The sequence below is a fragment of the Streptomyces sp. NPDC057302 genome (genome assembly GCF_042667685.1).
Taxonomy (GTDB): domain Bacteria; phylum Actinomycetota; class Actinomycetes; order Streptomycetales; family Streptomycetaceae; genus Streptomyces.
This window is the reverse complement of the sequence record NZ_JBHUZJ010000002.1, coordinates 1-353,392: the sequence shown is the minus strand read 5'-3', so window position 1 is coordinate 353,392 and position 353,392 is coordinate 1. Positions and strand designations below refer to the sequence as shown.

The following is a 353,392-nucleotide window of genomic DNA, read 5'->3' as shown; positions in this document are numbered from 1 at the left end:
CCACCGAGCTCACCGTGGCCTTCCCGTTCGGGGACCTGGCCGCCACGGAGGAGTTGCTCAGCCGGTACCAGGACGAGGTGGCCTGCCTGATCCTCGAACCCGCCGGCCACGCCGAGCCGCCGCCCGGATACCTCGCGGGCCTGCGCGAACTGGCCGACCGCCACGGCTGCGTACTGATCTTCGACGAGATGATCACCGGCTTCCGCTGGTCCGAGGCGGGCGCCCAGGGTCTGTACGGCGTCGTCCCCGACCTCTCCACGTTCGGCAAGGCGCTGGGCAACGGGTTCGCCGTGTCCGCGCTGGCCGGGCGCCGCGAGCTGATGGAGCGGGGCGGTCTTCGCCACTCCGGCGAGCGGGTGTTCCTGCTGTCCACCACGCACGGCGCGGAGACGCACTCGCTGGCCGCCGCGATGGCGGTGCAGAGCATCTACGCCGAGGAGGGCGTCACCGCCCAACTGCACACCATCGGCGAGCGGTTGGCCGCGGGGGTGCGCGAGGCCGCGGCCAGCATGGGCGTCGGCGACCACGTCGTGGTCCGGGGCCGGGCCAGCAACCTGGTCTTCGCCACCCTCGACGAGAACCATCGGCCATCGCAGCAGTACCGCACCTTGTTCCTGCGCCAACTCCTCACGGGCGGGGTGCTGGCCCCGTCGTTCGTGGTGAGCAGCGCGCTCGACGACGCCGACATCGACCGGACGGTCGAGGTGGTGGCCCAGGCGTGCGCGGTGTACCGGAAGGCGCTGGACGCGGCCGACCCCACTCCATGGCTGTCCGGCAGGCCGGTGAAGCCGGTGTTCCGCAGCTTGGCATGACCTGACGGCCCATCAATTCTGCTGACTCCGACGGGCGTCGGCCACCCGATCGACCACCCAGGCGGTCGCCGGTACCACCGCGAGCGCGGTGCACCAGCCGCCGAGGACGTCGGTCGGGTAGTGGGCGCCCAGGGCGACCTGTGCCCAGCCCATGGCGGAGCCGGCGACGAGCGCCGCGGCGAACACGAGCAGCGCACCGACCCCCCTGCCGAGGCCGAGCCGACCGGTGGCGAGCAGCGCCACCGTGAGGGCGAGCGCGGTGAGGAAGGCGGCGTGCCCGCTCGGGTAGGACAGGTTGTCGTCACCATGGATGGTGCGCCCCACCACGGACTTGATCAGCGTGGCCGTCCCCACGGCCACGACGCCACCGGCAACGACGAGCACGGCCGCACGAAGCCACCGCAGCATCAAGCACCCCGTCACGACGACCGCGACCAGCACCACCGCTCCGGCGGGCTCCCCCAGAAAATCCGTGGCCAGCGCGACACGCCGCCACGGCGGCCGCACACTGTCGGCCGTCGGCGGCTGGAGCCACGCGTCCACGGTGCCGGCCCGGCTGTGCCCGGCATACAGAACCCCGAGCACGACGACCACCACCGCGGCGAGGACAGCGACCACCCCGAGCCAGGCACGCAGCGGAACCGGCAGCACCTCGGCCGAGAACCGCCCGCTCACCCCCTCACCGCGCCGGCTCACACGCCCACCGCGCCGGCTCACATGCCCACCGCGCCCGGTCGGCCTGCGACAGCGCGCCGCGGAGGACCGAAGACGCCCCGGAACACACACCAGACGGCCACCCACGAATCAAGCACCCGACAGATGCGAAGCACCTCCCCCTCCCCTCGACACCGCCACCACCACGCCCCCCGGCGCCCGCGATGCCACGCCTGACTCCTCCGTCAGCCTACTGACCTCACCTCATAGGAGGTGGGGTTTCAGCTGGTAGGCAGGACCCAGCTGCTGCTGACCACAGGGCGCCCACGGCAGCCCACACAACACGAAAGGCCGCCCTCGCATCTCTGCGAAAGCGGCCTCCGACCTGTGAAAACACAAGTCGGGACGACAGGATTTGAACCTGCGACCCCTTGACCCCCAGTCAAGTGCGCTACCAAGCTGCGCCACGTCCCGGTGCCCGTGTGACCTGGGGTTTCCCCTGGCCGAACGTGCACCGAAACAATACCGCACTCCGAGCCGTGATCGCTCACGCCTTTCGCGGACGGTTGACCTCAAGCTGACTTGAGGTTGCACGCTCTGTGTCATGACGACGACAGCGGAACGCGGATACGGATATGGATACGCAGACCTCTCCCGCCTCATGGGGCGGATGACGGGGGACGAGAAGCACGGGCCCGCCGCGACGTCCACCCTCGACGCGCTCTGGGTCCTCTACGACCGGGTGCTCAGGGTCACACCCGAGCGGGTGGACGACCCCGGGCGTGATCGATTCCTGCTCTCCAAGGGGCATGGGCCCATGGCGTACTACGCCGTCCTCGCCGCCAAGGGTTTCCTTCCCGTCGACTGGCTGGAGGGTTTCGGGGCGTTCGACTCGCCGCTGGGGCACCATCCGGACCGGGTGCTCGTGCCGGGGGCCGAGATCGGGAGCGGGTCCCTCGGGCACGGGCTGCCGATCGCCGTCGGGACGGCGCTGGGGCTCCGGGCCCAGGGCAACTCCGACGCCCAGGTGTGGGTGCTCGTGGGGGACGCGGAGCTGGACGAGGGCAGCAATCACGAGGCCATCGCCTTCGCCGGGCCCTCCGGGCTGGAGCGGCTGCACACCGTCGTGATCGACAACGCCTCCGCACGGCATGCCAGGCCCGGCGGCATCGCCGCGCGGTTCGAGGCCGCGGGGTGGTCCGCCGAGACCGTCGACGGGCGTGATCACGACGCGCTGTACGCGGCGTTCACCGCGCCGCATCCGGGACGGCCGCGGGTGGTCGTGGCCCGGGTCGAACCGAAGTCGTCCGGGGGCGAGACCCGGCCCAAAGCAACCGGCGCCGGCGTCAGCGCCTGAGCGTTCGTCGGACCGTGCGGCGTCTGCGCCGCATTTGCGCCGCGTCGCCGATTCTTCAGTTTTCTCTCTTGGAGGTTCTCTGTCATGGACACCATGCGTGATCGCTTCGCTCCCGTCCTTTCCCGGCTGCTCGACGAGGATCCGCGCGTCGCCGTCGTTCTCGCCGAGATCGGCGCGGACGGGTTCACGGGGGCCCAGCGCAGGCATCCGGACCGGGTGATCAATGTCGGGATCCGGGAGCAGCTGCTCATCGGGGCCGGTGCCGGGCTCGCTCTCGCCGGGCTGCGGCCCGTCGTGCACACCTTCGCGAGCTTCCTCGTGGAGCGGCCCTTCGAGCAGGTGAAGCTGGACTTCGGGCATCAGGGCGTGGGCGGCGTGCTGGTCAGTGCCGCCGCCTCCTTCGACTGGCCCGCCGGCGGCTTCACGCACATGGCACCCGGCGACGTGGCCCTGCTCGACACGCTGGACGGCTGGACCGTGCACGTTCCGGGGCACCCGGACGAAGCCGAGGCACTGCTGCGGCACGCTGTCGCCGCGGGCGACGACAAGGTGTACGTCCGGCTCTCGGTGCAGTCGAACGCCCAGGCTCTGCCGGTCGACGGAGCGCGCTTCCACACCGTCCGCGAAGGGCGTGGCGGGGTCGTGATCGCCGTCGGCCCGATGCTGGACAACGTACTCGCCGCGACAGAGGGCCTGGATCTCACCGTGTTGTACGCGACCACTGTGCGGCCCTTCGACGGGGAGGCGCTGCGTCGTGCGACGGAGGCAGGGGTGGGGATGGGGGTGGGGGCCGACGTCGTTCTGGTTGAGCCCTATCTGGCCGGGACCTCCACCTCCGCCGCGAACGACGCGCTCTCCGACATCCCGCACCGGGTCCTCGGGCTCGGCGTCGGCCGTGCCGAGCTGCGGCGCTACGGGCAGGTCGACGAGCACATGGCCGCGCACGGGCTCGACGCACGCTCGCTGCGGGAGCGGATCAGCGGCTTCCTGGGGGCTGGGGCCCTCCTCGTATGAGCCCGTCCCGGGGTGGGCCGGGGGTCGTCCAGCGGTCGGTCATCGGCCCACTGGGGAGTCGGCTATCGGCTCGTTCGGGAGGGAGTCGGTCATCGGCTCACTCGGTGGTCCGACGCCGGTTCGGACGGTGGCCCGTCGGCAATGGATCCGCGCGTCAGCCGTCCGGGAGCCGCTCCCCCGCCGGATACGGGGGGCCTTGCGTCCACCCGCACCAACCCTCGTATCGCGGGCACCGCGAACATGGCGAGGCAGACGACGACCGTCGTGACGGCGCCCGTGATCAGCACCTGCTCGGCACCGAAGGCACTCGATGCAGGACCGGCGAGTGCCTGGCCGACCGGGAGCAGGGCGATCGATCCCGCGACGTCGTAGGCGTGGATCCGGTTGAGGACGTCGGGTGGCACCTGGGTCTGGACGCTCGTCGCCCACATCACGCCCCAGAAGGAGAGCCCGGCACCCGCGATCGCGGCACCCACCGCCATCAGCGGGACGCCGAGCTGACAGCCGACGGACGCCGGGAACGCGCAGTAGCCGATCAGGGCGAGGGAACCCGCCCGGAGCATGCGGCGGGGGCGCAGCCGCAGGGCGAGCAGGCCGCCGAGCACGGTGCCGGCGCCCAGGGCCGAGTTCACCAGGCCGTACGCCCCCGAGCCGTGTTCCTGGACGACGAGGGTGGCGACGAGTGGCGTCAGCGGACCGGTGGTCGTGATCATCAGGACGCAGAAGATGGCGATGACGCCCCAGAGCCAGGTGCGGGACCTGAACTCCCGCCAGCCCTGCACCAGATCGGCCCGGAAGCCGTTGCTGTGCGGGAGCGAGCCGGGCAGCGCGGGTGGCAGCCTGAGCAGTACCAGGCACAGGGCGCTCAGTCCGTACGTCCCCGCGTGCGCGGCGAAGACGGCGCCGGGCGAGGCGAGGGCCACGAGGACGCCCGCCACGGCCGGCCCCGCTAGAGCGGCGGACGATTCGGCCACGCGTATCGCGCCGTTGGCCTTCTGGACGTCTGCCGCCAGGCGCGGGACCGTGCTGGCGACGCCGGGCTGGAAGAGCGCGCCCGCCGCGCCGTTGACCGCGCCGATGACGCAGATCTGCCAGAGGACGACGTGACCGGTGAAGAAGAGGACCGCCGCGACCGACTGCGAGCCGAGCCGGACCACGTCCGCGCCGATCATCAGCAGGCGGGTGCTGAAACGGTCGGCGAAGACCCCGCCGAAGATCACCAGGCCCGCGAAGCAGACGGTCGTGGCGGCCATCGCGAGACCGACCGCGCCCGCTCCGTACCCGTGCTGGAGCAGGCCCGCGGCGAGCGCGACGGGCAACATGGTGTCACCCAGCTTGGCCACGGTCCGCGCCCCGAAGAAGAACCCGAAGTCCAGCGACCAGATGCCGTCGCGCTCGACCCCCGTCATCGCCCTGGCCACGCGCCCGCCCGACCCGCCCTCCCGCTCGGAGGACACGGCCTCGCGGCCGGGTGACACGGCCTCGCGCTCGGAGGACACGGCCTCGCGGCCGGGTGACACGGCCTCGCGCTCGGAGGACACGACCTCGCGGCCGGGTGACACGGCCTCGCGGCCCGTCAGCGTGACCTCGCGGCCGGACGGCGCGACCTTGCGGCCTGTCCGCGTGACCTTGCGGCCGGTCGGCTCGGCTCCACAACCGGCCGACGCAGCCCCACGGCCGGACGCTACGATCTCGCGGCCGGAGGGCACAGACTCGCGGCCCGTCGATGAGACCTCACGGCCCGACGGCTCGGCTTCACAACCGGGCAACGCGGCCCCACGGCCGGAGGTCACGGCCTCACGGCCCGTCGGCGTGACCGCACGGTCGGTCGGCGCAGTCTCGCGGCCAGCCGGTGTGACCTCGCCACCGGACGACGCGGCCCCGCAGCCAGGCGCCACCGCCTCGCCCCCGGATGAGCCGTGCTCACTGGCCGGGGAGGCGCTCTCGCCCGGCCCCTCCGCCGGGCCCCGCACACCCCTGCCCGTCTCACGACGACGGCTGCCCTCGTCGAACCCGTCCCCTGACGGCACTCCTGTCCCCTCCCCTGGCGACAGCGCCCGGCCCGTCGTCCGACGAGCCCCGCCCTCCGCCCTGCCGGATCATGCCACGGGGCACTGACAGCGGCCGATCTCTTTTCGCCCAGTCGCTGTCAGGAGGTCAGCTGCTCGGCGGGAGGCCCAACTCCGGGTAGGCGTCCAGGAGTCGGGTGGGGGCCGCCTGGCGCCAGGAGTCGGCGAGGATGTCCTTCAGCTCTGCCGTGTCCAGGGCCGAGAGCCGTGCGCGCACCCAGGCGAACATCGCCTCGTGGTCGGCGATCCAGAACTTGTCCGGCTCCGCGAGGACCAGCTCGTCGCGCTCCTCCTTGGGGCACCGCACGGCGATGGACGTCTCGTCCTCGGGGAGCGTGGCGAACATCTTTCCTGCCACCCGGAAGGTGGGCATGCTCCAGGCGACCTTCTCGGTCGTATCCGGCAGGGACAGCGCGATATCGCGTACATCGTCACCCGTGACCTGGGCTTTGGCATGAGCTCGAGACATGCCCTGAACGGTAGCCAACGCCACTGACAGCGGCCCCCGGACGCCGTTCACGACACGGCGACACGGCGACGCAGCGACACGGTGACACGACGGGCCCGCCACCGCGAGTGTGGCGGGCCCGGCGCGTTACGGCGAAGAGAAGGGGGGTCAGGTTGCGAGGGCCCAAGCCTTCCGGTAGCCCGGCATGCCGTCCGCCGCGCTTCGATCCTCGCACTGCTCACAGACCGTGTGCTGCGCACAAGCCCGCGGTTGTGCCGGTTCACCCTGAGCACCTCGTGCGGTCAACCAGACCGCGATGTAGGCAGGACCGGCCGTAATCACAGCTACGGCTATCTCGGTGAAGGCCATCGGTCTCACCCCCCAAGCAGACTGTCGTGTCCTTATCACCATAGGGACGCGGGGTGTTGACGGCAGGCAGCCTGCCGAAAAGGAGCAACTGAGGCCGGATCAGGGCATGTGCATGGCTGGATGCAGCGGATACCGATGCGCGCTGCTCCGGCCCTCCGACACAACGACCACCCGGCCCTCCGACACAGCGACCGCGCGCTCCTCCGGCACGACGACCGCCGCCCGCCCTCGGCCCCAGCAACCGAGCGATTCAGCCCGGCACAGTTCACAGCACCCGCTTGTCCAGCCAGTTCCGCAGGTCCTCCTGCACCTCGTCCCTGTTGGTCTCGTTGAGGATCTCGTGCCGCGCCCCCTCGTACCCCTTCCAGGTGAGGTCGTCCAGGCCCACGTACCTGTAGTCCTCCAGAAGCTCGTGGACCAGCGTCATGCCCTGGTTGCAGGGGTCGTCGGTGCCGACGGCGATGTGGAGGGGCAGGTCCGCCGGGACGCGGGCCAGGTTCCGCGGGTCGTTCATCTTGCGCACGGCACGCACCCAGTCCAGGCAGAGCCCGGCGGAGAAGGGGAACCCGCAGCGCTCGTCGGCCACGTACGCGTCGACCTCGGCCTCGTCGCGCGAGAGCCACTCGAAGCCGGTGCGGCGGGGGTAGGGGTCGTTGAAGGCGGCGAAGAGCTCGGGGAGGTAGGACGAGAGGGCCTCGCGGCCGTCCTCGGCGATCTCGCGCTCCAGGCGGACGATGGACTCCTCGATCCCGACTCCGGGCAGCGAGCGGAAGGTTCCGGAGAGGATCAGGCCCGCGAGGCCGTCCGGGTACTCCTGGGCGTAGTCCCTGGCGAGGTGCGAGCCCATGCTGTGGCCGAGCAGGAAGAGCGGGGTTCCCGGATGCAGGGTGCGTACCTGGTCGCCGATCGCCTTGAGGTCGTCGACCATGGCGCGCCAGCTGTCGAAGGCCGCCGCGCCGGACGAAGCGCCGGACGAAGCGCCGGACGAAGTATCGGGCGACAACGCGTCCGCGGATGACACCTCCGCGGCCGACGCGTCCACGGACGTCCCCGTCACCCCGTACCCACCCGTCCCCTGCGCCGTCGCACCATGGCCCCGGTGGTCGGAGGCGATCACCCCATAGCCGTGCGCCGTCAGGTGGCGCGCGAACCGGTCGTAGCGCAAGCCGTGTTCACCCGCGCCGTGCGCGATCTGCACGAAGGCGCGCGGACGGCCGCCCTCGGGCAGCCAGGTGTATGTGGCGACGGGCACGCCGTCCACCGCGTTCACGAGTCCGGCGGTGTACGCGACGGGTGCGGGCGTCGAGGCGTGGTCAGGCATGACGGAAAGCTCCCCTGTACGGCTTCATTTGTACGGCTTCGTCTGTGCGGCTTCATCTGTGCGGCTTCGGTACGGCTTCGGTTCTTCGCCTGAAGCCCTCCCCCGCACACGCGCCCTCATACCAGTGCCGTGCGGCGACTCCCCTCACACACCCCTACCGGTTACCGCCCAGCGACCCCCTTCTCACGCCAGGCCCTTCCGACCCATTGACCCCCCATCAGGGCGGAACCTACGCTGAACAACGCGCAGGAGAAAGCGCTTTCTAGCCTCCTTCTGGTCTCCGTACATCAAGCGCATCAAGCACACGTCAAGCACCCATCAAGCACGTCAAGACCAGTCCACCAAGCGCCCCGCGCAACTCGCACTCACCGCACACCCGGCTACCGGCAGCCGTCCACCCGCCCAGCCCAGGGAGCGCCATGAGTTCCACGAGTCCCACCGTGCCCAGACGCGGCCCCGTCCGGCCGAGACCAGGACCCACCTCGCCGAGCCCCTGGCTCGCGCTCATCGCCCTGCTGGCCCTGGTCATCGGCCTCGGCCTCACCGCGCCGCACCGCGCGACCGCACAAGCAGAGCCGACGGCCGCCGCGGCCCCCTTCCGCGTCCTGGTCTTCTCCAAGACCACGAACTCCCACCACGAGTCGATCCCCGCGGGCATCGAGGCCATCAAGAAGCTCGGCAGCGAGAACGGCTTCGAGGTGGAGGCCTCGGACGACGCGGCCGCCTTCAACGACGCCAATCTCGCCCGTTTCCAGGCCATCATCTTCAACAACACCAACTCGACGCCCGAGACGGGTGATCTGCTCGACGCCGAGCAGCGTGCGGCCTTCCAGAAGTACGTCCGCGCGGGCGGCGGCTTCGTCGGCCTGCACTCCGCCTCGGCCAGCGAGCGCGACTGGACCTGGTACGAGGGTCTGGTCGGCGCGATCTTCGACAAGCACCCCGAGGTGCAGACCGGCCGGGTGAAGGTGCTCGACCACGCGCACCCCTCCACCAAGGGGCTTCCGGAGCTCTGGGAGCGCAAGGAGGAGTGGTACAACTGGCGCGCGAATCCGACGGGGAAGGTGCACACGCTCGCGCAGGTCAAGGTGCGTGACGGCGTCACCGGGCTCGACGAGGGCGTCGACCAGCCGTGGTCCTGGTGCCAGAAGTACGACGGCGGTCGCTCCTGGTACACGGCGGGCGGGCACGACAAGGCGGCCTTCCAGGAAGAGGGCTTCCTCCAGCACATCCTCGGTGGCATCGAGTGGGCCGCGGGCAACAAGCCCGGCGACTGCAGCGCCACCAAGACCGGTGCCTTCCAGCGCACACCGCTCGCTACCAACGATCTGGCCGACCCCTTCGAGCTGGCCGTCGCTCCCGACCGCCGGGTCTTCTTCATCCAGCGCACCGGGAAGCTGAAGATCATCGATCAGGAGACGCTGAAGGTCTCCACGGCGCTCGACTTCGACTACACCCCCGAGATGACGAGCCAGTCGGACGGGCTGCTCGGTCTCGCGCTCGACCCGAAGTTCCAGGACAACCACTGGGTCTATCTCCTGAACTCCGACAAGACCGAGAAACGCATCAATCTCTCCCGCTTCACCGAGGCGGGCGGAAAGATCGATCCGGCGACGGAGAAGCGGCTCCTGACCATTCCCACGTGGCGTGGCGAGGGTCGGGCGAACTCGCACATGGCGGGCTCGATCGCCTTCGACAAGAAGGGCGAGCTGTACATCGCGACGGGTGACAACACCGATCCGTTCGCGTCGGACGGATTCAGCCCGATCGACGAGCGCGAAGGCCGCCGCGCCTGGGACGCGCAAGGCACATCGGGCAATACGAACGACCTGCGCGGCAAGGTGCTTCGTGTCACGCCCAAGGACGACGGGACCTATTCCGTGCCGGAGGGGAATCTCTTCGCGCCGGGCGCCGACAAGACGCGGTCCGAGATCTACGCGATGGGGATGCGCAATCCCTTCCGCATCACCACGGACCCGGTGAGCGGCGCTCTCCTCATGGCCGACTACGGGCCCGACTCGAAGACCGCCGCCGCCGACCGGGGTCCCGAGGGGACCGTCGAGTACAACCGCATCACCAAAGCGGGGAACTACGGCTGGCCCTACTGCATCGGCGACAACACCCCCTTCAACGACTACGACTTCGCGACGAAGAAGTCGGGCGCGAAATTCGACTGCGCGAAGATCGTGAACGATTCGCCGAACAACACGGGCCTGCGCGAGCTGCCTCCGGCGCAGCCCGCGAACGTCTGGTACGCCTACTCGGCCTCCGAGCAGTTCCCCGAACTCGGCACGGGCGGCGGTGGTCCGATGAGCGGTCCCGTCTACGACTACGACGCCGATAACACGTACAAGACCAAATTCCCCGAGTACTTCGAGGGCAAGTGGTTCAACTACGAGCTGACGCGGCAGTGGTTCAAGGTCTTCTCGATGCAGGAGAAGGACCAGACGTTCACCGACCCGCGCTTCGAGCCGGCCAAGGCGGGCGATCTGAACTCGATCAACTCCATTTTCCCCGACCTGAAATGGAACCAGCCTTTCGACGCCGACTTCGGTCCTGACGGCGCGATGTACGTCATCGACTTCGGGCTCGGCAGCGGCACGGGCCGCGGTGGCAGCAACGAAGGCGCGGGCATCTACCGCATCGACTACGTGGCGGACGGACGCCTTCCGGACGCCCGCGTCACGGCCACTCCGGACAATGGCAGCACCCCGCTCGAGGTGAAGTTCTCCAGCGAGGGTTCGGGCCTTCCCGGCGACAAGCCGATCACGTACGCGTGGGACTTCGACGGGGACGGCACGACCGACTCGACCGAGGCGAACCCGACGCACACCTACACCAAGAAGGGGCAGTTCAGCGCGCGTCTGAAGGTGACGGGGCCGGACGGCCTGAGCGGTCTGGCCGTGCAGGAGGTCACCGTCGGCAACACCCGGCCCGTGGTGACGATCCAACAGCCGCCAGGTGGCGGGACGTTCAGCTTCGGGGACACCATTCCGTTCAAGGTCAAGGTGACGGACAAGGAGGACGGCAAGATCGACTGCAAGCGGGTCGTCGTCCAGTCGCAGCTGGGGCACGACACCCATCTGCACCCGCTGGACAACTACACCGGCTGCACGGGCGAGATCGTGACGGACGCGGGCGACAGCCATGGCGCCGGCCAGAATCTCTACTACGGGATCACGGCCCAGTACGAGGACAAGGGCGCGTCCGGGGTGCCCGCTCTGACGGGTTCCGCCTCGCTGACCCTGCGGACCTCCTTCCGTGAGGCCGAGCACCGCACCGCCACCGGCGGCGCGCACGAGGGCGCCGTCATCGGTGACCGTGCCGACGCGTCCGGCGGCAAGCGCCTCATCGAGATCGAGGACGGGGACTGGGTGTCGTTCGACCCGGTCAACCTCAAGGGCGTCGACTCCGTGACGGTGGGGGCGGCTTCGGCCGGCCTCGGCGGCGACATCGAGTTCCGCGCCGGGTCACCCACGGGCAAGCTGCTCGGCAAGGTGAGCGTGCCGAACACGGGCGGCTGGGGCAACTTCATCTCGCCGACCACCGAACTGGCCGCCCACGACGGCACGACGAAGCTGTACGCCGTCTTCACCAACCCCGAATGGACGTCCGAGAAGGCCGATCTCCTGACGGTCGACTGGCTGCACTTCAACGGGCCCGGGGTCGAGAAGAAGACGGGCGCGAAGGTGACGCCCAAGGCGGCACCGGCGACCGGCACCGCGCCCCTCGCCGTCAAGCTCACGAGCACGGTGAAGCTCCCCCAGGGCCGTACCGCGGCCTCCTACCACTGGGACTTCGGCGACAACGCCAAGCCGTCGGGCACGGAGAGCGGCAGCGCCGAGCACACGTACGCGCGCGCGGGCACGTACACGGCGCATCTGACCGTCACCGACGACAAGGGCGACACGACGACCGGCGCGGTCCGGATCACGGCGAAGTGAGGGCACCCATGTCAGCCAAGAAGAGATCAGGACTGAACGGCACCAGACGCGCCTTTCTCGGTACGTCGATGGGGCTCGCGGCAGCGGTCGGTACGGCACTGCCCGCGCGCGCGGGTGACACGTCTAGTTGCCGGCGCATCCCGCGCGGCGGCATCGGCATGCACCTCTACACGATGCGCGACGTCCTCGCACGGGACTTCGCGGGCACGCTGGAGCAGCTCGCCGACATCGGCTACGCCACCGTGGGCGTGAGCGGCCGGCACGGGAACAGCGCGGCCGACATCCGGCGGATGCTCGACGCGGTGGACCTGAAGGCAGTTCTTGAGCACGTCGCGTACGACACGCTCAAAGGCAGCGGCCTGCCCCAGGCCCTCGATGACCTGCACACCCTCGGCGCCAAGTGGCCGGTGGTGCCGAGTCTGCCGGGGGCGCTGCACACCCCGGACGGATTCCGGGAAGCGGCACGGCAGTTCAACCGCATCGGGCAGGCATCACGCGACGCGGGCCTTGGGCCGGTGCTCTTCCACAACCACGGCACGGACCATGTGGTGGTGGACGGCACGAGCCTGTACGACATCCTCGTCACCGAGACCGACCCGCATCTGGTCGGCTTCGAACTGGACGTGTACTGGGCTGCGAAGGGCGGCGCGGATCCGGCGACGTACTTCGTACGGCACCGGCGGCGGTTCCCCGCGCTCCATGTGAAGGACATGGCGCCGAACGGCGACTTCGCCGATGTCGGCTCGGGGACGCTGGACTTCGCCGCGATGTTCGACCACGCGCGCGTGGGCGGCGTCAAGCAGTGGCTGGTGGAGCACGACAGCCCCAGTGATCCGTTCGCCACGGCGCGCAACAGTTACGCGTATCTGGCGGCTCTGCGGTACTGAGGCGCCGGGCCGTCCGGCCGGGGTGCGCCCGAACCACCCACCTTCTTAAAGAAGAGGGTCGTCGGGTGGAGCGCCCCGGCCGGGTCGGCCGCGTAGTCCGGAATGGTTCCGGCCGCCGTCCAACCCCCGGACCGGTAGAGGGACTCGGCGGGGCTGCCCGTCTCCGTGTCCAGGACCAGGAGGGTCACGCCCGCGTCGGCCGCCGCCTGTTCCGCCGTGGCCAGGAGGGTGCGGGCCAGGCCCTGGCCACGCGCTGAGCGATGGACCATCAGCTTGAGGATCTCCGCGCGGTGCCTGCCGTTGGGCTTGTCCACGAACCCGACGCTGACGGTTCCGGTGACCCGCTCGCCGTCGCGCACGGCCCAGACCGCGAGCCGCCCATCGGCCACCGCCGGGGTCAGGCCACGCCACCAGTCGGCGGCGGCTGCCCGGTCGAGGGGCGCGAGGAAGCCGAGGGAGGAGCCGCCGTCCACGACGTCGGCGAGCAAGGAGCCCAAGTCCGCAGCGGATGAGCTGAGTTGCTCCGGGTCGAGGCGCACCGGCGCATCAGGCCTCCGCCCTCGCCCTCCCCTCATCGCGCGACCACCACCAGGGCGTACCGCGCGGCCCGCTTCCCCACGCACCGGAACCGCGTGGGCCCCCACAGCCGGAAGCGCAGGCAGTCCCCTGTCTCCAGAGCGTGCGGATCGCCCTGCACGGTGACCTCCAGGGCGCCGTCGAGCACCCAGATGTGCTGCTCGATGCCGGGCACGGGAGGCCGGTCGTACGCGATGTCCGCGCCCGGTTCCAGGCGGCCCTCGACGAGTTCGCCGCGCAGTCCCGCGTGGGGCGGCGACACCGACCGCCGTACGAAGCCGGACGCGCCGTCGGTCCACACGCCCTGCTCGGCCGCGCGCACCAGTTGCGCGGGCTCGGCCTCCACCTCGCTCAACAGCTGCGACATGGTCCGTTCGTAGACGGCGCAGAGGCGGTTCAGGAGGGACGCCGTGGGGCTGATCTCCGCGCGTTCGGCCCGTGACAGGGTGGAGCGGCTCACGCCGCTGAGGTCCGCCAACTCGCCCAGGGACCAGCCGCGTTCCGCGCGCAGCTCCGCGAGGCGGGCGGCGAGCCGGCCGTCGACGCCGTCGTGTTCCATATCTGGCACGCTATCCCAGATATGAAACGGACGGCAATCGTCGACGGCTGCGGCCTCAGGCCTCACTCATGCGCGGACACCGCCCCGAGCAGCTCGCGGATCCGCCCGGTGGACTCGCGGAACTCGGCTGTCGCCAGGGTCGTCGCGTACGAACGCTCGGCGGGCAGCCCGACGTCGATGATCTCCTCCACCGTGCCGGGGCGCGGGCTCATCACGACTACGCGGTCCGCGAGATAGACGGCCTCCGGGATGGAGTGGGTCACCAGGAGCACGGTGGTTCCGGTCTCGCGCCAGATCCGGTTCAGCTCGACGTTCATCTGCTCGCGCGTGAGCGCGTCCAGCGCCCCGAAGGGCTCGTCCATGAGCAGCACCGGCGGCTCGTGCAGCAGCGCGCGGCAGAGCGCGACGCGCTGCTGCATGCCGCCGGACAGCTCGTGCGGATAGGCGTCCTCGAAGCCGCCGAGGCCGGTCATGCGGATCAGTTCGTCGGTACGCGCGCGTGCCTCGGCGCCCGGGATGCCCCGCATCTCCGCCTGGAGGAGGATGTTGCGGCGTGCGGTGCGCCAGTCCAGGAGCGCTGCCCGCTGGAAGACGTAGCCGATGTCGCGCCGCGGGCCGCGCACCCGTTCGCCGCCGAGGAGCACGTCGCCCGTCGAGGGTGCGAGCAGCCCGGCGACGAGCTTCAGGAGGGTCGACTTGCCGCAGCCCGAGGGGCCGACGATCGCCACGAACTCGCCCGCGCCGACGTTCAGCGAGACGTCCCGCAACGCGGTGACGTCCTTCTTCTTCGTACGGAAGCGGACGGCCACGTCGTCCAGGCGGACCGCCGACGGCCTCGCGTCGCCCACCGACGCACGGGGATCGTCGCTCGTCCTGAGAGCCGCGTCCTTCGTCATTTCCCTGCCGCCCCTCAACCCTTGATCCCCTTGGCCGCGTCCCAGTACTCCGCGACGGGCTTGGCCTCCTTGACCAGGCCCGCCTCCGAGAAGACGTCGATGGTCTGCTGCCAGTCCGCCTCGGTGTTGGCGCCGGGCGCCTTCCCCTTCGTGGCGTCGGTGTGGAGCAGGGTCAGCGTCGTCTTGAACTGCTCGGACAGCACGTCCTTGGGCGGCAGTTGCTCGGACGCGCCGTCCATCGAGGCGACCGCGGGCTGCGGGCTCTTCTCCGCGGCCGCCCATGACTCGCTCACGGCGGCGGTCATGCGCTTGGCCAGATCGCCGTTGCCCTGGAGGGTCCTGGGTCCGGCGATGAGGCCGTTGGAGTAGAAGTTGAGGCCGTTCTCGGAGAAGCGGAGGTACGAGACGTCCTTCTTGGCCTTGTTCTGCATGGTGGGGCCCTGGTCGCTCGCGTACCCGAGCAGGGCGTCCGTCTTGCCGGAGATCACCGCGGCGATCTTGCCCGCCGGGTCGGTGTTCTGGACCTTGACGTCGGAGAGCTCCATGCCGTTCTTCTCCAGGAAGATCGGGAAGGTCTTGGTGAGCGCGTCGCCCGCCGTGCCCGCGATCATCTTGCCCTTGAGGTCGGCGGGCGCGTCGATGCCCTGCGCGTCGAAGAACTGCACGGAGGCGGGTGTCGTCTGGAGGAAGACCCCGAGGCTCTTCACCTTGACGCCCTGGTCAACGCCGGCGAGCACCGCCGGTGTGTCCGCCCAGCCGAAGTCGGTCTGCCCGGCGCCGGTGGCCTGAACGGTCTTCTGCGAGCCCTGGCCCGCCCTGATGTCCAGGTCGATGCCGTGCTTCTCGAAGATCTTCTGCTGCTTGCCGTAGTAGAACGGGGCGTGTTCGCCGTAGGGGTACCAGTTGAGCGTCAGCGTCACCTTGTCGAGCTTCTTGCCGGAGTCGCTGGTGCTCGTCTTGTCGTCGTCGCCGCCGCAGGCCGTCGCGGTCACCGCGACGAGGGTCAGGGGGACGAGGCCGGTGAGCAGTCTGCGCGCGTGCATGGGCGGGCCCTTCTCGCGTACGTCGAGCATCGGACATGGCGGGGTGGGTGCGCCGGCACCGCGTGGTGGGTGTCAGTGGGCCGTGGCTGGTGTCAGTAGGCCGTGGTGGCGGCCACGTCCCTGCGGCTCGCGTGCCACGGCAGGAGGAGTTTCTCGGCGATCTCGACGAGCACGAAGAGGACGACGCCGATCAGCGACATGACGAGCAGCCCCGCGAAGAGCATCGGGGTGTCGAGGTTTCCGTTGGCCTGGAGGATCACGTAGCCGAGGCCCTCGTTCGCGCCGACGAACTCGCCCACGACGGCGCCGGTGACGGCGAGCGTGACGGCCACCTTCAGGCCGGAGAAGAGGTGCGGAAGCGACGCCGGGAAACGGATCTTGAGGAAGGTCTGCCAGGGCCGCGCGCCCATCGTGGCGGAGAGCTGGAGCATCTCCGGGTCGACGGCTTTCAGGCCGGTCACCATCGAGATGACGACGGGGAAGAAGGCGATCAGAACGGCGATGAGGATCTTCGGCGCGATGCCGAACCCGAGCCAGACGACGAACAGCGGGGCGATCGCGATCTTCGGTACGACCTGGGCGAAGAGGAGGATCGGGTAGAGCGTTTTCTCGACGGTCGTCGAGTAGACCATGACGACCGCGGAGAGGATGCCGACGCCCACGGCGATGAGGAAGCCGAGCAGGGTCTCGTAGGTGGTGACCCAGGTGTGCTGCCACAGGTAGTCGGGCTTGTCGAGGATCACGTCGAGGGTCGCGCCGGGCGAGGGCACGAGGTACGCCTCGACCATCTCGGTGGCGGCGATCAGCCACCAGGCCCCGAAGCAGACGAGCAGCAGGACGAGCGGACGCCAGCTCTTCTCGGCTGCCTCGGCGGTACGTTGCCGCAGAGTCGGGCGGCTACGGTCGGCAACGCCCGCCGTCTTGGCGGGCGTTGCCTGCAGTGCGCTCTGGCTCACGGTGAACTCCCCTGGCAGTCGGCGAACTTCGGAGGCAGTTGCGGAGCTTTCGACAGCTTCGGTGGTGCGGAAACCGCTTTCAGAAAGCGCTTTCTGATAAGGTGTCCGCCACGCTAATGACTGGCTGACCGCAGGGTCAATAGGTCGGCTCGAAGTTTCGCGACGCGGGACGAGGGGGGCGCGGTGCGGGCGCTTGGGCGCGGGCAGGGGCGGGGGGTTGGCCCCTGCGGGGGGCGTGGTGCTGGTGCGGGGCCGGGGCCCGGCGGGGGGCGTGACGCTGACGCGGGGTTGGACCCCGGCGAGCGATGTGACGCTGACGCCGGGCTGGACCCCGGCCAAGAGCGCGACGCTGACGCAGGGCTGAACCCCGACCAAGAGCGCGACGCTGACGCCGGGCCGAACCCCAACCAGGAGCGCGACGTCGACGCCGAGTGGGCGCCCGGCGTGGGGCGCGGGCCCGAGTGGGAAGGCGGGGCGGGGCGCGGACACGAACCGGGACCCGGGCCGGGGCAAGGACTCGGGCAGGAGCAGACGCCAGGGGCATGGCGCGAGCCGGGACCCGGGGCGGAGCGGCGGCGGGCCTCGCGGCGGGGGCGGGAGCAAGGGCGGCATGTCACCCTGCATGCCGTGGCCGATGCCGCCGGGGTCTCGGCGGCCACCGCCTCGCGGGCTCTGAACGGCACGACGCGCGTCCGCGAGGACCTGCGGCGGCGGGTGCTCGAAGCGGCGGACCGGCTGGGGTACATCCCCAACGCCCATGCGCAGGCGCTCGCCAGCTCCTCGAACAACACCGTCGGCGTCATCTGTCACGACGTCGGCGACCCCTACTTCGCCGCGATCGCCAGCGGCGTGATGGCGGCCGCGGCGGAGCAGGACCTCCTGGTGATGCTGGCCAGCACCTTCCGCGCCCCGGCACGGGAGATCGCGTACGTCTCGATGCTGCGGGCGCAGCGGGCGCGCGCGATCCTGCTCATCGGCTCGGGCTTCCAAGACCCTGCGTGGGAACGGTCGTTGGAGTCCGAGCTGGCTCCCTATATACGTGACGGAGGCCGCGTCGCCGTGGTCAGCCGGCACCGCAGTCTCCGCGTGGACACGGTGCAGCCGGAGAACCGGGCGGGGGCGGGGGCACTGGCGCGGGCCCTACTGGGCCTGGGACACCGGAAGTTCGCCGTGCTCACCGGCCCCGAACGGCTCACCACGGTCGCTGACCGCCTCGCCGGGTTCCGTGCGGCGCTGGCCGACGCGGGGGTCGCGCTTCCTGCGGAGCGGATCGTGGAGGGCGCCTTCACCCGTGACGGCGGCCATGCGGCGGCGGTCGAACTGCTGCGCAGGGGGCAGCGGCCGACGTGCGTGTTCGCGGTGACGGACGTGATGGCCGTGGGCGCGCTGGGCGCGTTGCGGGAGCAGGGGTTCCGGGTGCCGGACGACGTGTCGCTCGCGGGCTTCGACGACATCCCCCTGGTCGGCGAGCTCACTCCGCCGCTGACCACCGTGGCGCTGCCGCTGACGCGGATGGGGCGGGACGTGCTGGCCCTCGCCCTGCGCGAGCGGGGCGCGAGGTCGCGGGTGGAGCGGGTGCGGGGCGAGGTGGTGCTCCGGGCCAGCACGGGGCGACCCGCGGTCTGAGGGGCTCGGGACGGCGGGCGGCTGGGCGGCTCGACGCCTTGGCGGCCCGGCAGCCCGGCGGCTCAGCAGCTCGACGGCTTGGCGACTCGGCGGCCCGGCAGCTCGACGGCCCAGCGGCCCAGCGGCCCAGCGGCTGTGGAGCCTGCCCCCTGGGGCGGATGACCACCGCCGTGGGCTACGGCGCCGCGGGCTTCGAACGGGCGCCCAGCCCCCTTCCCCCCAGGCCACATTCAGCCGGCACCCGTGATCCCGACCGACCACCCACCGAACTCACCCCCACCTCCCCCTCAGAGTTCGCCCCGTCCCCCGGCCTCCATCGATTCCGAGGAAGACGCCCTGCGCAGATGCTCGGCCAGTGCCTCCGTCGCCGGGGATGCCGGGCCCGTCTTGGTGCCCCAGGCCAGCAAGTGGTGGCGGCGGGCCCAGGGGTCCTGCACGTCGCATACGTCCAGGGGCTGGGTGGGGTCGATCACTCGGCGCGGGACGATCGCGAGGCCGACGCCCGCGGCGGCGAGGGCGACCAGGACGTTGAGGTCGGCGACCGTGGTGCGGTGGCGGACGACCGGTGCGTGCGGGCCGACGTGCCGCTCGATCCAGCGCCGCAGCGAGGCTCCGGCGTCGAGACCGACCATGGGGTGCTCGGCGGCCTCGCTGTAGGTCAGCGACGTACGGCCCGCGAGGATCCCGCCGGACTGGCCGACCACCACGAGGGAGTCGTCGCCGAGGGGTTCCATGGCCAGACCGCAGTCGCGGGCCTCGTCGTCCAGGACGATGCCCAGGTCCGCCTCACCGTCGGCCAGCATCCGCACGATCTGCGGGGTGCGCTTCTCGGAGACGCGGACGTCGGTGTCCGGGTGCGCCCGCAGGAACGGGACCAGGGCCTGCGGCACGAGCCGGTGCACCGCCGAGCCGCCACCCAGCAGGGTCAGGGGCGCGGTCGGGGATCTCGTATAGCTGGCGACCGCGCTTTCGAGCCGCACGGTCTGGGCGAGGACCTCGCGCGCGTGCCGGGCCAGCGTGCTGCCCGCCGGGGTGGGCCGCACCCCCCTCCGGCCCCGGATCAGCAGGGGCACACCGGCCTGTTGCTCCAGGGAGCGGACCCTGGCGCTGGCCGACGGCAGGCTCAGATGCATGCGGCGGGCGCCCGCCGTGATCGACCCTTCCGTCACGGTGGCGAGGAAGAGCCGGAGATCGTCCAGGTCGTAGCGCACCTTCACGAGCCTATGGCACAGCCTTAGGCTGGGTACACCGATAACGCATTGTGCACCCACCGGCCACAGGGCGATGCTCGGCGGGTGTCCGAGATACTGCTCGTCCTGCTCGCAGGTGTCGCCGCGGGAGCGTTGAACTCCGTCGGCGGCGGAGGCACGTTCGTGGCGCTGCCCGCTCTGGTCGCCGTGGGCCTCTCCCCCGTGACGGCGAACGCGTCGTCGACCATCGCGCTCGTACCCGGCGCGGTGGCCAGCGGATGGGTCTACCGACGCGAACTCACCCCGGTCGGGACCACTTCCACCAAAGCCCTGACGGCCATCAGCGTGATCGGGGGCGGGATCGGCGCGGCCCTGCTCCTCGCGCTCCCCGCCGCGTCGTTCGACGCCGCCGTGCCCTGGCTGCTCGCCTTCGCCACCGTGGTCCTCGCCTTCGGCCGCCGCCTCGCCCGCGCGGTGAGCGGCGCGCTCGGCCGCGAGATCGGCATCAGCTCCCGGGCCGTCCTGATCGGTCAGTTCTTCCTCGCTCTGTACGGGGGATACTTCGGCGGCGCCGTAGGCATCATGATGTTCGCCCTGTGGGGGATCGGCCTCGACACCGCGGTCAGCAATCCGATGCGGGTCACCCAGATCGCCGCCATCAACCTCAGCGCGACCGCCCTGCTCCTCGTCGCCTCGGACGCGCTGAGCGCCCCGCTGGTCCTGGCCCCCATGTTCGTCGGCGCGCTGGCAGGCGGCTTCACCGGCGCCCACTTCGCTCGGCGCCTCTCCGACCGGCTGCTGCGGGGCATCATCCTCACCACCGCCGTGACGATGACCGTCCTCTACTTCGTGCGCGGCTGATCCCCGTCGACAGGGCCGACGACACCTCGCGCGGCGCCCCGTCGCCGTACACGGACGCGGCCCGCGCGCGGCTCGCGATGGCCCACGAGGCGTGCGAACTGGCCGGGCTCGCGCGCGGCGCCGTACCGATCGGCGAGCACGAGCTGTGTCCCGACGGGACCGCCCGCTCGCCCGGGTCCGTACTGGCCGACGCGGTCCTCGTGCTCAGGGCCGCGCACCGGTTCTTCGAGGCCGCCGCCGTCAGCGAGCGTCTGGGCGGAGCGAGTTGGCAGGTCATCGGTGACGTCCTGGGCGTGGAGGCGCAGAGCGCGCGGGCACGCTTCGCCGCCGCCGAGTCCTGTTTCCGGGAGGAGCTGCGTTCTCCCGAGGAAGCCCTCGTCACCCACGCCGTCGACGGCGGCGGCTGGTGGCGTGCCTACACGGCGGGCAATCCGCTGGAAGCGGCACACGACCTCGACGACTGGGTCCTGCGGCACGAGGACGGGGACGGCGACCTCGGCACGGCGCCGGTCTCCGGCGGCCTGACGCCGATCAGTGAATCGGGTGGCATGGAGGGGAGTTGATGTCGCGTCATGGGTGAGAACCGGCCCCGACTCTCCCGGCGCGTCTCATCCCCGGTGAGCGTCCCGCCAACGAGTGGGCCGACAGCGAGAGTTGACGCCACCAGGGTCGACGCCTGTACGGACGACTGCCCCAAGTCCCGGTAATTGAGGGGTGAATAGCAGCCGAAATCCACCCGTATCGGTAATCGGAATCAGCTCCTACTGTGTGAGGCGCACACGCGGGGGATCACTGTCCGTCGTCCACGGAGGTTGGCAATGGCTGCGTTGTCCGAGGGGATCTACCTGCTCAAGAACGAGGCGAGCGGGCTCTACGCGGGAGTGCAGGGGGCCAAGACCGCACAGAGCGTACCGATCGTGCAGCAGGAGCTGCACCCGCAAGGCGCCGCCCGGCACAGTCAGTTGTGGCATCTGCGGCCCGACGCCGCCAAGGAGGGCACCTGGACGCTGCAGAACGTGCACAGCACCTTGCGCATGGACATCATGACGGGCCGCGGCCGTGTGGGCTCGCCGGTGCAGCAGTGCCCGGCGGAGACCCGGCAGGACCTGCTGGCGTCCCAGCTGTGGCGGCCGGTGGCGGTCGGCGACGGACGGTACACGCTGGTCAACGTGAACAGCGGCCATCTGCTGTCCGTCCACGACGACAGCGGCGCACCGGACGCGGCCCTGGAGCAGGCGGGCAAGCCCACCATGGGCCCGCGCCCGGCGCAGGAGTGGAGCTTCGAGCGGGTGCCGGGCCGCGGCGAGGTCAAGGCGTTCGACGCGCTGACGGCCACCGTGGTCTCCGCCGGCGGCGGCATCCTCGGCTCGGTCCTCGGCACCCTGAGCGGCAAGGCCAAGCAGGCGCTCGACGCGGGCGGCGGGATCTTCGAGTCCGCGGCCAAGGCGATTCCGGACAGCGACGCGCCCTACGTACGCTTCGACGGCTTCCGCGGCGACGAGTTCATCCGCTTCTCCAGGCGGCGCGGCATCGAGGCGGGGCCACGGAAGCTCTCCGACCAGTTCCCGCACCTTCCCAAGCCCTTCAGCGACGGCTTCGACGCGGTCGGTCCTGCCGCCAAGGGCAGTGGTCACACCTATCTGGGCTTCACCGGGGGCCAGGCCATCGAGTTCTCCGACAAGAGCCACGGGCCCCTCCACGACGCGGAGCACATCCTGCACCCCGGCCTGCTGCAGATGGTCGGCGAGCTGTGCGACGTCACCGGATTCGGCGCCGACGGCCGACGACTGCTGGTCTTCGGCCGCCGGGACACCTGCACCGTGGACCCGGCAGGGGTCGACGCGGCGCGTGAATCGTCCCACCAGGGGTTCGTGCTGACGGCCGCACCCGATGCCTTCGGGTTCGGGCCGGACGCGGCGACCACGGCCGTCACGGACTCCGTGGCGCACTACTTCCTCACCAAGGGCGAGGAGTTCGTCGTCGTCACCGAGAACAAGCTCGTGCAGGGTCCGGCCAGGATCACCGAGGTCTATCCGTTCCTCGACGGCCTCTGGATGTAGCCGCCGTCCGCCCCCGGTTCCGTCGGGCACACCGCCGACGGGGCCGGGCCGGGCACCGCCTACCCCGCCGCCGCTCCCAGCGCGTCGAGCACCGGGCGGATCAGCGGATGTTCCTCGGCCCCGCACCGCACCGCCGCGAACACCCGGCGGGTGGGGGCGGCTCCGTCCACCGGACGGATCACCACTCCCGAGACGTCCATGCCCCGCAGGGCCGACCGGGGCACCAGGGCCACGCCCGCCCCGGCGGAGGCCAGGGCGACCACTGCCCGGAAGTCGTCCGACCAGTGTTCGAGGAGTGGCTGGAAGCCCGCCGCCTCGCAGGCGAGTATCACCACGTCATGGCAGGGGTTACCGGCGAAGGGCCCGATCCACGCGTCCTTGGCCAGCTCCGCGAGCGGCACGTGCTCCGCCGCCGCGAGGCGATGCGTCTTGGGCAGCACCGCGTCGAACGGCTCCGCGTACAGCGGGACCCGCGTCAGGCGCGGATCGTCCGCGCCCGGAGCGCCGCGGTACTCCACCGCCACGGCGACATCCACCTGCCGGTCGAGGACCATCGGCAGGCTCGCGTCGCCCTCCGCGTCCTGGACCCGCACCCGGATCCCCGGCGCGGCGGACGAGAGGCGGGCCAGGGCGGGGCCGACCACCAGGGCGATCCCCGTGGCGAAGGACGCCACGGTCACCGTCCCCGCCGCGCCCGAGCTGTACGCGGCGAGCTCGGCCTCGGCCCGCTCCAGCTGGGCGAGGACCGCGTTCGTGTGGGAGAGCAGAATCTCGCCCGCCGGGGTCAGCCGGACCCCCCGGGCACCCCGCTCGACCAGGCGGTGGCCGGTCTCCTGCTCCAGGGCGGTCAGCTGCTGGGACACCGCGGACGGCGTGAGATAGAGCGCGGCGGCCGCGGCCGTGACCGTGCGGTGGTCGGCCACCGCACGGAGGATGTGCAGCCGCCGCGCTTCGATCATGGGGTCGATTGTCCCAAACCCCGGGCCTCACCGACACCAGCGGTCCGGCCAAGCCCCTCGGTCGCCCCTGGGCGCTCAGGCCCCCTGGGCCTCCAGCTCCGCCCGCGCCGCCACGAAGGCGTCCACCGCGCGGTTCACGTCGTCCGTGGAGTGCGCGGCCGACAGCTGGACGCGGATACGGGCAGCGCCCTGCGGCACCACGGGGTACGAGAAGCCGATCACGTACACGCCGCGCTCCAGGAGCAGCTCCGCCATCCGTCCCGCGACCGAGGCGTCACCGATCATCACCGGGGCGATCGCGTGGTCGCCGGGCAGGATGTCGAAGCCCTCCTCGGTCATCCGCGAGCGGAACAGCGCCGTGTTCGCGGCGAGCCGCTCGCGCAGGTCGCCCGCCGACTCCAGGAGGTCGATGACCTTCAGGGAGGCCGCCGCGATCACCGGGGCGAGGGTGTTCGAGAAGAGGTACGGGCGCGAGCGCTGGCGGAGCAGGGCGACGATCTCCGCGCGAGCGGCCACGTAACCGCCGGAGGCGCCGCCGAGCGCCTTGCCGAGCGTGCCCGTGATGATGTCGACGCGGTCCATGACGCCGTGCAGCTCGGGCGTGCCGCGTCCGCCGGGGCCGACGAAGCCGACGGCGTGCGAGTCGTCGACCATCACCATCGCGTCGTAGCGGTCGGCGAGGTCGCAGATCTCCCGCAGCGGCGCGAGGTACCCGTCCATGGAGAAGACGCCGTCGGTGACGATCAGCTTCCGGCGGGCGCCGCCCTCGGAGGCCTCCTTCAGCTGCTGCTCCAGGTCCGCCATGTCACGGTTGGCGTAGCGGAAGCGGCGGGCCTTGGACAGCCGGATGCCGTCGATGATCGAGGCGTGGTTCAGCGCGTCCGAGATGACCGCGTCCTCGGCGCCGAGCAGCGTCTCGAAGACGCCGCCGTTGGCGTCGAAGCAGGACGAGTAGAGGATCGTGTCCTCCTGGCCGAGGAACCCGGAAAGGCGCCCCTCCAGCTCCTTGTGCACCTCCTGCGTACCGCAGATGAAGCGCACGGACGCCATGCCGTAGCCCCAGCGGTCCAGGGCCTCGTGCGCGGCGGCGATCACCTCGGGGTGGTCGGCGAGGCCGAGGTAGTTGTTCGCACAGAAGTTGAGTACGTCGCCGGGGCGGCCTCCCGCGGTGACGGCGACCGTGGCGGACTGCGGGGTGCCGATGACGCGCTCGGGCTTGTGCAGACCGGCGGCGCGGATCTCGTCCAGGGTGGTGCGCAGGTCGTCGCGTACGGAGTCGAACATGCTTGATTCCTTCAGCAGCTGAGGCGGTCGGGACGGTCGTGGTTCAGGAGGTCCAGTCGAGGATGACCTTGCCGCCGCGGCCACTCGCCGCGTCGTCGAAGGCCGCCTCGAAGTCACGGTGGCCGTAGCGTCCGGTGATCACGGGGGCGAGGTCGAGACCGCCTTCGAGCAGCACGGACATGGAGTACCAGGTCTCGAACATCTCGCGGCCGTAGATGCCCTTGATCGTGATCATCGACGTGACGATCCGGGACCAGTCGACGGCGAATTCCTCGGCCGGCAGACCGAGCATGGCGATCTTGCCGCCGTGCGTCATGTTGGCCAGCATGTCGCGCATCGCGACGGGGTTGCCGGACATCTCCAGGCCGACGTCGAAGCCCTCGCGCAGGCCGAGCTCGCGCTGGCCGTCGGCGATCGAGGTCCGCGCGACGTTCAGGGCCGGGCTCGCGCCGACCTTGCGGGCGAGCTCCAGGCGCTCCTCGCTGACGTCGGTGATGACCACGTTGCGGGCGCCCGCGTGCCGGGCCACGGCCGCGGCCATCAGGCCGATCGGTCCCGCCCCGGTGATCAGGACGTCCTCGCCGACCAGCGGGAAGGACAGCGCGGTGTGCACGGCGTTGCCGAACGGGTCGAAGATCGCGGCCACGTCGAGGTCCACGGGGACCCGGTGCACCCACACATTGCCCGCGGGCAGCGCGACGAACTCCGCGAACGCCCCGTCCCTGCCGACGCCGAGGCCGACCGTCGCGCGGCACAGGTGCCGGCGGCCCGCCTGGCAGTTGCGGCACTTGCCGCAGACCAGGTGGCCCTCGCCGCTGACGCGGTCGCCGATCTGGATGTCCGCCACGTCACGCCCGGTCCGCACGACCTCGCCGACGAACTCGTGCCCGACGACCAGTGGCGCCTCGATCGCCTGCTGCGCCCAGCCGTCCCAGGCCCGGATGTGCAGGTCGGTGCCGCAGATCCCGGTGCGGAGCACCTTGATCAGGACGTCTCCGTGGCCGATCACCGGCTCCGGTACGTCCATCAGCCGGAGCCCTGGCTCCGCCTTCTCCTTGACCAGCGCCTTCAACGCAACGGCTCCTGTCGTACGTCGATTGTTCCACCGACGACACAGGAATCTTCCTTACGGCGGCGCTCGGGTCCATCGAGGATTTCTTAAGCGCCGCCGCAGCTTTCCTTCAGGCCTCTCCTTCAGGCCCGGGTCTGGCCCCGCTCGAAGTACGCGACGAGCTCCGGATCGAGCACCGGCACCTCACGCGGCGTGCCCCCGTCCCGCAGCGACTGCGTCGCGCGCACGCCCGCAGCGACCGCCATCCGGGCGGCGACCGGCGACGTGTCGGTGCGTCCTCCCTCGCGTACGAAACGTACGAACTCCTCGATGAGCAGCGGATCGGAGCCGCCGTGGCCGCCCTCGTCCTGGGCGTCCGGCACGGGGTACTCGGCATCGGCGTCGGGACGGTAGGTCGAGCGCCCCGCGTTCCAGACCTTCACCACTCCCCCGGGGCCGTCGCCGAAGTTCTCCAGGCGGCCCGCGTCGCCGATGACGGTGTAGTTGCGCCAGTAGTCGGGGGTGAAGTGGCACTGCTGGTAGGAGGCGAGCACGCCGTTGTCGAGGCGCATGTTGACCAGGGAGACGTCCTCGACGTCGATGACGGGGTTGAGGTCGCGCTGGGTGGCCGGCGGCCAGTGGCCGTCCTTGGTGTACCAGTCGTCCGTCTTCGGCTCGCCCGGCTCGCGGCGCGGGTTGTCCCCGTAGACCATGAGGTCGCCCAGGGCCTGCACCTGGCGGGTGTAGCCGCCGGCCAGCCAGTGCAGGACGTCGATGTCGTGGGCGGCCTTCTGGAGCAACAGGCCGGTGGTGTGCTGCCGTTCGGCGTGCCAGTCCTTGAAGTACCAGTCGCCTCCGTAGGCGACGAAGTGGCGGACCCAGACCGTCTTGACCTCGCCGATCTCACCACGGCCGATGATGTCGCGCATCAGCCTGATCACGGGCATGTGGCGCATGTTGTGGCCTACGTAGAGACGCGTTCCCGTCTCGTACGCGGTCCGCAGGATCTCGTCGCAGGCCTCGATGCCGATGTCGAGGGGCTTCTCCACGAAGACGGGCTTGTTCTCGCGCAGGGCCTCGCAGGCGAGCTGTGCGTGGGTGTGGTCGGGGGTGAGGATGACGACGGCGTCGACGTCCGGGTCCTCGACGACCTTGCGGTGGTCGGTGGATATCAGGGCGTCGGGGAAGGCCACGGCCGCCTCCGTCCGCGCGCTCACGTCGTGGTCGGCGAGCGCGGTGACGCGGGAGCCCGCGCCGGGCCGGTGCGCTGTGCGGGCGAGCGAACCGCGCAGTCCGTAGCCGAGGACGCCGAGACGGAGGTCGGTCATGGTGTGCCTTTCCGTACAAATACCAGTGCGAGTGCGGGTGTTGCTTATGTACGTGCAGGGTGCACGAGTACGTGGGCGAGCGCCACACGTCCCGTGCCGGTGAGCTTGATCCTTATGTATCTGGCTTCCGCGTCCGTGTCGAGGAGTGTGGGGCGAAGTGCCCGTCCGGTGATGTGCCGGGTCGTCGCGTCGGAGAAGTCCGCCGTCCTCGCGAATTGCACGTCGAAGTCGGCCGTGGCCATGGCGGTGTCGTTCCAGACCTCGACCTGACCCACGCGCCGCACGCCGCCGAGGTCGACCTGCCACCAGGCGCCCGGCGCGGCGAGCGTGCGGGTGTCGGTGGAGGTGTCCCCGTCGGTCGCGTACGCCGCTTGGGCCGCGCCGTCCGTGGCGGACTGGGACGCGGTGCCCGCGCGGGCGAGGTCGGGCCGCAACTGCTCGGCCGACGCTCCGTGCGCGCCCGCGCGTGCCGCCACGGCGAGCGCTTCCGCGGGGAGTTCGTCGAGCTTGGTGTGGTTGTCCTTCATCGTCGACCCCGTGCCGGTGAGGGCCGGTGTGTCCGTGTCGGTCCAGTTCCCGGTGGCGTGGTTCTGGATGCCGTAATCCGCCCAGTTCGAGACCCACTTGTAGCCGACGCGGGTGATGACGTTGCTGTCGACACGGATGTACGAGGACTGCTCGTCGAGGTAGATGCCGTTGCCGTCGCGCTCGGTGTTCCCGTAGGCGGACCGGTTGATGTAGTTGCCGGAGACGACCGTGCCGGGCTGCGCGCCCTGGGTGTAGACGGCGCCGCCGTCGTGCTGGGTGTGCTCGACGCGCATCACGTTCGTGATCCGGTTGTTCGTGATCCGGTTGTCCCGCAGGACGGACTGCTGGGCCTCGGGCTGGTTCCAGCCCCAGCCGACGGAGATCCCCGAGTAGGGCAGGTCGTCGAGGGTGTTGTGGTCGACGGTCAGCTCGGCCTCGTATCCGGCCCAGATGCCCACCGTGTCGGTGTACTCGACGCCGGTGCGGCGGATCGTGTTGTACGCCACGGTGTTGCGCTCACCCGCGAGTTCCGCCTCCGGCTTCGGCTCGGTGTCGCCGACGTACACGGCGCCGGACGACAGGTCCGTGAAGCGGGAGCGGGTGACCGACGTGTCCTTGGTGCCGCCTTCGAGGACGACTCCGGCGCCGCCCAGACGGGTGAACTCGGCGCCGGTGACGGCCACATGGCGACCGCCGCGCACCGTCAGAGCCGCGCTCGGCTTGGTGTAGTGCCGACCGGCGTGATCGACCGGGCCGGTCGCTCCGGTGAGGGTGAGACCGGCCTGGGTGCCGGCGTAGCCCTCGTCGGTGGAGGGCTGCCCGTACGCCGCGTACGCGAAGCCGATGCCCTGCACGCGGACGTCGTGGGCTCCGTCGACGACCATGAGCTGCTCGGTCGCGGGAGTGAGCACGCGCGCGTGGCGCATGTTCTCGCCCTCGCGCGAGAGGTAGGTGACGGTGCGGTCCTCGGCGTCCCAGACGAACTCACCCGGCTTGTCCAGGAGTTCGCGGGCGTTCTCGAAATAGGCCACTTGGGAGTAGCGCGCCGAGTCGACGGCGGTGGAGTCCCAGGCGGGGCCCGTACGGTTCGTGCCGCTCGCGGAGTTGGTCCAGCAGGGCTGCGCGAAGGTGAGGTCGTCCCCTGCGACGCCCGCGATCCGGCAGTGGTAGTCGCGCCAGCGGACCTTGATGACGGCCTCCGCGCCGGTGGGCCGCTTCCAGGTGGCGATGCCGGTGGCGGTGGCGCCCGTCATGCCGGTCTTCGTCGCGTCGCAGGTGCTCGCCGCGCAGGCACCGCCACGCGCGCGTACCGCCCGCTCGCCGTCCACGAACAGCTGGCGCGGGGTGAGGCCTTCGGGGACGCCGGCGGTCCAGGTGCCGTCGGCGGCTTCGGACCACCCCTTGAGGGCCCGCCCTCCGGAGAACACCGGCTCGGCCCCGCGCGCCGCGGTCCAGGTCACGGTGTGTCCCCCGCGCCCGGAGTCGGCCGCGCCCAGCTTCAGTGGCTCGCTCATCTCGTAGGTACCGCCGGCGAGTTCGATGCGTACGTCCCGTCCGTCGACGGCGCGGGCGGCGTCACGGGCGGCCTGCGGGGAGCAGGGGCGGGCGGTGGTGCAGGACTTCCCCGACGCGTTCGGGGAGACGTGGAGGATCTTGGGGCCGGGGGCGGCCTGCGCGCTCTGCGGGGCGATGACGGCGCCGACGGCCGCCACCGCGAGGGCCGCGGCGGCGGCAGCGGCGCCGCGGGGGCGTCTGCCCGAACTCGGTCGCCGCCTCACTTCGCGACACCCCAGTCCGGGTGCCCCGGCATGGGCGGGTTGTCGAGGTCGAACAGCCAGTGGCGCAGGAACGTGCCGACGGAGGTGTCGCCGGTGACCTTGACGGCGTTGTCGATGAAGTCCTGGGTGGAGGCGTTGCCGTGCCGGTGCTTGCTCAGCCACGACTTCATGACGGCCTCGAACTGCCGCTGCCCGATCTGCTGGTCGAGGGCGTAGAGGGAGACCGCCGCGCCGTCGTAGATGTTGAAGCCGCCGAGCCCGGTGGGCTTTCCGGGCGGGCCGTCGCTCTTGCGGACCGCGTCGAGCTTGGCGTACGCGGTCTTCATCTTCTCCTCGATGGGCTGGAAGCCCTTCTGGTCCGCCCAGAGAGCCGCGTAGTAGACGGCCGGCCCTTCGTTCATCCACGCGTCCTGCCAGGTGGCGGGGGTGACGGAGTCGCCGAACCACTGGTGGGTCAGCTCGTGGACCATGGTGGTCGAGTAGGTGGGCTTCTCGAACCACGAGGGGCCGAAGAGCGACAAGGTCTGATTCTCAAGGGCGTCGCTGTAGCCGTCCCGCACGATCTGCACCCCGTACGTGTCGAACGGGTAGCGCACGCCGAGGGTCTTCTCCAGCCACGCCAGCTGCCCGCCGGTCTCCTCGGCGATGGGCTTGTACTTCGCCTGCTGGTCCTCGGGGACGAGATGGCGCAGCTTCACTCCGTGCGGGCCGCGTCCGTAGAGGTAGGTCTGCTTGTTGACGGAGATCCCCAACAGCTCGGGCGCCGTGGGGGACTTGAGGGTGAAGTCCCAGGTCTTCTTGGCTCCGGCGGCGGCTCGGGCGCCGGTGAGGTTGCCGTTGGCGGCGGGCGTCCAGCCGTCGGGGGCGGTGAGGTGGAAGGACCAGGTCGCCTTGTCGGAGGGGTGGTCGTTGACCGGCGCGAAGGTGTCGGCGCGGGAGGCCTGGGCGGCGGAGGCGAAGCCGCCGTCGGACATGTGGCGCCAGCCCGGCTGGCCGACCGGCTTGGTCTTGCCGTTGCCGTGGTAGGTCAGTTCGACGTCGAAGGCGCGGTGGTCGCGCAGGGCACCCGCCGGGGTGACGGTGAGCTCCTGGCCGCTCTGGCCGGGGGTGATGGCCCATGCGGCCTTCTTGCCGTTGACCTTGACGGTGTCGATGGTCAGCGAGTCGACGTCGAGGTTGAAGGACGACAGGTCCTGGGTGGCTCTCGCCTTGATCTTCATGGTGCCGGTGAAGTCGTACGTCACCGGCGTGAAGTCGAAGGAGAGGTCGTAGTGGCGGACGTCGTAGCCGCCGTTGCCGAGCGTCGGGAACAGCGGGTCGCCGACGCCGTCCGCACCCGGAGCCGGGTCGAAGGGCGCCGCGTGGGCGGGGAGGGCGAGCGCGAGGGTGGCGGCCGCGGCTGCGGTCGCCGTCGCGGCACGGACGGTCCGGGTACTGCGAGAGCGGACGGTCCGGGTACTGCGCGTGCGTACGGTTCGGGTCCTGTTCTCAGCCATGGGGCCGCAACGTAGTAATCGCTTACTGTCAGCGTCAATACCCTTGAGCGGCTGCGCCCTTGGACAAAACTCCGCCCTGTCCCTGGTGCACAGCCGCTCACCAGTACACGCTTACTACCGACAGGCAGGAGTCCGGACAGCGAAAGGGGACCGCCAAGTGGTGTCGCGACGGGCGACGGTCATCGACGTGGCGCGACGGGCCGAGGTCTCATCGGCCACCGTCTCGCGCGTCCTGAACGGCAACTACCCGGTGGCGCGGGCCACCCGCGAGCGCGTCGAGGAGGCCGTCCGGGAGCTCGGCTACGTGGTCAACGCGCACGCGCGGGCGCTGGCCGGGACCTCGAGTCGGACGGTGGGCATCATCGTGCAGGACGTCGTCGACCCGTTCTTCGCCCACATCGCGCGAGGCGTCGAACGGGCCGCATCGGAGGCCGGACGGCTCTGCATGGTCTGCTGCACCCACGGCGATCCGCGGCGCGAGCTGGCCTTCGTCGACCTGCTGCACGAACAGCGCGCGGACGCGGTGGTTCTGGTCGGCGGCGCGCACTCGGATCGCGCGTACGCCCGCGAAGTCGCCCGCAGGGCGCGGGATCTGCACGCGGGCGGTTCCCGCCTGGTGCTGTGCGGGAGGCCGTCGGTGGGCCGTGACGTGCCGACCCTCTCGGTGGAGTACGACAACGAAGGGGGCGCCTTCGCCCTCACCGACCATCTCCTGGCCCAGGGCCACGACCGCATCCTCTACCTGGGCGGGCCGCCCGACCTCTCCACCACCCGCGACCGCATCGCCGGACACCGCAGGGCCCTGGAGCTGCGCGGCGTCCCGTACGCACCGGAACTGGTGCACACCGGCGCGTTCAGCCCGGCCTTCGGGCATCGCAGGCTGACCGAACTCCTGGCGTCGGGGCCGACGTTCAGCGCGGTGTTCGCCGCCAACGACATGGTGGCGATCGGGGCGCTGCAGGCCTTGGAGGAGGCGGGCCGCAGGGTCCCGGACGACGTCTCCCTGGTCGGCTATGACGACGTGCCGACGGCCCGGGTCCTGCGTCCGCGCCTGACGACCGTGCACGTGCCGCTGGAGGAGATGGGCCGGCAGGCGGTGCTGCTCGCGGTTCCGGGCGCGGCCGGGACCGGGGCCGCGGAGGCCGACGCGTGGCAGCAGCCGGCCGAGGGCGGGCTGACGCTGGGCACGCACATCGTGGTGCGGGAGTCCGTGGCGGCGCGGCGGGCGGATCACGGCGCGCTGTAACCGGTTGAGGGCCGTGCAGTAACCGGTTAAGGCGCTGCGGGGCCCCTGGAGCCCTGCTGGGACAGAAAGAACGTAGAAAGATCCCGGGTCCTCTTGCCCTCGCATAGCAACCGCTTACATGCTGTCGCGGAATCGCTCACGCCGTCCACTCCGCCCCCGCCCCGCACTCCCCCGCACCCCCGCCCCGATCCCCTGACGTCTCACGGGAGTTCCCTATGCGCACGCCCCACTCCGGCTCCACCGGGCCACGACGCCGCACGATCCTCGCCGCGAGTGCCGCATCCGCCTTCGTGCCCCTGGCGGCGGGCGGCGCGGCGTGGGCCGCGCCCGACGAGGCCGCGGACCCGTACGACACCCTGCTCGCCCGCGCGGCGGCCCAGCTCACCGGAGGCGCGTTCGACGCCGCCGACCCGGACTTCGCGGCGGCGCTGAAGGCCCTGGACACCCAGGCGGCCACCTGGTGGCGGGACTTGGACCGGTCCGCGGGGCGCACCGCCCTGTGGGCCGACCTCTCCCCCGCGAAGGACCCCGGCAACTTCGGCCAGAGCTACACCCGCCTGCGCACGATCGCGACGGCCTGGGCCACGCCGGGCACTTCCCTCAGCGACAGCGCCGAAACGGCGGACGCACTGCTCGACGCCCTGCGTTTCCTGCACGCCGACGCCTACAACACGAGCCGTCCCGAGTCCGGCAACTGGTGGTTCTGGGAGATCGGCGCGCCCCGCGCGCTGATGGACACGTGCGTGCTGCTGCGGGAGAAGGTCCCGGCGGCCGACCTGACGGCGTACGTCTCCACGGTGGCGAAGTTCTGCCCGGACCCGGACCGCAGGACGAACATCCCGACCCTGGCCGAGACGGGCGCCAACCGCGCCGACAAGGCCGTCACCGTGGCGCTGCGCGGCCTCCTCGCGAAGGACGCGGCCACGCTCGCCCTCGCACGCGACGGCCTGTCCGACGTCCGGGACAAAGGGAAGAACAGCCTGTTCACGTACGTCACCTCGGGCGACGGGTTCTACGAGGACGGGTCGTTCGTGCAGCACGGCTCCGTCGCCTACACGGGGACGTACGGCAGTGTCCTGCTCGGCGGCGCGGGGCAGCTGATCGCGCTGCTTGCGGACTCCGACTGGGCCGTCACCGACCCCAAGACGTCCGTCCTGTACGAGGCGGTGGACCGGACGTTCTCGCCGGTGGTCTTCGACGGTCTGATGATGGACGCGGTGCGCGGCCGTGCCACGTCCCGGGAGAAGGCGCCGGACCACAAGGACGGCGCGGCGGCCGTCACCAACATCCTTCAGCTGGCGGACGGAGCCCCGGCCGCGTACGCCGCACGCTGGCGCGCCCTTGCCAAGGGGTGGATCAGCCGTAACACGGCGCATCCCTATCTGAGTCTGGTGGGCGTCCCCGCGCTCGCCCGCGCCAAGGCCGTCCTCGACGATCCGGCCGTACCGGCCGCCGACCGGCTCACCGGGCACTTCGCGTTCGCGGACATGGACCGGGTGGTGCACAGGCGCCCCGGCTGGGCGCTGACCCTCTCGCTCTCCTCGAAGCGCATAGCCGCCTACGAGGCGGGCAACGGCGAGAACCTGCACGGCTGGTACACCGGCGACGGCATGACCTATCTCTACGACGGGGACGACCTCGGGCAGTTCGGGGACGGCTTCTGGGCGACGGTCGATCCCTACCGCCTGCCGGGCACCACCGTGGACACCCGTAAACGCGCCGACATCGGCTCGGGCGGCGGAACGGGCACCTTCGTCCCGAAGAACGCGGTCGCCGGCGGTGCGGTGCTCGACGAGCGCTACGGCGCCGCGGCGATGGAACTCCTCGCCGACGGCAGCACGCTGCGGGCGCGCAAGGCGTGGTTCTTCCTCGACAACGCGGTCGTCGCCCTGGGCGCGGACATCACCGCGAGCGACGGCCGGAGCATCGAGACGGTCGTCGAGAACCGGAATCTGTACGAGGACGGGGCACCCCGCCTCACCGTCGACGCCCGGCGGCAGCCATCGCGCACCGGCTGGTCGGCGCCCCTGCCCGGCGCCCGCTGGGCCCACCTGGAAGGCACCGGCGGCTATGTCTTCCCCGATCAGCCGTCCCACGGCCGGGGCGGCGCGCGTCTGCACGCCCTGCGCGAGGAGCGGACCGGCGCGTGGCGGGACATCAACACCGGTGCGGACACCGGCGGCAGCACCACTCCCGTCACCCGCCGCTATCTGACCCTCTGGCTCGACCATGGCGTCTCCCCCGCCGCGTCCTCGTACGCCTACGTCCTGCTCCCCGGAGCGAGCGCCACCGCGACCGCCCTCTGGTCCCACTCGCGGCCGGTCCGCGTCGTGGCCAACGACGCCACCGCCCAGGTTGTCGAGGCCCGCCGCCACGGACTCGTCGCCGCGCACTTCTGGCAGCCGGGCAGCGCGGCGGGACTCACCGCGTCGGGCCCCTGCACGGTGATCGTGCGACGCGACGGCGACGGCATGTCGCTGGCCGTGGCCGACCCGGGCCGCACAGGCACGACGGTCAGGCTGGAACTGCCCTTCGCCGTACGGAAAGTGGTCCGCGCCGACGACACGGTCAGCGTCGCTCCGGGCCGCCGCCCGGTGGTCACCGTCCGCGTCGGGGGCTCGCGAGGCCATACGCACACCGCCCGCCTGCGGTGACACCCGCCCGGCACCGGGCCCCCAGCGACAAGGAGCACCGACCCACCATGCCCGCACCGCACCTGGCCCTGCCGCCCACCGACCGGGTCCTGTCCCCGCTCACGGGCTGGACCCGCGCCCACTGGGAGGCGCTCGCCGACCGGCAGCTGGAGGCTCTCGTCCCGTACGCGACGCCCCACTTCGCGCAGTACCGGCTGCCGGGGCGCAGCAGTTGGTCAGGGGTGGTGTCGGACGGCCTCGAGGGGTACGCACGGTCATTTCTGCTCGCCTCTTTCCGGATCGCGGGAGCGGGCGGCGAGGTCGACCCCCACCTCCTGGAACGCTACGCGCAGGGTCTGACAACGGGCACGGACCGCGACGGGGCGGGCGGCGAGGCCTGGCCCGAACTCAGTGACTGCTCGCAGCAGATGGTGGAGGCGGCGTCGATCGCGATCGGCCTGCACGAGACCCGCCCCTGGATCTGGGACAAGCTCGACACCCGGGTCCAGGAGCGGGTCGTCGACTGGTTCTCGGGCTTCGTCGGCGGCAGGACGTGGGACAACAACTGGCGTCTCTTCCAGGTGGTGTCCGAGCAGTTCCTGGCCTCCGTCGGGGCTCCGCACAGCAAGGCGGACATCGACGGCGGCCTGGACCGCATCGAGGACTGGTACCGCGGCAACGGCTGGTACAGCGACGGCGACGGGCGGAACTTCGACTACTACATCGGCTGGGCGATGCATCTGTACCCGCTGCTCTGGGCGCGCATGGCGGGCCCGGACGACGGGGGTCGCGGCACGGTGTACCGCGAGCGTCTCGCCCAGTTCCTCACCCACTACCCGCACTTCTTCGGCGCCGACGGCGCCCCCGTCCACCAGGGCCGCTCCCTGACGTACCGCTTCGCGGCGACCGCCCCCGTCTGGATGGGCGCCCTCGCGAACTGCACGCCGCTGGCCCCCGGCCTCACCCGCCGCCTCGCCTCCGGCACCGCGCGGCACTTCGTGGAGCGCGGCGTCCCCGACGAGCGCGGGCTGCTTCCGCTCGGCTGGTACGGGACGTTCCTGCCGTCCACCCAGGCCTACTCGGGCCCGGCGTCCCCGTACTGGGCGAGCAAGGGCTTCCTCGGCCTGCTGCTGCCCGCCGGGCATCCGGTGTGGACCGAGCGCGAACTCCCGCTCCCCGTCGAGGAGTCCGACCAGTACACGGCGCTGCCCGAGCCCGGCTGGCTCCTGCACGGCACGCGCCACGACGGCATCGTCCGCCTGATCAACCACGGCAGCGACCACAACCCGCTCGACGGCCCGGCGGCCGACGACCCGCACTACGCCAAGTTCGGCTACTCCACGGCGACCGCCCCCGAAACCTCCCCGAGCGCCTGGAACCGCACCGTGGACAACCACATCGCGCTCATCGCCCCGGACGGCGCCCCCTCACGCCGCCGCCGGATCCACCCGCTGCGGTGCGAGGGCCGCGTGGCCGCCTCCCGCCACGACGCGCTGCTGCCCGGCACCGAGGACGAGTTCCCCGTGGAGACGACCAGCGTCCTGCACGGCCCGTGGGAGATCCGCGTCCACCGGGTCGAGGCCCCGGCAGGCGTCGGCATCCGCGAGGGCGGCTACGCGGTGGCCGACGATGAGCCGCCGCACGCCGAGCAGGGACCCGGCTGGGCCCTGACCCGTACGGAATCGGGCCTCACCAGCGCCGTCGTCGCGCTCCACGGCTGGGACGAGGGAACGGGCATCGCCCGGGAGGTGGCGGCCAACGCGTACGGACCGCACTCGGCGACGCCCTATCTGACGTGCGCCGACCACGAGGGCCGGGCGAGCGTCCACGTCACGCTCATCGCCCTCTCCCAGGACGCCGTCCGGCCCATGGCCCTGCGGCAGGCCATCTCCTGCACGGTGGACGGCGACACCGTGCGGGTCCGCTTTCCCGACGGTGAGGTCCTGGAGGTGTGACTCAGATGCCGCCGTCCTCCCGGCGGTGGATCTGCTCGATGAGCTCAGCCGCCATCGCCTTGATCGTCTCAAGACCCGCCCTGCCCCAGGGCCGGGGCTCGACGTCCACCACACAGACCGTGCCGAGCGCGATGCCCGTACGGTCGATGAGCGGGGCGCCCAGGTAGGAGCGGATGCCGATCTCGTCGACCACCGGGTTCCCCGCGAACCGCGGATAGTCGCGGACGTCCTCCAGGACCAGGGCCTTGCGCCGCACGATCACGTGCGGGCAGTAGCCGTGGTCGCGCGCCATGTAGCGGTGCGCCGTGCCGTCCGGGGTGTGCAGGCCCGCGAAGAACTGCTGGTTCTCGTCAATGAAGTTGACCATGGAGTACGGCGCGCCCGTGACCTCGGCGAGCCGGGTGGCGAAGGCGTCGAAGGCGAGCTCCGGGTGGAGTCCTATGCCGAGCCTGCGCAGCCGCCGCACCCGGTTCGGCGCCTCCTTGTCCACCGGAGTGAGCAGCAGGTTCGCGGTCGCGTCGTACATCAGGTGTGGGCTCCGTAGCTCGGGGCGGCCGGGGCGTGGGCGAGGAGGTGCTTGACGAGGGTGAGCAGGGTGGCGATGCCCGAGCTGGAGATCCGCGCGTCGCACCGCACGACGGGCACCTGCGGATCCAGGTCGATGGCGGACCGTACCTCTTCGGGCTCGTAGCGGTGGGCGCCGTCGAATTCGTTGATGGCGACGATGAATCCCATGCCGCGCTGCTCGAAGAAGTCCACCGCCGCGAAGCAGTCCTCCAGGCGGCGGGTGTCGGCGAGGACGACCGCGCCCAGCGCGCCTTCGGAGAGTTCGTCCCACATGAACCAGAAGCGTTCCTGGCCGGGCGTCCCGAAGAGATAGAGCACGTGCTCCGGATCGAGGGTGATGCGCCCGAAGTCCATGGCCACGGTCGTCGTGGTCTTGTTCTCGACGCCCGACAGATCGTCGGTGCCCTCGCTGACCGTGGTGAGGAGCTCCTCCGTACTGAGGGGCGCGATCTCGCTCACCGCGCCGGTGAAGGTCGTCTTACCGACCCCGAAACCACCCGCGATCAGGATCTTGAGCGCGGTGGGGAAGGGGTCAGAGCTGTCGTCGTAGTCCATCGAGCACTGCCTCCAACAGGGACCGGTCGGTGGGGTTGTGGTAGAAGTCCGGGGCTCTCAGGGTGAGCGCCCCGCAGTCGACGAGATCGGAGAGCAGCACCTTGGTCACGACCGCGGGCAGCTTCAGCTGCGCCGCGACCTCCGCGACCGACGTGGGTGCCGCGCAGAGCCCGAGCGCCTGTGTGTGCTCGGGCCCCAGGTAGCCGATGACCGGGTTCCCGGTGGCCATCACCTGGGTCAGGAGGTCCAGTTGGGCGGTCGGCCTGGTCCGCCCGTCACTGACCGTGTAGGGGCGGACGAGCCGCCCGGCCGATTCGTCGAGCCATGGCCCGTCGTGCGGGGCCGCCACGCTCAATGCCTCATCGGGGCGGGTTCGCCGACGGACTGCCGGGGTGCGGTCATCAGGTAGGGGCGCACGCTCTTGACCAGCATCGTCATTTCGTAGCCGAGCACCGCCGCGTCCGCTTCGCGCCCGGCGAGCACCGCCAGACAGGTGCCGGAGCCCGCCGTGGAGACGAACAGGAGGGTGGAGTCGAGTTCCACGACGACCTGGCGCACGTCGCCGCCGTCGCCGAACCGGATGCCGGCGCTGCGCCCCAGTGAGTAGAGCCCGGAGGCGAGGGCCGCCATGTGGTCGGCGCTGTCCGGGTCGAGGCCATGGACCGACTTCACGAGCCCGTCGGAGGAGAGCAGGACCGCGCTGTGGGTGTGCGGCACGCGCTGCACGAGTCCGCTCATCAGCCAGTCGAGGTCGGATACCTGACCGGTCGGCGCATCGCTCGCCATGGTGGATCGACTCCTTGAGGTACGAGGGTCTGCCGGGGCAGACGTGGTGCCGGTGGGGTGGTGCGGTTCAGCCACCCTGGTCGCCCCCGTCGTGGGGGATGCCGAGATCGGGGCCGGGCGCCGGGTCGCGCATCTCCTGTGCGGCGGCGAGTCCGATGCCGCGCTGGAAGGCGGCCATCAGGCCGGGGTCGTGGCCGACGGGGTGTTCGCTCTCCGCGCGGGGCGCGGGCGCTTCACGCAGTTGGGGCGCGATGTGTTCCTGGGCGCGCCGCTTGGGCAGCTGGGGCTTGCCCACCCGGCCGCGCACGGCGCCGTTGAGGGGCGTCGGCGGCGCCCCGGCGTGCTCGGCCGCGGCCTGCCGGTCCTCCGGCCGGATCCCCGGCACGGCGTCGGCCGGGGTGGGCCTGCCCTCCCTGCCTCGCACGGGCAGCGGGGCGGGGGCCGAGCCGTTCACCGCGCAGGCGTTCGCCACCGGAGTGTGCGGCGCGCTCGGCCGCGTGTCCCGCTGCGGCTGCCCCGGCACGGCCACCGGTTCCGGGTGCGGGGCCGCGGCGGGCTGCCGGGGCGTTTCCCGTACGCCGCCGGGGGCGGACGGCGGCGCTGCTTCCGGGGCCTGCTGGGGGCGTGCGGCGGCGACGGCCTCGTGCTGCGGCTCGCTGCCGAGGAGGCCCTGGGGCAGGATCAGTACGGCTTGCACGCCTCCGTAGATGTTGGTCTGGAGGCGGACCGCGATGCCGTGCCTGCGGGCCAGCGCGGAGACCACGTAGAGGCCGATCCGGCCGTCCTGGAGGAGGCTCGCGACGTTGACCTGGTCCGGGTCGGCGAGCAGGTGGTTCATCTTGTTCTGCTCGGTCAGGGGCATGCCAAGGCCGCGGTCCTCGACCTCGACGGCGAGTCCGGCCGTCACCAGGTTGGCGCGCAGCAGGACCTGGGTGTGCGGGGCGGAGAACACCGTGGCGTTCTCGACGAGTTCGGCGAGGAGGTGGATGACGTCCGCGACGGCGTGGCCGCGCAGGGTTCCCGCGATCGGCGGCACCAGCTTGACCCGGGAGTACTGCTCGACCTCCGCGATGGCCGAGCGGAGCACCTCCGTCATGGAGACCGGGTTGCTCCACTGGCGGCGCGAGATGGCGCCGCCGAGCACGGCGAGGTTCTCGGCGTGCCTGCGGATGCGGGTGGCCAGGTGGTCGACGTGGAAGAGGCCCTTGAGCAGCTCCGGGTCCTCGACCTCGTTCTCCAGGTCGTCGAGGATCGAGATCTCGCGGTGCACGAGGGACTGCAGCCGCCGGGCCAGATTGCCGAAGACCTCGACCTTCTGTTCGCTGCCCGCGTGGCTGGAGAGCTGCGAGGCCTGCACGACGGCGGCGACGGCGACGTCCTGGGCGCGGGCCAGCTCATCGGCGAGCAGCCCGAACTCGTCGCCGTCCTGGGCGGATCTGACCGGCGCCCTGCGCGGGGGCGGTCCGTCGCCGCGCCGCAGCTTCTCGACGACTTCGCGCAGCTCGGCCTGTCCGCGCGCGGTGGTGCGGCGCAGGGCGCCCACGCGCTCGCGTACGGAGGTGGCGGTGCGGTCGGCGGCGACGGCGGCGATCACGACACTGGACAGGCTGACGGCTCCGGCGACGCCGAGGACGAGCAGGAGCGCGGGGTCGAGCGGGCCGGGGGCCGAGCGGACGATGAACAGCACGGCGGCAGCGGCGCAGAGTGCCACCGCGACGGCGGGCAGTACGGCGATGCGCAGGAGCTGGGGCCGTATCCGGGCCTCGGGCAGCGGTGCGGTTCGGCTCCCGGGCCTGCCGTGCCGACCGCCCTCACGGCGGTCTGCGCGGGCGGCCGGTGCACGAAGGTGAGACATCAGCGTCCTCGGTCAGGGTGCGGGCTCCGACGGTCGCGCGACGCGTGGCTTCGCGGCATCGCCGTGCCGGTCGGGAGGGCGCAGGCACGTTCCCTGCCACGATCCCTGCGTCGACCGGCGGACACTCACGGTAGTCATCAACGCTTCATGTGCGGGAGGCAGTTGACAAAGTCCGGCACCCTGGGTCCCGCTCTGGTATGACGCCTCGCACGGCCGTCCGAATGCGTCTTCGGACGTCAGTTCCAGGTACGCGCGTTCCGCTGCCGGCAAACTCCGTTGAGCCGCCGCCCGCGCCCGGAGATCCTGGGGGACATGGAGTTCTTCTGCTACCACCGTGACCGGCCCGGCTCCACCACGCTGCGCGAGAAGCTGATCGAGGACCACTGGTCCTACATGGACACGTACGCGCGCGAGTTGATCGCGCGCGGCCCGACCTTCGCCGCCGACGGCGAGACACCCACCGGCAGCGTGCACATCGTCGACCTGCCGGATCCCGCCGCCGCCCGCGCGTTCGCCTTCGACGAGCCCAACTACCAGGCGGGTGCCTACCGCGACGTGCTGGTGCGCCGATGGCGCAACATGCTGGGGCGCACCATGTGGGACTTCCACGGTGGCGCGACCGGTGGCAACCGGTACCTGGTCATCGGTCTCGGCTCGGGCCGGGACGCCGATCTCGACACGCCGCCCGACCTGGACGAGCTGATCGCGTACGGACCGCTGCTCTCCGACGACGACTCCACCTGGCTCGGCACGGCGGCGCTGGTCCGCGCCCCGGACCCGGCCACGGCACGCGCCGTCCTGGCCCCCGAGCGGTACGCCTCCGTCGAAGTCCACGACTGGGAGTTCGGCGGTCGGCGGTAACGGGCAGACCAGGGGCCGAAATTCGCACAGCCGGGGCAACTGCGAATCCAATGCGGTGAAATACCGGCAGAACCCTGAGGGCGGCACCCGCTGTGCTGCAATATCCATCCTCTTAAGAGGTGTTGGACGGTGCTGATGTGCGCAGGAGTGGGGGCGTGGCCCTCGCCGCCTGGTGCGGACGCGTCATGTGAAGCGAGGCATCGATGATGTCAGTGGGCGGACCGCAGGCAGCCGGAAGCCGGCCGGGGTTGTTCCGGGAGCTGGTCGAGTCCTCTCAGGACGCGATCCTCATCAAGGCTCTCGACGGGGAGATCACCTTCTGGAACGCGGCGGCACAGCGGCTCTACGGTTATCCGCCCGAAGAGGCCATCGGCAGCCACGTAGGCATGATCGTGCCGCCCGACCTCAAGGACGAAGAGGCCTGCCTGCTCGAGCGGATCTCCCGCGGCGTCCGTATCGATCACTACGAGACCCGCCGGACCACCAGCGACGGCCGCGTCCTGGACATCGACGTCACCCTGTGGCCGATCCGGACGCCCGACGGCGCCATCACCGCCGCCTGCTCGACCATGCGCGACATCACCGAACGCAAGAGAGCCGAGGCGGAGCTCACCGAGTTGCACGCGCAGCAGCGGCAGATCTCGCTGGCCCTCAACCTGATGGGGAACGCCCGGCAGATTCCCGGCGCGCTCGCGGCGAGCCGCTATCTGCCGTCGACCCAGGGGCAAGGGGTCGGCGGCGACTGGTTCGACCTGATCGACCTGGGTGCCGGGCGTGTCGGGGTCTTCATCGGGGACGTGATGGGGCGCGGCCTGGACGCGGCCGTGGTCATGGGCCAGTTGCGCTCCGCGGCCCGCGCCCTGGCCCTTGCGGGTCTCCCGCCGTGCGAGGTGATGCAGACCTTGGACGCGTTCACCCGCGATCTGCCCGAGCCCTTCGTCACCTGCGTCTACTTGGAGGCCGACCCCGCACGCGGGGAGATCACCGTGTGCTCGGCCGGCCATCTGCCGGTGCTCCTCATCGAACCGGACGCGAAGGTCCGCGAGCTGCCGGTGCCGACCGGCATCCCCCTCGGGGTGGGCGGCGTGCCGCATCAGCAGATCCGTCTGCCGCTGCGGGCCGGTACGACCCTGGCCCTCTACACCGACGGCCTCGTGGAGACGTCGAGCAGCGACATCGACCTCAGGCTCAAGCTGGTGACCGGCATGCTGGAGGACGCCTTCGCCAGCGCCGGTGGCCTGGAGAGCGCCGCCGACCGGGTCCTGCACACGCTGCTTCCGGACACCGATACGTACGCCGACGACGTGACCCTGCTGCTCGTCACGTTCCCCACGGCCCCGCTGGACACCGCGGAGACGGCACTGGCCTGCGAGTCGGCCTCGATCCCGGCCGGACGGCGGTTTTTGCGGGCGAAGCTCCAGGAGTGGGGGCTGATGGCACAGGCCGACACGGCGCTCCTGCTGGCGTCGGAACTCCTGACCAACGCGTTCCGCCACGCACGGGGGCCCTTCAATCTGCGGCTGTGGCACAGCGTCCGCGAACTCGGCGTGGAGATCACCGACCGCAGCACGCCGCGGCCCCGGGCCCGGCTCGCCGAGAGCACGGAGGAGGACGGCCGCGGCCTGCTCCTGGTCGAGGCGCTCGCCGACGCCTGGGGCACCCGGCCCACCATCAACGGCAAGACCGTCTGGTTCACCCTGCTGCTCGCACCGGCCGAGCAGGACGCCGACCACCGGCCGTGCGGTCCTGACGACCACGCCCTGCTGACGCGGCAGCTGGCCGACCCGGCCATCGGCTGACACGGCGACCGGGACTGGCACAGGGTTCCAGGGCGGCGCACCCGTCGTACGGCGACCGCCCCGGACTCCCGCCCGCGCGCCTCAGCCGACCCGCGCCGCCTCGGGCTCTCCGGTGCCCTCCGTGCGCTCAGGACCGTCGGAAGGCTCGGCGCGCTCGGTGCCTGCCGTGATGCCCTGCGGACGGGGCCAGCCGCCCTCCGGCTCGACCGCGACGCCGCGCCACCACGGCTGCGCCGGAACGGAGTCCGACGTGGGCTCGAAGGGCGCCCCGGGGACGGGCAGCGCGAGCTGCGTGCCCGCGCGGCCCGCCGCGGCGATCGTGTCCTCGCCCGGCGCGGCCCACGGGTGCGGCGCCAGGTTGAACGTGCCCCAGTGGATCGGCAGCATCACGCCGTCCGGACGCCCGCCCTGGAGGTCCAGGTGCGCGCGCACGCCCTCCTCGGGCGTCATGTGGATGTCGGGCCAGAACTCGCTGTAGGCCCCGATCTGGATCATCGTCACGTCGAACGGTCCGTGCTCCGCGCCGATGTCACGGAAGCCGCCGAAATAGCCGGTGTCCCCGCTGTGATAGATGCGGTGCTCGGACCCCGCGACGGCCCAGGACGCCCAGAGCGTGTGCTGCTGGTTGCGCAGGCCGCGGCCGCAGAAGTGGCGCGCGGGCGTCGCCGTGAGGGTCAGGCCCGCCACCTTCGTGGCCTCGTTCCAGTCGAGCTCGCGCAGCCGGTCGGCGGGCACGCCCCAGCGCTCCAGGTGGGCGCCGACGCCCAGCGGCACCGCGAAGACCGTGTCCGTGCCGGCCAGGGCCTGGATGGTGGGCATGTCGAGGTGGTCGTAGTGATCGTGCGAGATCACCACGACGTCCACCGGACCGAGCGCCGCGAGCGGCACCGGCACGGGGTGCAGCCGCTTGGGACCGACCCAGGAGAAGGGGGAGCACCGCTCGCCCCAGACCGGGTCGAAGAGCACCCGCTGCCCGTCGATCTCGGCGAGCACGCTGGAGTGCCCCATCCAGGTGATCCGCAATCCGCTCGCCGGCGGCTTGGCGAGGTCGGCGAGGGTGGTGGCATGCACGGGGACGGTGCCCGCGGGGCCGCGCCGGATCCGCTCCTCCTTACGGAAGTAGATCTTCGCGAACTCGAGCGTCGACCCCGTGGGCCGGGTCCGCGCCCCCTCGGGGTTCTGGAAAGAACCGTCTGCGAAGTTCGGCGAACGGCGGATCCTCGCGAGTCGCTCACCGGCCGGATCCGCGCCGAAGGGGGCGGTCCTGAGCGAGCGGAGCCCAGAGCTCAGCGAACGGGACACAGCACCTCCTGGAATGGGTAGGTCAGATCTCCATTATGTGCACCGCCTCCGACAACGGCCGTCCGGAGGGGCCCGCATCGGCCAAGCGGACGCCGGTGCGTGATGTACTCCTACTGATTCCCCATTCAGTAGGAGTACGCTCCATGCCCCCAGTCGGCGCAGTCCCCGCAGGTCCCACGGCCCCCGCCACCGCTCCCACGCCCCTGCTCTCCCTCACCTGGACCGACCACGTCACCGGCCACAGAGGATTTCTGGTCATCGACCGGCTCGTACGGGGTGTCTGCAGCGGCGGCCTGCGGATGCGCCCCGGCTGCACGCTCGACGAGGTCACGGGGCTCGCCCGCGGAATGACGATGAAGGAGGCCCTGCACTACGACCCGAGCGCCCGCTACGTCCCGCTCGGCGGCGCCAAGGGCGGCATCGACTGCGATCCGCGCGCCCCGGAGGCGTACGGCGTCCTGGTGCGCTACCTGCGGGCCGTGCGCCCGTACGTAGAGAGCTCCTGGACCACGGGCGAGGATCTGGGCCTGACCCAGGACCTGGTCGACAGGGCGGCGGCGGAAGCGGGCCTGATCTCCTGCGTCCAGGCCGTCTACCCGCTCCTGGACGACGAAGCCGCGGCCCGTCAGCACCTGGCGGAGGCGTTCGCCGTGCGGGTCGACGGGATCGGCCTCGGCGATCTTGTCGGCGGCCATGGAGTCGCCGAAGCGGTCCTCGCGGCGCTCGACCGCGACGGCCACGCGCATGCGGGCGCGCGCGTGGCCGTGCAGGGCCTGGGCACCATGGGCGGCGCGAGCGCCCGCTTCCTCACGCGCGCGGGGCTGACGGTGGTGGCCGTCGCCGACATCGAGGGCACGATCGCCAACCCGGCGGGGCTCGACGTGGAGGCGCTGCTCGCCGCCCGCGACGCGCACGGCACGGTGGACCGCTCGGCGCTGCGCCCCGGCGACCGCGAACTGCCGGGCGAGGCCTGGCTCTCCACGGAGGCGGAGATCCTGGTCCCCGCCGCGGTGTCGTACACGATCAACCAGACCAACCAGGCGCGGATCACGGCCCGTTGGATAGCGGAAGCGGCCAACATGCCGGTCCTGCCCGAGGCGGAACGACTCCTCGCGGAGCGCGGCATCACCGTCCTGCCGGACGTCGTCGTCAACTCCTGTACCAACGCCTGGTGGTGGTGGACGCTCTTCGGCGACATCGGGGCCGACGCGGACGAGGCCTTCGCGCACACGCGCCGCTCGATGCGGGCCCTGGTCGACGTGATGCTGCGCCGGGCCGAAGCGGACGGCACGACTCCGCGCGCGGCCGCCCACGCGCTGGTCGCCGACCGCCTTCCGGTGATCGCCGAGCGCTTCGGCCGGTACGCGACCGCGCGGTCCGCGGGTACGGGCGGAGGTGGATAGGCTGCCCGGCGTGGCGAGAGTGCGGTTGGGCGTGGCGGAACGGCGGGCTGAACTGCTCGCCGCGACCGTCGAACAGATCGAGGTGCGCGGTGTGGCGGCGGTGCGCATCGCGGACGTGGCCGCGGCGCTCGGGGTGAGCAACGCGCTGGTCCTGTACCACTTCTCCACGAAGGAGAAGCTGGTGGCGGCGGCCTTCGCGCACGCCGCGCAGGGCGACCTCGCCCACCTGCGCACCCTCCTGGGCCGCCGCACGACGGCCCTGCGCCGCCTGCGCTCCGCCGTCCGGTGGTACGCCCCCACCGGCCAGGCCAAGGGCTGGCGCCTGTGGATCGAGGGCTGGTCCGCCGCGCTGCGCGAGCCCACCCTGCGTACGGTGACGCGCGACCTGGACCAGCAGTGGAAGGCGGCACTCGCGGAGGTCATCGGGGAAGGCGTCGCCGCGGGCGAGTTCACCTGCCCCGATCCGCAGAGCACGGCCCTGCGCCTGACGGCGCTGCTCGACGGCCTCGCGGTGCAGACGACGGCCTACGAGGGCCCACTGCCCCGCGCCCGCATGCTGGCGTGGGTGGACGAGGCCCTGACACGCGAACTGGGCCTGGTCCCGGACGGCTCACCGGCGGGCTGACGCCACCCCGCTCTCGGTACGCCACCCCACCTGCGCAAGCCGCCCCGCTCAGGACGCGGACTTGATGTGCATCCTGACGGTGTACGGGTCCACGCTGCCCTTCGCCTCCACGTGATCCCCCGACGACTCGCCCCTCAGCCGCCGCCCGAACCACGGCACCAGGTACTCGCGCGCCCAGTTGATGTCGTCGCGCCGCACCTCGAGCGTGCCGCGCGGCGGCTCCGGGGGCCACGGCTGGTCCGGGTCCGCGGGGACCTCGAGACCCAGGACCTGGGCGGCGCGCAGCGCCACGCGGGTGTGGCCCTCGGCGGAGAGGTGCAGCCGGTCGCCGTCCCAGGCGCGGCGGTCCTGGATGGTCTTGAGGGACCACAGGTCCAGGACCGGGCAGCCGTAGCGGTCGGCGATCGCCCGCACATGGCCGTTGTACGTGGCGATCTTGCCGCGCAGGTGCTTGAGGACCGGCACTCCGCGGGTGTCGAACCCCGTGGTCACCATGACCGTGCCGACCGCGGACGTGAGGTCGGCGACGGCCCGCTCGAAGCGCTCGGCGACCTCGTCCGGGTCGGTGCCGGGGCGGATGATGTCGTTGCCGCCCGCGCAGAACGTCAGGAAGTCGGGGGCCAGCTCCCTGGCCAGGGGCACCTGGTCCGCGACGACCTGGTCGAGCAGCTTGCCGCGCACCGCGAGGTTGGCGTACCGGAAGGTGTGCTCCGGCAGCCGGTCGTCGAGCAACACGGCAAGGCGGTCGGCCCAGCCGACGAACGTTCCGTCAGGACCGGGGTCCCCCACGCCTTCGGTGAAGCTGTCGCCGACCGCTGCGTAGGAGGTGAATGTGTCAGGGATGAAGGATGTCGACTCTGCTCTCACGTCGTCATATCTTTCACCTTGCTAAGTGACCTACGCCACCGTATGTAGAACCCGGACGAGTGGGGCATACGCCATCGTATGGATCACCCGACTCAGCTAATTATCCCGTTTATATACATTCGGGCGTTGCGTCGTGAGAAGCGCCACAAACGCAAGATCGAAAAGCACGCTCGTTCCCCTGTCCCTCAATTGGGACGTACTTCCCCATAGCCGCGAATTAGGGACGTATTGGTGGAGCAGCTATGCCCGGGTGTCAGTTCCAGAAAAGCTCGCCACCTGGCATGACGCCATGGTCGCGGAGCAACTCTCAGAGAAGACCGTCTCCGTCCGCATCAGCATGGTCGACGTCGTCACCCGCGCCAGCGGCCTGCGCGACCCGCGCCATCTCACCCGTCAGCACATCCTCCAGGTGTTCGAGGAGCGGGAGCACGGCGCCGCCACCCGCCTGAAGTACCTCGAACACATCAGTCTCTGGGCGCGCTTCGAGGGCGTGCCCGACCCGACCGAGGGCATCAAGCGGCCCAAGGGCCCCAGATACCGGCCCAGGCCGCTGACGCCCGAGAACTACGCGACCGTCATGAGCCACCTCAAGGCGACCGCTCCTCTGCCCTACCGGTGGGCGCGCGTGGGCGGCGAACTGGGCTTTCGCTCCTTCGAGGTGGCCAAGATCCAGGGCCGGGACCTGGACCCCAGTTCCCGCACCCTCCACGTCATCGGCAAGGCAGGTCGCGAAACCGACGTCGATGTTCCCGACGACCTCTTCGAGGACCTCTGGTCGCTGGCCCAGGAGTCCCCCGGCCCCCTGTGGCCGCGCACCACCAACCAGATGGTCTCCACCACGGTCGCCATCTACGCCGCCCAGGTCGGCGTGCGCCTGAAGTTCCACCAGTTCCGGCACACCGCGATCACCCGCTACTACCAAAAGACCCGCGATCTCGTCGCCACCCAGGATTTCGCACGCCACGAATCACCCGAGACGACCGCCATCTACGCACTGGCCGACCGCAAGAACCACCGCCGCACCCTCAACAGCCTCCACAACGACGAGACCGTCAGCGACGCCGACTCCCAACTCCTCGCCGTACTGCACAAGTTCGGCATGACCGCGGACGACCTCTTCCGCATGCTCCTCGACCAGCGCCAGACCGACCGCGATTTCTGACCCCGCTCCAGGGCTGCCCACCCCCGCGGGCGGGCAGCCCCGGCCCTTGCGAAGGACTCTCTGTGTTCTCCCGCCAGCCCAGCCCTCACCGCGTAGAAGGCGTGCTCGCCCACCTGCGCCGCCACCACGCCCGCACCTACCTGTGGGCGCTGCTCGCCGCCGAACGCGGCTTACGCCCCGGCGAAATCACGGCGCTGCGCGCAGATGACCCCCTGCTGACCGAACTCGGCGGCTACCCCTTCCCGCCCTCCCCCGAACTCCTGCAAGCGCTGGAGGACAGCGCGCCGGACGGCGTCATCTGCCGCCACGGCCCGAGCTACGTCTCCCAGACCTTCTACCTACAGAGCGAACACGACGGCCTGGCGCCCCTGAATCTGCGACACCTGCGCCGCCACTTCCTCGGCAACCTCAACCAAGCCGTCCTGGCAGGCGAGATGCCTGCCGATCAGGCGGCTGCCATGGCGCGCTTCAAGCCCCGACCCCTCGTACGCGCCATCAAGACCGCCGCCCCGGAGCAGTGAGCGGCGCCCTGACACCTCGACGACAGCCGAAGGCCGAGCACTAGCGCATCACTGAAACAGAAAAGAGCGTCCCCATGCCGCGAATCGAAACGCCTGAATCACTCGTCCGCAAGATCGAGAAGACCACCGGTTTCTCCGTGGAGAAGAAGACCAGCGGGCTTGGCTGGATGGCGTCCAATGACGCGCGCCGCGCGCAGGACCAGATCAACCCCCAGTCGCAGGGCGGCGGATGGCGCACCGGGATCGGTACGCACTTCAGCGACCGTGCGGCCTTCGACAACTGCCTGGCGCGGCTGCGGAAGATCGGCTGGAGTCACAAGGTCTACCAGGAGAGCGTGCACGCCGACCACGAGCAGCGGCTGGACAAGGCTCGCGCCGAGGACGCCACGGTCGCCAACAATTTGTTCGCCGACTGGAGCGAACCCGCGCCCGAGCCCGAGCAGCACGAGGTTCGTGCGCCGCACAAGACCTCCGACCTGCTCACCGTGCTTGCGGGCGGCGGTGGAGAGAACGTCTACGACCTCTCCACCTTCGAGCAGCTGAAGATCCAGGCCCGTCTGATCGGCCGCGAAGAAGCGTTGGGCTGGGTCGGGGATCTGCCCGACTACCAGCGCAACCGCTCACGCACCGCCGAGCGCACCTACGCCGAGATCATGCTGCGCGGCGAGTGGATCCTGCACCCCCACGGGCTGCTCTTCGACCCCGACGGCAAGTGCCTGGACGGCCAGTCGCGTCTGGGGGCGCTGCTGTGGGCCACCGACCCCACCAACGAGGACCACCGGGCGGGGCTCCGGGTGCCGTTCATCGTGTTCGAGAACGTGCCTGTCGCCGCCTACGCGGCCACCGACCAGGGACGCAAGCGCTCTTTGACCCACCTCATGCAGTCGTTGCAGGAACCCGACCCCACCCAGTTCCAGGCGACGCTGCGCATGCTCTACCTCTACGACCACGTGCCGCAGTCCGAGTGGGCCGCACGCCGCGCCCAGCTCTCCAACGCCCGGGCGTTGGCCTTCCGCGAGAAGGAGGGCGAGGCGATTCGCCAGTCCCTGTACTGGAAGAAGCTGCGCACCGCGAAGTTCAACGCCACCAGCATCACCACCGCCCACGCCGTCCTCTCACGCCGCTACCCCAACGACGCCGTGGTGATCCGGCGCTGGTTCGAGCGCCTGGCCTACGGCTTCGGCCTCACCGAAGGCGACCCCACCGCGGCTTTGCGCACCTACGTCATGACCGAGGGCGAAGGCGACGAGCGCTCCCGCCTCAACCTCGGCGACAAGAAGCAGTTCCAGTTCGCGCTGATCCTGCGGGCCTGGGTCAACGCCCTCAACGGCAAGTCCCTCATGAGGCTTTCGCCGCGCCGGGACATGATCTGCCCCCACGACCTGCCCGACATCCCCACCGGCCGCGCGCGCAGCTACCTGCCCTCGGGTGACGAGCCCCTCAGGCGCACCGCCTGATGGACACACCCGAGGAGATGAGCGAGGAGGAGTTCAGTGCGCTGCTGGGCGCCTCCTCGCTCGGCGCACCCCACGTGAAGGCCATCCGCGCGGCCGGCAGAAATCAGATGCCGCCGTGGGTGCGCCTGTCCTTCGAGCTCGCCCTCACCGAGGGGCTGACGCTCGACCAGCTCGCAGCCCTGAACTGGGCTGACGCACTCGACGGGCCACCCACGCCCGATGCCGACGAGCAGGAGAGGTGAGCCCTGGTGTTCATCACCGCCTTGCCAGCCAACCTCAACGTCGAGGACTGGGACTGGGAGCTGATTGCCGTGGACGGCGAGGGGCGCCGCCTGTGGCAGCGCTGGGACATCCCCTTCCGCTCCCCGGCCAGCCTCCAGGAGATGACCCGCCACCCCGTGGGGCTGATGGTCTGGTACGACCACCCGCGCTACAGCCGCGATGCCGAGCCACGCACGGTCGACAACTGCGCGCTGATCGCGGAGATCTGCCTGAACATGCCGGTCTTCGTCGCCCTCGACGACGCCTGGGCGTCGAGCCAGGCCCTATGAGGAACGTCCCCTCCTTCCAGTGCACGAGCTGCGGGCGCCTGATCGCCCTCATGCCGCCCTCCACCTGCTACTGCCAGACCGACCAGAGATCCCGTGAGTGCCATGAAGAATCCGAACCTGCTGATCGCGACCGCTGACACCGTGCGCGCCGCGCGCCTGCTGATGGACGAGGCAGCCCACTCCTACCGCAGCGGTGACAAGCTGCGCTTTCGCCGTCAGGCGTTCACCGCGAGCCAGAGCCAGGACTTCCCGGCCGTCGCCACCTACCTGGCGCACGAGGCCGATCCCGACATCACCTCAAGGTTCGGGTCCTGGCGCGGCTACATCGCCGAGCTGCTGTCCATGGCCAAGAACTCCGTGGACGAGACCCGCAGGGCCGGGCGTGCCCTGCGCCTCCTGGACGGGCAGACGGCCGACAACTTCACCCTCTACGTCGACCAGCTCGACGTCCCGCACCGCGTCGAGGTCCTGGCCATCCTGGCGGGCGCCGCCGCCCGCGCCGAGGGCGGACGCCAGATCCTGGACTTCGCTTCCCCGCCCGAGCCGGTGTACGCGCCGTGGCACGTCCAGCCGCTCAAGATCCCCAAGTGGCGCCGCGACCTCATGATCTTCGGCTCCACCGACTTCGCCAGGCAGAAGGAGTACGACGACCTCTGCCGGGGTGCGTTCGTCCTGGCACCCGACCCGCACGCCCGCGAGGACGACAGCTACCCCGCGTGGGCGCTGTGCGAGTCCGAGGCCCAACGCCTCAAGCGCGCCAAGCTGTACTTCATCGACGACGACCTGTGCGCCGCCGCCTCACGTAAAGCACAGCGTCCCGTCCGCACTCCGGTGACCGCCCACCGGGTCCTGCCCGGAGCCGGGTTCATGGTCCTGGCAACCCCTCACCCCTTCGCTGAGGGCTGCCCGCCCATCGTCGCCGTGTCCTTCTCCGTCTTCGACCCCGCCGAGCACGGGCCCTGGATCACCACCAACAGTCCCCAGAGCCAGGAGGCCGGCGAGGGCGTCGCGGTCACGCGGATGCGCTTCGAAGCCGCCCAACGGTGGTGGTGGATCACCTTCTACGCCCAGGAGCCCGCCCAGACCTACCGGAGCCTTCCGATGTGCGCCTACTCCGAGACGGTCGTCGGGGAGGGCCACCAATTCGAGGGCGAGCCGCAGGAGGGCACCAACGAGCACATCACCCGGTTCGTGTTCGCCCTGTTCTCCCTGATCACGCAGGCTGATCTGCCAACTCCCAAGCCAGTCACGCGCACCACCGAGCTGGCGCGCAAGGGCGCCGAGCGCAGGAGCGACCGGCGCCGTGGGATCGAGGACGACGGCCGGGTGCGCATCGTCACCGTGGGCCGCCCCACGTCACCCACCGGCCGCCGTGCGGGCCCGAGCGGCGGCTCGGTGCGCGGACCGCTGGCCTATCGCCAGCTGGTCACCGAGCACGACAAGGCGCAGTGCCAGAACACGCACCGGCACGCGGAGTTGGGCGACGCCTGCGTGCACGAGGACATCACCGTCATCGAGTACGAACGCGGCCCCGCCGACGCACCATTCAGGCTCTCCAACACCGTCTACCGGCCCACGAACAAGGACGCCCATGTCTGACCGCGAAACGATGAACGACCTGTACGCCACCCTGGCCAACACAGCGCGCGGCGATCTGGGACGCGAGGCGGCTGTCGACCTCCTGTACCGCCACGCCCGCTGGCTCCCCACGCTCTACGCGTGGGGCTGGCTCACCGACCTGTCCCAGGACGAGTACCTGGGGGACGACCAGGACGGCTACGCGCCCGAGCCCTGGATCGTCATCCAGTGGACAGCCATCGCCGCCACGCTGGATACCGGAGTGACCCGCTCGATGCCCGAGCACGAGCACGCCCTGTTGGTCGGGACGGACAGCGAACGCAGCGTCCTGCGTATCGCGTGCTCCCTGGCCGCAGACTCACCAACCGGCCTGCGCAGCTCCCTGTCCGGCCTGGACCGGGTGAACCTGCGCCTGGTGCTGCACGCCATCGTCCACGCCACCCAGGGCGAGATGCAGGCACACCGCGCCTTCCCCCTGAACCGGCCAGCGACCTCGAAGGAACCGGCATGACCCCCACCCCGCCGAGGCACTCCACCGCGCCCGCCCGGACGTTTGCGGTGAACGCTGCGGGGCTTCCCGCCCACAAGAACGGGAAGCCCCACCTGCCCGCCTGTGCCGGTCAACCGGCCATGGCCGCCACGACCAGCGCAACAGCCGCACTGCACAGCAGTACCGCAAGCGGCCATGCCAGCGGGCCGCGCCCGGTACGCCTGCGCCACAGCACCAGCCACAGCGCACACGCCGTCACGAACACGACCGTCACACTGCTCAGCTCGCCCTCCCGCCACGCCACCCGCACGGCGCCAGGGTTTGCACCCCATACAAGGAGCGCTACCAGGACGCCGATGGTCAGCGCACACACCGCTTCCAGCAGCCTGCTCATACGGTGCCCTTCTTCTCCAGCGTGTCCGTCAGGTCACTGCGCGGGCGGAACGGACGGCTTGACCTCGGCGGTCTCCATCTTGCGGCCTTCTGCGTCCGTGCTGATGGTACGAGAAGACCGCCACGATCTACCTGGTCGGACTCCACACCGCAGGCATCTTCCTGTGGTCAGCCCGACGATCCAAACGAAACGGCCTAGTGGCGGCGCCAGGCCATACGGATCGACTCGAAGCGCTGCGGCAGCGGCTTCCATCCCTCGATCTGGCCGAGGTAGTGGGCGTTGGCCTGGCGCGACCACCGCTTCCACGCCAGCAGCACCCCTTGAGGGGAGAGCGGCAGGCCGATCTGTTTGGTCGCCGGTCGTCGGGCCTGGGTGGTCCACGTGGTGTGGTGGCAGGTCACCAGCAGCGCATCGTGCTTACCGCCCTCGATGTGGCGCTGCACCAGCCGCTCACGGCGCTTGGTCCAGGTCTCAAGCACGCGTTGCAGGTCGGGGTCCAGGGGCAAGGTGTGGATCTGCTGGAACTTCGTACGGCGCACCGTCACATGGCCGCCCTTGAGGTCGACGTCGCCCACGCGCAGGTTCGCCAGCTCCCCACGGCGGGCCTCGGTCAGGCGCGTGATGCCGATCATCGCCGCCAGGCGCACCGTCTCGTCGGTGGCGTCCTCGGCGGCCGCCAGCGTCCACAGCTCACGCCACACCCACTCCGCGCGGTCGAGCTCCAGCACCTTGGGGAAAATCTCTGCCGAGTTGACCACCCTTGCACCCCTCCCTGACCTGCACCGATAGCCCTAAGCGTGCGGCTTGGCACACTTTATTCTGGCAGGTGGGCGGCGCCGCCGTGGGGTGATCGGGGCAGGCCGGGCGCGCGAGTTGACCCCCTGGTCAGACGTCGATGCGCACGACGTACAGAACGCCGTCCACGGGGCGCACTTCCTCGCGAATGTCGGGCACGAGGTCGGCGACGGTGACGATGTGGCCGCAGCCCGAGCACACGAATGCGAAGCCTGTTCCGCTGTCGCGGTAGGTGTTGCGCGGGCCGCAGCCTTCGGCGCAGGACAGGGGGCTGGGCGTGTAACTCATGCGGCGTCCTCGTCGGCCGGGTCGTTCTGTATGACCCAGTCGCGTGCCTGGTCCCAGGCGTCGGGGGCGCTGATCGCGTAGAGGCGCAGGGAGAAGCGCGTCCAGTCGTCGGAGGGGATGCCGTCGCCTGGGCCGCACCAGTCGGAGTCGCTGATGTGGCCGCGCAGGACGGCGGCGCGCTCGATGATGCTGGGGACGACGTCGGCGCGCAGCACGATGACGGTGTAGCGCTGCTGGCCCGACCAGATGCACCAGCGGCCCGAGAGGCAGAGCAGCGGGTCATCGCCGCCGATGTGGCGGGGGTCCAGGGGTACGTCGTACTGCTGGTAGTCGCCCACGGGGGCGGCGAACAGTTCGTCCTCCTGGAGCATGTTGGCCACCAGGTCGAGGTACTCCCAGGCGTCTGTGCGGCGTCCGGGCTCCATCAGTGTGCTGATCCGTGCGTCGGGGTGCTGCATGTCGGGGTGTCCGGCCATGCGGTAGACGTGGCAGACCAGTTCATCTGCCGGGACGGGCTTGTTCAGGTCGGCCAGTGCCCGGATGACGCCGGTGCGGGTGACGGGCGGTGCTTCGTACATGGGGTGCAGTCTCTCGGCTCGGGGGTGAACGAGAGGGCGGGCCGCGTGCCCTGCCTTCGGGAGCGGGTCTGCACCCCCTCGCTCATGTCTTAATACTACAGCGCAGGACCGCGAAGCGCGGGCGGTGCACAGTCGGTCAGGTCACAGCGGACGAACCCGACGCCGCGCGGCCCTAACTGTAGTGTTGAGCCATAAGCAAGAGAGCGAGAGAAGAGAGAACGACGTGTACGAGCAGCCCTCCGCCCGCGACCTCTACCTGGACGCCTGCGCCGAGCTGGACCGCATCGGCGAGCAGGAGCTGTCCAAGGTCTGGACCGAGATCCTGCTGGCCGCCACCTGCGAGACCAGCCCTGCCCGCCGCCGCTCGTACACCGTGGCAGCCCGCGCGTTGGCCGCTGCCGCTCTCTCTGAGCGCTACCGCCTGGCGATGCTCGAAGAGGTCCGCGCCGAGATGGACGAGTGCGGGGTGCCGCAGATGTTCGAGGACTGGGACCCCGAGCCGCCCAAGTAGCCGCCGTCACAGACAGGCGGCCCGACAAAACCACCCCTGCTCTGTAGTATTGAAACGTAAGCAAGTGAGACAGAGAGAAGAGACAGCGTCATGACGATCACCGAGACCGCCCCCATCCCCGCCGCCCGCCGCGAGCCCACCTGGAAGCTGCTCAACCAGTCCAACCAGCTCGCCTCCCCCAACTGGAACGCCGCCCGCGAGGCCGCAGGACTGACGTGGGAGCCCACCGTCTCGCGCATCCTGAAGTCCGACGCCCAGGGCCTGCCCGTCCTGGAAGGCATGGGCGAGGACGGCAAGCCCGTCTACGCCTACGAGAACGGCCACAAGCGCATCACCCGCGGCCCCGGCGGCGACAAGCTCGGCATCGTCGGTGAGTCCTACGGCGTCATCACCCACCGCGCGATCGGCGCCCTGATCGACCCGCTCCTTCAGGTGCCCGGCACGAGCTTTGAGCACCTGGTGGAACTCGAAGGCGGACGCCGCGTGTTCGCCCTGATCCGCGTCGGCGAAGAACGTCAGCTCGGAGGTGACTTCTCCCCCACCGTCCCCTTCATCGCGCTCCAGACCAGCCACGACGGGACCGGTGCGCTGCGCCTGTGGGGCACCTCCACCCGCCTGACGTGCACCAACCAGGCAAGCGCCTCGGAGGTGACCGCCCGCACCAAGGGCATGTCCGTGACGCTGCGCCACACCCAGCGCTGGGAGTTCAACGCCCGCAAGGTCACCGCGCTCGTGGAGATGGCGCGAGGCCAGTTCGACATGATCGCCCAGGTGTCCACCGAGCTGTCCTCGCTGAAGATCTCCCCCAAGGAGCGCGAGGCGTACGTGGCCGCGTACTTCCCGATGCCGCCCGTGGGCGAGCGCAACGACCGCTCGATCCGCGTCGTGGAGAAGAACCGCGACGCGCTGCGCGCCCTGCTGGAGTCCGAGACGAACGCGCCGATCGCCGACACCGCACTGGGCCTGGCCCAGGCCGCCGTGGAGTGGGCGGACTGGGAGCGCCGCTTCGACAGCACGGACTCCCTGCTGCACCGCAACGTGATCCGGCCCCAGCCCGCGAAGATCCGGGCGTGGAAGCTGGCGCGGAACGTGCGCTCGCTGTCGCTGGCCGCCTGAGCCGGGGTACGGGGGCGGCGCCGACGGTGCCCGCCCCGAAGCGCACCACCCTCACACGCGGCTGCGGGAGGCGCCTATCGGTTGAGTTCTGTGTGCGTGTCGGCCCCGGCGGTTCTTCTCTCCCGCCGGGGCCGCGCCCTGTCCGGGTACGGGAGGATTCCGCCTCCCATCCACCCTGTTGTAGTATTAAGACGTAAGCAAGAGAGGGGGAGCTGATGTCCAGCTTCTACAACGCGAACCGCGAGGGCTACACCTACAAGCCCCACGGACGCTGCCGGGCCTGCAACACCGAGCTGGTGGACGCCGAAGGACACTGCCGCACCGCGTTCCGCACGACCCGCGTGGTGCACGCGTACTGCAAGCCCTGCCACCAGGAGGCCGTGTTCTGCGGCTGCCCCCACCCCGAGGGCTGCGACTGCCGGTGGTGCGAGTGAGCGCCGATCTGCGCCTGTGGCGCCCCGAGGATTTCGAGGACACCCACGAGGACTGCGGCGCCCAGCCTGGCGAGTTCTGCCGACCCGGCTGCCCCAGCGGCTACACCCTCGCCATGCACCAGCAGGCGATCAAGGAGCGCGAGGAGCGCACCCGTGCCTGATCAACCCGACGCCCGCACCAAGCTGGTCAAGGACCGCCACACGATGTACGTCGAGACGCACGGCCACACCGTGACCACCGAGACCTACGACCAGCGGCACACCTACACCGTCCCGGCCGACCACGACCCGGTCGCCGCCCACCAGGCCACCGTGGCCCGCATGCGCCACCTGCACGGCTGGCGCATCGACTCCTGCACCGTGCACGACAGCTGGACCACTCACCGCCAGGACGAGGCCGGTGCCTGACTCCCTGTTCGCCGAGGAACTCGACGGCATCACCGCCCCCACCGCCCACGAGGCCCGCGACTGGCACGAGCAGATGCTCCAAGCGCGCGAGGAGATCCACGCAGAGAGCGCCTGGCTGCGCGCGGCCGAACACAACCACTTCACACCCGAGGAAGGCGGCTACTGATGCCCAAGCGCAGCGGAGACCCCCGCACCTGGCCCGAGGGCAGGGGCGCACTCGTCGAGCGCGGGGACCTGTGCCCCGTCGGCGCCCACGACCCCGACCCCACTCACGACGGCTACTGCGCGGGATGCCTGGAGATGCTCGACGCCCTCAACGACATGGGGCTGCTGTGAGTCCTACCGACCGCGAGGCCGGCGGGCACCCAGGGTCACGGACCCGCGGCCCTTCCCGCACGGCCGAGCGCGCACAACCCGCACGGTCAAGGCGGCGTTGACGGGGCAGCACTCGCCTCACCCAAGGGAGAAGAGCCCGTGATCACGCCGCTCGATGAGCACATCAATGACCCCGGCGACCCGCACGCAGCCGCCAAGTACGCCAAGCGCACCGAGCTGGCCAATCTGGTGACCACCGAGAAGCTGGAAGCGCTCCTGGCGCAGTTCGCCAAGAAGAGCGACCTGCCCGACGTGTCGGGCCTCGCCAAGAAGACGGACCTGGACGCCTACACGAAGCTGACCGCGCTTGCCGACTACGCGAAGAAGGCCGACCTCCCCGACGTGTCGGGTCTGGCGAAGAAGTCGGAGATCCCCGACGTCTCGGGGCTGGCCAAGCGCACCGAGCTGGACGCGTACGCCAAGGCCGCGAGCCTGGCCGACTACGCGAAGGTGAGCGCGCTGGCCGCCTACGCCAAGAGCGCGGATGTGAGCGCTCAGATCGTCAAGGCGCTCCAGTCACCGCTGGCGCATATCGCGGTCTCCGCGCCGCGTACGGCGCTGGTCGTGGACGAGTGGACGAACCTGGCCCTGACGAAGATCGCCGCGACCGACGGGTTCTCCCTCGTGAGCGCGGACGGCATCAAGGTCGACAAGGCAGGCATCTACCTCTTGGTCGGGGCTCTGCACGTCAACAACATGGACTCCCTGTGCAAGTACTACGGGCAGTGGTCCAAGAACGGCGTCGACCCGCTGGAGGGGCTCTACGGCGGGCAGGCCGCGAGCGCCGGTGAGGGCTACTCGGGGCTTGTCTCGCCGTCGTATCCGGTCCGGCTGGCCGCCGGTGACGTCCTGCGGCTCCAGGCGACGCAGCAGAAGCTGTCCAAGACGGGCCCGGCGCCCAAGGCGGTGCTGTACCAGGCGCAGGCCGCGGTGATCCGCCTGGCGGTCCTGGAGGAAGACCAGGCGGCTTAGCGGGTGAGCGGGCTCACGTCGGGGGGCCCGCTTTCCCTCACCCCGGATTGTAGTATTGAGTCGTAAGCAGGAGCGAGAGAAGCGAGCGAGACGATGAACGACCTGCACCACGCCGTGTTCGACGACTACACCGACTACGAAGAGATCGCCGAGCAGCTCCCCGAGGGCTCCCAGGTGAGCGTGCGCCCCGACTTCGGCTCGGGCCAGCCGGTGTGCGGCACGGTGCTGGGCCACGGCGAGAAGAACGGGCGGGCGCTGATCGACTACAGCTTCCACCGTGAGGGCCAGAGCCGCGAGCGCTGGGCGTACGTGAACCAGATCGACGCCGTCCTGCGGGTGGGACCCCGCGCCGAGTGAGGCGTCCGAGCGGACCCGACACCAGACGGTCTGAACTGTAGTATTAACTCGTACGCAAGAGGGGGCAAAGGAGCAGCGCATGCCGACCACCGAGATCGAGCTCATTCAGGCCGCCGCCGCCACATGCACCAGTTGCGGGGAGATTGCACCGCCGCAATACGACGATGACGACCTGGACTACGAGCTGGGCTGGCACGTGGTGCGCGAGCACTGCACCTGCGACCTGCTGTGCGCCGACTGCTACGACGACGCACGCGAGGACTGCGACGCGTTCATATACGACAACGCCGCCTGACTATCCCCCAACTGTAGTGTCGACACGTAACCGAGAGGCAGGACCATGACCCCCGACCAACTGAGCAAGGGCGACACCGTCTACCACCGCACCGAGCGCTACCTGGGCGACGTCACCGGCCACGCCACCGAACCGCTCACCGGCGAGCGCCTGGTCATGGTTCAGCCCCTGGGCTCCCCCGTCACCCGCCCCGTCGACCCGGCGCTCCTGGCCCACGTGGCCGACTGATGCGCGCCGAAGAGGACGGGGAGTGGTGGCACGTCGTCCTGGAGGACGGCCCGGAGCTGCTGACCTTCTGGCGCGGTTACGCCCCTGTCTCCTGCTGGTTCAACGGCTGGCTGGTCCCCGTGCGCTACCGGGATCGCGTCTTCGACCTGGACCTCTACCGCAGTGCGCGCCGGGAGGTCGTGCCCGACTTCTCGGCCGTCACCGCGGATCGCGCGGCGGCGTGCAGCGTCCCGATCCACCATTACCGCCGACCCGACGCCACCACCCCCGCACTGTAGTATTGAGACACAAGCGAGAAAGAGTGAACGATGCCCCACCAGACCGAAGAACACCCCCACTACGAGATCGCCGTCAGCGTCCACGGCGTCACCGTGGGCTATGCCGGCCACGAGGACGGGTTCACGGTCATGGAGACCCGCACGGCCACCGGCTTCTCCAGCGCGCTGGCCATGGCTCCACGTGTGGCCGCCGCACACGGGCTGGTCATCGACAAGGGCTGGGCCCTGCACACCGGCAGTGACGGAGTCCTCTACATGCTCACCTCCCCCTCGCCCGACCCCTGGAAGAACCGCCATGCCTGAGCTGACCTGGACCAAGCTGCCCCCCTCTCCCTTCGCCCGGCTGATAGCCCACACCCGTCACGGCGACGTCCACCTGTACGAGCAGGCCTGGAACTGGTCGGTGGGCGTGCCCGGTGGCGAGAACGGCCACGGCTTCATGATCGAGGTGTCCTTCCCCGAGAGTGCCCGTGCGCTGGCTGAACTCATCCACGACAGCGAGGAGCCGCCCATCGAGCACGCCGCATTGTCAGAGGCAGAGATCAGACTGTCTCGCGTGGCACGTCAGCAGCGCCACATCCAGCGCGCCACCCGGAAGGCAACCTGATGAACACCGACGACCTGCCCGCCCAGCGCGCGGCCGACTCCCAGCGCCAAGCCGCCGCGCTCGCCCTGCTGGAGCAGCACGCCGCGCAGAACCCGGTGCTCGCCCAGATCCTCGGCGACATCGACACGCTCCACATGGAGCAGCGCCTGACCGCCTCCGGGCTGCGGGCGGAGAGCGCCACGGCGCAGCGGGACGCCATGTTCGATGCCGCCTACGCCGAGACCGAGCGCCGCGTGAGGGCCGCGTGCGGCCCCCGCAGGTGCTCGTGTGGTCATACCGTCTCGCGGCACTCGCTGGAGTTCACCGAGGACGCCCGCATTCCCTGCACCATGTCGGGGTGCCGCTGCGGTGATCTGACGCTTGACCAGCGCTCTCCACGGTGATCCTCCGACAGACCGCCACCTGTAGCATCGGGTACGTAAGCCGTACCCGACTGCGACAGGACATCCTCATGAGCGACCCCGATCCGCCGTGGTTCGAGGCCGAGACACCGATGACGGTGCACGACATCAGCAAACGCCTTCACTGCCCGCTGGCCACCGCCCGCGACTGGGCGCGGCTGCGACTGTTCGGTGATCCCGTCTCCCCCTCCGCCCGGCGCACGGAGCTGTACCGCTACGCACCGCGCAAGGTGTATCTGACCGGGGTCCGCAAGGGGATCCTGGACATCGACGGCAGCCTGATCCAGGCGGTTCGGCGCGGCTCTCATCGGGTGCTCAAGGATGAGGCCAAGTTCGACGTGGACGGCATCGAGCTGAAGAACGCCGCCCAGGTGGCGGAGATGTTCGGCGTGCTGAAGCGCACCGTGGACACCTGGATCGACCGGCGCAAGACGCGCGGACTGCCGCGCGACTTCCCCACCCACGACGTACGCGAGAACGGGCACTCCTACTGGCGTCTGGACACGCTCACTCGGTGGGGCAAGGACACCGGACGGCTGGACGAGGAGGGCAATCCGATCCTCAAGAACAGCACCTGACTGTAGTAAAATAAACGTAGAAAGCGTGCCGCCTCACAGATCCCCATCCGGTAGCGACACGCCTTCTCACAACGAACGGAGCAGCATGACCGCCGAACCGTCCATCACCCAGGGTAAAGCCCCTGCCCGCAAGGCCCGCCCCATACCCGCGTCCGCCCACGAGCAGCCGCTCAGCGTGCACCAGGCGATCAACGCCGTGATGCGCGACATGGACCCCGTGGGCAAGAACGGCTTCAACAACTTCTCCAGCTACAAGTTCCGCAGCATCGACGACGTCATCGACGCCGCCAACGGCGCGTTCGTCCGCCACGGTCTGTTCATCGCACCCGAGGTGATCGACACGCGCTACGAGCTGCGCGGCGGGAAGAACAACACCGCGATCCTCACCATCCGCTACCGCATCTTCGGCCCCGCCGGTGATCATGTGGAAGCGGTCATGGTCGGCGAGGGCTCCGACGTGTCCGACAAGGCCGCGAACAAGGCGATGACCGCCGGGTTCAAATACCTCCTCACCGAGGTGTTCATGATCCCTTTCGCCGCCTCCGTCGACGGCGACAGCGACACCCCCGTGGGCGCCCCCGACCCGCTCTCGGGGTTCCTGGCACGCATGCGTGACCCGCACGTGTGGAATGACGCCAAGGCCCTGTCGCTGGTCGCCCAGGATGCTGAACTGGCAGGGGTCGCCGGTGAGCCCGTCCCGATGAAGGCAGGCGCAGACCCGCTGCCGCTGGGACACCTCATCTCCGCCCGCCGCCAGCAACTGAACGCTCAGCATCAGGAGCAGCAGGCCGCATGAACCACTTCTCCGCCGAGGCCGCCGCCGCCACCCTGGCGGCGGCCGAGGCCGCCCCCGAGGCCCGAGAGTTCGACGTGCGCACCTTCCAGCCGGTCCGTACAGATCATCTGGCCGTGGTCATCAAGGCGCTCGCCGAGCAGCAGCGCACCCTCGATGCCATCCTGGCCCGCCTGCCCGAAGGGGCCGCGGAGTGACCCCTTTCCCATCCAGGGGGCTGGCGATGAGCGCACGTTGCGACTCGCCTGCGTAACGCCAGCCTTCGACGCGGTCTCGTCAACGTGCGTGTACGGATGGGTCGTTCACGGCTCCTGAAGCGGGGGCAGGCTCTACGGTGGATGCACGCTGCGCCGGGAGGCCGCCATGGAACCGCACCCTGAGCCAGAGGCCGTCAGACCGCGCCCGGACTACCCGCCCAAGACGCCGCCCCCGCCCAAGAGCCCCCCGTCTCCTCCCCCGCCCCAGCCCGGCGTGGATCCGGAGTCTTTCCCGTTGCCGCAGCACGGGACGCGCACCGGCCGCACGGTCATGAAGAACCGGCCGGGCGTCGCCTGGACCCTGGAGGCCCAGCCCTGGGCGGGAGCCAAGGCGTACAAGGAGATCAGCACCAAGCTCATCAAGTGGAACCTCCGGGCCCCCGCAGGGCTGGAAGCCCTGGTCCGTCACATGGTGGCCACAGTCGTCGCCGACGGCGGCCGCCACGTGAGCGTGCACCTGGCCGAGCAAAGCCGCCAGCTCCTCATCCTGGCGATGAGCCATCAGGCCAAGGCCGGTGCGATCAGCGAAGACGTCGGGGCCCGGATGCTGGAGCTCGGCGCGGTGAGTTGCAGCACGGAGATGACCGCCGAAGGCCGCCAGGTGTGGGCCATCCTTGACCTCACCGGGCCGCCGGGGCGCACCCAGTAGTCTCGGCCCATGGAGATCGCCGCCGCCCGCGACAGGTGCCTCTGCGGCAACAGCGAGGTCCTCCAAGCGATGGCGTGCAACAACCTGAAGGGCCGCAGCTGATGAATACTCCCGGGCGCCCCCAGGCCCCATCCTTCACCTGCCCGTCCTGCGGCACTCTCTCGCGCCACCCCGAAGACGTGAAGCACGGCTACTGCGGCCGGTGCCATCGCTTCACGCGGGCCGAGGCCAATGCCGCCCGCGCGCTCGGCGGACTCGAGGATGCCCGCCGCCACGCCAACGGGCCCGCGATCGACGCGGGCGTCATCTCCATCCCCGAAGGACTCAACTCGCCGCCCACCGACGGTGACGACAACGGCTCCATGGCTCACCTTCTCGATGCGATGGCCGAGGGGACGCAGGAGGCTCCGGTACCCGAGGTCCGCTTCTACGAGGCAGACGGCCGGCATGGCTGAGTGCCAGTGCCTGTGCGTGGCCTCGCACCTGGGGGAATCTGCGTGCATGGGCAGCGCGGGCGCTGATTACGACGTGACGCTTCAGGTCGAGGGCTCTCTGCTGGCGCAGTGCCAGCCGGGCGTCAGCGACATTCGCGTACCGATGTGCCGCCCCTGCGCCTGGGCGGCCTGTTCGATGCATCCGCGGTTTGTGGCGATGCGTCATATCACGTCCCGCCCATACCCGGACAGTTGATCCGACTACGCCGGTAGGGTGGCGCGCATGCTCATCGCCAGCCTCAAGCCCAGAACGATGGGCGGCACCACCAACAGCGGACTCCTCGCGTACGCCCTTGAACGGGCCGGGCACCGCGTGGCCCTGTACGACGCAGACGAGTCGATGCAACTCTGGGCCTGGGGCCGGGACGTCGAGGGCTTCCCCTCGCCGGTGACGGTCGCCGCTGACGTGGACTTCGCCGAGGAGACCTACCCCGGCATGGACCACGACGCGATCAACCTGGTCGACGTCGGCCACGCGGAGAACCACGCGGACATCGTCGACTCCGTGCTGGAGGTCGCCGATCTGGTGATAGTGACGATGTCGCCCACCGGCACCGACTACGCCCGCCTGACCCGCCCGGAGCGCGGTACGTCCCTGTCGAAGATGATCCGCCGCTCGGCCGCGCTGCGCGAGAGCGGGGAGCCACCGACCACGGTCGTGCTGCTGAACCGCTGCCAGGCGGGGGCCGCGAGCCCCGACAAGTACCGCGACAAACTCCGTGCAGACGGCTGGACGGTCCTGACGTCGCGTATCCCGCGCCGTGAGGCGATCGCCTCCGCCGTGGGCTTCCCGTGCGACAAGCCCGAACGTCGTTTGCCGTTCGACGCGTTGGTCACCGAGCTGGACAAGGCGGGCTACCTCAAGTGACGACCGTGCCCAGCGGGTTCTCCAGCTCCACCGACATCGAGCACCACACCGCCAGCCACCCCGACCGTGCGAAGCCCTTCACGCCCAAGAACGTGCCCGAGCCGCGCGAGCGCCCCGAGGCCGAGGGGCCGCTCAGCGCGAAGGAACGTCAGCTCCTGGGCAAGTGCGAGTACGCCCGCGACCATGGCGCGATGGTCGACTGGGTCCGTGGCAAGGCCCTGGACGCGATCAACAAGGGCCGCCTGTACCGCGAGGGCGGGCGGACGTTCGTGCAGTACGTCGAGGAAGAGTGGGGGATCGGCAAGGACGACGCCTACCGGCTGATCGCTGAGTGGCCGCTCGCCTCCGCGATGTCGCAAATTTGCGACAAGCAGCCGCCCGCCTCACACGTGCGCGCCCTGGCCGATTACGCCAGCACAGCCGGAGTTGAGGCGACCGCCCATGACTACGCCGAGGCTGTGAGCCGCGCCCGCAACGCCGGGCAGAAGATCACCGCCCAGAAGCTCCGCAAGCACCTGGAGCAGAGCGCTGGCGCAGCGCCGGAACTCGCGGGCGTCGACTGGGCCCGCCCCGAGCTGGCCATCGAGCCGCCCCGGGTGCAGCGTGTCCCGGAACCCGAACCCGCGCACGAGCAGCCTCACGCCCGCACCTCGGGCCCCTCCCTGGTCGAACCTCAACAGGACGTCGAGGACGGCGAGATCGTCGAGGACGTTGAGGACGAGGAACGAGCCGATCAGTGGCAGCGACGGATCAACGGCGCGGTGCACGATGCCGCCGTCCGCACCGGTCGCACGCCGGTGGCGATCGCTGCAGATGTGGAGCGGTGGATCGAGCGCATAGGGCGCTGATCTCTGTGGCGTCCCGTCTGGACCATTAGGCATACTGGGGCGGTATAGAAATACCGATCAAGGGGTGGGGCATGACGACAAGCCACGAGCCCATACGCTCCATCGCCGAAGCCGCCTCCGCCAAGTTCGAGGGCCGCAACATGTCGGTGCGGCCCGGCGGCGCGGTCCACGCGGTGACCTACCGCTGGTGGTACGGGGAGAAGCTGCCCGTACCGGCCTGCCACGTCGGGACGTTCAGCGACACCAAGGACGCCCGCTCCACGTGGTCGCCCGTCGACTGCGGCCGAGCTGGTTGCCGGGAGCTGCGCGGGCGCACCGGCCGCCAGGCCCAGACCGCTCTGGCCCTGGAGCGGGCGCGGATCCGGCTGAAGTTCACCGACGGCACCACCCGCGAGGTCTCCGCGCTGGCCGCGCTGGACAACCCCGCCTACTGCCAGGTGCTGTACCGCATCGCCGACGCGCGTCTCAGGGACCTGCTGGCCGAGTACGAGGATGCGCACTCCCTTGCGGTGTACGCCGAGCAGATAGCAGCCCAACGGGCGCGCGCGCTGGATGAGGCGCAGGAACGCGGGTTCCTCTTCGACGTGGCCTGAGGCGCTGCACGGCGCAAGGGTCGTTGGTCCCTGGTGGCGGGTCTTTCGTCGCGGTTCCAGGCCCGCGGACTCTCCTATCGTGGTTGAGGTAGCAGCCATCCCACCGCAGGGAGCTCCACTCCCCCCACTCGCGAAGGAACTCCCGTGAAGAAGCACGCCCGCCCGATAGCCGCGCTTTCCCTGGCCGGTCTGGCCCTGGCCGCTGTGACCGCCTGCGGTAGCGCCGAAGCCGACGAGACGCCGTCCAAGGCGACCAAGAGCGCCTCCTCGGAGCCGACGAAGAACGCGGACGGGCTGCTAGAGGGCAAGGAACCGGCCGTGCCGGGCAAGTCCTACGCGCCGGGCGATGCCAAGCTGACCAAGGTCGGCCGCGAGGACGACGACGTGTGGGGCAAGAACGCCTACGTGGTCCACTACGCGATCACCAACCACGGCGAGGGCCCCGGCGACTACCAGGTGTCGGTGGAGTTCCTGGACAAGGACGGCGACGTGCTGGGGTCCACGGGTGTGGGCACGGAGAAGCTCGGTGAGGGCAAGACGTCCAAGGGCGGAACGGTGCCGCTGAAGGAAGAGCTGACCAACGGGAAGCTGTCCGACATCAAGGACGCGCGGATCACCGAGGTGACGCGCATGGAGAGCGGACGCAACCAGTAGCGTGGCGCGGCGGCGGGCTGAGGCAGCCGCCCGCCGGTAGAACGTAGGAAACCCCCCGGAGCTGAAGGCCGGGGGGTTTCGTCGTGCGCCGGTGGCTACCGCAGGGGCTTGGCGGGGGGCGTCGTGAGGAAGCCCCGTTTGGGGCGCTCCGTGCTCTGCACGGTGTTGGCCGGTGTGTCGAGCCAGAGCCAGGTGGCGTCGTCGTCGACGGTCAGTCCGTAGCGGGTGAAGTGCGCGCTGCCCGCTGTACGCCAGGTGGCGTGTGCGTCCACGACTTCCGCCCACAGGTTGCGTTCGCCGTAGACCGCGACCGCGTCACGGGCGTACCAGGCGCCGTAGTTGACGATGGCCACCGATGTGCCCGCCGCGTCCCACAGCTGTACCTGCCGGTCTTCCCCCTCTCCTCGGTGGGCGAAGGAGATGTCCGGGACGTGCAGCCCGATGGCGAAGTCGACCTGCCAGTCCCAGCCGAAGATCTGATCTGGGTGGATCAAGGACGCCTCGTGGTGCGCGTCCTGCGCCGGATGCAGATCGCTGTTCGGCCGGTGCTGGCGCGCCCACATGTACCAGGCAGCGCCGATGAACCGCCCCGAGGCCACCGTGTTGTTGACCCGCATCTTCAGCAGCCCGCCACGGGCGTAGCTGGTGTTGTACGGGGTGAGGATGACCGCCTCGTCGGCCGCCTGATGGCGCCACGCGGTCGGGATCTCCCGCACGGCACAGGTGGCGATGACGGACTCGGGGGGTGCCGAGGTCTTCCAGCCTTCGAGGCCGTCGCCCTGCACGAGCGTCGGCGAATACCCGGCGGCCCGGAGGTTTTCGGCCCCCCACGCGGCAAGGTCTGGGTCGTACTCGATGCTGGTGACGTTGTCGGAGCCGGTGCGCTCGCAGAGCAGGGCGGTGTCGTAGCCGGATGCGGTGCCGATGTGCAGCACCCGCTGGCCTTGCTCCAGGCCGAGCGCGTTGAGTTTGCGGAAGACGATGTCCGGGGCGGAGATCGAGGACGAGTAGTCGCCCTTGGCGGGCCCGTCCATTGGGGTGCGTCCGTCGTCCATCTGCACGACGAGCGAGTGGTGGTTGTCCCACACGGCCCTGCGCCAGGCGTCCTCGTCCTGGTCGCGGTCGATGACCTGGTGCAGCCCGTCTGCGTCGGTGGTCTGGGACCAGAAGCGGGCGGGGGCGAAGGCTTCGCGGTCGACCGCATGGAAGGCAGGCCGAAGCCATGGGGAGGCGAAACTCCCCATGGCTTCGAGCTCTTGTGCGGCGATGTTGCGCCAGTCCACGAGTGCCCCGCTCTACTTCGGGCGCTCGCCGTCGGGGGACGGCGGCTCGGGCGGCGGCGTCCACGGCTTGTCGTCGGGCTCTCCGCCGTGCTTGCCGGACATGCTCACGATGTGGTTGATCACGTCTGATTCTCCTTACGGGTCGGGGACTTGCTGTTGCGCGGCGGGAGGGGGCCGGGGTGCGGATCAGGCCCTGGTGTGGGGGGAGTACTCATGGTGCTCCTTTCGGCGATCGGGTGGGGCCCGCGCCGGGCCGCCCGCAGGGGAGACTCGGGGTGGGATCACAGGCCCGGCACGGGAGTTCAGGGGTTGTTCACCACGGCGAAGAGAGCCGCGGCGAACGCGACGACCACCAGCGCGACGAGAGTGGTGGTGATGACCGCCTCGACGACGGTGGAGCGGCGGGGACGGCGCACGCGCCAGCGGTCCCAGCGCGTGTGCGGCAACGGGCCTCTCATGCCGGGGCGCTGCGGTCAGGACAGGAGCACATGGGGTGGCCCGTGGAGTCGCAGTGCGCGCACGGTCTCAGGTGCAGGCGCGTGTCGTAGGCCACGGTCTTGGCCTCGGCGGTGCACCACATGGAGCGCATGCGCGCTTGGGGGACGCCGGGCAGGCGGATCGCAGGGACGTCACGCTCGGGCATCACGCGCTCGCCTCCCGACCGGCCAGAGTCGTTTCGCGGATGCGGTAGAACCCGGCGAACTGACGCACGCAGCGGGCCAGGGCCTGGCAGTGCTCATACGCATCGACGTGGCTGAAGGTGTCGGTGTGCAGGCTGGCGGTGAGCAGCTGGCCGGCAGTCTCGTAGTGCGGCAGGTGGGCGCCCTCGCTCGGGCCCAGCTCGGTGTCGATGAGCAGCATCAGGTAGCCGCCCAGGCTGGCGCTGTAGCGGTCGATGTCGCGGCGCGGCGGCAGGTCGAGGCGGATGGTGTGGCGGGGGATCGCCCATTCCAGGGCGGCGTCCAGGGTGGCGAAGTCGATGGGGGGCCGGGTGCTGGTGCTCACAGTTCGCCTCCCTCGGCTTCGAGGGTGGCGAGGTGGTCGAGGGCGTCGCGTAACTGGGTGGGGTCGATGAAGAGGCGGGCGGCTTTCGGGGGCCGGTACCAGTGGTGGTTGACGCCTTCGGTGGCTTCCAGGGGTGGGATGACGACGTGGGAGCCTTCGCCGAGCGCTGTGGTGCCGGGCATGTTCCAGCCGTGGGATCCCGTGACGGGGATCAGGACGTACATGCGGGGTTCGGGGCCGCGGGGGTCCAGGAATGCGGGGCTGGAGCGGTGGCCGCGTTCGGCGAGGAGGTGCAGGGCCTGGACGCCGGTTTCCTGGGGGACGCGGATGACGTCGAACCAGACTCCCGCGCGCACGAGGTCGGGGGAGAACTGGGGCAGCCAGGTGGCGCGCACAGGCAGGGGGCGGGACATAGAAATGGTCTCCTCACACGCTCCGGCGGGGGCAGTGAGGAGACCATTCCAGTCAGGTGGGGACAGTGCGGGGACAGGTTGTCCACAGGCAGTTCTGACGCGCCCCCTTGACAATCTGTTAAGGGTTCATTACGCCCTGCCACTGCGCGAAGTGGGTGAGCTCCTCCGACGGTGACCGGTCCTGGCGCACGAGCGCGGCAGTGGTCTCTCGCGCACTGGGGTGGAAACGCGTGTGGTTGGGGGCGATGAGGCGGGCCTGCTTCAGGTCGCCGAACGCGCCGCGCACATCGCCCTCGGCCAAGCGGGCGTGCGCGGTGTCGATGTGGTGGTGCGAGGCCCGCTCCCCCACCGTCGAAGACGGCGGCGTCCACACACGGCCGTCGGTGCCCCACTCCCGCAGGCGGGCCACGGCCTGCTCGGTGTCGCAGGCATCGATCAGCGCATGCACCCGGTGGATCTTGATGTTGGTGGGACCGAAGCTCATCTCGTAGGCGTCGGAGTCGACGTCGCCCGCCCAGGCAGAGATCGACTCGGCCTCTTCCAGATAGCCCTCTGCCGCATCCCGGTTTCCGGAACGGGCCTCCACGACGGCGAGCTTCAGCGCGATCGCCCCGTCCAGGGCAAGCGCTTCAGCGCTGTAGGCGCGCTCGGGCATCAGGCGCTCCAGCTCGGGGCGCAGGCCGTCCAGGAGCTTGCGCGCGGGCTGGTAGGCGCCGGTGCGCAGCATCGCCCCGGCCACCAGGTAGGAGGCGGTGACCTGCATCAACGGGTCACCGGAGCGGTCGGCCGCCCACCGCACGCGCTCCAAAGCGGTGTTGGACAGGTCGTGGTGACCCATCTTGTGCGCGAGGCTGTTGACCGCCCGGTAGGAGCGGGCCAGGTGCCCGTACGCGGTCCGGGTGGTGTCCTCGTTGTGCCCGGCCAACGCGATGTGGGTGAGTTCGGAGACGACCGGCACCAGCAGCGGCCCCATGGGCGCGTACTTCGCATCGCGGCGCAGCGCCGCGATCTGGTCGACCTCCGAGCCCAGCACGGCCAGCGAGCGTGGCCCTGTCACCAGATCGTCCGGGGAGTCGTAGCAGAGCAGGAGACGGCGCAGCTCGGGAACGACCGCCTGAATGCGGTCCTCGGCTTCCGGACTGCCGTAATAGGGCTGGCCGGTCAGAACCTCGGGCCCGATGTGCAGGGCGCGGGCCAGGTCGAGGAGGAGCCGCGCGGACGCCTTGCGGGACCCGGCCTCGATCTTCTTCAGGTAGGAGTCGGAGATGTTGACGCGCTGAGCGAGCTGCGCGGCCGACAGCCCGCGCATCTTGCGGGCGGTCTTGAGGCGCTTGGCTACTGACTGCTGTTCCATCACCGGCGGTTTCCCCCTCGTGGTACGGGCATGCCGTCGAGCGTACGGCGTGAACTGGTCACGGCGGGAGGGGGATTGTGTGAACGCTAGCGGTGTGCGGTCGCCGTTTCCGTCCGGAGGCCGGCGGATCTCGTACTGGAATCCCGCCCGTCATCGGATCGTGGAATGCGCCTGCCGGTGCGCCCCCGCCGCACGTCAGAATGGCTCGCGAAGCGGCGCAGCAGGGGACGTGCACACCCCTTACCCAACGCTCTCAGGCGCCGGGCTGCGCCGCTTCACTTCAGCTACTCGGGACCGTTGTCGCGGACGTTGGTCATATCGTCGGCGGCGATCGCCTCACCGGTGATCTGGGGATCGCGCCACCGGTTGCCCTCGATGACGACGGCCGGGGCGTGCGTGGTCGCGAACACGTTGGTGCCCTGGTGGCGGGCGGAGTGGTTCTCGCGCATCACCACGTTCACGTGGGGCTGCACGGAGCCCGGGTACGGCGTCGGCGTCCCGGCGGCGTTGTAGTAGTTCAGGGTCTGGTCGATGGAGACCGCGGCGTACAGGCAGTCGGGGCCGCCGGTGTCCTGGAGGGTGTTGTTGTCGATGACCAGGTCCACGCACGGCCAGTTCGTCTCGCGCAGCGTGTGCACGAGGATCGGGGCCTTGGCGCCTTCGTCGATGCGCCCGTACTTGGGGTGGTCGTGGCGGGAAATGATCGTGTTGCCCGTGATGGTGGCGCCCTGCCAGGCGAACAGGCGGATGCCGGTGCCCAGGTAGTCGGTGATGGTGTTGCCGGTGACGGTGATGTCCTTGAACGGGGGAACGTCCTGCTCCCCCGCCTTCTTGGCGCCGCCGTGTGAGCCGACCGCGACCGCCGGGGGGCCTTGCGTCGCCGAGGGGCCGAACCAGCAGTCCAGGACCTTGAGCCCTTCGGTCGTGGTCTGGTCGAAGGCGCCCGTGCCGCCGCCGCCCGCGTGCGCGTGGTCGAGCTGGATGACCTCGATGTAGGGCCAGCCGTGCGAGCCCCAACAGGTGCCCGCCCACTCCCCCTCGGTCTTCTCCTTGGGGACGATCCAGCCCTCGAACCGCACACGCTGCACGGTCAGGTTGCGATTGCCGGTCGAGTCGAGGACGTGGTTGGCGTTCTGATCGAGCACCGTGAGGTCGCGGATGGTGCCGTTGTCGGTGTGCGAGAGGACGAACGTCACCGACTCGATGCCCATCGAGCGCGCCCACTGCCCGTTGGCGTCGATCGTGCCGCCCTGGATGGTCCAGCCCTGCGGCCCCTGGAACCCCTCGGTCGTGGTGTCCGTCGACGGCAGGGAGCCGATCATCGGGCCCGACCCGAAGCGGCGCAGCACCGCGTTGGGGGCCAGGTCGATCAAGACGTTGTCGGCGACGCGCACCATGGGGCCGCCCGGGTTCTGCGGCGACCACCGCATCAGGAACACCCCCTCCGGGACGCGGACTCGGCCGCCGCCGCGTGCGGCGATGGAGTCGATGGCGTCCTGGATGGCCTTGCTGTTGTTCTCCGCCGTCTCCGGGGTCCCGCTCGCATCGGCGACGGCCCCGAAGTCGACGATGGACACGTCCGGCTCGGGCTCGGGCAGATCCTCGGCGGCCTCGGTGAAGTTGACCATCGAGTTGGGGAAGGGGCAGAACGTCATCCCCGTGGGCCGCCACTGCATGCTGTTCACGAGCTGGGGGTCACCGGAGTACACGCGGTACATGTGCCGCGTGTGGATCACCCGGGTCTGGCGGGGTTCGATCCACGTGGACGCGTCGATCGAGAAGCTCTCCTTGGCCGTGTACTCCCGCGCGGCCGTCGTGCTCACACACTCATTGACCGGGCCCCAGCCGGGCTCCGGGTCCGAGTCGAACCAGACCTTTGCGTTGCTGCCGCCGTGGCCCTTCTCGGGCATGCGCACGTAGGTGCGGAACATCATGATGATGTGCGCCCACATACGCACACCGGTCCGATTGGTAATCGACAAGTCGTCATAGGCGGCCACCATCAACTGCCCCTGCGAGAGCGTGCCGGTGGTGGGCGAGGTCTGGTAGCCGTCGCGCCAGATGATGTACGACTCCTGCGGATGCACCCACAGACCCTGCTGCGTATCGAGCATCAGGCCGTTGTCGTCCGCGATGTCCGAGGGGTAGGGCCAGTCCAGGGGGCGTGGGGTGCGGATCTGGAGATCGCCCCGGCTGTCGACCCCGAACGCGGGGCCGGTGCAGATCGTGTTGACCATGGTTCAGTTCCCTGTCTCGGGCGAGCCCTGCCCGGTGGGCTTGGGCTGGGCCAGGAAGCCCAGCGCGCGCACCGTGCAGATCAGATCGATGTAGGAGCCCGCCCCGGCGGGCCAGTCGTAGCCCACCTGTACCCACGCACCCACGGCCCGGTAAAGGCTCCCCGTCCCCCCAGGCGGCACCACGAGCTGGAAGGGGATGGTCATCGCCCAGTACAACTGCCCGTTGAAGCTGACGCGGTCGCCGGTGACCCGGTCCCATTTCGAGCCCTCGGCGGGCGGCGGCACCTCCCGCGCCCACGCCAGCGTTTCCACCCAGCCGTTGTTGGCCAATCCGCGGTGGACGCCCTTCATCAGGCAGGTGCCGTTGACGACCAGCTCGGCGCCGGGGTCCTCGTTCTTCACGTCCCACCGGTAGGTCCCCGACAGCCAGTACCGGTTCGAGCCCGACACACGCGGCCCGGAGATCATGAGGCGTTCGTCATCGGGTGCACGCTGGACGGGTCGCATCGCGCGGAGCTGGTAGTCGTGGCTCCACATGCCGCCGCCGTCGTCCAGGCGCAGCCCGTTGGCGACGTTCTGGGGACTCTTCAGCGGCCAGCGGGCGTTGACCGGTCCCTTGACGTCCAGCACGCCGTCTTTGACGGCCAGGCCCTTGCCGTAGCAGTTCAACGCCATCTTCAGTGGCCTCCCTCGATCGCGAACCCGGCCGCACGTACGGTCCAGCCGGTCATCTCCAGTGGCACGCCGGTGTGGTTGGCGACCTCCAGCGCGGCGGAGGCGCTGACGCTCTCGCCCGGCCCGCAGGCCATGGGCTCCAGCGCGATGCTCTGCCACACGGCGTCGACCGGCCCCTCCAGCGCGGCCAGCGTGTGCGTCGCCCCCGCCATCAGGGGCCCCGACGAGTCACTGAAGGTCACATCCCAGTGGCCGGCCGCCACGACGTCCGGGGCTGGCGTCGCGTGGATGGCCAGCGACCACGACAGCGACACGACCGCCGTGCGAGTTCCGGGATTGGTCCACGCGAAGCTGAGCGCCTGGGCCTGGTGCTTCTGGCCGTCCGCGATCTTCACGGCGACGGGCGCGTCCCACCGCTGGCGCAGGGGGTGCAGCAGCGGCGCCTGGTAGACGTACAGGCCGTCATCGTCCCAGCGCAGCCCGTTCGCGGAGAACTTCGTCGGGTAGGGCCACTCGCGCACCGTGGCGCGCACGTGCAGGTCGCCCTCGTCGTCGGTGGTGAACTCACGGCCGATCGATACCGGGTCAGCCATCGTTGTCCCCCCTGAGCGTGGTGCCGGTGAACACCAGACGGCGTGCCGTTTGCTGCACCGTCACCGCCTTCTTGGTCGCGTTGTGCAGCCACAGACGGCCCGTGACGTCCTTGCGCGCGAAGCCCTCCACGCGCAGCGGGAAGGACACCGCAGCGCTGAAGGTCACATCCCCCGGGTCGATTGAGCCGACCGCGATCAGCGGCCCGTCTTCGGGTACCGACCCCGCGCCCACAGCTCCACGCAGGCGCACGAGCCCGGTGTTGCTGCTCGATGTCATGAGCACCTGGACCGCGAACAGGCCCTCGGCCACCAGCGGGGCGCCGCCCTCGTTGACGGCCTGGACCGCCAGCGAGGCCAACGTCACCGTCGCCCCTGCCTCCACCACCTGCGTCAGGGCAGTGTTCTCCCCTGCACCCCACTCCACTTCGGGCGGCGGGTCCGACCACAGCCCACGGTTGGGATCCAGGTAGATCCCGCGTCGCAGCGGCGGGCGGACGGGGGCCTGCCCGTCCACCCGCAGGCGCAGCTCGTTGTCCGGACCGGTGCCCATCGACGGCTGCAAGCAGTCGTTTCGCGCGGGCAGCGCCTGCACCTGCGGCAGCACGGGCGCGCTCATGCCGCGTCGTCCAGGCGCAGCACGGTGACGAAACCGTTGGAGAGGTTGTCCGGGCGGCTCTCGGCAACGTTCTCCTTCTTGAAGAGCACCTGGATGGTGTCCCCTGCGGCCAGGAGGAACGGAGCGATGTACGTAACGTTGAACTGGCCCCCGTCGGTGGCCGACACCCACCCGTAGGTGTTCTGGCCTCCGACCTTCATGCTCATCTCGATCTTCGGCATCTTGGTCATCGCCGTCACCGCGGATCCCTTGACCTGAGCTGAGGTGTTGACCTGGTACAGCCCTGCCTTCGTCACGGTGATGAGAGAGCCCGCCACGGTGAAATCGGCGCTCATCTTGACCACGTCCAGCTCCGCTGGAGCAGCGGTGCCCGTGGGGATGTCCATCTTCTTCATCTGCGCCGAGGCGTAGACGAGCTTCCCGGTGCCGCCGCCGAACTGCTGGTGAATGACCGCCTCCAAGCGGTCAGCCAGCTTCTTGTAGTACGGCGGCCAGTCGTCGCCCTTGTCCTCGGCGGTGAGGTACGGGATCTGGAACTCGGGGGTGACCTGCATGCCTAGCGGCTCCATTCGTCGACCATTTGAGCAAGGGTCTTGCCCGTGTGAGCGGCAGCGATCTGCCCGAGGGCCCTTCCGCTCTCACCCGTGACGATCTGCGCCAGCGTGGGGATGGCATGCCCGGATGCGGCGGGTCCGCGTACGCCGCTGAACTGCATATGGCGGTAGATGAGCTGAGCTTCCGCCGGTGAGCCGTTGGCCAGGGACGCATTGGCGTAGAGCGTCAACGTCTCCCCCGGAGCGAGGACTTCGCACACCGGCCAGACGCCGGTGCCGCCCCACTGCTGGGAGGCGGGCAGCTTCCCGTGACGGAACCCGAACGCCACCTCGGGCGTGGAGTCCTCGTAGCGGGAGGGCTCCATGTGCAGAGACAACAGACCCCTGTTGCTGGCCGTGCTCTGGGTCTCCCACTGCATGAGCCAGTGCCCTGCCACCATGTATGGCCGGTCGCTGTAGGGGTTGGTGAACGTCACCGCGGGCTCGGGCAACCGGTGGGAACTCCACGCGGCCACGCGCACGATGGCCGTCGACGGCCCTGCTTGTGCGACCACGTCCACGACCTCCGGAGCCGTTGCCACCCGCATCCCGGCCGCGTCGATGTAGAGCCCGGAGTCCGGCCCCACGCTCGCCGGCCGTTCGGCTTGCGTGGGCCCGAGCAGGACGAGCTGCTTGCCGTCGAGGTCGAATTCCTCGCCGATGCACCCGATAGCCATCGGTTCAGTTCGCCTGACGGAGGCGGTTGGTATTCGTAATGGGGCTCATGCCCTCTCCTCTTACTGGGGGACTTGTTCGGGGGTTCCGGTGTCCCAGGTGACGCCGTCGAGGTCGAACCACCGGGGGAACTTGCGGGCGTCGTCGGCGATTGCGGGGTCTTGGGCGAATTCGCCGGACGTCTCGCCGTAGAAGCTGTGGTCGTGTCCGCCTGCCGGGTTGACCTGGTGGGCGTGGCTGGCGTTGTTGCTGTCGGTGGTCTTGTCGCCGTATCTGTGCTGGTGGTTGGTGTCTTGCGCTGCGGTCTTTCCGTGCCCGTGGCTGGCGATAGAGCTGGTGCGTCCTGAGATCTGGACGCGGACTTTGTGGGGGTCGATGGTGACGCCGGGCCGTGCGCGAACGTAGATGGAGCCGCCGTATCCGATTTCGCAGCGCCCGAGGGGGTCGAAGCCTTCCCATTCGCAGCCGACCGCGAAGGTGATCTGGGGGCGTTCGGGGAGTCCGGAGGAGGGGTCGGGGCGTACGGGCAGGTAGGCGTTGGGGAGTTGCCCGATGAGGATGCCGTCCATCGAGTTGCGGTTGACGAAGATCCGGCCGGTGAGGTGGCAGCGCGTGCCGATGCGGGTCACGGTGAGCCCGCCGGTCGCGCCGGTGAGGCCGATGGCCGCTGAGACGGGGGTGGTGGCTTCCTTGAGGGCTGCGACCTCTTCCGGGGTCACGAGCGGGGGGAAGATCTGCCAGCGTTTGCCGTCGCTGGTCTCGATGTTGAGGACGCCTTCGCGCTCCGGGTCGGGGGCGATGATGAAGCCGCCCCCGGACGGTGCGCCTTCGGGGTCTTCGAGGTCGTCCAGGCGGGCATCGAGCCGTCCCAGGCGCTCGGGCAGGGCGGAGCGGTCGGGGGTGCCGGACAGGGAGCGGGTGCGAGCCATCAGTGCGCCTCCTGCTCTGTGGTGTCGTCGACGGGGTCCTCCACGCGGATGGAGACGGGTTCGGCGGAGAGCTGCACGTTCTCGCCGGTGGCGTCGAAGACGACGTGGACGTCGGTGATGCGCATCGGGGTGTTGACGGGGCGCAGCCAGGTGTCGTCCAGGGCGATGGTCATGCGCGAGCCGGGGATGAGTTCCTCGATCGCCACGGGGGTAGCCGGGGAGAGGTGCGCGGAGGACATGCGCATGAACTCGGGCACCTTGGCGCGCTGGTAGCCGCGCTGGGCGGTGGCCGCCAGCTCGGGTGCAAGGCGCGTGCCCGAGAGAGCGTGGAGCTGCCAGACCAGGCCGCGCCAGCCTTCCTCGATCTTCCCGATGGTGGCGACGTTGGCCTTGTTGGACTCATCGGAAGGGGTCACCTGGTTCTGCGGGTACGGCACGCTCCACTGCTCGCCCCAGGTGTTCTTGGAGACGTCGGCGGCAACGCCCTGCATGCCCTGAGCCTTGGCGGTGACCATCGTGGCCGCCGCGTACCCGTCCGACTCGATCGTGGGCCCCTCGCCGGTGAAGTCGCGCTCGGAGAAGCGCAGCACGCGGCCGGCCAGTGAGCCTCCGCCTTCGGGGCCGACCAGGATGGTGCGGTTCACGCAGCAGATGTCGATGTGGTCGCGCGCCAGCGCCTCCACTCCGGTCCACGCGGTCTCGGTCCAGGCTTGACCGCGGCGGGTGGCGAGGATCCCTGCGGGGGCGGTGCGTACGTAGGCCAGCACGTTGGGGTCGGACTGTTCCAGGGCGGAGGAGATGAGCCAGAACGCCAGCTCGGTGGCATCGAGGGCGGCGGCGCCGGTGAAGCGGAAATCGGTGGGCACGGGCAGGACCTTGAGCCAGGCCAGGAAGTCTTCGCCGTAGACCTCGAAGGTGTCGCGGGTCTCGGTGTAGCGGATGAAGGGGCCGCACCACACGGGCTGTTCGTCCTGGTCGCGGAAGACGGCCAGCTCGTAGGCCCACTCGGGGCGGTCCACCATGGCGTCGTCCAGCGCGCGGGCCAGGGCGCCGCAGACGGGCTTGGCCAGGGTGATGCGGCACAGCGAAGGCGCGTCCAGCGTGCGGGTCCACTCCACCTTGATCGGGTGGGTGATGACGCCGACGACGCCGCCGACGGCGGGGCCGCCTCGGTAGTACAGGACGATCGTGTACTCCTCGGCGCAGCGGATCCTGCGGGCGCGGGGGTGGATGCCCTCGGAGGGGTCGATGCTCACGACGCCTCCAGGCGGGGGGAGGCGAGCACGGTGAGGGTGGCGGTGATGGCCATGGGGTCGGTGACCGCGCCGCGTTCGGCGAGCGCGACGATGCACCAGGCGTCCGCCCCGGAGAACGTGGGCAGCTCCCTGAGGGGCCTGCCGCCTTCGTTGTAGACGGGCACGTCATCGACGGTGGAGCCGTCCGCGCAGCGCTTGGACATGGTGCCGGTGCGGCCGTCCATCGTCAGGGTGGTGCCTGCGCCGAGGTAGGGGACGCCGAACGTGGCGATCTTGTCGCAGTCGTCGAGCTTGTCGACCTCGCACGTGCCGCCGGGCGCCGAGCGGTAGATGGAGATCGACAGCTTGCGCAGCGGCTTGGCGCCGGTGGTGATGACGATCGTCGGCGTGAGGCGGGCACGCTCGGGCACGGCGCCGGTGTGCACGCGCAAGGAGGCGGAGGCCGGGGACATGGTGGCGATACACGCGGAGGGGTCCACGGGGATCGGCAGCGTCACCGGGGGCCGCGGGTGGGGCTGGTAGGGATCGGGGTCGCACTGGGCGCCCGGCGGCGGGGAGGGGGCCAGCGCCACCAGCGTCGCCTGTCCGACCGTGAGCATGGCGGGCGGGGCGGCGGTGAAGCCCACGGAGGGGTACACGAACGCGGCGAGCTTCGGGGCGGTCGCGGTGAACGGCACCACACCGGCCTGCCCCTTGACTTCGGAGAGGACCGTGCCGCTGGAGTCGAGCCAGGTGAGCACCGCGACGGCCTGGGACGCGGGGGTGACCATCTCGGAGGAGAAGGTCACGTCGTGCCCGCTGAGGACGGGCCATCCGGCGAGCGTGGGATGGCGGTAGATGACCCGCGATGTGGCGCCGAGCCCGTTGGCGGTGACGCGCCCCTCCTTGACGGCCAGGGTGCCGGGGCCGGTGATGGCCCAGCCCAGCGTGTTGGTGCCCGTGCCCGTCGTCTGGTCCGGCTGCAAGATGTTGGAGCGCACCCGGTTGCACGCCTCGGGGCCGGTGCACAGGCCCGAGGTCGAGGGCACCCACTGCACGCATTCGTCGGTGACGGTCTTGGTGCAGTCGATCGGGTTGCCGGGTACTCCGGGCTGGTGCGCGGTCCAGCCCTGGCAGGGCCACAGCGTCTCGGTGATGAAGCCCAGTTGAGTGGCCAGGGTGATGGGCGGCCCGTACAGCCAGGGCCGCCCGGCGGCGAGGGTGAACGTCAGCTCGGCGATCCGCGCGCCGCTGGCGGTGCATCCGACCCCGGCGGCCCGGATGACGGGGTCGGTCTCGAAGGACAGCAGCCCGACGTCGTACAGGGTCCGCCAGGCGCTCTCATCGCTGGCGCAGTAGGCCAGCAGGTGTGCGGCAGTGCCGCCGCAGGCCCCGGTGCCGAACGTGGTGTCCTGGTCGGCGTTCTCCAGCGCGAAGGCCAGCCACGACAGACCGAACGACATGCCTGCCTCGGAGGTGGCCAGCGCGGTGGCGCGTACGCCGATCTCCCGGTGCGCCGCCCGGAGCCTGCCCAGGGAGGCCCCGGCGTGCGCCAGCTCGGTCAGGGTGCGGCTGCGGGTGGGTGAGGTGAGCCCGGTGAACTCCAGCCCGTACAGGCCCAGGAACTCGCGGGAGGCGGGCACCGCTTCGTCCCACCACGGGGCGGTGGGCAGCTCCCGTGCACGCCAGCCGGGTTCGGGGGTGGGGCAGGGAGGACAGACCAGGACGTTCCCCATCCCGGCCTGCTGGGCGAGCTGGTAGGTGAGCTGGTTGTCGATGATGGCCGTCGTGCCCAGGTCCAAGTAGCCGTTGTACGCCATGTGTTGGGGTCCTCCCTTCGGGGTTGGTGTGGGGTCAGAAACTCGCGCGGGCCAGACGGCCGGCGACCGCGAGGGCGACGGCTTCGGGGTCGCGGGCGGGGGTGACGATCTGCACGTTGCCGATCAGGGGGTTGCCGCTGCCTGCGCCCTTGTTGCGGCCCTTGTCCTGGTCGAGGAAGGAGGCGGCCCCGGAGGCGTAGAGGAGTTCGCGGGCGCGCTGGGGGCGGGTGAGGGGGATGACGACCTCGGGTCCGGCCTCGCCGATCAGGGCGCGGGTGGGGCCGGTGACGATGCCGCCGCGCGCGAAGGGCAGGAACTTCTTGAGGGGGCCCGGGATCGTGGACTTGATCATCGAGGCGATCTTGGAGCCGATGTTGCCCATGGCCTTGACCACGTTGCCGGGCAGGTTCCGGGCGAAGCTGACGACCTGGCCGCCGATGCGCTTGGCCGCCTGCCACGCCTTGGTGAACACGGCGCCGACCTTGGAGGCCAGGCTCCCCAGCGCGGAAACGATCTTGCCGGGGATGCCGCGCGCGAGCGAGACGACAGCGGAGATCCCGGACGTCGTGGCGCTGCGCGCGGCGGCAAAGACGCTGCGGAAGAACGAGCCCATCGACCCGAGCAGCGAGCGGACCGCGCCGAGCGCCCGGCCGGGCAGTTGGGCGAAGAACGAGACGGTGGCCGAGACCCCGGAGGAGACGATCGAGCGGACCCCGGAGAACATGCCCGAGAAGAACGAGGCGATCCCGCCTGCCAGCCACGCTAGCGCGCCCAGGATCCGCCCCGGCAGTGCGGCGAAGAAGCCGACGACGGCGCCGAGCCCAGCACCCACGGCGCCCGCGACCGCCGAGAGGATGCCGCCCAGGGTGCCGGGCAGCCCGGAGAAGAACGAGACCGTGGCCTGGGCCGCGATGACGATCCCCCGCCAGGCGGCGACGAAGGCGCCGATCACGGCCATGCCGACGCCTTGGAGGAACCCGAAGACGGTCTGGACGACGTTGCGGAAGCCCTCGAAGCGCTGGTAGGCCAGCACGAGCGCGGCGACGAGGGCGATGACGCCGACCACGATCAAGCCGATCGGGGAGGCGGCGAAGACGAAGTTGAGCGTGGCCCAGACCAGTTGGACGCCCACGATGATCGTGCGCAGCAGCGCGAACGCCTTGACGGCGGCCATGATCCCCAGCGCGATCGGCAGCAGCGGGGCGGCGAACTGGATGAGCTGGGCGGCGATCGGGACGATCACGGACAGGAACGCGGCCGCGACGGTGACCAGCGGGGACAGGGCGGCCAGAACGGCGCCGAGGGCGGCTCCGACCTGCGGCAGGATCGGCCCGAGGGTGACGAACGCGTCCGAGAGGGCGGTGCCGAAGGCGAGCAGCCCGGGGCCCATGGCGGTGATCGCGTCGCCGATCCCCTTGATCGCGGCAGCGACGCCGGGACCAAGGGCGATCGCCAACTGGCCGACCAGGGGCGCGATCTGCCCAAGAGAGGAGATCAACTGCGAGAATACGGGCCCAAGGGCCACGCCGACCTGCTGGAGCCCCCGGAACAGGGAGACCAGGGAGGACTGGCCCTCCCCCGACTTGAGGAAGCGCTCGACCTCCTTGAGGACGGAGCCCACGGTCAGCAACAGGTCCCCGGAGGCCGCGCGCGCCGCGCTGAACACCGCGTTGAAGATCCCGCCGAGGCTGCCGAGGATCGTGCCCAGGGACTTGAATGCGGTGAGCGCGTTGTTGACCCAGCCCAGCGCCTGTCCGGACTGGGACACCTTCGTCATCCACGTGCCGAACTTCGTGGTGACGTCCTCGATGCCCATCCCCAGGCGGCGGCCGAAGGTGTCCGAGACGACCCCGGCCAGGTCCATGAACCCGGTGATGAGCGGCTTGGTGCCGTCCGCCAAGCCCTTGACGGCCTTGCGGGCGCCCTCGGTGATCGAGGACACGTTCTGCATGCCGCGCGAGGACTTGATGTAGTTGATCGCCGCAGCCCCGGCGCGCCCCCACTCGGTGGCGATGCCCGTCGCGGCCGACTTGACCTGCGACATCACCCCCGACGTGCCGCGCAAGGCTGCCGATAGCTGGGTGTAGATGGCCGCCGAGGCGGACTTCTTCATCGCGTCGAACTGCCCTTGCAGGGGCCTGAACGCCTGCTTCACCCCGTCCGCCGCGAGCGCGAGCGCGCCCAGGGCGGCCCCGGCACCAGCGAGGCTCGCGGGGGCGGCGGCGATGATCCCGAACAGGGGCGCCAGCGATGCGGTGAAGGCGACGATCTGCCCGGAGGTGACGGCGGCCTGGGCGCCGAGCATGACGATCGCCAGGCCCATCGCGAAGATCTTCGCCGAGGGCAGGAACCGGGTCAGGCCCCGGAGGGAGCGCGTGAGTTGACTCGTGTCACCGCGCACAGGAACGGTGACGGGGCTGGGACGCATCGTCCTCAGCCGGGCGTTGAGGAGCGCGGTGTCGGGGTCCAGGCGTACGGGGACGCTGGGCCGCATCGCCGATAGGCGGGTGCGCAGGCTGGCGACGTCGGGGTCCAGGCCGACCTTGACGGTCAGGGACGCGGTGACCTGGCGCAGCTTGCGGCGGAAGTTCGCCCAGTCCGCTTCCAGCTTCACCGCAACCTTGTGGTCGCGCAGTTCACGGCGCAGGGTGCGCTTGAACTTGGAGACGTCGGCGTTGACGTCGACCATCGTCTCGGCGAGCGCCATTTACGGTGCCTCCCCTTGCGTGGTGCGGGCGGGGAAGGACTCGGAGGAGGCGGCGTTGAAAGCCGCGGCGGCCTCATCGGAGGTGAAGGTGCGGTACTTGGAGCCGGGCACCTGGGGCGCCCCCCTGTCGGTGCGGTCGCCCGTGAGGGGCGGAGGCGGGGCGTTGGTGTCGGCCGCGTTGGCGTACTCGGCCTGGATACGGCGCACGGCGGCTTCGTCCTGGGCGCCTTCCAGCGCCATGGCGTACATCGCGCCGAGCACGCGCCGCAGGGGCGCGGTGAGGGGGTCGATGCTGGTGCGCCGCGTGCAGTACGCCTCGAAGTCGATCCACTGCCCGCCGACGAGGTGGCCGGCCAGGCGTACGGCGGTGGGCCAGGGGCAGCCCGCTACGGTCTCGGCGACCTGGCAGGCCATGCGGTGCAGGTCGGCCTGGTCGACGTCTTCGAGCTCCTGGTCCATGAGGGCGTAGGAGAGCTGGAGGTCCTCGTCCAGGAGGCGGGCGATGTCGCCCCAGTCGCCGCGTGCCAGCGCGTTGATCCACCAGCCGGTCTCGACGTCGGGGACCAGGATCTGGTGTTCGCCCAGGAGCAGTAGGAAGGGCGTGTCGGCGGGACCGCCCTTCCAGTACGGTGCGCCCTGGTCGGGCGCGGCTGCTCCGGTGCGTGCCATGGGGTTACTCGGCCCCCGCTGCGGTGTCGCTCAGCGTCTTGCGGGCGGCGCGCGGCCGGGCGGGCTTGCGGGAGCCCGTGGGGGTGCGTACGGCGCGGCGTTGGGCGCGCGAGCCACGGGACTCACGGGACTCGCGGACTTGGTCGACTTCCTCGGCCATGTGCGGGGCCCAGAACTCCATGACGGCCTCGAAGATTTCGGCCATCACGTCGTCGTCCAGCGCGTCCTCGCGGTCGCGGTAGCGGCGCTCCAGGTAGATGCGGTCCCCGTCGCCGAAGCAGGCGTCCATGAAGCTGCCGATCGCGTACTGCTCGTCGGCCATCGTCGCCGCCGAGGAGAGGGAGGCGATGAGGCGGGACCACATGCGGGACTTGGGGCACTGCGCGGTCAGGGGCTGCTCGTCGAGGTCGAACTCGAAGGGCGGGGCCATCTCCTGGGGTGCGGTGTCGCTGGTGGTGAATTGCAGCGCCATGTGGGGTTCCTTGCGGACTCGAGGTTTTGATTGAAAACCGAACGATTGCGGGGTTCAGCGCAACTTGCGCACCGGCCACGGGGAGGAGCGGCGCAGCGCGGTCACGAGGTAGTGGTGGGCGCGCGAGCCGCGCACCGACTTGGCGAAGACGAATCCGCGGGCGCCCTTGGGCTTGAACCGCAGGTACTTGCCGCGCTTGGGCCGGATCGGGGTGCCCTTGGGCCCGTAGATGCCGGTGCCTTCCTCCTGGTAGATCGCGTAATCGAGCGTTGAGCCGATGCGGGCGTGGACGCGCTGGCGGCCGGGCTGGGCGAAGACGGTGACCTTGATGGACGCCTTCAGGACCCCGGAGTCGCCGGGGGCGAGCGCGCGGGCGTTCTGCTGGGTCAGCCGGGCCACGCGCGTGACTTCGCGGACGACGGGCCCGCCGCTGCCGTAGAGCAGGCGGTTGATCTCGGCGTGGTTGAGGCGTACTTCACCCATCGCGCTCCTCCCCCGCCTGCTGTTCGGGAGGGTCGGGCAGGAGGGTGACCAGCCCTTCGCGGAGCAGGGCGTCCAGGAAGCCGGTCTGCTCCACCCGCAGGACGGTGCCGGGCTCGGGGCTGCCGCCGTAGCGGCGCTGTACCTGGATCCACACGGCGCTCACCAGGCCCCCCGCTTGACGGGCTCGGGGTCGGGCACGGTGATAAGCCGGTTCATGCGCGGGGTGCCGGTGACGATCGCGCGCAGCTCACCGCCCGCGCAGTTGCCCGACGACAGCGGCGTCCAGGTCGTCGTGCGCTTCCACCAGGTGCCCAGCTCGGGCGGCAGCGTGCAGCACATCACCGCCCGCCGCATCACCTCCGCATCGGCGAGGAACTGCTGCGCCTCCCAGTTCAGGACGTCGGCGGGCGGGGCCAGGCCGTCGTCGGTGAGGTAGATGCACCGGTAGACGGCGAAGGCGAACTCCGCTTCCACCAGCGGGTTGGCGCACGGCTGCGCCCCCGACGCGCTGCGGTTGTCGTTGTCCGTGGCGCGGATCTCCACGACGCGTGCGTACAGGCGCCCGTCCGAGCCGTCCTCACACGTACACTCCCCGCACCCGTCGGCCACCAGGAGGTCGGAGTGGTGGCGCATCGCGCACACGCACAGCGGCATCCCCTCCTGTCGGAACTGCTGGCACAGGCACGCGGTCAGCATCGAGAGGATGCGGCCGATGGTGGAAAGGCTCTTCACCGGCCCCAGCTCCCGAAGTCGCTCGGGCCGGTGCGCTGGCGCGGCATCTTCGGACCGTCCGGCGACCAGGAGCTGGCGCGGCGCATGACCTTGTGGGGGTTCACGGCCTTGATCCACATGTCCACTTCGGGGATGCCGGTCAGGCCCTCGGTGTAGAAGCCCTCCGCGTCGAAGCTCCAGGTGACGCCGTCGCGCACGACGCTGGTCACGCGCGAGGGCAGACGGCAGTTGTCGCCCGCACACAGACGCGACAACTCGCACGCCAGCAAGCCGACCGCGCGGCGGCCGGCCTGGCTGAGCGGCTTGCCGCGCTCGTAGGTGACCGCCCACGTGCCCGGCTCGGTGAGGTCGCGTTCCAGGTGCTGGCAGGAGGGCCAGGAGCCGCCGTCCGTGCGGAGCAGGGAGCGCCGGTCGTAGACCGCGTACGTGGAGGGGTCCAGGGTCTTGCCGTCGACCATCACGGAGATCACGCGGTGGACGGGGCCGGGCAGGATGACGGTGGGCAGCTCGCTGCCGCACTGGCAGCCGTCGCCCTTCTGGCAGGTCAGGTTGTAGAACTGGCCGCCGATGAGCGCGGGCATCCACTGGGGGCCCTGAGCGCCTGCGCACCGGTCGCAGGGGTCGCACGGGCACGGCACGTGGCAGGGGCGCAGGGTGCGCGGGCACGCACCGAACTGCCTGCCGGTGAGCGCCCAGAGGACCTCCGTCGCCGTGGCGACGGAGGTCTCCCATACCCCGTCGGGCAGCCGCTCGACGGGGCAGCAGGTGCGGTCGGCGGACCAGCCGCAGGGCTCGGCCATGCTCACGCCTTCGGGGTGGCCTTGACGGTGGCGGCGTCGGAGTCGGTGACGTTCGGCGGGATGCCGTTGGCGACCACCGACACCGTGTACTCGGTCCCGGCGGTGGCCTTGGTCAGCACGACGGTGGCGACGTGGGAGGCGATGGCCACCGCGCCCAGGGTCGGGCCGGTGGGCTTGACGGTGACGGTGTAGCCCTTGTCGCCCTTGGAGGAGTCGACGACGGTCCCGGCCGGGACCGCCCAGGTGACGGTGAAGCCGTCTGCCTTGATGGCGGACGCCTTGAGGTCGGTGACCTCGCCCTTGGTGGGCCAGCCCTGGTACGCCTCGACCGCCTTGAGGCGGGCGTCGAGATTGGCCAGGTCGTTGTTGAGGGGGGTGTCCCAGCTCTTGGCGCCCTTGGCGGGCAGCTTGAACGGTTCGATGGCAGCCATCAGGCCGTACCTCCGTAGGTGTCGTCGCCGTAGCCGCCTTCGCCGTAGCCCTTGGCGGACGGCGCGGGCTCGGTCGGGGTGATGTCGACGGTTCCGGCGTCGGAGTCCGTCTTGGTGGTGCCGTCGCCCTTGGCGGTCACCGAGACCGTGTAGGCGGTGTCTGCCGCGATCTGGCCGGTGACCTTGACGAACGGCTTGGCCGGGGTGGTGAAGTCGACGGCGCTGACGGTGGGCTCGCCGGGGATGATGCTGACGACGTAGCCCTTGTCGCCCTTGCTGGCGTCGACGCCCGCGATGGCGGGCCACTCCACGTCGAACTCCGTGGTGGTGGCCGTGCCCTTGCCGACCGGGGCGGGCGTGGGCAGCTTGGCCGGGGCAACGACGGTGCCCGCGACCTCGTTGGAGGGGGGCGAGTCGGTGGTGTCGTCCACGGCGATGACGCGCCACAGGTAGTCGCCCGCCGTCAGCGGGCCCGGATCCTTCAGCTCACGGTCTGTGGCGGCGGCCGAGTCGGCGACCTTCGTCCAGGAGCCACCGGTCTTGGGCTTGCGCTCCAGACGGAACTTGGTGACGTTCTTCCCGTCGTGCGTGTACGTGATGGTGGCCCCGGCCACGGTGGGCGGCGACGTCTTGAGGGCGGCACCGGTGGGCGCGGCGGGTGCGACCTTGCCGGTGGTGAACGTCGCGGTGGCCGCCGTGCCCTTCTGCCCGGCACGCATCGGCGTAACGGTCACCGTGTACGCGGTGTTCGGTGTGAGCCCGCTGGCGTTGTACGGCGGCGATGTGACGATGGGCATCAGAAGCCCTCCCCGGGGGTGTTAGGGGTCTGCTCGGCTGGCGTGGGGGGCTGGGGTGAGGGCTGGGCGATCTCGCCACCCGCCTCGGATTCCGTGACGCTGACGTCGTAGGAATCCGCGGTGGGCACCGCGTCCCACTGGATCTGCGCGCTGACATCCCGGATCGGGGAGACGCGCAGCCCAGTGGGGGCGGTCAGCTCTTGAGAGGGTTTGCGACAGCCGCCACCGTGACGCCCGCGACGGTGGCCGAGGCGTTCTTACGGCCCGGCTCGGTGTAGACGTGGTCCACAGACGCCTTGTTGTCCTTGACCTTGCCGACGCCGCTGGTGCCGTCGCCGAAGTCGAAGATCGCCGGGGTGTCGTCGGGAGCGGTTCCGGCCCAGGCGAAGGTGAACTTCATCTTGTCCGAGGCGTCGACGGTTGCCGTCAGCGTCGCGCCACCGGGCGCGGGCAGCTCGAAGGCGCCGCACTGCGGGTTCGGCGGAGCAATGCTCGTATGCCGGATGAGGCGCACCTCGTCGGGAGCCATCGGCGCCAGCAGCGCGGACGGTGTGACGCCGTCCGTGCCGGGGACGACCTTGTGCGGGCCAACTCCCCAGTTCGATCCGGCCTGCGCGTTGCCCTTGAACGTGAAGTTCACGCTGGACGCGCCGATCTCCAGATCGCCCATGATCCCGGACGTCAGCCAGGGGGTCAGGATGTAGCCGTGGGCGCTGGTGGCGTTGGGGTCGTCGCAGATGTTCGCGCCCTGCAGGCCGGTCCAGACCTCAAGGGCGAAGCCAGCCCTGTCACTTGGCTTCACGCTCTCGCGCCAGCCGACGACGTCGCCCTTGCCGTCGAGCTCCAGCGCGTTGGCCGGGTTGATCAGCCCGATGAGCCCCGGGTCGACGCGGCAGAACTCGATCTCGACACCGATGTACTTGATGTAGTCGGGGATCTTCAGGTAGACGCATCGCTGGCCCTGGGCGTTGGTCTGCTCGATCTCCTCGCCCTCGCCGATCTCGGCGGTGTACTTCACGGTGATGAAACCGTCCGAGACGGCCTGGGAGCCTGCCCCGTAGATCGGGCGCCCGCAGCCGTCCACCCGCGTGAGGCGGATGCGCTCTCCGAGCACTGGTGTAAAGCACTTGGTAGCCATCAGGCGTCCTTCTTCGCGGTGGGGGTGATTTCGACGAGGTAGGAGTCCGCGCCGGGCACCCGGTCCCAGTCGATGAGCGCGGTGGTGACGCCGGGGGCGCCGACCACGTGCACGTTGGTGGGGGCGGGCAGCAGGTCGGGCTTGGGGCTCTCGTCGATGACGGGCACCGCGAAGAGCGGGCAGTCCAAGGTGACGAGGATCGTGCGCTCCGCCACGGCGTAGGCCAGGTTCGAGGCGGGGTCGAAGTAGCCGGACGTACCGGGATGCTGGCCGGGCTCGACCTCGACCTTCGAGCGGCGCACGACGGCCTGACCGGTGGCGTACAGCCACGCCACACCCGGCGCGTCCGCGTCGTCGTCCTCGCCCTGGTCGGCAGGCGTGTAGCCAGAGCCGAACACCCAGGAGGCCCCCAACGGGGAACGGTGGCGCGGCCCTTCGGGGACAGCCAGCCACGCGGAAACGGCCGGCGCGGCCATCCGCCGCGGTGCGTGGATGAGCCCGGCGGCCACCGTCGACTCGCCCAGGGCCTCTTCGAGCAGGGCCACACCGGCGGTCAGGGAGACGGGGGTGGTGGAGAGCTTGACGGCCTTGGAGCTGTCCAGGCGGGGCAGGATGCCTGCCTTGCCCTGCCACAACGCGCGCTCCACCAAGCGTTCTTCAGCCGCCGCGAGGCGGGCGCGGGCGCGCTGGGCGGCGTTGTCGAAGCCGATGCGGTCGCAGGAGATCCCGGCGTTGATCGCGAAGGGGAACGCGGTGTCCCAGTGCGGCCGGTCCAGGCGCTTGACGCCGTTGTCCTGCTCGGCGGTGGGGTCTTCGGGGTTGCACAGGGCCCAGTAGCCGCCATCTGCGCAGTCGTCGGTGGTCCACGTCGCGTACGCGTGGCGCAGGCGCGGGGTCTCCAGCACGGTGGCGGCCGAGTAGAGGCCGTAGCGGCGCTGGGTGGGCACCGGCTGATCGGTGAGGATCTCTAGCGGTGCCAGGCCGGTGGTGGGTGTGCTCACGGGGTTGCCCTCCCTTCGTCGGGCTGGCCCCCCGGCCCCGCGCTCAGGTGACTTGAGTTGCGCGGGGCCGGGGGACGATCAGTGGTCCGAGAGGGTCAGACGGCCGGGCAGGTGACGCCCATGGCGGGAACGGCTCCGCCGGTGGTGGCGCCGTCCGCGCACAGGTCGATCTTGATGAGGCGCGAGACGCCGCACTTGCGGCCCAGGAGGTGGGCCTCCTCGGTGAACAGGCTGATGAACTTGTTGCCGGGGATCGCCGGGACGACCGGCGGGCCGGTCTGTGCGGCGCGGCCGAGCAGGTTCACGCTGTCGTAGATCGAGTCCAGGCTGATGATGTCCTGGCGCGCGGAGACGTAGGCGCCTGCGGTGTAGATCAGGATCTGGAGCGTGGTCGGCCAGGTCAGCACGCTGTCGCTGTCCAGGTCCTGCCAGTCGTAGACGTACTGGACGCGGGCGTGACGGTCGGTGAACCACTTGTTGATCCGCTGGTCCGACACGTCGAGCAGGTCGACGCCCTGGCGCTTGGCCAGGTCGGAGCGGATGACGCCGTGGACCCAGTGCGGCATGACGACTTCGAGGGCCGCGGTGCGCCCCATGCGGTTGGCGTTGCGGATCTGCTCGATCTGGAACTCCAGCGCACCGAGCAGTCCGGCCGTGGCGCCGGGACCGTAGTTCACCGTGCCGTCGTCGCCGCCGGTGGACTTGTACTCGATGGTCTTGTCGGCGCCCTTGACCATCGCGGCGATCGTGTCGTGGTTGATCTTGTGCTCGTGGGCGACCAGGAGGCGCTGGGTCCAGTCGCGGACCTGCTCGGGCCAGCTGTGGTTGCGCAGGATGTCGGCCTTGATGCACATGCCGCGCGGGCGCAGCCGCAGCTCGGCCCAGTCCGGGCACGGGAGTTCGGCGCACGGCTTGACGGCGGGACGCTTGTCGGGGTCGCAGACCTCTTCGTCGGTCCAGTCCCACGTCATGTCGTCGAGCTTCTTGTAGACGTCCGCGAAGTTGGGGGTCTTGGGCCAGCGGATGCCGCCGTGGCGGACCGTGATCGTGGGGACGTCGAGCATGCCTTCCCGGGTGGCCAGGTCGGGGCAGAACTCCCACAGCGTGTCGCTGGGGCTGCACCAGACGTCGCCCTGGGCGACGGTGCCGGTGGCGCAGGCTGCGACCAGGGAGCCGCCCGGCAGGCGCCGTTCGTCGGCCGCGTAGTCCAGGACGCGGTGGTCCTGCTCGTTGCGGGCGACCAGGTTGCTCTCGCGTGTCAGGTTGAACTGGGCGATGTTCACGCCGCCGGTGTCGGCGTTGGAGCGCCCGATGCGGGCCAGGCCCTGCATGCGGCGGGTCGCGGCGTCGATGAGCTGGTCGAACGTCAGCTCCTGGCCGGTGGAGTAGCCGGGGATGTCGGCGCTGGCGGTCAGCGACCAGTTCGAACCGCGCTGGGCGCCCGTGCGGTCCGACTGCAACGCGCCGAAGTTCGTGGTGGCCGGGCGGCGCGAGGCGGCGACCGTGGCCGGTGCGCCCTCTGTGATCGACGATGCGTCGTTGGGGACGGCCTCGCCGGTGGCTCCGGTTCCCTCGGCGCCAGCGCCCGCCTCGCCCACGGTGGAGGCGGCCTCGGCGGCGGGCTCGGCGCCCTCGCCCTCGCTCTCGGCGGTGTCGCTCTGGGGGTTGAGGCGGCCGTGGAGATCGGCGATCTTCTGCTGGCGGGCCTCTTCGGCCTGCGTGATCTCGCTGCCGCGTGTGCGGGCGGCCTCGACGATCTCGGTCACCAGCTCCAGGTTGGTGACGTCCTCGTCCGAGCGGGACTCCGCATCCACGATCTCGCGTCCGGCTTCGAGTCCGGTCTCCACGAGGGCGGCGACCTCTTCGGCGCCGTGGGAAGCGATGGCCTCGTTGATGAGTTCGGTGCGCTGGGAGGCGTCGGCCTCGGCAAGGCGCTGGAGAAGAGAGTTGAGCTGTTCGCGGTTCATCGCGAGAGATCCGTTCGGGCGTCGCTTCTCAACCACCCCTCACGGGGGTGTGGTTGCGACCCCGGCCAGACGCCAGTCGGGTCTCCTCGCACCCCGGCCGGAAGCCAGTCGGGCGCGCCTGAAGTTGTACGGCAGATCCGGGCCGGTCACCGCTCACATTTCGAGGGGGGGGTTCGAGCCGTGAGCGGCGGGGTGGGTCGACCGGCCCGGACGACCGTCGTAACGCTGAGCATAGCGCTAGTCGCCGTCAGTGACCTTATGTTCGTAGTAAGTCCCCGCACCCCACCGTGCACGTGACGCGTCCGCTTCCACCCACGTCACGAAATCACGGCGACTTTCGCCGTCCTCGAAGTGCTGCCCCTCGGGCAGCTCGTGACGCCACACCACCGCCCCCGTCGGGGCCTTCGCCGACCCGTCCCACCCGCTCGGGCTGAACCCGCCGCCACCGCTACCGCAGCACATACCGCTCTCCGTTCCTGACCTTCATTCAGCGCCTGCCTGCAAGGCGCTTGGCATTCCACTCGGCGATCGCGGCCTGGGCCTTGGCAACGGTGTCGGGCTTGACGTTGCCGCCGCCGCGCGCCCACCGCTTGCACGTGTTCACGGCCGCCGCGATCGCGTGACTCTCGCTCATGCCCTTGCGCTTGAGGTGTTTGGCGATCCGCTTGATGTAGCGCGGCAGTCCCCCGGCCTTCTCGACCCAGTTCTTGCGCTTGAACTGCCCGGTGCCGTCCCCGGCGAGGAACTGCTCGGCCTCGCTCAGGTCGTCGTCGGTGAAGTCCTCGAAGACGCCTGCCGCTTCGTCCTCGGACAGCTCCTCGGCAGCCTCGTCGTCGGCGCGGTCGGGGATGTCGGACTGCGTCACCGGAAGAGGGTCCTCGTCCTCGTCCGCGTCGAGGCGGGCGAAGGCGTGCACGGCTGCATCCCGGCGCGACTTCCGGCTGGGCACCACGGCCTTCCCCATGGCCCGCGTGGTGAACGCGTGCACGGCGGCCTCCGCGCGCACCTTGCCGAAACGCTCGCGCAGCGAGGCGGTGAAGGCCTCGCCGGCCGTCTGGGCGGCTTCCTCGGAGCGCAGGGGGGTGTTGAGGGTGGCGAGGGCGGCGGCCAGGCGCTGGGTGAGGTCACCGATGGCTCGCATGGTCTCCTCACCGCCCGGAGGGACGGGGATGGCGTCGCTGTGCAGGGTCTCGAAGGCGTCGCCCTCGTCGATGACTCCGGCGGCGACCAGGGAGACGGGCTTGTCGTCTTCGAGGTAGACGCTCGCGCGCAGGACGGGGAAGGCGGGCCGGTTGACCGCGAGGGCGGCCACCAGGTCCAGGCCCTGGCCGTTGTCGCGCCAGTCGCCCGACAGCGGGGCGCGGCGCAGGGTCGCGATCTGCTCGGCGCTGGCGCCGGGGGTAAGGCTGCCCGCGACCCAGATGCCGTGTTCGTCTTCGCCGGTGCGCACGATGGCGGCGCCGTAGCCGGTGTCGGAGTAGAACGCCATGGTCTCCGAGGCGGTGAGCCCGTGCTCCGCGTGGCTCGTGCCTGCGGTGAGAGTGCCCACGCGCAGATAGTCGCCCTCAGCGGTGAGAACGGAGCCGACCTCGAACTCCCGGTACGCGCTCGGGCTCTTAGGGGCGTAGATGTACTGGCCGGGGAAGCTCATGTGCGGCCGGTTCCACTCCGCGAGGTGCCCGAAGACCTGGCCCTGGGGGGTGACGTGCATGCCGGTGGGCTTGTCGAACCGCGGATCCTCGAACCACGCGGAGGGCGGGGCCAGGGGGATGGCGGAGGCGATGAGGGAGGCGCGCTGCACTTCCTCGGCGCTGGGCTTGAACGCCTGGCGCTTCTTGCGCTCGGGGTCGTCGGTGATCAGGTCGTCGTCGATGCCGGGCGGCTCGTCCACGGCTTCCTCGTCGCCGTCGCCGTCCGCCACCGGCACCACGGTGTGCTGCTCGCCCTCGGGGTGCTCGTCCTCTGGGAGTTCGAGGTCTCGCTCCTCGCCCCCGTCGGGGGTGACGGTCTCGTCGGTGAGGATGCCCCCGCCCACGGGAGCTGGCTCGCCGGTGTCGGCGTCCTCTTCCTCGGGGTCGGGGTCGCCCGCCAGGCGTGTGGGCTTGTCGACAATGCGGATTTTCGCATGCGTGTCGAAGGCGGGCTGACCCACCAGCGTGGCCCCCGACAGGCGCCACGAGCGGGCGACTTCCACGGGCTGCTCGGGGTTGGAGTCATCGAGCTCCATCAGCGCCTTGTCCAGGTCGACGGAGACCCAGCCGAGGTATCCGCGGTGCACCTTGTCGGCGACCTTCACCGCGTCGGGGTCGAGGCCGTCGAAGGTGCCCTGCCCGTGCAGGACGCCGTCCTTGATCCAGGCTCGGCGCAGGACGGCCATGCCCTGGATGGCGCCCTCGTGGCGCTGGGACAAGGTGGGCTGGAAGAGCAGCGGCAGCGGGAGCTCGCGGGTATCGAGCTGGCCGGTGGCAGCCAGGCGGCGCATGTCGGCGCTGTTGGCGCCGATCGGGGCCAGGGGGCCTTCCCACCAGATGTCATCCGGCGTCCGGCTGCCTTCGGCTACGGGTGTGGTCATGGTGGCTCCGGATGCGGTGAGCGGGGCGGGAGTCAGGCGGATCGAGCACCGGCAGTTGAAGGTGTTGCCGGGGCTGGCGGACGTGGGATCGCCGGGGAACATCAGGCGCTCGCCGTCGACGATGAACGGCTCGGTGACCGAGACGGTCTGCCCGTTGGCGTGCACGTGCGCGGGCCGAGTGCGGTCGTCGAGGTGCGCGCGCCACGTCTTCAACACGGGCGTCTCGCGGTGGCGGACGATCGCGGCCGCCAGCGTGCCCGCGTTGTGCGCGGAGCGCATCTCGGATGCGGTCAGCGCCTCAAGCCAGCGAGCGTGGGCGTCGTCTTCGAGCAGCACCGTCCACTGCTGTGGGGGCGCCCCGGCGAGGTGCTGGTAGACGTTCTGCGCCCAGTGCGAGCCCTGCATGCGCGCCACCGCGTCAGCCGCCCAGGCGCGCGCCTGCGGGTCCAGGTCCGCCAATCCGCCGGCTCCGCTGAGGTACGCCTCGTAGAGGAACGGTTCGAGGTGGGCGGGGACGGCGGGGAAGGTGTCGGGCCAGCCCGCCAGACCTTGCGTCGCGAGCGCTGTGCGGGCGGCCCGCAGGAAAGCGCTCAGGGCGCGGCGCAGGGCGGTGGTCGCGCGCTCGATGAGCCCGGGAAGGGAGTTCATCGCAGGATCCCGGCCTCGGTGAGGTGGCGGCGCAGCATGGCCGGTTCGTGGGCCTGCTGGGAGGTGATGAGGTGGCGGGTGTAGCGGTCGACGGCCGCGACGCCCTCGGCGTTGGCGTACTCCCCCAGGTGCAGCCAGGCGCCGTCCAGGAGGCGGGAGAGGTCGGTCTGGGCGCGGATGTGGGTGTGCATCGTCCAGACCGGGACCTGGGGCAACTGGGCGGTGCGGCCGGGTGTCATGCGGCGTCCGGCGACTTCCAGGGCGCGGCGTACGGCGAAGTCCGCGGCTGCCATCAGCCCGTCCCCCGAGGTGCCGGTGGGCGGTGCGGTGGGCCGCTGGGTGGTGGGTTGCTCGGTGGGCAGTTCGCGGCGGTTCTCGATCGCGGGGCGGGCGTTGGCCCCGGGAGCGCTCTGGCGCTGCCCGTCTGGCGCACCCCGGGAACTGGTGGCACCGGCGCCGGTGGTGATGCCCAGGGCGGGCAGGACGGCGGCGGCCATCTGCGGGTTCTCCGCCAGCTTCCACAGCAGGCGCTCGCGCTTCTCCTGGTCGCCGGGCTTGTCCTGGTCGCCGAACCCGGACTCGCGGCGCAGTGATTCTCCGGAGAGTTCGCCCCGGTCGTAGAGGAGTACCGCGTCGTCGGACTGGTCGGGGCGCAGCGTGAGTTCGGTGGTGTCGGCGTAGATGACGAACGTGTCGGCGTCCCTGCGTCCGTCATCGAGCATCAGGGGGCGCAGGTAGCGGTCGGTGAGGGGGTGCGTGATCAGCGACAGCAGCGGGTTGACGTGGAGGGCGACGGCCTCCTCTGAGATCTGCCAGCTCGTCCAGTGATTTGAGTCTTCCTGGCCCAGGATGACGGCCGGGGGGACGTCCATGCCGATGGCGACCTTGCGCTGAGCCTGCACCAGGAGTTCGGAGGACCGTTCATCGAACTTAGAGGAGATGTCGATGTGCTGGATGTTCTTGATGTCCTCGCCGCGTGCCCGGATGAGGATGGGCACGACGGCGCTGGCGCGGTCGCGGTCGGTGATCGCGGGGACCATGTTCTCGATGAGTTCGTCCATGAACTCGTCGTTGTCCTCGCGCACCGTCCCCTCTTCATCCACGGGCGCGGTCTCGGCGCCGGTCAGGGACGCTTCCTGGGGGACGGCCAGGATGCCGTTACCGGCTAGGCGGGAGTCGATCGTGGCGTTCACGTGCGCGGTCAGCCCGCACAGGATGCGCAGGTCGGCCAGTAGCGGCTGGACCGGAGAGTCGGCCAGCCACGGCCTCTCCGGGTCCGGCCGCCACATCCGGCACACGAAGCTCGTCCCGTTCTCCAGGTCGACCCACTCGTGGGGGCCGATCTGGATGCGCAAGGGCGAGTCGGAGCCGGTGCCGAGCTGCTGGATCGCGGACTTGGAGACGGTGCGCCACACCTCGGCCTTGGTGGCCGGGTCGGCGTAGGCGATCAGGTACCACTCGCCGGGCACGGTGGCATGGATGGCCATCTGCGCCAGCAGCTCGGACTGCCCGGACGCGCCGCCCGCCCAGGACGCCAGATAGCGGTCGATGAGCGCCTGGTCGTCGACCGGGTCGGGTGTGCCGTCCCCGCGCGGGTCGATCCTGCCGAGCTTCAGCGTCGCCTGGGAGCAGGCGTTGGACAGCCACCGCACGCCCTGGCGCAGCTCGCCGCAGGAGCGGTAGTAGCCCCACGCGTTCTGCTGCCACTGCTGCTGGGCCGGGAGGAGCCCCGAGAGCTGGGAGCGGGACTGCCCCCGGCGCTTGGAATCCGCGGTGGTGCGCCTGGGTTCGCGCAGCAGCTCGGCGGAGGAGATCAGGGAGGCGCCGCGCAGCGGCAGAAAACGCGACAGCGGCATGCCCGCTCCCCTCATGTCGGGTCAGACGTCAGCGGGCGAAGCTGGAGTTCAGGGCCCCGACCAGCCAGCTGGTCGCCAGCACGGAGATCGCCGCATAGCCGAACTCGCCGACGCTGCTAGGCCAGTCGCCGATCCAGTACACGAGGACGTACGCGAGCAGGGCGATCCAGAAACCGATGCACCAGGCGCAGGAGACCAGCGCGAACACGCCACGCTCACCGGGCAAGCGCATGGTGTCCGGTGCGGCGGTCGGCGCGGTGTCCGTGTCGCCGTCGCTGCTGCCGCTGCCGTACATCGGCGAGACCTTGGCCTGGTCACGGCGGTAGGCGGCCAGCGCACGTGCGGCGAGCTTGTCGCGCAGCGGGTGCGTGATGTTGTCCGTGGTCACCAGGCGCGTGATTCGCGCGACGGCGAAGACGAGGAGGACGAATACCGTAAGTGAGAGAGGCACGTCAACAACGTACGCTTTGTGATCACTTGAGTGATCCTTCGCTTAACGGAAAGTGATCACAAGTCGTATGCGTGGACGCCCTACCGGGGTAGCGATGGGGGCCATGAAGGAGATCGCCGAGACCACCCGCCGCCGCTTCCTCGCCTCCCTGGCCCTGCCGATCATCGCCCTGACCCAGCCGCTCGGCGCGGCCAAGGAGAAGCTGCCGCCCGCGCTTGCCTGGCGCAAGGGCGGAGCCCCGCGCGGCAACCTTCTGCACGACGACTGAACGTCCGGACGCGCACCGGGAACTCACGCTCCCGGCACTGGAGCTGACGAGGTTTCCCCTCAACTCGACCGCTATTGCGCTTAGTTGATTTGCGGACTTGCTTCTGCGACGTTCACCACCAGGCTATTTACCGAACGTTTACCGGCTGATGCAAATGTCGCGTTGCGGGACAGCAGGAACAACGGGGGCAAAAGTGCACGAGGGTAACGGATCAATCCAGTCTGCCTGAATGGGAGAAACTGTGAGAAACCGATCCAAAGGCAAGAGACAAGCGCGCAGAGCACTGATCGCGGTTCCGATCGCAGCGATCTCGGTGGTTGCGCTTGCGGGCTCCGCCAACGCCCACTACGTCTACGAACGAGCCGAGCTGTGGGTCAGCGGTAACGGCAAGCACTGCATGACCAACAGGAGCGAGGTGTCCAACGGCACAGATAACCGGGGGTACGCCAAGGGTGACGTGACCTCGTGGATGGACCTGAACGCCATCCCCACGGACTGCCAGCACCAGTACAAGCGCCCGGCCGGCCACCTGCGCGAGGGCATCGCGATGTACAAGTGGAACGGCAGCGACTGGTACAAGTGCAAATGGACCAGTGAGTGGTTCTCCAACACGAGCATGGCGTACAAGTACGTGCTCGAATGGCCCGCCAAGGACCTGTCCTGGGGGTGCGGCGAGGGCTGGTACGGCACGATGAACTTCGCCACCATGACCTACAACGCGGAATCCATCTTCCCCAACGGCGTCCCGGGGCTCTGGTCAGGCGCACACTCGGGCCTGAAGGGAATGTCGGATGAGCCGCCGCCGCCCCCGCCGGATTGGGTCAACGACGACGGTGTGGCCACTCCCGAGGCAACACCGGACAAGGTCGGCGTAGTCGACTCGGAGGGGCGCGTAGTCATCGGGGACGATGGCAAGCCAGTCAAGGTGGATACGGCTCCCGAACCGCCTACGGACGCCAACACCACTTATGGTGGCAAGCGTTCGACATCTACAGATGGGGAGGGGAACGTCACGGAGACGTCCACGATCGAGCCGACCAGCCCCGTCGCCAGCGCCTCAACTCTGTAGCCAGCGGAGGATCATGCCACCGAACGAGAGCGACCGTGCACACGCAGCAGCGGTAGCCCATTACCTGGCTCGCCGGATCATTGGTGTCGCAGCGATCGGCTTCTTGGCCTACGCCATCTTCATCATCGTGATCACACGCGGCTTCGGAGCACAGCCGTTCCTGGGGATGCTGTTGATGGGGTTCATCGCCAGCGGCACAGCCTGGCTCTGGATGAGGCTCTCCGACGGGAAATGATCCCGGCATGCACGTGAGGAGCCTCCACCCAGACTGGGTGGGGGCTCCTCGGCACTTCATGAGTTGGCCAGAAATTGCGTTCACGTCATGAACCTAACCCGCTAGCCTGGCAATGTGAATGAGAGATGGGCGGACCTGCACCCCGGCGGCCTCGTCGAAGCCGCGAGCGTGATGGGGCTGACGAAGCAAGCCGCCGCCCGCGCGCTGAAGCGCGGTCCCGCACACCTGCTGATCGCCGAGCTGGCCATGGGGCCGCTCTACGACCTGGACGCAGTGGAGGCATGGAACATGAACCGCAAGAAGACACCGGGCCCGCGCCTGGCCGACAGCCTGCGCAGCGCGACTCAGGCCATGCAGGGCATGGCCGACGCGCACGACGCCTACGAGCGATCACAGACCACCGTGACCGTGGAGCGCACCGATCAACAGCCCACCCAGGCAGCGGAGATTGAGCGCTAGTCCCACCATCCGTGAAGCCCGCACCCCTGGGCAGCGTGCCCTTCTACCTGCTATCGCCGACGCATCCGGACGCAGCCCTGAAGGCCGGGTCACCCGTGATAAGGCCGGGCAGTACCTTTACGCCGGGGTCTGCTTTCTCCAGCACCCCGTAAGTGGAGCGCGGGTCCATCTGGTCGAGGCCACTCCCGGGGGCGCGCACCCAGTACCCCCCGTCTCGATCCATGAACTCCACGTACTTGACTTCAACACCCGGATTATCAGGCAACTTGCCAAGATCAGCACGAACCGTCTTTGAGTACCGCAGCGCTTTCTCTTCGACGATCATGTCCGAACAGGGTCCGATGACCGACATGGTCTGCTCGAACTGGACGACATCCACATGCCCCACCCCGACGGCTGGTTCGACGTATGCCCAGAAGACCAGGCGTACCGATTCCACTGGGTCCTGAGACCTGTTCCGCAGGTGCACAGTGAATTCGTTCTCGCTGTCGATCTCCGTCCAGGCGGCTACCTGGCTTGCCTGGTCGCGTGTCTGGCGAGCGGCGTCCTCTCGGGACTGGTCGAGTTGATCTTTCGAGACCGCTGCGCCGTAGTAGGTCGCGATGGCGGTGAACAGCAGCGTGCCGATACCTGCGATGACCCCGGCCACCGTTCCCCAGGTAGCCCAGTCGATGCGTCGCAGTCTCCCGCCGCGTGACTGCTCCCCGCCGTCCCGCACTCGCGCCCTCACGCGGTCGGGCGACGGACGACGCCTCGCCAGCCTCAGCCGCTCTCCCCTCAGGTTGCGACCTCCGGGCATGCGCTCCCCCTCGCCTCATGCACCACGCCAACTGTCCTGCGCACAATCGAAGTTAGCGCCAGACTGGCTCAATGGATGGCGATCGTTCTAGTCCTGGCCGCCTCCGTAGGAGCGGCGGTTGATCCTGCGGCCCTGCCCGGCCACGCGGCCGGCGATCTGGTCCCGGGAGCCGGTGGGGCTGCTGACGGACTTCGCGGAGTTCGGCGGGCCCAGCAACTCGTATGCCAGCAGTACGGATGCGTCGATGCGACCTGGTGACCAGGACGAGTCGGGCTGGTAGGTGCGCCATTCCATGACCAGCTCGGGCAGCAGGTCGGCGAGGCGGATGCGGTCTTCGCGGAGCTGACCGGCGACGGGCTCGGCCCGCAGGATCTTTCCCTGTCGGGCCGAGCGCAGCTCGATGAGTGGCGGGATCTTCGTGTACGGGTTCCTCGGCCGGTCCTCGTCGTCCTGGTGCTGCTCGTTGTGTTCGCGGCGCAGCTTGTCCCAGGCGCCCTTGACGGCCAGCTCGGCCTGGTCGCCGCCGAAGTTCTTCTCGATGACGATGATCGAGGCGTTCGTCTCGGCCGCCAGGACGCAGGCGGCGCGGGACCAGGCGTCGGAGGACATGTGCGCGGTGCGGTCGTGCGTCCAGTACAGGCGTTTGTCGGTGCCGATGTAGCCGCCGATGATGCCCGCGGAGTCCCGGCCGCCGCCCGAGGGGTCGACCGCGACGCCGATTCGGCGGGCGCCGGGCAGGCCGGTGAGGTGGGTCTGGGCCCGCATGAGTTCGGAGGAGACCAGGGCGCCTTCTACGGGCTGGGGGTTGCCCTGGTAGAGGGCGCCCCAGTCGAAGGGGCTGGAGCCGCGCTTCTTGCGCTGCCAGTGCGCAAGGAGCGCGGCGCGGTCGCGGGTGGGGACCTTGGGGTGGGACAGCGGGTCGCCGTCCTGCCTGCCCAGCGGGTCGGGGCCGGTCAGGGACTGGTCGGCGATGGCGGGCATGTGGATGACCGTCCAGTCGCCGCCCTCTTCCACGCGCCGCTCATCCTTCAGGAGGCGTCCGGCCAGATCGTCTTCGTGCCAGCGGGTGAGGATCAGAAGCGTGGGTGCTCCGGGAGCCAGGCGCGAGACGAGGTCGGCGGAGTAGGAGTTGGCCACGCGCTTGCGGCCGGTCGGGGAGTCGGCCTCCTGGCGGTTCTTGTGGGGGTCGTCGATGACCAGGAAGTCGCAGGGGTGTCCGGCCAGGGAGCCGCCGATGCCCGCGCAGCGCACTCCCCCGCCCGTGGTCAGGCGCCAGTCCGCGACGGATGAGCGGTCTTTGTCGAGGTACAGGTCGAAGTCGGCGCCGTAGGCCCGGATGAGCTTGCGGATCGCGCGCCCGCGTTCCTCGGCCAGCTCGGCGCCGTAGGACACGATGATGACGTGATCGGTGGGGTGCAGGATCAGCCACCAGAACACCCCCCACACCGCCGCCGCCGTGCTCTTGCCGACCTGCGGCGGGCAGGTGATGAGGATCTTCGCCCCGGCCTCGGTGCGGCAGCGCATCAGCGCCCGGCCGATCACCTTGGCGTGGGGGCGCGGCTTGAAGCTGGCGTCGCAGGAGCGGGCCAGCGTGACCGGGTCGGAAATGCGGTGCAGGAAGCGCAGACGTTCGACGGACGTCTCGGTGCTCACGCGTCCTCGTCGTCCGTGTCGTAGTCGATGGTCACCGGATCGTCGGGGCCCACATCGAGCTGGGCGACCAGGCGCGTGACCTCCGCGCGCAGTTCGGTATCGGATGCGGGGACGGCGGTGACCTTCACGGCCGGGCCGTCCTCGATGCCGCCGATGTTCAGTCGGGTGCCTTCGACGGCGGGGCGCAGCACCGAGTACAGCTTGATGAGTTCGTTGGTCGTGTACTCGCGCTCCTGCTGGAGACCCTTGACGAGCTGGCGCACAGCCAAGCCGGTGGCGGCGACCATCTGCTTGGCGTGGGAGCGGCGGGCCGCGTCGAGGGCGTCGGCTTCCTTGCGGCGCGTTTCGACGTCGTACGCCTTGGCGCGCTCGTGCCAGTGCATGCGGTAGGCGAGCTGCTGCATGTAGGCGACCGAGCGCGTCAACTCCGCTGCGAGCGTTCGCACCTTCCGGTCGCGCATCTTCAGGTACGCCTCGAAGCGCCGGAAGTTGGCGTCCGACTCGCGTGGCTGCTGGTCCCAGGGGTCACGCGCGGGGTCGAGTGTGAGCGGGGTCTTATCGGCGGGCATGATTGTTTTCCCTGGTCAAAGCGGTGTTGACGATAGAATGCGCGGTATGAACCCTGCTGTCGCCGATGCGGCTTCCACCCCTGCGCTGACCATTCGCCAGCCGTACGCCGGGCTGGTCATGGCGGGCATCAAGGACGTCGAGAACCGCTCGTGGCAGTGCGCCTACCGGGGGCCGCTGGCGATCCATGCGGGGTTGCAGCGCGCCACGTTTCCCGAGGACGTGTCGGTCGCCCGCTTCACGCGCTTCAACGGCGTCCGCGAGCGGCTGGATGAGGTGTACGGGGCGATGCTGGGGTGGGTGACGCTGGTCGACATCGTCACCGGCCACGACTCGCGGTGGGCGATCGAGGACATGTACCACTGGGTCCTTGCAGAGCCGGTGCTGCTCGATGACGCGCGGCCGATGCGGGGCAGGCAGGGGCTGTGGACGTATCACGCAGCCCCCTGACCGGCGCTCTGGGCGGGCGGCGTGTACTCGAAGCTGCGCGTGGACAGGAAGCGCACGTCCAGGCCGCGTGCGCGCATCTGTGACTTGGGCCCCACGGCGAGAGACTTGCGGCCTTCGGTGACGTTGCGCCAGCGCCGCGACTTGGCGCAGGAGGCGTGGATGGCCGGGTGCGCCGAGGTGATGCGGAAGCGGTACCCCTCGCGCCACAGCTTGGCCCCGAGCCACTCGGACAGGTAGGCGCCGATGCCCAGGCCCTGATAGTCGGGCAGGCACACGATGCGGTGCGCCATCTTCAGCGTCTTGGTCTTGGGGTGGGGGAAGTGCACGTACGACGCGAAGGCGACGCACTCCCCCGCCGCCGTGTAGGCGCCGTAGCAGCGCGCGGCGGGGCTGAGGGCGGCGCTCAGATAGTGGTGGCGTGCAAAGCGGGGCCACGTCTTGCGGCCGTCGATGGCGTGAAGGGTGAGGTCGAGCCGGGGGCGGGGTCGAACCGACCTCCAGGCGAAGTCCGCGGCGGCCACGTCCAGGACCCAGTCGGGCTGGAGCCAGTCGGTGACGTCGTAGTGGCAGGTGACGGCGACCAGTTGGCGGCCGGTGCGCCGCACCGTCTTGGCGGCCGTGTGGGAGGCGACCTTGGCGACCTGGCGGTCCACGGTCGAGGTCCATTCGTCGACCACGGCCACCTCCCCCGGTTCGGTGGTGGCCAGGCGCAGGGCGACGTCCGCGCGGAAGCCCTCGCCGCCCGAGAGGGTGTGGCGCGGGCGCATCCAGGTGGGCGGGGAGGACAGGCCGACCGAACAGAGCAGGGCGGTGATGTCCTTGATGGACATCTGGGCGGGGAAGTTGTCGACCAGCGCCCGGCCGTCCCAGGGAAGCTGCACGGCCATCTGGGCGGGCCACACGTGGCGGGCGGCCGTCGACTTGCCCGCACCGGAGGGGCCGACGATCAGGCCGACCTGCCAGGGCTTGTCGTCGATGGGCAGCGGCACCGACCAGCGGGTGACGGCCTTCTCGGCAGGCGGTACGTCGAACATCGAGGACAGTTGCGCGGTGCGGGCGGTGGTCGGTGTCGCGCACTCGACTGCGAACTCGACCGTCTTCACGCCGACATCACCGCACGGCAGTTCAGGCCCTCGGCCTGGAAGCGCTCCAGCAGCGCGACCTGCTGTTCCTCGTCGGTGGTGGAGATGATGACGCCCCACACCATCGAGAGGTCTTCCTCCTCTGCGTCGCCGCCAGGCCCGAGGCCGGCACTTTCCGCGTCGAGTTCGGCGCGGGTGAGGTCTTCCAGGAGGTCGTCCAGGGCGACGTCGGTGTAGCCGGTGGCTTCGAGGCCGCGCTCGCTGTCGCGGTATTCCTGGAGGACGGAGGCCAGCAGGGCTTTGTCGTAGCCGCCTGCGTCGTGGCTGGCGTTGTGGCGCAGGCGGAAGCGCCCGGCGTCCTCATCGTTCAAGTCGACGAACAGGGCAGGCACTTCGGAGGCGCCGAGATTCTGGAGGGACAGGAGGCGGCCGTGCCCGGCGATCACATAGCCCGAGGACTTCTGGACGACGACGACGTCAGCGAAGGAGAAGTCCTCGATCGAGCCGCTGATCTCGTCGATGTCGTGGAGCTTGGCGTTGCGCGGGTGGGGCTTGATGGAGTCGATGGGCACCATCAAGTGCTCTAGGCCCGGGGCGTAGTTGACCTTCGGTGCGCCGTTGTCGGTCATCGGTCATCGCCGGTGATGGGGCGGGGGCGGGTGCCGATCTTGCGCAGTGGGGTCTGGGCCTCGACCAGGAGGTTGCGGACGAGTCCGTAGCTGTAGCAGGGGGTGGTGTTGACGAGTTGGCGGATGCTCTTGCCGGACTCGTACTTGGTGCGCAGTTCCTTGGCGAGGCGCTCACGGGCGGGGCCGCGCAGCATGAGGCGTGACATGTGACCGATCGTCACCCATGTGATCACTCAAAGTGTTGATCGGTCACGGTGAGTTGGAGGCTGCCGGGGGTGCGCCCCTGCGCTCCCCCGGCGTCCCCCGCGCAGCTACGCGTCCAGAGCGGCGCGGACCATGCAGTCTTTGGCCTCCATCAACTTGCGCATGCCTGTGGTGCGTTCAGGTCCGGACTCGACCTGCCCCAGCAGGAGCTTGCCCAGGCTGTAGAAGTGCGCCGAGACGCTCTGCAAGCGCTCGGGCAGATGGTCGTAGGTGAAGTAGAGGCGGTGCATGCGCTCGGCGGGGTCTTCCTGGTGAAACGTGGTTGCCATGCCAACTGACCTTGCCAGGCGCGTGGCTGGATGGCTGTCCCCCGTGGGCGTGAAGCGGCCCCGCCCGGTTGGAGCGCCGGGCGGGGCCGCACACGCGCGATACAACCCCTTGTCCGCACGGCCGGGGACGTCCCGCACACCACGAGGGGCGACGGCGGAGTCCCGGCTTGTTCGTACTGACCGGCGGTGGCGCAGCAACTACCGGCCAGTACTCCGCGCACCGTACCAGGCACGCAGTGTCACGACGGGAGTTGCGGAGTGTCGCCGTCGTGGCGCCGCTGCTCGCCCTTCATCCGGTCGGCCGCCTGTCTGCGGTGCCCCTGGCGCAGCTCCTCGAACTGCACCCACTGCGCACGGGCGTCCACCTCCGGGCGCATCGCCGCCAGCGCCGTCGCCATCGCGCGCGCGGCCTCGCGCTCCACCCTTCGCCGCAGCATCAGGTACGAGCCGAGCGCGCCCCCCGCGAACGCGCACGAGAACGCGATGACCCACATGGCCGCCCAGTCGCTGCTGCTCATTGCTGGCCCGCCTTCGTCGCATGCCGAAGGGCGTCGCGCAGCATGCGCAGCAGCAGCGTGTGGGTGGCGGCGCGCTGCATGAACCCCTGCAAGCGGTGCGCGAATTCACGGGCGGTGTCCTCGTCGGAGAGTTCCATCCACCCGAGCCGGTAGGTGCCGAGCCTGCCGACCTTGAGGTCGATGGGCATCTTCACGTGGCGGGCTGGCAGCACCTTGTGCGGCGGCGCGATGCGCATCACCGGCAGCGCCACCGCCTGTTCCTGGCCGTCCCTGTCGATCACGCGGCTGCCTCCCTCGGCTCGTTGACGCACTTCACCCAGATGTCGGCCAGCAGCCCGCCGGTCGGGGTGAGCCGCGCGCCGCATACTTCGGCGTGCTCGATCATCACCAGCCCGCAATCGGTCGGATCCGCGCCCAGGCGCACGATCCCATGGACCAGGTGGCGCCAGACGATCGGCGGCAGCAGCATCGACTCGTGCTTGCCCGGGTGCAGGACCACCTGCGTGCCGTCCACGCACGCGTGCGTGTGGGTGTGATGCCCGCACGCGGCGCACCGCGTGAGCATGCACCGGGAGGGCGAGGGCGGAGAGGTCAGACTCATCGGCGGGTGATCCCTTGCAGCTCTTCAGGGTGGACCGTCTGCACGTGCGCGGCCATGGCGGGTCTGCCGCCCTGGACCGGCATGCCGCAGCGCGGCCGGTTGCAGGACCAGACCCAGCCGTCGGAGGCGTCGTCGGGATCGATTCCGGCCTTGGCGATCTCCTCGGCCGGGGACGACTGCATATAGAGCCAGCCCGACCGCGTGTATCTCTCCTCCATGCACGTCCCCTCCTGGAAGCGCTGTACGTGTGCCTGGCAGCGCCGACCACGACGGGCGACGTCCAGTACGAACAACGCCCTCGCAACCCGGCAGGTGCGCGCCGGCCGTTTCCGTGGGAGCCTCACGCCGACATCACCGTCATGAGCGCCGGGTCGTTCTGGAGAGCGTGGTGGATACCGGTGGTGATCTCGTTCACGTACACCAGCGGCCAGTTCGCCCGGTCCAGCAACGGATATGAGTTCACGGGCGCCTCTCGGACTATGGCACCCGATAGCGAGGGGTGACCGGCGGATATGGGGGGGGTGTTTATCGAACGTTGATCGGGGCGGTGTTACATGCAATGGGCACTGTTCCCGCCACTATCCCTGGCGGGAACAGTGCTTGTCCGGTTGAGCTATCAGCGCTGAGTCATACCGTGGATATGCGCCCAGGCGAGCGTGTCGAGCTGGGGTCGCACGGTGGCGTAGTCGATAGCGGCGGCCGGGTCTCCATATGCGGGGTCGTCGTGCGGCTTGACCCACCAGCGGGGTCCCGGCCCGGATTCGGTCTGGATGATCGAGATGAGGGTTCCGGAGATGTCGCGGGCCTGGACCTGCCTTACGAACTGATCGTCGAATTCGGGCATCGCGTCGATCTCTACGACCAGCGCGGCACCCAGACGACCGTGGGGCACGAATGCGTGAGCGGTGAAGTCCTCAGGAAACGTCAGGGGGCTGTTCGCTCCTGGCCCGGATCGCAGCTGCTCGGCGTAGGCGTCCAACTCGGGCCAGTCGGTAAAATGTTCGGCCTGAGCGTGCAGGCGTACGGACGGCAAGCCGCCGGTCGGCAGGCCCGGGGTCGGCTGCCAGTCCAGGACGTACGCGGTGACGGGCAGGGGCATGCGGTCGTGGTGGTTGATATTTAACGTGAGGAGGCAGCGCAGCAGTTGGTCAATGTCGCTGCCTGCCTCGACTGGGAACGTCGGCATATTCGCCACGGCAAGTCGAACCTCTCTGTTCGGCGGACAGGGACAATCTGTGTCGCTAGGCGCACCTGGGATGCGTGAACGGGGCGCTATTCACCCGCACGGTATGCAAAGCGTGTTGGCATGACGCAGTTGCATTTACACTCCACCGGTTCGGGTCTCCTGCGGGGAGTCGCGCCGACCCGGGGGCCGCTGGGTGGTGATACTGGCGCGGCGGGCAGCGGTATTGCAGGTGAGGCAGGGGCCTTCGCCCGAGCCGGGTGCCGGGTCGACCGCACCGTGAGGGTGGACGGAACAGCAGGTTGAGGCGGGGCGCCCCCACAGCGCGCGCACAGCGTTCTGGGCGCTCTTCAGTGAGGCGCTCAGGTGCTGGGCCTGGGCTCGGCCGGGGGTTGCGCGCAGCGCGTTCCACGAGGCGTCTACGGCCGTCATGGCGCGGTCGGCGTCGGCCCACTGGACCGGGGTGGGACCAGAGCTGTTCAAGGGGTGTCCTCCGGTTCGAAGAGGGCGAGTTGTTCGGGCGGCGCGGACGGTGGATGCACGACCGTCAGGTGGGCCTGCAAGCCTGCTGCTCCGTTCTGGATGAAGATGGGGCAGCCGCGCAGGGGGCAGACGCGTATGGGGTGCTCGGGTGCGGGGTCGCTGGGGACCAGGGCGAGGCTCACGCGGCCCCCCTGTCTTCGAGGCCACGCGGGCGGTGGCGGCGCTGTGTCGGCAGCAGTTGGGCAAGTTCGCGCTGGAGGGCGAGGCGGCGGCGGTAGACGGGCCCGTCATCAGTGCAGCCCTCCGAGCACTGGTGCTCCGCCTGCCACACATCGATCTCGGTGAGCGCCTTGCGCAGGGCGTCGGCATCGCGGGGAATCTCGGGTTCTTCACCCTGGTCGCCCGTATCTACCTGAGCTTGATCAACTACCTCAGCCCCGGTCGTGCAAGAGACGTGCAGACGTGTCGTCGCGTCACGTGACGCTACTTCGGTTGTCACGTGACGCCACTTCGCGTTGTCACGTGACGCTACTTCTGGATCGGCCCCGGGATCGGAAGTGGCGTCACGTGACGCTGCTTCCGCGTCGGAGCCAGTCTGAGAAGTGGTGTCACGTGACGCTAGTTTCCCGCCCTGCTTCTTCTCGCCCCGCTTCGGAGATCCGGCCGCTCGCCAGTCGCGCATGTCCTGGGAGCGGCGGTCGGTGCGCAGCATCAGCAGGGCGCGTTCCCAGTCGGGTTTGTCGCCCAGCGGGACCAGCAGGCGGTAGCCGTTGATCTGGCCCTTCTCGCTGAATTGAAGGTCGATGAGCCCCGCGGCCTTGGCGGCGCGGTAGTAGAGGCGCACGGTCTCCGGAGTGGCGTGCAGGAAGTCCGCGACCTTCTTCTGCGAGGGGAAGAACCGGCGCGGGCACTGGCCGTCTGAGTCGCAGACGTCGCCGAGGTAGAGCAGAAAGCCGTTGAAGTTGCCGGGGAAGGCGCCCCACGCCCCGCCGCGCGGGATCTGCTGGACCCACTTCGTGCGCAGGCTGATGCGCCAGGTCAGACGTACGTCGTCAGCGGCACTCACCAGGCATCACCCCATGAAGCCGCACGGGCACAAAGCGTGTGCACCGAGGGCTGGCTTCGGGTGCGCGCCGACGAGCGGCGCAGCGGTGAGCTGGGCATACCGCAACACTAACGTCGCACCCGTTAGCTATGCAAACGGCTCGCACGGTCTACTGTCCTACCGCTACAGTTGCCCTCACGAGCGGACAGCCACGGCATCCGAGAGGATTAGTAGTATGGGCACCATGACGCCTTCAGAAGCCATCACGGGCGAGGTCAGCGCCGTCGAGGAGACGCGGCGCTTCAACCTCTCCATCACGACCGCCCTGGGCGCCGCCGACATCTCCCGCCAGAAGCTGGCCGACGGCATCGGCATGTCCCGCCCCTCACTGAGCCAGCGCCTTCTGGGCAACCAGGACTGGCAGCTGAGCGAGATGGTCAAGGTCGGCAACATCTTCGGAGTCCACTACAAGCGGATGCTTGGCAACGAGGACCCCCACGCGCGAGACGAGCGCCTCTGGCTGAACGACATCAACCCGCTGGAGGTGCGCGATCGACTCGACAAACTTGCTGGTCAGAGCTTGATCGCTACTACGCCACCGTAGGGAGGGGTTGACGGGGGGTGAGATAAGCCACCGGTCAAGATTCGTCCAAACCAGGAATACACGGCGGGCCCCGCGCCACTCATACACGCGGGCCCCGCGCCGCTCACACGCGGCGGAAGCGGAACACCCCCGCGTCCAGGTCACCGCGAAGCCCCGTACGCAGTCCGTGGTGCAGCAGCAGCGCGCCCCGGTGGGCATCCCCCGTCTCCTGGCAGACGTACGCCGCCGTGGGGTCGAGCCCCCGCAGCCGCACCCGGGGCGGCTCCTCCCCGTACGCCTGCGCCCGCAGCCACGCGAGGACCACGACCTCGTCGCCGTGGACGTACTGCACCGCGCTCAGCGGCTCCGACGGCGGGCGCAGCCGGTAGAGGTCCCCGAGCTGCACCACGGGCCTGATCTCCTTGTAGAGGCCCACCCAGTCGGCCGCTTCGGCGAGCTCGTCCGCGCTCCACTCCATGAGGTCTCCGCCGATGCCGAGCACCCCCGCCATGGCGCTCACGAAGCGGAAGCGCAACGTACTGACCCGGTCGTTGAGCTGGGTGTTCGGGCTGTCCGTCACCCAGGCGGCCATGATCCGCGCCGGGTGCAGCTGACTGAAGCCGTCCTGGATGGCGAGCCGGTCCAGGGGGTCGGTGTTGTCGGAGGTCCACACCTGGTCCGTGCGGGAGAGGATTCCCAGGTCGATCCGGCCACCGCCGCCCGAGCAGGACTCGAAGGCGACGGAGGGGTGTGCGGCCCGCAGCCGGTCCAACAGGCCGTAGAGGGCGTGCACATGGGCGTTCCAGATCCCCTGCGGGTAGTCCTCGCCCGGCCAGCCCGGGTCGGTGAAGCAGCGGTTGAAGTCCCACTTGACGTAGTCGATGGGCGCGCTGGAGAGCAGCGTGTCGAGCTGCTGCCACAGGTACTCCTGGACGTCCGCGCGGGCGAGGTTGAGCACGAGCTGGTTGCGGAACTCCGTGCGCGTACGCCCGGGTTGGTGCTGCACCCAGTCGGGGTGCGCACGGTAGAGATCGCTGTCCGGGTTGACCATCTCGGGTTCGACCCAGATCCCGAACCCCATGCCCAGCGCGTGCACGTCGTCGGCGAGCGGCCCCAGGCCGCCGGGGAAGCGGTCCGGGTTGGGCGTCCAGTCGCCGAGTCCGGCCCGGTCGCTGACGCGCCGCCCGAACCACGCGTCGTCCACCACGAACAGCTCGACACCCATGGCCGCCGCCCGCCCGGCGAGCGCCCGCTGCTGTTCCTCGGAGATGTCGAACCGGGTGGCCTCCCAGGAGTTGTAGAGCACGGGCCGGGGCGTTCCGGCGTCCGGGATCACGTGCGCGCGCTGGTAGGCGTGCCAGGCCCGGCTCGCCCCGCCGAAACCGCCGTCGCTCCACAGCCCCGCGAAGACCGGCGTCACCGTCCGCGCACCCGGCGCGAGCAGCTCCTGCCCGGAGTCGTCGTGCCCCCGCCCACCGGTGATCTGCACAGCCCCGTCCGGCAGTTGGGCCACCCCGATCCGCCAAGACCCCGACCAGGCGAGCGCGCAGCTGTGCACCTCGCCCCGCTCCTCGGTGGCCCCTTCCGCATCCAGCGCGACCCAGGGCAGGTGCTGGTGCCCGGTGTGCCCCCGGCGGCTGCCGATCACCTTCTCGCCGTACGTGATCTCCGACCGCACGAGCCGTGACTCGCCCGCCCAGCGCCCGTGCAGCTGCGAGAGCCGCCACCGCTCGCGGGAGGGCAGCGTCCAGGTCGCGGAGTCGGCGCGGAGCAGTTCGACGGCGGGCGCGTCGGCGGGCCCTTCATGGCGCAGGACGGCGAACCGCTCGATGACGTCCCCACGCGTCCGGTAGACGAGCGCAACCCCCAACTGGTGTACGGGGTCGATGAATTGGATCCGCAGCTCGTCGCGCTCGACCACGGCCTCCGTATACCGCCACTCGCTGCCGCGCACCCCGGCGCCCCGCACGGAGAGCGCGGGACGCACGAAGCGCCGCCCGCCCTCGACGGGATACTCCTCGTGCCCGTCGAGCCGCGACTCGAAGGACCGCTCCGCGGGCAGCGGCTCCGCCGCGAGCGCCTCGGCGTCGGCGAGCGCGACGCGCGGCCCCCAGTGCAGATGCAGCAGCTCATCGTCGCCCGTGAGCCGCAGCGCATAACTGCTGGTGGGACCCGACAGAAGCCACGTACGACCGTCTTCGCCGACCTCGATCATCAATCCCCCACAGACACCGACACGGATCCGAAACGAGACGAACAGACACGCACACCTCGACCCATCATCGAGGCGCGTGATCTGTGAGGCAACGCTCATGCACCAGCGGTGATTGCCTCAGGAACCCATGTCGTATGGTCGAAGCCGCACCCCCACCGGCGAGTCGCGCCGGCGGCAGGACGGGAGGAGCCCCCGTGACGCAGGAAGTCCCGCCGACGAAGCTGACCGAGCCCGAGCCCGAGCTCGCCGGAGTCCGCAACTTCCGTGATGTGGGCGGACTTCCGACCGTGGACGGCCGACGGGTCCGGCCGGGCCGGCTCTTCCGCAGCGGCCACCTCGCGCACGCCACGGCGGCCGACGCCGCGTTCCTCTCCACCCTGGGCCTGCACACGATCTACGACTTCCGCAACGCGGCCGACCAGCGGCTCGAAGGCCCCGACGTCGAGCTGCCGGGCGTGCGCAACGTGAACCTGCCGCTGACCGACCCGGCCCACGGCGCCGAGTTCTGGACGATGGTGCGCGACGGCGATCTGGACCAGCTGCGCGCGGCGCTCTCCGACGGGCAGGCCGCGGGGCGTCTCTCCGACACGTACCGCGAGATCATCAGGGACCGCACCGCCGAGCACAGCCGCGTGCTGCACGAGCTGGCCGCCGACAGCGTGCCCGCCCTGATGCACTGCGCCGCGGGCAAGGACCGCGCGGGCCTCTCCATAGCCGTCACGCTCCTCGCCGTCGGCGTCGAGCGCGACGCCATCGAGGCGGACTACCTGGAGTCGAACGCCACCCACCGCCGCTACAAGGTGCGCCGCGGCGACGACTCCCCGAACGCCATGTCCCCCGAGGTCATGCAGCTGCTCAGCCCGCTCTTCGAGGCCCGCACCGAGTATCTGACCGCCGCCTTCGAGACGATCGACCAGATCTGGGGCGACACGGAGACCTACCTCGCCGACGGCCTCAAGGTGACCCCGCAGATCCGCGAGCGGCTGCGCGAGCACCTCCTGGACTGAGCGGCCCCGCCGCCGGTGTCACTGGCGGTGTCACTGGTTCTGCGCGCCCAGCGAGAACAGCAGGTAGATGAAGGCCGCGAAGAGGTGCCCGACGGCCACATAGATGATCAGCCGGACCCAGAGCCCGCGGGGCAGCTTCTCCTCCATCGACATCGCCTTCTTGGCGGGCGCGGGCACAGGGGCCGACGCGCTCTCCGCCTGGTCGGGCTGCTGCGCTTCAGGTTCCGTCATCGCGGGTCTCCCAGGGTGGGGCTGTGCGGGGTCCCGCCGAGGCACAGCGCGGTGGCGGGACTCTGCAGCAGGGTGTGGACGAAGAGAAGGTCGGCGCCCTGGTGGTCGGCGGCCGCGATCCGGTGCGGGGTCAGCGAGTCGAAGTGCGCGCTGTCCCCGGGCTCCAGCGTGTACGCGGTGTCGCCAAGACGGAGCCGCAGGCGCCCCTGGAGGACGTACAGCCACTCCTCGCCGGGGTGGACGCGCACGATGTCGCCCTGCGCCCCGTGCGGCACGTGCACCCGCAGCGCCTGCATGCCACGGGCCTGCGCGCCCGCCTGCCAGTAGGTCCAGCCGCCCGCCCGCGTCGGCTCCATGTCCGCGGCGCGGACGATCGCGTCCCGGTCCGCGGGCGTCTCGCCGAGGAGCTCCGAGACCGTCGTACCGTAGGTGCGGGCGAGTGCCAGCAGCAGGGGCAGGGACGGCTGGCGCTGCCCGGTCTCCAAGCGGGAGAGGTGGGCGGGCGAGAGCCCGGCGTTGCGGGCCGCGGCCTCCAGGGTCAGCGCGGCGCGACGCCGCAGCTCACGCAGTTGCGGGGCGACGGCCGGCAGGGCTTCGGCAGCCTCCGGGTCGAGCGGTTGGGGCTCGGCGTTGCTCATACCTCGATTGAGCCAGCCTCTTGCCCCCGAGGCAACTTTCTTGCCTCAGGGGCAAAAACTGTCCGGCCCGGTGCGCCTCAGCGGTTCGCGACCGCCTGCTTCACCAGCGTCTTACCGAAGTCCCACATCAGCCCGCCGCCGCTGTGCGCCTCGTCCATCACCGCGGTGAAGGCCTCCACGAACCGGTCGACCTCCGGCTCCCCGATGGTCAGCGGCGGGATCAGCTTGATGACCTCCAGATGGTCGCCGGAGACCTGGGTGAGGATGCGGTGCTTCTGGAGCAGCGGCACGACCACCATCTGCGCGAAGAGCCCCTTGCGCGCCGCCTGGAGCATCGTCCAACGGCTGCGCAGCTTGAGCGACTTGGGGCGCCCGAACTCGATGCCGACCATCAGGCCACGGCCGCGCACCTCGCTCAGGAGCTCGTAGCGGTCCACGAGCGCGCCGAGCCGCGACGCCAGGAGCTCGCCGGTCGCGCGGGCGTTCGCGACGATCTCCTCGTCCTCCATGACGGACAGGACCGCGAGCCCGGCCGCCATGGCCTGTGCGTTGGACCCGAAGCTCGCCGAGTGCACGAGCACCCGGTCCATGGAAGAGAAGACCTTCTTGAAGATCCAGTCCTTGCCGAGGGTCGCGCCCACCGGCACATACCCGCCCGACAGGGCCTTCGCGACGCACACCAGGTCCGGCTCGACGCCCTCCTCGTGCTGGTAGGCGTAGAAGTCGCCGGTCCTGCCGAGGCCCGTCTGCACCTCGTCGGCGATCAGGAGCGCCTTGTGCTGGTGGAGCAGCTCCTGGGCGGCGCGCAGATAGCCGGGGGGCGTCGCGTTCACCCCCTTGCCCTGGACGGGTTCGAGGATGAGCCCGGCCACGTCGCCCTTCTTCAGCTCCTTGCGCAGGGCGTCCAGATCACCGAGCGGGATCGCCGTGTCAGGGAGCAGCGGGGCGAACCCGTCCCGGAAGCCGGACTCGCCGTTGACGGAGAGCGAGCCCGTCGTCAGGCCGTGGAAGGCGTGCGCGCAGTACAGCACCCTGGGCCTGCCCGTCGCGTACCGCGCGAACTTCAGCGCGGTCTCCACGGCCTCGGTGCCGCTGTTGCCGAAGAACACCCGGTCCAGGTGCGGACTGTGGGTGAGCAGCTTCTCGGCGAGGAGTCCGGGCAGCGGCTGGCAGTCGAAGCGCGTCAGATCGGCGAGCGAGGCGTCGAGGACGTCGTGCAGCGCCTTGCGTACGACGGGGTGGTGGCGGCCGAGGCCCATCACGCCGAAGCCCGCCAGCATGTCGAGGTAGTCGTTGCCGTCCGCGTCCCAGAAGTAGGCGCCCTCGGCCCGCTCGTAGACCTTGTCGAAGCCGATGGTGTGCAGCATGCGCGGCAGCTGGTGGTTCAGGTGCCGCGCGTGCAGTTCGTAGCGCTCGGCGCCCCGCTCGGCGAGGAGTCTGCCGAGGTCGAACTCCTTGGTCATGCTGTGTGCTCCTTGGCTGCCAGGGTGGCGCTGATCCGCCCCGCGATCTCGACCGGGGTGAGCCCGAGGTCGGCGAGCACCTCGCCGCGCTTGGCGTGCGCGAGGAACTGCTCGGGGATGCCGAACCGCCTTACGGGTACGTCGACTTCGGCCTCGCCGAGCGCGAGGGCGACCGCGGAGCCGACCCCGGCCGCCCTGCTGTTGTCCTCGACGACCCCCACGACACGGTGCCGCGCGGCGAGGGCGGGCAGCTCGGCGTCGACCGGCTTGACCCAGCGCGGATCGACCACGGTGCACTCAAGGCCCCGCTCCCGCAGCAGTTCCGCGGCCTGCAGACAGACGGGCGCCATCACGCCGACCGCGACCAACAGCACGTCCGCGTCGTCGCCTTGACGGTCCTGGCTCAGGACGTCCATGCCGCCGATCCGGTCGACGGCGGGAATCGCGGGCCCCACCGACTCCTTGGGGAAGCGAAGGAGCGTGGGCGCGTCGTCCACGGCGACCGCCTCGCGCAGCTGCGTACGCAGTTGGTCGGCGTCGCGCGGCGCGGCGATCCGCAGGCCCGGTACGACCTGGAGTATCGACATGTCCCACATCCCGTTGTGCGACGCGCCGTCGACGCCGGTCACCCCGGCCCGGTCCAGCACGAAGGTGACCCCGCACTCGTGCAGCGCGACGTCCATCAGGAGCTGGTCGAAGGCCCGGTTGAGGAACGTGGCGTAGACGGCGACGACGGGGTGCAGTCCCCCGGTCGCGAGCCCGGCCGCCGACACCGTGGCGTGCTGCTCCGCGATGCCGACGTCCCACACGCGGTCGGGGTAGGCCGCGGCGAACTTGGTCAGACCGACCGGGTGCAGCATGGCCGCGGTGATGGCGACCACGTCGTCCCGCTCGGCCCCGATGCGTACGATCTCGTCGCCGAACACCGAGGTCCAGGAAGGCCCGTTGGACGGAGCGAGGGGTTCGCAGGTCAGCGGGTCCATCACGCCGACCGTATGAAAACGGTCGGCCTCGTCCGCGAGCGCGGGCTCGTAGCCGCGCCCCTTCTCGGTGAGGCAGTGGATGAGGACGGGCCCGTGGAAGCGTTTCGCACGTCGCAGCGCCGACTCGACGGCCCCGGTGTCGTGCCCGTCGATCGGCCCGACGTACTTGAGCCCCAGGTCCTCGAACATGCCCTGCGGTGCGAAGGCGTCCTTGAACCCCTTCTTGGCGCCGTGCAGCGACTCGTACAGCGTGTGCCCGACGACGGGTGTGCGCTGGAGTATGTCCTTGCCCCAGGCCAGGACCCGTTCGTAGCTGTCGGTGGTGCGCAGCGTGGCGAGGTGGTTGGCCAGGCCGCCGATGGTGGGGGCGTACGAACGCTCATTGTCGTTGACGACGATGATCAGCGGCCGGTCCTTCGCGGCCGCGATGTTGTTGAGCGCCTCCCACGCCATGCCGCCGGTGAGCGCGCCGTCACCGATGACGGCGACGACATGGCCCCGCTCCCCCAGGACCTGGCGCGCCTTGGCCAGGCCGTCGGCCCAGCCGAGCGCGGTCGAGGCGTGACTGTTCTCGACGATGTCGTGCTCGGACTCCGCGCGCGAGGGATAGCCGGAGAGGCCACCCTTGCCGCGCAGCTTGGAGAAGTCCTGACGGCCGGTCAGGAGCTTGTGTACGTAGCTCTGGTGGCCGGTGTCCCACACGATGCGGTCGAGCGGCGACTCGAAGACCCGGTGGAGGGCGATGGAGAGTTCCACCACCCCCAGGTTGGGCCCGAGGTGACCTCCGGTCCTCGCGACCGCGTGCACCAGGAACTCCCGGACCTCCTCGGCCAGTTCGACGAGCTCGGCCTCGGTCAGCGCCTTCAGGTCGCGCGGTCCCCGAATGGTTTCCAGAATGGTCATGCTCGGGCCCCCTCTCCGGTTCTTCTCAGCTCACGGTGACGTCGGGCACCCCTGAGGTGACGCCGTCGTCCTCCATCTGTGCGGCGATCTTCATCGCCTCTTCGATGAGCGTCTGGACGATCTTCGACTCGGGGACGGTCTTGATGACCTCGCCCTTGACGAAGATCTGCCCCTTGCCGTTGCCGGACGCGACGCCGAGATCCGCCTCGCGGGCCTCCCCCGGCCCGTTCACGACACACCCCATGACCGCCACCCGCAGCGGCACCTCCATGCCGTCGAGGCCCGCCGTGACCTCGTCGGCCAGCTTGTACACATCCACCTGGGCCCGCCCGCAGGACGGGCAGGAGACGATCTCCAGGCGCCGCTGCCTGAGGTTCAGGGACTCCAGGATCTGGATGCCGACCTTGACCTCCTCGGCGGGCGGCGCGGACAGTGAGACCCGGATGGTGTCGCCGATGCCCTCACTCAGCAAGGCCCCGAAGGCCACTGCGGATTTGACCGTGCCCTGGAACGCGGGGCCCGCCTCCGTCACGCCGAGGTGCAGCGGGTAGTCGCAGGCGGCGGCCAGTTGCCGGTAGGCGTTGACCATGACCACCGGGTCGTTGTGCTTGACCGAGATCTTGATGTCGCTGAAGCCGTGCTCCTCGAAGAGCGACGCCTCCCACAGGGCCGACTCGACCAGGGCTTCGGGGGTGGCCTTCCCGTACTTCTTGAGCAGGCGCGCGTCCAGGGAGCCCGCGTTGACCCCGATGCGGATCGGCGTACCCGCGTCGTTCGCGGCCCGCGCGATCTCGCGCACCTTGTCGTCGAACTGCTTGATGTTGCCGGGATTCACCCGCACCGCTGCGCATCCGGCGTCGATCGCCGCGAACACGTACTTCGGCTGGAAGTGGATGTCCGCGATCACCGGGATCTGCGACTTGCGCGCGATCGTGGACAGCGCGTCCGCGTCGTCCTGCGTCGGGCACGCGACCCGCACGATCTGGCAGCCGGACGCGGTCAGCTCCGCGATCTGCTGCAGCGTCGCCCCGATGTCGGACGTACGCGTCGTCGTCATCGACTGCACCGACACCGGTGCGCCGCCCCCCACGGCCACCGGCCCGACCTCGATGCGCCGCGAGAGGCGGCGCTCCGCGATCGGCCGGACCGGCAGCTCAGGAAGGCCCAGTGCGACAGGCGTTCCAGGGGTCATCACGTCACCCGCGGTTTCCGGAGACCGTCTCGCGGGCGGCGCGGATGGACTCCTTGAGGGAACCCATGGTGGCGAGGACGGCGGTCGGCTCGTAGCCGCAGTGCGCCATGCAGTTGGCGCACCGCGGGTCCTTGCCGCGGCCGTACTTGCTCCAGTCGGTCTCCTCGATGAGTTCCTTGTACGTGGGGACGTACCCGTCGCTCATCAGGTAGCAGGGGCGCTGCCAACCGAAGAGCGAGTAGTTCGGGATCGCCCACGCGGTGCACGGGAAGTCCGCCTTGCCCTCGAGGAAGTCGAGGAACAGCGGCGAGTGGTTCAGGCGCCAGCGCCGCCTGTTGCCGCCCGCGAAGGCCTTCTTGAAGAGTTCGCGGGTCTGCTCGACGCCCAGGAAGTGCTCCTGGTCCGGCGCCTTCTCGTAGGCGTAGGCGGGCGACAGCATCATCTCGTCGACTTCCAGCTCGTCGTTGAGGAAGTTGAGGACCTCGATGATGTTCTGCGGCGTGTCGTTGCTGAAGAACGTGGAGTTGGTGGTCACCCGGAAGCCGCGTTTCTTGGCTTCCTTGATGGCCTCCACCGCCTCGTCGAACACGCCCTCCTTCGCGACGGATTCGTCGTGCCGCTCCCGCATTCCGTCGATGTGCACGGCGAACGCGAAGTACGGCGAAGGCGTGAACTTCTCCAGCTTCTTGCGCAGCAGCATGGCGTTGGTGCAGAGGAAGACGTACTTCTTCTTCGCCACCAACTGCCGCACGATCTCGTCCATGTGAGGGTGCATCAGCGGTTCACCACCGGCGATGGACACCATCGGCGCACCGGATTCGAGCACGGCGCCCACGGCCTGGGCCACCGGCATGCGCTGCTTGAGCACTCCGGCCGGGTGCTGGATCTTTCCGCATCCCTCGCACGCGAGGTTGCACGCGAAGAGCGGCTCCAACTCGACGATCAGCGGGAACTTCTCCCGCTTGCGGAGCTTCTGTTCAAAGAGATACGTCGCGACCTTGACGGTCTGGCGCAGCGGCATGGCCATCTGGCTCACCTCCGAGGGAGCAAAGAAGAACGGTGCCATTCGAAAAATGCAGGTAGCACGGCACGAAGAACACGGAAGGCCGATATTCCACCGCGCACCGTGCCGATGCGGACGAGTTCGTGCTGTGGGGCGTCCACGACCACCCGGACGGCGGCAACCGGCCGGGCTCCCGCCCGCAGCGCGCTGTGCAGCGTCGCGGCGGACTCCATGTCCACCGCGACGGCGCCCGTGGCGAGCAGGCCGGTGCGTTCGTGTCCGCGGACGACATGGTCGGAGCCGATGAGCGGGCCGGTGTGCACGGTGCGGCCGGGCAGGGCCCGCGCCAGCTCCTTGACCAGCAGTTCGGTGCCGACGCAGGGCGCCGTGTGGCCGTGTGCGTCGCGCGTCTCCTCGGCGACGACGAGGTCGCCGGGGTGCATGCCGGGGGCGAGCCCGGCACAGAAGCCGGTGGCCACGACGGCGGCGTGGCGCAGCGGTTCCTTGCCGAGGGCGCCGGTGACGGCGCGCTCGGCGTTCTTGGGGCCCATCCCCGTACGGAGCACGGTGAACTCCCCGTGCGCGCCCATGCGGTCGCCCGTGCGCAGGGCGAGGCGCTCGATGCCGAGCGCGCAGGCGATCAGCAGCGGGGCGGGGCCGGGTGCGGCCGGGGTCCGGTCCATCACCCTCCCTTGACGGAGAGGCCCGCGAACGGCTCCCCGTTGACGTACCGACCGAGGGCGGTGAGCGGGAACACCTGCCGGTAGAGGTGGTAGTTGATGGAGAAGTCCCAGGGGAAGCCGGTGCCGGTGAAGTACGGCTCGTCCCAGGAGCCGTCGTCCCGCTGCGCCTGCGCGAGCCAGAGCACGCCACGCTCCACGGCCTTGGACTCGCTCTCGCCGGCCGCGAGCAGCGCGAGCAGCGCCCAGGCGGTCTGCGACGCGGTGGAGACTCCGTGGCCCCGCCACTCCTCGTAGCGGTAGGAGCGCAGGTCCTCGCCCCAGCCGCCGTCGTCGTTCTGCACCGACTCCAGCCAGTCGACGGCGCGGCGCAGCGCGGGGTGCGAGCCCGGCAGGCCCGCCGCGGTGAGCGCGGGCACCACCGACCCTGTCCCGTATACGTAGTTGACGCCCCAGCGGCCGAACCACGAGCCGTCCGGCTCCTGTTCGGCGAGCAGCCACTCGATGCCGCGCCGGGTGCGCGGATCGTGCGCCTTGCCCTCGATGGCGAGCATCTCGACGACGTGCCCGGTGACATCCGCCGACGGCGGGTCGATGACCTCGCCGAAGTCGCAGAACGGCAGCCGGTTGGGGAAGGGGCTCGTGTTGTCGGCGTCGAAGGCGGCCCAGGCGCCGTTCTTGGACTGCATGCCCAGGTTCCAGCGCACACCGCGGTCGATCGCGCCCTCCATGCGGGCACGGTCGGGGTGGTCGACACGGCGCAGCGCCAGGATGACCTCGGCGGTGTCGTCGATGTCGGGATAGTTGTCGTTGTGGAACTCGAACGCCCAGCCGCCGGGGGCGAGATGGGGTCTGCGTACGGACCAGTCGCCGGGCCTCGAGATCTCCTCGCCCAGCATCCAGTCGGCCGCCTTGACCAGCTGCGGGTGATCGGCGGGCACGCCCGCGTCGGCGAGCGCGATGGTCGCCAGGCAGGTGTCCCAGACCGGCGACTGACACGCCTCGATCATCCGGGAGCCGTCCTCGCGCCAGATCGCGAACCGGTCGAGCGATGCGAGACCCGCCTTGAGGACCGGGTGTTCCAGGTCGTAGCCGAGGAGGTGCAGTGCGATCACGGAGTAGACGGCGGGCGGCTGGATGCCGCCCCAGCAGCCGTCGTTCTCCTGGCGTTCGATGATCCAGCGGGCGGCACTGTTCATCGCCGCCCTGCGCACTTTGCGCGGGGCGATCTTGTGGTAAAGGTGCAGCGCCTTGTCGAGGCGCTGGAAGAGTCCGTCCCAACTCCCCACGGGCGCGAGGGGCTTGCTCGGGTTCGGTACGCGCGCGTCACTGTGCAGCTCGTCAAGGGGGAAGGGCGCGGGCCGGACGGGGCGCTTGGCGGAGACGACCGTGAGGGGCACGATCGTCTGCCGGGCCCAGCACCCGAAGTCGTAAATATTGAGGGGTAGCCACTTGGGGAAGTAAATGAGCTCCGGCGGGAGTTGGGGGAGGTCGTCCCACTTCCACCAGCCGAAGAGCGCGAGCCAGATACGGGTGAAGACCCGGCTCTCGGCGATGCCGCCCTGGTCGCGGATCCAGGCGGAGGCCTTCGCCATGTGCGGGTCACCCGGGGCGTCGCCCGCCAGACGCAGCGCGACGTACGCCTCGATGGTGGTGGAGAGTTCACCGGGGCCGCCGTAGAAAGTGGCCCAGGTGCCGTCCGCGCGCTGTTCGCCACGGATGAAGAGCGCGGCGGCGCGGGTGGTCTTCTCGTCCCGGATCCCCAGGAACTGACGGAGCAGCAGGTCCTCGGCGTCCATCGTCACGTTCGTGTCGAGGTCGCCCTTCCACCAGCCCTGGGCATCCTGCTGAGCGAGCAGAAAATCGGTGGAGCGCTGTATGGCGCGCGCGGCGGCGTCGAGCGGCCTCGCCGTCGCGGCGGTCGGGTCGAGTGGCTGGCTGGCCGAGGCTGCGCGGGGCGTCACCGCTCCGGTGCTTCCGTCGGTCGTCGCTGTCATGGCTTCCCCTTCGTGCAGTCGTCTTCTCTGCTGTGGGTCCGCCGTCGGCCGACGCGCTGGGCGCCGGCCGGCGACTGCGAGTCATATGCGCTCGATAGTGATCATCTCTTCCGTACGACGACGAAATCGGCGAGCGCGACGAGCTGTGCCCGCACCCGGTCCGGCATCTGGATGGTGTCGAGGGCCTCGATGGCGATGGTGTGCTGGCGCCTGGCCTCTTCGGCGGTCCACTCACGGCCGCCCGCCTGCTCGATCAGGGCGGCGCGTGCGGCGAACTCCTCCTCGGAGAAGCTGTCGAAGTCGTTGCTCTTGGCGTCCGCCGCGAGGAGCTCGCCGAGCTGCTCGGACGCGGGTCCGCCCGCGGCGAGCGCGGCCACGACGGGCAGCGACTTCTTGCGCTGGCGAAGGTCGCTCCAGGTCTGCTTGCCGGTGGACTCCGGGTCGCCCCAGATGCCGAGCAGATCGTCCACGGCCTGGAAGGCGAGGCCGAGGTGGTAGCCGTACTTCTCCAGGGTGTCGGCGGTGCGGTCGTCCGCGCCGCCGAGGACGGCGCCGATGGAGACCGCGCAGGCGAGCAGGGCGCCGGTCTTGTTGCCCTCCATCTCCAGGCACTCCTCGACGGTGACCCGCTCGCGGTGCTCGTAGGAGATGTCCTGCGCCTGGCCGTCGATCAGGGCACGGGTCGCGGTGGTCAGGCGGCGCGTGGCGCGGCCCGCCTCGACGGTGCCGATCTCCAGGAGGATCTCGTTGGCGAGCGCGAAGAGGGCGTCGCCGACGAGGATGGCCTGGGCCGGGCCGTGCACCTTCCACACCGTGTCGCGGTGGCGGCGCTGCTCGTCGCCGTCCATCAGATCGTCGTGCAGCAACGAGAAGTTGTGCACCAGTTCCACGGCGACGGCTCCGGGCACGCCCACCTCGGGCGCGGCGCCCGCCGCCTCGGCGGAGAGCAGGGCGAGCGCGGGGCGCACGGCCTTGCCGCCGTCGCCGTCCGACGGGTTGCCCTCGGCGTCGATCCAGCCGAAGTGGTAGGCGGCGACGGTGTCCATGGGCGGCGCGAGGCGGTCCACGGCGGACCGCAGCACCGGGGTGGCCAGCGTCCTTCCGCGCTCGAGCAGTGAGGTCACGTCCACCGTGTCGGCAGCCGATTCGGCCGAGGGCACAGTCGGCACAGTCTCTCCTCTTGTTCCGGTGCTGGATTCCTGGGGACCTGACCCCAGAAGGGCTGGCTTCACGCGGCCTCCTCGACGTCGAAAAGGTGGCCGCGGGGGCGGTCGAGCGCACGGAGAGCCGCGTCGGCGGCACTGATGCCGCTGCGGACGGCGCTCTCCATGGTCGCGGGCCACCCGGTAGCGGTCCACGCCCCGGCCAGGTACAGGCCGGGAGCCTTGGTGCGGGCACCGGGCCGCAGCCGGCCCACGCCGGGAGTCGGCGCGAACGTGGCCGTGCGCTCCCGGGTCACGAAGAAGTCCCGTACCTCGGCGCCGCGTGCGGCGGGCAGCAGCCGCTCGAGCTCCGGCAGATAGCGCTCGCGCAGCGTGGCGACGGGCGCGTCGATCTCGTCCTGGGCGGCGGACTGGGACAGCGCGAGGTACTGGCCCTCGGTGAGCCCGGAGGCGTCGGTGCGGTCGAAGACCCACTGCACCGGCGAGCCGATGGCCGCGAAGAAGGGCCGCTTGAGCACCTTGCGGTCGTACACGACGTGGATGTTCAGGATGGGCGCGGTGTCGATGGCGAGCAGCCGGTCGGGGTCGTCGATGGCGCCGTCCGGGAGCAGGTCGTGGGTCTCGTGCTGCGGCACGGCGAGCACGACGGTGTCCGCATGGATTTCCTCGCCGGGAACTTCGACCTGCCAACCCCCGTTGTCCGTACGGGAGATGGAGGTGACTCGTGTCCTCAGTTCGGTTCGCACGCCCGCGGAGTCGAGCGCCTTGCGGGCGAGCGTGTCATGGAGATCACCGAGGGGCACATGCGCCCAGCCGATGTCGGCGGCGCCCGGCCGTGAGAGCAGCCCGGTCTTGAAGACCATCGCGGCCAGACCCAGCGAGGAGTCCCCCGCGACGGCGTTCAGCGTGGCCACGCCGACGAGGTCCCACAGGGCCTCGATCGCGCGCGCCGACTGGCCGTGCGCCGTGAGCCAGCTGCCGAAGTCCTGGCCGTCCAGCTCGGGGTCGGCCGGGTCGAGTCCCTTGAGGGCGAGCGCGGCGCGCCCGACGTTGGCGCGCTCGGCGAGCGACAGATGCGGATACGTGGCGAGGCTCGCCGCCAGGTGCAGCGGCACGGGCAGCGCGGTGCGCCGAAGGCGTCCGAGGCGACCCCGGTCGGCGTCGAGTACGGGCACGTCGAGACGTTCCTGCAAGGGCGCAAGGGCCGTGCCGTCGACGCGGTCGAGGAACCAGCGGTAGGCGTTGCAGCAGCGCAGATAGACGTGCTGGCCGTTGTCGACGGTCAGCTCGCCGCGCTTGAAGGAGAAGGCGAGCCCGCCCAGGCGCGGCCGGCCTTCGAGCAGCGTCACGCGCAGCCCCGCGTCGGCGAGGGACAGGGCCGCGGTGATGCCTGCGAGACCCCCGCCGACCACCACGGCCGCCCCCCGGCCCGCATTGCCGTCGGCCTCCCCGGCCGATCGCGCGTCGTCCTCGCTCATGCTCTCTCCCCCTCGGCCGTTGCAGTCTGGGACGCCGGGGCGGAGCGGAGGGTTGCGCACCGGTTGCGGGAGGTTGCCCTACGTTCACCGCATTCGCCGTGGATGCCCATCAAGTACGCCTCCTGACGGTCTGTCGGGAGATGGTGCGCGCGTCGAGACCGGAGAGACCGCGCACGGCGACGTACGCCTTTTCGCGGCCCGGCAGCGAGACTCGGCCGCGCAGGACCGCCTCGGGGTCCCGCTCGATGCGGTCGAGGAGCCGCCGGTAGATGCCCGCCATGGCGGCGACACAGGCCCCGCTGCGCCGGTCGAGCATGGGCAGGAGGCGGTATCCCTCGGCGAACAGCGCCCGCGCCCTGCGCACCTCGAAGTGCACGAGCCCGGCGAAGTCGGAACCGGCGGGCGGCTGCGGGCCCGAGAACCCGGCGGAGCAGCCGAACTTGGCGAGGTCGTCGGCCGGCAGGTAGGTGCGCCCGCCCTCCGCGTCCTCGCGAACGTCACGCAGGATGTTGGTGAGTTGGAGCGCGAGGCCGAGCGTGTCGGCATACTCCGGCGCGCGCTCGGCATTGAGCGCCCCCCGTTCGGTACCGAACACGCCGAGCGAGAGCCGCCCGATGGCTCCCGCCACACACCGGCAGTAGACCTTGAGGTCCTCCCACGTCTCGTACGTCTCACCGCGGACGTCCATCAGGACGCCGTCGATCAGTTCGTCGAGCCCGTCGAGCGGGATGGGGAAGCGCGTCGCGGCATGCGTGAGCGCGACCGCCACCGGGTCGGTGTCGTCCTCGTCCACCTCGCCCTTGCGGATCCGGTCGAGAAGCGCCCGGGTCTCGTCGAGGCGCTCGGCCTTGACGTCGGGCGCGAGCGCGCCGTCGCCGATGTCGTCCACGCGCCTCGAAAGGGCGTAGAGCGCCGACATGGCGCGGCGCTCGGGCATGGGCAGCAGCCTGATGCCGTACGCGAAATTGCGTGCCTGCTGTCCGGTCACGGCCTCGCAGTAGCTGTATGCGGCGAGTACCGGCGCGGACACGTTCGGGCCTGACTCCACGGTCCGGCTCACCCCTCTCCTCGCAGAACCGCCCCCACCTCGCGCAGCAATCGCGGCTTGGTGGGCTTGGGCGGTCCAGGAAGTACGTCGTATCCGGCAGCGGCGATCGCGTGGACCGCCGCCCTCCCCCCAGCCACGAAGCCCGCAAGCAGCACCTTCAGCCTGCCGGTGACGCTACCCACCAGGGGGGTGCCTTCATTCAGGAGGCAGCGGGCGCGTTCTGCTTCGTATGCAACCAGTGCGCGCACCGACGCGCCTGCTGTCGGTGCGGCCAGATCCCGCTCCTGGACATGAAACCGCTTCATGTCGTCGGCGGGCAGGTAAATGCGGTCCCGTCCCAGATCCTCGGCGACGTCCTGAAGGTGCTCGACGATCTGGAGGGCGGTGCACACCGCGTCCGAGCGGCGGATGCGCTCCGGGGTCGCGGTGCCGGTGATGCCGAGCACGAGACGCCCCACGGGGTTCGCGGACAGCTCGCAGTAGGCGACGAGGTCGTCGTACGTCTCGTAGCGCGTGACCAGCTGGTCCTGGCGGTTGGCCGCGATCAGGCCGAGGAAGGGCTCGGGCGTCAGGCCGCAGCGTCGCACGGTGGGCTGGAGCGCGCGCATCAGGGGGTGCTTCGGGGTGGAGTCGAAGACCCGGTGCAGGTCGGCCTCGAAGGCGTCCAGGAGAGCCAGCCGGTCCTCGGCCGCCTCGGGGTCCACGCCCAGGTGGCGGGCGTCCGCGCCGCCGGGGGCCAGGTCGCCGTCGCCGATGTCGTCCACCAGGCGGGCGTAGCCGTACACGGCCATGAGGTCGCCGCGCCAGGCGCGGGGCAGGAAGAAGGGCGCCACAGGAAAGTTCTCGTCCGCGGCCTTCGCGAGGACGGCGGATGCATCGCGTAGCTGGAGATCATCCGTAGCCATTGCCGTCACATCTCCCGTTCTACACTGCCGACCCAATACATCCCATTTCGGACACGCCGCCCGGCCCGCCGCGAGGCGGACCATGTCATGAGCCGGGGCGCCGCACGATATCGCCCCACTTGCCGCGAATCAGCACCGCTACAGCTTACGTTGTACAACGCAGCCTGCATCGTCGGGGTGTTCCGCGCATCACAACAACACACCGATTGGCGTCAATCTTCCCTGGGCCAGAGAGACTTGGGAGAACAACGGGGCAGTCGAAGACTCAGGACGCGACAGGGCCCCGCCGGGTTGACTCCGGCGGGGCCCTGCCGCATTCGTACGTACGGACGGGCTACTTGCCCGTGAACTTCTCGTACTCCTTGATGACCTCGTCGGTCGGCCCGTCCATGCGCAGCTCACCGCGTTCGAGCCACAGCACGCGGTCGCAGGTGTCACGGATGGACTTGTTGTTGTGGCTGACCAGGAAGACCGTGCCGGCCTCCTTGCGGAGCTCGCGGATGCGGGCCTCCGAGCGCTTCTGGAACTTCCGGTCGCCGGTGGCCAGGGCCTCGTCGATCATCAGTACGTCGTGGTCCTTGGCGGCGGCGATCGAGAAGCGCAGACGGGCCGCCATGCCGGAGGAGTAGGTGCGCATCGGCAGGGTGATGAAGTCGCCCTTCTCGTTGATGCCCGAGAAGTCGACGATGTCCTGGTAGCGCTCCCTGATCTGCTCGCGGGTCATGCCCATCGCGAGCCCGCCGAGTATGACGTTGCGCTCGCCCGTCAGGTCGTTCATCAGGGCCGCGTTCACGCCGAGCAGCGAGGGCTGGCCGTCGGTGTAGACCTTGCCCTGCTCGGCGGGCAGCAGGCCCGCGATGGCGCGGAGCAGGGTCGACTTGCCGGAGCCGTTCGAGCCGATCAGGCCGATGGCCTCGCCGCGGTAGGAGGTGAAGCTGACGCCGCGCACGGCGTGCACCTTGCGTACGCCCCGCTCCTCGCCGCGCTTGAACATGCGGCTCAGCGCGGAGGTGGCGCTGCCCTTGCCGGTCTTCGCGCCGTTCACGCGGTAGACGATGTGCAGCTCGTCCGCGATGACGGTGGGGATGTGCCCCTTGTCGGTGATCGTGTCTTCGATCTTGTCTTCGTCAGCCACGGCCGTAACGCTCCTCAGCCTTCCAGAAGTACACGAAGCCGACTACGCCGAACAGGATCGCCCAGCCGGCGGCGATGAACCACACGTGGTCCGGCAGGTACGACTTGCCGTAGTCGTCGATCATGGCGAAGCGGATCAGGTCCATGTAGACGGCGGCGGGGTTCCACTGGAGCACGTCCCCGACCCAGCTGGGCACGCCCTCCTTGCCCTCGAGCATCGCGGGGATGCTGAACATGACGCCCGAGGCGTACATCCACGTCCGCATCACGAACGGCATCAGCTGCGCCAGGTCGGGCGTCTTGCTGCCCATCCTGGCGAAGATCAGCGCCAGGCCCATGTTGAAGACGAACTGCAGGAGCAGCGCGGGCAGGACCAGGAACCAGGACAGGGCGGGGAAGATCCCGAACGCGCACATGATGATGACGAGCACGATCATCGAGAACAGCAGCTGCTGGAGCTGCTGGAGCGCGAAGGAGATCGGCAGCGAGGCCCGCGGGAAGTGCAGCGCCCTGACCAGGCCGAGGTTGCCGGAGATCGCCCGCACGCCCGCCATGACCGAGCTCTGCGTGAACGTGAAGACGAAGACGCCGGTCACCAGGAACGGCACGTAGATGTGGTGCGGGATGCCGTCCCTGGCGCCGAGCAGCAGTCCGAAGATGAAGAAGTAGACCGCGGCGTTCAGGAGCGGCGTCGCCACCTGCCACAGCTGGCCGAGCTTGGCCTGGCTGTACTGGGCGGTCAGCTTCGCCTGTGAGAAGGCGAGGATGAAGTGGCGCCGTCCCCAGAGCTGGTGGACGTACTCGAAAAGTCCGGGTCGTGCGCCGCTGACGGTCAGACCGTACTTGGCGGCGAGATCGGCCCGGGAGAGCCCGTCATCGGGCGACGGAGTCGCGCTCACCGCGACTCCGCCGTCATGCGTTGTCTCACTCACGAGTGGAAACTTTCGTCTTCAGATGCGCAGCCGGTCGGGCGTAGGCATGGGCCAGGGACCGGGGTATGGCCCAGATGTTCTCAGACCCGAGCTTGTCAGATGACAGGAGGTCGGCCCAGTCGGGTCAGCCGCCATACCGTACGCCACCTCATCGGTTTGCGAGGTCCGCAGGGCGTCGTCCAGCCCTCCTTGAACCCGCCGAACCAGGCCTTGAGCGCCGGGCCCGAAGGCCGCCTGGCCAGGGTCAGGAGCATCCACACGCCGAGGTAGACCGGGACCAGGAGCGCGGGCAGATTCCGGCGGGCGAGCCAGACACGGTTGCGGGCGACCATCCGGTGGTAGACCGCGTGCCGCGAGGGGGCGGTCGTCGGGTGGAAGAGCACCATGTCGGCGCGGTAGTCGATCATCCAGCCCGCGTCCAGCGCACGCCAGGCGAGGTCGGTCTCCTCGTGGGCGTAGAAGAACTCGCCGGGCAGGGCGCCGACCTCCGCCATGACCCGCGTACGGACGGCGTTGCCGCCGCCCAGGAAGGTCGTCACGCGCGAGGAGCGCATCGGGTCGGCCGCGCGCAGCCGCGGGACGTGGCGGCGCTGGGTCTCCCCCGTGTCCGGGTCGGCGATGCGGAAGCTGATGATGCCGAGCTTCGGGTCGGCCTCGAAGGCCTCGCGGCACAGCTGGGCCGTGTCCATGTTCGCGAGGAGGCCGTCGTCGTCGAGGAAGAGAAGGATGTCGACGTCGGTGCCGCCGGGGCCGAAGGCCTCGATGCCGACGTTGCGACCGCCCGGGATGCCCAGGTTCTCGGGCAGCTCGACGGTGCGTACGCCTTCGGGGACCTCGGGCACGGGGGCGCCGTTGCCGACGACCACCACCTCGACCGGGTCGCCGTCCTGCTTGGCGACCGAGTCGAGCAGGGCGCGCAGCTCCTGCGGCCGGTTGCCCATGGTGATGATGACCGCGCCGACCTTCAGGGGCCGGCTCCCCGCCGCACTCACTTGAGCCTGCTGGAGGCGAGGATGGACACGAGGTGCAGCAGGGTCTGGAGCAGTGCGATGCCCGCGAGGACGGCGACACCGATCCGCGAGAAGAGCAGGTCGCCGCGGACCGAGTCCACGATCGCGAGGACCAGGATCAGCAGCGACGCCTCGATGCCGAGCACGAGCCGGTGGAACTTCAGCGCGCCCGCGGCCTTGCGGGCCAGGGCCATGCCGGAGGAGCGCGGCTCGGAGGCCGACTCCTTGACCGGCGCGAGGCCCTGCTGGTGCCGGGCGACACCGACGAGGTCGGTCTCCGCCTTGATCAGGATGGCGCCGAGCGCGGCGAGCGTGCCGAGGAAGGCCCACAGCCAGTCGATCCGGCCCGAGCCCCAGAGGTCGGCGGCGCGCAGACCGAAGCCGACCAGGACCGCGGCGTCGCACAGGTAGGCGGCGACCCGGTCCAGGTAGACCCCGGCCATGGAGTACTGCTTGCGCCAGCGGGCGATCTCGCCGTCGACGCAGTCGAGCAGGAGATACAGCTGGACCATGATCACGCCGAGCACGGCGCCCGTGATCCCCGGCACCAGAAGCGCCGGGGCGGCGAGGGCGCCGGCCACGGTCATCAGATACGTGAGCTGGTTGGGCGTGATCCTGGTGTTCACCAGGTAGCGGTCGCAGCGCAGCGAGATCTCTCGCATGTACAGGCGTCCCGCCCAGTGCTCACCGCTGCGCCGGTCCTTCACCCCTGCGGGGTGAACGACGGGGCGGAGTTCAGCTACCGATGGCCTTGGCATAGTCGGCGTATGCGTCCTTGATCTGGTCGGAATTCAGATTGAGGTGCTCGAGGATCGTGTAGCGCCCGGGGCGCGTCTGCGGGGCGTACTCCACGACCTGGACGAACTCGTCCACGGTGAAGCCGATCTCCTCAGGCGTCACGGGGAGGCCGTGCCTGCGCAGCACCTCCACCATGTAGGCGGACTCCTCCTTGGCTCCGCGCAGGAACATCGCGAAGGCCGCGCCCAGGCCGCACTGCTCGCCGTGGCTGGCGGCGCGCTTGGGGAAGAGGAGGTCGAAGGCGTGGTTGATCTCGTGGCAGGCGCCGGACGCCGGGCGGGAGTCGCCCGACACGGACATCGCGATGCCGGTGAGGACCAGACCCTCGGCGAGGACCTGCAGGAAGGCGTCGTCGCCGACACCGCCGGGGTGGCGCAGAACGGCTTCGCCGGCCTGGCGCGCCATGGCGGCCGCGAGCCCGTCGATGTCCTCGCCGCGCACGCGCGCCGCGAGTTCCCAGTCCGCGATCGCGGAGATGTTGGACAGGGCGTCGCCGATGCCGGAGCGCACGAAGCGCACGGGCGCCTCACGGATCACGTCGAGGTCGATGACGACCGCGATGGGGTTCGGCACTCCGTACGAGCCGCGGCCCGCGTCGTTGTCGAGCGTGGCGACCGGCGAGCACAGGCCGTCGTGCGACAGGTTCGTCGCGACGGCGACCAGCGGCGCGCCGACCCGCGCGGCGGCGAACTTGGCGCAGTCGATGATCTTGCCGCCGCCGAGGCCGACGACCGCGTCGTAGCGGCCCTTCTTGATGGCGTCGGCGAGCTTGATGGCGTCGTCGAGCGTGCCGCCGCCCACCTCGAACCATTCGGCGGTGGGCAGTGACGGTTCGAGCCGCTGGCGCAGGACCGCGCCGGAGCCGCCGCTGATGGCGATGGCGAGCTTGCCGGTTGACGAGCAGATCCGCTGGTCGGCCAGGACCCCGGCCAGGTCGTTGAGCGCCCCCGGCCGGATGTCCACGACGACCGGCGAGGGGATGAGCCTCGTCAGTACTGGCACGCGATCTCCCGGCCCTTGGCGAGGTCGTCGTGGTTGTCGATCTCGACCCACTTGATGTCGCCGATCGGCTCCACGTCGATCTTGAAGCCGCGGTTGACGAGCTCCTGGTAGCCGTCCTCGTAGTAGAGGTCGGGGTCGCGCTCGAAGGTCGTCTTCAGGGCGTCGGCCAGCTGGTCGGCGGCGTCGCCCTCGATGAGCGTGACACCGATGTACTCACCGGTGGCGGTCTCCGGGTCCATCAGCTTGGTGATCTTCTGGACGCCCTTCTCGGGGTCCACGATGACCTTCATCTCCTCGTCGGCGAGGTTCTTCACCGTGTCGAGGGCGAGGATGATCTTCTTGCCCTCGCCGCGGGCGGCGAGCAGCGTCTTCTCGACGGAGACGGGGTGCACGGTGTCGCCGTTGGCGAGGATCACCGTGTGCTTGACCGCGTCACGACCGCACCAGAGGGAGTAGGCGTTGTTCCACTCCTCGGCCTTGTCGTTGTCGATCAGCGTGAGCTTGAGGCCGTACTTCGCCTCGAGCGCCGCCTTGCGGTCGTAGACCGCCTCCTTCTTGTAGCCGACGATGATCGCGACCTCGGTCAGACCGATCTCCGCGAAGTTGCCGAGGGTCAGGTCGAGGATGGTGGTGTCACCGTCGACCGGCACCAGGGCCTTGGGAAGCGTGTCGGTGTAGGGGCGAAGACGCCGTCCGGCGCCGGCCGCCAGCACAAGGCCGATCATGCGGGTTCTCCTTCATCGTGTACGGCGGGTGCTCCACGTTTGTGAGCGGTCACCCAGTAGCGGATGCTCTCGACGAGCACCACGAGTGCCACAGCCACGGCGAGTGCCGTGAGCGCGACGGTGAAATCTGTGTCGGTGAGCAGCGTGGCGGCCAGAGCGACCGCCAGCGTCCTGCCCTCGTGCCCGCCGATCGCCCGCACCAGCCAGTGCGGCGGCGCGCCTGCGTCGCCGCGGATGCGGTACACCGTGTCGTAGTGATGGTAGGCGACTGCGGACACCAGTCCGAAAGCCGCGGGCAAGGCGCCGTTCACGTCCGCCTTGGCGGCGAGCAGCAGGATCGTGCCGTACTCGGCCGCGCGGAAGAACGGCGGGACGAGCCAGTCGAGGGCGCCCTCGAGGGGGCGGGCGACGGCGAGACCCGAAGTGATGACGTAGATCACCGCGGCGACGATCACCCACGGGCTGCCGTAGGACGTGAGTCCCGCCACGCAGACGAGCACGGCGCCGCCGGCGAAGGCGAGGGCCGGCGCGGGCAGGGGCAGGCCGCCGGGCCTGAGCGCCGCGAAGGCGGAGGCGAGCGGTCCGGTGTCGGCGAGGTCCGCGAGTGCCTGTGCGGCGCGGTCGGTGCGGGTCGCCCTGCGGGTCAGCGAGCGCAGGACACGTCCTGCCGTGGTGTAGCAGGCGGCGAGGCCGCAGCCGATGAGCAGCACGATCAGGGTGATGCGCGGCGTGGTGACCGCGGTGAGCACGGCGATCAGCGCCCAGCGCTCACCGATCGGAAGGACGATCATCCGGCGCAGCCAGACCGTCCAGCCGACGCTGTCGAGCTTGTCCGAGAGGGCGGCGGTGGGGCTGGTGTTGGCGGTCGCGGCGACGCTGTCGGCGTTTGCCTCGTTGAAGGAGAAGTCCACGACGTGCCGGGACGTCTGCAGGACCATCGCGCCGAGCGCGAGCGCCCACACGTCGTCGCCCGTGGCGTTGGCCGCGCCGAGCGCCAGGCCCGCGTAGTAGGCGTACTCCTTGGCCCGGTCGAACGTCGCGTCCAGCCAGGCGCCCAGCGTCGAGTACTGCAGGGAGTAGCGGGCAAGCTGCCCGTCCGTGCAGTCAAGGACGAAGGAGAAGAGCAGCAGCAGACCGGCCGCGACGAAGCCGGGGCGGGTGCCGGTGGCCGCGCAGCCCGCCGCGATCAGGGCGACGAGCAGCGACGCGGTGGTGACCTGGTTCGGGGTCAGGCCCCGGCGCGCGCACCAGCGGGCGAGGTAACGCGAGTAAGGGGAGATGCAGTACGTGGTGAAGAAGCCGTCGCGCGATTTGACGGCCGTGCGCAGGCGTACGGCTTCGTCGTCGACGGCGGCGACGGACTGGCGTGCCTCGTTCCGCGTCTGCGGATCGCTGGGCACGGTGGCGACGAGGGTGCCCAGGTCGGGGCGGTGCACGTCGCGTCCCTCGGCGGGCAGGGCCTCGGCGACGTGGTCGGCGAGCGCCTCGACCGTCAGGGCGGAGCCGCCGCCGTTGCCGGAGCCGGCGGTGGCGCGCAGCGCGCGGGTGAGGTCGGCTCGGGCCTCGGGCTGCGCGGTGACGGCGCCGGGGACCGCCGACGCGCCGAAGCGCGGGTCGGTGAGGCCCAGGCGCAGTGCGTGGACGTGGCCCACGAAGCGCGCGTCGACGATCGCGACCCGCTGCCCTGCGGGGGCGGCGGCGAGCAGCGTCTCGGTGTCCGCCGCGTCGGAGGCGATGCGGACGTCAAACCCCAGGGACCGCAGATCGCCTTCGAGCGGCGACCCGGGGACCGGCTGACCGGTCAGGATGGCGGTCGACAGACGAACTCACTCCTTGATTGCCGGCGCGGCTCGCGCCGGGCACGTGCTTGATGAGGGGCGCCCCTGGCCGGCAGCGGCCGGGCGGCACGTCGGCAGAGGCTATCGGATGATGGGAAGCAGGCGTTCACCGCCCGTTTACGGCCCGATAAGCATGGCCTGCGAGAGCCCGCGCCAACTCGATCATCATGGTCGATCGGAGGCGGCAGCCACAAACCGCGCTTCGTCCGACCGGCACAAACGACATAAAGTCGACGCCCATGACATGGATGATCACAGGTGGAGCGGGATATATCGGGGCACACGTGGCGCGGGCGATGGCCGGTGCCGGGGAGCGGGTCGTCGTCCTCGACGACGTGTCGGCCGGGGTGCCCGAGAGGCTCCCCGCGGACATTCCTCTCATCAGGGGCTCATCGCTCGACGGTGAGCTGCTGCGGCGGGTCTTCGCCGAGCACGGCGTGACGGGCGTGGTGCATCTCGCGGCCCGCAAGCAGGTCGGCGAGTCCGTGGAGCAGCCGCTGCGCTACTACCGCGAGAACGTGGGCGGCCTGGTGACGCTGCTCGAAGCGGTGGCCGACGCCGGGATCAAGCGGTTCGTCTTCTCCTCGTCGGCCGCGGTGTACGGCAACCCGCCGGACGTGGACCTGGTGGCGGAGGACACCCCGTGCGTGCCGATCAACCCGTACGGGGAGACGAAGCTCGCCGGGGAGTGGCTGGTGCGGGCCGCCGGGCGGGCGCACGGCATCGCGACCGTGTGCTTGCGCTACTTCAACGTGGCGGGCGGCGCGAGCCCCGAGCTCGCGGACACCGGGGTGTACAACATCATCCCGATGGTCTTCGACCGGCTCACACGTGACGAGGCGCCGCGGATCTTCGGCGACGACCACCCCACGCCGGACGGCACGTGCGTCCGCGACTACATCCACGTCGCCGACCTCGCCGACGCCCACCTCGCGGCGGCCCGCCGCATGGAGAAGCACCCCGAGGGCGATCTGACGGTGAACATCGGCCGCGGCGAGGGAGTTTCCGTACGCGAACTGGTCACGCTCATCGGCGAGGTGTCCGGCGACCACCGCCCGGCGCTCGTCGAGCCGCGCCGCGCGGGCGACGCCCCGCGCGCCGTCGCGGACGCGGGCCTCGCCGCGAAGGAGCTGGGCTTCGAGGCCAGGCGCGGAGTACGCGAGATGGTCGAATCCGCGTGGGCGGGCTGGTGCCTCCACCACCCCGAGGCGCGCCGCCCCTGATCACCGCCGGTATCGGTCAGCGCTCTGACCTGCGGTCATTTCCGCAGGTCAGAGCATATGACAACGGTGTTCAGTGCCGTGTTGCCGGGTACCCCCCACCCGTAGTTCACTGTGATCGCGACAGACGCGCGACCAGGGAACAGAAGACCGATACCGACCACACGGAGGCGGCTTTCATGGGGGCTGGGCACGATCACGGACACGCGCACGGGGGGACCGCGACGGCCGCGTACCGGGGGCGGCTGCGCATCGCGCTCTCGATCACGGTCACCGTCATGGTGGTCGAGATCGTCGGCGGCATCATGGCGGATTCGCTCGCGCTCATCGCGGACGCGACGCACATGGCGACGGACGCGCTCGGCCTGGGCATGGCACTGCTCGCGATCCAGTTCGCGAGCCGCCCGGCGACGGAGAACCGCACCTTCGGCTACGCCCGCGCCGAGATCCTCGCCGCGCTCGCCAACTGTCTGCTGCTGCTCGGCGTCGGCGGCTACGTCCTGTACGAGGCGATCCAGCGGTTCATCACGCCCGCCGAGACCGAGGGCGGACTGACCATCGTCTTCGGCGTCATCGGCCTGGTGGCGAACATGATCTCCCTCTCGCTCCTGGTGCGCGGCCAGAAGGACAGCCTGAACGTGCGCGGCGCGTTCCTGGAGGTCATGGCCGACGCGCTCGGCTCCCTGGCGGTGATCGTCGCGGCGGTCCTGATCCTGACGACCGGGTGGCAGGCGGCGGACCCGATCGCCTCGCTCGTCATCGGCCTGATGATCGTCCCGCGTACGGTGAAGCTCCTTCGGGAGACCCTGAACGTGCTCCTGGAGTCCGCGCCGAAGGGCGTCGACATGGCCGAGGTCCGCTCGCACATACTGGATCTGCCGGGCGTCGAGGACGTCCACGACCTGCACGCCTGGACCATCACCTCGGGGATGCCGGTCCTCTCCGCGCACGTGGTCGTCAGCACCGAGACGCTGAACGCCATCGGCAACGAAAAGATGCTGCACGAACTACAGGGCTGCCTGGGCGACCACTTCGACGTCGAGCACTGCACCTTCCAGCTGGAGCCGGTCGGCCACGCGGAGCACGAGGCGAAGCTCTGCCACTGACCCCCTGAGGGTGGTCTCCGGTGGTTCCTTGCCGGGAGGGCCGGTCGCGTACGGCAGACTTGAGGCTCGAAGACCGAAGCGAAGGATGGGTATGCCGACCACACCTGCCACCGCGGCGAACAGCTCGTCGAACGGCACCGGAGAAGCGATCTTGCTGGAACTCGTGGACGAGGACGGCAGGACGATCGGCACAGCGGAGAAACTCTCCGCGCATCAGGCGCCCGGGCAGCTGCACCGGGCGTTCTCCGTTTTCCTCTTCGACGAGCAGGGGCGGCTGTTGCTGCAGCAGCGCGCCCTGGGCAAGTACCACTCCCCCGGCGTCTGGTCGAACACCTGCTGCGGCCATCCCTACCCGGGCGAGGCGCCGTTCGCGGCCGCCGCGCGCAGGACGTACGAGGAGCTGGGCGTCTCGCCCTCCCTGCTCGCGGAGGCCGGCACCGTGCGCTACAACCACCCGGACCCCGACTCGGGCCTGGTGGAGCAGGAGTTCAACCATCTCTTCGTGGGGATGGTCCAGTCGCCGCTGGCGCCCGACCCGTCCGAGGTCGGCGAGACCGCGTTCGTGACGGCCGACGAGCTGGCGCAGCGGCACGCGAAGGGCCCGTTCTCCGCGTGGTTCATGACGGTCCTGGACGCGGCCCGCCCCGCGATCCGCGAGCTGACGGGGCCTTCCACCGGCTGGTAGTCAACTCCCGTCCCGTACGCAGGCGTTGGGTTTCGGACAGCGTCGTCGGGTTTTCAGACGGAGCCGTTGGCCTTCAAGGGCAGGGCCGCCCAGATGACCTTGCCCCCGCTCGCCGTCTGTTCGACGTCACAGGCACCGCCCGCCTCCTGCGTGATCTCACGGACGAGGAGGAGGCCACGGCCGCCGGTCTGGCCGTGGTCGGTCACCAGGGCCGTCGGGCGGTAGGGGTGGTCGTCCTCCACGGAGACCCGCACCCACTCGGCGCCCACCGCCACCTCCACCGCCAGCGTGGGCGAGAGCAGTGCCGCGTGCCGCACCGCGTTGGTGACGAGTTCGGAGACGATCAGGAGCAGGCCCTGCACGAGGTCGTCCGACGCGGGCACGCCCTGGCGGGAGAGCAGGTCGCGTACCGCGTGCCGTGCCTGGGGCACCGAGGCGTCGACGGCGGCGGCCGTGAACCGCCACACACCCTCGTACGGCGCCTTTCCGGGCTCCCGAGGGAGTGGGCCGGGCCCCCTCCCGTCGTCGTCCATCGTCCGGTCGCCGCCCTTGCGCTCGATTGTCACCACACATCGAGTGTTGGGAATGCCCTGGTCCGGACCGCACGACTGACCATAAGTCAGCGACTATCGGCGACATTTGATCACTGACGCCCGACCGCGCCAGTCGCGCGACTACTCCTGTCCCTCCGGCTTCGCTTTGAAGCCTTCTTCGGGTTGTACGGGTTGTATGGGTTGTTCGGGCCGCTCCGGCCGCTCGGAGGCCGGTCCGTCCGCGACCATGCTCACGATCCGGCGCCCGCCCAGGCCCGTGGCGAGCAGCCCCAGGCCGTCGAAGAGCAGCGCGAGCGAGAAGAAGCAGCCGATCACGTACTGGCTGCTGCTGGGCCAGTTGCCGAGCACCAGGATGCCCAGGAGCAGTCCGAAGGCGCCCTGCACCAGCGTCCAGCCGAACTGCGGCCCGCGCACCACCAGACTGCCGACAAGACGGAACACGCCGCCGGTCAGGAACAGCAGGGCCGCGAACATGGTCAGCGCCTCCGCCGCCACGTCCGGCCTGCGAATGATCACGACACCGGCGGCGAGGTTCAGCGCCGCGACGACCACGCCAAGCCAGAAGAAGTTCGTGCCGCGCGACTGGACCGCGTGCAGCAGGCCGACGACGCCGCCGATCAGGAGCAGCCAGCCGAAGAGGAGCATCGAGGTCAGGGTGGCCACGCCCGTGTAGACGAGGCCCACGAGCCCGGCCACCGCCAGGATCGCGCCCAGCAGGGCCAGCCAGCCGAGGCTGCGGTTGAGCTGCTTGGCGCCCTGGGCGTTCGTCGAGGCGCTCTCGGCGGTCTTGGCGCTCTTGGATCGGGCCATCAGCGTCTCCGTCCTGCTGCCCCCACTGCGCAGAGTCTCAGGGCCGCCCCTTCTTGATCGTACGTTCGAGTAGTGCGGATAGCATCCTGCGCATGGAGCCGCAGCTGAGGCAGGCCGTCACGCACGGCGTCGCCACCGTCGTCATCGACCATCCGGCCAAGCGCAACGCCATGACGGCGCAGATGTGGCGCCAGGTGCCCCCGCTGCTCGCCGGGCTCGCCGCCGACCCGGCCGTACGGGCACTCGTCCTGACCGGCGAGGGCGCGACCTTCTGTGCGGGCGCCGACATCTCCTCGCTGCGCCGGTCGCCCGGCGAGGCGCAGGAGCTCGCGGTGCGGGCCGAGGAGGCGCTCGCGGCCTTCCCGAAGCCGACGCTCGCCGCGGTGCGCGGCTACTGCGTGGGCGGGGGGAGCCAGCTCGCGGCGGCCTGCGATCTGCGATTCGTGGAGGAGGGCGCCCTGTTCGGGATCACTCCGGCGAAGCTGGGGATCGTCTACCCGTCCTCCTCGACCCGGCGCCTGGTGTCGCTCGTGGGGCCCGCGACCGCCAAGTACCTGCTGTTCTCGGGCGAGTTGATCGACGCTCGGCGCGCGCTGCGCACCGGCCTCGTGGACGAGGTGCTGCCCGCGGGCGAACTGGACAAGCGGGTCGCGGAGTTCACCGGGATCCTCGCCGCGCGCTCGCAGCTGACGCAGGCCGCGGCCAAGGAGTTCGCCGACGGCCGGCTGGACCGGGACGACCACTGGGGCGCACAGGCGCGCGCGGGCGGCGACACCGCCGAAGGGGTCGCCGCCTTCCTGGAGCGCCGCGAGCCGCGCTTCACCTGGACCCCCGGCGACAGCGCTCCCGGCGACGGCGCTCCCGTCGACACCGCTACTGGCTGAAGCGGCTGCCCGCGCGGAACCTCTCGACCAGGTGCGCGGGCGCCTTGTGCGGGGAACCGGCGTCGTAGGGCGGCTGGGGGTCGTACTCCGTCAGGAGCTGCACGGTCTGGGCCTGCTCCTCACCCGCGATCCGGCCGATCAGGGCGATCCCCATGTCGATGCCGGAGGAGACCCCGGCCGCCGTGACGTACTTGCCGTCGAACACCACCCGCTCTTCCGTCGCGTCCGCGCCGAGCCTCGCAAGCTCCGCGAGGGCGAGCCAGTGCGAGGTGGCGCGGCGGCCTGCCAGCAGCCCGGCACAGGCGAGCAGGAGCGAGCCGGTGCACACCGACGTCGTCCAGGTGCTGGTGGCGTCGGCGGAGCGCAGCCAGCCCAGGAGGCTCTCGTCCGCCATGTGGTCGCTGGTCCCCGGGCCACCGGGGACGACGATGACGTCGGGTTCCGGTACGTCGGCGAAGGAGCGGTCGGCGACGAGCGCGAGGGAGCCGCTCTCGCCCCGGACGGGCCCGGGGCGCTGCGCCACGAAGACGGTCTCGGCGCCGGGAATGCGGCTGAGGGTGTCATAGGGGCCGACGGCGTCCAGGGCGGTGAAGCGGTCGAACAGGGCGATGGCGATCTGCATGGGAGTGCCTATCGGTCGAGGGCGGGTGCCGACTGGGCGGCGAAGGGGGCGTGGAAGCGCCGCCGGTACTCGGCGGGCGCCGCTCCGAGGGTCTTGACGAAGGCGCGGCGCATCGCCTCCGGGGTGCCGTAGCCACAGGCGCGCGAGACTTCCTCGACCCCGCCCGAGGTGTCCTCAAGGAGGCGCCGCGCGTGCTCGACGCGCACGCGCTCCACGTACTTGCCCGGCGTCATCCCCGTCTCCGTCTGGAACGCGCGGGCGAAGTGCCGGGGCGAGAGCCTGGCGCGGGCGGCGAGCGACTCGACGCAGAGGTCCTCGGCCGGGTGCTCGGTGATCCACTGCTGGACCTCGCGCAGGGGTTCGCGCCGGGCGGTCTGCGCGGCGAGCTGGGCGCTGAACTGGGCCTGGTTGCCCGGCCGCCGCAGGAAGACGACGAGATGGCGGGCGACCGTCAGCGCCTCGTCCCTGCCCAGGTCCTCCTCGACGAGGGCCAGGGCCAGATCGATGCCCGCGGTCACCCCCGCGGAGGTCGCGACATGGCCGTCACGGACGAAGATCGGGTCGGGGTCGACCTCGACGGCGGGGTGGTCGCGGGCGAGCTTGGCGCAGTACGCCCAGTGGGTCGTCACGCGGCGGCCGTCCAGGAGCCCCGCTTCGGCCAGCAGGATGGCTCCGGTGCAGACCGAGACCAGGCGCCGGGCACGCGGGGCGTTCGTCCGCAGCCAGTCGATCAGGAGTGGGTCGGCCCCGCGGCTGCCGATGCCGCCCGGGGCGATCAGGGTGTGCGGCACGGGGGCGTCGGCGAGGGAGGAGTCCGGTACGAGCGTGAGCCCGCTGGAGGTACGTACGGGAGCGCCGTCCAGGGAAGCGGTGCGGATGCGGTACACCGGCGTGCCGCCGCGGTGGGCGGCCGCGCCCGCGAAGACCTCCACCGGGCCCGTGACGTCGAGGCTCTGGACCCCCTCGAAGAGGACGACCAGGACAGTTCGCTGCTCCATGCTCCCTGATTCTTGACCTGGCGCGGGATGTCCGCAATGCCGAATCCCCCACCTTTTCGGCCACCGGCGGATGCGGCGCCGGGGCACGTCTCCTGTGCGAGCGCCCCGGGCTTCACGTCATACCAACCAGTCGGTAGCGTGCCTCCATGACTTCTCTCAAGCCCCCCGCCCCGGTCGCCGCACTGCACCCGCGCGCGGGACGTCGATGTCACAACGTGCTCAATTCGCTGCACTCGACGCACTACTTCTCGCCCGACGCGGGGCGCGAGCTGGCCGAGATCGGCATCACCCACCCCAAGGCCGTCAATTTCGCCGTGCGGACGGCGGCGATGGGACCGGTCGGCGCCGGAGTGGTCACGGCGGCGTTCTACAACTACAAGCACGACCTCGTCGCCCGCCACGTGCCGGCGATCTGGCGGACGGTGTCCCCCGAGGACGTCCTCGCGGCCCGCCTGCGGGCCGTCGACGCGACCCTGCGGCGCCTGCTCGGCGAGGAGGCCGTCGCCTCCCCCGAGATGGCGGAGGCGGCCGGACTCGCACTGCGCGCCACCGAGGCCTGCTCCCGTTCCGCACGGCCGCTGTACGCCGCCCACGCGGACCTGCCGGTCCCCGAGCAGCCGCACCTCGCGCTCTGGCACGCCGCGACGCTGCTGCGCGAGCACCGGGGCGACGGGCACCTCACGGCCCTCCAGTACGCCGAACTCGACGGCCTGGAGGCGCTGGTGAGCCACACGGCGACCGGCAAGGGCATGACGCCGAAGTGGAACTTCAGCACCCGCGGCTGGAACCAGGAGGAATGGGACGCCGCCGTGCAGCGCCTGCACGCGCGCGGACTGCACGACGGGGTGGCCGAGTTGACGGAGGCCGGCGTCGAGCTGCGCAAGGACGTCGAGGAAGCCACGGACCGCCTCGACCGGGCGCCCTACGAGCACCTGGGAGCGGCGGGCGTCGAGCGCCTGACGGAGCTGGGCACGGTGTTCGCGGGCGCGGCGCTCCAGGCGGGCGCGTTCCCCGCGGACCTGCTCGGCAAGCAGTAGACGGGGGACCAGTCAGGTCGGGCCACGGCGCGGGCATGGACGGCGCCGTGCGAGGTACCCGTTCGTCTCCGGCCGCGCGCGCCGTGCGCCCGGCCGGGCGACGAAAGGGGAAATCCCGTGTTCCGAGCGATCGCAGATGTCCTGCGTACGATCGGCACGGCGCTCGCCACCGTGGTGACGCTGCCGTTCCGCGCCGTGGCCCGGCTCTTCGGCGGCGCCTCGAGCTCCACACGCCGATCGGGCCGCGGGTCGGGCCGCCGGTCGGGAGGCCGCCCGGGGCGGGCACGCCGGGTCTGATCCCCCCGCTGTCGGTGCCACCTGCCACAATTGCCCCGCAACCCCAGTGAGAAGGCGGGAAACGTGGCACCTCTGCAGACGTCCACTCCAGCATCGATCGAAGGCAGGATCGCCGAAGAACTCGGCGTACGGGAGCGGCAGGTGAAGGCCGCCGTCGACCTGCTCGACGGCGGCTCGACGGTGCCCTTCATCGCTCGCTACCGCAAGGAAGCGACCGAGATGCTCGACGACGCGCAGCTGCGCACGCTCGAGGAGCGGCTGCGTTATCTGCGGGAGCTCGAGGAGCGGCGCGCTTCGATCCTCGAATCGGTGCGCGAGCAGGGCAAGCTCACCGAGGAGCTGGAGGCGCAGATCCGCGCGGCCGACACCAAGGCGCGCCTCGAGGACATTTACCTGCCCTTCAAGCCGAAGCGCCGCACGAAGGCGCAGATCGCCCGCGAGGCAGGACTCGAACCACTGGCCGACGGCCTGCTCGGCGACCCGTCGGTGGATCCCCTCGCCGCCGCCGCGGCCTTCGTGGACGCCGACAAGGCAGTGGCCGACCCGCAGGCCGCGCTGGACGGCGCCCGCGCGATCCTCGCCGAGCGGTTCTCCGAGGACGCCGACCTGATCGGCGAGCTGCGCGAGCGCATGTGGGTGCGCGGCCGTCTGGCCGCGAAGGTCCGCGACGGCAAGGAGGAGGCGGGCGCCAAGTTCGCCGACTACTTCGACTTCGCCGAGCCCTTCAAGGACCTGCCCTCGCACCGCGTCCTCGCGATGCTGCGCGGCGAGAAGGAGGACGTGCTCGACCTCGTCCTCGAACCGGAGGAGGCCACGGAGGGACCGTCCTCGTACGAGGGGATGGTCGCCCACCGCTTCGGCGTCGTCGACCGCGGCCGTCCCGGGGACAAGTGGCTCCAGGACACGGTGCGCTGGTCCTGGCGGACCCGCATCCTGGTGCATCTGGGGATCGACCTGCGCCTTCGCCTGCGCACGGGCGCCGAGGACGAGGCCGTGCGGGTCTTCGCGTCGAACCTGCGCGACCTGCTGCTCGCCGCACCGGCGGGCACGCGCGCGACGCTGGGGCTCGACCCCGGTTTCCGGACGGGCGTGAAGGTCGCCGTGGTCGACGCGACCGGCAAGGTCGTGGCCACGGACGTCATCAACCCGCATGTCCCCGCGAACAAGTGGGACCAGTCGCTCGCCACGCTCGCGAAGCTGGCCAAGGAGCACGCGGTCGACCTGATCGCGATCGGGAACGGCACGGCGTCCCGCGAGACGGACAAGCTCGCCGGTGAACTCATCACCAAGCACCCGGAGTTGAACCTCACCAAGGTGATGGTCTCCGAGGCGGGCGCCTCGGTGTACTCCGCTTCGGCCTTCGCCTCGCAGGAGCTGCCGGACATGGACGTGTCGCTGCGCGGCGCCGTCTCCATCGCCCGGCGCCTCCAGGACCCGCTCGCCGAGCTGGTGAAGATCGACCCTAAGTCCATCGGCGTCGGCCAGTATCAGCACGACCTCTCCGAGTTGAAGCTCTCGCGCTCGCTCGACGCGGTCGTCGAGGACTGTGTGAACGGCGTCGGCGTGGACGTGAACACGGCGTCCGCCCCGCTGCTCTCCCGGGTCTCCGGCATCGGCGCGGGCCTCGCCGAGAACATCGTGTCGCACCGCGACACGAACGGCCCCTTCTCCTCGCGCAAGGGCCTCAAGGACGTGGCACGCCTGGGCCCCAAGGCGTACGAGCAGTGCGCGGGCTTCCTGCGCATCCGGGGCGGCACCGACCCGCTGGACGCCTCCGCCGTGCACCCCGAGGCGTATCCGGTGGTGCGCAAGATGGCCAAGAAGACGGGCGGCGAGGTCGCCTCGCTCATCGGCGACACGGGCACGCTGCGCTCGCTGCGGGCCGACGAGTTCGTGGACGAGTCCTTCGGTCTGCCGACCGTCAGCGACATCCTCAAGGAGCTGGAGAAGCCGGGCCGCGACCCGCGGCCCGCGTTCAAGACGGCGACCTTCAAGGACGGCGTCGAGAAGATCTCCGACCTCGCGTCCGGGATGGTCCTGGAGGGTGTCGTCACGAACGTGGCGGCGTTCGGTGCCTTCGTCGACATCGGCGTCCACCAGGACGGGCTCGTGCACGTCTCCGCGATGTCCAGGACGTTCGTCAAGGACCCGCGGGACGTGGTGAAGCCGGGCGACATCGTCAAGGTGAAGGTGATGGACGTCGACATTCCGCGCAAGCGGATCTCGCTGACGCTGCGCCTGGACGACGAGGCGAGCCCCGCGGGCGAGGAGCAGCCCAAGCGGGGCGCGCGTCCGCCGCAGCAGCGCGGGCAGCGGCCCCCGCGCCAGCAGGGCGGGCAAGGCGGTCAGGGCCAGGGCCAGGGAGGCCAGCGCCAGCAGAAGCGGCAGGGGCCGCCGCCGGCCAATGACGCGATGGCCGACGCGCTGCGCCGGGCCGGACTACTGGACCCCAAGAAGCGCTGATCCGGGATCCCGGAGGACCGAGGGAGGTCAGGGTGACAGTTCGGTCACCTTGCCCTCCGTCACCTCCAGACGGCGCGTGACCCGTACGGCATCGAGCATTCTGCGGTCGTGCGTCACCAGGAGCAGCGTGCCCTCATACGAGTCGAGGGCCGACTCCAGCTGCTCGATGGCCGGCAGGTCGAGGTGGTTCGTCGGCTCGTCGAGGACCAGGAGGTTGACGCCCCGGCCCTGGAGCAGGGCGAGGCCCGCCCGGGTGCGTTCGCCCGGGGAGAGGGTCGCCGCGGGGCGCAGGACGTGCGCGGCCTTCAGGCCGAACTTGGCGAGCAGCGTGCGCACTTCGGCGGGCTCGGTGTCGGGGACGGCCGCGCAGAACGCGTCCAGGAGCGACTCCGGGCCGTGGAACAGCGCGCGGGCCTGGTCCACCTCGCCGACGAGCACCCCTGAGCCGAGCGTGGCGTGGCCCGCGTCGGTGGGGATGCGGGTCAGCAGGGCGCCAAGCAGGGTGGACTTGCCCGCGCCGTTCGCGCCGGTGATCGCGACGCGGTCCGCCCAGTCGATCTGCAGCGTCACGGGTCCGAGCGTGAAGTGGCCGCGGTGCACCTGCGCGTCGCGCAGCGTGGCGACGACGCTGCCGGAGCGCGGCGCCGACGCGATCTCCATCTGCAGCTCCCACTCCTTGCGGGGCTCCTCGACGACGTCGAGCCGTTCGATCATGCGCTGCGTCTGGCGGGCCTTGGACGCCTGCTTCTCGCTGGCGTCGCTGCGGAAGTTCCGGCCGATCTTGTCGTTGTCGCCCGCCTTGCGTCGGGCGTTCTTGACGCCCTTGTCCATCCAGGACCGCTGCATCTGGGAGCGGCCCTCGAGGGCGGACTTCTTGTCGGCGTACTCGTCGAACTCGTCGCGGGCGTGGCGCCGCGCGACCTCGCGCTCTTCCAGGTAGGCCTCGTAGCCGCCGCCGTAGAGGTTGATCTGCTGCTGGGCCAGGTCGAGTTCGAGGACCTTGGTGACCGTGCGGGTGAGGAACTCGCGGTCGTGGCTGACGACCACCGTGCCGGCGCGCAGTCCGCGGACGAAGCTCTCCAGGCGGTCCAGGCCCGCCAGGTCGAGGTCGTTGGTGGGCTCGTCCAGGAGGAACACGTCGTAGCGGGAGAGGAGGAGCGAGGCGAGGCCCGCGCGGGCGGCCTGGCCGCCGGAGAGGGAGGTCATCGGCTGGTCGAGGCTGACGTCGAGGCCCAGCGAGGCGGCGACCTCGTCGGCGCGCTCGTCCAGGTCGGCGCCGCCGAGGGCCAGCCAGCGCTCCAGGCTGGTCGCGTACGCGTCGTCCGCGCCCGGGGTGCCGTCGACCAGGCCCTGGGTGGCCTCGTCCATGGTCCGCTGGGCCTCGTCGACGCCGGTGCGGCGGGCCAGGAAGCCGCGGATGGACTCGCCGGGGCGGCGCTCGGGCTCCTGCGGGAGGTGGCCCACGGCGGCGCTGGGCGGGGAGAGGCGGAGTTCGCCGGTCTCCGGGGTGTCCAGGCCCGCGAGGAGGCGGAGGAGGGTCGACTTGCCGGCGCCGTTGGCGCCGACCAGGCCGATGACGTCGCCGGGGGCGACGACCAGCTCCAGGGCGGAGAAGAGGGAGCGGTCGCCGTGGCCGGCGGCGAGGTTCTTGGCGACGAGGGTTGCGGTCATCAGGGGGTCGAGTTTAGGCGAGGCGCGGGGCGGACCCGACGGAGCATGGCGTCACGGAAGGTGCAGGCCGCTCAGTTTGTCGGGGTTGAACTGGAAGCGCATGTTGTGGATCAAGCCGTCCGTGAGGTCGTAGGTCAGGCACCCGCCGACGTAGTCGCCCAGCTTGAAGAGGACGCTCAGTTCGCCGTTGACCGTGGCGGGCTCCAGGGTGACGCCCGTCAGCGCGGGCTTGGCGAGGACGCCGAGGAACCAGCGCGCCACATGGTCCGTGCCGTGCAGCGGACGGATGGCCGCGGTGACCTTGCCGCCGCCGTCGGACCAGGCGGTGACGTCGGGGGCGAGAAGTTCCATGACCGCGTTCAGGTCGCCGCCCGAGCAGGCCGAGAGGAAACGCGCGGTGACCTGGCGGCGCTGGTCGGCGTCGGTGTCGAAGCGGGGGCGCCGGGCCTGGACGTGGGCGCGGGCCCTGCGGGCGATCTGCCGGACGGTGGCCTCGGGGCGCTCCACTGTCTCGGCGATCTCCGCGTGCGAGTAGCCGAAGACCTCGCGGAGCAGGAAGACCGCGCGCTCCACCGGGCTGAGGGATTCGAGGACGACCAGCATGGCCGTGGAGACGGTGTCGGCCATCTCGCTCTCCTCGGCTATGTCGGGTGAGGTCAGCAGGGGCTCGGGGAGCCACGGCCCGATGTACGTCTCGCGAGTGGCCCGCGCCGATGTGAGGCGGTTGAGCGACAGGTTGGTGACCGTGCGCACGAGGTAGGCCTTGGGGTGGCGGACCGCGTCGCGGTCCACCGCGTTCCAGGTCAGCCACGCGTCCTGCAGGACGTCCTCGGCATCGGCGACGCTGCCCAGCATCCGGTAGGCGGTGGAGTGCAGCAGTCGCCGGTGCTCGAGGAACGGGTCAAGTACGGGCGTGGCGTCGGTCATCGGGGCATGTTCCCAGCGTGGCGAACGGGGCGACAAGGTGTTCGGGGCCCGCACCGCACCTCTTCACTTGCGGAGCCGCGCCGCCCGTATGGCGGTGGCCACGATCCAGAGGATCGCCGTGAACCGGCCGAGCGGCAGGAGCGGCATGGCCGACTCGCTCACGAAGGCGAGGACCGACAGGAGGCAGAGGCCCGCCGAGACGAGTCCGACGACCGTGGTCCAGCGCGGAGCCGACGTACGCAGCGCCAGTGCGCTCGCGCCGACGAGGATCCCCAGGAACGGGACGTGGGCGGGGCCTCCCGCCATGAAGGTGAGCCGGTGCAGGGTGTGCAGGGTGTCGCCGCTCGCGTCGAGTACGGGGATGGCGAGGCCGATCAGCGCGCACGCGGCCAGGCCCGCCGCGGCGCACAGGCCGCTCGCCCGCGCGAGGCCCGCGCCCGCCCTCCTGGTCAGCGCCAGGACGAACGCGGCGAGCGGCACGGCCGACAGGAACTGAAGGACGCTCATGCCGACGACGACGCCTCCGTTGTCGGCGAAGTACGCCTCCGTCGCCTTGTCCGCGTCGAACGGCGAGGGGTAGGTGGCGCTTCCGGCGAGGCCGGAGAAGACCAGGCTCGCGATGAACAGGACGGCGAACGCGATCCCGGTGAGGGCCAGGCGGCGAGAGGTGGCTGGCGTTGCGGTGGTGGCCGATGCGGGTGAGGCGATTGCGGTCATGAGGCGAACTCCTTGATGAGAATGGGGTGTTGGTGGCATGCCGGTGCGGCGCCGAGGTCATGGGAATCGGGGATTTCGCCGCACGCCGGGAGCAGCAGGGAGCAGGAGGGAGCAGGAGCAGGACCCTTATCGGGCGCTCGCCCCGGGGCGGGTCGCGCGGCCCCCCTTGGAGAGGGAGGCCGAGACGGGGATCCGCTTGCTGAGGCGGTACATCTTCAGCGGGCTGCCGCTGATCGTCTCCTTGTAGGCGACGGCCGCCCTGCCGCCGAGGAACCAGCGGCGCGGGGTGTCGTCGGCGTGGGTGAACTGGATGACGGCGTCCCGGCGGCCGAGGCTGACGGGCTGGTGGAAGTAGCCGAAGCGGAACGGCTTGACGCTCTTGCCGCGCAGCCGCCGCGCCAGGGCGTCGGCGGTGTACGCGGCGACGGGCAGGCCGCTCTGGCAGGTGCCGTGGACCTGGCCCCAGGCCTGGCGGACGGCGGCCGCGTCGCCGATCGCGTGGATCTCCGGGTGCGAGGTCGAGCGGAGGGTGGCGTCGACCAGGATCAGGCCGCGCTCGTCGACGGCGATGCCGGAATCCGCGGCCAGGGCCGGGACGCGCACGCCGGTGGTCCACAGACAGGCATCGGAGGGGACGAGCGTGCCGTCGGCCAACTCGACGCCGTCGGAAAGGACTTTGCCGATGGCGGCGCCGACCCGCAGGGTGATGCCGAGGCGCTCGAACGCCGCGTACAGGTGGGCGCGCGCCTTCGCGTTCATCAGGGGGCCGGGTTCGCCGCGGCTGATCAGGGTGACCCGGAGTCCGGGGTGGCTCTCGGCGATCTCGGTGGCGGCTTCGACGCCGGTGAGTCCGCCGCCGCAGACGTTCACCGCGCCGCCGGTGCGGGCCAGTTCGGCGAGCTTCTGCGCGAAGTGGCGTGCCGCGTGCGGGCTGTTCAGGGTGACGGCGTGCTCGTCGGCACCGGGGACCGTGCTGGTGTCGGTGGAGCTGCCGAGGGCGTACACCAGGCTGTCGTAGGCGAGGTCGGCAGGGCCGTCCGGGGTGTCGACCGCCACCGTGCGGCTCTCGGTGTCGATGGCCGTCGCGGCGCCCCGTACGAACACGACGCCCGTCCCGTCGAGGATCTCGGGGATCTGATGGTCCGCCAACTCCTGCCCCGCGATCACCTGGTGCATCCTCAGCCGCTCGGTGAACCGGGGCGACGGATTCACCAGCGTGACGCGCACGCCGGTCCGCCGGGTGCGGCGTGCCAGGCGGATCGCACACAGCAGGCCGGTGTAGCCGGCGCCCAGGACGACGATCCGGTGCTCGCTCTTCATCTGCAACTCCCGCGCTCGTGCCCCGGTTCCGGGGGCGTCGTGTCGGTGACGCCCATGGGACAGACGGGCCCGCCCTGGCGTGACAAGTCACGAATGTGAGCTGAGTCACAGGCCAGTTGAGGGGTGCGGGGGGGCTACCTCACTATCGGCGCCACCAGAACGCTGTCCGGCGTCCGCGCCACCACGAACGACTCCCCCTTGGTCGCCTTCGCGTCCAGCGCGACCCGGTGCTCCCCGGGCTCAAGGACGCCGTCGAAGACCTCGTGGACCTGGGTGCGGGAGAGCCGGTCCAGGCGGTACGCGATGAGCTGGACCCGGCAGGTCGAGGTGATCTCCACGTCCGCGGAGCCGTCCGCCGCCGCGAACCGCGTGAGGCGGCGGCGCTCCAACGGGCTGCGGTCCAGGGCGTGTTCGATCTGCGCGACCAGGAGGGGCACTATCGCGGCCAGGCCGTCGACGTACGCCACCTGGATCCCCGCCCCCTCGAACGCCGCACGCACCCCGTCGCGCGTGGCTGCCGGGACAGCCCGCCCGAAGGCCACCGCCCCGTACGTCCGCAGCTCGTCCGGCGGCACTCCCGCCGCGTCCGCCGCGATCTCGGCGCCGACGCCGATCGTGCGCAGCGCCGCCGCGAGCTTGGCGAGGACGGCGACCCGGGCGCCGATCAGGAGCACCCTGCGCCGCGCCACCGGCTCGACCTGGGTCAGCAACTGCCCCAGTGCGTCGCGGTATTGGCCGCCTTCGAAGCGGAAGGGCCCTATGCCGTGGTAGCCGTTGAGCTCCAGATCGGCCCGCTCGGCGGTCTGCCAGGCGAAGTCCCGCCATACGTAGGCGTCGGAGCCGTCCGGTGCCCGCTCGATGACCGCGGTGACCGCCCCGCACTCCAGGCCTTCGCACTCCGGGCAGCCGTAGATGACGTGACGGTCGTCGTGCAGGGGCGCCCGCGCCTCCAGGAGGAGTCCGCGTACGTGGTGGGTGAATATCGCGGGTGGTACGTCGGAGGCGAGCGGGGAGACGGCGTCGAGGTCGGAGAGCTGGAACAGCAGCGGACGACCGTTCACGATGAAGTCGACGAAATCGCGGTGGACTTGATACTCACCGTTGGCGAGGACTCCACCGGCGCGGATGGCCGGTGCCAGGCCGAAGGTCGCGTACTCGGCAGACATGGTGTGAGTATCCCCATCTGGGGTGTGATGTGAGCACGGCATGACGCATTCCGCTACGTTTCCGGGACGAACGGGACGGATGACCGTGGTGTGACCCCGGTCTGCGTACGCATGGTCGATGGCGTACAAGGCGTGCCCCGGCTGGACGACGACGCGCAGGAGGCGACAGCCTCGCGAACGAGACGGCCGCCTCCTGAGAGCGCAGAGAACTCAGACCTTCGTGGCCCCGCTCTCCTCGTCGTCGTTGCCGTTGTCGCTCGGGCCGATGCGGAGCTCGAAGTCACCGTCGTACTGCTCGTGGCCCGCGATCACGGCCTTCTCGACGGCGTCCGTGCCGTGCTCGCCCCGGACGATCAGCGGGTCGTGGCGCAGGTCCCGCATCAGCGCCACACACATCCCGATCATGACGAGCACGAAGGGCGCGGCGACCAGGATCGTCAGGTTCTGCAAGCCTTGCAGGGCGTTCCCCGAACCGTCGCCGATGAGCAGCATGATCGCCGCCACGGCTCCCGTCACGACGCCCCAGAAGACGACCACGAGCTTGCCGGGTTCGAGCGCGCCCTTCTGGGAGAGCGTGCCCATGACGATGGACGCGGCGTCGGCACCCGAGACGAAGAAGATACCCACGAGGATCATCACGAGCAGGCTCGTCCCCGTGGCGATCGGGTACTCGTGCAGCAGGCCGAAGAGCTGGCCCTCGGGGGTCGACTCGCCACCGAGGCCGCCGCGCTCCTTGACCTTCATCGCCGATCCGCCGAAGACGGCGAACCAGACGAGGCTGACGGTGCTGGGCACCAGGATGACGCCGCCCACGAACTGCCGGATCGTGCGCCCACGGCTGATCCTGGCGATGAACATGCCCACGAAGGGCGTCCATGAGATCCACCAGGCCCAGTAGAAGACCGTCCAGCTGCCGAGCCAGTCCGACACGCCCTTGCCGCTCGACGCCTCGGTGCGCCCCACCAGCTGGGGCAGGTCGCCGAGGTAGGCGCCGATGGACGTCGGCACCAGGTCGAGGATGATGACGGTCGGGCCCGCGATGAAGACGAACACCACGAGCAGCAGCGCGAGCACCATATTGATGTTCGAGAGCCACTGCACGCCCTTCTCCACACCGGAGATGGCGGACGCCACGAAGGCCACCGTCAGGACGGCGATGATCGAGACGAGCAGACCCGTGCTCGCGTTGTCCATCCAGTCAAGGACCTCGAAACCGCTGCCGATCTGCAGGGCGCCCAGGCCGAGCGATGCCGCCGAGCCGAAGAGCGTCGCGAAGATGGCGATGATGTCGATGACCCTGCCCCAGGCGCCGTTCGCGCGCTTCTCGCCGATGAGCGGCGTGAAGACGGCGCTGATGGTCTGCCTGCGCTTGCGCCGGAAGGTGCTGTACGCGATGGCCAGACCCACGACCGCGTAGATCGCCCACGGGTGGAGCGTCCAGTGGAAGAGGGTGGTGGACATCGCCGTTTCCATCTTCGCCGCGGAGTCGGCGGGATCGGTGCCCGGCGGGGGCGTGGTGAAGTGGGCGAGCGGTTCGCTCACGCCGTAGAACATCAGGCCGATGCCCATACCGGCGCTGAACATCATGGCGACCCAGGAGACGGTGCGGAACTCCGGGTCCTCGCCCTCCTCACCCAGGGTGATCTTCCCGTACCGGCTGACGGCGAGCCAGAGCGCGAAGACCACGAATCCGCTCGCCGCCAGCATGAAGGCCCAGCCACCGTTGTGGATCAGGCCGTTGAGCATCTTCGTGGAAGCGCTCTCGAGCGAGTCCGTGGCGACGGCGCCCCAGACCACGAAGGCCAGGGTGAGCACGGCGGTCACACCGAACACGATGCGGTCGGTCTGGGGACGCGCGCCGTCGTGAGCGGCATGCATCAGATGCCCGTCCCCTCCCCCGCCGTCCGCTTTCTGTTGGTCTTGCGTCACAAGCACACCTCTCACGGTTGAGCATTCGTACGAACTCTGTGGTCCGCTACCCAGTACCACATGTGACGCACCTATCAATCACTCAACAGCGGGTGTCGGGCGATCCTGTGACCAGGTGGTAGGGCGCGCGCTCGTCGAGCAGCAACGGTACGAGGGCCCGCGCGGACTGCCGCAACGGCACATAGGCGCCCTTTCCGTCCCTCTTGACCTTGACTCCGTGCAGGGCGAGTTCGTCCTTGATGTCGCCGTACTGCGCGGCGTCCAGGCGGTAGCCGCAGGGCGGGTCCTGGATCACTTCGGACGGCTCGGCGGGGTCGTTGTCGGCGCCGCCGAGGTAGATGGGCCCACGATCGCGCAAGCCCTCGACGCGGGCCGCTCCGGTGGCCGCCTCCAGCTGACCGCGTCGCTCGTCGGCGTAGGCGAACAGGCCACCCAGCGCGGAGAGTTGGGAGTTCACGCGGCGCCGGTTGTTCAGCGCCTCGTCGTCCTTCTCCGCGTCGGTGAGCGGATCGACGCGGCTCTCGATGAGCAGTCCCGCCGCGTGCTTGATGCCGGAGACGTTGCGCAGGATGCGCTCCTGGCCGTCGCCCGCGGTCTGCTTGATGGGGTCACCGGTCACGGGATCGGTCCAGATTCCGTACGTTCCCGTGGTGTGTCCGGACTTGTTGGCGGCCGGCCTGACATACCGCTCGGAGAGGGTCCGCGCCTCGTCGTGCACCGCCTCGTCGGTGTTGAGGTTGCGCGGCCACAGGTCGAACAGGTCTTTGTCGTAGTACTTCGGAGTCGCTCCGTACTCGTGCAGGTCGTAGATGGAGTCCGGCTGCCGGTCGCGGATGACGGCGGCCATGGCGCGGGCCTCCGCGGTCTTCAGGGCGATGTGGTCGCGGTTGATGTCGACGCCGTCGGAGTTGCCGCGGGTGTCGGCGGCGCGGCCGTCCGGGTTGGCCGTGGGGACGACGAGGAGCGTGGTGCGGGAGAGGAACGTGCGGGTCTTCTTGTCCTTCGCGTACGCCAGGTCGCGGATGGTCGACAGGCACGCGTCGCGGCCCGACGGCTCGTCTCCGTGCTGACTGCAGATCAGCAACACGGTGTTCTTCGTGGGGCGTTCGCCGATGCGGACGAGCTGCACGGGCCGGTTCTGCTCGGTGGTGCCGATGCGGGAGACGGAGACCCGGTCGGTCGCCTTGTCGACGGCGGCGAGGAGCTTCTGCTCCTCGGGCTGGCTGGTCCAGCGTGCGCCGTCGCTCTCCTCGAATCCCGTGCGCGGCGGGGTCGAGGTCGCCTGCGCGGGCACGGTCAGGAGCGGTGCGGCGAGCGCGGCGGTGGCGCAGGCGAGGGCCAGGGTGCGGATGCGGGGCGTGCGGCCGGTGCGGGCTCTCATGAAGGGCTGCCTCCAGGTACGGGGCGGAACGAACGCGGCGGGGCCACGCCGTCGAGACGGGATCCGTGGGGGGTGACGGTCTCGGAGGAGGTGCGCAGCGCGTCGGCGCCGCCGACCAGCGGGACCTTCGCGGAGGTGCGGGACAGGTCGATGGCGAGCGTCGGGGTGTCGGCAGGGGGGTCGATGAGGTCCTTGTCCGTGCCCGCGACGATCAGGGCGAGGCGGTGGCCCTTCGGTACGACGTGGTCGCTCGCGGCGAGGTCGAGGGTGATGGTGTGCTTCTTGCCCGGCGTGAGGGGTCGGCCCCTGTGCTCGTCGGCCCAGTTGCCGAGGTCGGCCCAGCCGCGGCTGAAGACCGTGTAGTCGACGTCGGCGGTCTTCGCCCGCGTCTCCTTGAAGCAGGAGCTGTCGCCGCCGGTGCTCGGGCCCCAGCAGGTGCGTTCGGGGAGCGTGGTGATGCCCTCGCCGGCGCCCGCGTAGTCACGGATGGTGGCGGGGCCGAGGTCGACGAGGACCGCGGAGAGGTGGGCGGTTCGGGTCGTCGGGGTCGCGGTGACGGTCACTTCGGATGAGCCCGACAGGCGCAGGTCGCGGCCCAGGGGCCTGCTGATGAACCCGGCCTTCGACGGGGTGGAGGTGTCGATCTGCGCGGCCCAGTCGGTCTCGCTCAGCTTCGGGTCGTCGGTGAAGGTCTCGCTGCCGGTGCCGGGCCGGGTGCCGAGGGTGCCGACGCCGGGTGAAGTGCCCTTGCCGGGGCGGAGTTTGACGGTGTCCGTGGTGCGCGGGGGCCAGACGCGGTCGGTGGTCCACTGCCCGGGGGCGCGCTCGATGTCGGCCATCGGCTCGCGGTCGATGCCGTTGTCGTAGCCGAGGAGCTCGTGGTCGAACCAGCGGTGCAGCGTGCGCACCCAGTCGCTCCGGCGGAAGTCGAAGGGGTCGACGTGCCCGGTCTGGCTGAGCCACACCTTACGGTCGACGCCTTCCTTCGCCAGCGCGTCCCACCACTGGCCGAAGTGCTTCGTGCGGACGTTCAGGTCCTGCATGCCGTGTACGGCGAAGACGCTGGCCCGCACCTTGTCGGCGTCCGGGGTGTAATCGCGCTCGCTCCACAGGCGGGTCCAGTCGCCGGTGCGGGGCGCTTCGTCGACAAGTCGTTTCTGTACGGCGGCGCAGCGGGCCCGCGCCTCGGGGCTCTCCACGTAGTCCGAGAGCCACTCGGGGCCGCTGTCGTAGAGCGGGGCGCCCTTGGCGAAGTAGTAGTCGTACCAGGAGGAGATCGCGCCGATCGGCACGATGGTCTTGAGACCTCGCACTCCAGTGGCGGCCACGCCGTTCGCGACGGTGCCGTCGTAGCTCTTGCCGATCATTCCGGTCGCGCCGGTCGACCAGGAGGCCTTGGCGTCCTTGCCGCCGGTGCGGGTGGTGTAGCCGCGGGCCCGGCCGTTCAGCCAGTCGACGACGGCCTTGGCCGACTGGACGTCGGAGCGGCCGCCGACGTCCACGCAGCCGTCGGAGCGGTTCGTTCCGGCGAGGTCGACGGCGACGAATCCATAGCCGCGGGGCACGAAGTAGTTGTCGTAGTAAAGGGGGAACTGGACGGGGTTGCCGTCCGCGTCGTACGTCTTCTTCTGGCTCTCGTTGCCGCGCCCGCAGCAGGAGTAGTACGGGCTCGCGTCCATGATCACGGGTATCTTCCGGCCTTGGGCGGCCGGTTCGCGGGGCCGGACGATGTCGACGGCGACGCGGTCGGACTTCCCGTCGCCGTCCCCGTCCAGCTTCGTGTCGACCCAGACGGATTCGCGGATCGCGCTCTCGTACGAGTAGACGGGCTTGCTCTCACGTGGGCCGCCAGGCGTCCCTTGGGCGGCTCCCGGGGCCACGAGGGTGGCCAGCAGGGCGGCAAGGGCCGCCGTGAGGAGTGATCTCCGGATCAGGCGTGTGCGTCGCGCACGTATCGGCATGGCGCGGAAGGTACACCGGTCAACTCCCGCGCGACAGAGGGCGGTGCGCGGCGGCGACAGGCTCATGGGGCGTTTTGGCACATGTCGGCCGAATGGCGATCGTGTGACAGGAGCGACCATGGACATGACGCGTGGCCACCGGGCTCAATAAGGTCGGATCATCTTCGGTCTCATCTACCGATGTGCCCCTACGACTTGGAGCTCTTGTGCACCGCAGACTCATCGCCCCTGGCGCGCTCGCGGCCTCTCTGCTGCTGGCGATCCCGGCATCGGCCGCCGACTTCACGCCCGGGGCTCCGGGTATCGGCGATCCCTACTACCCGGCGAGCGGCAACGGCGGATACGACGTCTCGCACTACGACCTGCGGCTGAAGTACCAGCCGAAGACCGACCTGCTCGAGGGCACGGCGACCATCAACGCCACCACGACGCAGGACCTCTCCCGCTTCAACCTCGACCTCGGCCTGAAGGTCAGCGAGGTGCGCGTCAACGGCAAGAAGGCGTCCTTCAAGAAGTCCGGCGAGCAGGAGCTGGAGATCACTCCGGCGGCCGGTCTGCCCAAGGGCACGCCGATCACCGTCGTCGTGCGGTACGCGGGCAAGCCGTCCGAGGTGAAGATCAACGGCTTCACTGCGTGGGCGCGTACGCCTGACGGCGGGGTGGCGGCGCAGGAGCCGGACTCGGCCGCCTGGTGGTTCCCGTCCAACGACCACCCGCTGGACAAGGCGACGTACGACGTCTCGGTCTCCGTGCCGGACGGCTCGCAGGCCATCTCCAACGGCGTGCTGCAGTCGCAGAGTTCGAAGCTCGGCTGGACGCGCTACAACTGGCGCTCGAACAAGCCGCAGGCCAGCTATCTGGCGACGCTCGCCGTCGGCAAGTTCGACATCACGACGGACAAGACCGCGGACGGCCTGCCCGTCCTGAACGCCTACAGCAAGGACCTCGGCGACAACGCGGGGGCGGCGCGGGCGAGCATCGAGCGGTCCACCGAGGTCGCGGAGTGGCTGGAGACGGTCTTCGGCAAGTACCCCTTCAACGCTCTGGGCGGGTACGTCCCGAACGTGACGAGCGGCTTCGCCCTGGAGACGCAGACGCGGCCGTTCTACAGCCCGAGGCAGTTCGCGAACGGGTCGAACGTGTCCGTCGTGGTCCATGAGCTGGCCCACCAGTGGTACGGCGACAGCGTGTCGGTGGACGGCTGGAAGGACATCTGGATCAACGAGGGCTTCGCGCGGTACAGCCAGTGGCTGTGGTCGGAGAAGGAGGGCGAGGGTACGGCGCAGGAGCTGGCCGATTACGTGTACGCCCAGCATCCGGCCGACGACCCGTTCTGGAAGGTCAAGCCGGGTGACCCGGGGCCGGAGAACCAGTTCGACATCGCCGTGTACGACCGCGGGGCGCTGGCCTTGCAGGCGCTGCGGAACGAGGTCGGCGAGAAGTCCTTCTCGGCGATTCTGAAGGGGTGGCCGAAGCAGCACGCGTACGGCAACGCGAAGGTGGGTGACTTCGTGAAGTACGCGGAGAAGGTGTCCGGCAAGCCGCTCGCTGCGCTGTTCGACGCGTGGCTGTACCAGCCGTCCAGGCCGTCTGATCCTGCCGCCCGGGGGGCGGGGATCGCTCGGTCCGCCGCGGTTCCGGCTGCGCCGAAGTCGTGGAAGTCGATCGCTGCGACGAACGGTGTGCACGGCCACTGATCCGGCCGCCGCTTCGCGGCGATTCTCTCCCGCCCACCCACCCGATTACCCGGCGGCGCATGCTGGATGAAGGACGGGGGGGCGGGGGAGATCAGCTCGTCCGGCGAAAGGCGGGCGGGCAGATCAGCTCGTCCCGCGTCCGGCGAAAGGCCGGTGGGCGGGCAGATCAGTCCGTCCGGTTAAGGGCCGGGGGGGTGGGGGATCAGCCCGTCCGGCGTTTGAGGACGAACTCGGCGGAGCCGGTGATCACCGGTGCGCACGAGCCCTGCGTGCCAGGGGCAGGTAGCGCAGGCGCTCCGGTAGGAGCGGGACCACCGCGCGGGTCAACCGGCCGAAGCGGCGCAGCCTCCGCTCCTGGGTGTCCGTCCACGGCAGGCCTATGGCCGACCTCGCGTCGGGCGGCATCAGGCCGATCGCGATGAAGCGGCGGAAGCGGGCCAGCGGCGGCAGGAGCAGCGGCCACAGGGCGCGCAGGGTCACCCGCAGCAGGTAGGGGCCGCGGTCCGGCGGCGGGACCGGGGCGTCCGTGGCGATGAGGTCGCGGACCACCTCCGTCTCCTCCAACTCGTCGGCGAGGACCTTCGCGTAGTAGGGCCAGAACTCCTCGACCGTCTGCGGCATGTCCCGGTCGTGGATGCCGAGGATCCGGCCGACCTGGAGCCACTCCGCGTACAGCTGCCGCTCCTGCGCCTCGGTGAAGGGCCGGCCCAGGTACTTCTGGGCGTGCTGGTAGACGGGGAACCCGGTGGCGTGGACCCACGCGTAGTAGGCGGGCGTCAGCGCGTGGTAGTCCCGGCCGTGCGCGTCCGTGCCCCGGATGTGCTGGTGCAGGGCGCGGAGCCTGCGCCCCTCCTCGGCCGCGCTCTCGCCGCCGTACACCCAGGTCTGCAGCGACCGCAGGGACCGCTCGCCGCGCCCCCAGGGATCGGTGCGGAAGACGGAGTACGTGTCGACGCCGGCACCCACCGCGGGATGCGCGACCTGCATCGTGAGCGCCGCGGGCAGGGCCAGCAGGGCGCGGACGTCGCCCGCGACGTCCCACAGGATCCCGCCGGGCGGGGACGGCTCGGGAGCCTGGCTGCGGTGTGGCATCTCGCGGCTCCCAGGGGTCGGCGGGCCCCCCGGCAGGTGCCCGGTTTATGTGCGTTCCAGTATGCGCCAGTATGCGACGGCCCTGGTCAGCGCGATCCACTCCGGGGGGGCACCACCTACCGCGCGGCTGCGTACGCCTCCCGGATGACGTCCACGACCGCGTCCGGCTCACGCAGGGTCGGGAAGTGGTCGCTGCCCCGCAGCCGCACCAGACGGCAGCCCGGGATGCGCGCCGCCATCTCCTCGTTGCAGCGCACCACCTCGGGGTCGTCCCGCTCCCCCAGGGCGAGGACGCACGGCACGTCGAGCTCGCCGAGCCGGTCGAAGGCGGGCGGGTCGGGCACCTGGTGCGGGTGGACGGCGAACCAGGCCGGAATCACCGCGCCGATGAGCGCCCGTACTTCGGAGTCGTCCCCGGTCCCCGCGGCGGCGGACGTGCGCAGCACCAGGGCCGCGATGCCGTCCATGTCGCCCGCCTGCGCGAGCCGGCCCACCTCGGCCGTGAACTCCGCCATGACGAAGTCGGGGTTGCCGGTGATCCCGGGGACGAGCAGGGCGAGCCCCGCCACCCGGGCGGGATCGGCGAGCGCGAGGCCGATGGCCGTGGTGCCGCCCATGCTCGATCCCACGAGGAACGCGCGGGCGACGTCGAAGTGGTCGAGGACCGCGGTGAGGTCCTCGACCAGGGTGAACGACGTGGTGGGGGCGGGCGACCTGCCGTACGCCCGCGCGTCGTAGCGGATGACCCGGCGCTCCTGGGTGAGGCGCGGCAGGATCCCGTCCCAGACGCGGGAGTCCGCGACGCCCGGGTGCAGCAGGACCAGCGGCGGCGCGGCGGCGCCCGCACCGCTCCCCGGACCTCCCGGTTCTCCCGAGTCGTGCGCCCAGACCTCGCCGTCCTTGACCGGCACCATGAGTTCCATGGTGCGAGCCTGCCGTGACAGCGGGCGCGGCGCCAGACCAGTGGGCCGCGCGGCCCCCGGTGGGACGCGAAAGTAGTCCCTAGCGGCCGGAACCCGTTCCCGCCGCGACCGGCTCCCCCACGATCCTGCTCGCGAGCTCGGACGCCAACTCCGCTACGTGGCTGCGCAGTTCGGCATCCGCTGCGGCGCGCTCGGCCCCGATCACGGACTTCCCGCCCACCAACGCCTCATCACGTTCGCGCACGCCGTCCTCGCGGGCGGCGGCGATCAGGGCGGCGCCCTCCTCCCGGGCCCGCTGGCGCACCTGCGCGGCCTCGCGACGGGCTTCGGCCAGCGTCGCCTCGTACTCCGCGCGTATCCGCTCGGCCTCGCGCCGCAGGTCGGCCGCCGGTCCACCGGTGACCCCTTCGAGGAGCGCGGCCCGCTCCTCCAGTACGCGATTGACGCGCAGAACCATGCGCCTGACGAAGACATAGAGGGTGCCGAACAGCACGGCTCCGACGGCGAGATGCTCGACTTCCGGGTTGATCGGCCCTAGCTGCATGGGAATGAGCTGCATGCAGCCGGTCTACCCGCTCATCAGTGCACAACAACGCGCATCTGCACGGCAGTTGAGTGATTCCCGCCACGCGCCTGCCGAACGAAGAAGTGGCGCCACCCCGGAGACATGTCCTCTCCGACGTGACGCCACCGCTTCGGGCAGTCGCTTCGACCGCTACTTCGAGAATCGACCGCTACTTCGAGAGGCCCTCGGTCTCGCGGTCCACCCGACGGCGGATGCCGTACCAGCCGACGGCGAGCGCCGCGGCGATGATCGGGATGAGGTAGAGCGTCTTGCGGCCGATCTCCGGGTCCTTCCACATCAGGCCGAGCACGGCGAGCAGGAAGAGGATCGTGACGATCTCCGTGACCGGGTTGCCGGGCAGCCGGAAGCTGGGCCGGCTGATCAGCCCCTCCTTGGCGCGGCGGACGAACGCCAGGTGACAGACCATGATGATCACCCAGGTACTGATGATGCCGAGGGACGCCACGTTCAGGACGATCTCGAAGGCCTGGCTCGGCATGAGGAAGTTCAGGCCGACGCCGAGCACGCACACCGCGGAGGTCAGCAGGATGCCGCCGTAGGGCACCTGGCTCTTGTTCATCCGCGCGGTGAACTTCGGCGCCGAACCCGCCATCGCCATCGAGCGCAGGATGCGGCCCGTGGAGTACAGGCCCGAGTTCAGCGACGACATCGCCGCCGTGAGGACGACCAGGTTCATCACGTCACCGGCCGCGGGGACGCCGATCTTGGACAGGACCGTCACGAAGGGGCTCTGGTCGGCCGAGTACACCGATCCCGGCAGGAGCAGCGCGAGCAGGACGACGGAGCCGACGTAGAAGAGGCCCACGCGCCACATGATCGAGTTCACCGCGCGCGGGACGACCTTCTGCGGCTCGGCGGTCTCGCCCGCCGCGACGCCGACCAGCTCGAGCGACGCGTACGCGAAGACGACGCCCTGCATGACGATCACGACCGGCATCAGGCCGTGCGGCAGGAAGCCGCCGTTGTCGGTGATCACGCTCAGACCGGGCGTCTGCCCGCCGACGTCGTGCTGGGTGACCAGCAGGAAGATGCCGATCAGCATGAAGGCGACCAGGGCCGCGACCTTGACGATCGCGAACCAGAACTCCATCTCGCCGAAGTACTTGACCGAGATCAGGTTGATCACGAGGACGACGGCGAGGGCTATCAGCGCGAGCACCCACTGGGGGATGTCGGTGAAGAAGCTCCAGTAGTGCGTGTAGAGCGCGATCGCGGTGATGTCGGCGATGCCGGTGGTCGACCAGTTGAGGAAGTACATCCAGCCGGCGACGTAGGCACCCTTCTCGCCGAGGAACTCACGCGCGTACGAGACGAACGAACCCGACGAGGGCCGGTAGATGACCATCTCGCCGAGGGCGCGCACGACGAAGAAGGCGAAGATGCCGCACACGAGGTACGCGACGGCGAGCGCGGGGCCCGCGGAATGCAGGCGGCCGCCCGCACCGAGAAAGAGTCCAGTTCCGATCGCGCCACCGATGGCGATCATGTTGACGTGACGGGCCTTGAGGTCCTTGCTGTAACCGGCGTCGCCCGCGTCCGCGGGGGCCTGGGACGCATCTGTGCGGGATGCGTCCGCAGCGGCCGTGTCTACGGCTTCCTTGCTCACGTGGGGGGTCTACTCTCTGGTGCCCGGAAAACTCCGGTGTCCGGATGTGCTCCGGTCCACGACACCCCTGACGTGCGTGGACCGACGCGACACCTTCCCCCAGAGATCGCCCGGCATGCGGTGGCACACGTCACATAGCGGCACTTCTCACATGGTGGGCAGGGCCTGTACACATGATGATCACACGGTGTACGGCCTGTGACTCACGGGGCGTAGAGCCCGTTGATGGCCTCCGCGTACTTCTCCCTGATGACCCTGCGGCGCAGCTTCAGGGACGGGGTCAGCTCCCCTGTGCCGGGGCCCCACTCCTCCCCCAGGAGCCGGTAGCGCTTGACCTGCTCGGTGCGGTTGAGGCGCGCGTTCGCCGCCTCGACGGCCCGCGCGATCTCCTCGTGCACGGCCTCGCTCTCCAGCAGGTCGCCCGTGATGCCCCGCGCCGCGGCCCACGCGGGGGCCATCTCGGTGTCCAGGACGAGCAGCGCCACCAGGTAGGAGCGGCCGTCGCCGTGGACGAGGGCCTGGCCTATGAGGGGGTGCTCCTTGAGGGTGTTCTCGACGAGCGCGGGCGAGACGTTCTTGCCCGTCGAGGTGACGATCAGTTCCTTCTTGCGGTCGGTGAGCCAGAGGAAGCCGTCCTCGTCGATCCGGCCCACGTCGCCGGTGGCGAACCAGCCGTCCGCGTCGCAGGCCCCCGCGACACCGCCGTCGGGGAGCAGATAGCCGTCGAAGACCGTCGCGCCGCGCACCAGGATCTCGCCGTCGGCGTCGGTACGGATCTCCAGGCCCTCCAGGGGCTTGCCCACCGAACCGAGCCGGAAGGCGGCCGGGGTGTTGATGGTGACGACGCCCGTCGTCTCCGTAAGCCCCCACGCGTCCATGATCACGAGGCCGAAGCCCGACCAGAAGCGCACGATGTCCATCGGCATCGAAGCCGCCGCGCTCGCGGTCCACACCAGGCGGTCGAACCCGGCCAGGGAGAGCAGCGGATCGAGGACCCGCTCCTTGGCCTCGCGGTACGCCGTCTCGACGTCGGCCGACGGTTCTTCGCCGCGTTCCACGTACGCCACACGCGCGCGTACCGCCTCGTTCGCCGCCTCGATGGACTCCTGCTGCTCCTGCGGCAGCCCCGCGAGCGCGGCCCGTACGGACGCGGCCAGCTTCTCCCACACGCGCGGGACGCCGAAGAACTGCGCGGGGTGCAGCTCGCGGGCGGTCGCGGCGACGGCGGTCGGATCGGCGCACAGGTGTACGTGCGAGACGCGGAACACCGGCAGGTAGATGCCGAGCATGCGCTCGGCGACGTGGGCGAAGGGGAGGTAGCTGATGTGCTCCACGAAGTCGGGGAGCTCGACGACGGAGTCCAGGGCCACGCCGTTGAGGACGACGTTGCGGTGCGTGATGCGGACGCCCTTGGGGTCGCCGGTGGTGCCCGAGGTGTAGACGACGGTCAGCGGATCGTCGGCCCGGGACTCGCGCCAGCCCTTCTCGAAGGCGTCCGGGTCGAACAGCCTGCCTCCGGTGGCGTGCAGGGATCCGTACGTGCGGTGCGGTCCCGCCTCGGCCGCCTCGACGACCACCAGGCGCTCCAGCGGAGCCGTGTCGTCCGACAGGAGGGGCTCCCACCGGGCCAGTTCGCCGGCGCCCTCGACGATCGCGAAGCGGGCGCGGCTGTGCCGGGCGATGTGCGCGATCTGTTCGGGGGCCGACGTGTTGTAGACGGTGACGGGGACCGCGCCCAGGTGGACGAGGGCGAGGTCGCTCAGCCAGTGTTCGGGGCGGTTGCCCATCATCATCAGGACGTGCTCGCCGCGCCGGACGCCGAGAGCCGTGTACCCGGCGGCGAGAACGGCGACCTTGCGGCGGGCCTCGCGCCAGGTGAGCGTCGTCCACTCCCCTTCCGGGGTGGTGCGCCAGGAGAGTGCGGGGCGGTCGCCGTGGTCCTCCGCGTTGCGCAGCAGCAGGGCCGGGAGCGTGATGTCGGCGGGTTCCCCGGGAAGTCGCAGGATCGTGGTCATGACCGCCTCCTGGCGTCATCGACGAAGCAAGTGACTGGGCGGGACGCTTTCACAACAGTGGTGAGACAGCAATACTGTTGCACCTGATCGGTGCACAACTGGGGAGGCGAAGCGCTGCCATGACGATGACGACGACGTCGGACACCGACGAGCCGACGCTCACGGTCGACGAACTGGCCGCACGCGCGGGCGTCACCGTCCGCACCATCCGCTTCTACAGCACCAAGGGCCTGCTGCCGCCGCCCGTGATCGGCCCGCGCCGGGTCGGTCACTACGGCCAGGAGCATCTCTCCCGGCTCGGGCTCATCGAGGAACTCCAGCACCAGGGCATGACCCTGGCGGCGATCGAGCGGTATCTGGAACAGCTGCCGCCCGACCTGAGCGCCCACGACCTGGCCATCCACCGTGCGGTGGTGGCCTCCTGGGCCCCCGATGCGGCCGAGGAGACCGACCGCGCGGAGCTGGAGCGCAGGACGGGCCGCGCGCTGACCGAGGCGGATCTCGACCGGCTCTCGGCGATGGGGGTCGTCGCGCCGACGGAGCTCCCGGGGGCGTACCGCGTCGATCCGGGGCTGCTGCGCCTGGGGGTGGAACTCCTCGACGTACCCATCGCGCACGAGACGATCCTGGCGGCGCGCACGGTCCTGATGGAGCACACCCGCTCGGCGGCCGTCGAGCTGTCCCGGCTCTTCCGCGACGAGGTGTGGGGGCCCTACCGGGACCGGGAGTCGGACCCCGAGCACGTAGCGGCGATGCGCTCCCTGTCGGCCCATATGCAGCCGATGGTGGTGCAGGCCCTGGTGACGGCGTTCCAGCGCTCCCTCAAGGAGGAGCTGCGGGAGTGGCTCTCGGAAGGCTGAGCCACTCCAGCTCGTGCTTGTTGGTGCGTACAGGATCGCCTTGGCGTCCTGTTGTGGCGAGGCCCGCGGTTCCGGCCCCGCAGGGGCGGAACCGCGGGTCAGCAGGTCAGTTGTCGCTGAACTTCTCGCCGTTGCCGGCCTTCTCGACCAGCAGCGCGGGCGGCGTGAACCGCTCCCCGTAGCGGTCGGCCAGCTCACGCGCGCGTGCCACGAATCCGGGCAGGCCGCCCTCGTAGCCGTTGATGTACTGGAGCACGCCACCGGTCCAGCCGGGGAAGCCGATGCCGAAGATCGAGCCGATGTTGGCGTCCGCGACGGACGTCAGGACGCCCTCCTCCACCAGGCGCACGGTGTCGAGCGCCTCGGAGAAGAGCATGCGCTCCTGCATGTCCTTGAACGGGATCTCGGTGCCCGGCTTGGTGAAGTGCTCGCGCAGACCCGGCCAGAGACCGGCGCGCTTGCCGTCCACGTATTCGTAGAAGCCCGCTCCCCCGCTCCTGCCGGGACGCTCGAACTCGTCGACCATCCGGTCGATGACGGAGTCCGAGGGGTGCCCGGCCCAGGTGCCGCCCGCCTCCACGACGGCGCGCTTGGTCTCGTTGCGGATCTTGCGCGGCAGGGTGAGGGTCAGCTCGTCCATCAGGGAGAGGACCTTCGCCGGGTAGCCCGCCTGGGCCGCGGCCTGCTCGATCGACGCGGGCTCGATGCCCTCGCCGACCATCGCGACGCCCTCGTTGATGAAGTGCCCGATCACCCGCGAGGTGAAGAAGCCGCGCGAGTCGTTCACGACGATCGGCGTCTTGTTGATCTGGCGTACGAGGTCGAAGGCGCGCGCCAGAGCCTCGTCCCCGGTCCGCTCGCCCTTGATGATCTCGACGAGCGGCATCTTGTCGACGGGCGAGAAGAAGTGCAGGCCGATGAAGTCGACGGGCCGCGTGACGCCCTCGGCGAGCTGGGTGATGGGCAGCGTCGAGGTGTTGGAGCAGAGCAGCGCGTCCGGCTCGATGACGTCCTGGATCTCCTGGAACACCTTGTGCTTGAGCGAGGTGTCCTCGAAGACGGCCTCGATCACGGCGTCACAGCCCGCGAGGTCCTGCGGGTCGGCGGTCGGCGTGATGCGGGCGAGCAGCGCGTCGGCCTTCTCCTGGGTCGTACGCCCCCGCTGCACCGCCTTGGCGCACAGCTTCTCGGAGTACGCCTTGCCCTTGGCTGCGGCCTCGGCGGAGACGTCCTTCAGGACGACCTCGATGCCCGCGCGCGCACACGAGTAGGCGATGCCCGCGCCCATCATCCCGGCGCCCAGGACGGCGGCCTTGCGGACCGGGCGTGCCTCGATGCCCTTGGGGCGGTTGGCGCCGGAGTTGACGGCCTGGAGGTCGAAGAAGAACGCCTGGATCATGTTCTTCGCGGTCTGCCCGGTGACCAGCTCGGTGAAGTAGCGGGCCTCGATGGTCAGCGCGGTCTCGAAGTCGACCTGGGAGCCCTCGACTGCGGCCGCGAGGATGTTGCGCGGGGCCGGGTAGGGGGCGCCGTTGATCTGCTTCTTCAGGTTGGCGGGGAAGGCGGGCAGGTTCGCCGCGAACTTCGGGTTGGCGGGGGTGCCGCCGGGGATGCGGTAGCCCGGCTTGTCCCAGGGCTGGGCCGACTCGGGGTTGGCGTCGATGAAGGCGCGGGCCTTCTCGGTCATCTCCTCGCGCGTGGCGGCCACTTCGTGGATCAGGCCGTTCTCCAGGGCGCGCTGCGGGGAGTACTGGGTGCCCTGGAGCAGCACCTTCAGGAGCGCGTCCGCGATGCCCATCAGGCGTACGGTGCGGGTCACGCCGCCGCCCGCCGGGAGCAGGCCCAGGGTGACCTCGGGCAGGCCGATCTTGGATCCGGGCGCGTCGAGCGCGACGCGGTGGTGGCTGGCCAGGGCGATCTCGTAACCACCGCCGAGGGCCGCGCCGTTGATGGCGGCGACGACGGGCTTGCCCAGGGTCTCGATGCGGCGCAGGGAGCCCTTGATGGCGACGCCCGCCTCGAACGCGTCGCGCGCGTTCTCGGGGCCCGCCTGCATCATGTCCTTGAGGTCGCCTCCCGCGAAGAAGGTCTTCTTGGCGGAGGTGTAGATGATGCCGCGGATGGAGTCCTTCTCGGCCTCCGCGCGTTCGGCGATCGCCGCGATGGAGTCCTTGAAGCCTTGGTTCATGGTGTTCGCGGACTGGTTGGGGTCGTCGAGGACGAGCGTGACGATGCCGGTGTCGTCCTGTTCCCAGCGGATGGTGGTGCTTTCGGTCATGGTCTTGTCTCCGTGAAGTCTGTGATGGGCGGGGCGGGGTCCGGGGAGGGGCTGGGGGTCATGGCCGACTGACCGCCGGTGGGGGCTGGTCGCGCAGTTCCCCGCGCCCCTGAGATGCGCACTGCGTGCGCCATCTCCAGGGGCGCGTACCGGGGAAGGCTGCGCGCAGCGCACGCCTTCAGGGGCGCGGGGAACTGCGCGAGCAACCACGACGCACCCGCGGTCGGCGACGGCCCCAGCGGCGCTACACCCGTTCCACGATCGTGGCGATCCCCATGCCTCCGCCGACGCACAACGTGGCCAAGCCGTACCGCAGGTCCCTGCGCTCCAGCTCATCGACCAGCGTCCCCAGGATCATCGCCCCGGTCGCGCCCAAGGGATGCCCCAACGCGATCGCACCGCCGTTGACGTTGACCTTGTCCAGGGACAGGCCCATGTCCTTGACGAAGCGCAGCACCACCGCCGCGAACGCCTCGTTGATCTCGACGAGGTCGATGTCGTCGATGGTCAGGCCCGCCTTGGCGAGCGCCTTGCGGGCCGCGGGGGCGGGGCCCGTGAGCATGATGGTCGGCTCGGAGCCGGAGACGGCCGCGGAGACGATCCGGGCGCGCGGGGTGAGCCCGTAGCGCTCGCCGACCTCCTTGGTGCCGATGGCCACCAGCGCCGCGCCGTCCACGATGCCGGAGGAGTTGCCCGCGTGGTGGACGTGGTCGATCTTCTCGATCCAGTGGTACTTCTGGAGCGCGACGGCGTCGAAGCCGCCGAGGTCGCCGATGTCCTTGAAGGACGGCTTCAGCTTGGCGAGCGAGTCGGCGGTGGTGCCGGGCCGCATGAACTCGTCGTGGTCCAGGACGACAAGGCCGCTGCGGTCCTTCACCGGCACGACGGACTTCTCGAAGCGGTTGTCCTTCCAGGCGGCCGCGGCACGCTCCTGGGAAAGGGCCGCGTACTCGTCCACGTCACGCCGGGAGTAGCCCTCCACCGTGGCGATCAGGTCGGCGCCGATGCCCTGCGGCACGAAGCCGGTCTCGTAGTTGGTCATCGGGTCGGCGAACCAGGCGCCGCCGTCCGAGCCCATCGGGACGCGCGACATCGACTCGACGCCGCCCGCGAGGACGAGGTCCTCCCAGCCCGAACGCACCTTCATCGCCGCCATGTTGACCGCTTCGAGGCCCGAGGCACAGAAGCGGTTCTCCTGGACGCCCGCGACGGTGTCCGGAAGACCGGCGGCGATGGCCGCGACGCGCGCGATGTCGGACCCCTGGTCGCCGACGGGGCCCACGACACCGAGGACGATGTCGTCGACGGCCGCCGGGTCGAGGTCGGGGAACCGCGCCCGGATCTCGTGGATCAGGCCGACGACGAGGTCGATCGGCTTGGTGCCGTGCAGGGCGCCATTGGCCTTGCCGCGTCCGCGCGGGGTGCGGATCGCGTCGTATACGTACGCTTCGGTGGTCAAGACAGCAGCCTTTCGCAAAGAACAAAGAACAAAGAACTGTGAAGTTGAGGGTTCGAGCGGGTTCAGGCGAGCAGGGAGCGGCCGATGATCTCCTTCATGATCTCGGTCGTGCCTCCGTAGATCGTCTGGATGCGGCCGTCGGTGAAGGCCTTGGCCACGCGGTACTCGGTCATGTAGCCGTATCCGCCGTGCAGTTGCAGGCAGCGGTCGGCGACGCGTTTTTGCAGCTCGGTGGCCCACCACTTGGCCATCGACGCGTGCACGGCGTCGAGTTCCCCGTTCGAGTGATCCACGATGCAGCGGTCGAGGAACGCGCGGGTGACCGCGCACTCGGTCGCCATCTCCGCGATCTCGAAACGGATGTGCTGGAGCTTGGAGAGCGGTCGCCCGAAGGCCTCGCGCTCCTTGACGTACGTCGTGGTGATCTCCAGGAGGTACTCGGCGGCGGCGATCCCCGCGACGGCGATGCCCATGCGCTCCTGCGCGAGGTTCGTCATCAGGTGGATGAAGGCGCCGTCGAGCTCCCCGAGGAGGTTCTCCTTGGGGACGCGTACGTCGTTGAAGAACAGCTCGGCGGTGTCCTGGGACTTCTGGCCGATCTTGTCGAGGTTGCGGCCCCGCTCGAAGCCCTCCGCGCCGCGCTCGACGACCAGGAGGGACAGGCCCTTGGCGCCGCCCTCCGGGGAGGTCTTGGCGACGACGACGACCAGGTCGGCGAGGATCCCGTTCGAGATGAACGTCTTGGAGCCGTTGAGCAGCCAGTGGTCGCCCTGGTCGGCTGCCGTGGTGCGGATGCCCTGGAGGTCGGAGCCCGCGCCCGGTTCGGTCATCGCGATGGCGGTGATGATCTCGCCGGAGCAGAAGCCGGGCAGCCAGCGCCGCTTCTGCTCCTCGGTGGCCAGCGATGTCAGGTACGGGCCGATGATGTCGTTGTGCAGGCCGAGCGCGAGCCCCGCCGCGCCGGCGCGGGTGAACTCCTCGGCCAGGACCGCGCTGTAGCGGAAGTCGGTGTTACCGCCGCCTCCGTACTCCTCGGGCACGGCGAGCCCGAGCAGCCCCTGCTTGCCCGCGGCGCGCCAGGCGTCGCGGCTGACGATGCCGTCCTTCTCCCACTGTTCGTAGTGGGGCAGCACCTCCTTGGCCAGGAAGGTGCGGACGGTCTCGCGGAACGCCTCGTGTTCGTCGGAGAAGATCTGTCGCTTCACGTACGGCCTCCTGGAGTTCTAGAGCCAGCCCTTGACGGTTTCGATCAACTTGGCCGGCTCGGGGCCGACGGGGACGACGTTGAGCATGGTGACGCCCGCCTCGCGGAAGGCCTCGACACGCTCACGGACATAGCTCTTGGGCCCGCACAGCGACATGAGCTCGCAGAACTCGTCCGGGACGGCGGCCTCGGCTTCCTTCTTCCTGCCCGAGAGATACAGCTCCTGGATGCGCCCGGCCTCCTCCTCGTAGCCGTACGCGACCGCGAGGTCGTTGTAGAAGTTCTTCCCCCGGGCGCCCATGCCGCCTACGTAGAGGGCGATTTGGGGTCGGGCCAGATCCCGTACGGCTGCCGCGTCGTCACCGATGGCGAGCAGTCCGCCCGCGACCGTCTGCAACGGGCCGAGCGCCGGATCGCGCTTCTCCTTGCCCTCGGCGAGCGGAGCGCCCCACACCTGGTGGGCCTTCTCCGGGATGAACAGCGTGGGCAGCCAGCCGTCGGCGATCTCGGCGGTCATCCGGACGTTGGCGGGGCCCAGCGACGCGACGTACAACGGCACTTCCGCACGCACCGGCCTGGTGAGGATCTTCAGCGGCTTGCCCAGCTTGCCGCCCTTGTCGGCGGGCAGCGGCATGTCCGTGATGCCGTGGTGGTCGATGACCTCGCGGCGCAGGATGCGGCGGGTCAGCTCGATCGCCTCGCGGGTGCGGGCCAGCGGCTTGTCGTACGGCTTCCCGTGCCAGCCCTCGACGACCTGCGGGCCCGACGCGCCGAGTCCGATGATCGCCCGGCCACCGGAGATCGCGTCGAGTCCGGCGGCCGTCTGGGCGATGAGGGCGGGGGTGCGCGAGTAGACGTTGAGGATCGCGGCGCCGATCCGCATACGTTCGGTGCGCGCGGCCAGGTAGCCCATGATGGTGGGCGAGTCGAAGCCGTACGCCTCCGCCACCCAGACGGCGTCCAGACCGGCGGACTCCAGGGCCGCGATGTCGTCGGCGGCCTGGCGCGGGTCGCCCGCGTAGGCGAGAGGTGCGGACAGTTGCATCAGTCGTCTTCCTTCGTGGGTGCGCCCCTGAGGGCCGGTACGTCCCAGTCGCGGGCCACGTCCTCGGTGTCCGCGCCCGGCAGGGCGGGGCCGCCGCGGACCTCCGTCGGGGTCGCGGAGAAGCGGGGCGCGGGGGCGGGCTGGGTGATGCCGCCGTGGTCGACGAACGTGCCGCGGGCGGCGAGATGGGGGTGTCCGGGGGCTTCGCGCAACGAGAGCACGGGCGCGACGCACGCGTCGGAGCCTTCGAAGACGGCCGTCCACTCCTCGCGCGTCCGGGCCTTGAAGCGGCTGGCGACCGCCTCGCGCAGCTCGCCCCAGCGGGCGAGGTCCTTGCGGGCGGGCGCCTCGTCGGCGAGGCCGAGGAGTGCGATGAACTCGTCGTAGAACTGCTGCTCGAGGGCGCCGACGGCCATGTAGCCGCCGTCGGCCGTCTCGTAGTTGCCGTAGAACGGGCAGCCGCCGTCCAGGAGGTTGGCGCCGCGCCGGTCCTGCCAGCCGCCGGCCGCGAGCATGCCGTGGATCATCGACGTGAGGTGGGCGGTGCCGTCGACGATCGCGGCGTCCACGACCTGGCCCGTGCCGTGCTCGCGCGCGTGGTGCAGGGCGGCGAGGATGCCCACGACGAGGTAGAGCGAGCCGCCCGCGTAGTCGCCGACGAGGTTGGCGGGGACGGTGGGCGGCTCGCCGGGGTTGCCGATCATGCCGAGGGTGCCGGTGATGGCGATGTACGCGATGTCGTGCCCTGCGCGCTGGGAGAGCGGACCCTCCTGGCCCCAGCCGGTCATCCGTCCGTAGACGAGCTTCGGGTTGCGGGCGTGGCAGGCGGCGGGCCCGACGCCCAGGCGCTCGGCGACGCCGGGGCGGTAGCCCTCGATGAGGACGTCCGCGCGGTCGGCCAGGTCGAGGACGCGGTCCGCGCCGTCCGCCGACTTGAGGTCGATGATCACGGAGCGTTTGTTGCGGTTGGTGACGTCGTACTCGGGATTGATCGCGAGACCGCCGCCGCCCGGTCGGTCGACGCGTACGACGTCCGCACCGAGGTCGGCGAGGAGCATGGCCGCGAACGGGCCGGGCCCGATGCCCGCCAGCTCGACCACACGCACCCCGGCGAGCGGTCCGCGAACGCCCTTGTCCGGCACTGCCATTGAGCCCCCAGCGCTATGACACAACTGATGTAACACCAGTGATGCTAAGAACGTGTTCCACTCCGCACAAGACCCTAGCAAGCAAGCGCTTAGACAAATTGGGGGACGGTCCGTGCGGCGACACCCGCTTCGCACGCTAGCCTCGGCCCCCGACGTCGGCGTGCGGTGTACGGCAGAGAGGTGCCATGACCAGTCAGAACGGCAACGGCAAGGAGCGTGCGGCGGACCGCATGTACGACATCGTGCTCTTCGGGGCGACCGGCTTCGTCGGTGTGCTCACCGCGGAGTACCTCGCCGCGCACGCGCCCCAGGGGCTGCGCTGGGCGATCGCGGGGCGTGACACCGGCAAGCTGGAGCGGCTGCGCGACGAGCTCGCGAAGGACCACCCGGCCTGCGCCGAGCTTCCCCTGGTCCGCGCGGACGTGGCGGACCCGGCGTCCCTGCGGGAGCTGGCGGGGCACGCGCGCGTGGTGGCCACCACCGTCGGGCCCTATCTCGCGTACGGCCAGGAGCTCGTCGCCGCGTGCGCCGACGCGGGCACGGACTACGTGGATCTCACCGGAGAGCCCGAGTTCGTCGACCTCATGTACGTGCGGCACGACGCCCGCGCACGGGAGACGGGCGCGCGGCTCGTGCACTCTTGCGGCTTCGACTCGGTCCCGCACGACCTGGGGGCGTACTTCACGGTGCGACAGCTCCCGGAGGGCGTGCCGCTGCGCGTCGACGGGTTCGTGCGCAGCAACGCGACGTTCTCCGGCGGTACGTTCGCCTCCGCGCTCGCCCAGTTCGCGCGCGGCCCGCAGATGCTGTCCGCCGCGCGTGACCGGCGCCGGCACGAACCGCGCCTGGTGGACCGCAAGGCGTACGCCCCGCCGAGCGCGCCCCGGTACGCGGGCGAGGTCGGCGCCTGGGCCCTGCCCCTGCCGACCATCGACCCGCAGGTGGTGCAGCGCTCGGCGCGGGCGCTGAGCCGCTACGGGCCCGACTTCCGCTACCGGCACTACGCGGCCGTGCAGTCCCTGCCGTTCGCGCTGGGCGGCGCGGCGGCCGTCGGCGGCCTGGTGGCCGCCGCTCAACTGCCGCCCGCCCGGCGGTGGTTGTCGTCGCGGCTCAAGCCGGGCGAGGGGCCGAGCGAGCGGCGCCGCGCGGAGAGCTGGTTCTCCGTGCGGTTCGTCGGCGAGGGCGGCGGCAAGCGGGTGTTCACGGAGGTCTCGGGCGGCGATCCGGGGTACGACGAGACGGCGAAGATGCTGGGCGAGGCGGCGCTGTGCCTGGCCGTCGACGACGATCTGCCGGAGGTGGCGGGGCAGCTGACCACCGCCGTGGCGATGGGCGACGCGCTCACCGCGCGACTGACGGCGGCCGGGCTCAGGTTCCGGGTGGCGGCGATGCGCTAGCGCTCGCCTCGCGCAGCGCCGCGCGGCACAGGGCGTCCGCGCGGCGCGTCGACTCCGGAAGGCGGTAGCGCGGGGTCAGCCGGAGCGTGTGGGCGCACGCGTTGTCCAGGCTCACGCGGTGGCCCACGGAGACGAAGACCGGCTTGACGCCCTCGCGGGTGCGCAGGGCGCGGCCGATCTCCTCCGCTCCGTCGAGCAGGGGGGCCGCGCTGCCCCGCGGTGCGCCGGGAGCCTCGTACGCGAACGTGAAGGGGTTCTTGGCCACGCCGATCGTGGGCAGCCCGGTGAGGACGCCGAGGTGGCTCGCGAGGCCGAACCTGCGGGGGTGCGCGATGCCGTAGCCGTCGCAGACGACGAGCCCCGGGTCGGCCTGGAGCTCCTCCAGGGCGGCGAGGACGGTGGGGATCTCGCGGAAGGCGAGCAGGCCCGGCACGTACGGGAAGGCCACGCGGCCCACCGCGGTCGCCTCCTCGACGACGTCGAGCGTCGCGGCGTCCAGGACGACGAGCGCCGCGGCGACGATGTCGCGCTCGTCGTCGTAGGCGACGTCGACCCCCGTGACGTGCCCGGTGCCCGGCCGCGGGCCCTCTTCGCCGAGCACGACCCGGGCGCGGAGCTCGTCCTGGACGGCGCGGGCGGCCGGCTCGTCGGTGGGCCAGCCGGCGGGAGCGTCGAAGGTCGTCACTTGGCCGCCGCGAACTTCCAGACGAACGGCTTACCGTTCTGCTCGGCCCAGTGGACCTCCAGGTCCTTCGCGTCCTTGGGGACCAGGTAGGTCTCGCACAGGACGTGGGTCTCGCCCTGCTTCCAGCCCTTGATGGACGAGGGGACCTCGCAGCCCTGCTTGCCGTCGGCGGCGCCGACCATCAGCGTTCCGCGCTTTCCGTCCGCCCAGATCGTGGTGGGCTGGCTGGCGCGCGGGCTCTGCGTGAGGGTCGGTCCCGACCGGTGCGTGTACTTCACGTGCGCGACGGCCGGGACCAGGCCCTTGGCCTCCTCGGGCTCCGACACCATCTTCGCGGTCTCGGCCTCCGTGCCCAGTTCGACCTTCTGCGGGGTGAGGTCGTAGGTGACGGAGACGTTGCCCTCCTTCGCCACGCCGGTGGCGCTCTCGCCGGTGCCGCGCGCGCCCGCCTTCACCTCGTCCACGGAGTCCTTGCCGCCGCCGCCGCTCCCGCAGGCGGTCAGCGCGAGGGCGAGCACGGCTACGGGCGAGGCGACACGCAAAGCGGTCTTTCTGTACAGCAAAGCGAACTCCCGGCAGAAATGGGGCGGCCACGCACCGTGAAGTCGCCCCATGGAGCGACCGGTTGAACGATCAGGATAGATCGAACGCCCCGGGCCGCGGCCACGCCTTGCGGGCCGCGGCGGTAGCCTCCCGATCATGTTCGTTCTCGAGTTGACCTACACCGCGCCCGTCTCCGCCGTCGACAAGGAGCTTGAGGCCCACGTCGCCTGGCTCGACCAGCTGTACGCACAGGGCGTCTTCATCGCGTCGGGGCGCAAGAATCCGCGCGACGGCGGTGTGATCCTCGCCGTGGCCGACGACCGCGCGGCGATCGAGGAGATCGCGGCGAGCGATCCCTTCGTGCTCGCGGAGGTCTGCGAGTACCGCGTCACCGAGTTCATCGCCACGAAGACGGCCCCGGCGCTCGCCCCCTACCGGCAGGAACTTCCCTAGCCCTGCCGGCGGGGATCGTCCCTAGCCCCGCTCCCAGCGCGCGATGCGGCCCTTCTCGCCGGACGCCCAGCAGCTCCGGTCCCGCGTGCAGTCCACGGTGTCGTACGACCCCGCGTCGACCGCCCGCCAGCTGCGCCCGCCGTCCGTCGTGACGTCCGTGCCGGTCGGCCCGACCGCGAGCGCGCCCCGGCGGCTTCCCGGCAGCCAGGCCACCCCGGAGCGGTAGGCGGGCGGGGGCTGGGCCGCCGTGGTCCAGGTGCGGCCGCCGTCGCCGGTGGTGGCCGCGGCCTTCGGGGACGGCTGGTCGGCGCGGTAGTCGCCGCCGACCGCGATGCCGTGCGTACGGTCGCGGAAGGCGAGCCCGAAGACGCCGCGGGCCGGGTCGCCCGCCGGGATCGGCGCGTCGGTGGCCGTCCAGGTGCGGCCCCGGTCGGCGGAGTGCAGGACTCGCGCGCGCTGTGCTCCCCCGGTGGCCAGCCAGACGTCGCGGGAGCCGGAGCTCACCAGGCACTGGCCGCTCGCGGCGAAGCCCGACTCGCCTTCCTGGGCCGCGGGCATGCCCTTGTCCGGCAGGACCTTCCAGGAGCGGCCGCCGTCGGCGGTGGACAGGATGCGGTACTTGCCGTTCACCGGGTCGCTCATGGCCAGGCCGTGGCTCCGGTCGAAGAAGGTCATGCAGTCGTAGAAGGCCTTGGGGTCGGTGTTGCGGAAGGACTCCGTCCAGGTCGCGCCGCCGTCCGCCGTGCGAAAGACCCGCGAAGCCTCGCCCTCACCGATGGCGAGGACCACCGCGCGGCGGCCGTCGAAGGCCTCGACGTCACGGAACTCCAGCCCCTCGGCCCCGGGCGGGGAGACGTTTCGCCAGCTTCGCCCGCCGTCCGACGTGCGCAGCACGGTGCCCTTCGCGCCGGCCACCCAGGCGGTGTGCCGGCTGACGGCGGCGAGACCCCGGAAGCGCGCGTCGGTGCCGCTGTCCTTGAGATCCCAGCCGCCGCCCTTCTCCGGGTGGCTTTCGGGGCCCGCGGGAGCCGAGGGCCCCGAGGGAACCGCCTGGGCGACCCCCGGTGCGACCAGCGCCGTCGCGGCGAGAGCCGCCCCGCACAGTCCCACCGACACCGCACGACCCACGGACCGCGACCATCTCGTCTTCCCCAAGGACTTCATGGCGGGCGAAGTTACCACCGGAACGCAGGATTCCTTCCGGGAATTCTGTGAAGACGGTGAAGAGCACGCGGTGACCGAGGTCACTCGGTGTTCGCGTGCACGGATTCCGTCATTCCGACGTCTATCCAAGTGCCGACCCGAGTAGTCCAGCTGTCAGTGTGAGGGAGCAGGCGTTGTCCACCAGCATCGAGCAAGCCGTAGAGGCCCGCCTCGTCGCCGCCGCACCGCGGATGTCGACCATTCCCGCGACGCTGCACTACGACCGGGGCGATCCGTTCGCCGTCCGGATGAGCTTTCCCGCCCCCGCCACGCTCGAAGGCATCGAGGTCTACTGGACCTTCGCCCGCGAGCTGCTCGCCCAGGGCCTGGAGCAGGCGGTGGGCGACGGTGACGTCCGCGTGCGGCCGTACGGCTTCGACCGCACGGTCGTGGAGTTCCACGCCCCCGAGGGCACCGCGATCGTCCACATCCGCACGGGCGAGCTGCGCGGCTTCCTGCACCGCTCCCTGGCCCTGGTGCCCACCGGCGACGAGCACCTGCACGTCGACCTGGACCAGGACCTCGCCGATCTGATGCGGGACGCCTGCTGAGCCGCGCCTCCGAGCCCCTCAGCCACCCCCGCCGCCGCCGGAGGACGCCCTGGCCGCCTCCGCGGACGACACCGCCGACGCCAGCGCCTTGCGCAGCGCCCGCATCAGCTCGGGCAGTTCCGGAGCGGGAGCCCCGGCGCGGTCGGTGAGCGCGTCGAGCCGCTCCTTGTACTGCCTGCGGTCCTTGCCCGAGACGATGCCGCGCAGCTTGCCCGTCGCCGCGCACACCACCAGAGCCGCGTCGCCCGCGGGAACCTCGGACACCGGGACCGGGCCGCGCAGGACCGCGAGCGCCTCCGCGTGCAGGACCTCGACGTATCCGGCGCGCTCCAGTTCGTAGCGCCGCGAGGGGAAGATCCCGAAGACCCGGGCGCGCTCCGACCGCAGATATCCCTCGGACACCAGCTGGTCGCGCACGTCGTCCTGGGTGGCGCGGGCCTTGTGCGTGATCCAGGCGCGCCACTTGCGGGGCCGGGACTCCTCGACGAGTTCGAGGACGCCGTCGAGCACCGGGTCGCCGGTGCGTGCGCCGAAGACCGGGGTGACGATGCCGTCCACGTCCGAGACGATTCCGCGCTGGGCCAGCTCCGCGAGCGCGCAGGCCCGGACCGCGAAGTGCAGGTCGGGGGCGCCGGTGATTCTGTTCCGGCCGGTGTTCCAGGCCAGCAGGAAGATCCGGGTCGGCAGTGAGAGCGAGCCGTAAGGCATGGGGCCTCCTTGTTCGCGGTCACGATAAGTCGTTGACAGCCACCGGGGCGCACCCTACGGTGTATAACGGTTCTGTTGTCGCCGATAGGAGTAGGACGTTGCTCGTCTGAGGTCTGGAGTCACCGCTCACACAGCTCGACTGTGTGCGTAGCGTGCGACCTCGGCGTACGAGCCGTCCCCCGGCACAGGGCCCGTTTTCCTGCCCTCGCCCCCTGATGACGCTGCTCCCGTCCTGCTGTCGCGCCCCGCGGTGTCCCGAAACGCGTTGCCCCTGACCGCGCTTCATCTCACGCAACCGCGAGGACCACATGTCTACCCACCCCACCTCCATCACCTGCGCGTCGCTCGACTTCACCTGGCCGGACGGCACCGGCGTCTTCGACGGGCTCCAAGTGGCCTTCGGACCGGGCAGAACCGGCCTCATCGGCGTCAACGGATCAGGGAAGTCAACCCTGTTGAAGCTCATCGCCGGTGTCCTCACGCCGAGCGAGGGCTCGGTCCGCGTCGCGGGTGACATCGGGTACCTGCCGCAGAACGTCACCCTCGACACCGGCCTGCGCGTCGACGAGGTGCTCGGCATCGCCGCCACGCGCGCCGCCCTGCACGCCATCGAGGCGGGCGACGTGGCCGAGGAGCACTTCACGGCGGTCGGCGACGACTGGGACGTCGAGGAGCGCGCCGTCGCGACCCTCGATCAGCTCGGCCTCGGCCACATCGGCCTCGACCGGACGACCGGGGAGGTCTCGGGAGGCGAGTCCGTACTGCTGCGTCTTGCCGCGCTGCTGCTGCGCAGGCCCGACGTGCTCCTGCTGGACGAACCCACCAACAACCTTGATCTGTACGCCCGTCGACGGCTGTACGCGGCCGTCGACGCCTGGTCCGGGGTCCTGGTCGTGGTCAGCCACGACCGTGAACTCCTCGACCTGGTCGACCAGATCGCCGATCTGCGGGACGGAGAACTCAAGTGGTACGGCGGCAACTTCTCCGCATACGAGGAGGCGCTCGCCGCCGAACAGGAGGCGGCGGAGCGCATGGTGCGCGTCGCCGAGTCCGATCTGAAGAAGCAGAAGCGCGAACTCGCCGACGCCCAGGTCAAGTTGGCCCGGCGTAAGCGCTACGGCCAGAAGATGTGGGACACCAAGCGCGAGCCCAAGGTCATCATGAGCGAGCGCAAGCGCCAGGCCCAGGTGTCCGCGGGCAAGCACCGCATCATGCACGAGGAGAAGCTCAGCGAGGCCAAGGAGCGCTTGGACGATGCCGTCGAGGCGGTGCGGGACGACGACGAGATCCGCGTCGACCTGCCGTTCACCGCGGTCCCGCCGGGCCGCACCGTACTCACGCTGCGCGATCTCTCCCTGCGCTACGGAGCGCGTGTGGAGGGCGAGTTCGAGCTGCGCGGCCCGGAACGGATCGCGCTGGTCGGCCGCAACGGCGCGGGCAAGACCACGCTCCTGCGGACGATCGCGGGAGAGCTGGACGCCGTGGAGGGCGAGGCGACGGCGCACGTCCCGCTGCGTTTTCTGCCGCAGCGCCTCGACGTGCTCGACGAGGAGCTGACGGTGGCGCAGAACGTGGCACGCTTCGCGCCCGACGCCACCAACAACCGGATCCGGGCCCGCCTGGCCCGCTTCCTGTTCAAGGGGGCGCGGGCCGACCAGCGCGCGGCGACCCTGTCGGGCGGCGAACGGTTCCGGGCGGCGCTGGCCGCGCTGCTGCTCGCGGAGCCCGCGCCGCAGCTCCTGATGCTCGACGAACCGACGAACAACCTCGACATCGCGAGCGTGAAACAGCTGGCCACGGCCCTGGAGTCGTACGAGGGAGCACTGATCGTGGCCAGTCACGACCTGCCGTTCCTGGAGTCGATCGGCATCACACGCCGGCTGCTCCTCGACGGTGAACTGAAGGAAATCACGACAGAACATGTCTGGTATTCCGGCTAGCTTCGGATGTATGCACCCATACATCACGATCACCGGAGCCCGGGAGAACAATCTGAAGGAGGTGAGCCTGCGCATTCCGAAGGACCGGCTCACGGTCTTCACCGGCGTATCGGGGTCGGGGAAGTCGTCGGTCGTGTTCGACACGATCGCGGTCGAGTCGCAGCGCCAGCTGAACGAGACCTTCACGTGGTTCGTCCGCAACCGGCTGCCGAAGTACGAGCGGCCCCGCGCGGACACCATCGAGGAGCTCTCGCCCGCGATCGTCGTCGACCAGCGGCCGATCGGCGGCCACTCCCGGTCCACGGTGGGCACGATGACGGACATCTACTCGGTGGTGCGCGTGCTGTTCTCGCGGCACGGCACACCGAGTGCCGGTCCCGCGACCGCGTACTCGTTCAACGACCCGTCGGGCATGTGCCCCCGCTGCCACGGCCTGGGCAAGACCGTGCGGCCCGACTACGACCGCATCCTGGACCCCGCCAAGTCCCTGGCGGACGGCGCGGTCCTCTTCCCGCCGTTCGCCGCGGGGACCTGGCAGGGCCAGACGTACACCAACACCCCCGACCTGGACACGCACAAGCCGGTGGGGCGGTTCACGGCCGCGGAGCGGCGGTTCCTGATGCGCGGCGCCCAGGACAGCGGCAAGGTCAACGTCGACAACACCGGTGGCGCCCGGGACATCGACTACGAAGGGCTCGCCAACCGGTTCGAGCGGCTCTACCTCAACCGGGATCTGTCGACGCTCTCCCAGAAGACCCGCGACCTGGTGGAGCGCTTCCTCGTCGAGGGCGAGTGCGACGCCTGCGAGGGCGCGCGGCTCAACGCGGCGGCGCTGGCCACCCGTATCGACGGCATGACCATCGCCGACTGCTCCCGCATGGAGGTCACCGACCTCATCACCGCCCTGGAGCCGATCGACGACCCGGTGGCGGGCCCGATCGCGGCGGCGGCCGTGGCCGCGCTCGAACGGATCGAGGCGATCGGGCTCGGCTACCTCAGCCTCGGCCGCGAGACGTTCACGCTGTCCGGCGGCGAGGGCCAGCGCCTGAAGACGGTGCGGCATCTCGGCTCCAGCCTGACCGGCATGACGTACATCTTCGACGAGCCCAGCGTCGGGCTGCACCCGCGCGACGTGGGGCGGCTCAACGACCTGCTGCTGCGGCTTCGCGACAAGGGGAACACCGTCCTGGTCGTGGAGCACGACCCGGACGTGATCGCCGTCGCCGACCATGTCGTCGACATGGGTCCGGAGGCGGGCACAGGCGGCGGCCTGGTCGTCTTCGAGGGGACGCCGGACGAGCTGCGGCGCGCGGACACGCTCACGGGCCGGCGCCTGCGGCGCTCCACGGGCGTCAAGGAGAGCCCGCGCGAGGCCATCGGCGGACGGTGGGTCAAGGGCGCCGACCTGCACAACCTCAAGGACGTCAGCGTGCGCGTGCCCACCGGGGTGCTCACCGCGGTGACGGGCGTCGCGGGCTCGGGCAAGAGCACGCTGGTGTCGCGGGCGTTCGTCGCCGAGCATCCGGACGCCGTGGTCGTCGACCAGTCGGGCATCGGCGTCTCGGGCCGCTCGACCCCGGCGACGTATCTCGGGATCATGGATTCGCTGCGCAAGCTCTTCGCGCGCAGGACCGGCCGGGAGGCGGGGCTCTTCAGCTTCAACTCCGATGGCGCGTGCGAGAGTTGCCAGGGCCGCGGGGTCATCCACAGCGACCTCGCGTTCATGGATCCGGTGACGACGACCTGCGAGACGTGCGAGGGGCGGCGCTTCAAGGACGAGGTGCTCCGGCTGACCGTCGGCGGCAGCTCCATCGCCGACGTGCTCGACATGACGGCCGAGCGGGCCCTGGATTTCTTCGCCGCCGTCGACGACACGGCTATGCGCCGCAGGCTGCGCGCGCTGCACGACGTGGGGCTCACCTACCTGACGCTCGGGCAGCCGCTGAGCACCCTGTCGGGCGGCGAGCGCCAGCGCATCAAGCTCGCCACGCAACTGCACCGCACGGGCACGACGTACGTCCTCGACGAGCCGACGACCGGCCTGCACATGGCGGACGTGGACGGCCTGCTCGCCCTCCTTGACCGGCTCGTCGACGCGGGCAACACCGTGATCGTCGTCGAGCACAACCTGGAGGTCGTCAAGCACGCGGACTGGGTGATCGACCTCGGCCCCGACGGCGGCAAGCACGGCGGCCGGATCGTCTTCGAGGGCACTCCGGGACAGCTGATCGACGCGGAAGGCTCGTTCACCGCCGCTCATCTGCGACGAGACCTGGGCCTGGACCCCTCTCACGCTGCATGATGTGCGGCAACACCCCGGCCCGGCGCCCGCCGGGCGGGGGCGCCCCCGCCGCTCCACCCCTACGGAGAGCATCCCCGTGCCCAGCAGGAAAGCGCTGATCCGCCGACCCGGCCCGCGACTCGCGGAAGGCCTGGTCACGCATGTGGAGCGGACCCCTGTCGACGCGGGGCTCGCTCTTGATCAGTGGGAGGCGTACGCCGGGGCGCTGCGGGCGCACGGCTGGGAGACCGTCGAGGTGGAGCCGGCCGACGACTGCCCCGACTCGGTCTTCGTGGAGGACGCGGTCGTCGTCTTCCGCAACGTGGCGCTGATCGCCCGCCCCGGCGCGGAGTCCCGGCGGGCGGAGACGGAGGGCGTGGAGGAGGCGGTGGCCCGGCTCGGCGCCTCCGTGAACTGGGTGTGGGAGCCCGGGACGCTGGACGGCGGCGACATCCTCAAGGTCGGCGACACGATCTACGTGGGCCGGGGCGGGCGCACGAACGCCGCGGGCGTGCGGCAGCTGCGGGCCGTCTTCGAACCGCTGGGGGCGCGGGTCGTGGCCGTCCCCGTCAGCAAGGTCCTGCATCTGAAGTCGGCGGTGACGGCGCTGCCGGACGGCACGGTCATCGGCTATCCGCCGCTGGTGGACACCCCCTCGCTCTTCCCGCGCTTCCTGCCGGTGCCCGAGGAGTCCGGGGCGCACGTGGTGCTGCTCGGTGGCGCGAAGCTGCTCCTCGCGGCGAGCGCGCCGAGGAGCGCGGAGCTGCTCACGGATCTGGGTTTCGATCCTGTGGTGGTGGAAATCAGCGAGTTCGAGAAGCTCGAAGGCTGTGTGACATGCCTCTCAGTGCGGCTCAGAGAGCTGTACGCCTGACCAGTCCTGGAGCGGGTGGGGCGAAAGGGGCACATGAGCCCTGCCGCCGCAAGCACTTTACGGAGGGCTTAACCTACGGCAACGTAACCTACGACACCGTAGGTAGATAGCACCCGCTCGTGCTACCGCGTAACCCCTACACACGTAGTCCGTAAAAAATCTCCCCGTCCCCCTGGAGCCCCCGTGACGATCACCTCTCCTCATCTCGGCAGCACGGACGACTGGACCGATGCCCGGTTGCTGTTCGCCCTGGAAGAAGTGGTCGAGAAGGAGCTCAACCGCCACATGAAGGTGGCGAAGGACTGGATGCCGCACGAGTACGTGCCGTTCTCCGACGCCCGGAACTTCCCCGGCTACTTCGAGGACGGCGAGGCCTGGGAGCCCGAGCAGTCCAAGGTCACCGACATCGGCAAGATCGCCCTCGTCGTCAACCTGCTGACCGAGGACAACCTCCCCAGCTACCACCACGAGATCGCCTCCCTCTTCGGCCGCGACGGCGCCTGGGGCACCTGGGTGCACCGCTGGACCGCGGAAGAGGGCCGCCACGGCATCGTGATGCGCGACTACCTCCTCGCCTCGCGGGCCGTGGACCCGGACAAGCTCGAGCAGTTCCGCATGGCGCACATGGCCGAGGGCTTCGAGTCCGACAACCGGCACTCGATGCTGCACTCGGTCGCGTACGTGGCCTTCCAGGAGCTCGCGACCCGCGTCTCGCACCGCAACACGGGCCACCAGTCGGGCGACCCGGTCTGCGACCGCATGCTGGCGCGCATCGCCACCGACGAGAACCTGCACATGGTCTTCTACCGCAATCTCCTGGGCGCGGCCTTCGAGCTCGCCCCGGACCTCACCATGCAGTCCGTCCGTGACGTCGTCGTCGACTTCCGGATGCCCGGACACGGCATGCCCGGCTTCGAGCGGGCCGCCGCGCAGATGGCCATCGGCGAGATCTACAACATGCGCATCCACCACGACGACGTGATCCAGCCCGTCCTTCGCTACCTGAAGGTCATGGAGATCGGCGGGCTCGGCCCCGAGGGTCTCAAGGCCCAGGAGGAGCTCGGCCTGTACATGAACGGGCTCGACACCGAAGCCAGCAAGTTCGACGAGAAGCTGGCCGCCCGCAAGGCGCGCATGGCGGCTCGGGGGAAGTAGCCACCTCCCCCTGCGGGCCACGGGTGGAGCACTACTCGTACGACGTGCACACGACCAGTGCCGCGTCCCGGACGTCCGGGACGCGGTGGGCCCGCAGACGGGCCAGCAGGTCCCGCCAGGGGCCCGCCCAGTCCGTCCGCTCCCCCAGCGATTCCACCGCCGCCACGGCGAAGAGACCCGAGGCGTGGCCGCCGTCCTCCCCGAGGCGGCGCGCCACCGGCAGCAGCGGGCCCGCGTCCCCCTCCGCGTCGGCGAGCCGCTCCCCCAGCGTCGAGGCCGTCCGCACCGCCAGGGCGGGACGCCCCTCGTGCAGCAGGGCGAGCCGCGACAGGGCCTGACCCACCTCGGCGGGCTCCGCGTCCAGGGCCACCGCCCCGGCCAGCACCTCCGCGGCCTGCGGCACGAAGTCCCCGTACCCGGCCAGCAGCTCGCCCGCCCGGATCGCAGCGGGGCGGTACACCTCCCCCTCGACGGACAGCGTCTGCGCCACGTACTCGACGCGCCGCCGGGCGGGCAGATCCCGGTCCGGCGACGCGTCCCCGTCGGAGCCCGCGAGCGCCGCCAGTGCCGCAAGCGCTCCGCAGAGCGCCTCGCCCCCGTGCGGCGCGGTCGCCGCCGCCGTCACCAGGCCCCGCGCCGCCGCCTGCCAGGTGGCCCGCCGGCCGAGGTCCGCGACCGCGTCCGCGAGGACCGAGGCCGCGTCCGGCGACCAAGGGGCCCACCGTGCGAGCGCGGCGAGCGCGAGGGCCGCCGCCTGGTCGTCATCGGTGCCGGCCACCTCACGCACGAGACGTGCGTACCGCTCCCGGTGTCCCGCCGCCAGATCCAGCGGGCGCACCCGCAGCACCGCCGTCCGCAGCACCGCCTCGCCCCCGGCCGCGTCCCGCAGCAGCGCCCACACCCGTTCCTCGCCGAGCAGCCTGCCCGCGAAGGCGACACACGCCGCCCGTACGTCGCGGTGGGCGTCCGGCGCTTCGTAGGCGTCGCCGAGCAGCGCCGCCGCCTCGGGTGCGGGCAGCCGCACGGCCGCGAGCCTGGCGGCCTCCTTGCGGCTGGTCACCTTCTTGCCCGGCCCGCACAGGACCTCCCGCAACAGCGCCGCGAGCCGGGACGGCGGGACATGCCGTGACGCCTGCGTCGCCGCGTACACCGCGACCCGCGCCCGCTCGCCTCCCGCGTGCGCGAGCAGCTCGGGCAGTGCGTCCCCGGGCCGCGCGATGTGGGCGAGCGCCCCGAGCGCCGCCTCGGCCAGGACGGTGTCCGGCGATCCGGTCCAGCGGCGGACGAGCTCCTCCCCCGCGCCGGGAATGCCGGCGCCGCGCGCGATGGCCGCCGCGCGCTCCCGCTGCGCAAGCCCCGCGTCACCGGCGGCCCGCACCAACTGCCTCGCGAGTGCCTCCTGTTGGCGGGGCAGCCAGCGGCGGATCTGGTAGACGTAGGCCGGCAGGGTCCAGTCCGCGCCCTTGGTCAGGAACCGGCCGTACGGCGGTGTCCCGGACAGGAGTTGGTCGAGCAGGTCCGTGCGGCGGGTGCACACCACGGAGCGGACCGGGGCCAGCACGCCGGTCGACGCGTCGTGCGCCAGGACGCGGGCGACGCGTTCGTCGCGGGTCGCGGGCGGCTCCAGCCAGAGGTCGATCGCCTTGGACACCGTCGCGTTGCTGCCGAACCGGATGGCCTGCCACAGCAGTTCCTGCAACTCCCGCATCCCGGCGGCGCGTCCGCCGACCGCGCGGGCCAGCGCGAAGGCGAGGCTGTAGTCGGCCTTCTCCGCGCCCGCCTCGATCCAGGGACGCAGCGCCTCGAACACGTCGTGCTCCTGGCCTCGGCGCAGGGTGTGGTCGAGCCGTCCGAGGTCGGCGCCGCCGGTGTTGCCGGAGATCCGGACGAGGGTGCGCAGCGCCCAGTTCACCAACTCCCGGTGTCCGCCCGCCGCGTGCTCGCGCAGGACGGCGACGGCCAAGCGGCTGAGGCTGCCGCGGGTGGCGTACGAGGAGTCGCGGGCCGCGACCGCGTCGGCGGTGATCCGGTCGAGGAACGGTTCGGCGTCGGCGCCGAAGAGGGCGGGCCGGGTCTCGGCGAGCGCGGACAGGGCGGCGGACCGCACCGGGTCCTGCTCGTTCTCGAGCCGGGTCATCTCTTCGAGGATCAGCGTGACTTGGTCCGTCTCCCCGGACCGGGCCGCGTTGCGGACGAGCAGCGGCCACGCCTCGGCTCGGTCGTCGGCCGCGGGCCGCCGGGTCGCCGCCACGAGCCGCTCGCGCACCTCGGCGCAGGGCAGGAAGGACTCGGCCAGGAGCACCGAACTCCACTGCGCACCGCGCTCCTTGGCCCGCTCGGCCATCCGCCGCGCCTCGTCGGCCACGGCACTGCGGGGCAGCGCGCCGAGGAGGACCCCGTCGACGGTGGCGAATCCCGCGCCGCGCCCTTCCATGGCACGGGCGTGGACGGCGGCACGTTCCGCGGGCGGGTGGGCGAGCATCAGCCGGGCGAGGTCGCCGGAGTCGTCGGCGACCGTCCGGGCGTACGTGAGGAGTTCGGGAGCGCCCGAGCGGGCGAGCTTGTGCAGTACGGAGGTCGTGAGCGCGCCACTGCGCCGCAGCGGCCACCCCCAGGTCCCGGAGAGGATCGCCAGGACGCGCCCCGGCGCCACGTCGGCCAATACGCCCAGACGCGAACGGAGTTGGAGGGGGAACGCGCTGGGCGCGAACCGGTCGAGGAGGTCGAGCACCCGCACCGGCTCCGCCGCCGTGGCCGCCGCGATCCCGGCCGCGTACCGCTGCCACCAGCCGTCCCGCAGCGCATCGGGCAGCGCGCCGAGCTCGCGCGCCGCCACGTCGAGCAGCGCTCCCGCATGCCGCCGGGCCAGCGGCCGCCAGCCCCCCACGGCATGGAAGAGCTCCGGCAGCAGCCGCTCCACCACAGGCCCCGAACAGCCCGGCAGCAGCCTGGCCGCCTCCCCGTCGCCCCATTCGCGCCGCAGCGGGCCGACGACACGGTCGGCGAGCGCGGTGCGGCGCCATGCGACGATGGCCCGCAGCAACTGCCGCCGCACCGCCTCGGGGGCGTCGACGAGCGCGGCCTCGAAGGCGGAGTCCGGGGTCCCATGGCTCTCCGCGACACGCAGCGCGTGCCCCCGTACGAAGTCGTCGGGATCGGCGAGCCGTGCCCCGGTCCACTCGGCGTCCCCTCCCGCGCAGGCCAGCAGGATGGCCACCTCACGTTCATAGGGGCCCCCGGCTTCCAGCTCCTCCAGGACCGGCCGCAGCGCGCCGCGCGCCGCGAAGTCCCGGGCGCTCTCGGCGATCTCCCGCAGCCGCCTGGGATACGGCAGGGGTTCGAGGTCGGAGAGCAGATAGCGGGCGGGGGTCTTGTCGGGCAGGGCCATGCGCGGATTCTGCCTGGCGGGAGCGGCCCGGGGACAGCGAATTGATGAGCCGGAGGGGGCGGGGCGGCCGGAGCGGCCGGTCCGCCCGCGCCACCGGACCCTGGTCGCGCGAGGCCCGTCGCGCCGAACGGATTTACGACCGCCCGCCCCGGTGCAACGGTGGAGGGCGGGGGTGGAACCCATGGCTCAGACCCATGAATGGATGTTCTACGAGGTCATGTGGCGCGGCTGGGCGGGACGGGCCCAGGTGCCCTACCCCGTTCCGTGGTGGGCCCAGGCGGCCTTCCGGCGCTGGAACGACGACTTCGACTCGGGAACGTACGAATCCAAGGAGGCTGCCTTCGCCTCCAACGCCCAGTACCGCTACTGGCACATGGTGGGCGTCAAGGACCACCGCCAGGAGTCCCTGATCGGGCAGGCGGGCGAGATCGAGCCGGTGTACGACAAGTACTGCCTGTCCTTCTTCCTCTACTCGCCGTCGACCGGCGCCGTCCGGCTGCCGCAGCTGACGGACGCCGGAGTCCTGGGCCAGCGCATGGAGGCGCCCCATCTGCCGGTGGTCCTGACGACGTTCCGCACCGCCGACGGCACCGAGTTCGTGCAGCGGACCTTCGGGACGGCCATCGGTCCCCGGCAGCGGGACCTCGTCGTGACCCGGCTGACGGTGGGCAGCGCGACCGGGCAGCCGCGCGAGGGCTGGCTGTGCGCGGCGCTCATGCCCGCGGGGCCCAGCGGCTTCCAGCGGCACGACCGCAACGGCCGCCAGATCACGGACCGGCGCCTGACGTTCCTGCGCCATCTGCCCGACGAGAACAGGGTGGAGACCAACAGCGGGTGGGGGCCGGTGTTCGACACGGCTCCGGAGCAGTACGGCGTGTACGGCAACCCGGACTTCACGTACGACCCTGGTTCCTATCTGACCCGCAATCCGTTCCACGACCTCGTCATGGGCGGCAAACTGAACGGCGCGTCGCAGGCCCAGGACCAGATAGCGGGGCTGTGCAGCGCCGCGTTCGCCTGGCCCTACCGGATCGCGGACGACGAACTGTTCGAGCTCGACGTGCGCCTTCCCGTCGACCTCTACAGCGGGGCCGCCGACCTGGCGGAGATCAGGTCCACTCCCGCCCCGGCGCTGGAGGAGGCCAACCGCCTGTTCTGGACGGGCAAGCTGATCGCACAGGGCGTACAGCCCGAACTGCCGCAGCCCGTGGCCCACTTGGCCGACCGGTTCCGCCAGTGCCGCTCGCAGCTCCTGATCCTCTCCGATCACGGCGAGATCCATCCGGGCCCGACGGTGTACGACTCCTTCTGGATCCGTGACTCGTCCGTGGAGGCGACGGCGTGCTCGCTGGTCGGTGACGCGGCCCTGGCCGAGCGCCAGTTGGGCACGCACTATCCGCTCAAGTTCAACCGCGGCTCGGGCCGGATCGGGCCCTGCGCCGAGTACGGCTTCTACGGCGGGCCGCACGAGAAGGACGACCGGGAGTGGGACAGCAACGGCCAGGCGCTGTGGGCGATCGGCCGCTTCGACCGGACCCACGGCCGGTCCACCGCGTTCGGGGCGAAGCTCTACACGCCGTACGTCGTCGACGCCGCCCGGTGGCTACGCGACAACCGCGATCAGTACGGTCTGCTGCACAGCGGCTGGAGCGCCGAGCACCTCGGCGAGCGCGACAAGCCGCACTACTGGGACGATCTGTGGGGCCTCGCCGGGCTCTACGAGGCCGCGCGGCTCGCGGAGCGGATCGGCTCCCCCGACGTGCCCGAACTCTGGGGCGCGTTCGACGACTTGAAGCGGGCGACGGCGGCCTCGATCCGCTGGGTCCTGGCGGAGCAGCAGAGGCGCGGCGCCTGGGAGACGTACATTCCGACGGGACCCGGTGACGTCGGCAGGCTCGACTCGACGATGATCGGCACGGCGGCGTTCTTCCACCCGCTGCGGCTGCACATGGGCAGCAAGCTGGGCGAGGACATCGACCGGGCGGCGCGCTGGACGCTCGACACCATGTACGCGCACTTCGTGACCGGCGGCTACCGGCACGAGGCGGCCTGGAACACCTACGGCCCCTACCTCACGACACAGTTGGCGCACGCCTACCTGCTGTCCGGCGAGGCGGCGCGGATGGACGCGCTGCTCGGCTGGATCGTGGGCGCGTCGATGCCGCGGACCGAGGAGCGGGCGGTGGCGCTGGGCGCGTGGAACGAGCAGCACGCCTTCCCCATCGCGTCCGACTACCGCGAAGTCCCCGCACGCCATTGGTACATGGGGGACATCCCGCACGGCTGGGCCGCGGCCGAGTATCTGCTCCTGATCCGCGACATCCTCTTCTTCGAGGCCGACGAGGACAGGGACCCGCACTTCTACATCGCTCCGGGCATCCGTCCCCACTGGGTGCCGGACGGAGCGTCGGTGGCCGTCGACGACGCCCCGAACCTGTTCGGGACGCCCTTCGGCTACCGGCTCACCCATGACGCGGGCAGGCGGAAGGTGACCGTGGAGATCACGCGCGCACCGGAGCGCGTGCGGTACGTCTATCCGTGCCGGTTCGGCCCGGTGCGTGCGGTGACGGCCGACGGCCGCGATCTGACGGTGACGGGGGACGACGTGCACGTGCCGGCGGGGGCGAGGAGGTTCACGGTCACTTACGCCTGAGCGCGTGAGGGGCGGAAGGTGCGTGCGGGGAGGAAGGTGCGTGCGGGGCGGGAGTGCCCGCGGCTCAGGAGCGTCTGAGGCTGAGCCGCTCCTTCTCGGAGAGGCCGCCCCAGACGCCGAAGCGCTCGTCGTGGGCCAGCGCGTACTCGAGGCAGGCCGGGCGCATCTCGCAGAGCTGGCAGATGTATTTGGCCTCGCGCACGGAGCTGCCCGGTTCGGGGAAGAAGAACTCGGATCCCGTCTGGGCGCACAAGGCCTGCTCCTGCCAGGCGAGTTCCGGCTCGGCTGTCATGTGGATCTGCATGCGGTCGAGGCTGGCAGGGGGCGCGAAACAAAGGATCAACGAACGATCAACGCCGTGACATGCGCTGTTTCGCGCACCTCCTGCTTGCCCGCGGGGAACGGGGCGAAACGCGCGGGGCTGTGTTCATGTGCTGGACGGGGAGGCCGGGACCCTCTGCTTCGGCCGTGCCTCGGCCGCGCCTCGGCCTGCCCCTCGCGGCTCCCTGCGCTCAGCCGCCGCTCGGCGCCTCCGGCTGCATCAGCGCGAACCGCGCCCCGGCCGGATCGGCGAGCTTGGCGAAGCTGCCGACGCCCGCGAGGTCCATGCGCGGCACCCGAATGGTGCCCCCGGACGGCTCGACCTTGGCCAGCACCGCGTCGATGTCGGTCACCTGGAAGTACGGAGTCCAGTACGGCCCGATCGCGGCTTCCTCCGGGGCGTCGGCCAGCGGCCACAGGCCTCCGAACATGTCGTTCTCCGTGCCGTCGGCCGGGTGCACCATCGTGTACGAACCGCCCTCGAAGGCCTGAGTCGTGGTGCCCCAGCCGAACACGGAGCCGTAGAACTCCAGGGCCGCCGTGATGTCCGGGGTGTAGAGCTCGGTCCAGCACATGCTGTTCGGGGCGTCCACCAGGTCCAGGCCCTTGTTCGTGCCCGGCTGCCAGACGGCGAAGCCGACCCCTTGGGCGTCGGTGAGGACCGCCATGCGCCCGAGGTCGCCGACGTCCATGGCCTCGTACACCGTGCTGCCGCCCGCCTGCTCGACCGCCTTGGCCGTCGCGTCGGCGTCCGGCGTCTTGAAGTAGATCGTCCAGGCCGGAGGGGCCTGGTCGGCGGTGACGGTCATGGCGCCGGCCACGGTCTTCCCGTCCACCTGATACATGCCGTATCCGCCGAATTCCGCGCCGCCCGACTGGAACTCCCATCCGAAGAGCGCGCGGTAGAAGACGCGCGCGCCCTCAAGATCCGGGGTGCCGAGGTCCACCCACGTCGGGGCGCCCGTGACATAACGGTTATTGAGCATGATCGACTCCTTTGTCGCATCTCTCTTCCGTACTTCCGATTCTGACACCCGGCACTGACAGTGCACGTGTGCTGCCACCTTGTGAAGGAAACAAGTTTCTGAGAGCGCTCTCAGTCACAACTCTTGACGCTCGAATTCGCCGACGCGACAGTGGTCGCACCGCAAGGCCGGCCACCCCCCACGGCCGCACGACATTCCCCCCACACCATCCCGGGAGACCTTCCGTGATATCGCGTCGAGTGTTCCTGTCCGCTGCAGCCGGTACCGCTGGAGCCCTCACCTACCCCGTCTGGGGAAGCGCCCTCAGCCCCGACGCCAAGGCCGCCCCCGCGACCTGTGAACTCGCCCTGCAGAACAAGTCGTTGCCCGGCCAGGTGCATGCTTACGTCACCGGACACGAGCAGGGCACCGACCGCTGGGTCCTGCTGAAGCCGGACGGCGGCGTCTACCGGCCCGATTCGCCGTCGGCGCCGCAGACCCCGCTGCCCGTCGACTGCGCGATCCCGCTCGGCGCCGCGGGTTCGGCTCCGAAGGTCCTGACGCTGCCTCAGATGTTCGGCGCCCGCGTCTACTTCGTACGCGACGACAAGCTGGACTTCTTCCTCAACCCGGGTCCGTCCCTGGTCGAGCCCGCCTTCGCGACGAAGGAGGACGCCAACTACGGGCGCACCTGGTCGTTCTGCGAATTCACCTTCAACAGCTCGCAGTTGTACGCCAACATCAGCTACGTGGACCTCGTCACGGCCCTGCCCATCGGCCTGACCCTGGAGGGCGACGCCAAGCACACGGTGGCCCCGCTGCCGGACGGAGCCGTCGACAAGATCGCCTCCGATCTCGCGGCCCAGGGGCAGAAGGACGGGCAGCCCTGGGGCGATCTCGTCATCCGGGGCGACGGCGGTGACGTACTGCGCGTCATCTCGCCGCAGAACCTCATGGCTCCGTACTTCGACCGCCCCGCCGAGATGCCGTTCCGGGACGTGTGGAACAGCTACATCGACCAGGTGTGGGAGAAGTACCGGAGCACCGACCTGAAGATCGATCTCCAGGGCGGCCGTGGTGTGTTCACCGGCCGGGTGAGCGGTGACACGCTGACGTTCAACGGCGGGCACACGTTCTCGAAGCCGACGTCGAAGGACATCTTCACCTGCAACCACGGGCCGTTCACCAACAACCCCGGGGACTCCGACGACAAGAAGGGCCTCCTGGCGCGGCTCGCGGCGGGGTTCAACCGGAGCATCATGCTGTCGCACGCGGAGCAACCGAACGGCGCGGGCGCCGGGGACTACTACAAGGGTGACGTGACCAACCACTGGGCCCGGGTGGTGCACGCGAACTCGCCCATCGGGTACGCGTTCCCGTACGACGATGTCCGCCCCGACGGCGAGCCCGACGTGTCCGGGGCCGCGCACGACGGGAATCCGCGGCGGTTCACGGTGAGTGTCGGCGCCTAGCGGCGCGGCGTATTTCCTCTCCCCCCACACATACCGCCCCGTCGCGCGCTGGTCGCGACGGGGCGGTGTGGCGTCGTGCGGGTCGGCGGGCGGCCTCACCCGCCGGTCCGGAGACCTACTGGCAGTTGTTGCCGGCGGCCGGGTTGAGGAGGCCGACGACGTTCAGGGAGTTGCCGCACGCGTTGACGGGGATGTCGACGGGAACCTGCAGCAGGTTGCCGCTGAGGACGCCGGGCGAGTTCTGAGCGGTGCCCTCGGCGTAGGCGCCGGGGCCGGGGTCGGCTACGGCGACGGCGGAACCGGCCCCGCCGATGACGGTGACCGCGGCGAAGGCCGCTGCTGCCAGGATCGCGCGCTTGCGCATGGTGTTACCTCCGGATGAGTGGAAGTGCTGAACCGAGCCTCACCCGCACACGCCACGACAAAAACGCAGGTGGACCGTGCGGGGGAACGAGGGCACCCGTTCGTGGGACGGGGAGGCTCTGATGCGGGGCCTGTCCGGCGGAGGAGCGGTGCGACGGTTCGCGGGTCGACGACACAGGGCACTGCCCACGCCGCTCCGGACCGCGGCACAGCCAAACCCCCCGGACCAGCAGGACACCCTGGCCCCCGCCCCCTCACACGACGGAGAGGCTCTGATGCGGGGTGCCTCTCCGGCGGAGGAGCGGTGCGACGGTTCGCCGGTCGGCGACACAAGGCTCTGCCCACCACACTCCGGACGAGGCACAGCCGAACACCCCAGACCAGCAGGACACCCTGGCCCCGCCCCTCACACGACGGAGAGGCTCTGACGCGGGGCCCCTTTCCGACAGAGGAGCGATGCAACGGTTCGCGGATCGGCGATACAGGGCCCTGCCCACCACACTCCAGACCGAGGCACAGCCAAACCCCCCGGACCAGCAGGACACCCTGGCCCCCGCCCTCACACGACGGGGAGGCCATGAGCCCTACTCGGAACATCGAGGCGGCGCAGACCGACTCGGTGCCAGACGGTCCGTGGGGCGACGGCGCGGCTCGGGAACAGGCACTCGCAGGAGCGGGGAGCGGGATGTCGGGTTACCCGCGCCGCACGGGCAAGGCGGCGCGCCCGCATCTCGCAAGGCTGCGTGCAGTCCTCCGGGACCGGACAGGCCTCGGGACGGGGAGGCGGCGCGGGAGCAGGCGCTCGTGTGAACGTGAGAGCGAAGAGCCCCGCCCCGCCCCGCGAGCGTCGCGCCCCGCCGGTCAGCGGCTGCGGCGGGGGGTTAGGCCGACCCCCTGCGGACCAGTTCCGTCGGCAGGACCACGCTCTCCGTGGGGAGCTCGCCGCGGGCCAGCAGCATCCTTGCCATCAGCCGGCCCATCTCCTCGATGTCCTGTCGTACGGTCGTCAGCGGCGGGTCCACCTGCTCGGCCACCGGCAGCATGTCGTCGAAGCCCACCACCGCGACGTCCTGGGGCACCCGCAGCCCCCGCTCCCGCAGCACCCGCAGCGCGCCGAGGGCCGACATGTCGTTGGCGGCGAAGACCGCGTCCAGCTCAGGGACGCGGTCCAGGAGCTCGCGCATCGCGTGCTCGCCGCCCGCCGGGGTGAAGTCGCCCTGCGCGACGAACCTCTCCCCCGCCTCCGGCAGGACGTCCCGGAAGCCGTCGAGGCGGTCCACCGCCGACGTCTGGTCCAGCGCCCCGGTGATGTGCGCGATGCGGGTGCGGCCAAGCGAGACCAGGTGGCGCACCGCGTCCCGCGCCCCGCCTCGGTTGTCGCAGTCGACGTACGGAGAAGTCGCCGTCCCCTCCGGCCACCCAGGACGGCCGCCGAACACCGTCGGCACCCCCGCGCCCTGGATGATGCCGGGCAGCGGATCGTCCAGGTGCAGGGAGAAGACGAGGGCGCCGTCCACATGGCCACCGGCCAGATAGCGGCCGACCCGCTCGTGATCGTCGCGCCCCTCCGTGAGGAGCAGCACCAGCTGGACGTCGCGCGACGTCAACTCCTTGCTGATTCCCCTCAGTTGGCGGGCGAAGAACGGGTCGGCGAACACCCGCGTCTCCGGCTCCGCGATCACCACGGCGACCGCGTCGTGGCGGCGGGTCACCAGGCTGCGGGCGGCGCGGTTCGGCACGTAGCCCAGCTCGTCGACCGCCCGCCTGACCTTCTCGGCGAGCACCTCGCGTACGCCCGCGTCGCCGTTGACGACGCGGGACACCGTGGCCCGGGAGACTCCGGCCCGTGCGGCCACGGCCTCCAGGGTGGGGCGCGGGGCGGCGCTCGGCGGCTCGGTCACGTGGGGCTCCTCGGGGGCAGCTGTCTGGTGTGCGCCGGTCAGGATACGACCGGCGGGTGGACCGGGGTGACACCCCCTGCCCGCGTCACTTCCGCGCGTCCGCCCTGATCAGCTCGGCCGCCTTCTCCGCGAGGGCCACCGTCGGAGCGTGCGTGTGGCCGCGGGTGATCCTCGGCATGACCGACGCGTCGACGACCCGCAGCGCCGTCACGCCCCGCACCCGCAGCGCCGGATCGGTGACGGAGGCCTCGTCGCTACCCATCCGGCAGGTGCCGACCGGGTGGTAGAGCGTCTCGGACGCCCCGCGGATCGACCGGGCCAGGGTCGCGTCGTCGACCGTGCCCGGATAGGGCGCCAGCGGATCCGACACGTACGGGGCCAGGGCGCGGCCCGCGAGGAGTTCCTCCGCCCGGCGCACCCCGGCGACGAGGGTGCGGATGTCGGCGTCCGCCGTCAGATAGGCGGGGTCGATGAGGGGCTGGGAACCGACCCCCGGACCTCTCGGCGTGATCCGGCCCTCGCTCTCGGGCTGGAGCAGCACCACACCGATGGTGATGCCGTGTTCGGTGGGCGGGGTCAGGCCGTGATGGACGAAAGGAACCGGGGCGTAGATCAACTCGATGTCGGGTGCGGTGAGTTCGGGCCTCGTTCTGATGAAGGCGACGGCCTCGGCGACGTTCGACGTGAGGGGCCCGCGTCCGCCGAGCAGGAAGCGGCCGACGTTGACGAGGGAGTCCGCGCCGGTCAGCGTGACGGGCTGCGGGCAGCGCGCGAGCACCGTGTAGGCGAGATGGTCCTGGAGGTGGCGGCCCACGCCCGGCGACTCGACGCGTGTCTCGATGCCCGCCTTCGACAGGTCGTCCGGGTCGCCGACGCCGGAGGCCTGGAGGAGCTGCGGGGAGCCGATGGCGCCCGCGCTGAGGATCACCTCGCGGCGGGCGATCAGCTTCCCGGGTACGCCGTCGGCGATGACACCGGCCACGCGCGTCCCGTCGAACTCCAGTCTGCGGACCCGCGCTTCGGTCAGGACGTGCAGATTGCGGCGGCGCCTGGCCGGTTTCAGATAGCCGTCGGCAACGCTCCAGCGGCGGCCCCGGCGCTGGTTGAGCGGGGTGGGCGCGAAGCCGCTGTGGTCGGGTCCGTTCAGTTCCGTCAGCTCACGCAGGCCCGCCTCGCGGCAGGCGTCGAGGAACGCGGTGGTGGTCGGGTTGAGGGACCGGGGCGGGGAGATCCAGAGCGGCCCGTCACTCCCGTAGACGCTGCCCGCACCTCCCGCACCTCCCGTGCCTCCCGCACCTGCGGCACCACCGGTGCCGTCTGCCCCACCAGCCCCGCCCGCCGCGCCCGCCCCGCCCGTCCACCGCTCCGCACGCCGGAAGTAGCGCTCGAACGCGTCGTAGGACCACTCGGGCCCCGCCGCCTCGCCCCACGCGTCGTAGTCGTCGCGGTGGCCGCGCACCCACATCATGGCGTTCATCGAGGACGAGCCGCCCAGCATGTGACCGCGCGGCCAGTACAGTTCGCGGCCGTCGAGCGCGGACTGCTTCGACGTCGAGTAGTCCCAGTCGTACGGCGTCTTGAACAGCTTCGGGAAGGCCGCCGGAATGCTGACCTCGGGCTTCCGGACGCGTGGCCCCGACTCGACGAGCGCCACCCGCGTCGCGGGATCCTCGGAGAGCCGGGCGGCGAGGACGCACCCCGCGGAACCGGCACCGACGATGACGTAGTCGTACACGCTGTCCTTGCTCAACTCGACTCCCTTGAATGGCAGTTCACGGAGGATGCGCACAGAGGACGTACAGGCGTGGCGCATGGTGACGCATGGATGAGGCGTACAAGGAGTACACCCAACGTGGACCTCTGGGTAAAGGGATGGCGCGAGGATCGGCCGGTCCTCCACGATCTCCACATGACGACCAGAAAGGGCGGTCCCGGACAGAGTGCGAAGCGGCCACCGCATCGCGGGCCCGACGCGGCGAGCGAGGACGTCCCGTCGGACCTCGGGAACACGCCACCTAGGCTGTCGTGATGTTCACGAAGCGGAGAGCGCGCAAGCAGGCGGAGCTGCACGAGGAGCTGGCCGCCGCGCTGCGGGATCCGGACGCGGAGGTCCGGCGGAAGGCGTCGAAGGCCGCCGCCGAGTCCGGTGACCTCCGTTGGGCGCTAGGTGAGTTGACTCAGGCGATGGAGCGCGAGCCGTGGGCGGAGAGCTTCTCGGAGACGGTGGTGGAGGGCTTCGCCGCCGCGCTCCGTCGCGAACGGGCGCTTCGTGAGCGTACGGAGCAGATCTTCACGCGGTACCTGGACGACCCCGAGGGCTTCGTGCGGGCCTGGACCGCGCTGACGGCCGAGCTCGGCGGCGCCCCTGCCGTGCGGGACGTCGACAGTGACCTGCGCGACGACACGCGGTCGTGCCTCCAGCAGCTGAGCGACCGGGCATGGCCGGACGGGGGGCTCTTCAGCGTCGGAGAACCGAACGGTTTCCTCCGGAACGCGGCCTTCGACGACGCGGTCTCGCTGGCCTGCCACGCGCTGCGCGGGAGCACACCCCTCTCCGAGCAGGAAGCGGACCAGGTCCGCGCCGAGACACGCACGGCCCTCAAGAACGCGCTGCTCCACACGCCGGGGAGCGAAGAACGAGCGACGCTTCTGGCCCCGTTCACCCCGGCCACGGAGCTGGAGGCATGGACCGACCGCGCCCGTGCGGTCATCCGCGCCGACGAGGCACTTGCCCTGTGCCCGAGCCAGCCGAACGAGGGCGGGGAGGGCGAGGGGGAGGACGAGGCGCAGGACATGGTGACGTTGGGCGTTCAGGCCCTGGCCAGAATCCTCTTCGGCAAAATGGTCCGACGCGACCGGGTGCTGGAGACCCTCGACCGCCTCGTCGCGCGGCAGGCCCACGACACGCAGGACCCCTTCCTCGTGAGCGCGATCCTGCGGTGCTACCACCACTTGCACCGGCCCATGTCCCTGGAGAATCCGCCCCTGGACCTCTTCATGGACGGGCTGCGTCACCCTCACCCCGCCGTCCGCGTCTCCGCCGCCGACGGCCTCATCGCGCTCGCCGCGGGCTCCCCCGAAGAGGGCAGGGCCGTGCAGGGACTCGTCGGCCTCCTGGAGCACGACCCCGACGACGGCGTCCGCCGCACCGCGGCCGCCGAACTGCGGTGGCTCGACGACGGCGGGACGGCCCACGACGGCCTCGCCGCCGGAGCCCTGGAGCGCCAGGCCGACTCCGCCGACCCGGAGATCCGCGCGCTGAGCGTCTCCGACGCCCTGCGACGCGGCGCCCCGGACGCGCTCGACCGGCTCCTCGGCGCGCTCGCATCCCCCGACCCGCACTGGGACCTGCTGGTGGGCCTCTCATACGTGCCCGACGGCCCCCGCCGCGGCCTCCCGTCGCGCTCCGTGCGCAAGGTGCTCATCGAGCGCCTGGAAACTCTGCGCGACTCCGGTTGGGCCGAGCGGAACGCGCCTGAGGACTTCACGGCCGGGGACGCCCGGGAGGAGCTCACCACCCTCCTCGACACCATGCGCAATCGCTAGCCGTGATCGTGGCCGGAGCCCTCGGACTCCTTCGCGTCCCCGGACTCCTTCGCGTCCCCGGACTTCTTCGCGTCCCCGGACGACTTCTTTCCGCCCCCGGCAGACTTCTCCGCACCCCCTGAAGACCCCTTCGCCGCCCCCGAAACATGATGCGGCTCATAGTCAGGAATCGTCCCGTCCGCCTTCTTCACCAGGAAGAAGCCCGCCATCCCCATGTCGGAGTGGCTCTGCACATGGCAGTGGTACATCCACGCGCCCGCTCCCACCCCCTCCCCCGCGATGACCTGGAAGCCGAAGGAGTCCCCCGGGCCGGTGATCTTGTCGTCGAGGATCTGACTCGGGTCGTCGGGGCCGGTGAGCAGGCCCGTGCGGTTGTCCGCCCAGCGGTGACCGTGGACGTGGAACGTGTGGTAGTACTCGCCGTGCGTGATCGAGACGAACTCGACCCGATCGCCCACCGTGGCCTCGAAGTTGGGGCTGTCGTGACCGGCCTTGTTGTTGATCGTCATGTCGTTGAAGACGATCGTGAAGGTCTTGTCCGGCAGCAGGTCACCCTTGCGCCGCACGATCAGCGGACCGTAGAGCCCCTTGCGCACGCCGCCCGTCCCGTGGTCGGTGCCGACCACGTGGTCGTGGTAGTGCCAGTAGCCCGCCGTGCCCGGCCGCCACGTGCCGTCCTTGCGGCGGCCCGGCGCGTGCGTGCGCCAGGTGTAGGTCCGCTTGCCGCCCGGCTCGACGTGGCTGCTGGTGTGTCTGGTTCCGTCGCTGGATATCTCGTAGTCCATGCCGTGGACGTGCAGGCTGGCGTCCACGTCCATCGTGTTCTCGAACTCGATGTGCAGGGTGTCGCCCTCGTTCAGCTCGATGAGCGGGCCGGGGATCGACGCCTTGCCCTTCTCCAGGCCGTAGCCCATCTGCCCGTCCGGCAGCTTCTCGGCGTAGAGCTTGATGCGGCGCACCTCGCCGCCGGCCGGGGCGGTCTTCGGCCCCTCGGCCGTGCTCGCCTCGGGCGCGGAGGCCAGCGACAACGATGTCACCCCGGCCGTCGCGACCGCCCCACCCACGAGCATCCGTCGGTTGAAGCTCCGTCGGTCCATGCCGAACTCCCCACTGCGGTACGGAGGCTGACGGGGCGCAGGTGGCCCCCGAGACGGCCACACGGTATCGGGGAGACCTTCGTTTATCCACACGCAGGACAAAGTTCGCGGAATTCCGTCCGTACCTATTGGCGAGTGGCGGAAAGAGGTCTAGCTTCATCCGCGCCTGTTGCTGTGACCGACGAGGGGTGGGTGTACTCATGCGGCTCACACCGCATCAAGAACCCTTGGCTGTACGAGGGTTGAGCAGAGCCAGACGCAGATCGAACCGCCGGAACCAGATCCCGGACCAGAGCCGGACCCGGGTCGGCTCGCGCCGCGCCTGGGCCGCCGCCCTGCTCTCCGGGGCCATGGTCACCGGCGCGCTCTCCACACAGGCCGCCACCGCGCGGCCTTATCCCGAGCCACCGTTGACAACGATGTCCCTGCCGTCGCCGCCCGGACAGGCGAACGTGCGCGTCCTCGTATTCCACGGCTCGGCGGCGGACGGCGACGAGTCACCGGTCGTGAACGCCGGTATCGAGGCCATCGAGAAGATCGGCCAGTCGGGGCCGGCCGCCGAGCGGTTCAAGATCGAGGCGACCGACGACCCTGCGGTCTTCACGAACGAGGCCAAGCTCGGCAAGTTCAACGCCGTCGCCTTCCTGACCGGCGGCGGCGACGTCCTGGACGCCGAGCAGGAGGCGGGCCTCGAGGCCTACATGGAGGCGGGCGGCGGTTTCCTGGGCATCCATGACGCGGCCCGCGCCGAGCCGTACTCGACCTGGTTCACCGGCCTGATCGGCGCACGTCCGGCCGACTCCAGCCCGACGAACGTGCAGCGCGCCACCGTCGAGGTCGGCGACCGGGAGAATCCGGCCACCAAGGACCTGCCCCTCCAGTGGAAGCGCCCCGACCAGTGGCTGAACTGGACGAAGAACCCGACCGGCGAGGTCCACACCGTGGCCCGCGTGCGCGAGTCGACGTACCAGCCCGGCGCGAGCAAGAACGGCGCCGACCACCCGGTCTCCTGGTGCCGTGACTACGACGGCGGACGCTCCTTCTACACCGGCATGGGCGGCACGGCGGCCTCGTACGACGAGACGGACTTCCGCCGGCACCTGCGCGGCGCCCTGAACTGGACGACCCGCATCTCACGCGCCGACTGCAAGTCGACGATCACCGCCAACTACAAGGCGCAGCGCCTGACCCAGGCCAACCAGCCGGGCCAGAACGACCAGATCGGCGAGCCGCACGGCCTGGTCACCGCGCCCGACGGACGGATCTTCTACATCGGCCGCGGCGGCGCCGACTCCTCGCAGCCGGTCGTCACCGACTGGAACAACCCGGACATCGGCAAGGGCAAGGGCGAGATCCACGTCTACGACCCCAAGACCAAGAAGTCGACGCTGGCCGGAGCGCTCACCATCTTCGGCAACAAGGGTGGCGGCGATGAGCTGATCAAGGTCGAGGAGGGGCTGCTCGGCATCGAGCTCGACCCGAAGTTCGAGCAGAACGGCTGGGTGTATCTGCACTACACACCCCACTCGAAGATCAACCGTGAGACACACATGGCCGAGCGCTACGTCTCGCGCTTCACGCTCGACCAGGCCACGAACAAGCTGGACCTGGCCAGCGAGAAGGTCCTGCTCAAGTGGCCGGTGCAGATCCACAGCTGCTGCCACGCGGGCGGCGGGATGGCCTGGGACTCCAAGGGCAACCTCTACATCGCGACCGGTGACAACAACTCCTCGCAGTTCAGCGACGGTTACTCGGGCAACAACCCGCAGCCCAACTTCAAGGGTGTCTCCTTCGCCGACGCGCGCCGCACCGCGGGCAACACGAACAACCTCAACGGCAAGATCCTGCGCATCCACCCGGAGACCGACGGGACGTACACGCTCCCCTCGGGCAACCTCTTCACCGGCAAGGAGCCGGACGAGGGCGGCGGCAAGACGCGCGGCGAGATCTATGTGATGGGCGTCAGGAACCCGGCGCGCATCTCCGTAGACAAGAAGACCGACACCCTCTACGCGGGCTGGGTCGGTCCGGACGCCGGTGCGCCGTCGACGACGTGGGGCCCGGCGAAGTACGACACGTTCGCCGCGATCACCCACGCCTCCAACCGCGGCTGGCCGTACTGCATGGGCAACAACCAGCCCTACCGCGACCGCAATCTGCCGGACCCGACGAAGCCGCTGGGCTGGTACGACTGCAAGAACCTGAAGAACGAGTCGCCCAACAACGACGGCCTGGTGAACATCCCGCCGGCCGAGCCGAACAACATCTGGTACTCGCCGCAGGGCGGCGGCGTCGACTACCCGCGCGACGCGAAGGGCGTCCCGAGCTACAAGACGGAGGAGCAGAAGATCCTCCTGCCGTGGCTCAAGGGCGGCGGCCAGGCCACGATGAACGGCCCGGTCTACCGCTACGACGCCGCCAACACCAGCGCCGACAAGTGGCCTTCGTACTGGGACGGCAAGTGGTTCGTCGGTGACTTCTACGACTCCGACCAGCCACGGCACGCGGTCCTGACCGACCCGAAGACGGTCGGCAGCGGCGGTCTGCCCACGCACGCCGAGTCCCTGAAGAAGATCATCCCGATCGGCAACGACGGCATCAAGAACCTCATGGACTGGAAGTTCGCCCCCGACGGCTCGCTGTACGTCCTGGACTACGGCCGCGGATTCTTCACCTCGGACTCCAAGTCGGCGCTGTGGCGCGTCACTTACTCCGGCGGCGAGGCCACACCGGCCGCCAAGGACCTGGCAAGGAAGGCCGGATGATGCCTGCGCATGGACAGCGAAGACTCTGGACGGCGCTCATCGCGTCGCTCCTGATGGTGCTCGGCCTCACCTCGACGGCGGCGAGCCAGCCCGACAACCCGGGCCGGGCGGCGGCCCAGACGCTGACCTGGACCGCGAACAACGGCATCGACAAGTACGCGTCCGCGCCCGCCACGGCGGTCGCCGGTGCCACGACGATCGTCTTCGAGAACAGCACGGCGACCGGCAACGACACCGGCATGCCGCACACGCTGACGTTCGACGTCTCGGACCCCGAGTACAACAACGACGTGTCCCTGAACATCCTGGCCAACCCGAACGACGACCAGGGCGGCAAGCACACGGCGGAGGTCACCCTCACTCCCGGCCGCTACCGCTACCACTGCACCATCCCCGGCCACGGCTCGATGCAGGGCATCCTCGTGGTGACCGAGGGCGGCGGCGAGGACACCACCGCTCCCGAGACCACGGCGAAGGTCGAGGGACAGACCAACGCCGATGGCGCGTACGTCGGTTCCGCCTCCGTCTCGGTGACGGCGACCGACGCGGGTTCGGGCGTCGACAAGACCGAGTACGCGGTCGGGGCCGACGGCGCCTGGCAGCCGTACACGGCGCCGGTGATCGTCGACCAGGTCGGCACCCACAAGATCCGCTATCGCGCCAGCGACAAGGCGGGCAACGTGGCGGCGGAGAAGGCCGTCGACTTCAAGGTGGTCGCGCCGGACACCGACGACAAGACGCCTCCGGAGACCTCGGCCACGGTGACCGGCGAGAAGAACGACAAGGGCGAGTACATCGGGATGGCGACCGTCACGGTGACGGCGTCCGACACCGGCTCCGGTGTCAACAAGATCGAGTACGCGGTCGGTGACGGCGGCACATGGACGGCGTACACCGCGCCGGTCATGGTCCACGCGGCGGGCGCGCACAAGATCCGCTACCGCGCGTCCGACAAGGCGGGGAACCAGGCGGCGGAGAAGGCCGTCGAGTTCACCGTGGTCACGCCGCCGGTCGAGGACAAGACGCCGCCGGAGACCACCGCGAAGGTCGAGGGCGACAAGAACTCGGACGGCGCGTACGTCGGCAAGGCGAAGGTGACGGTCACCGCGACCGACGCCGACTCCGGTGTCGACAAGGTCGAGTACTCGCTCGACGGCGGTCCGTATCTCGCGTACTCCGCCCCGGTCGTCGTGGACCGCGTCGGCCGCCACACGGTGGCCTACCGGGCGAACGACAAGGCGGGCAACACGTCCGCGGCCAAGGACGTCTCGTTCACGGTCAAGGAGGGTGGCGGGGTCCCGTCCCCCAACTGCGCCGAGTACGACGAGCGGTTGACGGTCATCGTCGGCACCGTCGACACGGGCATCCCGAACCGGGTCACGAACAACCGCTGCCGGATCAACGAGATGATCGAGGACGAGAAGGAGTGGACGTCCCACGCGCTCTTCCTCAAGCACGTCAAGACCGTCACGGACAAGCTCCTGAAGGCCGGTGAGATCGACCAGCGCGAGTACAACAAGATCAACAAGGCCGCCAAGCAGTCCGGCATCGGCAAGCCCGGCCAGACCGAGGGCTACAGCAAGATCTTCGACGGCACCCAGGGCTCCCTCGACAAGTGGGAGCAGGTCGGTGGCGGCAAGTTCGGCCTGAACGCCGACGGTTCGATCACCAGCAGCACGACCGTCGAGGGCATGGGCATGCTGTGGTTCCCGCAGCGCAAGTACGGCGACTTCTCGCTGAAGCTCCAGTGGCGGGACGACGCGCCGGGCAACGGCAACGCCAACGGCGGTGTCTTCGTGCGCTTCCCGCAGGTCCACGACCACCCGGAGGAGTCACGTCCGGAGTGGGTCGCCATCAAGTACGGGCACGAGATCCAGGCGCTCGACAAGCCTGACGGCGACATGTACAAGACGGGGTCGGTCTACGGCTTCGACCGGGTGGGTCTCGCCGGCGCCGGCGTCACCCCCAAGGGCACGTGGAACGACTACGAGGTCAAGGTGGTCGACCAGCACTACTCGATCTACCGCAACGGCGTCCTGATCAACGAGTTCGACAACACCGGCGGCCAGGACTTCACGCCGCCGCGTGGCGACGACCCGGGCACGGACGGGCGGCGTTACTCGTCCGGCTATGTCGGGGTGCAGGTCCACGGGGTCACGGACGTGATCTCGTACCGGGACATCAGGATCAAGGAGCTGTAGCAGCCGTAGCGGCTTCAGCCACCTGCTGACCGCACCGGCTTCGGCCCTCGCACCCCGATCCGGGGCGCGGGGGCCGTCGTCATTTCTCGTGCTTGGCCCGGCTCGGCTGCACGCGTTTGGGCTCGCCGGGCATCTTCGGGTACTCGGGCGGATAGGGCAGGTCGCCCAGACCGTGGTCCCGCTCGTCCTGCGCGGCGAGTTCGAGGAGCGCGTCCAGGGAGTAGGCGTGCTTCTCCATGTCCGCGTGGACGTCGCCGACCCGGGCGAACCGCTCCGGCATCGTGCCGATGTCGAAGTCCTCGGGCACGGCGTCGTCGACCTCGTCCCAGTTCAGCGGCGCCGAGACGGGGGCGTTCGGGCGGGGCCGCACCGAGTAGGCGGAGGCGATGGTGCGGTCGCGGGCGGTCTGGTTGTAGTCGACGAAGATCCGCTCGCCGCGCTCCTCCTTCCACCACGCGGTCGTGACGGCGTCCGGCATGCGGCGCTCCAGCTCGCGCCCGCAGGCGATCGCGGCCCGCCGCACCCCGGTGAAGTCCCACCGCGGTTCGATCGGCACGAAGACGTGCAGGCCGCGTCCGCCGGACGTCTTGGGCCAGCCCTTCAGGCCGAACTCGTCCAGGAGGGCGCGCAGTTCGCGCGCGGCCCGCACCGCGTCGGCGTAGTCCGTGCCGGGCTGCGGGTCCAGGTCGATGCGGAGTTCGTCGGGGTGGTCGAGGTCGTCGCCCCGGACCGGCCAGGGGTGGAAGGTCAGCGTGTTGAACTGGGCGGCCCAGATGACCGCGGCGATCTCCGTGGGGCACATCTCGTCGGCCGTGCGGCCGCTGGGGAAGGCGATGGTGGCCGTGGGGATCCAGTCGGGGTGGTTCTTGGGGACGCGCTTCTGGTAGAAGAACTCGCCGGTGACCCCGTCCGGGAAGCGCTGGAGCGTCGTGGGGCGGTCGCGCAGGGCGCGTACGATCCCGTCCCCGACCGCGAGGAAGTAGCGGGCGACGTCCAGCTTGGTGAAGCCCGGCTCCGGAAAGACGACCTTGTCGGGGCTGGAGAGCCGCACCGTCCGTCCGCCCGCGTCGAGCTCGACCGCTTTTCCACCCATGCGGCCACGCTAGGCGCAACGGACGAGAGTCGCATACCGGGCGGATATCTCCATATGGGGACAGAATCGAGCCATGGATCTGCCGGTGATGCCCCCCGTCAAGCCCATGCTCGCCAAACCCGTGGCGAGGATCCCGCCGGGCATGCAGTACGAGGCCAAGTGGGACGGCTTTCGCGCGATCGTCTTCCGGGACGGCGCCGACCTGGAGATCGGCAGCCGTACGGGCAAGCCGCTGACCCGGTACTTCCCCGAGCTGGCCCAGGCCCTGCTCGACCGGCTGCCCGCCCGCTGCGTCCTGGACGGCGAGATCGTGATCGCCCGGGACGGCCACCTCGACTTCGACGCGCTCACGGAGCGCATCCATCCCGCCGCGTCCCGGGTGCGGACACTGGCCGAGCGGACCCCGGCCTCGTTCGTGGCCTTCGACCTGCTCGCCCTGGACGACGAGGCCCTCCTGGACACACCCCTCACCGACCGGCGCGCCCGCCTCACCGAGGCCCTGGACGGCGTGAGCGCCCCCGTCCACCTCGCGCCCGCGACCACGGACCCGGAGCTGGCGCGGCAGTGGTTCGAGCAGTACGAGGGCGCGGGCCTGGACGGAGTCATCGCCAAGCCCCCGGACCTGCGCTACCGGCAGAACGAACGCCTCATGTTCAAGATCAAGCACGAGCGCACGGCGGACTGCGTGGTCGCGGGCTACCGCTTCCACAAGAGCGGCCCCGTGATCGGCTCGATCCTGCTCGGTCTGTACGACGACGGGGGCACTCTGCAGCACGTCGGGGTCTGCGCCGCGTTCTCCATGCAGCGGCGCGCGGAGCTGGTGGAGGAGCTGGAACCGCTGCGGATGGAGTCGCCCGCGGGCCACCCCTGGGCGGCCTGGGCGGACGAGGCCGCGCACGAGACGTCCCGGATGCCGGGGGCGCCGAGCCGCTGGTCGGGCAAGAAGGACCTGTCCTGGGTGCCGCTGCGCCCCGAGCGCGTCTGCGAGGTGGCCTACGACCACATGGAGGGCGGGCAGCGCTTCCGGCACACGGCACGGTTCCGCACCTGGCGACCGGACCGCACCCCTGACAGCTGCACGTTCGCCCAGCTGGAGGAGCCGGTCCGGTACGACCTGGCGGACGTGCTGCGCTAACCGGCGGACCGGCCCGCGTACTGGCTCTCCGGGCGCGCGAGGCCGTAGTGGTCACGCAGGGTCGTGCCCGTGTACTCGGTACGGAACAGACCGCGCTCGCGCAGGATCGGCACGACCTGGTCGGCGAAGAGGTCGAAGCCGCCGGGCAGGCCGGGCGGCATGACGTTGAAGCCGTCGGCGGCCCCCTGCTCGAACCACTCCTGGATCTGGTCGGCGACCTGCTCGGGCGTGCCCGCGACGACGCGGTGCCCGCGCGCTCCGGCGAGGCGGTGCAACAGGGCGCGCACGGTGGGCTGTTCGCGGTCGATGATGTCGAGGATGACCTGGAAGCGGCTGCCGTTGCCGCGCTCGCCGCCGGTCTCGATGAGCTCGCGGGGCACGGGACCGTCCAACTGCTCGGCGGTCAGACGCAGGCCGAGCATGCGGTGCAGGAGCTGCAAGGAGTACTCGGGCTGGGTGAGTTCGTTGTACTCGTCGTGCAGGGCGTGCGCCTCGGCCTCCGTGGAGCCGATGAAGGGGCTGATGCCGGGCAGGACGAGCACCTTGTCCGGGTCGCGCCCGAGCCCCGCCGCCCGCTTCTTGAGGTCGGCGTAGAAGTCCTGGCCGTTGCCGAGCGTCTGGTGCGCGGTGAACACGGCTTCCGCGTACCGCGCGGCGAAGGCGCGGCCGTCCTCCGACGAACCCGCCTGTACGTAGACGGGGCGCCCCTGGGGTGTGCGCGGGGTGTTGAGCGGGCCGCCTACCTTCAGGTGCGGCCCTTCGTGGTCGATGGCGTGGATGCGGCCGGTGTCGGCGAAGAGCCCGGTCTTCTGGTCGGCGACGAGCGCGTCGTCCTCCCAGCTGTCCCAGAGCTTGGTGACGACGTCGAGGAACTCCCGTGCCCTGTCGTACCGTTCGGCGTGCACCGGGTGCGCGTCGAGGCCGAAGTTCAGAGCGGCTTGCGGGGCTCCGGTGGTGACGATGTTCCAGCCCGCGCGGCCTCTGCTGAGGTGATCGAGCGAGGCGAAGAGGCGGGCCAGGTTGTACGGCTCGCTGTAGGTGGTGGACGCGGTCGCGATGAGCCCGATGCGCTGCGTGCCGGCGGCGATCGCCGAGAGCCAGGTGAAGGGCTCCAGGCGGAAGCGGCTGGCGTAGCGGACGTTGTCGGCGAGGGCGGGGCCGTCGGCGAAGAAGACCCCGTCGAAGGTGGCGGCCTCGGCGCGCCGCGCGAGGTCCTGGTAGAAGTCGATGTCCAGGAGTCTCGCCGGGTCGGAGCCGTGATGCCGCCAGGCGGCCTCGTGGTGCCCGCCGGGATAGACGAAGAGGTTGAGGTGCAGTTCGCGAGGGCTCATGCGGGGCTCACTTCGGCGGCTCGCGCGCCAATGGCGGAGGCGTCCCTGGCAGAGGCATCCCTGGCGGGGGCGTCGCTGCCCGCAGGACCGGCGAAGGACGGGGCGCCGCCCTCCAGTTCGACCCCCAGCTGCCGCAGCAGCCTGCCCCGCAGCGCCGCGTACTCGGGACTCCCCTGGCCTCGGGGCGCGGGGAGCTCCACCCGTACGTCGGCCGCGATGCGCCCCGCGTCCAGGACGACCACCCGGTCGGCGAGGGCGATCGCCTCGTCGACGTCATGGGTGACCAGGAGCACGGCGGGGCGGTGTGCCTCGCACAGGCGCCTCAGCAAAGCGTGCATCCGGATGCGGGTGAGCGCGTCGAGGGCTCCGAACGGCTCGTCGGCCAGCAGGAGTTGAGGCTCACGCACCAGGGAGCGGGCTAGCGAGACCCGCTGCTGTTCGCCGCCGGACAGGTCCGCGGGCCAGGCGTCCTCACGGCCCGCGAGGCCCACCTCGGCCAGCGCCGCGCGGCCCCGCTCCCGCGCGTCGGTGCCCGTCAGGCCGAGGACGACGTTGTCCAGGACCCGCTTCCACGGCAGCAGGCGTGCGTCCTGGAAGACCACCGAGACATCGCCGGGCGCGGCCAACTCCCCACTGCCCTGCACCTCGTGGTCGAGCCCCGCCAGGGCCCGCAGGAGAGTGGACTTGCCCGAACCGCTGCGGCCGAGGAGCGCCACGAACTCGCCTGCCTCTATGGAGAGTTCGAGTCCGTCCAGGATCTTCCGGTCGCCGAAGGAGCGGGTCAGCGCCTCGATCCGGACCGCCTGCGCGCCGGACGTCAGCCCGCCAGTGTGCGTCGCCATGACAGCGCCTTCCTCTCCACGAGCCGTACGAGTGCGTCCGAGACGAGACCGAGGAGGCCGTACACGACCAGGCCGACGATGATGATGTCGGTCTGCCCGTAAGTGCGGGCGAGCTCCATCATGTAGCCGATGCCACTCGTGGCGTTGACCTGTTCGACCACGACGAGCGAGAGCCACGCCGCGGTGACCGCGAACCGCATGCCGAGCAGGAAGCCCGGCAGCGCCCCCGGCAGGACGACGTGCCGTACGAACCCGGTCCGCGAAAGCCCTACGGTCTCGGCGAGTTCGGCATAGCGGCCGTCGATCGTACGCAGCCCGTTGTGGGTGTGGATGTAGACGGGTACGAAGACTCCGAGCGCGATGGTGATGACCTTCATCGACTCGCCGATGCCGAACCAGAGGATCAGCAGCGGGATCAGCGCGAGTGACGGGATGGCCCGCTTGATCTGTACGGGTCCGTCGATGACGCCCTCGCCGATCCTGCTGAGCCCGGCGGCGATCGCGAGGGCGAGCCCCGCCACGGTGCCGAACAGCAGCCCCAGCAGGGCGCGTTCGGCGGACGTGGCGAGGTTCGACTGGAGCCGCCCCTCGGCGATCAGGTCCCCCGCGGTGCTCACCACGGTCCAGGGCGCCGAGAGGTTACGGGCGTCGATGAACCCGGCGGCCGACCCCACCGACCAGAGCGCGAGCAGCAGCAGGGGGCCGATCGCCCAGCCGTACGGGACGGGGCGGCCGGGGCCTAGCCTGCGGCGGCGCGGCGTGCGGCGCGCGAGGGAGCGTGGTTCGGGGCGGGCGGCGGCCTTGGTCAGGGTGGGGGCTTCGGCGCTCATGTGCCCTCCCCCGCACCGGATTTGACGGCGTCCGCGGCGACCGATTCGTAGCGCCGGTCGAAGAGGACCTCCGCGTCGAAGCTCTTCTTTCCTGTCTCCTTCGCCAGCAGGTCGACGGTCTTCTGCTGGCGCGCGATGGCGGAGGTCCAGTCGGCCGGGATGTCGGGGTGACCGATGCCCTTGACCAGGTACTCGCCGTCCTCGCGGGTCAGGCCCTGGTCCTTGACGTAGTACCCGTCGATCCACTTGTCCGGGTGCTTGTCGGCCCATTCGGCGGCGCGCGCCCAGTACTTCACGAACTCCCGGATGGCCGCGGCCTTCTGGGGGTCCTCCACCGACTCGGTCGGCACCCACAGGTGCCCCGGGTCGTCCCGGAGGCCGTGCTGGATCGTCTTCGCGCCGTCCTTGCCGTACTTCGCGGGATAGCGCTTGATGTTGACCCCGCCGAGCGGCGCCGCGTCGACCTGGCCGTTGCCGAGGGCGGAGGGGTAGACGTCGCCGGTGCTCGGCAGTTCGACCAGTTCCACGTCGTCCTTGGCGAGCCCGGCCTTGGCGAGGATCCGCAGGACGAGCGCGCCCTGCGCCTGCCCCGGGCTGTAGGCGATCTTCTTGCCGCGCAGGTCCTTCAGCGTGTCGATGTCGGCGCCGGGCGCGATGCCGAGTTCGTACGTGGGGTGCTTCAGCGGGTCCTTGCGGAATTTGGCGGCCACCAATTTCGTGTCGAGCCCCGTCCAATGCGCGTGAATGGAAGGGATTTCCGCCGCGGAGCACACGTCGAGGGAATGCGCCCTGAATGCCTCGGAGCACTGGGGGCCACCGCTGATGTTGGCCCATTTCACCTTGAAGGGCAGCTTGTCGAGCTGACCGGAGAGTTTCAGGGCGACCTGGGCTTCCGGCGCGCCGATGGTGATGGTGGTGTCCGGATCCACTTTCTCCGGGATTTTGGCGGAGACCTGCTTGGCGTCGACGGTCGTCGTCGACGAGGCGTTGTCGGCGCATCCCGCGAGGAGCAGCGGGGCGGCCAGGGCAGCGCCGAGCGCCGCCCGTATGTGTGTGGGCATGGTTTCTTTCCCGGAGTGCGGACCTTCACGGAGGCAGAGAGGACCGGCAGGATAATTACCTGCGGCTTCTCACGAGGAATCACGAGAAATCTCGAAGAATCATGTGAAATCGCGAGAGAACGTGCGTTCCGAAGGTCAGCTACACAGAGCGGTGGCGACGCGCATCAGATCAACAGCGCGCCGCTGCTTGAACCGCCGGGATATTCGCATGGCGTCGAAACTAGCCATGCCACCGAGAGAGGGTCAAGTCGTCTCACCCGCCCCGGCTTTCCGGCAACGCAGCCTTCGCACTCCGGCCATACGCACGACACACCACGCCCCCGCCGCCCGCCGGGAACGCATTCGCGCCAATGTTCGGGCCCGCGACCGCACGCCGCTTCCCCGCCACGGGCGCCGACCGTAGGCTCCCTCGCCTGATACGGGTGTTACTTACGGTAAGGGGGCTGGTTCATGGCGTATTCGGGGACTGCGGGCAGCACGAGGCGGACGTTCGTCGCGGGGGCGGCAGCGGCGGGCGGCATCGCCGCACTGGGCGCGGGGGCGCTGCCGGCGGCGGCCGAAGGACGCGCCCCGCGGGCGGATCCGGGGAAGCAGTCCGTGGCGGTGCTCGGCGGTGGCGTCGCGGGGCTGACCGCCGCCCATGAGCTGGCCGAGCGCGGCTTCGCGGTCACGGTGTACGAACGCAGGGCCCTCGGCGGCAAGGCCCGCAGCATGGACGTACCGAACAGCGCGAAGGGCAACCGCAGGCCGCTGCCCGGCGAGCACGGGTTCCGCTTCATTCCGGGGATCTACCACAACCTCCCGGACACGATGCGCCGCATCCCCTTCCCCGGGAACGCGAACGGCGTCTGGGACAACCTCGTGGCGCCGCGCGAGATGTCGTTCGCGCGCACCGGCCGCGAGGACATCCGGATGCCGATCCCGTGGCCCGGCAGCGAGCCGGAGAAGCTCACCCTGGACGACATCGCGCGGGCGCTCACCGCGCTCCTCGACACCGCCCTCAACCTGCCCGCCCACGAGGCCGCGTACTTCGTGAACCGCGCCCTGGTCTTCCTGACCAGCTGCGACGAACGCCGCGACGACACCTGGGAGTCGACTCCCTGGTGGGAGTTCGTGCGCGCGGAGAAGATGTCGAAGGACTACCAGCGCATCCTCGCGATCGGCGTCACCCGCAACATCGTCGCCACCAAGGCCGAGGTGGCGAGCACCCGCACCGTCGGCACGCTCGGCGAGGCCTTCGTCTTCAACCTGCTCGGCCAGGGCGCGGACGGCCCGCCCGACCGGCTGCTCAACGCGCCGACGAACGAGGCGTGGATCGACCCCTGGGTGACCCATCTGAAGTCGCTCGGCGTGGAGTTCCGCATGGGCTGGAGCGTGCTGCAGCTGGGCTTCGCGGGCGGCAGCGTCACGAAGGCCGTCATCGAGGACCCCGACGGCGTACGCCGCGACGTCACCGCCGACCACTACGTCCAGGCCATGCCGGTGGAGCACGCGCGCAAGACGTGGAGCGCCGAACTGAAGGCGGCAGACCCGCAGTTGGCGCGCTGCGACAAGCTGGAGACGGACTGGATGACGGGCATCCAGTTCTATCTGACGGAGCGTCCGCCGGTGGTGAAGGGCCACTTCAACTGCATCGACTCGCCCTGGTCGCTCACCGGCATCGCGCAGGCCGGCCACTGGCCCGACCGTGACTTCCCCGCCCACTACGGGGACGGCGTCGCGGTCGAGTGCCTCTCCGTGGACATCTCGGAGTGGGACAAGCCGGGGATCCTCTACGGCAAGACGGCCAAGCAGTGCACGCGCGACGAGGTCGCCAAGGAGGTGTGGGCGCAGCTCAAGGCCGCGCTCAACGACACCGGCAAGGTGGTCCTGAGCGACGGCAAGCTGCACTCGTGGTTCCTGGACCCGGGCGTCGACGGCATCGGGACGCCGAACCCGACCAACGAGGACGAGCTCCTCATCCACCCGGTCGGCACGTTCCACAACCGCCCGTCGGCCGCCACGAAGATCCCCAACCTCTATCTGGCGGGCGACTACGTGTCCGTGCCGATCGACCTGGCCACGATGGAGGGCGCCAACACATCGGCGCGTCAGGCGGTGAACGCCCTCCTGAAGAAGGCCGGCTCGGACGCCGCGCCGTGCACGGTGGCCTCCTTGTTCCGTGCTCCCGCGATCGAACTCCTCAAGCGCCACGACCGCACCCGCTACCGGTTCGGCCTGCGCAACGCCCTCGATCTGGGCTGAGGGGCCCGGGGACGGGATTGCAGGGGCGGACGGGGTAGGAACCCCGTATGGGAACGGGAGCGGGAACGGCAGCGCGCACGCGGGCACGACGCATGACGGTGGCGGCGGTGGCGGCCGTCGCCACCTTGGGCCTGGTGCCCGGCTGCACCCTGACCGACACCGAGGGGGCCGACGGGAAGACGTCCGGTGGCGGGCGGGTCCTCGCGGTGAAGATCGACAACGTGGGCCCGGCCCGCCCGCAGACGGGCCTGGACTCGGCCGATGTCGTGTACGCGGAACAGGTCGAGGCCGGGCTGAGCCGCCTGATGGCGGTGTACGCGGGGCAGCCGCCGCCCGTCGTCGGACCGGTGCGCAGCGCGCGGGAGACGGATCTGGAGCTGCTCCGGCAGTTCGACGATCCGGCTCTCGCGTTCTCCGGGGCGCAGTCCAAGCTCCTGCCGCTGATCTCGGCGGCTCCCCTGCGCCCGCTGCCGCCCGGCAAGGCACCGGGGGACGCCTACTTCCGCGGCGGCACCAAGCCCGCCCCGCACAACCTCTTCGTACGCCCGAAGAATCTGGACGCCGACCTGAAGAAGGGAGGCCTGGAGAGCACAGGCTTCGTCTTCGGGCCGCGTCCCAAGGGCGGGACCCCGGAACGTGAGCGCACGGTCCGCTTCCCGGCGGCGCGGTTCACCTTCACCTGGTCGGCCGCGCAGGAGCGCTGGCTGGTCGCGATGGACGGCACGCGGTCCCGCACGGCCAACGGCAAACCTCTGGCCGCTTCGACGGTCGTCGTGCAGTACGTGAAGGTGCGCGAGTCACGCTTCCACGACCGCTCGGGCAACAACACGCCGTTCACCGAGACCGTCGGTTCGGGCAAGGCGCGGGTCCTGCGGGACGGCCGCGCCTACGCAGCGCGCTGGGAGCGGCCGTCGCCCGGGGACGGCACGGAGTTCACGACGGCGGACGGCGGCGAGCGGCTGCCGTTCGCCAAGGGCCAGGTGTGGGTGGTGTACGCGAAGGCGTGACTCAGGGCCTGCCCGCGCCCAGGGATTCCGCGGGATGGCGCAGGTTCTCCGCCGCGTCCGAGACCCGCTGGATCAGGTCGAAGAACACGGTCTGCTCGTCCGCGGAGAGCGGCCCGAGGAAGACCTGGTTCATCCGGGCCGTGCGCACGGTCAGCTTGCGGTGGGTGCGCTTGCCCTCGTCCGTGAGGTGCAGCAGGTACCGGCGGCCGTCCTGCGGGTCGCGCACCTTGTCGAGCAGCTCGCGGCGCATCAGCCGGCTGATGACCTCCGCGATGGTGGACCGGTCCAGGCCCACCCTCTCGCCGACGGTGCGCTGGTCGAGGCCTGGCTCGGCGACGAGCGCGTTCAGGACGGCGAACTGCGGCGAGGTGATCTCCTCGGAGACCATCGTGTTCCAGAGCAGATAGTGCGCCTGCTGGAGCCGCCGGGCCAGGTGCCCGGGGTGGGTGGTCAGGTCCACCGCGGCCATGAGTTCCTCCACTGGCTGTCCGGAGATTATGTAGGTGCACTGAACACTACCCGCCCTTGACGGCCCATGGAACGAATGGCAGCGTAAGTTCAGCCTCGTAAAAATAGTCAGTGCCCTGATTAATGGACGGGCCACGGGCGAGGCACGGTCAGGCGTCGAAGGCCCGGAAGAGGCCGAAGGCCCGGAAGAGATGGGGCAGGGCGGATGGACAAGGTGGTGGCCTCGGCCGCCGACGCGGTGGCGGACGTGCCGGACGGCGCGTCGCTCGCGGTGGGCGGTTTCGGTCTCAGCGGTGTGCCCGGCGTGCTGATCGCGGCGCTGTACGAGGCCGGGGTGTCGGGCCTGCGGGTGGTGTCCAACAACTGCGGGGCGATGGAGTCGGGGCTCGCGGTGCTGCTCTCGGCGGGCCGGATCGCGCGGGTGACCGGTTCGTACATCGGCGCCAACAAGGAGTTCGCCCGCCAGTACCTGGGCGGTGAGCTGGAGGTCGAGATGATCCCGCAGGGCACGCTCGCCGAGCGGCTGCGGGCCGGAGGGTGCGGGATCCCCGCGTTCTACACACCGGCCGGGGTGGGCACCCAGGTCGCCGACGGCGGGCTGCCCTGGCGCTACGACGGCTCGGGCGGGGTGGCGCTCGCCTCGCCGCCCAAGGAGGTGCGGGAGTTCGACGGGGAGGAGTACGTCATGGAGCGGGGCATCCGCACCGACTTCGCGCTGGTGCGGGCCGCCAAGGGCGACCGGCACGGGAACCTCGTGTTCAACAAGTCCACCCGCAACTTCAACCCCCTCGCCGCGATGGCCGGACGGGTCACGATCGCCGAGGTGGAGGAGCTGGTGGAGCCGGGCGAGATCGACCCCGACGCGGTGCATCTGCCGGGGATCTACGTCCAGCGGGTCCTCGCCCTCACCCCTTCCCAGGCGGCGGACAAGCAGATCGAACGGCGCACGGTCTCCGCGCCCGCGACACGAGGGACGGAGAGCGACTGATGGCCTGGACCCGTGAACAGATGGCCGCCCGCGCCGCACGCGAGCTGCGCGACGGCCAGTACGTGAACCTGGGCATCGGACTGCCCACCCTGATCCCCAACTACCTCCCCGAGGGCGTCGAGGTGGTCCTGGAATCGGAGAACGGCATCCTCGGCGTGGGCCCCTACCCCACCGAAGCCGAGGTGGACCCGGACCTGATCAACGCGGGCAAGGAGACGGTCACCGTCCGCCCCGGCGCCTCGTACTTCGACTCCGCGCTGTCGTTCGGGATGATCCGCGGCGGCCACATCGACGTCGCGGTGCTCGGCGCGATGCAGGTCTCCGCGCGCGGGGACCTGGCCAACTGGGCGATCCCCGGCAAGATGATCACGGGGATCGGCGGCGCGATGGACCTGGTGCACGGGGCCCGCACGGTGATCGTGGCCATGACGCACACCGCCAAGGACGGCTCCCCCAAGATCCTCCAGGAGTGCGCGCTGCCGCTGACCGGCCGGGCCTGCGTGAACCGGATCATCACCGACCTCTGCGTCCTTGACGTCACCGAAACCGGCCTGGACCTGGTCGAGTTGGCGCCCGGCGTCACCGCGGAGGAGGTCGTCGCCAAGACCGCGGCCAAGGTCCACGTCCCCGAATCCGTCCCTGTCATCGCCACCACCACAGCCACCACCACGGCCACCGCTGAAGGATCCCCGTCATGAGTCTGCGTGACGTCTACATCGTCGACGCCGTACGCACCCCCGTCGGCAAGTACGACGGCGCGCTCGCGGGCGTCCGCCCGGACGACCTCGGCGCGCACGTCATCCGCGAACTCCTCGCCCGTACACCGGACCTGGACCCGTCCCGGATCGGCGACGTCTACTTCGGCAACGCCAACGGAGCGGGCGAGGAGAACCGCAACGTCGGCCGCATGGCCACCCTGCTCGCGGGCCTGCCCGTGACGGTGCCCGGCGTGAGCGTCAACCGGCTCTGCGCCTCCGGGCTCGAAGCCGTGATCCAGGCCGCGCGGGCCATCGCGCTCGGCGACATCTCCATCGCCCTGGCCGGCGGCGTCGAGTCGATGACCCGCGCCCCCTACGTCCTGCCGAAGAACGACCGGCCCTTCCCCGCCGGGCACACGGAGCTGTACTCCACCACTCTGGGCTGGCGCATGGTCAACCCCAAGATGGAGCCGCAGTGGACGGTGCCGCTGGGCGAGAGCGCCGAACTCGTCGCGGACAAGCACGGGATCACGCGCGAGCAGCAGGACGCGTACGCGCTCGCCTCGCACCGCAAGGCGGCACAGGCCTGGCAGGACGGCCTCTTCGACGCGGAGGTCGTGCCGGTCGCCGTCCCACGGCGCAAGGGTGACCCCGTCCCCTTCGAGCGCGACGAGTGCGTGCGCGCCGATGCCTCCCTGGAGACCATGGCCAAGCTGAAGCCGTCCTTCCGCGACTCCGGAGGCACGGTCACGCCCGGCAACGCCTCCCCGCTCAACGACGGCGCCGCCGCGCTGCTCCTGGTCGACGAGGAGGGCCTGCGGGCGACGGGCCGCGAACCCCTCGCGCGTGTCTCGGCGTCCGCCGTCCGCGCGATCGAACCGCACTACTTCGGGCTCGCGCCGGTGGAGGCCGTCAACGGCGCACTGGCGAAGGCGGGCAGGTCCTTCGGCGATCTCAGCACGCTGGAGCTCAACGAGGCTTTCGCCGCCCAGGTGTTGGGGTGCGTGGCCGAATGGCCGGACCTCGATCCGGCCGTCCTGAACCCGCAGGGCGGCGCCATCGCGCTCGGCCATCCGCTCGGTGCGTCCGGCGCGCGGCTCGCGGGCACGGTCGCCCACCAGCTCGCCCGGCGCGGCTCGGGCACGGGCGTGGCCACCCTCTGCATCGGCGTCGGCCAGGGCCTGGCCCTGGTGCTCGAACGCTGACCCGTTCCGTCCTTCGTCAAAGCCCAGCAGCCGTCAAAGCCCAGCAGCACGCCGTACCCACGCTCACGGAGCCGAGAGACATGACCCTCACCGAACCCCTGCCCGACGGGCTCAGCCAGCAGGAGATAGACACGGAGGTCGCCAAGGCGCAGGCCGCCGCGGCGCCCTCCGATCACCCGCCGCGCGACTATCCCCCGTACCGCAGCAGCCACTTCCGCCACCCCAAGCAGCCGCTCATCCCCCTGCGGGACCCGGAGGCGGTGGAGCTGAGCGGCCCCGCGTTCGGCGTCACCGACATCACCGCGCTCGACCGCGATCTGACCCGCCAGCACCTGGGCGAGCCGCTCGGCGAGCGGATCACCGTGTCCGGCCGCGTCCTCGATCGCGAAGGGCGCCCGGTGCGCGGCCAGTTGGTCGAGCTGTGGCAGGCCAACGCGTCCGGCAGGTACGCCCACCAGCTCGACCAGCATCCGGCGCCGCTCGACCCGAACTTCACGGGCTTCGGCCGCTGCCTGACCGACGACGAGGGAACGTACTCCTTCACGACGATCAAGCCGGGCGCGTACCCGTGGCGCAACCACGTCAACGCGTGGCGTCCCGCGCACATCCACTTCTCGCTCTTCGGCACCGCGTTCACCCAGCGCCTGGTGACGCAGATGTACTTCCCCGGCGACCCGCTGTTCGCCTACGACCCGGTCCTGCGCTCGGTCACCGACGAGTCGGCACGGGCCCGCCTGGTCTGCGCCTACGACCACGCTCTCTCCGCCCCCGAGTGGTCGCTCGGCTACCGCTGGGACATCGTCCTGGACGGTCCGTCCGCCACGCTCTTCGAGGAAGGCGCCCCGCTCTGATGCCGCACGCTCCCACTCCCTCCCAGACGGTCGGCCCCTTCTACGGCTACGCGCTGCCCTTCCCCCTGGGCGGCGAGGTCGCCCCGGCGGGCCATCCGGAAACGATCACCCTGCACGGGTACGTGTACGACGGCGCGGGAAACCCCGTGCCCGACGCCCTCATCGAGACCTGGCAGCCCGCGCCCGACGGCTCCCGCACCGGCGCGCCGGGATCGCTGCGGCACGACCCGGTCACGGGCGAGGTCATCGGCCGTGACGGCCTCGTGTTCACCGGGTTCGGCCGCGTCCCGACCGACGCGGACGGCCACTGGACTCTCCGTACGCTTCCGCCGGGCGGGGTCTCGTACATCGCGGTCGCGGTCTTCGCGCGCGGTCTGCTCCACCACCTGTACACGCGCGCCTACCTGGTCGACGAGCCCGGCGACCCGCTCCTCGGCTCCCTCGACCCGGCGCGGCGCACGACGCTGATCGCCCATCCAGAGGCGAGCCACACGTACCGTTTCGACATCCGCCTTCAGGGCGAGGGCGAAACGGTGTTCCTGGAGTTCCAGTGAGTCGTGAAGGTACGGACGTCGGCCTGCTCGCCCCCGGGCGGGCAGGCTCCCCGGCAGAGGAAGCGACGGGCGACACCGCCTTTCTCCAGGCGATGCTGGACGCGGAGGCGGCGCTGACGCGGGCCCAGGCGACGGCGGGTCTGGCACCGGCGGAGGCGGCGAAGGCGGTCACCGCGGCGGCCCGCGCCGATCACTTCGACGTACGCGACATCGCGCTGCGCGCGCGGGCCGGCGGCAATCCGGTGATCCCGCTGGTCGCGGACCTGACGGCGGCGGTGCCCGCGCAGGCCGCGCCGTACGTCCACCGGGGAGCGACGAGCCAGGACATCATGGACACGGCGATGATGCTGATCGCGCGGCGCACGCTGGACCTGATCCTGACGGACCTGGCCCACACGGAGACCTCCCTCGCCCGCCTCGCGTCGGAACACCGGGACACGGCGATGCCGGGCCGCACCCTGACCCAGCACGCGGTCCCGACGACGTTCGGCCTCAAAGCGGCGGGCTGGCGCGCGCTCGTCCTCGACGCGCGGGACAGGGTGCGGGCGGTGCGCGACGCGCTTCCCGCGCAACTGGGGGGCGCCGCGGGAACGTTGGCGGCTTTTGGGGCGTACGGGGGTAGCGCGAGGGCGGTGGAGACGAGCGCGCACGTCGCGAAGGCGTTCCACGCCGCCGGTGGCCAAGGGGAGTTGCTTGTTTCGGCATACGCCCAGCAGGTGGAGCTGGCCGTGCCCGTCCTGCCGTGGCACACCCTGCGGACCCCGGTCGCCGATCTCGCCGCGGCGCTCGCGTTCACCGCGGGGGCCCTGGGCAAGGCGGCCACGGACGTCCTCACCCTCAGCCGGACAGAGCTCGGTGAACTCTCCGAGGGAGCGGGCGGCGGTTCCTCCGCCATGCCGCACAAGGCGAACCCCGTCCGCTCCACCCTCATCGCGGCCGCGGCCCGCCGCGCCCCCGGCCTCGCAGCGACGCTCCACGCGTCGATGGCCGCCGAGGACGAGCGCCCGGCCGGAGCCTGGCACGCGGAGTGGGAGTCCCTGCGCGACCTCCTGCGCACGGTCGGCGGCGCGAGCCACGACGCCGTGGAGCTCACCGGGAACCTCCGGGTCCACCCGGAGCCGATGCGTCAACACCTCACCCTCACCCACGGGTTGATCGTCTCCGAACGGCTCACGGCGGAGCTGACCCCTCTCCTGGGCCGGGCCCGCGCGAAGGAGCTCCTCACGTCGGCGGCCCGCCGCACCCGCGACGAGGGCAGGCCCCTCGCGGACGTCCTCGCCGAAGAGCCCGATCTCGCGGGCCTGGACCTCACCGACCTCACCGACCCCGCCCGTTACACCGGCTCCGCCGGAGCCCTGACGGACCGAGCCCTGGAGCGACGATGACCGGCAAGCTGCCGCACCACACCACCGAAGGCGCCCCGACCGCGCCCCCTCTCCTGCTCGGCTCGTCCATCGCCACCTCCACCGCCCTGTGGGACGCCGTGGCGCCCGAACTCTCCACCACCCACCGGGTCATTCGCTGGGACCTGCCCGGCCACGGCAAGTCCCCCGCCGACCTGATCGGCCCGGGAGCCACCGTCGCCGATCTGGCCGCGCTCGTCCTCGCGCTCGCCGACTCCCTCGGCATCGACCGGTTCGCGTACGCGGGCGTCTCCCTCGGCGGGGCCGTCGGCCTGCACCTGGCCGCGCACCACCCGCAGCGGGTGGAGAGCCTCGCCGTGATCTGCTCGTCGGCGCACTTCGGCGGCAGCGCCCGCTGGGAGGAGCGCGCGGCGCTCGTGCGCCGCGAAGGCCTGGCCGACCTCGTCCGGAGCGCGCCGGAGCGCTGGTTCACCCCCGGGTTCACCGTCCCCCGCCTGGTGGACGACCACCGGGACACCGACCCCGACGCGTACGCCGCATGCTGCGACGCGCTGGCCGCGTACGACAGCAGGGAAGCGCTCGGCACGATCACCGCGCCCACGCTCGTCCTCGCGGGCCGCGAGGATCCGGCGACGCCGCCCGCCCACGCCCGCGAGATCGCCGACGCCGTGCCTGGCGCATCCCTCACGGAGCTGGCCGGAGCCGCGCATCTGGCGCCCGCCGAGCGTCCGGAGGCCGTGATCGCCGCGCTGCGCACGCACTTGGGCGGAGCTGCCGCGAGCGGGATGGGCGTGCGGCGCGCGGTCCTCGGCGACGCGCACGTGGACCGCGCACAGGAGAACACCACGCCCTTCACGGCCCGCTTCCAGGACTTCATCTCCCGCTACGCCTGGGGCGAGATCTGGACCGACCCCACCCTCGCGCACCGCGAACGCAGCATGATCACCATGACCGCCCTGGTCGCGCACGGGCACTACGACGAGCTGGCCATGCATGTCCGCGCGGCCCGCCGCAACGGACTCACGCCCGAGGAGATCGGAGCGGTGCTGCTCCAGACGGCCGTCTACTGCGGTGTCCCCGCGGCCAATTCGGCGTTCGCGGTGGCACAGCGGGTCCTCGCGGAGGAGTGAGGGCGGAGTAGGAGCCCCGAGCACCCTTTAGGCTGCTGCTGATCAGGGGTCATGGGGATCAGGGGATCCGGGGTTCTGGGGATCTGGGGGGACGAGGGCCGATGAGCTACGCGACTGAGGTGTTCCAGCCGTTGCAGGCGGACGATCCGCCGATGGTGGCGGGGTACCGTATCGCCGCCCGGATCGGCTCGGGAGGCATGGGCCGCGTCTACCTGTCGCACACGCAGGGCGGCCGACCGCTCGCGATCAAGGTGGTGCGGCCCGAGCTTGCCGACGACCCGGCCTTCCGGCGGCGGTTCGGCCGGGAGATAACGGCGGCCCAGCGGGTCCGTGGCGCCTACACGGCCGAGTTGATCGACGCGGACGCGGACGGCGTACCGCCCTGGCTGGCCACGCTGTACGTGCCGGGGCCCTCGCTGTCGGAAGCCGTCGCCCGCAGCGGACCGCTGCCCGTACCGGCGGTGCTGTGGCTGATGGCGGGGGTCGCCGAGGCGCTGCAGGCCATCCACGGCGCGGGGATCGTGCACCGGGACCTGAAGCCGTCGAACGTGCTGCTGGCCGCCGACGGACCGCGCGTGATCGACTTCGGCATCTCCCTGACCTCCAGCCTCACCTCCCCGCACACCGTCACGGGCACGGTCGCGGGAACGCCCCAGTACATGGCCCCCGAGCAGGCCTCCGCGGGCGAGGTCACGGCGGCCACCGACGTCTTCGCACTCGGCCAGATGGCGGCGTTCGCGGCGCTGGGCGAGCCGCTGTACGGGGACGGGCCCTCGGTCAGCGTGCTGTACCGGATCGTGCACTCCGAGCCCGACCTGTCCCTTCTGCCCGCCCAGCTGCGGCCGTTGTTCGCCCGGTGCCTGGCCGCCGACCCGGCGCGGCGGGCCTCCCTGGCGGAGATCGTCGACTGGTGCAGGCAGCGGCTCGGCCGGGACGCCGACTCGGGCGCGGGGCCCGCCGTCTGGCGGGAGATCACGGGTCCTGAGGTGTCGGTACCGGCTCCGGTCCCGCACCCCACGCGGGTGCACACGCAGCCGTTGTTCGCGCCGCCGCAGCCGACCGTGCCCATGCGGGACGACGAGCGGCGGGCCCGCCGAAGACGCAACGCGCTCGTCACGGCCGTGGTGACGGGCAGTGCGCTGCTGGTGATGGGCCTGACGTGGACGGTCATGGACGCGACGGATCTGCTGCGGCATCGGGACACGTCGTCGAAGTCCGGTGCGGCGGCGTCCGAGCGGTCGGGGTCCGGGGCCGGGGAGGCTTCCGGGGGGACTTCGGGGGACGGGGAGAGGTCGTCGACCGGCGAGGGTTCGGGGGCCGGCGACAAGAGCGACGGGGCTGCAGGCGCCTCGCGCCCCTCCTCAGGCTCTTCGTCGACCGCGAGCACCCCGCCGAGGGCCGTCGCGTACCCCCAGGAGTGGTTCGACGAGAAGAACTCCGTGAGCCTCAGGGAGCCGGTGGACCGCAAGGACCGCAAGGGCGACATCCGCTTCGTCTGCGGTGAGAACAGCTGTGCGCTGGAGAGCGACAAGAGCGTGATCACCCTGCTGTACGGCAAGCCGGGAGCCACCCTCGACACGTGCCGCACCATCCTCAAGGGCGCCGACAGCCACGACCTCCCGCTCGCCGCGGTGGCGGCCGGCAGCGAGATCTGCGTGAAGAACCCCTCCGGAGACATCGCCCTGCTCGTGGTCCAGGTGAAGTCGACCGCGCTGCCGAACGGCGGGTTCAGCTTCCTGAGCGCGGACATGACGGTCTGGCGGGCTGCATAGAACTGGCGGACTCCAAGCGCCCGTAGAACCGGCTAGGTGGCGCTGCGCTCGCTCGCCTCCCGATAGCGCCGCTCCATCGCGTCGAGGTAGGCGTCGTCCCCCGGACGCCCCGCCCGCAGCAGCCGCCACCACTGGTCGATGCTCCAATTGGCCGGTTCCGTCGCCCCGATGAACTCCTCGACGAGCGAGAGGAAGCGCGCGGGATCGGCGTGAAAGGGGAAGTGCCCGGCGCCCGGGAAGATTTCGAGGCGGCTGCCGGGCATCGCCTCGTGCGCGGTGAACGCGTGGTCGACCGGCAGGACGCCGTCCCGGTCGCCCCAGACGACGAGCGTGGGCATGCCCTGGGCGAGGTAGCAGCGGTCCAGCATGGTGACCACCTGGCCGCGCCAGTCGACGACGGACCGCAGGGTGCGGATGAACGCGGCCCGCGCCCACACGTCCGGCAGCGCGTCGACCAGGCCCATCAGTTCCGGCGCGTCCCGCCCCAGCGGGGTGTCGAAGAGCCGGAGCAGCGCGACCACCGCCCGCACCGGCACATCGGCGCCCGGCAGTTCGAGCAGGGAGAGCAGCAGCGCGGCGCCGGGCAGCGAGACGCCCCGCAGGACGGGGGTGACCTGCGGGCCGACGCCTCCCGTGCTCACCAGGACGAGCCGGTCGACGCGTTCGGGGAACTGGTAGGCGAACTGCATCGCGACACCGCCGCCGAACGAGTGCCCGACGAGGGTCACGCGCTCGACGCCCAGTACGCCGAGCAGGTCGCGGACTCCGTTGGCGTACGCGGCCACCGAGTAGTCGGCGCGCGGCTTCTCGGACGCGCCGTGCCCGAGCAGGTCGGGGGCGATGACCGTGTGGCTGCGGGCCAGTTGGGCAATGAGCGGGGACCACGTCGCCGATGAGTCGCCGATGCCGTGGATCAGCAGAATCGCCGGTCCCTCGCCCGCGACGCGGTACGCGCGCCGGTAGCCGTGCACGGTCCGGAACCGCAGGCAGGCCCCGCTCTCGTCGTCGGTGGGAAGCCGCCTGGGCTGGAAGGGCAGGATCCGCGCCATGGGCCGGAGTGTAGGCGGGCGGCGCGTTCGGGTGGTTTCGGAGGGGTTTCGGGTGGCGCAATACGGGCGACGCGCTACGGGCGGCTCTTGCTGCGCCGCCGCGTCGCTACTCGGCCGCGTAGCACCCGAGGAACATGTCGACGCCGGGCGGGGCCCGCACGCCCCGCCCGAGCACTCCACTCGAGCGAACGCGCCACGTACGCGTGATCGAAGGGTGGCTGTCGCACCATGTCGCCACTTGGTCACCCAAGTGACACATCTGGCGGGTTAAGTTACTTGGTGACCATGCGAGTTACGCGGCCACGTGAGGACTTTGCCACCGTGACGGAACCCGGAGTGCACAGGCGGGTGCTGCCCGCGGCGCTGCTCGCCGTGCTCCTGGTGACCGTCCAGTTCTTCGCCCACGGGGTCAACGAACCCGTGTCCGGCGCGGCGTCCCGCATGCCGCCGGCCACGGCTCCGTACGCGCAGTGCGGCGAGGACACGCATCCGGCCGAGTCCGCCGAGCGCTTCCGGGCCCGCGGCAGGGCGCACTGCCGCGACCTCGTCCCCGACACCGCCCCGCGTCTCCCCGCCCACGCGGTCACGGCCGCGGACGACGCCACGTCCGCGCGGCGCTCCGTCGCCGCCGCCCACCGCGAGACGAGACCCGCGGGCCGCGAACTGCCACCCCTGTTGCAGGTCTTCCGCTGCTGACCGGGCCCTCCGGCACGGCCATGCCGCCGGGCCTCCCGTCAGGCCCTCTGTCTGACGCGCCCGTCGGCCGACCGGACCCGGACACCGGTCCATGTCACACCGACGCGCCCCCACGGCGCTCAGGAGTCCACCGCATGCAGCCTCCCCCTGCCTCCGTACGCGACCGCGCCCGCTCCCTGCTCCGCCCACCCGAAGGCGTGCGGCGCGATGTCACCGCCTCCGTAGTCGTCTTCCTCGTCGCCCTGCCCTTGTGCGTGGGCGTGGCCGTCGCCTCCGGGGCGTCCGCCGAACTCGGTTTGATCACCGGCGTCGTCGGCGGTCTCGTCACGGGCCTGCTGCCCGGCAGCAGCCTCCAGGTCAGCGGTCCCGCCGCGGGCCTCACCGTCCTCGTCTACGAAGCCGTGCAGACGTACGGCCTCCCGGCGCTCGGCGCCCTCGTGCTCGCCGCCGGGATCCTCCAGCTGGCCATGGGCGCCCTGCGGCTCGGGCGCTTCTTCCGGGCCATCTCCGTGGCCGTCGTCGAGGGCATGCTCGCCGGCATCGGACTCGTCCTGATCGCCGGGCAGTTGTATGCCATGGCGGACCGCGAAGCCCCGGCCGGCGGCCTCGCCAAGATCACCGGGCTGCCGGGGCTGCTCACCGATATCGTCGGCTCGGAGCGCTCGCTGACCGCCTTCGGGATCGGCGCGGGCAGCATCGCCGTCCTCGTACTGTGGCGCAGGCTCCCCGCGAAGCTCCGCGCGGTGCCCGCACAACTCGCCGCCGTGGTGCTCGCGTCGGGCGTCACCATGCTCTTCTCCCTGCCGGTGGCCACGGTCGAGGTACAGGGGCTCATCGAGGCGGTGCGGGTGCCGGACGCCGCCGTGTTCGGGGAGCTGATGACCCTCGGAGCCGTCGGCACCGTCCTGGCGTTCGCCCTGATCGCGTCGGCGGAGAGCCTGTTCAGCGCGGCCGCGGTGGACCGTATGCACGACGGTCCGCGCACGTCGTACGACAAGGAACTGATCGCGCAGGGCGCGGGCAACACCGTGTGCGGGCTGCTCGGCGCCCTGCCGATGACCGCCGTCATCGTCCGCAGCTCGGCCAACGTCCGGGCGGGCGCGCGGACGAAGGCATCCCGCGTCCTGCACGGCGTCTGGCTGCTCCTCTTCGCGGCGCTGCTGCCCGCCGCGCTCGGCCTCATCCCGGTCGCCGCGCTCGCGGGCGTCCTCGTGCACGCGGGCTGCAAACTCGTCCCCGTACGGCAGTTGGCCGAGCTGTGGCGCGAACACCGCGGTGAAGCGGTCGTCCTGGTCGTAACGGCCGCGGCGATCGTCACGGTGAGCATGTTCGAAGGCGTGCTGATCGGCCTCGCCCTCGCCGTCATGAAGACCGCCTGGGAGACGTCGCACGTGCATGTGGAGGTCGTCGACAAGGGCGCGGGCCCGATCCGCGTCCACCTGACGGGCAACGCCACGTTCCTGCGCCTGCCCAAGCTCCTGGACGCGCTCGAAGCGCTGCCGCAGGACCGCCTGATCGATCTGGACCTCACGGACCTGCGCCACGTGGACCACGCGTGCCGTACGTCGCTGGAGAACTGGGCGGCGCGGCACAGCGCGGAGGGCACGGGTCCGGTGCGCGTGGCCCCCGGGAGCTGACGGCTCACCTCATACGCCGGACGGTCCGCGACAGGGCCCGTCCGGCGGGGTGCGCGTCTCCCGCCGCCCGTCCGACGGAGCGCGCACACCTCCCGCCGTCCAGCGGGCAAGCGCGCTACCTGGCCCCGTACACCGGCTGGGGCACCTGCGCCCCGGCGATCAGCTTCAGCGCCGCTTCGCCCGCCTCCGCCGGGGTCCAGCGGGCGCCCTTGTCGGCGGTGGGGCCCGGTCGCCAGCCCTCCATGACCGTGATGCGGCCCGCCTCCGCTTCGAAGACGCGGCCCGTGACGCCGGTGGACGCCTCCGAGCCGAGCCAGACCACGACCGGTGACACGTTCTCCGGAGCCATCGCGTCGAAGCCTCCCTCCTCGGGGGCGGCCATCGTCTCCGCGAAGGTCTGCTCCGTCATACGGGTCCGCGCGGCGGGCGCGATCGCGTTGACCCGCACTCCGTAGGAGGCGAATTCGGCCGACGCGACCATCGTGAGCCCGAGGATCCCGGCTTTCGCAGCGCTGTAGTTGCCCTGCCCTACACTCCCCAAAAGGCCCGCACCTGAGCTGGTGTTGACCACGCACGCGTGCCGCGCCCGTCCCGCCTTCGCCTCGCCACGCCAGTACGCGGCCGCGTGCTTCAGGGGCAGGAAGTGACCCTTCAGATGGACGCGCATCACCGCGTCCCAGTCGTCCTCGTCGAGGTTGACCAGCATCCGGTCCCGCAGGAACCCCGCGTTGTTGACGAGGGTGTCGAGCCGTCCGAACGTGTCGAGCGCGGCCCGCACCAGGGAAGCGGCGCCCTCGGACGTGGCGATGTCGCCGCCGTGCGCGACCGCCTCGCCACCCGCGTCGCGGATCTCCGCCACGACATCGTGCGCGGGCCCACCGGACGCTCCGGAGCCGTCGGGCCCCACACCGAGGTCGTTCACCACGACCTTGGCGCCCTCGGCGGCGTACGCGCGCGCGTGCGCCCGGCCCAGGCCGCGGCCCGCGCCCGTGACGATCACGACGCGGCCCGCGCAGAGACCCGTGCCCGGCTGCTGCTTGTCGGCTGAGGTCATACGAACTCCTCGCTCATGCGGAACTCCTCGTTTGCGTTCAGCGGTTGACGGAAGCGGCGTCCAGGAAGGCGGGGCGTTCGCCGCCCCCGTGCAGGTGCAGTGCGGCGCCGCTGATGTAGCGCGCGCTGTCGGAGGCGAGGAAGACGCACGCGTCCCCGACGTCCGAGGGATCGGCGAGGCGCCCGAGCGGGACGGTGCGCGCGACCTGCGCGATACCTTCCTCGTCGCCGTAGTGCAGATGGGCGCTCTCGGTGCGGGCGAGGCCGAGCACGACGGTGTTCACGCGCACCTTCGGGGCCCACTCGACGGCCATCGTGCGCGCGAGGTTCTCCAGGCCCGCCTTGGCCGCGCCATAGGCGCCGCTGCCGGGTGAGGGCCGGGAGCCGCTCACGCTCCCGATCATGGTGATGCTGCCCGCGCCCGCCTCCTGACCCCGCATCACCTCGTACGCCGCCAAGGACGCGTACAGCGGGGCCAGCAGGTTCAGTTCGACGATCTTGGCCTGGCGGGCGGGGGCCGACTCGGCGAGCAGCCCGAAGGGGGTGCCGCCCGCGTTGTTCACCAGGGCGTCCAACCGGCCGTGATCGGCGGCCACACCGGCGAAGAACGCGTGCGCCGCTTCGGCGTCGCGCAGGTCGAGGGGCCTGAACTCGGCCGCGGTACCCGCCGCTTCGACCGGGCGGTCCGGCGGCCTGCGGGCGCAGACGACGACCCGCGCACCGGCGGCGAGGAAGCTGCGGGCGATACCGGCGCCGACGCCTCGGGTGCCGCCGGTGACGACCACCACCTGTTGGGTGTCAGTCATCGCTGCTACCTTCCTAACTAACAAATGTTTGGTTGAAGGGCCTGGTTGAAAGGTAGCGGATCCTCTGATGTCTGTCTCCACCTCCTCCCCGGACAAGGGCGTGGCCGTCGTCACCGTCGACTTCCCGCCCGTCAACGCCCTGCCCGTGCAGGGGTGGTTCGACCTGGCGGACGCGGTGCGCGCGGCGGGCCGCGATCCCGCGACACGCTGTGTCGTCCTGGCCTCCGAGGGCCGCGGTTTCAACGCGGGCGTGGACATCAAGGAGATGCAGCGCGACAGCGGCCACAGCGCGCTGATAGGCGCCAACCGCGGGTGTTACGAAGCGTTTTCGGCGGTCTATGAGTGCGAGGTGCCCGTCGTGGCCGCGGTGCACGGCTTCTGCCTGGGCGGCGGCATAGGCCTGGTGGGCAACGCGGACGCGATCGTGGCGAGCGAGGACGCGACCTTCGGCCTGCCCGAGCTGGACCGGGGCGCGCTCGGCGCCGCGACCCATCTCTCCCGCCTGGTCCCGCAGCACCTGATGCGCGCCCTGTACTACACCTCGCGGACGGCCACCGCGGCCGAACTGCACGCGCACGGCTCCGTGTGGCGGGTCGTGCCGCGCGCGGAACTGCGGGAAGCGGCCCTTGGCTTGGCGCGCGAGATCGCCCGGAAGGACGGGACCCTGCTGCGGTTCGCCAAGGCCGCGATCAACGGCATCGACCCCGTCGACGTGCACCGCAGCTACCGCTTCGAGCAGGGCTTCACCTTCGAGGCGAACCTGAGCGGCCTGGCCGACCGGATCCGCGAGGACTTCGGGACGGCCGCAAAGACGAGCTCCGGAACAGACACCGGCAAGAAGCAGGAGGGCAGGGCATGACCGACAAGACCATGACGCCCGACGCGATCGTGGGGCGGCTCCGGAGCGGGATGACGCTCGGCATCGGCGGCTGGGGCTCGCGCCGCAAACCCATGGCGCTGGTGCGGGCCCTGCTGCGGTCCGGGATCACGGACCTCACCGTCGTTTCGTACGGCGGCCCGGACGTCGGCCTGCTCGCCGCGGCGGGGAAGATCCGCAAGCTGGTCACGGCGTTCGTGACCCTCGACTCGATCCCCCTGGAGCCGCACTTCCGCGCGGCACGCGAGCGTGGCGCCTTCGAACTGGTCGAGCTGGACGAGGCGATGCTCCTGCAGGGGCTGACGGCCGGCGCCCACCGCCTGCCGTTCCTGCCGATCCGCGCGGGCCTCGGCTCGGACGTCCTGCGGGTCAACCCCCAGCTGCGTACGGTCACTTCGCCGTACGAGGACGGGGAGGAGCTCGTCGCGGTGCCCGCCCTGCGGATGGACGCGGCGCTGGTCCACCTGAACCGCGCCGACCGCCTGGGCAACGCCCAGTATCTGGGCCCCGATCCGTACTTCGACGACCTGTTCTGCGAAGCGGCCGACACGGCGTACGTGTCGTGCGAGCGGATCGTCGAGTCGAGCGAGCTCACCGGGCAGGCGGCGCCGCAGACGATGCTGGTTTCCCGGCACGCGGTGACGGGCGTGGCCGAGACGCCCAAGGGCGCGCACTTCACCTCATGCGTGCCGGACTACGAACGCGACGAGCCCTTCCAGAAGGCCTACGCCACCGCCGCGGGCGACCCGGACGCCTGGAAGGAATTCGAGGACCGCTTCCTTTCCGGCACCGAGCAGGACTACCGAGCGGCCGTCCAGACCTGGCACAAGGAGCAGCGATGACGCGGAGCGACCCGACGGCGGCGGCGACCGCCCCTGACGTGGGCGCCGTGACCCGCGCCGAGTACTGCGTGATCGCCTGCGCCGAGGCCTGGCGGGACGCCGGTGAGATCCTCGCGTCGCCGATGGGCACGGTCCCGGCGATCGCCGCCCGCCTGGCGAAGCTGACGTTCTCGCCGGACCTGCTGCTCACGGACGGGGAGGCGATGCTGATCGGCGACGTGCCCGCGGTGGGGGCGCCGTCGGCGGTGACGGAGGGCTGGTTGCCGTACCGCAAGCACCTGACGATGGTCATGGGCGGCAGGCGTCACGTGATGATGGGCGCGAGCCAGATCGACCGCTTCGGGAACCAGAACATCTCCTGCATCGGCGACTGGCAGCGGCCCAAGCGCCAGCTCCTCGGTGTCCGCGGAGCGCCCGTCAACACCCTCAACAATCCGGTGAGTTACTGGGTCCCGCGCCACTCGACGCGCGTCTTCGTCGAGAAGGTCGACATGATCAGCGGCGTCGGCTACGACAGCGCGGCGGCGGCCGGTCCCTCCGCCACCCGCTTCCACGATCTGCGCCGGGTCGTCTCGGACCTCGGCGTCTTCGACTTCGGTGCGGCGGATCACGCGATGCGGCTGGTCTCCCTGCATCCGGGCGTGACGGTCGAGCGGGTGCGTGAGGCGACCGGCTTCACCCTCTCGACGCCGGACGACGTGCCGTACACCCGCGAGCCGACCACGGAGGAACTGCGGTTGATCCGGGACGTGGTGGACCCGCGCGGTCTGCGCGAGCGCGAGGTGCGCCCGTGACGTCCGCCCCGCCGGGCATGGAGACGGCTCTGACCAAGCTGGTCGGTGTCCGGTACCCGATCGTGCAGACCGGCATGGGCTGGGTGGCGGGCCCCCGCCTGGTCTCCGCCTCGGCGAACGCGGGCGCCCTCGGCATCCTGGCTTCCGCGACGATGACCGTCGATCAGCTGCGAGCGGCCGTCCGGGAGGTCAAGTCCCGTACGGACGCGCCCTTCGGGGTCAATCTGCGCGCCGACGCGGGCGATGCCCGGGACCGGGTGCGGGTCGTCGTCGACGAGGGCGTGCGGGTGGCGTCCTTCGCCCTCGCCCCCTCGAAGGAGCTGATCGCGGAGCTGAAGGACGCCGGGGTGGTCGTCATCCCGTCCATCGGCGCGCGACGCCATGCCGAGAAGGTCGCGGCGTGGGGCGCGGACGCGGTCGTCGTGCAGGGCGGCGAGGGCGGCGGGCATACCGGCGATGTCGCCACGACCGTGCTGCTGCCGCAGGTCGTGGACGCGGTGGACATTCCGGTGATCGCGGCGGGCGGCTTCTTCGACGGACGGGGGCTGGTCGCCGCGCTCGCCTATGGCGCGGCGGGGGTCGCGATGGGCACGCGGTTCCTCCTCACGTCGGACTCGACGGTGCCGGACGCGGTCAAGGCGCGCTATCTGGCGGCATCGGTCAAGGACGTCACGGTGACGTCGCGGGTGGACGGCCTTCCGCACCGGATGCTGCGGACGGATCTGGTCGCTTCGCTGGAGAAGTCCGGCCGGGCGGCGTCCCTGGCACGGGCGGTGCGGCACGCGGCGGCGTTCCGGAAGATATCGGGGATGGGGTGGGGCGAGATGGTCCGCGACGGCCTTGCGATGCGGCACGGCAAGGGGATGACGTGGAGCCAGGTCCTGCTCGCCGCGAATACGCCGATGATGCTGAAGTCGGCGATGGTGGACGGGCTGCCGGAGGCGGGCGTCATGGCTTCGGGGCAGGTGGCGGGGGTCATCGAGGATCTGCCGTCGTGCGAGGAACTGGTCTCGCGGGTGATGCTGGAGGCAACCGAGGTGGTGAACCGCCTGCGGCAGAACTGACACCCGCCCTCCAGCGGCCTCCCACCGGACCCGCCGCCCTCCACGCCCCCCGGCTCGCGGTCAGGCCCTACGGCTGCGGTGCGCCTGCGGCTGCGGCTGCGGCTGCGGCTGAACTGAGACCCGCCCTCCGGTAGCCTCCCACCGGACCCGCCGCCCTCCACGACCCCCGGCTCGCGGTCAGGGCCTACGGCTGCGGTGCGCCTGCGGCAGAACTGAAACCCGCCCTCCGGTAGCCTCCCACCGGACCCGCCGCCCTCCACGACCCCCGGCTCGCGGTGAAGGCCTACGGCTGCGGTGCGCCTGCGGCAGAACTGAGACCTGCTCTCCAGTGGCCTCCCGCCGGACCCGCCACCGTCCACGATCCCCGGCTCGCGGTCAGGGCCTGCGGCTGCGGTGCGGCTGCGGCAGAACCGAGACCCGCCCTGCTGATGTTCACCTCGGGCTGAGATGGCCGCGGCTGGCAGCTGCGGCGGCCCCGGGGCTGGGCGGGTCCTATCCCGGCCCAGCCCAGAGCCCCCTCGGCGTGGCAGGGCGCACCTGCGGCTGGACCGAGCCGGGCCCGGTGGTCTCTCCCCTACCGGGCACCAGCCCTGCCTGAGACCCCGCTCGGCGGCCCGTGGCTCAGACTCCCGCCACCTCCAAGGACGCCCGCGCCTGGGCGGCCAGGCCTTCCGCCCCGCAGGACTCGGCCAGGGCGAGGCCCCGCGCCAGCTCGTTCGCGGACCCCGCCGCGATCCCGTACTCGACCCGTGCGACCGCGTGTTCATAGGCGCACGGCGATGCCTCCAGGCAGGCGACGGCTCGTGCGTACAGCGCGATCGCACGCTGCCCGCTCTCCAGGGACGCCGCACACCGCAGCGCCTCGCCGATCGCCGTCTCCGTGCCGAAGAACTCCGCCTGGATCCGTGCGTCGGCGACCAGCTCCGCGGCCCGCCGCGGGTCCTCGACGGCGACCGCGCGGGCGAGCTCGTACGCCCAGGGGTTGACGACCGTGTTGTAGCGACCGCGTTCGTTCGCCGTCTTCGCCGCCACCTCCAACTCACTGATTCCCTCGGGACGTTGACCTGCCGCGATCAGCAGGCGGCCCCGCACGGAGTGGATGTCGGGCAGCAGGATCGTGGACGGGTAGGGCGGCGCGATGCCGTACCGGTCGGCGATCTCCTGTGCTTCGTCGGGCCTGCCCCGGGCCAGCAGCGTGTCGATGAGCTTGCACGCGGCGTCCCAGTGCATCGGGAGGCCGCTGCCGACCCGGTCGGTGAGGCGCAGGCTCTCCCGCAGCGAGGCCTCCGCCTCGACGAGACGTCCGCGCCTGCGGTACACCAGACCCAACCAGGCCTTGGCGACGGCCAGATGACCGCCGCTCCAGCCCGCGGCCTCGTAGGCACGGACCCCTTCGGCGAAGACGCTCTCGGCGCGGTCGAGGCGGTCCGTGAAGATGTACGAGCCGCCGAGCATCGTCAGGAGCTCGAAGCCCCACTCCGTGTCGGTCCAGCCGAGCCCCGGCGCGAGCCGGCCATTGACGAGGGAGCGGTCGCAGAGCTCGACGATCTCCTCCGCGTTCTCCCCGCGGGTCATGGCGTCGAAGGCGCGCAGGATCAGCAGGGCGCGCTCGGAGTTGTCGCGTCCCGGCAGCGGTCCGGCGAGCGCGGCGAGGCGCCGCGAACGGCCGGTCGCGTCCTCCTCGCGCGAATAGATGCCCTCCCACATGTAGTGGACGCCCTGCAGACGCATCCGGTCGGACCCCGGCTCGAGCCGGGCGGCCTCGGCGTCCACGACCCGCAGGGCCTCCTCCAACTGGTCGTTGTGGACCAGGGCTTGGGAGAGGCGACAGACGGCGTCCACGTGCAGCCCGCGGTCGAGACCCGGGGTGTGGAGCGCCTCGCGCAGATGGCCGATGGTCGTGACGGGCGAGGTGAGCAGCGTGGCGCAGCCCAGTTCGTAGAGCACGCGCGCATGCGTCTCGGGCAGTGGTGGTTCCCGCAGGGCGCGCTCCAGGCAGCGGCGGGCCGCGTCCGGTGCGCCGACCGCGAGGTGCTCGGCCGCCGCCTGGCGCAGTTGCTTGACCAGCTCGGGGTCGTCGTCCGGATGGACCTCGAGGAGGTGGCGTGAGGCGGCCGCCGCGCCACGGCCCGACAGCGTGACGGCCCAGGCAGCCTGGCCGTGGAACGCGGTGCGGGTGGCGGACGGGATCGAGCGGTAGACGGTGCTGGCGATCAGCGGGTGGACGAACTCCAGGCATTGGTCGGCGCCGAGCAGGATGCGCGCGGTCCGCAGCCGCTCCGCGCACCGCTCGCCCGCCTCGCGGGTCATCCCGGCGAGCGAGGCGGCCAGGTCGAGCGGGATGGATGTGCCGAGGATCGCCGCCGCCCACGCGAACCGCGTGACGTCCGTGCCGAGTCCTTCGAGCCGGGCGACGAGCCCACGTCCGCGCGCCGAACGGTTCAGGGCGCGCAGCTCACCGGCGGAGCTCTCCACGGGGTCGAGCTCGCTGTCCTGCACCTTGGCGAGCAGTTCCACGGATTCGTACGGATTGCCGCCGGTGACCGCCCAGACCTCGCGGCAGAACGGGGCGTCCGCGTGCTCGCCGAGGGTGGCGCGGGTGAGCCCGGCCGCCGCGTCCGGGGTGAGGGCGCGCAGCGGGGGCGTGGTGCGGGCGGCGGCGCCGACCGCCGCGAGGTGGCGGGCGCTCTCGCCGACGGCGTCGTCCGGCCGGTGGGCGACCACCACGAGGACGGGCAGTTCGTCGAGGCGCTGGGCGAACGCGGCCAGCCAGTGCAGCGTCTCCTGGTCGGCCCAGTGCGCGTCGTCGATGAGCAGGACGAGGGGCCAGTGCAGCCCCGACAGACGCGCGACCGCCTCGACCAGACCGTCGCACACACCCTGCGGGTCGGCCTGGAGCCCGGTCGGCTCGGCTATGCCCAGGGCGGGGCCCGCGATCTCGTACCAGTCGCCGAGATACTCCCGTGCCTCTTCGGGCGAGAGGGCGACGAGAGCCGGCTGCAGCAACTGGCGTACGACGTTGAAGGGGACGGAGGTGACGGTCTCGCCGCCCCGCGCGGACCACACCACGGCCCGCCCCTGTGCGATACGGCGCACCTCGGACAGCAGCGCCGTCTTGCCGATGCCCGCCTCGCCCTGGAAGACGAGCAGCCCGCCCGCCGCCGTAGAGTCGGAGCACAGCTCGTCAACGGCCCGCGCCGCTGCCGCGAGTTCCGCATCGCGCTCCCACAGCGGGGCCCAGATGGCACCTCCGGGCCGTCCCTGTGTCATCGCGCTACCTCCCGAGGTCGCTCAATCGACGTACAGACATCGAGACTAGCTGGGGAGAGGGCCTCACGGTGCGGGGTCCGGCCAGCAACTCCCGCAAGGAGTGAGGGACAAGCCCGGAACTGGACGCCGTCAGAGGCGCTCGATGATGGTCACGTTCGCCTGTCCGCCACCTTCGCACATGGTCTGGAGGCCGAACCTGCCGCCCGTGCGCTCCAGTTCGTGCAGCAGGGTCGTCATGAGCTTGACGCCGGTCGCTCCCAGGGGATGGCCGAGAGCTATCGCACCGCCGTTGACGTTCACTTTCTCCGGGTCGGCCGCCGTCTCCTTCAGCCACGCCAGGACGACCGGGGCGAAGGCTTCATTGATCTCGACGAGGTCGATGTCGCCGATGCTCATGCCGCTCTTCTTGAGGGCGTACGCGGTGGCGGGGATCGGCGCGGACAGCATGCGGATCGGATCCTCGCCGCGCACCGAAAGGTGGTGAATTCGGGCGCGGGGCGTCAACCCGTGTTCCCGCACGGCCCGTTCGCTCGCGATGAGGAGCGCGGCGGCTCCGTCCGAGACCTGTGAGGAGCAGGCGGCGGTGATGGTGCCCTCGTCCAGGACGGGCTTGAGGCCTGCCATCTTCTCCAGGGTCGTGTCGCGGCGCGGCCCCTCGTCGGTCGTCACGTCTCCGTGGACGACGAGTTCGCGGTCGAAGCGGCCCTCGTCGATCGCGCGGACGGCCCGCTGGTGCGAGCGGAGGGCGAACTCCTCCATGTCGCGGCGGGATATGCCCCACTTCTCGGCGATCAGCTGGGCGCCGTGGAACTGGTTGACCGGCCGGTCGCCGTAGCGGGCGCGCCAGCCCTCGCTGCCCGCGTACGGCCCTTCGGTGAGGCCGAGCGGCTCGGCGGCCTGCCGGGAGGCGAAGGCGATGGGGATCATCGACATGTTCTGGGTGCCGCCCGCGACGACGAGGTCCTGTGTGCCGGACAGGACGCCCTGCGCCGCGAAGTGCACGGCCTGCTGCGAGGATCCGCACTGCCGGTCGATCGTCACGCCGGGCACCTCTTCGGGGAGGCCGGCCGCCAGCCAGGAGGTGCGGGCGATGTCCCCGGCCTGCGGCCCGACCGTGTCCAGGCAGCCGAAGACGACGTCCTCGACGGCGGCGGGGTCGATCCCGCTGCGCTCGACGAGTGCCTTCAGGACATGGGCTCCCAGGTCGGCGGGGTGGACGGCCGAGAGGCCGCCCTTGCGCCTGCCGACGGGGGTGCGGACCGCTTCGACGATGTAGGCCTCGGCCATGACTGCGTACTCCTCGGTCGGTTGCGGTCGCCGGGGTGACGACGCGCGCTCTACGTGCGTACGGCGATGCCGTCCAGGACCATCGAGAGGTACTGGCGGGCGATCTCCTCGGGGCTGTGGCCTCCCCCGGGGCGGTACCAGGACGCGGCGACCCAGACGGTGTCGCGCACGAAGCGGTAGGCGAGCCGGATGTCCAGGTCGTCGCGGAAGACGTGCTCGGCGACTCCGCGCTCCAGCGTCGTCAGCCACGTCTTCTCGAAGCGCTGCTGCGAGTCGGTCAGGTACTGGAAGCGCGCCTGCGCGACCAGCTGCCTCGACTCCTTCTGGTAGATGGCGACGGCGGCGCGGTGCCTGTCGATCTCCCGGAAGGACTCGGTGACCAGCGCCTCGAGGGTCTCGCGGGGGCCGAGCTGCGACTGGAGCACGGTGTCGTACCCGTCCCACAGCTCGGCGAGGAAGGTCGAGAGGATCTCTTCGAGCATCGACTCCTTGGAGTCGAAGTGGTAGTAGAGACTGCCGGCGAGCATGCCGGCGGCGTCCGCGATCTTGCGGACCGTGGTCGCGTTGTACCCCTGCTCGGCGAAGACGTCGGCCGCGATGGCGAGGAGTTCGCTCCGGCGCTCCGGCGAGGGACTCACCGCGGCCTTCTTCTTCGTGGTGCTGCTCTGCTTCGTCGTGGTGCTGCTCTGCTTCGGTTTCGACACACGGTCATTCTCCGCCTAGGCGTGCTGGTTGCTGACCGAGACCGACTCGCCCGTCATGTACGAGGAGTACTCGCTGGCCAGGAAGACGATCACGTTGGCTATCTCCCAGGGCTCGGCATGCCGTCCGAACGCCTCACGGGCGGTGAGCTCTTCGAGGAGCTCCGGCGAAGTGACCTTCGCGAGGTGCGGGTGCATGGCGAGACTGGGCGACACCGCGTTGATCCGTATGCCGTGGGGCGCGGCCTCGACGGCGGCGCAGCGGGTGAGGGCCATGACGCCCGCTTTCGCCGCCGCGTAGTGCGCCTGGCCGGCCTGGGCGCGCCAGCCGAGCACCGAGGCGTTGTTCACGATCACGCCGCCCCGGTCGGCGGCCCGCATGCGGCGCAGGGCGGCCCTGGTGGAGCGGAACGTGCCGTTCAGTGTCACGTCGATGACTCTGTCCCACTGCTCGTCGGTCATTTCGGTGAGCTCGGCGGTACCACCGAGTCCCGCGTTGTTCACGACGACGTCCAGGCCGCCGTGGCGCTGCTCGGTGAGGTCGAACAGGGCCTGGACCTGGGCTTCGTCCGTGACGTCGCACGGCGTCCCGTCGACCCGGTCGGCGCCGAACTCCCCGGCGAGCGCCTCCACCGTCTCCTTCGTGCGGCGCGGGTGGGCGTCGCCGATGACGATGCGCGCGCCCTCCTCCAGGAAGCGGCGGGCCGTGGCGCCCCCGATGCCGGCTCCGGCCGCCGCGGTGATGACGGCGGTGCGGCCCGCGAGCAGACCGTGCCCCGGCACATACGTGGGTGCGTCCATGCTCGACCCCCTTGGCTCTCGTGCTCGCTCTCGACGACTGGCTCGACCTCAGGGTAATCTACCAAACACTTGTTAGGGAAGAGTGCCGAAGGTTGCCGGGAAAGAACCGACCGAAGAGGTGGGCCACTGATGGACCTCGACTTCACCGCCGGGGAAGGGGAGTTCAGACAGCGGGCGCGCGACTGGCTCGCCGGGCATGTGCCCGCCGGGCCGCTGCCGTCGCTCGAGACCCGGGAGGGGTTCGCGGCCCACCGCGCCTGGGAGGGCGAGCTCGCGGCCGACCGCTGGTCGGTGGTGTCCTGGCCCGGGGAGTACGGCGGGCAGGGCGTCGACATCGTCAAGTGGCTGGTGTTCGAGGAGGAGTACTTCGCGGCGGGCGGCCCAGGCCGCGTCTCGCAGAACGGCATCAACCTCCTCGCCCCGACCCTCTTCGACTTCGGCACCGCCGAGCAGCGCGCACGGATACTGCCCCCGATGGCGAGCGGCGAGGTGATCTGGGCGCAGGCCTGGTCCGAGCCGGATGCGGGCTCGGACCTGGCGTCGCTGCGCTCCACCGCCCGTCGCACGGACGGCGGTTGGCTGATCAGCGGGCAGAAGACCTGGTCGTCGCGGGCCGCGTTCGCCGACCGGGCCTTCGGCCTGTTCCGCAGCGACCCCGCCGTCGACTCCGCCAAGCCGCACCGGGGCCTGACGTATCTGATGTTCCCGCTCGACGCGGACGGGGTGACGGTCCGTCCCATCGGGCGCCTGGACGGCAAACCCGCCTTCGCCGAGCTCTTCCTCGACGACGTCTTCGTACCGGACGAGGACGTGCTCGGCGAGCCGGGCCAGGGCTGGCGGATCGCGATGTCGACGACGGGCAACGAACGGGGTCTGACGCTGCGCTCCCCCGGCCGCTTCGTCGCCGCGGCCGACCGCCTGGTGCGGCAGTGGCGCGCGCACGGAGACCTTGCGGACACCGCGCTGCGCGACCGGGTGGGCGACGCCGTGATCGGGGCCCGTGCCTACCAACTGTTCACCTGGGCCAACGCCTCGCGCTTCGCCGCGGGCGAGACGATCGGCGCCGAGTCGAGCCTGAACAAGGTCTTCTGGTCCGAGTACGACATAGCGCTGCACGAGACCGCCCTGGATCTCCTGGGCGCCCAGGGCGAGTTGGCCGACGGCGGTGAGTGGGCGGAGGGGTACGTCTTCTCGCTCGCCGGGCCGATCTACGCGGGCACCAACGAGATCCAGCGCGACATCATCGCCGAGCGGCTGCTCGGACTGCCGAAGGGACGCCGCTGATGAGGTTCCTGCTCGACGCCGAGCAGCGCGAGTTCGCCCGCTCGCTCGACGCCATGCTGACGGCGGCCGACACTCCGGCGGCGGCGAGGGCGTGGGCCGCCGGGGACCATGCGCCGGGGCGTGCCGTGTGGGGGCGCCTCGCGGATGCGGGCGTGTTCTCGCTGTCCGTCCCCGAGGAGTACGAGGGGTCGGGGCTGCTGCCGGTGGAAGCAGCCGTCGCCTTGGTGGAGTTGGGGCGCCATGCGGTGCCGGGTCCCGCGGTCGAGACCGTGGCGGCGGGCGCGCTGCTGGCCCGGCTCGCCGAACTGGGCGAGGCGGCCCCCGCCAAGCGTTTCCTGCCGCCCCTGGCCTCCGGGGAGGCCATCACGACCCTCGCACTCCCCGAAGGGGGCCCTTTCGCGCTGGACGCGGACGCGGCGGCGCTGCGGCTGACGGCCTCGGGCGGCGAGCTGCGGCTGGCCGCCGGGCACGCGCGCGTGGAGCGGTCGCTGGACCCGGCTCGGCGCCTGGCACGGCTCCGGCCCGGCGGCGAGCTCCTGGCCTCGGGCCCCTCGGTGACGGAGGCCTCGCGGCACGCGGCCGACTGGGCCTCGCTCGCGACGGCCGCGCAGGCCTTGGGGGTCGGGCTCGCGCTACTGGACAAGACGGTGGCGTACGTGAAGCAGCGCACCCAGTTCGGCACGCCGATCGGCGGCTTCCAGGCGGTCAAGCACCGCCTTGCGGACGTCCTGATAGGCCTGGAGTTCGCCCGGCCCCTGCTCTACGGTGCGGCGCTGAGCCTGGAGACGGCGGATGTGGCCGCGGCGAAGGCAGCGGCGGGCGAAGCGGCGTACGGCGCCGCGCGGGCCGCACTGCAACTGCACGGGGCGATCGGCTACACCGCGGAGTACGACCTGTCGCTGTGGCTGACGAAGGCGCGGGCGCTGCGCGGTGCGTGGGGCAGCCCCGGCGAGTGCAGGCGCCTGGTGCTGTCCGGGGTACGGGGGGTCGATTGACGCATGCCCCGGGCGCCTGCCAGAAGCAGGCCGCTCCAGGTGCCGCCGGTTCGGGTGAGGTTCGGGAGGAGGTTCGTGCGCCGAGTCCGCGCGCGTGGGACGGGCGATCCCGTGGCGGACATGGACGAGTCGCCCCTCCCCCTGCCTCAACGGCCTGAACTGGATCGTACGTGCGAGTGCGCGCGCCCTGTCATCGCTGCGATGATCAAACACCCGTGAGGAGAGCGAGAGGGGCAGCACGTGCGCGTAATCGGGCTGATGTCGGGGACTTCGTACGACGCCATCGACGCCGCGGCGGCCGACCTGACGATCGACGGCGACCGGCTGCTGCTCTCCCCGCTGGGTCTCATCACCCGCGGGTACGACGAGGAGCTGCGCAGAGCCCTCGGCGCCGCGCTGCCGCCCGCCGCCACCACGCTGGCGGACGTCTGCCGCCTGGACACCCGCATCGGCCAGGCCTTCGCCGCGGCGGCGGCCGAGGCGGACCGCGAACTGTGCGACGGACGCGCGGAGTTGGTCGCCTCGCACGGGCAGACGGTCTACCACTGGGTGGCGGACGGCCAGGTGCACGGCACGCTGCAGATCGGCCAGCCCGCGTGGATCGCCGAGCGGACGGGGCTTCCGGTGGTCGCCGACTTCCGCCCCCGTGACATCGCCGCCGGCGGCCAGGGCGCCCCCCTGGTCAGCATCGTCGACCGGATGTGGCTGCGCGGCAGGCCCGGCGCCCCGGCCGCGCTGAACCTCGGTGGCATCGCCAACATCACCGCCCCGGACGGCACCGCCTTCGACACGGGCCCCGCCAACGCCCTCATCGACGCCGCCGTGCGCGAACTGACGCGCGAGCGCCTCACCTGCGACCTCGACGGCGAGATGGCCGCGCGCGGCACGGCCGACGAAGGCCTGCTGGCCGTCCTGCTCGGCGAGCCGTACTACGCGCGCCCCGCCCCGAAGACCACCGGCAAGGAGCTCTTCCACCTGCCCTATCTGCGGGCGGCCCTCACCGGGTACGAGGATCTCGCCCCGCAGGACGTCGTCGCCACCCTCACCCGGCTGACCGCCCGCACGGTCGCCGACGCCGTCAGGGCGGTCGGCGCCTCCGAGGTCGTCGCCTCCGGCGGCGGCACCCGCAATCCGACGCTGATGGCGTTCCTGCGGGCCGAGTTGGGGGGAAAGATCCCGGTCCGCACCTCCGACGAGCTCGGCCTTCCGTCCGCCGCGAAGGAGGCGTACGCCTTCGCGGTGCTGGGCTTCCTGACGGCGCACGGACTGCCGGGGACGGTGCCGCAGAGCACGGGGGCCCGGCATGCGAGCGTGCTGGGGTCGATCACTCCGGGGCGGGCGGGGGTGCGGGTGCCCGCGTTCGAGGGCGGCGGGCCGGTGCGGCTGGTGGTGGACGGACAGGAGAGGTGAACAGCCTCCGCGCGTACGGGCGAGCGCCGTGAACTCGCCTCTCCCCCGGCGACGTGAACTCGCCTCTCCCCCGGGCGAATAGAGCGGCCGGATGGAGCGACCCGATGGAGCGGACGAGCGGATCGGCCGAACGGTGACCTCCGTAAAGGCCCCCTCTCATCCCACTTTCACCGAATGCTCATACCCTGACGCCCATGACCCAGGTAACCCCTCCCGGCTGGTACCCCGACCCCGGCCAGACAACTGACGGCCCCCGTACCGAGCGTTGGTGGGACGGGAACGTATGGACGGACCAGGTCCGCGCGGTGGGTTCCGCCACCGCCGGGTGGGGCGGGTCCGCCCCGGCGGCTCCGCCGGCCCATCCGCCCACCACCCCGGCCGGCGCTCCCACCGGCGCCGCCCCGGGCGCGTACCCGGCCTATCCCTCCTACCCGGGAGCCCCCACCGCCCCCCGCCGCGGCCTGCGCATAGGCATAGCCGTGGGTGTGGCCCTCGTGGTCCTGGCCGGGATAGGCGGCGGCGTCTACTTCCTGACCGCCGACGACGGCGGGGACGGCGACAGCGCCTCCAAGACCCCGTCGTCCTCCGCCCCCTCGAAGCCCGGCGCACCCCAGGACCCCCAGGACCCGCAGGACCCCGAGCAGTCCCAGCCGCCCGGCGGCTCCGCCGCGCCGCCGTCCGAGGACGGGTACGCCACCGACATCCTCAGCGGCATCAGCCTTCCCGTACCGGACGGCTGGACCGGCGCGAGCGGCCAGGAGGGCGGCGCCTCGGTGACCACGGGCTCCTACCCCTGCCCCAGGGAGACCGAGAAGACCTGCACCCGCGGCGGCGCGTACTCCGGACCCGCCAAGGGCTTCAAGGTCGACGCCAAGACAGCGGAGGCGGCCGCCAAGGCCGACATCTCCATCAACGCCAAGGAGTCCTACGGCGGCAAGACCTACGGCAAGATCACCTCGCACAAGGAGCTGGAGTCCAAGGCGGTCACCGTGGCCGGCCAGAAGGGCTACCTCGTGCGCTGGAAGGCCGTCACCGAGAAGAGCGACGACGGCTACGTCCAGTCGCTGGCCTTCCCCTCCCCCACCGTGAAGTCCGAGCTCGTCATCGTCCGCTTCGGCATCGACGTCAACGACAAGTCCCCGAAGGTGTCCGTGATGGACGAGATAACCAAGGGGATCAAGGCCGCCGCGGGCGGCGGAGGCGGCAACGGCAAGGAAGTCTGAGCACGCCGGAGCCGGGCGGACGGAACCACGGGGGTTCCGCCCGCCCGGCCACGGGCGGCCACGCCACCCCCGTCCCCACGGTGCGGCGCGGCAGGCAGATCGGAGCCGGTCATCCACCGGGCCCCGGTCCACGATCAGGTGGGTCTTGTCAGACGGGTCGTGTCAGACCCAGCGCGGGCAGCAGGCACGCCTCCACGAAGTCCGAGAGGTACTCCTCGTCCGCGTGCTTGCCCTCCAGGACGGGCCGGGCCCGGACCACGCCCATGAGCTGAGCCGTGATGAACCTCGTGGCCGGATGGTCCGCGGCGATCTCTCCCCGGGCCACTCCCCGCTCGACCAGGTCGTCGAGGGCGCGGGTCTCCGGCTCCACGAGCGCTTCGCGCAGCGCGCTGCGCAGGTCCTCGTCCTGCAGCACCGCGTGGCTCAGCGCCTGGACCAGCATGCTGTCCTGGGTCGACCACTCCCCCGCGGCCCGCGCCGCCTCGCGCAGATCACCGGCGAGCGTGCCGGTGTCGATGCCCGCGAAACGCACGCAGCGGTTGGCGCGCAGCGCCGCCGCGACGAACTGGGGCTTCGTCTTCCACTGGCGGTAGAGCGTGGACTTGCTGCACCGGGTGGTCGAGGCCACGCCCTCCATGGTCACGGCGTCGTACCCGCACTCGCGGAGCTGGTCGAGGACGGCGTCGTAGAACTCCTGCTCACGCTCGGGCGTGATCTTGGAACGGCGCGGCGAGCCCACGGGGTCCGCTGCCGCTGCGTCTGAAGCCTGTTCCGGCGACGTCATGACTCTTCTCCTCGGGTGGGGCGGCTTCCACCGACCCTATCGATACGTCAGTGTACCGGTACGGCTGCGTATCGGTACACTGGCGTATCGGTACACTGGCGTATCGATGAGTAGGGCGCTCTCTCCCACTCACTACCCGCACCACCCAGTCGTCACGTAAAGGGGCCGGGGGATGGAATCCCGAACCGAGCCTGCCGAAAGGGAACCGGACATAGCCGTCCGGGAGCCGGACACATCTGCCCGACCGCCCCTCGTCCGCGAGCTCCTCCTCGTCGTAGGACTCTTTCTCGTCTACAAATTCGGCAGGCAGCTGGCCAACGGCCACACCGGTGAGGCCTTCCGCAACGCCCACCACGTGTGGGACGCCGAGCGCACCCTGCGGCTGCCCGGCGAGGGCGCCGTCCAGGACGCGCTGCTCAGCAGCGACACCCTGGTGCACATCGCGAACACCTACTACGCGACCGTGCACTTCCCGGCCACCGCGCTGTTCCTGATCTGGCTCTATCTGCGCCGGCCCCGGCACTACGTATGGAGCCGCCGGGTGCTCGCCGCGCTGACCGCGGCGGCCCTCGTGCTGCACCTGACCTTCCCGCTCGCGCCGCCCAGGCTCCTGGCCGCGACGGGTCTCGTGGACACCGGGCAGGTGTACGGGCCGACCGTCTACGGCTCCACCCCGCAGACGGACTCGATGGCCAACCAGTTCGCCGCCATGCCGTCACTGCACTTCGGATGGGCCCTGATGCTCGCCGTCGGGCTCATCGCGGCGACCTCGTCGCGGTGGCGGTGGCTGTGGCTGTTGCACCCGCTGATCACGCTGCTCGTGGTGGTCGGGACCGCCAATCACTACTGGCTCGACGCCATCGCGGTGACCGCGCTGCTCGGCATCGCGCTCGCCGTGATCAAGCTGCCGGACCCCGCGCGCTCGTTCGTCGTGCGGCGCCACGCGCCCGCACCCGAGCTCGCCGCCCCGGGGGTGCGACGGTGAACGCCACCCTTGTCGCCGTCGCGCTCTCGCTCGTCTCGGCCGCCGCGTACGCCTGTGCCGCCGTGGCCCAGCAACGCCTCGCCGCCCGCGCCACGGGCACCGGCAGCGGGTTCCTGCGGATGCTCGGCAGTGGAGCGTGGTGGTCGTCCGTCGGGCTCAACGCGTGCGCGGCACTGCTGCACGTGGCGGCCCTGAAGTACGGCCCGCTCACCCTGGTCCAGCCGCTGGGCGCGCTCACCCTGGTCGCCGCGGTGCCGCTGGGCGCGCGGCTCGCGGGGCGGCGGGTCACCCCGCTGGAGTGGCGTGGCACGGGGCTCACGCTGATCGGCCTCAGCGCCCTGCTGCTGACCGCGTCCGGGCCCGCGCCCGACGACTCGCTGACCCTGACGGAGGCGCTGGCCGTCGCGGGCCTCACGATGGCCGTGATCGGCGCGCTGTCCCGTCCGGGCGCGCGGCCTGGGCTGCGTCACGCGACGGCTTCCGGGTTCGCATCGGGCGTCGCGTCCGCGCTCACCCAGACCGTGACGGTCGCCGCGACGGACCGCTCGGGTCCGCTGCTCAGCCCGCAGGTGATCGTCGTGGCGCTGCTGGTCGCCGCGTTCGCCGTGGGCGGCCTCTTCCTCTCGCAGACCGCGTACCGAGGGGGCCTCGGGGCGCCGCTCGCCGTCGTCACCCTGGCCAACCCGGTGGCCGCCGCCGTCATCGGTCTGACGCTGCTCGGGGAGCGGCTCCAGGGAGGCGTGGCCGGGCTGTTCCTCGCGGCAGGGGGCGCGGCGATCGCGGCGTACGGAGTGGTCGTCCTGACACGGTCACCGCGGGACGAGCCGTACGACAAGCCGTATGGCAAGGGGTATGGCAAGGCGCCTTCGGAGCTGACTGCGGACCTGTCTCCGGAGGTGGCCTCGGGCCTGTCGTCGGAGGACTTCCTGCCGTCCATCCCGAGCCAGGCGGAACCAGCGATGCACCTGCCCTAACCCCGTAAACGGCATCGGCGCCCTGCATCGGCGCCCTGAACCCAGGGCGCCGATGCCGTTGATGCGAGGGCCTAGCTCACCCGAAGCCCCGCGAGTCCTGCTTCAGCGCCGTGTCGACCGTGAGGGCCGTGGCCACGACGAGGCTCAGGAGCGGCTCGGGCAGCTGGTAGTGGATCTGCAGGACGTAGTTGTCCGCGGTGGTGAACATCGTCTTGGCGAGGCCTTCCCAGGTCTTCGTGATCCGGGCGACCTCGTTGTCCGCGTGGTCGACGATCGAGAAGTTCCAGGCACGCCAGTTCTCGGCCTTGATCGCACCGGCCTGCTGGCCGTTGACCATGATCGCGAAGTTGATCTTCCCGATCATGTTCTGCTGGACGATCTCGCCGATCGGCTGGCCGTCGGCGCGCTCGACGATGACCCGCGACTTCATGAACTTGCGGGGGCGGGTCAGCTGGATCACCGGCTGGCCGTACGCGTCACGGATCTCGAGCTTGTGCGTCATGAACTGGTCGATGCTGGAGACGAAGCGCGCGACCTTCTTGAGCGTGCTCTGACCGACCTGGACGACCGAGCCGAGCATGTTGCCCGACTGGTCCATGACGCTGTACTCGTTCGTCAGCTCGATGAGCTTGGCCTTCTGGTTCACCACGAGGACCGGCTCGGTGAAGAGCGTGCCGCCGCCCTGCGAGGAGGGCGCGACGCCCGCCTGCTGCTGGACCTGACGCTGCACCTTGGCGGGGTCGACCTGCGGGGCCGCCTGCTGGGGGTGACCGTACTGGGCCTGCTGCGGGGCCTGCTGCTGGAACTGCTGCTGGCCGCCGAACTGCGCCTGCGGCTGGCCGAACTGGGCCTGCTGGGCCGGTGCCTGCTGCGGGACGGGCTGCGCCTGCTGGGCCTGGGCCTGCTGCGGAACAGGCTGGGCCTGGACCTGCTGCTGGGCGGCCTGGCCGGCTCCCTGGTCGCCGGCGCTGGTGTGCTGCGTCCACAGGGAACCGTCCCACCAGCGCAGCAGCTTGGGCGCGCCCTGGGGGTCCGGATACCAACCTGCAGGTGTGTTCGAATGCGTCGTCACCCGGGCACACTACCCCGACGCACAGGGCGCTTCGCCAGCCCCTGGCGCCCCCTTTGATGCCGGACACACCAGGATTCTCCGCTCACACACGCACCTCGACCCGCAACGCGCCCTCGGCGTCGCCGAGTTCCACCGCCGCGACCCGGCCCGCCGCCCGTACGTCCGCCTCCACCAGCCGGACACGTTCCAGGTTCACCGGCGGACCCGAGACGATCAGCGCCGCCACCTCCGCCCGCATCGAGAGCCGCGCCTCCGACTTCGCCCTGCGGATCGCGGCGATGACCTCCGATGCCGTCGCAAGGACCGAGGGGTCCGCTTCGGCAGGGACCTTCGGGTGCGGCCAGGCCGCGCGGTGGACCGAGCCCGTGGCGTACCAGGACCACACCTCCTCCGTCACGAAGGGAAGGACCGGCGCGAACAGCCGCAGCAGCGCGTCCAGCGCGGCCCGCAGCGTCACCCGCGCCGACCACGTCCCGGCGCCCTCCCCCTGGTCCCCGTACGCCCGTGCCTTGACCAGTTCCACGTAGTCGTCGCAGAAGCGCCAGAAGAACCGCTCCGTACGTTCAAGGGCGCGCGCGTAGTCGAAGTCGTCGAAGGCCGCGGTCGCCTCATCGACCGTCGCCGCGAGTTCGGCGAGCAGCGCGCGGTCCAGCGGCTCGGTGACCAGGTCGAGCGCACCGGCACCAGCATCGGTATCGGCATCGACCTCGACCTCGACCTCGCCGAAGCTCAGCACGAACTTGCCGACGTTCAGGATCTTCATCGCCAGGCGGCGGCCGACCTTCATCTGGCCGACGTCGAACGCCGTGTCCGTGCCGGGCCGCCCGCTCGCCGCCCAGTAGCGGACCGCGTCCGAGCCGTGCCGCACGAGCAGGTCCCCGGGCGTGACCGCGTTCGACTTCGTCTTCGACATCTTCTTGCGGTGGGGATCGAGGATCCAGCCGGAGATCGCCGCGTGGCGCCACGGCAGTTCGCCCTGTTCGGCGTGGGCCCGCACCACCGTGGCGAACAGCCAGGTGCGGATGATCTCGTGTGCCTGCGGCCGGACGTCCATGGGGAAGACCCGCGCGAACAGATCGGGGTCCGAGCGCCACCCGCCCGCGATCTGCGGGGTGAGCGAGGAAGTGGCCCAGGTGTCCATGACGTCCGGGTCGCCCGTGAAGCCGTGCGGCGCGCCGCGCTGTGCGTCCTCGTATCCGGCAGGCGCCTGCGCGCTCGGGTCGACGGGCAGGGCGGAGGGGTCCGGGACGATCGGGTGGCCGTAGTCCGGCTCACCGTGGCCGTCCAGCGGGTACCAGACGGGGATCGGCACTCCGAAGAAGCGCTGACGGCTGACCAGCCAGTCGCCGTTGAGGCCGCCGACCCAGTTCTCGTAGCGCACCCGCATGTGCGGCGGATGCCAGGCCAACTCGCCTCCGCGTGCCATGAGTTGACCCCGCAGGTGCTCGTCGCGACCGCCGTTGCGCAGGTACCACTGCCGGGTGGTGACGATCTCCAGGGGCCGCTCGCCCTTCTCGTAGAACTTCACCGCGTGCGTGACGGGCCGCGGCTCGCCCTCCAGTTCACCGCTGGCCCGCAGCAGCTCCACGACGCGTTCCCGCGCGGTGTGCGCCGTGGCGCCCGCCAGCTTCGCGTACGCCGCGACGGCCGACGCCGATTCGACGCCGCTCGGCGGCTGCGCGAGGAAGCGGCCGTCCCAGCCGATCACCGGGCGCGTGGCGAGCCGCAGTTCGCGCCACCAGGTGACGTCGGCCGTGTCGCCGAACGTGCAGACCATCGCGATCCCCGTGCCCTTCTCCGAGACCGCGGCGCCATGGGCCACGACGGGCACCTCGACGCCGAAGAGCGGGGTGCGGACCGTCGCGCCGACGAGGTGCCGGTGGCGCTCGTCGTCGGGGTGCACGACCAGGGCGACGCAGGCCGGGAGCAGCTCGGGCCGGGTCGTGTCGATCGTGACGGGCCGGTCGTCCGGGCCGTGGAAGGTGAGGCGGTGGTAGGCGCCGGGGCGCTCCCTGTCCTCCAGTTCGGCCTGCGCGACGGCCGTGCGGTAGGTGATGTCCCACAGGGTGGGCGCCTCGGCGATGTACGCCTCGCCGCGCGCCAGGTTGTTGAGGAAGGCGAGCTGCGCGGTGGCGCGTGCCTCGGTGCCGATCGTGCGGTACGTGCGCGACCAGTCGACGGAGAGTCCGAGCAGCCGCCACAGCTCCTCGAAGGCCTTCTCGTCCTCGACGGTGAGCCGCTCGCACAGCTCGATGAAGTTCCGCCGGGAGATGGGGAGCTGGTCCTTCCCCGGCTTCCCCGACTTCCCGGGCTCCTCGGGCGGCTGGAACGAAGGGTCGTACGGCAGCGTCGGATCGCACCGCACGCCGAAGTGCGTCTGGACGCGGCGCTCGGTCGGCAGGCCGTTGTCGTCCCAGCCCATCGGGTAGAAGACTTCCTTGCCGCGCATGCGCTGATAGCGGGCGACGGTGTCGGTGTGCGTGTACGAGAAGACATGCCCGACGTGCAAGGAGCCGCTGACCGTGGGCGGCGGGGTGTCGACGGAGAAGATCTCCTCACGCGTCCTGGCGCGGTCGAACGTGTATACGCCCGCCTCGTCCCATCGCCGCGACCATTTCTCTTCGAGCCCGTCGAGAGCGGGCTTCTCGGGAACGCCGTCCGTGCGCGTGCGATGGGAGTGGTCCATGCCTCCGCATGCTAGAGGGCCGCCACCGGAGCCGTGCTCCGGCGGCGGCCCTTCACAGACTGCCGATCGTCACCGTCAGGCGGAGACGATCGCGGGGTCGCTCACCCCGGCCCGGCCGTTCTCCACGTGCCCGGCGAAGCGCCGCAGGAAGGTGGCGTCCGCGTCGGACTTCACCGTCACGTCGTACCAGCGCTTGCTCGTGCGCAGGTCGACGGTGTGCTGGACGGTGGAGCCCGCCTTCACCTTGAACGTCTGGGCGGCGCCGCCGTAGGCGTTGGCGACGCTGAGGTGCACGTCGGCGCTTCCCGCGTTCTTCAGGGTCAGCTTGAGGTTGCCGGTGGCCTTGTCGTGGCGTGCGGTGACCTCGGGGCCCGCGGTCTTGCCGGGTCCCTTGAAGACGCGCAGGAAGCCGTTCGGGCCGAACACCGACAGGTCGTACGCACCCTTCGAGTACGCCGTGTTCCAGGTGTCGGAGATCTTCTTGCCGGCCTCCGTGGTGTACGTCCAGGGCCCGTCCGTGCGGTTGTTGGAGCGCACGTGGAAGCAGGCACCGGCCGCGTCGCCGCCGCTGAAGGTGAGCGTGAACTTCCCGTCGGCGGGCGCCCCCGCCCCGTCCACCAGCGGTGCGTACGGCAGCGCACGCGCGGGCCGGGAGCCGGACTCCTGCTTGGGCAGGTTGGCCTTGGCCGGCGCCTTGGGCACGTAGTCGGGGTGGCGCTCGCCGTCCGGCGGCTCATAGGCGCCGGTGTCCGGCAGCTTCGCCGGGTCGGTGTCCTTGCCGCTGAAGTCGAAGGCGGAGGTGAGGTCGCCGCAGATGGCGCGGCGCCACGGCGAGATGTTCGGCTCGCGCACGCCGAAACGCTTCTCCATGAACCGGATGATCGACGTGTGGTCGAAGACCTCGGAGTTCACGAAGCCGCCGGTGCTCCACGGCGAGACGACCATCATCGGGACGCGCTGGCCGAGGCCGTAGTGTCCCGCGGCGTACTGCGCGTTGCCCGGGAAGTAGTCCAGCGCCGTGTCGACGGTGGACTTGCCCTGGTTGGCGGAGGACGGGACGTAGGGCGGGACGACGTGGTCGAAGTAGCCGTCGTTCTCGTCGTACGTGATGAACAGCGCCGTCTTGGCCCACACCTCGGGGTTGGAGGTGAGCGCGTCGAGGACCTGTGCGATGTACCAGGCGCCGTAGTTGACGGGCCAGTTGGGGTGCTCGCAGAACGCCTCGGGTGCGGCGATGTACGAGACCTTCGGGAGCTTGTCGGCCTTCACGTCGGCCGTCAGGAGGTCGAAGTAGCCGTCGCCCGCCTTGACGTTCGTGCCGGTGCGCGCCTTGTCGTAGAGGGGGTCGCCGGGCCTGGCGTTGCGGTACTTGTTGAAGTAGAGCAGCGAGTTGTCGCCGTAGTTCCCGCGGTAGGCGTCGTCTATCCAGCCCCAGTGCCCCGCCGCGTCCAGGCCGTCGCCGATGTCCTGGTAGACCTTCCAGGAGACCCCGGCCTGCTCCAGGCGCTCGGCGTACGTCGTCCAGTCGTAGCCCGCCTCCTGGTTGCCCAGGATCGGGCCGCCGCCCTTGCCGTCGTTGCCGACGTGGCCCGACAGCATGTAGTAGCGGTTGGGGTCGGTGGCCCCCATGAACGAACAGTGGTAATCGTCACAGACGGTGAATGCGTCGGCGAGGGCGTAATGGAACGGAATGTCGTCGCGCGTCAGATACGCCATGGTCCGCTCGGACTTGGCGGGGATCCAGTTGTCGTACTTGCCGTTGCTGAAGGCGCTGTGGCCGCCCGCCCAGTCGTGGTCGAGACCGGCGATGAACTGCATGCCGAGGTCCTCGGCGTCCGGATGGAAGGGCAGCACCTCCTTGCCGCCGCCCGATTGGTTCCAGACGGGTTTTCCGCTGGGGAGGGTCACCGGGCGCGGATCACCGAAGCCTCGTACGCCCTTCATGGTGCCGAAATAGTGGTCGAAGGACCGGTTCTCCTGCATCAGGACGACGACGTGTTCGACGTCCTCGATGGAGCCGGAGCGGCGCTGGGCGGGCAGGGCGGCGGCGCGGGCGATGCTCTGCGAGAGCGTCGCGGATGCTGCGGTGCCGCCGGCGATCTGCATGAACCGGCGCCGATTGAGTTCTGGCATGAGTGGATTCGACCTCGTGGTGTGGGTTGTGGGGGACGTGAGCGCGTGCAGTGTTTCAAGGGGAGCAAGGATGAGGGAAGGGGCCGTGACCTGGATGTGAAGAGAAGTCCAACCCTTGGTGGGTGGGACACAAGTCCCGACCTTATGGGGACCAAAGTCCTATATTTGACATATACGGCCTGACATGCCTGACTTGGCCTCGCACCGTTCGATGGTGCGTTCTTCCGTGTCCCGCGATCGCAAGGAGGTGTTCGGGATGAGTCCCGAAGGAAGTCCTTGCGTCAGCGCCACGTCTCACTGAAGCGGTTCGCTCGCTGAAGCGCTTCTGCTGCCCTGAGCGGTTCCGTTTCCCGAGGCGATTCCGTTTCCCGGCTGAGGCGTAGTTCGCCTCACCCCCTTTCCGTCCTGCGGTCACTCACCCGCGGTCGCCGACCGCGCCCGTGCGCCTGTCCGCCGACGGCATCACCCATCACATCTACGTCCCTGTGCACGGGCGTGCTTCGTCATGCCCCCGCACGGAGGGAGGTCTGCCATGAACAAGCTGATTCCCCAGGTACGCCCGGCGACGCCGGGCGACAACCCCACCACCCCCCGCTTCCCCACCGACAACCGCACCCGCAAGGCCGCCGAGCTGGACGCCCGCACCCGCGAAGTCGGCGTACGCCTGGCCGAGTTGAGCGCGAAGTCCGCCCGCGAAGTACTGCGGGACCTCGGCACGGACACCCGCGGCCTGCGCCAGGACCAGGTCCTCGAACGCCTGGAGCGGCACGGCGAGAACGTCGTCGCCCAGGAGCGCGCACCGCACTGGACGGCGCAGCTCGCCAAGTCCTTCCGCAACCCCTTCATCGGCGTTCTCGTCGTCCTCGCCGCGGTCATGTACTGGCAGGACCCGGCCGACCCCGGCGTCTGGATCCTCACCTCGATGGTGCTGATCAGCGGACTGCTGCGGTTCTGGCAGGAGTTCCGCTCGACCAGGTCGGCCGAGGCGCTCAAAGCCCTGGTCACCACCTCCTGCGCGGTCCAGCGCCGGTGGAGCGAGCACCCCGGCACCGAAGAGATCGCCATGGAGCAGGTCGTCCCCGGCGACCTCGTGAAGCTCGCCGCCGGCGACATGGTCCCCGCCGACCTGCGGCTGCTCACCGCCAAGGACCTGATGGTCAGTCAAGCCGCCCTGTCGGGCGAGTCCTTGCCTGCCGCCAAGGCCGACACCCGCGCCCCCGACCTCGGCCAGCGCGCGACCACCGACCCCGTCGACGCCGACAACCTCTGCCTGATGGGTACGTCGGTGACCTCGGGCACGGCCACCGGCGTGGCCGTCGCCACGGGCGCCGACACCTACTTCGGCTCGATGGCGGGCACCCTGGTCGGCGACCGCCCGCAGACCGCCTTCGACCTCGGCGTGCGCCGGGTCAGCTTCCTGCTCATCCGCTTCATGCTGGTGATGGTCCCGATCGTCTTCGCGATCAACGGCTTCACCAAAGGCGACTGGGACCAGGCGCTGCTGTTCTCGATCTCCGTGGCGGTGGGCCTCACCCCCGAGATGCTGCCGATGGTGGTCTCGGCGAACCTGGCGCGTGGCGCGGTCGCGATGTCGAAGCACAAGGTCGTCGTCAAGCAGCTCAACGCGATCCAGAACCTGGGCGCGATGGACGTGCTGTGCACCGACAAGACGGGCACGCTCACCGAGGACCGCATCGTCCTCGACCGCTACCTCGACGCGCGCGGCGAGGAGGACCGCGAGGTGCTCGAACACGCCTACCTCAATGCGCACTTCCAGACGGGACTGCGCAACCTCATGGACCAGGCGGTCATCGACCGCATCGACGAGGCCGAGGAGGTTGTCGTCGACCGGCTCTTCACGATGGTCGACGAGATCCCCTTCGACTTCGCCCGGCGGCGGATGTCCGTCGTGGTGCGCCGCGACGAACTGCACGGACCGGCCGCCGAGCACACCATCGTCACCAAAGGAGCGGTGGAGGAGGTCATCGAGCGGTGCGGCCATGTCATGGACCGCGGCGAGCGCGTCGAACTCACCGCCGAACTGCGCGCCCACGCCACGCACATCAGTGAGCGCCACAACCGTGAGGGCCTGCGTGTCCTCGCGGTCGCGACCCGCACCGTGCCCGCCGATCGGGACACCTACACGGCCGCGGACGAGTCGGACCTGACCCTCGTCGGCTTCCTCGCGTTCCTCGACCCGCCCAAGCAGGACGCCTCCGAGGCCCTGCGCGCGCTCGCCGACAACGGCATCGCGGTCAAGGTCGTCACCGGCGACAACGAACTGGTCGCCGCGCGGGTCTGCGCCGACGTGGGCCTCGACGTCAGCGAGCTGATCACGGGCGCCACGATCGACCTCGTCGACGACGCCGAGCTGCGCCGACTCGCCCGTACGACCACGGTGTTCGCCAAGGTCAACCCGGTCCAGAAGGCACGGATCGTACGAGCCCTGAAGGCCGACGGGCACACCGTCGGATTCCTCGGGGACGGCATCAACGACGCGGCGGCGCTGCGCGAGGCCGACGTGGGCGTGTCGGTCGACACGGCCGTCGACATCGCCAAGGAGTCCGCTGACATCATCCTCCTGGAGAAGGACCTGATGGTCCTGGAACAGGGCGTGTTGACGGGCCGTCAGACCTTCGGCAACACCATCAAGTACATCAAGATGACGGCGTCGTCGAACTTCGGGAACGTCTTCTCGGTCCTGGTGGCTTCGGCGTTCCTCCCCTTCCAGCCGATGCTCGCCATCCACCTCCTGGTGCAGAACCTCTGCTACGACATCAGCCAGCTGTCGATCCCCTGGGACCGGATGGACAAGGAGTACCTGCGCAAGCCGCGCGCGTGGGACGCGAAGGGCATCGGCCGGTTCATGATCCGGATCGGTCCGATCAGCTCGATCTTCGACATCACCACCTTCCTGGTGATGTGGTACGTCTTCCAGGCGAACTCGCCCGCGCAGCAGACCCTCTTCCAGACGGGCTGGTTCGTGGAGGGACTGCTGTCGCAGACGCTGATCGTGCACATGATCCGCACCCGGAAGATCCCCTTCATCCAGTCCCGTGCGTCGCTGCCGGTACTCCTGATGACGGGCGCGGTGATGGCCTTCGGCCTGTGGCTGCCCTTCTCGCCGCTGGCATCGGCCCTGTCGATGCAGCCGCTGCCGATGAGCTACTTCCCGTGGCTGATCGGGACGCTGCTCGCGTACTGCGCGCTCACCCAGGTGGTGAAGGGCTGGTACATCCGGCGCTACGGCAGCTGGCTCTGATGACGCCGTCGACCGTGCCCCTCTCAGCCGGTGAGGATGACCAGCTGCTGGGTCGCGCGGGTCATCGCGACATAGCGGTCGACCGCTCCTTCGATCCCCTCGCCGAAGTTCTCGGGGTCGATGAGGACGACCAGGTCGAACTCCAGGCCCTTCGCGAGCTCCGGCGTCAGTGACCGGACACGCGACGTCGCCCTGAAGGCGGGATCGCCGATCACACAGGCGATCCCGTCGGCATGGGCGGCGAGCCAGCCGTCGAGGACCGAATCCAGCTCCGTCACCGAACCGTGGACGACGGGGATGCCGCTGCTGCGGATGGAGGTCGGCACATTGGCGTCCGGGAGCGCGGCCCGGATGACCGGCTCGGCCTCCGTCATGACCTCTTCCGGTGTGCGGTAGTTGACGCTCAGGGACTCCACGGCGATGCGGTCCAACCCGATCCGCTCAAGGCGTTCCTGCCACGACTCCGTGAAGCCGTGCCTGGCCTGGGCGCGGTCACCGACGATGGTGAAGCTGCGGGAGGGGCAGCGCAGCAGGAGCATCTGCCACTGCGCGTCCGTCAGCTCCTGGGCCTCGTCCACGACGACGTGCGCGAAGGGTCCCGCGAGCCGGTCCGGGGCCGCGGGCGGCAGCTCGGACTCGTCGACCAGGCTGACCTGGGCGTCCTGGCCGCGCAACATCGTCACCAGGCCCTCGCCGTCGTCACCGTCGGCGCCGGAGGCGGCTGCCGCGTCGATCAGGTTGTCGACGACCTGGGCCATCTGCTCGCGCTGGGCGGCGAGGATGGCTTCGTGGCGGCGCTTCTGCCGGGCCGCCTCCGGGTCGCCCAGCCGCTGGCGTGCCGCGTCCAGGAGCGGCAGGTCGGACGCCGTCCAGGCCTGGGGGGCTTCCTTGCGGCGCAGCGTGCGCACCTCGTCCTGGCTGAGCCAGGGCGCGCACATCCGCAGGTAGGCGGAGTTCGACCACAGGTCTCCGACGAGGTCCGCGGCTTCGAGCAGCGGCCACGCGCCGTGCAGCGTCGTGACCAGTTCCTCGTCGTGCCGCAGCGCCCTCTCGAAGAGCTCTCCGGGCACGTCGCCGTCGAGCTTGTCGAGGAGGATCGCGACGAGCTCCTCCCAGACCTGCTCGCGCGCCTCGTTGTGCGGGGTGCCGCGTCCCGCCGCGTCGAACGCCTCGGCCCAGTCGTCGGCGCTCAGCCAGACGTCGGCCCAGTCCGTCGAGACCGTCATCCCCTTGGCGGGCGGCTCCTCGTAGAACCTGACGGCCTTCTCGATCGCCTTCACCATGTCCGCGGACGACTTCAGGCGTGCCACCTCCGGGTCGGTCTCGGGCCGCGCCCCGGCTCCCTCGGTGACCAGGTCCTCCAGGACGCAGGTCTGCACGCCCTCCTCCCCGAGGCTGGGCAGGACGTCGGCGACGTAGTTCAGGTAGGGCCGGTGCGGGCCGACGAACAGCACGCCGCCGCGGCTGTGGCCCAGGCGCGGGTCGGAGTAGAGGAGGTAGGCCGAGCGGTGCAGGGCCACGACGGTCTTGCCCGTGCCCGGACCGCCGTCGACGACGAGAGCGCCGCGGGAGCCCGCGCGGATGATGGCGTCCTGGTCGGACTGGATGGTGGAGAGCACGTCGCGCATCCGGGCCGAGCGGTTGCCGCCCAGGCTGGCGATGAACGCGGACTGGTCGTCGAGGGCCGCATGGCCTTCGAGACCGTCGGCGGTGAACACCTCGTCCCAGTAGTCGCTGATCCGGCCGTCGGTCCAGCGGTATCTGCGGCGGCTCGCCAGACCCATGGGGTCGGCGTGGGTCGCGGCGAAGAACGGCTCGGCGGCGGGTGCGCGCCAGTCGAGCAGCAGCCGACGGCCCTCGCTGTCGGTCAGGCCGAGCCGTCCGACGTACACGGGCTCGGAGTCGTCCGCGCCGACGATGTGCCCGAGGCACAGGTCGAGCCCGAAGCGGCTCAGGGCGCGCAGGCGGCCGGTGAGCCGGTGGATCTCCAGGTCCCGGTCCATCGCCTCCCGGCCGATGCCACCGGGCGCCTTGCGCTGGACGTCGAGGCGGGCGGACACGTCGGCGATGGTCTGCTCAAGACTCTGTGCGATGGCAGCGAAGTGCTGCTCGTCCCGGGCGATCAGCGCCGGGTCGGCCTTGGGGGCGAGGTGGGCGGGAAGGTCGAACGCAGACAGCAACGCAGGCACTTGGTGAATCTCCCGTTTCCGCAGGTCCTGTGCTTTGGCCTGCGATTGTGCGGGATGACCGGGGCCTTGCCGCAAGCCCCCCACTGCGCTATAAATTAAGAGTGGCAAGGAGTGGGAACACCTCCTTGCCTTTCTTCTTTTCTCTCCCCCCGCAGCACTTTCCTCTCCCGCCTCCGCACTCTAGGTGCCGTGGGCAACCATGCGCGAGGATGTGGCGGGTCCGCGCTTCCAGCGATCGAGGAGAGTCATGACGGCACGTATCCATGGCACCTGTGCCCCGGGATTCGAAGGCGTACGCGAGGAGTTCGAGCGGAACTTCACCGAGCGGGGCGACCTCGGGGCGTCCGTCGCGGCCACCGTGGACGGCGAGTTCGTCGTCGATCTGTGGGGTGGTGACGCGGACAGGACGGGCACGCGCGCGTGGGAGCGCGATTCGCTGGTCAACGTGTACTCCACGACCAAGGGGATGACCGCGCTGGGCGCGCATCTGCTCGCCGACCGGGGCGAGCTCGACCTGGACGCGCCGGTCGCCCGCTACTGGCCGGAGTTCGCCCAGGAGGGCAAGGCGGACATCCCGGTGCGCTGGCTCCTGAGTCATCGCTCCGGGGTGTTCGCACCGCACGAGCCCCTGACGTCCCAGGACCTCTACGACTGGGACAAGGTCTGCGGGGTCCTCGCCGCGACGCCGCCGTGGTGGAAGCCGGGTTCGGTGCAGGGCTACCACGCGGTGAGCTACGGCTATCTGGTCGGCGAGGTCGTCCGGCGGATCACGGGCGTCTCGCTCGGTACGTTCCTGCGCGCCGAGGTCACCGGGCCGCTGGGCGCCGATGTCTACGTGGGCACACCGGAGAGCGAGCACGCCCGGTGCGCGAACATGGTGAGGCCGGTCGCTTCGGACGGCGCGGCGAACGCGGCCGACTCCGCGACGCCGCCCGCGCCACCGGTGCGATCGATCGACGACCATCCGCTGGCCCCCATCACGCTCGCCATGCAGTACCTGCCCATCGAGAACGTGAACGGCGCGGCCTACAGGTGCGCGGAGATCCCCGCGGCCAACGGGCACGCGTCCGCGCGCGGGCTCGCGAAGGTGTACGCGGCGTTGGGCGGCGGAAAGCTGCTCGGCGAATCCGCGCTGGAGCGGTTGCGGACCCGGCAGAGCGAGCCCGACGAACGGGATCTGGTGCTCGGGGCGATGACGGCGTGGGGCGAGAAGTGGGAGTGGGGGCTCGGCTACATGCTGAACCTCTACGGACAGGCCGGCCCCAATCCGCGGGCCTTCGGCCATGGAGGCATGGGCGGGTCGTACGCGTTCGCCGATCCGGAGAACCGTGTCGCGTACGCGTACGTGATGAACCAGATGGGCGGCGGGACCTCGGGCGAGGACTTGCGCAGCGTGCATCTGGTGGGCGCTTTGTACCGCGCGCTGAGGTAGGGCGGCTGCCGGGGAATCCGGTAGGCGGCTGCCGGGGAACCGTAATCTGCCCCCATGGAGCAGCACACCCCCCGCCACCGCCCGACAGGGCAGTACGCCGCCGCCGATCCCCGCAGGGCGGCCATCATCGACGCCGCTCTCGCGCTCTTCGCCAAGGCGGGCTATCTGAACTCCTCCCTGGCGAAGATCGCCGCGGAGGCGGGCACGTCCGCCACCGTCATCACCCACCACTTCGGGTCGAAGCAGCGGCTGCTGATGGCGGTCCTCGAGGCGCGCGAGGAGCGTACGGTCCGTACGTTCGGGCGGCTCGGTCCCGGCTCAGGGGATGGCGCCGGGGGTGAATCCAGTGGTGACGACGTGCGCGCGCTGTTCCGGGAGGTGCTCGCGCTGGCCGCGTACAACCTCACCCAGCCGGGGCTCATCGAGCTCTACACCCGCCTCTCGGCGGAGGCCGGCGACCCCGCGCACCCGGCACACGCCTACTTCGCCGAGCGGTACGAACGCGTCGCGCACTCCCTCGCCGCCGCGCTGCAACGCGCCGCCGACGCCGGGCAGTTGAAGTCCGGAACCGACCCGCAGGACATCGCGCGCGAGATCCTCGCCGTCTCCGACGGGCTCCAGGTCCAGTGGGCCATCGCCGAAGGGCGCCTGGACTTCGTCGGGTTGTACCGCGCCCACCTGGACCGGCTCACCCAAGCGCTCACCGCGGACGGTAAGGGCTTGGGCGAGCCGACCGAGGCGGAGCGGCTCCCCTAGGCCGTCCCCTCAGTGGTACTGGCCGACCTGGTAGTCGCCGGCGGGCTGCTGGGTCATGACGTTCAGGCGGTTGAAGGCGTTGATGAGGGCGATCTGGGTCACCAGGGCGGCGAGCTGGTCCTCGTCGTAGTACTTGGCGGCGTTCGCCCACACGTCGTCACTCACGCCACCGGCCGCGTCCGCGATCCGGGTGCCCTCCTCCGCCAGCTCCAGCGCGGCGCGCTCGGCGTCGGTGAACACCGTGGCCTCCCGCCAGGCGGCGACCAGGTGGAGGCGTACCTGGCTCTCCCCGGCGTGCGTGGCGTCCTTGGTGTGCATGTCGATGCATCCGGCGCAGCCGTTGATCTGGCTGGCGCGGAGCGACACCAGTTCCCGTGTCGCGGGCGCAAGCGTCGACTCCGCGAGCGCCTTGCCCGCGGCGACGACGTGCTTCAGGGCCTTGGCCGCGACCGGGGCTGCCATCGGGTTCAAGCGAGCTTCCATGATGCACTCCTGTGTCGTCCGTACTGGCTACACCCCCTAGACGACACAGCCGGCCGGGTTGTGACACCCACGGAAGTGGCGTGGGTCTCATGCCGCCGCCTAGCCCGCCACTCCCCTCAGCCGGATGTCGCGCGACGACGACCCGACGTACACCGTGCGCCGCCCGTCGGGGCGCACCCAGCGGCCGCGGTCCGTGTCCCAGTAGGACAGCTGCCGCTCGGCGACCCGTACCCGGACCCGGCGCGACTCCCCCGCGCGGAGTTCGACGCGGTCGAAGGCGGCCAGCGCCTTCACGGCCATCTCGACACCGGCGCCGCGCGGCGCGCCCACGTACACCTGCGGGACCTCCGCGCCCTTGCGCCGCCCCCGGTTGGTCACCGTGAACGACACCTCGTAGCCCGCGCCCGCCCGTCGCACGGACAGGTTGCGATAGCCGAACTCCGTGTAGGACAGGCCGTGTCCGAAGGGGAAGAGGGGCTCGATGTCCGCCTTGTCGAAGCCTCGGTAGCCGGTGAAGATGCCCTCGCTGTACGTGACCACTCCGTCGACCCCGTAGTAGCGCTCGGGGTGGGCCGGGTCCAGGGTGGGGTGATCCGTGTCCTTCTTGGGCCAGGTCACCGTGGCCTTGCCGCCGGGGTTGGCGCGGCCGGTGAGGAGGTCGGCGGTGGACCAGCCGCCCTCCTGGCCGACGTAACCGGTGTGCAGGATCGTGCCGACCTCGCGGCGCCAGGGCATCGTCGCCGGGCAGCCGGTGGTGAGGACCACGACCGTGCGCGGGTTGGCCCTGGCGACCGCCGTGATCAGCTCGTCCTGGTGGGAGGGGAGCGCGAGCGTGGTGAAGTCGCCGCCACCGCCCACCGATCCTCCCGAGCCGTTGAAGGCGAAGACGACCGGGGTGTGGACCCGCCGGGCCAGCCTCGCCGCGGCGGCGATGGAGGCGGTGCGCTGCTGCGGTGTCACCCAGGCGAACCGCACCTGGACCGGGCCGCGTTCGGCGATGGTCGTGGCCCATCCGGTGGCCTTGACGACGACCTGGTAGGACTTGCCGCCGGTGAGCTCGACGGGTTCGGCCTGGCCGTTGTCGAGGCCGTCGGTGGTCGGGACGATCGAGGACCACTTGCGCGCGAAGCTGTCGCGGGCGACGGCCGCCGTCGTCAGCTCCTTGCCGTCGAGGCTCAGTGAGACCGTCGCTCCCCAGCCCTGGATCTTGAGCGCGTACTCGCCCGTGGTGGGCGGCACGAAGGTGCCGGTCCACTCGGCCGTCGCACCGACGGGGAGCGCCTTGTCGCCGACGAAGTCGACCGTCCGGTCCGGGGCCTTGCCCTTGTCGCCGTCCTTGCCGCCGCCCTTGCGCGTCAGGCCCTTGGGGAAGGCGGATGCGGGGACGGCCGTGCCCGTGAGGTCGACGCCGACCTCGTAGACGATCTTCCGCTTGGTGCTGCGGCGCAGCGCGTCGAGCGGGCTGACCAGGCGCTCCTCGAAGCCGTACGCGCGCTCGCCGGAGACCGAGGTGGCGACCTGTCCTGCGGTCGGCCCGATGAGGGCGAGGTCGCGCAGCGCTGCGTGCGACAGCGGCAGGCCGCCGTCGTTGGCGAGCAACACCGCGCCCTGTGTGGCGACTTCGCGGGCGACGCGGGCGCCGGCCTCGACGTCGATCTTCTTGCGGGCGGGCACGCGGCTGCCGTCGAGCATGCCGAAGGCGTCGTACCGGCCGAGGATGCGGGAGACGGCGGTGTCGAGGGCGGCCTCAGGGATGGAGCCGTCCTTGATGGCCTTCTTCAGCGGCTCCCCGTAGAACGAGCCGTCCCACATCTGCATGTCCTGGCCCGCTTCGAGAGCGGCCGTGGAGTGGGTGGCGCCCCAGTCGGAGGTGACGAAGCCCTTGAAGCCGAGTTCGCCGCGGAGGATGCCGGTGAGGGTGGCGCTCTGCTCGGAGTTCCACTCGCCGTTGAGGTGGTTGTACGCCGACATGACCGAGGCGACACCGGCGCGGACGACGGCCTCGAAGGCGGGCAGGTACAGCTCGTGCAGGGTGCGGTCGTCGACGACGAAGTCGTAAGAGTTCTCCGGCTTCTCGCGGTCGAACTCGTGCAGGCGCTGGTTGTTGGCGAGGAAGTGCTTGGCCTGGGCGAGCATGCCCTGCGCCTGGACGCCTTCGACCTGAGCCGCGCCGATCAGGCCGTTGAGGTAGGGATCCTCCCCCGACTGGTCCTTGTTGCGGCTGAAGAAGGGCGTGCGGGAGAGCTCTATCTGCGGGGCGAGCAGCACGTCCATGTCGAGGGTGCGGCCCTCACGGCCCATCACCTCGCCGTAATGGCGGGCGAGTTGGAGGTTGAAGGAGGAGCCGAGCGTCGCGACCGGCGGGAGGCCGGTCGCGGACTTCGTGACGTTCACGCCGGCCGGGCCGTCGGTCAGGCGCAGCTCCGGTATGCCGAGGCGCTTGATGCCCGGCAGGTATCCGGCCTGGCCCAGTCTTCGCGGATCGGTGGCGCCGTGGACGAGGCTGATCTTCTCGTCGAGGGTGAGGCGGGCGATGAGCCCCCGGACGCGGCGCGTGGCGGCGGCCGCGCCCGGGGAGGCGGTGCCTCCGGCCGCCCCGGCGGCTTCGGCCACGGCGGGCGTGGCCGCGGCGAGCGGGCCGGCGGCGGCCACGAAGGCGAAGGCGGCTGCGGTGCCGCCCAATTGCTTCATAAGTTCACGACGTGTGGTGGCAGGCATGGCGAAATGGCCTCCGAACGCGGCTCTGGGCATGCCGAACTGGGTCGACGACGCCAAGAGCTGAATGCGTCATCCGCGCCAGTGCGGTCTTACGGGGCCTGAGTCTTGATTGGTTGAACACTTAAGGTCAAGGCTCGCGTCAGCAAAACTTTGTGGGTCGTTCAGTTTTGTGGCGGTGGTCGTGGGCGGGCGTGAGCGGCCGTGTGCGGGGGCTGTCCTCGCCGTGTCGGGTGCCTCTGTCATTGCGACCTCGTGAACGCTGCGGCGTACGGGGAATAGCGGGGCGATCATGGCGGTCGTCCAAGGTGACACCAGTGACACCCGCGTCGATTCACGTCGACTCATGGTTCGGGTTCGCGGTGCGGGTTCGCTGTTCGGGTTCGCGGTGCGGGTTCGCGGTGCGAAGTTCGAAGTTCGAAGTGAGGGAGCACATGACCAAGGCGTACGTATTCACCCGGTTCGGCGGCCCTGAAGTGGAAGCCTTCGTCGACCAGGACCCACCGGAGCCCGGCCCCGGTCAGCTGCTGGTCGCGGTGCGGGCGGCCGGGGTCAACCCGGTCGACTGGAAGCTGCGTGCCGGTAAGCGGAGGCCGGGGGCGCCGCCCGCCGCGTTCCCCGAGGTGCTGGGCAGCGAGGTGGCGGGCGTGGTCGAGGCGGTCGGTGCGGGGGTCGAGGGCGGAGCTGGAGGCTTTGCCGTCGGCGATGCGGTGTTCGGCAACCCGGACACCGGCGGCTACGCCGAGTACACCCTCCTCCCCGCCTCTCTTGCCGCGCACAAGCCGGCGGGCCTGACCTTCGCGGAGGCCGCCGCTCTGCCGGTCGCGGCGGCGACGGCGTACGACGGTGTGCGTCAGCTGGATCTGCCCGCCGGGGCGACGCTGGTGATCACCGGGGTCGGCGGTGGGGTGGGCGTGGCCGCGGCGCGGCTGGCGCGGCACTTCGGTGTCCATGTCGTGGGCACGGCGAGCGCGGGCAAGAAGGACTTCGTCGAGTCCCTGGGTGCGGTGCATGTGCCGCCGGGGCCCGATCTCGCGGAGCGGGTGCGGGCTGCCGCGCCGGGCGGGCGCGTCGACGCGGTCTTCGATCTGGTGGGCGGCGAGGATCTCGTGGCGGTGGCGTCCCTGCTGCCGCTGCCCGGCCGCGAGGGGAAGCTGATCACGGCCGCGGCCAAGGAGACGGTCGCCGAGCTCGGCGGGGCGGCGGTGGCGCGGGCGCGGACCAGTGAGGTTCTGGAGGCGGTGGCGCGGCTTGCCGTCGACGGGGTGCTGCGGCCGGAGGTGACGGCGACGTATCCGCTGGAGCGGGCCGGTGAGGCGCTTCGTGTGGTGGAGGGCGGGCATGTGCGCGGCAAGGTTGTGATCGAGGTGGGCGCGTGAGCGGCGTGACGGAGCGTGGGCTGGCGCCGGGCCGCCGTGTTGTGGCCTCTGCTGAGGCCCCTTCTGTGCCCCCGGAGGGGCCGCACCCCTTGGACAACCCCGCCTACGCGGCGCTGAACGGGCCGCATGCGCGGTTCGCCGAGCGGCGGGGGCGCGTGGTCCGTTATCAGCAGGACGTGTCGCCGTGGCTCGGTCTGCCCGATGCTCCCGGGCCCGACGACTGGGCCGATCTCGCCGCGCTCGCGGGGCCCGGGGCGGAGGTGCCGCTGCCGGGTGTGCGGGTGGCGCTTCCGGCGGGGTGGGAGCTCACGTTCGACATGGAGGGCGTGCAGTTGGTGGACGACGGGGTGGCCGCCGCGCCCGATCCGGAGGCTGTACGGCTCGGGGCGGATGACGTCCCGGAGATGCTGGATCTGGTCGAGCGCACCCGGCCCGGTCCCTTCCTGCCGCGGACCGTCGAGCTCGGTACGTATCTCGGTGTGCGGCGCGGGGGTGCGCTTGTCGCGATGGCCGGGGAGCGGTTGCGTCCGCCGGGGTGGACGGAGATAAGCGCGGTCTGCACGGATCCGGGGTTCCGGGGGGAGGGGCTTGCGTCGCGGCTGGTCCTGGCGGTGGCCGATGGGATCCGCTCCCGGGGGGAGACTCCGTTCCTGCATACGTCGGCGCGGAACACCGAGGCCATCCGGTTGTACGAGGCGCTGGGCTTTCGGTTGCGGCGCAGGACGAGGTTTGTGGCGGCGCGGGTGCCGGGCTGAGGGGGCGGGGTGGTGTGCGGCTCCGTCACGGGGCGGGGCGGGGCGGGGATGCGGCGCCGGCGGTGCGGTACTGCTCCGTCTCAGGGGCGGGGCCGCGCCGGTATGTCCGTCCTCGCTATCGTCCGGTGGCCGCTTTGGTACTTCGGTTCCGGAGTCCCGCGAACCGTGCTCCGGGCAGACATACCGGCACGTCCCCTCAGGTCTCGATGCCGACTGCGGGTGTGTGCGGGCTGGTCTTCTCCCTCGTGGCTGGGGTGGGTACCCTGCTGACGAGCCCCGCCCACCAGCTGTGCAGCCAGCCCCTCTATAGCTGCGGGGTACTCGGGTGGGTGGGTGGGAGAGCTTGTTCGTGCAGGGGCGTGCTGCGGGGGACTGTTCAGGCGGCGCCCCGCGCAACAGCCGCCGCCAGGAAAAATTAGAGCAGGCAGAATTCGTTGCCCTCGGGGTCGGCCATCTCCACGTGATCCGGGGTGCCCCGCAGCGCATGCTCGCGGATCACCCTCGCCCCAGCTCCGGTCAGCCTCTCGACCGCCGCCATGACCCGCGGCCACCGGATCTCCCACGGAGTCTCCCGGCCGCCGCCCACCTGCACGTCCAGGTGGAGCCTGTTCTTGCCCAGCTTCGGCTCCGGGACCTTGAGGAAGGAGAGGCTGGGGCCCGAGCCCTCCGGGTCCGACAGATAGGCGCCGTCGTCCCACTCCTCCTCCGGGACCTCGTGGTGGACGAACCACGCTTCCCAACTGGTGAAGCCCGTCGGTGGGGGCTTCTGGGCGTAACCCAGCGCCAAGGCCCAGAACTTGGCCAGCTCGCCCGGGTTGGCGCAGTCGATGGTCACGGTCCACGCAGTCGTCATGGATGCTCTCCCTCTTCCCCGCAGAATGCGATGGACCGAGCGTGCCACGAGGTACTGACAACAGGGCTGAGATGATCACCGGATGAGTCCCGTCATCTCCATCGGATCCGCCGCCGCCCGCCCCTGCACACTCGTCGTGTGCCGAGGCTGCTGCTGTGGCAACGTACGCAAGCACCCCGGCACGGACCACGACTGGCAACTGGCGCGGCTGCGGGCCGCCGCGGCGGAGTCGGCAGGGCGGTTCGCGGTGCGTACGAGTGAGTGTCTCGGACCCTGTGGCCAGGCGAACATCATCGTCGTACAACCCTCACGAGAAGGCCGCCGCAGAGGTGGGCGAGCCGTCTGGGTCGGCTTCGCCATGGACGACGAGTCGATCGACGAGATAATCGCGTGGGCCGAGGCGGGCGGGCCGGGGATCGCGGCACCGTCGCCGGCGCTCACGCTGCAAGTGGTCGATCCCCGGCAGACCTGACCGTCAGGCCGCCTTCGATCCTTCGAGGACCTTGTCGAGGAAGCCGTGCAGGTTCGCCACGGTGCGCGCGTTCTGCTCCTCCAGCGTGAGGCTCTCCTCGAAGCGGCGGGCCAGGGCCGTGGTCTTCTTGCCCCGTACGTAGAGGGAGCAGGCGAGGTCCGCGCAGATGTAGATGCCGACCGAGTTGCCCTGCCGGCCCGCCGGGCCGGAGAGGGGCGCCACGAGCAGGGTGATGCCCGAGCCGGACTGCGGGGTCACGCAGACCGAGCAGATGCTGGACTTGAGCAGGCTCCTGCGCGCGCCGGTCGAGGCGCGCAGCGCGATGCCCACGTACGCGCCGTCCCGCTCCGTCACGATGTAGCCGCGATCCGGGGCCTTGGGGTCACGCCACCCGAGGAAGTCCAGGTCGGACCAGGCGATGTCCGGGAAGCCCGCAGGGAGAGTGAGCCTGCGCGCCTCGCCCTTGGAGCAGTTGACGAAGGCCGCGCGAATCTCTTTCTCGCCGATAGGTTCCATGATCCGTAATTTATCAACGCCCCCGCCGAACCGTCCTCCCCTTTTCCGCCGGGGGGACGCACGACAGGGCCGGCCCACCGGGCCCCGCAGTCGGCAACGCACCTGAGGGGACGTGCCGGTATGTCCGCCCGGAGCACGGTTCGCGGCACTCCGGAACCGAAGTACCAAAGCGGCCACCGGACGATAGCGAGGACGGACATACCGGCGCGGCCCCGCCCCAAGACAGACCCGCACCGCCCCCGGCACCGGGCCACCACGCCCCCCCCCAAGGCCCAGGGGCCCGCTCCCTCACCCCAGGTACCCCAACCCCGGATGCACCCCCCGATACCCCTCCACCAACCGCCGCGCCACCCCCACGGAATCCACCAGCGGATGCAGCGCGAACGCCTTCACCGCCGTAGCGCGTGACCCGCTCTCCGCCGCGGACAGCACCTCCCGCTCCACCGCCTTCACCGCGCACACCAGCCCCGTCGCATGTCCGGGCAGCGGATCGACGGCCATGGGATGCGCCCCGTTGGCATCGACGGAGCACGGCACCTCGATCACCGCGTCGGCGTCCAACGCCGAAAGGGTCGTGCGGTTGCGGACGTTGAGGATCAGCGTCGTCCGCTCGTCCCGCGCGATCGCCCGCATCAGGGCGAGGGCGACCTTTTCGTACCCCCCGGATTCGAGGTCCTCCGCCGCACGCTCCCCGACACCGGCGGCCTCGCGGTTCTCGGCCATGTAGGTGGCCTCACGTTCCGCGCGCGTCGCGTCCCACGCCTTGAGCGCCGAGGTGGAGGGCTCCGCCCGGCCCAGCTCCTCGTAGAACCGTGCCTGCTGGTCCCGCAGGAACGCTCCGCGCGTCTGCTCGGCCTCCTGGTAGGCGCGGACGGCCTCGCGGTTGAAGTAGTAGTAGTGCAAGTACTCGTTCGGGATCGACCCCAGCGACTGGAGCCACTCCGCGCCGAAGAGCCGCCCCTCCTCGAACGAGCCCAGCATCTGCGGATCATCGAGCAGCCGCGGCAGCTCGTCGCGCCCCGCGATCCGCAGACCCCGCAGCCAGCCCAGGTGGTTGAGGCCTACGTAGTCGATGAACGCCTCGTCCGGATTGCCGCCCAGCATGCGGGCCACCCGGCGCCCCAGGCCCACCGGCGAGTCGCAGATGCCGATGACGCGGTCACCGAGGTGCCGGGACATGGCCTCGGTGACCAGGCCGGCGGGGTTGGTGAAGTTGATGACCCAGGCGTCGGGGGCGTGCTGCCTGACCCGGCGTGCGATGTCGACGGCAACGGGCACGGTCCGCAGGCCGTACGCGATACCGCCCGCGCCGACGGTCTCCTGGCCGAGGACGCCCTCCGCGAGAGCGACCCGCTCGTCGGCCGCACGCCCTTCCAGGCCGCCGACACGGATCGCGGAGAAGACGAAGTCCGCGCCCCGCAAGGCCTCGTCGAGGTCGGTGGTGGCCGTGACGGTGGGCGCGTCCGGCTCCCCTGCCGCCTGGTCGGCGAGGACCCGGGCGACCGCGCCGAGCCGCGCCGCGTCCAGGTCATGCAGCACGACCTCGGTGACCCGGCCTTCGGCATGGTCGCCGAGCAGCGCGCCGTACACGAGCGGAACGCGGAATCCGCCGCCACCGAGAATGACCAGCTTCACGTCTCAACCACCTTCTGTCGGAACAGCCGTCGGAACATCTCGCGTCCGGCTCACGTACACCTGTCGGGCTGTCAGAACCCACCCGTCGACAGGGCTCACGTTACGTACGATTGCCCGGCAGCGATCGACCCCCCACGGAGGTAGCGCACCGATGACACCCTTCAAGACATCCGCGAAGACGTCCGTCACCCTGATCGGGGCCGTCACGATGGCACTGACGATGGCGGGCGCCGGCGCCAGCTCGGCCGCCGACGGAGCCGGCACCGCCCCGAGATCCCCGGGCGGCTGGCAGGAGTCCGGCGTCTCGTCCGTCAGCTCCCTCACCGGCAGCCAGGGCCTCGCGAGCCGCGCCGACGGCAGTCTCCTCTACCGCGGCCTCGCCTCGATCCCGCTCGACCTGCGGATCAAGGGCTGGGGCCATGTCGGCGACCCGGACATAGCCGCCGGCCACACCGTCGACGCCTATCAGGGCGGCGACGACGCGAAGTCGAAGATGTTCGCCGTCACGACACCCGGCGGGAAGCGCTATCTCTACGAGCACCAGCTCGACGCGGGCGAGAAGCTCAACAACTCCTTCGCGGCCGTCTCACCCGACAAGCAGTGGCTGGTGTCGGGCGAATGGGGTGATCAGAACCGCCTCCAGGTCTTCCCCGCCCCGCTCCTCAACTCCTCGACCCCGCCCACCGGCGGCGCGCTCCCCCAGGCCGGTCAGATCTCGCTCGACAAGCCGGTGCGCGACATCCAGGGCTGCGACTTCGTCTCCGACACCCGCCTGGTGTGCGCGTCCAACGACGCGTCGAAGGAGCTGTGGCCCGAGGACCGCCCCGTCCTCCAGGTGGACCTGGAGCGCGCGCTCGACGGGAAACCCGTCACGGGCAAGGTCTCGAGCCTGTTCGCCGCCCCGCAACGGAGCATCTGCTCCGGCACCTTCGAGACGGAGGGCGTCGACTACGACTCCGAGCGGCGTACCCTGCGCGCCGAGGTCGTGCCGCCGGCGCCGTGCCTGGTGACCACGTCGGTCTACTCGTACAGGCCGACGACGGGCTGACCCAGACAGCAGCCCACCTGCACACACTCTGAACACGCCGGACGTGTGCGGACGGGCCGGGCGGGGGATGGTCGCGATCATGACACAGCAACACCGGCACGAATCCGTGTCCGACACGCTCCCCGCCCAGCCCCGCCGCCCGATACGGCAGCTGCTCGCCGCGTCGGTGGGCAACGCCGTGGAGTGGTACGACTGGTACGCGTACACGTTCCTCGCGACGTACATCGCCGACCAGGTCTTCCCCAAGGGCTCGGGCAACTCCCTCGTACCGCTGCTCTCCACGTTCGCCGTCTTCGCGGTCGGCTTCTTCATGCGGCCGGTGGGCGGTCTGCTCATGGGTACGGTCGCCGACCGGCGCGGCAGGCGCGCCGCGCTGACCGTCACCATTCTGCTGATGGGCGGCAGCAGCCTGCTGGTCGGTCTGACGCCGACGTACGCGTCCGTGGGGGTGCTCGCGCCGGTGGTCCTCGTCCTGGCGCGGCTGCTCCAAGGGCTGTCCGTGGGCGGCGAGTTCGCGGCATCGACGACCTTCCTCGTCGAGTCCGCGGGGCCCGGACGGCGTGGCCTCTTCTCCAGTTTCCAGTACGTGTCGACGAGCGCCGGCCAGCTCGCCGCGTCCGGCGTCGCGGCCCTGCTCGTCAGCCTGCTCTCGGAGGGGCAGATGGACGGCTGGGGATGGCGGCTGCCGTTCTTCATCGGCGCGGTGCTCAGCCTGGTCGGCTTCTGGATCAGGCAGGGCGCGTACGAGACCCACCAGGCGCCGCAGGACGAGTCGGAACGCCCCGGCCTGTTCGACGCCCTGCGCAAGCACCCGCGCCAGTCCCTGCTCATCTGCGGCATCACGGCCGGCGGCACGATCGCGTACTACACGTGGACGTCGTACCTTCCGACGTACGCCGAGCTCAACACCGACATCAGCAAGAGCCAGGCCCTGCTGTCCGGCACCCTCTCGCTCGCGTTCTTCGCGCTGCTCCAGCCGGTCGGCGGGCTGCTCTCCGACCGCTTCGGCCGCAGGCCGCTGCTGCTCTTCTTCGGCCTCGGCTTCGCCGTCCTGAGCGTGCCGCTGCTGCGGTCCCTGAACGGCTCGTTCGGTTCGCTGCTCATGGTGCAGTGCGCGGGCATGGTGCTGCTCACCGGCTTCACGTCGATCTCGGCCGCCGTGAACGCGGAGGTGTTCCCCGCGCGCGTACGGGCCGCGGGGATCGGCTTCCCGTACTCCCTCACCGTCGCGCTGTTCGGCGGCACGGCCCCGTACATGGGCACCCTGTTCAAGGAGATCGGCGAACCGGGTCTCTTCCCTTGGTACGTGGCCGTGCTCTGCCTCGCGTCATCGGCGGTGTATCTCCGGCTCCCGGAAACGGCGCACAAGGAGCTGGAGCGCTAACGCGCCTTCGGCACCTCGACGATCGAGCGGCCCGCCCACTCCGGTGCCTCTTGTGCCAGACCCGTCAGGTGCTCACGGATCGTGTCCGGGAAGGGGGTCGCACGGCCCGCGTTCTGGTCGACGTGGATGGCCAGGAGCTCGGTGGTCGCCACGGGGGTGGCGTCCGGGGCGATCTGCGCCTCGGCGTCCTCCACCACGTACAGCTCGTGGGTGAAGCGGGCCTTCTTGGCGTCCGCGCCCAGGATGCGGGTGCGCACCGCGAGGTGGGCGCCCTCCGCGACGTCGTCGAGGTAGCGGATGTGCGCCTCGACCGTGTAGAGCGAGCAGCCGGTGGACTCGCGGTATCCCGCGTGCAGGCCGGTCTCGATCATCATGGCGTCGGTGGCGTACCCGAAGACGAGGACGTAGAACGCCTCGCTCATGTGGCCGTTGTAGTCGATCCACTCGGGCCGTACGGTCCGGTGCAGAAGGGGCAGCGGCTGGGGCTCGGGGGGCTGGGACTCGCTCACTTGGTCTCCTCCTTCGCGCGCTGCTGCGGGAGGCGGCCCGTCGCCCGCAGTACGTCGATGACTCCCTGGTCACGCTCGGCGACCAGGTCGGCGATGGTCCTGCCGTCCGCCGCGTCGTGGCATCCGGCGACCACCGCGTCGTACAGCTCCTTGTCGAGCTCGGGTGCTTCCAGGCGCGTCCACGGTGACTTCAGGGACGGGCCGAAGTGGTCGAGCATGTGGGCCATGCCGCCCTCGCCGCCCGCGAGCGCGAAGGTGAGCATGGGGCCCATGAACGCCCAGCGCAGGCCGGGGCCTTCGGTGATCGAGTCGTCGATCTCCTTCACCGTGGCCTCGCCGTTGGCGACCATGTGCAGCGCCTCGCGCCAGAGCGCCTCCTGGAGGCGGTTGGCTATGAAGCCGGGGACCTCGCTCGCCATGGTGATCACGGACTTCCCCGCGACCTCGTAGAAGCGGGAGGCCCAAGTGACCGCGTGCGGGGCGGTCTTGTCGCCGCCGACCACCTCGACGAGCGGGATCAGGTAGGGCGGGTTGAAGGGGTGTCCGACGACGAGGCGGCCCGGGTCGGCGGCCTCGGTCTGCATGTCGGTCATCGGGTAGCCGGAGGTGGAGGAGGCGATGACGACTCCGGCGGGCGCGGCGGCATCCAGCTGCGCCAGCAGATCCCGCTTGAGCTCCAGCTTCTCGGGGGCGCTCTCCTGCACGAACTGGGCTTCGGCGACGGCCTCTTGCAGGGTGGGCGTGACGGTGAGGCGGTCCGGCGAAGCCCCTTCGGCGAGGCCGAGCTGCGTCAGCGCGGGCCAGGCGGCGTCCACCAGGCGGCGGAGCTTCTGCTCGGCGTCGGGGGCCGGGTCCCAGGCGGTGACGTCGTAGCCGCGGGCCAGGTAGTGGGCGACCCAGCCGCCGCCGATCACTCCGGCGCCGACGCAGGCGATTCGGCGTACGTCTTCGGGGGCGCAGGGGGCGGGGGGTGTGTTGATGTCACTCATGGAGGGGTCCTACTCGTCGTGGGGGGGGAAGTTCAGGCGCGGGGCTTGAGGCCGAGCTTCTGGCGGGCCTCGTCCGGCGTGGCGACGCGCGAGCCGAGGTTCTCCGTGATCTGCACGGCACGCTCGACGAGTTGGGCGTTGGAGACCTTGTTTCCCTTGCCGAGGTAGAGGTTGTCCTCCAGGCCGACACGGACCTGGCCGCCGAGCAGGATGGACTGGGCGACCCACGGCATCTGCATGCGGCCGAGCGCGAAGCTCGCCCACTGGGCGCCTTCGGGGAGCATGTTGACCATGGCCTGGAGGACGCCCGGGTCGGCGGGGGCGCCCCACGGGATGCCCATGCAGAGCTGGAAGACGGTGGGGTTGTCGAGCAGGCCTTCCGCCAGGAGCTGCTTGGCGAACCAGAGCTGGCCGGTGTCGAAGATCTCCAACTCGGGCCGTACGCCCAGCTCCTGGATGCGCTTGGCGCCCTGGCGGAGCATGTCGGGCGTGGAGATGTAGAGGTTGTCGCCGAAGTTGAGCGAGCCGCAGTCCAGGGTGCAGATGTCGGGGAGGAGGTCCTCGACGTGCGGGAGGCGGTCAAGGCCGCCGACGAGGTCGGTGCCGGGCAGCTCGCCGAGGTCCTTGAGCGGTGCGACGGGGTCGATGACCAGGTCGCCGCCCATGCCCGCGGTGAGGTTGATGACGACGTCGGTGCCGGTCTCCTTGATGCGCTCGACGACCTCGCGGTAGAGCCGCGGGTCGCGCGAGGGGTCGCCGGTCTCGGGGTCGCGTACGTGGATGTGCACGACGGCGGCGCCCGCCTCGGCGGCCTCCACGGCGGAGGTGGCTATCTGCTCGGGGGTGACCGGGACGTGGGGACTCTTGCGTACGGTGTCGCCCGCGCCGGTGAGGGCGGCGGTGATGATGACGTCTTGATTCACGGGCATGGTGAACTCTCCCTCGGGGGTGGGGTGTTGATGCTGGTGCTGATGCTGTTACGGAGCCGCCGGTACGCCCGGTGCCGAAGCGTCAGGTGGCTGTACGCCGGGGGCTATGCGGCGCCGCGCGGCGCGGCGAGCGTCGCGTCCACGTACACGAGCAGCGCCTCGTGCATGTCGTCGAGGGTCGTGCCGTCGTTGCCGGGGGTGGTGGCGAGCACCTGGGTGGCGAGGCCGTCGATCAGCGCGGTCAGCCGGAGCGCGGCGGACTGCGGATCGACGGGGCGGAACACGCCCTGGTCGACGCCGCGCCGGATGACGTCGGCGACGGTGGCGCGCCACTGGCGGTAGTAGTCGGCGTGCAGCCGCCCGACGGCGGTGGAGCGGGCCGCCTCCGCCCACAGGTCGAGCCAGACGCTCCACTGCCAGCGCTGCTGCGGGGTGCGGGGGGTCTGTAGCTCGATCAGCTGGCGCAGTTCGTCGGCGGCGTCGGCCGCGTCCGCGATGCGGGCCGCGCGGCGGGCGGTGTCCTCGTCCATGCACCAGCGGACGGCGGCTTCCAGGAGGTCGTCGCGGCCGGGAAAGTGGTAGTGGATGGCCGCGGTGCTGGTGGCGCAGGCTTCGGCGATGTCCGCGACGCGTACGGCGTGGAAGCCGCGCTCGGCCACGAGCCGCACGGTTTCGCGGACGATCTGGAGAGGACGGCCGCCTTCCGGGGCGGCGGCGGTGCGTTCCCGGCGGGCCGGGGGTGTCAGGTCCTTGGTGCCCAGGAGCCAGCCCGCGTCCACGCCGCCGGTGTCCGCGATGCGGGCCAGCTCGGCCGCCGTGAAGCGGCGGGTGCCGCCGAGGGAGCGGGAGAGCTTGGAGGGGTCCATCACGATACGGCGGGCGAATTCGCGCTGGGTCGCGCCGGCGTCGGCGATGACCTTGCGGACCCTGTCCGCGACCTCGGGGTCTTGCTGCATGGGCGGTGACGCTACCTGGATGTTGCGCTGATCGCAATCCATCGGGCGAGACTTTCCGCAGATAGCAGCCGTTGTTGCGATCCTGACTGACGTATCAGTTATCGCAATGTGCGGCTGTACAGCGACTGGGCAGCGCGGGACGACGCGCGCCCACCCACCCGTTCACCTTCGCGCTGCGGGGTGAACGGGTGGGTGGGCGGGAGAGCATCGCCGCGCAGCGGCGGCTAGGTCCTGTCCTGCACCCCTTGGACGAACTCGTCCAGGAACGGATCGGCGATCTTCACCGCCCCCAGCTGATGGTGCTCGGCCGGGTCCACGGAAATCGCCCGCGCCCGCCCCACCAGGGACTCCATCGCCGCACGCTCACGCGCGGCCTCGGCGCCGTCCCCCTCGTCGGCGGCGGACAGCGCCGCGAGCCCGTGCCGCATCGCGGAGCCCCACAGCTCCGTCGCGTCCAGCCACTGCTTCGCGTCGTGCAGGAACTGCTTGTCCGGCACTCCGGAACGGAGCACCGCGGGGACCTTCTCGATGTCACGGGCCGTGGGCCGCAGCGCCCGTACCGCCCCGGCGGGATCACTGTCGTACCGCTTCCAGAAGGCATCCAGCTTCGGCCCGAGCACGGGCGACTGCGGCAGCCAGTTCGACTCGCCGAACGTGGGCGCCGCGTGGTTGAGGTCCACGAACGTCTGCACCGCGTCGGCGACCCGCCGGTCGCCCCCGGCGAGATACAGCGCGGCCTGCCGGCCCGAGCGCGTCCGGTCGTACCCCCGGTCGTTCCAGGAGAAGTCGTTCATGGTGAACACGGCGAGCTTGCTGGCACCCTCCTGGTTCATCGGGTTGGAGACGATGCCGCTCAGGTGGCCCGACAGGCCGGGCTCGCGCTTGTCGTAGGGCGCGAGAAGCAGCCGTCCCGCCGTGCGCGCGAAGTCGTTCACCGGGTAGTTGTCCCAGACGAACACCTTCCGGCCGAACAGCTCGGCGGCCTTCTCCGCCTGGGCGTTGGTGATCTCCGGCGGGACGACGTCCGTGCCGGTCCACATCACCTCCACGGCGCCGTCAAGATCGGCCCGCATCGTCTGCTTGTACGCGGTGTCCGTGAGGTCCCCGTACTCGGTGGGCACCATCTGCAGCGGATTGGCGCCCTCGTGCTTGGCGATGAAGTCACGCTGGATGGTGTTGAGGAGCCCCACCTGCGCCTTCGCCGCGGGGCCACGGCCCGGGTCGCCGAACTTCGCCTTGTCGGCGTCGCAGTTCCACTTGGTGTAGCTGATGTCGTCTAGCGGGACCGAGAAGGACCGCACGCCCAGGTCGTACATCGCCTGGAGCTTGGCCGTCAGCGCCTTGACGTCGGCCGGGTCCGAGTAGCAGATGGAGCCGCCCGGCGAGACCGCGAACGTGAAGCGCACGTGGTTGGCGCTCGCGCGGTCGATCAGCTTGCCCAGCTCGGTGAGCTTGTCCGCCGGGTAGGGGTCGCGCCACTTCTCACGGTGGTAGGGATCGTCCTTGGGCGCGTAGACGTACGTGTTGGCCTTGGTGTCGCCCAGGAAGTCCATCTGGTCGAGGCGTTCGGCCTCGGTCCAGGGCGGGCCGTAGAACCCCTCGATACTGCCGCGCAGCGGCATGGCGGGGAAGTCGGAGACCTCGACCCCCGCTATCCGCCCCTTGGACATCAGTTGGCCAAGGGTCTGCGCCGCGTAGAACTGCCCGGTCGCGTCCTTGCCGCCGAGTGCGACGGTGCGGTGCCTCACCCGCAGCGCGTAGCCCTCGGACTGCTCAGGCACCTTCGTCCCGCCGAGCGCCTTCGCGATGTCGGGCCGGGTCGCCGGGCCGAGCAGGACGGTCAGCGGGGCACGGCCCGACGCCTTCGCGCGTACGTCGATGTCGCGCACCCCGTGGGCACGCAGCGTCTCGGTGACGCGGCGCCTGGCCGCCTCATCGCTTTCTTCGGCGCCTCGGCCGACGACGAGTTCGGCGCGCCGGGCGAGCGGCACGTCGCCGCCCGCGCGGGCCATGTGCTGCGGGGTCGGGGAGACGACGGGGAGCCGGTGGGCCGTGGATTTTTCCTGAGCGGCGTCCCCTTGGGCCGACGCGGGCGCGGCGAACGCCGCCGGGGCCAGCGGGACGGCGAGGACGGCCAGTGCGAGGAGCGCCGTGCGCGGTCTGAGCGTGCGGGTAGAGCGTGGCATGGAACCTCCGGGCTCGGGGTGGGCGTCCGGTTGGCAACGTTGTCTACGGGCGAAAGCGCTTGAGCGCCAGCAGGCTAGATCGAGATAGATGCCGTGTACAAGGGGGCGTGGGGCATCCATCCGGTCCCGTCACGACCATTGACCGACCTAGAGACCAAGTGATTTATTCACTTCATGAGTTACGGCAGTCAACCCTCCCTGTCCGAGCGTCTCGCGGACGACATCGTCGAGATCATCCGCACCGAACGCCTCGCCCCCGGTGACGCGTTGGCCTCCTCGCGTGAGCTGGCCCGCCGCTTCGACGTCACCACGCCGACCGTGCGCGAGGCGCTGCGCAGGCTGGAGGCCACGGAGGTGGTGGAGTTCCGGCACGGTTCAGGGACGTACGTGGGACCCGGCGTGGACCGCAGGCTCCTGGCCAACCCGCATCAGCCGCGCAGCGACCGCGCTTCGGTGCTCGAACTGGTCGGGGCCCGCCTCGTCCTGGAACCGGCGATCGCCGCGACCGCCGCGCGCATCCAATCCCTGGACGGCGTCGAGCAGTTGGGCCTCGCGGCGGGCAACGCCCTGCTTCCGCCCGAGGAGTCCCTGCGCCGCTCCGCGCACTTCCACGTGGCGCTCGCGGCAGCCAGCGGCAACACCCTGCTCCGGGAGGCCGTCGAGGCGCTGCTGTACGTGAGGGCGCGCGAGCAGGTGGAGATCCGGCACCGCTATAACGACCGCGAGCGCGACCACGCCGAGCACGTGGAGATCTACGAGGCGGTGCGCGCGGGCGACGCGGCGGCGGCGGAGCGCCTCACCCGCGAACACCTGACGGCGATCCGCGACGCCGTCACCGCGGCCGACTTCCCCGGGGAGGAGGGCCGATGACCTCCCGACGCCCCCACCACCTGGCCGAGATGACCACGCTCGAAGCCGCCGACGCGGTCCGCGCCAGCCCCCTCGTCATCATTCCCGCGGGCGCCTTCGAGCAGCACGGGCCCGGGATGCCGCTCGCCACCGACACCGTCCGGGCCGAGCAGGTCGCCGCTCTGGTCGCCTCGCGGCTCGACGGGCGTGCCGTGGTCGGGCCCTCGCTCGGCATCGGGGTCTCGCCGCATCACCTGGCCTTCGCCGGCACGGTGAGCCTGTCGACGGCGACGCTGGCCGCGCTCGTCCGTGACTACGTCGACAGCCTGCACCGGCACGGCTGGCGGGACGTGCTCGTGATCACGGGGCACGGCGGCAACAACGCCACGCTCACCACCGTCGCGCAGGACCTGCTCGTCACCCACCCCGGGCTGCGGTTCGCCTGGACACCCCTGACCTCACTCGCGGGGGAGGCGGTCGCCGCCATGCGGCCCAGTGCGGTCCACGGACACAGCGGCGAGGCAGAGACCGCTCAAATGCTGTACCTGGCACCGGAGTTGGTGCACCGCGAACGTCTCGCCCCGGGGTCCGTCACCCACGACGACCTCGATCCGCTCTCCCGGGTCGCACGCCGCGGCGGCCATCCCGCCCTGACCCTGCCGTACGACCGGCTCAGCCCCAACGGCGTACTCGGCGATCCGCGCCGCGCCACCCCCGAGGACGGCCGCGCGATCGTCGACGCCGCCGTCCACCGCATCGTCACCTTCGCCAAGGAGTGGCTGGCCAGCACCGGCTGACCATCCGTCACCGGACCGTCCGCACCACCTCAGCCGTCCGCACCGCCTCAGCCGTCCGCGCCTCGCGCCGTCGGCGGAAGGAGCCTGCCTTGAAACGCGCACTGTCCCGCACGGCCGCCTCTGTCGTCGCCGGTCTCACCCTGCTCGCCGGGGTGAGCCTGACCTCTCCCTCGTACGCCCGTGGAGGCGTGCCCGGCTGTGGTGAAGCCGCCCCGCAGGCCCCCGGCACCACCGCCCCGCACACCCTCACCAGCGGCGGTCTGACCCGGACCTACCAGCTGCACCTGCCCGAGGGGTACACCGGCGACCGCGCCCTGCCCGTGGTCCTCGCCTTCCACGGGCGCGGCAACACCGGCGGCGGCACCGAGGAGTTCAGCAAGCTCTCGACCCTGCCCGCGATCGTCGCGTACCCGGAGGGCGTCGTCGGCACCGGCGACGGGCAGCGCCAGGCATGGCAGGGCGCTCCGTACGCCGCGCCCGGGGTGGACGACGTGGCGTTCACCGGCGCGCTGCTCGACTCACTGGAGGCCCGCCTCTGCGTGGACCCGCGGCGCGTGTACGCCACCGGGAAGTCCAACGGCGCCGGGTTCACCGCACTCCTGGCCTGCCGGATGTCCGACCGGATCGCCGCGATCGCCCCCGTCGCCGGCGCCTTCTACCCCGGCACCGGCGAGAACTGCCGCCCCTCGCGCCCGGTCCCGGTCATCGATTTCCATGGCACGGGGGACGCCACCATCCCGTACGCCGGAGACCCCGACCGCGGCCTCCCCGCGCTCCACGACTGGCTCACCGCCTGGGCCGGCCGCGACAACTGCCGCACCCGCACCCCGGACCGGGCCACCGCCCCGGACATCACCGAATCCCGCTGGACCCACTGCGCGGGCGGCGCCGAAGTCCGGCACGTGGCCGTCACGGACGGCGGTCACACCTGGCCCGGCGCCGACAGCTACAGCGGCGGCGGTTACACCACCCAGAGCATCGAGGCCCACGAGGTCCTGAGGAACTTCCTGCGCCGCCACCACCTGCGCTGAGCCGCGCACCCTCCCCTCCCCACCCTTCCCCGCGGAGCCGCCATGTCTTCCCCGACCCCCGCCCTGCCGGACGCGCCACCCCCACCACCCGACGGGCCCCCGCTTCCCCGCATCATCCGCGCGATGGCCGTCGTCGAACGCGCCGGGAACGCGCTGCCGCACCCCTTCTGGCTGTTCTGGATCCTCTCCGGCGTCCTCGCCGTGATCAGCGCGGTGCTCGCCGGGTTCGACGTCTCCGTCATCGCGCCCGGCGACGGCAAGAGCGTCGCCGTGCAGAGCCTGCTCAGTGGCGACGGGCTCGCCATGGCCGTCTCGACGATGGTCGAGAACTTCGCCGCGTTCCCGCCGATGGCGACCATCGTGGTGGTCATCATGGGCGTCGCGGTCGCCGAACGCAGCGGATTCCTGGCCGCGTTGATGAAGGTCGGCGTCTCCCGGGTGCCCGCCTCCTGGGTGGTCTTCGCGGTCGCCTTCGCGGGCACGGTGGCGCACGTCGCGTCGGCCGCCGCCTACGTCATCCTCGTACCGCTCGGCGGGCTCGCGTTCCGTGCCGTCGGCCGCTCCCCCGTCCTCGGCATCGTCGTCGCCTACACCGCCATCGCGTCCGGCTACGACGCGAGTCCCGTGCCGACGCCGAACGACGCCATCTTCGCCGGGATCACCACGACCGCCGCGAAGATCGCGGGCGGCGACGACGCGTACGTCTCGCCGCTGAGCAACTGGTTCTTCAACATCGCCTCCTCGCTCCTGCTCGCCACCGTCATCACCCTCGTGACCCGCTTCGTCCTGAGCAAGCGGCCCGACCTCGACGCCGATCCGGACGCGGACCTCGACGACATCGACGGGCTCCGCCTCAGCGACCGGGAGCGCTCGGCCCTGCGCCGGGCGGGCCTCACCTTCCTGCTGGCCGTCGCCGCCCTCACCGCGGCCGTCGTCCCGGCCGCCTCGCCCCTGCGCGGCGACGGCGGAAGCCTCGTCGAGTCACCGCTCCTGGACGGGATCGCGGCGATCGTCGCGTTCCTCTTCGCGCTCGTCGGCATCGTCCACGGAGCCCGCTCCGGGTCGATCCGCAAGCCCGGCGACGTGCCGAAGCTGATGGTCGACGGCGTCAAGCAGATGGCTCCGGTGCTCGTCCTGTTCTTCGCGATCGCCCAGTTCCTCGCCTACTTCGACTGGACGCACATCGGCGACTTCCTCGCCGTCAAGGCGGCCGAGACGCTCGAACACAGCCAACTGCCCATCGTCGTCGTCTTCCTGCTCATCCTGCTGCTCCTGACGGTCGTGAACGTCATGGTCACCAGCGGGTCCGCGATGTGGGCCCTGGCCGCCCCCGTCCTCGTACCGATGCTGATGCTCGTGGACGTCCCTGCCGAGACCACGCAGGCGCTCTTCCGCATCGCCGACTCCGGCTCGACGGCCATCACGCCCATGAGCCCGTACTTCGTGATGGCGCTCGGTTTCCTGCAGCGCTACCGCAAGTCGGCGGGGCTCGGCACCCTCGCCTCGTACACGCTGCCGCTCGCGGTCGCGATGACCGCGGCCTGGACGCTGCTGTTCCTCGCCTGGTGGGCGCTGGGCATCCCGCTCGGTCCCGGCGCGCCGGTGCGCTGACCGCTCACCCCGGTTTGAACTCCGCGGATCACGCGATGGTGTGACGCTACGGGCATCTCCGCATCGGTCACCCCCACGCGGGTAGTGCTCCGCTGCACTTACGCCACCGCGCGAGGAGAACACCGTATGTCGCAGCCCTTCGAACTGCCCAGCTTCTACCTGGCGCATCCCGCGGGTCTCAACCCCCATGTGGAAGAGGCGCGGGAGCACTCCAGGAAGTGGGCGCGCGGCATGGGGATGCTGGAGGGGTCGGGCGTCTGGGAACAGCGCGACCTGGACGCCCACGACTACGCGCTGCTGTGCGCCTACACCCATCCCGATTGTGACAGCCCCGCGTTGTCCCTGGTCACCGACTGGTACGTGTGGGTGTTCTTCTTCGACGACCACTTCCTCGAACTGTTCAAACGGACGCAGGACCGGGAAGGCGGCAAGGCGTATCTCGACCGCTTGCCCGCCTTCATGCCGATGGACATGACCTCGCCCGTTCCGGAGCCGACGAATCCGGTCGAGGCGGGCCTCGCGGACCTGTGGGCGCGCACCGTGCCCTTCATGTCCAAGGACTGGCGGACGCGGTTCGCCGAGAGCACGGAGAACCTCCTCAACGAATCCCTGTGGGAGCTCTCGAACATCAACGAGGGCCGGATCGCCAACCCCGTGGAGTACATCGAGATGCGCCGCAAGGTGGGCGGCGCGCCCTGGTCGGCGGGGCTCGTCGAGTACGCGACGGGCGCGGAGGTCCCCCCGGCCGTCGCCGCTTCCAGGCCGTTGCGCGTCCTCAAGGAGACGTTCTCCGACGCCGTCCATCTGCGCAACGACCTCTTCTCCTACCAGCGGGAGATCGAGGACGAGGGCGAACTCTCCAACGGCGTCCTGGTTTTGGAGAAGTTCCTCGACTGCACCACGCAGGAGGCGGCGGACGCCGTGAACGACCTCCTGACCTCGCGGATGCAGCAGTTCGAGCACACGGCGCTGACCGAACTGGCCCCCCTCTTCGCCGAGACCGGGCTGCCCCCGAAGGAGTGCGCGGACGTGCTCGCGTACACCAAGGGGCTCCAGGACTGGCAGTCCGGCGGGCACGAGTGGCACATGGTGTCCAGCCGCTACATGAACAAAGGCGGCGCCGCGTCCTCGCCGCTCGCGGGACCCACGGGTCCGGGCACGTCGGCCGCCGGGATCAAGGCGCTGATCGCCGCCACGGGCGCGGAGCGGCTGCGCGGCTACACCCACGTCCCCTTCCAGCGGGTGGGGCCGTCCCGGCTCCCCGACTTCGACCTGCCGTACGAGGCACGGCTCTCGCCCCACCTGGAGGCGGCGCGCCCCCGCACCGTGGAGTGGGCGGACCGGATGGGCATGCTCGGACCCCAGGCGGGGGTGCCGGGTTCGGACATCTGGGACGCGCACAAGCTGGACGGCTACGACTTCGTGCTCTGCGCGGCGGGCATCCACCCGGACGCGGACCTCGAAGCCCTCGACCTGGGCTCGCAGTGGCTCACCTGGGGGACGTACGGGGACGACTACTTCCCCGTGGTCTTCGGCAGGCCCCGCGACCTCGCGGGAGCCAAGCTCTGCAACGAGCGGCTCTCGCTCTTCATGCCGCTGGACCTCGCCGACATGCCGGTGCCCGCGAACGCCCTGGAGCGGGGCCTCGCCGACCTGTGGCGGCGCACCGCGGCCCCGATGGACGAGGAGGCGCGCCGCACCCTGCGCACCGCCAACGAGGTCATGACGGCGAGCTGGCTCTGGGAGCTGGACAACCAGGCGCAGAACCGCATCCCCGACCCCGTCGACTACATCGAGATGCGCCGCCTGACCTTCGGCTGCCCCCTCACGATGAGCCTGTGCCGCCTGGGCCACGGCCCCCAGGTGCCGCAGGAGATCTACCGGACGGGGCCGATGCGGAACCTGGAGAACGCGGCGGGCGACTACTCGGCCCTGATGAACGACGTCTTCTCGTACCAGAAGGAGATCGAGTACGAGGGCGAGGTCCACAACGGCATCCTCGTCGTCCAGAACTTCTTCGGCTGCGACTATCCGACGGCGCTGGGCATCATCGACGACCTGATGAAGTCGCGGCTGAGTCAGTTCCAGCACGTCGTGGCCCATGAACTCCCGGTCCTGTACGACGACTTCGCGCTGCCGCAGGAGACGCGGGACATCCTCGACGGCTATGTGCGCGAGCTGGAGAACTGGATGGCGGGCATCTACGTCTGGCATCGCGACTGCCACCGCTACCGCGAGGAGTACCTGTCGCACGGTCCGCTGCGGGCCCCCTCGGGATTCGGCATGGCGGCCGTACGCCCGGACTGGCTCAGGGAGTTCGGTCTCGCCGCCGATCTCCAGATGGAGGCAGAGCGGGGTTGGTTAACCTGCCCCCATGAGTCTCGAACCTGACCGGGCCCAGCGGGCCGCGGGCGCCCTCGTCGGTTCCGCGGTGGGGGACGCGCTGGGGGCGCCCTTCGAGTTCGGGCTCGCGGGTGACTTCTCCGCGCGCTTCCCCGACCCCGGCGGGGGCGGGGAGATGTGCGGCGGCGCCGGCTGGGACGCCGGGGAGGCGACGGACGACACGCAGATGGCCGTGCACGTCGCCGACTCGCTGCTCGCGTACGCGGGTCTCGACCTGCCGGACATCTTCGGCAGGTTCCAGCGGTGGGCGGCGGCCGAGCCCAAGGACATCGGCCTCCAGACGGAGGACGTCCTGACGAACGGCCTGCCGTGGAACCTCGCCGCCCAGATCCACTTCCAGGTCAACACGCGTGCCGCGGGCAACGGTTCACTGATGCGCGCCACCACGGCGGCCCTCTATTTCGCCCGCGAAGGCCGGGCGGCCACGATGGACGCGGCCCGCGGCATCGCGGCCCTCACCCACGGCGACCGCGCCGCCTGGGAGGGCACCGCGCTCTTCCACGAGCTGCTGCGGCTGACGCTGGAGGGCGCCGATCCGCTGGACCACCTCCCCGAGATGCTGGCCCTGGTCCACCCCGACCACCGCGACCGGTACGCGCTCACCCTGGCGCCCTACTGGCACCCCGACAACGCCACCGAGTTCAACGGCGCGGTCTGGCCCTGCCTCGGCTCGGCGGTCTGGGCGCTGCGCGCCACGTCTTCGTACGAGGACGCGGTGCGGGCCGCCGTCGATCTGGGCGGCGACACGGACACCGTGGCCGCGGTCACCGGCGCCCTTGCCGGTGCCCGCCACGGACTCGCCGCCGTCCCCGCCCGCTGGACCGCTCCCCTGCACGTGCCGCTCCCTGGCTCCGCCGAGCCGGGCCGGACGCTGCGCCTCGCCGACCTGGTCGATCTCGCCGTCCGCCTCGACGCGCCCCGGGCGGGCTGAGGGTCCTGGCCCCGCTATCCGGCCTCGCGCGGCTCCGGCAGGATCTGGCGGAGCCGCGGGTCGGGGTGGCGGTCGCGGCGCCACTCACGCGGGTAGCCGACCGAGACCTCCTGGAAGCGGACGCCGTCGTGCCAGGTGGTGCGGGGGATGTGCAGATGGCCGTAGACGACGGCCGCCGCTTCGTACTTCACGTGCCAGTCGGCGGTCAGCTCCGTGCCGCACCACAGGGCGAACTCCGGGTAGTGCAGGATCCGGGTGGGGTCGCGCACCAGCGGCCAGTGGTTGATGAGGACCGTGGGCAGGCCGGGCGTCCGCCGGGCGAGCATCTCCTCGGTGACCGCCACGCGGGCGCGGCACCAGTCGTCGCGGCCCAGGTAGGGATCCGGGTGCAGGAGTATCTCGTCGGTGCAGACGACGCCCGCCTCGTGCGCCGCCTCCAGCGCGTCCCGCTTCGCGTACGTGCCCTGGGGGCGGAACGTGTAGTCGTAGAGCAGGAACAGCGGGGCCACGGTGACCGGGCCGCCCTCGCCGCGCCACACCGGGTAGGGGTCTTCGGGGGTCGCGGCGCCCAAGGAGCGGCACAGTTCCACGAGATGGCGGTAGCGGGCCTCGCCGCGCAGCTGGATCGGGTCGTCGCGGGGCGTCCACAGTTCGTGGTTGCCCGGCGTCCACACCACTTTGGCGAACCGCTCGGTCAACGTGCGCATCGCCCATTCGATGTCGGCCATCCGCTCGGCGGTGTCCCCCGCCACGATCAGCCAGTCCTCGTCGGTCTCCGGGCGCAGGGACTCGAGGAACTTCCGGTTGTCGTCGTACGCGACGTGCAGGTCGCTGATGGCGTACAACTTCGCAGTCTTCTTCGGTACTTGTGTCACTCTGTGAGGCTAACCGCAGCGCTGGAGCAGCGTGGCGTGATCACGTTCCTCCGGCGCGCGTGAGCCGCCTCTCTCACGCGACTTCCGTTGCGTGAAAGAGGCGGCCCGTGCGCGCTCGCCGGTGCGGGTCGGTGCGGCGGCTCAGTGGTGCGAGTCCCCGCCGCCCTGCTGGATCTCCAGATACTCCTCGGGCGTCGCCTTGGGCACCTGCGCCGACGGCCCGTACATGGCCCGGCCCAGGCGTGCCCGCACCCGCTCGCCGCGGCTCACCTTGCGTACCACGCCCTGTGCGTCGACCGTCGGGCCGATCTCGTACGGCTTGGGCTGCTCGTGCGCCGTCAGGGTGTACAACTCGCCGCGCGAGAGGGGCACATGGACCTCCACGTACTCACCGTGAGGCAGCCGTTTGATCGTGCCGCTCTCCCGGCCGTGCAGCGCCTTCTCGCGGTCGCGCAGCTGCAGCCCCATGCACCACCGGTGCGTGATGAAGAAGGCGAGCGCAGGACCGACGAAGCAGGCGACGCGCACGAACCACGTGATCGCGTTGATGGAGAGATGGAAGTGCGTGGCCCATATGTCGTTGCCGCCGCCGACCATCAGCACGGCGAACAGCGTCAGCCATGCCACGCCGAGCCCGGTCCGCACCGGGGCATTGCGCGGCCGGTCCGCGATGTGGTGCTCGCGTTTGTCGCCGGTGACCCAGGCCTCGATGAACGGATAGACGGCGATGGCCGCCAGGATCAAGGGGAAGAGCGAGAACGGAATGAAGACGCCCAGTTCGAGCGTATGGCCCCAGGCATTGATCTCCCAGCTGGGCATCACCCGGATCAGACCTTCGGAGAAGCCCAGATACCAGTCGGGTTGAGCGCCCGTGGAAACCAGATCCGGGCGATAGGGCCCGATCACCCACACGGGGTTGATGGTGGCGACCGCGCCCATGATCGCGAGGACACCGAAGACGAGGAAGAAGAAGCCGCCCGCCTTGGCGATGTAGATGGGCATGAAAGGCGCCCCGACCACGTTCTTCTCGGTCTTTCCTGGCCCGGCGAACTGGGTGTGCTTGTGGTAGAAGACCAGGATCAGGTGGGCGACGACGAGCCCCAGCATGATCCCCGGCAACAGCAGGACATGGACGCTGAAGAGCCGCGGAATGATGGCGTCCCCCGGGAACTCTCCCCCGAAGAGGAAGAACGAGAGATACGTCCCCACGACCGGCACGGACAGGATCGCACCCTGCGCGAAGCGGATGCCGGTGCCCGAGAGCAGGTCGTCGGGGAGCGAGTACCCGGTCAGGCCGGTGATGATCCCGAGGAACAGCAGCGTCCAGCCGAACAGCCAGTTGACCTCACGCGGCTTGCGGAAGGCGCCGGTGAAGAACACCCGCATCATGTGCACGAGCATGGCGGCGACGAAGACGATCGCGGCCCAGTGGTGGATCTGCCGGATCAGCAGACCGCCGCGCACTTCCATGCTGATGTCCACCGTGGACTCGAAAGCCCGGGTCATCTGGATGCCCTTGAGCGGCGTGTAGACACCGTCGTAGATGACTTCGGAACCGCTCGGCTCGAAGAAGAGCGTCAGATAGACACCGGTGAGGATCAGGATCAGAAAGCTGTAAAGGCATATCTCCCCGAACATGAACGACCAGTGGTCGGGAAAGATCTTGCGCATTTGGCTCTTGGCCAGCGTATTGATGCCGAGGCGGCCGTCCGCCCAGTCGGCGACCCGCTCCCCCTTGCCGGGCGGCGCCGGCCGTTTGCTGTCCCGGGTGTGCTCGACGCTTCCACTCATTCGTCTCCCCCTCAGGCGGCTATCAGGTTAGATCAAGAGATCCCCGGAGCCAACAGGCCCTGCCCGAAAGGTAGTTGTCGATCATCGGGTGCGCTGGTCAGAACTGGTGGGGGTGATGCTTCCGGGGGCCGATAAATCGACGGCCCGGCCGCCCGCCCATCGGGGACATTCGGTCTTCCTCGCGGCCTATATCCTCTAGGAGTCCGTCATGACGCTCGGCACGGTGCCCGGCCCGGTACTCGGCGACGCCTCCCGCACTTCGACGCGGGAGCCGCGCCGCCCGTCCTGAGCCGACCGCTTCCGCTCCTCGTCGAAGTGCTTTTCGTGCCCCCGCACGTTCACTCCCTGAGGAGTATGTATGTCCGAGATGCCTGTGGTGCCTGCGGAGTCCGAGATCCGCTGGGTCGACGGCGACACCGAGCACACCGCCCGCTGGCACTCCGAGTCCGGGATGCCGGCGCCCCGCCGTGTCGTCCCGGCCGACGACCGCATGAACGCGTCCACCGCCCACCGTCTGGCCTGCGAAGGCACCGCCCTGCTGTGGCAGGGCGACTACCACCAGGCGAACCAGCTGCTCCAGGCGATGGGCCGCCGGGTCGACGGCAAAGCGCAGGCGGCGGCCCCCACGCCGACGGCCGCCTTCCACCTCCAGCGCCGCGCCAGCGGCCACCGGGCCCGCGTGCTCGGCAAGCTCCTGGTGCCGCTGGCCGCGGACCACACGCTCGCCCTGCGCAGGGCGCCGGACGTCCGGGCCGCCTGCGACGAGGCCTACGGCCCGCCCCGGCCGACCCCGTCGGTGGTCTCGCTGCGGGAGCTGCTCGGTGTGCTCGGCGCGCACCAGTGGCGCACCAAGGGCGTGGACATCCCCGCGCTCGACGGCCGGATCCACCCGCACTACGGCGTGTTCTCGCCGGTCAGGGGCGAGTACGTCGACCTGGTCGCGCAGGCACCGCTGCCCCAGCCGCTCTCGCTCGGCGCACCGGCCTACGACCTCGGCACCGGAACCGGCGTCCTCGCCGCGGTCCTGGCCCGCCGGGGCGTCCGCCGTGTCGTGGCCACCGACAACAACCCGCGCGCGGTGGCCTGCGCCCGCGCCAACGTGAGCCGCCTCGGCCTGAGCGACCAGGTGGAGATCACCACCGGCGGCGCACTCTTCCCGCCGGACCGCGCCGCCCTCGTCGTATGCAACCCGCCCTGGCTTCCGGCGAAGCCGAACTCGGCGCTGGAGCAGGGCGTCTACGACCCCAAGGGCGCCATGCTCCACGCCTTCCTGACGGGTCTCACCGCGCATCTGCTGCCGGGCGGCGAAGGCTGGCTGATCATGTCGGACCTGGCCGAGCATCTGGGCCTGCGCGCACCCGACGAGCTCCGGTCGGCCATCGCGGCGGCGGGCCTGCACGTCGCGGGCCGCCTCGACGCCCGGCCGCAGCATCCCCGGGCGTCCGACGCCACGGATCCGCTGCACGCGGCACGCGCGGCCGAGGTCACGTCACTGTGGCGCTTGACGGCGGCCGAGCTGCCGTAGTGGCCGGGCTGCCGTTGTGGCCGGGCTGCCGTAGGGCCCGCCCGCCGCTGCCCCCATCCCCCTGGCTCTCCACCTCTAGCTCTCCACCTCCCGGACCAGCTCGATGGCCCGGCCCAGCGTCGTGAGCCGCGCGTCCAGGCTCTCGCCCGCCGGGTAGAAGCGGACGGTGTCCACGCCCGCGTCGCGCCACACCCTCAGCCGCTCGCGGACCATGTCCTCGGTGCCGATGAGGGTGGTGGCGAGGACCATGTCGTCGGTGATCAGGGCCGCGGCGCCGTCCCGGTCGCCGGACTGCCAGCGGGCGCGGACCTCCGCCGCGGTGTCGGCCCAACCCTGCCTGCTGTAGGCGTTGTTGTAGTAGTTGGTGGTGGCGGAGCCCATGCCGCCCAGGCTGAAGGCGAGTTCACTCTTGCGGCTCGCGACCATCGTGCGCAGCGCGTCCTCGTCGTCGGCGAAGGCCACCTCCGCGCCCTGGCAGATGTTCAGGTCGCCGCGGGCGCGTCCGGAGGCGGTCAGGCCCGCGTCGAGGTGGTCGAAGTAGGCCTCCTTGGCGCCCTCGGGGACGAAGCTGGTACCCAGCCAGCCGTCGGCGATCTCGCCGGTCAGGCGCAGCATCTTGGGCGAGAGGGTGGCCAGGTAGATGGGCAGCTCGTGCTCGGCGCGCATGGACAGACGCATGGGCTTCGCCTCGCCGCCGGGCAGCGGGAGGGTGAACTCCCGCCCCGCGTACGAGATCTTCTCCCCCGTGGCCGCCTGGCGGACGATCTCCACGGTCTCCCGCATCCGGGTGAGCGGCCGCGCGAACGGCACTCCGTGCAGGCCTTCGATCACCTGCGGTCCCGAGGGGCCGAGCCCGAGGATGAAGCGCCCTTCGGAGATGTTCGAAAGGGTGATCGCCGCTCGGGCGATGGCCGCCGGGGTCCGGGTCGCGAGCTGGATGATGCCGGAGCCGAGCAGCATGCGGTCCGTGCGCGCGGCCAAGTAGCCGAGCGGGGAAGGCGCTTCGGAGCCCCAGGCCTCGGCGACCCAGCAGATGTCCATGCCCAGCTTCTCGGCCTCGGTGACGAAGTCGACGCTCTCGCGCCAGTTCGCCCCGGACGCCTCGATGGTCGTCGAGGTGCGCATCACGCGTCCGCCTCTCCGCGGGCGGAACCCTCGGCCAGCTTCCTGATCGCGTCCAGCGTGGCCGTCATGTTCTGCTCGAACTCCCGCATCCGTACGTACACGATCTTCTGCTCCTTCTCGGGCATCCGGTCGATGGCGAACGACAGACCCGAGCGGCCCGGCCCCATCCGCATCCACTGGGTCAGCTCGGTCTCGCCGTCGTCGGCCGCCGTCAGGCTGAACCGCCACAGGGCGCTGGGCCGTTCGGGGTCCTCGACGGCCCAGGCGAACACGCGCGGGGCCGCGCACTCCACGACGTACGAGGTGGTCTCCCACGCTCCGAACGACGCGTGCTCGCTGCGGCCGACGAACCGCGCGCCGAGCGCGGGCCGGCTCGCCCCGTCCAGCCACTCCACCGACCGCAGCTCCTCGCTCAGCGTGGGCATCAGGCCGATGTCGGAGACGAGCTCCCACACGCGTTCCGGTGACGCGGCGATTCGTGTGCGCACCTCGGCCGTCGGTCCGTCCGCGTAGCGCGCGCCTGTCCACTCCATCGTGGTTCGCCTCTCTGTAGCCGAACTCGTCGTAGCCCAACTCGTCGTAGCCAAATTCGTAGCCGCTGACCACGAGAGTTGCGTAGATAGACTCACTCGTCAAGGGTGAATCCCCCGGCAGCGGGACAGGGGTTCAGCGGTTGAAGCGGTCCCGGACGTCCGGCCGCTCGGCGAGCCGCGCGGGGTAGCCGGGGCCGAGGCGCGGACGGGTGTCCGCGGCCGACATCGGCTCCTTGCAGTGGCCGCAGACCACCTCGGCGGCGGCCTCGTGCCCGCAGCGGTCGTGCTCGAAGACGACCGGTGCGCCCTCCTCGCCGCTCAGCCAGCGGTTGCCCCAGGTGTTCATCACGGCGAGCACGCCGAAGAAGTCGCGGCCCTTCTCGGTCAGCACGTAGTCGTAGCGCACCGGCTCGCTCTGGTAGGCGCGCTTCTCCAGGAGGCCCTCGTCGACCAGGCGGCGCAGCCGGTCGGTCAGGGTGTTGCGCGCGATGCCCAGCTCCTGCTGGAAGGCGTCGAACCGCTTGATCCCGTAGAACGCCTCGCGCAGCACGAGCGGGGTCCACCAGTCGCCCAGCAGGTCCATGGTGCGGGCGATGGAGCAGGGCCAGTCGGCAAAGGAGGTCCGCCTCATGCGCCAAGGATACGAGAAGCGACCACGGATCCCGGTGGGTCTCGGAACTGGACTCAGCAGCCCGCGGCGGGTGCCGACGCCCTCACGTGACGTTCGACGCAAACGCGGCGCCCCCGTTGTGCCGCGGCCCGAGGGACTGATCAAGTGGCGGAAGCCGTACTGGCCGACGCGCCGCCCGACGCACCGGCCGACCTACTGATCGACGCACGCCACGCACGCCACGCCCGACTCGCGATCAACGTCTCGTCTCGTCACGTTTCGTCTCGTTTCGCATCGCACACGCTCAAGCCGGAGGCCCCGTTGCTCTTCTCATCCGTGGACGATGTCGCCACGCGGCTCGCCGAGACGGGCTATCTGGCCTCGACGGGGGTCGCCACCACCGTCTTCCTGGCCGACCGGCTGGGCAAGCCGCTGCTCGTGGAGGGTCCCGCGGGCGTCGGCAAGACCGAGCTCGCCAAGGCCGTCGCCGAGGTCGCGGACGCGCGTCTGGTCCGGCTCCAGTGCTACGAGGGTGTGGACGAGTCCCGCGCGCTCTACGAGTGGAACCACGCCAAGCAGCTCCTGCGGATCACCGCGGGCCGCGACGAGACGTGGGACGAGACGCGCACGGACATCTTCAGCGAGGAGTTCCTGCTGCCGCGCCCGCTGCTCACCGCCATCCGCGGCAGCGATCCGAAGGTGCTCCTGATCGACGAGACCGACAAGGCGGACGCCGAGGTGGAGGGACTGCTCCTCGAAGTCCTCAGCGACTTCCAGGTCACGGTCCCCGAGCTGGGCACGATCACCGCGACGCGCCGCCCCTTCACCGTCCTCACGTCCAACGCGAGCCGCGAGCTCTCCGAGGCCCTGCGCAGGCGCTGTCTCTTCCTCCACATCGGCTTCCCCGACGAGGAGTTGGAGCGCAGCATCGTGCGCCTGAAGGTGCCCGGACTCGACGAGGCGCTCGCACAGTCCGTCGTCCGCGTGGTCGGCGCACTGCGTGCGATGGATCTGCGGAAGGCTCCGTCGGTCGCGGAGACCATCGACTGGGCCCGCACCCTCCTCGCCCTCGGCGCCCACTCCCTCGACGAGGACGTCGTACGCGACACTCTCGGCGTCGTCCTCAAGCACCAGGACGACGTCCTGAAGGCGGCGGCCAAGCTGGACCTGGACGCCGTGTGACCCCGGCGCCGGAGGCCGGGGTCCCCGAGCGGCTCACCGCGCTCGTCCAAGCGCTGCGCTCGCACGGCATGCGGATCGGTACGGGTGAGACGGTGGACGCAGGGCAGGCGCTGCTCGCCCTGGGCCTGAGCGACCGCGAGCGGGTGCGGGAGGGCCTGGCCGCCGCTCTGCTGCACAGCGAGGGACAGCGCCCCGTCTTCGACCCGGTCTTCGACCTGTACTTCCCGCGCGGGGTCGGCGGCCCCCGGACGCTGGACCGCCCCGGGCGGGAGTTCGACAGGGACGACCTGCGCGAGCGCCTGGCCGCCGCACTGGCCGCCAATGACCAAGCCCTGCTGGCCCAGTTGGCGGCCGAGGCGGTGGACGGCATGGGCGGGTACGGAACGCGGCCGGGTTCGGGCGGGTCAGGAGGATCGGGCGGCTCGGAGGGATCGCAGGGATCGGGCGGCTCCGGCGGTTCGGACGGGTGGTCGTCGCACCAGACGCTGTCCCGGCTGCGCCCGGAGACCCTGCTGGCCCGCATCCTGGCCGGAATCCGCGAGGGCACGGCGGACGGCGAGTTCGCCGACCGCCTCACCGCCGACGAGATCCGCCGCCGCATCGACGGCTTCCGCGACCAGGTACGCACCGAAGCGCGCCGCCGGATCGCCGAACGGCGCGGCGCGGACCAGATCGCCCGGCGGGCCGTCGCCACGAGCGCCGACCGGGTCGACTTCCTCGTCGCGGGCCGCGCGCAGCTCGACGAACTGCGCAGAACGGTCCAGCCACTGGCCCGCAAACTGGCGACGCGCCTCGCCGCCCGCCGCCGCCGTGCCGCACGCGGCCACATCGATCTGCGCAGAACACTGCGCGGCTCCCTCTCGACGGGCGGCATCCCGATGCGCCCGGTCCTCAAGCGGCGCCGCCCCGCACGCCCCGAGCTGGTCCTCCTGTGCGACGTGTCCGGCTCGGTGGCGGGGTTCGCCAATTTCACGATGCTGCTCGTCCAGGCGCTGCACGACCAGTTCAGCAAGGTGCGGGTCTTCGCCTTCGTCAACCGCGTCGACGAGGTGACCGACCTGATCGCGCGCGGCACGGCCGATCCCGAGGGCCTGGGCGGTCGCATCATCTCGGGAGCGGCGGTCACCGGCTACCACGGCAGCAGTGACTACGGCTCGGCCCTGGGCGAGTTCGCCGAGCGCTACAGCGAAGCGGTGACTCCGCGCTCCACGGTCTTCGTGCTCGGAGACGCCCGCACGAACATGAGCGACCCGAACGTCCCCGCCCTGCGCACCATCGCATCGCGCGCACGCCAGACGTACTGGCTCAACCCGGAGCGCCGCGCCCAGTGGCAGACGGGCGACTCGGCGGCAGGCACCTACGCCGAGTTCGTGGAGATGTACGAGTGCCGCAACGCGCGGCAGCTCAGCGCGCTGATCGGGCGTCTGCTGCCGATCTGACGCCGGTCCGGCCCGGCGGGCGGCCGACCGTAAGCTGTCGGCGCAGGGTGTCGGGGTGTCGGCGGCGGTGGCGAGGAGACGACGTGGCGGGTGGCGCGGACCAGGTCAAGGAGGAGATCCGGGCTCGGATCGGCGAGGTGCGGGGCGAGCTCGTCGGGCTCAGTCGGCGGATCCACGGCCATCCGGAGATCGCCTTCGAGGAGCGGCGGGCCGCCGGGTGGTGTGCGGACGTGCTGCGGGGGCACGGGTTCGCGGTGACCGCCCCGGCTTATGGGCTCGAAACCGCCTTCGAGGCGACCCTCGGATCCGGGCCCGTGACCGTCGCGCTCACCTGCGAGTACGACGCGCTGCCCGGCATGGGGCATGCCTGCGGGCACAATCTGATCGCGGCGGCGGGCGTGGGGGCCGCCCTCGGTCTCGCTCCGGTGGTCGATCAACTGGGCCTGACCGTACGCGTGTTGGGGACTCCCGCGGAGGAGAGCGGGGCCGGGAAGGCGTTGCTGCTCGACGCGGGGGCCTTCGAGGGGGTCGACGCGGCGATGATGGTGCACCCGTGCCCGTTCGAGGTGGCCGACTTCCATTCGTACGCGATGGGGGCACTGTCGGTGGAGTACACGGGCAAGTCCGCGCATGCCGCGCTCAATCCGCAGGACGGGCGCAACGCTGCCGACGCGCTGACCGTGGCGCAGGTGGCCCTGGGGCTGCTTCGGCAGCAGTTGCCCGGAGAGTGGAAGGTGCACGGCATCACCACCGGGGCCGGGACCGCGCTCAACGCGATTCCCGAGCGGGCGAGCGCCGCGTACGCGCTGCGGACGCCGTCGGTGGACGAGCTTCGCGAGTTGCGGGAGCGGGTGGCGGACTGCTTCCGGGCGGGGGCGCTCGCGGCCGGGTGCACGGTGGATCTGGAGCAGCCCGCGCCCGACTATCTCGACTTCCGGTCGGACGCCGGTCTCGTCGCGCTGTGGGAGGCGAACGCGCGCGCCCTGGGCCGGCCACAACCGCAGCGGCGCGGGCCCTTCGCCTCCACGGACATGGGCAACGTCTCGCACGTCGTGCCGTCCATCCACCCCGTTCTCGACATCAGCGGGGGCGGCTGCGGCCCGCACCAGCCGGAGTTCGCCGCCGCGGCAGCCACTCCGGCCGCCGAGCAGGCCATGGTCGACGGGGCCGTGGGGCTGGCGTGGACGGCCGCGGACTTCGCCGTCAGCCGGGTTTGACCACCGTCGGGGGCGTCTTCGCGGTCATCGTCGGTACGACCACCGGGGAGCCGTCGCCCGGCGCCTGGAGGATGTCCGCGTCGATCCCGTACAGCTCCTTGACCAGCTCGGCGGTGACCACATCGCGGGCCGGGCCGTTCGCGACGACCTTGCCCGCGTTCATGGCGATGACGGTGTCGGCGTAGCGAGCGGCGCTGGCGAGGTCGTGCAGGACCATGACGACCGTGCGGCCCGCGGCGGCCACCTCCCGTACCAGGGACAGGACTTCGACGGCGTGCCCGAGGTCCAGGGCGCTGGTCGGTTCGTCCAGGAGGACGATCGGTGTCTCCTGGGCCAGGACCATCGCGAGCCAGCACCGCTGACGCTGACCGCCGGACAGGTGGTCGAGGCGGCGCGTGGCGAGGTCCGTGGTGCCGGTGGCTTCGAGTGCGCCGCGCACGGCGGTCTCGTCCTCGCGCGACCACTGGCGAAAAAGCCCCTGGTGGGGATGGCGGCCGTAGCGGACGAGCCCGGCGACCGTGACCGCCTCGGGGGCCTGCGGGGACTGGGCGAGCAGCGCGATGCGGTGGGCCGCGCGGCGCTGGGTGAGCCCCCACACGTCCTCGTCACCCGCGCGCACCGTGCCCGAACTCGGCTTGTGCAGCCGGGAGATGGAGCGAAGGAGCGTCGACTTTCCGCAGCCGTTCGGGCCGACGATGGCGGCGACCTGTCCGCTGGGGATGGTCAGGTCGACGCCGTCCACGGCGGCCGTGTGGCCGGGGTAGCCGGAGGTGAGCGCCTCGACGGTCAGTTGCACGGGGTCAGGCCTTTCCGGTCTGCTCGGAGTTCTTGCCGAAGAGGACCCAGAGGAGGAAGGGTCCGCCGAGGACGCTGGTGATGACGCCCACCGGGATCTCCACGGGGGCGACGACGCGGCCGAGCGCGTCGGCGGCGCCCACGAGGGCCGCGCCGACCAGGGCCGAGCCGATGATCGGGACCCGGGTCGGGCCGCTGAGCCGGGAGGCGACGACGGGCGCGGCGAGCGCGACGAAGGCGATCGGTCCTCCGATGCCGACGGCCACGCCGGACAGGGCGACGGCGAGCGCGAGGGTCACCGCGCGGACGCGGCGGACGTTGACGCCGAGGGTGGCCGCCATGTCGTCGTCGAAGCGCAGGAGTTGGAGGCGGCTGCCGGCGACGAGGGAGAGCGGGACGAGGACGAGCAGGATGAGCGAGAGGGGTGTGCCCACACTCCAGTCACGGCCGCTGAGCGAGCCGACGGTCCAGAGGAATACGCCGCCCGCGGTGTTGTCGTTCTCGCGGGACATGACGAGGTCGGTGACGGCGCCGATGACGGTGGAGACGCCGATGCCGACGACGAGGATGCGGTAGCCCCCGCTGCCCGCGCCGCCCGCGCAGGCGACGACGACCATGGCCGCGGCGGCGGCGCCGAGCGGCCCGAGCCACCAGTCGCCGATCATCCCGGTGGACGAGCCGACGACGGAGGCGACGACGGCCGCGGTGGCGCCTTCGTTGACGCCGATGATGTCGGGGGTGGCGAGCCGGTTGCCCGCGAGGGTCTGGGTCAGGCACCCGGCGATGCCGAGCGCGGCGCCGACCATGAGGCCCACGACGATGCGCGGGAGCCGGAAGTCCTGCACCAGCATGACGGTGGCGAAATCCCCGGTTCCGAGCAGTCCGGAGAGGCTGTCGGAGAAGCTCATGCCGGTGGAGCTGGCGAAGGTGGCGAGCGAGACGACCACGCCGATGACCAGGGTGAGGCCGACGGCGGCGAAGGCGCTGCGGTAGGGGAAGAGCCAGGAGAAGGTCCCGACGCGGACTGCGGTGGAGTCGGGCGGGGTGACGTCGACCTGATCCGCCTCGGAGGTCTTCGAGGCGTTCGAGGCGTTCAAAGCCTCCGAAGCCTCCGGAGTCCCGGCCTCCGGTATCTCGTGCGTACTCACGCGGCGACCCCCGCCGTGGACATCCGCTTCGACCGTGCGATCCAGATCAGCAACGGGCCGCCGATGAAGGCGAGCAGCACGCTCACGGGGGTCTCCCAAGGGCGGATCACGATCCTGGCGAGGAGGTCGGCGGCGATCATCACGTTCGCCGCGACCAGCGCGGAGAGTACCAACTGGCCCGCCATCCGGGGCCCGGTGACGGCGCGCGCCGCGTACGGGGCGAGCAGGCCGAGGAAGGCGATGGGCCCGGCGAGCGCGACCGCCGAACCGGCGAGGAGGGTCACCGCCGCCGCGACGGTCAGCCGGATCCGCCCCGGGTGGTGGCCGAGGGAACGTGCGCTGTCGTCGCCGAGCGCGAGCGCGGACAGCGGGCGTACGCAGCAGAAGGCGATCAGGAGCCCGACCGCGATCAGCGGGATCAGGGGGTACGTCTCGGAGGTCTTGATGCCGGCCAGCGAACCGATGGTCCAGTAGCGGTAGGTGTCGAAGGTGGCCTGCTCGCCGAGGAGGACGTACGACGTCATGCCGTGGAAGGTCGCGCCGAGCGCCGATCCGGCGAGGACGAGCCGCAGCGGCGAGCCCGCGGCCCTACCGGACGCGGCGAGCAGGAGGACCACCGCGCTGGCGGCCATGCCGCCGACCAGGGCCCACACCAACACGCCGTACGCCGAGGTCACTTGGAAGTACGTCAGGCCGATCACGACGCCGAGTGCCGCACCCGAGTTGACCCCGAGGAGGCCCGTCTCGGCGAGCGGATTGCGGGTGACGGCCTGGAGGAGGCAGCCCGCGGCGCCGAGCGCGACACCGACCAGGACGCCGGCGAGCGTACGTGGAAGGCGTACGTCCATCACGGCGAGCCGGATCTGGGCGTCGGCCCGCGCGGAGGGGTCCCCGGTGAGGAAGTCCCAGGCGCGGCCCGTCGGTGTCGAACCGGACCCGACCAGGAGCGAGAGGAGGCCGAGCAGCATGAGCAGGACGACGAGGCCGGCGGCCGCCCACAGCGTGGGGCGATGCATCTTCGCCAAGTCCGGTATCGGAGGTCTGGATCCGGACGTTGGGACCGGCCCCCCTTGCGCAACCAACATGAAGTTAGCCTAACCTAACCTTGACCTGGAGCCCCGGTTCGGGGTGTGGCCGAACTCCCTGTTCCCTCAGGGCTACTTCGCCATGCCCCGACACGGCCAGGGATGACCCTTATGTCCGGACTGACCCCCGGACTACAGAAGCATGGAGATCACGGACATGTCCTCGAACCACACCCCGCGCACCCGGCTGACCGCGATCGCGGCCCTCACTCTGGCCTCCGCGCTCACCCTCTCCGCCTGCGGTTCGGACTCGTCCGACGACTCCGACTCCAGCACCAAGGGCAAAAACGCCACGAAGGACGTGACCGTCACGGACGCCTCCGGTGCGGAGGTGAAGATTCCGGCCAATCCCAAGAAGGTCGTCGCGCTGAGCGAGATGGACCTCGACTCGGCCCTCGCCCTGAAGGTCAAGCCGGTCGGCCTCTCCGCGGGCCGCGGCCAGAAGGGCGCCCCCGGGTATCTGGCCGGCCAGGCCAAGGACATCCCGGTCGTGGGCGCGGTCACCGGACCCGACGTCGAGAAGGTCCTCCAGGCCAAGCCGGACGTCATCCTGGCCGGTCAGCTCGCCGACCAGCAGGTGCTCAAGCAGCTCAAGGCGATAGCCCCGACGGTCGTCACGATCGACAGAACCAAGGACTGGAAGAAGTCCCTGGAGCTCACCGGCGAGGTGCTCGGCAAGTCCAATGAGGCGAGCGCGTTCCTCAAGGACTACGACACCAAGGCCGCCGCCGTGCGGAAGAACCTCGGCGACAACGCGGGCGCGAGCGTCTCCGTGGCGCGCTACTCCGCCAAGGGCACCGCCGTGATGCAGCAGGGCGTGTTCATCTCCGACGTCCTGAAGGACCTCGGCCTCAAGCGGCCCGGCATCCAGAACAAGAAGGGCGAGGGCCACTCGACGCCGCTCAGCGACGAGGACCTCAAGCAGATCGACGCCGACTGGCTGTTCATCGGCACGCTCACCTCCGCCGGGCCCGACGCCGACCTCTTCAAGGAGCTGAAGAGCAAGGCCGCGTACAAGCAGCTCGACGCGGTCAAGAAGGACCACACCACCGAGATCGACGGCTCGAAGTGGACCAGCCTGGGCGGCGCGCAGGCCGCCGTCTCCGTCCTCGAGGACGTCGAGAAGGCGATGGGCAAGTGACGTCCGGCATAACCGACCCCGAGCTCGCGGGGCGGGTGGCCCTGGTCACCGGCGCGAACCGGGGCATCGGACAGGCGGTGGCCCGCGCGCTCGCCGAGCGCGGCGCGCGGGTCGTGGCCGCCGACCGGTCGCCCGAGGTCAAGGAGCAGACCGAGGGCGGTCCCGTCACGGGCCTGGTGCTGGACGTCACCGACGCGGCGGCCGTCGACGCGGCGTTCGACGAAGTCGAGCAGACCGTCGGGCCGTTGGACATCCTGGTCAATGTGGCGGGCATCCTCAGGCCCGCCCCGGTCGTCGAACTCACCGACACCGACTGGGCGGAGACCTTCGCGGTCAACACGAACGGCGTCTTCCACACCTCGCGCGCGGCGGCCCGCCGCATGACCGCGCGGGGCAAGGGGTCCATCGTGACGGTCGGTTCGAACGCCGCCGGGGTGCCCCGTACCCAGATGGCCGCGTACGCCGCGTCCAAGGCAGCCGCCACGATGTTCACCAAATGCCTCGGCCTGGAGGTCGCCCGCGACGGCGTGCGCTGCAACGTCGTGTCGCCGGGCTCCACCCACACCGACATGCAGCGGCAGTTGTGGACGGACGACCACGAGCAGGCAGCCGCCCGCGTCATCGAGGGCGATCCGGCCTCCTACCGGGTCGGCATTCCGCTCGGCCGGATCGCCGAACCCTCCGACATCGCCGACGCGGTCGCCTTCCTGGTCTCCGACCGGGCCCGGCACATCACCCTGCACGACCTGTACGTGGACGGCGGCGCCACCCTGCGCGCCTGAAAGCCGCGCCGCCCTCCCCTACTTGACGAGGAGTCATCCGTGACACCCCCCAATGACGTGGTCGCACTCGACGCCCCCACCACCCCCGGGGCCGTCGGCGCGGCAACCGCTCTGCTCGACGCCTACCGACCCGGCGACACCCGGTTCTTCGCGTCGCCCACCCGCACCCTCCTCGCCCACGGCACTGCCGCCGAAGTACCGCACGACGAGCGGCCGTTGACGGAGCGGGTCGCCGCCACCCTCGACGCGCAGCGCCGCGCGGGCAACCAGGCCCCGATCGTGGTCGGCTCCATCCCCTTCGACCCCGCCGCGCCCGCCGTGCTCGCCGTGCCCGAAGCGGCCCGCTGGGCGCCCGCGCTGCGCACCGACCCGCTGGTCGCGCTGCCCACGCCGCCGCCCGCCACGGCTCGCGGCTGGCAGCTGCGCGAGGTCCCTTCGGGCGCGGAGTACGCCGCTTCGGTCGAGGCCGCGGTGGCGCGCATGAAGAGCGGTGAGTTCGACAAGGTCGTCCTCGCCCGCACCCTGGAGCTGTCCACGCGGAGCCCGCTCGACCTGCCCGCGATGCTCCAGCGCCTGGCTCGCCGCGACCCGCGCGGCTACTCCTTCGCCGTGCCCACGGGCGCGGGCCGCACGCTCCTGGGAGCGAGCCCGGAGCTGCTCGTCTCCCGGCACGGCAACCGCCTGACCGCCAACCCCCTGGCCGGTTCGACGCCCCGCTCGGCGGACCTCGCCGAGGACGTGCGCCGGGCCGCCGCGCTGCTCGAATCGGCGAAGGACCTGCACGAGCACGCCGTCGTCGTGGACGCCGTGCACAAGGCCCTCGCCCCGTTCTGCGCCGACCTCGACGTGCCGGAGCGGCCCACCCTGGTCCGCACCGCCACCATGTGGCACCTGTCGACGACGGTCACCGGCGAGCTCTCGCAACCGGCCACCACCGCACTGGAGCTGGCGACGGCCCTGCACCCGACTCCGGCCGTGTGCGGTACCCCTACCGGGCACGCCCGTGACGTGATCCGCGGCCTTGAGCCCTTCGACCGCGGCCACTACACCGGCATGGTGGGGTGGAGCGACGCGCGCGGCGACGGCGAATGGGTCGTCACGATCCGCTGCGCCGAAGCCGAACAGACGCCGGACGGCGGCGGACAGCTGCGGCTCTTCGCGGGTGCGGGCGTCGTGGCCGACTCCTCGCCGGAGGCCGAACGCGCCGAGACGGGCGCCAAGTTCCGTACGTTCCTGGATGCGGTGGGGGTCGACCGATGACGACGACGGACAGCCGCAGGGACGCGCCACCGATACCCGAGGTCTTCGCCGAGCGGTACCGCGCAGCCGGGTACTGGCGCGGCGAGACGTTCGGCGGCATGCTCCGCGAACGGGCCGACGCGCACCCGGCCCGGGTGGCGATCACCGACGGGGAGCGGAACTGGACGTACGGAGAACTCGACGTACGCGCCGATCAGTTGGCCGCAGGCTTCGCCGCCCGTGGCATCGCCAAGGGTGACCGGGTCGTCGTCCAGCTGCCGAACGTCGCCGAGTTCTTCGAGGTGATCTTCGCGCTGTTCCGGATCGGCGCCCTGCCGGTCTTCGCGCTGCCCGCGCACCGCGAGACGGAGATCCACTACTTCTGCGAGTTCACCGAGGCCGTCGCCTATGTGATCCCGGACCGGGTCGGCGGCTTCGACCACCGTGACCTGGCATCGAAGATCCGCGCTGAAGTCCCCACGCTGCGTGAAGTGTTCGTGGTGGGCGAGCCGGGCGAGCACACGGCCCTGGCCGACGTGCCGTGCGAGCCGAAGCCGATCGACGGGCCCGAACCGTCCGACCTGGCCTTCCTCCAGCTCTCCGGCGGCAGCACCGGCGTACCCAAGCTGATCCCCCGCACCCACGACGACTACATGTACTCGCTGTGGGGCTCGAACGAGCTCTGTGGCGTGACGGAGGACTCCGTCTACCTCGTGGCGCTGCCCGCGGCCCACAACTTCCCGCTCTCGTCGCCCGGTTCGCTCGGCTTGCTCTACGCGGGCGGCCGTGTCGTGATGTGCCCGCAGCCCGACCCGGACACCGCGTTCCCGCTCATCGAGCGCGAGCGGGTGACCATCACCGGTCTCGTGCCGCCGCTGGCCCTGGTCTGGACGGACGCGGGGCGCTCCACCCCGTACGACATCTCCAGCCTGGAGGTGCTCCTCGTGGGTGGCGCGAAGTTCAGCGAGTCGGCGGCCCGCCGGGTCGCCCCCGCGCTCGGCTGCACGCTCCAGCAGGTCTTCGGGATGGCCGAGGGCCTGGTCAACTACACGCGTCTGGACGACCCGGCGGAGACGATCGTCACCACGCAGGGCCGTCCGATCTCCCCGGACGACGAGGTCCGCATCGTCGACGACCTCGACCAGGAGGTGCCGGACGGCGCGGCGGGCCACCTCCTGACCCGCGGCCCGTACACCATCCGCGGCTACTGGCGCGCCCCCGAGCACAACGCCCGCTCGTTCACCGCCGACGGCTTCTACCGCACCGGCGACATCGTCAGCCGCACCCCCACCGGGCATCTGGTGGTGGAGGGCCGGGCGAAGGACCAGATCAACCGCGGTGGCGAGAAGATCGCCCCGGAGGAGGTCGAGAACATCATCCTCGCCCACCCCCACGTCCATGACGTGTCGGTCGTCGCCGTCCCCGACGAGTACCTGGGCGAGCGGACCCTGGCGTACGTGATCCTGCGCGCGGACTCCGAGCCGCTGAAGCCCGTCGTCATCAAGAAGTTCGTACGGGAGCGCGGTCTCGCCGCGTACAAGGTCCCCGACCGGGTCGAGTTCGTGACCGCCTTCCCGCAGACCGGCATCGGCAAGATCAGCAAGAAGGACCAGCGGACGACCGCCGCGGCCCCGGGCAGCTGACCCCTGCCCCCCGAGCGGCTGACCCCCGCCCGGCGCACCCCGATCCACCAGCTTTCCTGAGTTCCCGAAAGGCCCCCACCATGGCGCTCCCCGCCGTCACGCCGTACCCGATGCCCTCGTCCGACGAGCTGCCCGACAACCGGGTCGCGTGGACCATCGACCCGCGGCGGGCGGTGCTGCTCGTCCACGACCTGCAGAACCACTTCCTGACCGCCTACACCCCCGACACCTCGCCGACCACCGAACTGCTCAGCAATGTCGGAGAGTTGGCGAAGGCGGCCCGCGCGGCGGACATCCCCGTCCTGTACTCCGCCCAGCCCGGCGGCCAGTCGCCGGCCGAGCGCGGGCTCCAGCAGGACTTCTGGGGCCCGGGGCTGCCCGACGACGAGCACGCGAAGGCGATCGCGGGCCCGGTCGCGCCGGAGCCCGGCGACACCGTGCTCACGAAGTGGAAGTACAGCGCGTACGTCCGCACCGACCTGGAGGAGCGCATGCGCGCGGCGGGCCGGGACCAGATCGTCATCGTCGGCGTGTACGCGCACATCGGCGTCCTGATGACGGCCTGCGACGCGTGGATGCGGGACGTGCAGGCGTTCGTCGTCGCGGACGCCGTGGCCGACTTCTCCCGCGAGGACCACGACATGGCCCTGCGCTACGCGGCAGGACGCTGCGCGGTCGTCACCACCACCGACACGGTTCTGAAGGGGATCTGACATGGCGCTCAGCGTGGAACTCATACGGGCCGACGTCGCCGATGTCCTGGGCGAGGACCCGGCCGACATCCCGCTCGACGAGAACCTCGTCGACTACGGCCTCGACTCGGTGCGCATCATGTCGCTCATCGAGCGCTGGCGCCGCGAGCACGACATCACCGCCACCTTCGTGGACCTGGCCGAGCAGCCCGCCATCGAGGCCTGGGCGCCGATTCTGGGAGCCTCGGCATGAGGCTCACCGCTGCCCAGTCGGGCATGTGGTTCGCGCAGGCGCTCGACCCCGGCAGCCCGGCCCAGAACACGGCCGAGTGCCTGGAGATCCACGGTCCCATCGACCCCTCGCTCTTCGCGCGGACGCTGCGTCAGGTGGTGTCGGAGGCCGACGCCCTGCGCGTGCGGATCATCGAAGGGTCGGACGGGCCACAGCAGTTGGAGGTCGCCGAGCCGACGCTCCCGCTGAAGGTGCGCGATCTGCGCGGCGCGTCCGACCCGGACGCCGACGCGCAGGCGTGGATGCGCGAGGACCTGTCCACGCCGTTCGACCTGGCGGCCGGGCCGCTGTTCGCGCACGCGCTGTTCCGCGTCGACGACGAGCGCTGGCTGTGGTACCAGCGGGTGCACCACATCGTGATGGACGGCTTCGGCTACTCGCTGCTCGCCCGCCGCACCGCCGAGGTCTACACCGCGCTCGCCGCGGGCGAGGAGCCGGGAGAGAGCCCCTTCGGCCGCCTTGCGGACCTGGTCGCCGAGGACACCGCGTACCGCGCGTCGGAGACGTTCGAGGCCGACCGCCGCTACTGGGACGGCGCCTTCGCCGACCGTCCGGACGCCCCCAACCTGGCGGGCCGCACCGCCCTTCCCTCCCGCGCCTTCCACCGCCGCAGCGCCCGCCTGTCCCCCGAGGCGACCTCGCGGCTGCGGGAGTCGGCGTCCTCGATGCGGGCGACCTGGCCCGAGGTGCTCGTCGCCGCGCAGGCGCTGTACGTGTCGCGGGCCACCGGCTCCGCCGAGGTGGTCCTCGGTCTGCCGATGATGGGCCGCATGGGTTCGGTGGCCCTTCGCGTGCCCGGCATGGTGATGAACGTGCTTCCGCTGCGGCTCACCGTGACCCCGCAGGCGACCTTCGCCGAGCTGACCCGGCAGGTGGTGCTCGGCATCCGCGCGGCCCGCCGCCACCAGCGCTACCGCTACGAGGACATCCGCCGCGACCTGGGCCTGCTGGGCGAGGGCCGGTCCCTGGTCGGGCCGCTCATCAACGTCATGCCGTTCGACTACGGGCTGACCTTCGCGGGCGCCCGCACCGACGCCCACAACCTCTCGGCGGGCCCGGTCGACGACCTCACCGTCAACGTCTACGACCGCGCCGACGGCAGCGGTCTGCGCATCGACTACGACGGCAACCCCGCCCTGTACGAGCCGGAGGAACTCGGCGCCCACCAGGCCCGGTTCATGGAGCTCCTGGAGCGCATCGCGGATGCGGGACCGCACACCCCGCTGGCCGAGCACACGATCGCCCGCCGAGCCGAACTCACCCTCGTGGTCGACGAGTTCAATGCCACCGCGCACCCGGTGCCGCCCACCACCCTGATCGGTCCGATCGAGGGCCAGGCGGTCCGCACCCCGGACGCCACCGCCCTGGTCTTCGGCGACCAGGAGCTCACCTACGCCGAGCTGAACGCCCGCGCCAACCGGCTCGCCCACCACCTCATCGAGGTCGGCGTAGGTCCTGGCGCGCTCGCGGCGGTCGCCGTGCCCCGCTCGCTCGACCTGGTGATCACCCTCCTCGCCGTGCTCAAGGCGGGCGGCGCCTATCTGCCCCTGGACCCGGACTATCCGGCGGACCGCCTCGCGTACATGCTTCAGGACGCGGGACCGGCCTGCGTGATCGCCGACCGCGCCGACCGGGTGCCCGCTTCGGGTGTTCCGCTCGTGGCCCTGGACCGCCTGGACACCACTGCGTACGGCGCTTACGACCCGCCGCGCGCGCTGACTCCGCACCACCCCGCGTACGTCATCTACACGTCCGGTTCGACGGGCCGCCCCAAGGGTGTCGTCGTGCCGCACTCGGCGATCGACAACCGGCTGCGCTGGATGCAGGCTCAGTACGAACTCGCCGCCGGTGACCGGGTGTTGCAGAAGACTCCCTCCGGGTTCGACGTGTCGGTGTGGGAGTTCTTCTGGGCGCTGCGGGTGGGCGCGACACTCGTCGTCGCCGAGCCCGGCGGCCACAAGGACCCGGCGTACCTGGCACGCGTCATCCGCGAACAGGGCATTACCGTCTGCCACTTCGTGCCGTCGATGCTCCAGGTGTTCCTCTCCGAACCGGCTGCGGCGCAGTGCGCGGGACTGCGGCACGTCTTCTGCAGCGGCGAGGCGTTGGCGCGCGAGACGGTGCGGGAGTTCGGGCGCGTGCTGGACGGCGTACCGCTGCACAATCTGTACGGTCCGACCGAGGCCGCCGTCGACGTGACGTACCACCCGTGCGCCACCGGCGCGAGTGGCCCGGTGCCGATCGGCAAGCCCGTCTGGAACACGCGCCTGTACGTCCTGGACGCGGCGCTCCAGCCGTGCCCGCCCGGCATCCAGGGCGAGCTGTACCTGGCGGGGACGCAGCTGGCGGCCGAGTACCTGGGGCGGCCCGAGCTGACCGCGTCCCGTTTCGTCGCCGACCCCTACGGCCCGCGCGGCACCCGGATGTACCGCACGGGTGACCTGGCGCGCTGGACCGAGCACGGCGAGATCGAGTATCTGGGCCGCACCGACCACCAGGTGAAGCTGCGCGGCCTGCGCATCGAACTGGGCGAGATCGAGGCCGAGTTGGCCGCCGACCCGGCGGTCGGCGCGGCCAGTGTCCTGGTGCGCGAGGACCGGCCGGGCGATCAACGGCTCGTCGGGTACGTGACGTCCGGCGACTCCGGGGCCGCCCCCGACCCCGAGGAGCTGCGCGCCCGGCTCGCCCGCACACTGCCCGACTACATGGTGCCGGGCGCGGTCCTCGTCCTGGAGGACTTCCCGCTCAGCCCGAACGGCAAGCTGGACCGGCGCGCGCTGCCCGCCCCCGCCTTCGAAGGGGCGGGCGACGGCGGCCGGGTGCCAAGCGGCCACCGCGAGGAGACGCTCACCCGGCTCTTCGCCGAGATCCTTGGCGTGCCCCACCTCGGCGTGGACGACGCCTTCTTCGACCTGGGCGGGACGTCGCTCCTGGCGGCCCGTCTGGTCGCCAGGGTCCGCGACACGCTGGGCGCCGAGCTCACCATCGGCACGCTCTTCCAGGCGCAGACCCCGGCGGCGCTCGCGGCCCACCTGGACGCGGACCGCAGCGAGGCCGACCACGCCCTGGACGTGCTGCTCGCACTGCGCTCCGGCGGCGACCGCACCCCGCTGTTCGCGTTCCACCCGGCGGGCGGCATCAGCTGGTGCTACTCGGGGCTGCTCTCGCGGCTCGACCCCGGACAACCGGTGTTCGGCCTCCAGGCACGCGGGCTGCACGGCTCACCCGGTGAGGGTGAACTCCCGGCCACCATGGCGGAGATGGCCGCCGAGTACGTCGAAGCGCTGCGTGCGGTGCGGCCTCATGGTCCCTACCGGCTGCTGGGCTGGTCGGTGGGCGGAGTGCTCGCCCACACGGTGGCCGTGCTCCTCCAAGAGGCGGGCGAAGAGGTCGAGTTGTTGGCGCTGCTCGACGCCTATCCCTCCGACCAGTGGCGGGATGCCGCCGTTCTCGCGGAGGCGGACGCCCTGAAGGCGCTGCTGCGGATGGCCGGTTACGACCTGACGGACGAGCTGACCCGCGAGGACGTCCTGGCGACGCTCCAGCGCGAGGGCAGCGCCCTGGCAGGACTGCCCGACCGTACGCTCTCCGCGGTCCTGGACATCGTGGTCAACAACGCCCGCCTGATGCGCGAGCACGACCACCGCGCCTTCGACGGCGACGCCCTGTTCTTCACGGCCGCGGCGCCGCGCGCCGAGGACTGGCTGACGAGGGAGGCCTGGGCGCCGTACGTCAGCGGCACGATCAGCAACCACGACGTGGACTGCCTGCACCCGGAGCTGACCCAGCCGCGCCGCCTGGACGAGGTATGCGCCGTCCTCGCCACCCGCCTCAAGGAGCTGGACCACGCATGACGACCGCACCCGGCCCCTTCGACCCGGTCGCCACCGACGCCGCCACCGCCACCGAGCCGACGCATCTGGTCCTGGAGAACGACCTCGGGGAGCACTCCCTGTGGCCGGTCTTCCGCCGCGCTCCTGAAGGTTGGACCACGGTGTACGGACCGGAGACGTACGGCCGTTGCGTCGCCCGCCTCCAGGATCCGCCCGCGTGAGGGATGTCCTGCTCGTCCGCCCGGCGCGGGGCCTCGGCCCCGCGTCGGGCTACGCGGCGGCTGTGTCCACCGTGCGCCGGGCGCCGAGCAGCCCGACGAGTCCGTCCGCGAGCTCGGTGCGCCAGCACAGGTAGTCGTGCCCGCCGTTGAACTCGCGGTACACGGCGTCCTCGTACCCCTTCTCCCGCAAGGTGGCGCGCAGCCTGCGCATGGCGGGCAGCGCGACCCACTCCTGCTCGCCGGCCGACAGCCAGAACCGCACCGGCAGCTTCTCGCTCGCGGCGATGCGTCCGGTCAGCCACTCGGAGCTTTCCAGGTCGGGACCGTCGGGCCACCAGAAGGACCCGGACTGCGCGAGGACGCCGCCGAACCGCCCCGGCGCCAGCACACCGGCGTACGCGGCGGTGAGACCGCCCAGGCTCTGGCCCGCGACGACGGTCCGCGCCGGGTCACCGGTCAGGGACAGCCGCTCGCCCGCCCAGGGCAGCAGCTCGGTCTCCAGGAATCCGACGAACCGTTCGTTGCAGGCGAGTTCGGCCCAGCGCCGGTCGGCGCTCAGGGATTCGGGAAGCAGGGCGGCCAGGGGCGGGATGCGGCCTTCGGCGATCAGATTGTCGAGCAGGGCCGCGACGTCCAGGCCCGGCTGCCACATCTCGCCGTCCATGAGCACCAGGACGGGCAGGTCGTCGCCGCCGCCCGGCGGCTCGTACAGGTGCACCCGCCGCTCGTTGCCGAGCAGTTCACTGCGGACGGTGTGCGTGCTGACGGTGCCGCGCGCGACGCCCTCGCGGCGCTGCCAGTCGTCGCCGCTGGGCGCCTGCGGCAGCTCGACGTACGAGACCGGCTCACCGCCCCAACGCTTGGCGAGCGTACGTGCGTTGAGCGGGTCCGTCCGATGCTGCTGCCTAAGCCAGGGCCAGTACGCGCTGTCCACCCGCTCGGGCCCTGCCCCCTCGTCCACGCACAGGCTGTAGGTCGCGCGCCAGTCCGCGCGCATGCGGACCGACCAGTGCCAGATGTCCGTGCCCGGCACCCGCTCCATCAGGTTGGGGGTCATGTCGCGCGGATCGACGATCTTGTTGGGCAGCACGAGGACGGCGCGGGTCGCGTCGTTGCCGCGCCACAGGAACGTGACCACCCGATGCCCCTCGTCGCCCCGAGGATCGGGCTCGACGACGGGCGCCCCACCGGACTCCCGCACGTCCCCCCAGAAGTCGCCACGCTCCACGGCCCGGACCACCCACGCACTCTCCGCGCGCTCGACGGGCCGCGGCCGCGGGATGCGGGGCGGCCTGCGGGTCGCCCCGACGGGAGGAGCGGTGAGCGGCATGGGGAAGCCTCCAGGAGTCCACTGCGTACGCACGGTCGCACACATAGCTAAGGGTGACCTTACTTGAGTGGGTCGCTCCTGACCGGACCAGGGCCGGGCCGCCGCTCCCGACCGCGGGCCCCCGGTACATTGCCGCCTATGTCGATACCGAACCCCCAGCCCAACCAGCCCAGTCAGCCGAACCAGCCGAATCCGTACCAGCAGCCCCCGAATCCCTATCAGCAGCCCCCGGCCGCCCCGTCCCCACAGCCATACGGCCAGCCGCCGGGCCCTTACGGTCAACAGCCGGGCCCCTACGGTCAGCCGCCCGCCCCGCCCGCGCCCCCGGCAGGTCCGCGCAAGCCCACCCCGGGCTGGGTGTGGGGAATCGGCGGCGTCGTGCTGGCGTCGGCCCTGTGGGCGGGCGGGCTCTTCGCCACCGGCAACCTGGGTTCCGACAGCGGGAGCGGCGGCGACGACGCGAAGGCGGACCTCGCCGGTTACCAGTACACGAAGGACCTCTGCGACGCCTCGCCGCTCGACGGCTTCAAGAAGAAGTACGAGATCGACGGCGACTCCACGTCGACCACGAGCTACGGCTCCCGGCAGAAGGCCTTCGACCAGAGCTACTGCAGCCGCAAGCTCAAGGACCCGGACGCGGGCGCCGACGCCTATTCGAGCATCTACGTCTACTCCACCGCCCGGTGGCACAAGGCGACGGACCCCGAGGGCGACTTCGCCTCGGAGCAGAAGGCTTACGAGGACCAGTCGCAGAAGACGTACAGCTACAAGACCAAGGCCGTGAGCGGCATCGGGGACGAGGCGTTCCTGGTGACCGAGACGAGCGGCACGGGCGACGACGACCTGAACGGCATGACCCTTGCCGTGCGCGAGGGCTGGTTCACGCTCCAGATGCACTGGAGCTCGTACGCGGGCACGGACGACAAGTCCGAGCCGCCGACCGCGTCGGAGGTCGAGGAGATGCTCACCACGGACACCCGCGCGACGATGGAGGGGCTCAAGAAGTAGGGGGCAGCGCGGCGGTTCAGGGGCGCGGCCAGGGGTGCCCCTCCAAGCGTTCGATGTCGCTGTTGAAGCGCTGGAGGAATCCGGCAAAGGTCGCCACGTCATCGGCCGACCAGTTGTCCAGGACCTTCTCCAGGCCCTGGGTGTACTCGAAGCGGTCGGCGTCGAGCTGCCGCGCCCCCTCGGCGGAGATGCGGAACTTGCGGGCCATGCCGCCGTCGGGGTCGGGGATGCGCTCGACGAGTCCGGCGCGCAGCATGGCCGCGGTCTGCCGGTTGAGGGTGGAGGCGTCCAGGCCGAAGGCGTCGGTGAGCTGACCGATGGACATCGGGCCGTCCATCTGGATGCGGCTGAGCAGGATGTACGCGCTGCGGTCGAGGCGCCCGCCGGAGGAGCGCGTGCGGGGGTTGAACAGGTGCGAATGCCGTCCGAGCAGCATCGTCTCGAATTCGACCTGCCGAACGGGCTTCTCCGTGCGGCCAGCTGAGGTGTCCATGCGACGAGCGGGCTTTTCCATACAGACATTCTACTAGGCATATGCATCATGCACTTCATATGTATAGTGCATATCGTGTCCGGCGGCCGTCCGGGCGAACCGAGGGAGAAGCCAGTGGTCAGCTCGAAACCCGATGTCCGCCCTGGGCGTGTCGTTGGGGTACTCGCTCTCGCGGGCATCGTGGCCGCGGTCATGCAGACGCTGGTGGTGCCCCTGATCGGCGACCTCCCCGACATGCTCGGCACCAGCCCGTCGAACGCCTCATGGGTGGTCACGGCCACCCTGCTCTCGGCGGCGGTGGCGACGCCCGTGGCAGGGCGGCTCGGCGACATGTACGGCAAGCGGCGCATGCTGCTCGTCTCCGTGATCCCGCTCGTCGCCGGTTCGGTGGTCTGCGCGCTCGCCTCCTCCGTGGTGCCGATGATCGTCGGCCGGGGCATGCAGGGCCTGGGCATGGGCGTGGTGCCGCTGGGCGTCAGCCTCCTGCGTGACGTGCTGCCGCCGGAGAAGCTCGGCTCGTCCATCGCCCTGATGAGCGCGTCCATGGGCGTGGGCGGCGCGCTCGGTCTGCCCTTCTCCGCCGCGGTCGCCGAGAACGCCAGCTGGCGCGTGCTGTTCTGGGTCGCCGGCGCCCTGAGCCTCCTGGTCGCCGTCATGGCCTGGCTGTTCGTGCCCGCGGGACGGGTGAGCACCGGCGCGGTCCGCTTCGACGTACTGGGCGCGATCGGACTGGGCAGCGGGCTCATCAGCCTGCTGCTCGCCGTGTCCAAGGGCTCCGACTGGGGCTGGAGGAGCGGCACCACGCTCGGCCTGTTCGCCGCCGCCGTGGTGATTCTCCTCGCCTGGGGCTGGTGGGAGCTGCGCAGCGACGAACCGCTGGTCGACCTGCGCGTCACCGCCCGCCCGCAGGTCCTGATGACCAACGCGGCCTCGGTGCTCGTCGGTTTCGCGATGTACGCCCAGTCGCTGGTCGTTCCCCAACTGCTCCAGCTGCCCGAGGCCACCGGCTACGGCCTGGGCCAGTCGATGATGGCCATGGGCCTGTGGATGGCCCCGGCGGGCCTGATGATGATGGCCCTCGCACCGCTCGGCGCCAAGCTCTCGGCCGCCCGCGGCCCCAAGGTGACGCTGTCGGTCGGCGCCCTGGTCATCGCCGTGGGCTACGGCTCCTCCCTGCTCCTGATGGGTTCGACCTGGGGCCTGCTGGTCGTGACGCTCATCTGCAACACGGGCGTCGGCCTGGCGTACGGCGCCATGCCCGCCCTGATCATGGGCGCGGTCCCCCGGTCGGCGACCGCGTCGGCCAACAGCTTCAACACCTTGATGCGCTCGATCGGCAGCTCCGCTGCGGCGGCCGTGATCGGCGTGGTCCTCGCCCAGATGACGACGGACTTCGGCGGCCATCTCCTGCCTTCGGAGAACGGCTTCCGGGCCGCCATGCTGATGGGCTGCGGGGTGGGCCTCGCGGCGGCGGTGGTCGCGGCGTTCATTCCCGTACGGGAGGTGGAGACGGGTTCCGACACCGAGGCCGTCACCGACCCCCGCCCGGCGTCCGAAGCCACGGCCTGACGGGAAAGAGGGCAACGGCCGCAGTCCTGTTGAAGGACTGCGGCCGCACCTTTAGCATTTCCGCGGCTGTCACTCGATTCGTTTGTGCGCGGATACTCGTCCCGGAATTGCGAACGGAGTCGTCCATGAGGGTGACGGTGCACCAGGAAGCGGTGGCGGACGGCGAGTTCGCTTCTTCCGTCTACGACTGGTTCGCCGGACAGGCGGAACGGCGGCCCGATGCTCCGGCCGTCGTGCAGGGCGATGTCCGGATGACTTTCGGGGAATTGCACTCCAGGGTCATCCAGTTGTCCGAGGAACTTCTGGGGCGCGGGGTCCGTCCGGAGCAGCCTGTCGGACTCCTCGCGGACCGTTCCCCCGGCCTCGTCATCGGTGTCCTCGCCATCCTCGGGGCGGGCGGCGCCTATGTGCCGCTGGGCACCGATCTCCCCGCACAACGGCTGGCATTCATGGTGCGCGACACGTCCATGGAACTCGCCGTCACCGATACCGACGCTGATGCCGTCACTGACGCCGTCACCGATGTCGATCACCAGCGGCTGCTGGCGGACGAAGGCGTGCGGGCCGTGCCTCTTCTCCGTACCGGCTTCACGCCGCCCTCGACGCGCACCCCCACCCAGCCAGGCCCGCCGGACCCCGCACGTCTCGCCTATGTGCTGTACACCTCCGGCTCCACCGGGCACCCCAAGGGCGTGGCGGTGGAACACTCCGGGCTGTCGAACTACGTCCACTGGGCGGTGTCCGAGTTCTCCGGCGGTGAGCCGGTCGACGCGTATCTGCACACGCCGCTCAGCTTCGACTTCTCCCTGACCAGCTTCTTCCTGCCGCTCGTCACCGGCGGCACCCTCCACCTCGCCCCACGAGGCCAAGAGGCCGAGGACCTGGCGACGGCCGTCCAGAACCCGTCCTTCGACCTGGTGCGCCTGACTCCCTCGCACATCGAGATACTCCTGGCACGTCTCGGCGACCGGCACGGGCTGCGCGGGCCACGGCAGTTCGTCGTCGGCGGCGAGGTCCTGCGCGCCCGCCATCTCACGGCCCTGCGGCGGCTCTTCCCGGACTCGGTCGTCTACAACCACTACGGGCCGACGGAGACTGTGGTGGGCCGCTGCTTCCTGCGCCTGGACGCCGCCGCCGGGTTCCACGTCGAGGAGTACGCGCCGGACGACCCGTTGCCGATCGGCCACCCCATTGCGCGTACGCACGTGAGCGTCGACTACGGAGACGAGGAGCAGGCGGCCCAAGGCGTAGGCGAGTTGCTGATCGGTGGGGTGGGCGTGGCTCGCGGCTACCTCAATCTTCCCGAGGCCACAAAGAAGGCGTTCAGCGTGCTGCCCGACGGCGCGGGGCGGCTCTACCGCACGGGAGATCTGGTGCGGCTCGACGCACGGAGCCGTCCTGTCGTCGTGGGCCGGGCCGACGGCCAGGTGAAGATCCGCGGCCATCGCGTCGAAGTCGCGGAGATCGAGGCGTTGTTGTGCGCGATGAAGGGCGTACGCGCGGCGGCGGTACTGAAGGCCCGCGAGCCACGGAATGCGCTCGTCGCCTTCGTCGTGCCGGAACGCAACAGTTCCTCGCGTCTCGGATCGGGTTCGGGACCCGACCACGGGCACCTGCGGGCCGAACTCGCCGCCGCCCTACCGCCGTACATGATTCCCCAGCACTTCTCCGCACTCGACGAACTGCCGCTCACCCGGCACGGAAAGCTCGACCGCGGTCTCCTTCAGGATCTGTTCGCGAAGTCGACGTTCGAGAAGGAGGAGGGCCCGGCGTATTCCTCCCGCACGAAACGCGAGGGCGACAGCGGCGGCCCCGACGAGTTGACGCGCAGAGTATGCGCCCTGTGCGAGCGCGTCCTCGGTGTGCACGGCGTTGGGTCCGGTGACAACTTCGTCGACCTGGGCGGGGATTCCATCACCGCGATGAAGCTCGCCGCCGCCTGCCGGCGCGAGGGGATCACCGTACGCAGCGTGCGGTTCCTCACGGCGGACAGCCTCGCCGACGCGTTGCGCGGGGCAGCGGTCAACGGCGCGCGCTGAGCAGGAACATCTGGCCCGCGACCGTCGGATCGTGCGCCGTGCGGTCCCGGTCGAGATCCGCGAGCCGCGCCAGGTGGTCGGCGTTCGTCCCGGCCGCACCGGCCCCCGTCACCTGCCAGTCCGGGAACGTGCAGAAGGGCGCGGTGCGTACGTCGCCGAAGCCCGCTGCCGTGAACTCCGCGCCCAGCAGCTCCCGTTCGGTCAGCTGGCCCCTCAGCTGGGCCATCTCCGCCGGGGAGTAGAAGGACAGGAACGTCTGGAATCGGCAGGCGGGATCCCACGCACTCACCACCAGGAGCCCGCCGGGCCGCAGCACACGGATCGCCTCGGCGAGGAAGCGCCCGCGCTGACTCCCCGACAAGTGGTTGACCGTGCCCATCATGCAGGTGATCAGGTCGAAGCTGCCGTCGCGAAAAGGCATCGCCGTGCCGTCCGCGACGGCGAACCGACGCGCCCAGCGCTCGTCCACGCACACGCGGATCCCCGCGTCGCTGAGGTCTATCCCGTACGACCGCACCCCGAAACGGTCGAGCACCTGGGGGTAGCGCAGGGTGCCGCTGCCGACGTCGAGCGAGGTGGCCACGGCGGGGACATCCCCGACGGCGGTGAGCAGCTGGAGCAGTTCAAGACGCTTCTTGACGCTGTCGTGCAGGCCGGTGTGGTCGAACTGGACGTAGAACAACGCGTCGTACGCCGCGATCCGCGAATCGGAGGTCCCGAGCAGGCCGCGCGCCTCCAGGTCCCTGACGAGCGCGGAGGACGGAGCCCTCGCGCCTGCGCGCGCCCGGCTGTCCTCGCAGAGCTTCCAGGCGTCCTCGTACGTGGCGTCCCAGGCCAGCAGCGTCTCAAGGCGGTCGGCCGCTTCGGCGTGCCTGCCCTCCTCGCGCAGGGCTCGCGCGCTGTCGTACAGCAGGCGCTTGTCGTCGTCGCCCGGCCCGCTCAGTGCCGCCTGCTGGTAGGCGATGGCCGCGGCCGATTCCGCCCCGAGACGCTGGAAGCACTCCCCTGCCATGTACAGCGCGCGTGCCCGCAGTTGGGGGTCTTCCGCGGCCTTCTGGAGCAGGCCGACCGCCGCGCGGTGGTCCCCCGCCTCTGCCAGCGCCAGGCCCTCGTCGAGTACGGTCCGGGTGTCGTCGAGGACGATGTGCGGTGTCTTCGTCTTCATCGGGTGGCTCCCGCTCCTGGGTCGTCGGTCGAGGGCAGGGGCGGGGGCAGAGTCAAGGCCTTCAGGGTGTGGACGAAGTCGTCGAGCAGTGCGGTCATGGTCGTCTCCTCGAACAACTCGGTGCTGTACTCCAGGAACCCGGAGATTTCCCCGTCCGCGTCGGCCGGGCTGATCCCGTCCCGCACCTCCTGGCTCTCCTGGAGGATCAGCGCCACGTCGGACCTGGTGGTGTCGAGGCCCATCGGGACCGGTGCGATCCGCAGCCCCGGTATCTCCATGCCGGACCGTCCCGGTGTGTTGTTGAGGACGAGCTTGGTCTGGAACAGCGGGCTGTGCCTGCGGCTGCGCGGCGGGTTGAGCGCTTGGACGACGCGTTCGAAGGGCACGTCCTGGTGGCTGAGCGCTTCGAGCACCGTGCCGTGGACCCGCGCGAGCAGCTCGCGCCAGGTCGGCTCGCCCGCGAGGTCGACGCGGAGCACCAGCTGGTTGACGAAGAAGCCGAGCATCTCCTGTGTCTCGGGGGCGGTCCTGCCCGCGACATCGGTGCCGACGGTGACCTCCTGCTCCCCCGTGTGGGCGCACAGGGCCGCGCCGAGCGCGGTGAGCAGCACGGCGAACGGAGTGGCACCGGACTCGCGGCACAGCCGCCGGATCTGGGCCACGGTCTCTGCCGGGATCACCACCGGGAGCAGTCGGCCGCTGCCGGTGGGCCGGGCGGGGCGCGGGTGGTCCGTGGACAGCAGGGGCAGCTCCGTGACGCCGGCCAGCCTGCGCTTCCAGTGGGCGAGCTGGGCGTCCAGGTGGCCGTCGTCGAGCAGCCGCCGCTGCCATACGGCGTAGTCGGCGTACTGGAGCGTCGGCGTGGGCGGGTCGGGTTCGCGGCCCTCGGCGAAGGCCTCGTAGAGCTCGGCGAGCTCGGCGTTGCACAACCCGAGCGACCAGCCGTCGTGCACGATGTGATGCAGGGACAGCAGGAAGGCGTGGTCTTCCGGCGCCAGACGGACCAAGTGTGCGCGCAGGACCGGCCCTTGGGCGAGGTCGAAGGGGCGGTGGTACTCGTCCCGCACGAGCCGAGCCAGTTCCGTCTCTTGTACGGTCCGGGGCAGGGCGCTGAGGTCGAGCAGCGGGCACGGCACCGGCTCGGGCGGCCGGATCTCCTGCCGGGGCGCTCCATCGGGCGCGGTGATCAGCGTCCGCAGCACCTCGTGCCGGGCGACGAGCGTGTCGAGGGCCCGGGACAGCGCGTCGGCGTCCAGCGGGCCGTGGATCCGGTCGAAGACGGGGACGTTGTAGCGAGGGTCGCCCGGGTTCAACTGGTCCATGAACCAAAGGCGTTCCTGGGCGCACGAGGCGGGCAGCACGCCGGTGCGGGGCGCGGCGGTCAGCTGCGGTGGCGCCGCGCCGGGTGCGGGTTCGCGCAGGGCGTCGACGCAGGCGGCAAGGTCGGCGAGCGTGCGGTGGTCGAAGGGGGCACGCGCGGGCAGGGCGACGTCCAGGCGCTTGCGCAGGCGGAAGACGACCTGGAGGGTGAGCAGGGAGTGCCCGCCGAGACCGAAGAAGTCGTCGTCGGGAGTGACGTCGCCGCAGTCGAGCAGCTCGTCCCAGATGCCGGCGACGACCTGCTCAGTGGCGGTGAGTTCCCGGGCGGCCACGGCCCATACGGCCCGCTCCACGACCGCGGGGTCCGCCGCGAGACGGCGCAGTTGGGTGCGGTCCGTCTTGCCGTTCGAGGTGAGCGGGAGTTCGGGCAGCGGGACGTAGTGGGCCGGAAGAAGCGGCTCGGGCAGCCAGTTCCGTACGTGCGCTTCGATGTCGGGGACGGTCATCGCGCAGGCCCTGCGCCAGTGCGGGTCGTTGGTGTGCCGCCGTGCGTCGAAGGGCTCGGTGTCGGGCTGCCGGGCGGGGGGCGTCGCGTCGCGGTGCGTCATGGCGGGCGAGGCGTCGGCGGGCGAGGCGTCGGAGGCCGGGGCATCACGGCGCACCAGACTCACGTCGTACGCGCCGTCGGGCCGCCCTTCCAGCCAGCTCAGCTCCACCTCGTACGCGCACTGATCCGCGAGCTCCCACCAGTCCTCTGGGGCGCAGCCCTGCGAGGTCAAGGCCTCGGCGCGGGCGCGGAGTTCACCCACGGATGAGGTGGGCGCACGGTTCTCGATGAGGTCGCGCAGGGAGAGTGCGCCGCTCAGCCGGGAGTTGCGCACTCCGGTGAGGCGCAGGCGCTCGGGGCGTTCCCGCTCGACGAGGTTCAGGAGCTCGCCCGGTGCGAGGGGTGAGGTGGCCCAGTCGAGCACTGTGCCGGTGGGCTCCGGCGCGGGTGGCTTGGGGCCGACGGTGAGGATGACGTCGTAGCGGTAGTGGCTGAGTTCGTTGTCGTCACGGCCGCGCTTGGGCAGGACCCGCACCTGCGCGACTCGCGCCTGGCGGGACGCGAAGTCCTCGAACAGCCGTGGTTCGACACAGAGTTCCGGGTCGAGGGCGCTCTGGCGGCTGATCCGGGAGCGTAGTTCGGCGAGGCGCATGTTCGCGGGGGCGCGGTGCACCTGGACGGACGTGTGGAACAGGTCGAGCAGCTGCAGGCTGCGCAGATCGCCCAGGAAGACGTGGCCGCCGTCCGGCACCGCGTCGACGGCCTGGCGGAGCACGTCCAGGAGGTAGTCGGCCGAGGGGAAGTACTGGATCACCGAGTTGAGCACCACGGTGTCGGGTGCCGGGGCCGTCGTCTCCGGGGTGATGCTCCGGTGGGCGGGAGCCGTGCGGACCTCGATCCGGCCGGGCGGGAGGTCCATGGCATCGACCGCGCTCTGTACGTGCGCCACAGCGGCGGCCGAGAGGTCGGTCGCCCGGTAACTGCGGGCGTCCGGCGTGAGGTTGAGCAGAATCATGCCGGTGCCGCTGCCGATCTCCAGGACGTGGCGGGGACGCAGGGCGCTGATGCGCCGGAGCGTGTCGTCCAGCCAGCCGCGCATCTGGGCCTCGTCCAGGGGCCGCCCGGTGTAACTGCTCAGCCAGCCCGCGAGGTTGAAAGAAGCGTCGTGGTCCGCGGGCAGGTCTCCGTAGGTGGTCTCGTACAGGCGGCGCCACTCCTCGACGCGGTCGCCGTCCCAGTTCCGCTCGCTCCGTGAGCCGTCCCGCAGGCAGACGAAGGCGATGATCCGCTCGTCGCCCGGTGCGCGTCGCACCACCTCGACGGCACACTGCCGCACCTCGGGATGACTGCGCACCGCGGCTTCGACCTCGGCGGGTTCGAGCCGGTGTCCGCGCACCTTGACCTGTTCGTCCTGTCGGCCCAGATATTCGAGGTCGCCACCGGGCAGCAGCCGGACCAGGTCTCCCGTGCGGTACAGCCTGGCGCCGGGGACCGTGCTGAAGGGGTCGGGCACGAAGCGTTCGGCGGTGAGCGCCGCCCGCCTCCAGTAGCCCTGCCCCACTCCGGCACCGCCGACGCAGGCCTCGCCCGGCACGCCGACCGGCACCGGGCGCAGCGAGGCGTCCAGGACGTGGACACGGACATGGGCGATCGGCCGTCCGATCGGCACCCGGCCCCCGCTGCCCGTCCGCGCACCGCTGCCCGCAGCGCTCCCCGTCTGCGCACCGCTCCCCGTCTGCGCACCGCTCCCCGCCTCGAAGGCGGTGCAGGCCACGGCGGTCTCGGTGGGCCCGTACTCGTTGATGATCCGGGCCGCCGGTGTGCCCGCTCGCAGGGCGGAAAGGTCCTCCTCGTGCAGGCCCTCCCCGCCGAGGACGACCGTCCGTGCGGGCAGAGCGAGCGGTGCGCCGTCCGCGGCCTGTTCCAGGAGCCTCAGGTGTGAGGGCGTCAGTTTCACGAAGCTCAGGTCGGCGGCGTCGGCCAGCAGGTCGCGCAGCGCGGCATCGGGCGTGCCGTCGGCGGCCGGTGCCGGGAGCAGCACGCGCTGTCCTGCGAGCAGGGGCGCGAAGACGCTCGTCACGGTCAGGTCGAAGGCGAGGGGCGAGTGCACGGGTACGCCCGCTCCCGTGGCGGCGGAGTAGTGGTCCTTGGCCCACAGCAGGTAGTTGACGATGTTGCGGTGGGTGAGCAGGGCCGCCTTGGGGCGGCCCGTGGAGCCCGAGGTGAACATGAGGTAGATCAGGTCGTCCGCTGACACCCGTACGTCCGGCGGCTGCGCGGGCCGCCGGGCGATCGCGTCGGCTTCGGCGCCAGGACGGACGACGCGGGCTCCGGCGGGGTCCACCTCGACCGGCAGGCCGTCGTCCGCCACCAGAACGGCGGCCCGGCTGTCGGCGAGCATGGCGTTCGTCCGGGACGGCGGGTGGGAGGGGTCGAGCGGCACGTAGGCGGCGCCGGTCTTGAGGATCGCGAGCAGCGCGGTCACCGTACGGGGGCCGTGGTCCATGAGGACGGCCACGACGGTGCCGGGCCGGGCGCCGGCGTCCCGCAGGTGGTGGGCCAGCCGGTTCGCCCCGCCGTCGAGCTCCTCGTACGTGACGGTGCGGTCCGCCCCGGACACGGCGATCGCGTCGGGAGTGCGGGATGCCTGGGCCGCGACCAGTTCGTGCAGGGGTGTCCCGCAGGTCTCGGTGCCGGTGTCGTTCCACTCGCCGACGATCCGCCGCAGTTCGCGCGCGGACAGCACCGGCAGCGCGGAGACGCGCTGCCCGGGGTCGGCGACCACGGCGGAGAGCAGTTCGCCGAGGGAGTCGCAGATACGGCCCACGGTGGTGGCGTCGAAGAGGTCGGTGGCGTAGTCGACGAGGCAGTCGAGCCCGGCTTCGGTTTCGAGGATGTTGAAGTCGAGGTCGAAGCGGGAGGACTCGGTGGCCGTGTCGAGCAACGTCGCCGTCAGGCCGGAAGGGTGACCGGTGACGGGCGGTGTGTTGTGCAGCGTGAAGTTCACTTGGTAGAGCGGGTTGCGCGCGAGGTCGCGCTCGGGGAACAGGCGCTGGGCGATCAGGTCCACCGGGACGTCCTGGTGGGCGTGTGCCTCCAGGCAGGTCTGCCGTACCCGGGCCAGATGTTCCGCGAAGCCGGGGTCGCCGTCGAGGCGCGTGCGGAAGAGCACGGAGTTGGCGAAGAAGCCGACCAGGTCGTGCAGTTCGCTCTGCCGCCGGTTGGCGACGGCGCCGCCGATGAGCATGTCGTCCTGTCCGCTGTAGCGGTACAGCACGGTGGAGAGCGCGGCGAGCAGCGTCATGTGGAGGGTGACTCCGTGCTCCTCCCCCAGCTCGCGCAAGGACTCGGTCAGCTCCGCGTCGACCACGAAGTGGTGGGTGGCGCCCCGGTGGCTCTGCACCGGGGGCCGGGGCCGGTCGGTGGGCAGGTCGAGCCGGTCGGGGGCGCCGCTGAGGTGTGTTTCCCAGTAGGCCAGTTGCCGCCGGATCTCGTCGCCGTCCTCGCGGAGGGACTGCCAGCGAGCGTAACCGGCGTACTGCACCGGCAAGGGCGGCAGCGGACTCGGCAGGCCGAGCGTGAACGCCTCGTACAGAGCGGTCAGTTCACGGCCGAGGACGGCGAGGGACCAGCCGTCCACGGCGACGTGGTGGAACACCGAGAGGAGTACCGACTCCTCGGCGGACAGCCGCAGCAGCCTGAAGCGGACGGGCGGGGCGGCCGTCAGGTCGAAGGGGATGCCGTGCTCGGCCTCGATGAGGCGGTCCGCCTCCGCCGCACGCCGTGCGGGCGCAAGCCCTCGCAGGTCGACGACGGGCAGCGGGGCACGCGTGGCGCCGAGGACGCGCTGCACGGGGACGCCGTCGACCGTGGGGAACACGGTGCGCAGGATCTCGTGCCGGGCGGTGATCTCGTCGAGGCAGCGGCGGAGCGTGGCCGGGTCGAGGCGCCCGGTGAGCCGGAAGGGGTTCACGCTGGTGTAGCCGGAGCTCTCCGGCTGCAGCGCGCCCAGGAAGAGGATGCGGCGCTGCGCCGACGACACGGGTGCGTCGCCCTCGGTCGGCCCGGCGAACAGGCTCAGCGGCGGGGTGATGCGGCGTTCGCTCAGCTGCCGGAGCAGTTCCGCACGCTTCTTCGCGCTGAGGTTCTGGATCCGCTCGGCGAGATCGGCTTCAGGCATGGTCCTCCTGCCCCTCCAAGGCGGCCACGAGCGCCGCCAGTTCATCCGCTTCCGTGCCGTCGGTCATCGCGGTGTCCGGGGCGGCGGCGATGACCTCGGCGAGGCCCGCGGGGGTGGGCAGGCGGAAGAACGCCTCCAGGGTCACGTCGGCGTCGTAGCGCTCCTGGACGTGGGTGATGAGGACCGTCGCCAGGAGCGAATGGCCGCCGCACCGGAAGAAGTTGTCGTGGCGTCCGATGCCGGTGCGGCCGAGGAGTTCCTCCCACAGGGCGGCGAGTTCACGCTCCATGGGGCCGACGGGTTCGGAGTGAGCGGCCGACGAAGGGGCGGGGGTTGGGGGTTCGTCGTCTCGGGAGGGCGCGGCCATCAGGCGGCCACGCCCGTCGGAGCGCACCGCGATGCCGGTCGGCCGCGCGGGAGCGTCCGGCCCGTCGCGGCGCAGGAGTTCACCGACGGCTCCCTGCGGCGCGGGGTGGCCGTAGGGATCGCGGACGGTCAGCGCGGCCTCTGCGGGCAGGTCCGCGAGAGCCGCCGTCCGGCGCAGCTCGTCAGTCAACGCGTCCGCGGTGTAAGCGCGTTCCTCGGCCAGGGCGAGGTCCCGTACGGCATGGTCGGGCCGCTCGGCCAGTTCGCGCAGCGCCCGCTGCCAGGCGTGCCCCAGGGCGGCGACGGTGTCCCGGTCCCACAGCTCGGTCGCGTAGTCCAGGGTCGCCGAAAGACGGCCGGCCGTGCTCGCGACGGTGCACACCAGGTCGAAGGAGGTGACGGTGGTGGGCGCTTCGCGCATCCGGATCCGCAGTCCCGGCACGGACAGGTCGTCGTCCGGTTCGACGATCATCTGGAACACGATCTGGAACAGCGGGTTGCGGTTGGCCCGCCGGTCCCCGCCGTGCGCCGCAACCAGCCGCTCGAAGGGCAGATCCTGGTGTTCGTAGGCGTCGTGGCAGGTCTCGGCGGTGGCTCGCAGCACGTCACGCGATGTGTGGTCCTCACGCACCGGGGTCCGCAGCACCACCATGTTCACGAAGGAACCGATCACGTTCTGCGTCTCGGGCCGGGCCCGGCCCGACGTGGTGCCGCCCACGGCGAGATCGGTCTGACCGCTGTAGCGGTGCAGGGCGACATAGAAACCGGCGAGGAGCGCCATGAACAGGCTCGCTCCCTCCCGTCGGCACAGCTCGTTCAGCCGGTCCGCGAGGTGGTCGTCGAGCGGGACGGAGAGCTCCTGTCCGCGGTAGGAGAGCTGTTCGGGCCGCGGCCGGTCGGTGGGCAGGGCGAGTTCGGGCAGGTCGCGGACGCGTTCGCGCCAGTGGGCGAGGTGCCGGTCGTGGCTGCCGGTCGCCTCCGCGCGCTGCTGCCAGGCGGCGAAGTCGGCGTACTGCAAGGGGAGTTCAGGCAGGTTGTGCGGGACGCCTGCGGCATGGGCCCGGTAGAGCTCCGAGAGCTCGCGCAGGAGGAGCGCGAGGGACCAGGCGTCGGCCACGATGTGATGGAGCGTCACCAGCAGGACGGACCGCTGGTCGGTGAGCCGGATCAGCGTGGTCCGCAGCAGGGGCACCCGCCGCAGGTCGAAGGGCTCGGCGGCCTCCTGGCGGGCAAGGCCTGCGACCAGAGCTTCCTCGTCCGCGGGAGTGCCTCGGCCGAGCAGGGCGCGCAGGTCCACGACGCGCAGCGTGGGCCCGTCGTCGGTGACGATCTGTCGCAGCTGTCCGTCCAGGACACGGAAGCAGGTGCGCAGGCTCTCGTGGCGGCGCACGCATCCGCGCACCGCCGCGTCGAGCGCCGCCGGGTCGACGTCACCGGTCAGGTCGAGGGCGCGGGCGACCGTGAACGCCCCTGCCCGGCTCGCCAGTTCGTCGAGGAAGTACATCCTCGCCTGGGCGTACGACGCGTCGCTCACCAGGGCGGAGACGGTCCGGCCCGTCATGCCGGTCGCCTCTGCCCGGCCGCCTCGACCGCCTCGGCCATGGCGACGGCGATCGTACGGGGGCGGGTGAACGGTTCACGGCCGTGCGCGGTGAGCATGTTGTCGACGACCAGGACGTCGTCGCGGGCGTAGTCGAACCGCGTGGCCGCCGAGCGATAGCACTCGCGCACATGCGCCACGACGTCGTCGGGGATGGCCGCGCCGTCGCCGAAGTAGCTCTGGTTGGGCAGATCCTCCTCGCCGAACAGCTCCAGCATTCCCTCACGGTTCTCCGGTGACAGCGTCGAGAGGTGGAAGACCGCGGCGTGGTTGAACCACACCTCCTCCCCCGTCTCCGGATGCCGGTGCACGGCCTCGCGCACCGATGACGTGCGCAGCCTGCCGTCCGCGCGCCACTCGGCGACGACGCCGTTGGCCGCGCAGAACCGCTCCACCTGCGCGCGGTCCCCGGTGTCGTAGACCTCCTGCCAGCTCAGCCCGAAGTCGGGGCCGTAGTTGCGCACGACCATCCAGCCGCGCCGCTCGAACTCCTCGCGCACAGCCGGATCGAGGGCGTGCAGCACGCGGCGCGTGTCCGACAGCGGGGTGGCCCCGCCTCCGCCCGGTGGCTCGACGCAGTAGAAGTACAGGCTCATCGGCCAGGACACGCGGTAGGAGTTCTCGTTGTGGAAGAAGATCTCTTCGTGCGGCGGATAGTCGGTGGAGGTGTAGACGCGGCCCTTGATGGTGCTGCGCGGCGAGGACCGCTCCTCGTAGGGCAGTGGGTCCGCACCGGACAGGGCACGGACCGCGGACTCGAACCCGTCGACCCCGCCGACCGGGAAGCCGCGCAGCAGGACGGCGCCGTTGGCGCGCAGCCGCCGCCTCATCGCGGTCCGGTCCCCGCTGATCCGGTCCAGGAGACTCTCGCCCTCGTGTGCCTCGATGACGTGGGGCAGCTCCACGGCCGTCACTCCCGTCCGGCGGGCGGCTCGAACCGCAGCTCGTCGGTGCAGAAGGCACGCCACTGCGGCGTCGCCGCGTCCCACAGCACCCCTTGGTCGGCCTGGACCGGGTGCCGCACGACGGCGAGATCGTCGCGCACGTACACCACGGTGTCGTCGGGCAGCTCGCGCTGTTCCCCCGCCGCCGATTCGGCCCAGCCCGCGAAGCCGCGTACGTCGCCGATGAGGCAGCCCAGGTAGTACGGCGTCATCCCGTGGCCTCCCGCTCGATCCGGCGGCGCAGGCTCAGCGGCCGCATGTCGGTCCACACGGTCTCGATGTGCGCGAGGCACTCCTCGCGCGATCCGCCGTGCCCCGCGTCGTCCCAGCCCGCGGGCCGCTCCTGCCCCGCGGGCCAGATCGAGTACTGCTCCTCGTGGTTGACGACCACCCGGTATCCGTCCGGGTCGCCGCCGTGCGCTCCAGCCGTCATGAGCCCTCCTCGTACGCGATGCGTTGGCGGGCCACCGGGACGATCCGGTCGATCCTGCCGGGTCCTGCGTCCGTCCCGCCGTCGGTGGCGGACTCGGCGAGCAGTTGCTCGACCAGTGGCGCCAGACGGGCCACCGTCGGAGCGCGGAAGAAGGCCCGGACGGTGATGTCCACGCCCCAGGTGTCATGAGCGGCGGCGATCACCCGCATCACCATCAGCGAGTCACCGCCGTGGCTGAAGAAGTCGTCGTGCACGCCGATGTCCGCGCGCCGCAGCGCGGTGCCCCACAGGCCGAGAAGGGTGTGCTCGACGGGGGTGCGGGCCGGCCTGGAGGTGCCGGGCGGGGCGACCTCGGTGCCGGGGGTCTGCGCCAGTGCGGCACGGTCGAGCTTGCCGTTCGGGGTGAGCGGGAGCTCGGCCAGGAGCACCAGGCGGTCGGGCAGCATGTACAGCGGCAGATGCTCGCGCAGCACGCCGTGCCAGTCGACGCCTTCCTGCCCGCCCCTCGGTACGAGGTAGGCGTGGACGCGTTTGGCGTCCTGCTCCCCCTCGGTGAGGACGACGGCGTCGCGCACGTGCGGGGAGCGGCGGAACGCGGCCTCGATCTCGCCGAGTTCGACGCGGTAGCCGCGCACTTTCAGCTGCTGGTCGCGGCGGCCGAGGAACTCGATGCGCAGGCCCTGCGGCCCGTGGCGGTAGCGGCCTCGGTCTCCGGTCCGGTACATCCGCTCGCCGGGCCGGGCGGCGAAGGGGTGCGGCACGAAGGCGTCCGCGGTGCGGCCGGGGGCGCCCAGGTAGCCGCGGCTGAGGGTGGGGCCCGCGATGTACAGGGTGCCGGGCACGCCCGGGGGCACGAGGCGCATCCGGTCGTCGAGGAGATACGCCTCGGTGCCGGGCAGGGGGGTGCCGATGAGTACGGAGCGGGTGTCCTGGTCGTCGGCGCCGACGGTGAAGTAGGTGCTGTCGATGGTGCCTTCGGTCAGGCCGTAGCAGTTGACCACGTCCGTGTCCGGTCCGCACAGCCCGCGGATCCGCGCCAGCTCGTCGGCGGGGAAGGTGTCCGAGCCGACGATGAGCAGCTTGAGGAAGGCCAGGTCAGCGCGGTTCTCGGCGACGTGCGCCGCCAGGGTCCGCAGCACCGTGGGCACGAAGTCGGCGACGTCGACGCCCTCCTCGCGCATCAGCCGCAGCAGCCGGGCGGGAAGGAGAAGGGTCTCGCGGGGGCAGACGACGAGGGTAGCGCCGGACCCGATGCAGCGGACGAGCTCGCCCAGGTAACCGTCGAAGCTGAAGTTGGCCATCTGCAGATGAGCGTGGATACGCCCGCGCAGGGCGAAGGCGTGCTCCCAGGCGAGCTGGATGCGCCGGAGCGATCCGTGCGTGGCCATGACGCCCTTCGGACGCCCCGTCGAACCCGACGTATACATGACATAGCAGAGGCTGGCGGGGTCGAGTCGGCGGGCGGGGCGGGTGTCGGGGGTGCGCGCGGGGCTGGCCCCGTCCCGGTCGCCCCCGCTCGGGTCACCCCCGTCCGGACCCGTGACCAGACTGCGTACGGGATCACCGGCGAGGTCGGAGACGATCGACTCCTGGGTGATCACCACGTCCACCCCGGCGTCGGCGACGATCATCGCGCGACGGGACGCGGGGCTGTCGAGGTCGAGCGGCACATGGGCGGCGCCCGTCTTCCACACCGCGAGGACCGCGACGACGCTCTCTGCGGAGCGCTCCATGTAGATGCCGACGCGGGCTCCGGGGACGACGCCATCAGCGAGCAGCCGGTGGGCCAGACGGTTGGCGGCACGGTCCAATTCGCCGTAGGTGAGACGGGTGGCGCCGTGCACCAGGGCGGGGGCGTCGGGCGTGCGGTCGGCCCACTGCTCGAAGACGTCGAGCACGCAGTCTTCTTCGACGGGCGCGGCTTCGACGGGCGCGACCTCAACGGGCGTCACTTCGACGGGCGCCACTTCGACAGGCGCGACCGGGGCTCCCGTAGCGGCGGCGAGCAGCAGGGCGCAGTCGTCGGAGCCGAGCGCTCCGGTCAGGGCGACAGGCTGCTCCGGGTCCCGGGTCATGTCGTCGAGCACGGACCGCCACAGGTGGAGCAGCGCTTCGATGGTCTCGGGGCGGTAGAGCCCGCTGTCGTAGTGGGCGAGGACGTCCGTATGCCCCTCCTCGGCGAACACGTCGACGGTCAGGTCGAACTTGGCGACGCCGATGTCCACTTCCTCGGCGCTCGCGGTCAGACCGCCGGGTCCCGTGCGGGTGGAGGGCGTACCGATGTACTGGAAGGTGACGCCGAAGAACTGGTCGTCCCCGTCGCCGCGTTCGCTGTCGAGGGCGGCGACGACGTCCTGGAAGGAGACCGCCTGGTGTTCGTACGCGCCCAGGCAGGTCTGCCGGACCCGGGCCAGGGCCTGGCGCACGGTCGGGTCGCCCGACAGATCGGCGCGCAGGGCGAGCATGTTGAGGAAGGGCCCGATCAGCAGGTCGGCGTCGATGTCCTCCCGCAGGGCGCTCGGCGTACCGACCAGGATGTCGTCCTGGTCCATGTGGCGCGAGAGTGCGATCACGAAGCCGGTGAGGAGCACCATGAACGGCGTGACGCGCTCGGATCGCGCCAACACCCTTATGCGGTGCATCAGTTCGGGGTCGAGCGTGCGGCGTGCGGAGGCAGCGGGTGGTGTCGTCCGTTCGGGGGGTGTGCGGTCCGGGGGCAGTCGCCGGACGTCGGGGAGACCGGCCAACTTCCCTTGCCAGTAGGCCAGTTCATCCTCGTAGGTGGGATCGCCCGCGCTCAGGTGTTGCCGTCGGGCGACGAGGTCCGCGTACTGGGCGGGCAGCGGGGTCAGCTCGGGGGTTCGGCCCTCGGCCCGTGCGCCGACGATTTCGAGGAACTCGTCGAGGAAGACCTGCCGGGACCAGCCGTCACTGATGATGTGGTGCCAGTTGAGCAGCAAGGTGTGGTCGTCGTCGGCCGACCGCAGAAGGGCCGTGCGTATCAGGGGGCCGCATTCCAGGTCGAACGGGCGCCGGGCGTGCTCCTCGGCCAGGCGGTGCGCCTCGGTGTCGCGGAGCCCGGGGCGCAGTCCGGTCAGGTCGATCAGGGGTGTGTCCAGGGGCAGTTCGGGCTCGACGCGTGTGCGCGGGACGCCGCCGTCGGCCGGGAAGCTCGCGCGCAGGACGTCGTGTCTGCGGACGATCTCGCGTACGGCGCCGGCCGTCACGTCGGCGTCGAGCGGGCCGGTCAGGCGGATCGCCGAGCAGGAGTTGTACAGCGCGGTGCCGGGGTGCATCCGGTCCAGGAACCAGAAGCTCTCCTGGGCCGGGGACAGGGCGCCGGGGCCAGGAAAGCCAGGGGTGCCAGGGGTGCCAGGGGTGCCAGGGGTGCCAGGGGTGCCAGGTATGCCAGGGCTCATGCGACCTCTTCCGCCGGGCTGTCGACGGCGTGCGGCCGGGCGATGCCGGTCAGCATGCCGGTCAGCGCGATGGCCAGTACGGCGACACCGATGACGAGACAGATCGTGGTGACCCCGGCTCCGGCGGCGACCGCGGTGGTGAGGGCCGCACCGATCGGACCCAGGGCCGTGTGGATGGTCCAGAACACGGACGTGACCCGGCCGAGCAGGTGGCTGGGGGTCACCTCCTGGCGCAGCGACATGGAGGAGATGCCCGCGATGCCGGTGCACATCAGGGTGATCGCCATCAGCACGGCGATCACGGGGACGCTTCCGGACAGGCCGATCCCGGCGACGGCGAAACCCGCGACCGAGAACGCGCAGATCCAGGTCGCGCCGAACGCGAACCGTCTGCGCACCCGGGCGACCACCGCGGAGGCGATGAACGAGCCGACGGTCCCGGCCGTCAACACATAGCCGACCGTGGTGTCGGGGTGGTTCAACTCGTCCTTGACCAGATAGATGACGAGGTCGGTCAGGCCGTAGATGAGGAAGGTGATCAGGGACAGCAGGAGCGTCAGGGGCCTCAGCACCGGGTGCAGCCACAGGAACTTGGCCCCGGCCAGGAACTCGTTGCGGATGGAGCCGTGTTGGGCGGTGTCGGACGTCCGAGGCCTGCCGTTGAACTTCACGAGAAGGACGCCGAGGGCCGAGACCGCGAAGGTCGCGGAGTCGATGCCGATCGCGGCGGCGGGACCCGCGGACGAGGCCACGAAGCCCGCGAGCGCGGGCCCGGCGACGCTGGCGATCGCGTACGTCGCGTACATGTGGCCGTTGGCCTTGGTGATCTGGTCCGGCTGGACGATGGCCGGCACCACGGTCACGTAGGTGACCTGGAAGAGCATCGAGAAGCATCCCGCGATGGGGACGACGGTGTAGATGAGCCAGACGGGCGTCGAGGAGATCCATGCCAGCGGGATCACGAGGTAGAGCAGACAGCGCGCCCCGTCGGCGAGCATGAGCAGCCGTCTGCGGTCGAAGCGGTCGGCGACGACACCGGCGAAAAGGCCGGTCAGGATCGACGCGACACCGGTGAGCCCGGTGACGAGGCCCATTTGGAGGACCGAACCCGTGCTGTGCAGCACCAACAGGGGCAACGCGACATAGGAGAAGGAGTCACCGAGCGCGGAAAGGGTCTGAACGCCTAAGAAAATTCGATATGCGGGGTTGCTCCATAAAGAGGGCGAACCGCCCTCCGTACCCGTCGGCCGTGCCTGATCCTGGTCTTCGGACAGTTCCCCTGACGGCATGGGTTCCCCCAATCCAGATCTGCCGACGGGCAGTAGATCACACGCCCTGAAGGCCGTCAAGGATGCCTGGAACAGGCTCCCTTGACAGGCCTCCTTGACGGTACTCCGTCACACATGCTAAAAATTCAATTTCGCTTGGATCGTCTGTACGCAGCCCCAACCGCCTCTCCCTGGAGGGAAATTGCGGGTCGCTTTTGTGCATACGCCCATGTCTACCGTTCCTATTGCACAGCGCAAAGACTTCTGGCGAAATTTCGACATTCAGTACCATGCGGCGCACCCGGGACTCGACCACATGCGGAAAAACATGTGGGAGCTTCCGCACTGGATGCACTGGCTGGGCGGAGTGCTCGTCGCGCACGGCTACACCGATATCGATGTGGTCGATCTCTACACCGATCCGAACGCGTTCACGCAGCCGGGGCTCATGGCCGTGGACGCCGTCGAGGCGGCCGTGCGCCGGCATCCGGCGGACGTCTATCTGTTCTCCCCGATGACCGTGAACCTCTGCTACGCGTACGAGATCTCGGACGCCGTCAAGCGCGTCCACCCCGCGGCCCACGTCGTCTACGGCGGGGTCGTCGCCACGCCACTGGCCCACGAGGTGGCCGCCCATCCCAGTGTCGACTACGTCGTGGTCGACCGCGGTGAGCAGGCACTTCCCGCGCTCCTGGACGCCCTGGCCGACGGGCGCGAGGTGTCCGGTGTGGGCAACCTGGTGCACCAGCGCTCCGACGGCTCCACCGTCCGGACGGCACACCGCTATCCGCACCTGATGCCCGCCGACATCCCCTTCCCCAAGGTGGACCTTTTCCCCACGAGTACCGGCGAAGACATTCGCTACTTACGCCAGGTCTACGCTCTCGGCTGCCCCTACAAGTGCACGTTCTGCACCATCCAGACCATCGGTCAACGCCCCGACTATTTCCCCCTCGACCGCGTCCTCAAAGAGATCCGCGCCTACCGGTCCCGCTACGGCGGTCGGCACAACATCTATTGGGGCGACGAAACCTTCACCCTGCACCCGGATCGCACCCTCGAACTCCTGGAACTCCTGGAGCAAGAAGGCGACATCAATTACGACTGCCAGACCCGGCTGAATTGCCTGACCGACGACCGCATTTTGCACAAGCTGAAGAGCAGCGGCTGCCAATGGGTGGAGATCGGCCTTGAGACCGCCGTCCAGGAAAGTCATGAGACGCACAAGCACCACATGAAGCTGAGTGCGACCAGGGAAACCCTCAAGAAAGTCAGGGACGCCGGGCTCGCCGCCTGCGCCTTCACCGTGAACGGCTTTCCCGACCAGAGCACCGACGACATGCGGCGCAGCATCGACTGGGTATGCGAACTGCTCGACGACGACCTGCTGCAGGCGACCTATCTCTTCGGTCTCGTGCCGTATCCGGGAAGTGCCATGTTCGAGCGCCCCGAGCGTTTCGGGATGAAGCTGCTCCACCGTGACTTCCGTCTTTACCACGAGGATCTGCCACCCGTCTTCGCGACCGACAAGGCCACCCCTGACCAGGTGTACGACGTGTTCCTGAAGGGCCAGGAGCTGTTCGCGCAGGCCATGGACAAGACCCCGTACTTCGGTTCCGCGCCGTCCCCCGGCACCGCCGACGAGTACGGCACCTTCTGGGCCGATGCCCACGTATAGCCTTCCGCGGCCTCGGACAGACGGGAGCACCATGACTTCTTCGCGATGGCACGTACTGCGGCAGGGCGACGGGGGCCTGATCCTCACGGTGGCCTTCGACGCCGGGCGCGGGGATGCCCGCTTCGCCGACCTGGCCTCCTTCCTGGACGGGCGGCACGTACTGGAGGCCGTACCGAGGCGCGGCACGGTCGAAGCGCTCCTGCGGGAGGGCGTCGGCGAGTACGTGACGCCCTGGCTCGAGGCCGTCAAGGAGCGCGGGCAGCCGGTCCTCGCCGTGCTCGGACACTGCGCGGGCAGCGGACTGGCCCGCGAACTGGCCGCACGGTTACGGGTGTTGGGGCTGGGCGAGCCCTCCCTGATCACCTTCGATCCGGTCCTCGTCGACAGCCACACCCTGGGCGAGGACTACCGCACCGCCGTGCGCACACTCGCCGCCCAGCTCTCCCCGCAGGACCTCGACACCGCCATCGCGGCGGCGCGAGGGTGCGACGGTGAACCCGCGGCGACCGGAGCGGACGTCCTGCCGCTCGCCGAGACCCTGGAGAGGGCCTACCGGGAGGCGGTGGCCGCCGCCTGCGAGCGCCTCGCCGTCGATCCGGCGGTGCGGCAGCAGCTCTCCGACCGCTTCTCGCACTACCTCGCCTACCTCGCCGCGGCCGCCTGGACCTACGCGCAGCCCCCGCCGGCGGACACGCCACCCGCGACGACCGTCCTCTCCGCCACCGGCGGCATCGGCACCTGCGCCGCCGACCCGCGCGGCACGACCACCCGGTTCACCGTGGACCGGAGCCGCCTGCTCGCGGACCCTGAAGTCGCCGCGTACGTCTCCCGCGTGATGGGCGGGTGACGCTCATGGACCCCGCACCGCTCGCCGTCCCGGAGGCCTTGGCGCGCAGTGTGCGCCAGGCGCGCGCCGACCGGATAGACCGTGAGCTGTACGAGGAGGAGAAGCGCTGGCGGCTGCGCCCCGGCGACGGCGAGGATCCGCGCACCGTCTCGCGGGAAGCCCTGCACCGCGAGGCCGCGGTGGAAGAGGGGATCGCCGCCCGCCTCGGGCCGCCCGCGGCCGGTCCCGAAGACCCTCGCCGTCAGGAAGAGCGCCGGCGCATCAAGTACTTCCCGGTGCTCTTCGTCAGCGCCCCGCACATCGAGGAAGGCGCGACGGGCGCGTTCCCCGGCATGCCGACCCCGCTGCTCTACGCGACCTGCGTCCTGGACCGGATGCTGCGCATCGACGAGTTCCCCGGCGCGCGGGTCCCCGAGGTCGTGGCCGTCCTCAACCCCCCTGCCTACTCCCCCGCCTTCGAGAAGGAGCTCGTGGACTGCCTGCGCGAGCACCGCCCGGTGGTGGTCGGCATCAGCAACCTCTCCGAGGGCCACCACTTCGCCCTGCGCATCGCGGCGACGGTCAAGAGGGAATGTCCGCAGGCCGTCGTGCTGCTCGGCGGCCAGCACGAGGACGCCGTGAACCCGGACGCCTACCGGGCGGCCTCCCGCCGCGTGACCGGGATGAGCGGCCGCAGGCAGGAGAGCCACGACGACTTCCGGATCGGCGCGGAGGAGCTCGGCAGGCTCGCCGCCCTCCAGACGTTCGCCCGCCCCGAGGAACGGGAGCTGATGGACATCGTGTTCGCGGGTGACTCCGCGTTCGCGCTGCCCGAGGTCCTCAAGGTGGTGGCGGACTGCCTGCCCGCCGACGCCGAGACCGTCAAGAAGCGCCTGCTGGCCGACTCGGACCGGATCGCCGAACTGCCGGGCGTCGGCGCGCTGTTCACGTACGACTGGAGCACGCGGCGCATCGAGTCGATGCCGCTCAGCGGCGTGCCGATCGACGGCGACCGGCTGCCGTACATCGACGTGTCCCGGCTGACGCACGAGAACCGCTTCCCCGTCTTCGGGCATCGCCGCACGGCGCAGATCATGGCGTGTCTGGGCTGCAAGTACGCGTGCTCCTTCTGTCACGAGTCCGCGGACGCGTTCCTCTACGAGCAGCCCAAGATCCGCCAGCGGTCTCCCCTGCACGTCATCGGCGAGATCCGGCTGCGCATCGACCAGGGCTTCGAAGCGGTGTTCTTCGACGACAGCACCTTCACCCAGAACCCCCGCTGGCTGGCCGAGTTCCTGACTCTCCTCGAAGACCTCGCCACCGAGCACGGCACGTTCGAATGGGGCTGCCAGACCACCGTCAACGACGTGGACCGCGACCTGCTGGGGCGCATGGCCGCGGCCGGTTGCAGCTACGTGTACTTCGGCGTCGAATCGGCCGAACCCGACGCCGAACGCGTCCAGAAGGTCCGTCAGTTGCTGCTGGTGGCACAGACCGACTGGACCGAACGCTTCCGGAGCGTGGCGCACTGGTGCCGCGAGGCCGGGATCCGGGTCGGCACGTCCTTGCAGTTCGGCCTCGGCGAGACGACCGAGCAGCGGCTGCTGACGCTCGACCTCATCGCCGAACTGCACCGGGCGGGCTGTATCCCCGACGGCTGCGTCGCCCTCAACGTCAACAGCCCCTACCCCGGCACCCGCCAGTGGCTCCAGATGCTCCAGTCGGGCGTCGCGCTGCCCGACTACCGCGAGAAGCTGGTGCGCCACCCGGCCTTCGAGACCGCGCACCAGTTCTCCGCGATCACCGGCGAGGACGTCGAAGCCCTGTATCTGCTCGCCGCCGACCGCCTCGGCCGGGCACTGCACCAGGAGGAACCGGCGTGACCACACCGCGCGGGAGCATGCCAGGCCCCGACGGCCTCAGGCAGGCGGTTCCCTCCCCCGTCAGCTTCACCCCCGCATCGCTCGTCACGCACGCACCGCTCGGCGCCCCGGGCGAACCGCCGCTGCTCATCCGGCCGACCGCCGCCGGTGTCGACGTGGCGGCCTGGGCCTCGCGTTCGAGGGCGTGGCTCGACGAAGCGCTCGACGACCACGGCGCCGTACTGCTCAGAGGGTTCTCGGTCACCACCACGCACGACCTGGAACGCCTCGCCGACGGGCTCATCGACCAGTTGTACCGCGACAACGGCGAGCATCCCCGAGCCTCGCTGAGCGGCAGCATCGTCTCCCCGGTGTTCTTCCCGCCGGAGGAGAAGCTGCTGTGGCACACCGAGAACTCCTTCAACGACACCGGGCCCGCCCGCATCATGTTCTGCTGCGCGCGGCCCGCCGCGTTCGGCGGCGAGACCCCGATCGTCGACAGCCGGGAGGTGTTCCGGCGGCTCGACGCGGACCTGCGAGCCGAGTTTCTGGCCAAGGGCGTGATGTACGTACGCAATTACGGCACCGGGCTCGGGCTCGGCTGGCGTGACGTGCTGCGCACCGACGACCGGCGCGAGGCCGAGGAGCGCTGCGCACAGCAGGGCCTGCGCTTCGCCTGGGATGGCGACCGGCTGCGCACCGAAGCGGTCCGCCCGGCCGCCGTCCGGCATCCGCGAACCGGCGTGTGGTCCTGGATCGGCCAGGCCCAGCACTGGCACCCGGCCTGCCTTGACCCGGCGACCCGGACGGCCCTGGAGTCCACCCACACGCCGGACACGCTACCGCGGCAGTGCCACTTCGGCGACGGATCCGTGATCCCGGACGAGGCGATGGCCGAGGTGTGCCGGGTGTACGCCGATCTTGAGGTCTGCTTCCCCTGGGAGAGGGGCGATGTCCTGGTGCTCGACAACATCCTGGTCGCCCATGCCCGGAACCCCTTCCGGGGGCCACGCGAACTCCTGGTGGCCATGGGCGACATGGTGCGGTTCGCATGACGGGGCAGGAGACCGCCGAACGTGGGCCCCGGAGTGGATCGGACGGCCGAGTGGAGGGATTTCGGCTCTCGTTCCAGCAACAGCGCATCTGGCAGGCGTACGGAGCCTCGGACCCCGCAGGGGCCCAAGCGCGCGGCTGGGCCCAGGCGCTCCTCCACGTCGACGGCGCCGTCGACCCGAACCGGCTGGCCGACGCACTGCGTGCGGTCACCGAACGCCATGGCGCGCTGCGGACGCGCTACCGCCGTGTGCCGGGGGCGAACACCGCGCTGGCGGACATCGGCGGGGAGAAGGGTGGGGGGAACGGCGGGGAGAGCCGGGGAGACATCGAGTGGACGGTGCGGGACCTGCGCGGGTTGCCGCCCGAGGACGTCGCCGGACACCTGGACGCCGCGGTGCGGGCCGAGCGTCTACGCCCGGCGGGCATCGACGACGCCGCCCCGCTGCGTGCCCGCCTGCTCAGGCTCTCCGACCGGCGGCACGCACTGCTGATCACGACCTCCGCCCTCTCCGCCGACAGCCGGACCCTGCGCGGACTCGTGGCCGGGCTCGCCCACGCCCTCGCCGGTTCTTCACCGGACGCCGCGCCTCTCCAGTACATCCAGTACGCGCAATGGCAGCAGCAAGCCGACGCCGCCGAGCCGGTGGCCGATGACGACGTGCGCGACGTCCACGACACCCACGACACCCACGACATTCACGTCGACGAGGCAGCACACTCCGGCCCCCTGCCCCTGCCCCTGCACCGTCCGCTCCCAGCAGGCGACGCCACCGGAAGCGGCGTCCTACGCCTCGACGACACGGTGCCGCCCCTACTCGCGCAAGCCGTCCGTACCTGCGCCAAACAGCACGACGTACCACCCGAAGTCGTGCTGCTCACCTGCCTGTTGGCTCTTCTGCGCAGGGTCACGGACCGGCCCGACGTCAGCGTCACCACCGCCCTGCCGGGGCGCCCCTACGACGATCTGAGCGATTGCGCCGGTCACTTCGCGCATTGGTCACCGCTGCGCACCCGGCCCGGTTCGGCCACCACGTTCTCCGGCCTGCTGGCCCAGGTCCAGGCCGAGAGGGCTCGCTCCGAGCGCGCCGCCGAGCGCCTGCCTGCTTCGTACGCCACCGGCCCGGCCGACCGGACGGTCGCGTTCGAGGCGAAGGAGGAGGCACCCGCCGAGCATGCCGACGGCGTCACCTTCACCCTGGTCTGGGACGACGTCGAGGCCGAGCCGTGCGCACTGAGGCTGGAAAGCGTCACGGGCCCCGACTCACTGTGTCTGGTGTGGCGCTGGCACCAGGGCGAGTTCCCCGCCGACTACGTACGCGGCCTCGCCGGGCAGTACCTGACCCTGCTGGAAGGTGTCGTCGCCGATCCGTCGGCCCAGCTCGCCACCGTCAGCGTGCTCGACGAGCACAGCCGCGCCCTCGTACGGGCCGCTGCCGACCACGGCCGCGCCACTCGGCAGCCGCCCTCGTGCCTGCACCGGATCATCGAGCGTCAGGCCCGGCGTTCGCCGGACGCGGTGGCGGTGGTGGACCCCGGGGCCCGGCTGACCTACCGGCAACTGGACGAACAGGCCGACCAAGTGGCCCAGATGCTGCGGAAGCACGGGGTGGGGCCCGATCAGCCCGTGGCGATATCCATCGGGCACACCCGTCACCTGCTGGTGGCGATGCTGGGCGTACTCAAGGCGGGTGGCGCGTATCTGCCGCTCGATCCGGAACTGCCCGAGGCGCGGACCCAGGACATGCTGTCGCGCTCGGGGTGCGTCCTGATCCTCACCGGACCGGACACGGCGCAGGACCAGGCGGGCACGATCCGCTGTCTGCGCGTCGACGGACGGCCCGCGACGGAGCAGCGGGTCGGCCCGCAGACCGAGGTGACGCCGGAGAATCTCGCCTACATCTTGTTCACCAGCGGCTCCACCGGCGTCCCCAAGGGCGTGATGCTGCCTCACCGGGCCCTGGCCAACTACGTCCTCTGGGCGGCCAGGACCTACGTCCACGAGGGCGGCACAGGGGCCATGGTGCACTCATCCGTGGCCTTCGACATGACGGTGACCAGTCTGTTCGTGCCCCTGGTCGGCGGGCGCACGGTGCACCTCGACCCGGCCTGGCGCAACGTCTTCGGCCTCACCGGTGAGCTGGGCCGCCGGGCCGGACTCGACCTGCTCAAGGTGACTCCCTCCCATCTGGGCGTGATCAACCACGCGCTCGATCCCGCCGACACCTCCGGAGTCGCGCATTCCCTCGTGCTGGGCGGCGAGAACCTCTCCTGGGAGCACGTCGCGCCCTGGCGCCAACACGCGCCGACCACAAGGATCTTCAACGAGTACGGGCCCACCGAGGCCGCGGTGGGCTGCACCGTCCACGAGATCACGGCCGATGACCCCGCGGTCGGTGACGTGCCCATCGGCAGACCCGTGGACGGCAGCGACGTCTACGTCCTGGACGGCCGTCTGGCACCGGTGCCGGTCGGGGCGCTGGGCGAGATCTGCGTGGGCGGCATCGGCCTGGCGCGCGGCTATGTCGCGGATGCGGCCGGGTCGGCGGAACGCTTCGTACCGCATCCCTTCTCCGAGGTGCCGGGCCAACGCCTCTACCGGACCGGTGATGTCGGCTACTACGCCCCCGACGGATCGCTGCACTGCCTCGGCCGCCGGGACGAGCAGATCAAGGTCCGCGGCGTCCGCGTGGAACCGGCCGAGATCGAGCGCGCGCTGCTCACCCACCCGTCGGTCCGCGAGGCGGCCGTGGTGCTCGGGTCCGACGGTACGGACGGCGGCCTGCTCACGGCGTTCCTCTGTGCGTCGGCCGAAGGGGCGCTCGCGCCGTCGGAACTGCGCGGCCATCTCAGTCAGCGGCTGCCGGCCGTCATGGTCCCCGCCTCGTACGTCTGGCTCGACCGGTTGCCCCTCACGGCGAACGGCAAGACCGACCGGGAGGCCCTGCTCGCAGCCGATGCCCCGCGCGACATCGGCGCGCGGCCGGCGGTTCGGCCGGACGACGCCCTGGAAGCGCGGGTCGCGGCCGTCTTCGGTGAGCTGCTCAAGATCCCGTCCGTCGGAGCGGACGACGTCTTCTTCGACCTCGGCGGCCACTCGATCCTCGCGGTGCGGCTGATCGCGAGGATCAACGCCGTGTTCTCCGCCGAGCTGCCGGTATCGGTGCTGTTCGAGGAGCCGACGGCGGCGGACGGACCTCTGGTCGACCCCGCGACACCGAGGGCACTGGCCGCACTGCTCAGAGACGCCGGTGGAACGGACGGAGCTGAGGGAGCCGAGAGAGCTGAGGGGGCTGAGGCAGGTATGCGTTCGCGCGCCCTCGTCACGCTCCAGAGCCGGGGCGACGGGACCCCGCTGTTCTGCGTCCACCCCGGCGGCGCGGATGCCATCGGCTTCCGGAACCTCGCCGGCGGTTCCGTGGTCCGGCGTCCGCTGTACGCCCTGCACGACGGCGCCGACGCCGCCGACGCCGCCGAAGCTCAGGCTCCGGAGACCGACGTCGAGGCGCTGGCCGCGCGTCACCTCGCGGTGGTCCGCGAGGCCCGGCCGCACGGACCGTACCTCCTGATGGGCTGGTCGATGGGCGGTCTCGTCGCCTACGAGATGGCCCAGCGGCTCACCCGGCTCGGGGAGCGGGTCGCGATGCTGGTCCTCGTCGACAGCTACCTGGGCCAGCAGCTCCCGCCCGACGCCGGATCGGCTCCGGGCGACGCGCACGGGCGTGCGGCCCTGCGGTACCGGCCTGCACCCTACGCCGGTCCAACAGCCCTGTTCCAGGCGCAGGAGAGCGACCAGCGGATGCGTACGGCGGCCGGTGCGGCCTGGGCGCGACTGTGCCCGGCCCTCTCCCCGCCCCGCGTCCTCGCGGGCGACCACTACTCCCTGCTGGACGAGCCGTTCGTGTCCGCCCTGGCGGCGGAGATGGAGAAGACACTTCAGGAGGCGGACGCCCCCCATGCCTGACGAAGCCCGTCCCACGGCGGCCCCACGACCGGGAACAGTGCTCCAGTACTTCGACGACACACGCCGCGCGTGGCCCGACCTGCCCGCGGTGGAGTACCAGGGCCATCAGTTGTCGTACGAGGAACTCGGGCGCGCGGCAGACGAGTTGGCCACGCGCCTGCGAAGCCTCTGCGTCGCGGGCACGGTCGTCGGCGTCCGTACCGACCGGTCCTTCCGGCTCCCGATCGCCATCCTGGCCGCGCTGCGCGCCGACGCCGCGTACATGCCGCTGGACCACGCCTACCCGCAGGCGCGGCTCGACTTCATGATGCGGGACAGCGGCATGCGCGTACTGCTCACGCACCGCACCCCCGCGGGGCTGCCGCCCGCGCCCGCCGGGACGAGGGTCGTACTGCTGGACGACGACACGGCAACCGCCCCACGCCCGCGCCCCCAGGCAGCCCCCGTCTCCACGGCCACCACCGACGACCTCGCCTACGTCATCTACACCTCGGGGTCCACGGGCACGCCCAAGGGCGTCGCCATGCCGCACGGTCCGCTGCGGAATCTGATCAGCTGGCAGCGCGAGACGTTCACGAGCGGGATCGGCGACCGGACCCTCCAGTTCGCGGCGGCGAGCTTCGACGTCCACTTCGAGGAGATGTTCAGTACGTGGGGCACGGGCGGCTGCCTCGTGCTGATCGACGAGGAGGTACGCCGGGACTCCCACCGGCTGCTGCGTTTCCTCGACGAGCGGCGGGTGCACCGCGTGTTCATGCCGTTCGTGGCCCTGCAGTCCCTCGCCCACACGGCCCAGGACGTGGGCCGTCACCCGCGTTCGCTCCACGAGGTCGTCTGCGGGGGCGAGCAGCTCTACATCACTCCCGCCGTGCGGCAGTTCTTCGGCGCCCTTCCCGATGTCGCGCTGCACAACCAGTACGGCCCTTCGGAGACGCACAACGTGACGGCCCTGCGGCTGACCGGCGAGCCCTCGTCCTGGCCGGAGCGCGCCCCCATCGGCCGGTCCATCGCCGCCGCGCGCGTGCGGGTGGTGGACGGGCGGGGCGACCCGGTTCCGGCGGGCGTCACGGGTGAGATCGTCATCGGCGGGCCGGTGCTCGCCCGCGGCTACCTCAACCGGCCCGCCCTGTCCGCGGAGCGTTTCACGCCCGATCCGCTGGGGCCCGCGGGATCACGGGTGTACCGGACCGGGGACACGGGCCGGGTCGACGCCCAGGGGCGGATCCACTTCCTGGGCCGGGACGACGGGCAGGTGAAGATCCGCGGGTACCGCGTGGAGCTCGGCGAGATCGAGTCGGCGGTCAGGGCCCTGCCGGAAGCGGCCGACGCCGCGGTCGTGGTGAACGAGAGTCCCACGGCGGGCAAGCGCCTGGTCGCCTACGTCGTGTATGCCGCGGGCGGGACGCCGCTGCCCGGCGATCTCCGGGACCGGCTCGCCGAGACCCTGCCCGAGTACATGCTGCCGGTGGCGTTCGTCCCGGTGGACCGGCTGCCCCTGACGCCCAGCGGCAAGCTCGACCGCCAGGCCCTGGCGGCCCGCGAGTTGACGCTCAAGGGCAGTGGCGTCGGCTCGGCCGAGGACGGCGTCCAGCATGAGCTGACGCTCCTGTGGGAGGACGTCCTGGACGCGAAGGACATCGCGTTCAACGACAACTTCTTCCAGCTGGGCGGCACTTCACTGCTGGCCGCGGTGCTGACGTCCCGGATCAACGAGCGTTTCGGCGCGTACGCGGACCTGGAGACGTTCCTCTCGCGGCCGACGATCTCCGCGATGGCCGAGTGGATCGGCGAGCGGTCGGACCTGTCCCAACAACCGGTGAGGCTGGATTCGTGATCGACACTGACGACGGACATCTGCCGGACCTGATCGCGGAGTACGAGGAGAAAGGCTGGTGCCGCTCCCCGTACCGGTTCACCGACCCCGCAGTCGACCTGCTCCGCGACAGCCTGGACGCCGTCTGCCGCCGAGGCGGGCCGGAGGTGGTCCACGAGCGGGGCAGCACGGCGGTCCGCGCGGTGCACGGCTGCCACGAGTTCGACGAGGCGTACGCGACCCTCGTACGACACCCCTATCTCCTGAAGCTGGCCGAAGCGCTGACGGGGACGCCGGTGTACGTCTACCAGTTCAAGGTCAACCTGAAGCAGGCCCGCGAGGGCCGGGCATGGCCCTGGCACCAGGACTTCGCCTTCTGGAACGCGGAGGACGGCCTGCCGCGGCCCACGGCGGTCACGCTCGCCGTACCGCTGGACGATGTCCACGAGAGCAACGGCCCGCTGATCCTCGTACCCGGCTCCCATCGTCTGGGGTACCTCGGCCCCGGCAAGATCACGCCGGGCGGCAACGGGGACTGGCGCAAGAACTTCGAGGCCGACCCCGAGCACACGATGGAGCCCGGCCGTGCCAGGGAGCTGGTCACGTCCTTCGGCACCGAGCGGGCGACCGGCCGGGCGGGCGCGATCCAGGCCTTCCACCCGAACATCGTGCACTCGTCGTCGGACAACGCGTCGCCGGACCGGCGGGCGCTCCTGATGGTGTCGTACAACTCCGTCGACAACGCACCGCCTCATCCGACCCGCCCCGAGTTCCTGGTGGGCCGCACGACGGATCAGCTGAAGCCGAAGTGGGACGAGCGATTCGCCCTGGAGGCGGGCTGACGCACGACAGAACCCCACGGCACGACAGAACCCCACGGCCTCAGAGAGACCGTGGGGTTCTGTACTGCTGTGGTGTCCGAGGGGGGACTTGAACCCCCACGCCCGTTAAAGGGCACTAGCACCTCAAGCTAGCGCGTCTGCCATTCCGCCACCCGGACTAGGTGTCTGCCGTTCGCGGGGTGTTCCCCGCGGCGACATGGACAACAATACCAAGCTTTCGGAGTGCCTTTCACCTGCGTATCCGTACGCCGCCGGGCGGATACCCGGCGGCCCGGCCCGCCGCATCTAGAGTCTCACCATGAGTGACGGGCTGATTACTGGAGTGCTCGGTGACGCGAAGGTGCGGCGGCCTCGGCTGCTGTCCCCGTTGCGCGAGCATCTGCGGGACACCATGTGGTTCGCGCCGACCGCGGGACTCGTGGGGGCCATGGTGCTGTGGTGGGCCGCGTCGGCTCTGGACGCGCAGATCGTGGCGGCGGCGCAGGAGGACGGGGACTACGACGCCGTCAAGGATCTGATGGGGATCGCCGAGGACGCCAAGACGGTGATCAGCACCATCGGCTCGGCGATGATGACCTTCATCGGTGTCGTCTTCAGCATTTCGCTGGTGGCCGTGCAGATGGCGAGCGGGCAGTTCAGCCCGCGGGTGGTGCGGCTGTACGTCAGGTCGCGGATCACCAAGATCACACTGACCGTCTTCCTGGCGACGTTCCTCTTCTCCCTGATGACGCTGACGTCATTCGACAGCGAGCGCGATCCGCGCCTGCTCACGAACGTGCCCTTGATCGAGTCGGTCCTGGCCCTGGCCCTGGTGTTCCTGAGCCTGCTGCTGTTCGTGGCGTACGTGAACGGCACGCTCCGCATGATGCGGATCAGCTTCGTCATCGACCGGATCGCCCGGGAGTCTTTCCGGGTGGCCGTGAAACACCCGACCGAAGGCGCGGTGGACGACGAGCGCCTGGGCCCGGCCACCGCCCGGATCACTCACCAGGGGCGGCCCGGAGTGCTGCGGGACGTGCACATCGCCCGGGTGGTGCGGGCGGCCAGACGGCACGGTGTGGTGCTGCGGCTGCTGCCGCGCATCGGGGACTTCGTGGTGCCGGGGACCCCGGTGTTCACCGTCCACGGCGGGGCGGCGCCCTCCCGGCGCGCCCTGCGGTACACGTTCTCCGTGGGCGTGGAGCGCACCTTCCACCAGGACCTCGGCTTCGGTCTTCGCCAGCTCGCCGACATCGCCCTGCGGGCCCTCTCCCCCGCGGTGAACGACCCGACCACCGCCGTGCAGGCCCTGGACCGCATCATCCAGTTCCTGGCGTCGGTGGCCGGATATCCGCTGGGAGCCCTGCGCCACCGTGACCGGCGCGGGGCGGTGCGGATGGTGCAGCCCGTGCCGGACTGGACGGCCCTGGTGGATCTCGGGTTCGCCGAGATCCGGGGCTGCGCGGTCGGCAATCCGCAGGTCACCCGGCGGATGCTGGCCGGCCTCGACGACCTGCTGCGGCTCGCGCCCGAGGAGCGCAGGGAGCCGCTCCTGCGCCACCGCGCGCTGCTCGCGCAGGCGGTGGAACGCACGGTCCCGGAGGCCGCGGACCGTGCGTTCGCGCTGCTGCCCGACCGGCAGGGGATCGGCTGAACCACCCCCGGTCCCCCACCGGTCCGAGCTCACGCCATCAGGTGGTAGCTCGGGAAGTTCCCCGGTGGCCGCTCCATCGCCGGGCCGTGCGTGACCGCCCGTACCAGGAGCTCGCCGCCGACGAACGCGCCGCGCCAGGACGCGCCGAACCCGCCGAACAGCTCGTCCCGGTCACCGCGCGAGCGGGGCTTCCCGCGGCCCGTCTTGAAGGCACGGATCTGCGGCGCGAGGCGTTCGTACGTCGCCGGGTCGTCGGTCGACAGCGTGGCGACCAGCGCTCCGTTCGACGCGTTCATGGCAGCGAGCAGCTCTGCCTCCGTGTCGACCAGGACGATGGTGTCGACCGGGCCGAACGGCTCCGCGTGGTGCAGCGGCGATGAGGGGGGCGGGTTGAGGAGCGTGACGGGATGGACGTACGCGTCCGTGTCCTGGCCCGGCAGGAAGAGGTCCGCCGCGGGGGCGCCCCGGTACAGCGGCACGGCGCCGCGGTCGATCGCCTCCGTCACCTGGTCGCCCAGCTCCTTGGCCTTGGCCGCGTTGATCAGCGGGCCGAAGTCCAGCTGCGGGAACGGGTCTTCGGCGTGCTCGACCGCCAGGGGGTGGCCGACGCGGACGGTGCGCACGGCCGGGAGGTAGGCGGCGAGGAACTGGTCGAAGAGGCCCCGCTGGACGACGAAGCGCGGATACGCGGTGCAGCGCTGCTTGCCGTAGTCGAAGAGCTTGGGGATGACGGCGCCGAGTGCGTCCCAGTCGCTGTAGTTCCAGATGCCCCAGGTGTTGAGTCCTTCCTGTTCGAGGATGTGCCGCTTGCCGAGGTCGGCGACGGCGGTGGCGACGGCGGCGCCCGTGTCACGTCCGCCGACGAAGGAGACGCAGCCGATCTCCGGTGCGCGGACCAGCGCTTCGGACAGTTCGCTCCCGCTGCCGCTCACGAGGGTGACGGGGATACCTTCGCGGGCGGCCAGGGCGCACGCGAGGGTCAGACAGGCGGCGCCGCCATCGGTCGGGGTCTTGGCGATGACCGCGTTGCCCGCGAGTGCCTGTACCAACACTGCGTGAACGAGCACGCTCATCGGGTAGTTCCAGCTCGCGATGTTGGATACGGGCCCGTCCAGCGGGGTCCGGCCCTCGATCATCGGCTCGATGCCGTCGACGTACCAGCGCACGCCGTCGATGGCCCGGTCGACGTCGGCCTGGGCGAGCCGCCAGGGTTTGCCGATCTCCCAGACGAGGAGGAGGGCGAGCAGTTCGCGGTGTTCGGTGAGGGCGTCGAGGGTGGCGCCGACGCGGGCGCGCCGTTCCTCGAGCGGGATGTGGCGCCAGGCGCGGTGCTGGTCGAGCGAGGCGCGTACGGCCTGGTGGGCGGTGGCGGCGTCGAGGCGCGGCGGGCCCGCGATGGGGCTGCCGTCGACGGGGGATGTGGCGGGCAGGGCCCGGCCGTCCGCCTGCCAGGTCCCGTTCCAGAGGTTGAGGACGCGGTCGTCGCGGAAGGCCTCGGGCGCGACGGCGAGGCAGCGCTGCCAGGCGTCGGACCAGGCCGTACCGGCTTTGAGGACGAGGGGATGGGTGGGGGTGTGATGGGTGAGGGTGGGTGCCATTCGGGATTCTCCGCTCACGGTGCACAAGTCGGGGCGGGAGGTGCATGGCTCGCACGGCGGCGCCGCTCGGTTCGCGGTCCGCGCGTGTGCTCGGGGACGCTAGTGCAGTCGGGGACTGCCACCTATGAGTGACATCACGCGCCGAGTTGGTTCAAAACGAGGCGGGCTGTCTCCGTGGGTGTGGCGCCGACCCGCACCCCGGCGGCTTCCAGCGCCTCCTGCTTGGCGCGCGCGGTCCCGGAGGAGCCCGAGACGATGGCTCCCGCGTGCCCCATGGTCTTGCCTTCGGGTGCGGTGAAGCCGGCGATGTAGGCGACGACGGGTTTGGTGACGGCCCGTTGAATGTAGGCGGCGGCGCGTTCCTCCGCGTCGCCGCCGATCTCGCCGATGAGGACGATGAGTTCGGTGTCGGGGTCGTCCTCGAAGGCGGCGAGGCAGTCGATGTGCGTGGTGCCGACGACGGGGTCGCCGCCGATGCCGACGCAGGTGGAGAAGCCGATGTCGCGCAGCTCGTACATGAGTTGGTAGGTGAGCGTGCCGGATTTCGAGACCAGGCCGACGCGTCCGGGTTTGGTGATGTCGGCGGGGATGATGCCCGCGTTGGCCTGTCCCGGGGTGATGAGCCCCGGGCAGTTGGGGCCGATGACGCGGGTGCCCCGTTCCTTGGCGTACGCGTGGAAGGCGACGGAGTCGTGTACGGGGATGCCTTCCGTGATGACGACGGCGAGGCCGATTCCGGCGTCGGCGGCCTCGATGACCGCCGCCTTGGAGAAGGCGGGCGGCACGAAGACCACGGTGACGTCGGCTCCCGTGGTCTCCATGGCGTCGCGGACGGATCCGAAGACGGGGACGGCGCGGTCGTCGAAGTCGACGGTGCGGCCGGCCTTGCGCGGATTGACGCCCCCGACGACGTCCGTGCCCGCCGCGAGCATGCGGCGGGTGTGCTTCATGCCCTCGGCGCCGGTCATGCCCTGGACGAGGACCTTGCTCTCCTTGGTGAGATAGATCGCCATGTCCCGGCTCCTTAGGCTGCGTTGGTGTGACCGGCGAGTTCGGCGGCGCGGCGGGCGGCGCCGCCCATGGTGGTGGCCTGCTGGACGAGGGGGTGGGCGCGCGCGTCGAGGATGGCGCGCCCGCGCACGGCGTTGTTTCCGTCGAGGCGGACGACGAGCGGCTTGGTCAACCGGACGGATTCCAGGGCCTGGACGATGCCGTCGGCGACGGCGTCGCACGCGGTGATGCCGCCGAAGACGTTGACGAAGACGGACTTGACCGCAGGGTCGGAAAGGATGACGGAGAGGCCGTCGGCCATGATCTGGGCGGAGGCGCCGCCTCCGATGTCGAGGAAGTTCGCGGGGCGCGCGCCGCAGCCCGCGACCACGTCGAGGGTGGACATGACCAGGCCCGCTCCGTTGCCGATGATGCCGACCTCGCCGTCGAGCTTCACGTAGTTGAGGCCCTTGGACGCGGCCGCCGACTCCAGGGGGTCGTCGTGCGCGGAGTCGTCGACGCCCCAGCGGGCGTGGCGGAAGCGGGCATTGTCGTCCAGGGTGACCTTGCCGTCGAGGGCGAGGATCTCTCCCTGGGCGGTGCGGACGAGGGGGTTCACCTCGACGAGGAGCGCGTCCTCCCGGGTGAGCACCTGCCAGAGCTTGACCAGTACGCCGGCGGTGGCTTCGGGGAGTTTCGCGGCGGCGGCGATCTCGGCCGCCTTCGCCTCGTCCACACCTGCCGCCGGGTCGATCTCGACGCGCGCGACGGCTTCCGGGCGGTTCGCCGCCACCTCCTCGATCTCCATGCCTCCCTCGGCGGAGGCGATCGCGATGAAGCGTCCTGCCGCGCGGTCCAGTACGTACGAGACGTAGAACTCGGCGTCGATCTCGACGGGTTGGGCCAGCATCACCTTGCGTACGGTGTGGCCTTTGATGTCCATGCCGAGGATCTGCCGGGTCGTGATCTCGGCCGCGGCCGGGTCCGCGGCGATCTTGACCCCGCCCGCCTTGCCGCGCCCGCCGGTCTTCACCTGGGCCTTGACGACGACGCGGCCGCCCAGGCGCTCGGCGCCCGCGCGGGCTTCCTTCGCCGTGTCGGCGACCTCCGCTCGCGGCACCAAGATGCCGTATTCCTCGAAGAGTTCCCTTGCCTGGTGTTCGAACAGGTCCATTCCGGCTCCTGACCGCTGTGTCGATCCGGGGAGCGATCCCCGGACTCCCGAAAAGTGCCGCACGCCCCCTGGACACCACCCACCGGATGCGGGATAACAAGCTTCATACAGTATTCGTCGACTGTATGCAATCTACCGCGAGAGCACCTACGAGCAGCGTGTGAGCGCTCCAACTCCCCTACGAAGGGACAGGACTTCGCCATGCCCGACGGCAGCAGCGACACGAACCAAACCCACATCTCCGGTGGGCATCTGGTCGCCAAGGCACTCAAAGCAGAGGGTGTGGAGGTCATCTACACCTTGTGCGGCGGCCACATCATCGACATCTACGACGGCTGCGTCGACGAGGGGATCGATGTCGTCGACGTACGCCACGAGCAGGTCGCCGCCCACGCGGCCGACGGCTACGCGCGCCTCACCGGAAAACCCGGATGCGCCGTGGTGACGGCCGGGCCGGGAACCACGGACGCCGTCACGGGCGTCGCGAACGCCTTCCGCGCGGAGTCCCCCATGCTGCTCATCGGCGGCCAGGGAGCGCACACCCAGCACAAGATGGGGTCACTTCAGGACCTTCCGCACGTCGACATGATGACGCCGATCACCAAGTTCGCCGCGACGGTGCCGGACACGGCGCGCGCCGCCGACATGGTGTCGATGGCGTTCCGCGAGTGCTACCACGGCGCTCCCGGCCCGTCCTTCCTGGAGATCCCGCGCGACGTGCTCGACGCCAAGGTGCCGGTGGACAAGGCCCGGGTGCCGCAGGCCGGGCAGTACCGCGCCTCCACCCGCTCGACCGGCGACCCCGAGGCCGTCGAGAAGCTCGCCGACCTGCTCGTGCACGCCGAGAAGCCCGCGATCCTGCTCGGCAGCCAGGTGTGGACGACGCGGGGCACCGAGTCCGCCGTCGAGCTCGTACGGACCCTGAACGTGCCCGCCTACATGAACGGCGCGGGGCGCGGCACCCTGCCGCCCGGGGACCCGCACCACTTCCAGCTCTCGCGGCGGTACGCCTTCTCCAACGCCGACCTCATCGTCATCGTGGGGACGCCCTTCGACTTCCGCATGGGCTACGGGAAGCGGCTCTCCCCTGACGCCACCGTCGTACAGATCGACCTCGACTACCGCACCGTCGGCAAGAACAGGGACATCGATCTGGGCATCGTCGGTGACGCGGGGCTCATCCTGAAGTCGGTCACCGAGGCCGCGTCCGGCCGCCTCAACGGAGGCGCTTCCCAGCGCAAGGAGTGGATCGACGAGCTGCGTGCCGCTGAGCAGACGGCCATCGAGAAGCGGCTGCCGAACCTGAAGTCCGACGCCTCGCCGATCCATCCCTACCGTCTCGTGAGCGAAATCAACGACTTCCTTACCGAAGACTCGATCTACATCGGCGACGGCGGCGACATCGTCACCTTCTCCGGGCAGGTCGTGCAGCCCAAGTCGCCCGGCCACTGGATGGACCCCGGACCGCTCGGCACGCTCGGCGTCGGCATCCCCTTCGTGCTCGCCGCCAAGCAGGCGCGGCCCGACAAGGAGGTGGTGGCCCTCTTCGGAGACGGCGCCTTCTCACTGACCGGGTGGGACTTCGAGACGCTGGTCCGCTACAACCTGCCCTTCGTCGGGATCGTCGGCAACAACTCCTCGATGAACCAGATCCGCTACGGCCAGAAGGCCAAGTACGGCGAGGAGCGCCAGCGGATCGGCAACACCCTCGGAGACGTCCACTACGACAAGTTCGCCCAGATGCTGGGCGGCTACGGCGAAGAGGTCCGGGACCCCGCCGACATCGGCCCGGCGCTGCAGCGGGCGCGCGAGTCGGGCAAGCCCTCGCTGATCAACGTATGGGTCGATCCGGACGCGTACGCCCCCGGAACCATGAACCAGACCATGTACAAGTGAGGAGCCCGTGCGATGACGACCAAGGCTCTTGAGGGCGTACGCGTCCTCGACATGACACACGTCCAGTCCGGCCCCTCCGCCACCCAGCTGCTCGCCTGGCTCGGTGCGGACGTGGTGAAGCTGGAAGCGCCCTCCGGAGACATCACGCGCAAGCAGCTGCGTGACCTGCCGGACGTCGACTCGCTCTACTTCACGATGCTCAACTGCAACAAGCGCAGCATCACCCTCAACACCAAGTCCGAACGCGGCAAGGAGCTCCTCACCGAGCTGATCCGGCGCTCCGACGTCATGGTCGAGAACTTCGGTCCTGGCGCCGTGGACCGGATGGGCTTCACCTGGGAGCGCATCCAGGAGATCAACCCGCGGATCGTCTACGCCTCGATCAAGGGCTTCGGAGACGGTCCCTACACCAACTTCAAGGCGTACGAAGTGGTGGCGCAGGCCATGGGCGGCTCCATGTCGACCACCGGCTTCGAGGACGGTCCGCCACTCGCCACGGGCGCCCAGATCGGTGACTCCGGGACCGGCATCCATGCCGTCGCCGGGATTCTCGCCGCCCTTTTCCAGCGGGAGAACACCGGTCGCGGGCAGCGCGTGAACGTGGCCATGCAGCACGCGGTGCTCAACCTGTGCCGGGTCAAGCTGCGCGACCAGCAGCGCCTGGCGCACGGGCCGCTCGCCGAGTACCCGAACGACGACTTCGGGGACGAGGTGCCGCGCTCCGGCAACGCGAGCGGCGGCGGGCAGCCCGGCTGGGCGGTCAAGTGCGCGCCCGGCGGACCGAACGACTACGTGTACGTCATCGTGCAGCCCGTGGGCTGGCAGCCGCTCACGGATCTCATCGGGCGCCCCGAGCTCGCGCAGGACCCCGAGTGGGCCTCTCCGGAGGCGCGGCTCCCCAAGCTCGGCAAGATGTTCCAGCTGATCGAGGAGTGGTCGTCCACGCTCCCCAAGTGGGAGGTCCTGGAGCGGCTCAACGCCCACAACATCCCGTGCGGCCCGATCCTCTCCACCAAGGAGATCATCGAGGACGCCTCGCTGGCCGCGAACGAGATGGTCGTCGAGGTGGCGCATCCGCAGCGCGGCTCCTTCACCACGGTCGGCTCCCCGTTGAAGCTGTCGGACTCCCCCGTAAACGTGGTCAGTTCGCCGCTTCTGGGCGAGCACAACGCGGAGGTCTTCATAGGCGAGCTCGGCCTCGGCGACGAGGAACTGCGCCTGCTCAAGTCGAACGGAGTGATCTGATTGATGGCCGAAGACCGCGCACTGACGGTGCGGGCGCTCCTCGACTCCGTGCGCGCCGCGGGGCGGACCTCGCTGACGGCGCCGGAGGGAAAGATCCTCGCGGACGCCTACGGGATCGCCGTGCCGGGCGAGGAGCTGGCGACGGACGTGGACGAGGCGGTGGCGCACGCGGCCCGCTTCGAAGGCCCCGTCGTCATGAAGATCGTCTCCCCCGACATCCTGCACAAGACCGACGCGGGCGGCGTCATCGTCGGGGTGGAGGGCGCAGCCGACGTACGGGCCGCCTTCTGCGGGATCGTGGACAACGCGCGCGCGTACGCGCCACAAGCACGCATCGAGGGCGTGCAGGTGCAGGAGCTGCTGCCCTCCGGCCAGGAGGTGATCGTCGGGGCGGTGACCGATCCGACGTTCGGGAAGATTGTCGCCTTCGGCCTCGGCGGTGTGCTCGTCGAGGTCCTCAAGGACGTCACGTTCCGTCTCGCGCCGGTCGACGCCGACGAGGCCGCCTCGATGCTGGACTCGATCCGCGCCGCCGAGATCCTGCGGGGCGTGCGCGGCGCGCCGGCGGTGGACCGGTGGGCCGTCGCCGAGCAGATACGCCGGGTGTCCCAACTGGTCACCGATTTCCCGGAGATCGCCGAGGTGGACCTCAATCCGGTGATCGCCACTCCGGAGGGGGCGATCGCCGCGGACATCCGCGTCATCCTCTCCGAAGGGGCCACGAAACAGCGCCGTACGTACACGCGCGAGGAGATGCTCACGTCGATGCGGCGGCTGATGGAGCCCCGCTCGGTCGCCGTGATCGGTGCCTCCAACGAGCAGGGCAAGATCGGTAATTCGGTGATGCGCAATCTCATCGACGGCGGCTTCTCCGGCGAGATCCATCCGGTGAACCCCAAGGCCGATGACATCTTGGGCCGCAAGGCGTACAAGAGTGTCACGGACGTTCCCGGTGAGGTGGATGTGGCGGTCTTCGCGATCCCCGCAAAGTTCGTGGCGTCGGCCTTGGAGGAGGTGGGTCGCAAGGGCATCCCCAATGCGGTCCTGATCCCCTCCGGGTTCGCCGAGACCGGTGAACACGCCCTTCAGGACGAGATCGTGGAGATCGGCGAGCGGCTTGGCGTGCGGCTGCTCGGCCCGAACATCTACGGCTACTACTCGACGTGGCAGGACCTGTGCGCCACTTTCTGCACGCCGTACGACGTCAAGGGCGGGGTCGCCCTGACGAGCCAGTCCGGTGGCATCGGAATGGCCATCCTCGGCTTCGCGCGCACCACGAAGACGGGCGTTTCGGCGATCGTCGGGCTCGGCAACAAGTCCGACCTGGACGAGGACGACCTCCTCACGTGGTTCGGCGAGGACCCCAACACCAAGTGCATCGCCATGCACCTGGAGGACCTCAAGGACGGGCGTGCCTTCGTGGAGGCCGCGCGGGCGACCGTCCCGAAGAAGCCGGTCGTGGTCCTCAAGGCCGGACGTACGGCCGCCGGGGCGAAGGCCGCCGGATCGCACACCGGGGCCCTGGCGGGCGATGACGCCGTGTACGACGACATCCTGCGGCAGGCGGGCGTGATCAGGGCCCCGGGGCTCAACGAGATGCTGGAGTACGCGCGCGCGTTGCCGGTGCTTCCCACCCCGCAGGGCGACAACATCGTGATCATCACGGGCGCCGGCGGCTCGGGTGTGCTGCTCTCCGACGCGGTGACCGACAACGGTCTGCGGCTCATGGAGATCCCGGACGACCTGGACGCGTCCTTCCGGGCGTTCATCCCGCCCTTCGGGGCGGCGGGAAACCCCGTCGACATCACCGGGGGCGAGCCCCCGTCCACGTACGAGGCGACGATCAGGCTCGGCCTTGAGGACCCGCGCATCCACGCGCTCGTCCTGGGCTACTGGCACACCATCGTCACCCCTCCCATGGTCTTCGCCGAACTGACGGCCCGCGTGGTCGCGGAGTTCCGCGAGCGCGGCATCGAGAAGCCCGTCGTGGCATCCCTGGCGGGCGACGTCGAGGTGGAGGAGGCCTGCCAGTACCTCTTCGAGCGGGGGGTCGTGGCGTACCCGTACACGACGGAGAAGCCGGTGGCCGCGCTCGGCGCGAAGTACCGGTGGGCCCGGGCGGCCGGTCGGTTGGGGGGCGGTCGATGAGGTGACCGGTGTTGGGGTCGGCCTGCGGTGCGCGTCGGTCGGCCCCGGGACCCGTGCGCGCACGAAAGGAATTGGACAGGGGGCGCTGGCCAGGATCTTTTCGACGCAAGGGGTGCTGAATCAACATGACCACAACCGACATACACACACCCGTCCCCTACCGGGAGGTGACGGACGCCAACGGCCGGATGTACCGGGTCGGCGAGACCGACATCGACATCATGGGCCGCAGGCGCAAGTGGATGGTCATCCTGCCGTGGGTGGGCATGATGGGCATCAGCTCGGCCGAGTACGCATTCGCCTCTGCCGAGGACACCCTGCACACCGCGCATTCCTGGGGCGACACCCACATCTTCTGGATGCTGGGGGTCTGGGTCTTCTTCCAGGCCGCGGTGGCCTTCCCGGCGGGCAAGCTGCGCGAGAGCGGAAAGCTGCCGGCGCGCTGGGCGATGATGTGCGGCGCTCTCGGCACGCTGCTGGGTTATCTGTCACTGGCGTTCGCGCCCCATGTCGTCGTCGCCTACATCGGCTTCGGCATGTTCAGCGGCATGGGCGCCGGAATGGTGTACGCGACCTGCGTGAACATGGTCGGCAAGTGGTATCCCGAGCGGAAAGGCGGAAAGACCGGATTCGTCAACGGCGGATTCGCCTATGGTTCGGTGCCGTTCGTGTTCCTCTTCACCGGCTATATGGACCTGACGAATTTCCGCTGGGTGCTTGTCAGCGTCGGCCTCTTCCTGGCGGCGATGGTCGCCGTCGCCGGTTACTTCTTCCAGGACCCGCCGAAGAACTGGTGGCCGGCCGACGTCGACCCGCTGCGGCCGCCGGACGACCCGCGGGCCAGGCGCGCGATGGCGATGAACCCGCCCGCCGTGCGGCAGTACACGCCCAGGGAGGCATGGCAGACCGGACGGGTCGCGCTGATGTGGTTCTGCCTGCTGTGCACGTCGGGCGTGAACATCTTCGGCATCGCGTTCCAGGTGGACATCGGGGACGAAGCCGGATTCGCCGGCGGAATCGTCGCCACGGCCATGTCCTTGAAGGCCATCGTCAACGGCACCGGCCGAGGCGTCATCGGCTGGCTGTCGGACCTCTACGGACGCAAACGCTGCCTGATCTTCGTCTGCATCGTCCTGGGACTTTCGCAGTACGGAATCCTGTGGGCCGCGGACATGAAGAACCTCCCGCTGTTCCTGATCTTCTCCAGCATCTCCGGCTTCGGAGGCGGGGCCATCTTCCCGATGTTCGCGGCGATGACGGCGGACTACTTCGGCGAGAACAACAACGCCTCCAACTACGGCCTGGTCTACAGCTCCAAGCTGGTCTCCGGGCTTCTCGGCTCCGGAATGGGAGCCGTCGTGGTGAACAACTGGGGCCACACCGGGGCCTTCACACTGGCCGGTTCCATTTCACTGTTCGCCGGATTCATCGCACTCTTCCTTTCCCAGCCCGGAAGGCCCAAGGACAAGAGCATCACACCCAATCCGCAACCCCTCGGTGAGGAGATGGCCTGATATGACGGCGGAACCCATCGCCGCAAGGAACAAGGCGCCGGAATCCGGCACCCCGTACCGCGAGATCACCGACGAGCACGGCCGCGTCTATCGCGTGGGCGAGACGGACCGGGACATCCTCGGCCACTCCCGCAAGATCATGGTGTATCTGCCGTGGATCGCGATGATGGCCATCAGTGTCTTCGAGTACGCGTTCGGCTCGGCGGAGGACACCCTGTCCCACGCCCACGGCTGGACGCAGTCCAACACCTTCTGGATCCTGAGTGTCTGGGTCTTCTTCCAGGCGGGCATAGCGTTCCCGGCGGGATGGATGCGCGAGAAGGGCATCCTGACGGCGCGGCGCGCCATGTACATCGGGTCGTTCATGTGCCTGATCGGATTCCTCGCCCTGTCGCACCTGCACAACGTATGGCTCGCGATCATCGGGTTCGGCGTCATCGGCGGCGTGGGTTCCGGCCTCGTCTACGCGACCTGCATCAACATGGTCGCCAAGTGGTTCCCCGAACGCCGTGGCGCGAAGACGGGGTTCGTCAACGGCGGCTTCGCCTACGGCTCGCTGCCGTTCATCTTCATCTTCAATTACGCCTTCGACACGGGTAACTACCACCGCGTCCTCGACCTGATCGGCGCGTACATCCTTGTCGTCGTCCTGGCCTGCGCCTTCTTCTTCAAGGACCCGCCGAAGAACTGGTGGCCCTGCGAGGTGGACCCGTTGGCGAAGTCGGGCACGTCGAAGGACGCGGCGAGCCTCGCCAAGAACCCGCCCGCGGTGCGTCAGTTCACACCGAAGGAGGCCATCAGAACGGGCATGCTGCCCCTGATGTGGTTCACCCTCGTCATGACCGCGGGTGTGTCCATCTTCGGGATCTCCTTCCAGGTCGACTTCGCCAAGGAGGTGGGCTTCGGGCCGCTGGTGGCCGCGACGTCGATGGGGCTCATGGCCGTCATCAACGGCATCGGACGCGGAGTCGTCGGCTGGCTCTCCGACATCTGGGGGCGCAAGCCGACCCTGGTGTTCGTGATCCTGGTGCTCGGGCTCTCGCAGTTCGGGGTGATCTGGGCGGGCGACATCCACAGCGAGTGGCTCTTCCTGGTCTTCGCGTTCCTCTCGGGATTCGGCGGCGGCGCGTTCTACCCGATGTTCGCGGCGCTGACCCCGGACTACTTCGGCGAGAACTTCAACGCCACCAACTACGGGCTCGTCTACAGCGGCAAGCTGATCAGCGGCCTGTTCGGCGGCGGGCTCGGCTCGATGGTGGTGGCCGCGTGGGGCTACAACGGCGCGTACGCCCTCGCGGGCGGCATCTCCATGCTGGCGGCGGCCGTCGCGCTGCTGCTCCGCCAGCCGGGGCGGAAGAGAGCTCCGGCGCCCGCCTGACCCCGCCGGCCCCCGTGACGTCGGACAGCTCTCGCC

General features: G+C 70.8%; 313 protein-coding genes, 2 tRNA genes and 1 pseudogene. 140 read left to right on the top strand and 176 right to left on the bottom strand.

Translation table 11 applies throughout. From position 1 onward, the window contains the following. A partial coding sequence (locus ACFUPX_RS03020; protein ID WP_383314818.1) for an aminotransferase class III-fold pyridoxal phosphate-dependent enzyme occupies positions 1-812 on the top strand: 812 nt, incomplete at its 5' end. 12 nt (positions 813-824) lie between these two features. Here ACFUPX_RS03020 and ACFUPX_RS03015 read toward each other — a convergent pair. After that, positions 825-1,508, bottom strand: a complete 684-nt coding sequence (locus tag ACFUPX_RS03015; protein ID WP_383314815.1) for a phosphatase PAP2 family protein — start codon at positions 1,506-1,508, stop codon at positions 825-827. Between the two features lie 358 nt (positions 1,509-1,866). Continuing rightward, positions 1,867-1,940: transfer RNA gene (locus ACFUPX_RS03010), tRNA-Pro, on the bottom strand. Positions 1,941-2,070: 130 nt separating this feature from the next. On the opposite strand from ACFUPX_RS03010, the gene ACFUPX_RS03005 reads away from it, so the two are divergent. Further along, the gene (locus ACFUPX_RS03005) at positions 2,071-2,823 is read left to right on the top strand and encodes a transketolase (RefSeq protein WP_383314812.1); all 753 of its coding nucleotides are present in this window, start codon (positions 2,071-2,073) and stop codon (positions 2,821-2,823) included. Positions 2,824-2,907: 84 nt separating this feature from the next. Then, a complete protein-coding gene (locus tag ACFUPX_RS03000) occupies positions 2,908-3,837 on the top strand; it encodes a transketolase family protein (protein ID WP_383314809.1) in 930 nt (309 codons plus the stop codon). A gap of 89 nt (positions 3,838-3,926) precedes the next feature. On the opposite strand, the gene ACFUPX_RS02995 is transcribed toward ACFUPX_RS03000, so the two are convergent. The 3 genes from ACFUPX_RS02995 to ACFUPX_RS02985 all read right to left on the bottom strand — a co-directional run bounded on the left by ACFUPX_RS02995 (position 3,927) and on the right by ACFUPX_RS02985 (position 8,044). Further along, the gene (locus ACFUPX_RS02995; protein ID WP_383314877.1) at positions 3,927-5,246 is read right to left on the bottom strand and encodes an MFS transporter; all 1,320 of its coding nucleotides are present in this window, start codon (positions 5,244-5,246) and stop codon (positions 3,927-3,929) included. Between the two features lie 748 nt (positions 5,247-5,994). Then, positions 5,995-6,375, bottom strand: a complete 381-nt coding sequence (locus ACFUPX_RS02990; RefSeq protein ID WP_383314806.1) for an MmcQ/YjbR family DNA-binding protein — start codon at positions 6,373-6,375, stop codon at positions 5,995-5,997. Positions 6,376-6,988: 613 nt separating this feature from the next. Next, positions 6,989-8,044: an alpha/beta fold hydrolase gene (locus tag ACFUPX_RS02985; RefSeq protein WP_383314803.1), complete on the bottom strand. Its 1,056-nt coding sequence runs from the start codon at positions 8,042-8,044 to the stop codon at positions 6,989-6,991. A 419-nt stretch (positions 8,045-8,463) separates the two neighbouring features. Here ACFUPX_RS02985 and ACFUPX_RS02980 point away from each other — a divergent pair, with 419 nt between their 5' ends. Both ACFUPX_RS02980 and ACFUPX_RS02975 read left to right on the top strand, forming a co-directional pair. Then, positions 8,464-11,988: a ThuA domain-containing protein gene (locus ACFUPX_RS02980; RefSeq protein WP_383314799.1), complete on the top strand. Its 3,525-nt coding sequence runs from the start codon at positions 8,464-8,466 to the stop codon at positions 11,986-11,988. A gap of 68 nt (positions 11,989-12,056) precedes the next feature. After that, positions 12,057-12,875: a sugar phosphate isomerase/epimerase family protein gene (locus ACFUPX_RS02975; RefSeq protein ID WP_383314874.1), complete on the top strand. Its 819-nt coding sequence runs from the start codon at positions 12,057-12,059 to the stop codon at positions 12,873-12,875. Here ACFUPX_RS02975 and ACFUPX_RS02970 read toward each other — a convergent pair. The 5 genes from ACFUPX_RS02970 to ACFUPX_RS02950 all read right to left on the bottom strand — a co-directional run bounded on the left by ACFUPX_RS02970 (position 12,845) and on the right by ACFUPX_RS02950 (position 16,905). Further along, positions 12,845-13,450, bottom strand: a complete 606-nt coding sequence (locus tag ACFUPX_RS02970) for a GNAT family N-acetyltransferase (RefSeq protein ID WP_383314795.1) — start codon at positions 13,448-13,450, stop codon at positions 12,845-12,847. The two genes, ACFUPX_RS02975 and ACFUPX_RS02970, sit on opposite strands and share 31 nt — an antisense overlap. Then, complete coding sequence (locus ACFUPX_RS02965; RefSeq protein ID WP_383314793.1) at positions 13,447-14,010, bottom strand: helix-turn-helix domain-containing protein; 564 nt, start codon at positions 14,008-14,010, stop codon at positions 13,447-13,449. Before ACFUPX_RS02965 ends, ACFUPX_RS02970 begins: the two co-directional genes overlap by 4 nt. A 62-nt stretch (positions 14,011-14,072) precedes the next feature. Continuing rightward, positions 14,073-14,906, bottom strand: a complete 834-nt coding sequence (locus ACFUPX_RS02960) for an ABC transporter ATP-binding protein (RefSeq protein ID WP_383314790.1) — start codon at positions 14,904-14,906, stop codon at positions 14,073-14,075. Positions 14,907-14,920: 14 nt separating this feature from the next. Then, positions 14,921-15,949: an ABC transporter substrate-binding protein gene (locus ACFUPX_RS02955; protein WP_383314788.1), complete on the bottom strand. Its 1,029-nt coding sequence runs from the start codon at positions 15,947-15,949 to the stop codon at positions 14,921-14,923. Positions 15,950-16,041: 92 nt separating this feature from the next. Beyond that, complete coding sequence (locus tag ACFUPX_RS02950) at positions 16,042-16,905, bottom strand: ABC transporter permease (RefSeq protein ID WP_383314785.1); 864 nt, start codon at positions 16,903-16,905, stop codon at positions 16,042-16,044. A gap of 627 nt (positions 16,906-17,532) precedes the next feature. Here ACFUPX_RS02950 and ACFUPX_RS02945 point away from each other — a divergent pair. Next, entirely contained in the window at positions 17,533-18,531 is a 999-nt protein-coding gene (locus ACFUPX_RS02945; protein WP_383314782.1) for a LacI family DNA-binding transcriptional regulator, read from the top strand. A 287-nt stretch (positions 18,532-18,818) separates the two neighbouring features. Here the strand turns inward: ACFUPX_RS02945 and ACFUPX_RS02940 are convergent, their stop codons facing one another. Then, entirely contained in the window at positions 18,819-19,742 is a 924-nt protein-coding gene (locus tag ACFUPX_RS02940) for a LysR family transcriptional regulator (RefSeq protein WP_383314779.1), read from the bottom strand. A gap of 84 nt (positions 19,743-19,826) precedes the next feature. Between ACFUPX_RS02940 and ACFUPX_RS02935 the strand changes: the two genes are divergently transcribed. From ACFUPX_RS02935 to ACFUPX_RS02925, 3 genes are all read left to right on the top strand, one after another. Then, positions 19,827-20,582 (top strand): sulfite exporter TauE/SafE family protein, encoded by a 756-nt coding sequence (locus ACFUPX_RS02935; protein ID WP_383314776.1) that lies wholly within the window; start codon positions 19,827-19,829, stop codon positions 20,580-20,582. Between the two features lie 77 nt (positions 20,583-20,659). Continuing rightward, positions 20,660-21,145, top strand: coding sequence for a hypothetical protein (locus tag ACFUPX_RS02930; protein ID WP_383314773.1), 486 nt, complete (start codon positions 20,660-20,662; stop codon positions 21,143-21,145). Positions 21,146-21,400: 255 nt separating this feature from the next. Next, positions 21,401-22,642, top strand: a complete 1,242-nt coding sequence (locus ACFUPX_RS02925; protein WP_383314770.1) for an RICIN domain-containing protein — start codon at positions 21,401-21,403, stop codon at positions 22,640-22,642. 59 nt (positions 22,643-22,701) lie between these two features. On the opposite strand, the gene ACFUPX_RS02920 is transcribed toward ACFUPX_RS02925, so the two are convergent. The 6 genes from ACFUPX_RS02920 to ACFUPX_RS02895 all read right to left on the bottom strand — a co-directional run bounded on the left by ACFUPX_RS02920 (position 22,702) and on the right by ACFUPX_RS02895 (position 31,066). Then, complete coding sequence (locus tag ACFUPX_RS02920; RefSeq protein WP_383314767.1) at positions 22,702-23,601, bottom strand: LysR family transcriptional regulator; 900 nt, start codon at positions 23,599-23,601, stop codon at positions 22,702-22,704. Between the two features lie 75 nt (positions 23,602-23,676). After that, a complete protein-coding gene (locus tag ACFUPX_RS02915; RefSeq protein ID WP_383314763.1) occupies positions 23,677-24,885 on the bottom strand; it encodes a glycine C-acetyltransferase in 1,209 nt (402 codons plus the stop codon). A gap of 43 nt (positions 24,886-24,928) precedes the next feature. Further along, positions 24,929-25,957: an L-threonine 3-dehydrogenase gene (tdh, locus tag ACFUPX_RS02910; protein WP_383314760.1), complete on the bottom strand. Its 1,029-nt coding sequence runs from the start codon at positions 25,955-25,957 to the stop codon at positions 24,929-24,931. Positions 25,958-26,079: 122 nt separating this feature from the next. Beyond that, positions 26,080-27,264: a Gfo/Idh/MocA family protein gene (locus tag ACFUPX_RS02905; RefSeq protein WP_383314757.1), complete on the bottom strand. Its 1,185-nt coding sequence runs from the start codon at positions 27,262-27,264 to the stop codon at positions 26,080-26,082. A gap of 44 nt (positions 27,265-27,308) precedes the next feature. After that, positions 27,309-29,570 (bottom strand): right-handed parallel beta-helix repeat-containing protein, encoded by a 2,262-nt coding sequence (locus tag ACFUPX_RS02900; protein ID WP_383314754.1) that lies wholly within the window; start codon positions 29,568-29,570, stop codon positions 27,309-27,311. Further along, positions 29,567-31,066 carry a M1 family metallopeptidase gene (locus ACFUPX_RS02895; RefSeq protein WP_383314751.1) on the bottom strand — a complete coding sequence of 500 codons (1,500 nt, stop codon included), beginning with the start codon at positions 31,064-31,066 and terminating at the stop codon, positions 29,567-29,569. The genes ACFUPX_RS02900 and ACFUPX_RS02895 overlap by 4 nt, the downstream gene beginning before the upstream one ends. 160 nt (positions 31,067-31,226) lie before the next feature. Here ACFUPX_RS02895 and ACFUPX_RS02890 point away from each other — a divergent pair, with 160 nt between their 5' ends. From ACFUPX_RS02890 to ACFUPX_RS02880, 3 genes are all read left to right on the top strand, one after another. Beyond that, entirely contained in the window at positions 31,227-32,312 is a 1,086-nt protein-coding gene (locus ACFUPX_RS02890) for a LacI family DNA-binding transcriptional regulator (RefSeq protein WP_383314870.1), read from the top strand. 215 nt (positions 32,313-32,527) lie between these two features. Then, positions 32,528-34,966, top strand: a complete 2,439-nt coding sequence (locus tag ACFUPX_RS02885) for a polysaccharide lyase 8 family protein (protein ID WP_383314748.1) — start codon at positions 32,528-32,530, stop codon at positions 34,964-34,966. Between the two features lie 47 nt (positions 34,967-35,013). Next, positions 35,014-36,900, top strand: coding sequence for a DUF2264 domain-containing protein (locus tag ACFUPX_RS02880; protein WP_383314745.1), 1,887 nt, complete (start codon positions 35,014-35,016; stop codon positions 36,898-36,900). 1 nt (position 36,901) lies between these two features. Here the strand turns inward: ACFUPX_RS02880 and ACFUPX_RS02875 are convergent, their stop codons facing one another. The 5 genes from ACFUPX_RS02875 to ACFUPX_RS02855 all read right to left on the bottom strand — a co-directional run bounded on the left by ACFUPX_RS02875 (position 36,902) and on the right by ACFUPX_RS02855 (position 40,663). Beyond that, entirely contained in the window at positions 36,902-37,429 is a 528-nt protein-coding gene (locus ACFUPX_RS02875; protein WP_383314867.1) for a GAF domain-containing protein, read from the bottom strand. After that, positions 37,426-38,022 carry an ATP/GTP-binding protein gene (locus ACFUPX_RS02870; protein ID WP_249586446.1) on the bottom strand — a complete coding sequence of 199 codons (597 nt, stop codon included), beginning with the start codon at positions 38,020-38,022 and terminating at the stop codon, positions 37,426-37,428. Before ACFUPX_RS02870 ends, ACFUPX_RS02875 begins: the two co-directional genes overlap by 4 nt. Then, entirely contained in the window at positions 38,000-38,371 is a 372-nt protein-coding gene (locus tag ACFUPX_RS02865; protein ID WP_383314741.1) for a DUF742 domain-containing protein, read from the bottom strand. Before ACFUPX_RS02865 ends, ACFUPX_RS02870 begins: the two co-directional genes overlap by 23 nt. A 2-nt stretch (positions 38,372-38,373) precedes the next feature. Next, the gene (locus tag ACFUPX_RS02860; protein WP_383314738.1) at positions 38,374-38,808 is read right to left on the bottom strand and encodes a roadblock/LC7 domain-containing protein; all 435 of its coding nucleotides are present in this window, start codon (positions 38,806-38,808) and stop codon (positions 38,374-38,376) included. A 67-nt stretch (positions 38,809-38,875) separates the two neighbouring features. Continuing rightward, the gene (locus tag ACFUPX_RS02855; RefSeq protein WP_383314735.1) at positions 38,876-40,663 is read right to left on the bottom strand and encodes an ATP-binding protein; all 1,788 of its coding nucleotides are present in this window, start codon (positions 40,661-40,663) and stop codon (positions 38,876-38,878) included. Positions 40,664-40,975: 312 nt separating this feature from the next. Between ACFUPX_RS02855 and ACFUPX_RS02850 the strand changes: the two genes are divergently transcribed. Both ACFUPX_RS02850 and ACFUPX_RS02845 read left to right on the top strand, forming a co-directional pair. Then, entirely contained in the window at positions 40,976-41,524 is a 549-nt protein-coding gene (locus tag ACFUPX_RS02850; RefSeq protein WP_383314730.1) for a YciI family protein, read from the top strand. Between the two features lie 203 nt (positions 41,525-41,727). Then, on the top strand, positions 41,728-43,323 hold the full coding sequence (locus tag ACFUPX_RS02845; RefSeq protein ID WP_383314727.1) for a SpoIIE family protein phosphatase: 1,596 nt from the start codon (positions 41,728-41,730) through the stop codon (positions 43,321-43,323). A gap of 81 nt (positions 43,324-43,404) precedes the next feature. Here the strand turns inward: ACFUPX_RS02845 and ACFUPX_RS02840 are convergent, their stop codons facing one another. Continuing rightward, positions 43,405-44,625, bottom strand: coding sequence for an MBL fold metallo-hydrolase (locus tag ACFUPX_RS02840; RefSeq protein WP_383314722.1), 1,221 nt, complete (start codon positions 44,623-44,625; stop codon positions 43,405-43,407). A 143-nt stretch (positions 44,626-44,768) separates the two neighbouring features. Between ACFUPX_RS02840 and ACFUPX_RS02835 the strand changes: the two genes are divergently transcribed. Both ACFUPX_RS02835 and ACFUPX_RS02830 read left to right on the top strand, forming a co-directional pair. Then, on the top strand, positions 44,769-46,028 hold the full coding sequence (locus tag ACFUPX_RS02835) for a Glu/Leu/Phe/Val dehydrogenase dimerization domain-containing protein (protein WP_383314719.1): 1,260 nt from the start codon (positions 44,769-44,771) through the stop codon (positions 46,026-46,028). Between the two features lie 10 nt (positions 46,029-46,038). Beyond that, entirely contained in the window at positions 46,039-46,653 is a 615-nt protein-coding gene (locus ACFUPX_RS02830; RefSeq protein WP_383314716.1) for a TetR/AcrR family transcriptional regulator, read from the top strand. A gap of 48 nt (positions 46,654-46,701) precedes the next feature. Here ACFUPX_RS02830 and ACFUPX_RS02825 read toward each other — a convergent pair whose 3' ends face one another. Then, complete coding sequence (locus ACFUPX_RS02825) at positions 46,702-47,520, bottom strand: SGNH/GDSL hydrolase family protein (RefSeq protein WP_383314713.1); 819 nt, start codon at positions 47,518-47,520, stop codon at positions 46,702-46,704. A gap of 250 nt (positions 47,521-47,770) precedes the next feature. Here ACFUPX_RS02825 and ACFUPX_RS02820 point away from each other — a divergent pair, with 250 nt between their 5' ends. The 7 genes from ACFUPX_RS02820 to ACFUPX_RS02790 all read left to right on the top strand — a co-directional run bounded on the left by ACFUPX_RS02820 (position 47,771) and on the right by ACFUPX_RS02790 (position 53,300). Next, positions 47,771-48,682 (top strand): tyrosine-type recombinase/integrase, encoded by a 912-nt coding sequence (locus ACFUPX_RS02820; protein WP_383314711.1) that lies wholly within the window; start codon positions 47,771-47,773, stop codon positions 48,680-48,682. Between the two features lie 62 nt (positions 48,683-48,744). After that, positions 48,745-49,203, top strand: a complete 459-nt coding sequence (locus ACFUPX_RS02815; protein WP_383314708.1) for a hypothetical protein — start codon at positions 48,745-48,747, stop codon at positions 49,201-49,203. A 74-nt stretch (positions 49,204-49,277) separates the two neighbouring features. Continuing rightward, positions 49,278-50,660, top strand: coding sequence for a hypothetical protein (locus tag ACFUPX_RS02810; RefSeq protein WP_383314705.1), 1,383 nt, complete (start codon positions 49,278-49,280; stop codon positions 50,658-50,660). Beyond that, complete coding sequence (locus ACFUPX_RS02805; RefSeq protein ID WP_383314702.1) at positions 50,660-50,902, top strand: hypothetical protein; 243 nt, start codon at positions 50,660-50,662, stop codon at positions 50,900-50,902. Before ACFUPX_RS02810 ends, ACFUPX_RS02805 begins: the two co-directional genes overlap by 1 nt. A gap of 6 nt (positions 50,903-50,908) precedes the next feature. Further along, the gene (locus ACFUPX_RS02800; RefSeq protein ID WP_383314698.1) at positions 50,909-51,211 is read left to right on the top strand and encodes a hypothetical protein; all 303 of its coding nucleotides are present in this window, start codon (positions 50,909-50,911) and stop codon (positions 51,209-51,211) included. Between the two features lie 102 nt (positions 51,212-51,313). Beyond that, positions 51,314-52,810, top strand: coding sequence for a hypothetical protein (locus ACFUPX_RS02795; protein ID WP_383314695.1), 1,497 nt, complete (start codon positions 51,314-51,316; stop codon positions 52,808-52,810). Continuing rightward, a complete protein-coding gene (locus ACFUPX_RS02790) occupies positions 52,803-53,300 on the top strand; it encodes a hypothetical protein (protein ID WP_383314692.1) in 498 nt (165 codons plus the stop codon). The genes ACFUPX_RS02795 and ACFUPX_RS02790 overlap by 8 nt, the downstream gene beginning before the upstream one ends. Before the next feature lie 109 nt (positions 53,301-53,409). On the opposite strand, the gene ACFUPX_RS02785 is transcribed toward ACFUPX_RS02790, so the two are convergent. From ACFUPX_RS02785 to ACFUPX_RS02770, 4 genes are all read right to left on the bottom strand, one after another. After that, positions 53,410-53,673 carry a hypothetical protein gene (locus tag ACFUPX_RS02785; protein ID WP_383314689.1) on the bottom strand — a complete coding sequence of 88 codons (264 nt, stop codon included), beginning with the start codon at positions 53,671-53,673 and terminating at the stop codon, positions 53,410-53,412. 194 nt (positions 53,674-53,867) lie between these two features. Beyond that, positions 53,868-54,431, bottom strand: a complete 564-nt coding sequence (locus ACFUPX_RS02780) for a tyrosine-type recombinase/integrase (protein ID WP_383314685.1) — start codon at positions 54,429-54,431, stop codon at positions 53,868-53,870. A 127-nt stretch (positions 54,432-54,558) separates the two neighbouring features. Next, entirely contained in the window at positions 54,559-54,756 is a 198-nt protein-coding gene (locus tag ACFUPX_RS02775) for a hypothetical protein (protein ID WP_383314681.1), read from the bottom strand. After that, complete coding sequence (locus tag ACFUPX_RS02770) at positions 54,753-55,334, bottom strand: hypothetical protein (RefSeq protein ID WP_383314678.1); 582 nt, start codon at positions 55,332-55,334, stop codon at positions 54,753-54,755. The genes ACFUPX_RS02775 and ACFUPX_RS02770 overlap by 4 nt, the downstream gene beginning before the upstream one ends. A gap of 223 nt (positions 55,335-55,557) precedes the next feature. Here ACFUPX_RS02770 and ACFUPX_RS02765 point away from each other — a divergent pair, with 223 nt between their 5' ends. From ACFUPX_RS02765 to ACFUPX_RS02650, 24 genes are all read left to right on the top strand, one after another. Continuing rightward, on the top strand, positions 55,558-55,845 hold the full coding sequence (locus ACFUPX_RS02765; protein ID WP_383314675.1) for a hypothetical protein: 288 nt from the start codon (positions 55,558-55,560) through the stop codon (positions 55,843-55,845). 90 nt (positions 55,846-55,935) lie between these two features. Continuing rightward, entirely contained in the window at positions 55,936-56,961 is a 1,026-nt protein-coding gene (locus ACFUPX_RS02760; RefSeq protein WP_383314671.1) for a DUF932 domain-containing protein, read from the top strand. A 215-nt stretch (positions 56,962-57,176) separates the two neighbouring features. Next, a complete protein-coding gene (locus tag ACFUPX_RS02755; protein ID WP_383314668.1) occupies positions 57,177-57,395 on the top strand; it encodes a hypothetical protein in 219 nt (72 codons plus the stop codon). Continuing rightward, positions 57,392-57,556, top strand: coding sequence for a hypothetical protein (locus ACFUPX_RS02750; RefSeq protein ID WP_383314665.1), 165 nt, complete (start codon positions 57,392-57,394; stop codon positions 57,554-57,556). Before ACFUPX_RS02755 ends, ACFUPX_RS02750 begins: the two co-directional genes overlap by 4 nt. After that, a complete protein-coding gene (locus ACFUPX_RS02745) occupies positions 57,549-57,803 on the top strand; it encodes a hypothetical protein (protein WP_383314662.1) in 255 nt (84 codons plus the stop codon). The genes ACFUPX_RS02750 and ACFUPX_RS02745 overlap by 8 nt, the downstream gene beginning before the upstream one ends. Continuing rightward, positions 57,796-57,969 carry a hypothetical protein gene (locus ACFUPX_RS02740; RefSeq protein ID WP_383314659.1) on the top strand — a complete coding sequence of 58 codons (174 nt, stop codon included), beginning with the start codon at positions 57,796-57,798 and terminating at the stop codon, positions 57,967-57,969. The genes ACFUPX_RS02745 and ACFUPX_RS02740 overlap by 8 nt, the downstream gene beginning before the upstream one ends. Continuing rightward, the gene (locus ACFUPX_RS02735; RefSeq protein WP_383314656.1) at positions 57,969-58,139 is read left to right on the top strand and encodes a hypothetical protein; all 171 of its coding nucleotides are present in this window, start codon (positions 57,969-57,971) and stop codon (positions 58,137-58,139) included. The genes ACFUPX_RS02740 and ACFUPX_RS02735 overlap by 1 nt, the downstream gene beginning before the upstream one ends. 138 nt (positions 58,140-58,277) lie before the next feature. Next, entirely contained in the window at positions 58,278-59,150 is an 873-nt protein-coding gene (locus ACFUPX_RS02730; protein ID WP_383314653.1) for a hypothetical protein, read from the top strand. Between the two features lie 93 nt (positions 59,151-59,243). Then, on the top strand, positions 59,244-59,507 hold the full coding sequence (locus ACFUPX_RS02725) for a hypothetical protein (RefSeq protein ID WP_383314650.1): 264 nt from the start codon (positions 59,244-59,246) through the stop codon (positions 59,505-59,507). A 79-nt stretch (positions 59,508-59,586) separates the two neighbouring features. Beyond that, positions 59,587-59,802 carry a hypothetical protein gene (locus ACFUPX_RS02720; protein WP_383314646.1) on the top strand — a complete coding sequence of 72 codons (216 nt, stop codon included), beginning with the start codon at positions 59,587-59,589 and terminating at the stop codon, positions 59,800-59,802. A gap of 45 nt (positions 59,803-59,847) precedes the next feature. Next, positions 59,848-60,030, top strand: a complete 183-nt coding sequence (locus ACFUPX_RS02715; RefSeq protein ID WP_383314643.1) for a hypothetical protein — start codon at positions 59,848-59,850, stop codon at positions 60,028-60,030. Beyond that, positions 60,030-60,308, top strand: a complete 279-nt coding sequence (locus ACFUPX_RS02710) for a hypothetical protein (RefSeq protein ID WP_383314640.1) — start codon at positions 60,030-60,032, stop codon at positions 60,306-60,308. The genes ACFUPX_RS02715 and ACFUPX_RS02710 overlap by 1 nt, the downstream gene beginning before the upstream one ends. Positions 60,309-60,338: 30 nt before the next feature. After that, positions 60,339-60,611, top strand: a complete 273-nt coding sequence (locus tag ACFUPX_RS02705) for a hypothetical protein (RefSeq protein ID WP_383314637.1) — start codon at positions 60,339-60,341, stop codon at positions 60,609-60,611. Beyond that, on the top strand, positions 60,604-60,915 hold the full coding sequence (locus tag ACFUPX_RS02700) for a hypothetical protein (protein ID WP_383314634.1): 312 nt from the start codon (positions 60,604-60,606) through the stop codon (positions 60,913-60,915). The genes ACFUPX_RS02705 and ACFUPX_RS02700 overlap by 8 nt, the downstream gene beginning before the upstream one ends. After that, a complete protein-coding gene (locus ACFUPX_RS02695; RefSeq protein ID WP_383314631.1) occupies positions 60,915-61,298 on the top strand; it encodes a hypothetical protein in 384 nt (127 codons plus the stop codon). The genes ACFUPX_RS02700 and ACFUPX_RS02695 overlap by 1 nt, the downstream gene beginning before the upstream one ends. A gap of 68 nt (positions 61,299-61,366) precedes the next feature. Then, positions 61,367-61,894, top strand: coding sequence for a hypothetical protein (locus ACFUPX_RS02690; RefSeq protein ID WP_383314627.1), 528 nt, complete (start codon positions 61,367-61,369; stop codon positions 61,892-61,894). A gap of 85 nt (positions 61,895-61,979) precedes the next feature. Continuing rightward, on the top strand, positions 61,980-62,690 hold the full coding sequence (locus tag ACFUPX_RS02685) for an ERF family protein (protein WP_383314624.1): 711 nt from the start codon (positions 61,980-61,982) through the stop codon (positions 62,688-62,690). Then, a complete protein-coding gene (locus ACFUPX_RS02680) occupies positions 62,687-62,884 on the top strand; it encodes a hypothetical protein (RefSeq protein ID WP_383314621.1) in 198 nt (65 codons plus the stop codon). Before ACFUPX_RS02685 ends, ACFUPX_RS02680 begins: the two co-directional genes overlap by 4 nt. 295 nt (positions 62,885-63,179) lie before the next feature. Next, positions 63,180-63,593: a hypothetical protein gene (locus ACFUPX_RS02675; protein WP_383314618.1), complete on the top strand. Its 414-nt coding sequence runs from the start codon at positions 63,180-63,182 to the stop codon at positions 63,591-63,593. A gap of 179 nt (positions 63,594-63,772) precedes the next feature. Further along, positions 63,773-64,048 (top strand): hypothetical protein, encoded by a 276-nt coding sequence (locus ACFUPX_RS02670; protein ID WP_383314615.1) that lies wholly within the window; start codon positions 63,773-63,775, stop codon positions 64,046-64,048. Positions 64,049-64,310: 262 nt separating this feature from the next. Then, complete coding sequence (locus ACFUPX_RS02665) at positions 64,311-64,955, top strand: plasmid partition protein (RefSeq protein ID WP_383314612.1); 645 nt, start codon at positions 64,311-64,313, stop codon at positions 64,953-64,955. Further along, entirely contained in the window at positions 64,952-65,803 is an 852-nt protein-coding gene (locus tag ACFUPX_RS02660) for a hypothetical protein (protein WP_383314609.1), read from the top strand. Before ACFUPX_RS02665 ends, ACFUPX_RS02660 begins: the two co-directional genes overlap by 4 nt. Before the next feature lie 71 nt (positions 65,804-65,874). After that, positions 65,875-66,396 carry a hypothetical protein gene (locus ACFUPX_RS02655; RefSeq protein ID WP_383314606.1) on the top strand — a complete coding sequence of 174 codons (522 nt, stop codon included), beginning with the start codon at positions 65,875-65,877 and terminating at the stop codon, positions 66,394-66,396. 144 nt (positions 66,397-66,540) lie between these two features. After that, positions 66,541-67,050 carry a hypothetical protein gene (locus ACFUPX_RS02650; RefSeq protein WP_383314603.1) on the top strand — a complete coding sequence of 170 codons (510 nt, stop codon included), beginning with the start codon at positions 66,541-66,543 and terminating at the stop codon, positions 67,048-67,050. A 95-nt stretch (positions 67,051-67,145) separates the two neighbouring features. On the opposite strand, the gene ACFUPX_RS02645 is transcribed toward ACFUPX_RS02650, so the two are convergent. From ACFUPX_RS02645 to ACFUPX_RS02505, 29 genes are all read right to left on the bottom strand, one after another. Further along, complete coding sequence (locus ACFUPX_RS02645) at positions 67,146-68,333, bottom strand: protein-L-isoaspartate O-methyltransferase (protein WP_383314600.1); 1,188 nt, start codon at positions 68,331-68,333, stop codon at positions 67,146-67,148. A 302-nt stretch (positions 68,334-68,635) separates the two neighbouring features. Continuing rightward, positions 68,636-68,791 carry a hypothetical protein gene (locus ACFUPX_RS02640; protein WP_383314598.1) on the bottom strand — a complete coding sequence of 52 codons (156 nt, stop codon included), beginning with the start codon at positions 68,789-68,791 and terminating at the stop codon, positions 68,636-68,638. Between the two features lie 184 nt (positions 68,792-68,975). Next, positions 68,976-69,338, bottom strand: a complete 363-nt coding sequence (locus tag ACFUPX_RS02635) for a hypothetical protein (protein ID WP_383314595.1) — start codon at positions 69,336-69,338, stop codon at positions 68,976-68,978. After that, the gene (locus tag ACFUPX_RS02630; RefSeq protein WP_383314592.1) at positions 69,335-69,751 is read right to left on the bottom strand and encodes a hypothetical protein; all 417 of its coding nucleotides are present in this window, start codon (positions 69,749-69,751) and stop codon (positions 69,335-69,337) included. Before ACFUPX_RS02630 ends, ACFUPX_RS02635 begins: the two co-directional genes overlap by 4 nt. A 118-nt stretch (positions 69,752-69,869) precedes the next feature. Then, positions 69,870-71,105, bottom strand: a complete 1,236-nt coding sequence (locus tag ACFUPX_RS02625) for a helix-turn-helix domain-containing protein (protein WP_383314589.1) — start codon at positions 71,103-71,105, stop codon at positions 69,870-69,872. Between the two features lie 284 nt (positions 71,106-71,389). After that, complete coding sequence (locus ACFUPX_RS02620) at positions 71,390-73,342, bottom strand: hypothetical protein (protein ID WP_383314586.1); 1,953 nt, start codon at positions 73,340-73,342, stop codon at positions 71,390-71,392. A gap of 3 nt (positions 73,343-73,345) precedes the next feature. Next, positions 73,346-74,017, bottom strand: a complete 672-nt coding sequence (locus tag ACFUPX_RS02615) for a hypothetical protein (RefSeq protein ID WP_383314584.1) — start codon at positions 74,015-74,017, stop codon at positions 73,346-73,348. Between the two features lie 2 nt (positions 74,018-74,019). After that, positions 74,020-74,610, bottom strand: a complete 591-nt coding sequence (locus ACFUPX_RS02610) for a hypothetical protein (protein ID WP_383314581.1) — start codon at positions 74,608-74,610, stop codon at positions 74,020-74,022. Next, on the bottom strand, positions 74,603-75,226 hold the full coding sequence (locus tag ACFUPX_RS02605) for a hypothetical protein (RefSeq protein WP_383314578.1): 624 nt from the start codon (positions 75,224-75,226) through the stop codon (positions 74,603-74,605). The genes ACFUPX_RS02610 and ACFUPX_RS02605 overlap by 8 nt, the downstream gene beginning before the upstream one ends. Next, entirely contained in the window at positions 75,223-75,780 is a 558-nt protein-coding gene (locus ACFUPX_RS02600; RefSeq protein WP_383314575.1) for a hypothetical protein, read from the bottom strand. The genes ACFUPX_RS02605 and ACFUPX_RS02600 overlap by 4 nt, the downstream gene beginning before the upstream one ends. Before the next feature lie 2 nt (positions 75,781-75,782). Beyond that, complete coding sequence (locus ACFUPX_RS02595) at positions 75,783-76,496, bottom strand: hypothetical protein (RefSeq protein WP_383314572.1); 714 nt, start codon at positions 76,494-76,496, stop codon at positions 75,783-75,785. A gap of 60 nt (positions 76,497-76,556) precedes the next feature. Beyond that, positions 76,557-77,423: a hypothetical protein gene (locus ACFUPX_RS02590; RefSeq protein WP_383314569.1), complete on the bottom strand. Its 867-nt coding sequence runs from the start codon at positions 77,421-77,423 to the stop codon at positions 76,557-76,559. Beyond that, positions 77,423-78,679 carry a hypothetical protein gene (locus ACFUPX_RS02585; protein WP_383314566.1) on the bottom strand — a complete coding sequence of 419 codons (1,257 nt, stop codon included), beginning with the start codon at positions 78,677-78,679 and terminating at the stop codon, positions 77,423-77,425. The genes ACFUPX_RS02590 and ACFUPX_RS02585 overlap by 1 nt, the downstream gene beginning before the upstream one ends. Then, positions 78,676-80,478, bottom strand: coding sequence for a hypothetical protein (locus tag ACFUPX_RS02580; protein WP_383314563.1), 1,803 nt, complete (start codon positions 80,476-80,478; stop codon positions 78,676-78,678). The genes ACFUPX_RS02585 and ACFUPX_RS02580 overlap by 4 nt, the downstream gene beginning before the upstream one ends. 34 nt (positions 80,479-80,512) lie before the next feature. Beyond that, positions 80,513-83,185, bottom strand: a complete 2,673-nt coding sequence (locus ACFUPX_RS02575; protein ID WP_383314560.1) for a hypothetical protein — start codon at positions 83,183-83,185, stop codon at positions 80,513-80,515. Beyond that, positions 83,186-83,854, bottom strand: a complete 669-nt coding sequence (locus ACFUPX_RS02570; protein WP_383314557.1) for a hypothetical protein — start codon at positions 83,852-83,854, stop codon at positions 83,186-83,188. It abuts the gene before it with no gap. A gap of 4 nt (positions 83,855-83,858) precedes the next feature. Further along, complete coding sequence (locus ACFUPX_RS02565) at positions 83,859-84,326, bottom strand: hypothetical protein (protein WP_383314553.1); 468 nt, start codon at positions 84,324-84,326, stop codon at positions 83,859-83,861. 54 nt (positions 84,327-84,380) lie between these two features. Further along, positions 84,381-84,809: an HK97 gp10 family phage protein gene (locus tag ACFUPX_RS02560; RefSeq protein WP_383314549.1), complete on the bottom strand. Its 429-nt coding sequence runs from the start codon at positions 84,807-84,809 to the stop codon at positions 84,381-84,383. After that, positions 84,802-84,972: a hypothetical protein gene (locus ACFUPX_RS02555; RefSeq protein WP_383314546.1), complete on the bottom strand. Its 171-nt coding sequence runs from the start codon at positions 84,970-84,972 to the stop codon at positions 84,802-84,804. Before ACFUPX_RS02555 ends, ACFUPX_RS02560 begins: the two co-directional genes overlap by 8 nt. Then, positions 84,969-85,541, bottom strand: a complete 573-nt coding sequence (locus tag ACFUPX_RS02550) for a hypothetical protein (protein WP_383314543.1) — start codon at positions 85,539-85,541, stop codon at positions 84,969-84,971. Before ACFUPX_RS02550 ends, ACFUPX_RS02555 begins: the two co-directional genes overlap by 4 nt. Beyond that, the gene (locus tag ACFUPX_RS02545) at positions 85,538-86,341 is read right to left on the bottom strand and encodes a hypothetical protein (protein ID WP_383314540.1); all 804 of its coding nucleotides are present in this window, start codon (positions 86,339-86,341) and stop codon (positions 85,538-85,540) included. Before ACFUPX_RS02545 ends, ACFUPX_RS02550 begins: the two co-directional genes overlap by 4 nt. A 2-nt stretch (positions 86,342-86,343) precedes the next feature. Next, positions 86,344-86,772: a fibronectin type III domain-containing protein gene (locus ACFUPX_RS02540; RefSeq protein WP_383314536.1), complete on the bottom strand. Its 429-nt coding sequence runs from the start codon at positions 86,770-86,772 to the stop codon at positions 86,344-86,346. Then, complete coding sequence (locus tag ACFUPX_RS02535) at positions 86,772-87,569, bottom strand: hypothetical protein (protein ID WP_383314533.1); 798 nt, start codon at positions 87,567-87,569, stop codon at positions 86,772-86,774. Before ACFUPX_RS02535 ends, ACFUPX_RS02540 begins: the two co-directional genes overlap by 1 nt. Before the next feature lie 193 nt (positions 87,570-87,762). Next, entirely contained in the window at positions 87,763-88,707 is a 945-nt protein-coding gene (locus ACFUPX_RS02530; RefSeq protein WP_383314529.1) for a hypothetical protein, read from the bottom strand. After that, positions 88,707-89,708 carry a hypothetical protein gene (locus tag ACFUPX_RS02525; protein WP_383314526.1) on the bottom strand — a complete coding sequence of 334 codons (1,002 nt, stop codon included), beginning with the start codon at positions 89,706-89,708 and terminating at the stop codon, positions 88,707-88,709. Before ACFUPX_RS02525 ends, ACFUPX_RS02530 begins: the two co-directional genes overlap by 1 nt. A 95-nt stretch (positions 89,709-89,803) precedes the next feature. Beyond that, on the bottom strand, positions 89,804-91,675 hold the full coding sequence (locus ACFUPX_RS02520) for a major capsid protein (protein ID WP_383314524.1): 1,872 nt from the start codon (positions 91,673-91,675) through the stop codon (positions 89,804-89,806). A gap of 487 nt (positions 91,676-92,162) precedes the next feature. Further along, on the bottom strand, positions 92,163-94,895 hold the full coding sequence (locus ACFUPX_RS02515; protein ID WP_383314521.1) for a phage minor head protein: 2,733 nt from the start codon (positions 94,893-94,895) through the stop codon (positions 92,163-92,165). Then, positions 94,892-96,751, bottom strand: coding sequence for a hypothetical protein (locus tag ACFUPX_RS02510; RefSeq protein ID WP_383314517.1), 1,860 nt, complete (start codon positions 96,749-96,751; stop codon positions 94,892-94,894). Before ACFUPX_RS02510 ends, ACFUPX_RS02515 begins: the two co-directional genes overlap by 4 nt. 28 nt (positions 96,752-96,779) lie before the next feature. After that, positions 96,780-97,202 (bottom strand): hypothetical protein, encoded by a 423-nt coding sequence (locus ACFUPX_RS02505; RefSeq protein WP_383314514.1) that lies wholly within the window; start codon positions 97,200-97,202, stop codon positions 96,780-96,782. 94 nt (positions 97,203-97,296) lie between these two features. Here ACFUPX_RS02505 and ACFUPX_RS02500 point away from each other — a divergent pair, with 94 nt between their 5' ends. The 4 genes from ACFUPX_RS02500 to ACFUPX_RS02485 all read left to right on the top strand — a co-directional run bounded on the left by ACFUPX_RS02500 (position 97,297) and on the right by ACFUPX_RS02485 (position 99,233). Further along, a complete protein-coding gene (locus tag ACFUPX_RS02500; RefSeq protein WP_383314511.1) occupies positions 97,297-97,470 on the top strand; it encodes a hypothetical protein in 174 nt (57 codons plus the stop codon). 313 nt (positions 97,471-97,783) lie between these two features. Next, a complete protein-coding gene (locus tag ACFUPX_RS02495; protein ID WP_383314509.1) occupies positions 97,784-98,539 on the top strand; it encodes a hypothetical protein in 756 nt (251 codons plus the stop codon). Between the two features lie 13 nt (positions 98,540-98,552). Continuing rightward, positions 98,553-98,774, top strand: a complete 222-nt coding sequence (locus ACFUPX_RS02490) for a hypothetical protein (RefSeq protein WP_383314505.1) — start codon at positions 98,553-98,555, stop codon at positions 98,772-98,774. Positions 98,775-98,888: 114 nt separating this feature from the next. Beyond that, positions 98,889-99,233 (top strand): hypothetical protein, encoded by a 345-nt coding sequence (locus ACFUPX_RS02485; RefSeq protein WP_383314502.1) that lies wholly within the window; start codon positions 98,889-98,891, stop codon positions 99,231-99,233. Positions 99,234-99,276: 43 nt separating this feature from the next. On the opposite strand, the gene ACFUPX_RS02480 is transcribed toward ACFUPX_RS02485, so the two are convergent. From ACFUPX_RS02480 to ACFUPX_RS02470, 3 genes are all read right to left on the bottom strand, one after another. Then, the gene (locus tag ACFUPX_RS02480) at positions 99,277-100,032 is read right to left on the bottom strand and encodes a hypothetical protein (protein ID WP_383314499.1); all 756 of its coding nucleotides are present in this window, start codon (positions 100,030-100,032) and stop codon (positions 99,277-99,279) included. Between the two features lie 87 nt (positions 100,033-100,119). Continuing rightward, on the bottom strand, positions 100,120-101,685 hold the full coding sequence (locus ACFUPX_RS02475) for a terminase large subunit domain-containing protein (RefSeq protein ID WP_383314496.1): 1,566 nt from the start codon (positions 101,683-101,685) through the stop codon (positions 100,120-100,122). After that, on the bottom strand, positions 101,682-102,254 hold the full coding sequence (locus ACFUPX_RS02470) for a hypothetical protein (protein ID WP_383314492.1): 573 nt from the start codon (positions 102,252-102,254) through the stop codon (positions 101,682-101,684). The genes ACFUPX_RS02475 and ACFUPX_RS02470 overlap by 4 nt, the downstream gene beginning before the upstream one ends. 46 nt (positions 102,255-102,300) lie before the next feature. On the opposite strand from ACFUPX_RS02470, the gene ACFUPX_RS02465 reads away from it, so the two are divergent. Beyond that, positions 102,301-102,702, top strand: coding sequence for an ASCH domain-containing protein (locus tag ACFUPX_RS02465; RefSeq protein WP_383314489.1), 402 nt, complete (start codon positions 102,301-102,303; stop codon positions 102,700-102,702). Here ACFUPX_RS02465 and ACFUPX_RS02460 read toward each other — a convergent pair. The 12 genes from ACFUPX_RS02460 to ACFUPX_RS02405 all read right to left on the bottom strand — a co-directional run bounded on the left by ACFUPX_RS02460 (position 102,687) and on the right by ACFUPX_RS02405 (position 108,797). After that, entirely contained in the window at positions 102,687-103,805 is a 1,119-nt protein-coding gene (locus tag ACFUPX_RS02460) for a GNAT family N-acetyltransferase (protein WP_383314486.1), read from the bottom strand. The genes ACFUPX_RS02465 and ACFUPX_RS02460 overlap by 16 nt on opposite strands. Next, positions 103,802-104,413, bottom strand: a complete 612-nt coding sequence (locus ACFUPX_RS02455) for a ParB/RepB/Spo0J family partition protein (RefSeq protein ID WP_383314483.1) — start codon at positions 104,411-104,413, stop codon at positions 103,802-103,804. Before ACFUPX_RS02455 ends, ACFUPX_RS02460 begins: the two co-directional genes overlap by 4 nt. Beyond that, on the bottom strand, positions 104,410-104,619 hold the full coding sequence (locus ACFUPX_RS02450; protein WP_383314480.1) for a helix-turn-helix domain-containing protein: 210 nt from the start codon (positions 104,617-104,619) through the stop codon (positions 104,410-104,412). Before ACFUPX_RS02450 ends, ACFUPX_RS02455 begins: the two co-directional genes overlap by 4 nt. A 105-nt stretch (positions 104,620-104,724) precedes the next feature. Further along, positions 104,725-104,946, bottom strand: coding sequence for a hypothetical protein (locus ACFUPX_RS02445; protein ID WP_383314477.1), 222 nt, complete (start codon positions 104,944-104,946; stop codon positions 104,725-104,727). Between the two features lie 239 nt (positions 104,947-105,185). Continuing rightward, positions 105,186-105,464, bottom strand: a complete 279-nt coding sequence (locus tag ACFUPX_RS02440; RefSeq protein WP_383314473.1) for a hypothetical protein — start codon at positions 105,462-105,464, stop codon at positions 105,186-105,188. Further along, positions 105,461-105,745: a hypothetical protein gene (locus ACFUPX_RS02435; protein ID WP_383314470.1), complete on the bottom strand. Its 285-nt coding sequence runs from the start codon at positions 105,743-105,745 to the stop codon at positions 105,461-105,463. The genes ACFUPX_RS02440 and ACFUPX_RS02435 overlap by 4 nt, the downstream gene beginning before the upstream one ends. Then, positions 105,742-105,978, bottom strand: a complete 237-nt coding sequence (locus tag ACFUPX_RS02430; protein WP_383314467.1) for a hypothetical protein — start codon at positions 105,976-105,978, stop codon at positions 105,742-105,744. The genes ACFUPX_RS02435 and ACFUPX_RS02430 overlap by 4 nt, the downstream gene beginning before the upstream one ends. An 83-nt stretch (positions 105,979-106,061) precedes the next feature. Next, positions 106,062-106,283, bottom strand: coding sequence for a hypothetical protein (locus ACFUPX_RS02425; RefSeq protein WP_383314464.1), 222 nt, complete (start codon positions 106,281-106,283; stop codon positions 106,062-106,064). 122 nt (positions 106,284-106,405) lie between these two features. Beyond that, positions 106,406-106,528 (bottom strand): hypothetical protein, encoded by a 123-nt coding sequence (locus ACFUPX_RS02420; RefSeq protein ID WP_383314461.1) that lies wholly within the window; start codon positions 106,526-106,528, stop codon positions 106,406-106,408. Between the two features lie 153 nt (positions 106,529-106,681). Then, a complete protein-coding gene (locus ACFUPX_RS02415; RefSeq protein WP_383314458.1) occupies positions 106,682-107,260 on the bottom strand; it encodes a hypothetical protein in 579 nt (192 codons plus the stop codon). Positions 107,261-107,727: 467 nt separating this feature from the next. Continuing rightward, positions 107,728-107,913, bottom strand: coding sequence for a hypothetical protein (locus tag ACFUPX_RS02410; RefSeq protein ID WP_383314454.1), 186 nt, complete (start codon positions 107,911-107,913; stop codon positions 107,728-107,730). Then, positions 107,910-108,797: a hypothetical protein gene (locus ACFUPX_RS02405; protein WP_383314449.1), complete on the bottom strand. Its 888-nt coding sequence runs from the start codon at positions 108,795-108,797 to the stop codon at positions 107,910-107,912. The genes ACFUPX_RS02410 and ACFUPX_RS02405 overlap by 4 nt, the downstream gene beginning before the upstream one ends. Positions 108,798-109,020: 223 nt before the next feature. Between ACFUPX_RS02405 and ACFUPX_RS02400 the strand changes: the two genes are divergently transcribed. After that, positions 109,021-109,380 carry a hypothetical protein gene (locus ACFUPX_RS02400; RefSeq protein WP_383314446.1) on the top strand — a complete coding sequence of 120 codons (360 nt, stop codon included), beginning with the start codon at positions 109,021-109,023 and terminating at the stop codon, positions 109,378-109,380. 103 nt (positions 109,381-109,483) lie between these two features. On the opposite strand, the gene ACFUPX_RS02395 is transcribed toward ACFUPX_RS02400, so the two are convergent. Then, a complete protein-coding gene (locus ACFUPX_RS02395; RefSeq protein ID WP_383314443.1) occupies positions 109,484-111,574 on the bottom strand; it encodes an alpha-galactosidase in 2,091 nt (696 codons plus the stop codon). 194 nt (positions 111,575-111,768) lie between these two features. Here ACFUPX_RS02395 and ACFUPX_RS02390 point away from each other — a divergent pair, with 194 nt between their 5' ends. Beyond that, entirely contained in the window at positions 111,769-112,581 is an 813-nt protein-coding gene (locus ACFUPX_RS02390; RefSeq protein WP_383314440.1) for a tyrosine-protein phosphatase, read from the top strand. A 30-nt stretch (positions 112,582-112,611) separates the two neighbouring features. On the opposite strand, the gene ACFUPX_RS02385 is transcribed toward ACFUPX_RS02390, so the two are convergent. From ACFUPX_RS02385 to ACFUPX_RS02295, 19 genes are all read right to left on the bottom strand, one after another. Further along, positions 112,612-112,812, bottom strand: coding sequence for a DUF6126 family protein (locus ACFUPX_RS02385; RefSeq protein WP_383314437.1), 201 nt, complete (start codon positions 112,810-112,812; stop codon positions 112,612-112,614). Further along, a complete protein-coding gene (locus ACFUPX_RS02380) occupies positions 112,809-113,450 on the bottom strand; it encodes a helix-turn-helix domain-containing protein (RefSeq protein WP_383314434.1) in 642 nt (213 codons plus the stop codon). The genes ACFUPX_RS02385 and ACFUPX_RS02380 overlap by 4 nt, the downstream gene beginning before the upstream one ends. A gap of 77 nt (positions 113,451-113,527) precedes the next feature. Beyond that, positions 113,528-114,913, bottom strand: coding sequence for an aspartate aminotransferase family protein (locus ACFUPX_RS02375; RefSeq protein WP_383314431.1), 1,386 nt, complete (start codon positions 114,911-114,913; stop codon positions 113,528-113,530). Then, positions 114,910-116,799 carry a 1-deoxy-D-xylulose-5-phosphate synthase gene (dxs, locus tag ACFUPX_RS02370; protein WP_383314427.1) on the bottom strand — a complete coding sequence of 630 codons (1,890 nt, stop codon included), beginning with the start codon at positions 116,797-116,799 and terminating at the stop codon, positions 114,910-114,912. The genes ACFUPX_RS02375 and dxs overlap by 4 nt, the downstream gene beginning before the upstream one ends. Positions 116,800-116,824: 25 nt before the next feature. Further along, positions 116,825-117,991 carry a flavodoxin-dependent (E)-4-hydroxy-3-methylbut-2-enyl-diphosphate synthase gene (gene ispG / locus ACFUPX_RS02365; RefSeq protein WP_383314423.1) on the bottom strand — a complete coding sequence of 389 codons (1,167 nt, stop codon included), beginning with the start codon at positions 117,989-117,991 and terminating at the stop codon, positions 116,825-116,827. A 4-nt stretch (positions 117,992-117,995) separates the two neighbouring features. After that, on the bottom strand, positions 117,996-119,018 hold the full coding sequence (gene hpnH, locus ACFUPX_RS02360; protein WP_383314420.1) for an adenosyl-hopene transferase HpnH: 1,023 nt from the start codon (positions 119,016-119,018) through the stop codon (positions 117,996-117,998). 5 nt (positions 119,019-119,023) lie between these two features. Beyond that, on the bottom strand, positions 119,024-119,677 hold the full coding sequence (locus ACFUPX_RS02355) for a 1-hydroxy-2-methyl-2-butenyl 4-diphosphate reductase (protein ID WP_383314417.1): 654 nt from the start codon (positions 119,675-119,677) through the stop codon (positions 119,024-119,026). Continuing rightward, a complete protein-coding gene (gene shc / locus ACFUPX_RS02350) occupies positions 119,677-121,671 on the bottom strand; it encodes a squalene--hopene cyclase (protein ID WP_383314414.1) in 1,995 nt (664 codons plus the stop codon). Before shc ends, ACFUPX_RS02355 begins: the two co-directional genes overlap by 1 nt. Before the next feature lie 101 nt (positions 121,672-121,772). Beyond that, a complete protein-coding gene (locus tag ACFUPX_RS02345) occupies positions 121,773-122,903 on the bottom strand; it encodes a polyprenyl synthetase family protein (RefSeq protein WP_383314411.1) in 1,131 nt (376 codons plus the stop codon). Then, the gene (gene hpnE / locus ACFUPX_RS02340) at positions 122,900-124,312 is read right to left on the bottom strand and encodes a hydroxysqualene dehydroxylase HpnE (protein ID WP_383314408.1); all 1,413 of its coding nucleotides are present in this window, start codon (positions 124,310-124,312) and stop codon (positions 122,900-122,902) included. Before hpnE ends, ACFUPX_RS02345 begins: the two co-directional genes overlap by 4 nt. A 109-nt stretch (positions 124,313-124,421) precedes the next feature. Further along, the gene (gene hpnD / locus ACFUPX_RS02335) at positions 124,422-125,372 is read right to left on the bottom strand and encodes a presqualene diphosphate synthase HpnD (RefSeq protein ID WP_383314405.1); all 951 of its coding nucleotides are present in this window, start codon (positions 125,370-125,372) and stop codon (positions 124,422-124,424) included. Next, entirely contained in the window at positions 125,369-126,265 is an 897-nt protein-coding gene (gene hpnC, locus ACFUPX_RS02330; RefSeq protein ID WP_383314402.1) for a squalene synthase HpnC, read from the bottom strand. The genes hpnD and hpnC overlap by 4 nt, the downstream gene beginning before the upstream one ends. Before the next feature lie 334 nt (positions 126,266-126,599). Then, positions 126,600-127,400: an ABC transporter ATP-binding protein gene (locus tag ACFUPX_RS02325; RefSeq protein WP_383264293.1), complete on the bottom strand. Its 801-nt coding sequence runs from the start codon at positions 127,398-127,400 to the stop codon at positions 126,600-126,602. Beyond that, complete coding sequence (locus tag ACFUPX_RS02320) at positions 127,393-128,331, bottom strand: ABC transporter permease (protein ID WP_383314399.1); 939 nt, start codon at positions 128,329-128,331, stop codon at positions 127,393-127,395. Before ACFUPX_RS02320 ends, ACFUPX_RS02325 begins: the two co-directional genes overlap by 8 nt. Before the next feature lie 95 nt (positions 128,332-128,426). Next, a complete protein-coding gene (locus tag ACFUPX_RS02315) occupies positions 128,427-129,299 on the bottom strand; it encodes a glycosyltransferase family 2 protein (RefSeq protein WP_383314864.1) in 873 nt (290 codons plus the stop codon). Between the two features lie 20 nt (positions 129,300-129,319). Then, positions 129,320-130,099, bottom strand: coding sequence for a CDP-alcohol phosphatidyltransferase family protein (locus ACFUPX_RS02310; protein WP_363314207.1), 780 nt, complete (start codon positions 130,097-130,099; stop codon positions 129,320-129,322). Continuing rightward, positions 130,077-131,141 (bottom strand): iron-containing alcohol dehydrogenase family protein, encoded by a 1,065-nt coding sequence (locus ACFUPX_RS02305; protein ID WP_383314395.1) that lies wholly within the window; start codon positions 131,139-131,141, stop codon positions 130,077-130,079. Before ACFUPX_RS02305 ends, ACFUPX_RS02310 begins: the two co-directional genes overlap by 23 nt. After that, on the bottom strand, positions 131,129-131,866 hold the full coding sequence (locus tag ACFUPX_RS02300; RefSeq protein ID WP_383314392.1) for a sugar phosphate nucleotidyltransferase: 738 nt from the start codon (positions 131,864-131,866) through the stop codon (positions 131,129-131,131). Before ACFUPX_RS02300 ends, ACFUPX_RS02305 begins: the two co-directional genes overlap by 13 nt. Further along, positions 131,863-133,686, bottom strand: a complete 1,824-nt coding sequence (locus tag ACFUPX_RS02295; protein WP_383314861.1) for a DUF5941 domain-containing protein — start codon at positions 133,684-133,686, stop codon at positions 131,863-131,865. Before ACFUPX_RS02295 ends, ACFUPX_RS02300 begins: the two co-directional genes overlap by 4 nt. Before the next feature lie 257 nt (positions 133,687-133,943). Between ACFUPX_RS02295 and galE the strand changes: the two genes are divergently transcribed. From galE to idi, 3 genes are all read left to right on the top strand, one after another. Continuing rightward, positions 133,944-134,927 (top strand): UDP-glucose 4-epimerase GalE, encoded by a 984-nt coding sequence (gene galE, locus ACFUPX_RS02290; protein ID WP_383314390.1) that lies wholly within the window; start codon positions 133,944-133,946, stop codon positions 134,925-134,927. A gap of 176 nt (positions 134,928-135,103) precedes the next feature. Next, on the top strand, positions 135,104-136,030 hold the full coding sequence (locus ACFUPX_RS02285) for a cation diffusion facilitator family transporter (protein WP_383314387.1): 927 nt from the start codon (positions 135,104-135,106) through the stop codon (positions 136,028-136,030). A 91-nt stretch (positions 136,031-136,121) separates the two neighbouring features. After that, positions 136,122-136,715 (top strand): isopentenyl-diphosphate Delta-isomerase, encoded by a 594-nt coding sequence (gene idi, locus ACFUPX_RS02280; RefSeq protein WP_383314384.1) that lies wholly within the window; start codon positions 136,122-136,124, stop codon positions 136,713-136,715. A 53-nt stretch (positions 136,716-136,768) separates the two neighbouring features. Here idi and ACFUPX_RS02275 read toward each other — a convergent pair whose 3' ends face one another. Together ACFUPX_RS02275 and ACFUPX_RS02270 are read right to left on the bottom strand one after the other, a co-directional pair. Continuing rightward, positions 136,769-137,248 carry an ATP-binding protein gene (locus tag ACFUPX_RS02275; RefSeq protein ID WP_383314857.1) on the bottom strand — a complete coding sequence of 160 codons (480 nt, stop codon included), beginning with the start codon at positions 137,246-137,248 and terminating at the stop codon, positions 136,769-136,771. 141 nt (positions 137,249-137,389) lie between these two features. Further along, positions 137,390-138,079, bottom strand: coding sequence for an HdeD family acid-resistance protein (locus tag ACFUPX_RS02270; protein WP_383314381.1), 690 nt, complete (start codon positions 138,077-138,079; stop codon positions 137,390-137,392). A 92-nt stretch (positions 138,080-138,171) separates the two neighbouring features. Between ACFUPX_RS02270 and ACFUPX_RS02265 the strand changes: the two genes are divergently transcribed. After that, positions 138,172-138,963: an enoyl-CoA hydratase/isomerase family protein gene (locus tag ACFUPX_RS02265; protein WP_383314378.1), complete on the top strand. Its 792-nt coding sequence runs from the start codon at positions 138,172-138,174 to the stop codon at positions 138,961-138,963. Here ACFUPX_RS02265 and ACFUPX_RS02260 read toward each other — a convergent pair. Together ACFUPX_RS02260 and ACFUPX_RS02255 are read right to left on the bottom strand one after the other, a co-directional pair. Then, positions 138,953-139,585, bottom strand: a complete 633-nt coding sequence (locus ACFUPX_RS02260) for a DJ-1/PfpI family protein (RefSeq protein ID WP_383314375.1) — start codon at positions 139,583-139,585, stop codon at positions 138,953-138,955. The genes ACFUPX_RS02265 and ACFUPX_RS02260 overlap by 11 nt on opposite strands. A gap of 8 nt (positions 139,586-139,593) precedes the next feature. After that, complete coding sequence (locus ACFUPX_RS02255) at positions 139,594-140,583, bottom strand: GlxA family transcriptional regulator (protein WP_383314372.1); 990 nt, start codon at positions 140,581-140,583, stop codon at positions 139,594-139,596. Positions 140,584-140,729: 146 nt separating this feature from the next. Between ACFUPX_RS02255 and ACFUPX_RS02250 the strand changes: the two genes are divergently transcribed. The 3 genes and pseudogenes from ACFUPX_RS02250 (at position 140,730) to ACFUPX_RS02240 (ending at position 144,380) form a co-directional block, all read left to right on the top strand. Further along, positions 140,730-141,620, top strand: coding sequence for a hypothetical protein (locus ACFUPX_RS02250; protein WP_383314369.1), 891 nt, complete (start codon positions 140,730-140,732; stop codon positions 141,618-141,620). Between the two features lie 117 nt (positions 141,621-141,737). Then, positions 141,738-141,854: pseudogene (locus tag ACFUPX_RS02245) on the top strand (LPFR motif small protein); the annotation flags it as partial. 126 nt (positions 141,855-141,980) lie between these two features. Further along, positions 141,981-144,380, top strand: a complete 2,400-nt coding sequence (locus tag ACFUPX_RS02240) for a Tex family protein (RefSeq protein ID WP_383314366.1) — start codon at positions 141,981-141,983, stop codon at positions 144,378-144,380. 27 nt (positions 144,381-144,407) lie between these two features. Here the strand turns inward: ACFUPX_RS02240 and ACFUPX_RS02235 are convergent, their stop codons facing one another. The 8 genes from ACFUPX_RS02235 to ACFUPX_RS02200 all read right to left on the bottom strand — a co-directional run bounded on the left by ACFUPX_RS02235 (position 144,408) and on the right by ACFUPX_RS02200 (position 155,452). Next, a complete protein-coding gene (locus ACFUPX_RS02235) occupies positions 144,408-146,051 on the bottom strand; it encodes an ABC-F family ATP-binding cassette domain-containing protein (RefSeq protein WP_383314363.1) in 1,644 nt (547 codons plus the stop codon). Positions 146,052-146,102: 51 nt separating this feature from the next. Further along, positions 146,103-146,978, bottom strand: coding sequence for an RNA polymerase sigma-70 factor (locus ACFUPX_RS02230; protein WP_383314360.1), 876 nt, complete (start codon positions 146,976-146,978; stop codon positions 146,103-146,105). Positions 146,979-147,041: 63 nt separating this feature from the next. Beyond that, positions 147,042-147,695, bottom strand: a complete 654-nt coding sequence (locus ACFUPX_RS02225; protein WP_383314357.1) for a hypothetical protein — start codon at positions 147,693-147,695, stop codon at positions 147,042-147,044. 126 nt (positions 147,696-147,821) lie between these two features. Next, on the bottom strand, positions 147,822-149,015 hold the full coding sequence (locus ACFUPX_RS02220; protein WP_383314354.1) for an NAD(P)/FAD-dependent oxidoreductase: 1,194 nt from the start codon (positions 149,013-149,015) through the stop codon (positions 147,822-147,824). Between the two features lie 134 nt (positions 149,016-149,149). Further along, positions 149,150-150,181, bottom strand: coding sequence for an oxidoreductase (locus ACFUPX_RS02215; RefSeq protein WP_383314351.1), 1,032 nt, complete (start codon positions 150,179-150,181; stop codon positions 149,150-149,152). 210 nt (positions 150,182-150,391) lie between these two features. Further along, positions 150,392-152,059, bottom strand: a complete 1,668-nt coding sequence (locus ACFUPX_RS02210) for a BCCT family transporter (RefSeq protein ID WP_383314348.1) — start codon at positions 152,057-152,059, stop codon at positions 150,392-150,394. Positions 152,060-152,192: 133 nt separating this feature from the next. After that, complete coding sequence (locus tag ACFUPX_RS02205; protein ID WP_383314345.1) at positions 152,193-153,491, bottom strand: M14 family metallocarboxypeptidase; 1,299 nt, start codon at positions 153,489-153,491, stop codon at positions 152,193-152,195. Beyond that, the gene (locus ACFUPX_RS02200) at positions 153,488-155,452 is read right to left on the bottom strand and encodes a Xaa-Pro dipeptidyl-peptidase (RefSeq protein ID WP_383314342.1); all 1,965 of its coding nucleotides are present in this window, start codon (positions 155,450-155,452) and stop codon (positions 153,488-153,490) included. Before ACFUPX_RS02200 ends, ACFUPX_RS02205 begins: the two co-directional genes overlap by 4 nt. A gap of 206 nt (positions 155,453-155,658) precedes the next feature. Here ACFUPX_RS02200 and ACFUPX_RS02195 point away from each other — a divergent pair, with 206 nt between their 5' ends. Continuing rightward, entirely contained in the window at positions 155,659-157,149 is a 1,491-nt protein-coding gene (locus ACFUPX_RS02195; RefSeq protein WP_383314339.1) for a M1 family metallopeptidase, read from the top strand. Between the two features lie 246 nt (positions 157,150-157,395). Here the strand turns inward: ACFUPX_RS02195 and ACFUPX_RS02190 are convergent, their stop codons facing one another. The 5 genes from ACFUPX_RS02190 to ACFUPX_RS02170 all read right to left on the bottom strand — a co-directional run bounded on the left by ACFUPX_RS02190 (position 157,396) and on the right by ACFUPX_RS02170 (position 163,371). Further along, positions 157,396-158,241 (bottom strand): oxygenase MpaB family protein, encoded by an 846-nt coding sequence (locus tag ACFUPX_RS02190; RefSeq protein WP_383314336.1) that lies wholly within the window; start codon positions 158,239-158,241, stop codon positions 157,396-157,398. Positions 158,242-158,357: 116 nt separating this feature from the next. After that, positions 158,358-159,164, bottom strand: coding sequence for an alpha/beta fold hydrolase (locus ACFUPX_RS02185; protein ID WP_383314333.1), 807 nt, complete (start codon positions 159,162-159,164; stop codon positions 158,358-158,360). A 79-nt stretch (positions 159,165-159,243) separates the two neighbouring features. After that, a complete protein-coding gene (locus ACFUPX_RS02180; protein WP_383314330.1) occupies positions 159,244-159,723 on the bottom strand; it encodes a hypothetical protein in 480 nt (159 codons plus the stop codon). Positions 159,724-159,898: 175 nt separating this feature from the next. Beyond that, a complete protein-coding gene (locus tag ACFUPX_RS02175; protein ID WP_383314327.1) occupies positions 159,899-161,356 on the bottom strand; it encodes an amino acid permease in 1,458 nt (485 codons plus the stop codon). A 203-nt stretch (positions 161,357-161,559) separates the two neighbouring features. Beyond that, positions 161,560-163,371 carry an AMP-dependent synthetase/ligase gene (locus ACFUPX_RS02170; protein WP_383314324.1) on the bottom strand — a complete coding sequence of 604 codons (1,812 nt, stop codon included), beginning with the start codon at positions 163,369-163,371 and terminating at the stop codon, positions 161,560-161,562. Positions 163,372-163,496: 125 nt separating this feature from the next. Between ACFUPX_RS02170 and ACFUPX_RS02165 the strand changes: the two genes are divergently transcribed. Continuing rightward, positions 163,497-164,231 carry a MerR family transcriptional regulator gene (locus ACFUPX_RS02165; protein WP_383314853.1) on the top strand — a complete coding sequence of 245 codons (735 nt, stop codon included), beginning with the start codon at positions 163,497-163,499 and terminating at the stop codon, positions 164,229-164,231. Between the two features lie 106 nt (positions 164,232-164,337). On the opposite strand, the gene ACFUPX_RS02160 is transcribed toward ACFUPX_RS02165, so the two are convergent. The 5 genes from ACFUPX_RS02160 to ACFUPX_RS02140 form a co-directional block, all read right to left on the bottom strand. Beyond that, a complete protein-coding gene (locus ACFUPX_RS02160; RefSeq protein ID WP_383314321.1) occupies positions 164,338-166,509 on the bottom strand; it encodes a 3-hydroxyacyl-CoA dehydrogenase NAD-binding domain-containing protein in 2,172 nt (723 codons plus the stop codon). A 244-nt stretch (positions 166,510-166,753) separates the two neighbouring features. Then, positions 166,754-167,968 (bottom strand): acetyl-CoA C-acetyltransferase, encoded by a 1,215-nt coding sequence (locus ACFUPX_RS02155; RefSeq protein WP_383314318.1) that lies wholly within the window; start codon positions 167,966-167,968, stop codon positions 166,754-166,756. 62 nt (positions 167,969-168,030) lie between these two features. Next, entirely contained in the window at positions 168,031-169,173 is a 1,143-nt protein-coding gene (locus ACFUPX_RS02150) for an acyl-CoA dehydrogenase family protein (RefSeq protein ID WP_383314315.1), read from the bottom strand. 18 nt (positions 169,174-169,191) lie between these two features. Beyond that, entirely contained in the window at positions 169,192-170,217 is a 1,026-nt protein-coding gene (locus ACFUPX_RS02145) for an LLM class F420-dependent oxidoreductase (protein ID WP_383314312.1), read from the bottom strand. Beyond that, the gene (locus ACFUPX_RS02140; protein WP_383314307.1) at positions 170,217-171,365 is read right to left on the bottom strand and encodes a CaiB/BaiF CoA transferase family protein; all 1,149 of its coding nucleotides are present in this window, start codon (positions 171,363-171,365) and stop codon (positions 170,217-170,219) included. The genes ACFUPX_RS02145 and ACFUPX_RS02140 overlap by 1 nt, the downstream gene beginning before the upstream one ends. A 185-nt stretch (positions 171,366-171,550) precedes the next feature. Between ACFUPX_RS02140 and ACFUPX_RS02135 the strand changes: the two genes are divergently transcribed. Continuing rightward, positions 171,551-172,762: a saccharopine dehydrogenase family protein gene (locus ACFUPX_RS02135; RefSeq protein WP_383314304.1), complete on the top strand. Its 1,212-nt coding sequence runs from the start codon at positions 171,551-171,553 to the stop codon at positions 172,760-172,762. Here ACFUPX_RS02135 and nfi read toward each other — a convergent pair. Continuing rightward, a complete protein-coding gene (gene nfi / locus ACFUPX_RS02130; protein ID WP_383314301.1) occupies positions 172,734-173,447 on the bottom strand; it encodes a deoxyribonuclease V in 714 nt (237 codons plus the stop codon). The two genes, ACFUPX_RS02135 and nfi, sit on opposite strands and share 29 nt — an antisense overlap. Then, on the bottom strand, positions 173,444-174,010 hold the full coding sequence (locus ACFUPX_RS02125) for a hypothetical protein (RefSeq protein WP_383314298.1): 567 nt from the start codon (positions 174,008-174,010) through the stop codon (positions 173,444-173,446). The genes nfi and ACFUPX_RS02125 overlap by 4 nt, the downstream gene beginning before the upstream one ends. Positions 174,011-174,146: 136 nt before the next feature. On the opposite strand from ACFUPX_RS02125, the gene ACFUPX_RS02120 reads away from it, so the two are divergent. After that, a complete protein-coding gene (locus ACFUPX_RS02120; RefSeq protein WP_383314295.1) occupies positions 174,147-174,443 on the top strand; it encodes a YciI family protein in 297 nt (98 codons plus the stop codon). A 21-nt stretch (positions 174,444-174,464) separates the two neighbouring features. Here the strand turns inward: ACFUPX_RS02120 and ACFUPX_RS02115 are convergent, their stop codons facing one another. Then, on the bottom strand, positions 174,465-175,607 hold the full coding sequence (locus ACFUPX_RS02115) for a WD40/YVTN/BNR-like repeat-containing protein (protein ID WP_383314292.1): 1,143 nt from the start codon (positions 175,605-175,607) through the stop codon (positions 174,465-174,467). Between the two features lie 173 nt (positions 175,608-175,780). Here ACFUPX_RS02115 and ACFUPX_RS02110 point away from each other — a divergent pair, with 173 nt between their 5' ends. Further along, positions 175,781-176,197, top strand: coding sequence for an SsgA family sporulation/cell division regulator (locus ACFUPX_RS02110; RefSeq protein ID WP_383314289.1), 417 nt, complete (start codon positions 175,781-175,783; stop codon positions 176,195-176,197). A gap of 18 nt (positions 176,198-176,215) precedes the next feature. Here the strand turns inward: ACFUPX_RS02110 and ACFUPX_RS02105 are convergent, their stop codons facing one another. After that, positions 176,216-176,905 carry a GPP34 family phosphoprotein gene (locus ACFUPX_RS02105; RefSeq protein ID WP_383314286.1) on the bottom strand — a complete coding sequence of 230 codons (690 nt, stop codon included), beginning with the start codon at positions 176,903-176,905 and terminating at the stop codon, positions 176,216-176,218. A gap of 308 nt (positions 176,906-177,213) precedes the next feature. On the opposite strand from ACFUPX_RS02105, the gene ACFUPX_RS02100 reads away from it, so the two are divergent. The 4 genes from ACFUPX_RS02100 to ACFUPX_RS02085 all read left to right on the top strand — a co-directional run bounded on the left by ACFUPX_RS02100 (position 177,214) and on the right by ACFUPX_RS02085 (position 183,155). Further along, a complete protein-coding gene (locus ACFUPX_RS02100) occupies positions 177,214-178,845 on the top strand; it encodes an ABC-F family ATP-binding cassette domain-containing protein (protein ID WP_383314283.1) in 1,632 nt (543 codons plus the stop codon). A gap of 10 nt (positions 178,846-178,855) precedes the next feature. Further along, positions 178,856-181,147 (top strand): ATP-binding cassette domain-containing protein, encoded by a 2,292-nt coding sequence (locus ACFUPX_RS02095; protein ID WP_383314280.1) that lies wholly within the window; start codon positions 178,856-178,858, stop codon positions 181,145-181,147. A 76-nt stretch (positions 181,148-181,223) separates the two neighbouring features. Continuing rightward, entirely contained in the window at positions 181,224-182,000 is a 777-nt protein-coding gene (ddaH, locus tag ACFUPX_RS02090; protein ID WP_383314276.1) for a dimethylargininase, read from the top strand. 183 nt (positions 182,001-182,183) lie between these two features. Then, positions 182,184-183,155 (top strand): acyl-ACP desaturase, encoded by a 972-nt coding sequence (locus ACFUPX_RS02085; RefSeq protein ID WP_383314274.1) that lies wholly within the window; start codon positions 182,184-182,186, stop codon positions 183,153-183,155. Between the two features lie 31 nt (positions 183,156-183,186). On the opposite strand, the gene ACFUPX_RS02080 is transcribed toward ACFUPX_RS02085, so the two are convergent. Beyond that, positions 183,187-186,543 carry a hypothetical protein gene (locus tag ACFUPX_RS02080; RefSeq protein WP_383314271.1) on the bottom strand — a complete coding sequence of 1,119 codons (3,357 nt, stop codon included), beginning with the start codon at positions 186,541-186,543 and terminating at the stop codon, positions 183,187-183,189. Between the two features lie 181 nt (positions 186,544-186,724). Between ACFUPX_RS02080 and ACFUPX_RS02075 the strand changes: the two genes are divergently transcribed. Then, positions 186,725-189,196, top strand: coding sequence for a hypothetical protein (locus ACFUPX_RS02075; RefSeq protein WP_383314268.1), 2,472 nt, complete (start codon positions 186,725-186,727; stop codon positions 189,194-189,196). A gap of 64 nt (positions 189,197-189,260) precedes the next feature. Here ACFUPX_RS02075 and ACFUPX_RS02070 read toward each other — a convergent pair whose 3' ends face one another. Both ACFUPX_RS02070 and ACFUPX_RS02065 read right to left on the bottom strand, forming a co-directional pair. Continuing rightward, positions 189,261-189,500, bottom strand: a complete 240-nt coding sequence (locus ACFUPX_RS02070) for a WhiB family transcriptional regulator (RefSeq protein ID WP_383314265.1) — start codon at positions 189,498-189,500, stop codon at positions 189,261-189,263. Positions 189,501-189,708: 208 nt separating this feature from the next. Further along, positions 189,709-190,503: a VOC family protein gene (locus tag ACFUPX_RS02065; RefSeq protein WP_383314262.1), complete on the bottom strand. Its 795-nt coding sequence runs from the start codon at positions 190,501-190,503 to the stop codon at positions 189,709-189,711. Positions 190,504-190,727: 224 nt separating this feature from the next. Here ACFUPX_RS02065 and ACFUPX_RS02060 point away from each other — a divergent pair, with 224 nt between their 5' ends. Then, positions 190,728-191,954 carry a glycoside hydrolase family 64 protein gene (locus ACFUPX_RS02060; protein ID WP_383314259.1) on the top strand — a complete coding sequence of 409 codons (1,227 nt, stop codon included), beginning with the start codon at positions 190,728-190,730 and terminating at the stop codon, positions 191,952-191,954. Between the two features lie 115 nt (positions 191,955-192,069). Here the strand turns inward: ACFUPX_RS02060 and ACFUPX_RS02055 are convergent, their stop codons facing one another. From ACFUPX_RS02055 to ACFUPX_RS02045, 3 genes are all read right to left on the bottom strand, one after another. After that, a complete protein-coding gene (locus ACFUPX_RS02055; RefSeq protein WP_383314256.1) occupies positions 192,070-192,318 on the bottom strand; it encodes a chaplin in 249 nt (82 codons plus the stop codon). Between the two features lie 880 nt (positions 192,319-193,198). Then, entirely contained in the window at positions 193,199-194,218 is a 1,020-nt protein-coding gene (locus tag ACFUPX_RS02050) for a LacI family DNA-binding transcriptional regulator (RefSeq protein WP_383314254.1), read from the bottom strand. A gap of 85 nt (positions 194,219-194,303) precedes the next feature. After that, positions 194,304-195,968, bottom strand: a complete 1,665-nt coding sequence (locus ACFUPX_RS02045; RefSeq protein WP_383314251.1) for a GMC family oxidoreductase — start codon at positions 195,966-195,968, stop codon at positions 194,304-194,306. Positions 195,969-196,246: 278 nt separating this feature from the next. Between ACFUPX_RS02045 and ACFUPX_RS02040 the strand changes: the two genes are divergently transcribed. Further along, positions 196,247-197,764, top strand: coding sequence for a HEAT repeat domain-containing protein (locus ACFUPX_RS02040; RefSeq protein ID WP_383314249.1), 1,518 nt, complete (start codon positions 196,247-196,249; stop codon positions 197,762-197,764). Here the strand turns inward: ACFUPX_RS02040 and ACFUPX_RS02035 are convergent. Next, positions 197,761-198,861: a multicopper oxidase domain-containing protein gene (locus tag ACFUPX_RS02035; protein ID WP_383314246.1), complete on the bottom strand. Its 1,101-nt coding sequence runs from the start codon at positions 198,859-198,861 to the stop codon at positions 197,761-197,763. The two genes, ACFUPX_RS02040 and ACFUPX_RS02035, sit on opposite strands and share 4 nt — an antisense overlap. A gap of 350 nt (positions 198,862-199,211) precedes the next feature. Between ACFUPX_RS02035 and ACFUPX_RS02030 the strand changes: the two genes are divergently transcribed. Further along, complete coding sequence (locus ACFUPX_RS02030; protein WP_383314850.1) at positions 199,212-201,626, top strand: ThuA domain-containing protein; 2,415 nt, start codon at positions 199,212-199,214, stop codon at positions 201,624-201,626. Beyond that, positions 201,623-203,827 (top strand): OmpL47-type beta-barrel domain-containing protein, encoded by a 2,205-nt coding sequence (locus ACFUPX_RS02025; protein WP_383314243.1) that lies wholly within the window; start codon positions 201,623-201,625, stop codon positions 203,825-203,827. Before ACFUPX_RS02030 ends, ACFUPX_RS02025 begins: the two co-directional genes overlap by 4 nt. A 79-nt stretch (positions 203,828-203,906) precedes the next feature. On the opposite strand, the gene ligD is transcribed toward ACFUPX_RS02025, so the two are convergent. Continuing rightward, a complete protein-coding gene (gene ligD, locus ACFUPX_RS02020; protein ID WP_383314240.1) occupies positions 203,907-204,920 on the bottom strand; it encodes a non-homologous end-joining DNA ligase in 1,014 nt (337 codons plus the stop codon). A gap of 73 nt (positions 204,921-204,993) precedes the next feature. Between ligD and ACFUPX_RS02015 the strand changes: the two genes are divergently transcribed. Beyond that, positions 204,994-206,055, top strand: coding sequence for an ATP-dependent DNA ligase (locus ACFUPX_RS02015; RefSeq protein WP_383314237.1), 1,062 nt, complete (start codon positions 204,994-204,996; stop codon positions 206,053-206,055). Here the strand turns inward: ACFUPX_RS02015 and ACFUPX_RS02010 are convergent. Genes ACFUPX_RS02010 through ACFUPX_RS01995 form a run of 4 tightly spaced genes read right to left on the bottom strand, consistent with a single transcriptional unit; the run spans position 206,052 to position 210,119 of the window. Further along, positions 206,052-207,386 carry an LLM class flavin-dependent oxidoreductase gene (locus ACFUPX_RS02010; protein WP_383314234.1) on the bottom strand — a complete coding sequence of 445 codons (1,335 nt, stop codon included), beginning with the start codon at positions 207,384-207,386 and terminating at the stop codon, positions 206,052-206,054. The genes ACFUPX_RS02015 and ACFUPX_RS02010 overlap by 4 nt on opposite strands. Next, entirely contained in the window at positions 207,383-208,228 is an 846-nt protein-coding gene (locus ACFUPX_RS02005; RefSeq protein ID WP_383314231.1) for an ABC transporter ATP-binding protein, read from the bottom strand. Before ACFUPX_RS02005 ends, ACFUPX_RS02010 begins: the two co-directional genes overlap by 4 nt. Continuing rightward, on the bottom strand, positions 208,204-209,058 hold the full coding sequence (locus ACFUPX_RS02000; protein ID WP_383314230.1) for an ABC transporter permease: 855 nt from the start codon (positions 209,056-209,058) through the stop codon (positions 208,204-208,206). The genes ACFUPX_RS02005 and ACFUPX_RS02000 overlap by 25 nt, the downstream gene beginning before the upstream one ends. Then, positions 209,055-210,119, bottom strand: coding sequence for an ABC transporter substrate-binding protein (locus ACFUPX_RS01995; RefSeq protein WP_383314227.1), 1,065 nt, complete (start codon positions 210,117-210,119; stop codon positions 209,055-209,057). The genes ACFUPX_RS02000 and ACFUPX_RS01995 overlap by 4 nt, the downstream gene beginning before the upstream one ends. A gap of 450 nt (positions 210,120-210,569) precedes the next feature. On the opposite strand from ACFUPX_RS01995, the gene ACFUPX_RS01990 reads away from it, so the two are divergent. Together ACFUPX_RS01990 and ACFUPX_RS01985 are read left to right on the top strand one after the other, a co-directional pair. Beyond that, complete coding sequence (locus ACFUPX_RS01990; RefSeq protein WP_383314224.1) at positions 210,570-212,363, top strand: FAD-dependent oxidoreductase; 1,794 nt, start codon at positions 210,570-210,572, stop codon at positions 212,361-212,363. 47 nt (positions 212,364-212,410) lie between these two features. Then, positions 212,411-213,370: a DUF3048 domain-containing protein gene (locus ACFUPX_RS01985; protein ID WP_383314221.1), complete on the top strand. Its 960-nt coding sequence runs from the start codon at positions 212,411-212,413 to the stop codon at positions 213,368-213,370. Position 213,371: 1 nt separating this feature from the next. Here ACFUPX_RS01985 and ACFUPX_RS01980 read toward each other — a convergent pair whose 3' ends face one another. Then, on the bottom strand, positions 213,372-213,839 hold the full coding sequence (locus tag ACFUPX_RS01980) for a MarR family winged helix-turn-helix transcriptional regulator (protein ID WP_383314218.1): 468 nt from the start codon (positions 213,837-213,839) through the stop codon (positions 213,372-213,374). A 204-nt stretch (positions 213,840-214,043) separates the two neighbouring features. Here ACFUPX_RS01980 and ACFUPX_RS01975 point away from each other — a divergent pair, with 204 nt between their 5' ends. The 8 genes from ACFUPX_RS01975 (at position 214,044) to ACFUPX_RS01940 (ending at position 222,400) form a co-directional block, all read left to right on the top strand. Then, positions 214,044-214,826 (top strand): CoA transferase subunit A, encoded by a 783-nt coding sequence (locus ACFUPX_RS01975; RefSeq protein ID WP_383314216.1) that lies wholly within the window; start codon positions 214,044-214,046, stop codon positions 214,824-214,826. Then, positions 214,826-215,524: a CoA transferase subunit B gene (locus ACFUPX_RS01970; RefSeq protein ID WP_383314214.1), complete on the top strand. Its 699-nt coding sequence runs from the start codon at positions 214,826-214,828 to the stop codon at positions 215,522-215,524. Before ACFUPX_RS01975 ends, ACFUPX_RS01970 begins: the two co-directional genes overlap by 1 nt. Positions 215,525-215,526: 2 nt before the next feature. Beyond that, a complete protein-coding gene (locus ACFUPX_RS01965; RefSeq protein ID WP_383314847.1) occupies positions 215,527-216,729 on the top strand; it encodes a thiolase family protein in 1,203 nt (400 codons plus the stop codon). An 80-nt stretch (positions 216,730-216,809) separates the two neighbouring features. Next, entirely contained in the window at positions 216,810-217,580 is a 771-nt protein-coding gene (gene pcaH / locus ACFUPX_RS01960) for a protocatechuate 3,4-dioxygenase subunit beta (RefSeq protein ID WP_383314211.1), read from the top strand. Next, positions 217,580-218,134 (top strand): protocatechuate 3,4-dioxygenase subunit alpha, encoded by a 555-nt coding sequence (gene pcaG / locus ACFUPX_RS01955; RefSeq protein WP_383314208.1) that lies wholly within the window; start codon positions 217,580-217,582, stop codon positions 218,132-218,134. Before pcaH ends, pcaG begins: the two co-directional genes overlap by 1 nt. After that, entirely contained in the window at positions 218,131-219,519 is a 1,389-nt protein-coding gene (gene pcaB / locus ACFUPX_RS01950) for a 3-carboxy-cis,cis-muconate cycloisomerase (RefSeq protein WP_383314205.1), read from the top strand. Before pcaG ends, pcaB begins: the two co-directional genes overlap by 4 nt. Further along, complete coding sequence (pcaD, locus tag ACFUPX_RS01945; protein ID WP_383314202.1) at positions 219,516-220,628, top strand: 3-oxoadipate enol-lactonase; 1,113 nt, start codon at positions 219,516-219,518, stop codon at positions 220,626-220,628. Before pcaB ends, pcaD begins: the two co-directional genes overlap by 4 nt. A 101-nt stretch (positions 220,629-220,729) precedes the next feature. Continuing rightward, complete coding sequence (locus tag ACFUPX_RS01940; RefSeq protein ID WP_383314199.1) at positions 220,730-222,400, top strand: serine/threonine-protein kinase; 1,671 nt, start codon at positions 220,730-220,732, stop codon at positions 222,398-222,400. 32 nt (positions 222,401-222,432) lie between these two features. On the opposite strand, the gene ACFUPX_RS01935 is transcribed toward ACFUPX_RS01940, so the two are convergent. Continuing rightward, positions 222,433-223,449, bottom strand: coding sequence for an alpha/beta fold hydrolase (locus tag ACFUPX_RS01935; RefSeq protein WP_383314196.1), 1,017 nt, complete (start codon positions 223,447-223,449; stop codon positions 222,433-222,435). 321 nt (positions 223,450-223,770) lie between these two features. Here ACFUPX_RS01935 and ACFUPX_RS01930 point away from each other — a divergent pair, with 321 nt between their 5' ends. Both ACFUPX_RS01930 and ACFUPX_RS01925 read left to right on the top strand, forming a co-directional pair. Further along, complete coding sequence (locus tag ACFUPX_RS01930) at positions 223,771-224,145, top strand: hypothetical protein (protein WP_383314194.1); 375 nt, start codon at positions 223,771-223,773, stop codon at positions 224,143-224,145. Positions 224,146-224,279: 134 nt separating this feature from the next. Continuing rightward, positions 224,280-225,782: a SulP family inorganic anion transporter gene (locus ACFUPX_RS01925; RefSeq protein ID WP_383314191.1), complete on the top strand. Its 1,503-nt coding sequence runs from the start codon at positions 224,280-224,282 to the stop codon at positions 225,780-225,782. 115 nt (positions 225,783-225,897) lie between these two features. Here the strand turns inward: ACFUPX_RS01925 and ACFUPX_RS01920 are convergent, their stop codons facing one another. Next, positions 225,898-226,836 (bottom strand): SDR family oxidoreductase, encoded by a 939-nt coding sequence (locus ACFUPX_RS01920; RefSeq protein ID WP_383314188.1) that lies wholly within the window; start codon positions 226,834-226,836, stop codon positions 225,898-225,900. 37 nt (positions 226,837-226,873) lie between these two features. Beyond that, positions 226,874-227,641 (bottom strand): SDR family oxidoreductase, encoded by a 768-nt coding sequence (locus ACFUPX_RS01915; protein WP_383314186.1) that lies wholly within the window; start codon positions 227,639-227,641, stop codon positions 226,874-226,876. A gap of 67 nt (positions 227,642-227,708) precedes the next feature. On the opposite strand from ACFUPX_RS01915, the gene ACFUPX_RS01910 reads away from it, so the two are divergent. Genes ACFUPX_RS01910 through ACFUPX_RS01895 form a run of 4 tightly spaced genes read left to right on the top strand, consistent with a single transcriptional unit; the run spans position 227,709 to position 231,218 of the window. Beyond that, entirely contained in the window at positions 227,709-228,500 is a 792-nt protein-coding gene (locus ACFUPX_RS01910; protein WP_383314183.1) for an enoyl-CoA hydratase family protein, read from the top strand. Beyond that, the gene (locus tag ACFUPX_RS01905) at positions 228,497-229,360 is read left to right on the top strand and encodes a CoA transferase subunit A (RefSeq protein ID WP_383314180.1); all 864 of its coding nucleotides are present in this window, start codon (positions 228,497-228,499) and stop codon (positions 229,358-229,360) included. Before ACFUPX_RS01910 ends, ACFUPX_RS01905 begins: the two co-directional genes overlap by 4 nt. Next, a complete protein-coding gene (locus ACFUPX_RS01900) occupies positions 229,357-230,154 on the top strand; it encodes a CoA-transferase subunit beta (RefSeq protein ID WP_383314177.1) in 798 nt (265 codons plus the stop codon). Before ACFUPX_RS01905 ends, ACFUPX_RS01900 begins: the two co-directional genes overlap by 4 nt. A 17-nt stretch (positions 230,155-230,171) precedes the next feature. Further along, the gene (locus tag ACFUPX_RS01895; protein WP_383314844.1) at positions 230,172-231,218 is read left to right on the top strand and encodes an NAD(P)H-dependent flavin oxidoreductase; all 1,047 of its coding nucleotides are present in this window, start codon (positions 230,172-230,174) and stop codon (positions 231,216-231,218) included. A gap of 621 nt (positions 231,219-231,839) precedes the next feature. On the opposite strand, the gene ACFUPX_RS01890 is transcribed toward ACFUPX_RS01895, so the two are convergent. The 4 genes from ACFUPX_RS01890 to ACFUPX_RS01875 all read right to left on the bottom strand — a co-directional run bounded on the left by ACFUPX_RS01890 (position 231,840) and on the right by ACFUPX_RS01875 (position 237,277). Beyond that, a complete protein-coding gene (locus ACFUPX_RS01890) occupies positions 231,840-234,488 on the bottom strand; it encodes an ATP-binding protein (RefSeq protein ID WP_383314174.1) in 2,649 nt (882 codons plus the stop codon). Positions 234,489-234,617: 129 nt separating this feature from the next. Continuing rightward, on the bottom strand, positions 234,618-235,775 hold the full coding sequence (locus ACFUPX_RS01885; RefSeq protein ID WP_383314172.1) for an acetyl-CoA C-acetyltransferase: 1,158 nt from the start codon (positions 235,773-235,775) through the stop codon (positions 234,618-234,620). Between the two features lie 50 nt (positions 235,776-235,825). Continuing rightward, on the bottom strand, positions 235,826-236,479 hold the full coding sequence (locus tag ACFUPX_RS01880) for a TetR/AcrR family transcriptional regulator (RefSeq protein ID WP_383314170.1): 654 nt from the start codon (positions 236,477-236,479) through the stop codon (positions 235,826-235,828). Between the two features lie 15 nt (positions 236,480-236,494). After that, on the bottom strand, positions 236,495-237,277 hold the full coding sequence (locus ACFUPX_RS01875) for an SDR family oxidoreductase (RefSeq protein ID WP_383314167.1): 783 nt from the start codon (positions 237,275-237,277) through the stop codon (positions 236,495-236,497). Positions 237,278-237,406: 129 nt separating this feature from the next. Between ACFUPX_RS01875 and ACFUPX_RS01870 the strand changes: the two genes are divergently transcribed. The 4 genes from ACFUPX_RS01870 (at position 237,407) to ACFUPX_RS01855 (ending at position 242,189) form a co-directional block, all read left to right on the top strand. Next, entirely contained in the window at positions 237,407-238,561 is a 1,155-nt protein-coding gene (locus ACFUPX_RS01870) for an acyl-CoA dehydrogenase family protein (protein WP_383314164.1), read from the top strand. Next, positions 238,561-239,556, top strand: coding sequence for an acyl-CoA dehydrogenase family protein (locus ACFUPX_RS01865; protein WP_383314161.1), 996 nt, complete (start codon positions 238,561-238,563; stop codon positions 239,554-239,556). Before ACFUPX_RS01870 ends, ACFUPX_RS01865 begins: the two co-directional genes overlap by 1 nt. 240 nt (positions 239,557-239,796) lie before the next feature. Then, entirely contained in the window at positions 239,797-240,966 is a 1,170-nt protein-coding gene (locus ACFUPX_RS01860; protein WP_383314158.1) for an anhydro-N-acetylmuramic acid kinase, read from the top strand. A gap of 194 nt (positions 240,967-241,160) precedes the next feature. Next, positions 241,161-242,189 carry a DUF2510 domain-containing protein gene (locus ACFUPX_RS01855; RefSeq protein ID WP_383314155.1) on the top strand — a complete coding sequence of 343 codons (1,029 nt, stop codon included), beginning with the start codon at positions 241,161-241,163 and terminating at the stop codon, positions 242,187-242,189. A gap of 148 nt (positions 242,190-242,337) precedes the next feature. Here the strand turns inward: ACFUPX_RS01855 and ACFUPX_RS01850 are convergent, their stop codons facing one another. Next, complete coding sequence (locus ACFUPX_RS01850) at positions 242,338-242,973, bottom strand: TetR/AcrR family transcriptional regulator C-terminal ligand-binding domain-containing protein (protein WP_383314152.1); 636 nt, start codon at positions 242,971-242,973, stop codon at positions 242,338-242,340. A 172-nt stretch (positions 242,974-243,145) separates the two neighbouring features. Between ACFUPX_RS01850 and ACFUPX_RS01845 the strand changes: the two genes are divergently transcribed. Continuing rightward, positions 243,146-243,958 carry a phosphatase PAP2 family protein gene (locus ACFUPX_RS01845; protein ID WP_383314149.1) on the top strand — a complete coding sequence of 271 codons (813 nt, stop codon included), beginning with the start codon at positions 243,146-243,148 and terminating at the stop codon, positions 243,956-243,958. Beyond that, complete coding sequence (locus ACFUPX_RS01840) at positions 243,955-244,932, top strand: DMT family transporter (RefSeq protein ID WP_383314146.1); 978 nt, start codon at positions 243,955-243,957, stop codon at positions 244,930-244,932. The genes ACFUPX_RS01845 and ACFUPX_RS01840 overlap by 4 nt, the downstream gene beginning before the upstream one ends. 76 nt (positions 244,933-245,008) lie before the next feature. On the opposite strand, the gene ACFUPX_RS01835 is transcribed toward ACFUPX_RS01840, so the two are convergent. From ACFUPX_RS01835 to ACFUPX_RS01825, 3 genes are all read right to left on the bottom strand, one after another. Then, complete coding sequence (locus tag ACFUPX_RS01835) at positions 245,009-246,004, bottom strand: phospholipid scramblase-related protein (protein WP_383314143.1); 996 nt, start codon at positions 246,002-246,004, stop codon at positions 245,009-245,011. A gap of 82 nt (positions 246,005-246,086) precedes the next feature. Next, on the bottom strand, positions 246,087-248,690 hold the full coding sequence (gene valS / locus ACFUPX_RS01830; protein WP_383314140.1) for a valine--tRNA ligase: 2,604 nt from the start codon (positions 248,688-248,690) through the stop codon (positions 246,087-246,089). A 75-nt stretch (positions 248,691-248,765) separates the two neighbouring features. Continuing rightward, positions 248,766-250,823, bottom strand: coding sequence for a phosphocholine-specific phospholipase C (locus ACFUPX_RS01825; RefSeq protein ID WP_383314137.1), 2,058 nt, complete (start codon positions 250,821-250,823; stop codon positions 248,766-248,768). Positions 250,824-251,355: 532 nt separating this feature from the next. Between ACFUPX_RS01825 and mgtA the strand changes: the two genes are divergently transcribed. Further along, positions 251,356-254,085: a magnesium-translocating P-type ATPase gene (gene mgtA, locus ACFUPX_RS01820; protein WP_383314134.1), complete on the top strand. Its 2,730-nt coding sequence runs from the start codon at positions 251,356-251,358 to the stop codon at positions 254,083-254,085. Positions 254,086-254,108: 23 nt separating this feature from the next. Here mgtA and helR read toward each other — a convergent pair whose 3' ends face one another. Next, positions 254,109-256,274, bottom strand: coding sequence for an RNA polymerase recycling motor ATPase HelR (gene helR, locus ACFUPX_RS01815; protein WP_383314131.1), 2,166 nt, complete (start codon positions 256,272-256,274; stop codon positions 254,109-254,111). 247 nt (positions 256,275-256,521) lie between these two features. Between helR and ACFUPX_RS01810 the strand changes: the two genes are divergently transcribed. Together ACFUPX_RS01810 and ACFUPX_RS01805 are read left to right on the top strand one after the other, a co-directional pair. Next, positions 256,522-257,706, top strand: a complete 1,185-nt coding sequence (locus ACFUPX_RS01810; RefSeq protein ID WP_383314128.1) for a serine hydrolase domain-containing protein — start codon at positions 256,522-256,524, stop codon at positions 257,704-257,706. 54 nt (positions 257,707-257,760) lie between these two features. Further along, positions 257,761-258,462 carry a TetR/AcrR family transcriptional regulator gene (locus ACFUPX_RS01805; protein WP_383314125.1) on the top strand — a complete coding sequence of 234 codons (702 nt, stop codon included), beginning with the start codon at positions 257,761-257,763 and terminating at the stop codon, positions 258,460-258,462. A gap of 9 nt (positions 258,463-258,471) precedes the next feature. Here ACFUPX_RS01805 and ACFUPX_RS01800 read toward each other — a convergent pair whose 3' ends face one another. Further along, positions 258,472-258,945, bottom strand: a complete 474-nt coding sequence (locus ACFUPX_RS01800) for a carboxymuconolactone decarboxylase family protein (RefSeq protein WP_383314122.1) — start codon at positions 258,943-258,945, stop codon at positions 258,472-258,474. 99 nt (positions 258,946-259,044) lie between these two features. Beyond that, positions 259,045-261,663 carry a beta-glucosidase gene (locus tag ACFUPX_RS01795; protein WP_383314119.1) on the bottom strand — a complete coding sequence of 873 codons (2,619 nt, stop codon included), beginning with the start codon at positions 261,661-261,663 and terminating at the stop codon, positions 259,045-259,047. Positions 261,664-262,094: 431 nt separating this feature from the next. Here ACFUPX_RS01795 and ACFUPX_RS01790 point away from each other — a divergent pair, with 431 nt between their 5' ends. Beyond that, positions 262,095-263,039, top strand: a complete 945-nt coding sequence (locus ACFUPX_RS01790) for an NADP-dependent oxidoreductase (RefSeq protein ID WP_383314116.1) — start codon at positions 262,095-262,097, stop codon at positions 263,037-263,039. A gap of 89 nt (positions 263,040-263,128) precedes the next feature. Then, positions 263,129-263,794 (top strand): GNAT family N-acetyltransferase, encoded by a 666-nt coding sequence (locus ACFUPX_RS01785; protein WP_383314113.1) that lies wholly within the window; start codon positions 263,129-263,131, stop codon positions 263,792-263,794. A gap of 415 nt (positions 263,795-264,209) precedes the next feature. Here the strand turns inward: ACFUPX_RS01785 and ACFUPX_RS01780 are convergent, their stop codons facing one another. Further along, positions 264,210-264,647 carry a VOC family protein gene (locus ACFUPX_RS01780; protein WP_383314111.1) on the bottom strand — a complete coding sequence of 146 codons (438 nt, stop codon included), beginning with the start codon at positions 264,645-264,647 and terminating at the stop codon, positions 264,210-264,212. Between the two features lie 82 nt (positions 264,648-264,729). Between ACFUPX_RS01780 and ACFUPX_RS01775 the strand changes: the two genes are divergently transcribed. Beyond that, entirely contained in the window at positions 264,730-265,119 is a 390-nt protein-coding gene (locus ACFUPX_RS01775) for a (2Fe-2S) ferredoxin domain-containing protein (RefSeq protein ID WP_383314108.1), read from the top strand. 3 nt (positions 265,120-265,122) lie between these two features. On the opposite strand, the gene ACFUPX_RS01770 is transcribed toward ACFUPX_RS01775, so the two are convergent. After that, positions 265,123-265,635, bottom strand: coding sequence for an FBP domain-containing protein (locus ACFUPX_RS01770; protein WP_383314105.1), 513 nt, complete (start codon positions 265,633-265,635; stop codon positions 265,123-265,125). Positions 265,636-265,923: 288 nt separating this feature from the next. Next, on the bottom strand, positions 265,924-267,270 hold the full coding sequence (locus ACFUPX_RS01765) for a 6-phospho-beta-glucosidase (RefSeq protein WP_383314102.1): 1,347 nt from the start codon (positions 267,268-267,270) through the stop codon (positions 265,924-265,926). A 208-nt stretch (positions 267,271-267,478) separates the two neighbouring features. On the opposite strand from ACFUPX_RS01765, the gene ACFUPX_RS01760 reads away from it, so the two are divergent. Together ACFUPX_RS01760 and ACFUPX_RS01755 are read left to right on the top strand one after the other, a co-directional pair. Next, positions 267,479-268,318, top strand: a complete 840-nt coding sequence (locus ACFUPX_RS01760) for a hypothetical protein (RefSeq protein WP_383314841.1) — start codon at positions 267,479-267,481, stop codon at positions 268,316-268,318. A 67-nt stretch (positions 268,319-268,385) separates the two neighbouring features. Then, positions 268,386-269,702 carry an MFS transporter gene (locus ACFUPX_RS01755; protein WP_383314099.1) on the top strand — a complete coding sequence of 439 codons (1,317 nt, stop codon included), beginning with the start codon at positions 268,386-268,388 and terminating at the stop codon, positions 269,700-269,702. Here the strand turns inward: ACFUPX_RS01755 and ACFUPX_RS01750 are convergent. The 5 genes from ACFUPX_RS01750 to ACFUPX_RS01730 all read right to left on the bottom strand — a co-directional run bounded on the left by ACFUPX_RS01750 (position 269,699) and on the right by ACFUPX_RS01730 (position 275,271). Next, positions 269,699-270,211, bottom strand: a complete 513-nt coding sequence (locus ACFUPX_RS01750; protein ID WP_383314096.1) for a thioesterase family protein — start codon at positions 270,209-270,211, stop codon at positions 269,699-269,701. The two genes, ACFUPX_RS01755 and ACFUPX_RS01750, sit on opposite strands and share 4 nt — an antisense overlap. After that, entirely contained in the window at positions 270,208-271,200 is a 993-nt protein-coding gene (locus ACFUPX_RS01745) for a 3-hydroxyacyl-CoA dehydrogenase NAD-binding domain-containing protein (RefSeq protein ID WP_383314093.1), read from the bottom strand. The genes ACFUPX_RS01750 and ACFUPX_RS01745 overlap by 4 nt, the downstream gene beginning before the upstream one ends. Positions 271,201-271,232: 32 nt before the next feature. Beyond that, entirely contained in the window at positions 271,233-272,129 is an 897-nt protein-coding gene (locus ACFUPX_RS01740) for a 3-keto-5-aminohexanoate cleavage protein (protein ID WP_383314090.1), read from the bottom strand. A 104-nt stretch (positions 272,130-272,233) separates the two neighbouring features. Further along, positions 272,234-273,085 (bottom strand): TetR/AcrR family transcriptional regulator, encoded by an 852-nt coding sequence (locus tag ACFUPX_RS01735; RefSeq protein WP_383314087.1) that lies wholly within the window; start codon positions 273,083-273,085, stop codon positions 272,234-272,236. A 224-nt stretch (positions 273,086-273,309) separates the two neighbouring features. Continuing rightward, complete coding sequence (locus tag ACFUPX_RS01730; RefSeq protein WP_383314084.1) at positions 273,310-275,271, bottom strand: beta-N-acetylglucosaminidase domain-containing protein; 1,962 nt, start codon at positions 275,269-275,271, stop codon at positions 273,310-273,312. 174 nt (positions 275,272-275,445) lie between these two features. Here ACFUPX_RS01730 and ACFUPX_RS01725 point away from each other — a divergent pair, with 174 nt between their 5' ends. From ACFUPX_RS01725 to ACFUPX_RS01700, 6 genes are all read left to right on the top strand, one after another. Further along, on the top strand, positions 275,446-276,141 hold the full coding sequence (locus ACFUPX_RS01725; RefSeq protein ID WP_383314081.1) for a FadR/GntR family transcriptional regulator: 696 nt from the start codon (positions 275,446-275,448) through the stop codon (positions 276,139-276,141). After that, the gene (locus tag ACFUPX_RS01720) at positions 276,138-276,917 is read left to right on the top strand and encodes a creatininase family protein (RefSeq protein WP_383314078.1); all 780 of its coding nucleotides are present in this window, start codon (positions 276,138-276,140) and stop codon (positions 276,915-276,917) included. Before ACFUPX_RS01725 ends, ACFUPX_RS01720 begins: the two co-directional genes overlap by 4 nt. An 89-nt stretch (positions 276,918-277,006) precedes the next feature. Then, positions 277,007-277,948, top strand: coding sequence for an alpha/beta hydrolase family esterase (locus ACFUPX_RS01715; RefSeq protein WP_383314075.1), 942 nt, complete (start codon positions 277,007-277,009; stop codon positions 277,946-277,948). Between the two features lie 42 nt (positions 277,949-277,990). Then, on the top strand, positions 277,991-279,559 hold the full coding sequence (locus ACFUPX_RS01710; protein ID WP_383314072.1) for an AbgT family transporter: 1,569 nt from the start codon (positions 277,991-277,993) through the stop codon (positions 279,557-279,559). Positions 279,560-279,685: 126 nt separating this feature from the next. Continuing rightward, positions 279,686-281,950 (top strand): germacradienol/geosmin synthase, encoded by a 2,265-nt coding sequence (locus tag ACFUPX_RS01705; RefSeq protein ID WP_383314069.1) that lies wholly within the window; start codon positions 279,686-279,688, stop codon positions 281,948-281,950. Further along, the gene (locus tag ACFUPX_RS01700; RefSeq protein WP_383314066.1) at positions 281,934-282,893 is read left to right on the top strand and encodes an ADP-ribosylglycohydrolase family protein; all 960 of its coding nucleotides are present in this window, start codon (positions 281,934-281,936) and stop codon (positions 282,891-282,893) included. The genes ACFUPX_RS01705 and ACFUPX_RS01700 overlap by 17 nt, the downstream gene beginning before the upstream one ends. A gap of 14 nt (positions 282,894-282,907) precedes the next feature. On the opposite strand, the gene ACFUPX_RS01695 is transcribed toward ACFUPX_RS01700, so the two are convergent. From ACFUPX_RS01695 to ACFUPX_RS01685, 3 genes are all read right to left on the bottom strand, one after another. Beyond that, positions 282,908-283,768: a metallophosphoesterase family protein gene (locus tag ACFUPX_RS01695; protein ID WP_383314063.1), complete on the bottom strand. Its 861-nt coding sequence runs from the start codon at positions 283,766-283,768 to the stop codon at positions 282,908-282,910. A 141-nt stretch (positions 283,769-283,909) separates the two neighbouring features. After that, positions 283,910-285,559 (bottom strand): cytochrome bc complex cytochrome b subunit, encoded by a 1,650-nt coding sequence (locus ACFUPX_RS01690; protein WP_383314060.1) that lies wholly within the window; start codon positions 285,557-285,559, stop codon positions 283,910-283,912. Positions 285,560-285,754: 195 nt separating this feature from the next. Then, the gene (locus ACFUPX_RS01685; RefSeq protein ID WP_383314055.1) at positions 285,755-285,895 is read right to left on the bottom strand and encodes a hypothetical protein; all 141 of its coding nucleotides are present in this window, start codon (positions 285,893-285,895) and stop codon (positions 285,755-285,757) included. Between the two features lie 31 nt (positions 285,896-285,926). Here ACFUPX_RS01685 and ACFUPX_RS01680 point away from each other — a divergent pair, with 31 nt between their 5' ends. Then, positions 285,927-287,084, top strand: a complete 1,158-nt coding sequence (locus ACFUPX_RS01680; protein ID WP_383314838.1) for a methyltransferase — start codon at positions 285,927-285,929, stop codon at positions 287,082-287,084. Positions 287,085-287,159: 75 nt separating this feature from the next. On the opposite strand, the gene ACFUPX_RS01675 is transcribed toward ACFUPX_RS01680, so the two are convergent. The 3 genes from ACFUPX_RS01675 to ACFUPX_RS01665 all read right to left on the bottom strand — a co-directional run bounded on the left by ACFUPX_RS01675 (position 287,160) and on the right by ACFUPX_RS01665 (position 289,373). Continuing rightward, entirely contained in the window at positions 287,160-288,209 is a 1,050-nt protein-coding gene (locus tag ACFUPX_RS01675; RefSeq protein WP_383314052.1) for an LLM class flavin-dependent oxidoreductase, read from the bottom strand. Then, positions 288,209-288,742 (bottom strand): SRPBCC family protein, encoded by a 534-nt coding sequence (locus ACFUPX_RS01670; protein WP_383314049.1) that lies wholly within the window; start codon positions 288,740-288,742, stop codon positions 288,209-288,211. The genes ACFUPX_RS01675 and ACFUPX_RS01670 overlap by 1 nt, the downstream gene beginning before the upstream one ends. Before the next feature lie 133 nt (positions 288,743-288,875). After that, positions 288,876-289,373: a winged helix-turn-helix transcriptional regulator gene (locus ACFUPX_RS01665; RefSeq protein WP_383314046.1), complete on the bottom strand. Its 498-nt coding sequence runs from the start codon at positions 289,371-289,373 to the stop codon at positions 288,876-288,878. A 300-nt stretch (positions 289,374-289,673) separates the two neighbouring features. Between ACFUPX_RS01665 and ACFUPX_RS01660 the strand changes: the two genes are divergently transcribed. The 3 genes from ACFUPX_RS01660 (at position 289,674) to ACFUPX_RS01650 (ending at position 293,190) form a co-directional block, all read left to right on the top strand. After that, on the top strand, positions 289,674-290,534 hold the full coding sequence (locus tag ACFUPX_RS01660) for an AAA family ATPase (RefSeq protein ID WP_383314835.1): 861 nt from the start codon (positions 289,674-289,676) through the stop codon (positions 290,532-290,534). Between the two features lie 68 nt (positions 290,535-290,602). Continuing rightward, complete coding sequence (locus ACFUPX_RS01655) at positions 290,603-291,973, top strand: VWA domain-containing protein (RefSeq protein WP_383314832.1); 1,371 nt, start codon at positions 290,603-290,605, stop codon at positions 291,971-291,973. 116 nt (positions 291,974-292,089) lie between these two features. Then, on the top strand, positions 292,090-293,190 hold the full coding sequence (locus ACFUPX_RS01650; protein WP_383314829.1) for a M20 family metallopeptidase: 1,101 nt from the start codon (positions 292,090-292,092) through the stop codon (positions 293,188-293,190). On the opposite strand, the gene ACFUPX_RS01645 is transcribed toward ACFUPX_RS01650, so the two are convergent. Genes ACFUPX_RS01645 through ACFUPX_RS01635 form a run of 3 tightly spaced genes read right to left on the bottom strand, consistent with a single transcriptional unit; the run spans position 293,177 to position 296,149 of the window. After that, the gene (locus tag ACFUPX_RS01645; RefSeq protein WP_383314044.1) at positions 293,177-293,986 is read right to left on the bottom strand and encodes an ABC transporter ATP-binding protein; all 810 of its coding nucleotides are present in this window, start codon (positions 293,984-293,986) and stop codon (positions 293,177-293,179) included. The genes ACFUPX_RS01650 and ACFUPX_RS01645 overlap by 14 nt on opposite strands. Positions 293,987-293,990: 4 nt before the next feature. Further along, positions 293,991-295,082, bottom strand: coding sequence for a FecCD family ABC transporter permease (locus ACFUPX_RS01640; RefSeq protein WP_383314826.1), 1,092 nt, complete (start codon positions 295,080-295,082; stop codon positions 293,991-293,993). Positions 295,083-295,129: 47 nt separating this feature from the next. After that, positions 295,130-296,149, bottom strand: a complete 1,020-nt coding sequence (locus ACFUPX_RS01635) for a FecCD family ABC transporter permease (protein ID WP_383314823.1) — start codon at positions 296,147-296,149, stop codon at positions 295,130-295,132. Between the two features lie 226 nt (positions 296,150-296,375). Between ACFUPX_RS01635 and ACFUPX_RS01630 the strand changes: the two genes are divergently transcribed. From ACFUPX_RS01630 to ACFUPX_RS01595, 8 genes are all read left to right on the top strand, one after another. Then, positions 296,376-297,359, top strand: coding sequence for an ABC transporter substrate-binding protein (locus ACFUPX_RS01630; protein WP_383314040.1), 984 nt, complete (start codon positions 296,376-296,378; stop codon positions 297,357-297,359). After that, complete coding sequence (locus tag ACFUPX_RS01625) at positions 297,356-298,141, top strand: 2,3-dihydro-2,3-dihydroxybenzoate dehydrogenase (RefSeq protein ID WP_383314037.1); 786 nt, start codon at positions 297,356-297,358, stop codon at positions 298,139-298,141. Before ACFUPX_RS01630 ends, ACFUPX_RS01625 begins: the two co-directional genes overlap by 4 nt. A gap of 39 nt (positions 298,142-298,180) precedes the next feature. Further along, positions 298,181-299,401 (top strand): isochorismate synthase DhbC, encoded by a 1,221-nt coding sequence (dhbC, locus tag ACFUPX_RS01620; RefSeq protein ID WP_383314034.1) that lies wholly within the window; start codon positions 298,181-298,183, stop codon positions 299,399-299,401. Further along, a complete protein-coding gene (locus ACFUPX_RS01615) occupies positions 299,398-301,023 on the top strand; it encodes a (2,3-dihydroxybenzoyl)adenylate synthase (protein ID WP_383314031.1) in 1,626 nt (541 codons plus the stop codon). The genes dhbC and ACFUPX_RS01615 overlap by 4 nt, the downstream gene beginning before the upstream one ends. An 80-nt stretch (positions 301,024-301,103) precedes the next feature. Next, entirely contained in the window at positions 301,104-301,736 is a 633-nt protein-coding gene (locus ACFUPX_RS01610) for an isochorismatase family protein (protein ID WP_383314028.1), read from the top strand. A 1-nt stretch (position 301,737) separates the two neighbouring features. Beyond that, a complete protein-coding gene (locus tag ACFUPX_RS01605) occupies positions 301,738-301,968 on the top strand; it encodes a phosphopantetheine-binding protein (protein WP_383271642.1) in 231 nt (76 codons plus the stop codon). Further along, positions 301,965-305,861, top strand: coding sequence for an amino acid adenylation domain-containing protein (locus ACFUPX_RS01600; protein ID WP_383314025.1), 3,897 nt, complete (start codon positions 301,965-301,967; stop codon positions 305,859-305,861). The genes ACFUPX_RS01605 and ACFUPX_RS01600 overlap by 4 nt, the downstream gene beginning before the upstream one ends. Continuing rightward, the gene (locus tag ACFUPX_RS01595) at positions 305,858-306,061 is read left to right on the top strand and encodes an MbtH family NRPS accessory protein (RefSeq protein WP_383314022.1); all 204 of its coding nucleotides are present in this window, start codon (positions 305,858-305,860) and stop codon (positions 306,059-306,061) included. The genes ACFUPX_RS01600 and ACFUPX_RS01595 overlap by 4 nt, the downstream gene beginning before the upstream one ends. A 49-nt stretch (positions 306,062-306,110) precedes the next feature. On the opposite strand, the gene fes is transcribed toward ACFUPX_RS01595, so the two are convergent. Next, a complete protein-coding gene (gene fes / locus ACFUPX_RS01590) occupies positions 306,111-307,391 on the bottom strand; it encodes an enterochelin esterase (protein WP_383314019.1) in 1,281 nt (426 codons plus the stop codon). A gap of 138 nt (positions 307,392-307,529) precedes the next feature. Here fes and ACFUPX_RS01585 point away from each other — a divergent pair, with 138 nt between their 5' ends. Then, the gene (locus tag ACFUPX_RS01585; RefSeq protein ID WP_383314015.1) at positions 307,530-308,399 is read left to right on the top strand and encodes a hypothetical protein; all 870 of its coding nucleotides are present in this window, start codon (positions 307,530-307,532) and stop codon (positions 308,397-308,399) included. 16 nt (positions 308,400-308,415) lie between these two features. On the opposite strand, the gene ACFUPX_RS01580 is transcribed toward ACFUPX_RS01585, so the two are convergent. Then, the gene (locus ACFUPX_RS01580; protein ID WP_383314012.1) at positions 308,416-308,913 is read right to left on the bottom strand and encodes a MarR family winged helix-turn-helix transcriptional regulator; all 498 of its coding nucleotides are present in this window, start codon (positions 308,911-308,913) and stop codon (positions 308,416-308,418) included. A 93-nt stretch (positions 308,914-309,006) separates the two neighbouring features. On the opposite strand from ACFUPX_RS01580, the gene ACFUPX_RS01575 reads away from it, so the two are divergent. Continuing rightward, positions 309,007-310,461: an MFS transporter gene (locus ACFUPX_RS01575; RefSeq protein WP_383314009.1), complete on the top strand. Its 1,455-nt coding sequence runs from the start codon at positions 309,007-309,009 to the stop codon at positions 310,459-310,461. A gap of 125 nt (positions 310,462-310,586) precedes the next feature. Further along, positions 310,587-312,500, top strand: coding sequence for a non-ribosomal peptide synthetase (locus tag ACFUPX_RS01570; RefSeq protein WP_383314006.1), 1,914 nt, complete (start codon positions 310,587-310,589; stop codon positions 312,498-312,500). On the opposite strand, the gene ACFUPX_RS01565 is transcribed toward ACFUPX_RS01570, so the two are convergent. Genes ACFUPX_RS01565 through ACFUPX_RS01530 form a run of 8 tightly spaced genes read right to left on the bottom strand, consistent with a single transcriptional unit; the run spans position 312,484 to position 327,763 of the window. Further along, positions 312,484-313,665 (bottom strand): methyltransferase domain-containing protein, encoded by a 1,182-nt coding sequence (locus ACFUPX_RS01565; RefSeq protein WP_383314004.1) that lies wholly within the window; start codon positions 313,663-313,665, stop codon positions 312,484-312,486. The two genes, ACFUPX_RS01570 and ACFUPX_RS01565, sit on opposite strands and share 17 nt — an antisense overlap. Then, on the bottom strand, positions 313,662-319,712 hold the full coding sequence (locus tag ACFUPX_RS01560; protein ID WP_383314001.1) for an amino acid adenylation domain-containing protein: 6,051 nt from the start codon (positions 319,710-319,712) through the stop codon (positions 313,662-313,664). Before ACFUPX_RS01560 ends, ACFUPX_RS01565 begins: the two co-directional genes overlap by 4 nt. After that, positions 319,705-321,639, bottom strand: a complete 1,935-nt coding sequence (locus ACFUPX_RS01555; protein ID WP_383313999.1) for a condensation domain-containing protein — start codon at positions 321,637-321,639, stop codon at positions 319,705-319,707. Before ACFUPX_RS01555 ends, ACFUPX_RS01560 begins: the two co-directional genes overlap by 8 nt. Next, positions 321,636-322,583, bottom strand: a complete 948-nt coding sequence (locus ACFUPX_RS01550) for a TauD/TfdA family dioxygenase (RefSeq protein WP_383313996.1) — start codon at positions 322,581-322,583, stop codon at positions 321,636-321,638. Before ACFUPX_RS01550 ends, ACFUPX_RS01555 begins: the two co-directional genes overlap by 4 nt. 5 nt (positions 322,584-322,588) lie before the next feature. After that, positions 322,589-322,834 (bottom strand): hypothetical protein, encoded by a 246-nt coding sequence (locus tag ACFUPX_RS01545; RefSeq protein WP_383313993.1) that lies wholly within the window; start codon positions 322,832-322,834, stop codon positions 322,589-322,591. Beyond that, positions 322,831-323,055, bottom strand: a complete 225-nt coding sequence (locus ACFUPX_RS01540) for an MbtH family protein (RefSeq protein WP_383313990.1) — start codon at positions 323,053-323,055, stop codon at positions 322,831-322,833. Before ACFUPX_RS01540 ends, ACFUPX_RS01545 begins: the two co-directional genes overlap by 4 nt. Beyond that, a complete protein-coding gene (locus ACFUPX_RS01535; RefSeq protein WP_383313987.1) occupies positions 323,052-326,474 on the bottom strand; it encodes an amino acid adenylation domain-containing protein in 3,423 nt (1,140 codons plus the stop codon). Before ACFUPX_RS01535 ends, ACFUPX_RS01540 begins: the two co-directional genes overlap by 4 nt. After that, positions 326,471-327,763 carry an MFS transporter gene (locus tag ACFUPX_RS01530; RefSeq protein ID WP_383313984.1) on the bottom strand — a complete coding sequence of 431 codons (1,293 nt, stop codon included), beginning with the start codon at positions 327,761-327,763 and terminating at the stop codon, positions 326,471-326,473. The genes ACFUPX_RS01535 and ACFUPX_RS01530 overlap by 4 nt, the downstream gene beginning before the upstream one ends. A gap of 295 nt (positions 327,764-328,058) precedes the next feature. Here ACFUPX_RS01530 and ACFUPX_RS01525 point away from each other — a divergent pair, with 295 nt between their 5' ends. Genes ACFUPX_RS01525 through ACFUPX_RS01495 form a run of 7 tightly spaced genes read left to right on the top strand, consistent with a single transcriptional unit; the run spans position 328,059 to position 339,780 of the window. After that, complete coding sequence (locus tag ACFUPX_RS01525; protein ID WP_383313982.1) at positions 328,059-329,420, top strand: B12-binding domain-containing radical SAM protein; 1,362 nt, start codon at positions 328,059-328,061, stop codon at positions 329,418-329,420. A 31-nt stretch (positions 329,421-329,451) separates the two neighbouring features. Beyond that, positions 329,452-330,267: a hypothetical protein gene (locus ACFUPX_RS01520; protein WP_383313979.1), complete on the top strand. Its 816-nt coding sequence runs from the start codon at positions 329,452-329,454 to the stop codon at positions 330,265-330,267. 5 nt (positions 330,268-330,272) lie between these two features. Then, complete coding sequence (locus tag ACFUPX_RS01515; protein ID WP_383313977.1) at positions 330,273-332,129, top strand: B12-binding domain-containing radical SAM protein; 1,857 nt, start codon at positions 330,273-330,275, stop codon at positions 332,127-332,129. After that, on the top strand, positions 332,126-333,163 hold the full coding sequence (locus ACFUPX_RS01510) for a TauD/TfdA family dioxygenase (RefSeq protein WP_383313974.1): 1,038 nt from the start codon (positions 332,126-332,128) through the stop codon (positions 333,161-333,163). The genes ACFUPX_RS01515 and ACFUPX_RS01510 overlap by 4 nt, the downstream gene beginning before the upstream one ends. A gap of 50 nt (positions 333,164-333,213) precedes the next feature. Beyond that, a complete protein-coding gene (locus ACFUPX_RS01505) occupies positions 333,214-337,125 on the top strand; it encodes an amino acid adenylation domain-containing protein (RefSeq protein WP_383313971.1) in 3,912 nt (1,303 codons plus the stop codon). After that, positions 337,118-338,959, top strand: a complete 1,842-nt coding sequence (locus ACFUPX_RS01500; protein ID WP_383313968.1) for a non-ribosomal peptide synthetase — start codon at positions 337,118-337,120, stop codon at positions 338,957-338,959. The genes ACFUPX_RS01505 and ACFUPX_RS01500 overlap by 8 nt, the downstream gene beginning before the upstream one ends. Next, positions 338,956-339,780: a phytanoyl-CoA dioxygenase family protein gene (locus tag ACFUPX_RS01495; RefSeq protein WP_383313965.1), complete on the top strand. Its 825-nt coding sequence runs from the start codon at positions 338,956-338,958 to the stop codon at positions 339,778-339,780. Before ACFUPX_RS01500 ends, ACFUPX_RS01495 begins: the two co-directional genes overlap by 4 nt. 70 nt (positions 339,781-339,850) lie before the next feature. Here ACFUPX_RS01495 and ACFUPX_RS01490 read toward each other — a convergent pair. After that, a tRNA-Leu gene (locus ACFUPX_RS01490) sits at positions 339,851-339,938 on the bottom strand. A 140-nt stretch (positions 339,939-340,078) separates the two neighbouring features. Between ACFUPX_RS01490 and ACFUPX_RS01485 the strand changes: the two genes are divergently transcribed. Then, positions 340,079-341,413 (top strand): DUF2254 domain-containing protein, encoded by a 1,335-nt coding sequence (locus tag ACFUPX_RS01485; protein ID WP_383313962.1) that lies wholly within the window; start codon positions 340,079-340,081, stop codon positions 341,411-341,413. Positions 341,414-341,442: 29 nt separating this feature from the next. On the opposite strand, the gene ACFUPX_RS01480 is transcribed toward ACFUPX_RS01485, so the two are convergent. From ACFUPX_RS01480 to sucC, 3 genes are all read right to left on the bottom strand, one after another. Next, entirely contained in the window at positions 341,443-343,011 is a 1,569-nt protein-coding gene (locus ACFUPX_RS01480; RefSeq protein ID WP_383313959.1) for an aldehyde dehydrogenase family protein, read from the bottom strand. A 134-nt stretch (positions 343,012-343,145) separates the two neighbouring features. Further along, the gene (gene sucD / locus ACFUPX_RS01475; RefSeq protein ID WP_383313956.1) at positions 343,146-344,024 is read right to left on the bottom strand and encodes a succinate--CoA ligase subunit alpha; all 879 of its coding nucleotides are present in this window, start codon (positions 344,022-344,024) and stop codon (positions 343,146-343,148) included. 11 nt (positions 344,025-344,035) lie between these two features. After that, positions 344,036-345,175, bottom strand: a complete 1,140-nt coding sequence (gene sucC, locus ACFUPX_RS01470; RefSeq protein WP_383313953.1) for an ADP-forming succinate--CoA ligase subunit beta — start codon at positions 345,173-345,175, stop codon at positions 344,036-344,038. 201 nt (positions 345,176-345,376) lie between these two features. On the opposite strand from sucC, the gene ACFUPX_RS01465 reads away from it, so the two are divergent. From ACFUPX_RS01465 to ACFUPX_RS01445, 5 genes are all read left to right on the top strand, one after another. After that, positions 345,377-347,071 (top strand): thiamine pyrophosphate-binding protein, encoded by a 1,695-nt coding sequence (locus ACFUPX_RS01465; RefSeq protein ID WP_383313950.1) that lies wholly within the window; start codon positions 345,377-345,379, stop codon positions 347,069-347,071. Positions 347,072-347,083: 12 nt separating this feature from the next. Next, positions 347,084-348,316: a formyl-CoA transferase gene (gene frc, locus ACFUPX_RS01460; protein WP_383313947.1), complete on the top strand. Its 1,233-nt coding sequence runs from the start codon at positions 347,084-347,086 to the stop codon at positions 348,314-348,316. 3 nt (positions 348,317-348,319) lie between these two features. Beyond that, positions 348,320-350,464, top strand: coding sequence for an acetate--CoA ligase family protein (locus ACFUPX_RS01455; protein ID WP_383313944.1), 2,145 nt, complete (start codon positions 348,320-348,322; stop codon positions 350,462-350,464). A 125-nt stretch (positions 350,465-350,589) separates the two neighbouring features. Further along, positions 350,590-351,978, top strand: coding sequence for an OFA family MFS transporter (locus tag ACFUPX_RS01450; RefSeq protein ID WP_383313941.1), 1,389 nt, complete (start codon positions 350,590-350,592; stop codon positions 351,976-351,978). A 1-nt stretch (position 351,979) separates the two neighbouring features. Next, a complete protein-coding gene (locus tag ACFUPX_RS01445; RefSeq protein WP_383313938.1) occupies positions 351,980-353,356 on the top strand; it encodes an OFA family MFS transporter in 1,377 nt (458 codons plus the stop codon). Positions 353,357-353,392 lie beyond the last annotated feature (36 nt).

Excerpts from the sequence above, each read along its gene's own strand:
- ACFUPX_RS03005 (WP_383314812.1), top strand. The coding sequence starts at position 2,071 with ATGACGACGACAGCGGAACGCGGATACGGATATGGATACGCAGACCTC.
- ACFUPX_RS03000 (WP_383314809.1), top strand. The coding sequence starts at position 2,908 with ATGGACACCATGCGTGATCGCTTCGCTCCCGTCCTTTCCCGGCTGCTC.
- ACFUPX_RS02995 (WP_383314877.1), bottom strand. The coding sequence starts at position 5,246 with ATGACGGGGGTCGAGCGCGACGGCATCTGGTCGCTGGACTTCGGGTTC.
- ACFUPX_RS02990 (WP_383314806.1), bottom strand. The coding sequence starts at position 6,375 with ATGTCTCGAGCTCATGCCAAAGCCCAGGTCACGGGTGACGATGTACGC.
- ACFUPX_RS02985 (WP_383314803.1), bottom strand. The coding sequence starts at position 8,044 with ATGCCTGACCACGCCTCGACGCCCGCACCCGTCGCGTACACCGCCGGA.
- ACFUPX_RS02980 (WP_383314799.1), top strand. The coding sequence starts at position 8,464 with ATGAGTTCCACGAGTCCCACCGTGCCCAGACGCGGCCCCGTCCGGCCG.
- ACFUPX_RS02975 (WP_383314874.1), top strand. The coding sequence starts at position 12,057 with ATGGGGCTCGCGGCAGCGGTCGGTACGGCACTGCCCGCGCGCGCGGGT.
- ACFUPX_RS02970 (WP_383314795.1), bottom strand. The coding sequence starts at position 13,450 with ATGAGGGGAGGGCGAGGGCGGAGGCCTGATGCGCCGGTGCGCCTCGAC.
- ACFUPX_RS02965 (WP_383314793.1), bottom strand. The coding sequence starts at position 14,010 with ATGGAACACGACGGCGTCGACGGCCGGCTCGCCGCCCGCCTCGCGGAG.
- ACFUPX_RS02960 (WP_383314790.1), bottom strand. The coding sequence starts at position 14,906 with ATGACGAAGGACGCGGCTCTCAGGACGAGCGACGATCCCCGTGCGTCG.
- ACFUPX_RS02955 (WP_383314788.1), bottom strand. The coding sequence starts at position 15,949 with ATGCACGCGCGCAGACTGCTCACCGGCCTCGTCCCCCTGACCCTCGTC.
- ACFUPX_RS02930 (WP_383314773.1), top strand. The coding sequence starts at position 20,660 with ATGGCCCACGAGGCGTGCGAACTGGCCGGGCTCGCGCGCGGCGCCGTA.
- ACFUPX_RS02925 (WP_383314770.1), top strand. The coding sequence starts at position 21,401 with ATGGCTGCGTTGTCCGAGGGGATCTACCTGCTCAAGAACGAGGCGAGC.
- ACFUPX_RS02920 (WP_383314767.1), bottom strand. The coding sequence starts at position 23,601 with ATGATCGAAGCGCGGCGGCTGCACATCCTCCGTGCGGTGGCCGACCAC.
- ACFUPX_RS02915 (WP_383314763.1), bottom strand. The coding sequence starts at position 24,885 with ATGTTCGACTCCGTACGCGACGACCTGCGCACCACCCTGGACGAGATC.
- ACFUPX_RS02905 (WP_383314757.1), bottom strand. The coding sequence starts at position 27,264 with ATGACCGACCTCCGTCTCGGCGTCCTCGGCTACGGACTGCGCGGTTCG.
- ACFUPX_RS02895 (WP_383314751.1), bottom strand. The coding sequence starts at position 31,066 with ATGGCTGAGAACAGGACCCGAACCGTACGCACGCGCAGTACCCGGACC.
- ACFUPX_RS02885 (WP_383314748.1), top strand. The coding sequence starts at position 32,528 with ATGCGCACGCCCCACTCCGGCTCCACCGGGCCACGACGCCGCACGATC.
- ACFUPX_RS02880 (WP_383314745.1), top strand. The coding sequence starts at position 35,014 with ATGCCCGCACCGCACCTGGCCCTGCCGCCCACCGACCGGGTCCTGTCC.
- ACFUPX_RS02870 (WP_249586446.1), bottom strand. The coding sequence starts at position 38,022 with ATGGACTACGACGACAGCTCTGACCCCTTCCCCACCGCGCTCAAGATC.
- ACFUPX_RS02860 (WP_383314738.1), bottom strand. The coding sequence starts at position 38,808 with ATGGCGAGCGATGCGCCGACCGGTCAGGTATCCGACCTCGACTGGCTG.
- ACFUPX_RS02855 (WP_383314735.1), bottom strand. The coding sequence starts at position 40,663 with ATGTCTCACCTTCGTGCACCGGCCGCCCGCGCAGACCGCCGTGAGGGC.
- ACFUPX_RS02850 (WP_383314730.1), top strand. The coding sequence starts at position 40,976 with ATGGAGTTCTTCTGCTACCACCGTGACCGGCCCGGCTCCACCACGCTG.
- ACFUPX_RS02845 (WP_383314727.1), top strand. The coding sequence starts at position 41,728 with ATGATGTCAGTGGGCGGACCGCAGGCAGCCGGAAGCCGGCCGGGGTTG.
- ACFUPX_RS02835 (WP_383314719.1), top strand. The coding sequence starts at position 44,769 with ATGCCCCCAGTCGGCGCAGTCCCCGCAGGTCCCACGGCCCCCGCCACC.
- ACFUPX_RS02810 (WP_383314705.1), top strand. The coding sequence starts at position 49,278 with ATGCCGCGAATCGAAACGCCTGAATCACTCGTCCGCAAGATCGAGAAG.
- ACFUPX_RS02805 (WP_383314702.1), top strand. The coding sequence starts at position 50,660 with ATGGACACACCCGAGGAGATGAGCGAGGAGGAGTTCAGTGCGCTGCTG.
- ACFUPX_RS02795 (WP_383314695.1), top strand. The coding sequence starts at position 51,314 with ATGAAGAATCCGAACCTGCTGATCGCGACCGCTGACACCGTGCGCGCC.
- ACFUPX_RS02790 (WP_383314692.1), top strand. The coding sequence starts at position 52,803 with ATGTCTGACCGCGAAACGATGAACGACCTGTACGCCACCCTGGCCAAC.
- ACFUPX_RS02785 (WP_383314689.1), bottom strand. The coding sequence starts at position 53,673 with ATGAGCAGGCTGCTGGAAGCGGTGTGTGCGCTGACCATCGGCGTCCTG.
- ACFUPX_RS02775 (WP_383314681.1), bottom strand. The coding sequence starts at position 54,756 with ATGAGTTACACGCCCAGCCCCCTGTCCTGCGCCGAAGGCTGCGGCCCG.
- ACFUPX_RS02770 (WP_383314678.1), bottom strand. The coding sequence starts at position 55,334 with ATGTACGAAGCACCGCCCGTCACCCGCACCGGCGTCATCCGGGCACTG.
- ACFUPX_RS02760 (WP_383314671.1), top strand. The coding sequence starts at position 55,936 with ATGACGATCACCGAGACCGCCCCCATCCCCGCCGCCCGCCGCGAGCCC.
- ACFUPX_RS02755 (WP_383314668.1), top strand. The coding sequence starts at position 57,177 with ATGTCCAGCTTCTACAACGCGAACCGCGAGGGCTACACCTACAAGCCC.
- ACFUPX_RS02735 (WP_383314656.1), top strand. The coding sequence starts at position 57,969 with ATGCCCAAGCGCAGCGGAGACCCCCGCACCTGGCCCGAGGGCAGGGGC.
- ACFUPX_RS02725 (WP_383314650.1), top strand. The coding sequence starts at position 59,244 with ATGAACGACCTGCACCACGCCGTGTTCGACGACTACACCGACTACGAA.
- ACFUPX_RS02720 (WP_383314646.1), top strand. The coding sequence starts at position 59,587 with ATGCCGACCACCGAGATCGAGCTCATTCAGGCCGCCGCCGCCACATGC.
- ACFUPX_RS02715 (WP_383314643.1), top strand. The coding sequence starts at position 59,848 with ATGACCCCCGACCAACTGAGCAAGGGCGACACCGTCTACCACCGCACC.
- ACFUPX_RS02710 (WP_383314640.1), top strand. The coding sequence starts at position 60,030 with ATGCGCGCCGAAGAGGACGGGGAGTGGTGGCACGTCGTCCTGGAGGAC.
- ACFUPX_RS02705 (WP_383314637.1), top strand. The coding sequence starts at position 60,339 with ATGCCCCACCAGACCGAAGAACACCCCCACTACGAGATCGCCGTCAGC.
- ACFUPX_RS02700 (WP_383314634.1), top strand. The coding sequence starts at position 60,604 with ATGCCTGAGCTGACCTGGACCAAGCTGCCCCCCTCTCCCTTCGCCCGG.
- ACFUPX_RS02695 (WP_383314631.1), top strand. The coding sequence starts at position 60,915 with ATGAACACCGACGACCTGCCCGCCCAGCGCGCGGCCGACTCCCAGCGC.
- ACFUPX_RS02690 (WP_383314627.1), top strand. The coding sequence starts at position 61,367 with ATGAGCGACCCCGATCCGCCGTGGTTCGAGGCCGAGACACCGATGACG.
- ACFUPX_RS02685 (WP_383314624.1), top strand. The coding sequence starts at position 61,980 with ATGACCGCCGAACCGTCCATCACCCAGGGTAAAGCCCCTGCCCGCAAG.
- ACFUPX_RS02680 (WP_383314621.1), top strand. The coding sequence starts at position 62,687 with ATGAACCACTTCTCCGCCGAGGCCGCCGCCGCCACCCTGGCGGCGGCC.
- ACFUPX_RS02665 (WP_383314612.1), top strand. The coding sequence starts at position 64,311 with ATGCTCATCGCCAGCCTCAAGCCCAGAACGATGGGCGGCACCACCAAC.
- ACFUPX_RS02655 (WP_383314606.1), top strand. The coding sequence starts at position 65,875 with ATGACGACAAGCCACGAGCCCATACGCTCCATCGCCGAAGCCGCCTCC.
- ACFUPX_RS02640 (WP_383314598.1), bottom strand. The coding sequence starts at position 68,791 with ATGAGAGGCCCGTTGCCGCACACGCGCTGGGACCGCTGGCGCGTGCGC.
- ACFUPX_RS02630 (WP_383314592.1), bottom strand. The coding sequence starts at position 69,751 with ATGTCCCGCCCCCTGCCTGTGCGCGCCACCTGGCTGCCCCAGTTCTCC.
- ACFUPX_RS02625 (WP_383314589.1), bottom strand. The coding sequence starts at position 71,105 with ATGGAACAGCAGTCAGTAGCCAAGCGCCTCAAGACCGCCCGCAAGATG.
- ACFUPX_RS02620 (WP_383314586.1), bottom strand. The coding sequence starts at position 73,342 with ATGGTCAACACGATCTGCACCGGCCCCGCGTTCGGGGTCGACAGCCGG.
- ACFUPX_RS02615 (WP_383314584.1), bottom strand. The coding sequence starts at position 74,017 with ATGGCGTTGAACTGCTACGGCAAGGGCCTGGCCGTCAAAGACGGCGTG.
- ACFUPX_RS02610 (WP_383314581.1), bottom strand. The coding sequence starts at position 74,610 with ATGGCTGACCCGGTATCGATCGGCCGTGAGTTCACCACCGACGACGAG.
- ACFUPX_RS02605 (WP_383314578.1), bottom strand. The coding sequence starts at position 75,226 with ATGAGCGCGCCCGTGCTGCCGCAGGTGCAGGCGCTGCCCGCGCGAAAC.
- ACFUPX_RS02600 (WP_383314575.1), bottom strand. The coding sequence starts at position 75,780 with ATGCAGGTCACCCCCGAGTTCCAGATCCCGTACCTCACCGCCGAGGAC.
- ACFUPX_RS02595 (WP_383314572.1), bottom strand. The coding sequence starts at position 76,496 with ATGGCTATCGGGTGCATCGGCGAGGAATTCGACCTCGACGGCAAGCAG.
- ACFUPX_RS02590 (WP_383314569.1), bottom strand. The coding sequence starts at position 77,423 with ATGGCTCGCACCCGCTCCCTGTCCGGCACCCCCGACCGCTCCGCCCTG.
- ACFUPX_RS02580 (WP_383314563.1), bottom strand. The coding sequence starts at position 80,478 with ATGGCGTACAACGGCTACTTGGACCTGGGCACGACGGCCATCATCGAC.
- ACFUPX_RS02575 (WP_383314560.1), bottom strand. The coding sequence starts at position 83,185 with ATGGCGCTCGCCGAGACGATGGTCGACGTCAACGCCGACGTCTCCAAG.
- ACFUPX_RS02570 (WP_383314557.1), bottom strand. The coding sequence starts at position 83,854 with ATGGCACGCACCGGAGCAGCCGCGCCCGACCAGGGCGCACCGTACTGG.
- ACFUPX_RS02565 (WP_383314553.1), bottom strand. The coding sequence starts at position 84,326 with ATGGCGCTGCAATTCACCACCAGCGACACCGCACCCCAGGAGATGGCC.
- ACFUPX_RS02560 (WP_383314549.1), bottom strand. The coding sequence starts at position 84,809 with ATGGGTGAAGTACGCCTCAACCACGCCGAGATCAACCGCCTGCTCTAC.
- ACFUPX_RS02545 (WP_383314540.1), bottom strand. The coding sequence starts at position 86,341 with ATGGCCGAGCCCTGCGGCTGGTCCGCCGACCGCACCTGCTGCCCCGTC.
- ACFUPX_RS02540 (WP_383314536.1), bottom strand. The coding sequence starts at position 86,772 with ATGGCTGCCATCGAACCGTTCAAGCTGCCCGCCAAGGGCGCCAAGAGC.
- ACFUPX_RS02535 (WP_383314533.1), bottom strand. The coding sequence starts at position 87,569 with ATGCCCATCGTCACATCGCCGCCGTACAACGCCAGCGGGCTCACACCG.
- ACFUPX_RS02530 (WP_383314529.1), bottom strand. The coding sequence starts at position 88,707 with ATGGCTACCAAGTGCTTTACACCAGTGCTCGGAGAGCGCATCCGCCTC.
- ACFUPX_RS02520 (WP_383314524.1), bottom strand. The coding sequence starts at position 91,675 with ATGAACCGCGAACAGCTCAACTCTCTTCTCCAGCGCCTTGCCGAGGCC.
- ACFUPX_RS02515 (WP_383314521.1), bottom strand. The coding sequence starts at position 94,895 with ATGAACTCCCTTCCCGGGCTCATCGAGCGCGCGACCACCGCCCTGCGC.
- ACFUPX_RS02510 (WP_383314517.1), bottom strand. The coding sequence starts at position 96,751 with ATGCCGCTGTCGCGTTTTCTGCCGCTGCGCGGCGCCTCCCTGATCTCC.
- ACFUPX_RS02500 (WP_383314511.1), top strand. The coding sequence starts at position 97,297 with ATGGGGGCCATGAAGGAGATCGCCGAGACCACCCGCCGCCGCTTCCTC.
- ACFUPX_RS02490 (WP_383314505.1), top strand. The coding sequence starts at position 98,553 with ATGCCACCGAACGAGAGCGACCGTGCACACGCAGCAGCGGTAGCCCAT.
- ACFUPX_RS02480 (WP_383314499.1), bottom strand. The coding sequence starts at position 100,032 with ATGCCCGGAGGTCGCAACCTGAGGGGAGAGCGGCTGAGGCTGGCGAGG.
- ACFUPX_RS02470 (WP_383314492.1), bottom strand. The coding sequence starts at position 102,254 with ATGCCCGCCGATAAGACCCCGCTCACACTCGACCCCGCGCGTGACCCC.
- ACFUPX_RS02465 (WP_383314489.1), top strand. The coding sequence starts at position 102,301 with ATGAACCCTGCTGTCGCCGATGCGGCTTCCACCCCTGCGCTGACCATT.
- ACFUPX_RS02455 (WP_383314483.1), bottom strand. The coding sequence starts at position 104,413 with ATGACCGACAACGGCGCACCGAAGGTCAACTACGCCCCGGGCCTAGAG.
- ACFUPX_RS02450 (WP_383314480.1), bottom strand. The coding sequence starts at position 104,619 with ATGTCACGCCTCATGCTGCGCGGCCCCGCCCGTGAGCGCCTCGCCAAG.
- ACFUPX_RS02445 (WP_383314477.1), bottom strand. The coding sequence starts at position 104,946 with ATGGCAACCACGTTTCACCAGGAAGACCCCGCCGAGCGCATGCACCGC.
- ACFUPX_RS02440 (WP_383314473.1), bottom strand. The coding sequence starts at position 105,464 with ATGAGCAGCAGCGACTGGGCGGCCATGTGGGTCATCGCGTTCTCGTGC.
- ACFUPX_RS02425 (WP_383314464.1), bottom strand. The coding sequence starts at position 106,283 with ATGGAGGAGAGATACACGCGGTCGGGCTGGCTCTATATGCAGTCGTCC.
- ACFUPX_RS02400 (WP_383314446.1), top strand. The coding sequence starts at position 109,021 with ATGACGCCTTCAGAAGCCATCACGGGCGAGGTCAGCGCCGTCGAGGAG.
- ACFUPX_RS02395 (WP_383314443.1), bottom strand. The coding sequence starts at position 111,574 with ATGATCGAGGTCGGCGAAGACGGTCGTACGTGGCTTCTGTCGGGTCCC.
- ACFUPX_RS02385 (WP_383314437.1), bottom strand. The coding sequence starts at position 112,812 with ATGACGGAACCTGAAGCGCAGCAGCCCGACCAGGCGGAGAGCGCGTCG.
- ACFUPX_RS02380 (WP_383314434.1), bottom strand. The coding sequence starts at position 113,450 with ATGAGCAACGCCGAGCCCCAACCGCTCGACCCGGAGGCTGCCGAAGCC.
- ACFUPX_RS02375 (WP_383314431.1), bottom strand. The coding sequence starts at position 114,913 with ATGACCAAGGAGTTCGACCTCGGCAGACTCCTCGCCGAGCGGGGCGCC.
- dxs (WP_383314427.1), bottom strand. The coding sequence starts at position 116,799 with ATGACCATTCTGGAAACCATTCGGGGACCGCGCGACCTGAAGGCGCTG.
- ispG (WP_383314423.1), bottom strand. The coding sequence starts at position 117,991 with ATGACCCCTGGAACGCCTGTCGCACTGGGCCTTCCTGAGCTGCCGGTC.
- hpnH (WP_383314420.1), bottom strand. The coding sequence starts at position 119,018 with ATGGCCATGCCGCTGCGCCAGACCGTCAAGGTCGCGACGTATCTCTTT.
- ACFUPX_RS02355 (WP_383314417.1), bottom strand. The coding sequence starts at position 119,677 with ATGGACCGGACCCCGGCCGCACCCGGCCCCGCCCCGCTGCTGATCGCC.
- shc (WP_383314414.1), bottom strand. The coding sequence starts at position 121,671 with ATGACAGCGACGACCGACGGAAGCACCGGAGCGGTGACGCCCCGCGCA.
- hpnE (WP_383314408.1), bottom strand. The coding sequence starts at position 124,312 with ATGAGCGAGGACGACGCGCGATCGGCCGGGGAGGCCGACGGCAATGCG.
- hpnC (WP_383314402.1), bottom strand. The coding sequence starts at position 126,265 with ATGGCTACGGATGATCTCCAGCTACGCGATGCATCCGCCGTCCTCGCG.
- ACFUPX_RS02310 (WP_363314207.1), bottom strand. The coding sequence starts at position 130,099 with ATGCCAAGGCCATCGGTAGCTGAACTCCGCCCCGTCGTTCACCCCGCA.
- ACFUPX_RS02300 (WP_383314392.1), bottom strand. The coding sequence starts at position 131,866 with ATGATCGGCCTTGTGCTGGCGGCCGGCGCCGGACGGCGTCTTCGCCCC.
- galE (WP_383314390.1), top strand. The coding sequence starts at position 133,944 with ATGACATGGATGATCACAGGTGGAGCGGGATATATCGGGGCACACGTG.
- ACFUPX_RS02285 (WP_383314387.1), top strand. The coding sequence starts at position 135,104 with ATGGGGGCTGGGCACGATCACGGACACGCGCACGGGGGGACCGCGACG.
- idi (WP_383314384.1), top strand. The coding sequence starts at position 136,122 with ATGCCGACCACACCTGCCACCGCGGCGAACAGCTCGTCGAACGGCACC.
- ACFUPX_RS02275 (WP_383314857.1), bottom strand. The coding sequence starts at position 137,248 with ATGGACGACGACGGGAGGGGGCCCGGCCCACTCCCTCGGGAGCCCGGA.
- ACFUPX_RS02270 (WP_383314381.1), bottom strand. The coding sequence starts at position 138,079 with ATGGCCCGATCCAAGAGCGCCAAGACCGCCGAGAGCGCCTCGACGAAC.
- ACFUPX_RS02265 (WP_383314378.1), top strand. The coding sequence starts at position 138,172 with ATGGAGCCGCAGCTGAGGCAGGCCGTCACGCACGGCGTCGCCACCGTC.
- ACFUPX_RS02260 (WP_383314375.1), bottom strand. The coding sequence starts at position 139,585 with ATGCAGATCGCCATCGCCCTGTTCGACCGCTTCACCGCCCTGGACGCC.
- ACFUPX_RS02255 (WP_383314372.1), bottom strand. The coding sequence starts at position 140,583 with ATGGAGCAGCGAACTGTCCTGGTCGTCCTCTTCGAGGGGGTCCAGAGC.
- ACFUPX_RS02250 (WP_383314369.1), top strand. The coding sequence starts at position 140,730 with ATGACTTCTCTCAAGCCCCCCGCCCCGGTCGCCGCACTGCACCCGCGC.
- ACFUPX_RS02235 (WP_383314363.1), bottom strand. The coding sequence starts at position 146,051 with ATGACCGCAACCCTCGTCGCCAAGAACCTCGCCGCCGGCCACGGCGAC.
- ACFUPX_RS02230 (WP_383314360.1), bottom strand. The coding sequence starts at position 146,978 with ATGACCGACGCCACGCCCGTACTTGACCCGTTCCTCGAGCACCGGCGA.
- ACFUPX_RS02225 (WP_383314357.1), bottom strand. The coding sequence starts at position 147,695 with ATGACCGCAATCGCCTCACCCGCATCGGCCACCACCGCAACGCCAGCC.
- ACFUPX_RS02220 (WP_383314354.1), bottom strand. The coding sequence starts at position 149,015 with ATGAAGAGCGAGCACCGGATCGTCGTCCTGGGCGCCGGCTACACCGGC.
- ACFUPX_RS02215 (WP_383314351.1), bottom strand. The coding sequence starts at position 150,181 with ATGTCTGCCGAGTACGCGACCTTCGGCCTGGCACCGGCCATCCGCGCC.
- ACFUPX_RS02210 (WP_383314348.1), bottom strand. The coding sequence starts at position 152,059 with ATGCATGCCGCTCACGACGGCGCGCGTCCCCAGACCGACCGCATCGTG.
- ACFUPX_RS02205 (WP_383314345.1), bottom strand. The coding sequence starts at position 153,491 with ATGAGAGCCCGCACCGGCCGCACGCCCCGCATCCGCACCCTGGCCCTC.
- ACFUPX_RS02200 (WP_383314342.1), bottom strand. The coding sequence starts at position 155,452 with ATGCCGATACGTGCGCGACGCACACGCCTGATCCGGAGATCACTCCTC.
- ACFUPX_RS02190 (WP_383314336.1), bottom strand. The coding sequence starts at position 158,241 with ATGCCACACCGCAGCCAGGCTCCCGAGCCGTCCCCGCCCGGCGGGATC.
- ACFUPX_RS02185 (WP_383314333.1), bottom strand. The coding sequence starts at position 159,164 with ATGGAACTCATGGTGCCGGTCAAGGACGGCGAGGTCTGGGCGCACGAC.
- ACFUPX_RS02180 (WP_383314330.1), bottom strand. The coding sequence starts at position 159,723 with ATGCAGCTCATTCCCATGCAGCTAGGGCCGATCAACCCGGAAGTCGAG.
- ACFUPX_RS02170 (WP_383314324.1), bottom strand. The coding sequence starts at position 163,371 with ATGACCACGATCCTGCGACTTCCCGGGGAACCCGCCGACATCACGCTC.
- ACFUPX_RS02165 (WP_383314853.1), top strand. The coding sequence starts at position 163,497 with ATGACGACGACGTCGGACACCGACGAGCCGACGCTCACGGTCGACGAA.
- ACFUPX_RS02160 (WP_383314321.1), bottom strand. The coding sequence starts at position 166,509 with ATGACCGAAAGCACCACCATCCGCTGGGAACAGGACGACACCGGCATC.
- ACFUPX_RS02145 (WP_383314312.1), bottom strand. The coding sequence starts at position 170,217 with ATGCAACTGTCCGCACCTCTCGCCTACGCGGGCGACCCGCGCCAGGCC.
- ACFUPX_RS02140 (WP_383314307.1), bottom strand. The coding sequence starts at position 171,365 with ATGGCAGTGCCGGACAAGGGCGTTCGCGGACCGCTCGCCGGGGTGCGT.
- ACFUPX_RS02135 (WP_383314304.1), top strand. The coding sequence starts at position 171,551 with ATGACCAGTCAGAACGGCAACGGCAAGGAGCGTGCGGCGGACCGCATG.
- ACFUPX_RS02120 (WP_383314295.1), top strand. The coding sequence starts at position 174,147 with ATGTTCGTTCTCGAGTTGACCTACACCGCGCCCGTCTCCGCCGTCGAC.
- ACFUPX_RS02115 (WP_383314292.1), bottom strand. The coding sequence starts at position 175,607 with ATGAAGTCCTTGGGGAAGACGAGATGGTCGCGGTCCGTGGGTCGTGCG.
- ACFUPX_RS02105 (WP_383314286.1), bottom strand. The coding sequence starts at position 176,905 with ATGCCTTACGGCTCGCTCTCACTGCCGACCCGGATCTTCCTGCTGGCC.
- ACFUPX_RS02100 (WP_383314283.1), top strand. The coding sequence starts at position 177,214 with ATGTCTACCCACCCCACCTCCATCACCTGCGCGTCGCTCGACTTCACC.
- ACFUPX_RS02095 (WP_383314280.1), top strand. The coding sequence starts at position 178,856 with ATGCACCCATACATCACGATCACCGGAGCCCGGGAGAACAATCTGAAG.
- ACFUPX_RS02080 (WP_383314271.1), bottom strand. The coding sequence starts at position 186,543 with ATGGCCCTGCCCGACAAGACCCCCGCCCGCTATCTGCTCTCCGACCTC.
- ACFUPX_RS02075 (WP_383314268.1), top strand. The coding sequence starts at position 186,725 with ATGGCTCAGACCCATGAATGGATGTTCTACGAGGTCATGTGGCGCGGC.
- ACFUPX_RS02070 (WP_383314265.1), bottom strand. The coding sequence starts at position 189,500 with ATGCAGATCCACATGACAGCCGAGCCGGAACTCGCCTGGCAGGAGCAG.
- ACFUPX_RS02065 (WP_383314262.1), bottom strand. The coding sequence starts at position 190,503 with ATGCTCAATAACCGTTATGTCACGGGCGCCCCGACGTGGGTGGACCTC.
- ACFUPX_RS02055 (WP_383314256.1), bottom strand. The coding sequence starts at position 192,318 with ATGCGCAAGCGCGCGATCCTGGCAGCAGCGGCCTTCGCCGCGGTCACC.
- ACFUPX_RS02040 (WP_383314249.1), top strand. The coding sequence starts at position 196,247 with ATGTTCACGAAGCGGAGAGCGCGCAAGCAGGCGGAGCTGCACGAGGAG.
- ACFUPX_RS02035 (WP_383314246.1), bottom strand. The coding sequence starts at position 198,861 with ATGGACCGACGGAGCTTCAACCGACGGATGCTCGTGGGTGGGGCGGTC.
- ACFUPX_RS02030 (WP_383314850.1), top strand. The coding sequence starts at position 199,212 with ATGGTCACCGGCGCGCTCTCCACACAGGCCGCCACCGCGCGGCCTTAT.
- ACFUPX_RS02025 (WP_383314243.1), top strand. The coding sequence starts at position 201,623 with ATGATGCCTGCGCATGGACAGCGAAGACTCTGGACGGCGCTCATCGCG.
- ligD (WP_383314240.1), bottom strand. The coding sequence starts at position 204,920 with ATGGGTGGAAAAGCGGTCGAGCTCGACGCGGGCGGACGGACGGTGCGG.
- ACFUPX_RS02015 (WP_383314237.1), top strand. The coding sequence starts at position 204,994 with ATGGATCTGCCGGTGATGCCCCCCGTCAAGCCCATGCTCGCCAAACCC.
- ACFUPX_RS02010 (WP_383314234.1), bottom strand. The coding sequence starts at position 207,386 with ATGAGCCCTCGCGAACTGCACCTCAACCTCTTCGTCTATCCCGGCGGG.
- ACFUPX_RS02005 (WP_383314231.1), bottom strand. The coding sequence starts at position 208,228 with ATGGCGACGCACACTGGCGGGCTGACGTCCGGCGCGCAGGCGGTCCGG.
- ACFUPX_RS02000 (WP_383314230.1), bottom strand. The coding sequence starts at position 209,058 with ATGAGCGCCGAAGCCCCCACCCTGACCAAGGCCGCCGCCCGCCCCGAA.
- ACFUPX_RS01995 (WP_383314227.1), bottom strand. The coding sequence starts at position 210,119 with ATGCCCACACACATACGGGCGGCGCTCGGCGCTGCCCTGGCCGCCCCG.
- ACFUPX_RS01990 (WP_383314224.1), top strand. The coding sequence starts at position 210,570 with ATGGCGTATTCGGGGACTGCGGGCAGCACGAGGCGGACGTTCGTCGCG.
- ACFUPX_RS01985 (WP_383314221.1), top strand. The coding sequence starts at position 212,411 with ATGGGAACGGGAGCGGGAACGGCAGCGCGCACGCGGGCACGACGCATG.
- ACFUPX_RS01980 (WP_383314218.1), bottom strand. The coding sequence starts at position 213,839 with ATGGCCGCGGTGGACCTGACCACCCACCCCGGGCACCTGGCCCGGCGG.
- ACFUPX_RS01975 (WP_383314216.1), top strand. The coding sequence starts at position 214,044 with ATGGACAAGGTGGTGGCCTCGGCCGCCGACGCGGTGGCGGACGTGCCG.
- ACFUPX_RS01970 (WP_383314214.1), top strand. The coding sequence starts at position 214,826 with ATGGCCTGGACCCGTGAACAGATGGCCGCCCGCGCCGCACGCGAGCTG.
- pcaH (WP_383314211.1), top strand. The coding sequence starts at position 216,810 with ATGACCCTCACCGAACCCCTGCCCGACGGGCTCAGCCAGCAGGAGATA.
- pcaG (WP_383314208.1), top strand. The coding sequence starts at position 217,580 with ATGCCGCACGCTCCCACTCCCTCCCAGACGGTCGGCCCCTTCTACGGC.
- pcaD (WP_383314202.1), top strand. The coding sequence starts at position 219,516 with ATGACCGGCAAGCTGCCGCACCACACCACCGAAGGCGCCCCGACCGCG.
- ACFUPX_RS01940 (WP_383314199.1), top strand. The coding sequence starts at position 220,730 with ATGAGCTACGCGACTGAGGTGTTCCAGCCGTTGCAGGCGGACGATCCG.
- ACFUPX_RS01935 (WP_383314196.1), bottom strand. The coding sequence starts at position 223,449 with ATGGCGCGGATCCTGCCCTTCCAGCCCAGGCGGCTTCCCACCGACGAC.
- ACFUPX_RS01925 (WP_383314191.1), top strand. The coding sequence starts at position 224,280 with ATGCAGCCTCCCCCTGCCTCCGTACGCGACCGCGCCCGCTCCCTGCTC.
- ACFUPX_RS01920 (WP_383314188.1), bottom strand. The coding sequence starts at position 226,836 with ATGACCTCAGCCGACAAGCAGCAGCCGGGCACGGGTCTCTGCGCGGGC.
- ACFUPX_RS01915 (WP_383314186.1), bottom strand. The coding sequence starts at position 227,641 with ATGACTGACACCCAACAGGTGGTGGTCGTCACCGGCGGCACCCGAGGC.
- ACFUPX_RS01910 (WP_383314183.1), top strand. The coding sequence starts at position 227,709 with ATGTCTGTCTCCACCTCCTCCCCGGACAAGGGCGTGGCCGTCGTCACC.
- ACFUPX_RS01905 (WP_383314180.1), top strand. The coding sequence starts at position 228,497 with ATGACCGACAAGACCATGACGCCCGACGCGATCGTGGGGCGGCTCCGG.
- ACFUPX_RS01900 (WP_383314177.1), top strand. The coding sequence starts at position 229,357 with ATGACGCGGAGCGACCCGACGGCGGCGGCGACCGCCCCTGACGTGGGC.
- ACFUPX_RS01895 (WP_383314844.1), top strand. The coding sequence starts at position 230,172 with ATGGAGACGGCTCTGACCAAGCTGGTCGGTGTCCGGTACCCGATCGTG.
- ACFUPX_RS01890 (WP_383314174.1), bottom strand. The coding sequence starts at position 234,488 with ATGACACAGGGACGGCCCGGAGGTGCCATCTGGGCCCCGCTGTGGGAG.
- ACFUPX_RS01885 (WP_383314172.1), bottom strand. The coding sequence starts at position 235,775 with ATGGCCGAGGCCTACATCGTCGAAGCGGTCCGCACCCCCGTCGGCAGG.
- ACFUPX_RS01875 (WP_383314167.1), bottom strand. The coding sequence starts at position 237,277 with ATGGACGCACCCACGTATGTGCCGGGGCACGGTCTGCTCGCGGGCCGC.
- ACFUPX_RS01870 (WP_383314164.1), top strand. The coding sequence starts at position 237,407 with ATGGACCTCGACTTCACCGCCGGGGAAGGGGAGTTCAGACAGCGGGCG.
- ACFUPX_RS01865 (WP_383314161.1), top strand. The coding sequence starts at position 238,561 with ATGAGGTTCCTGCTCGACGCCGAGCAGCGCGAGTTCGCCCGCTCGCTC.
- ACFUPX_RS01855 (WP_383314155.1), top strand. The coding sequence starts at position 241,161 with ATGACCCAGGTAACCCCTCCCGGCTGGTACCCCGACCCCGGCCAGACA.
- ACFUPX_RS01850 (WP_383314152.1), bottom strand. The coding sequence starts at position 242,973 with ATGACGTCGCCGGAACAGGCTTCAGACGCAGCGGCAGCGGACCCCGTG.
- ACFUPX_RS01845 (WP_383314149.1), top strand. The coding sequence starts at position 243,146 with ATGGAATCCCGAACCGAGCCTGCCGAAAGGGAACCGGACATAGCCGTC.
- valS (WP_383314140.1), bottom strand. The coding sequence starts at position 248,690 with ATGGACCACTCCCATCGCACGCGCACGGACGGCGTTCCCGAGAAGCCC.
- ACFUPX_RS01825 (WP_383314137.1), bottom strand. The coding sequence starts at position 250,823 with ATGCCAGAACTCAATCGGCGCCGGTTCATGCAGATCGCCGGCGGCACC.
- mgtA (WP_383314134.1), top strand. The coding sequence starts at position 251,356 with ATGAACAAGCTGATTCCCCAGGTACGCCCGGCGACGCCGGGCGACAAC.
- ACFUPX_RS01810 (WP_383314128.1), top strand. The coding sequence starts at position 256,522 with ATGACGGCACGTATCCATGGCACCTGTGCCCCGGGATTCGAAGGCGTA.
- ACFUPX_RS01805 (WP_383314125.1), top strand. The coding sequence starts at position 257,761 with ATGGAGCAGCACACCCCCCGCCACCGCCCGACAGGGCAGTACGCCGCC.
- ACFUPX_RS01800 (WP_383314122.1), bottom strand. The coding sequence starts at position 258,945 with ATGGAAGCTCGCTTGAACCCGATGGCAGCCCCGGTCGCGGCCAAGGCC.
- ACFUPX_RS01795 (WP_383314119.1), bottom strand. The coding sequence starts at position 261,663 with ATGCCTGCCACCACACGTCGTGAACTTATGAAGCAATTGGGCGGCACC.
- ACFUPX_RS01790 (WP_383314116.1), top strand. The coding sequence starts at position 262,095 with ATGACCAAGGCGTACGTATTCACCCGGTTCGGCGGCCCTGAAGTGGAA.
- ACFUPX_RS01780 (WP_383314111.1), bottom strand. The coding sequence starts at position 264,647 with ATGACGACTGCGTGGACCGTGACCATCGACTGCGCCAACCCGGGCGAG.
- ACFUPX_RS01775 (WP_383314108.1), top strand. The coding sequence starts at position 264,730 with ATGAGTCCCGTCATCTCCATCGGATCCGCCGCCGCCCGCCCCTGCACA.
- ACFUPX_RS01770 (WP_383314105.1), bottom strand. The coding sequence starts at position 265,635 with ATGGAACCTATCGGCGAGAAAGAGATTCGCGCGGCCTTCGTCAACTGC.
- ACFUPX_RS01760 (WP_383314841.1), top strand. The coding sequence starts at position 267,479 with ATGGCACTGACGATGGCGGGCGCCGGCGCCAGCTCGGCCGCCGACGGA.
- ACFUPX_RS01755 (WP_383314099.1), top strand. The coding sequence starts at position 268,386 with ATGGTCGCGATCATGACACAGCAACACCGGCACGAATCCGTGTCCGAC.
- ACFUPX_RS01745 (WP_383314093.1), bottom strand. The coding sequence starts at position 271,200 with ATGAGTGACATCAACACACCCCCCGCCCCCTGCGCCCCCGAAGACGTA.
- ACFUPX_RS01740 (WP_383314090.1), bottom strand. The coding sequence starts at position 272,129 with ATGCCCGTGAATCAAGACGTCATCATCACCGCCGCCCTCACCGGCGCG.
- ACFUPX_RS01735 (WP_383314087.1), bottom strand. The coding sequence starts at position 273,085 with ATGCAGCAAGACCCCGAGGTCGCGGACAGGGTCCGCAAGGTCATCGCC.
- ACFUPX_RS01730 (WP_383314084.1), bottom strand. The coding sequence starts at position 275,271 with ATGCCACGCTCTACCCGCACGCTCAGACCGCGCACGGCGCTCCTCGCA.
- ACFUPX_RS01725 (WP_383314081.1), top strand. The coding sequence starts at position 275,446 with ATGAGTTACGGCAGTCAACCCTCCCTGTCCGAGCGTCTCGCGGACGAC.
- ACFUPX_RS01720 (WP_383314078.1), top strand. The coding sequence starts at position 276,138 with ATGACCTCCCGACGCCCCCACCACCTGGCCGAGATGACCACGCTCGAA.
- ACFUPX_RS01710 (WP_383314072.1), top strand. The coding sequence starts at position 277,991 with ATGTCTTCCCCGACCCCCGCCCTGCCGGACGCGCCACCCCCACCACCC.
- ACFUPX_RS01705 (WP_383314069.1), top strand. The coding sequence starts at position 279,686 with ATGTCGCAGCCCTTCGAACTGCCCAGCTTCTACCTGGCGCATCCCGCG.
- ACFUPX_RS01700 (WP_383314066.1), top strand. The coding sequence starts at position 281,934 with ATGAGTCTCGAACCTGACCGGGCCCAGCGGGCCGCGGGCGCCCTCGTC.
- ACFUPX_RS01690 (WP_383314060.1), bottom strand. The coding sequence starts at position 285,559 with ATGAGTGGAAGCGTCGAGCACACCCGGGACAGCAAACGGCCGGCGCCG.
- ACFUPX_RS01680 (WP_383314838.1), top strand. The coding sequence starts at position 285,927 with ATGCCTGTGGTGCCTGCGGAGTCCGAGATCCGCTGGGTCGACGGCGAC.
- ACFUPX_RS01675 (WP_383314052.1), bottom strand. The coding sequence starts at position 288,209 with ATGCGCACCTCGACGACCATCGAGGCGTCCGGGGCGAACTGGCGCGAG.
- ACFUPX_RS01670 (WP_383314049.1), bottom strand. The coding sequence starts at position 288,742 with ATGGAGTGGACAGGCGCGCGCTACGCGGACGGACCGACGGCCGAGGTG.
- ACFUPX_RS01665 (WP_383314046.1), bottom strand. The coding sequence starts at position 289,373 with ATGAGGCGGACCTCCTTTGCCGACTGGCCCTGCTCCATCGCCCGCACC.
- ACFUPX_RS01655 (WP_383314832.1), top strand. The coding sequence starts at position 290,603 with ATGCGGATCGGTACGGGTGAGACGGTGGACGCAGGGCAGGCGCTGCTC.
- ACFUPX_RS01635 (WP_383314823.1), bottom strand. The coding sequence starts at position 296,149 with ATGCATCGCCCCACGCTGTGGGCGGCCGCCGGCCTCGTCGTCCTGCTC.
- ACFUPX_RS01630 (WP_383314040.1), top strand. The coding sequence starts at position 296,376 with ATGTCCTCGAACCACACCCCGCGCACCCGGCTGACCGCGATCGCGGCC.
- ACFUPX_RS01615 (WP_383314031.1), top strand. The coding sequence starts at position 299,398 with ATGACGACGACGGACAGCCGCAGGGACGCGCCACCGATACCCGAGGTC.
- ACFUPX_RS01610 (WP_383314028.1), top strand. The coding sequence starts at position 301,104 with ATGGCGCTCCCCGCCGTCACGCCGTACCCGATGCCCTCGTCCGACGAG.
- ACFUPX_RS01605 (WP_383271642.1), top strand. The coding sequence starts at position 301,738 with ATGGCGCTCAGCGTGGAACTCATACGGGCCGACGTCGCCGATGTCCTG.
- ACFUPX_RS01600 (WP_383314025.1), top strand. The coding sequence starts at position 301,965 with ATGAGGCTCACCGCTGCCCAGTCGGGCATGTGGTTCGCGCAGGCGCTC.
- ACFUPX_RS01595 (WP_383314022.1), top strand. The coding sequence starts at position 305,858 with ATGACGACCGCACCCGGCCCCTTCGACCCGGTCGCCACCGACGCCGCC.
- fes (WP_383314019.1), bottom strand. The coding sequence starts at position 307,391 with ATGCCGCTCACCGCTCCTCCCGTCGGGGCGACCCGCAGGCCGCCCCGC.
- ACFUPX_RS01585 (WP_383314015.1), top strand. The coding sequence starts at position 307,530 with ATGTCGATACCGAACCCCCAGCCCAACCAGCCCAGTCAGCCGAACCAG.
- ACFUPX_RS01580 (WP_383314012.1), bottom strand. The coding sequence starts at position 308,913 with ATGGAAAAGCCCGCTCGTCGCATGGACACCTCAGCTGGCCGCACGGAG.
- ACFUPX_RS01570 (WP_383314006.1), top strand. The coding sequence starts at position 310,587 with ATGAGGGTGACGGTGCACCAGGAAGCGGTGGCGGACGGCGAGTTCGCT.
- ACFUPX_RS01565 (WP_383314004.1), bottom strand. The coding sequence starts at position 313,665 with ATGAAGACGAAGACACCGCACATCGTCCTCGACGACACCCGGACCGTA.
- ACFUPX_RS01560 (WP_383314001.1), bottom strand. The coding sequence starts at position 319,712 with ATGCCTGAAGCCGATCTCGCCGAGCGGATCCAGAACCTCAGCGCGAAG.
- ACFUPX_RS01555 (WP_383313999.1), bottom strand. The coding sequence starts at position 321,639 with ATGACGGGCCGGACCGTCTCCGCCCTGGTGAGCGACGCGTCGTACGCC.
- ACFUPX_RS01545 (WP_383313993.1), bottom strand. The coding sequence starts at position 322,834 with ATGACGCCGTACTACCTGGGCTGCCTCATCGGCGACGTACGCGGCTTC.
- ACFUPX_RS01540 (WP_383313990.1), bottom strand. The coding sequence starts at position 323,055 with ATGACGGCTGGAGCGCACGGCGGCGACCCGGACGGATACCGGGTGGTC.
- ACFUPX_RS01535 (WP_383313987.1), bottom strand. The coding sequence starts at position 326,474 with ATGAGCCCTGGCATACCTGGCACCCCTGGCACCCCTGGCACCCCTGGC.
- ACFUPX_RS01530 (WP_383313984.1), bottom strand. The coding sequence starts at position 327,763 with ATGCCGTCAGGGGAACTGTCCGAAGACCAGGATCAGGCACGGCCGACG.
- ACFUPX_RS01525 (WP_383313982.1), top strand. The coding sequence starts at position 328,059 with ATGCGGAAAAACATGTGGGAGCTTCCGCACTGGATGCACTGGCTGGGC.
- ACFUPX_RS01520 (WP_383313979.1), top strand. The coding sequence starts at position 329,452 with ATGACTTCTTCGCGATGGCACGTACTGCGGCAGGGCGACGGGGGCCTG.
- ACFUPX_RS01515 (WP_383313977.1), top strand. The coding sequence starts at position 330,273 with ATGGACCCCGCACCGCTCGCCGTCCCGGAGGCCTTGGCGCGCAGTGTG.
- ACFUPX_RS01500 (WP_383313968.1), top strand. The coding sequence starts at position 337,118 with ATGCCTGACGAAGCCCGTCCCACGGCGGCCCCACGACCGGGAACAGTG.
- ACFUPX_RS01485 (WP_383313962.1), top strand. The coding sequence starts at position 340,079 with ATGAGTGACGGGCTGATTACTGGAGTGCTCGGTGACGCGAAGGTGCGG.
- ACFUPX_RS01480 (WP_383313959.1), bottom strand. The coding sequence starts at position 343,011 with ATGGCACCCACCCTCACCCATCACACCCCCACCCATCCCCTCGTCCTC.
- sucD (WP_383313956.1), bottom strand. The coding sequence starts at position 344,024 with ATGGCGATCTATCTCACCAAGGAGAGCAAGGTCCTCGTCCAGGGCATG.
- sucC (WP_383313953.1), bottom strand. The coding sequence starts at position 345,175 with ATGGACCTGTTCGAACACCAGGCAAGGGAACTCTTCGAGGAATACGGC.
- ACFUPX_RS01465 (WP_383313950.1), top strand. The coding sequence starts at position 345,377 with ATGCCCGACGGCAGCAGCGACACGAACCAAACCCACATCTCCGGTGGG.
- frc (WP_383313947.1), top strand. The coding sequence starts at position 347,084 with ATGACGACCAAGGCTCTTGAGGGCGTACGCGTCCTCGACATGACACAC.
- ACFUPX_RS01455 (WP_383313944.1), top strand. The coding sequence starts at position 348,320 with ATGGCCGAAGACCGCGCACTGACGGTGCGGGCGCTCCTCGACTCCGTG.
- ACFUPX_RS01450 (WP_383313941.1), top strand. The coding sequence starts at position 350,590 with ATGACCACAACCGACATACACACACCCGTCCCCTACCGGGAGGTGACG.
- ACFUPX_RS01445 (WP_383313938.1), top strand. The coding sequence starts at position 351,980 with ATGACGGCGGAACCCATCGCCGCAAGGAACAAGGCGCCGGAATCCGGC.